This window comes from Pantoea sp. Sc1, assembly GCF_000255315.1.
GTDB classification, from domain to species: domain Bacteria; phylum Pseudomonadota; class Gammaproteobacteria; order Enterobacterales; family Enterobacteriaceae; genus Pantoea; species Pantoea anthophila.
Window position 1 is genome coordinate 2,472,801 of record NZ_AJFP01000001.1, and the last position, 454,834, is coordinate 2,927,634.

Below are 454,834 nucleotides of genomic sequence, written 5' to 3' on the forward strand. Positions count from 1 at the left end.
ATCGAGTTCATCCAGACCCAGACTGACGGTGCAGCCCGGCAGTTTAATTTCGCCAACGCACTGCTCCGGCCGCCAGATATGAATACCGCGCGCCGTTTTTGCCGCAAGGGGATCGGTCACATCGCCAAGAAAGAGTAAATAGGGTTGTGGAATTAGCATGTTGTCTCTCGTTTCAGCCAAAAGATCAGGTTCTGAAACCACTATTTCATGCGTTCTGAAGGGTGACGAATGCTTGTTTAGCAGGAGGGTATAACGGCAGGTTATAGTCAGAGGTAAGAGTGATGATGGGTGGGTTTTCCGGCGGAAGTGAGCGTCAGAGGGACTTAAACCGGGAGCGGGTCATAGGAAAAGAAGATGTTTAGACAAGAAGGATAGCTTTATTATGAATTAGGGCAGAAGGCAAAAAGGCTTATCATGCCCTTGAACCAAAGGCCGTTGGAAAGTAAATCCATGACGACTGCCATATTCAATGTCAGTTCAAATTATCGAAATTTAAAAATAAAACATTACAGCCATTGACACACAAAGTTAATCACCTGCAACGTCAATAGCAACGCGAGTTTAATTAATAAAAAATAAAAAACGTCATCTCCATACATAGCCTTACAACTCGAAAGCACCCTAAAAATAATATATTAGCTATTAATTATAATTTTTATGCGCCCGCTACGTTAAACAGCATGACTACCATCGAAAGGCTTCATTTTTAGTAAAAAATCAAGCCGAAAAAAACCACTGTATCTTTCCGGCCTGATTCGATTTTATTAGATTTCAATCTCATAAAGGTTATTTATGAAATCATCAAGATTCAATGCAACTAAATGCATATTTTGCATTCCCGGCACATCACCATCATCGGCTTCATTTTCATGATCCCAAAAATAAACCTCTGCTTTTTCGCCATTGATACCGATTAGAATAAGATTGCCGCCAGGGTCTTTAGCAATGGGAATGTAGTTTTTAGGAATGCGTTCTTTGTACGTATTGAAGTAATTTATGAGACCTTCATTTTTTGAATCACTGACCTCTAGAAATTTATCAACACTTGACCCATCTTCACCGTCAGCAAAGTCAAACCCGTCAGGTTGAGGATATCCACCATTGTATTTCTTTAAAAACTCTCTATAACTATCAGGTAGCTTGATGCTTAACTGATTCTCCACATTAACTATATCCTGTTCGCTCACCATACTTTTTGAATCATGTATTTTTGTCATAAATCACTTTCCCGTAGCTATGCCGCCAGTATGTTTTACTGCTGCGTGTATATCTGTTGGTATTAACTGCATATATCCCGAATCTTGATGATGGTGCCATGTATAATCGTTTGGCCTTGGATTACCTCTGCCATATCCAGCAGCTTTATCTGCACGGGCAAAATCAATAGCACGAGTTCTACCAAGCTCAATACGAACATTTCTTATCGAATATCTGGTAAAGTCAGGAAAACCAGCATGATTAAATGGAACACTATGCGGGTATTTATGTCTTATTACAACAGGCAGACTTTCAATAGGGTACATCTTACCTGAAAACTTGCTATTTATTGGCATGCGACCATTAACCGCTTTAACCATTTTAGAGGCTAAACTACACTTACTCAATCCAAGTGGGTCAATCCAATTTATAGCATTCGGTGCAAACTCATACAGATTAATTCCGCCCGCCAGCCCTATCGGATCCTGCTGGGTAAACCGTCCGCTGTCCGGATCATAATATCGAAACAGATTGTAGTGCAGTCCGGTTTCACGATCCAGGTACTGACCCTGCATACGCAGATTCTGCTGCACGGCAGGCAGCCGCTGGCTGGATTCACGCAGCAGTTTGCCCCACGGGCTGTTGATCCCTTCCCAGGCTTTTTGCCCTTCACTGTCAGTCAGCAGCTCCGGCATCCCGTTGGCCGCATTATGGAACCAGTAAATCTCCGGACTTTCCACACCATCAATACGTGCCAGCGGGTCATAGCTCTGGCTGTCGCTGTAAACATAGGTCAGCGGAGTGCCGTCGTGGATTTCCTGCAACAGCCGGTAACCTTCCCAGACAAAGCGCGTCGTTACTGCGTTGCCCGATGGTTTTCCCTGTAACAGCTGTTGGCTGGTTTTACTGATGCGACGTCCCAGCGGATCGTAACGGAAACTCACCTTCGTGCGCGGCTTGTTACGGTCCCGCGGCTCACTGATGACCTCCGTCAGGCGATGCTCACCATCGTAGCGATAGCGCCAGCGGGTCTGGCCGTCATCTTTCTCAGTGGTGCGGCCATGAATGTCATACTGCCAGCGGATACCGTTCAGTCCGGTGACACGGTTGTGCATGACATGAGCGGCACTATGGCGATCCAGCGGGTTGCCTGCGCCATCCCAGCGCCACTGCTCATTACCCGGCTGCGCACCGTCCTGGGACAACAGCCGGCCGGCGTTATCGTAGTGCCATAACGTCTGGCTGAACGGATTATCGTCACGCTCTTCGCGGATCAGGTTGTTACCGTAATCGAAGTCGCGCTGGCGGGACCAGATGCGCGGCGCAGGTCGCTGTGCTTCACCCCTGAACACGTCACGGCGGCGCAGTCTGCCTAAGCGGTCATACTCGCTGCGCATAGTCAGGCTGCCCTGCGTCCGGCTCAGTTCCCGGTGCAGCGTGTCACGGGTAAACTCGGTGACCGGCAGGTTGTCCAGTGCGATGCTCAGCAAGTGGCCGCTACCGTAATAAAGCTGCTTCAGGTTGCGACCATCCGGCAGGGTTAAGGCCGTGCAGTTACCCAGCGCGTCATACGCCCACGCCAGTTCGCCCTGCTCCCCCTGTTCAGCAACGATGCGGCCCAGCGCATCATATTTAAAGGTAATCTCCTGCTCGGCCTGCTGGCTCCACTCGGTGTCAGACAGCGGCAGATGCTGCGACACTTTACCGAGCTGGCCGCCACCGCTGTAGTGATAGCGCGTCTGCCCCTCCGGCGTGGTTCGCGCCAGCAGTTGCCCCGCACGACTCCAGTGGTAATGATGGGTGATGGCCTGAGGATGGCCGGCGGCAAAGGTACGCGATAGCGTGCGGCCCGCCGCGTCATAGTCGTATCGCGTGGCAACACCATCCAGTCCCACCTGAGCCAGCAACAGAGAGTCTGCGCCCCATTTGAACTGGTACTGCTCACCGTTCTCGTTTTGCAGCGCCGTGAGGCGGCCACGGCTGTCCCAGCTTCGCTGAACCGTCTCACCCTGCGCATTGCGGTTGGCGATCAGTCGTCCGACATTGTCGTAACGGAATTCACTGCGCTTACCATCCGCCGACTCATGGGCCAGCGGCAGGCCGTTTTCACTCCAGTGCAGTCGCTCTTCCCAGCCCTCTGCGCGCTCCAGCTGGAGAGGACGGCCTGCGGCGTCATAGTGATAACGGGTTTCTTCACCATCCGGCGCGGTGACAGAGCTAAGCCAGCCCAGAGGATGATAACGGTAGCGCGTGGTCAGCCCTGAACAGTCGGTTTCACGGATAACCTGTCCGGCATCGTTAAACTCCCGGCGATAGCTGTTACCTGCTGCATCGATCTCCTCGACAACCAGTCCGGACTCATCCCGCTTATAGATCGTGCTTTGCCCGAGCGCATCAACGACGCGCTCAAGACCGTGATGGGGATCGTAATAGTATTTCGTCGTGGAACCATCCGCTCCGGCAACTACCGTGGGCAGCGCACGGTGTGACAGCCATTGCACCGCCTGCACACCGCCGTCAGCATCTTTCTCTTCAACGCGGTTGCCCAGATCGTCATAGGTGAAACTCACCGCGTTGCCCAGCGGATCGATGCGGCGCGTCAGGAGTTCGTTTTCATCCCACTCATAGCGCCACTTCTCGCCCCGCTCATCGATGAAACAGGTAATGAGGCCCGCGGCGTTCCAGTGGTGTTCGCGCTGCTGACCGTCATAGGTCGACACGCGCGTGATGCCCGCCTCGAGATCGTAATGCATGCGGCAGCCGTCACCGCTATTGGTGCGGTTCTCAACTACGCGCCAGTGATCCAGCTTCTGCCAGTGGTATTCACTTTCCAGCCCGCCGGGCAGCTGATGCCAGACCATCAGTCCGTCGTCGTTGTAACGGAACCGGCGGGTAACAACGCCTGCCGCATCGGTCACGCTGGCAAGCTGGCCCTGTTGGCTGTAGGTCCAGCGCGTCAGAGGCCAGTGCTGCTCGCCATCAAAATGGCTGGCTGACGTCGGCCGTCGCGGATGCTGTCTGTCGTCGTAGTGCAGCGTGACGTCAATTGCCAGCGGCGCGTCATGGATTCGGACCAGACGGGCCTGTTCATCCCAGCCCGTCTCCAGCGCGTTGCCGTACTCGTCGCTGAGTGACGCCAGCCGCAGCACCTGCGGATCGGCGGCCGTGCGCCGGTAAAGACGCCATACCGCACCGTCGTCATCTGCAATGGCGATATCGCCAGTCTCGCTGCGCCGCACCATCAGCCCTTCGCTGATGCTGTAGAGCACCTCTTTTTCACCGGGAACGTTAAAGCTCAGCTCGCGCCCGTTGTCGTCAAACCAGGTTGCCCGGTTGCCTTCGAGCGTCAGATAGCTGTCAAACACCGTGGCCCAGCCCTGACCGAACAGGCCTGCGCGCTGAGTCAGGCTGTTATAGCTGCGCTGAAAACTGAGCGGGAAACGGCCGGGAAGAGAGAAATCGCGTTCGGCATCATCATTAAGGACTTTGACGCCGGTTGCGGCATGAACCGGGAACAGCGATGAGAAGGCGGCGTTGATGGACATATCCGCCATCATGCCGCCCGCCGCACCGGCCAGCGCGCAGGGCATATTTTTCAGGATCTGGCTGGGGCGACCGCGTATGAGCGAAAGGCCGATCATCATCACCGCGAGACCCGGCACCTTGCCACTTTTGATCTCTCTGACCGTAACGGTTTCACCTCCGATGATGACATTGGGGGAAACAGCATCACTTACCGTGGCGTCACAGGTCGTTTTGTCCTTTGCCCGCACCGCAGGCTGGCCATTGATAAAAACGCTTTTCGATCCCTGAGCCAGATACTGCGGCGCACTGTGTTTTTCACAGGCCACTTTATCCTGTTCAAGCGGAGAGGTCCCCGCATCGGCGGAGGCGACCGTGGGCTGCCACATAGCACTGCCGAACTGGCCCACCGCAGAGAGCAGCATGCCGCCGTAGTCCGCGAAGCTCTGCGGTGATTGCGGTTCCGGTGGCGGTGTCTCACCCGGCGTCATCATCCCGGCCGCGCGTGCGGCCATAAGACCATTCACGCGTACATTGTCTGAACCGCTGGCGATCACTCCGGCGGGTGAAGGCGGGAATATCATGTCGCCCAGCCCCTCTGCCGCTTCAGAGATGTCGTCCGACAGGCCCGCAGCATTGGCTAACACACCGCCAATGATGCCGCTGAGCAGACAGCTGGAACCGATAGCGGCAACCCCGGCCGCCGCCATGCCGGCGCCCAGTAAAGGCGCAGCCAGTGTTGCCGCCGCTCCTACCGCAGCCCCGATGACGGCATAAGCCGCCCCTTCAGCCACGACACTGGTAATATCAGCGAAAATGCTGGAGTGAATGATCTCGTCGCCCACGCGGGCCGCATGGTTATCCATAAGTTAATCTTTCCGTGGCGTATTCAGACTCAGGCTTTGTTTGAAAGCCTGCCAGCGCTGACCGTCTTCCTCATTGAATGGGCGCATCGCGGAGAGCGTAAAAATCATAAAGATGTTCGACTCAGGAACCTGTGCAGCCAGCTGTTTCTGCCACACCTGTTGTCCGTTACGGTCAAACAGGGTTTCAACTTCTGTCGCAGGTAAGGTGTTATTCACACCGGCCATCACAGGAACAAATTCACTCTGCTGAATGTGCCCCATCTGGCTCCGCAATGTGTCCCACTGACGCTGAAATTCTTTTTCTGCATCACTGCCTTCTGCAATAACACCACGACTCACCACCCACGCCAGTCCACTGGCCTCATCGCGCAGAATGTTCATGGTGGTGTCCTGCCAGGCAGCAGGAAAAAGCGCAAAAGCGCCCTCATTGAATTGGTAATGCATATCGGATGTCCGTCTTATTCATTGTTTGTGGCAGGAGAATTCAGGTCGCGATAATCACCATCAACGTTATCGGCGTTAGTGAGTATCTGCGTATTATCACGCGCAACTTTAATATCAAAAAGTCGGTGCGAAATATCAGGGTCGCCACCGCAACTGATATCCCGATTATCTTCACGGACCGTGATGATATAGAAGTTTTTCTCACGGCTTTCATCGAGATCGTAACGCAGGCATTTATCATCGAGAGTGGTCAGGTGCCAGGTATGAATGGCTTCGGTGGCGATACCGATAGCCTGGTCAGGGCTGATTTCGCTTTGCTCTGCACCCGGGTCTGTTTTCAGCATGATGTCACTGACTTTTCCCTGAACGATATGGAACATCAACTGTTTTTTGCCCGACTGATAAACAAGCCAGTGCTGATTATCACTGTTATCTTCTTTTCCGGGTCCATAGGCTTGCTGAACCTTTTCCAGGCTGTCACCAACCATGATATTTCGGGCCGTCGGCACGCTGGCATTTTCCAAAAGAATCTCAGCCAGAATCGGGTGCATTCCCTTTCCTGCCGCCGTCGCGCTGAACAACTCAAACCCGTTATAGGTATGCTGGAAATATTTATATTGCTGATTATCAATCACTACCTCTCCAGCCAGATCGGAGCTCAGTGCCTCGCCTGCGCGTATGAAGCTTTCGTCACTCCACATATCACCGGGCGTGAAAACATAGTCATTAAGCAGAACCGAAAAATCACCCTCATTAAGAGCAGGAGCAAGCGACTCCGTGCCGGATTCAGCCCTGACAATGCAGGACAAAAAGAGAAGAACAGGCACGATTATAAAGCTGGTTAAAAAGCGATTTACGATCATTATTTTTATCGAAGTTGGCAATTGCAAAAATAAGAAAAATTTCATTCGCTAACTCAACGCGATCTAATTAACTCAAAAAAAAAATCAACACATCAATAATATGTATGAGGTGGAGACGAAACATAACCACCTCAATAAACATCATAAATCAATCAACGTTATTATTATCTAAATCGCAAAAAAAACTCGTTTGAGAATAATAAAACCATCACTCCCACTTACCACTTTGCTCTACAAGCATTTTATTCTTCTGAGTTACTTTTAACACAAGCGGATCAAAGTTCACAATATAATTTACGCCGCTATTAGTGAAAATCATTCCATTAACTTTATTTGAGTTAACAGGCTGCGTGGTTTTGCCTTCAAGAGTAATCTGTTTCCCATCCTTATTTCTGAGACCTAGGTACTTAACTTTATTGCATACAGTATAAAACTCTCCACAACCATTCACTAAAGTAATGGTAAAGTCAGATGTCGAAAAAGTTTTCATGCCCGATTTTAAATTTTCATGGCTAACTTCCTTTTCGAGCGCGTAAGTTTTTGGAGCGTAAAACTCGCCATTCTCAGGGTCTTTTATTAACTTCCATAAAACTTTATCATCTTTAAGTTCTAAATTTGCTTTGCCCTTTACTCCACCAAATGAAGAATTAAATTCAATCAAAGCTTTTTTATCATTTGCAGTGCCTTTGAGGTTGCTGAGATTATCCTCAGGACAATCTATTTTGTTGCCACCCCTGGTAACATAACAATAACTACCCGTGATGTTATTATTATCCTGTTTTAATTTCAACGTTAGAGTGGAGTATAATGATCCATTATCATTTTTTTCTTGCCCACTCCACTGACCAGTAAAGTCATCAGAAGCAAGCAGGGGTAATGAAGAGACTGACAGCAAAACCGCTAAGCTAAATCTAAATTTATTCATCTAATTAACCTTTGAAATCCAGACAATCGTTAACCCTATTGAGCCAGCCATTAAGATTAGGTAAGTTTTTAGGATCGGATATAGTCAGGTTAGTATAATATTGCTTTCTGATTTCAGCAATGCTATTGGTTAGCTTACTTGAATCTTCAATACTATTCATAGCAGAAATTGTATCAGGCCCAATTACACCATCAACCTTCACATTTTTTCCATATTGGCTATTTAGCAGTTTTTGAATCTGCTTTCCGGCCCCACCAGATGTAATGCTCCAGTCATAGGACATCAAAGCTAATTTAGGATCTTTAATGTCATTAAAACCACTTGGGTCCCAGTATCTTTTCTTATAAATAACTTCGGCCTGTTCTGGAGTAATTTTCTTCAGATTTTCTAATGTCGGCTCAACCCCTAAATCTTCTTTTGAGTATTTTTTCCATGTATTCCATGCAATGCCATGATTTGTTGGACCACCCTTATCAGATGCACGATTTGCATAGCCGCCTTCATGCCTTAATATTATTGGAGAAATCCTGGAAAAATTATCACCGTTTTTTAGTGTCGGCGCCCCTTGCGCCGGTGCCGCCGCAGCCTTTGGCGCAGCGGGTGCCGCCTGCCCTTTCTGCTTCGGCGGGAAAAGGTTCTCTACGGCCTGGCTGATGTTCTGTTTATGACCTGAACCCGGGGCGCTTGTGCCCGGTTTAGCGCCATCTGTGTTCAGATTCAGTTTGCCGCCGGATGTGGTGATATGCCCATCGCCCTGCACGAAAATATTGAATCCCTTGCCGACGATATTTATCTGGCCATTCGCGTTAAGTTCGATAGCGCTCTCTCCGCATTCCAGGCGAAGTTGAGTGCCCGATCCCACTACATAGGTATCGACTACCGCATCGAGTTTGCCCTTACCGGTCAGCTGCTCTTCGCCACCTTTTACACCGTGGACACGGTTCGTTTCGACACGGTAGAGCTCATTGCCACCTGCGTAATGACTGTGATTATTAGCGACTGAATGGCTGGCGTCATTTTTAACATGGGTATCCATGTTCTTCTGCGCCTGAATCCAGAGGTGCTCCTCACCCGCCTTATCCTCAAACCTCAGCGCGTTCGCGGTGTCCGCCGTGCCATCCTTCGACCGGCTCAGGAACCCCATCTGCGTCGCCGCCGCCGGCAGCGCCCACGGCGGCATGCTCGCCTCGTTATACACGCGCCCGATGATCAGCGGACGGTCCGGGTCGCCGTTGATGAAGTCCACCACCACCTCGTCGTTCACGCGCGGGATCTGCACCCCGCCGAAGCCCTGGCCCGCCCACGCGCTCGACACGCGCACCCAGCAGGAGCTGGTGTCGTCACCCTTCGCCAGACGGTCCCAGTGAAACTTCACCTTCACCCGCCCGTAGCGGTCCGTCCAGATGGACTCCCCCTTCGGCCCCACCACCTTCGCCGTCTGCGGACCGTGGGTCTTCGGCCACGGCGTCTCCGGCGGCGTGCGCCACGTCACCGACGACGGCAGCACCGTGAAGTCAATGTTGTGGCGGCTCTCCCCGCCGTCGCCGCTGGCGTAGGGGTTCTCGGCGAAGTCATAGCTCGCCGAGGTCACCAGGTATTCGCCGTTGTCGCTGAAGTGCGGCGCGTTGAGCACCGAGAAGGTGTACCCCGGCGCGATGCCGGTGGCCGTGCCCGACCCGCTGACGCGGTGGTGCTCCGCCTGCCACACCTCCTGACGGATGCGCGCGTAGGACTCGCCGTGGCTGTGGTCCACAAAGTGCCCCGGCCAGTCGTAGACGTCCACCGCGCCCGGCACCGGCGACGCCGGGTTCTGCCGCGCCTGTAGCATCCATGCGTTCGGCTTGCGGAAGTCGTAGTCGTCGGTGCTGTACATCCCCGGCGTCACGCTCTCCGACAGCGACCACTGGCTGATGCCCTCCTCCGTCACCACGCCGCCGGACGGCGTGACGTGGTAGGCGATAGTCTCATAGCCCGGAAACGCCTGGTGCTGGTCCGGCGCGTCGCACAGCACCAGCGTATGTTTGTCCGCCTCGTGGCGGAAGAAGTAGTACATCCCCTCCAGCTCCATCAGGCGGCTGATGAAGTCCAGGCTGCTCTCCTGATACTGCACGCAGTACTCCCACACCCGGTAGCTGCCCGCCAGCCGCGTCTCGACGCTCACCCCGTACTCCTTCAGCAGCGTCTGCACTATCTGCGGCACCGTCTGGCTCTGGAAGATGCGCAGGTTGCGGTCCCGCTTCATCGGCCACAGGTCCGGCTCCACCGTGAGTTCGTAGCACGCGTAGCGCGTGCCGTTCAGCTCCTGGCTGCGCACCGCCACCCGGGTGATTTTACCGTTGAGGTAGCGCGGGCTCAGCGCGCTCATCAGGCCGTCGGTCGGCAGCGTGAACGTCACCGGCTGGCCCAGCAGGGCGTGGCGATCGATGCGTGCGTCGGTGGAGAGCAGCTCGGCGGTGAGCACAAACGGGTGCGACAGCGCCTCGGTACCCTTCAGCGTGTGGAACAGCAGGCCGTCCGCCGGCAGCTGCGCGGTAATGCGTGAGAACATAAGTAATCCCTGACTATTAACTGTGTGGATCAAGCAACCAGACGCCTTCTTCGCTGACGTTCAGCGTCTGCTGACGGGTGCCGCTCTGGCCACTGATGGCAAAGGTGTAGTTGCCCGGCGCCAGCTGCAGCGTAGCAAAGCCATTGACCGCAGGCACCAGCGCCTGCGGCTGACCGTTCACCTGAACCCGTTCACCCTGCTGCAGCCGGATATAGACCTGAGCCACAGGTTCAGCTGGCGGGGCCGGTTGAGGATCGGGTTCACGTGCGGCGGTCTGCGCTGGCGCGGTTGTCTGAGCCGGGCTGCTGGCAACGCTATCCGGCGGGGTCTCAGCCTGCGTCGGTGGCGCAGCCACCGGCTGGTTAACTGGCGCGACGGTGACGGCAGGCGCACTGTTTTGTGCGGTCTCCGCCGGGGCCGTCTGTTCATCACCACGCGACATCAGCAGACCGGCGCACAGCCCGACCAGCACGCCCGCGGCCACCAGGCCCGGCAGGGCAAAGCGGTGGCCCAGCAGCGTTTTCAGTCGCGAGTCGGGGCTGACCGCCTCCTCTTCTTCGATCGGCACCAGCATGGTGCCCGGCCCGCTCATTTTTGCGCTGAGCAGCGGCTCCGGTTCACGTTCCGGCAGCGCCATCAGCGCTGCAAAGTCATCAATGCTCTGCGGACGATCTTCCGGTTTCAGCGCCAGCGCACGATCGACAGCGCTGAGCAGTGCAGAGGAGTACCCCGCCAGACGACGCTGCACCAGCGGCTGGTAGTTATCTTCGATACTGCGCACCACGCTCACCGGCGGCGGCGCGCCTGTGATCAGCGTGTGCAGCACCGCGCCCAGCGCGTAGATATCGGTCCATGCGCCCTGCTCGCTCTCATCGTTGTCGCTGTACTGCTCAATCGGCGCATAGCCGGGGCGCAGCATGGTCTCGCTCTCATCGGAGAGGTTGCCGATGGTTTTACGCGCTGATCCGAAGTCCAGCAGGATCGGCTCACCGCTGCTCTGGATCTGGATGTTATCCAGCGAGATATCGCGGTGCAGATAGCCCGCTTCATGGATGGTTTTAATCGCCCCCAGCAGCGGTGGCAGCAGGCGACGAATCCAGGCCTCATTCACCGACTGCGGCTGACGTTCGCGGAAGGTCGAGAGCGTTGTACCGCTGTAGAACACCGTGCCCATATAGGCGGTGTCGTTCTGCACCCAGAAACGCAGCACGTGCAGCAGGTTGGGATGATTGAAGCGGGCCAGCAGCCGCGCCTCCTGGATAAAGCTGTTCAGCCCGGCGTGAAAGGTTTTGCTGAAACGCTCACTGCGCAGCACCAGGTTGAGATCATCGCTGCGCACCGCCAGCGAGGCGGGCATGAACTCTTTGATGGCGATATCGCGTTCCAGCTGGTGGTCCCAGGCGCGATAGACGATGCCAAAGCCGCCACCGCCGATGACCTCTTTAATCTCAAACTCATTGAAGCGGTAACCCAGCGGCAGGGCGTTGGGGACATTCAGGGGTTGATCATGTTCCGACATATTCGAAAACTCTCTGATGACTAGGCTTTAAACAGCGAACTGGCAGACAAATTCGCCCTGCTCACAGCGCACGGCAACGCGGCGATAGCGCTCATCGCGGGCGTGGGCGCTGAGCAGTATCTGGCTCATCTGCGGTAACAGCGTGTTGGTGAGGATGGCATCGACCATGCGTCCGCCCGACTCCACTTCGGTGCAGCGCTGCACGATCTGATTCACCACCGACTCGTCGATCTCCGCCTCGATGCCGTGATTGTCGGCGAGACGACGCACAATGCGCGCCAGCTGCAGCCGCACAATCTCCGCCAGCATGTCATCGCTGAGCGGGTAGTACGGCACCACCAGCAGACGCCCCAGCAGCGCAGGCGGGAACACCTCCAGCAGCGGTTTACGCAGGGCGGCGCTGAGGGCGTCAGGATCGGGCATCAGTTCCGGATCGGCGCACATCGCGCTGATAAGCTGCGTGCCGACATTCGAGGTCAGAATGATGATGGTATTGCGGAAGTCGATGTGACGCCCTTCGCCATCTTCCATCCAGCCCTTGTCGAACACCTGGAAGAAGAGCTCATGCACATCGGGATGAGCTTTCTCAATTTCATCCAGCAGCACCACGCTGTAAGGGCGACGGCGCACCGCTTCGGTCAGCACGCCACCTTCGCCGTAACCCACATAGCCCGGCGGGGCCCCTTTCAGCGTTGAAACGGTGTGCGCCTCCTGAAACTCGCTCATGTTAATGGTGATGATGTTCTGCTCGCCGCCATACAGCGACTCGGCGAGCGCCAGCGCGGTCTCGGTTTTACCCACGCCCGACGGCCCGCACAGCATAAAGACGCCTGCCGGTTTGTTGGGGTTGTCAAGGCGCGCGCGCGTGGTGCGAACCCGCTTCGCGATCAGCTCCAGACCGTGACGCTGGCCGATAACGCGCTGGTTCAGGGTGTCCGCCAGATTGAGTACGGCGTCGATCTCATTCTTCACCATCCGGCCCAGCGGAATGCCGGTCCAGTCAGAGACCACGGCGGCGACCACGCCCGCATCGACGGCAGCGAAGAGCAGCGGCGTGTCACCCTGCAGCGCCGTCAGCTGCTGCTGTGTGGCATCGCGCTGTTCACGCAGCGCCGCATCCTCTTCGGTGGCACAGCGGGCGCGCAGCGCAATCAGCGTCTCGACCAGTTCGCGCTCCTGCAGCCAGCGCTTTTGCAGCGCATCATGTTCCGCTTCCAGCGCCGCACGCTCTCCGGCAATCGCCTGCTGGCGGGTCACATCACCGAGGCCGACACGGATTTCACGTTCCACAATCTCCGCTTCAATCTCCAGCGCGGCCAGACGGTGCAGACAATCCTCCAGTGCCGCGGGCTGCGCGCCCTGACTGACCGCCACGCGGGCACAGGCGGTGTCCAGCAGCGCCACGGCTTTATCGGGCAGCTGGCGCGCCGGGATGTAGCGATGCGAGAGTTTCACCGCCGCACTGACCGCATCATCCAGCAGCAGCACCCGGTGATGCTTCTCCAGTGCGCTGACGGTGCTGCGCAGCATCAGAATCGCTCTGGCCTCATCTGGCTCCTGCACCTGCACGGTCTGGAAGCGTCGGGTCAGCGCCGGATCTTTCTCGATATACTTTTTATATTCCGCCCAGGTGGTCGCGCCGATGGTGCGCAGCTGGCCACGCGCCAGCGCCGGTTTCAGCAGGTTGGCGGCGTCGCCGGTGCCCTGCTGCCCCCCCGCGCCGACCAGGGTGTGGATCTCATCCACAAACAGCACAATCGGCGTCGGGCTGGACTGCACCTCGTTGATCAGTGCCTGTAGTCGCGCCTCAAACTCCCCTTTCATCCCGGCACCGGCCTGCAGCAGACCGATATCCAGCAGCCAGAGCTGCACGTCGCGCAGCGGCGCAGGCACATCGCCCGCCGCGATACGCAGGGCAAGGCCCTCGACCACCGCCGTTTTGCCGACGCCCGCTTCGCCCGTCAGCAGCGGGTTGTTCTGGCGGCGACGCATCAGGATATCGACCATCTGGCGGATCTCGTCGTCACGCCCGGTCACCGGATCGATGCTTCCCGCACGGGCGCGCGCCGTCAGGTCCTGGCCATACTGCGCCAGCGTGCTGCCGCTGGCGGCTGGCGGTGCGCCTGCGACATCCTGCGGTGCGCTCAGCGCCTGCTGCGCTTCTTTGCTGTTGCCGAGCAGCGTGTCGAACTCCGCCAGCAGGGCATCGGCGTTAATCCGGGCAAACTGACCGGAAATGCCTTTCAGCACGCTGGCGAGGTTAAAGGTTTTAAGGATGCCTATGAGCAGATGACCGCCGCGAATGCGGGTTGCGCCATATTTCAGTGAGGCGTAAACCCACGCCCGCTCAACGGCGCTGTCGATATGCTCAGAGAGGTCGGAGACCGCACTGGCGCCGCGCGGCAGGCGATCCAGCGCAGCGACGATGTCCTGAGTCAGGGCCTTTTCATCCAGTGAAAAATGTGTGATGACCTGCTGTAAGTCGCCATCCTGCTGCTGCATCATCTGATGCAGCCAGTGCACCAGTTCAACATAGGGATTGCCGCGCAGTTTGCAAAAGGCGGTGGCGCTTTCCAGCGAGGTAAATAACAGCGTATCCAGTTTGCCGAACAGGACGGCACGGCTGATTTCTGACATAGGGGACTCTCTTCAATGAAAGACGCAGGCTGTGTAACAGGGAAAGCGGCTGGGCTAGCGCGAGGCAGCCTCAACCTCAAATATAAAATCTTCGCGATCCTGCGGCTGCGGCATCTGCCCCAGCCAGCTGGTATAACCAAGCCGGGCACCGCCACCCAGAGCCACGCCCCCGACCTCATCTGCAGCGAGGATCAGACTGAGATCCCACTGCATTTCGATGCCGAGGTAGTGACGTACCCAGTCGCGCACTTCGCGCGCGCCGGGGGCATCGGGCAGGAAATGGGCATACTGCGCGGCGCTGAGCGGCCCCAGATGGAGGCGGAAACGGTGCTGCACGTCGCGTACCGCCACGCCGAGAAAAGCGGAGGCACCCAGCCGGGGCATATGGCGTCCCGCACCCAGCCGGGCCTGATCGCGGCTGTCCAGCGTAAGCCAGTGCGGCAGGTTCTGCGTCAGCCTGACCGGCACGCCGAAATAGTGCTGCAGAATGCGCACCAGCCCCTCGGCGTCGTGACCGTGACGGCTGAGATGCCCCACCAGCATCAGCCGCGCATGCAGGCTGAGTGAGCTGGCCTGCTGCTGGGCCGGCAACCCGATGCCGGCGAGGCAGGCAAGATAGTTCAGAAAGCGACTGTCGTCGGGCCGATCCAGGGAGACCGTCGGCTGCGCATCCGCCCAGGCGCGATAGAACAGCAGCGTGGCGCGATGATGAAACAGGTCAGCAAATGCCGACAGGCTGTGATCCTGATGATGCACAATCCGTTCGTGTACATATTCGGTCAGATGGGTTGGCAGCGGACCATTGGGTCCAAACAGACCAAAGCTGTAAATCGAGAGATCGTGGCGTCCCGTCTCCTCCCGCGGCGCGGCGCTGGCGACGGTAGAGGGAGCAAACGCCAGTGACGGCGTCTGCCCGATGCGCACCGCTTCAAACTTCGGCAGCGGCGCACGGCCCAGCGGATAACGCTGCCCGCCCTGCGCATCCAGCCGCCGCAGCAGCTGGAACAGATCGTAGCGCCACGGCGCGGCCATCACCTTCTGCCAGAAATCGTCCGGCAGGCGGGTCAGTCGTGGCAGCGTAATGACTTTTTCGCCACTCATATCAGCGCCTTCCGGCCCATGCGCGGCGGCCAGTAGCCGACTTCGCCGCGCTGCTGGCTGTTGAGGGTGAACTCGGTGAAGCTGTTCAGCGCCACAAGGCGGCTGCAGACCCGCTCCAGTACGCTGCCGAGCAGCCACGGGCTGGCACCCGAAAACGCCTGCTCATCCACCTCCAGCGTGATACTGACACCACGCGCAAACACCACCGGGCCTGGCTCCGGCACGCGGCGGTTAACGGCGCTGAGCGTGCAGTGTCGGATGCCGTCAATCTGGCGGGCAACCGGTGCTTCCGCCAGGTTGGCATAAAGGCTCAACAGCTGACGCAGCGCCGCCGCGCCCTCTCCGTCGCTGCTGTCCATCAGGCTGAGGTAGTTCATCTGCAGATGGCTGATCAGCCGCCAGGCGGAAAGCCCCTCGGCCAGGGCCGGGCGTGGCGGCGTCGGGCCTTTGCACAGTTTCAGCTCCGCCACCGGAATGGAGTCCGGCATGACGAAGTTGCCCTGATCCTGCTGCAGCATCAGCGGCAGATCGCGGCTGGTACACATCACTTCGGCGGAGAGATAGCGCATCTCATCGCGCCACGGCGCGTGATGCTCATCCACCAGCGAGAGAAAGAGCTCTGAACCGATGTAGCCGGTGCGGGTGCCATAGCGCTGCGCCTGTTCAGACAGGGTGCGCTGCTCGCGGCGCAGCGAGAAGTAGGCGCCATAGTCGCCCTGATCGCCACTGAAAGTGCTCCAGAAGGGGCGGAAAACCTGCTCTTCACGCTTGCCCTCAATGGTGGCGAACAGGCGCTGCACCGAATGCACTTCATAATCCAGCGGCCGGATGTTATCCACCACCAGGTGATATTCGTGCTGACTGTCGCTGACCTTCAGGCGCTCTGCCGTTTTCGGGAACAGGTTGATGACCGGGGTGCAGTGCAGCGCCAGGTGGCTGTGATCGACCACGCTCTCCAGCCCACTGTCTGCCTTGTCGAGCAGAATGATGATGTCGAATGCCTGGGCGCTGTCGCAGCGGCGCAGAAACGGCGCGAGCTGGTTCAGGCTGATAAACTGGAAGCGCGCCGGGAACGCGAAATATTCCTGCAACAGACGATAGCCGTCGAAGTTGCGCAGATCGTCCGGCAGCAGCGCCTGCTCCGGCGCGAACCCTTCCTGCTGCAGGGCATCATCTGAAAGCACCTGACGCTGAGGGTGTTTTTCAACGGACTGCAGCACGATGCCCACCCGGTGCGCCATCAGCAGCTCAAGCAGTTTCAGGGCCTGAATATCCGGGCCGCTGAGAAACAGCATCAGGTCATCCACGTTCAGCTGACTCAGCGAGGAGATCCCCTCACAGCTGATGCGGATGCGCAGTGCACTGGCTGCCCCCAGGCCGCTGAGTTTCAGCTCCCCCGTGGGCAGATCGCCGGGCACCCCGCCAAGCGTGACTTCGCTGATGCGCAGCGGATGCAGCATCACATCCTGGGCGGTGGTATAGCTGCAGGTGACGCCGGTTTTTTTCAGGTTCTGGCTTTCCATCATGGTGCCACGCGGCACATGGAATCCCTGGGTGATGTCCCCTTTCCGGCTGTCCGGGGTCAGCTGGGCGATCGCCATCGACGGCGTCGGCGACAGATAGGAAGGCACAATCATCTCCAGCAGACGCTGCGAGAAGCGCGGAAACTCCGCATCCATCTTCAGCTGCACGCGGGAGGTCAGAAAGGCGAATCCCTCCATCAGCCGTTCGACGTAGGGGTCCGCCACGTCGATGCCGCGCATGCCCAGACGTCCCGCCACTTTGGGATAGCGCGCCGCAAACTCCGCCCCCATCTCACGCAGATAGGCCAGTTCGCGGTTGTAGTAGTCGAGCAGATTGCTGTCCATGATTACCCTGCATCCTGAAGTTCGAAATGGCCGCTCTCCAGATCAACCTGGGTGCGGAACAGAAACGCCAGCGGATAAGGCACACACCAGAGCCGCCCTTTGATTTCAATCGACAGCACGTTGTGCAGGCTGAGCGAACTGAGATCGCTCACGCAGCGCACCTGCAGGCCCTGCGGCAGAATGCGCGGTTCGAAGTGGAGAATGGCGTTGGTCATTTTGCGCTGGATATCCTGCCACTCGATATCGGAGACATTCTGTCCGGCCAGGGGTGCCACGCCGAAATTCCAGACCGAGCGCTGCACCTGATCAAAGCCGCTGAGATCCTGCTGCGCTTCGTTATTGATGGTATTAAACAGCCACTGCAGATCGCGCAGAACGTGGCGGCGCAGCGTGCTGTGCGTAATCAGCATGCTGTTCTCCGCCTCCTGCTGCTTCTCCGGCGCGTTGTCCGTGAGACGATCCAGCAGCGAGGATTGCAGTTTGTCGCGGGACGTTAACGCATCGCGCTTTTTGCGCGCACGAAAGCCGCCATGCAGCTGGGCATAGCCGTCATTCTGCCCGCCAGAATCATGACTCATCAGCACTCTCAACGTTATCAAACAGGACCTGCTGCAGACTCAGCAGCGAAAACTCTGCGCTGTCGGTGAGCCACATTTTTTGCCCCTGACCGATGAACTGATCTGGATCGTCACCCAGCGGCTGCCATTCGGTGGCACCGGCACGCAGAAAACGTTCTTCCGCCCCCGCCAGCAGCGGATAGCGCGCCGGGATCTGGCACACCTGCTCACTGCCATCAATCAGCTGCACCCGCGTATGACGCCACACCAGATCGGTGACGCTGGCGGGTGCCTGAAACTGCATTTCACGGATCGCTGCGAACGGGATCCAGTAGTAACGGCCCTGATTGATGACTTCACACACCGGCCCGAAGCGGCTGTCGCCATCCATCAGCCAGCTGAAGGGCGAAGGCTGATCCTGCTGAGTGGCGCTGCCGGGATTCGCGGCAGCGAGTTCGAGTGCTTCGGCACGCAGTGCAGAGCCGCGTGCGGCATCGCCCTCTGCCTCCGCCTGCAGTGCGGCCAGCAGCGTGTCGCACCAGTGCCAGGCACTGCCGGGCAGCACCGGCTGCGCCTCGCCACGCAGCACGGCGTCGCGCTGCAGCTCACCGGCAATCGCCTGCTGCAAAAGATTCACCGTCGGCTGCGCCTGCGGGCTTAACGCCAGCCAGGATTGCAGCTGGGTCTGCGCCCGCGACCAGTTGCCTGCCAGGCAGAGCAGCTGCACAAACGCGGCCCGCAGGTCAGCGCTGGCCGGAGAGGACTGGATCTGGCGGGTAACATCAGCCAGCGCTTCGCTCAGCGAGGCATTGGCCAGACGATGCTGTAAGGTTTCCATGCAAACTCCTTTTGCGTCAGTTGAGGGTGCGATAGACCGCAGCGGCCGGATCTTTCAGTTCAGGATGCAGCTTTTCCACCAGCTTCACGCTCAGCGCCGCATTGCCGCTGATCCACGGCGACCAGACTTTGCGCACCTCCTGCAGACGTGCCGCGACCGCGCTCTCATCCGCAGCTTCGCTGACCGGCATCTGTACGACGACCTGCGGGCTGGCCTGCCAGCCGTTAAACCGGTTGCTGAACGGCAGTATCAGCCAGCTGTCCGGTGACTTTTCGTTGCTCAGCACCATGCGCTCGCTGTTAACCGTGGTGATGTGCAGTTCGGTGGTCGCCGACTGGTTGCTCAGCCCCATGATCGGGAAGCCCTGCAGGAAGGTCACACCTACCTGCGCCGTCGCGCCGTTACCCTGCTGCGTCAGGCTGCTGTGTCCGCTGAGCCAGCCATCCGACCCGCAGACCAGCCCCTGCTTTGCCGGAACAAACAGCGCGCTACCCTGAGCCGGGTGCTGCCACCAGGTGCGGAAATGGCAGCCATCCAGCAGACTGAACTGCAGCCACGGCGAGGTGTCGGCCTGCGCGGCGTTGACCAGCGGATCGGCAGGCACGGCGGCGGCCGTGGCGGCCGATGTCGCAGGCGGTGTTGCAGGCGGCGTAACCACGTTTTTCCACTGCTGCGCTCTGGCGGCGCTGCCGGTCGCGATTTCACTGCCCTGCGCGTCGGTGAGTTGCCAGTGCAGCTGTTGCAGCGGTTTACACTGGGACGCCATCAATCCGGCAACGCGCGGCAGGAAGGTTTTCAGCACCGCCGGGTCTTTTTCACCCAGCGTGACGATCCGCAGAGAGATCGTGCTGTTACACCAGCTCGACAGCTGATTGTTTTTTACGTTATCGATCCAGACATCCAGTTTCTGTGCCGGGGACTGGACGATGCGATAGTTTTCAGCATAAGCGTGCGTGCTGAGCAGCAGCGCTGCCAGACCCAGTAATCCATATTTCATGTTGGCGTTCTCAATCTCGCAGAGGGAAGAACTGCGCCGCTTCAGAGAGCGAGTGCAGTAAAGTGGTGTCCTGAGGTGACCCAATCCAGACGGCCAGCGCACTGAAGTTATCCTGCTGTCCTGCATCCGGCTGGTCGTTTTTAATGATCTGCTGCATCAGCGTCAGCCACTCTTCCGGCGTATTCACCATGTGCAGCGACTGCTGCATCTGCTCCAGCGACACGCCGTGCCAGAAACCGTCGGTGCAGAGCAGAAAGGCATCGCCATCTTCAATCTCCACCACGTCGCTGTAGCTGGCGTCGCGCTGCTCATCACCCATCCCCAGCGCAAAATAGAGCAGATTGCTGTTGATCCCTTCGGTACGGTGTCCGGCATCCTTCATCTGCTGCACCAGACTGTGATCGGTGGTGACCAGATAGAGATAACCGCGCCGGAACAGATAGAGGCGGCTGTCCCCGGCGTGGGCCCAGCAGGCCAGATGGTAGTCCCGGTCGATAAACAGGCTGACCATCGTGGTCCCCATCCGGCTGTGTTCACTGCTGACTTTCTGCTGCTGACGAATGGCGTGGTTGGCGTGATTGACATAGCGGCGAATCGACTGCGCATCAAGATGCGCATTGCCATCAAAGGCCTCCAGCAGGCTGCTGCGGGCGATCGACGCGGCAATCTCGCCGCCGGGAAATCCCGCCACGCCATCACACACGACAAAGCAGGCGGAGCGCCTGCCGATCACATCACCGATCTGGTCCTGGTTACTGGCGCGATCGCCCTGATTCGACGTCGAGGCAATAGTGATATTCATGCGTCATCCGTGTGGGTTTGTGAGTCTTTGTACTGATTGACTTCCAGGTCATAGGCGTGCAGGAACGCTTCGCCAAACAGGGTGTGAAAATCGTCCTCGATTTCGCCCGCCGTCTCGCCGTAACGCTCAACAAAATGTTCCCACAGGGCGGCTTTGCGGCTGCCCGGCAGGCCGATACGTGACACCGATCCCGCCTGGCGCGCCTCCTCCTCCAGCTGTTCCGGATTAAAGGATTGCAGCATGGAGGCGATGATGGCGCGGATCCCGGCGATCATCCCCAGCTGGTGGGCCTGCAGGTCGATCAGCGCGTCGCGCACGGCCTGACGCGGTGGCATAAAGCCCGGCATCCGGCTGCCGAACATCTGCATCAGGACGGTCTTGCCTGACGGCAGCAGCTTGAACGGGTTATTGGCGTCGTCGAGGATCACCGTCATGTCGGCCTTGACGCCGCGCTTGAGGATCGAACGCGATGAGAGCAGCGCGACCGTCCCCTGCGAGAACATGCTGAGCATCTGACCAAACTGCAGCATCTGTTCCCGGTCAAACTGGGGCGTCGGCTGCAGGTCACGCAGACCCATCCCTTCCAGCAGCGCATCCAGCAGTTCCCCCTTAAGGGCGTCGCTGCTGTTCTGGCCGGCGGTCGACGGCTGTTCCGTGGCGGCAGGCTGATATCCCGAGGCGACCGGATCGATACGCAGCCGCCCTTTTGGCGTCGGTGAAGGAGCGCGCTGTACGGCCTGCGGCGTAGGCAGCGTAATCCCGCCATACTCATTTTGCGGCGTGACCGCGTCGGGCTGAGCGGCGTCTTCATCTTCGATCAGGGGCGTCTGGCCCGGCGCTTCAGGGTGAGGCTGGCTCTCTGCTGCCTGCTGAGGTAGTGGTGCGTCACTGAACAGCATCGAAAAGTCCTGCGCATCCGGCGTGGCAGGCACCGCTTCCGGCGGACGTCCGGTCGCCGGTTTCACGCTGGCCGGGGCTTCCGGGGGCACATGCAGGGTGGCCGGTTTCGCGGTCTGCGGCTCCGGCTGTGCCAGGGGCACCGCGTTGCCCATCATCAGTCCCAGCGGGTCGTCATGGTTGCGCGCATCCATGCTGCTTTCACCCTCAAACAGGCTCAGCGGGTCCAGTTCAGCGGCGGGCTTTTCAGCCTGAGGTGCCGCCGTCTTCGGCTGAGCAGAGAGCGTGCTTGGCGTTCTGTCGTCAAAAATGCTTTCCCGGGCGAACAGCGCATCGCCTTCATCAAACAGGCTGCTGTTTTTAGGCTGCTGACCAAAATCGAGCGGCGCGTCATTAGCCAGCTGGGAAAGCGGATCTTCCGGGTTACGCTCCGGCGAGGCAGGCGCGGTCAGTGGATGCGCCTCCGGCAGTTCCGGCGCGGCTTTGCGCTTAGAGAGATCATCCGAGATGGAAAACTCTTTCGCCAGGCTGTCCCAGATTTCGCTGGGAATGGCCGCCGTCGCGGTTTTTTCCACCGGCGGCTCAGGCACTACCGACGCAGGGCGCACCGGCTCAGGGCGCGGAGCCGTCCTCTCCGTCTGCGGCGGCTGCGCACTGTTGAGGTCACTGACCCGCAGCTGATAATCATCAATGCCCAGAATGTCCCCATCCTGCAGCTCGACCTGACGGCCACGCTCAAGCGGAATATCGTTGAGCAGCACCCGCGTCACATTGCCACGGTTGGTCAGGCGGCACTCACCGCTGGCGGTGATATGCACAATCGCCTGCAGTCGGGAGAGTGTACGGTCGTCATCTGGCAGGACCAGATTATTGTCCACGCCGCGACCAATGGTGCCGCCGGGCGGAAAGAAGTCACAATGGGTCTGCGGCGGCTGTTGGCCCGGTTTAGTCGTTATTATCGTAAAGCGCATAACGGATTCCTGCGGTTAGCGGTTCGGCATCTATAGTGCGCACCTCTCAGGGAAAGGTGCGGGGTATAGGGAGCGGGAAGGTTTTTTTGGCAGACAGTTTTAATCGGGAACGTATTGATGGCAGCACGGCTTACTCGGCAGAAAAATATATCGTCGTTGATTCATTACATAAATAAACAGAGACGACAGCGCCATCCATAATAAGCTGATTGTGAAAATTATCTGGTACAGCACCCGACTCTCAGACATCCACGATATATCAGCAGCAGGAGATTACTGGACAACAGCACACGCCTTTCGCCTGACGTTTTCAGTGCGAACGAAACGCATCATCTTTATTTTATATGCTGTTAGCATCCTTATTAACAGGGAATAACATCCACTCTATTCTTTAAAATGAGCACGGCAACATTTGTAATTTTTTGAGGAAATGCTTACTTTTTATATTTATTGTAGAGAGCGTTCGCATCCTGACTTTGAGACAGCAAAGTGCATTTCATCATATTAAAATTTCCTGCCACTGAGCCGGTCAGGTTCATCTTCAGATAAGCGCTAATCAATTTATCCCCGTCGGTGAATGCGTCCACGGGAAGATGACTTGCCTCCAGCCAGGCTGATGCGCTTTTAAAGGCATCATCAGTGAATGCTTTTTCAGCAGAAACCTTCCCTGCACAACGACTCAGCAGCCAGTTGCTGAAAATTTGAGATTGCGTAAAGGAGTTTACAGCAGGTGGCGTGATTGCCAGCGCCGCAGGTGATGAGATCAAAGCCAGTAGTATCAGAACCTTTTTCATTTCAGTATCCACAGAGAGGCAACATCAGGAACAAAAGTACCATTTTCCGCACCCCCCAGGAAGTGACAGCTATCAGAGCAGATATTTCCGTTCCAGAGTGTTACGTGTCCCCGGGCATTGCTCCAGCCATTCCCCTGAAAGACAATCAGCCCCTGCTTACCATTGAATGAAGCGGGTTTCGGCGATCTTACAGTCAGGTCGGGTTTGCCAAAAACAGATACCAGAAAGTCCATCATATCGTTAACGCGAAACATGTATCGCTTTTTATCTTTTCCCGTCACGGTAGCGTAACGACTGTTAGCCGGAACAGGAACGCCCGTGTAATTAAGAACATAGCTCATTCTGATTGGGCATGCATTCTGGAAAATCCCGGAGGCAATGTTAGCTTCTACATTGCCACCCAACTTTTCCCCTACCTTTTCTACCGAGACATTGACTTCAGAGAAGCGGTTCCAGGCGGCAGAAAATTGAGGTCTTAAATGTGCCATAGCAAAACTCCTGATGAAGCCTCCCCGAAGGGAGGCGGCATAAAGCGATTACGCTTCTTTGTTGCCTTTGATGTCCCAGCCTGCGCTGCTCTCAGCGCCCTTGCCGCCGGAAGCACTCTGCTCCCAGTACTGCTGCTTCACTTTAGAAGCCTGGAAGGAGTAGGTCATGCCCAGCGTATCGCCATTGTCAGAACCGTTGTAATTAACGGTGGTCACCAGCACATCTTCCAGAGTAATGCGTGCATACTCAACCTGAGTCCCACCCGCTTTACAGATAGAGAGTTCAACTTTAGCGAGATGCTTACCGCTGGCACAGTTCTTCAGCAGTGCCGTGGTCGATTTGTCGATCAGGGCGTTAACGTGCAGGTCGTTAAAGTTAACTTTACCGGCACCGCCGCCGCCGCCAACAGACATGTTGCCTGGCTGAGAGGCACCCCATGAGAAAGAGGTAATATCGGTCCAGCCAGTGTGGTTAGAGTCTTTAGACTCGCCGGTGACACCGTCAACCTTCATAAACATATCAATAGCCATTATCTTTCACTCTTTATTGGTTGAGATTATTGCTTTAAAAAAGCAAGGATATGGCAAAAAGAAAAGCATGGGGCTGAATAAAACAGTCCATATTTTACCTTTGCCTTGCTTCTGAAATAGCGTCATTAACGCTATTTCAGACTTCTTGCTGCCCGTTTTTTAAATCGGACAAATACTTTTATTTCTCGCTTGTTCATAGCGAAACCTGACATGCGAATTAATCTTCTTCCATTCGCCTGAGATTGCAGCCGGCCATTCTGTAGACAGTAATATCATGCAAAGCTTATAGTAGCGGGCCTGTCAATTGCTCAAAAAAGGAATGAGCGCGAAGAAAATCATCTTCCTTTTCCTGGCCATATTAATGTCACTACTTTCGCTTTATTCGATCACTGATCTTGTCGGGTCGCTATATCTCATTTCTCGCTATGAGCATTTCAACGCCTGTTCACTCGGATTGATTGCCGGTAAAGCCGTTTTCATCGCAGTTTGTGTCGCGGTGACTTTTATACTGGTGAAAAGCGTACGCAAACGCACTCAGTCTGAAAAAGACCGGGCATAGCATTGCACACCAGGCTCAGGCAAACATCCGGTTAATAGCCTCATCAGCAGGGAAGCGCGCGATGCAGATTCAGACTCCAGCATCGCGCCCCTTCTCACCCTTTAGGCGTTGTCATTTTTCAGTGACGGCAGCTTAGAAACCAGACGCAGTGACACCGTCAGTCCTTCCAGCTGGTAGTGCGGACGCAGGAAGAACTTCGCGGCGTAGTAGCCCGGATTATCCTCCTGCTCTTCCACATTGACCTCAGCCGCCGCCAGTGGCTTACGTGATTTGGTCTCCTGGGAGGAGTTAGCCGGATCGCCATCGACATAGTTCATCACCCAGTCGTTCAGCCAGCGCTCCATCTCATCGCGCTCGCGGAAGGAGCCGATCTTGTCACGCACGATGCACTTCAGGTAGTGCGCGAAGCGGCAGCAGGCAAACAGGTAAGGCAGGCGCGCCGCCAGACGGGCATTGGCCGTGGCATCCGCATCGTGATACTCCGTCGGCTTCTGCAGTGACTGCGCACCGATAAAGGCGGCGAAATCAGAGTTTTTGCGATGTACCAGCGGCATAAAGCCGTTTTTCGCCAGCTCCGCTTCGCGGCGATCGCTGATGGCGATTTCGGTCGGACACTTCATGTCCACGCCGCCGTCGTCGCTTGGGAAGGTGTGGCACGGCAGGTTTTCAACCGCCCCGCCTGACTCCACGCCGCGAATCGCGGTGCACCAGCCATACTCTTTGAACGAACGGTTGATGTTGGCTGCCATCGCGTAGGCGGCGTTGCTCCACGCGTAGTTGCTGTGATCGGAACCGTCGGTCTGCTCTTCAAAATCGAAGCTGTCGACCGGGTTGGTGCGGATGCCGTAAGGCAGACGCGACAGGAAGCGCGGCATCACCAGCCCCAGATAACGGGCATCTTCCGATTCACGCAGACTGCGCCAGGCTGCATATTCGGTGTTCTGGAAGATCTTGGAGAGGTCACGCGGATTCGCCAGCTCCTGCCAGGACTCCATCTGCATCACTTCCGGCGCGGTACCGGTAATAAACGGACAGTGCGCTGCCGCCCCGATACGAGCCATCTCACCCAGCAACTCAACATCCTGTGGACTGTGATCGAAATAGTAGTCACCTACCAGACAGCCAAACGGCTCGCCGCCGAACTGACCATACTCCTGCTCATAAATCTTCTTGAACAGCGGGCTCTGGTCCCAGCCAGCGCCTTTGTAGCGCTTCAGGGAGCGGCCCAGCTCCTGTTTGGAGATGCTCATGAAGCGGATTTTCAGCATCTCGTCGGTTTCGGTGTTGTTCACCAGGTAGCTCAGGCCACGCCAGGCACTCTCCAGCGACTGAAAATCCGGATGGTGAATAATCTGGTTTACCTGCTGCGACAGCTTTTCATCAATCTCCGCGATCAGTGCCTGGATGGTGCGATAGGCATCGCTGGAGACGGTCACGGTATTTTCCAGCGCCTGCTGCGCCAGGGTTTTTACCGCGCTTTCCACGGCAGCGCGCGCCTGATCGCTTTTCGGCCGGAACTCTTTGTTCAGCAGCGCGCTGAACTCATCCTGACTGAAGCTGGCCGCGCCCTGGGACTGCGGCTGTTGTGAAGTCTGGGTCATGCTTTAGGCTCCTCTGCGTCAGTGGTGTCACCCTGCTTTGGCAGATGGGTCAGGGCCTGTAACAGCGTCGGGTCCTGCAGCACTTTACCAATCAGCTCTTCCGCGCCGTTTTTGCCATCCATGTAGGTCAGCAGGTTGGCCAGCTGGGTACGTGCTTCCAGCAATTTGCTCAGCGGCTCAACGTTGCGGGCTACGGCATCCGGCGAGAAGTCATCCATGCTGTCAAAAGTCAGATCAATGTTCAGTTTGCCTTCGCCGTTCAGGGTGTTATCCACCTGGAAAGCGGCGCGCGGCTTCAGGGCTTTCATGCGCTCATCGAAGTTATCAATGTCGATCTCAAGGAATTTACGCTCGTCGATGCCCGGTTGCGGCTCCAGCGGTTTACCCACCAGATCCGCCAGCACGCCCATCACAAACGGCAGCTGAATTTTGCGTTCCGCGCCATAAATTTCCACGTCATATTCAATCTGAACGCGAGGCGCGCGATTGCGGGCAATGAACTTCTGCCCACTGGATTTGCTTGTTGCCATGGTTTTCTCCATTAATGATGCGCGGATAAAGTGTCACAGCAGGCGCGCAGGTCCCGCTGTGTGAGTGCGTTATGTCTGCTTAATCGCGACGGCCGAAAATGGTTTCCAGCTGATGCACCCCATCAGGGGCCAGTTCACGGATGATCTCCAGAAAGTCGCGTTCGATTAAACGCTGAACCCGGTCGATCATCAGTGGTGCCGGATGGCTCGGCTCGTGCTGGGTAAAATAGAGCTTTACCTTTTCCAGCATCAGCTGAGCGTCGGCGCGGGAGCCAATCTGCACACTGCGCCAGTCAGTGGCTGCACGGAGTGCCGCCGGTGCAGGCGCTGCTGCGGTTTCAGCCGGCTGTTCCGTCGCCGCTGCCGTGGGGACCAGGGCGCTGAGGTCGGTGGCCTCGCCGCGCTCGGCGATCAGTGCAATCTGCCTGCGCAGCTGAGTCAGTTCCGGCACGGCGGCGTCGCCCAGCCGTTCGGCCACGGTTTCGCAGATGGTCTGCAGCCGCTCATGAATCTGCAGCACCGCCTCAATGCCGGGCTGATCGCCCCGCGCCAGTTCGTCGATCAGACGCGGCAGGCCACCCGGATAATCAGCCACCTCCGTTTTGCTGCCGTCGCACAGCGCAGCGGCATCACGCAGCGTGATCCCGTCGGAGGGGTAGCGCAGCAGCCAGCTCTGGCGCACCGCGCTGCTCAGGGGCGACTTGTCACCCAGCAGCGCCAGCGCGTTGATGCGGTAGAAAGGATCCTGTTCGCCATACTCTTCCAGCCGCGGCCACAGCGGCTCCCAGTAAAGCAGTAAGGCCTGCTCAATCAGTTTCAGGCCCTGTGCGTAGCCCGGCAGCCCTTTCAGCTCGGTCCAGGCGTGAGTCAGAGCCAGCATCACCCGCAGATCTTTGCTGCGTTCCAGCAGCGCGATCGCCAGTTTCTCCACTTTGTTCCAGTCCGCCGGTTCCGCCGGAATGATCGTGCTGCCGAACTGCTGCTCCGCTTTACCGGCGCTGGCCTGCTCCATCGCCTGAAAATCGGCGTGATACTCCAGGTTATCCCCACCGGGATTGTCGTCACTGACCGGTGCCAGCAAAGCCTCAATATTGGTCGTCATGCGTATCGCCTCAGGATTCAAACATCGGGGGATAAAGTCCGTTTCGTCCCGGCTTTGCCCCACCGGCCGGATCAAACAGCAGGGAAAAAAGCTGGGCGGTGAAGTTACCGCTGTGCACCTGGGTATAAAGCGGAAACCCGTCGCTCTGGTTCGTCCACCAGAAGCTGGTGTAGAACTGCGGGTCAAAGTTCTCGCCCGGCAGCGTCCAGTTCAGCGTCGAAGGGGTGTCGCCATGCCCGATCACGTTGAGAATGTCTGACGATTCGTCTGACGCCTGAGGAGGCTGCGGCTGCGGGATACTGAGCAGCGCCTGGTCCAGCTGTTCCGGTGAGCCGCCGCCCTGCACTACCCGCAGCAGCGTATTGCCCACCTGCTGATACCACTCACCGGAACGCGCCAGCAGCGCGGGTGACCACTCGGCCGGGGTGAAATGACGCAGCGCACAGAGCGGGTAGTTACGCCCCACGCTGTCACGCGCGGCAATCAGGCAGCCCATCTGGATGAGCTGGCTGCCGAGCATCGGGGGCACCACAAAGTTCCATACCGGCGCGTTGAGAAACGGCCGTGAAGGCGCGTTATCGCCTTCCTGATTGCTCTGCCAGTGGTGGAGCCCCACCTGAAACCAGCTGGACCACTGGCGATAGAGCACGTCCGGAAAGCGGCGCTTTACAAAGTCACCCGCGCTGGGCAGTTTGCCGTACCAGCAGGGTGCAGCGTATTGAGTCATTGTCGGATCCTGTTTCAGGGGCAGCTAAAGCCGGGAAGCTGGAACGGGTTACGAATGCTGCCTGGGGTAAACGACAGCGTCACCTGATGGCCTTCCACGCTGAACGTTGCTTCGCGGGTCAGTCCGCCAGCCGCGGTCACCCGGGCACGGTCGAAGAAGCGATTGAGCGCCCACGGGCCGCTGGTGACCAGGGTGGACGTGGTGCCGTTGGTCAGACCGAGCTGCATCCGCACCTGGCTGGTGCCGCCGGGACCGGGCCAGCTGACCAGCTGAACCGCCTGCGGGCCGTGGCTGTAACGCAGAATCTGTCCATCCACATCCAGCGTCAGGTTAAGAATATCGTTGTCCATCCTGACGGTGCGCAGCGTCACGCGGAAGCCTGGGGTGGTTGCGCCGTTGGCAAAGAAGGCATCGCGAATCGACTGCGCCTGCTGGAAGGGACGCAGCAGGGCTTCGCCGCCCGGCAGGGTTTTACCGTCGATGCCCGGCGTAAAGCGCCACGCCGCGCGGGTGGTATCCACTTTGCTCGCCAGGTTGTCACGGAAGAAGCTGTCCATCATGCCGCTGCCTGGCGCAAACATGCGGGCCAGGTCGTCGGGCGTTACCTCGCTGCGCGCAGAGCGCACCAGCGGATAGCGACCGGCAATCGCCTGACGGCAGAAGCTGCCGACCTCCATGGTGATGCGTTTGCGGACATTATCCATGTCGCGACGCTGAGCATCGCTGCTGGCCCCCACGGCCATGCTGGAAACCATGTTCTGCAGCGACCCCGGCAGGCGACCGGCGCTGGCCTGCAGACGGCTGATGGCATCGCTGGCCGGTGGTGGCATCCCGCTGTTGGCGGCATCCTGCACCGCCGTGAGGTAACGATAAAGGTCGTCAATCTGATGCAGGAAATCATCGACTGCCAGCACCTTGCTACCCTGCTGTAACGGCTGCGCCAGCTCCAGAATCGGCGCGAAGTGCAGCGCCACAGCCTGCTCTGGTGCGGCCTGCGCGGCAGCCTGGCCACGCGCGGCGCTGGCGTCGGGCGAGGTAAACAGCGCTTCCAGCGTGCGGGTGGCGCTGTTATCTGATGGCTGCTGCGGCTGCGCGGTTTTCTCATCAGGCTGTGCCCGGTTCAGCGTCAGCAGTTTACTGAGGTTGATGACCATCTGGCGCAGCGGTGAGTGATTGCCAGAGAGCAGGCGCGCCGTGTTGATGCGCTGTGACAGATCGGCGCTGCTGTTGAGCTGGATATCGCTGAGGAACTGCTCCCACTGGCGGATATAGTCCTGCACATAGAGCTGGCGCACCGCGAGGTCGATCTCCTCGCTTTTCTGCTGCGGCGCGGCCCCATCCAGCACCCAGAGATCGTCCTTATAGAGCGCCTGCGTGACCGGCGCGATCTGCTTATCCACCTGCTGCCAGTAGCCGTCCGGCGTGTAGAGCCCCTCGACCCCGTCGTTGACCGACTTGCCGCTTTTGCGTGAAAACACCAGCTCGCTCTGCGGCCCACCCAGCGCCGACAGCGTGACCGGCTGTAACGTGCCGTTGCGCTGCAGCAGCCGCTTCAGTCGGCCATAAACCCGCTGTGAGAGCGGCATCTGGTTAATCAGCGTCTGTTCGCGCCTGACCAGCGCCTCATCCTTCGCGTAAGGCGACGACTGGATCTGCGTCTCCAGCAGCTGTTGCAGATGCCACGCCAGCTGTTTGACCTGCTGCTGGGTGACGTTCTGCGGCAGTTCGCGGGAGAGGTTAAGCATCAGCCACGCCTGCAGGAACTTGCCATCGTAATGCTTAGGCTGGTAGAGCATCTGATACGCCTTCAGCGCCTCATAGCTGTAGTCAGCGTCGCTGCCATTGTCATTGCGCAGCCAGCGGGTGATGTTCTGTGCCACCTGCGGCAACAGCAGCTGCTTCAGCGCTTTGTCATAGAGCGCACGGGTTGCATCGCTGACCTCGGTGCCGCGATAGAGCCCCATCCGGCGCGTCAGCGGTGGCGAGTCGAGCGAGAAGTCGGCGCTCTCCGGCAGGTGCAATAGGGTGTTGAGATAGGGCACCAGCGCAAACAGATCGCCATTGACCTGCTGCTGTAACCGATCGCCCAGCTGCTCCACCTGCGGCGTTTTGGCAGCCATCTCCTGCAGATAGGCTTTATTTTTGCTGTAGCTGGTGAGCCACAGCGCGCCAGCTACCAGTAACAGCACCAGCAGGGCCAGATAGCCCGACCACAGACCGGCGCGGTTGCGCAGCTCCCACCAGCGGTTGCTGCCTGCCAGGCCAGACTCCTGGAAAATCACATTTTCCAGCACCCCTTTCAGGAAGAAGCTCTGCCCTTTGTTCTGCGGGATCGGCGCCTCTTTATCGACATGGTCCCAGCTTCCCGACTCACCCGCCTGCTGGTTCGGCAGATTGAGTGCGCGGTTCAGCTCCCCCATCACCCGGTCAAACGGCAGACCTTCCTGGGTGCCGCTGGCAAAATAGATGCCGCGCGGGGCGAACTGGGTTTCAAAATCAGAGCGGGCAAACAGCGTGTCGAGCGCCTCTGCCAGCACCGGACGCAGTGCCGCAAACTCCTGCGGGAACAGATAGCTCTCGGCCCGCGCCTGCGCGTCGCTCTCTGTCAGCAGCCGATCCGCCAGCCCCGCTTCCAGCCGCTGCTGCAGCAGGGAGTACTCCTGCTGAAACTGGTTATTCAGCTCAAAATCGGCGGCGGAGGCCTGCGCCCACGGGAAGGTGAACCCCCACACCTGTTCACGCTGCGCTTTATCCAGCGCGGCAAAGTAGCTGCGGAACCCTTTGAGCAGGTCCGCCTTGGTCACCAGCACATAGACCGGGAAGCGGATGCCGAGACGGTCATGCAGCTCCATCAGGCGCTGACGCAAAGCGAGCGCCTGGTTGCGCAGCGCTTCAGGCGACTGGGTCAGCAGATCGGAGACGCTGAGGGTGACGACCACGCCGTTGATCGGCTGACGCCCGCGATATTTGCGCAGGAGTCCGAGAAAGTGGTGCCATTCGCTGGCGTCGCGCTCCTGCTGACTCTCCTGGGTGCTGTAACGCCCCGCCGTGTCGAGCAGAACAGCTTCATTGGTAAACCACCAGTCGCAGTTGCGTGTGCCGCCAATCCCGCGCAGCGCCGACTTCCCGAACTTATCCGCCAGCGGAAACTGCAGGCCGGAGTTGACCAGCGCGGTGGTTTTACCGGCACCGGGTGCGCCGATAATCATGTACCACGGCAGCTGGTAGAGATACTGGCGGCCAAAGCGCTGCGCCCAGAACGGTGTCCCTTTGCTGCTGTGACGCTGGAAGTGCGCCTTTTTCAGCATCTCTGTGGCTTCTGAGAAGCGCCCTGCCAGGACCTGCTCTTCGCTGGTCAGCCGCTGCCGGTCCGCTTCCGGGGCGTCACTCTTGCCGGTTTCCAGGCTCGACATCAGCTTGCGGTTAAGCCAGAAGTTATAGAACCGCGGGATCGCCTGCCCCAGGCCCCACACCAGATAGAGCAGCGCAATACTGATGATGCGATTCTGCTCCGGCTCAAGCGGACGCGAATCCACGATAGAGAAGACCGGGCCGATGACCCAGATGATAAAAGAGAGCGCGGTGATGCCGACAAAGCCCCACGCCAGGCGGCTGGTCAGTACCGCAAACAGGATATTCAGCATGGATCAGTTCCCTCTCGCCAGGCCGTTAAGTTCGGCATGGGTCGCATCCGGTGCTACCAGCAGCGTGATTTCAACCCGACGGTTACGTGCACGATTTTCTGCGCTGGTGTTTGGCACCAGCGGATTGCTTTCACCGCGCCCTTCCGCTTTCACCCGTGAAGGCTGCGCCAGCTGCTGTTGCAGCAGGCTCTGCACCGACTCGGCACGCGCCAGAGAGAGTTCAAAGTTGGAAGCGAAGCGCGCACTGCGAATCGGCACGTTGTCGCTGTAGCCAATCACCTGAATCTGGCCGCTGACGTTATTCATGGCGGCGGCGATACGCCGGATGACGTCGGTATAACGTCCGCGCACCTCGGTGGCCGCCGATGCAAACAGCCCGTCCCCTTTCAGCGTCACGACGCTGCGGTCCGCTTCGTCGCGCACCGCCACCAGCCCGGCATCAATTTCCGGTTTCAGGAAGGCGCGCAGGTTCAGCGTGGCAGGCGGAGGCGGTGCCGGATTACCGATCTTCACTTCCGGCAGGGCCGTCTGGTAGATACGCGCCAGCACCGGCGAGGTGTAATCGCCCAGACGCCAGTTGAGCACGATATAAAACAGGCAGGCAGCCAGCCCCGCCACGGCCGCGCAGGCCCACAGCGGAATCATCGGCCGCCAGAGTTTGCGCAGTACCGGCTGATCGGTCGGGTGCGGTGACAGCGCCGCCGCGTAACTGCCGCGCACGCTTTTAATCATCTGCAACAGCCGCTGTTTAATGGTCTCCAGCTGCGAGCGCCCGTTGTCCAGCACCCGATAGCGCCCTTCGAATCCCAGCACCAGACAGAAGTAGATCAGTTCCAGCATCAGAATGTGACGACGCGGGTTCTGTGACAGCTTCGCCAGCAGCTGGAAAAACTTTTCGCCGCCCCAGGTTTCATTGTGAAAGGTGACCAGCAGACCGTTGCTGGTCCAGACGCCGCGACTGCCCCAGGGGGTCAGCGCCGCCGCCTCATCCAGCGCCGTGCAGAGGCAGTAACGCGCGCCGATAATCACTTCATAGCCGAGCCCCGACTGCTGGCAGCTCAGTTCAAAGCGCCGGATCTGGTCGATCAGCTGCCGGCGCAGTTGGGCCGGATCGTCATGGGTGACGGAATGTCGGATCTGGGGAATGGCATTAATCAGGGGATTCGCCGCCGCGACCAGCACATTCTGATGGCTGGCATCCGGCGCAATGTCGCTGTGTGATTTTTCGTGTTCCTGCATCATGCTGCGTGCTCAGTTTATTATTCTGACTGACTGCGGATGGCCCAGAACTCCATGTTCAGGCCCGGAAACTCACCGGCAAGGTGCAGCGCAAAAGCGCCTGAGCGCTCCATCTCTTTCCATAGCTCGCTGTTCTTATCCAGTTCGAAATAGTTGTAACCGGCATGCCACGGGATCTGCGGCGGCGCGCCGGGCATTGCCCTCAGCGCCAGACCCGGCAGCTGCAGCTGCACCAGATCGCGGATTTTGCTGACCGGCGCGACTTTCATCTGCGCCGGGAAGTGAGTCTGCAGGGTGTCGGCGGGGACGCTGGCTTTAACCGCCAGCACAAAGCCAAACTCATGCACCATGCTGCTTTCCGGCACGGTCGCGACATTGAGGCCGTGTGAGCGCTGGATCAGCGGCAGCTGAATGGCGCTCTCCTCCATCACCTGTGACAGTCCCTGACGCAGCAGCAGTGACAGGCGGCTGAAGCAGCCCTGCAGATCGTCATGATCGTAAAGCGGCAGCCCGTCCGGGGCGCGGGCGGGCGTCCAGGTGCTGAGTTCTGCCGCCAGTTGCACCCAGTGGCTGTAGAGCGTCTCCGGATGAAGCAGCGGCAGATGCTGCAGATGGCTGTGCAGGCCAAGCTGACGATTGAGCAGCGCCAGCAGCATAAAATCGACCATATCGGCGCTGTTGAAGCGGCCTGTGCCGGGCGCCCGCTGGCTCAGCTGCTGGCTGCGTTGCTGGATCAGCCCGTGCAGATCGTTGAACATGTTCTGCAGCGGACGGCTGCTGTTGAGGGTCAGCATCGGTGGAATGTAGTCGCTGTCGAGCCGGATATGGTTGTCGCTGCGTTTTTCAATCACCTGCGCCACGCCCATTGCGGTCCACTCAGCGGTCAGGTCCTGCTCCAGCATCAGACGCAGGCGCAGTTTGCCAAACTGCACGGTCGCGCTGCCCACCGCCTGAGCGTTGTCATCTTCCACTTCCGCTTCCCAGGCCAGATAGCGCGCCAGAGAATCCTGAGACTCCTGGAAGGCAACCGCCTCACGTCCGTTGCGGCGGGCCGGTATCGCCAGCACGACCTTGCTGCGGTCAATCGTGGCAGGCAGATCGAGCGGTGCCGGGCCATGCCGGGGCTGACTGAACGCAAAGAAAGTGCCGTCCGGCAGGCAGCCGCTGGCGGCACTCAGAGCCAGTTTGCCCTGACGCATCAGCGCCTCATCAAACTCCAGATCGTAAAAACCCCAGGTGAAGGGGCGCTGGGACTGACCCCATTCACGCAGGGTACTGAGAAGATAATTTTCTGACTGCTGGAAATGGTGAGGACGCAGAAACATCCCCTCGGTCCAGACCACCTTTTCGGCTCTGTTCATAGGCATCACTGTTTTTCCACTCGTAAGCCGTTAACGCCCGCGACGATGCGGGCATTCAGCTCGCCATCGTTACGTTTCCAGAACGCCCAGAATGCGGGGGCATCGCCTTCCGGGACCGGCAGCGACAGCCGCCAGACTTTGCCATCCAGCGCCTGGTATTCCGCCATGATGCCGATGAAGCGCGCCTCGGGCAGACTCCGGATGCGCAGCGTTTTGCTACGCTGGTCTGGCGTCAGGAAGAACTGTTGCGTATTCAGTTGCGCACTACCCAGCGCGGTCGCCGGCTGGTTTTGCAGGGAGTAGAAATCGGCCGACATGAAATCCGCGTCGGAGGTCAGCAACATGACCCGCACTTTCAGCGGCGCACCACCGTTAACCTGGTTCTGCGCCTGCACATCCAGGTTGTAGTAGGCCACTGGCGGCGTACTGCTGCTGCAGCCTGCCAGCAGCCAGGCCATCACGCCGATCAGCGCCGCGCGCAGTTGTCGTGTCATCATCATCCTGCCCTCCCTGCTCAGTGCGATTAGTTAATGATCCAGGTTCCGCTGCTGCTGTTCTGGCAGGCGGTGCTGTCACCGTTGACCGCGACGCAGGTCTTTTTCTTGCTGCTGCTGCGTGCACGGCGTTTTGGCTGATCGGCTTTCACGGTCTGATCGTAAAGCTCGCTTTTCACGACGGCGCGGAACGGCACATAGCCTGCCAGCTTAACGGTGGCCTGTGGCGCAGCCGGTGGCGTCGCCTCTTTCGCGCTGGCGGCGTCCTTTTCCGGTTCCGCAGCGGCCTGAGCCGGTTCACCCAGCGCCAGCCAGTTGTTCTCTACCTGACCAATAACGGTGTAGCTGTCACCGCTTTTCAGGGTCTCAACCACTTTGCCGCCAAAGCTGGGCTGGCTCATTACCGAGGCAGGATAGAGCGCACGGTAAGGCTGATTCACCGGCGTGAACTGGGCTGGCGGTTTAATCGCATAGCGGTGGCTGATCGCCACGCCATCGACTGTGCTGGTCACCAGCGTGTCATCCGTCATTTTTGGGGGCGTTTTACAGCCCGCAAGAGAGAAAACAACCATCAGGCCTAATGCAATGCGGAGCTTCACCATATTTTTCATGTTGTGTTCCATTCGTACCTAGAAGAGTGGCCAGGGGCCGGGTGTCAGTAATGAAAATCGGAGGGTGTTAAATGTCTGGCCGCTGATTAGTACCAGACCAAAAAGCAATCATTAAGCAGATTGCGCTGAATTAGCGTCTGCACTGCTGAAAAACGATCAACAAAGATTAAGTATGAAAAGCGACTTCGGCAGGCTAAGGCAGAGACGGGAAGAAATTACGCCTGAATATAAATGATCAAATTGTTGATCTATTTCTTTCCGACAAAATTCCTGAGGCAGGGTAAATCCAGAGATTACTTAAGCCATCCATGACAGAAAAACTTTCGCGTTGACAATTCAGACGTCGCTGAAAGTTTAAGCAGACCGCACCAGCCACCCTTCCCTGACCGCTGTTAGTTGTTCATTTTAAACACTTTATCAATCCATGATCTCTCATAGCTACCGCACGAGTCAGGAAAATCCTGCCCGTGAGCCTGAAACCAAAATCCATTTGTAAATATTAGCTGCAAGTTTACATAAGACTGACGAAAATTCAACGGCACGGTTTTGGTGCAAAAAACATCAGTTTTCATTAACTAATTTTGTTAATACAAATCTGCCTCACTTTTAACCATCTACATAGGAGTAATCTTAACAAGTTGCGTTAATATGAAGTATTTTTACTCAAAATTATGACAGGGCTGAAATCAGCATTAATACCTCTCATGTAATGAGTGGCGCTATTAAGGAAAAATCAGAATGATTCGTGCCCCGGAAGCAGAGAGGCATCTGGCGTCGGTTCGCAAAGGAGAATTCGTATAAATGCCAGTTTATCAATACGTTAATATATTGATGTAGTGCCTGGCTGCAGCCAGGCACCCGGCGTGGGGAGGGAAAAGTAAGCGAAACGTTAAATAAACATGTTAAATTTTTTAACAGACTGATTAATTGTTCTTTACCGGGCCGTCTGACGGTTTCCAAAGGCAAAAATCACCCGGTACATTACATCCTCTAATCGTACAAAAACCACGCCGTAGCGTGGTTCAGCGGTGATAGCGGAGAAGTCGGAGAGCCGCAGGCAGCGGCTCCCCGCGTCAGGTTCAGAAAAAACCGAGCGGTTCGATACTGTAGCTGACCAGCAGGTTTTTGGTCTGCTGATAGTGATCCAGCATCATTTTGTGGGTCTCACGCCCAATCCCCGATTTCTTATAGCCACCAAAGGCCGCGTGCGCCGGATAGAGGTGATAGCAGTTTGTCCAGACGCGTCCGGCTTTGATTGCCCGGCCGACCCGATAAGCGCGGTTGATATCGCGGGTCCAGACGCCTGCCCCCAGCCCATAGATGGAGTCGTTGGCGATGCGGACGGCTTCGGCTTCATCCTTAAAGGTGGTGATGCCGATAACCGGGCCAAAGATCTCCTCCTGGAATACCCGCATGCTGTTGTTGCCTTTCAGCAGGGTCGGCTGAATGTAGTAGCCACTGTTGAGGGAATCATCCAGTTTCTCGACGCCTCCGCCCACCAGCACCTCCGCGCCCTCCTGCCGGGCCACGTCCAGATAGGAAAGGATTTTGTCGAACTGCTGCTGTGACGCCTGGGCTCCCACCATCGTCTCTGTATCCAGCGGATCGCCCCGTTTGATAGTTTTCACCCGCTTCATGACGGCCGCCATGAACGGCTCATATATCGACTCCTGCACCAGCGCCCGTGACGGGCAGGTACAGACTTCGCCCTGGTTCAGGAAGCCCAGCACCACGCCTTCGGCTGCTTTCTCAATAAAGCTCTCTTCCGCCTGCATGATATCTTCAAAGAAGATATTGGGTGATTTCCCGCCCAGCTCGACCGTAGAGGGGATCAGGCTCTTCGCCGCCAGCTCCAGAATATGGCCGCCGGTGGCGGTAGAACCGGTAAAGGCAACTTTGGCAATGCCGGCGTGGGAAGCCAGCGCCTCACCCGCCTCTTTACCATACCCGTGCACCACGTTCAGCACCCCCGGCGGCAGCAGGTCTTTGATCAGATCGACAAACACGGTGATCGACAGCGGCGTCTGTTCCGCCGGTTTCAGTACCACACAGTTCCCTGCGCCCAGCGCCGGGGCCAGTTTCCAGGCCGCCATTAACAGCGGGAAGTTCCACGGGATAATCTGCGCCACCACGCCCAGCGGCTCATGGAAATGGTAGGCGGCGGTGAACTCATCGATCTCCGCCGCACTCCCCTCCTGCGCCCGGACGCAGCCGGCAAAATAACGGAAGTGGTCGACAGCGAGAGGCAGATCCGCCGCCAGCGTTTCGCGCACGGGCTTACCGTTATCCCAGGTTTCATAAACCGCCATCGTCTCCAGATTCGCTTCAAGCCGATCGGCAATTTTCAGCAGCAGCAGCGCGCGTTGCTGCGGAGAGGTTTTGCCCCAGGCTTCTGCGGCCGCCGCGGCCGCTGCCACCGCGTTATCCACATCAGCCACGTCTGAGCGCGGGAACTCACCGGCCTCAGACCCGTTTACCGGCGAGGTATTGGTGAAGTAGTTGCCGTTCACCGGCGCGACGAATTCACCATTAATAAAGTTGCCATAATTCTTTTGTAACGTGATCAGAGAACCCTGTTCTCCCGGGGCGGCATAACGCATGGTCATTCTCCTGACAGGTGACTGATGTAACAATGACGAAACTTATTATTAACATGAATGATCATCGCCAGCCTGTCAGTTCCGATGACCGGAAACTGTGACCGCGCCGAAGGAATCGTCGCTTCCGCTTCGTTTATAGAAAATTCCGACTTTTTTCGGAAAGGCTGGCAAATAAGAAACTAGTGCGTCACAAAGGGGTCAACGAGAGGATGAATTCATTCGGGAGATAAGCATGCTGGCTTCGGCTTTTACCCAGATGCGCGCTAAAGCCAATTTCGTGCATCAGTTTATCCGCAATCCGCGCATGATGGGCAGCATAACACCGTCCTCAGAGGCGTTATGCCGCACCATGATTGCCTCTGTTGCGTGGCCTGAAACGTTACGGATTGCCGAGCTGGGCGCGGGCGATGGCGTCCTGACACGGCGGATACTGGCAGAGATGTCCCCTGACGCCACGCTGGATGCCTTTGAGATCAGCGCTGCGCTGGCCGACCAGCTCAGCGCGCTGGACGACACGCGCATGACCGTGCGCACCTGCTCCGCGGAGTACCTGAACGGGGAATATGATGCGATCTTCTCCGGCCTGCCACTGCTGTCCTTACCGCCCGCGCTGCGCGAAGCGATCCTGCGGGCGGTGTTTAATGCCCTGGGGCCGGATGGGATCTTTGTGCAGTTTCAGTACACCTCACTGACCCAGCCCGACCTGTCGCGTTACTTCACCTGGGAACGCGAGCGGGTGCTGAAAAATGTGCCACCCGCTTGGGTTTATCGCTGCCGGCGTCACTACGCGCCCTGAGCCTGCGCTGCGGCCGGGCGCGTCTGTTGCCAGAACTCCACCAGCAAGGCACGCGCCCAGTCTTTCCCCTCGATAACGTCCCCGCCATCAGAAAGCCCTTCCGGCATACAGACGTTCATAATGTGCCGTGAAAATTCGGGATGAAACTGCACCGACAGCGCCTGCGGAGCGTAACGCACAATCTGGCAGCCATCCTGCGCCGACGCCGCCAGCACCTGCGCCTGAGGCGGCGGAGTGATGACCGACTGCCGGTGTGACAGCCAGACGCTGAACCCGGCTGGCAGACCCTGCAGCAGCGGATCGCGCTGCGCCTGAGCGCTGCAGCGGATTGGGAGCAGGCCGCGTTCCCAGCCATGCGGATTATCCGCCACCTCGCCACCCAGCGCATAGGCCATCAACTGGTGACCATAGCAGACACCCAGCAGCGGCAGCTCCTGCTCAATGGCTGCCCGGACCCAGGCCGCGCTGCGCTCACTCCACTCCTCATGATCGGTGACCATCGCCCAGGAGCCGCTGAGGATCGCCCCGGAAATTTCATCAAAAGCCGGTAACGCTTCACCGAGATGGGGCCGCACAATCAGGTACTCATGGGGTTGCAGATCAAGGGCGTCGATAAACCAGCGTGGCTGTTCACCAATCTGCGAAACAACGTTAGCGGGCGGGACTTCAAGCTGAATCAGGGCAAGGGGTAAAGCGCGCGTCTGGGTCATACCGAATCGGGTCCTTTTCAGAAGTCGTGTCAAATCAGTCTGCCAGCATCACGTCCGAAAGTCTCACCGCTGCGCGCAGAAAATTTTTTCCGGCATTGGCTGGAATGCCGCAGTTCGTGCCATCATTAGCGGGCTAAGCAAAAAACATCGAAAGGATATTATCGTGGCTGTGCGGCATTTTTTTCTGATTCTGATGGTGGTCTCTGTCTGGGCCTTCAACAATGTGGCGGTGAAATGGGGCCTGCTGGAGCTGCCGCCCCTGTTTCTGACCTTTATGCGTTTTCTGGTCGTCGCCGTGGTGCTGGTGCCGTTTTGCCGTATTGAACGTAAGCAACTGCCCTGGCTGCTGCTGCTGGCTTTCACCTTCGGGTTTATGCACTTCTCGCTGCTGTTCGTTGGCCTGCGCTACACCGATGCCGGCACCGGCGCGATTGTGGTGCAACTGGGCACGCCGATTGCCATGCTGCTGGCGATGCTGGTGCTGAAAGAGAAGCTGAAGCTGGTGCAGCTGATGGGCATTATGATCTCGCTGAGCGGTGTGGTGGTGCTGTCAGGCAGCCCGACGATTCCGTCGTGGTGGGTGCTCTGCCTGCTGTTGTGCAGCGCCACCGGCTGGGCTGTCAGTAACCTGATTGTGAAGAAGTCGCCGCCGATTAAGCCACTGACCATGACCGGCTGGATTGCCTTTCTGGCGATGCCGATTGTCGGTGCCTCCAGCCTGGTGATGGAGTCGAATCAGCTTTACGCCCTCGAACATGCAGGCTGGCACGGCTGGTTCGCCATTCTTTACAGCGCCATCGCCTCGTCAATTATTGCCTACACGCTCTGGTATGTGCTGCTGAAGAAATATAACGTCAACCTGATCATGCCCTACTCCCTGCTGACGCCGGTGTTGTCGGTGCTGATGGGCATCGTCGTACTGGGAGACAGACTCAACCGTTTTAAGATTATCGGTGCCTCGCTGGTGATCCTTGGCACCGCCATCGCCGTGCTTAACCTGCGTAACCTGCGCATGCACGCCCGCTTCCCGCGCCTGCGGCGGCGTTAATCCGGCGTGCTATGCTTGAGAAAACGTACTCAGGGAGCACAACATGGATTCAGCGCGCACCGCCTCACTCTGGCAACAGATGGTGCAGGGATTGCAAGGCAGCGATAACGTCTGGCCTCTCCCCGCTTTTATTGATCGTTCAACATTCTCTTCCGCGTTTGCCGTCAGTGAACTGGCGTCCACCAGCCTGGGTCTGGCAACCCAGGCGGTGGCGGCGCTTCTCGCCACCGCCCGCCCGACTTATCCCTCCCCACCTGTTACCGTCAACGTCAGGCAGGCGTCACGCTGGTTTCAGCAGAGCTTTCATCCGTTAAACCGCCCGGCCCCGGCAATGTGGGATGCTTTTGCCGGAGACTACCGCAGTCGCGACGGCTGGATCCGCCTGCATACCAATGCGGCTCATCACCGGCTGGCGATGGAGCAGGTGCTGGGCACCCACGCCGATCGCCCGGCGCTGGCGCAGCAGGTTCAGCAGTGGCAGGCCAGCGAACTGGAGCAGGCAATTATTGATGCGGGAGGCTGTGCCGCCAAAATGCGCAGCGCCGAAGCCTGGCAGCAGCATCCCCAGGGTCAGGCGGTGCAGCGCGAGTCGCTGTTTGACTGGCACACGACGGATGCAGCGCCTGCGCCCGCATGGCCGCTGGCTGAAGCGCGTCCGTTACAGGGGATCAGGGTGCTGGATCTGACGCGGATTATTGCCGGCCCCGTCGCCACCCGCTTTCTTGCCAGCCTGGGTGCCACGGTACTGCGTATCGATCCCCCCGGCTGGGCGGAGCCGACGCTGGATGAGGAGATGAGCTGCGGCAAGCGACGTGCGGTGCTCGACCTGACACAGCCGGTCGATCGCGACCGGTTTATCCGCCTGCTGCGGGACGCCGATGTTCTGGTACACGGCTATCGGGCCGATGCGCTGGAACGGCTCGGTTTTGACGCCGAAACCCGCCAGTCACTCTCACCGGGGCTGGTCGATGCCAGCCTGAATGCCTGGGGCTGGCAGGGGCCGTGGCGCAACCGGCGCGGTTTCGACAGTCTGGTGCAGATGGGCTGCGGCATTGCCGAACGGGGCATGCAGTGGCAGCAGAGCGATAAACCGTGCCCGCTGCCGGTCCAGGCGCTGGATCATGCCACCGGCTATCTGCTGGCGGCAGCGGTACTGGAGGGATTACGGCGGCGTCTTACCGGAGGGCACGGCAGCCAGGTCCGGCTGTCACTGGCGCGCACCGCATGGCTGTTGCAGCAGCATGCCGCAGGCCAGCACACCGGCTCGGGCATTGTGCCTCAGGTGAAGGACAACCTGCCCTTCCTGGAGCTGACGCCATGGGGGATTGGCGTCCGGCTGCGCGCCGCCGCCTGGCTGCCCGGCACACCACAGTTCTGCGCAACGCCGGGGTGTGTGCCGGGTACGCACCCGGCAGCGTGGTGACTCAGGCGTCGGGCTGCTGTTCGTTACTCTCAAGCAGCTCGTTGTACATCACCTGAATGGCTTCGCGGCTCAGCATCGCCAGCGTGCGGTAAAACGCGGTGGTGGCATGCGCTTCCACTTTGCCCAGGAAAGCCCCGCACCACGGCAGCAGATACTCTTCGAACAGCGCCAGCTGTGCCGCGCTCTCATCTTCCGCCGACTGATCTTCCAGCCATGACGCAGAGAGCAGCAGAACACCAAAGTGATCCGCGGGCGCATCGCTCAGTGGCATACCGCGCGAGGAGAGAAACGCCCGCACTTCCGGCTCGGTTTTGCCTTCAGGCCACTGTGAAGCGTAAGGCGGCACGTTACAGTCGCTGCCAACAAACAGCGCGTTGTAATCAGCGGCCAGCGCCTGAGGATCGCTGTTCTGTTGCAGACGGGTCAGCAGCTCATCCTGCTCCAGCGGCCACTGTGACTGCAGCTTACCCTCGCGTAGCAGGGTAAACAGCGGGACCAGCAGCGGGTCCTGCGGCTGACGATTAAACAGAGAGCCGATCACGCGGCACAGAATGGAAAACTCATTCATGAGTCAGATTTCCTTGAGGCAAAGTAAGTTAAAAGTCAGCCAGTTCAGCAATATGTTTGCCGCTGCGCTGCTCCAGAAAGTCGAGCAGGCGGCGCGGCGTGACATTTAACACCCGATCCTCCGGAAAATCCACTTCACGGGCGATGCGCAGGCAGTGTTCGAAATGGCCCAGCGTAAACGCAGTATGGGAATCGGAGCCAAACGCCAGCCGTCCACCGGCGTCGCGCACCGCGGCGGCAATCGCGCGACAGTTAGGTTCGCTGCCGGGACGCGAGTGGGTAAAGGAGGAGTTGTTCAGTTCCAGCGCCACGTCATAATGTGCGGCAGCTTCAGCGATAGCCGGGATATCGACCGGAAATTTCGGGTTACCCGGATGGCTGATGATGTGAACCTGTCCGCTGGCCATTGCGGCGATCATCGCGTCAGTGTGCTGTTTTTTGTCGCGCGGCGCATAAACCGGCTCGTGAAAGCCGGCAACGATCAGATCCAGCGCATCAAGCATCGGGCCGGAGCAGTCGATCTCCCCCTGCTGATTTTTAATGTTGGCCTCAATACCGCGCAGAATCGCCACGCCCTCGATCACCCGCGGCCAGATGCGCATATTCACAAAGTGCCAGTAGTGCGGCGCGTCAGCCATATCAGGGCCGTGATCGGTAATGGCAAACAGTTTCAGGCCCGTTTGCTTCGCCTGAGCCACATAGTCGTGCAGCGTGCTGTAAGCATGTGTGCTGGCAACAGTGTGCATATGCAGATCTACCGGATACATTCTTCTCTCCTCCTGAGCGGCCCTGACAGGGCCGGTTAGTTAATAGCCGCGCTGCCGATCTACCCTGCCCTGCGGCGTTTCGCCTGCCTGGTCCTGAGTAATGGCGCGGGCGATATAGTCGATCGCTTCGTCGATCAGCGTGACTGCCGCATTATGGGGGGTAATTGTGACGCGCGGATGGGACCAGAGCGGATGCGCTTCAGGAAGCGGCTCCACCTGAAACACATCCAGGGCCGCCGCTTTCAGCTGACCACTCTCCAGTGCTGCCAGCAGATCCGCTTCCACCACCTGCGCACCGCGTGCGATGTTGAGGAAGAACGCGCCGTGCGGCAGCTGCGCTAAAAAGTGCTGGTCGATCAGGTTAATCGTCTCCGGCGTACTCGGCAGCAGGTTGATTAACACCTGCGTCCCCTGCAGGAACGGCTGCAGCGCATCGCGACCGGCGAAGCTGGTGACGCCGTCAATGGTTTTCGGCGAACGGCTCCAGACGCGCAGCGGGAATCCCCAGGGCTTCAGGCCCTCGGCGACGCTCTGCCCCAGCACGCCCGCCCCCAGAATACCGACGGTAAAGGTTTCACGCGCATAGGGAGGCAGCGGCTGCCAGCACGCCTGCTGCTGCTGAAGCCGGTAGTCGTCAAAGCGGCGGAACCAGGTCAGGACACTATGGACAGCATACTCCTGCATCTGGCGCGCCATGCCGGTATCTTCCAGCCGATAGAGCGGCACGCTGTCGGGCAGCATCTCCGGATGCAGCTCCAGCTGTTTCAGAATCTCATCGACGCCTGCGCCCAGGGCAAAGACGCCGCGCAGGGTAGACCGTCCCCGCAGCATCTCTGCCGGGGGTGAACGGACCAGCGCATAATCGGCCGGCCCCTCATCGCCTGGCTGCCAGGCACGCACCCGCGCCTGTGGCAGACGCTGTTGTAAACCCCTAATCCAGGCCGTTGCAGACTGCGACGGGTGATACCAGATGATCTCCATCCTGCTCTCCTTTTTTTCTTTCAGCGTCAGGGAAAATCCCGGTCAGCGCAAGAAAAAACCCGCGTCGGGCAGGGCTTTTTACCCTAAAAATAATTCCCGTGGCTTCACATTTCCGGCTCGCTTCAGGGTGAAGTGTCAGGATACGGTCTAAAGTTGGTCCTGTGGTCAATGCGTTACGCGCGGCCGCATTTCGGACAAGGAGAAAAACCGATGACAAAAATTGAGGTAAACGCCGCCCCACGGCGTCAGCGTTATGCGCCCTTTCTGCTCACTCTGCTGCTGAGCGTACCCGCCTTCACTGCTCATGCCGACGATCACAGCCGCATGCTGGATAATCAGCCGCAGCCGCCAGACGTTCGTCTGGGGCCGCTGTTTAATGCCGTGCAACAGGCGAAGTTCTACCCGGACCAGAAAACCTTTGCCGATGCGGTGCCGAAATTTGATCCCGCGTCGATACTTGCCGACTGGCAGATGCAGAAGAAACAGCGCAATTTCGATCTGAAGCGTTTTGTTGATGCCAACTTTACCCTGCCCGCCGCAGGCGACAAATATGTGCCGCCAGCCGGGCAAAACCTGCGTGACCACATTGATGGCCTGTGGCCGGTGCTGACGCGCACCACCAGCAGCGCCGGACAATATGACTCGCTGCTGCCGCTTCCCAAACCCTATGTGGTGCCGGGTGGTCGCTTCCGCGAGATCTATTACTGGGACAGCTACTTCACCATGCTGGGACTGGCCGAGAGCGGACACTGGGATAAAGTGCAGGATATGGTGGATAACTTCGCCTCGCTGCTTGATCGCTACGGGCACATTCCCAACGGCAACCGCAGCTACTATCTGAGCCGCTCGCAGCCGCCATTCTTCAGCCTGATGGTCGATCTGCTGGCAACGCATGACCAGGGCAAAGCGTACAGTCACTACCTGCCTGAACTGCAGAAAGAGTATGACTACTGGATGGCGGATAGCGACAAAGTGGCGGCGGGCGTGGCCAGCAAGCGGGTGATTAAGCTGGCGGATGGCACGCTGCTTAACCGCTACTGGGATGCCCGTGACGTGCCGCGCACCGAATCCTGGATGGATGATATCGCCACCGCGCAGAAAGCGCCGCAGCGCAATAAAGCGGAACTCTACCGCGAGCTGCGCTCCGGGGCAGCATCGGGCTGGGATTTCAGTTCACGCTGGTTTACCGATGCGCATAATCTCTCCACCATCCGCACGACACAGCTGGCCCCGGTTGACCTCAACAGCCTGCTGTTCCATCTGGAGCAGACGCTCTCTAAAGGGTATCAGATGAATAAACAGAGCGATCTGGCGAAGCAGTATGCCGATCGCGCAGAGAAGCGCCAGGCGGCGATTAACCACTATCTGTGGGACAGCAAACAGAACTGGTATGCCGACTATGACTGGCAGAAAAAGCAGGTTCATCCGCAGCTGACCGCGGCCACACTGTTCCCGCTCTATCTGCAGGTCGCCAGCGATAAGCAGGCGGAAAGTACCGCCAGCGCGGTAGAGAAACAGCTGCTGAAGCCAGGCGGGCTGGTCACGACCACCGTGAACAACGGTCAGCAATGGGACGCCCCTAACGGCTGGGCACCGCTGCAGTGGGTTGCAGTCGAAGGACTGGAGCATTACAACCAGCCAGAACTGGCTAAAAAGGTGGGATTACGCTTCCTGCAAAATGTCCAGAGCACCTATGACCGTGAGCATAAGCTGGTCGAGAAATATGTCGTTGAAGGCAAAAATCTCGGCGGCGGCGGCGGCGGTGAGTACCCGCTGCAGGATGGCTTCGGCTGGACAAACGGCGTGACGCTGAAACTGCTGGATAAGTACTGCCCGAAAGATAAAACCTGTAACAGCGCTCACGATATTCCTCAGGCATCAGCCTCTCAGCCCTGATTAGTCTCTGAATACCTCTGGCCTGGCCGGAGGTATTCTTTCCTTAATTCAGCGAATTTTACTTGACGTTCTCTCATCCACAGGCAAAATTGCAGCGTTTTTACAAAAGGTAATAATTCTCATTATGATAATGAGATTATGTATCAACAAACTGACTACACCTGCCTGAACCTTTGTTAAGAAAGGAATTTCGATGAAACTGTCATTGCCGCTGAAAGGTTATGTTCCCCTCTGCACTCTGGTGCTGGCCGCGCCTGCCCTGAGTTACGCTGCCGATATGGTCGTGACTGCGCAGCCGCAGGAAGATGCGACCTCTCCCACCCAGGGCTATCTGGCGACTACCAGCCAGGGCGCAACCAAAAGCGATCGGCCGCTGGTGACCACGCCGCAGTCAATTTCGGTTGTGACCCGTCAGCAGATCCAGGACCAGGGGGCACTGACGCTGAATCAGGCGCTGGGCTACAGCTCCGGTGTCTTTACTAACTTTGGCGGTGCCGCCACCCGTTACGACACCATCGCGCTGCGCGGCTTCCACGGCGGCGATGTCGATAACACCTTCCTCGACGGCATGCGGCTGATGAGCGACGGCGGCAGTTTCAACATTCTGCAGGTGGATAACGCCTTCCTTGAGCGTGTCGACGTGATCAAAGGCCCCTCTTCGGCCCTTTACGGCCAGACGGTGCCTGGCGGGCTGGTAAACCTGGTCACTAAGCGTCCTCAGTTCGCGGAAGAGGGTCACATTCAGCTGCAGGCGGGAAGCAATGCCACCACCGGCACGATGTTCGACTACACCAACGCCATCAACGACCAGTGGGCGTACCGTCTGACCGGCGTAACCCGCAACAGCGATACCCAGTACGATCACACCCGCGAAGAGAAATATGCGCTGATGCCGCAGCTGATGTGGCAGCCGGATGAAGATACCCATCTGATCCTGAAAGCCTATCTGCAGAAAGATCCCTCTGGCGGCTATCACGGCTCCGTCCCGGGTGACGGCAGCATCACCGAACACAACGGCTATAAGCTGAGTAAGGGATTTTATGAGGGCAACAGCGACCTCGACCAGTTCAAACGCCGCGAGCAGATCTACAGCTTCGATTTCGCCCATCGTTTTAATGACGTCTGGTCCTTCTCCTCAACCGGCAGCTACAGCCACTCAAATGTCGATCTCGATCAGGTCTATCAGATTGGCTGGGACAAAAATAATCCCGATCTGCTGAACCGCTACTATTCAGGTGAGCGCTCTTCGCTGGCGGCATGGGCTACCGATAACCGTTTACAGGCGGAGTTTGCCACCGGTGAACTGGAGCATCGCGTGACGCTGGGTGCTGAATATCACCGCTACAAAAATGAGATCTCCGCGGCAGGCGGCTCGGCTTCACAGCTGAATGCCCTGACCGGCGAGCAGGTCGGTGACATGCCAGCCTATACCTGGGCGGATAAAACCCGTCGTTACTACCAGACCGGCCTCTATCTGCAGGATGAGATGAAGCTGGATCGCTGGCATCTGGATCTCTCTGGCCGGTACGATCGCATCGTCGCCAATAACAGCGGCAGCGATCGCCGTCAGGATGATCACATCAGCGGACGTGCCGCCCTGCTCTATGCCTTCGATAACGGCATCTCACCCTATGTCAGCTGGAGCCAGGCGATTACGCCAACCGCCCTCACCGACCGCAACAATAATCTGCTGAAACCGACCACGTCAGAACAGTATGAGGCCGGGGTGAAATATCAGCCGATTGGCACACGCGATCTTTATACCGCTGCGATTTATGATCTGACGCAGAAAGATGTGGCGAACCGCGACGTGCTGACGGCGACCTATACGCCATCGGGCAAAGTCCATTCCCAGGGTATTGAGCTGGAGGCGCGTAATCAGCTCACCTCACGCCTGAGCACGGTGGCGAGCTATACCCTGAATCATCTGCGCTACAAGGATTCGGTAGATGGTAATGATGGGCACACGCCTTACGTGGCGCCAAACAGCATGGCGTCTCTCTGGGGCCACTATCAGTTTGATTATGGTCTGAGTGCCGGCGCAGGCGTGCGCTACATCGGCAAGCAGTGGGCGGACAACGAGAACACTACTCGTCTGCCGTCGGTCACGCTGTTTGATGCCTCCGTTCGCGCCGATCTCGGCGTCTGGAATAACAGCCTGAAAGGGGCCTGGGTGCAGGTTAACGCGAATAACCTGACCGATCGCACCTATGTGGCCGCCTGTTACGGCACCGGCTACTGCTACCGTGGCGCTGAACGCAGCGTGATGGCGACCGTCGGTTACGACTTCTGATAAAAGCCTTCGTGATGCAACCCTCCGGCCAGCCCGGAGGGTTTTCTCCTCTGATAACCCGCCTTTTTCAGCCTCTTCCCATCCGCTCAGAATTATCTTTCTCTGCCTGCAGACCTTTCCCTCCCGAACGTTCCTGAAATCCGCCCGGCCTTTTTTCTGCCGCTTCGCTCACAGACAGGGCTATGGCCGAAATGGTGCGATGACACACAGGCGACCCTGACGTATAAACAGAGGGTCCGGCGTTGAAAAGGAGTCTCTGACATGAACCCCTATGAACAACATTACAGGCAGCTTCTGGCAAACGGCGCGGTGGCCTGGGCAGGAGAAGGTTATCTCAGAGCCAAAAAACAGCAGGAAGAAATCTTCCAGTGGCTCCGCACTCACCACTATTTACCGGAGCCTGGCGCGCCGGTACTGGAGATGGGATGCGGTAATGGCGCCATGGCCGCACAGTCTCTCGCTGAGCAGGGATATTCAGTCTGGGGAGTAGACTGGTCAGAGACCGCGATAGAGTGGGCCGAAAAGCGTTTTCAGCAAGCCGGACTCACCGCGACATTTCTTGTCGGCAATGTCTGTCATATCGATCGCTGTCAGGCGGCAACGTTTGAGCTCATTATTGACGGCAGCTGCTTACACTGCCTGATCGACGACGATCGGCAGCGCTTCTTTGCCGAGGTAAGAAGGCTGCTCAGCCCGGAGGGACGCTTTGTGATCGGTTCAATGTGCGGCACACCTCGTCATTCAGCCGACATTGCGGCCTATGATCCCTGCAGCCACCATTTATGGAAAGCCGGCAAGCCCTGGCGGACCCTGAAGCCGCTCCCTGATTTACGGCGTGAAGTCGAGAGTGCGCATTTCACGGTGGAGGCAGTCAGCGTTAATGAAAATGCATGGTGGGATCACGCTACGATAGTCTGTTCGCAGCAAAAGAGGCTCACAGCATGACGGACAAGGGCGCTAAAAAGCGATCCAATCTGAGTCATAAAAAAGGGGACGAATCGCTTCGTCCCCTTTTTTGTTTAAACCGTTACGGTCAACTGCGTACCTTGCGGTAGATAAACAGCACCACGATGGCACCGATCACTGCGACCACAAAGCTTCCGAAGTTAAACCCATCGACGCGGCCGAAGCCAAACAGCGTACTGATCCAGCCCCCGACCACAGCACCGATAATACCCAGCACCACCGTCAGAATGAAACCGCCACCGTCTTTACCCGGCATAATCCACTTCGCCAGAATACCCGCGATCAAGCCAAAGACGATCCAGGAAATAATACCCATCTGTTGCTCCTTCCTTTTTTGATTACATCGTGAACGCCTGATTAATCAAGCGGTTTACTGCGCTAAGTATAGCGAGCTTTTCGGAAAGTGCCTGCCTGCCCTCACGATTTTTTCGGCGTACCCTGTCTAAAGCTTTTTTCCGCTGCGCCGATAACCGTAATGAGGTAGTCAGAACGTAAAAATAATAAAACCCCTTGTGGAGCAGGATGTGAAAGAAGCCGACCAGGAACAATATTTAAAACGTGGCACGCTGGCGGTTCTGGGCGTAATGAAAGATCTGCTGCGACTGCAGACACCATTACTGGTACGTTTCCCGCGCGGGCAGTTTATCAGCCGGATGCTGGCTGCCGACGCAGACCGCCTGCTGTTTGACCTCGGCAGTAATAATCTGGATAACGACTACGCCCTGACCAGCGACGATCTCAGCATCACGGCGGAAACCTACGGCGCAAAGGTTGAGTTCAGTCTCGCCTCGCTGGAGAAGGTCGATTTTGACGGCCTGCCCGCCTTCAGCGCGCCGCTGCCCGAGCTGGTGTGGCAGATTCAGCGACGGGAATTTTTCCGGGTCACTGCCCCGCTGGCGCCGGAGTTCTGGTGCCATACCGTGTGGCCGGATGGCCGGAAAACGCGTCTGCGCCTGCAGGATCTGTCGCTGGGCGGGATCGGTGTGCTGGTGGACGAGGCGCTGCCGGAAGGATTGCAGAATGGCGACAGTTTCAATCAGTTTCGCGTGGAGCTGGGTGAGTATGGTCATTTCGAGGTGCCGGTTAAGCTGCTGCACATCGGCGAACGCACTGTCGTGACGCATAAAAATGAAACCCGCGTGACGCCCCGTCTCAGCTTCCGGTTTGCCACGCTGAACCCAACGCAGGAGCGACAGCTTCAGCAGATTATCTTCTCCCTTGAGCGACTGGCGCGCGATAAATCGACCCGATTCCAGTAACCGCTTTCCGGATGCGTGCCCCCAGGGGGCCGCATCCAGGCTATGCTTCCTGCTTGATTTCTTTTAAACCGGAACCCAGCAAGGAGACCTTCCCCAATGGAAAACTGGCTCTCATCACGTCATTTTCACTCCCTCTTTTTTAACCAGACGTTCTGGCTCAACAGCGCCATCGTGGTGGTCGCCACCCTGGTGATCTACTGGGTGTTGCGCACCCTGATTCGCTTTATCTCCAACCGGATTGCCCTTTACAGCGAACATCGTCACGTTCGGGTCACTGCGATCCTGGTGGAGATCCTGCGAAGCACCAGCCAGACCCTGCTGCTGATCTTTTCGCTGCTGATCGCCCTGAAATTTGTCGATCTGCCCGCCTCATGGAGCGCCACCATCGCCCACGGCTGGTTCCTGGCGCTGATTGTGCAACTCGCCCTGTGGATCGACAGCGGCATCCGGCTGTGGCTGAAGAGCCTGATGCGCGATCCGCTGCACGTGCGTAATCCGGTGACTACGGTGATCCTCGGGATTCTGCTGCGGGTCGTGGTCTGGATCATGATGTTCCTCGCTATTCTGTCGAACATGGGTATCAATATTACCGCACTGGTCGCCAGCCTCGGGGTCGGCGGTATCGCCATTGCACTGGCCATTCAGACCGTGCTGAGCGATGTGTTTGCGTCACTGGCGATTGGTTTTGATAAGCCTTTTGAGCATGGCGATTTTATTGTCTTTGGCGACATTGCCGGTTCCATCGAGCATATCGGCCTGAAAACGACCCGGCTGCGCAGCCTGAGCGGAGAGCAAATCGTCTGCTCAAACACCATTCTGTTGCAGCAGACCATTCACAACTACAAGCGTATGCAGCAGCGCCGCATCGTCTTTAAGTTTGGCATCAGCTACGCCACCCCGTCGGAGCAGGTTCGTGAGATCAGCCCGCTGGTTAAGGCGATCATCGAGGGTGTGGAGACCACGCGTTTTGACCGCGCCCACTTCCTGGCGTTTGAGGATTCGAAGCTGACGTTTGAAGTGGTCTATTACGTGCTGGATGCGGATTACAACAAATATATGGATATTCAGCAGGAGATTAACCTGCAGCTGATGGCGGCCATGGAAGCGCGCAATATTCGCTTCGCCTTCCCGATCCGTCAGGTCGAGTTCAGCGGCGGCAATCTGCCGCCGGTGGATCTGGTTGCCGTGGAGAATGATAAGGGCGAGGTACGTCAAATGGCGCGCTGAAGTGTTGCCTGGCCTCAGGGGGTTTCAGGCCAGGCAATCCGTCACGCCGCTGCGCCGGATCGCGCTTAACGCGGCTGAAAACGGCAGCGGGCAACAGCGTCGAGCCAGCCTTTGTAGTTTTCCTGCATAGCGTGCGCGCGCGCGTCACGGGGCAGGATAACGCTGCCCCCCTGCAGCGCCTGCATATCACTGCCCTGCTGCCACCATCCCAGTACTTTGCCGGCCAGCAACGCTGCGCCCAGGGCGGAGACTTCGGCGGTGGGCACCCGGTAGAGCGGGCGCTGTAACACATCGGCCTGTAGCTGCATCAGCCAGCTGTTTTCCGTGGCGCTGCCATCCACACACAGCGCCGGAAGCTGCTGACCGCTCGCCTGCTCCATCGCAAAAAAGACATCGGCGATTTGCCAGACGATCGACTCCAGCGCCACCCGCGCCAGCACCGCGGGGGTGGCGGCATCCGTCAATCCGCACACCATGCCGCGCGCCTGTAAATCCCACCAGGGCGCGCCCAGTCCTGAGAGCGCCGGGACGAAGTAGATGCCCTGATTGTCATCGCAGCCCTGCGCCAGTGCGGTCAGTTCACGTGGGTCCTGCACGCCGAGCAGCTTACCCAGCCAGGCCGCGCCTGAGCCGGTGTGGGTAATATTGCCTTCAAAGGCATAACGCAGCGTACCGTCGTGCCAGGCCACGGTAGTGCTGAGGCCATTTTCGGTCAGTAACGGCGTCGCCATGGACATCATCAGGGAGGAGCCGGTGCCGTAGGTGGCTTTTACGACTTCAGCCTCTCCGCGTCGCTGCGCCTGCAGGGCGGCATGCGAATCGCCGATGCGCGCCAGAATGGGGGTGCCCGGCGCTAAGCCGGGAATGGTGTTCACCGCCACCACGCCCTGCTCACTGGCGGAGGCGATGATGCGCGGCAGCGCGGCTCGCGGCAACTGAAACAGCGTCAGCAGCTCGTCGTCCCAGTCGTTCAGGTGCAGGCTGTAGAGCTGCGTACGGGCGGCATTAGCATGATCGGTCACAAAGCATTCGCCCGCGCTGAGCTGCCAGCTGAGCCAGCAATCAACCGTGCCGATGCAGAGCTCACCGGCTGCGGCCCGTGCCGCGCCATCGGGAATAGCAACCAGCATCCCGGTCAGCTTCGCTGCCGGAAACATCGGATCGACGGCCAGCCCGGTCAGGCCGCTGATCCGGGGGGCTTTGCCTGCCTGGTGCAGATCGCGACAGAACGACTCAGAACGGCGATCCTGCCAGCTTACCAGCGGCGTCAGTGGCTGCCCGTCGCGCCGCTGCCAGATCAGCACCGACTCCCGCTGATTACTGATCGCGACGGCGGCGACAGGCGCGCCCCCGCATGCCGCCAGACACCGGGTGATCGCCTCCCTCACCGCCTGCCAGATTGCCATCGGGTCCTGCTCAGCCAGCCCCGGCTGGGGATGGTGCAGGGCTAAACTCTGGCTGCCACGCGCCACCACCCGCCCGGCACGATCAACCGCTATCGCCTTGGCATTGGTCGTGCCTTCATCGATTGCCAGAATCAGAGGTCCCGCCATGTTCACACTCCTGCGCAGATGCGCGCTGCACTCTTCACCACGCTGCTGGCATCAATGCCATGACGGGCACGCGTGGCGGCCCGATCGCCGGCAATCGCATACTCCCCATCAGCAATACCGAGCCGGACCAGCGGAATGCTGCAGCCGCCTTCTGCCAGCACTTCCGCGACCAGGCTGCCGACACCGCCATTGACGTTATGCTCCTCCACGGTCACGACCGCCGGATAGTGATTTAACAGGTTGCGCAGCTGTTGGGTATCACAGGGTCGAATCGATGGAACCGCGATCACGCCCGCTGAAATACCCTGCTCAGCCAGTTGCGCAGCGGCGTGAACCACCTCATGAACTGTGGATCCCATCGCCACCAGGGCGATATCGCGGCCTTCGCGCAACAGGTCGATCGCACCCGGTCTGAAGCGGTAGGTGTCATCATGCAGCTGCGGCAGATCTTTGCCATCAAGGCGGATATAGACCGGGCCGACGTGCTCCAGGGCGTAATCAATAATCTGACGACACTCCAGCGGACAGGACGGTGCGTAGATCTCGATGTTGCCAAAGCCGCGCATTACGGCGATATCGTCAATGCTGTGATGGGTGCTGGCTAACGGGCCATAACTGGCACCGGCATTCAGCCCGAACAGTTTGACGTTGGTGTTGTTGTAGCAGACGTCGACTTTTACCTGCTCATTGGCGCGTGAAACCAGAAACGGCGCGGCGTTGCAGGTCACGGCGATTTTGCCGCCCAGCGCCAGGCCTGCTGCCGTTCCCACCAGCGTCTGCTCCGCGATGCCGACGTTAATCAGCCGGTCGGGAAAGGCCTTGATAAAAGGCGCGATTTTGGCGGTGGAGGTGGAGTCCGCGACCACCGGTACCAGATCGACGCCGCGATTCACCGCGTCGATAAAAGCCGTAACCATGACGTTTGCCAGGTGTTGTGCATTACTCATCTTTCAGTTCCTCCAGCGCCAGCGCGATCTCTTCGCCTTTCGGCACCCGGTGATGCCACTCCGCCTTGCTCTGAATAAAGGAGACGCCGAAACCTTTCTCGGTATGCGCCACAACCACCTGCGGCTTGCCGTTCTGCGGCAGGTTTTCAAGGGTGCTGACGACCGCCGCCATCGCATTGCCGTTACATTCACTGACCTCCAGCCCGAAAGCGCGCCATTTTTCCGGCAGCGGGTCCGTGTTCATGATGTCCCGGGTGGCGCCCGCCAGTTGCAGTTTGTTCTTGTCATTGATGATGATCAGATTGTCGAGCCCATAGTGCGCCGCCACCAGAGCGGCCTCCCAGTTGCTCCCTTCCGCCAGTTCGCCGTCACCGGTCACGACAAAGATGCGGCGGGAGCTGCGATCTTTTTTCGCCGCGAGGGCGATGCCTACCGCCACCGGCAGGCCGTGCCCCAGCGCACCGGTGTTCAGCTCCACGCCCGGTGTCTTCTGGCGCACCGGGTGGCCCGGCAGAGGAGAGTCAGCGTGCTGATAGGTGGTAAGCCACTCGGTCGGGAAATAGCCCGCTTCCGCCAGTACGCAGTAGTAGCCCCCTACCGCATGCCCTTTGGACTGAATGTAGATGTCGCGATCGTTATCCTCTGTGCGATCCGGTGCGCAGTTCAGAATACGGAAGTAGAGCGCGGTCAGAATCTCGACCTGTGACAGGTCAGCACCGGTGTGCCCGCCTGCCGGACTGCCCGCGTTAAGCTGGATAATGCGGCGGCGTATCGCCCGCGCCCGGCGTTCAAGCTCATCGACTGAAAGATTGAAAGGGTTCATGTTCTGCCTCTGAATTTTAAATCGACCGTGAATATATATTCACGATGGGTAAAAAATTAACCGTTAACGTATCCGGTCCGGAATCGGCCACCTGTCATCCTGTATAAATGCGTCGTTAAACAGCGTGTCAGTTCGGTTCATCACCTGACGGCTATCTCCATCTCCCCATGCCCCTTTAGCCTGACAACCGGCACCGTGGGGACAAAAGTGCCTGCTCACGAATTTCAATGAATATATATTCAATGACGATTTTATATGCATAATGACTATGCGCCTCTGCTGAGGCATCGTCCAACAGGCGATCGTCAAAAAGCGAAAACGATCACAAATTCGCCTGCGTTGTGATTTTGATGATCATGGTTAACAATACCGGGCAGACTCTGAGAGGGAAAACCGATGGCCAAACAGGATGAACAGCGACTGATGGTGAAGATCGCCACCCTTTACTATATCGAAGGGCTGAAGCAGTCGGAGATCGCGCAGTCGCTGTCCCTGTCGCAGTCCTTTGTCTCACGCATCCTTAATCGCAGCGTAAAAGAGGGCGTGGTCAAAATCAGCGTTGTGCCGCCGGCCAATGTCTATCCTGAGCTGGAAAAAGCGATTGAGCAGACCTACCACCTGCCCCAGGCGATTGTGGTTGATGTGCCGGACCAGGCTTCTCCGCTGCAGATCAAACAGGCAATTGGATCGGCGGCAGCGCACTATCTCGAAACCCGCCTGCGCAACGATGAACTGATTGGCATCTCCTCCTGGAGCGGCACCATACGGGCGATGGTCGATGCGCTGCATCCGCTCAACATCGCCTGCAAAGGGGTTATCCAGCTGCTGGGCGGGGTTGGCGCTAACGGCAATGTGCAGGCCACCATTCTGACGCAGAATCTGGCGGCGCTGCTGAACTGCCCCGCCTGGCTGCTGCCGTCTCAGTCAATCGAACATTCGGTCAGCGATCGCCAGCGGCTGTCAGCCAACGCGGAAGTGGCGGAGGTACTGGAGCAGTTTGAGCAGGTCGATCTGGCGATTGTCGGTATTGGCGACCTTGAGCCGTCAGCCCTGTTGCGCAATTCGGGCAACTACTACGATGGTGAAATGCTGCAGACCCTGGCGGCACGCGGTGCCGTGGGGGATATCTGCCTGCACTACTTCGATGCCTGCGGGCAGCCGGTGCTGCAGCCGGAAGAAGATCCGGTGATCGGCATGGAGCTGGCGCAGGTTAAGCAGTGTCCGCAGGTCGTGGGACTGGCTGGCGGACGTGAGAAAGCGCCGGCGATTCGTGCGGCGCTGCTGGGCGGCTACATCAAGGTGCTGATCGTTGATTATCCGACGGCGCGGCTGCTGCTCGCGCCGTAGGGAGTGCGCCCGCTGCGATGCCGGGGCGCTTTCCGGTCAGATCGTGCGATAGGCGGTGGTAACCTTCCACAGATAGCGCGGAGCCTGCGCCGCCGGATGTTTGTTCTGAACATGCTGGTAAAACTCATCCGGCGACATAGCATTGATCATCGCAATGGCACGATCGCGGTCGCGGGAGAAGGTTCGCAGCAGCGCACCGGCACCGTTGGCATAGGAGACGATGGTGGCATAACGCAGCGTCAGCGGATCGCGAATCCCTGACAGAGCGGAATCCTGCAGGATGCGGATATAGGCGGTGCCGATATCAATATTTTTAGCCGGATCGCGCAGTTCGGCATTCGATGGCTGACCGCGGCGACCCTGCGTCCGGTAAACTTCACGCCCGGCGGTCGAGGCTTTGATCTGCATCAGGCCCACCGCATTCGAACGGCTCACCACGCCAGGATTTCCCCCCGACTCGACACTGATAATGGCGCTGATAAGCTTCTCATCAACGCCATAATGACTGGCGGCATCTTCGGTAAACATTGACCATGCGCTGTTAACGCTGGAAGGCGGTGCCTGAGTGAGTGGCGTATTACGCTGTTTCACTGCGTGGTGCGGTGGCTCGCTGGCACAGCCGGTCAGGAGTAACGCTGAGAGTATAAGGTGTCGGATTTTCAGCAATTTTTCGTCTCATAGCGGTAGTGGCGAATGCTATCATACCCAGACCGCCTGAGAGCAAAATTACCGTTTATCCTAAATGCACGAAAAAGCGGCCCGTGTCGTGACTTCAGGGGTGTATTTCGTCATCATCGCCTCAGGTCAAGGGCGCTAACAGCAGGAAAGTATGATGATTTCACGTTCAGTTCGTCTTATCTCCCCCTCCGGTTACTGTCACAATCAGCCTGCGGCGCTGTGCGGCATTGCGCGACTGCGCGAGGCGGGCCATCGGGTAGAGAATGAGCAGATCATTACCCGGCGTTTTCAGCGCTTCGCCGGGACAGACGCCGAACGGCTGGCGGATATTAACCAGCTTGCCACACTCAGCACGCTGCCCGATGTGGTGCTGGCGGTGCGTGGCGGTTATGGTGCCAGCCGGTTACTGGAATCGATCGACTATGTCGGCCTGCAGCGTCGCCTGCTGAATCAGCCGCTGGCGCTGTGCGGGCACAGTGATTTCACCGCCATTCAGCTGGCGCTGCTGGCGCAGGTCGGCTTAATCACCTTCAGCGGTCCGATGCTGGCCGGCAACTTCGGTGCCGCGACCTTATCTGAATTTACCCTGCATCACTTCTGGCAGGCTCTGACATCACCTACAGTAGACGTGGCATGGCAGAGCGAAACGCCTGATGAGGGTGAGTGGCAGGGGACGCTGTGGGGCGGTAATCTGGCGATGCTCTGCTCGCTGACTGGCACGCCGTGGATGCCACAGATCGAAAACGGCATTCTGGTTATTGAGGATGTGAATGAACATCCGTTCCGCATAGAACGTATGCTGATTCAGCTGCAGCAGAGCGGCATTCTGGCGCGCCAGCGGGCGCTGGTCACAGGCAGCTTTACCAGCACTGCACTGACAGAGTATGACAACGGGTTTGACTTCAGCACCGTCTGGCAGCGGGTGCGTGAAACCACCGGCCTGCCGGTGATCAGCGGTCTGGATTTTGGTCACGCGGCTGACACCGTGACCCTGCCCCTGGGGGCCAGCGCACGATTAGCGGTCCGTCAGGGCCAGGCCAGTTTACAGGCAAGCGGGCATCCCGTTCTGCGGGAATAAAGAACGTTTCAGGAGATCGACATTGAAGCCGTTGTATGACGATTTGTGGATCTCAACCCCGGAATTTCCGGTGGAAGATGCCGTTAATGACCTGATGATGCATGGCTTTATGCTGCGTCACCCTCGCGGCAATCTGCTGATTGGCCGCGTAGAAAATCCGCTCGATCATGAAGTGCTGGCCGATAGCGGTGGCGTGATCCGCCACTATCTGACCCACTGGCACGAGTCTGCGCCGGGGGCGGCGGTGATCCAGCAGCGCTTCAGCAGCGCACTTTACTGCCATAGCCGGTCACTGGGCCCCATCAGCCGCTTCGCGGAGCCTGATGACACCTTTTCGCAGCAGGAAAAGCACTTCGGGGATTTTCATCTGCTGCCGACGCCGGGGCACACGCCGGGCAGCAGCAGTTACCTCTATACGTCGCCGCTGGGGCTGACCTATCTGTTTGTCGGGGATACGGTGACGCGGTCGCACGATAACTGGATTACCGTGCTGGTGCCGGACAGTAATCCCGCAGAGCTGAGTCAGACGCTGGAATTGTACCGTTCGCTGCGTCCCGACGTGGTGCTGATGAGCACCACGCGCGGACATCTCTCGTGGAAAAAGGTCACCCTGCAGAGCTGGCTGGCGGCGATCGATGAAGCTGAGCAGCATCCGCTCGATCTGCGTCAGCAGCCGCTGTTCTGATTACAGCGTTTTCGTCAGATAGTGGCGCTGGTGGTGGCGTGGATAGTTATCCAGGCTGAAACGCAGCGTATAGCCAAGCTTTTCATAAAACGGTCGCGCCTGAAAACTGGCGGTATCCACCTGGGCAAAGCGGCAGCCGCGATCCCGCGCCTCCTGCTCGGCGGCCTGAATCAGCGCGCTGCCCGCCCCCTGCCCGCGCAGCGCCTCACTGACCCACAGCATATCAATCCGCAGCCAGTTTCCGGCCGTTGACCCGGTCAGACCCGCCAGCTTTTTGCCCTGGTCATCACGGATAAAGACGCCAATCGAGCGAATCTCATCCACATTAATAAACTTACGGTTGAAGGCGGTCAGACCCAGTCTGACCTCATCCAGATCCTGTGCGGTAACCGTGTCGGTAATTTCAGGTTTCATCGTGGCTTCCGGTGTCAGGTATCAGGTGTCAGAGCGCGCTCTGTCGTCGTAGCGCTCCAGCGTCAACGCATCCACATCGCGTTTTTCACTGCGGCTGCAGGGCAGCAGTTTATCGCTACCGCGATAAACAAAGAAGGTCGCCTGGGTGCGCTGATTCACAATCAGCTGATCGCCATTGCGAAAGCGGGTAATCGCCACTTTGTCGCCCGCCTCCAGACGGGTACGCTGCTGGCCTGCGGCAATCTGGAAGTGTCCGGGAGGCCACATCAGCGTGGATAATCCATATTCGGCGCGTGAAATGGTCATGGTCGCCCGACCGGGACAGGTGAGCTGAAATTCAGTTTCGCTCCATGCGGGCGCGACGTGGCAGGCCATCAGGCCCAGAGCAATCAATGCTGCCTTCATGCTGTGTCTCCACTGAAGAGGATTTCTACAGGAATGAATAGCTTAACATATCCCTGCCCCCTGATGAGGCACGGGCGCGTCGGGAACAAGACCACGAAAAGATAGAATCGGGGTGAGAAAAAGCGGAAAGTTGAGAAAAGATAAAGTAATCCGGTCAGCCTGTCGGCGCCGCATGCTGACCGGATAACGGTTATTCGGCGGCAACCTCTGCGGCCACCAGCATCAGCGCCAGCCCGGCATTCTCGCTGTCATACGCCTGCATCGCTGCGCGAATACGCTCGGAGCAGGCAACGACCTGTTGCTTCTTATCGGCATCTAACTGGTCAATCGCGTGGCGAATAATCATTAGACTGGCTTCTTCTTCTTTCATCATTTATCCCTGGATTTGCCTAAGTGGTGCGCAAAGGAGCCAAGAATACCGTTTATTGATAAGCAAAGTCACCCTTTTACATTCCTGTTGCTTAACGATTAAACAAATCGCAAACAGGAAGCGCAGCGGAAACTGCTATGATTAACAGAATGATGGTCTGGCAGAAGAGACGCCACGCCACGACACGCCCAGGGATTGAAGCAGGTAGAAAATCATGATGCGACTCAGCATTTTTATCCTCATCACCATACTGACTGGATGTTCATCTGGCCCGAAAGGGGTTGACTGTCCGGGTGAGGTTTCGACAATTTATGGTCAGCCGATGGGGCAAACGCAGGGGCGGATTTTTGATCTGGTCAGCGCCTTCACCGTGACCCGGGATGACGTCAGCGTGGAGAGTGGGCCGCTGCAGTCGCTGGATCGCTTTAAATATGTCCCCTCCGCCGTGACGCGGGAAGGCTACTATGCGCAGCGCCTCTCTGATAAGCAGTTCCGGCTGATCAATCCCTACCAGGATACCCAGATCACCTGGACCTGTCCGTAAGGGGTGAATCCTGCTGCCAGATGGTTTATTGTCAGGAAACGTCAAGCAGCAGGTTTCCCCGATGGAAAAGCGTCTGGATAACAACGGTTATATCGACTTCCCCTTTCCGGCCACCCGCAATGCGGATGGCTCTGTCAATCCGTGCGGCATTGATTTAACGCTGGAAACCAGCCGGCTGGAGGAGATTGCGGTCCTGAACCGCTCAGAAAACCTGCGCCGACTGGTCGAAGAGGTCAATCTGCAGGAGGGGCTGTTTATGACGCTCGCCTGCGACTGGCAGCAGCAGGCCAATGCGGTCTGTGGCTTTATCGATGTGGCCTTTCGTCCCGATCTGCCGCAGCACGGTCACGACGAGGCACTGACGCTGGAAGCGCATTTCATCCGCTACCTGGCCGGGCAGGAGAAGCAGCATAATCTGCCTGCGGAAACGCTGGTAAATTATGCCCGCTCGGTGCTCGACTGGAGCTGGTCGCCTCTGCGCCAGCGTCAGCGCGACTATGAAAAGATCACCATTCAGTTCTATTGTCCGCAGGCTGACGACGCCGAATGGTGTTTCGATCACCTGCGTCATTTTCTGGTGAGCGTTTATCCGGCCTGCGTCACGGCCCGCTCACGCTGATCCCCCTGGCATCCGGAGTTGCTATGCGTTCTGCTGCACTGTCTGCTGTTACCCTCTTCTGTTCGCTCTTTTTCGCCACGTCTGCCCTAGCCGATCGCTGCCAGCAAATTCGCGCCGGTCTTGATATCGGTTCCGGCACCACCAAAATCGCGGTGGCCCGCGTCAATGTCTGCCAGTCGCGCATTGAAAAAGTGCTCTATCAGGATCAGCGCGCCGTCGCCTGGAACGATGCGCTGGCACATGCTCCCGACAATCAGCTCACCCCGGCGATCGCCCGCCAGGGCGCCGCGGCGCTGCAGCAGCTTCTGGCCCATGCTCAGCGCTTTCATCCTCAGCGCATCAGCGGCGTGGCGACCGCCGTGTTTCGCAACGCCCGCAATGGTCAGGCGGTCATTGACGATCTGCAGCGGCAGACCGGGGCGCAAATCAGCCTGATCTCACAGCAGCAGGAGGCGAAGCTCGGCTTCCTCTCCGCCAGAGCCGCGCTGAACGATCCCGCGATCCGTGATGAGCAGTTGCTGGTCTGGGATATTGGCGGCGGATCGATGCAGATGACCGCCTGGCGACAGCAGGCCGGTCAGCCGGTAGCTGACATCTATCAGGGGAAGCTGGCTTCCGTGACGCTGAAAAACTTTATCCTGCGCGTGCTGAAGAACAGCCCGGATGCCCCGTCACCCAACCCGATTGGCTCCTGGCGGCAGTCCGTGCTGCGCTTCGTGCAGTTTTATGCCACTAACGAGGTCAGCCCGCAGATCAAACAGGATGTGGCGGGTCGCCGGGTCATCGGTATTGGTGGTGTGCACGGGTTTTCCATCCGCAATCAGTTACCGGGCAGACCCCATCACTACACACTGGCAGCATTGCGCCAGCTCTCTCAGCAGCAGGTCTGGAAGGGTGACAGTGAACTGTCAGGCGACTATCGCGCCACGGACGTCAGCAACCTGTTGCTGGTTGAAGGCTATATGGAGGCGCTGAAAATCAACGAGGTGACCATCGTGGAGGCCAGTCTGCTCCAGGGCGTGCTGCTGCAATAGCCCTGTCTCTGCCCTGCTCCGCCTCCGGCTGAGCCGCTGACACCGCGCCATTAACAGCCGGACATAATTTTTTAGCCTCTGATTTGCCTCTGACGGAGCAGGATTCACTATCTTTGCTACGCTTTGAGTGTCTCACTTAAAACCAAGGAGCAACAGATGTCAGGAAAAATCGAAGATAAAGTAAAAGAAGCCGCTGGCGCAGTTCAGGAACAATGGGGCGCAGCAACCGGCTCTTCTGAGCATCAGGCTAAAGGCGCCGCGCGCCGTTATGCCAACCAGGCAAGCTACGCGGCACGCGATGCTGCTGACTGCATCAAGGATCAGGTTCAGTCTAATCCTGTTGCCGGTCTGGCTGTTGCGGCAGGCGTCGGTGTTGTCCTCGGCTTTCTGCTGGGCCGCAAGTAATCCTGCAGAACGTCAGCAGAACGGAAGCCGGTGGCTTCCGTTTTTTTTCGCTCACAGCGACGTGCCGCTGAGAAACATCTGAAAAATAACCCTTTTCAGGCCAGATCGCGGTCAGTCACTATGATTAAGTGAGCTTCCCTTTTTCTGACAACATCAAGGTGACCTTATGAAAACGATTCCTGCCCTGCTGCTCGTTGCAGCGACGCTGACCTCTCTGGCGGGCTGCTCACACCAGAGCAGCGCGATTAAAGAAGATGGACGCCCTCATGCCCCAAGCGGTCAGTCCTCACCAGGCGGCACGCTCGGCTCCGGCCCGGTGGGTCAGCCTCAGTCCTGATTTCCGGCCCCGGCTCTGACGCCGGGGTCTGTTTTTAGTGCGCGGCATTAACCGATAGCGCGCATAAAATAATGTCACTCATTGTTATCCTGCTATTAGTTATTACTGCAATTAACATCACATGCAAAATAAAATAATTTTTTAAGATTCATCCCAGTCCTTTTCAATAAGCCCCTACTCTCTTTACGCAATCCTGTAAATACACCCTGAATAAACAACACAGAAATTGTGGAAACAGTTTAAACAGATCCTCTACAGCGTTTAAAAAAACATTTCCGTAATGAACTTTCTCGCTGAAACTATTCTCTAATCACGCATAATGATTTTTGTTTAATTTAATTGATACGTGAAAGAGAATTGAGACGTGAAGAAAAAAAAGATTTATCTGATAGACCGCCTTTTAACGCTTTATTCTCGATTTTCCGGCAGAAGACAACCGCAGGCCCTGCAGCAGCTGAACCCGGAGACCGTGGTCATTTACTCCACCACCGCGCTGGGCGATTTCCTGATGAATACGCCCGCTATCTGGAGCCTGAAAAAACGCTTTCCTGCCAGTAAATTTATTCTGGTCTCCAGCCTGAAAAATAAGGATCTCGTCAGCCGCTATCCCTGGTTCGATAAGATTTATATCTGGGATAACAAACTGGCAAATTTTCTGCCGTTATTTTTCAAACTGCGTCGCCATAAACCTGAACTGTCCGTCATATTACACGCACATTTCCCCTACGATATTATGAGCTCGGTACTGACCGGCAGTCAGGCTATTTTACGCGACCATTACGGCAGCGAATCGCCGGTACTGAATAAATATCTCGACCACTATTCGGGTTATTTCGACGACCACACCATCAAGCGTAAGCTGAAATTAATTGAAGCACTGGGCGCAGAGACGCAGCAGACCCGGATGCATCTGCCAGAGCTGAATAGCAGTGCCACGGCAAACGCGTCGCATCGCCGCATCGGGTTTCAGCTGGGGGCATCGAAAGATATTCGCCGCTGGCCGCTGGAGTCGTTCAGTCAGCTGGCCACCGCCCTGCTTGCGCGCTGGCCTGACAGTGAAATCGTTGTGACCGGTACAGCGGCTGAGCAACCGCTTGAGCAGGCGTTTATCGCCAGCCTGCCGCCGCACTGCCGGAAAAATGTGACGCCAATGGCGGGCAAAACAAACCTCAGTGGCCTGATTACCCTGATCCGCTCGCTGGATCTGCTGGTCACCGGCGACACCGGCCCGCTGCACATCGCCGTGGCGGCGCAGACCCCGACCGTCAGCCTCTTCTCCACCGCTAACCCGCGCTATACCGGCCCCTGTCAGGACAGCGATCGCCACATTATCATTCACCGTCCGGATAAGACGGCGACGCAGCATCCCATGGCGTCGATTAAGGCGGAAGAGGTTGAGCAGGCCGTGGCGCAACTGGTGGGATAATGAACCGCTTATCTGCCGCCATTATTACGCTGATTGAATATCATAATCAGCCGACCCCGCTGGGCTGGTTCCGCAGAGTGGACCGGCCGGGTTTTCACCTGCAACAACTTCCGCTGAATGAGGTGGAATTTGCGCTGCTGATGAGCGACTTTTTTCTCACGTTTAACGTCAGCGCCGACCATTATGATGAGGCCCGCTATTTTCCGGCAGCGCAACGGCGACGCTTGGCTTTCACTCCCGGATTCAGAGCCGGCGCTGAACCGGCTTACCGCCCTGTCACCGTCGCGATGCTGTCTGAGGCGGCCAGCCGGGGATGCTGGCCTGAAGAGGATGACTGAATCAGGGTATGGACAACGGCGTCATAGACTTCACAGCTGTTCAGCGCGTTAACATTCCGTGACGCGGGCTGCAGCACCTGATAATTCACCTGCCAGGGATGCCAGCACGCCGGGTCGCTGTCGCCAAACAGCGCCACCACCGGCAATCCCAGCGCCGCACCGATGTGCATCGCCCCGCCATCACTGCTCACGAGCCCCTGACATAACGACATCGCCGCGATCAGTTGCGGCAGGCTGGTCGTTGAGACCGCTCTGATCGGCAGGTGCGGGCAGAGCGCCATGATGTCTGCGGCTTTTTCATCATCACCCGGATGACGCGGATTATCGCGACTGCCGGGTGACCACAGCAGCATGATCTGGCAGGGGTGGTGAGCGGCAATCTTCTCAGCCAGTCCGGCAAAACGTGTCGCTTCCCACTGCTGGCTCGTCTTTCGGGCGCTGATTTGCAGCGCATACACCGGGAGGCCGGCATCAATCGCGTAAGTGTCGCGCAGGCTGGCGGCAAGAGCGGCGTCAGGCCGCAGCGTCAGTCTGCCCGGTCTGTTTTCACGGAGATTGAAGGGGCGTCCCAGGCTGAACAGCGTTTCGCTGATATGGCACGGCGACGGGTCGGGCGGTGGCAGCAGGTCGGTAATCAGAGGATGTGACTGCTCTCCCAGGGCGATAACTCTTGCCGGACGGAGGCTCTTTACCCATTTCAGGCCATGCTGATCCCAGCGGCTTTTCGCCAGTATCACCACCTCATAGCGTTGCTTTTTCAGGGTCAGCATCAGCTTCAGCCGCTGCAACAGGCAGGTCACTCTTCCCTGCCCTGACTCCCGGTGATGCAGTTTGGTGTAAAAGAAGAGCTGCCGGATATCGGGGTTATGCGCCAGCACGGGGGCAGCGTAATTGTTCGTCAGTACATCGACCTGATACTGTCCCGACTGCGCCAGCGCACTGATGAGCGGCGTGGTCAGTAACGTGTCGCCAATATTATCCCTGCAAATAATTAAAACTCGCATGTCTGACATCCTCTGCGCACAGTCTGTGCTGGCTGGCTAAAAATAAGACGTCCCCGTTAACGCTCGTGGAATGCTAACGTAACGGTACAGTCAGCTGATTAGTCAGCGAAGTGTCAGATTGGTTCAACAGTTGCCATATTGTTAAAACATGAGGCCGGGCAGAGCGGATGAATACGCTTAACGGGTTTGGGCAGTTAGCCGGCTTCCGGCAGGGAGAGCGTCAGGATCATTCGGCCCGGCACAGAATATGCCGGGCACGCAGTTTTCAGGACGAGATTAATGAAGCCTGTCGTCTAACAGCTCAAGGGCGACCCGATAAATCAGCCCAGGCTGGGCATCGGGTAACATCCGCTTGATTTTATCCTCCAGGGCGCGGTTCGTGACGGCCTGATTATCCGCCAGTAATTCCAGCACAGCCTGACCAAACATCAGGCGACAGATATAAATCGCGTCTTTGGTATATTTTGCGTCCATAAATCCTCCTTATGAATGAGTGTTTACAGTAACGGGATTCAGACGCTGAAGAATGGCCGATGCAGGGGCGCTGCCTTTTTTTGCAGTGGCATCAGACAATCCGATTTACAGAAATATTAAAACGCGATGATGTCACTGAAGGGTCACGTGAGGCGGAGAAAGAGAAAAGCGTGGAACGCGGGCACAAAAAAGCCGGCACAGAGCATGACCCTGTGCCGGCCGCATCAGACATTACATATTTTCGATGATCGCGTCACCAAACTCTGAACATTTCAGCAGTTTAGCGCCATCCATCAGACGTTCGAAATCGTAAGTCACGGTCTTGTTAGCGATAGCGCCTTCAACACCTTTAACAATCAGGTCAGCCGCTTCGAACCACTCCAGGTGGCGCAGCATCATCTCTGCCGACAGGATCACGGAACCTGGGTTCACTTTATCCTGGCCTGCATACTTCGGCGCAGTGCCGTGCGTGGCTTCAAACAGCGCGCACTCGTCACCGATGTTGGCGCCAGGTGCGATACCGATACCACCGACCTGAGCCGCCAGGGCGTCAGAGATGTAGTCACCGTTCAGGTTCATACAGGCGATAACGTCATATTCAGCCGGACGCAGCAGGATCTGCTGCAGGAACGCATCCGCGATCACATCTTTAACGATGATCTCTTTGCCGGTGTTCGGGTTTTTGAACTTCATCCACGGGCCGCCGTCGATCAGCTCGCCGCCGAACTCTTCTTTCACTAACTGGTATCCCCAGTCTTTGAAAGAGCCTTCGGTGAACTTCATGATGTTGCCTTTGTGAACCAGGGTCAGTGAATCACGATCGTTGGTGATGGTGTATTCCACTGCCGCACGCACCAGACGCTTGGTTCCCTCTTCGGAGCATGGCTTAACGCCGATACCGCACTGCTCAGGGAAGCGGATTTTCTTCACGCCCATCTCTTCGCGCAGGAACTTGATCACTTTGTCCGCTTCGGCAGAGCCCGCTTTCCACTCGATACCCGCATAGATATCTTCGGAGTTTTCACGGAAGATCACCATGTCGGTCTCTTCAGGACGTTTAACCGGGCTTGGCGTGCCTTTGTAGTAACGAACCGGACGCAGGCAGACGTAGAGGTCAAGCTCCTGACGCAGGGCCACGTTCAGTGAACGAATACCGCCGCCGACCGGGGTGGTCAGTGGACCTTTGATCGCAACGCGATATTCTTTGATTAAATCGAGGGTTTCCTGAGGCAGCCAGACGTCCTGGCCGTAGAGTTCGACTGATTTCTCACCGGTGTAAATCTCCATCCAGGAAATTTTACGCTCGCCGTTGTAGGCTTTCTTCACCGCCGCGTCGACCACTTTCAGCATGACCGGGGAAACATCAACACCGATACCGTCACCCTCGATGTAAGGAATGATCGGATTGTTTGGCACTGTCAGCTTGCCCTGATTCAGGGTGATTTTTTGACCTTCCGCCGGAACAACTACTTTGCTTTCCATTAACCTCTCCTGGGCGTTTGTTAATGATTTGTAAGATGCGCGTCAATACTACTTGAATATTTACGCCACGCCAATCACCGCAATTTCACGTTATAATGCGCCGAATGTTTCTGACTGCAAAGCCCATGCGAAAAACTTCTCAACGAATTCACCAGGATAAACGATTCAGCCGTCCGGCGCGTGATGCGCGACGTACGCCTGCCCGCCCTGCGGCCCCGCGCCGCGTGATTCTCTTTAACAAACCCTTCGACGTTCTGCCGCAGTTTACGGATGAAGCGGGCCGCCGCACCCTGAAGGATTTTGTTACTGTTGCCGGGGTCTATGCCGCAGGCCGCCTCGATCGTGACAGTGAAGGCCTGATGGTGCTGACCAACGACGGCGCCCTGCAGGCCGCGCTGACTCAGCCCGGCAAACGCACCGGCAAAATCTACTACGTGCAGGTTGAAGGCGCGCCACAGGAGGCGGATCTGCAGCCGCTGCGGGATGGGGTTAATCTGAAAGATGGCCCGACCCTGCCCGCTGGCGTGGAAAAAGTCGATGAACCCGAATGGCTCTGGCCACGCCAGCCGCCGATCCGCGAGCGTAAAAACATTCCGACGCAGTGGCTGAAGGTCACGCTGTATGAGGGGCGTAATCGTCAGGTTCGCCGCATGACCGCCCACATCGGCTTTCCAACCCTGCGCCTGATTCGCTATGCCATGGGTCACTACAGCCTCGACGATCTGGCCCCTGGAGCGTGGCGCGAGATCGGCTCAGACCCTGTCTGACAACCGAACTTTCATAACCTCAGGTTAACAATTGCGGAGAAGGGATGTTTAAACCTCATGTTACGGTCGCCTGTCTGGTTCAGGCGGAAGGTGAGCTGCTGGTGGTGGAAGAGACCATCAACGGACGCGCCACCTGGAACCAGCCAGCCGGCCATCTGGAAGCGGATGAAACGCTGCATGAAGCCGCGGCGCGTGAACTCTATGAAGAGACCGGCATCGTGGCGCAGATGGACTATTTCATTGCGATTAACCAGTGGATAGCCCCCGACACCACGCCTTTTGTGCGTTTTCTGTTTGGGGTCGATCTGCCGGAAAAAGTGGTGACGGAGCCGCAGGACAGCGACATCGACTGCTGCTGGTGGCTGCCGCCAGCGCAGATTCTCACGGCATCTAACCTGCGTTCGCCGCTGGTGGCGGAAAGCGTCCGCCTGTGGCAACAGGGCACGCGCTACCCGCTTCATCTGATCAGCCCGTTCCGGTGGCCGTTTCACGAGGGTGCGCGTCTGCCTTCTGCATGATAGAATGCGCCGCCTGTTTTTTTATCGTAATGCGAGCGTGTCATGTCTGACAACAGCCAGAAAAAAGTGATCGTCGGTATGTCCGGCGGCGTCGATTCTTCCGTTTCCGCCTGGTTACTACAGCAGCAGGGTTACCAGGTTGAAGGCCTGTTCATGAAGAACTGGGAGGAGGACGATGGCGAGGAGTATTGTACCGCCGCGGACGATCTGGCGGATGCGCAAGCGGTGTGCGACAAGCTGGGTATGAAGCTGCACAAGGTTAACTTTGCCGCGGAATACTGGGATAACGTCTTCGAGCATTTCCTCGAAGAGTACAAAGCGGGCCGCACCCCTAACCCCGACATTCTCTGTAACAAAGAGATCAAATTCAAAGCGTTCCTGGAGTTCGCGGCTGAGGATCTCGGCGCTGACTTCATCGCTACCGGTCACTATGTGCGCCGTCAGGATGTCGCTGGCCAGAGCCAGTTGCTGCGCGGCCTGGATGGCAACAAAGATCAGAGCTACTTCCTCTACACCCTGAGCCACCAGCAGATTGCGCAGAGCCTGTTCCCGGTCGGCGAGCTGGAAAAGCCGGAAGTGCGCCGCATCGCTGAAGAGCTGGACCTGATTACCGCGAAGAAGAAAGATTCGACCGGCATCTGCTTTATCGGCGAGCGTAAATTCCGCGACTTCCTGGCACGCTATCTGCCGGCCCAGCCAGGCGAGATTGAAACCACTGACGGCCAGATCGTCGGTGAGCACCAGGGGCTGATGTACCATACCCTGGGACAGCGCAAAGGCCTGGGTATCGGTGGCCTGAAAGAGAGCAAAGATGATCCCTGGTATGTGGTCGACAAAGATGTGGCGCGGAACCGCCTGATTGTCGCTCAGGGCGGCGATCATCCGCGTCTGATGTCGGTGGGACTGATTGCGCAGCAGCTGCACTGGGTCGATCGTCAGCCGATCACCGCCCCGCTTCGCTGCACCGTAAAAACCCGTTATCGTCAGACCGATATCCCCTGTGAGATTATTCCTCACGGTGACGATCGGATTGAAGTGCGCTTCGATGAGCCGGTTGCGGCGGTGACGCCCGGCCAGTCTGCGGTCTTTTATCTTGGCGATATCTGCCTCGGTGGCGGTATTATCGAACAGCGTCTGCCTTTCGTGACAGAGTAAGCGGGCGCAGCCCCTATTGATGACGCGTAAACAGGAGTAACCGTGGCGAAAAATTATCAGGAAATTACGCTGGCGCTGGCGGGCATCTGTCAGTCCGCGCATCTGGTGCAGCAGCTGGCTCAGCAGGGTCACTGCCAGCCAGAGGCGCTGACCGTTTCGCTGCGCAGCGTGCTGGATCTCAATCCTGACTCCACGCTGGCCGTGTTTGGCAACAATGAAGCCAACCTGCGTCTCGGACTGGAAACCCTGATGGCGGTGCTGAACAGCAGCAGTCGCCAGGGTGCCGGTGCCGAACTGACCCGTTACACCCTGAGCATGATGGTGCTGGAACGTAAACTCAGCGCCAGCAAGTCTGCCATGGCGACCCTGGCCCAGCGCATCAGTCAGCTGGATCGCCAGCTGGCGCATTATGAGCTGGAATCCGATACCATTCTCAGCGCCATGGCGGGCATCTATGTCGATGTCATCAGCCCGCTTGGCCCGCGGATTCAGGTGACCGGTTCCCCTGCCGTGCTGCAGAACAGCCAGGTTCAGAGTAAAGTGCGCGCTACCCTGCTGGCCGGTATCCGCGCGGCGGTGCTCTGGCAGCAGGTCGGTGGTGGCCGACTGCAACTGATGTTCTCGCGTCAGCGTTTGCTGCGTGAAGCGAAAACCCTCTTATCCCGGCTGCCACTGACCTACTAAGTCGGTGTGGCCAAACACTGCTAAATGATTCAGGAGTTGCACTGATGGAATTATCCTCTCTGACCGCCGTCTCACCTGTCGATGGTCGTTACGGCGACAAAGTCAGCCCGCTGCGTGCGATTTTCAGCGAATTTGGTCTGCTGAAATTCCGCGTTGAGGTTGAAGTTCGCTGGTTACAAAAACTGGCCGCGACCGCAGAGATCAAGGAAGTTCCTGCATTTGACGCTGACGCAAACGCTTTCCTTGATGCAATTGTCGCCGGTTTTTCCGAAGAAGATGCCGCGCGCATCAAAACCATCGAACGCACCACCAACCACGATGTGAAAGCGGTCGAGTACTTCCTGAAAGAAAAAGTCGCCGACACGCCTGCATTGCACGCCGTCTCTGAATTTATCCACTTCGCCTGCACCTCGGAAGATATCAACAACCTGTCGCACGCGCTGATGCTGGAAACAGCCCGCCGTGACGTGCTGCTGCCTTACTGGGCGCAGCTGATTGGCGCGGTGAAGGGTCTGGCCAGCGAATACCGTGATATTCCGCTGCTCTCCCGCACCCACGGACAGCCGGCAACGCCGTCAACCATGGGTAAAGAGATGGCAAACGTGGCGTACCGCCTTGAGCGTCAGTTACGTCAGCTGAAGCAGATCGAAGTGCTGGGCAAAATCAACGGCGCAGTGGGCAACTACAACGCCCACATTGCTGCCTACCCGGAAGTGGACTGGCACGCGCTGAGCGAGAATTTTGTCACCTCGCTGGGGATCACCTGGAACCCCTACACCACGCAGATCGAGCCGCACGACTATATCGCCGAGATGTTCGACTGCATCGCCCGCTTCAACACCATCCTGATCGACTTTGATCGCGATATCTGGGGCTACGTGGCGCTGAACCATTTCAAACAGAAAACCATTGCGGGTGAGATTGGCTCGTCAACGATGCCGCATAAGGTCAACCCAATCGACTTCGAAAACTCCGAAGGCAACCTGGGTCTGGCGAATGCGGTCATGCAGCATCTGGCCAGCAAACTGCCGGTGTCGCGCTGGCAGCGTGACCTGACCGACTCTACCGTGCTGCGTAACCTTGGCGTCGGCGTCGGTTATGCGCTGATCGCCTATCAGGCGACGCTGAAAGGCATCTCAAAACTGGAAGTGAACCGCGAACGTCTGCTGGACGAACTGGATCACAACTGGGAAGTGCTGGCGGAGCCGATCCAGACGGTGATGCGCCGTTACGGCATCGAGAAGCCTTATGAGAAGCTGAAAGAGCTGACGCGCGGCAAACGTGTGGATGCCGCCGGTATGCAGGCCTTTATCGACAGCCTGGCGCTGCCGGAAGAGGAAAAAGTGCGTCTGAAGCAGATGACGCCAGCAAACTATATCGGTCGCGCTGTCCGGATGGTTGACGATCTGAAATAATGCCCGCCGCAGACCGGCTCACTCCGGTCTGCGTTAACATCCTGTTTAATACATTTCGCGTATACTTTCTGCAGGTTGACTCAAACAGAGTGTAAGGACTTTCTATGCGTGTTCTGGTTGTTGAAGACAATGCCCTGCTGCGCCATCATCTCGCCGTCCAGTTACGTGACATGGGCCATCAGGTCGATGCCGCCGAAGACGCCAAAGAAGCCGACTATTTTCTTCGGGAACATCTGCCCGATATCGCGCTGGTGGACCTCGGCCTGCCGGATGAAGATGGCATGTCGCTGATCCGTCGCTGGCGCGGCGACGCCGTGCGCCAGCCCATTCTGGTGCTGACAGCCCGCGAAGGGTGGCAGGCCAAAGTCGAAGCGCTGGAAGCCGGTGCCGACGACTACGTGACCAAACCGTTTCATATTGAAGAGGTGGCCGCCCGGCTGCAGGCGCTGATGCGTCGCAACAGTGGTCACGCCTCGCAGATTATCGATATGGCCCCCTTTCAGGTCGATCTCTCCCGCCGGGAACTCACCGTCAATGAACAGCCGGTGAAGCTCACCGCCTTTGAGTACACCATCGTCGAGACGCTGATTCGTAACGCGGGCAAAGTGGTCAGCAAAGATTCGCTAATGCTCCAGCTCTACCCGGATGCGGAACTGCGTGAAAGCCACACCATCGACGTACTGATGGGCCGCCTGCGCAAAAAGATTCTAGCGCTGCACCCCACTGACGTGATCGCCACCGTGCGTGGCCAGGGTTACCGCTTTGATCTCTGACCATGTCCTGGTTTAATCGTTATCGCCCGATTTCGCTGCGTGCCCGCTTTCTGCTGGCCTCCGCAGCGATTGTTCTGTTTCTCTCCCTCTCTTACGGCATGGTCGCAGTCATTGGCTATGTGGTGAGCTTTGATAAAAACACCTATCGCGTCATGCGTGGTGAGAGCAACCTCTTCTTTACGCTGGCGCAATGGCATGACAACAAGCTCACCATCGCCCAGCCGGAGCGGATGACGCTCAACTTCCCGACGCTGGTGTTTATCTACGACGAGCGCGGCAAGCTGCTGTGGCAGCAGCGCGACGTTCCGGATATCCGCAAAAAGATCCGCCATGAATGGCTGCTGAAGCCCGATTTTTACGAGATTGACACCAGCAACCGCACCAGCATGCTGGCGATGGGGAACAACCTGAATGCGCAGCGACGCCTCAATGACTGGGATAACGACAGCAACGATACCTTTACCCACTCGGTGGCTGTCAACCGTTACGATGCCACCACCAATCTGCCTGCGCTCACCATCGTGGTGGTCGACTCGATCCCGCAGGAGCTTCAGCACTCGGACGTGGTCTGGTCGTGGTTCAGCTACGTGCTGGCCGCCAACCTGATCCTGATTGTTCCGTTGCTGTGGCTGGCCGCGCACTGGAGTCTGCGGCCCATCGGTGCGCTGACTCATCAGGTGCGCGAACTGGAGACCAGTCAGCGCGAAAACCTGGACGACAATCCCCCACAGGAGCTGCGCAGCCTGGTGCGCAATCTCAATCTGCTGCTGACCAATGAGCGGCAGCGTTATACCCGCTATCGCACCACCCTCTCTGACCTGACCCACAGCCTGAAAACGCCGCTGGCCGTATTGCAGAGTACGCTGCGCTCGCTGCGCAACGGCAAAGAGCTGACGGTGGAAGAGGCAGAACCGGTAATGCTGGAGCAGATCAGTCGTATCTCGCAGCAGGTCGGATATTACCTGCACCGCGCCAGTATGCAGGCCGATCACAATCCGCTGCAGCGCGATCTGCATTCGGTCTCGGGCCTGCTCGACAGCCTCTGTTCGGCCCTGAATAAAGTCTATCAGCGTAAGGGCGTGGCGATTACCCTGGATATCTCCCCGGAGCTGACCTTTGTGGGTGACCAGAATGACTTTATGGAAGTGCTGGGTAACGTGCTCGATAACGCCTGCAAATATTGCCTGGAATTTATCGAAGTGAGCGCGTTTCAGAGCGACAAGGCGCTGCATCTCTATATCGATGACGATGGCCCGGGCATCCCTGAAAGCAAGCGCGACCTGGTGTTTGTTCGCGGACAGCGGGCCGATACGCTGCGTCCCGGCCAGGGATTAGGTCTGGCCGTGGTGCGCGACATTCTTGAGCAGTATGAAGGTAACGTCATCGCCTCCGGCAGTGCACTCGGCGGAACCCGCATGGAAGTGATCTTTCAGCGGCAGGAAGTCGAACATCGCCGCGAGTAGAAAAGCCGCCGGGCTGTTATACTTGCTGGCATTTACAGCCCTAAGCGGAACTCTTTTATGGACTATCAGCTCGATCTTAACTGGCCCGATTTTATTCAGCGCTACTGGCAGAAACGCCCGGTGGTGCTGAAGCGTGGCTTTAAAGACTTTGTCGATCCGATTTCACCGGATGAACTGGCCGGACTGGCGATGGAAAACGAGGTGGATAGCCGCCTTGTCAGCCATCAGGATGGCAAATGGCAGGTCAGCCACGGCCCGTTTGAGAGCTACGATCACCTGGGCGAGAACAACTGGTCGCTGCTGGTACAGGCGGTCAATCACTGGCACGAACCCTCTGCTGCGCTGATGCGCCCTTTCCGTTTCCTGCCTGACTGGCGCATTGATGACCTGATGGTGTCGTTTGCTGTACCTGGCGGCGGCGTCGGCCCCCATTTTGATCAGTACGATGTCTTTATTATTCAGGGAACCGGTCGCCGTCGCTGGCGCGTCGGTGAAAAAGTGCCGATGAAGCAGCACTGCCCGCATCCCGATCTGCTGCAGGTTGAGCCGTTCGAGGCCATCATTGACGAAGAGCTGGAGCCGGGCGATATCCTCTACATTCCACCAGGATTCCCGCACGAAGGCTATTCGCTGGAGAACGCCCTGAACTACTCTGTCGGTTTCCGTGCCCCCAGTGGCCGCGAGCTCATCAGCGGCTTTGCGGATTATGCTCTGGCAAATGAGCTGGGCAGCCTGCGCTTCAGCGACCCGGATGTCCCGGCGCGCGAATGCCCGTCGCAGATCCTGCCGCAGGAGATTGAAGGTGTGCGTCAGCTGATGCTGGATGTCGTTAACCAGCCGGAGCATTTCGCGCACTGGTTTGGCGAATTTATTTCGCAGTCGCGCCATGAGCTTGATGTGGCCCCGCCGGAGCCGCCTTATCAGCCTGATGAAATTTATGATGCGCTGCAGCAGGGCGATGCCCTGAGCCGCCTGGGCGGCCTGCGTGTATTAACGGTTGGCGATGCGGTGTATGTCAACGGTGAGCGGGTCGAATGTTCACGCCCTGAGGTGATGGCGGTGCTGGCGCATCACTCCCGCATCACGCTGGATGATCTGGGCGATGCGCTGGATGATCCGGCAGTGCTGGCGCAGATCGCCGGTCTGGTGAATGCCGGGTACTGGTATTTTGGTGACGAATAACCGGTAGGCCGCTTCCGGAATCAGGCTCTCTGCCCCTCAGGTCAGAGAGCCTTCTCTCATTATCCCTTCTTCTGCGCCGCCAGTTCTGACAGACGCACAATCACTTCCACCGTTTTCGCCATGATGTTCAGCGAGGCGAACTCGTGCTTGCCGTGATAGTTGTACCCCCCGGTAAAGATGTTCGGACAGGGCAGCCCTTTCCACGACAGCGACGACCCATCGGTGCCGCCACGAATCGGTTTCACCACCGGTTCAATGCCGCAGTCACGCATCGCCTGCAGGGCCAGGTCAATGATATGCGGGAACGGCTCGACTTTTTCACGCATGTTGCGATAGCTGTTGGTGATCTCAACGGTGACGGAACAGTCAGGATGCAGGGTTTTGTTAATCTCCGCAGCGATCTGCAGTAGCGTCTGTTTCCGCTGTTCAAAACTTTCCGTTTCAAAGTCACGGATGATGTAGAGCATCTCGGCGTGCTCGACACTGCCCTTGATCTGATGCAGATGATAGAAGCCCTCGTAGCCGTCGGTAAACTGCGGTTTCTCACGGGCCGGTACCGCCGCGTGGAACTGATTTGCCAGCTCCAGCGCATTCACCATCACCCCTTTGGCGGAGCCAGGGTGGACGTTGTTGCCGACGATGCGGACCGTGGCCGAGGCGGCATTGAAGTTCTCATATTCGAACTCACCCAGATCGCTGCCATCAATGGTATAGGCCCAGTCGGCGGCGAAGCCTTCCACATCAAAGTGAGAAGTGCCGCGTCCGATCTCTTCGTCAGGCGTAAAGGCCACGCGGATCGCCCCGTGCGGCGTATCACTCGCCGCCAGCTGCGCCATCGCCGTCATGATCTCTGCAATGCCCGCTTTGTCATCCGCACCGAGCAGGGTTTTGCCGTCGGTGGTAATCAGCGTATGACCGATTAATTTGTGCAGCACCGGAAACATGACCGGCGACAGGATCTCATTGCCACTTCCCAGCGCGATGTCACCGCCGCGATAGTTTTCAATGATCTGGGGATTCACATGCTTCGCCGTGAAATCAGGCGACGTATCCATGTGGGAGATGAAACCGATGACCGGGGTGGGCCAGTCGACATTGGCAGGCAGCGTGCCCATAACACAGCAGTGATCGCTTAAGGTGACATCGACAAATCCCAGCGCCAGCAGCTCTTCCTGCAGCTGCCGTGCCAGCGTCCACTGCCCTTCGCTGCTGGGCACCTGGCGCGCCTGCGGCTTAGCCTGAGTTTCAACGGCCACATAACTTAAAAAGCGCTCAAGTAACTGTTCCATATCCCATCCTTTAAAAGTGCTGTGCGGTATTATTCACCGATCGGCCTGTCACAACGTTGCGTAAAATCATCAGCAGACAGGTTAGCGCTGTCGCTGACCTTCAGCAAAGTAATAAGCCCGAAAAAAACCCTGATGACGAGATTGTTGCATCGGGGCAGACGTCGTCGATAACAACAGGGGCGGCCATCGCCGCCCCTGTTTATTTATAAAGACCGCGCAGTAGCTTGTGCACGAACTCCGGCACCACTTCACTCGCCAGGCCGTAATGCCGCTCGGCAAACTCGTTGCCCACCTGGCTCGGCTCCAGATTCAGCTCAACGGTATGCGCGCCCTGCAGTCTGGCTTCGTGAACAAAGCCCGCCGCCGGATAGACGTGGCCCGAGGTGCCGATGGCGATAAAATAGTCGGCCTGTTCCAGCGCCTGATAAATCTGTTCCATGCCCAGCGGCATCTCACCAAACCAGACCACATGCGGTCGAAGTGCGGAGGGAAACTGGCAGCAGGTGCAGCGATCGTCAGGAGTGATATCGCCGCTCCACTCAATCACCTGGCCGCTGGTCACACAGCGCACTTTTAACAGCTCGCCGTGCATATGCAGCACCCGGCTGTTTCCGGCGCGCTCATGCAGGTTGTCGATGTTCTGCGTAACCAGCAGAAAATTATCGCCTAACACCTGCTCCAGCTCCGCCAGCGCCAGATGGGCCGCGTTGGGCTGAATCTCTGCCTGCTGCAGCTGCTGACGGCGCGCATTGTAGAAGCGCTGCACCAGCGCGGGATCGCGCTGGAAGCCTTCCGGTGTCGCCACATCTTCTACGTGATGCTCTTCCCACAGACCGTCAGCCGCGCGAAACGTACGAATGCCGGACTCGGCGGAAATACCTGCGCCGGTCAGGATCACCACATGCGGCAGAGGGTGGGCGGCCAGTTCGGCCTGACGATCGCGCTCAAATATGCGCTGACGAAAGCGCTGATGCACTTTTCGCCGGGTTTTCTTCAGGCGGGCAAGTCGTATGCGGCGACGTGGTGTTCGCATAAAATCTCCTGGCGTAGCAGCTGCGGCGAGCTGCTCTGAACAGATTCCGGGTAAACATCACCCGATGGTAACGGTTGCCAGGGGCAGAAACCCATAGCAAAGGTCTTAAACAAAAGCGGCGCGATAATCACTCGCGCCGCATTGTGCTACTGACCGCTTAAAACCCGAGCCGGGTCAATGCGGCTGGCACGTCTGGCGGGATACCAGCTCGCCAGCAGACTCAACAGAATCGCAGTAATCAGTACTGAGAACACATCAATCCAGTGCAGTTCCGACGGCAGAAAGTCGATGAAGTAAATATCGCCCGCCAGCAGATGATGACCGGTGATCGACTCCAGTCCGCGCACCAGTTTCGTCAGGTTCAGCGCCACCAGCACGCCCGCGACCACGCCGCTGACGCTGCCCAGCAGACCTGCCAGCAGCCCGTACCAGATAAAGATGGCACGGATCAGGCGGTCTTTGGCGCCCAGGGTACGCAGGACCGCAATGTCGCTGCTCTTATCTTTCACCGCCATCACCAGCGTGGAGACGATGTTGAAGCAGGCGACGCCAATCACCAGTACCATCGCCAGATACATAATGGCGCGGATCATCTGAATGTCGCGGTACATGTAGCCGTAAGTGCCGATCCAGCTCTTAATGTAGACGTAAGAGCGGGTCGCCTCACCGGCCTCGCGCACCAGCTTAACGGCCTGGAACGGGTCGGTCATCTTCAGGGCGATGCCGGAGACGCTCTCCCCCATCTCCAGATAGTGCTGGGCATCAGCCAGCGGCACCAGCGCCAGGCTGTGATCGAGCATACCGCTGAGTTGCAGGATGCCACTCACCTGCAGCCGGATGCGTTTTGGCTGCAGCAGTTTATTATCACCATCGTTATTCGGGATCATGATGGTGATCCAGTCGCCCTGCTTCACATTCAGCGATTTGGCAATGCCGCCGCCGAGGATGATCTGCTGTTTACCGGCGGCAAAGGAGGACCAGGCGTTGTCTGCCACAAACTGCGGCAGCGCGCTCAGGCGCGGCTCCTGAGCCGGATCGACGCCCTTGACCTGCAGCGCTTCCAGCCGGGCTCCGCTCTCAATCAGGCCGGTGAAGTTAACGTAGGGGGCGGCGGCCGCAATGCCGGGCACCTTTTCAATCGGGGCGATCATCGATTGCCAGTGCTGAAATGGCTGATTCACCGCCTCGATCTCACCGTGCGGCACCACCGCCAGAATGCGGTTATTCAGCTCACGCTCAAAGCCGTTCATGGCGCTCAGACCGATAATCAGCACCGCCACGCCCAGGGCGATACCGATGGTGGAGATCACCGAAATCAGCGACACCATGCCGCCCCGGCGGCGTCCGCGGCTGAAGCGCAGGCCCAGCAACAGGGATAACGACGAACCCATTACACCGCTCCTGCCAGGGTGAGCCGATCGCTTAACTGCCCGTCACGCATCTCCATCTGACGCGTCATGCGTTTTGCCAGCATCAGATCGTGGGTCACCACCAGAAAGGCGGTGCCCTGACGGACGTTCAGTTCGCCCAGCAGTTCAAAAATGGCGTCGGCGTTGCGCGCATCGAGGTTGCCGGTGGGCTCATCCGCCATCACCAGCCGGGGACGGTTGACCAGCGCACGGGCAATCGCCACACGCTGACGCTCGCCGCCGGAAAGCTCAGAGGGCCGGTGCGCGGCGCGATGGTCCAGCCCGACCGCGGCCAGCATTTCACGGGCGCGATCCTGCGCTTCCGCTTTGGCGGTTTTGCCAATCAGCAGCGGCATCGCCACATTCTCCAGCGCGCTGAAGTCCGGCAGCAGATGATGGAACTGATAGATAAAGCCCAGCTCGCGGTTGCGCAGTTCGGCTTTGGCCGGGGAGGACATCGCATTGAGTGACTGACCGTCGAAGACCACATCACCAGAGGTTGGCGCATCCAGGCCGCCGAGCAGATGCAGCAGCGTACTCTTACCGGAACCGGAGCTGCCGACAATCGCCATCAGTTCACCCGGCTGAAGGCTGAAAGCCACGTTGCGCAGCACATCGGTCTGCACGCTGCCTTCCTGATAGCGTTTGCACAGGTCGCGACACTGCAACAAAGGAGAGTTACTCATAACGTAAAGCCTCAGCGGGTTGAACGGCGGCAGCGCGCCATGAAGGATAAAGCGTAGACAGCAGCGCCACGATCATCGCGCTGAGGGCGATGGTCACCACCTGCCACGGATTAATATCGACCGGCAATGCTGCGCCATCCAGGAACAGGCCAATGACCGGCATTAAGGTGTTGAGCTGGCTGGCGAGCAGCACGCCCAGCAGGGTGCCGAGCAGCGTGCCGATAATACCGGCGCTGGCTCCCTGAACCATAAACACCGCCACAATCTGCCGGCGCGTCAGGCCCTGGGTTTGCAGGATCGCCACTTCGCCCTGCTTCTCCATGATCAGCAGGCCCAGCGACGTAATAATGTTAAAGGCGGCGACGGCGATGATCAGGCTCAGCAGCAGGCCCATCATGTTCTTCTCCATCCGCACCGCCTGGAAGAGATCGCCTTTGCGCTCGCGCCAGTCTTTCCAGACCAGGCCCGCCGGCAGCGTCTGCTGGCTCAGGCTGTCAACCTCAAGCGGTTTGTCGAGCCAGAGTCGCCAGCCGGTGATATTCCCGGCCGGATAGCGCATGACACGCGACGCATCCTGAAGATTGACCAGGATCTGATAACCATCGACTTCGCTGTTGGCAGCATAGGTGCCCGCCACGGTAAACAGGCGCTGGCTCGGCACGCGGCCCATCGGCGTAAACTGGCTGACCGACGGCACCATCAGACGCAGCTGGTCGCCGCGTTTAACGCCCAGCTGAGAGGCCAGCTGTTCCCCGAGGATGACATTGTACTGCCCGGCCTGCAGGACGCGCTGATCGGTGTTGACCAGAAACGGCGTCAGCGGATCTTTCTCATCCGGCGCGATACCGAGCATCACCCCAACCGAGACGCTGTGCGGGCTTTGCAACACTACATTCGCCGTGGTCAGCGGTGCAATACGGCTGACCCCGTTGAGGTTGAGGGAACGGGCGGGTTGCTGTTGCGGATTAATGCTGCCTTTGTCGCTGGTGATCAGCGCCTGAGGCATCAGGCCAAGAATATTGCCTTCGAGTTCACGCTCAAATCCGTTCATGACCGATAACACGGTCACCATCGCCAGCACGCCGAGCGTAATGCCAATCGTTGAGAGCCAGGAGACAAAGCGACCGAAGCGATCCGATGCTCGTCCGCGCATGTAACGCAGACCGATAAATAGCGCGACAGGTTGATACATGGAATCCAGTAAGCCGTTGCCTGAAAATAGGTAGTGGGATGATAAAGGAGAGGCTGGCTTTATGAAACCTCTAACCCTCTGAGTCGGCAGCAAAGTTGCATCAGAATGCGTCACATTCCCTGCCAAAGCCGGGGAATAGCGCATAAAGCCGCCGCTTATTGGCTGATTATCCGCCACCGCAGGGGGTAGACTACAATCAGTAACAGGATAAGAAGCGAGGTTATCGCCCGGCCACAGAGGTAGCGACCATGTTCAGATTTCCCAAAGGCAGCATCGTGAAACATCAATCCGGGGAGATCCGGGGCGAGATTATCAACGTCTTTGAGCAGGGAGCGGCATCGGCTGGCTACTACGTAAAGTGGGACGACGGCAACCTCAGTTTTCATCCTGAGCAGGAGTTATCCTGGGCGAATATCGACCGCCCACGCATGCATTACACACAGCAATCCATAAAATAACTGCCCGTTTAACCCCGTCGCTGCATGGCGACGGTGGTTTTTTCCGATCCCCCCGCCCGACTCCGTCTATTCTCTTTTTAGCCGCTGCGTTACCGCTGACACCCGGTAAGCACTGCCCGATTCGGGTTGAGCACGGTGCGGCAGGAAAATTGTGCCGCAAAGGTGATCCCCCTGACATAATATGGAATGATTACGTCCTGGAAAAATGGAGCAACCCCGAGATCCCATGCCCGAACAGACTCGTTATACCCTGCCCGTTAAATCCGGCGATCACCGGCAGCTTGGTCAGCTTATCGGCGCTGCGCACGCGGTAGAGTGTGCCAGCATTACCGAGCGACATGCCGGTCCGGTGTTGATGATTACGCCCGATACCCAAACCGCCCTGCGTCTGCTGGATGAAATCCGCCAGTTTACCGATCTGCCAGTGGCCCATCTCGCTGACTGGGAAACGCTGCCCTACGACAGCTTTTCACCGCATCAGGATATTATCTCCTCCCGCCTGTCGACCCTTTACCAGCTGCCGGTGATGCAGCGCGGGTTGCTGATTATGCCGGTCAATACGCTGATGCAGCGCGTCTGCCCGCACAGCTTCCTGCACGGTCACGCGCTGGTGATGAAACAGGGACAAAAACTGTCGCGCGACAGGCTGCGCGACCAGCTTGAGCAGGCGGGTTACCGCCATGTCGACCAGGTGATGGAGCACGGTGAATACGCGACGCGCGGCGCCCTGCTCGACCTGTTCCCGATGGGCAGCGATCAGCCCTACCGCATCGACTTCTTTGATGATGAGATTGACAGCCTGCGTCTGTTCGACGTTGACAGTCAGCGTACGCTGGAAGCGGTGCCGGAAATCAATCTGCTGCCCGCGCATGAATTTCCCAGCGACAAGGCAGCCATCGAGCTGTTCCGCAGCCGCTGGCGCGAGATCTTCGACGTGCGCCGCGAGTCGGAGCACATCTATCAGCAGGTCAGCAAAGGCACGCTCCCGGCGGGCATCGAATACTGGCAGCCGCTGTTTTTTGAGCAGCCTCTGCCCAGCCTGTTCAGCTATCTGCCTGACAACACCCTGATTGTGAACTGCGGCGATCTGGAAGGCAGTGCCACCCGCTTCTGGCAGGATGCGGAGGCGCGTTACGAGAATCGTCGCGTCGATCCGATGCGTCCGCTGCTGGAGCCAGCCACCCTGTGGCTGCGTCCGGACGGTCTGATGGGCGAGCTGAAAGCCTGGCCGCGCATCTCCATGACCAATGAGGTGCTGCCGGCAAAAGCCGCCAACACCAATCTCGGTTATACCCCGCTGCCGGATGTGGCCGTTCAGGCCCAGGCAAAAGCGCCCCTTGACCCGCTGCGTCAGTTTATCGACACCTTCAGCGGTGCCGTGGTCTTCTCGGTTGAAAGTGAGGGCCGCCGGGAAAGCCTGCAGGAGCTGCTGGCACGCATCAAACTGCGTCCTCAGCCGGTGCATCGCTTCGATGAGACCGGTGAGGATCGTTTCAGCCTGATGATCGGGGCCAGCGAACGGGGTTTTATCGACACCGTGGGGAACCGGGCGCTGATTTGCGAAAGCGATCTGCTGGGCGAACGCGTCAGCCGCCGCCGTCAGGATACCCGCCGCACCATTAACCCGGATATCCTTATCCGTAACCTGGCGGAGCTGCATCCCGGTCAGCCGGTGGTGCATCTGGAGCACGGCGTGGGCCGCTATATCGGCCTGACCACGCTGGAAGCGGGTGGCATCCAGGCGGAATACCTGATGCTCTCCTACGCGAACGACGCCAAACTTTACGTGCCGGTCTCCTCGCTGCATCTGATTAGCCGCTATGCCGGTGGGGCTGACGAAAACGCGCCGCTGCACAAACTGGGCAGCGATGCCTGGTCTCGCGCACGGCAGAAAGCCGCCGAAAAAGTGCGCGACGTGGCGGCGGAGCTGCTGGACATCTATGCGCAGCGCGCCGCCAAAACCGGTTTTGCCTTTAAGCATGACCGCGAACAGTATCAGCTGTTCTGCGAAAGCTTCCCGTTTGAGACCACCCCCGATCAGGCTCAGGCCATCAATGCGGTGCTGAGCGATATGTGTCAGCCGCTGGCGATGGACCGCCTCGTGTGTGGTGATGTGGGCTTCGGTAAAACGGAAGTGGCCATGCGCGCCGCGTTTCTGGCTATTGAGAACCACAAGCAGGTTGCCGTGCTGGTGCCGACAACCCTGCTGGCGCAGCAGCACTACGATAACTTCCGCGATCGCTTCGCCAACTGGCCGGTGCGCATTGAGATGCTGTCCCGCTTCCGCACCGCGAAAGAGCAGGCGCAGGTGCTGGAACAGGCCAGCGAAGGCAAAATCGACATCCTGATCGGCACGCATAAGCTGCTGATGAGCGATCTGAAATGGCACGATCTGGGTCTGCTGATTGTCGATGAGGAGCACCGTTTCGGGGTGCGTCACAAAGAGCGCATCAAGGCGATGCGGGCCGACGTGGATATCCTGACCCTGACCGCCACGCCTATTCCGCGTACCCTGAATATGGCGATGAGCGGCATGCGCGATCTCTCCATTATCGCCACACCGCCTGCCCGCCGCTTAGCGGTGAAAACCTTTGTGCGCGAATATGATGATCTGGTGATCCGCGAAGCGATTCTGCGTGAGATTCTGCGTGGCGGCCAGGTCTACTACCTCTACAACGACGTCGAAAATATTGAGAAAGCGGCACAGCGTCTCAGCGAACTGGTGCCGGAGGCGCGGGTAGCGATCGGCCACGGGCAGATGCGTGAGCGCGAGCTGGAACGGGTGATGAACGATTTCCATCATCAGCGTTTCAACGTGCTGGTCTGCACCACCATTATCGAAACCGGGATCGATATTCCGACCGCTAACACCATCATCATCGAGCGGGCCGACCACTTTGGCCTGGCGCAGCTGCATCAGTTGCGCGGCCGCGTCGGGCGTTCGCACCATCAGGCTTATGCCTGGCTGTTAACGCCACATCCGAAGGCGATGACCACCGATGCGCATAAGCGACTGGAGGCGATCGCCTCGCTCGAAGATCTGGGGGCCGGTTTTGCGCTGGCCACGCACGATCTGGAGATCCGCGGGGCTGGTGAACTGCTGGGTGATGAGCAGAGCGGGCAGATGGAGACGCTGGGCTTCACGCTCTACATGGAACTGCTGGAGAACGCCGTCGATGCGCTGAAAGCGGGGCGTGAACCTTCACTGGAAGATCTCACCAGCAATCAGACCGAGGTAGAACTGCGGATGCCCGCGCTGCTGCCGGAGACCTTTATACCGGATGTCAGCACCCGTCTGTCGCTCTATAAGCGCATCGCCAGCGCGGAAGCGGAAGAGGAGCTGCAGGAGCTGAAAGTGGAGATGATCGACCGCTTTGGCCTGCTGCCCGATCCGGCGCGCAATCTGCTGGATGTCGCCATCATCCGGCTGAAGGCCCGCGCGGTGGGGCTGCGCAAGATTGAAGCCAGCGATAAAGGCGGCTATTTCGATTTTGCGCCGCAGAACAAGGTGGATCCGGCCTGGCTGATCAGCCTGCTGCAGAAAGAGCCTCAGCAGTGGAAGCTGGATGGTCCGACACGGCTCCGGTTTACGCGTGAGCTGACGGAAAGAAAGATTCGTATGGATTGGGTGCAGAGCTTCGTTTCACAACTGGCTGAGCATCAGGCGTAACCGGTTCTTCCGCGCCTCGCCCGTTTTCCGGCGAAGCGCGGCGCGCAGAACGCCATGAAAAAAGGCGCATCCTGAGATGCGCCTTTTTTATTACGTCGTGCTGTGTGGCCGCGAGTGCGGCAAAGCTTTGCCCAATTACGCCTGGTCGCCGTTAAGGATCAGCTGACCATTGCGGTCCAGTGGAATACGGGTGCCGGGATCATTCTCCATACGGATTTTGCCCTGCTGGTCGCCTATTTTATAGGTCACGTCATATCCCAGTTGTTTCTCTTGTTTGTCGTAAACTGTTTTGCAGCGCTGCTCGGTTGTGGTGTAGGTATCCCGATCCTGCAGTCCGCCCTGGACCTGATTACCGGCATAACCGCCCGCTAACGCACCTGCGACGGTTGCCACGTCCCTGCCGCGTCCGCCACCAAACTGGTGACCTAACACGCCCCCGGCTACTGCACCCAACACCGAGCCAGCAATACGGTTCTCATCCTGAACCGCCCGGCGATGCGTCAGCGTGACGTTTCGGCACTCCTGACGTGGCTGTCTGATGCTCTCTTTGATTGGCGTTGCAGCCAGTACCTGAGCGTATTGAGGACCGCGATCAAACACGTTCATGCCTGCTACGGCGGCAACACCCAGTGCTGCTGCCACACCAATACCGATACCCGCTAACATTGATTTATTCACAGGAAGTCCTCCTGAAAAGTGTTACCGCGCATTCCTGCCGTAAAGCATCCTCGTTAACTGAGGCATAACCGACGTGCGCGACTCGCCGTGTTTGTTGGGATGAAGTTTTACAGATGGACCGAAATTGCAACATCAGATAAATGGAGGAAATCGGTCACTTTGCTTTCAGGACCAGTTTTTAGGAGAGTTCTGAGGAGAGAAAAGCAGCAGTATCCGCTTTTACAGGCTATGGATAAATTTATTTAAATCAATGGGATAACAGAAACCACCCTGCACGCTGTCAGGCACTGGCGTTATCCGGTAATACAGGGCGCGCGTCTGGCGTCTGAACGTTGTTTATCGGGGTGAATGTGGAATAACCCCGGCCAGAGGACCGGGGTCAGAGAACCAAAGGTGGCTCAGAAACGGTAGCCGATACCGATGTTGAAACCATTTATGGCAACATCTTCATTATATTTCACGCGAGTGCCTTCATAGCCAACACTTACCGAGAGGTTGCTGACTGGATTCACGACGATACCTGCGCCCCAGGCCAAAGAGGTTTTATTTTCGCTGTATTTTTCGGACCAGCCATCGAGGTAGGTCACGTTCTCATCCACTTTGGTATGGGCAGCACCAATCAATGCATAAAGACTGACATAGTCATTGAGGCGATAGGCCGGACCTGCCATCAGTGAATAATATTTCACGTTGGTTTTGCCGTCATATCCGCTGATATCACCATAAAAATCTTCGCGCTCTGAAAAACTTTCATCGCCTTTCAGGTAGCTGAATGAGCCAATCACGCTGAGAGGCGAGTCCCACTCATAGCGATACTGAACGTTAACGCCGCGTAGATTTTTAAAGTCTTCAACTTTGCTTTGAGCATAGCCGATGGAGACGGTGTGGTTATTTGCCAGCGCAGTATTGCCGGCTAACAGCCCTGCGCAGAGCACTGCCATGAGGGTAATTTTGCTTTTCATCTGAATCATCCTTTTAATAATTTCATACCTTATTTCCCTGCGCCAGGCGCAGGACTTCATTCCCTGAATTACCCACATCGGACAGAAAGACAATGCTGCCTGCCTCACCGCCTGTGTCGGACAGGAATTTATTCACATGATCCGTGCAGGACGCTTGTATGGCCGATTACCTGTCAGATAAACAGGCAGGCCATTATTTAACGCGCGTCGGATTTGATCCGAGAAATTCTGGCCATGACGGCATAAAGCGTCAGGCTGTAATTTACGTTAATCGACTCATTTATTCAGGGCATTCCGTTGATTAATGGCGTTAACGAAGAGAGAATTCTGTAACAGCACAGCCGTTATTTAATGATTTAATGTCAGAAAAAACAACCTGCCGCGTGCGCTGGAAATGCCTGAAATAACTCTCAAACAACAACGCAGGTAATGAAAATATTAATTATTATGCAACCTGATAACCTTTTATTCGACTATGCCGGAACCAGGATGCGTGTCAGGCCATTATTCACCTGTACACTTCCCTCTCTTTTTATCATCGCGGGTCGGTTTAATCAGGTCATGTAAAAAGCAAAAAAAAGCCCCCTGCCATGAGGGGGCTGATAGCAAAATGATACTCGCCTGTGGCGAATCAGTGCAGCTTAAGCCGCGGACGGATTACCCGGTTGATGCTGCCGACCAGCATCATCAGGCCGGTTTTAAAGTAGCCGTGCAGTGCGATCTGGTGCATACGATAGAGAGAGATGTAGACAAAGCGCGCAATGCGCCCTTCCACCATCATGGAACCGCGCATCAGGTTCCCCATCAGGCTGCCGACGGTACTGAAGCGGGAAAGCGACACCAGCGAGCCATGATCTTTATAGACATAGGCTTTCAGCGGTTTACCGTGACGCTGCGCCAGGATATTTTCCATCGCGCGTGAAGCCATCTGGTGCGCCGACTGAGCACGTGGCGGGACAAATCCGCCACCCGGCAGGGCGCAGGAGGCGCAGTCGCCAATCGCATAGATGTCATCATCCAGCGTGGTCTGCAGCGTCTCTTTCACCACCAGCTGATTGATACGGTTCGTTTCCAGTCCGCCAATCTCTTTCAGGAAGTCTGGTGCTTTGATGCCCGCCGCCCAGACCATCAGATCGGCTTCGATAAACTCACCGCCTTTGGTGTTAAGACCGTTGCGCTCGGCACTGGTCACCATGGTCTGTGTCAGCACCCGCACGCCCAGCTTAGTGAGCTCCTGATGGGCGGCGGCAGAGATGCGCGGTGGCAGTGCAGGCAGAATGCGCTCGCCCGCTTCAACCAGCGTCACGTTCAGCGCTTCGCGTCCCAGACCTTTAAATCCGTAGCTGTGCAGCTGTTTCACCGCGTTGTGCAGTTCGGCTGAGAGCTCAACGCCCGTTGCGCCGCCGCCAACAATGGCGATATTCACTTTCTCGACCTTGCCTTCGCTGGCAGAGAACTTCAGAAACAGGTTGAGCATCTCATTATGGAAACGACGCGCCTGATGCGGGTTATCCAGGAAGATACAGTGATCTTTCACGCCAGGCGTGCCGAAGTCATTGGAGGTGCTGCCCAGCGCCATAACCAGCTGGTCATAGGCCACTTCGCGCTGTGGCACCAGCACTTCACCGTGCGCATCAAGCACTTCGGCCAGGCGGATCACTTTACGACTGCGATCGATATCGGTGAGCGATCCCAGCTGGAACTCGAAACCGTGATTGCGGGCATGGGCCAGATAGCTCAGTGCATCAATGCCTTCGTCCATCGAGCCGGTCGCCACTTCATGCAGCAGCGGCTTCCACAAATGACTGTGGTTGCGATCGACCAGAATAATCTCGGCCTTCTTTTTACGGCCCAGTTTATGGCCCAGCTGCGTCGCCATTTCCAGGCCGCCTGCTCCCCCGCCGACGATAACAATTTTCTTAACAGATGTAGTCAACAAAGACCCCCTCAAATTGTGAACCAAAAGTTAACTGAAGGTTAAATTAAACCTTAATAAACATAGGGTTGGCGAAGTTAAAAATCGCAATCTGCTGGCAGAATAGCATGGCAGGAAGAGGAGGACATAAGAATATTGATATACATCAAAGAAGACGAATAAAACTCAGAGAATTACGCAATGAAAACAGGCACCCTGCGGTGCCTGCCCTGCTTAACCTGCTGTTTCAAAGGCTTTTATCCGCTGAAGGTGTGGGGAAATATTTTTGAATTTGTGCCCCTCCGTTTCGTCCCAGACAATCTGATAAAAGGGATGCAGCTCACTGGCGATGCGCTGCGTATCCAGCGCCTCATCCTGACGGGAAAGAAAAGTCAGGCAGCGATCGCGGTTACGCTCGCGAAAGTCACTGACGCATTTCGTGGCGATGTCCTGATACTCCTCCGGACGGTCAATCTTCCCTTCCATGTTCTCCTGCGGAAACAGGTTAGGGTTGAAGATCGCCTGCCGGATGCCACATAAAAATCCGATGCGTTCTGACCAGTAGCCGCCCAGCCCGACACCGCAAATCAGCGGACGGTCATCGTCAGACAGGGTCAGCATTTTGTCCGTCTCTTTCAGCAGAAACTGCATGTCATGTTTAGGATGGCGGGTGCTGTAACTGATCAACCTGACGTCAGGGTCGATAAACTGCAGTTGCAGCACTTTTTCGTGATTGCCTGGACTGTTTGAATCAAAACCGTGCAGATAGATGATCATGTTAATCCTCAAGGTATCGATAGCGCCGGGCAATCCCTCCTTACCACGACGCTTTATGAGCCAGCCAGCGTTCCTGAAGTGCACTCAGTTGCCGGGCATTCTCTTTCCAGCGAGACGTTGCCTGCAGCGCATCGCGGGTCAATCTGCCCTGATGATACAGCTGCGTTACCCGCTCTGACCCGACCGGGATCAGGTTATCGAGCACACTGATAGCCCCCTGACGCTGATTGCAGACCAGAATCATGTCGCAACCGGCAGAGAGAGACTGCTGTGCCCGCTCAGGATAGCTGCCCATGACCGCGGCGCCCTCCATCGAGAGATCGTCGGAGAAAATCACCCCGTTGAAGCCCAGCTGCCCGCGCAGGACGGTTTTCAGCCAGTAAGGCGAACCACTGGCAGGCAGCGGGTCCACGTCGGTGTAGATGACATGCGCGGGCATAATGGCATCCAGCGCCTGCTCGGTTATCAGCTGGCTGAAGATCGCCATGTCATGTTCACGCAGCGTTTTTTCATCGCGCGGATCGCGCGGGGTCTCTTTGTGCGAATCGGCACTGACCGCACCATGCCCCGGAAAATGTTTCCCGGTGGTTTTCATGCCCGCCTCATGCATCCCGGCGATAAAACGACGGGCGACGGCAAGCGCGATAGCCGGATCGTCATGGAAAGCGCGGTCGCCAATCGCGGCGCTGATATGACCCACATCAAGCACCGGCGCGAAGCTGATGTCGATGTCCATCGCGATCATCTCTGCCGCCATCTGCCATCCTGCCTGCTGTGCCATCTCACCGGCGCGCTCTGCGTCGTGAAGGGCGGCAAAAGATTGCATGGCGGGCAGCTGGGTGAAGCCGTCGCGGAATCGCTGCACGCGCCCCCCCTCCTGATCCACCGCAACCACCAGCCGGGTGTGCGAGGCGGCGCGAATCTGGCGCACCAGCTCGGCCAGCTGAGCGGGATCGTGATAATTGCGGGCAAATAATATCAAACCGCCGACCAGCGGATGCTGCAGGATGTCGCGCTCTTCGCCATCCAGTTCATAACCCTCAACGTCGAGCATCAGTGGGCCGGGTAAATGTGATTTCATAACCTGAATCCTGTAGCGTTACGCCTCTGCGTGACGCGATTAAATCTGTTGCCAGCTCTGTCGAGCCATCTGTTGTAGTGCTTCATCGTCACACTGAGCGGCACGGAGCTGATACCAGCTGGCTATCAGTAACCGCAGCCAGGGCTGCCAGCGTCTGACCTGCTTTACCAGGGCATCAGGCGGCAGCCGCATTGCCGCAGCATAGTCGGCCAGCCAGTCGGCCTGGTTTTGCGGATCGCTGGCGCAGAGTGCGGCCAGCTCCAGCGCCACATCACCATCCGCGGCATACTCCCAGTCAATCAGATGCAGCCCTGTCTCACCCTGGATAATATTCCCGGCATGCACGTCCATGTGCAGCGGTGCCAGCCTCAGCGGCTGAGGTTCGCCCTGCTGCGTCAGCCGCCGGAGCGCCCGCAGCCAGCGATGATTACGCTGAGGAACCTGCTGCCAGTACCGCCAGAGCAGCGGCAGCAGCGACAGGCGGTAGCCGGTCAGCGGCTGCTGGTGCAGCTGTTGCAGCAGAGTGACAATCTGCGGACGCTGCTGGCTGAAGCGCTGTTCATCCAGCGCCTCGCCAGGACACCAGCTCAGCACATTCCCCTGCCGGTGGCCTGCAACGGGCTGAGGGGCCACTCCGCTGGCGCGCAGTTTTCGTAACAGACGAAACTCGCGCTGCCGGTCAACAAAGGGAATCGGCGGCTGAGGTACCGCCCGTGCGATGAAGAGACCACGCGGGCTGACGATTTTCTGACTGTGCCCGGTCAGCCCGGCGAGCGGAAGCGATGTCGTCCTCTCTGGCTCACCGGTGACCTGATGAATCATCCGCGAAAATGCGGAATCAATGCTGTGCAATGCCGTTGCCAGACCAGATGATTTCGCCGGTCTGCACCAGCATCAGCTGCATCTGCAGGGTGGGCGCTTTCACATCGCCGCGTGCATTGCTGTAAAGCACATACTGCGCGTTAACATTGCGTGCCAGGCCAATCGCTTTACTGCGCGAGTTCAGGCTGTCATCCGGTGACAAACCCAGCGCCTGCTTGGCCTGTGCCAGTTGATCGGCTGAAACCAGAGTGAATTTGCCGTTGTTGTTCAGCGCATTCTGGATCGCCGCTGTGGCTTTCTCGCTTTGCAGCGATCCGTTGGTGCTGTTTTTAATCCGATCCACCAGCAGCACGCTGCCTGGCTCGGCGCTGGTCGCCTGGAGCATCTGCGCCACCAGCGGCTGAACGCTGGCGTCCCAGTTGATCGTCACCAGCTTCGGTGGCTGCGGCACCGGCTGTGGCTGCGGTTGCGGCACCGGTTCAGGTTGCGGAACGGGCTGCACCGGCTCAGAAGGCTGGGTCGGTTCAACCGTGGCGGGCTGCTGCTGCTTCACGACACAGCCGGTGAGAATGAGCGCCATCAGGAGCGCTCCGGTACGATTAATACTGCGTATCACGTCGAAAATCCTTAAAGATAGAGATAGAGACGAACCTTGCTGGCAGTCAGGTTACCCAGTTGCGATGTGGCGACAATGCTCCCCTGTGCCGGAACGGTGACGGTCTGCGCCGGTTCCTGCGGAGTGATTTCCAGCCCCTTGTCGTCATACCAGTAGTAACGATAGTGCACAATGACCGGGGTTTCGCGCTGATTATAGAGCACGCTGGTGGCGCGTTTCAGTCCATCGTTCTCATCCAGCGTCGGCTCATCGGTGATGATCCCTGCCGACAGCACAGAGGACTCCATCACCAGCGATTGCGAGGTATTGATCATCGGTTTATCACTGCTACAGGCCGTCAGGCAGAGCAGGATCGGCAGGCCAGTCAGCCAGGATCGCATAGCACGTTTCCGTTGTCAGTTCAGTTTGAAAGCATCGGGCCCAGCGGTTCGCCACCCAGCAGATGCATGTGAATATGATAAACCTCCTGACCCCCATGTTGATTGCAGTTCACAATCAGCCGATAACCATTCTGATCGATGCCTTCCTGACGGGCGATTTTCGCCGCGGTGGTGAACATGCGGCCCAGCGCATGCTCATGCGCCGCTTCCGCCTCGTTAACCGTCGGGATCAGTACATTCGGCACGATCAGGATATGGGTCGGGGCTTTGGGCGAAATGTCGCGGAAGGCAGTGACCAGCTCATCCTGATAAACCACATCAGCGGGGATTTCGCGGCGGATAATTTTACTAAAAATGGTTTCTTCAGCCATGGTGCAATTCCTTTAGCATGAGTCGTAATCAAGCAGTATGAGGGAGAAATTTGTTTTCTTTCAACCTCGGTGCCACTTTTCTTGTTTTGTTAGCCTGCCTTTGCAGCAGCGCGCTATCTTCCTGGCCAGTATGCCGTTTTGCTGGTCCTGCTGACCACCGCCTCATTATAAAAATGAAACGCTGTTTCATAAATAAGAGTTTCGCCCCCCTTTTCTTCATCTGGTTGCCATCCTGGCGCCATCCCTTGCCAAATCGCGAAGGTTTACCCCTCCGGTCAGTTCTACTTTGCTAACCAGTCCGGTTGAGATGTCCGGCGTCACCAGAGTTAACCGCCATACAACCTCAAGGAGCCTCTGCTATGCGCTCACGTAAAATTGGTCCGGGCCACTATCTGGCCTATGGTTCTGGAGATTTTCTTGGAGCCGGCACGACGGCACTGACTGCCGCCTGGTTGCTCTATTTTTACACCACCTTTTGTGGATTGACCCCGATTCAGGCCACCCTGATTTTCGCCGCCGCCCGCGTTCTGGATGCGATAGTCAGTCCGCTGATGGGGTTTATCACCGATAACTTCGGCTCTACCCGACTGGGTAAACGCTTTGGCCGCCGCAAATTCTTTATCCTGCTCGGCATTCCCGCGGTGTTCAGTTACAGCCTGATGTGGGTCAGCGACATGAGTTTCTGGTGGTATCTCTCCACTTATCTGCTGTTTGACATCGTCTACACCATGATCCTGGTGCCTTATGAAACGCTGGTCCCGGAAATGACGGACGATTTCCGCCAAAAAACGCACTTCTCCGGTGCACGCATCGGGCTGGCACAGCTGTCGGCCATACTGGCAGCGTTTTTGCCTGGCCTTTTGCTGGGCTGGCTGGGGAAAGATAACCCTCTCTCCTTTTTCTACGCCAGTCTGGTCTTCTCCGTCATCTGTGCGCTGGTGCTGACACTGGTGTGGTGTTTTACCTGGGAGCGTCATCCTGATGATTTTTCCGCGGAGTCGCGCCGGGCCGGGCTGGAAAAACAGCAACTGACGCTCCGGCAGAGCCTGAAACGGCTCTATGTGGAGCTGGCTTCTACCCTGCGCATCCGCATCTTCCGCCAGCACCTGGGCATGTATCTCGGTGGCTATATCGCTCAGGATATCTTTAACGCCGTCTTTACCTGGTATGTGGTATTTGTGCTGATGCAGAGCGCCCAGGTCGCCTCAAGCCTGATGGGCACGATGGCGGTGCTGCAGTTCATCGCGGTAATGGTGATGATCCCGCTTTGCATCCGTCTTGGTCCTGCGCCTGCCTACCGTATGGTAGCCCTCCTGTTCGCCCTGGCAGCGCTCTCCTATGCCGGATTGTGGTATGCCGGCCTGAACGACAACATGTCACTGCTGCTCGCCGTCTCTGCCCTGGCTGGGCTGGGACGTGGCGGCATCAATTATGTGCCGTGGAACACCTACACCTATATCGCCGACGTGGATGAGGTGATCACCGGTCAGCGACGGGAAGGGATTTTTGCCGGCATCATGACGCTGACGCGGAAAGCGTCGCAGGCGGGTGCGGTGATGCTGGTTGGCATCATTCTGCAACTCTCGGGCTTTGTCTCAGGTCAGTCGACGCAGTTACCCGGGGTCAGCCACACCATCCTGGCGATTCTGAGCATCGGCACCGTCGCCGTTCTGGCCTGCGGCTTTATGGTGTCACTGCGCTTCAGGCTGAATCTGCAGACCCATACTGTGCTGCGTCAGGAGACGCAGAAAATGCGCGAAGCGGGCCGTATCGTGCCGGAAAGTATCACCCCGGACGCGCGCAGGATCGTTGAAATGCTGGCGGGCATGCCCTATGAGAATCTGTGGGGTAACAATAATATTGGCTTCCTCAATCGCAACAAGCCCGCTCCCGGCAAACTCCCGGCCCCCTCTCTGATCTCCCCTTCTTTAAACCCGACCTTAAACAGGAATAAATCATGATGCTCTTTCCCGTTAAACAGAGTCCGCTGCTGCGCCAGCCTGAGTATCTGCTGCCACGCCGTGAACTGGTACAGCTGATTGAGAAGCTGACACAAAATCTGATTAACATCACCGACGAAACCGGCGAATTTTTGCTGCGGCTGGATGATGGCCGGGTGATTGATACCAAAGGCTGGGCAGGCTGGGAGTGGACTCACGGCATTGGTCTCTATGGGATGCTGCACTACTACCAGCAGACCGGTGATGAGCAGACGCTGTCGATTATCGATACGTGGTTTTCGCAGCGGCTGGCGGAAGGCACGCCGACCAAAAATGTCAATACGGTCTGTCCTTTTCTGACTCTGGCCTATCGCTATGAGGAGACCGGTAATCCGGTCTGGAAGCCGGTACTTGAGCGCTGGGCGGAATGGGTCATGTATGAGATGCCGCGCACCGAACAGGGTGGCCTGCAGCACATTGTCTATAACAGCGAAAACAGGCAGCAACTCTGGGACGATACGCTCATGATGAGCGTGATGGCGCTGGCCAAAATCGGGCAGCTGCTGAAGCGCGACGCGTGGATTGAGGAAGCGGTTTATCAGTTCCTGCTTCATACCCAGTATCTGATGGATCGCGGGACCGGCTTGTGGTTTCACGGCTGGAACTTTGACGGCCGCCATCACTTCGCGAATGCGCGCTGGGCCCGTGGCAACAGCTGGGTGACGATAGTGATCCCCGACTTTCTGGAGATGATGGACTGGCCTGAGCATCACGCCACCCGCCGTTTTCTGCAGCAGGTGCTGGAAAGCCAGGTCAGGGCACTCAGCGCCTGTCAGCACAGCAGTGGATTATGGCACACCCTGCTCGATGACCCGCACAGTTATCCGGAAGCCTCTGCCACGGCTGGCTTTGCCTATGGGATTCTGAAAGGCGTCCGTAAGCGTTATCTGCCCGCTGAATTTCGTGAGGTCGCTGAAAAAGCACTGCGCGGTGTGATTGCCAACATTGATGAAGATGGCGAGCTGAAACAGGTTTCGTTTGGCACCGCGATGAGCAGCGATCTCGATGACTACCGCAACATTCCCCTGACCTCAATGCCGTACGGCCAGGCAATGGCGCTGCTCTGTCTGACCGAGTATCTGCGGGTTTACCTCTGAGTGGTAATAAAAAAAAAGCCCCGCAGTGCGGGGCTTTCTCATCAGCGTGTCTCGTTACATGCTGCGGATGTAATCATCCATATCGGTTTTCAGGTTATCGGACTTGGTGCCGAAAATGGCCTGCACACCTGAACCGGCCACCACCACGCCGCGGGCGCCGAGGTTTTTCAGTTCTGACTGATCCACTTTCGCCACATCGGCCACGCTGACGCGCAGACGAGTGATACAGGCATCCAGGTTAGTGATGTTCTCTTTACCGCCAAACGCAGCAACCAGTTTGCCAGCCATCTCTGTACCGGTCGCAGAAGATTGCTCGCTGCTGCTGCTCTCTTCACGGCCAGGCGTTTTCAGGTTCAGCTTAACAATCAGTACGCGGAACAGGGTGTAGTACACCAGACCGTAGATGATACCGATAATCGGGAACAGCCAGATTTTGCTGCTGTTGCCGCTCAGCACGATAAAGTCGATCAGACCGTGCGAGAAGCTGGTGCCATCACGCATCCCCAGCAGGATACAGATTGGGAACGCCAGACCCGCCAGAATGGCATGGATCACATACAGGATGGGTGCCACGAACATGAATGAGAATTCAATCGGTTCGGTGATACCGGTCAGGAACGAGGTCAGCGCAGCAGAGATCATGATGCCGCCGACTTTGGCACGGTTTTCAGGTTTCGCGGAGTGCCAGATAGCAATCGCAGCAGCCGGCAGGCCGTACATTTTGAACAGGAAGCCGCCTGAGAGTTTACCGGCAGTCGGGTCACCCGCCATGTAGCGTGGGATATCGCCGTGGAACACCTGGCCTGCGGCGTTGGTGTACTCGCCAATCTGCATCTGGAAAGGCACGTTCCAGATGTGATGCAGACCAAACGGCACCAGAGCGCGTTCTACGACGCCATAGATACCAAAGGCCACAACCGGGTTCTGATAGGCCGCCCACTGCGAGAACTCCTGAATCGCGGCACCCACCGGTGGCCAGATGAAGGAGAGCAGCACGCCCAGCACAATCGCCGCCAGGCCGGAAATAATCGGCACAAAACGCTTACCGGCAAAGAAGCCCAGATACTCAGGCAGCTTGATGCGGTAAAAACGGTTAAACATATAGGCGGCGATGGAGCCGGCGATAATTCCGCCCAGCACCCCGGTGTCGGCGAGGTGTTTAGCCTCGATCTCTGCCGCCGGCAGATGCAGAACCAGCGGCGCCACGACCGCCATGGTTTTCACCATGATGCCATACGCGACCACAGCGGCCAGTGCGGAAACGCCGTCATTGTTGGTAAAGCCCAGCGCCACACCAATCGCAAAAATCAGCGGCATATTGGCGAACACCGAGCCGCCCGCTTCTGCCATCACATGCGAAACTACTGCAGGTAACCAGCTGAAATTAGCTGAACCGACCCCTAATAAAATCCCGGCAATCGGCAGAACCGATACCGGCAGCATCAGCGATTTACCGACCTTTTGAAGGTTGGCAAAAGCATTTTTGAACATAGCGTGAAGCTCCTGAGTATGAGTGCATATTTGCGCAGTGCGCGTGGTAAAGAGGGAGGATTCTTTACCGGAGTGGCGGTAGCCGCCTTTTGATTTATTACGAAGGGTAAAATAATTACCGATTTTTTACTTTGACGGCTATCACGTTTCAACAATTACAGCGGCATGATTTGCGAAATTTCTGATTAATTCAGCGCTGCAACACGCAATAAAAAACTGACCCTGTTCAGAAAAACAGGGTCATTCGGGAAGATTGCAGATTAATTACAGAGACTGAAATAAACCGGCCGACTCAGGCACCCAGCTGGCTCATCGGGATATGAAACAGCGTGGAGAAGTTGCAGGTGGTCGCCTCCGCCAGCGTTTCAATATCAACCCCTTTCAGCACGGCCAGATAGTCGGCAACGTCGCGGGTATAGGCGGGCTGGTTCTCTTTGCCGCGATAAGGCACCGGGGCCAGATACGGCGAGTCGGTTTCGACCAGCATCCGGTCCAGCGGTACATAGCGTGCGGCCTCACGTAACTGTTCGGCATTACGGAAGGTAACGATACCGGAGAAGGAGATGTAGAAGCCCATATCCAGCAGTTTAGCCGCAGTAGGCTGATCCTCTGTGAAGCAGTGCAGTACGCCGCCACAGCGCTCAACCTGCTCTTCCCGCAGGATCGCCAGCGTATCGTCACGCGCATCGCGGGTGTGAACAATAATCGGTTTGTTCAGCGCAATACCGGTTCGGATATGTTCCCGGAACGAGCGCTGCTGCTGCTCCCGCGTCTCAGGCTGGTAGTGATAATCCAGCCCGGTTTCACCCAGCGCGACCACGCGGGGATCGGCAGCGAGCCGGCGAAACTTCTCAACATCGTACGCCTCTTCCTGATTCAGCGGATGTACGCCGCAGGAGAGCGCAATGTTTTTTCGTTCCCCCACCAGCTGCTTCAGGGTATGAAAACCCGGCAGCGTGGTGGCGATGGCCAGCATAAATTTCACATCACGCGCCGCCGCTTTGGCGAGCACATCATCCAGGTCACGGTGGTTCTTTTCATAATCCAGGCCATCAAGATGGCAATGGGAATCGACAATAAACATAAAGACTCTCAGGGTGATTTAGCCGATCAGGGCGGGCTTCTGGTTATCTGCCCAGCTCAGGAGCTGATCGGTCAGCAATAATTCACGGTTGACTGACGCCACATGCAGTAGCTGTTCACGGCAGCGCATCCAGGTCCGGGCCGTGTTGTTGAGCGCGCTGGCTGAAAAGTGGCTGGCCAGTAAGGCCACCACATCCTGGCGATCGATGTTGCTCAGCCACTGCTCCGCATTCTGCTGCCATTTCATGGCGTCCAGCAGTAATGAAATCAGCCAGCCAATGCGTACTGCCGCATCGTCTGCATTCAGCACAGGCAGCAGTTGCAGGATGTCATGCTGCAACGCCGCAGGCAGTGCGTCGCAGAGCTTCTGTCTGGCCTGCCACGGCCCGGTGTCCAGCAGGCTCAGCGCCGCACCGGGCGCGCCCGCGCTCAGGCGTAACGCCGCCAGCAGCATCGCTTCATCCTGTGAGGCGTGCTTCTTCAGCCAGAGCAGGCTCTGCCCTTCATCCGGTGGCGTCAGGTGCAGCGTCATGCAGCGACTGCGCAGCGTTGCCAGCAGCCGTGACGGATCGCGGCTGCTGAGGAAGAACCAGCTGTTAGCGGGCGGCTCTTCCAGCGTTTTCAGCAGGGCGTTGGCCGCCGCTTCCGAAAGCTGTGCCGCATCCGGCAGCCAGACGACTTTTGCCCCCCCTGCTGACCAAAGTGGTACATTTTTTCTGTCACCTGCCGCACTGCATCAATGCCCAGCGTGGATTTACCTTTCTCCGCCTCAAGCCGGTACCAGTCCGGGTGCGTATTGGCCTGCATCAGCTGGCAACCGTGGCACTGGCCGCAACTTTTCAGGCCATCCGGCTGCTGACACATCAGCCAGCGGCTCATTCCCCAGACCAGCGCCTCATCGCCCATGCCCGTCATCGCATGGATCATCAGCGCATGGTGAGCGCGATTCTCCTGATGCTGGCTGATGATCTGGCGATAAGGCTGGTTCAGCCACGGATACCAGTTCATCACGCCTGCTCCGCCAGCCACGTATCCAGCGCTGCCTGAAGTGACGCTGTCACATCAGGCAGCGCCTGCGTGGCATCAATCGTGAGGATGGCCGGATCCGCGGCTGCCAGCGCCAGGTAGCGCGCCCGGGTGCGTTCGAAGAAGCGCAGTGACTCCTGCTCAATGCGGTCCAGTTCACCGCGTGCCCGGGCACGCTGCAGACCGATCTCAGGTGTCACATCCAGATAGAGCGTCAGATCCGGACGGAAGTCGCCGAGTACCGCACTGCGCAGCGTCTGCATCAGATCGCTGTCGAGTCCCCGTCCGCCCCCCTGATAAGCCTGAGAGGAGAGATCGTGACGATCGCCGATCACCCAGGCCCCGCGCGCCAGTGCCGGTTTGATCACGGTTTCCACCAGCTGAACCCGAGCAGCGTAGAGCATCAGCAGTTCCGCTTTATCGGTAACCTGTTCACCCTCAATCCCCTGCTTGACCAGCACCCGCAGCTGTTCCGCCAGCGGCGTTCCGCCTGGCTCCCGGGTAAAGACCAGATCGGTGATGCCCCGGGCGCGCAGCGTGGCGACGATAGCGTCGCGCGCGGTGGTTTTTCCGGCGCCTTCCAGGCCTTCAATGACGATAAACTTACTGTCCATTTTTTTCCTTAAGCGTCTGCCGGTAGACCTGCACCGCCTTATTATGGCTGGCAAGATTTGTGGTAAAGGTATGCCCGCCCTTGCCATCCGCCACAAAGTAGAGATAGTTGGTTTTTTCCGGATGGGCCGCTGCCTGCAGCGAGGCTTTGCCCGGTATGGCGATCGGGCCAGGCGGCAGGCCATTAATCATATAGGTATTGTAACTGCTGGCTGTCTCCAGATCTTTACGGGTCAGCGTACCGGTGTAGCTGTCGCCCATGCCATAGATCACCGTGGGATCGGTCTGGAGTCGCATCCCCGTACGCAGACGATTGATAAAGACCGACGCAACCCGCTCACGCTCGGCGCTGACGGCGGTCTCTTTTTCAATAATAGAGGCCATCGTGACCAGATCCTGCGGCGTTTTATAGGGCAGATTGTCTGCCCGGCCCTGCCACACTTCCTCAATGGTTTTTTTCATGCGTTCATGTGCACGCTGCAGCAGCGAAACATCGGTGGTGTTTGCCGTGTAGAGCCAGGTATCGGGGAAAAAGTTGCCCTCCAGCTGATCCGCTGGCACGTTAAGCGCGCTGGCAACGGTAGCGAACTGATCGTCTTTCAGGGTATGCCGGATATAGGGTGCCTTGCGCAGTTCACTCAGCCACTCTTTCAGCCGCTGACCTTCCACGAACCGCAACGGGAACTGGGCTTCTTTACCGCTGGCCAGCAGCTGTAACAGCGAACGCACCGTCATGGTCGGCTCAAGGCGATAGGTTCCCGCCTTAAACGTCGCCAGTTCCGGCTCCAGCTTCAGCAGCGCACCGAACCAGATGCTCTCAGGTATGATCTTCTGCTCTTCCAGCTGCGCTTCAAGCGCCACCCGACCCGTACCGGCAGGCAGCGTGTAGATCGTTTCCTGATGCAGTGTTAAAGGGGTGGCCGCAAACTGCTTAACCTGCCAGTAACTGACAACCGCGGCGAGACCCACTATCGCCAGCAGAGCGGCGAGAATTTTTTTGCTTCGACTCATGATGCATCCATTATCTTTTCACAGCTTGCGAGCAACTGATTAAACAGCGAGCGTTCAGTAAAGTGCGACGCTTCTATCTGTCGGACCGGCAGAACCGGCATCAGCGCATTACATATCACCACTTCATCGGCGTCCAGCAACTGCGCCGGTTCACTTTTTATGACCTGGCAAGCCTGACCTGCCGCCGCGAGTTGTGCCATCAGACTCCGCCGCATAATGCCATCCACGCCCGATTCTGACAGATCGGGGGTGTAAATCTGCGTGCCGTGACGCCAGAATAAATTGGCCGCACAGCATTCCACCACCCAACCTTCAGTGTCAAGCACCAGCGCCTCGTCGGCGTCTGTCTGGTCAAGATGAGCCCTGATCAGCACCTGCTCCAGGCGATTAAGATGTTTGATACCAGCAAACAGAGGATTACGCGCCAGACGAACCGGACTGAGGCTGAGAGACACACCACGCTGCTGCAACGTGGCGTAATGGTGCGGCCAGGGCGCGAGCGAAACAATCCGTGTGGGTTCGGCGCAGCCCTGCCGGCTGTATCCGCGTCCGCCGCTACCGGCGCTGATAATCACTTTCAGAACGGCCTGCTCCTGCCCCTGCGCGGCCTGTTTCATCTCAGCCTCAAGCTGAAGCCAGTCAGTGCCGCCGATCCATAACCGTTCGCAGCCCTGCCTGAGCCGCTGAAGGTGGTTCTCCAGCAGCAGAATGTTACCCTGTCGCACAGCCGCGGTGGTAAAGCAGCCATCGCCAAACTGCAGGCCACGGTCGCTGGCTGCCAGCGTTGATTGTTTGATACCGTTAATCCACATCGTTCTCTCCCGGGGATGACGTGTGATTTCAGCGCATTCTGCAGGATAAAAAAAGGCCCGCATCGCGGGCCTTTTTACGCATCAACACCGATTACACTTTACGGAAAATCAACGAACCGTTGGTTCCGCCAAAGCCAAAGGAGTTACACAGCGTGTATTCCAGGCCGGTAACCTGACGTGCGGTATGAGGCACGAAGTCGAGATCGCAGCCTTCATCCGGATTGTCGAGGTTGATGGTCGGTGGAATCGCCTGATCGCGCAGCGCCAGAATCGAGTAGATCGCCTCCACCGCGCCTGCCGCACCCAGCAGGTGACCGGTCATCGACTTAGTCGAGCTGACCATCACGCTCTGTGCCGCCGCACCAAACACGGATTTCACTGCCTGCGCTTCCGCTTTGTCACCGGCCGGCGTTGACGTGCCGTGCGCGTTGACGTAGCCGATCTGCGCCGGATCCAGCTGAGCGTCACGCAGCGCGTTGACCATCGCTGCCGCCGCACCTGAACCGTTTTCCGGTGGTGATGTCATGTGATAAGCGTCGCTGCTCATGCCGAAACCGACGATTTCTGCATAGATTTTCGCGCCGCGTTTTTTCGCGTGTTCGTACTCTTCCAGCACCACGATACCGGCACCGTCGCCCAGCACAAAACCATCCCGATCTTTATCCCACGGACGGCTTGCCGCCTGCGGGTTGTCGTTACGGGTTGAGAGCGCACGTGCAGCACCAAAACCGCCCACGCCCAATGGCGTACTGGCTTTCTCTGTGCCACCTGCCAGCATCACGTCAGCATCGTTATAGGCGATGATACGTGCAGCATGACCGATGTTATGGACGCCAGAAGTACAGGCTGTCGCAATAGAGATGCTCGGACCTTTCAGGCCATACATGATGGTGAGATGACCCGCCACCATGTTAACGATGGTTGAAGGCACAAAGAATGGACTGATTTTGCGCGGGCCGCCGTTGACCAGGGAAGTATGATTCTCTTCAATCAGACCCAGGCCACCGATGCCGGAGCCAATCGCTGCGCCCATACGGCCTGCATTTTCCTCGGTCACAACCAGACCGCTGTCCTGCATGGCCTGAATACCAGCCACGATGCCGTATTGGATGAATTCGTCCATCTTGCGCTGATCTTTGCGCGAGATGAAATCATCACAATTAAAATCTCTTACCAGACCTGCAAAACGCGTTGCATAAGCACTGGTATCAAAATGGTCGATCAGGGTAATGCCGCTCTGACCGGCAAGGAGAGCACTCCAGGTAGACTCTACGGTATTGCCGACAGGAGACAACATGCCAAGACCAGTCACAACTACACGACGCTTAGACACGTTCGTCCTCCAGGGAGGGGAAATAGGAACTATGTGGGACAAACAAAAAAATCAGGCGGTCGAGCGACCGCCTGAAGATATTCATTAGCCTTTATGGCTATTGATGTAGTCGATCGCTGCCTGAACGGTAGTGATTTTCTCAGCTTCTTCGTCTGGAATCTCAGTATCAAACTCTTCTTCCAGAGCCATCACCAGCTCAACGGTATCAAGAGAATCGGCACCCAGGTCTTCTACGAAAGATGCAGAGTTGGTGACTTCTTCCTCTTTCACACCCAGCTGCTCACTGATGATTTTCTTAACGCGTTGTTCGATATCGCTCATACTATTTAATTTCCTATCAAAACTCGCTTTCGCGATGGTTTTCGTAGTGTATAAAATGGTGAAAAAGATGCAACAAAATCCCGGCTGGTCTAACCACGATTTTGCGTTATTTTGCGGTTTTAACCGCAAATAATGCAAATGATTTCGTGATTTATCAGACCATGTACATTCCGCCATTGACGTGCAGCGTTTCACCTGTAATGTAGGCTGCTTCGTCAGAGGCTAAAAATGCCACAGCATTGGCGATTTCCTGCGCTTCGCCTAAGCGACCCGCTGGCACTTCCGCCAAAATACCGGAACGTTGATCTTCGTTCAGTGCCCGCGTCATGTCAGTCTCAATAAAGCCTGGAGCCACGACGTTGACGGTAATGCCACGTGACGCGATTTCGCGCGCCAGTGATTTGCTAAAGCCAATCAAACCCGCTTTTGCTGCTGCGTAGTTTGCCTGGCCCGCGTTACCCATGGTGCCGACAACGGAACCAATGGTGATGATACGGCCCACGCGCTTTTTCATCATGGCACGCAGAACCGCCTTAGAAAGGCGGAATACCGATGTGAGGTTAGTATCCAGGATATCCTGCCACTCATCGTCCTTCATGCGCATGAGAAGATTGTCACGCGTAATGCCTGCATTATTGACTAAAATATCCACTTCGCCAAATTCAGCGCGAATATTCTCTAAAACGCTGTTAATGGAGTCAGCGTCAGTCACATTCAGTAACAGGCCTTTGCCCTTGTCGCCAAGGTAAGCACTGATGGCGTCGGCGCCACTCTGGCTGGTTGCAGTTCCGACGACTCTGGCACCGCGTGCCACCAGGGTTTCTGCAATCGCACGACCAATGCCGCGACTCGCGCCGGTAACCAGCGCAACTTTACCTTCAAAGCTCATGATTTTCCTCTTATTCCTTTCCGAGTGCAGCGTTCAGTGAAGCCGTATCGTTCACGGCAGCAGCGGTCAGGGTATCGACAATGCGTTTGGTCAGACCGGTCAGGACTTTGCCCGGACCCATCTCCAGCAGGTGTGTCACGCCCTGTGCTGCCATCGCTTCCACGCTCTCGGTCCAGCGAACCGGGCTGTAAAGCTGACGAACCAGCGCATGGCGGATAGCCGACGCGTCGGATTCTGCTTTGACATCGACATTATTAATGACCGGCACCGCTGGCGTATTAAACGTTATGCCTTCAAGCGCCACCGCCAGTTTGTCGGCAGCAGGCTTCATCAGTGCGCAGTGGGAAGGCACGCTGACCGGCAGCGGTAAGGCACGCTTGGCACCCGCTGCTTTACAGGCAGCGCCTGCACGTTCAACGGCTTCTTTGTTACCCGCAATGACCACCTGGCCTGGCGAGTTGAAGTTTACCGGCGAAACAACCTGGCCCTGAGCACTCTCTTCACAGGCCTGACGGATAGCGGCGTCATCCAGGCCAATAATCGCCTGCATTGCGCCCGTGCCTTCCGGCACCGCTTCCTGCATCAGTTTGCCGCGCAGCTCAACCAGTTTCACCGCGTCAGCGAAGTTGAGCACGCCTGCACACACCAGTGCCGAGTACTCGCCCAGGCTGTGACCGGCCATCAGAACGGGCTGTTCGCCGCCCTGCGCCTGCCAGACACGATAGATAGCCACGGAGGCGGCCAGCAGGGCTGGCTGAGTCTGCCAGGTTTTATTCAGCTCTTCAGCCGGACCCTGACTGACTAACTGCCACAGATCGTATCCCAGCGCGTCAGAAGCCTCACGGAAGGTCTCTTCAACCTGCGGATAAGTGGCTGCTAATTCAGCCAGCATGCCCACGGTCTGTGAACCCTGACCGGGAAAAACAAATGCAATTTGCGTCATCTTTCGTTCCTGTCAATCAAAAGCGAACCAGCGCAGAACCCCAGGTGAATCCACCACCAAAGGCTTCCAGCAGAATAAGGTGTCCGGGTTTGATGCGGCCATCACGAACCGCTTCGTCCAGTGCGCTTGGCACCGAGGCGGCAGAGGTGTTGCCGTGGCGATCCAGTGTGACGACCACTTTATCCATGGTCATGCCGAGTTTTTTCGCGGTGGCGCTGATGATGCGCAGGTTAGCCTGATGCGGCACCAGCCAATCCAGCATTTCACGATCGAGATTATTGGCCTGCAGCGTTTCGTCAACGATGTGGGCCAGCTCGGTTACGGCGACTTTAAAGACTTCGTTGCCCGCCATGGTGACATAGGCAGGCTGATCCTGATGCGCGCGATCCTGATAAGGCAGGGTCAGCAGCTGCGAATAGCGACCGTCGGCGTGCAGATGGGTAGAGATGATCCCCTGCTCTTCGCTCTGGCCCAGCACAACCGCACCCGCGCCATCACCGAACAGGATGATGGTGCCGCGATCTTCCGGATCCAGCGCACGCGCCAGCACATCAGCACCAATCACCAGCGCATGTTTTACGGCGCCATTTTTGATGTATTGATCGGCCACGCTCAGTGCATAGGTGAAACCGGCGCAGGCGGCCGCAAGGTCAAACGCCGCGCAGTCTTTAATCTCCAGCATTTGCTGGATCATGCAGGCGGAGCTCGGGAAGGCATGGCTGGAAGAGGTTGTGGCGACAATGATCAGCCCAACGTCGTTCGCCTCAATGCCGGCCATTTCCAGCGCGCGCTGAGCGGCGCTGAATCCCATGGTGGCGACGGTTTCGTCAGGTGCAGCAATGCGACGCTCACGGATGCCGGTACGGGTAACAATCCACTCGTCCGACGTCTCCACCATTTTTTCCAGATCGGCATTGGTGCGAACCTGGCTGGGCAGATAACTGCCCGTACCGATAATTTTGGTATACATCTAGGCTTTGTCACTCCTGGCTAATACAGCATCAAGGCGCGCAGCAATTCGTTCGGGAATTTGCTGCCTCACCGCCTGCTCTGCCTGTTCTATCGCCACGGCGAAGGCGTGTTGATTTGCTGCGCCGTGACTCTTGATCACTGTTCCGCGCAATCCTAACAGACAAGCGCCATTGTACTGGTCGGGGTTGAGATGCCCGAAGCGCTTTGCCAGACGTTTCTGAACCCAGCGCCCCAGCAACTGAAGCCACCATGACCGTTTTTTGCCTTCCCCTGAGGACTTCAGCAGAGAAAGAAACATTCTTACCACGCCTTCCATCGTCTTCAGCGTGACGTTCCCGACAAAACCGTCACAGACCATGACATCGGTTTTACCGGTCAGCAGCTCATTACCTTCGAGGTAACCAATATAGTTGATGTGCGGTGATTCTCGCAGCATAACCGCGGCGTCACGGATCGTTTCCAGCCCTTTGGTCTCTTCATGACCGATGTTGAGCAGTGCAACACGGGGCTGAGAAATCCCCAGTACATACTCGGCCATCACGGAACCCATCACGGCAAACTGCACCAGCATCGCACTGTCTGAGTCCACATTCGCGCCCAGATCGAGTACCACCGTTTTACCCTGCTGCTGATGCGGCAAAACGGACATCAGCGCCGGACGCTTAATGCCGTCCAGCGGTTTTAATAAGAGTGTCGACAGCCCCATCAAAGCCCCGGTATTACCGGCGCTGATACAGGCCTGGGCACGTCCCTCTTTCACCATCTCCAGCGCCACACGCATTGAGCTGCCGCGACTGTTCCGGATGGCCTGAGCGGGCCGCGCATCACTTGCAATAACCGATTCGGCAGGGATAACCTGCAAACGCCCCATCAGGGAGGAATCCGCTTTGGCAAGCAATGGCATGAGAGTGTCGGGATGTCCGACAAGAAGAAGGAATAGTTCCGAATGAGAGGCCAGTGCCTGCAATGCTGCAGGCACTGTCACGCAGGGACCGAAGTCCCCGCCCATGGCATCAATCGCCAGGGTCAAACGTGTCAAGGTATCGCCTTGCTAAGCAAGAAACTTACTTAACGATAACCTTGCGACCGCGGTAGTAACCGTCCGCAGTGATGTGGTGACGCAGATGAGTTTCGCCAGAAACTTTATCTACTGACAGAGCAGCAGTGGTCAGCGCATCGTGCGAACGACGCATACCACGCTTAGAACGGGTGGGTTTATTCTGTTGTACGGCCATGGACCTTACTCCTATTACTTACGCTTTAAACTGGCTAATACGGCAAATGGATTTGGTTTCTCCGCCTCTGCAGGCAGTTTGCCAAAGACCATGTCCGCCTCGGACACTTCACAGTGTTCAGAATCGTGCACCGGAACGACCGGCAGCGCGAGGATCAGTTCATCCTCAACAACCGCCAGCAGATCGATCTCACCAAATTCGTTGACATCGACCGGCTCGTACGCTTCCGGCAATGCTTCGGCCTGCTCTTCAGAAGAGACGGGACTGAAACAAAAACTGACTTTTACGTGATGGGGAAAGGTCTGGTTGCAGCGCTGACAACGCAACGTCACCTGAACTTCAGCAGTACCCGTCAGTACCGCCAGACGTTGGCTATCAACCGCGAACGACATGGCACAATCCACATCACTGTCCACACTAACGACCGACTCGGCCACACGCTCCACCTGTGCAGATGTGTAGACACCCTGATAATCAAGGCGCTTCTGAGCGGTGCGGACAGGGTCCAGCGTTAGGGGTAATTTTACCTTTTGCATAGGGCGCGCATATTAACTTTGTAATGTCATAGAGTCAAAGAAAAAGGCCGTTAAACAGCATCTTTCAACCACTATTCGCATCCAGTGCGGCGCACAGTTTAAAATGACTGTCACCAATTCGCTATTACTATTGAAAAAAAATGACGCCATCGATTCTTTTAGCTTCGACCTCCCCCTTCCGACAGGCGCTGCTGCGCAAGCTGGGGCTGCCTTTTATTACGGCTGCGCCAGAAGTAGATGAGTCGCCGCTGCCGGGTGAATCGGCGCAGGCGCTGGTGATGCGACTTGCCAAAGCCAAAGCGCAGGCGCTGGCAGAAACCTACCCCGGTCACTGGATTATCGGCTCTGACCAGGTCTGTGTACTGGATGGCGAGATTACCGGAAAGCCTCACACCGCAGAGAAGGCGCGGGCGCAGCTGCGTGCCGCCAGCGGCAAAGCGATCACGTTTTATACCGGCCTGGCACTCTGTCATCCCGCCAGTGGCACACTGCTGCAGGAGTGTGAACCTTTTGTGGTGCATTTCCGCACCTTAACCGAGGCAGAGATTACCGGCTATGTTGAGAAAGAGCAGCCGCTTCAGTGTGCGGGCAGCTTTAAAAGTGAGGGGCTGGGAATTTGTCTGTTTGATCGACTGGAGGGGCGCGACCCCAACACGCTGGTCGGCCTGCCGCTGATTGCGCTCAATGCAATGCTGCAGCAGGCCGGCATCAATCCTTTAACCGCGTGATGCCGGAGCACTCACCCTTTGCGCTGACGTAACCTGAGCAGACACTGCTTCAGTCCTTCGTCCAGCGGCGCTTCAACCCGCATCACGTCGCCCGTGCCAGGATGGGTAAAGGTCAGGGCCGCCGCGTGCAGGAAGAGGCGATTTAAGCCGGTTGCCGCCAGCTGACTGTCAAAGTCACGTTCGCCATAGCGATCGTCAAACGCGATAGGATGACCGGCGTGCAGCGTATGCACACGAATCTGGTGCGTGCGACCGGTTACCGGGCTGGCCTTCACCAGTGTGGCAAACTCAAACCGCTCTTCCACTTTAAAGCGGGTTTCAGAGGGTTTGCCTTCGCTGCTGACGCGTACCACGCGTTCGCCGCTCTGCAGAATATTTTTCAGCAGCGGAGCCTGAACCACTTTCAGGTGTGACGGCCAGTTGCCGCGCACCAGCGCCAGATAATCCTTCTGCATCCCTTTTTCGCGCAGTTGCTCATGCAGGGAGCGCAGCGCCGAGCGCTTTTTCGCCACCAGCAGAATACCGGAGGTGTCACGGTCCAGGCGATGCACCAGTTCCAGGAAGCGTGCTTCGGGACGCAGTGCGCGCAGGCCTTCAATGACGCCGAAGGTCAACCCGCTGCCTCCGTGAACGGCGGTGCCGGAAGGCTTGTTCATCACCAGCAGCGCCTCATCTTCATACAGAATGGCGTCAGCCAGTGAGGCCACTTTTGCCAGCTTCGGTGACACGGCCTCGTCATCGCGTTCGGCGACCCGCACCGGTGGAATGCGAACCTCATCGCCCTCCTCCAGCTTATATTCGGGCTTGACGCGCTTTTTATTTACCCGCACCTCGCCTTTGCGAACGATGCGATAAACCATGCTTTTTGGCACACCCTTGAGTTGGGTGCGCAAAAAGTTATCAATGCGTTGTCCGGCATTTTCAGCCGTGATGGCGACAAATTGTACGCCCGGATTCTCTGTTTTCATGGCGGCGATTCTAAATAGTGTCCCCTGATAGCGCCACCCCTTTTTCTGTGCTTAACTCTGGGGTTGATGTGGCGGCAGGTCGCCTCCCTGCTGACTTTTTCAGCAAACCGCTGCTTTGTCCGACACATTAATAAGTTAAATGTAAAGAAACTTCACAAGCTGGCTAAAGTCGCCTTGCTATATGAAGGTTAGCAGTGGAATAATGCTTGAGTTTCTTACCTGAAGCATTTCAGGGCAGAAAAAGAGCGAAATTGTCATTTTGCCGGATTGAGCAGACACGCAGCAATGGCGTAAGACGTAATGCGAAATCAGGCACTTAGCGGGCTGCGGGTTGCGGCCTGGACAACAGTATGGGATGCACGGGTTTTTTAATTGTCTCAGGCATTTCCACTATCTGGTGCTGTTTTCCCTTATGAAAAACAGGCCACCGACGTTATTTGCGCCCCTCGCGCGGTCGACAGCCGTGAGGTTGACGACATTGCACTAAGTCACGGGGCCATCGGTTGATACTCGTCCAGGGTAACTATGCCCGCAGCTGTAATCACTCATGAAAGAATAACGAGTAAGTCACGATGAAAAGAATGTTAATAAACGCAACTCAGCAGGAAGAGTTGCGCGTTGCCCTGGTTGACGGTCAGCGTCTGTACGACCTGGATATCGAAAGCCCCGGACACGAACAGAAAAAAGCCAACATCTACAAAGGTAAAATCACTCGCATTGAACCCAGCCTTGAAGCTGCGTTTGTCGACTACGGCGCAGAGCGTCACGGTTTCCTCCCGTTAAAAGAAATTTCCCGCGAATACTTCCCCTCCAGCTACAACGCGCATGGCCGTCCCAACATTAAAGATGTGCTGCGTGAAGGTCAGGAAGTGATTGTTCAGATCGATAAAGAAGAGCGCGGCAACAAAGGCGCGGCGCTGACCACCTTTATCTCGCTGGCGGGCAGTTATCTGGTGCTGATGCCGAACAACCCGCGTGCAGGCGGTATCTCCCGCCGCATTGAAGGTGACGACCGTACCGAGCTGAAAGAAGCCCTGTCTGCGCTGGAACTGCCGGAAGGCATGGGCCTGATCGTCCGTACCGCAGGCGTCGGCAAATCTGCCGAATCGCTGCAGTGGGATTTAAGTTTCCGTCTTAAGCACTGGGATGCGATCAAAAAAGCCGCAGAGAGCCGTCCAGCGCCCTTCCTGATCCATCAGGAAAGCAACGTGATTGTGCGTGCCTTCCGCGACTATCTGCGTCAGGACATCGGTGAAATCCTTATCGATAACCCGAAAGTTCTGGAGCTGGCGCGTCAGCACATCGCTGCGCTGGGCCGTCCGGACTTCAGCAGTAAAATCAAGCTCTACACCGGTGAAATCCCGCTGTTCAGCCACTATCAGATCGAATCGCAAATTGAATCCGCGTTCCAGCGCGAAGTTCGCCTGCCGTCCGGTGGCTCCATCGTCATCGACAGCACGGAAGCGCTGACCGCTATCGATATCAACTCAGCCCGTGCGACACGCGGCGGTGACATTGAAGAGACGGCGTTTAACACCAACCTGGAAGCGGCCGATGAGATTGCCCGTCAGCTGCGTCTGCGCGACCTGGGCGGGCTGATCGTTATCGATTACATCGATATGACTCCGGTTCGCCATCAGCGCGCCGTCGAGAATCGGCTGCGTGAAGCGGTCCGTCAGGATCGTGCCCGTATTCAGATCAGCCACATTTCACGTTTTGGCCTGCTGGAGATGTCACGTCAGCGCCTGAGTCCGTCACTGGGCGAGTCCAGCCACCACGTCTGCCCGCGCTGCAGCGGCACCGGCACCATTCGTGATAACGAATCACTGGCCCTGTCGATTCTGCGTCTGATTGAAGAAGAAGCGCTGAAAGACAACACCAAAGAAGTGCACGCGATTGTTCCGGTTCAGGTGGCCTCTTACCTGCTGAACGAAAAACGTGAAGCGGTCAACGCGATTGAAAAACGCCAGGGTGGTGTGCGGGCGATCATCGTTCCTGATGACAAGATGCAGACCCCACACTACTCCGTGCTGCGCGTGCGTAAAGGTGAAGAGACGCAGACCCTGAGTTATCACCTGCCGAAGCTGCATGAAGCTGAGATGGCGATGCCGTCGGATGAGGAGCACTCTGAGCGTCGTCGTCCTGAGCAGCCAGCTCTGGCCGCCTTTGTGATGCCTGATGCGCCGCCGGCCCCGGTTGAAGTCGCCCCTGAAGCGAAGCGTACCGAAAGCAAGCCCGCAGCAAAAGGCGCGCCGGCGGTGGCACCGTCAGCGACCGTCAGCACCGGTTTCTTCGGACGCCTGCTGGGTGGCCTGAAAAAAATGTTCGCGGGCGAAGAAGCCCCTGCTGCTAAGCCTGAGACCGCTGCCGTTGCTGAACCGCAGAAAGCCGCAGAAAGTGAGCAGGAGCAGAGCGCCTCCCGTGGCGGCGAGCGTCGCAACAACAACAACCGTCGCAACAACAATCGTCGTGAACGCACGCCGCGTAACGGTGACAATGCACAGTCACGCGAAGGCCGTGAACCGCGTGAAAGTCGCGAGCCACGTGAACCGCGTGAGAGCCGTGAGCCACGCGAAAGCCGCGAGCCGCGTGATGGCAACGATAATCGCCGCAACAAGCGTCAGTCTCAGTCTGGCGAGACTCGCGAAGAGCGTCCGGCACTGAGCGAAGAAGCGCGTCAGCAGCGTGAAGAGCAGCAGCAACAGCGCCGTGAACAGCGTGCTGAACGTCAGCGTCGTCGTCAGGAAGAGAAGCGCGCGGGTGAAGAAGCCGCCAAAGCCGCTGAGCAGTCAGCCGTGGCAGATGCGCCGGAAGCAACTGACGCACAGGAAGAGGAACGCGTTCAGGTTATGCCGCGTCGTAAGCCGCGTCAGCTGAACCAGAAGGTACGCGTTGATGACAACCGTCAGCCTGTGGCAGCGGATGCCAGCGACAATGCGCAGCCTGCCGAAGTGCGTCAGCCTCAGCCGGCCGACGTTGCTCAGCCGCAGCCTGAGTTGCAGAGTGCTCAGACTGACGAGCAGGATGACAACGAGAACCGCGACGGTGCGAATATGCCGCGTCGCTCACGTCGTTCACCGCGTCATCTGCGCGTCAGCGGACAACGTCGTCGTCGTTACCGTGATGAGCGTTATCCGACGCAGTCTGCAATGCCTCTGGCTGCGGCAGCAGCCTCACCTGAGATGGCGTCCGGTAAAGTCTGGGTTCGCTACCCGGTAAGCCAGGCCAGCGAAGAGCAGGTTCAGAATGTGACGCATGAGACACCGGCGTACAGCCCTGAAGAGAGCGCAGAAGCCACTGCGCTGCCGGTCGCGGCTGCGGCTGAATCCGCAGTACAGGCAGACGTCTCTGCAGAGCAGGCTGCGCCGCAAGCCGATGCGCCAGTTCAGCAGGCTGAAGCCGAAGCTGACGCCGCAGTACAGCAGGCTGAGCCACTGGCAGAAACGCCCGTGCCGGTGGTGAACACTGACGACACCCGTGCTATTGAAGCACCGGTTGATCAGCAGCCTTCTGTGGTCCCCGCTGCAGACGAAGCAAAAGCAGAAGTGGTCGCGGCTGAAGCCGTTCCTGCTGAACCGGTCACGGAAACCCCGGTTGCGGCCTCTGCGGATACCGCACAGCCAGCTGACGTTGCTGAGCACGCTGCCGTTGATGTCAGCGAAGCGATTGCCGCCGAGGTTGAAGAGGTTCTGAAGGCTCCGGTCGCAGCCGATGCTGACACCGCGCCGGTTCAGGAACCTCACGCACCGGTTGCCGCGCGCGATGTTGCGCCTGCAGCTCCCGTGACCGCAGCCGAGCCGGTAGCAGCCGCGCCTGCTGCTGATGCGGTAGCCAATGACGGCACGCGCTGGAAGCACTTCGCCTCTGCGCCAATGACTAAAGCCCCGGCGCCAGCCTGGCAGTCAGAACCGGCTCCGCAAAGTGACTGGGTACGTTCACCGTATCAGTTCGACGGTCGCGGTTCAGCAGGCGGTCACAGCGCCACGCATCAGGCAACAGCCCCGGCAACCAAGCCGTAATCTCTCAGCAGTTGTCATCTGAACCCCGGCCTTAGCCGGGGTTTTTTTATGGCTGCCATTCTGTCCCCCTGCTCCGCCAGTCGCTAAATCACAGGCAAAAAAAATCCCACCCTCCCTGAGGGGAGAGTGGGAAAAACTAAGCGTATCCGGTTAAAGTACGCTCAAATTTTCAGGTCAGATTACGAGTTCATCTTAAACAGTGACATCTTCGACATGTCGGTAAAGGTCTTATAAGAAGCCTGTAGTGCCGTCTGCTGCATGGTGTAGCTGGAAGCGGCCTCGGTGTAATCCACATTCACCAGGTCACTCATCTGGGAGTTATAGATCACGTCGCGGTCATCACCCTGCGCATTCAGCGTATCGATTTCAGACAGCTGGGTACCAATCTCAGCACGCACGGTTAAAACATTATTCAGCGCATTGCCCAGGCCGCGGTTGGTTTTATCCATGGCGTCCTGGAAGGTCTTTTTGGTTGCGGCGTCAGCATCATTCTGCGGCACTTTCAGTGCGGCAATCGCGCTATCCAGCATCTTAAACAGGTTGGTTTCGCTGGCGCTGCCATCCGGCTCTTTGGTTGCGTTGCTGGTGATAGACATAAAGACATTGTCACCGGTGTGCGCCACGGTCATGGTACGGCTGGTATCGACCTTCTGGGTGATGGCTTCTGTGCCGCCCGTGTAGGTGACGCCGGTTCCGGCACCATCAACAAAAGGTGCGCTGTCGGTTTTATAACCGGCAAAGATGTAGCGTCCGTTGGCATCCTGGCTGTTTGCCTGGTTCAGCAACTGAGCACGGATCCCCTCCAGCTGGGTGGCGATCGAGCCACGGTCATCGTCGCTCAGCGTACCGGTTGAACCGTTGATGATCAGCGTCTGTGCGCTCTGAATACTGCTGGTCACGCCTTTCAGCGCATTCTCTTCCAGGGAGAGCCCCTGCTCAGCAAAGGTACGCGCCAGCGCATACTGACTTCCCTTCTGCTGGGTCTGTGACAGCACCACCGCGCGTGACGCCGCAATCGGGTCATCCGAGGGATTCGTTACACGGCGACCGCTGGAGAGCTGCTCACCCACTTTCAGCCAGGAGGCCTGCGAGTCGGTAATGCCGCGCACCTGCTGGTCAAAAATCATATTTGTACTGATTCGCATGTTATCTCCTGCCCTTAGCGAATATTGATCAATGCGTTAAACACGGTGCTGGCCGTCTGCAGCACCTGCGCATTAGCCATGTAATATTGCTGGTATTTAGTCAGGTTGGCGTACTCCTCATCGAGGTTGACACCCGAGACCGACTGCTGGCGATCGGTCAGCTGACTGACCACGCTTTTCTGGGTGGTGCTGGTGGTTTCCAGCGAGCTGGTTTTGTTACCCACGGTGCTGACGATGCTCGCATAAGCCTGCGACAGCGTGGCATTTCCGCCCACCAGCTTCACATCCTGCAGGTTCAGCAGCTTCTGCGCATTGCGGTTATCACTTTCGCCGCCCACGGCGCTCGCCGCGGCTACCTGGGATTCACTGGTAATCGCTACGGACATGTCGTTAATGACGTTCTGAACCGGCTTCACCAGGAAACTGTCTTTTGCGGCAGGTGCCGGGGTGGCCGCGACGGTCAGTTTCAGACCATCAAAGCTCAGCGTCGTGTTGCCACTGGCGTCGGTTCCCTGCGCAATGGTGACCGCCGTGCTGTCTGAAGCACGGGTGGCAGTCCATTTAGTGCCGTCATAGCTGACGGTGTAGTTAGAGGCTTTCAGCGCGCTGGTATCGGTCCATTCGGCGGTGACCGACGCAGCGGTGCTGTTTTTGCTGTTGCTGACTACCAGCGGAGTGCCGATGTTAAAGAAATCGACACCCTGGTCGCCGTTGCTGTCAAAGCCCTGCTTGTGCACGTCGTTAAAGCTGGTGGTAAAGGCCGCCGCCAGCTGTCCGAGCTGATTCTGTGCCAGATCGAGATCCTGAGAGCGGAACGCCAGCAGACCGCCCAGCGATCCGGTGGTGATCAGCTTTTCCGGGATCTCGACGTTGCCCGCCTGTTTGTCGACATAGCCGATGGTGGTGCGTGTCGGATCGCTGCTGGAGTTCGTCGCCACCAGATCGCTGGATTTGTAGCCGTTGACCAGCGTCAGGCCGTTGGCCATGGATACGGTGTAATTGCCATCCTGCTGCGAAACCGTGACGCCAACCACGTTATTCAGCTCGTTAACCAGCTGATCGCGTTTATCCAGCAGATCGTTAGGTTCGGCACCGTTGCCGTTTGTCAGTTTGGCAATCTGCTGGTTGAGGTCGGCAATCTGCGAGCTGTAGGTGTTGATCTGTTTCACGCTGGAGGCGACATCGGCATTGACGCTGTTCTGCATGTTGTTCAGATACTGCGCCGTGGTCTGAAACTGGCTGACCAGCCCCTGAGCGTTACTGAGCATAGACTGACGCGCCGAGGGATCGTTGGCGTTGCTGACCACGTTCTGCAGGTTGGTAAAGAAGCCCTGCAGGGAGGTGGAGAGACTGGTGGTCGAGGTCGACAGCAGATCGTCAATGTTAGAGATCTGGCTATGCTGGAGATCGACAGCACTGTAGCTGGCACTGGCACCGCGCAACTGCGTTGCGATGAAAGCATCATACTCGCGCTGTACACCGGAGATTTTTACGCCGTTGCCGTAATAGCTGTTGCCCTGCAGGGTACTGTTTGCCTGCGCCAGCACCGTTGTCTGACGGGAGTAGCCCGCCACGGTGTAGTTCGTGATGTTATTACTGGTGGTGCTCAGGGCGGCCTGTGCGGCACTCAATCCGCTCATCGCGGAGTTAATTATGCTGGACATCTCGGTTCCTTACGTTCCCCCGTCAACCGGGCTGGCAGAGATCTGAATGAACGCCAGCGGGCGAAAACGCATCTGGCTTATGGTGATGTTATCGGCTTGCTTAAGTGAAACTTGAGGCGCAATGATCAGAACAGGTCGCCAATATCCTGGCTGTACGCTTTAACGACTTTGTCGCCCATGCTTTTGAATTGCTGAATCATTCCCACCAGCTTCTGCGCATATTTAGGATCGGTGGCATAGCCCGCCGCCTGCAGCGCCTGCGCGCCCTGCTCTGCACTGGATGCGGTAGTGACCGCCGCATAGCGTGGGTTTTTCGTCAGGAGCCGGACGTAGTCGGTCAGCGCCTCGAAATAGGAGTTATAGACCCGGAAGCTGGCCCGGACTTTTTTCGCTTCGCCCTGCTCATATTCGGTGGTCATGATGTCGGTGGTGTCACCCTTCCAGTCGCCACTCGCTTTGATGCCGAAGACGTTGTAGCTCGGTTTACCGTCGCGGGTCAGGATCTGACGCTGGCCCCAGCCCGACTCCAGCGCCGCCTGCGCCAGAATCAGGTGATGAGGGATACCACTCTGCTGACTGGCCGCCTGCGCGGGCTGCGTCAGCTGCGCGATGAACTCGCGGCTGTCGCTGGGCAGGCCGGTTGGCGAAGCGGCAGGCAGACGCGGCATAGCTTTACGCACCATCTGCTCCAGCTGCTGCGCCGGCATCGGCGTCGCCCCGCTGGTGCTGAGGATGAAGCTGTTATCCAGCTTCATCGGCACCGTTCCGGCTTTCTCATCCGGCGCGACAGCGGGCTGCATCTGTTTGACGATGGTTTCCGCCAGGCCAAGCCCGCGTTTCCCCATCTCCTGCGCAATCTGCTGGTCATACATAGAGGTGAAGAGTTTGGTCTGTTCGTTGCTCATAATGCCGTCCTGCGGCAACGCCTCGCGCATACTCTTCAGCATCATCTGTACAAACATCCCTTCGACCTGACGCGCCACCTGCAACGCATGCCCTTTCGGGTCGTTGCTGGCCTGGTGTTTCAGTTCATTCAGGGAGCGGCTGTCGTAAGCCGCACTCATCACAGATTGCATATCAGCCATCAGATAATTTCCAGTTTGGCACGCAGACAGCCGGCACTCTGCATTGACTGCAGAATCGACATCAGCTCGATAGGTGACGCGCCCAGCGCATTCAGCGCACGCACCACGTTGTTCAGGTTGGCGCTGGCGTTGACGCGTTGCAGCGCACCGCCGCTCTGACGCAGATCGATCTGGGTCTGCGTTGTGGCCACCGTCTGACCACCGGCCAGCGGGGTATCAGGCTGGCTGACGTTCTGCTGCTGGTTGACCGTCACAGAGAGGTTGCCCTGCGCCACCGCACACTGATTCAGCGTCACTTCGCGGTTCATCACCACCGAGCCGGTACGGGAGTTGATGATCACTTTGGCATCTTCAACCGGAATCGAGACGTTAATGTTCTGGATATCGGCCAGCAGACGCACCTGCGCGCCATTGTTTGGTGAGACGCGGATCTGCACGGTACGCGCATCCAGCGGCTGAGCCGAGCCATATCCCCCACGCGCGTTAATCGCATCAGCAATTCGCTGCGCCATGGAGAAGTCTTCGTTGTTCAGCTGCAGGTTAATGGTGTTCTGCGAACCAAAGTTGCTCTGCAGTTCACGCTCTACCGTGGCCCCGCCGGTAATCCGGCCGCCGTTAAGCTGGTTAACCTGAACACTGCTGCCGCCTGCCGATGCGCCTGCACCGCCCACGAGGATATTTCCCTGCGCCAGCGCATAGACCTGGTTATCGACCCCTTTCAGCGGCGTCATTAACAGCGTGCCGCCGCGCAGGCTTTTGGCGTTACCCAGTGAAGAGACCACCACATCCAGGTTCTGTCCCTGACGGGCAAACGCGGGCAGTTTTGCGGTGACCATAACCGCCGCCACGTTTTTCAGCTGCATGTTGGTGCCTGCGGGCACGGTAATCCCCAGCTGTGACAGCATGTTGCTGACGGTCTGAGTGGTAAACGGCGTCTGGGTCGTCTGGTCACCGGTACCATCGAGACCCACAACCAGGCCATAGCCCAGTAACTGGTTTTCGCGAACCCCCTGGATGGTGGTTAAGTCACGAATTAAATCGGCTTTTGCCAGCAGGCTGACGCCCAGCAGCAGCGCCAGCCCGGCGCGCAACAGCGTTAACTTTTTCATTGAAACCTCTTACATCGGCGAGATGTTCAGGAAGAAGCGCTGTAACCAACCCATGGTCTGCGCCTCATTGATATAGCCATTTCCGACGTACTCAATACGTGCATCGGCGACAGCGGTAGATAACACGGCGTTGCTGGCGCTGATGGTGCGTGGGTTGACTACACCTGAGAAGCGAATGAACTCCGTGCCCTGATTAATGGCGATCTGTTTTTCACCGACCACGTGCAGGTTGCCGTTCGACAACACCTGATCCACCGTGACGGTAATGGTGCCGGTAAAGGTGTTGTTGGCAGATGCGCCCCCTTTCCCGGCGAAATCGTTTTTGCCTTCCGCGCTGATATTGGCTTTTTCGCCGCCGGCACCCACCAGGCCCGCCAGACCGGTCGGCACGGCGTTCAGGCCAAAGCTGTTGCTGCCATCGCGGCTGGCATTGGCGGAAGAGCTTTTGCTGGCACTGACGTTTTCCTGCAGCGTGATGGTCAGGGTATCGCCAATGTTGCGTGGACGGCGGTCTTCAAACAGCGGCTGGTAGCCGTAGTTAAGCGGCGCGACGCCCTGGAAAATGGAGCCGTTTACCACCGGTGGCGCGGACGGCATCGGCTGTGCTGTGGTTGCGCCTTCGACCAGCGGGGTCCGGGGGACCAGGGCACAACCGTTAAGAGTTAGCAGCAGCGAGGCGACTAACCAATGTCCAGGCTTGAGAATCTGTTGCTTCGCCACGGCGTCACGACCTTATTAATGTCTGTCATTCAGGCCAGCATGGGCTGGCCCTGTTCGGGATTAAATCTGCGTTAATTTCGCCAGCATCTGATCAGAGGTACTGATCGCCTTGCTGTTGATTTCGTAAGCGCGCTGCGTCTGAATCATGGTGACCAGCTCTTCCGCCACGTTAACGTTTGAGGTTTCGGTATAGCCCTGATAGAGCAGACCCGCGCCGTTCTGGCCTGGGGTGCTGTCAGTCGGTGCGCCCGATGCCTGAGTTTCCTTGTAGAGGTTTTCACCCACGCTATCGAGACCGGCATCGTTCATGAAGGTGCTCAGGGTTAACTGACCCACCTGCGCAGCCTGGGCCTGGCCCTGCTGCGTCACGCTCACCACACCGTCACGCGAAACCGTGATGCTGGTGGCGTTAGCCGGAATGGTAATGCCTGGCTGCACCGGGAAACCGGAGTTGGTCACCAGCTGGCCGTTCTGATCCACCTGAAACGCGCCGTCACGGGTATAAGCAGAGGTGCCATCCGGCATCTGAATCTGAAAATAGCCCTGGCCGTTAATGGCGATATCTTTTGAATTGCTGGTCTGTGACAGGTTGCCCTGGGTGTGCAGACGCTCGGTGGTGACGGGACGGACACCGGTGCCGATCTGCAGACCGGAGGGCAGCGTCGTCTGTTCGGACGACTGCGTGCCCGGCTGGCGCATGGTCTGGTACATCAGATCTTCGAACACGGCACGCGAACGCTTAAAGCCATTGGTGCTGACGTTAGCCAGGTTGTTGGCAATCACGTCCATGTTCATCTGCTGCGCATCAAGACCGGTCTTAGCGATCCATAAAGAACGAATCATGTTGTTATCCTCGCGCCTTAGCTCATGTTCAGGAGCTGATTGGCTTTTTGTTCATTTTCGTCGACGTTAGTGATGACTTTCATCTGCATCTCAAAACGTCGGGCGTTGGCGATCATATCGACCATGGTTTCCACCGGTTTGACGTTGCTGCCTTCCAGCACGCCAGGCATCACCTGCATGGTGGCGTCAGCCTGCAGCGCCGCACCGCGGGTCGCCTGTGTCGCAGCCGTGGGACGGAACATCCCGTCATCACTGCGCTGCAGCTCCTGGCCGGTGGCCCTGACCAGCTTCAGCTTACCCAGCTGAACCGTGGCGTTAGGCGAGTCACCGGCATTCAGGCCGGTAATGGAGCCGTCAGCCGCGATGGTGATTTCGGTGCCCTGCGGGATCACAATCGGACCGCCGTCGCCCATCACAGGATTGCCCTGAACCGTCAGCGTGCCGTTCGGGCTGATCTGCATATTGCCGTTGCGGGTATAAGCTTCGCTGCCGTCAGCGGTACGCACCGCCAGCCAGCCATCCTGCTGTACCGCCACATCGAGTGGACGCTCGGTGTAATCCATCGCGCCCTGGCTCATGTCGGCGCCGGGTGTGGAGGCGGCGACCAGCGTACGGGTTGGCAGTGACCAGCCATTCACCGGCACCGCGCGCAGCGCATTGAGCTGCGCACGAAAGCCAGGTGTTGAGGCGTTGGCGAGGTTGCTGGCGGTGACCGCCTGCTGATCCAGCGTCTGGCTGGCCGCGCCCATCGCGGTATATATCGCGTGATCCATATGGCAATCCTGTTAGCGAATTAACGTAAGTTAACCAGCGTGTTGAGAATCTGGTCCTGAGTTTTGATGGTCTGCGCATTCGCCTGATAGTTACGCTGCGCCACGATCATGTTCACCAGCTCTTTACTCATATCGACGTTTGAGGACTCCAGGGCGCCCGCCGTCAGAGAACCAAAGGTTCCGGTGTTGGCCAGACCGATTGCTGCCTGACCGGATGCGCCTGACGCAGACCAGACGTTGTCGCCCTGTGACTGCAGACCTTCCGGGTTAGAGAAGCTCGCCAGCACAATCTGACCCAGCAGCTGGGTTTTCTTGTTGGAGTAGGTGCCAGTGATGGTGCCGTCATCATTGATGGCGTAGCTGGTCAGATCGCCAGGTGCATAACCATCCTGTGTCGGGCTGCCAAAAGTGGTGGCGCCGGTGTTCTGCTGCAGACTGCCCAGCATGCTCAGGGTGATCGGCTGGTTCGCGACCGCGCCATTGGCGCCGCCCACGTTCAGCGTCAGGCCAACGGTACCGTCGTTGGTGGTGCTCACTACCGCACCGTTTGCATCCAGCTTAGAGACGCCTGTCAGCTTACCGCTGGTATCAAACGTCATGCGGAAGTCGCCCGCCGAGCTGCCGGTGTTACCGTCGATGGTATGAACGGTCCAGCTGTTGCTGGTGGTGTCTTTCACGAAGTACATGTCGAGCGCATGGTCATTACCCTGCGAGTCGAACACGGTTGCCGTGGTTTTCTTGTTGTAGCTGTCTGCGTTCGCCGTCGAGAAGGTGGTCACAGATGGCGTGGTGTCCGTTGAGTTCAGGTTGGCAATCAGTCCGGCCGTGGTGGTGGCGCGGGCTGGCATCTGCTCGGTCGGAATACGGATCGCCACCGGGTTTGCACCCGACTGGATGGTAGCCGGTGAACCGCTGGCCGGATAGCCGGTCACGTTCAGCCCCTGGGTGTTAACCAGGTTACGGTTGGCATCAAGGGTGAACTGACCATTACGTGAGTAGAACACGCCGCCGCTGTTGTCGGTCATGCGGAAGAAACCGTTACCGCTCAGCGCCACATCCAGGCCACGGCTGGTGGTGGTAGTCGCACCGTCGTTGAAGTTCTGGATCACGGCCGCCACTTTCGTGCCGAGGCCGACGTTAGAACCGGCAAACATATCGGCAAACGCGATGGTGCTGGATTTAAAGCCCGCGGTGGCGGAGTTGGCGATGTTGTTACCGATGACATCAAGGTTACTAGAGGCAGCGCCAAGGCCGCTGACCGCTTGGGAAAATGACATGTGTGTGTCTCCTGTCTACAGGTTAATCAGAGAATCTGACGTACGTCGTCAAGGGTGGCGGAGCCCATGGTGCCGAGATCCAGTTTGGTGGTGTCGTTCGCGGTACTCACCCCATTGACGTAGGCGTAGTTCAGCGGTTGTGCCACCAGTTGTGTGTTGCCATTGCTTGCAGCAATCGCAACGCTGTATTTACCATCCGGGGCCACTGAACCATCCGTCAGCTTGCCGTCCCACGAGAAGGTGTGCACGCCAGCGCTCAGCGCGCCCAGATCGACGGTGTCAATCACCGCGCCACTGGCATCTTTAATGGTGGCAGTGGCGCCGGTCGAGGCGGAGCCGAGCTCAACACCAAAAGGCGTTGTGGTGCCGTTGCCGACCAGAATCTGGCTGCCGTTGACCATCACGCCATGCCCAATCAGCGTGGAGCTCTGCAGCGACTGGCTGGTGCTGATCTGGCCGGAGATCGATCCCAGCGTGGTGTTCAGTTTTTCAATCCCGCTCAGGGTATTGATCTGTGCCAGCTGCGTGGTGAGCTGGCTGTTATCCATCGGATTGGTGGGATCCTGGTTCTGTAACTGGGTAACCAGCATGGTCAGGAACTGATTCTGCAGATCCTGCGCATTGTTGCCGGTGCCGGTACTGGAGGAGCTGAGAACCGACGGATCCAGTTTTTCATTAACGCCTACCGCGATAGCCATGGTTTTTCTCCGTTATTGCCCAATCGTCAGGGTTTTCATCATCATCGACTTCACGGTGTTCAGCACTTCCACGTTGGCCTGGTAGCTGCGTGACGCGGACATGGTGTTGACGCTTTCGGAGACCACATCCACGTTCGGCATCTTCACGTAGCCTTTGGCATCGGCCATCGGGTTGCCCGGGTCGTAAACCAGTTTCGCTGGCGTCGGATCCTCGACAACCCGGGCGACTTTCACCCCGCCGGTTGCTGAGCCCGGCGCCGCATCGGTCTGGAAGACCACCTGCTTTGCCACGTAAGGCTTGCCATCGGGACCGGTGACGCTGTCGGCGTTCGCCAGGTTACTGGCACTGACGTTTAATCGCTGTGATTGCGCGGTCATCGCTGAACCGGCAATGTCAAAAATATTCAGCAAGGCCATAATTATTGCCCTTGTAACACGCTCATCATGCCTTTGATCTGGCTGCTGATGAGGGTGAGGTCGGTTTGATATTTCAGGCTGTTATCCGCGAACTGCGTACGCTCACGGTCCATATCTACGGTGTTGCCGTCGGCAGAAGGCTGATCGGGAATGCGATAAAGCATGTCCATCGAGGGTACGCCGTTTGTCTGTGCTTCAATGTGGCGAGCTGAAGTGACCTTCAACGCCATGCTGCTGCCTTCCGCACGGCCATTGGACATCACCCGACTCAGCTCGCTGGCAAAGTCGATATCCCGGGCCTGATAACCAGGGGTATCGGCGTTGGCAATATTTGACGCCAGGATCTCCTGACGTTGAGCACGCAGGTTGAGGGCCTCCGTACCAAATTTCAGCGCCGCATCCAGTTTGTCGAGCATGTTTCCTCCGCGTATGAGAATTTCGAGCTGGCAGCTTAATTTGAAAAAGCAAGGGGTCATCGTCTGAATAAGGCCTCAAATGACCGCTATTTTGACAATTGAGGATTTTTCTTAACGGTTACACTCGTTGCCATCATCAGTGAGGAATTGCACCATGCGTCGATATCTGACCCTGCTGACCAGCCTGCTGGTCGCGATCGCCCTGCCGGCTTCTGCGGGAGATCTCAATGCACAACTGAACCAGTTTTTTAAAGCGCGTGACGCCCAGCATGCTCAGGGCATGACGGTGGTGATTCGCACGCCGCAGGCGCAGTGGCCCACCTGTGAGGCGCCCCAGTTCACCCTGCCCGGCAACAGCCGGTTGTGGGGCAACATGAGCGTGGCGGCCAACTGCGGTGAAAACCGCCGTTATCTTCAGGTCCAGGTCCAGGTGACCGGGACCTATCTGGTGGCGAACCGGCTGCTGAGCCGGGGCAGCAGCGTCAGCGAAAGCGACTTCACGCTGCAGACGGGGCGTCTGGATACCCTGCCCGCACGCGCCCTGCTGAACAGCGACTCGGTGGCCGATGCGGTCGTCCTGCGTGACATCCCACCGGGACAGCCGATCAACCCCGCCATGCTGCGTCAGCCGTGGCGGGTTAAGGCGGGTCAGAGTGTGATGGTGATAGCCAGCGGCGACGGCTTTGACGCCAGTGGTGAGGGCAAGGCGCTGAACAACGCCACCCGTTCACAGTGGGTTCGCGTCAGGATGGGGAATGGTCAGATTGTCAGCGGTAAGGTGCGGGAGGATGGGAATATTCTTATAACGCTGTAAAGTGTTAAAGAAGCCCATCGTGCTGCCGATAGAAGAATCAACAAAGCGATAACGCTATTATGATTCAGGTGGCAGACTTCCCCTGACCGTACAGGAGCCCGAATATGAGCATTGACAGAACGCAACCTCTGAAACCCGCCAGCACCGTACAGAGCCGCGATACCAGCGAGCCAGGCAGCAGCAAAGTGCGTCAGAGTGCCAGCCCGGCGGCAGCGCCGGCGGCGGCCGCTCAGGTCAATCTGAGCAGCGCGCAGTCTCAGCTGATGCAGCCGAGCAGCAAAGACATCAACGTCGAGCGCGTTGAACAACTGAAAACCGCCATTCGTAATGGCGAACTGAAGATGGATACCGGCAAAATCGCCGATGCGCTGATTGCCGATACTAAGGCGTATTTAGAGGGTAATTAGTTACCATGAGTAATTTGCAGACCACATTAGATAAGATGCAGGACGTGCTGGCATCGCTTTCTGCGGTGCTGGAAGAAGAGCAGCAGCAGCTGGCAAGCGGCAACATTAACAGCAACCTGCTGCAGCGCATCACTGAAGATAAAAGCGCGCTGCTCAGCACGCTGAACTATCTGGATGAGATGCGACGCACCGCTGAAAAGAGTCAGTCCGTGTCGGCACCTTATCGTGGTCAGAACGACATGGCACGCCGCTGGGACGTCATCCAGCAGCATAGCCGTCGTCTGCAGGATGCCAATGTGCATAACGGCATGCTGCTGCAGCATCAGATTCGCTATACCCAGGATGCCCTGGAGGTGCTGAAGCCGCATCAGACCCAGGCGTTTTATGGCCCGGATGGGATGGGTAAAGGCCAGGCCACGTTAAGCCGTAAAGCCTGAGCAGAAAAGTAGCAAAAAAAATCCCGCCTGATGCGGGATTTTTTTATGCCAGAAGAGGAACCGCGTCAGGCAGCGGTGCGGCGCGCATAGTCGCGCAGCCGGAATCCCAGCAGCGCCAGCGCCAGAAAGTAACTTCCCCCGCCCACTGCACAGACCAGCGCCAGACGCAGCAGTCGCCATAGCATCGAGCCCTGCTCCCAGGCGGGCATCCATTGCAGCATGGCAAACAGCGCCCCGGCCATTACCGCCACGGCGATCAGCAGACGCACCAGAAAGCTGCTCCAGCCCGGCTGAGGCATAAAGATCTGCTTCTTGCGCAGCTGCCAGTAGAGCAGCGAGGCATTCAGACAGGCCGCCAGCCCAATCGACAGAGAGAGACCGGCATGTTTCAGCGGGCCGATGAAGGCCAGGTTCATCACCTGCGTCATGATCAGCGTGATAATCGCGATTTTAACCGGGGTTTTGATGTCCTGCCGTGAATAGAAGCCGGGTGCCAGCACCTTGACCACAATCAGGCCCATCAGGCCTACAGAGTAGGCGATCAGCGCACGCTGCGTCATCAGCGCATCAAAGGCCGTGAATTTGCCATACTGGAACAGCGCCACGGTGAGCGGGCCGGAGAGCATCCCCAGCGCCACAGCGCAGGGCAGCGCCAGCAGGAAGCAGAGGCGCAGTCCCCAGTCCATCAGCCGGGAATACTCATCGTGATTGCCGCTGGAAAAACTTTTGGCCAGCGACGGCAGCAGAATGGTACCCAGCGCCACGCCCAGTACGCCGGAGGGGAACTCCATCAGGCGATCGGCGTAGTACATCCAGGAGACGGAACCCGACACCAGGAACGAGGCGAAGATGGTATTGATGATCAGCGAGATCTGACTGACCGAAACGCCAAGAATTGCCGGACCCATCTGACGCATCACGCGCCAGACGCCTGCGTCACGCAGATTGATGCGTGGCAGCACCAGCATTCCCAGCTTCTTCAGGTGTGGCAGCTGATAGCCGAGCTGCAGCACCCCGCCCACAACGACCGCCCAGGCGAGCGCCATCACCGGCGGATGGAAATGCGGCGCGGCGAACAGGGCGAAGCTGATCATGCTGACGTTCAGCAGGGTCGGCGCAAAAGCTGGCACCGAGAAGCGGTTCCAGGTGTTCAGCACCGCACCCGCCAGCGACGCCAGCGAGATCAGCATAATGTAGGGAAAGGTCACCCGCAGCAGGGAACTGGTCAGGGCAAATTTATCCGCATGGTCGCTGAAGCCCGGTGCGGTAATCATGATCACCCAGGGCGCAGCGAGCATCCCCGCGAAGGTCACCAGCGCCAGCGCCAGTGTCAGCAGGCCTGAGACATAGGAGAGGAACAGACGTGTCGCCTCCTCACCCTGTTTGCTTTTATATTCCGCGAGAATGGGCACAAACGCCTGGGAAAACGCGCCTTCGGCAAAAATACGCCTCAGCAGATTCGGCAGTTTAAACGCAACAAAAAACGCATCGGTCGCCATTCCGGCGCCAAACACCCGCGCCACGATGGCATCACGGGCAAAGCCCAGAACGCGGGAAAACAGGGTCATGGAACTGACCGCTGCCAGCGATTTCAAAAGATTCATAATTGACGGCGCATCCTGAAAAAATCAGTAAAAAGGAGAAGTCGCGCGGGCACCTGAAAGATGCCCGGCGACAGTCTACTGCCACGGAGGGAAATGACCAGCACGGAGTGTTACAAGGCGTTATTCCAGAATGGCACTACGCCAGAGGTTTTCCACCACACGCTGCGCCATCAGCGCCTGTTCACCGCTGGTTTCAGGCGTCGTCTGATTCTGCACGCAGTCGATAAAATGGCGTGCGGCCCCGCTGAACCCGCGCTGGGTCAGGTGGCTCTGCCAGGCGGCAGGCGGAGCGATCAGCACGCCGTCGTGCCGCTCTTCCTGCCAGTCGCGCATCTCACTGATGTCGATACATTTACCGTCGCCTGTCGCACTGACCCGCTCACGCTGACTGCCTGCGCGCCGATGCATGCTGGTGGTGATCGACAGGCCCTCCAGGGCGAAGTGGTGCTCAGCGTAGAGCATCTGTCCCTGTTCGTTGGTGTCAATGCGCCCCTGAACATGCTGAACAGGCTTGCCGCCCAGCCAGAGTGCGGTGTCGACGACGTGCAGGTAGTCATCGAGCAGGGTAAAGCGGAGATCCTGAGGCCCGACGCTATCGCTGCGGTGCTTTTCAATCCGCAGGGAAGCGACGTGTCCCATCTCCGCCCGCAGCTGCTGATAGCGCGGGGCGAAGCGGCGATTAAAGGCGACCATCAGCTTACGCTGCTGTTTCTCCGCCAGCGCCACCAGCGCCTCAGCCTGATCCAGGGTTTCCGCCAGCGGCTTATCGACGCAGACATCTTTTCCGGCCAGCAGCAGCGCCTTCACCACCTCATAGTGCGTGGCGGTGCTGCTGTGGACAAAAACGGCATCGCAGGCCGCGGCCAGCGCATTCAGGGAACTGAAACAGTCCATACGGTAACTGTCGCAGAGTGGCCGGGCTTTGGCCTGATTCGGCGAAAATGCCCCCACCAGCGTCCAGTCCGTCGCCGCCGACAACACCGGCAGCCAGGCTTTCTGTGCGATACCGCCGAGTCCCACCACACCAATACGTAAAGTCATCTTAATGCTCCGGCTGCAGCAGTTGAGTGAGCTGAGCCTGAAGCCGGGCGACCTGCTGTTCCAGGGTGGCCACACGCCTCGCCAGATCGCCCTGCTCTTCCGGCTCATCGGCGGCCAGTGGCGTGTCGCTCTCCCCGGCCAGCAGATGCATAAAGCGGCTTTCGCGCTTGCCCGGCTCGCGCGCCAGGCGGATCACCCGGGCGCTGTCGTCACGCTGCATCAGGCCTTCCAGCGTCTGTTCTGTTTCGCTGACGTCACTGAACTCATGAAGACGGCCGCTGCGGGTGCGCAGTTCGCCTGGCGTCTGCGGACCGCGCAGCATCAGTAACGTCAGCACGGCAACTTCGGCGCTGTTCAGCTTCAGCGTGCCAAAGGCGGAGTTACAGAAACGCTGCTCATATTTCACGACCCGCTGACCGGACGCGCTGCTGGCGGTAACCAGATGCCGCTTCACCAGCTGATCGAGTTCATCCTGCACCGCGCTTTCACTCAGCTCCATCACCGGCTCGCGGTTTGATTTCTGGTTACAGGCCACCACGACTCCATTCAGTGACAGCGGATACTGTTCCGGCGTGGTGACCTGCTTCTCCAGCAGGCAGCCCAGCACGCGCAGCGCCTGCGCCGATAAAGCCATCTTCATGCTTGCGTCCTCATTATTGTCCACGCCGATCAGGCGTCCATTCCCGCTGGGTTAATGCTGTCAGCACGTGATCCTGCCAGCGTCCGTCAATCAGCAGATAGTCTTTCGCATATCCCTCTTTTTCAAAACCGAGGCGCGCCAGCAGGTCGCCGCTGCGCTGGTTGTGCGGCATGTAGTTCGCCATGATGCGGTGAATATGCTGCTGACGCTGCATGTAGCGGATAGCAGACTGTAACGCTTCAAACATCAGCCCCTGTCCCTGCCACTTTTCGCCCAGCGAATAGCCGAGATAACAGGCGTGAAAGGAACCGCGCAGTACGTTGCTGAAGTTGGCTACGCCGCGCACTTCGGTTTCTTCGCTGTCCATCAGAATAAAATAGAAGGCCGAGCCCTGCTTATGCATGTCGGCGATCAGCCCCAGCCGCGCCTGCCAGCCGGAGGGATAGCAGTGACTGTCATCGCGCACGGGCTCCCACGGTTTTAAAAACAGGCGGTTTTCCGCGTAGTAATCTGCCATTCGCCAGGCGTCACGTTCGTGAACCAGACGGACCACCAGCCGATCGGTGGTTAAGCGCACCCTGGGCGCGGCAGAACGATAGCCAAACATCCTGACTCCTGAAATCAATGGCTGAGAGTGAAAGCCGTCATTATCTGGCTTTCACTATAACCGCCGCCTGGGCTGCGGTAAAACATTACGGATTTTTTGCCGTAAAGAGGTTGATTTTGTTCCGTTATCACCGCGCAGACGCTCCTGCTCAGGCGTCATCAACGCCCGTTCAGCCCGGCCATCTGTCGGGCTGGTTTGCCGGGAGGGGGAATCTCTTCCATACTTTTCAGGCGCACGGAACAGGATGAAATGATTCACTCTGTTAAACATTAACCTGTAAACGAGGGAGATCAGGATGAAGCTCTATATCTACGACCACTGCCCCTTCTGTGTGAAAGCGCGCATGATTTTTGGTCTGAAGAATTTGCCGGTTGAGCTGGTGGTCATGCTCAATGACGATGAAGAGACGCCTCAGCGACTGATCGGCCAGAAAATGGCGCCTGTCCTGCAGAAAAAGGATGGCAGCGCGATGCCGGAAAGCATGGAGATTGTGCACTATGTCGACCAGCAGGATGGCAAACCGCTGATTACCGGTGCGCTCAATCCGGCCATTGGCGACTGGCTGCGTCACATGAACAGCTACGTGAATAAGCTGCTGCTGCCGCGCATTGCCGAGGCCCCTTTTGCGGAGTTTGCCACCCCGGCGGCACGTGACTATTTCCGCGCGAAAAAGCAGGCCAGCATCGGTGATTTTGAGGAGCTGAAAACGCATTCGGCCGGGCTGATTAAAAAAGTCAGCGGCGATCTGCGCAAACTGGACGGCCTGATCGTCCAGCCTAATGCGGTTAACGGCGAGCTGTCGGAGGATGATTTCAGCCTCTTCCCGCTGCTGCGCTCCCTGACGCTGGTTCCGGGCATCGACTGGCCAGCACGGGTCGCTGACTACCGTGACAATATGGCCAAACAGACCCAGGTCAATCTGCTCTCTTCTATTGCGCAGTAAGCCCGCCCGAATGAGAGACGCTGCGGCGTTTCTCATCCCTTTTCTGATGACACCTCTCACGCATTCAGGCAGGCTATATCCTGTTAACTGACTTTGTTATTCAGGATATAGAACGATGAAAAAGGTATTTTTCGGGCTGACTGCCCTGATGTTTGTGCTGCTGGTGAGCGGCTGCAATAAACTGACCCAGTACACTATCAGCGAACAGGAAGTGAATCAGGCGCTGCAAAAGCATAACAACTACGAGAAAGACATTGGCGTGTCCGGTCTGGTCAATGCGCATATTGTCCTGAATAATCTCACCAGCCAGATCGGCCGCGCAGAACCCGGCAAAGTGTCGCTTTCCGGCAATGCAAAGATTAACGTCACCTCCCTGTTCGGCCCGCAGCAGGCTGACATGCAGCTGACGATGCGCGCACAGCCTGTCTATGACCCACAGCAGGGGGCGATCTTTCTGCGCGATCTGGAGATAACCGATGCACAGGTGGCGCCGGAGAAAATGGCCGCCATCATGAAAACCCTGACGCCTTATCTGAATCAGTCGCTGAAGAGCTATTTCGATCAAAACCCGGCTTACCGTCTCAGCGCTGACCGCAGTAAGGGTGAGTCACTGGCGAAAAAATTTGCCAAAGGACTGGAAGTCAGACCGGGCGAACTGGTTATCCCCTTCACGCAGTAATCCCGATTGCCGCGCCATCCGGCGCGGATTTTTGCTGTCAGCAGAAAAAGCAGGTGCAAACGGTTGCCTGAATCCTTATGCTTAGACCCCGGCCAAAACATGCCTTCTGTTTCCTTTCTGCCGGAGCTTCACTGATGACAGCACAACCTCAGCAACTTACCCTGCGTCGCCCTGACGACTGGCACATTCATCTGCGTGACGATGAGATGCTTAAAACGGTCCTGCCCTACACCAGCGCGGTTAATGGTCGTGCCATCGTGATGCCTAACCTGGTGCCGCCGGTGACCAGCGTAGCGGCAGGAGAAGCGTACCGCGACCGCATCCTGGCCGCGCTGCCCGCCGATCACGCCTTTACGCCGCTGATGACCTGTTATCTCACTGACTCACTGGATCCGGATGAGCTTGAGCGTGGCTTCACATCCGGTCTGTTTACCGCCGCCAAGCTCTATCCGGCCCATGCCACCACCAACTCCAGCCACGGCGTCACCAATATCGCCTCCATCGCCCGCGTGCTGGAGCGGATGCAGCAGCTGGGTATGCCGCTGCTGGTTCATGGCGAAGTCACCGATGCCCATATCGACATTTTTGATCGTGAAGCCCGCTTCATTGACACCGTGATGGTGCCGCTGCGCAGTCAGTTTCCGGGGCTGAAAGTGGTGATGGAGCACATCACCACCCAGGATGCCGCGGATTATGTCGCTGCTGCCGATGAGACGCTGGGCGCGACCATTACGCCGCAGCACCTGATGTTTAACCGCAACCACATGCTGGTGGGCGGTATTCGCCCGCATCTTTACTGCCTGCCGATTCTCAAGCGCAATGTGCATCAGGACGCGCTGCGCAGGGTCGTGGCCAGCGGTCATCCGCGTTTCTTCCTCGGCACCGACACCGCTCCGCATCTGCAGCATCTTAAAGAGTCTGCCTGTGGCTGCGCGGGCGTATTTAATGCGCCGACCTCGCTGGCGGCATACGCGACCGTGTTTGAAGAGCTGAATGCGCTGGAGCACTTCGAAGCGTTCTGTTCTGAAAACGGCCCGCGTTTCTATGGCCTGCCGCTGAATGAAGGCACAATTACCCTGGTGCGTGAGCCCTGGCAGGTGCCGGCGTCCATCTCGCTGGGCAGTGACGCTCTGATTCCTTTCCTCGCGGGTGAAACGCTCAACTGGCGCGTTGCATAATTTTGCTTGCCTCCGGCGGATGGATACTGTAAATATATACAGTATCTTATCCGGAGGCTGCTATGCGTGTTGAAATTACCGTATCAAATACCCGACCTCTTCCTGCTGGCGCGATAGAGGCGTTAAGCGATGAACTGTCACGCCGCATTGACGAACAGTTCCCTGACTCGATCAATCACGTCAAGGTACGTTATGCCAGTGCCAACAATCTCAGCGTGCTGGGCGGTGGAAAAGAGACGCGCGACCAGATCAGCGAAATCCTGCAACAGACGTGGGAGAGTGCTGACGACTGGTTCATTACTGATTAACCGCCACTGTGCTTTTTTTCCGGGTGTCGCCACCCGGTTTTTTTATCTTTTCTCCCCTCTCGCACTTCCCTCTTCCTGCATCTAGACTCTTACTGATCAATGCCCTATCCTTGCGCTCGTCACGCATAACAGGAGGTGCGACACCATGACTACTGATAAACCGGAAGAGGCGATGACCTTTGGTGAGTTGTTAGCACTGATTGGTGATCAGCAGCGTCGTTTAACGGTGCTGGAAAATGCCTTTTCCAGTCTGATTTTCTGTCTTGACGATCGTGCCAGCCAGCTGCTGGTGCACAATCTGTCGCTGGAAGCCCAGAATCAAAACCATGATGAACAGCTTCAGCAACATTTTGCCCGTCTGGCAGAATCCCTGCAGAAACGCGTCGGCGGCATCGTGCCAGACAGCCCGGCGCTCTGAACCGGCGGCCTGCCCACTGAATCGTAAAAAAAATGCCTGCCTGCCAGGCATTTTATTTTTTGACTCCTGCCTGTTAAAAGCGAATATTCTGTGAGAAGCTGACTCACGGCATTTTTTAAACAGTGACACCCGGGTTTACTGTTATAATTGTTTCGCTATCGGAATAAAAAAGCCGCATTGAACCTCATCATGCACTTCGTTTAACGAGTAATAAGGAGGTTATAATGGACAGAAGAAAAGACGTTATTCAGACTCACCCGCTGGTGGGCTGGGATATCAGTACCGTTGATAGCTATGACGCCATGATGATCCGCCTGCACTCGCTGTCGTCGCAGGATCAAAAAGAAGAAGAAGCGGATGTTGGCCCCACCTACTGGCTGACAACGGATGTGGCAAGGCAGTTCATCTCGATCCTCGAAGCAGGCATCGCCAAGATTGAATCCGCCGAGCAGATGGAACGACTCCTCAGTAAGCATTAGTTTCAGCCACATCAAAGGGGCACCCTCAGGGGTGCCTTTTTCGTTTCTGTTTCGGTATGCTGTTGATTATCTGACTCTTAGAGCGTAGTTACCATGATTTATGATCTTATCGTCGTTGGCAGCGGCTCAGTAGGTGCGGCGGCTGGCTACTATGCCACCCAGGCAGGCCTCTCGGTATTAATGATCGACAGTGCCCACCCTCCTCACAATCAGGGTACGCATCATGGCGAAAGCCGTCTGATTCGTCACGCTTACGGCGAAGGCGAACGTTATGTGCCGCTGGTACTGCGGGCTCAGATGCTGTGGGATGAACTGGAACAGCGAGCCGGTGAGCGTATTATGCATCGCAGCGGCGTGCTTAACCTCGCCCCTCACGACTCCCCTTTTATCCGCAACGTTATCGACAGCGCAAGCCGCTGGGGGCTTAACATTGAGGTGATGCAGCCCGGGGAAGTGCGTCAGCGCTGGCCACAGATTAACGTACCGGAGGGCTATCTGGGCGTATTTGAGCCGCAGTCGGGCTTCCTGAAATGTGAACAGGCGGTGCGCAGCTGGGTTCAGCTGGCGGAACAGGCAGGCTGTGCCCAGCTGTTCAACTGCCCGGTCTCAGAACTGGGCCGGGATGGCGACCTTCAGCAGGTTACAACGCTGGATGGTGTCTATCGCGGCCGTAAAATGGTGGTCAGCGCCGGTACATGGGTCGGAAAACTCATCCCGAACCTGCCGGTTGCCCCTACCCGTAAGGTGTTTGCCTGGTATCAGGCTGATGGTCGCTACAGCGAGAACAACAGGTTCCCGGGCTTTACCGTCGAGATGCGTGACGGCAGCCAGTTCTATGGCTTTCCGGCCGACAACAACGCCCTGAAAGTGGGTCGTCACGATGGCGGACAGCCGATGCAGCAGCCTGAAGATCGTAAACCCTTCGGTGCCGTGGCGGCAGATGGCAGTGAAGCTTTTGGCTTCCTGCGCCAGTTCTTACCGGGCGTCGGTGTCTGTCTGCATGGTGAAGCGTGCAGCTACGACTTCAGCCCGGATGAAGATTTTATTATTGATACGCTGCCGGGTGAACCCAATCGCCTGCTGATAACCGGACTCAGCGGACACGGCTTCAAATTTGCCAGCGTGCTGGGCGAACTGGCCGCGGAATTTGCGCAGCAGAAACCCTTTTCCTTTGATCTCTCTTCGTTCCGCCTTTCGCGTTTCTGACTCTGCAAACGGATGGCATCACAGGGTGCCATCCTGCTGACAAAGATTGACGCAAGTTGAATTTCCCTGACAAAAATTTGCCCTTATTTCGCCCCGATTGTTCATTTGGGCGGAATGAGGTTGACCATTTTCCCCTCATCAAAATTATTATTCAGTAATATTGCCCATTTCCCTGCCTTTTTATTCAACCTTTTCCGATGATTTTTTGAATTTATAGAAGCGTAAGGGCGATTGCTTTTATATTTCATAATGTGGATGCTTATTTCATATTATTTCTACGTGACGCTCAGATTATGTTATTGCGTAATACACCGCATCAGTTTGGCCGGGTTGCTGTGCTGCTGCACTGGTCGATGGCGCTGGCCATTTATGGCATGTTTGCGCTGGGATTATGGATGGTCGGTCTGGGCTATTACGACAGCTGGTATCACGACGCCCCGGAAATTCATAAAAGTATTGGCGTGCTCCTGTTACTGACGCTGATTATCCGCCTTGTGTGGCGCGTTATTTCGCCGCCGCCCAGGCCCCTGAGCAGCCATTCCCCTCTGGTGCGCATCAGTTCTGTCGTGGCACACCTGTTACTTTATACCCTGCTGCTGGCCATTCTGATCAGCGGCTATCTCATCTCCACCGCCGACGGTAAACCCATCGCCGTGTTCAGCTGGTTTACGCTGCCTGCCCTGTTCAGCGGTGCAGGCGAGCAGGCCGACCTCGCAGGCGATATTCACCTCTGGCTGGCCTGGAGTGTGGTGATCCTGTCGATCCTGCACGGTCTGGCTGCAATAAAACACCATGTTATCGATCGCGATAACACCTTAAAACGGATGTCAGGTTTACGCCTCCCCTTACCCTCTGAAAAGGACAGATAATATGTTGAAGAAAAGTCTGCTGACGATGACCGCGGCCAGCCTGCTGCTCGGTTCCCTGAGTGCCAGTGCCGCTGACTACAAAATTGATAAAGAGGGGCAGCACGCCTTTATTCAGTTTCGCATCCAGCATCTGGGTTACAGCTGGCTCTACGGTACCTTTAAAGATTTCGATGGCCGCTTCACCTTTGATGAGAAGAACCCTGCCGCCGATAAAGTCGAGGTGACGATTAATACCAGCAGCGTGGATACCAACCATGCTGAACGTGACAAACATCTGCGCAGCGCGGATTTCCTGAACAGCAGTAAAAATCCGCAGGCGACTTTTAAATCCACGTCAGTGAAGAAAGAGGGCGATGAATTAGAGATTACCGGCGATCTGACGCTGAACGGCGTCACGAAGCCGGTGACGCTGGAGGCGAAGAAGCTGGGTGAAGGCAAAGATCCGTGGGGTGGTTATCGTGCTGGCTTTGAAGCGGAAGGTGAAATTGCGCTGAAAGATTTCAATATAACGAAAGATCTGGGACCAGCCTCGCAGAAGGTTCAGCTGATGATCTCGGTGGAAGGTGTGCGTCAGTAAAGCCGCAGGCCGCCTGAATCAGCGTTCAGGCGGCCACGTTTACCGCTTTATGACTTCTTCGGCGCGGGAATGGTCATGTTTAACAGGCCACGCGACTTGTTAAAGATTTTATTGCCATTCTCTCGTCCGGCACGACGGGCGCGCTGCTCTTCCGGAGAGAGCTTCGCCTCTTCCTGACAGATCGGACTGCAGCAGTTCTCAAACTTCTCTGCGCAGCTCTTGCACTGAATAAACAGCAGATGACAGCCGTCATTCACGCAGTTGACGTGGGTATCGCAGGGCTCACCGCACTGATGGCAGTTAGCCAGCACATCGTCAGAAATCCGCTCACCCATCCGCTCATCAAAGACAAAGTTTTTGCCTTTGAATCTGACCGGCAAGCCCTGTTCACGGGCGCGGCGGGCGTACTCGATGATGCCACCTTCGATATGATAGACATCTTCAAAACCGTTATGCCGCATCCAGGCACTGGCCTTTTCGCAGCGGATGCCGCCGGTGCAGTACATGACGATCTTTTTATCTTTCTGCTCCCTGAGCATATCCACGGCCATTGGCAGCTGGTCACGGAAGGTGTCTGCCGGCACTTCCAGCGCGTTGTCAAAACGGCCCACTTCATATTCGTAGTGGTTTCGCATATCGACAAACAGCGCGTCCGGATCGTCCAGCATGGCGTTGACTTCCGCCGCTTTCAGGTAGTGACCGACATTGCTTGCGTCGAAGCTGCTGTCCTCAATACCGTCCGCCACGATGCGATCGCGCACTTTCAGGCGCAGTACCCAGAACGACTTTCCATCATCATCCAGAGCAACGTTCATACGCAGGTTGTTCAGCGCCGGATCGAACGCATACAGCCAGGCCTTCATCTTTTCATACTGGCTGGCGGGCACGCTGATCTGCGCGTTGATGCCTTCATGGGCAACATAGACGCGACCAAACACCTTGAGGGCGGTCAGGCCAACATAGAGCGCATCGCGGAAGGCTTTAGGATCGGCAATCTGGAAATACTTATAAAAAGAGACAGTGGTGCGCGGCTCAGTTTCAGCCAGCATGCGCGCCTTCAGCTCTTTATTGGAAACGAGGTTATGTAACACTGGCATGGTGTTCTTTCCTGTTATCAATAGGAGAAAATTAGCGGGCACATGATACCTGATTTCAGGTGTATGCAAAGCGTTGCGTCAGGACCGATAGTCAGTTGCTGTTTTTTCCGGCACTCGCGGCGGCTTTCTCCCCGCTCATTGAGGCCCGGTTCCATCAGCGATATTTAAGCGAACGTTAAAAACTGGCACAATAGTGTAAATCAATGAGATATCAGCACCGCAGGGTGCATGACGCAGGAAAATTAACCTTCACATGACTCAGTTGCCTCAGTTTTCACGAGAACTGCTTCACCCGCGCTATTGGCTGACCTGGCTGGGTATCGCTTTTCTTTATCTTTTGGTGCTCCTTCCTTATCCCCTGCTCTATGTGCTCGGCTGCAATATTGGCCGTATCGCCATGCGCTTTATGAATCGTCGCGTCAGCATCGCCCGACGTAATCTGGAATTAAGTTTTCCGGAGATGCCGGTCAATGAGCGTGAGGCGATGGTGAAACACAATTTCGAATCCGTCGGCATGGGCCTGATTGAAACCGGCATGGCGTGGTTCTGGCCGGACTGGCGTATTAACAAATGGCACAAGCCCTCCGGTCTGGAGCATATTCAGGCCGCGCGCGACAACCAGCGCGGTGTGCTGCTCATCGGCATGCACTTTCTGACGCTGGAGATCGGCGCGCGCATGTTTGGCATCCACAATCCTGGCATTGGCGTCTATCGCCCCAATGACAATAAGCTGATTGACTGGCTGCAGGTCAAAGGTCGCATGCGGTCAAACAAAAGCATGCTCGACCGTAAGGATCTCAAAGGAATGATCCGCGCCCTGAAGCAGGGGGACATTATCTGGTATGCCCCTGACCACGACTATGGCCCGCGCAGCAGCGTCTTTGTGCCCTTCTTTGGCGTGGAAAAGGCGGCAACGACAGTGGGGACCCATCTGCTGATCCGCGCCGGCAACCCCGCAGTCATTCCGTTTGTGCCGCGTCGTCTGCCTGGTGGCCGGGGCTATGAACTGATGATCCTGCCCGACATCCGCAGCGAATTTACGCTGGAAAACGATGAAGTCACCGCAGCCAGGATGAACAAAGTGGTTGAGGAGGGTGTGCTGCTGGCACCTGAGCAATATATGTGGCTGCATCGCCGCTTTAAAACCCGTCCGCAAGGCGAACCCTCCCGCTATTAATCTGCCACGCTAAACGGTCTCGCGGCCGTTTAGCGCCTTTCCTGCTACAATGCTCTGTCCCGATAAATCAATCGCGCGGCTGACCGATATTGCGGCTTCCCGGTTTAACGATCCAGTTATTATCAGATACGCTCGCAGGAGACGCTGATTTCCACCGCATTCAATCAGCCCGGCTTATTTATTACAACTACAGTAAGCCGCCTGCTGCATATTCTGACAGACATTCATCAGATTTTAATTTTTCTGCTTTAATTTGCGCTGGCGCTAATTAATTTTATCACCAGGCCTATTCCTATTTAGCCAGGCTTAATGCTTTCTGGTCGCTTATCAATCCACTAAAATTAACTTAATTAACAAGGGATTGTCATTCAAGCCGCCGACATATTCATTTTTACAAAAATTTAACAGCCCGATATGCCGTTATTGCATTTGAACCTCTTCCGACTTAACGGTAATTTCAGCAGTGACATTCAGGCTTTTAACGACTTCAGCTCAATTATAAAAAAACGATCACACACAGCGAACCTCAGGGGATCCCTAATATGAGTAAAGGTCTCTACTATTACGTCACCATTACGACCGATCAGGAGAACTACCATTTTCTTCATCGTCAGGGATGCAGGCGGATGCCCGGCAAGGAGCAGATGATTTTTATCGGCACCCTGTATAATCTCAGCCAGGCCTTATCCATCGCCAGAATCAATTTTAAGAAAGTTAAACCCTGCATCAAATGCTGTATTCGCTACGCGGCACCGGTTATTCATGAGTCGGTACAGCCGGTTCTGCACTTCCCGCAAAAAATGCGTTAATCCCGCTGCTGGCGGGAAATGGTTTATTTCCCGCCAGTTACACGCCCCCGCCCTTTCCCTCCGGCAAATTTCGTCTATTCTTCACTGAAATCAAGTGAACCCGGTAAGGAGAAGATCGATGAGCATGTACAGTACCTTAGAGGAAGCGATTGATGCTGCACGTGAGGAGTTTCTCGCAAACAACCCTGAAGTGGATGAAGAAGAGGCGTCGGTCAGCCAGTTCGGCCTGCAAAAGTACGTGATGCAGGATGGCGATATCATGTGGCAGGCTGAGTTCCTGGTCGACGAAGGTGACGCAGGCGAATGCCTTCCTTACCGCACCGGTGAAGCTGCTCAGGCTATTTTTGACGCTGATTTTGACGAAGTGGAACTGCGTCAGGAGTGGTTAGCGGAAAACACCCTGCACGAGTGGGACGATGGCGAGTTCCAGCTGGAGCCGCCGCTCGACACCGAAGAGGGTGAAGCCGCGGCTCAGGAGTGGGAAGATGATAACAGCGACTCCGATCGCGGTTATTCGTAAGGACCATGGCTGGCATCCACTGGCAACAGCAGGGTGTCCAGCACCAGCGACAGGGGCAGATCAAGGATGGTCAGCACCCGCCATCCGCTGTCGCGTACATCCCACTGTACGCCCGGATAGTACTGATTACCGTGTCCCTGTCCGGGCACGGTTCGGCTGATAATACTGCCGCATCCGCTTAAGCAGAGCACCGCGAGAGCGATAACACCTGCCTTTAAAACTCGTTTCACCACAAACCCGCCTTTACCTGCCCCAGAGAGTGTCACGCGCGGCATGCGGTGACGGCCTGCGAGTAAATTATCATCCCCGCCCTGTTTTCATCCCATAAAAAAAGCGGCATCGCTGCCGCTTTTTCAGATTACGCGTTTTTTGCCAGCGCGTTAGGGTTGAGCGTCAGTTTCTGATAACTCTCTACCCACTGGTGATACTTCTCCGCATTTTCCCACAGTCGGGTATGGACGCGGGCCAGCACCACCGGATCGCTGATCAGCTGCAGACGCTGGTCGCGGCTGAGTTTTTCCGGTGCATCGCTCAGCGCCTGATCGACACGACGGTCGCGGGCGTAGTCGAGTAACTGACTCTGCCGGTGACGTGAAGTCGCCAGCGCTGTCGCCAGCGCGTTAAACGCCGGATGGAACAGCGCGTGCATAAAGCCGTTCTCCAGTACACGCTCGCGGTTGAGCTGCAGATAGCGGTCGGTGTCCACCAGCTCCTGCGGCGGTGAAGACTCTTCCGGGATCAGGAACAGCTTCGCGCGCTTGCTCTTCAGGCCCAGCGTTGCACGGCTCGACATCACCGACACAAACGGTGACAGGATCAGGGAGAAGACGATCGGTGCCAGCCACCACAGGAAGTTGAGATCCAGCAGTCCCATACCAATTGCCCACACCAGACCCAGTGCCATCTGTGAACCGTGACGTTTAAACGCCTCGCCCCATGGCGTCGCATCGTCATCACGCTGTGGGGAGTTCCAGACGACTTCCCAGCCAAGGAAGGCGCTGACCACAAACACGGTGTGGAACAGCATGCGCACCGGGGCCAGCAGCACCGAAAACAGCGTTTCCAGCACCAGTGACAACAGCACGCGCAGTGCGCCACCGTAAGGCTTCGCCCCTTTAAACCAGATCAGCACCACGCTCAGCAGCTTCGGCAGGAACAGAAGCACCATCGTGGTCGAGAACAGCGCTATCGCCAGCTCCGGACGCCACTGCGGCCAGACCGGGAAGAGCTGTCGCGGCTGCAGGAAGTAGGTCGGCTCCATAAGCGTATGCACGACCTGCAGGGCCGTGGAAAGCGCCAGGAACAGGAACCACAGCGGAGCTGACAGGTAGGACATCACGCCGGTCAGGAACACCGCGCGGTGAACCGGGTGCATCCCTTTTACCAGGAACAGACGGAAGTTCATCAGGTTACCGTGGCACCAGCGGCGGTCACGCTTCAGCTCATCCAGCAGGTTCGGCGGCAGTTCTTCATAAGAGCCCGGCAGGTCATAGGCGATCCAGACGCCCCAGCCGGCACGACGCATCAGTGCCGCCTCGACGAAGTCATGCGACATAATCGAGCCCGCAAACGACCCTTCGCCCGGTAGTGGCGCCAGCGCACAGTGCTCGATGAAGGGTTTCACGCGGATAATGGCGTTGTGACCCCAGTAGTGCGACTCGCCCAGCTGCCAGAAGTGCAGACCGGCGGTAAACAGCGGACCATAGACGCGGGTCGCGAACTGCTGACAGCGCGCATAGAGCGTATCCATTCCTGAGGCTTTCGGCGACGACTGGATGATCCCGGCGTTCGGGTTAGCCTCCATCATACGCACCAGGCCGGTCAGGCACTCGCCACTCATGACGCTATCGGCATCCAGCACGACCATGTAGCTGTAGTTGCTGCCCCAGCGACGACAGAAGTCATCGATGTTTCCGCTTTTACGCTTCACACGACGACGGCGACGGCGATAGAAGATCTTGCCTGCCCCACCGACGTCACGGACCAGTTCCATCCAGGCTTTCTGTTCGGCAACGGCGATATCCGCATCGTAGCTGTCACTGAGGATGTAGACGTCAAAGTGCTCTGCGTTACCGGTGCGAACCACTGACTCCCAGGTCGCACGCAGACCGGCGTAAACACGCTCAACGTCTTCATTACAGATCGGCATAATCAGCGCGGTGCGATGCGCCGGATTCAGCGGCTCATCCCCGACCGTGGAGTAGGAGATGCTGTATTTATCGCGCCCGATCAGCAGCTGCAGGAAGCCCATCAGGGCGGTCCAGAAACCGGCTGACACCCAGCAGAACAGAATGGCAAACAGGAACAGGATGCCGGTCTGCAGCACATACGGCAGGATCTGCATCACTGACTGCTGCCAGTTCTGGTTGATCATCTCCATCGGGTCCAGCAGCGTCCAGCCCTGATAGGGCAGAATGCTCTTCATGTACCAGGTGGCGACCACGGTCTGGAAAATCGTCAGGATCAGCAGAATGTAGCGACGAATCGAACCGACATGACGCCACTTCTCTTCGGCTCGCTGCTCTTCCGCACTGGCGTAGCGCGGCACAGATTTGCGTCCACGCAGAGAGTCCCAGGCGCGGGCAACCGGGTTGGTGCGCCACGCTTCCGGGAACATCAGTGAACGTTTGACTTTGGGCATCGCCTTCAGCGTGGTGCGGTCGAGGTAATCTTTACCTAGCTGCTGACCGCCCGCCAGTGCATCGGGCCAGGCCATTTCCACCCGCGATGAGACCGATTTTAACGGCGCATCGTCGGGACGGTCACTGGCTGCGACATCCCTGCCCAGCACATCATGAATGAAGTGGAACGCACTGGCATTCTGCAATGAGACGCTCAGGCGAGACTTCCCTGCCGCATCCAGCGGCAGAGATTCCACATAACGTTGAGGTGTAAAAGTCGATTTATTCATTGGCAGGTAACTGATAGCTCCAGGTTTCCGTCAATGTCTTGTCGCCGCTAACCAGCGCCGCACGCATTTCGGTGGACTGCTTGGCATCTTTCACACGCAGACGCAACACCAGACGCCAGCCTTTAGTGACCGGGTTATAACGTACGCTCTGCTCAACCACTTCAGCGTTTTTACCGACGCTGACCTGCGGGGTCACCTGACTGTTTTCCGCCATCTTACTCATGTCTTTACCCACGAAGTCGATGGTGAAAGCCACGGTGCCATCCGGCTGACGCACCAGGTTCGACTGCTTCACGTCACCCGCTGAGCGCAGGGTGTTTTTGACCCAGGCAATGTCATCCGAGTGCAGCTGCTTCTCGTCGCGCGAGAAGTGCAGGCGATATTTGAAGTTCATCTCTTTGCCAGGCTCTGGCAGCGTCTCCGGCGTCCAGAACGCAACGATGTTATCATTGGTTTCATCGGCCGTCGGGATCTCAACCAGTTCAACCCGGCCTTTACCCCAGTCGCCTAATGGCTCCACCCAGCCGCTTGGGCGCAGGTCATAGCGGTCATCCAGATCCTGATAGTTGCTGAAGTCACGCCCGCGCTGCAGCAGACCAAAGCCTTTCGGATTCTCGATGGTGTAGGTGCTCACCGCCAGATGACGCGGGTTGTTCAGCGGACGCCAGATCCACTCTCCGTTGCCATTGTGGATAGAGAGGCCGTCAGAGTCATGCAGCGCCGGACGGAAGTTATTCACTGTCGATGGCTGGTTCTGGCCAAACAGGAACATACTGGTCAGCGGAGCAATACCCAGTTTGCCGACGTTATCACGCAGGTAAACTTTGGACTGCACATCCACGGTAGAGGCTTCACCCGGACGCAGCACGAAGCGATACGCACCCGTCGCACGAGGTGAATCGAGCAGCGCATAGATCACCAGCTGTTTGTCCTGAGGTTTCGGACGCTCAATCCAGAACTCTTTGAAACGCGGGAACTCTTCACCGGACGGCAATGCCGTGTCGATGGCGAGTCCACGCGCCGACAGGCCATAGACCTGACCGGCACCGATTACACGGAAATAGCTGGCGCCCAGGAAGCTGGCGATCTCATCGTTTTTACCCTTGTTATTAAGCGGGTAAAGCACTTTGAAACCGGCAAAACCGAGGTTTTTAACGGCGTCAGCGTCATGTTTTACGTTACCGAAATTGAAATAATCGGGGCTGTATTTGATCTCACGCACCGCGCTGGCGGTCACTTCGTTGATCTGCACCGGGGTATCGAAATACATCCCCTGGTGATAGAACTCCAGCTTGAACGGCGTGCGCAGTTTGCCCCAGTACGCTTTATCGTGGTTAAACTGGATCTGCTGATAGTCAGCAAATTTCATTTCACGAAATTGAGAGGGTAAATTGCTTTTAGGCGCTTCGAAGCTTTTCCCTGCCAACGCTTTGGCTTGTGTGGCAACATCATCAATGTTAAACGCCCAACTGTTATTGGCATATAACGCCAGCAGAACCGCAGTACCAATCCAGCGTACCTTCATCAGTCCGGCTTTATTTTTTCTTTAGTCAGCACATCCCCCCCTTTCGTGTGCTTAAATCAAACCCGTTTATCTTAAAGGATTATTCGGTTTTCCGACAGCTTATGCGCAACATTGTTCCCGCATTTCGTCAGGCTTAACGCTACTTTTAGGACAATTAGACACTACGGATTCCACTGATAGTATACCCGGTTTATGGCAGGTAGAATTTTACCCGGACATAATCCGGTTTCAGGGTGAAACTGGCTAACCGTACTAACGAACTGGAACTTTATGAGTACTGTAAAACCTGAACGTGAATATTTCCTCGACTCTATCCGCGCCTACCTGATGTTACTGGGGGTACCGTTTCACGTTTCCCTCATCTACTCCGCGCAGAAATGGGCAGTGAACAGCCAGGAAGCCTCGTTATGGCTGACGCTGCTGAATGATTTTATTCATGCATTTCGCATGCAGGTGTTCTTTGTTATCTCGGGTTATTTCTCCTACATGCTCTATCTGCGCTATCAGCCGCGGCGTTTCCTGAAGGTGCGTCTGGAGCGCGTCGGGATCCCCATGCTCACTGCGGTGCCGCTGATTACGCTGCCACAATTTTTCATGCTGAAAGCCTGGACAGATAAGCTGGCCGACTGGCCCCGCTTCACCCCCTATCAGAAGTTCAATAACCTAATGTGGGAGCTGATTTCACACCTGTGGTTTCTGGTGGTGCTGGTGATGCTGACTACGCTGGGTATGGTGACGTTTCGCTGGCTGCGCGACCAGCACCGCGCCATCGACTACACGCGGGTCGGCTGGGGTACGCTGACGGTGGGTGTACTGGCCTGGGCCCTGCTCTGGTGTGTGTTCCGCCGTCTGGTGTTTATCTTCCAGCCCGCCTGGCTGATGGATGGTCTGTTCAATATCATCGTGATGCAGACGCTCTTCTACCTGCCCTTCTTTATGCTGGGCGCACTGGCGTGGAAACACCCGCCGCTGAAAGCGCTGTTTGTGCGGTTTAATCCGGTAATGTGGATTGGCGCGCTGCTGCTGTTTATCGCCTACTGCACCAATCAGCGTCTGAGCAGTGGCGATGGCTGGCTGTATGAGCTGGATGCGCTGATTACCACGCTGATGGGTCTCTGTATGCTGAATGTCTGCTTCTGCTTTGGTCATAAGCTGCTGAATTCGCATTCGCCGCGCATTATGTATCTGGTTAATGCGTCGCTGTTTATCTATCTGGTGCACCATCCGCTGACGCTGCTGTATGGCATTTATGTCACGCCACGGATTGAAAACAACACGCTGGGGTTCTTTGTCGGCTTACTAATGGTGTTTGGCATCGCGTTTCTGCTGTATGAGATCCACCTGCGCATTCCACTGCTGCGGTTCCTGTTTTCGGGGAAGTTTGAGCGTAAAGAGGTCTGACGAAGCATGGGAGACAGGGCGCACCGGCTTTCATCGTCGGGCGCCTGGTGAGCAGGCTCAGGGAGGCTGTACCTTACGCAAAGACGCAAGACCGCCATCCCTGGCAGGCTCAGCGCGGGCCATCCCTGGCCCGCTATGCTTTGCTACAGGTACAGCCTCCCATCGCTTTACGTCGGACAGTCGCCTGTAAGAGTCCCGCCCTGAAGTAATGGTCGCCATGAAGCAACGCCTCCGGGATGAGCCTGCGCATGTGCCTGTGCAGGTGCGCACGCAGGCGCAGGCTTACAGCAGCCACTCAATCGGCAGTCGCCACACCAGCCGCACCTGCAGTCGTTGCCACCAGGAGCAGTCCGGTTCGTGCTTATGCACAATCTGCTGCGGCTCATCCGGATACTCCAGCCAGTTCACCCGCCCCCACTTATCCAGCCGCAGTGTCCAGGCCCGATCACGCATCGACTGACTGAAGCGCTGGTGCGTTTCTCCGGCCAGTGCCGCACTCTCAATCACCAGCCCCATTTCAGTATTCAGCACCGCTGAGCGCGGATCGAAGTTAAAGGAGCCGATAAACAACGTCTTTTGATCCACCGAGAACGTTTTTGCGTGCAGGCTGGAGCCCGAGTTACCGGTTAACCCCCGGTCGTGCGGCGCATCCTGCATGGCCGCCTGCGGTTTCAGCTCATAAAGCGCAATGCCGTGACGCAGCAGCTTTTTGCGCCACCGGGCGTAACCGGCATGAACAATCGACACGTCATTGGCCGCCAGCGAATTGGTCAGAATGGCGATCTTCACTCCTTTGCGTTTCAGCGCCAGCAGCTGAGCAACGCCCGCGCGGGTCGGCACAAAGTAAGCTGAGATAATATCGAACTGCTCTTGTGGCGTGCCAATCACCTCCAGCATACGCTGCGGCAGCAGGCTTTTCGCGCGCGCCTTACCCAGCCCCTTGCGCGGGTCATCACTCAGCAGACGCGCTTTTGCCCAGGTCAGATCCAGCGTGCCCTGCGCCATCTCCTGCAGCAGCGACGCGTTTTCCAGCCGCTGAAGATAGCGCTGCACCGGCTCACTGTGACGCCATTCGGCGGGCAGGCTCACGCTATCCTCGTCCGGTTCATCATCATCCAGCACCTGCTGCAGCGGCGCGACCGGCTTACTGTGCCAGTAGCGTTCAAAATCCCCGGCCACCTCGCTGACCACCGGCCCAATCGCCATGACGTCGAGATCGGCAAACAGCGGCTCATTACCGGTGCCAAAATATTCATCGCCAATGTTGCGCCCGCCCACAATGGTGGTAACACCATCCACGGTAAAGCTTTTGTTGTGCATCCGCCGGTTCAGACGGGCGAAGTCAGTGAGATAGCCCAGTGCGCGCAGGGTGCGAAAAGAGAAAGGATTGAAGAGCCGCACCTCAATATTGGGGTGGCGGTTGAGCTGAGCAAGGGTGTCATCCAGGCCAGGCGTATTGTTATCATCCAGCAGCAGTCGTACCTTTACGCCGCGGCGCGCCGCCTCCAGCATGGCGCTGAACAGCAGGCGGCCAGAGAGATCGTTTTGCCAGATGTAGTACTGAATATCGAGTGACCGCGCCGCCTTTTGCATCAGCAGATAGCGTGCAGCGAACGCATCCAGCCCGTCGCTGAGGGGATGGATGCCGCTCAGCCCCGGATGGCGCTGACACTGAGGGGCCAGCTTTGTTTCCAGCCAGCTGGCAGGCTCCGGTGAGTGGGCAAGTTCAAACGCTTCGGTCATGACAATTCCCTGTATATTGCAGTTATTTTTATTATTCCCCGGTCCCACCGCTGAGGCTATACCTCTGTTCCGACTTAGCAAAAAGTCGCGGGCGTTTTTTAGTCTAGACTTAACCGGACGATCTGTGACCGGCAATGCTCCGGCAGGAGAGGAATATGTCTCATCACCCCCTTTTTGATGCCAGCCAGCGCCACCATCCCCGTCTGTTTCGCAGTTTTTTCCAGGGCAGCTTCCCCTGCTCCACGGCCTGCCGCACGCCAGGAAAACGGCTCGATATGGTCATCAGCAGCGGGCATGACATGCTGCTGGAAAAGGATTATGCGGCCCTGGCTGAGCAGCATCTGCTGACCGCCCGCGACGGCGCACGCTGGCACCTGATTGAGAAAGTGCCGGGTCACTATGACTGGCAGAGCTTTCTGCCGATGGTTGAGGCGGCGCGGCGTCAGCAGGTAGAGATCATCTGGGAGCTGGCTCACTTTGGCTATCCGGATCATCTTAATATCTGGAAAGCGGAATTTGTTGACCATTTTAGCCGTTTCGCCGGCGCAATGGCGCAGCTGATGCGCGATGAAGGCATTGAAAATCCCTTCTTTACGCCGGTTAACCAAATCTCATTCTGGTCATGGGCCGGGGCGGAGGTGGCCTGGTTCAATCCGCATGCCGCAGGGCGCGGCAAAGAGCTGAAGCGCCAGCTGGTGCGTGCATCTCTGGCGGCGATCCATGCCATCCGGGAGGTCTATCCGGGGGCGCGGTTTGTGCTGACCGACCCGCTGGTGCAGATCGCCCATCATCCCACTAATCCGGACAGCAAACCCTACGCCGATGCCCAGCATCAGGCGCAGTTCGAAGCCTGGGATATGCTGGCCGGTCGCGTGGATAAAGAGCTGGGCGGCAGCGAAGATTGCCTGGATATTCTCGGCCTCAACTACTATCCCGATAACCACTGGTTTTTCCCCGATCAGCCGATGTCGCTGGAGGAGCCGGAGCGGGTGCCGCTGCACATTCTGCTGGCGCAGTGCTGGCAGCGCTTTCAGCGCCCGATGCTGATTGCCGAAACTGGCGCGGAGGGCGAGGCCCGTGCCCCCTGGCTGCAGGAGGTCAGTGAGAACGTGGCGGTGGCACTGGATCAGGGGATTGCCGTAGAGGGCATTTCGCTCTATCCCGTAGTGGAGTATCCCGCGTGGGCGGATGACCGCCGTTCGCCTGGCCCGCTGCTGGGATTAGCGGACCCCAATGGCAACCGTAATCTGCATGAAGCCCTGGCGCTGATACTGCGCAGCCAGCAGATCAGGTTCACGGCACGCGATCAGACGTGCTGAGCGGGTGGCTTTTTGGGGTGGCAGGACTGAACGTCGAGTGAAGGATCGGCAGGATGCCGGACATCGGTCAGCCAGACCATGGTAAACAGGAAGGTAACGCCGATCAGGCAGGCCGCCAGCAGACCGATAATGGCGATCAATTTGTCATCTCTGGATTCCATTGCCCTCTCCTTATTCCCTGCGCTGACGCAGCGGTCTCTGTCAGCTCATCCAGAGCGTAATCATCAGGACGAAGATTATAAGCGTTACCGAGGTCACCGCAAGCACCACTATCGCAAAGTGCGCATCGTCCATGGAGTGGCGAATCGGCTCATCGTGATCATCGGGCGGCAAAGGTAACGACATAACTATCCTGTGAAAAAGCATGGGCCGCCGGGAGTGATGCGGTGCAGAACAGTGTAGATGAAAGGCGGAGTGACGTCTGTTTCTTTCGTCCGGGAAATAAACCCGCCCGTGCCGACGGCACGGGCCGGTCATCAGGCGCCGCGCCAGCGTCTGAAGATCAGTGAGGTGTTGATGCCCCCAAAGGCAAAGTTGTTGCTCTGAATGTAGTCGGTCTCAATCTCACGGGGCGCGCCCATGATGTAATCCAGCTGCCCGGCGTCAGCGGCAGGCTGCGTCAGGTTCAGCGTCGGCGCAAACCACCCTTCCCGCATCATCTCAATGCTCATCCAGGCTTCCAGCGCGCCACAGGCCCCCAGCGTATGGCCGAAATAGGATTTCAGCGATGAGACGGGTGTCGTGTCGCCATAGACCGCCGCCGTGGCGAGACTTTCAGCCATGTCGCCCCGCTCAGTGGCGGTACCGTGCGCATTCACATACCCGATTTCAGCGGCGGTAATCCCGGCGCTTTGCAACGCCCGCTCGATACAGATCTGCATGGTTTCCCGCTGCGGCTGGGTGATGTGCGCCGCGTCGCAGTTGGTATGAAAGCCGGTAAGTTCCGCGTAAATGGTTGCGCCACGTGCCTGCGCATGTTCCAGCGACTCCAGAATGAGCGTTCCGGCGCCTTCACCAATCACCAGACCATCACGCTGCTGGTCAAAAGGTGCCGGCGTGGTGTGGGGCGCATCGTTGCGCTGACTGGTGGCAAACAGGGTGTCAAACACCGCTGCTTCTGACGGGCAGAGCTCCTCTGCCCCGCCAGCGACCATCACCGTCTGATAGCCGTGACGAATCGCCTCCCAGGCGTAGCCAATCGCCTGGCTGCCGGAGGTGCAGGCGCTGGACGTCGGGATCACCCGGCCGCGCAGGCCGAAAAAGAGTCCGGCATTGACGGCGGTGGTGTGTGGCATCATCTGGACGTAGGTGGTGCCGGTAATATTGTTGGTGTGCTTTTCCGTCAGCATGGTGGCGAACTCGCTGACTGGCCCGGTGCTGCCGGTCGACGAGCCGTAGGCGATACCGGTTTCGCCGCTGGTCAGCACCGGATGGTCAATCAGGCCCGCCTGGGTCAGCGCCAGCTCGGTAGCGCGCGTGGCCAGCAGCGACACGCGACCCATCGCGCGGATGCGCTTGCGGGTGTAGTGCGCCGGCAGCGCAAAGTCATCAATCGGTGCACCCAGCAGCGTATGCAGCCCGTCATAGACCTGCCACTCCGGCATAAAGCGCACGGCATTACGACCCGCCCGGATCCGCGCCGAGACTTCAGCCCAGGACTCCCCGAAGGCGGTGACGCCGCCCATGCCCGTCACGACGACACGATGGATCACAGCATGCCTCCATTGATCGAAATGACCTGACGCGTCACGTAGCCCGCGATATCGGACATCAGATAGCTCGCCAGCCCGGCGACCTCTTCCGCCGCCCCCATGCGCTTCATCGGTACGATCTTCATCGCCTCATCGATGACCTGCGGGGCCAGCCCCTCCATCCCGGTGTCGATCAGACCCGGTGCAATGCAGTTAACGGTGATTTTGCGCTTAGCCAGTTCAATCGCCAGCGCTTTGGTGGCACCGATAATGCCCGCTTTCGCCGCGCTGTAGTTGACCTGACCGCGGTTGCCCATCATCCCCGACACCGAGGAGAGCGTGATGATACGCCCCCCGCGTCGCAGCGCGATCATCGGCATCACACAGGGCTGGATCACGTTGTAAAAACTGTCGAGGTTAGTGTGGATCACGCTGTCCCACTCCTCATCCGTCAGCGCCGGGAAAGCGGCATCTCGGGTGATGCCCGCGTTGCTGACCACACCATAGTAGGCACCATGCTGCTCAATGTCAGCCTCCAGCGCGGCGCGGGTGGCGGCGCGATCGGCCACATCAAATCCCAGAACGCGACCGCTGCCGCCTGCGGCGACGATCGCCTCAAGGCACTGCTCAGCGCCAGCCCGATCGCGGTTGAAATGGACGATAACCTGAAAGCCATCCCGGGCGAGACGCAGCGCAATTGCGCGGCCGATGCCTTTACTGGCACCCGTCACCAATACCGAATCTGTCATGGTTGATTTCCTTGTGACATTAATTGCTGTAACTCTGCTTCATTGGGTTGATAAGTATTCAGACGACCGCTGGCCAGCAGCTGCGAGCCGTGGCGAATGTCGCCCTCAAAACTGCCCATGCGGTCGTCGCGCATCAGCAGCGTCATTCTGATATCCAGCGTGGCGCGGGCGGGAAAATGGGGCTGATGCGCCCGCCAGCCGCGTCCGCCGAGCAGCATACCGGGGGGGATCAGGGTGGCACCGCCCTGCTTTGCATGCCAGCCTGACCAGACGCCCACGGTCTGCGCCATCATCTCAACGCCAAACCAGGCGGGCAGTTCACCCTGCGGCGTCAGAAAGGGCGTCAGGACGCCACCGGTGCAGGTCGAGACCTGACAGTGAACCTGATCATCGTCAACGCTAATCAGCTGATCGAGCAGCAGCATGGGTGCGGCGTGGGGCAGCCAGTGCGCGGCGGGAGAATTAAATGTCATCGGGGCGTCCCAGTATCAGACAGGTGTTATTGCCGCCAAAGGCGAATGAATTTGAGGCGATGATCGGCCGGTCCAGCGCCTGCGGCTGTAACAGCAGGCCACAATCCGGCAGCGTCTCATCCTGTGCCGCCGCCCGGAAATCCTGGGCAGGCAGGGCTAGATTCTCCTGCAGGATCAGGGCGCTGAGCGCCGCTTCACAGATACCTGCCGCGCCGAGCGTATGGCCGGTCAGGTGCTTGGTCGAGCTGCACGGCACACGGTTACCAAACAGACGCGCGATAACACCGGCTTCCATCTGGTCGTTGAGCGGCGTCGCCGTGCCATGCAGATTGATATAGCCGACCTGCTGCGGCGACAGCGCCGCCTGCTGCAGCGCCATACACATCGCCCGTTCAGCGCCTTCGCCCTGCGGATGCGGCGCGGACATGTGCCAGGCGTCAGACGATTCGCCTGCGCCCAGCAGCGCCAGCGGCTGCGGTTCACGCGTCAGCAGCATCAGCGCCGCCCCTTCACCGATAGAGATGCCGTCACGATCGCGGCTGAAAGGTGCGCAGCGACGTTCAGAGAGCGAGGCAAGGCTGTCGAATCCGTTAATCGGCATCCGGCTCAGCGAGTCCGCCCCGCCCACCAGCGCCACATCCACCAGACCGGCTGCGATGAGTCGCTCACCGCTGATCACGGCGCGGGCGCTGGAGGAGCAGGCGGTCGAAATGGTATAGGCCGGGCCATTCAGTTGCAGGTAGTGCGCCAGAAATCGGGAAGGATCGCCCAGCTCCTGCATCTGATAGTGATAGTCAGGCTGAGGCGCACCAATCTGGCGATCGCCCTCATCCACACCCGAGGTACTGGTGCCCAGCACGATCGCGACCCGGTCAGCCCCATAGCGCGCCACGGCCGCGTCGAGTGCCGGGCGGATCTGCGCCAGCGCCGCCAGCAGCAGCTGATTATTGCGGGTGTTGTGCGCGCGTAAGGCAGCCGGAACCGGCGGCAGCTCGCCCACAACGCGGCCAAGCCAGCAGCTGCGCTCGCCGCTCAGCCAGCCGTCACAGCGCTGCATACCGGGCGCGATGCCCTGTTGCAGATGGGTGGCAATTTCCCGGTTGTTATTGCCCAGCGCATTCAGCATGCCGAAGGCGGAGAGGTAAATCATGAGGCGTCCAGATGTTGAATGCGGATCTGATAGCCAAACGCATGCTGGCGGATGCTGATCGGCTGGCGCAGAGAGCCGCGTTGCAGGTAATCAATTTCGGTCACCAGCTGGTTATCGGCATCGAACAGCCGGCGCTTTAACCCCTGATCCTCCAGCCGCCAGCCGGACGGCAGCTGTTTCAGCCACACGTCCCGCGGCCAGTAGCTGAGCATGATGTCAGCCAGCACCTGGCTGGCTGGCGGCATCTGCGGCAGCGGCATCAGCTGCTGGGTGTGAATGCCACCGGCATCATAGCGCAGGCTGAACAGGCGAATGCCGACCGAGGAGAGTCCGGCCAGATCGATCTGCTGCTCATCGGCGCTGAGCAGCACCAGCAGCGACTGACTCTGACCTTTGACCTGTCCGGTCAGTAATTGCTGCTGCTGAAAAGCGGGATGGATACCCGGCGGCGGCAGCGTAACCTTTACGCCCGGTTTCAGCCAGGCGGTGGGACGGCTGCTGTCAGGTGCCGGTCCGGCGCAGGCGCTGAGCAGCAGCGCCGTCAGCAGAAGAGAGGCGGCGCGGATCATCGTTTACTCCTTGATCGGGTGGGTCGCATCGCCAGCGGCGACAGCAGGAAAGCGCTGAAAATGCCGCTGCATAAAACAGTGCCAAAACTGGCAATCGCGCTGGTGCTGCTGAAGACCAGCATGCCCAGCGTCAGTAACGTCGTGATCATCGCCAGCGACACCGCCAGCAACGACGTCAGGGGCGTCCCCTGCGGATTGCTGAAAAAGAGCGTGTAGTTAATGCCGATGCCCAGCACCAGAATCAGCGCCAGCAGCGCAAAGAGATTCAGTGACGCGCCGATCCAGCCCAGCGTGGCCAGCGCCACCGCCAGCGACAGCGCCGACGGCAGCGCGCTGCGTAAGCCCGCGCGCAGGCCCAGACGCAGCACAAACGTCAGCGTGATGAACAGCAGCGCCAGCGCCAGCAGGCCGGTCAGCAGGGTGCGCCAGAAACTGAACAGCCTGTCGTAACCCGCCTTGCGGTCAATCCAGCTGACGCCGCTATGCTGCGCCGCGAGCGCCGCCAGGGCGGTGCTGTTTCTGACGCCGCTGGTGGGGATCAGTACGCCGCTGCGGCCATCCGGCAGCGTCAGCCACAGCAGTCGCCACCCCTCACTCAGCGGACTGGCCAGCCACACCGCGGGCGTCACCGGCATCGGGGAGAGATCCGGCGCAGCCAGGGCAATCCCCGCCTGCTGCAGGCGGCTCGTCACGGTGGGCACGGCCTGTTGCAACAGCTGGCGATCCTGCTGCTGCTGCGCCAGCGATCGCAGCGGCAGCAGACGATAGCCCTGCAGCCAGCCCTGCTGCTCTGCCCTGCGAAGATCCGGTGCCAGTTTTTCCAGCCGTTGCAGGGTCTGCTGCGCGTCATCGCCCCAGACCACAAACCAGGTCTGATCGGCTCGCTGCCCCGTCAGGGCAGCCAGCTGGCGATCCTGTGCCAGCAGCGAGGCCGGCGCACTCTGCAGATGGGCGATATCATCATCCACATTCAGCCGGGCGATACCGGTGGCGGCGAAAATCGCCAGCGCCAGCGGTAAGCCGACGCGCAGCCCGCGCTGCCGTCGCCAGGCGGCGAGCCAGCGAGCCAGCGGCACCATCAGCGGCACCGGACGCACCGGCAGACCGCGCACCAGCCATGGATAGATCAGAATCACCGTCAGGCAGGAGGCCGTTAAGCCGCTGGCGGCAAACACCGCCAGCTGACGCAGTCCGGGGAACGGAGCCAGCAGCATCAGCAGCCAGGCGATCGCCGTGGTGCCCAGCGCCAGCAGCAGCGTGCCGCGCACTTTACGCAGACTCTCCCACGGCGTCTGCTGATCGCCGTGAACCATCCGCTCGGTGAGATAATAGAGGGTGTAGTCGGCGGAGATGCCGACAATGCTCAGGCTCATCACCAGCGTCATCAGATGCAGTTCCCCGAAGCAGAGCAGCGTCACCACCGTGCCGGTCATGGCTCCCACCGCTACGGAGGTCACCGCGAGCAGCAGTGGTCGGAGTGAGCGGAAGACCAGCAGCACCAGCAGGATAACGCCCCCCAGCGTCACGCTGCCCAGCGTTCTGACATCATGCTGCGCCCGCTGGCTGGCGTTGTCGCTGAACAGCACCGTGCCGCGCGTCAGCAGTTTCGCCTGCGGCCAGCGGGCTTTCAGCTGCTGCTCCAGCGCGCTGAGCCGCGTCACCAGCGCATGACTTTGCTGCATACTGAAAGCGTTACTGGCCAGTTCAGCGTGCAGGAAATACCACTGCCGTCCCTGCGCATCGCGCACCGTCAGCCAGCCGTTGTGCAGCGTCAGACGTCCGGCATTCTGCGCCAGCGCCAGCTGCGCCCCCCGCACCAGCATCAGCGGATCGCCCTGCAGCTCTTTGCTGCTGACACCCGAAAATGCCGAGAAGAGCTGCGCCAGCAGCCACTCCGCCTGCGCCCCGCCGCCATTCTGCAAGCGGCTGCGCGTCGCCTCGTCGATCAGGCCATTACGGTGTTGCCAGGCAAACCGGCCCCACGCCTCCTGCTGCCCGGCATCGAGATCGCCCTGCACCTGCCTGAGATCAGGCAGCGCGCGCAGCTGCGCCTGCCACCAGGCCGCGATGCCGGGATCGTCCTCTTCACCGGGTGAAACCAGCCACACCAGCTGGCGATCCAGCCGCTGCATAAAGGCCTGCTGCAGCGCGGGCGGCGCAGCCCCCAGATTCTGCTGCGGCAGTAGTGCCAGTACGCTGCTGTTGAGCTGGCTGCGCGGCAGCAGAAAAGAGAGCGCCGCCGCCAGCAGCAGGCAAATGGCGAGCCAGAGGATGGCAAGCCGTCGATCGTTACGGCCCGGCAAAACGCGCCTGCTCCTCGTCGCTCAGCTGCGGCGGTTCAGTACGGGTATTGCTGAGCTGAATCAGCGTTTTATCACCCTGCTTATCGTCCAGCCGGATGCTGTCCAGAAACGCATTGCCCGCCAGCGAGATACGGTTAAAGATTCTGTTAAGCGGCGCCGCTTTCGGGGTCAGCTCCAGCGCCCAGGCACCGTTGCCGCGATCGCTGAAGGCCACTGTGAAGTTCTGATTCAGCACCCTTTGATCAGCCTGGAACAGCGCCCGCAGCAGATGGTTGAACTGGAACATCTGCGGGTTACTGTCGGCAGTGATCACCTGCGGCTTCTGCCCGCTCAGGCTCTGCACCATGCGCTTATCATCCAGCAGCAGCGTCATCAAAAAGGGGGTCTGCTGATGCCACCACAGTCCCTGCTGACGCGCAATCAGCATCTGCCCGTGCGACACCAGCGGCTGGCGCATCCCGGCAATGGTGCGCGTCTGGGTAAAGTCTGCCCGGATCACCGGCTGGCTGGCAAAACGCTGCTGCAGCTGATCCAGCGTGACCGCGCTGGCGGCACTGGCCCATAGCAGCAGGCCGGTTAGCATGATTTTCAGCATCCTTTCACTCCTAAACGTTCCAGTAAGATATCGGGTGAAACAAAGCACATGGCCTGACTCTCCTGCTCCACCGCCACCTGCAGGGTGTGTGCCTTAGTGGTGATCTGACCGGCGGCGTTTCGCACCTCATAGTCGATGCGCAGGCGGTTCTCAAACTCCGTGATCCGGGCGCTGACGCGAATCGTCTCTTCACAGCGCAGCGGATGACGGTATTTGACCCGGGTGTCGACCACCGGCCAGACGTAGCCGCTGGCCGCCATTTCGGCATAGCTGTAGTTGATGCTGCGCAGCAGGGCTTCGCGCGCGACTTCAAAGAAGCGGAAGTAGTTACCGTGCCAGACCACCCCCATGGGATCGCAGTCGTGAAACGAGACGGTCAGGACGACGTCAGCCTGATGTTCAGTCATGGTCAGACTCCTTGTGGTGCGCCTGCGGATCAGGCAGCGTCCAGAAATCGAAAAAGTTAAACCAGTCGAGCGGTGCCAGCAGCGCGTAATGGGCCAGCCGCGCCGCATAGCGATCCACCGCCTCCTGCAGCGCCTGCTGACGTTGCGCACGCGGCAACAGCAGCGGATCGGCGAAGCGCTCACAGTGAATGCGCAGTTTACCCTGTTGCTGCAGGGCAAACATCAGCAGCACCGGACAGCGCAGCGCGGCCGCCAGCACAAAGGGCCCCTGCGGAAAGGGGGCGGGACGGCCGAGAAAGTCGCTCCAGATCACCCGTCGCTCGCCGCCACGCTGCGGATTGACCGCTGTGCGATCCCCGACGATCGCGACCCATTCGCCCGCATCCAGTTTCTGTTGCAGCAGGATCGCCGTCTCCGGCCCGATGTCGCTGACCGGCATCAGATTCACTCCGGCCTGCGGGGCAATGGTCTCCAGCACCGCGCGGAAACGGCGGGCGTTGTCGGTAAAGACCAGCGCGTTAATCACCAGACCGCTGACCTGCTGCGCCATGGCGCGGCAGGCTTCGATATCCCCCAGGTGTGAGGCCAGAATCAGCTTCCCCTGCGGTGCGGGCGTGCGGATCACCGCTTCCGCACCCGGGGCAAAATCGATATCACGCCCCCAGCGCAGATCGCCACGCCAGCTGGCCACTTTATCCAGCATCGCGCCGCCAAACCGCAGGAAATGGTGATAGCTGTTAAGCCGGGCCGGCAGTGCAATCTGCCGCTGCTGCGCGGCGCGGCTGACCTGTGCCAGCCACTGCCGGGAGGCGCTGCGCGCACGCTGGCCACTCAGCCAGTAAACCGCCACCACCGGCCAGAGCAGCAGAGTAAAAGGCAGGCGTCCACCGTAGCGATAGACGGCCAGCATAAAGCGCAATCCCCACTGCCCGCGCCGTTCCGTTTCCACAGACCAGTGCGTCTGTGGTCTGCGCATCGCCAGCAGGCGGGGGATGCGCGGCAGCATGCCGAAAAAGAGCCGGGTGTGCATCCAGGAGATGCGCAGGTTGTCATAGAGGGCATCGAAGTGCGACAGCCCGCTGACCGGATAGGTGACGCGGGTCGGGATAAAGCGACTGCGGGTGCCCTGCCAGTAGAGCCGCACCATGATTTCAGTGTCGAAATCCATGCGCTGTCCGACAGGCCGGCGGTCGCACAGTGCCAGCGTGGCGGCCAGCGGATAGACGCGGAAGCCGCACATGCTGTCGCGGATCGACAGCGACAGCGTCTCAATCCAGACCCAGAAATGGGTAATGTAGCGGCCATACAGGCGCGATTTGGGGATGGAGTCATCGTAGAGCGGCTGACCGGAGATCAGCGCATCGGGATAACGCGCCGCTTCCGCCAGCATTAACGGCAGATCTTCCGCCTGATGCTGACCGTCCGCGTCGAGCTGAACCGCGTGGGTGAAACCGCGCGCCGCCGCGGCCCGCAGGCCGTGGATCACCGCCGCCCCTTTGCCCTGATTGGTGTCGAGCCTTAGCAGGCTGAGCTGCGGGGCGTGCAGCGTCGCCAGCTGCAGCTGGGTCGCCGCATCGCTGCCATCATCCACCACGATGATCGGCAGGTTAAAGGGTGCCAGCCGCGCCAGCACCGACGCCATCATCGCGCCGTGGTTGTAGCAGGGGATCACGACGCAGGGTGAGAACGCAGTCGTTAACACAGCGCGATCTTCCCGCTGCTGGCACTCTGCTCGCCCGCTTCACTCAGCAGGCTGTAGCGAAAACTCAGGCGCGATTTTTCGGCGTGCCACTCAAGGTGCAGCTGCAGCAGCGCGCCGGGGGGCACTGGCTGCTGAAATTTAATGTTATCGATGGCCGCAAACTGCCTGCCGGGAGCAAGCAGCAGCAGACCATAGTGCATCACCCAATCCAGCTGTGCCACGCCGGGCAGAATGGGCAGGGTCGGGAAGTGACCCTGAAACCAGAACAGTTCCGGCTCTACCTCTAACGTCAGCGTGACGCTGTTCGCCTGTAACGTTCGGCTGCGTTCAATCGGCAACATGAAAAAGTTCCTCTATTTGCGGCCAGGCGCGTTTGCTCTGGGCGGTGACCGGAATGGTGGCCACAACCCGCCAGTAGCGTGGCATGGCCAGCGGCTCCAGCCAGCGTTGCAACTGCTGTTTCCACTGCTGACGGCGCTGATGCAGCGCCGCCTCATCCAGCGGTCGGGTGGGCGAAAGCACGACGCCTATCGCCTGCCGTTCATGGCGGGTCACCACCAGCGCCACGGCATCCTCTATCTCCGGCAGATCCCGCAGACGGCGCTCAATCTCACTGAGTGAGATGCGCTTGTCCGCGATTTTAACAATACGGTCATGGCGGCCTGCCAGCTGAAAACCGCCGTCCGGCTGTTTGTGCAGGCGATCGTCCAGCGGGATGCCGTCCGCTGCGGCAATCAGCGGCGACCAGACCTGCCAGCGATCGGGACTCACCTCCTCCAGCCGGACGCCGGGGAAACAGCGCCACGCCTCCCCGGGCCGCGCCCACTGACGCCAGGCCAGGGTGCCGGTTTCGGTGCTGCCATAGATCTCACTGACCCGACAGCCAAAGCGCTGCCAGACCTGCTCAGCATCCGATGCGCGCAGCGCGCCACCGGCGGAGACAATCAGTTCACAGGCGGGCGTCTGCAGCGACCTGTCCAGCCGCGATAAAAAAGCGGGACTGCTGATAAAGGCATAGCGCCAGTGGCGCGGAAGCTGAGCCAGCTGTTCGCCATAAAACAGCGGCTGGGCGGCGAACGGGCGCGCCAGCGTCATCGGCAGGAAGATCCGGAACGATAAACCGTACAGGTGCTGATGGCTGACCGAAGCAATCACCCGGCACGCCCGAAGCTGTTCACCCCACAGGGCGCAGAGCCAGCGGCTCTCCTGCTCCATCACCGCCAGGGACTTTACCACCTGACGTGGCGTGCCGGTTGAACCCGATGTGAACAGCACCAGCTCAGCCCTCTCCGGCAGCGGCGGCAGCGCGCCCTGCGCTTCGGCCTCATCCCACGCCAGCCGTGGCAGGCTGACCGCCAGCGGCATGTCGCACAGCACGCCATCCAGCCGATCCTGCATCTCATCGAGCAGTGCGGCGCGGGTATGACCCGGCATCACCGGCGTTTTGCCGGCATACCAGCTCGCCAGCAGCGCCACGCAGAAGCGGTAGCTGTCGTCAAAACAGAGCGCCCAGTGTGTGCCCGCCTCTGCCGCTAAGCGCTGGCTGAGCGCCAGCACCTGACGGCGCATGGTGCTGAGCATCAGCGTCTGATCGCCCCGCCAGGCGACTTCGCGATCGGCGCCCGTCAGCCAGTCGGCCACCCTCATGCTTTGCGCCTCACGCGCTGACGGACGCACCACTCCGCGCCCATCAGCGCGGCGATAAGCAGATAGCTGATCGCGCCGTTCCACAATGTCCAGAGTCGCAGATTCCCCAGCAGGCAGGTGAAGAGCGCCATGCTGCCATTGCCGATAAAGAACAGGCACCAGATTTGGGTGACGCGGCGGGTGTAGCGGACCGCAGCAGGCGGAAGCACGGGTTCACGCAGTCGGGCGATACGTTCCACCAGCGGCATCGCGCTCCAGAGCGAGGCGCCAAACAGCAGCAGCATCGCCAGATTCACCGCCACCGGATACCACAGCAGCAGATGCTGCGAGCGGAGCAGCTGACTGCTGATACAGAGCAGCGCGCCGAGCAGGGCCAGCCAGCCCATCACAGCCCCCATGGTCGTATGCTGACGACGCAGCTGCAGCCAGCGCAGCCCAAACAGCAGCGCCAGCAGCCAGAAAAGTCCCTGCCAGCGTGGCTGGGTGAGCGCCAGCCAGACCAGCAATGGCCAGGCCAGCAGCGTCAGCAGATTGAGCAGGCGAAGAGTGGCAGCAGGCACGGCGGGATCAGGCGTCTTCGCGCATCAGTTGTTCGACCGCATCGACCACGTCCTGCACGGTTCGCACCGCGCGGAAGGTTTCCGGTTTGATTTTACGACCGGTGCGTTTCTGCAGGTGAACCACCATATCGACGGCATCGATGCTGTCGAGTTCAAGATCTTCATACAGGCGGGCCTCAGGATGGATATCCTCCGGCGCAATTTCAAACAGGCTGGTCAGCAGGGCCGACACTTCCTGATAAATCTCTTCTTTGTTCATCATAAAATGGTCTCCGCGTTCAGCTGCGCTGTTGGTTGACGAACGCTGCCAGCGTCGCAACAGAGAAGAAGTGGGCACGCAGGGTTTCACTCTCCGCAGAGAGCGTCACGCCGTAGCGATTTTTCACCGCCAGGCCAAGCTCCAGCGCGTCAATTGAGTCCAGGCCGAGGCCGTCGCCAAACAGCGCATCTTCGGTCTCAATATCCTCGGGGCTGAGATCTTCAAGGTTCAGCGTGTCGATAATCATCTGTTTGATATCGTTGATTAATACATCCATACCGGTTTTCGTCTTACCTGTTCTGGGGGACCAGCGCCTGTTGTAAATGGCGGGTCAGGCGACGCGCGGCCAGCGGCTGCGCATCGGGATTGCTTTCACAAAACGACTGACTGTCGATTCGCGGTTGTACACGCACAGTAAACAGCGGTTTAACTGGCGGAATCTGATACCAGCGGCTCTGCTTATCGAGCATGCGCTGGCTGCAGGTGATGTGGACGACGCGCAGATCGCAGCCGGCGCGCACGGCGATATTGGCGGCGCCCCGCTGCAGGGAGAGCGGCTGACCGTAGCGGGTGCGGGTGCCTTCCGGAAAGATCAGAATATTGTCGCCGCGCGCCAGGCGCTGCTGACTGTCGGGCAGCAGCGTCTCCGCTTCACTGTTGATCAGGTAGTCGGCCGCGCGGATCACCCCACGCATAAAAGGATTCTTCTGCAGATCGGCCTTCACCAGACAATCCATCTCCGGCAGCACCGAGGCGATCATCACGTAATCGATCAGCGAGGGATGGTTGGCCACGATCAGGCAGCCGCGATCCTGCTGCAGCAACTCAGCGCCTTCGATGCGGTAGTCGTAGACCCCGGTCAGCCGGCAGAACCGCAGAAAGCAGCGGAAGCTGAACGCGATAGCGCGTCGGGCCAGCAGACGGCGGCGCAGCGAATCACGCTGCACCAGCAGCAGCAGATTGAAGCCCACCAGCGACAGCAGCAGTCCACCCAGGCCAAACAGCGTGAAACTCAGCGCGGTCATCACCAGACGCCAGCAGTAGTTCAGGCGGCTGCCCGCGCAGAGTGCCGGTTGTGAACAGTCAGCCATGTTCTCTCTCCCAGTGCCATGTCAGGCGTTCACCCGGCAGGCTGAACGCGGGCGACGCCGCCAGCCACTGCTGCAGAAAACGCAGGCTCTGCGGCCACAGCGGCGCGTGGGTCTGCGCCGGTTCAGGGCGACCGCTGCAGCGCAATGCCTCGCCTTTACCCAGCAGCAGCGCCACCGCATAAGGCACTTTCATGCCCTGCTCCGGCAGCCAGTGTTGATAATAATCGGGCACGCAGCCGTCGAAATCGACCAGCAGCACCTGCTGATAACCCGCCTGATGCAGGGCGCTGACTTCAATCAATCCCTGCTGGAAAGAGTCGATGCCGGCGGCGATGGAGGTGGAGACCAGCGGCGCTTTGGCCGCAATAGTCAGGCTGCCCACCGCCGAGTTGTGAACCGACATGGCAAAATCAGTGGGTGACATCATCTGCTGATCGGCCAGCGTGGTGAGGATGCGCAGATTACGCTCCAGTTCGCCGTGACGGCTGGTGAAGACGATCGCGTCCACCCGCTGCCGGGCCAGCAGTGCCAGCCCGCACTCAACCGCCGCACGACTGCCGCCGCTCAGACGACGCGCGGTCATCATCGGTAAAAACTGCGGTTTCGCCATCTCTCCTGCGGGATCGATAGCGGTGCCCTGTCGCGCCCAGTCCTGCCAGGCCTCGTGCCCCTGTAATCCTGGAGCCAGGGCCTGCCAGTCGAGCAGTGAGTAAGCGAGTCTCATCTCAACATTCTTTCGTCAAACGTGTGGTGTCAGCAATTATCAGGACGTTACGCCTGCCCGGTGCAAAAAAATGCATTGCTGAACGCCTCTGCCGATCGCGCCACGGGCGTTCACGGTAGAGGTTTATGCTGAGGTTCAGCAATAGCAGCTCATCTGATTTGTCGGCCGGGTGGAGCCAATCTTTATACTCAGGTCCTCTGACGGGACGTTATTGCGACGGGAGACGCCTTATTGCGCCGCCAGCGCCGACAGGCGCAACTGAATGTCCTGATCCAGATTGGCGATCCAGCGGTTGTAGTTACTGTGGATCTGCCCCTGCCCTGCTTTCAGGTTTTCACTGCTGACATAATCGATGCGGTAGTTCTGGCTGGTGTAGGTGATGCGAATGGTCGCCGCGAAACCACGCTGGGCCAGGCGGCCAGTGATCACGCCTGGCGAAACGGGGGTCATCACCCATTTACGGCCAATGCCGGCTTCAATGATCGCCGTTTTCATCTGGTTATCGCTGTAGCGTTGCGTCAGGCTCTGATTCACATTATGAATCGGTGCGGTGCGGGCACAACCGGTCAATAACGCAGCAACCACGGCCAGCGTGAAAATCGTCTTCTTATTCATCAGGAATCCCTTCTTTTATGATATTTATCAGTAATATAAACGGATAATTCGCCGTGCGCAGCCTGCGCTTTTCCGTCTGGCTGGTGTAAAACCCGCGCATGATACCATCGAATGTAAAGACAGGTAAGCAGAAGTATGCATGGCTTTATAGCGGATATTCGGGGGATTGCGGCGGAGGAAACAGGCTCTCCTGCTGTCGTCAGGGGGCCGATCCGCGCCGTGAAACTCTGGCGACGGCTGGATCGGCCAGGACGATTATGGCGTTGCGGCGGGCGTCCAGCCTCCCCCCAGCGCACGATAGAGATCGATCTGCGCCAGCAGGAGGTTATTTTTGACGGTGACCCGATTAAGCTGGGTGGAAAACAGGGTGCGCTGCGCATCCAGCTCATCCAGATAAGAGGCATAACCGTTCTGATAGCGGTTGCGGGCAATGCGCAGCGCCTCGGTCACGTAGGCCTCCTGCTTTTGCAGCTCCTGAAGCTGGGCCTCTCTCTGCCTGATGGCGTCAACCGCATCGTTGACTTCCGAGAAGGCGTTGCGCACCACTTTTTCATAGCTGTAAAGCGCCTGGTTCCGCGTGGCCATTGAGACATCGACCTGCGCCGTCAGCGCTTCACGGTTCAGCAGAGGCGCCAGAATGCTGCCGCCCACGCTCCAGAGCCGGAACGGATTATCCGCTAACTGATGCAGCACCGAGCTCTGCAGGGTGCCGCTGGCGGTGAGGTTAAGCGACGGCAGCAGCTTCGCCTGTGACGACGCCAGGCTGGCATCGGCCGCCAGCAGCTGACGCTGCGCCTGCACGATGTCGGGACGGCGGTTGAGTAGCGCAGAAGGCAGCAGCGACGGCATCTGCTGCGGCAGAATCTGGTCAAACTGCTGACGCCGGGCAAGGGTACGCGGGTTCATTCCCACCAGAATGCTCAGCGCATTTTCCTGCTGGACGATCTGATGCTGCAGCTGCGGTATCTGCGCTTTGGCCGACTGATATTCTGAGGCCGCCTGCATCCACTCCAGCCGGGAGGTGTAGCCGGTTTCAAACTGACGCCGGGCCAGCTTCAGCGAATTATTGCGGGTGGCCAGCGTCGCCTCGGTGACCCGCAGCTGCTCATCCAGCGCACACAGGTTGAGGTAACCCGACGCAACCGAGCTGGCGATGGTCAGCTCAGCGGCAGACGCCGCCGCCTGCTGCGCCGCTAAGGTCGCCTGCGCCGCCGTGATACTGCTGCTGCGCGCGCCCCACAGATCAACCTCGTAGCTGCCCTGTAACACACCCTGAAACACATCGGTCTCATAAGGCTGTCCCGTTACTGACGAGAGCGTGCGTTCACGGGTTGCGGCCACACCGGCGCTGACGGTGGGAAAGTTATCACCCTGCGTGGCGCGCAGCTGGGCGCGATACTGATCGACCCGGGATCGCGCCGTAAGAATATCGGGATTGTTGCGCAGCGCCTGGCTGACCAGCCGGTTGAGATACTCATCATGAAAGGCACGCCACCACTCTGCTTCCGGCGCGGCGCCCGGGCCGACACTCTCCCGCCAGGCCGCCGGGATCGGCAGCGAGGCCGGTGCCTTTTCAACCTGTGTGGCGCAGCCTGACAGCAGCAGTGACAGGACAGCGATCGCTACGCGGCCCCTCATGGCGTAGCCTCACCGGCGGGCCGGGCGGCCGTATCGATGCTGACCTCCACGGACATGCCGGGACGCAGCTGTGCCATATCCTGCTCCTTCAGGCGGATGCGAACCGGAATGCGCTGTGCGATTTTGACAAAGTTGCCGGTGGCGTTGTCGGGTGAAATGGCACTGAACTCTGAGCCGGCAGCCGGGGAGATAAACTCCACCTCGCCGTTAAAGCGCTTGCCATCCAGCGCATCGACCCGAATCGTCACCGGCAGGCCGGGACGAATATGGGCCAGCTGGGTCTCTTTCAGATTGGCGATAATCCATTTGTGATTGGGCACCACCGACGTCAGGCGGGTTCCGGCAGTGACATAGGCGCCGGTGCGGACCGACAGCTGACCGAGCTGGCCGTCATCCGGTGCGGTAATCCGGGTATTCGCCAGATCGATCTCCGCCAGTTCCAGAGCGGCACGCGCGCTGGCGACATCCCCCTCCAGCGCATCACGGTTTACAATGACCGTTTGCAGATTCTGCTGTGCCACGGCGATCTGCGCCGCCGCCTGACGCACCTGCGCCTGCGCCTGGGCGCTGGCGGCACGGGCGGCATCACGCTCACGCACCGACAGCGATCCGTCCGCCGCAAGGTTCTCAACCCGCTTCAGATCGAAGCCGCTTTTTAACGCCTGGGCTTTGGCATTCTCCAGTGCCGCTTTGTTGCTCTGAATCGTCGCTTCTGCGCTGCGACGCTGCTGCAGGTTATTGTTCAGCGCCGCCTGCTTCATCGCCAGCTGCGCCTGCGCCTGATGCACCCGCTGACGATAGATCCGATCGTCAATCGTCATCAGTAACTGCCCTTTTTTCACCGGCTGCAGATCGATCACCTCCACCGAGGTGAGATAGCCACTGACCTGCGGGCTGATAAAGGTCACCTGACCGCGCACATAGGCATTTTCGGTGCTCTGCACCGCGCTGGTAAAGGGCCAGAGTTGCCAGGCGTAGAGAATAACCAGCACGCCCAGCACCACAATGCCGCTACCCACGGCGACAGAAAGAATACGGCGGCGATTAACACGTTCGCGTTCTGCAGCCTGAAGCTCATCCTGCTGACTCATTGTTTCTCCCTTAAATCCTGTAATGCGGCCAGCTGTTGCTGCTCACGCAGGTTAAATCGCGCCTGACGCCACTCCAGATAACGGCGACGGGTTAAACGCCAGATTACCCACATCAGCGTCGCCAGCGCCAGCGCGGCGGTGAGCAGATAGGTGTCGTTATAGGCGAGCACGTTCGCCTGCAGTGTGGCGACCGTCTGAAGCTGGCTGGTGCTCTGCGCACCGCGCAGCACGCTGTCACCCACCAGCGGGTTAAACAGCGCATTGTACTGACTGAGCCGCTCGGTGACATTGGGATCGAGCAGGGAAAGCTGATCGCCCAGCAGGCTGGAGTGATATTTTTCCCGCCAGACCTGAAAGGTGCCCAGAATGGCGGAACCGATCAGACCGCCAAGGTTCTGGCTCATGCCAAACAGCACCACAAAACTGACCAGATTCTTCGGCTGGGTCACGACGCTGCCAATCCCCATCAGCATGGCGGGCGCCATAAAAAAAGCGCTGCTGAAACCCAGCAGGAACTGGCTGAAATACATTTCGGGACCCCGGGTCAGCGGGCTGGATTGCGAATCCATCAGTGAAGCGATAATCATCACCACCAGCGAGGCGACAATCGGCCAGTTCAGATGAGTGGGTTTAATGGTCAGCGCGCTGGCAGCAATGCCGACAATGACCCCGGCGATAATGGCCAGCGCCAGACCGCGCATCTGGTCGTTCTGCAGGCCGAGCTGCTGTAAGAAGCCGACCGCGCCGGTGTTCTGCTCGGCCAGGACGATACGGATCATGATCATCACGATGCCCAGCCGCACCATGTTGCCGCTGCTGAGCCAGCGGGTATTGATCAGCGGATTGCGCCGGTTATGTTCGATCACCATCGCCGCGACAATCAGCGTCAGCGCTATCGCGGTACAGATACCGAGCCAGGGCGTGGTGAACCACCACTCAATCCGCCCCAGCGACAGCACGCCGCACAGCAGCGCCATGCCGGGTGCCAGCAGAATGAAAGTAACGAAATCCATTTTCTCAAAAGTTTTGATGCGGTCACCCGGCGGCAGTTTCACCATCAGCACCCCGCCCAGCGCAATCATCGCCAGACCGAGTTCAAACAGATAGAGACCGCGCCACTCGTTGAGCTGCAGCAGTTCAGAGGAGAAGAGTCGGGCCAGCGGAATGGCGAGCTGCGACACCGTCAGGCCGATAACCAGCGCTTTCAGGCGATGTTTTGCGGGCCAGGCCTGCACCTGATAGTAGATGCCGAGTGAGCTGAGGGCGGCCGCCACCATGCCGTGCGCGGTGCGCACAATAATTGCGGAACTGAGGTCGTTGGCAAACAGATGAAAGAACGCCACCAGCACATAGAGCACCAGAAACGCCTCGGTAAAGACCCGCAGTCCAAACTGCTGGCGGAACTTCACCAGCAGCAGGTTGATCGAGATATTGCCCATCACATAGACCGCAGGCAGCCAGGCAATTTCATTCGACCAGGCACCAAAGGTGCCCTGCAGATTGACCAGATTTGCTGTAACCAGCGCGTTACTCAGCGCACCGGTCAGGGAAATCAGCAGACCGATCAGGCCAAACGCCAGGCGTTTGGGCATCGGGTGCAGCGGGGTCGAGGGCGAGCCCGGCAGCATGGGTTTTTCGTGCGGTAACCACTCGCGTGCAGCGTAGGGATTTCGCTTTGCCACTGCTACATACTTCCCATACGACTCAGCAGTTGTTGCAGCACACGTTCGGTGACGGCCAGATCCTGCGGGTCGATGTCAGCCAGCATCTCCGTGCGCAGCGCATCGGCCTCGGTTTTCACGCGGGCAAACGCCTCGTTGCCTTTTTCGGTCAGCACCAGGTGGCGCTTGCGGCGATCTTCCGGCGGCTGCACCCGCGTCAGCAGCGACTGTTTGACCAGCCGATCCACCAGCGGAACCATGCTGGCATCTTCCAGCCCCAGCAATTGCGCCAGTTCGGTTTGCGTCATGCGTTCCGGTTCGCTGGCGATGAGGCCAATAGCCATCCAGCTGCTCATACTTAAGCCGCTGTCTCTGAGATGACGATCTACCGCCAGGCGCCAGGCATGTGCGGTCAGGTGCAGTAAATGGGTGAAGGTACGGGTATGCTGAGACAAATGTTAGCAGCCTAATGGTTAGGATTCTGATTAAATAGAAAGGTTATTATACGCAAAGCAAAACGGGATTGAAAAGCGCCCGTTCTGTTAAAAACTAGTGGATCGCGGCAGAATGTCCAGAGTCCGCTATTCGGGAGCCCGATAATATGAAACAGCCAGCAGCAAACTGGGTGGATCTCCGCCGTGACGCCATCAGCGGTATTGAGGCGCTGCGCGCTCATTTTACCGGTCACGCCTATGATCCGCACTGGCATGACAGCTATCTGATCGGTGTGACTGAGCAGGGAGTACAGCAGTTTCACTCGCGGCGCAGACAGCACCGGAGCCGACCCGGCACGGTGTTTATGCTGGAACCGGAAGAGCTGCACGATGGGGATGCCATCAACGAACAGGGTTTCACCTACCGTATGCTCTACCTTTCTCCACAGCAGATTGCACAGCATCTCAACCCGGCCGGGCGTGACGCGCCGCCCTCCCCCGCATTACAGTTTGCCGCAACGCTGCGCGACGATCGGTCGCTGGCCTATGCCGTCTGGCATGCGTTCGAGGCGCTGTGGCACAACCATCCCGCCCTGATCAAAGAGGCGGTGCTGGATCGGTTATTCGCTCAGCTTACGCCGCACCAGCAGATCTTCCTGCCCGATCGCCACCCGGATAAAGATACGGTGCTGGCATTACAGGCGCGTGACTGGCTGATCGCCCATCATGCGGAAAATCCTGGCCTGGCGCAGATGGCACAGCAGCTGCAGGTGGATCGCTTCCGGTTATCACGCCTGTTTCAGGCGCACTGGGGCCTGCCGCCTCACGCCTGGCTGGTGCAGTGGCGGCTGAGCCAGGCGCGCCGGCAGCTGGCGCAGGGCCAGCCGGTTGCCGACGTGGCCGCCGCGCTGGGTTTTGCCGATCAAAGCCATCTGGGGCGCTGGTTTAAACGCGCCTGCCAGCTCACGCCGTCACGCTATCAGCACGCCTGCACAAATCTTCCAGACCCGAACTGACACCGTTGCCACAATGCGTTTTTTGAGTGAGGAGAAACGCAATGCAGGACTTACGATGTGTAATGATACTGAATGCCGCGCTGCCAGCCGGTAAAGCCACCAACGCCGCTGCCGTGCTGGCATTAACGCTGGGGCAGCGTCATCCGGAGCTGGTTGGTGATGCGCTGGAAGATGCGGAGCGCCATCCCTCCCCCGGTCTGATCAGCACCGGTATTCCCGTGCTGGCGGCCACCGATGAGCAGCTGCGGGCACTGCTGCTGCAGGCTGAAGAGGCCGGGTACGACCGGGTGCTGTTTCCCGAAGAGGGACAGACCACCACCGATTATCAGGCGCTCAGCATCGCCCTGCGCCAGCAATCGCGGCGGCAGTGGCGGCTGCTGGGTCTCGCCATCGTCGGTGATAAAAAAGCGCTGCGTAAGCTGACGGCAAAGCTGGCGTTATTTGCCTGATCACCCTGTGGGGTGCCTGACTGTTTTTATCTGTCCGGTCTAATCTGCGGGTTGTATAGGTTCTCTGTACAGATTTTTTCTCGGAATTATCCTTATAAGCTGCTGAAAAGCGTTAAATAGCACATTTTGCAAAAGGATTCGATTGTACAGATTGGCTTTCATTGTATAACTTTACTGCCACGAGTTGTCATGCGACTCTGTAACGAATGATGCACTTGCGTCGCCTCTGAAGGTGTCAGTGGATTTCCACCTTCAGAGGTTATTTTTTATCTGCGTTATGTTCACGCTGGCACCATCGCATCTGTCCATGCGATGGCTTTTTTGATCGATTTTGTCCTGACATCCGAACCGGAATCGGGCTGTTATGAAGGGCTTACACATGCAAAATACACTTCCCCGGACTGACCAGGAAATTGCCGACTATTTCAATCCTGCAGCGAATAAACCCGCCAGCGAGATGGAAATGCTGGGTGTCCTGATCGCAGAAATCCTGCAATCGGGTATGCCTGTCAGTAATAAGGCCATTATTTCAAAGCTGATCCACCGACTGGAACTGGAAAGCGACAGGGATTCGCTGGATATCTACCGTCAGCTGCTTGACCTTGTGGTCCACAAAACCCCGGATGACTTTTAACTGTAGTCGCGATTCCAGGGAGGGAATCCACCGCCTTTTTCTGGTATCTTCGTCAATCCCCCGGTAGTATCTGCCTCTCACTGTTTATCCCATTCTTTCCGCCTTTCGCGCGGGAGCAAAATAACTAAAGAGCCTGCAATCCTTTATGACCCAGACTAATGATGTTACCGCAACTGACGTTGTGGCGGGCGATATCAGCACGGGGCGCGTACTGCGTTCGCCTGCGCTGCTGACCCGCGAATGCCTGGCCGGTGTGATTACCGCGCTGGCCCTGATCCCCGAAGTGATCTCCTTTTCCGTGATTGCCGGTGTCGACCCGAAAGTCAGCCTGGTGGCTTCGGTGGTACTCTGTCTGACCCTGTCGATTCTGGGCGGTCGCCCGGCAATGGTCACGGCTGCCGCCGGTTCCGTGGCGCTGGTCATCGGGCCGATGGTGCATCTGCATGGCGTGGAATATATTCTGCCCGCCGTTGTGCTGGGCGGCATCATCCAGATTCTGTTTGGCCTGGCCGGTCTGGCGCGCATGATGCGTTACATTCCCCGCTCGGTAATGCTGGGGTTCGTGAATGCGCTTGGGGTCCTGATTTTCTTTGCGCAGGTGCCGCACGTCTGGGGTCAGTCACCCCTGGTATGGATCTTCTTTGCCGTCACCCTGGCCATTGTGCTGCTGCTGCCGCGCCTGATAAAAAGTGTGCCCTCCCCGCTGGTCGCCATTGTGGTAGTGACGGCGGTGGCACTGCTGATGGGCTATCGCATGCCGAACGTGGGTGACGAGGGGCCGATGAGCCCTGGCCTGCCCGGGTTGAATACGCTGCTGGTGCCCCTGAACCTGCAGACGCTGCAGATTATCTGGCCCACGGCACTGAGTATCGCGTTTGTCGGGCTGATGGAGTCGCTGCTGACCGCCAAACTGGTCGATGATCTGACGGATACCCCCTCCAGTAAGCGCCGTGAATCCTGGGGCCTGGGCGTGGCGAATATCCTGGCGGGCTTCTATGGCGGTATTGCGGGCTGTGCGATGATCGGTCAGACCATCGTCAACGTGGAACTGGGTCGGGCACGCAGCCGGGTCTCTACCGTCGCGGCCGGTCTGGTTCTGCTGTTACTGGTGACCGGACTGAGTCAGATTATGGCGCAGATCCCGATGGTGGTTCTGGCGGGCATCATGATGGTCGTCGCGGTGAAAACCGTTAACTGGCACAGCCTGCAGCCCGCCACCCTGAAGCGTATGCCGTGGTCAGAAACGCTGATTATGGTGCTGACGGTGGCGGTCACGGTCTGGACGGGCAATCTGGCGCTGGGTGTGCTTACGGGGGTGATCCTTGCCATGCTGCTCTTTGCCCGCCGCATTGCGCATGTTATTCATGCAGAGCGTCAGCTGAGCGATGATGGTCAGTCGGTGCGCTATGTCGTGCGCGGCCCGCTCTTCTTCGCCAGCAGCAACGACCTGTTTGAGCATTTCGATTACGCTCACGATCCCAAAAAGGTCACGATCGATTTAACCCACGCGCAGATCTGGGATGCGTCCAGCGTCGCGGCGCTGGATGGCATTGAGTATCGCTATCAAAGATATGGTGCCGAAGTGACGATTGAGGGGCTGGATTCACGCAGTACCGACTTCCATCAGCGTCTAACCGGTAACTTCGGTTAACGTGCGCGGTTCTGCTGCCTCTGCGGCAGCAGAACCTGCTACGCCTGCTGACGCCGCGTCCGGTAGCGGCCGACCATCGTCATCAGAGCCTGATAGATTAATCCCGCATAGAGACTCATCAGAATTGCCAGACCCGGCGCTTTGCCCTGCTCCTGCCATGACATAAACCACATGAACACGCCCCACAAGAGAGAAAAGACCAGCCAGCCGCGGACGAACTTCATTATGCCATTCATAACCACTCCTCTTAATTGATGCGCTACCTTAGCGATCTCTGGTCTGAAACGCATGGTTACCGTGCACAAGTTGCGAAGCATCTCAAATAATCGACAATAACATTGCCGTCTGCTTCACGTCAGGCGTTTTGACGGCGCTTATCTATACTTAACGCTCCGCTTAACCGATCAGGGAATTACGATGAAACGTACTGCTTATCTGTTATCGACGCTGACCATCCTTGCTACGCTGACCGCCTGCGCACCGACCCCACCGCCCAGACATGCCCCGCCTCCGCCGCCACCAGGCAAAGATGCCCCACCGCCGCCGCCGCCGGGTGGACAGGCACCGGTGGGCGCACCCGGTGGCGTCGGTCCGGCAGGTCAGCCTCAGGCCTGATATTAATCAGCCAGCCTGCCCCGCAGGCTGGCTGATGCCGCCCCGCATGGGACGTTACCCATTCTGCCTGCAGGCAGCGACGCTATTCCCCCATCCTGCCCCTGTTCAATCTCATTACCCGACGGCTGATCTGGCAGCGAAAGCGTTACGCCTGACACAACACTGATAACGCGATGCTGTCCGCTACATCAGGTCGGTGCTCTGCGAGTGTTCCAATCATGCTGGCTATGGCCTCACCCGTCACCGGCATATCATTGGCTATTAGTTGCCAAACAGCCTCACCCATTGCCGTGCATGCTGCGTCATATACTGCGCTTCGAAGTTATTATCCATAGAGCCTCCTGTTAAATGTGAGGCATCATACTAAAAATAAAGCGTACAAATTAAAGTGCGCATCTAAAAATTTTCGAGGCTCATTCCGTGATTTTCTATCTTATGGCGAGGCATGGCATTCCCAAAAGACAATTCTTTATTTAGAACATCAAACAGATTGCGAACCTGAATCAAAAAAAACCTCTAACACAGCGGTTATGTTCGTTGCTGATATAAAAACCAGCAACCATTGGTTCACAAAGGTTTAAATTATGAAAATATTTGTTATAAATTTAGCTCGGTCCCCCGAAAGGCGGGCATCCATCGAACAGCAACTGTCCCTGCTTCAGCTTGATTATGAAATCGTTGAGGCTGTAGACGGTTCTCAACTTAATTATGATGAAATCGTGAAGCATACCAAAACACTTAATTACGCGGTAACCTCTGGCGAAATAGGTTGCGCTCTAAGCCACATCAAAATTTATAGAAAAATTGTCAGCAACAATATACCCTTCGCGTTAATACTTGAAGACGACGCACAACTTGATTACCAAATCATTCAGGTTATGCATCATTTAAAACAAAACAAAACCCATACCCTACGGTTACCCTGCTAACTGAAGTCTCACAATATATCTCCAAGCCAAGATGCATATTAGACCAAAAATTAAGCATTCATAGTGTGCTTGAAGCATCGTGCTCACATGGATACATCATCAATAATCAAGCAGCTAAAAATCTCGCCACTTTTCTTTATCCCGTTTGGATGGTGGCTGACAGATGGCAAATACTAAAAGAGTATTCCGTTTGCAATGTTGAAGCTGTAATACCATCAATAATAAGAAAGACAGAACACTCTCACTTTTCGACAATACAATCGCATAAAAATTGCAATTGGATAATAGAGAAAAAAGAATATGCCTGGAGTGAAATAAAGAAACGCAGACCATTAAAAATCAAACTCAGGCGTTTAATCTGGACATCTTTTATGAGAGCTTTTATCAAAATAATTAAGTAAACCATTATTTAAAAGGATTTTGCATACAATGCATTTTGAACAGAAAAAACTTCACTCAATACAATCTATGCGCGGTCTCGCGGCGATGCTGGTCGTAATGTTTCATTTCCGAACCGATTTGGCATCGGACATTCCTTTGGCTAATTGGATTTTTGCTCAGGGTGCAATCGGCGTTGATTTGTTTTTTATTATAAGTGGGTTTGTTTTTTATTATATTTCTCTAACCGAAAATGGTGGAATTAAATCCTCAGCCGTATTCTTCACAAAAAGAATTTGCCGTATTGTTCCACCATACGTCATAGCGACAATTTTTATAGCAGGTAACTCATGGGATAAATGGTATTCAGCCCTGCATGCTTTCACTTTTCTTCCAGCTGACATTATGCAACCTGCCCCCTTCTTTGGTTATCCGCGGCTTTTTGTTGGTTGGTCGCTTAACTATGAATTTGTCTTTTATAGCATCTGTGCTCTCGCCTTAATTTTTAGGAATTATAAAAACCTAGTTATCACTTTAATTATTGCATGTTCCGTCTCACTTCCAGTCGCTACTCATGGTTATAGGACTTCATTGACCAGCATGAATTATGGATATTATGGATATTTGGCACTGATAACTAATGGGATGATGTTAGAGTTTTTAGCTGGTCTGTTTATCGGATACATAGCAATTAACTTCAGACTATATCACTCAAAAATAGTTGGCAGAGCAGCAGTATCACTAACCGCGCTATATTTTACATATATTACTCTAGGCTTTGGCAGCCTTCCGGGAAACGGTAGTTACGATTTCTTTGCCGCTTCTTTTTTCTTAATACTAACAACTATCAGTTATGAATATCAGTATGGAATCAGACCTCCTAAAATTTTAACATCGATTGGTACCGTATCGTTTTCTGTTTATTTGATGCATCCACACGGTTTATCAATAGCCAGAAAAATTATAGCCCAACACTATCACGGGCTATATTCAGGTTTAATAGCATTTTTGTTAGCTCTGACCCTTACGGTTTTATTTTCTATAATATTCTATAAGCTGTTTGAAACTAATCTTTGCAACCTCATAAGAAATAGACTCATCCCCAAACCTGATAAGCAAGCAGTTTTATAGGGTTTAAATTGATCCGTCAGAAATGGCGGTGATTTAAATTTTAGGCTGGCTCGCCCATGCGGTCGGGCTTACTTTGTCCTCGTCGCTGATCATATCCAATTGTAATTCTGTTCGCTAATCGGCTGTTACCTCACTGGTAGTGATTAGTAAGTTCTGACACTGTTGCTCACCCCTCGCCTGCCAGTCAATCGCAGGTCTGTTGAAACAGGTCTGACGCTGTCATCCGTAGTGAATATTCTGCCACTAGCCTGCCCTTCAAACAGTTTTTCATATTGACTGTCCGAAATCAGAATCGCATCGCTGGACCAGCCAGTTAACGACGCCGTGTTAATATCCCGATCATACCCACGAGAAATCCGTCGGGCTGAGCACTTTAGTACTGCGCGTGAGGCGGCAATGTTAAAATTTCCGGAGTTACTGTTTGATCTCACATTCCATGATCCGAAGACTAAGGGAGTTTCCGATCTGGAGGGTACCTTTACGAGAAAAAAGCAATAACGGGGCATAAAAACGTGGAGCAGACAGCCGCTTATGACAGAAAAATAGTGGTGGTTCCAGTCGTTGGCGGACAGGTGAAAGGGAAATAATATCAGGAATGGATATCAGAAAGCTGAATTCATGCACAAAAAAACCGCCCTTATGAGGCGGCCATACGACACTGCTTATCATTGATTTTATTGGTAAATCGATATGGTGCCCGGGGCGGGACTTGAACCCGCACGACCTTACGATCGAGGGATTTTAAATCCCTTGTGTCTACCGATTTCACCACCCGGGCAGGGTGTAACTGGAGGCGCGTCCCGGAGTCGAACCGAGGTACACGGATTTGCAATCCGCTGCATAGCCACTCTGCCAACGCGCCTTAAACTGATGTGCCGCCAGGTTAACCTGACCTGCGAATCTGGAGCGGGAAACGAGACTCGAACTCGCGACCCCGACCTTGGCAAGGTCGTGCTCTACCAACTGAGCTATTCCCGCAATTTTCAGCAATTTCGTCGAACCTGCTGATTTTACTTATCTTCTGACAGACACGCTGCCTTTCGATGCGTTGCATTCTACTGACCTGACGCGATGAGTCAATAAAATTATCCTCACCGCCTGTCCGTTTGCTGCTTTTTAAATCGTATCGATCACGGTTCGAGCAGATCGCCGCGCGCCGCGCTTAAATACTGGAACATTGACCAGAAAGTCAGCACCGCAGCCACATACAACGCGACGACACCCACCGCCACAATGGTCGCATCCGGACGCCACAGCAAGGCAAACAGTGAGAACATCTGAGCCGTGGTTTTGACTTTACCAATCCAGGACACCGATACACTGCTGCGTTTGCCAATCTCCGCCATCCACTCACGCAGCGCAGAGATAATGATCTCGCGCGCAATCATGGTTGCGGCAGGAAGAGTAATCCACCAGGCGTGGAAATATTCTGCGACCAGCACCAGCGCAATCGCGACCATGACTTTGTCCGCCACCGGATCGAGAAAAGCCCCGAAACGCGTCGTCTGCTTCCAGCGGCGCGCCAGGAAGCCATCAAACCAGTCGGTGATGGCTGCAAAGACAAAAATCAATGCGGTAGCAAGCGGTGCCCAGGTGAACGGCAGATAGAAAGCCAGCACAAAGAACGGGATGAGCACGACTCGAAACAGGGTGAGACACGTCGGAATGTTTAATTGCATATGCCGGTAACTGTCTGGATATAGGTAGAATTTAGCCTATGTTCCTACATTGCCCCCCCCGTTTCAATGCTAGTGTTTCAGTGAGTAGTATATTTTTTCTGCCAGCGCATGAGAGATACCCGGCACATTGGCGATCTCCTCCACCGACGCATTCATCAGCGGTTGCAGGCCCCCCATGTACTTGAGCAGTTGCTGACGTCGTTTTGGCCCCACCCCTTCGATGCTCTCCAGTGCACTGGTGTTCTTTACTTTCGCCCGTTTTTTACGGTGGCCCGAAATCGCATGATTGTGAGCGTCGTCACGAATGTGCTGGATCACATGCAGCGCGGGCGAATCAGGCGGCAGCGAAACGCCCTCACCTTCGGCTTCAAAGAAGAGCGTCTCCAGTCCGGCTTTACGATCGCTGCCTTTAGCCACGCCGAGCAGAATCGGCCGCGTCTTATCCCAGGGCACGTCCAGTTCCGCAAAGACCTGTATCGCCTGCGCCAGCTGCCCTTTACCGCCATCAATCAGAATGACATCCGGGATCTTCTCTTCTTCAATGGCTTTACCATAGCGGCGACGCAGCACCTGGTTCATGGCGGCGTAGTCATCGCCCGGTGTAATGCCACTGATGTTATAGCGGCGATAATCGGCGCGCAGCGGACCGTTCTGGTCAAAGACCACGCAGGAAGCGATGGTCTGCTCACCCATGGTGTGACTGATATCGAAACACTCCATGCGCGTGATCCGGTCAAGCTCAAGGAACTCCGCCAGCGCCATCAGGCGTTGATGAATAGTGGAGTGCTGAGAGAGACGCGTGGTTAACGCGGTCGCGGCATTGGTGCGCGCCAGCTTCAGGTAACGGGCGCGATCGCCGCGCGGCTTGCTCTGAATGTTAACCCGGCGTCCCGCCAGTTCACTCAGAGACTCAGCTAGCAGCTCGCGCTCTGGCAGGGTAAAGTCCAGCAGGATGTCACCCGGCAGGGTGCGAGCCTCACTGCCCTGCAGATAGAACTGCCCGACAAAGGTCTGCACCACCTCGGCCAGATCGGTATCCACCGGGACTTTCGGGAAGTAGCTGCGGCTACCCAACACTTTACCCTGACGAATAAAGAGCACGTGAAGACAGGCCATACCGGCGTCGTACGCTACGCCCATGACATCGAGGTCATCCCCCTGATTTGAGACAAACTGCTTTTCAGTGATCCGCCGCACGGCCTGAATCTGGTTGCGCAGTCGTGCCGCCTCTTCAAAACGCAGCCCGGTACTCGCCTCTTCCATGCGTCTGACCAGCTGATTAAGCACCTGATCATCTTTACCGGCCAGGAACAGGCGCACATAGTCGGTCTGCTGCGCATACTCCTCTTCACTGACCAGCCCGGCCACACAGGGACCCAGGCAGCGGCCTATCTGATATTGCAGACAGGGCCGGGAGCGATTGCGGTAGACGCTGTTTTCGCACTGGCGGATAGGGAATACTTTTTGCAGCAGGCCCAGGGTTTCACGCACCGCGTAGCCATTCGGAAACGGGCCGAAGTATTCGCCTTTGGCATGTTTTGCGCCACGGTGCATCGCCAGACGTGGATGGGTATCGCTGCTGAGGAATATGTAGGGATACGATTTATCATCGCGCAGCAGGACGTTATAGCGCGGCTGATAGAGCTTGATGTAGTTATGCTCAAGCAGCAGCGCTTCGGTTTCGGTATGGGTTACGGTGACATCGATGTGCTGGATATTGCTGACCAGCGCTTCGGTTTTGCGGCTGCCGACCTGCGTGCGGAAGTAGCTGGTCAAACGCTTCTTCAGGTCTTTGGCTTTGCCCACATAGATGACGGTGCCTGAGGCGTCATACATGCGGTAAACACCGGGCTTGCTGGTTACCGTACTCAGAAAAGCTCTGGAATCAAAAACGTCATTCACTACTGATTAACGGCTCCGCATTGTAGAGGCCATGTCGAATGGCCAGATGCGTTAACTCGACGTCGCCACTGATATTCAGTTTGCTGAACATCCGATAGCGGTAACTGTTAACGGTTTTAGGACTGAGATTTAACTGCTCGGAAATTTCCGTCACCTTTTGTCCTCGGGTGATCATCAGCATAATCTGCAATTCCCTTTCCGACAAACAGCTGAAGGGAGATTCCGCTTTTTGTGGTTCAATCTGGCTCAGAGCCATCTGCTGGGCGATGTCTGACGCGATGTAGCGCTGGCCGGCATTGACCGAACGAATCGCGTTGATAACTTCCTGCGGCGCGGCCCCTTTACTGAGGTAACCCGCGGCCCCCGCCTGCATGACTTTGGCAGGCAGCGGATTTTCGGTATGGATAGTCAGCATGATAATTTTGATATCAGGGTTGTAGCGCACGATTTTTCGCGTCGCTTCCAGCCCGCCAATACCCGGCATATTCATGTCCATCAGAATGACATCCACCTGATTGGACCGGCACCATTTGGCCGCATCCTCGCCGCAGTTAACCTCTCCGACCACGGCCAGCCCTTTAACATCCTCCAGGATACGACGGATCCCGGCACGGACAAGTTCATGGTCATCAACAAGAAGCACACTGATCAACGGGGAAACTCCAGAGGCTAAAAAGAGGAAGCAATCAGGTAATGTGAGCGGTAATCATACCCGCTTTTGCCCCAAAAGCACATCAACAAAGCAAAACAGTGGACGCATTGCATCATTACCCTCAGCCGGGCGTGGCGCGTCGCATCAGACTTTTCTGCTCATCATCAGCATCGTTGCATATTGATTAAATTCTCTGTATTTCAGAAGATTAACAACCGCGTTCGGTAATCCTGTCTACAACGCATTGCTGTCCGCTCCGGGCCAGTCAATCGTGTGATTACTTTCAGCGATTGATTAGTTGTGCTGGACGAAACGGCCTTTAACGGCAAAGCGGACCGGCACCATCAGCAACTTACCTCCCCTGTGGTATACTCACGCACTGCTGTGCGGACAGATTGCCGACACATTGTCATTCACCAAGGAGAAACTCATGAGCGATGAAGATTTTGCAACTTCCCAGGAAGCCCGGAAATTAGCGGATGAAATCGCGGGGCTGAAGATGATGATCACCCTGATTCTGAAAGGGATGGGTCAGGCTGATGCGGGAAAAGTGATTATTAACATGGAACGCTATGTACAGACGCTGGGCGACAAACCGCAGGCGGAAGTGTTCAGCAATACCATCAAGCAGATTAAAACCGCCTACCGTCAGTAAGCGTGTTGTGTTGCCCCCAGCCGCGGGGGCAATTGGCCTAATTATGCGACTGCCAGTTGACCGACACACCCAGCGTCGGCAGCACCTCTTCCGGGCTGAAGCGTCGGGTGCCCCGATACTTCTCTGCCAGCGCAGGCTGAGTCACCGGAATACGGATCGCAAACAGATTATCTTCTGACAGAATCAGGCCGGGTGTGAGCGGCTCATAGACCACCTGATGCTGCTCAAACATCTTCTCCAGCATTGGCGTTGCCGAACTGATGATGTACTCCATGCCGTGCAGTTCCGCCAGCTGTACCGCGTGCCAGAGTATGTTCAGCGGCAGTTCGGCATCCACATCCAGGCGTGCAGAGAAGCGCGACATTTCCCAGACTTTCTCATGGCTGAAAGGCAGCACGATGCCTTCACTCTGCTCAGGCTCAAACCAGGGCATCAGGCGGGCACAGCCGCAGATCCCTGCTCGGGCATTCCATGCGATCAGCCAGGTCACATCTGAACGATCATAGCGATCATACTCCTGTCCTGGCGTGCTCAGGCGCGGCGGAATAGACCACCCTTCGCCGCGCGCAAAGACGCTGTAACGGTAGCTGCCCAGCTCGGCGAGCAAAGAGGATGGCATATCCTTTAACTGCGTTTGCACTATTTTCATCATGCGCCTCTGACATCCCCATGTTGCAATGATTTTTTGCGCCAGCCTGGCAAAGTTCCGGCGCAGGGTAGACAACTGACCCGTACAAAGAAACTGCCAAAGGTGGCAGTTGTTGATGTTCAAATCAGTCCGATTGCGGCTGCATAACAGGCAATCTGCGTTTTATTGGAAACATTGAAACGCTTTTGCATATTTTTTTGATGAAAGTTAACGGTATGTTCAGAGATGGATAAAATAAGTGAAATCTCGACCGCCGTTTTTCCTTCGGCTGTCCATTTCAGAATTTCCAGCTCGCGCTGACTTAACGCATTTTTCAGTACCATCATCGCATCATCGCTAAAGCGTTCCAGCGTATCCAGGCTTAGTTCCGCTAAAAGGTGGAGTTTCACCTCCAGCTCAGCATGGCAGAGCTGGACAGAAATGGGCTGTTGGGACGATATAGATAATATACCAATGACGCGATTTGGTGCCATTGCAGAGCAAGAAAAACCGCTCTGAAGCCCATATTCCCGCGACTCCCGCCACAGGTTGCCTGCGTCAGCAAACTGCGCCTCCGTCCATGCCATCCCCCTCCCTGGTCGCTGACACAAGCTGAGCACCGGGTCTACCGCGTAATAATTCTGCTTCTCATAGCGCTTAACCCATAATGTGGGATAGGTGCTGTATAAATGAATGCGCGGTCGGGTAAATGGCACCGGGTGCTGAATCAAAAAAGCAAAATAATCGAAGCCTAATGATTCCGTAAAATGTTGCAATAACGCCTTCAATTCAGATGAGGTCGTTAATGCCTGAAATTGTTCTTTCACACTGCTTCGCCAGGCGAAATAATTTTCACTACTCATATTGCCTCAGCATTATTTTCACCCGCCCTTCCGATGCTATTCAATCAGACTCATCAGAGAGTTTAAATTTTTCAGAAAAAATGAATATATCGTCAGAGATGAATCCGTTGCCTGATGAAGCGCCTTTTACCTTTCATCGTCATGGCGGAGTGAAAACGTGTCCCTGTCCGGGCAATGTGAGGTCAGTCACGCCATTTTCAATCACACCCTAAGAATAAGATTTTTCTTATAGGATTTCAATGCCTGTCACCTGGTGACACTTTATCGCAAATTTGCAAAGGGAGCGGAAATAATAAATAGCGCTACTGCTTATTGAGTAAATAATGAGTAAACAAGACGTTAATTCAATTCGATTAACGCTGCCTCCCCAGGAACCGCCAACATATTTCTCATCAGGAAATAAGATCGGCGTTTTTAAACCTCTCCGGCATGCACCTGGCTGCCGGATCATCCAGCCGCTGGGAAACGCGGCGAGGCAGGCGGAGAGGCTCGCTGGCCTGCCGCTGCGGGCTCAGGAGCGCAAATGTTGTGCTGCGTTTTTCTGCAGACCTGCGCCAGTTCTGTTGCTTAAGTTAACCCGCGGCTCCTGACCACCCTCTATTTTCTTCTGCCATCCGGCGGCTTTTTGCTGTTTATCATCCTGACAGCCTGCAAAAGAAAAGGTCAGGCAAAAAATCGCTTCCTGATAAGCCTTACTTATCTCTTCAGCCTGATTTCGATCCCGTTAAAAGCGAAGCGGCTGTTTCGTTAGCAGGCTCACCCTTTATCGTAGTTTAGTCAGCAGAATGACATTAAAGGTAGTCACCGGGTTAAACTATCTGAAAAATAATCCTGTCTGTAAAAAAACAGAGATAACGCCTCAGCGCATTTGTTAATTTTCCCTTCTCATTTCACTTAATTCGGCTGTCTGCATGGTGAAATATTTTCATTCTGTCGCTCAGTGACGAGTATTTGATGAGAGAGGAGAAAAAGGGAATAGCGCATTTATTCGGCGGACAGTTTTACTCTTTAAATAGATGGCACTAAAATCAAATGCCTTAATGTTGTTCTCTCAGCGAATGAATGATTTCCGGCCGGTGCCAGATTCCAGCAGATAACTGGACTGAATTTTTACAGATAGCCGATCAATTATTAATCAAAGATGGTATTAGTCCTGACTGATGATTTACCGGCAATAGCCCGCGCCCCGCATCCCCAGATGAAAATGTGAAGCGTGTGCCGTGTTGTAATCCGGGCCCAGCGCATTGCCAAACACCTCACATCCCCCCCGCCACAAGGTATGCAGCATGGCCGCTTTTTGCCCGGGCTGCTGCCAGTGACGACTGACCTCAAGCTGCTGACCATCCGCCAGCTGGAAGCCGGTCACATCCCAGGCATCGGCGGTGGCATGTTCACTCAATCGCCCCTGCGCGCGATGATAAATGTTACGGCAGGCATAGCTGCCAACATGCGTAATCCGTACCAGTGGACTCTGCATATCCCTGGCGGTCTGTTGACGACTGCGCAGGGCATACATCGTACTGGCAACCGCCATCGGACAGCTCGCCAGAAAGCTGCTGCTGAGGCTCACCGGACCAAATCGCTGAATGCGCAGCGGGTCGCTGAGGGGACAGTTGCCCGTCACTGCCGGTCGTTCGCTGAACGTCACCCAACCGGCCTGCTGAGCGCGGCGCATCACGGCAAGGCAGGCATCGGGATCGCCGGCCAGCCGTTTCATCTTAAGCTGCGTCATCCAGCCCGGAGGATCGGTAACGGCGAGCGGGGTAAAGGGATTGAACTGCGGTGGCAGATGCTGCTTCAGCCATGGCAGACTCATCCAGCCCAGCGCGATTAACAGCAAAAACAGGATAAGCGTGCGCATAACCCCTCTCGCAGCATGATGATTAGCAAACAAAAAGTGTAGAAGCCAGATTCACGCTGCGCTGTGCAACTGACATAACGTGATGAATCCTTACCCTGGCTGACGCAGGATTAACCAGAATGCGCAACGATTGCTCTGGCTGACCATGGCCGGTGTCACATCAGGTAAAAAACTGTTACCGGCTTTGGGGTGACTTCCTCTATCTTATGCCGACCAGCCCTTCGGGTAAGGCTATTCATTATCAGCCAGCAGAGCTGACACAACATCAAGACAGGAAAGAGTATTCTATGGTCGATCAATCTAAAGATGTCCCCTTGACGCAGGAAGGCCCCGACAAGCTACGGCGCAACCTGCACAACCGACACATTCAGCTGATCGCCATCGGCGGCGCGATCGGAACCGGCCTGTTCATGGGCTCAGGTAAAACCATCAGCCTGGCCGGCCCCTCGATCATTTTCGTCTATATGATCATCGGCTTTATGCTGTTCTTTGTCATGCGCGCGATGGGAGAACTGCTGCTCTCCAATCTGGAGTATAAATCGTTTAGCGACTTTGCCGCGGATCTGCTCGGCCCCTGGGCAGGCTACTTTACCGGCTGGACCTACTGGTTCTGTTGGGTGGTCACCGGCATCGCTGACGTGGTGGCCATCAGCGCCTATTTTCAGCTCTGGTTTCCGGGCTTCTCGATCTGGATGAGCGCCCTGCTCTGCGTGGTGGTCTTTCTGGCGCTTAACATTGCGACCGTTAAGCTGTTCGGCGAGATGGAGTTCTGGTTTGCGATTATTAAAATCGTCGCCATTGTCGCGCTGATCGTGACGGGCATTGTGCTGGTCTCCATCCACTACCCCTCTCCGGGCGGCGGTACGGCGGCACTGAGCAACATCTGGGATCATGGCGGACTGTTCCCGAAAGGGCTCAGCGGCTTCTTTGCCGGATTCCAGATTGCGGTGTTCGCCTTTGTCGGGATTGAACTGGTTGGCACGGCGGCGGCAGAGACTCACGATCCGCATAAAGTCCTGCCACGCGCGATTAATGCCATCCCGCTGCGGGTCATTATGTTTTATGTGCTGGCGCTGATGGTTATTATGGCGGTGACGCCATGGACCCAGGTGATGGCCGATCGCAGCCCGTTTGTTGAGATGTTTGTCCTGATTGGCCTGCCCGCTGCCGCGAGTATCGTCAACTTTGTGGTGCTGACCTCAGCAGCCTCCTCTGCGAACAGTGGCATCTTCTCCACCAGCCGGATGCTCTATGGTCTGTCACAGCAGGGGGTTGCCAGCCGCGCCTTTGGCCGGCTCTCAGCCCGCGCCGTCCCGACCACCGGTCTGTTTTTCTCCTGCTTCTGCCTGCTGGCGGGCGTGGCGTTAATCTACCTGATCCCGGATGTGATGACGGTCTTTACTCTGGTAACTACCGTCTCGGCGATTCTGTTTATGTTTGTCTGGACTATCATCCTGTGCAGCTATCTGGCCTATCGCAAAAAGCATCCGCAGCGTCATGCGGAATCCGGCTTTAAGATGCCGCTGGGCAAGCTGATGTGCTGGGTCTGCATGGCCTTCTTTGCCTTTGTGCTGGTGCTGCTGACCCTGCAGGATGATACGCGCCAGGCGTTGATGGTGACGCCACTCTGGTTCGCCCTGCTGGGTGTGGGCTGGTGGCTGCGTCATCGCGGCTCACGCAGTCGCTAATTCTGCCTGTCAGAGAGGAAGCCCGGTCAGATGACCGGGCTTTTTTACAGGCGTTCGCCCAGCGCAGAAAAGCTGGCGGACAACGACGGCCGTTCAGAAGGTAAGCGCTGCGGCCGGGGATCGGGCTGCTGAGGCGTGCCGAGACCAAAGGTAAAGGTATACTTTTCCCCTTCGCCCATACGCAGGTCAGCTATCGTCGTCTGCCCATCCTGCTCACGCAGGCCATAAAAACCGTGGCTGAACCAGGCGACGCGTTCTGCATACCAGCTGCCACGAAACCCTTTGTAAAGTTCGGGATGACGCGGATACCACGTCACCTGTAGCGGACGCGAAGGCGACAGTAACGACCAGTAAGCTTCGCCATAACGGTCGCCGGTCAGGATCACGCTGCGCCAGACCAGCGTATTGAACGCCGTTGGCGTCACCAGTACCTTATCGGTCGGAATCCCCTGCCCGGTCAGCGACTGCCGGATCTGCCAGCCTGCCACGCCCTGAATCACCACGCTCCAGACCAGATAAAGCGAGCTCAGCGTTAATCCCAGCCGGTTGCCGCGCAGCCCCCGTTCGCCGCCACGCCAGAGCGCCACAGCCAGCCCTACCAGCAGCGGCAGCGTATAGAGGGGATCGATAATGTAGATGCTGCCAATCGCATAGGGAAAGTCAGTGAGCGGCAGGCCAAGCTGGGTGCCATACACCGTCATCAGGTCGAGCAGCGGGTGCGTGATCAGTGCCAGCCAGATGGCGGGCCACCACGCCCGCCATGCCACCCGTTGACGACATAGCCCCGCCACCAGCCAGGCAACCAGCGGGGAGATCAGCGTGAGCCAGAGCAGCGCATGACTTTCGGTGCGATGCAGCGTCATGTTGCGTATTGCATCGCCATGATCGATAAAGACATCCAGATCGGGCAGGGTGCCGCAGACACCCCCAACCAGTGCCGCCTGCCAGATCGGAACCCGACGCCCCATCACCGCGACGCTGACGGAGGCGCCCAGTACCCACTGCGAAACAGAATCCATAGATTAACTCCGTTACCGAACCGTGAATCTGCGCGGAATCAGCGTACGCGGATGCCTTCAATGATCATGCGCTGAACGTTCTCGACAGTCTGCTCAAAGAACGCGGCGTCGCTGAGGGTCTGTCCGGTCACCGCCTCCACCTGCGTGGCGAAATCGGCATAGTGCTGCGTTGTGGCCCAGAGCATAAAGATCAGATGCTGCGGCTGGACGCCAGCCAGACGCCCTTCATCAATCCAGCGCTCAATTATCGCCGCCTTATCATCCACCAGTTGCTTGAGGTCGCCCGCCAGTTCCCCTTTCAGCAGCGGTGCGCCCTGCAGCATCTCCAGGCAGAACAGCCGGGAGGCCTGAGGATGATCGCGCGACACCTCCAGCTTCAGCCGGATATAGCGCCGGATGGCCATCAGCGGATCCTGATCGTGCGCCAGCGCGCGCAGCGGCGCCAGCCAGACATCCAGAATCTGTTTCAGCACCGCCACATAGAGCGCCTCTTTCGAGGGAAAATAGTAGAGCAGATTGGTTTTGGAAACGTCTGCCAGTTCGGCCACCTTATCGAGGCTGGTGCCATGAATACCAAACTGCGAGAACAGGGTCAGCGCCGCATCCAGTATCGCCGCTCGCTTTGCCGCCACCGCGCGTGAACGACGCGTTGGCTTTTTTTCATCGGTTTTCACTGCCTTACCTCATCCGTCAGGTGTCATCGCATCATAGCAAAGGGATCTCTGGCTGCCTAACCAGCGTGCTGCACCTTTTTTGCTCAGCCTGCATGGAAAACGTGCAGCGAATTTTGACCAAACGGTCTGAAATGGACCAGTCACTCCACTTTTATTTTTCCTCTTCATTTTAACCCATTGTTATATAAACAATTAAAAATTGTGGCACAGGGTTTGCAAAATTGTGACTGAGCGCAGCCCACAGGGATGAGGCAGGATGCAGTGCCGCGCGTGAAACACCTTTCCCACATCGCAACGAGGTTTCACATGAAGATAGGCGTCTTTATTCCGATTGGTAACAATGGCTGGCTGATCTCCTCCAATGCACCGCAGTACATGCCAACCTTCGAACTCAACAAGGCAATCGTACTGAAAGCAGAGCATTACCATTTCGACTTTGCGCTTTCGATGATCAAACTGCGCGGCTTCGGCGGAAAAACAGAATTCTGGGATCATAACCTGGAGTCATTCACCCTGATGGCTGGTCTGGCAGCCGTCACCTCACGTATTGAAATTTATGCCACTGCCGCCACCCTGACGCTGCCACCGGCCATTGTGGCGCGCATGGCGTCCACCATTGACTCCATCTCTGGCGGCCGTTTCGGCGTCAACCTGGTCACCGGCTGGCAGAAACCGGAATATGAACAGATGGGTATGTGGCCTGGCGATGAGTACTTCAGCAGCCGCTACGCCTATCTGACCGAATACGTTACCGTGCTGCGCGACCTGTGGGGCACCGGAAAATCGGACTTTAAAGGTGAATTCTTCACCATGAACGACTGTCGCGTCAGTCCGCAGCCGCAGCGCCCGATGAAGGTCATCTGCGCCGGTCAGAGCGACGCCGGTATGGCCTTCTCCGCACAGTATGCCGATTACAACTTCTGCTTTGGTAAAGGGGTAAACACCCCTGCCGCGTTCAGCTCAACCTCGATTCGCATGAAACAGGCGGCGGAGAAAGCCGGTCGCGACGTCGGCTCCTACGTCCTGTTCATGATCATTGCCGCGGAAACCGATGAGGAAGCGCGGGCGAAGTGGGAACACTACAAAGCCGGTGCCGATGAAGAGGCGCTCTCCTGGCTGACCACCCAGAGTCAGCAGGATACCAAATCGGGCAGCGACACCAACGTGCGCCAGATGGCCGACCCCACCTCTGCCGTCAACATCAATATGGGTACCCTGGTCGGCTCCTGGGCCAGCGTGGCGCGGATGCTGGATGAAGTGGCTCAGGTTGAAGGCACCCACGGCGTGCTGCTGACCTTTGATGATTTCCTGGAAGGAATCGAGAACTTCGGACAGCACATCCAGCCGCTGATGCGCTGTCGCAGCGCCCTGCTGGATGCACAGAAGGAGGTGGCATGATGAATACCGTTTACTGCGCTCACACGCCTGACGTGACTCAGGTCGAACTGCCAGCCCGGCCAGAGCCGATTGCTTTTCCACCCGGTCAGAGTGCGCTGATCGTGGTCGATATGCAGAACGCCTACGCCACTGAAGGGGGTTATCTTGACCTGGCGGGCTTTGATGTTTCCGCCACGCAACCGGTGATAGCGAAGATTCATCAGGCAGTGACGGCGGCGCGTGCCGCAGGCGTGCAGATTATCTGGTTCCAGAACGGCTGGGACAGTGACTATGTTGAAGCCGGTGATGCCGGTTCGCCCAACTTCCACAAATCTAATGCGCTGAAAACCATGCGCAAACGACCTGAACTGCAGGGCACGCTGCTTTCTAAAGGCGGCTGGGATTACGCACTGGTGGATGAACTGGTGCCGCAGCCCGGGGACATTGTGCTGCCTAAATCGCGCTACAGCGGCTTCTATAACACGCCGCTCGACAGCATGCTGCGCAGTCGCGGCATTCGTCATCTGATCTTTACCGGCATTGCCACCAACGTCTGTGTGGAATCGACGCTGCGCGATGGCTTCTTTCTGGAGTACTTCGGCGTGGTGCTGGAAGACGCAACCTACCAGGCAGGCCCGCCATTTGCCCAGCAGGCGGCGCTGTTCAATATCGAAACCTTTTTTGGCTGGGTATCGGATGTCGATACCTTCTGCGAAAGCCTGAAAGCCCCCTGATCACCGAGGATGACGCTATGCCAAAAAGTATCATTGTTCCACCGGGCACCACGACGCCCATCGCCCCGTTTGTCCCTGGCACGCTGGCAGATGGTGTGGTCTATGTTTCGGGCACGCTGCCGTTTGATGCTGACAACAATGTGGTGCACGTCGGGGATGCCGCCGCGCAGACCCGCCACGTGCTGGAAACCATTAAAAAGGTGATTGAAACCGCGGGTGGCACGATGGCGGATGTCACCTTCAACTCTATTTTTATCACCGACTGGGCAAACTATGGTGCGGTGAACCAGGTCTACGCCGACTACTTTCCCGGCGATAAACCGGCCCGATTCTGTATTCAGTGCGGGCTGGTCAAACCGGATGCGCTGATTGAGATCGCCAGCGTGGCCCACATTGGCAAGCCGGAGGTCTGATGCAGCTGGATATTCTGGGCCTGCAAAATCCCGATGCACCGACGCTGGTGCTCTCCTCCGGGCTGGGCGGCGTGGCCGGTTTCTGGCAGCCACAGCTGGCGGCGCTGACGACACGCTATCGGGTGGTCTGTTATGACCAGCGCGGCACCGGACGCAGTGCTGACACGTTGCCGGAGGGCTACAGCATGGCGATGATGGCGGCGGAGCTGGCCGATGCGCTGGCGCAGCACGGCATCCTGCGCTTCAGCCTGATTGGTCATGCGCTGGGTGGCCTGCTGGGGATGCAGCTGGCGCTGGATTACCCGGAGCGGATCGAGCGGATCGTGGTGATCAACGGCTGGTTGTCGCTGCATCCCCATACCCGCCGCTGCTTTCAGGTGCGCCAGGATCTGCTGCTGAACGTCGGCGTGGAGGCCTTTGTCCGTGCTCAGCCGCTGTTTCTCTATCCGGCAGAGTGGATGGCGCAGCATCAGACGCGGCTTGAGCAGGAGGACAGTCATCATGTCGCCCATTTTCAGGGAATGGAAAACCTGATGCGCCGGCTACACGCTCTGATGAGCGCAGATTTCAGCGCCCGGGCAGCCGCAATCCCGCAACCGGTGCTGGTGATCGCCAGTGAAGATGACCTGCTGGTGCCGTGGAGCTGCTCATCCGCGCTGGCTGCCGCACTGCCCAACGCCACGGAGCAGAGAATGGCCTGGGGCGGACACGCCATGAGCGTCACCGACGCCGAAACCTTTAATACCCGGCTGCTGCAGTGGCTGGATCAGACTGATGACGTGCAGCCCCTGCAGCGCGTCGTCTAAGCTTTTGCGGAGAAGATTATGAGCCTGGATACCCTTACCCCTGCCGTTGACAAAACGGCCTTTCGTCATGCGATGTCGCGCCTGGGCGCGGCGGTCAACATCATTACCACGGAGGGTCCTGCCGGACGCGCAGGCTTCACCGCCTCTGCGGTGTGCAGTGTCACGGATGCGCCCCCTACACTGCTGGTCTGCCTGAACCGTTCGGCCTCGGTTTATCCGGTGTTCCGCGAAAACATGCAGCTCTGCGTCAACACCCTGGCGGCGGGCCATGAAGCGCTCTCCACGCTGTTTGGTGGTAAAACCCCGATGGCTGAGCGGTTTGTGGCTGCAGAGTGGTCGACGGCCGTTACCGGCTCGCCGGTGCTGAGCGGCGCGGTCGCCTCCTTTGACTGCCGGATCACTCAGATTGTCAGCGTCGGCACCCATGACACCCTGTTCTGTGAAGTCCTGGCCGTGGTGCGCAACGACGATTCTCACGGCCTGGCCTGGTTTGACCGGGGATACCATCCCCTGATGCGGCAGGAAGCCTGATAACCCTTCCCTGAAACCCACCGGCATTCATAACGCTCTGGAGTAGACGATGGCACGATCCTGGTTTCAGCAATGGCAAAAGAAGTCGGCTTTAACAGAAAACGGTATTATCGCCCCGGATGAGACACTGCCTGCGGGGCAGACGCTGGTGCTGGGTTTACAGCACGCGGTGGCGATGTTTGGCGCAACGGTGCTGATGCCGCTGCTGATGGGACTGGATCCCAATCTGGCGATTCTGGTGTCCGGGATAGGGACCCTGCTGTTCTTCTTTATTACTGGCGGTCGCGTGCCCAGCTATCTCGGGTCAAGCGCCGCGTTTGTGGGCGTTGTGATTGCGGTGACCGGTTTCAGCGGTCAGGGGCTGAACCCCAACCTCAGCGTGGCGCTGGGTGGCGTCATCGCCTGCGGCCTGCTCTATACGCTGATAGGCGTGGTGGTAATGAAATCCGGCACCCGCTGGATTGAGAATCTGATGCCGCCCGTGGTGACCGGAGCCGTGGTGATGGCTATCGGGCTGAATCTGGCGCCGATTGCGGTGCACAGCGTCTCCGCCTCCGCCTTCGACAGCTGGATCGCGGTGATGACCGTATTATGTATTGGCCTGGTGGCCGTCTTTACCCGCGGAATGGTTCAGCGCCTGCTGATTCTAGTGGGGCTGATTCTGGCGTGGGCGATCTATGCCCTGCTGACTAACGTTCTGGGACTGGGCAAGCCGGTGGATTTTACGGCGCTGTCACAGGCGGCGTGGTTTGGTCTGCCGCATACCACCTCGCCGACCTTCGATCTGCATGCGATGGTATTAATCGCCCCCGTCGCCATTATCCTGGTGGCGGAGAACCTCGGCCACCTGAAAGCGGTAGCGGGCATGACCGGACGCAACCTCGACCCGTATATGGGACGCGCCTTTGTGGGCGATGGTCTTGCCACGATGCTCTCCGGTTCAATCGGCGGCAGCGGGGTGACCACCTATGCGGAAAACATCGGGGTGATGGCGGTGACCAAGGTCTACTCGACGCTGGCATTTGTTGCTGCGGCGGTCATCGCGATCCTGGCCGGTTTCTCGCCGAAGTTCGGTGCGCTGATCCACACCATTCCGGCGCCGGTGATCGGCGGTGCTTCGATTGTGGTCTTCGGGCTGATTGCGGTGGCGGGCGCGCGCATCTGGGTTCAGAATCAGGTCGATTTAGGCCAGAACAGTAACCTGATCATGGTGGCGACGACGCTGGTCCTTGGCGCAGGTGACTTTGCGCTTAAAATCGGTTCATTCACGCTGGGCGGCATCGGCACGGCGACCTTTGGGGCGATTATCCTCAATGCCATTCTGCGCCGTAACCGCGCCATGCAGCAGGATAAGCTGGCGCGTCAGCAGGGTTAACTACTCCAGCGGTGTGGCAGCAGGCTGCACCGCTTTCTTTCGTTTCAGCCGCAGTTCACTGACAATCACGCCACAGACAATCAGCGCCCCACCTACCAGCGCCAGTGCAGGCAGTCGCTCACCGGCGATACGTCCGACCACACCCGCCCAGACCGGCTCACCGGCGTAAATAACCGTGGCACGCGTGGGTGACACGCTGCGCTGCGCCCAGTTCATCGTGACCTGAATCAGTGCGCTGGCGGCGCCCAGTCCCAGCGCACTGAACAGCAGCGGCATGGAAATCACGGGCACCGTCTCCCCATTGGGGATCATCAGCGTAAAGGCGCACAGCGACGCCACCCCGAGCTGGATCAGCGTCACGCGACGCACATCGACCCGACTGGCAAAGCGGCTGATTAAGATAATCTCAGCGGCAATCGCCAGCGTACTGAACAGGGTGGCTATCTCCCCGGCATTCAGGCTGATACGACCATCCTGTGGCCCGGCCACCAGCAGCAGACCGGTAAAGGCCAGCACAATCCCCAGCCACGACATGATGCCCGGCGGACGACGTAAAAACAGCCATTGCAGCAGCGGCACCACCGGCACGTAGAGCGCAGTGAGAAACGCGGACTGACTGCTGGAGATGGTCTGCATTCCCCAGGTCTGCAGACCGTAACCGCCGGCAATCGACAGGCCAATCAGCGTCCCGGCTTTCACTTCCAGCCAGGTTATTCCTTTGAGATAGCGCCGGAAAAAGAGCGCAAGCAGCAGTGCGGCGGTGGCAAAACGCAGACCGACGAAAAAGAACGGCCCCGAGTGCTGCATTGCCCGATGCACCACCAGAAAGGTCCCGCCCCAGATCATAGTTATAAAGATTAACACCAGCTCCTGCCGCGTCAGGCGCAGGGATAAGCCGCGGAGAGTGTCCGACATAATTCACCTGATAAGAGATTCGGAAAACATTGTGGAGGAGAGCGAGGGGGAAAAGCAACGACGTTAACCGCCGGATCTTACCGGCGGCTATCAGGGGGTTAAGCGTCCGTTTTCTTCGGACTGCTGCGTCCGCCCTTTTCGCCGGCACGCGCGGCACGCTGCGGATCGTTTTTAAAATTACCGCCGCTGTTTTTGCCCCCTTTACGTCCCGCTTCTGCGGCACGTTCACGGTTTTCAGCAAAATTACCTGAACCGCCACGATGTGTTGTCATGATGTGCTCCTGTCGCGTAGTGCGATAAATAAGAATGAGAAAGTCGAGAGCTGACGGCCCGGGGCCTGGATTCAACCCATGGTTAAAGAATAGCCAGATTCTGCTTTCATCCCGCGCACAGTCACATTTAGCAACAGACTATTCACCACCGATTTGAGTAAATAACGAACATTCCTCTGGCTTACAACCGATTAGCTGCGGAATTATTACACAGCTAAACCCGCCCATTCCTTCCCTCCCCTGCGTAAAACGAAAGCTCTTCTATACTTTTTCTGGACGTCTAAACCACCTGGAGAGATCAATGGCTAAGATTCTGGTGCTTTATTACTCAATGTACGGACATATCGAAACGATGGCGAACGCGGTTGCTGAAGGCGCTCGTCGGGTTCCCGGCGCGGAAGTGGATATCCTGCGGGTACCAGAAACGATGGAGGCCAGTCGCTTTGCGGAGGTGGGCGGCAAAACCGATCAGCTGGCGGCAGAGGCGACGCCGGATGTGCTGCCGCAGTATGACGCCATTATCGTCGGCACCCCGACCCGCTTCGGCAACATGTCCGGTCAGATGCGCACCTTCTGGGATCGCACCGGCGGCCTGTGGGCATCAGGTGCCCTGTTTGGCAAGGTCGCCAGCGTCTTCACCTCAACCGGCACCGGCGGCGGTCAGGAACAGACCATTACCTCGGTCTGGACCACCCTGGCGCATCACGGCATGGTGATCGTGCCCATCGGCTATGGCACCAAAGAGTTGTTTGATATCTCTCAGGTGCGCGGCGGAACACCTTATGGTGCGACAACCCTGGCAGGCGGGGATGGCTCCCGTCAGCCCACGGAAGCGGAGCTGAACATCGCCCGTTTTCAGGGTGAACATGTTGCCAGCCTGACCACTAAACTGCAGGACTGATTTAATCAAAGGAGAAAAGTATGTCTACTGAACAATCAAAAGCACATCACGTTGGCGAATGGGCCAGTCTGCGTCATACCTCCCCTGAAATTGCTGAGGCCATTTTCGAAGTGGCTGATTACGATGAGAGACTGGCAGAAGAGATCTGGCGTCAGCAGGGCAGTGACGATGTACTGATTCGCGCCTTTGAAAAAACCGATAAAGATCTCCTGACCTGGGATGACAAACCCGTAGAACGTAAAAACGTCTGATTCAGGGGCGGGATCTTCCCGCCCTCAATTTTTTCGCTCACCAAGGAGAACGCTATGTCTTCCTATCAAAGCATTAATCCCGCCAACAACCAGTTGCTGAAGAGCTGGCCATCCCATGATGATGCCGCCGTCAGCCATGCCCTGGAGGTCGCTGACCAGCTGTTCCACTCCTCCTGGAGCAAAGGGGAGATTCAGCCGCGCCTGCAGGTACTGAAAAAGCTGGCTGACCTGATTGATAGCCGTGCGGAAGAACTCGCCACCATCGCCAGTAAAGAGATGGGTAAACTGATTGGTCAGAGCCGGGGCGAAGTCAAAATCTGCTCGCAGATAGCCCGCTACTACGCGGAGAATGCTGAGCGCATTCTGCAGCCGCACACCTACCCCAGTGAGCTGGGCGAAGCCTGGGTTGAGTATCACCCGATTGGTGTTCTGGTGGCCGTTGAGCCGTGGAACTTCCCCTACTATCAGCTGATGCGCGTGCTGGCGCCTAACCTCGCGCTGGGTAACCCGGTGCTGGCAAAACATGCCAATATCGTGCCGCACTGTGCCGATGTCTTTGAAAAACTGGTTCGCGAAGCTGGTGCGCCTGAAGGCGCCTGGACGAACCTGTTTATCTCTACGGAACAGGTCGCGGATCTGATTGCTGACGACCGCGTTCAGGGCGTTGCCCTGACCGGTTCCGAGCGCGCCGGTAGTGCCGTGGCCGAACAGGCCGGTAAGCACCTTAAGAAATCGACGCTGGAGCTGGGCGGCAACGACGTCTTTGTCGTACTGGATGATGCCAATCTTGATGAAGCCGTGCGTCAGGGTGTGCAGGCGCGCCTGAGCAACTGCGGTCAGGTCTGTACGGCGGCAAAACGGTTTATTCTGCATGAGAAAATTGCCGATCGCTTTATCAGCCAGTTCAGCGCGGCGCTGAGCGCGGCGACGCTGGGCGATCCGCTGGATGAGAAGACCACGCTGGGTCCGCTTTCCTCAGCAGATGCGCGCGACCGTCTGGTTAAACAGGTTGATGAAGCTGTCGCCAGCGGCGCAAAACTGCTGACCGGCGGTAAAGCCGTTGACGGCGTGGGCTGCTATTACCAGCCCACGATTCTGACCGGCATCACACCCGATAATCCGGCTTACTATCAGGAGTTCTTTGGCCCGGTGGCACAGGTCTATGTGGTGGCAGACGACCAGGCCGCGGTGGCGCTGGCCAACGACTCTCACTATGGTCTTGGCGGCTCCGTCTGGACGCGGGATATTGCCCGTGGCCGCAGGCTCGCTTCTGCCATTGAAACCGGCATGGTGTTTATTAACTCGCAGAGCGACACCTCCGCAGAGCTGCCTTTCGGCGGCGTGAAACGTTCCGGCTATGGTCGTGAACTTTCCGATCTGGGCATCAAAGAGTTTGCTAACCAGAAACTGGTTGTTGTGGCGGGATAGGCTGTCGCAGGTATAAAAAAACCCCGTCTCGACGGGGTTTTTTATTATCAGCAGGATGGGGATATTACGGTGTCGCTTCAGCCGCTGACTTTGTTTTATCGTTCTGCGCGCTGGCAGACGGTGTTGCAGTATCAGCCTTGTCAGCCGTGGCGTTGTCACCGGCTGATTTCGCCGCTGCGTTATCCGCTTTGGCAGCAGCCGCGTTCTCCGCTTTGGCCTTCTCAGCCGCCGCTTTATCAGCGGCAGCTTTTTCCGCTTTAGCCTTCTCCGCTGCGGCTTTGTCAGCGGCAGCTTTCTCCGCTCTGGCCTTCTCTGCTGCGGCTTTATCGGCGGCAGTTTTCTCCGCTCTGGCCTTCTCCGCTGCGGCTTTATCGGCGGCGGCTTTATCTGCATCAGCCTTCCCGGCGGCAGCCTTATCCGTATCCGACTGCGCTTTGTCTTCAGTCGCTTTATCGGCTTCTGCTTTGTCAGCAGCAGCATCCTGCGTCGCAGCGGCTTTCGCACTGTCGTCATCAGATGGCGTCGCGGCGGCTGGCTGTGGTGCAGCGGCTGGCTGCATTGGCGTGCCCTGCAGCGCCGCGTTCAGCGCCTGAGAGAACTGATCCCAGCTGCAATAGCCGTTAGCATCCGTCGGGCAGCCCGCCAGTTGCAGCGTCACACGTTTCGGCGGGTTTTTCAGACTCAGCACGTCCGCATTGCGCAGCTGATCGGCACTCTGATAGACATATTCGACTTTGAGCAGGTCTTTGTCATTCTTTGCGTCGTGCCAGCGTTCAAAGACAACCTGACCGCCAATCGGCGTTTTTTCCCAGGTATCAGGCAGCTCATACGGCTTCACCTGCAACGCGCTCAGCAGCGAGGCAATGTTTGAATCGTGCCCCACCATCAGCGTAATAGCTGGTGCACTGGCTTTATCCTGATCGACCAGCTGACTGCGGATGTAATCCACCAGCGGGGCCGCTACTTCGCGCGAGATATCCGGACTGGTAAACAGCGCGTCCTGATAGCCATTTTTAATGGCCGACAGCTCTTTCCACTGTTCAGGCGTCTTGATCTGTCCCCACGCCACCTGCTCCAGCGGGAAACCTTCATAATATTGCAGGGTGAACGCATCCATCAGCGAGTTACCCACTTTCAGCGGGCCACTGACATTCGGCTCTTTGCCATTTTCCGCGCTGAAGGTGTTCTGACCGCTGCTGAGATCGCACTGCTTTTTATTGTTACAGGCAGGCGAAGATTTATAGTCAACAATCTTCTCAAGACGCTGGAAAGCAGGCTTCAGCGAGAGTTTTTCATTTTCGGCAGCCATCGCGGCCAGCGCTTTCTTGTTGAAGGCTTCGCTGCCATCCGTGATGACCGGATTAAAGATAGGATCCATGGTGCCCATCGCATCCTGATGCGTGACCGCGATGTCACAGCCCGGGAAAGCGCCATTGACAAAGAACTGGGCGGTCGCAACGGTACGCTGCAGGCTGTTGGCATAGACAAAGACATTATTGCTGTCAGGACAGCTGCCGTTCTTCGCCAGTCCCTGCTGGGCCAGCCACTGACGGGTATAGTTACCCATGTAGATTTCCAGCACGCCACCTTTGGTGGTCAGCTGACCGCCAGGAACGTCCCACTGTGGCCAGCTTTTTTTGGTGGACTGCTCCAGCACGCTGCCGTTATCGGCCAGCGGCGCACGCAGATTGTGACGGCTTAGCATCAGGACCTGCTGCAGCTGCATATCACCTTCAGCCGCCAGCGCGACGGTTCCGACCGGCAATGCTGCGAGCACTGACAATGCGCAAAGACTCAGTTTCTTGATCATTGTGCCTATTCCATTCATTCAGTAAAGAAACACTCTGGCTATCAACCGATTAGCTCGCCTCAGAGCGATGTAATCCCTAGTGTAACTCAGCTCGCCTCAGAAAAGCGCCAGATGTTTGCAAAAACGGTGAGTAGACTATAGCAGAGAGGATAAAGAGAGATGAATGCAAAGCCGGATGCGGCTGAGTGCGCCTTTCCGGCATGGCAGAAGAACAGAGGAAGGCAGAAACGAAACAGGCCAGCACTCAGTGCTGGCCTGTAAAATCTGGCGGAGGAGGAGAGATTCGAACTCTCGGATGGTTTCCCATCGGCGGTTTTCAAGACCGCTGCCTTAAGCCACTCGGCCACCCCTCCGTTTTGAAACAGTACTGCATTGGCAAAATAATCCACTGACATTTTGCCACTTTATTGCCCGAGGCAGATAAAGTGGCGGAGGAGGAGAGATTCGAACTCTCGGATGGTTTCCCATCGGCGGTTTTCAAGACCGCTGCCTTAAGCCGCTCGGCCACCCCTCCGCAATGACGCGCACTATAAACATCCCGATTATCGATGTAAAGCCTGTATCTGACTGTTCGCATGAAAAACAGCCATTTCCTGTTTTTTCGCTGTCAAAATCACCACTCTGCTCAAACAATTAGCAGATTAGCGCGTAAAGAAGGGTAAAACGGCTTTTCCCTCTTTAATGGCCTGCGTATTCTCGGCTCATATTTAGTGTTCTGCTTAAAGGAGCGCAACATGGAAAGAATTGTCACTTCATCGCAGTCCTCACTGCTCTCAACGCACAAAGTTCTGCGCAATACCTATTTTCTGCTGGGATTAACCCTGGCTTTTTCAGCCGTGACGGCCACGGCCAGCACCCTGCTGGCGCTACCCGCTCCCGGTCTGATCCTGATGCTGGTCGGCTTCTATGGTCTGATGTTTTTAACCTACCGTCTGGCTAACAGCCCGATGGGCATCCTGGCCGCCTTTGCCTTCACCGGCTTCCTGGGTTACTGCCTGGGTCCGATCCTGAGCTCTTTCCTGACCGCAGGGATGGGGGATGTAATCGCACTGGCGCTGGGTGGAACGGCGCTGGTCTTCTTCTGCTGTTCCGCGTATGTGCTGACGACCCGCCGTGATATGTCCTTCCTTGGCGGAATGATGATGGCGGGCTTTGTGGTGCTGCTGGTCGCGGTAGTGGCTAACCTCTTCCTGCAGTTACCTGCTCTGCATCTGGCGATCAGCGCCCTGTTCATTCTCTTTTCAGCCGGCGCGATTTTGTGGGAAACCAGCAATATCATCCACGGCGGAGAAACAAACTATATCCGGGCCACGGTCAGCCTCTACGTTTCACTCTATAACATCTTTGTCAGCCTGCTGAGCCTGCTCGGTTTTGCCCGCAGCAACTGACAGACACGTGCATCAGCGTTGAAAACCCCGCTCCGGCGGGGTTTTTGCTTTTACTGCTACGCCAGTTTGCTACACTGCGCCGTCATTTACAGAGAGGAAGTCACGTGAATTTTAACGGTAACGAAATCGCCGTCGATGCCGAAGGCTATCTGAAAAATCCCAGCGACTGGAGTGCAGCGCTGGCTGAACATATTGCCGCGCAGGAAGGCCTTACGCTGACCGACGCCCACTGGGAGGTCGTCCATTTTGTACGCGCCTTCTATCTGGAATTTAACACCTCCCCCGCCGTACGAATGCTGGTGAAGGCGATGGCGAAGAAGTATGGAGAAGAGAAAGGCAACAGCCGCTATCTGTTTCGTCTTTTCCCTGACGGGCCGGCTAAGCAGGCGACGAAAATTGCAGGCCTGCCCAAACCGGCCAAATGTCTCTGACTATCCGGTCGTAAAGTCACGTGGGGGTGATGACGGCTGGTGCGGCTCCACCCGTACACTGTCCACCCGCGCGCTGCGTGGCCCGCCCGCTTTAAGCCAGGCGATGAGGGTCTCGACCTTTTCCGCCTCGCCCCAGGCCAGCACTTCGACACTGCCATCCTCCAGGTTACGCGCATAGCCCAGCACGTCCAGCGCGCGGGCTTCAGCCTGGGTGCTGTAACGGAATCCGACGCCCTGCACGCGGCCATAAACCCATGCTTTAAAACAGGCTGCTGACATACTGCCCTCCTGCTGCTGTTCGTTGCAATTTCCCGTTATCCACCGGACAATGGCACCTCATTTTTTCAGGTAAGCATAGCAAACTATGACAGTCAGATTGATTCTCGCAAAGGGACGTGAAAAGTCCCTGCTCCGTCGCCATCCCTGGGTCTTTTCAGGCGCTGTCGCGCGTCTGGAAGGTAAAGCGCAACTGGGTGAAACCATTGACGTGTGTGACAGTAACGGCAAATGGCTTGCGCGCGCCGCCTATTCTCCTCAGTCACAGATTCGCGCCCGTGTCTGGAGCTGGCAGGCCGATGAATCCATCGATATCGCCTTCTTTGTGCGCCGTTTTGAGCAGGCGCAGCAGTGGCGCACATGGCTGGCAGCGCGCGACGGTCTGGACAGCTATCGTCTGATCGCCGGTGAATCTGATGGTTTACCGGGCGTCACCATTGACCGCTTTGGCAATTTTTTTGTTCTGCAGCTGCTCTCCGCTGGAGCCGAATATCAGCGTGCGGCGATCATTACTGCCCTGCAGCAATGTTTCCCCGGCTGTGCAGTCTATGACCGATCCGACGTCGCCGTGCGAAAGAAAGAGGGTCTGGAACTGACGCAGGGCACGATTACCGGCGAACTGCCGCCGCCTCTGCTGCCGATTACTGAGCATGGCATGAAGCTGCTGGTTGATATCCAGGGCGGCCATAAAACCGGCTACTACCTCGATCAGCGAGACAGCCGTCTCGCCACCCGCCGTTACGCTCAGGATGCCCGCGTACTTAACTGCTTCTCCTATACCGGTGGATTCGCCGTCTCGGCATTGATGGGCGGCTGTAAAGAGGTGATCAGCGTTGATACTTCGCAGGAAGCGCTGGACGTGGCACGTCAGAATGTCGAACTGAATGAACTCGACCTCTCCCGCGCGCGCTTTGAGCGTGATGATGTCTTCAAACTGCTGCGTCGCTATCGTGACAGTGGGGAGAAATTTGATCTGATCATTATGGATCCGCCGAAGTTCGTCGAAAACAAAAGTCAGCTGATGGGCGCCTGTCGCGGCTATAAAGATATCAACATGCTCGCCATTCAGTTGCTGAATCCCGGTGGCGTTCTGCTGACCTTCTCCTGCTCCGGTCTGATGGCCACCGAACTGTTCCAGAAGATCATTGCCGATGCCGCACTGGATGCCGGCCGCGAAGTGCAGTTTATTGAGCAGTTCCGTCAGGCAGCGGATCATCCGGTGATCGCCAGCTACCCGGAGGGACTCTACCTGAAAGGTTTCGCCTGCCGCGTCATGTGACTTGAAAAATTGGCTCCTGCCCCCATATTGGAAAGAGAGCTTTTTTTCGGAGGTCACTATGATTGCCAGTAAATTTGGTATTGGTCAGCAGGTTCGTCATCGTTTGTCCGGCGTACTGGGCGTTATTGTCGATGTCGATCCTGAGTACTCGTTAGATGAGCCTAAAATTGAAGAGGTTGGCGCGGAAGAGAAGATGCGTTCGGCACCCTGGTATCATGTCGTGATGGAAGATGAAGAAGGCGATCAGGTGCATACCTATGTTGCTGAGATTCAGCTTTCGGGCGAAACCAGCGTCGAACACCCTGAGCAGCCCTCAATGGATGAACTGGCGGCCTCAGTGCGTCAGCAGCTTCAGGCGCCTCATCTGCGACATTAATCTGTGGCGGCACCCTCTGCCGCCACATATCTCTTCTCAGCGCGTGATCCCCAGCCGCGGAATCTCAATCTTCGGACAGCGATCCATAATCACCGTCATACCCGCATCCTGTGCCAGCACGGCCGCCTGCTCATTAATCACACCCAGCTGCAGCCATAGGGTTTTTGCGCCCACCGCAATCGCCTCCTGGGCGACGCCCCACGCGGCTTCAGAATTGCGAAATACATCCACCATATCAATATGGCCCGGAACATCTGCCAGGCTGGCATACGCCTGCTGCCCCAGCAGCGTCTTGCCCGCCAGCTTCGGGCTGACCGGAATCACGTCATACCCCTGATCAAGCAAATATTTCATCACGCCGTAGCTGGGACGCTCAGGGCGATCGCTTGCCCCGACTAAGGCGATGCGTTGGGTGCGGGTCAGCACCTCGCGAATTGTCTGGTCGTTCATCGTTATCTCCTTTCAGGCCAGAGTTGAGTGTAGATGGGCACACCCCCGAACGGTTAAGTCAGTGACGTAATTAATTGAGCCAGCGCACGATTAAATATGTTTAAATGTAAACTCACTGCCATAATGTAAGAATTTGCTACACATAATCCTGTGTGTCATCAGTTACCGGAGTTGAAATGAAGCTGTCGCTGGCTGTAATGGGGTGGGTCGCTCTCCTCGTTTCGGCGTCCTGTTCTGCCATCACGTTAAAGCTCGATCCGCAAATCGATCTGCTGGTGCTGGATGGCCGTAAGATTTCAGGCTCGCTCCTCAAGGGCGCAGACAGTTTAGAGCTGGACCGGGGTCAGCATCAGTTTCTGTTTCGGGTAGAGCAGCAACGAAAAGGTCAGAAAGAGAGCACCCTCGCCTATCAATCGGTGCCGATGATCGTCACCTTCACTGCCGTGGCTAAAACCATTACCATCCGGCTGCCTGCGCTGGAGACAAAACGTGAGCGCTATCACTTCGATCGCAGCCTGAATTTTCTGCTGGTGGATGAGAAAGGGAACGAAATCACCAGCCTGCGCGATCGTCTGCCTGCCGCGCCTGCTGTCGACATGGAAAAAGCGATGGTGAACTACAATCGCACCGGTCAGATCGCCTCTGTGCCTCGTTTTGCCCATTCAGCCTCTGAGACGCCTTCTGCGGTCAGCCTTACCGCCGATCTCGACTGGACGATTGAGGCGGAGCATCCCTCACTTCACCGCTGGTTTCAGCGCTTTGACGAAGCGACGCGTCAGCAGTTTCTGACGCTGGTCAAAATGCTGCGCACCAGTTGATAGCGCTGAAAGCGCAGAGGTAAACTCGCGCTATCGCTTTTTCCGCATGACCCTGAATGGAGACGTTTGTGGAGCAGACTACCCGTACCCTTGGCAAACAAAAACATATCGCACTGGTCGCCCATGACCATTGCAAAGCCGCTCTGCTTGAGTGGGTTAAACAGAATCAGCCTGCACTGGAATCCCATATCCTCTATGCGACCGGCACCACCGGGAATCTCATCAACCGTGACACCGGCCTGAATGTCACGGCCATGCTGAGCGGCCCGATGGGCGGCGACCAGCAGGTAGGCGCGCTGATTTCAGAAGGAAAGATAGATGCGCTGATCTTTTTCTGGGACCCGCTCAATGCGGTACCTCACGATCCCGATGTCAAAGCGCTGCTGCGTCTGGCAACCGTATGGAATATCCCGGTCGCCACCAATCGCTCCACCGCAGATTTTATTATTCAGTCGCCGCTGTTTGCACAAAGCAGCGAGATCATGATCCCTGACTATGCGCGCTATCTGGCTGGACGGCTGAAGTAACTCAGGCTTTACGCAACACCGGTACACCCAGCTCACGGAAGTGCCCGACAAAAGGTGACGGCGCGCTTTTATCAAACAGCAGAAAAACCTGCTGGCGCGCCCGTGTCAGGGCGACGTAGGCCAGGCGGCGCTCTTCTGCATCCGGGAACGCTTCCGGCTGCGGTAACAGGCCCTGTTCGATAATCGATTCGCGCACGTTTGCCGGAAAGCCCTCTTTGCCCTGCTGCAACCCCAGCAGAATGACGTAGTCCGCCTGCTGGCCTTTACTGGCATGGATGGTCATAAATTCCAGATTGAGTTTCGGCCAGCGGGTTCTGGCTTTGTCCAGCACATCCGGTCGCAGGTAGTGATAGCGCGCCAGCAGCAGGATGCGCTCATCAGGCTTTACGTAGCCGCTGAGTTTATTCAGCAACGGTTCCAGCTGATCGTCCGCCAGCAGTGAAATCGACTTTTTATTCCCTTTGGTGATGCTGTTAAGCGGCTTCGCCAGCTGCTGCGGATTCTGCTGGATAAAACGGTTCGCGATGTCGCCGATGCGATCGTTAAAGCGGTAAGTGGTATCCAGCACACAACGGTCACCCTCACCAAAGTAGTGATGAAACGCCGTCGTCAGCGTCATCTCTGCACCGCTGAAGCGGTAGATGGCCTGCCAGTCATCACCAACGGCAAACAGGGCGGTGCGCCTGTTCTGCTTGCGTAAAGCGCTGAGCAAGGCGGCGCGCTGCGGTGAGATATCCTGAAACTCATCCACAAGAATGTGTTTCCAGGGGCTGATAAAGCGCCCTTTTTCCAGCAGAGCAATCGCCTGATGAATCAGCCCCGAAAAATCGACCGCGCCCTCCTCTTTTAACGCACTCTTCCACGCTTTCAGCAGGGGAGCCATCAGCCTGATACGTTTGCTGAACAGATCGCGCACCTCTTCAGGCACCTCTGCGATCATCGCGGCCTGCGCGCCGCCATGCATGCGCATCAGACCCAGCCAGCGTTCGAGCCGCGACGCCAGGCGCTTAGCCAGTTTGTCATCCTCCCAGAATGGCCCCTCCGGCACCTCCCACTCCAGCTCGTCACGCAGCCATTGGCGCCAGCCATTGGCCTGGGCCTTTTTTTCATGACACTGCTGCCGCCATTCCTGAATCAGCAGTGCACGACGCGCATCGGCATCGCTCTCCAGCTTGCTGATGACCGGCTGTTTGTTGCTGCCTTCACGAATAATATGCAGGGCCAGAGAATGGAAGGTTCGCGCCTGAATATCACTGGCTGACAGCCGAGACTGGATACGGGCGTTCATCTCTTCTGCAGCCTGTCGGCCAAAGGCCAGCAGCAGAATTTGATCGGCGCTGGCGAGATTGCGCTGCATCAACCAGCCCGCACGCGCCACCAGCACGGAGGTTTTACCGCTCCCGGCGCCCGCCAGCACCAGCAGTGAATCTTCGCCGTTGACTACCGCCTCGCATTGCGATTGATTGAGAGGTGTACTCTCGACCGTGTCGAAGAATGCCCGGTAGCGGGTCAGCATTGCGGCGGTCCAGTCACGGTTTCGCTGCCGCAGGGCCGCCTCGCCCTGCTCCAGCCAGCGCTGACAGAAAGCCTGGTTTTCACGACAGTCAGCAAAATCCTTCAGGCGGGAGAGCGGCAGCGGCAACGCATCGAACTGCTGAATAATGGTGTTTTTCAGCGCCTGCAGTTCATGCCGGTTCAGCCAGCGATCCTGCGCACTGAATGCCTCAATGTCATCACGCAGGGTCTGCAGCACGTCGCGGCACACTGCACTCATCTCCAGACTCCAGCTCTGCCAGGCCTGCAGCAGGTAGTGATAAAAACACTGCGTTTCCTGCCATTCCGTGCCATGCAGCCGCACCACTTTTTCATCAGCCAGCAAAAATTCCAGTTCGCCCCACACCACGCCGCGCTTGCAGGCGATATCCAGCAACTGATTAAAAGGGATCAGGTACTCATGCTTATCGCCACTGACTTCGACGCCCGCTGCCATCAGACGGACACGATTATAGGGATGCCGGGCAAGTCGTTTGCCCATCGAAGTTGCTTTCAGTTCCACGCCGACACTCACGTCAGAGAATAGGATTCGGGGAAGTTTACCTGTCAGACCCTTGGCGCTCCAGCCTTAAAACAGGCTAAACTTGGCGTCACATCTTGCGGAATGCAAAAGGAAAAGAAGATCATGCGCACCGTCTTAAACGTTCTTAATTTTGTCCTGGGCGGTTTTTTCACCACCCTGAGCTGGCTGTTTGCCACCCTGATCAGCATCGTACTGATTTTTACCCTGCCGCTGACCCGCTCCTGCTGGGAAATTACCAAACTCTCGCTGCTGCCATTTGGTAACGAGGCGGTGCATGTAGATGTGCTTCGCCCTGAAAACAAAAGTCACATCATGAACACCGGCGGAACCTTTTTGAATATCTTCTGGCTGATTTTCTTCGGCTGGTGGCTCTGCCTTTCCCATATCTCTGTCGGGATTGTGCAGTGCATCAGCATCATCGGCATTCCGGTCGGGCTGGCTAACTTCAAGATCGCCGCGATAGCACTCTGGCCGGTTGGACGCCGGGTGGTGTCAGTGGAAGAGGCGCAGGCTGCGCGCGAAGCCAATGCCCGCCGCTATTAATATGATGTCAGCTACGCTGCCGGGCTGGCGCAAATATCTGTTTAACAGCGCCTGGCGTTATCTGCTGCGCATCCTGTTTGCGCTGAGCGGATGCGCCGCCATTCCCTGGTGGCTGCACCAGATTGAGTGGACCATCCCGCTGACGCTGGGTGTGGTAGCGGCGGCGCTGGCCGATCTCGATGATCGTCTGGCGGGTCGCCTGAAGAATCTGCTGATTACCCTGCTCTGCTTCTGCATCGCCTCAGTTTCCGTCGAGTTACTGTTTCCCTGGCCTTTGGCCTTTATCGCTGGCCTCGCGATCTCAACCTGGGGTTTTATTCTGCTGGGCGCGCTGGGTCAGCGTTATGCGACGATCGCCTTTGGCGCGCTGCTGATTGCGGTCTACACCATGCTTGGCATCGGGCTGTTCAGTCAGTGGTACATGCAGCCGATCCTGCTGCTGGTCGGCGCACTCTGGTACAACCTGCTGACACTGCTGGGTCACCTGATGTTCCCGGTGCGACCGGTGCAGGAGCAGCTGGCCGGCAGTTTTTCACAACTGGCGCGTTATCTGGATGCGAAAGCGAATCTGTTCGACCCGGATGCGGGTGAACAGGATGATGCCGCCTTTGTGGAGGCGGCAATGGTCAACAGCCAGTTAGTGGCCCAGCTCAACCTGACCAAAACCACGCTGCAGAGTCGTCTGCGCGGCGATCGCGGCTCTCGCGGAACCCGCCGCAGCCTCCACTACTACTTTGTGGCGCAGGACATTCATGAACGGGCCAGCTCATCTCACCTGCAATATCACCTGCTGCGGGGTGACTGGCGCTATAACGAAATTCTGTTTCGCTTCCAGCGACTGCTGAATATGCAGGCTCAGGCGTGTCGGCAGCTGGCGCATTGCATCCTGATGCGCGAAAGATGGGTGCATGACAGCCGGTTTGAGCGCGCGTTTGAACGTCTGCAGAAAGCCATAGAGCGTCTGGAGCAGCGTGAACCGGAAGCCGCCCATACGCGTGCGCTCTTCTGGCTGCTGCGTAATCTGCGCGCCATCGACGCTCAACTCGCCTCGATTGAATCTGAACAGACCCTGTCAGGCGAAGACACTCAGCACAGCGACAATCTGCTGTCGCGTGAAGGGCTGAGTGGCTGGAGCGATATCCGGCTGCGCTTCAGCCGGCATCTCACGCCCGCGTCGGCGCTGTTCCGGCATGCTGTCCGGATGTCTGTGGTGCTCTGTATCGGCTACGGTTTTATTCAGGTGACCGGACTGGAACGCGGTTACTGGATTCTGCTGACCAGTCTGTTTGTCTGTCAGCCTAACTACAATGCAACGCAGCGACGCCTGGCGTTGCGTATCGGCGGGACGCTGGCCGGTATTGCGATTGGCCTGCCCGTTTTATGGCTGGTGCCCTCCATAGAGGGTCAGTTAATCCTGATCGTTATCTCCGGCGTGCTCTTTTTTGCCTTCAGACAGGTCCAGTATGCGCAGGCCACGCTCTTTATTACGCTGCTGGTGCTGCTCTGCTTCAACCTGTTAGGTGAAGGATTTGAGGTCGCCCTGCCACGGGTGGTAGATACCTTACTGGGCTGTGGGCTGGCCTGGCTGGCTGTGGCCTTTATCTGGCCTGACTGGCGTTTCCGTCAGTTACCGGCCGTGGCAGAACGGACTCTGCAAGCCAACTGTCGTTATCTTGACGCCATCATGGAGCAGTACCATCAGGGCAAAGACAACCGACTCGCCTATCGCATTGCGCGTCGTGATGCGCACAATGCCGATGCTGAGCTGGCCTCGGTGGTGTCAAATATGAGCAGTGAAAGTCGCACCAGCCAGAAACTGCGTGAATCCGCTTTCCAGCTGCTCTGTTCTAACCACTCGTTTCTGAGTTACATCTCTGCGCTGGGTGCTCACCGCGATAAGATCAGCGATCCGGCACTGCTGACGCTGCTGGATGACACCGTCTGCTACGTGGAGGATGTGCTGCAGACGGAGGTGGTCAGTGATGAACAGGCAGAGGCGATGCGCCAGCCGTTAGCTCAGCGCATCAGCCAGCTGGCCGCGGATGCAGACACGCGTGCGCCACTGGTGCTCCAGCAACTCGGTCTGCTGGTGGCATTGATGCCTGAAATGGCTCGCCTGCGCCGCACGCTACTCGCCGACTAACCTTTGCTGCTTCCGGGCGCTGTGTCAGACAACAGCGTACGCTGAAACCAGGCGTTCAGCTCGGCCCGGGTTGCCTGCGGCAGTGCAGCAGCATGATGACCGGTGATTGCGCCCTGCAGCGCCAGCAATGTCTGAAATCCGACGTGCTGGTTGATGGCTTTCAGCTTCAGCCAGCACTGTTTGGCCCCCATCTGGTAAAGATGGTTGACGCTCATGATACCCGCGTCATACAACAGCATCTCCAGACGGACACTGAGGTTGGGCAGATCTTTGAGTCGCGGTGAACCCTGCCTGTCCTGCAGCTCCAGCTGCGCCGTTTCCAGTGAGGCGGCGGAGAGAGCCAGCAGATGCTCAGGATCGCGCCATAACGTCTCATCGACGCGGTAGTAATTGAGACTGACCAGCTTACCTCGCTTGCGAAACACCAGCGGCTGCAGAGGCCGATCGGTGATGTACGCCTGCAGGGGTTCACTGGCGCGCAGGTAGAGCTCACCCTGATTAATTAACGCGAAAACCACACTCTCAACCGCCAGTGCATACCCGCCGAACTGGGTACGGGACTCAATGGCTCCCAGTGGGGCCAGATGCGCTCTGGAGCGCTCTACAACCGGATTCACCTTTTTCATTGCACCACCTCCATGTCAGAAACAGATCGTAAATTGCCTTGGGTATCAGGCAATTAGAAGATAGGAAAAAGCGTAAGCGGGTTCAACGAATAAATAGTGGTTCGCCTAATCTTGTCGCGTTTTTGCGAGGCGTTTTCAGAAATTTGGGTTGATCTTTATCCAGGATGACAGTACTGTATATTCATACAGTCAACTGCTGGTGATTAACTTATGCGAACCCAACATCCTGATAATGCACGCTATGCTCATCGTTATGCGTCCTCTTCTGTTCCGGCGGCTCAGCCTGGTGGAATTACAGAGTTACGTTACAGTGAGCAGCCCGGAATGATGCAGATGTTACTGCTACCGTTATTGCAGCAATTGAGTCAGCAATCACGCTGGCAGCTGTGGTTAACCCCCGCGCATAAGCTGAATCGCGCCTGGCTGCAGGAATCGGGATTACCGCTGAATAAAAGCATGCACATCGCCGATTCAGAACGACTGAATGCGGTTGAGGCGATGGTCAGGGCGTTACGCACAGGCAATTACAGCGTGGTACTGGCATGGATCCCCTACGAGCTGGATGAAGATGAGCGTCGTCAACTGGAAAATGCGGCAGCAGAGGGTGAAGCGCTGGGGCTGATTTTGCGTTCAGGCGGGGCATCGGAAGCGCCTCTCAGACCACAAAACCCCATAAAAATTCAGTCGGATTTGTTTCATTAAGTAAAAATAAGAAGTTTCTCAAGCTATTTTTCTTATCTGTCGTCGCTAAACCACTGATTCTGTTAGTTCGAGCATTGACAATGGTTTAGCAGGTTTTTCAGGCTTGCTGCCGCGACAATACTACCAGGCTAATTGTTAGAAATTGTGTATAAATCGCTGTTTTTTTACAGAAGCGCCTCACATCATACTTGTAAGTTTCCAATCTCGTTGTAGACTTTATCTCGCCAGGGTGCTCAATAACCTCCGTTTTTTGCGGTAGAGTCATAAGCGAGCGTTTTGACCCGGCGAAGGATTTAAACCAAGAGCAACCTTTTTGCTCATTGCCTATTTGGATGATAACGAGGCGCAAAATGAAAAAGACAGCTATCGCAATTGCAGTGGCACTGGCTGGCTTCGCTACCGTAGCGCAGGCCGCTCCGAAAGATGACACCTGGTACACCGGTGCTAAACTGGGCTGGTCTCAGTATCACGACACTGGCTACTACGGCCACGGTTACGAGAACAACAACGGTCCAACTCATGAAAGCCAGCTGGGCGCAGGTGCGTTCGTTGGTTATCAGGCAAACCCATACCTGGGTTTCGAGCTGGGCTATGACTGGCTGGGTCGCATGCCTAACAAAGGCACCGTGACTAACGGCGCATTCAAAGCACAGGGCGTTCAGCTGGCAGCTAAACTGAGCTACCCAATCTATGACGATCTGGACGTGTACACCCGTCTGGGCGGCATGGTATGGCGTGCAGATGCTACGCAGACTAACCCAACTACTGGCCGCATCAGCGACCACGACACCGGCGTATCTCCGCTGGCTGCTGTAGGTGTTGAATACGCACTGACCAAAAACTGGGCTACCCGCCTGGACTACCAGTGGGTTAACAACATCGGTGATGCACAGACCGTTGGTGCACGTCCAGACAACGGCATGCTGAGCGTAGGCGTTTCTTACCGCTTCGGTCAGGATGACGTCGCTGCACCAGCTCCGGCTCCGGCCCCAGCTCCAGCACCAGTTGTTGAAACCAAGCGTTTCACTCTGAAGTCTGACGTTCTGTTCACCTTCAACAAAGCGACCCTGAAGCCAGAAGGCCAGCAGGCTCTGGATCAGCTGTACAGCCAGCTGAGCTCAATGGATCCTAAAGATGGTTCCGTTGTCGTACTGGGCTTCACTGACCGTATCGGTTCAGAGCAGTACAACCAGAAACTGTCTGAGAAACGTGCTCAGTCAGTCGTAGATTACCTGGTTTCTAAAGGTATCCCTTCTAACAAGATCTCTGCACGTGGCATGGGTGAATCTAACCCAGTTACCGGCAACACCTGTGACAGCGTGAAAGGCCGTAACGCCCTGATCGACTGCCTGGCGCCGGACCGTCGCGTAGAAATCGACGTTAAAGGCATCAAAGACGTTGTAACTCAGCCACAGGCTTAAGTTAACACGTAATAAAAAACCCCGCTCAGGCGGGGTTTTTTTATGCCGGTAATAAAGGGATGTTCGGAGCTGGCCACCCTGCTCCACCTGCCCGGCTAGTCGTTTTCTGAACCTGATTTACCCAGAATCGCCTGCAGGTCCTGCTTCAGACTCGACATCTGCGTAGCATATTTCTCTTTGCGTTCCGCATCCTCGATCAGCTGAACAATGGTCTCAGAGAGGGTACAGCCGCGCCGCTGTGCCAGTCCGGCCAGTCGCTGCCAGACCAGATACTCCAGGTCGATCGATTTTTTTCGGGTATGCTGATGTTCTGCATTAAAATGGCGTTTCCGCCGTGCGCGGATGGTCTGTTTCAGCCGGTTATCAAGATCGGCATGGATATGTTCAGCAATCCATTCATTCACCGTCACCGGATTATTTTCCATCGCCAGCAGTTTATCGACTGCCGCCTGCGCCGCACTCAATTCAAGGTGACGCGTGATCAGTTCACCTTCCCGATGTTTTTTCACCAGGTATTTCCACTTCCATCCACTTTCAAGATTTTCGAGTTGCTGGTATTTCATCGGAATCTCATCGTGATCACGTAACGAGCTAAGAATAACAGCTTTTTTCCCGGATGCAGCAACGAAAAACATGCTGTCAGCTTCACAACTTCACTAGGAAGTCTGCAGTGCTTAACCAGGGTGAATCCTGTATAATCTCGCTTTTCTTAAAACAGATAAATGCGATTATTTTGACCAGCACCCAACTTACGTGGCAGACCTTACAGCCGGATAGCGCACCATACCAATCCGTTTTCTCCCGAATTGCTGATGAAGAAACTGATGCTCTGGCAACGGTACAGCCCCGGTTGCTGAATGCCCTGGCGCATTTACATCATCAGTCGCAGGGATTCCCGTTACTGCTGGTTCGAAGCCAGGAGAATCGCGATTATCTGACCTTCATTGCCCAGGCCGCGCAGCGGGTGATACCCGACAGTACCACGCTGTACGGCGGTGATTACCATATCATGGGTGACACTATCACGCTCCAGCCGCCCTCCGATCCTCAGCGCCCGTTCACCAGTCAGGGTGGTATTCATTTTGCTGAATGGGTTGAGATGGAGCAGCTGTTTGGCTGCGTACGCCAGTATAAAGATCGCCTCCAGCCTGAACCGGGCCTGATCCATCGCGCCAATGGCGGTACGCTGGTGCTCTCACTGCGAAGCCTGATGACCCAGCCGATCCTCTGGTTGCGCCTGAAAAAAGCGATTGAGCAGGGCTACTTGGAGTGGACTTCCCAGGACGAGCGCCGGCCCCTGCCCGTCTCTGTTCCGCCTGTGCCGCTCAGGCTGAATCTGGTGCTGTGCGGAGACCGCGAGGTGCTGGCCGATTTTCAGGAGCTCGATCCTGAAGCGCATGAAATGGCGATTTATACCGAATTTGAAGAGAACATTCAGATTCTGGATGAAGATGACATGCTGGCCTGGTGTCGCTGGAACGAAGAGCTGGCGCGTCAGGCGGGTCTGCCGGTTCCGGAAGCGGACTTCTGGCCGGAACTGATTAAAGAGGGTGTCCGCTATAGCGGCGATCAGGAGACATTGCCCCTCTGTCCGCGCTGGCTGCAGCGCCAGATGCGCGAGTCAGCCCTGATGGGTGACACGCTCAATGCCGAAGCGCTTCGCGACGCACTGGAAGCCCGCTTATGGCGTGAGAACTATCTCAATGAGCGGATGCGGGATGAAATCCTGCTGCGACAGATTCTGATTGAAACCGAAGGTGAAGTGGTCGGTCAGATCAACGGCCTCTCGGTCGTTGAATATCCTGGCCATCCCCGCGCCTGGGGCGATCCGACACGGATTACCTGCGTCGTTCACCCCGGTGATGGGGAGTTCATGGATATTGAGCGTAAGGCGGAGCTAGGCGGCAATATCCATGCTAAGGGCATGATGATCATGCAGGCTTACCTGATTGCAGAGCTGGAGCTCGATCAGCAACTGCCCTTTTCAGCGTCGATGGTGTTTGAGCAGTCCTACTCTGAGGTTGATGGCGACAGCGCCTCTCTGGCTGAGCTCTGTGCATTGATCAGCGCGCTGGCTAACCAGCCAATCAATCAGCAGATTGCCGTCACCGGATCGGTTGATCAGTTCGGCAACGTCCAGCCGGTAGGCGGCCTGAATGAGAAGATTGAAGGCTTCTTCGAGATCTGCCATCAGCGTGAACTGACCGGCCAGCAGGGCGTCATTATCCCGGCCTGTAATGTGCGTCATCTCAGCCTCAGCCAGGCAGTGGTCAGTGCGGTAGAACAGGGCCGTTTCCACATCTGGGCTGTAGAACGTGCTGATGAGGCCCTGCCACTGCTGACCGGTAAAATATGGCGTACGGAGGATGGCGAGGGCGATTGCCTGCTGCATACCATTCAGGAACGCATCAGCCTGTTCAACCAGCCGGATATCCCGCAACGTCCCTGGGCGCTGCGCTGGCTTAACTGGTTCAACCAGCGTTAATCCGATTTGCTCAGCGTACAACTGTTCGCTAATATTCGTGATTCACTAAAACAAGGCTTATTGAAAACATGGTAGATAAACGCGAATCCTATACCAAAGAAGATCTGATTCTGTCAGGTCGTGGTGAACTGTTTGGCGAAAATGGTCCGCCGCTTCCTTCCGGCAACATGCTGATGATGGACCGCGTGGTCAAAATGACCGAAGACGGCGGCAAATATGACAAAGGCTTTGTTGAAGCAGAACTGGATATCAATCCCGATCTCTGGTTCTTCGGCTGCCACTTTATCGGCGATCCGGTGATGCCAGGTTGCCTGGGTCTGGATGCCATGTGGCAGCTGGTAGGTTTCTATCTGGGCTGGCTGGGCGGCGAAGGTAAAGGTCGTGCGCTGGGCGTGGGTGAAGTGAAATTCACTGGTCAGGTCCTGCCGGACGCGAAGAAAGTCACCTACCGCATTCACTTCAAACGCGTGATCAACCGCAAGCTGGTGATGGGCGTGGCAGATGGCGAAGTGCTGGTTGACGGTAACCTGATCTACACCGCCAGCGATCTCAAAGTGGGTCTGTTCAAAGACACCGCGGCATTCTGAGCATTCTGCACAGAAACAAAAACCTCCGCGCCAGGCGGAGGTTATTTTCCTTTTTCAGTGACATCCGGTTATGCTGCTACCGACCTGTCCTCCATGGCTTGTCGCCAACCTCCCAACCAGTGAGACTTAGCGTCAATCAACTGATACGGACACATCTCTTTTGAGCGTCCAGTAATGCCTGCCTGATAACCACGTGAATGGGCGCGTTCGAGGCGGTCTCGTTTCTGTCTCTTCATACTCCGTGTCCCTCATGTAAGGTCTGTGGAATCTGGTGGAAAGAAAAGTGGTGAATTAATGTTCAACCACTCTTACCTTCTACCCCCTGCGCACCCAAAGATCAATGCGCAATCTTCATGCCACTGTCATAAATGTGACCTTAATCGGAAAAGAAAGCGCGGTTTTGTGATGGAGACGGCAACACTATCGCCCTGATTAAGCTAATAAAAAGCCCCTGAATCATGCCGTTATATCGCGACATTTCATCTGGGGCTTAGCTTATTTATTCATAATATTCTTAATTTAGCGCAACCACACTATTGGCGATCTGCTGCGCCGTCTGCTGCCATCCGGTGGCCAGCGTTCTGACCATGGCATCGTAGCCATCTTCAGTTTGCGGCAGGACAATATTAAATGCCTGTTTGGTCAGACGGCCCTGATGCTCCAGCGTCCATTCACCGCTGACAATCGCCTTGCCGTCGTAGCGCCCCTGAAAGCCTGTGATAGTGACATTCAGCGTGTCGTGCTGCGCACCCAGCGGCGATCCGGCTACCAGCCGCCCAGGCAGCGCCTTGCTCAGATTAGTAATCAGCGTCTGCTGCAGCTGCTGATCAAGCGGACTGGCCCAGAGGTTGTTGGCGGCAATGACATATTTGACGTCACTGGTCTGGTAGACCAGCCCGTTGCCGGCCAGATAATCCGGCACCGTCACCTGCTGCACCCACAGCATCGGCTGAGCTTCGTTCATCTGGCTGCTGCTGACCTGCATGGAAGCCGCCCCGGAGGGCAGCTGATACCAGGTATTGTCAACGCTGCTGCTGCATGCGCTCATCACCAGCGCGGCACAAAGTATCAATCCTTTTTTCACTGTTTCGCCCTCTTCGGCTGGGGATCCTGTCCCGGTTTCGCCTCAAATACCAGCGCATTGCTCTTGGTGTTGAGTGTCCTCAGTACCGGCTGAAGTTCACGCAGCACCTGATCCAGTCGTTGCATATCCCCGACCAGCTTACTGTAAGCAGGCGAACCGGGCTGCAGTCCTTTCATGCTGCGATTCAGCTCACGCAGCGTCTGCTGCAGATCTTCCGGCAGGGTCTTCATTGCCGGACTGGCGGTCACTTTGTTGATATTGTCGATAGTGCGCTGCAGATCGCGCATCGTCTTCTGACTCTCTTTCAGCGTACCGGTCGCTTCATTGACCATGCCGTTCAGAGGCAGGCTGTTGATCTTATCCAGGGCCGCCATCAGTTTCTGTTGAATCTGGCTCAATCCGCCGCTGACGGTTGGGATCACTTCATAGCCTGAGACTTTCTGCGGGCCTTTGTAGGCTGGCGCATTGTCATAAAAGTCGAGATCGACATAGAGCGCACCCGACAGCAGGTTGCCGGTTTTCAGCGTGGCACGCAGGCCACGTTTCTTCCCATCCTGCAGATGCTGCTCCAGATCGAAATTCTCGCCCAGTCGGCTGATAAAGCGATCCGGCTCAATGCGAATCAGCACCGGAACGCGGTAATCGTTGTTCAGTGCCTGATCCAGACCCGCTTTCATCAGCGGTGCCTGTGACACGGTACCGAGGCGAATGCCGCGGAATTCAACCGGTGCACCCGCCTGCAGACCGCGAATGGAGTCTGAGAAGAAGAGCACATAGTCGACGTGATTGGTGTAGAGCGAATCCTGAATGCTGCGCTGATCGTCAAACAGATGATAGTCGGCATGATTTGTCGCCGCTTCACCCAGATCCCAGCCATCCGGCACATCGAAACTGACGCCGCCACTGAACAGCGTGGTCAGCGATCCCATTTCGACCCGCATGCCTGACGCGGACATATCCACGGCGATGCCGCTGTCTTTCCAGAAGCGCACGTTGGTGGTCACCAGGCGGTCGTAAGGCGCGGCAATAAACAACTGATAGGTCATCATGCGTTTATCGGTGTCAAACGAACTGGTTTCCACTGTACCGACCCGGTAGCCGCGGAACAGAACCGGATCGCCCGGATTGAGCTGACCGGCTTTTTTGCTGTCCAGTATGATGCGGATCCCTTTGGCATCCGGTGGCGCCAGCGGCGGAGCATCCAGCAGCTTGTACTGCTCAGGTGCCTGGTTTTTCGTGCCGGGCTGCAGTTCGATGTAGGCGCCTGACAACAGCGTGCCAAGGCCGCTGATACCTTCACGGCCCACCTGCGGTTTCACGACCCAGAACACGCTGTCGCTGTGCAGCAGCTTGTCCATGCCCGCGTTCAGGCGCGCTTTAATTTCCACATGATGGAGATCGTCGCTTAGCACCGCGCTTTCCACCACACCGACATCCACGCTGCGGCTTTTAATGGTGGTTTTACCCGCCACAATGCCCTCAGCGTTTTCGGTAATTAATGTCACTTCCGGCCCCTGATGGCTGAAGTGATAGAAGAGGATCCATCCGCCGATAAGCAGCGTGACGATGGGGACAATCCAGACCGGCGACCAGCGCTTAATCTGTTCCACCTTTGCATGGCCGTGGTTAGTTTCCGTCAAGGCGCGACTCCTTCATTGTGTTTTCACGTGCACGATCCCAGAGTAATCGCGGGTCAAAGGTCATGGCAGCGATCATGGTGATGATCACCACCATCGCAAACAGAACTGCCCCCCACGCGGGATACACATTCATTAATTGCCCCATACGCACCAGCGCAGAGAGCACGGCAATCACAAACACGTCGATCATCGACCAGCGGCCAACAAACTCGACCACTTCATAAATCTTGTGCATTTTGTGGCTGTCCCGCCGTCCGCGTCCGCTGGCATCCCAGCAGAGCCAGCCAATTGCCAGCATTTTCAGCGTCGGCACCATGATGCTGGCGATAAAGATCACCAGCGCCACCGGATAGGAGCCATCAGCCCACAGCACAATCACCCCCGCCATGATATTGGAGGGATAGGCGCTGCCCAGCGTCTCCGTGACCATAATCGGCATCAGGTTAGCCGGAATGTAGAGCAGCACCGAGGTGAGCAGCAGCGCCAGCGTCCATTGCAGGCTGTGTTTACGCCGGGCCTGCGCCTGGACGCCACAACGCGGACAGACGGGCTCATCCGCAGGCAGAATGGCGGTGCAGCAGGGACAGGATCGCAGGCCCTGTGCCAGGCCACTGACGCCCACCTCGGGCGCATGCGGCAGTGCGGGGCGGGGTGAGAGGCGATCCCACAGCGCACGCCGATCGACGCACTGAAAGGCACGCAACTGCAGCAGACAGAACAGAACCCAGGGCCAGAAGCTGGTTTCCAGTCCGATTTCACCATAGGCCATCAGCTTGACGAAGCTGACCAGCACGCCAGCCATGAAGATTTCTGACATGCCCCAGTTGCGCAGATGAAACAGGATTCGGGCGAGACCGACTCTGAGCGATGTGGGTAACGGTATCGGATTGACCAGCAGAAGGATGGTTATCATGCAGAAGGCGGGAACCGCCTGCACGAACAGCAGAAACAGCGTAGCGAGGCTGCTGTAATCTTCCGACACCATCACTCTGGGTATCTGCATCAGGGTGATCTGGCTGGTCAGCCCGGCCACCTTCATGGAGACGAATGGAAACAGGTTCGCCAGCACCAGCATAAACAGCGCTGCCAGCGCATAGCCCGTTGGTCGTTTACGCGGTTCATGCCAGTTCGCCGTCAGAGCAGTGTGGCAGCGCGGGCATGATGCCCGGCTGCCAACGGGAATGTCCGGCAGCCTGATCGTTAAATCGCACTGTGGACAGAGCATCCACGCGTTACTTTTCACTGCTGAACACATCCGTTAGCCCTGCCCTACGCGCCGTTTTTCAGTGACTCAAGCTCTTCCCAGCGCGCAAACGCGGTTTCCAGCTCCTGCTCGGTCTGAGCAAGATTATCCAGCACCGGTTGCGTCTGATCGTGTGGCTGACTGAAAAAGTCCGGATGACTCATCTTCGCCTGCAGTTCACCGATGCGCGCTTCAAGCTGCTCCAGTTTTTGCGGCAATTGTTCCAGCTCACGCGCCAGATTATAGCTGAGTTTATTCACGTTACGCTTCGCCTCGCTCTTCTCTGCGGCGGGCTTCGCGGTGCTGGTTGCCGCTCTGGCTGGGGCTGAGGCCTTATGCTGCCGGTAGGCTGCACGCTGCTGTTGTGCATCGTGGTAGCCGCCAACAAAGGTGCCAATCTCGCCATTCCCTTCGAAAATCCAGCACTCGGTCACGGTATTATCGACGAACTGACGATCGTGGCTGACCAGCAGTACTGTGCCCTGATAACCATCAATCAGCTCTTCCAGCAGTTCCAGCGTTTCGACGTCGAGGTCGTTAGTCGGTTCATCGAGAATCATCAGGTTGCTGGGACGCAGGAACAGACGCGCCAGCAGCAGGCGGTTACGTTCCCCACCGGAGAGCGCGCGCACCGGGGTCATGGCCCGTTTCGGGTGGAACAGGAAGTCCTGCAGATAACCCAGAACGTGGCGCGGTTTGCCGTTGACCAGGACTTCCTGCTTGCCTTCGGCCAGGTTGTCCATCACGGTGCGATCCGGGTCCAGCTCCGCACGGTGCTGGTCAAAGTAGGCCACTTCCAGCTTGGTGCCGGAATGCACGCGGCCATGATCGGCCTTAAGCTGTTGCAGCATCAGGCGCAGCAGTGTGGTTTTACCGCAGCCGTTTGGCCCGATCAAAGCAATCTTATCGCCACGCTGCACCTGGGAAGAGAAGTCCTTCACCAGCACTTTGCCATCGACCGCGTAATCGACATTTTCCAGTTCAAAGACAATTTTGCCCGAGCGGGAGGCTTCGCCCACCTGCATGTTCGCTTTGCCCATCACTTCACGGCGTTCAGAACGCTCACGACGCAGGGCTTTCAGCGCACGCACGCGACCTTCATTGCGGGTACGACGGGCTTTGATGCCCTGACGGATCCACACCTCTTCCTGCGCCAGCTTGCGGTCAAACTCCGCGTTCTGCATCTCTTCGACGCGCAGCGCTTCCTCTTTACCCGCCAGATACTGATCGTAGTTGCCCGGCCAGGAGACCAGTTTGCCGCGGTCAAGGTCGACGATCCGCGTCGCCATGTTGCGGATAAACGAACGGTCATGGGAGATAAAGACGATGCTGCCGCTGAAATTCTTCAGGAAGGTTTCCAGCCAGTCGATGGTTTCAATATCCAGGTGGTTCGTCGGTTCATCCAGCATCAGAACGCGCGGATTGCTCACCAGCGCACGGCCCAGCGCCGCTTTACGCAGCCAGCCACCCGAAAGCGATGAAAGCTCGGTATCGGGCTTCAGGCCAATCTGCTCCAGCACATCATGGATGCGGCTTTCCAGCTGCCACAGATTCTGATGGTCGAGAATGCTCTGCAGACGCGCCATCTCATTGAGGTTTTTATCGCTTGGATCGTCCATTACCAGATGGGAAATGGCGTGATAGGCTTTCAGATGCTCTGCCTGCTCTTCAACGCCTTCAGCCACGAAGTCATAAACCGAACCGGTAATATTGCGTGGGGGGTCCTGTTGCAGACGTGCCACGACCAGGTCGGTTTCATAAATAATGCGACCATCATCCAGGGGCTGTTCACCATTGATGATCTTCATCAGGGTGGATTTACCTGCACCGTTACGGCCGACCAGACAGACGCGCTCGTTCTCTTCGATATGCAGTTCGGTGTTGTCTAGCAGCGGCGCATCGCTGAAGGAGAGATAGGCGCCGTGGATACTGATTAATGACATGTAATCTTATTCCTTACCGGCGTGTGTGATCAGCCAGCAGTTGTGAATGTGTCGGTTGCGCGCGAAATCCTGCGACTGCGTTTTCTGGGTAATATCCTGCGCCTGCAGGCCCAGAGATTTCAGGCCATCCATGTCCATTTTAAAACCGCGTTTGTTGTTGGAGAACATGATGGTGCCGCCGCGACGCAGCAGGCGCTTCAGGTTACGCATCAGCATCATATGATCGCGCTGAACGTCGAAGCTCTCTTCCATACGCTTGGAGTTGGAGAAAGTTGGCGGATCGATAAAGATCAGGTCAAAATTCTCATCACTCTCATGCAGCCAGCTCAGGCAGTCCGCCTGCATCAGACGGTGCTGACGACCGGTCAGCCCGTTGAGACGCAGGTTGCGTTCCGCCCACTCCAGATAGGTGCGTGACATATCGACCGTGGTGGTCGAGCGTGCCCCGCCCAGACCGGCATGCACACTGGCGGTGCCGGTGTAAGCAAACAGGTTCAGGAAATCTTTACCCTTGCTCATATTACCGAGCATTTTGCGGGCAATGCGGTGGTCGAGGAACAGACCGGTATCGAGATAGTCGGTCAGGTTCACCAGGAAACGCGCATTAAACTCTTTAACTTCGAAATAGTCGCCCTTCTCACTCAGCTTCTGATACTGCGCTTTGCCCTTCTGACGTTCGCGGGTTTTCATAATCAGACGGTCTGCAGGCAACGCCAGTACGGTGAGCGTCGCACTGATCACATCGAACAGGCGCTGACGCGCTTTGTTGGGATCGATGGTTTTCGGTGGCGCATACTCCTGGATAATCACCCAGTCAGCGTAGCGGTCAACAGCCACGTTGTAGTCTGGCAGATCGGCATCGTAAATACGGTAGCATTCAATGCCTTCCTGACGCGCCCACTTCTCCAGCTTTTTCACGTTTTTACGCAGACGGTTTGCGTAATCTTCCGCAATCTGCCCGGCGCTTTCGCTGCTGTTCACCGCGAGCTGATAGTTTTTCTGCACGCAATCCAGCGGGCCGTTTTTGGCTTTAAACTGACGGTCGGCGCGCAGCTGCAGGCAGCTCAGCAGCTCAGGTGAAGCGCTGAACAGGGAAAGCTTCCAGCCGCCAAAATGCTGTTTCATCAGGCGTCCAAGCTGACTGTGCAGCGCGATCAGCGCCGGTTCGCTCTCCAGGCGTTCACCGTAAGGGGGGTTGCTCAGCACCGTGCCGTGAACCGCCGCATCTACCGGATTGGTCAGCTTCAGCAGATCCTGCTGTGCAAAGGTAAAGAGCTCTTCCACACCCGCCCGGCGGGCATTCGCCTGCGCCCACTCCAGCACCCGGCCGTTCGTATCATAGCCAAAGAAGCGCGCCTGCGTATTCTCCGTGCCGGTGCGGGCACGATTATGCGCTTCGTTTTTCACGTCCTGCCACAGCGCAGCATTAAACTGGCTCCAGGCCATAAAACCCCAGTGACGGCGCAGCAGGCCAGGCGCACGATCGCAGGCGATCAGCGCAGCTTCAATCAGCAGCGTACCTGAACCGCACATCGGATCGATCAACGGGGTGGATGGCTCCCAGCCAGAACGCAGCACAATCGCCGCCGCCAGATTCTCTTTTAACGGTGCCTGACCGGTCTGCTGGCGATAGCCACGCTGATGCAATGAACTGCCGCTCAGATCCAGCGCGATGCTGGCGCGATCGTCATTCAGCCAGACGTTGATACGGATATCCGCCTGCTCACGATCGACATTGGGACGCTCCAGATTCTTACGGGTAAAGCTGTCCACAATGGCGTCTTTGACTTTCAGCGCACCAAACTGGCTGTTGCGAATCGAGTCATTGGTGCCGCTGAAATGGACGACAAAGGTTTTGTCGCTGCCGAACATGGACGGCCAGTCCACGCCCTGCACACCCAGATAGAGATCGAGGTCGCTGTAGACGCCAAACTCTCCCAGCGGCAACAGGATGCGTGATGCTAAACGGCTCCACATCAGGCTTTGGTACATGACGCGATCGTCGGCTTCGTAGTGAACGCCTCCCTGCACCACTTGCAAATCCTGCGCGCCCAGCGCGTCCAGCTCACTTTTTAACAGCTCTTCGAGCCCACGCGCCGTGCTGGCAAACAGAGAATTCATATCGTCACTTTTTAACTCTTGAGAAAATTGTCGCGCATTATAGCGAATCACAGACCTATGTCATAAAGTTAGCTTCTTTTGTCTTGCGCGTCGGGTTTCAAGGAGAACACCATGATCACGCTTTCCCGCTTATTTATTCATCCTGTGAAGTCGATGCGGGGGCTGGCGCTGTCACACGCCCGGGTTTCTGGCAGCGGGCTGGCTTTTGATCGTCTGTTTATGGTGACGGAACCTGACGGCACCTTTATTACCGCCCGGCAGCATCCGGAGATGGTGCGCTTTACACCCGCTATTTTACCTGAGGGGCTGTTACTGGAAGCGCCGGACGGCAGTCACATGCTTATCTGCTTCAGCGATTTCGGGGAGCAGGAACACCCGACCGAGGTCTGGGGCAATCGCTTCAACGCACGCATCGCCCCGCCCGCCATGAATCAGTGGCTGAGCCAGTTCTTTCCCCGTGACGTCCAGCTGCGCTGGGTCGGACCTGAACCCCGTCGCCGGGTCAAAGCATTTGACCATGTTCCTCTGAGTTTTGCCGATGGCTATCCGTTTTTGCTGGTGAACAGCGCCTCGCTGCATGACCTGCAACAGCGCTGCCCGGCCAGCATACGTGCCGAACAGTTTCGTCCCAATCTGATCGTGAGCGGCGCGGCTGCATGGGATGAAGACAGCTGGGCGGAGATCCGGATAGGTGAAGTCATCTTTGAAGTGCCGAAACCCTGCAGTCGCTGCGTGCTGACCACGGTCAGCCCCGAAACCGGACGCAAACATCCTGCCGGTCATCCGCTCGCCACTCTGCAGACGTTCCGCAGCGCCCAGGATGGCAGCGGGGATATCGATTTTGGCCTGAATCTGGTGGCCCGTAATCAGGGTGTGGTACGTGCCGGTGACGAAATGGTGATCCTGAAGCGCCATGCTCCGCGCCTCTACGGTGCCGGAGAGGTCATTGAGACGCTTAAACCGCAGCCGCAGACCCCTGATGCAGTGACTATCACCTTTCAGGGACAGACCTTCCGCGGGGATAATCAGCAGGTGTTACTGGATCAGCTGGAAATGCAGGGATTTCGTATCCCCTACTCCTGTCGTGCGGGACTGTGCGGCAGCTGTAAGCTGAATCTGGTGTCGGGCGAAGTCAAAGCACTGAAGAAAGGCGCCGTGCGTCAGGACGGAACGCTGCTGAGCTGCAGCTGTATTCCGGCAGGCGATGTCGAACTGAAATAGTCAGACCGCACGGGCATAGCGCGGCGCGACATCCTGATACCAGGGCTGCAGGCGGTCGTTCATCACCTTGATGGCATCGCCGAGCACCATATTTTTGCCGGCCAGCGTCAGTGCTGGCTGAGCCAGCAGGCAGAGCGCCGCGTTACTGCCGCTTTCAACCACCAGCAGACGCGCCTGCGTTCCCTCTTCTGCCAGCGTAACCTGCACCATCTCACCGGGCCGCGGCTGCATAGCCGGGGCATACGCGGTGAAGTGCCAGCTTTTCGGCATCAGCGGTTTCAGGAAGCGCGCGGCGACCAGGGCATTCAGCACCAGTTCAGCGCGATGGCTGCCACTGAGTTTGCACTGACGGCAGGTCTCTTCAAAGGTGTAATAGAGGGCGGCATCATCAACACAGAAACCCGACTCTGAGAACGCATCGGGCGTCAGCATTTTGCGGGAATAGCGGGAGCGAAAAAGCATACCGTCTGCCAGGTCGAGCATCATTCGGTCGTGGCTGTTGTCAAAATACCAACGCCAGTTATCGTCGGGTTTAATGTTCATCGTCTGCCCTGTCTTTTACCGCTGCGCCATACGTCACGCAGAATTCAGCGAAAATAGAATATAAGGAAAAGCTGAAAAATCGTGCAACAGGACAAAATATAAACGAGCCGAGGGGATAAATAAACCCCCCGGCGAAGCATTGTGAGAATTGTCTTAGAGATGCGTGACGATATCTTTAATTAATCCTGGCCCCTGATAAATAAAGCCTGAATAGATCTGAACCAGCGTAGCCCCTGCCGCAATCTTTTCACGCGCAGCGGTCAGAGAATCAATACCGCCTGCGCCGATAATCGGCAGGCGTCCCTGTAGTTCCTGTGAGAGCCGCTGAATGACCGCCGTGCTGCGCGACTGGACAGGCCGCCCGCTTAAGCCACCGGCTTCCTCAGCATGCTTAAGCCCCGTGACCAGGGAGCGATCCAGCGTGGTATTCGTCGCAATCACGCCATCGATCTGGTGACGCACTAAACTGTCCGCTACCTGAATTAACTCCTCTTCAGAGAGGTCCGGGGCAATTTTTACGGCCAGCGGAACATATTTGAGATGACGCTGTTCCAGCGCTTTTTGTTTCTGTTTAATGGCAGAAAGCAGATCATCCAGAGCCTCACCATATTGCAGTGAGCGCAGACCGGGAGTGTTAGGTGAGGAAATATTGATGGCGATATAACCGGCGTGGGCATACACCTTTTCCATGCAGATCAGGTAATCCTCTTTTCCCTGCTCAACCGGCGTATCTTTATTTTTGCCGATATTAATCCCCAGCACGCCGTTAAAACGCGCTTTTTTCACATTTTCGACCAGGTGATCGACCCCCCGATTATTGAATCCCATGCGATTGATAATCCCGCCCGCTTCAACCAGTCGGAACATGCGCGGCTTATCATTGCCTGCCTGAGCGCGCGGCGTGACGGTGCCCACTTCAACAAACCCGAAGCCCATCGCCGCAAAGGCATCAATGCACTCCGCGTTTTTATCCAGGCCCGCGGCCAGACCAAGGGCATTTTTAAAGGTCAGTCCCATACAGGTGACCGGACGCGACGGCAGATTCTGGCGATAAAACCGTTCCAGCGGGGTGCCATTCATAAAGCGCAGTTGCTGAAAGGTAAGTTCGTGCGCGCGTTCGGGGTCGAGTTTAAACAGCGCCGGTCGGACGATAGGATAAAACATGCACTCTCCTGAAGGACGGAAGCAATCGTGAAAGTCGGTGCACGGGAAATTGTGCGCCAGAATGGTAAAGTGCTCTGGCGCAAAAGTAAATCGAAGGGCGGAAAGGCGGGAAGTTAAGTCACCTTGCTTTGATCTTACGCAGCGGAATCGTTTACGGGGCGATTTTCCACCTGAGAGGGAAAGAGATATTCCCGCAGGATACCGTGACGATGCATGATGCCAAAAATGCCAAGACAGACAAACGCTTCCGCACCCACCATCGACCATGCCGCGCCGATTGCGCCAAACTTCCAGGCCAGGAAACAGCAGAGCGGTACGTTAATCACCCCCGCCGCCATCATGACCCACATACGCTGGCGCGCCAGGCCGTGTGGGATCAGGATCTGTAATCCGGCCGGATAGGCGATGTTGCCAAACAGGAAGCAGAGCACGAAGACGCGCAGCACATCCGCCGACGGAATAAAGTCTTTACCCAGTAAAATTGAGACGACCAGGTCAGCAAAAAACCAGGTAAAGATGACAATCGACAGACTCAGAGAGAATGAGAGCAGCAGACTTTTGCGTGTTGCGGCAATCGCGGCGCGTTTATCCCGGCCAAACAGGTGGCTGACGCGCGGAAAGAAGGCGCTCCCGATCTGCTCCGGCACGGAGTTTGCCGCTTTACGCAGGCGATCGGCACCGTTATAGATCCCCACCATATAGGTAGAGGTAAAGGTCGCCAGGATCACCACGTTGACGCTGTTAAACAGGTTGGCCCCGGCAATGGCAATAAAGACATCCATGCTGTCAGTGATGCGCTGTTTAATTTCACGCGGTTCAAAGCGGTAATGGCCAATGACTTTCATCTCCAGCACAAACTTCAGCGTTATCGCCGCACTGATCATGGAGACGACGCCAGGGATCAACGCAGCCAGCCAGGTGTCCTGCGGAGATTTCACCAGCAAAAAGGTCAGCGGAATGGCGCAGAAGTTTCCGAAGGTGGCAATAACTGCGGTTTTGCCCAGCTTCTCAAAGCCCTGCATGAGCCAGCCAAAGGAAAACAGCGAACCAACCAGCGTCGTGCAGTTCGCCAGCACAATAAAGAACAGTGAGTGCCAGGCAGGATTAAACCAGGTGGCGGTGAGCAGCGTGCCACTGGTCAGCAGCAGCAGCATCAGCTTGGCGTTAAAGGTGGACCAGAAGAGCTGACTGACACGTTCCTTGTCGTCACGATGGTGCGCAATATCTTTGGTGGTAAAGACATTGAATCCCCAGTCGGAGATGGTACTGCAATAGAGCACGCAGGCGATCGCCAGCGCCAGCGTACCCATCTGTTCTACCCCCAGAACACGGGCCAGATAGGGCAGCGTAGCCAGCGGAAACAGAAACGACGCGCCGCGATACGCCAGCAGTGAAAAAATATTAATAATCAGACTTTTATCGAGTACTTTTGCCATGACGCAACAACCTTATACACATTGCATGTCTCACCTTCTCATTTCGCTAAGGCATAAACAATATCGCTTCAAATTTTTCAGAATCCGGCTGCTTTTGCAGGATCAGGCGGCACGACTGAGCTCTTTTTTAACTTTGTAATGCTGTAACGCAATAAAGAGTTCAGGGCGATTGAACAGTAGCCACTCCTTGACGTTTTCTGTTTTGATATTACGGCCCAGGAAGCGGATGGCATTCAGGACATATTCCGGCACGGGGGTGCCATTATAGAGTGACAGGTAGATCATCAGGCGAAACGAATGAACTAAATAGGCTTTCTCCAGCGAACTGCGCCAGGCGGATTTCGTGATCGAGCTGTTTAACGTACTGTAGGCGTGCATAAAAGCGTTATAACGCTGGTAGAAAAACTCATTACTTTTGGTACTGTTGGTCAGCGAGCCATTACGGATACGCTGTTTATAATAAACCTGACGGCTGACCCAGGCCTGCTGACTTTTTACAAACACGGAGAGCGTGAAGTTGTGATCTTCATGAACGCGTCCAACAAAGCGTAATTTATGCTGCTCGACAATTCGCTTACTGACGATATAACTCCAGGCCGCCGAGGTATATCTGCCGTTTCGCAGCAGATGCAAAAAGACCTCCTGCGATTTCTGCTGGCCAAAAATTTCGTGTCTGACTTTAGGTGAGGTGACATCAATCTGCCCATCCCGAAAAACGCAGGAGTTGAAACAGAACAGGTCGGTTTCCGGGTGCTGTTCCGCGACCGTCGCAAGTTCCGCCACCAGCCCATCAACCACGACATCATCCGGGTCGCAGAAAAAGAGGAACTGGCCTCTGGCCTGCTCAATGCCCACATCGCGAGCACGACCGGCGCCGCCGTTTTCCGTAGTAATTATTTTCACCTGAGAAAGATGCGCATAATTCTGTTCAAGTAAGGCCAGCGTTCCGTCGGTGGAGCCATCATTCACAATGAGAATTTCATTGGGAGATTTAACCTGGCGCAATAAGGAATCAACGCACTCGACAATATATTTCTCAACGTTGTAGGTTGGAATAATTACGGATAACAGGATGTCAGACATAGGTAATTCTCAGCTGTTAAAAATAACAAAACGATTCACCTGCCTGATGCAGGTCCTGACCAGAGGCGAAGCGATGAAAAGAGTGAGAGGCTGATATTCTGTTTCTTTGATTCAGCCCGATTATCTTAAACCGGCTTCGTAAAAAAAGACCAGTCGTAAAAAATATCTTAACGTTTCACAGGACTATCACTGTTAAAAGACGTGCATCAATATCCTGCTGCAATGTTAAAACCGTTGAGGATTGATTTAAAAATAGGTGATAAAGCAGACGTAACCAGATTCAGGAATCTGTAAGCGAACGTCTGAATCCGTGAAAAACGTCACCATTGCTTCATTTTTATTACACTCTGCCTTATGGCATAAATCCTAATAACAGACGAAGGAAGCTCACCACCAGTCAGTTTCCGTGCTGCTTCTGACCCGGCCGCTGCGCTTAATGAAGTTGTTGGCCACAATCAGAATGTTCAGGCAATCAGACGAGAGCGATTTTTTTCGGGCATTCCGCCTGTTTTCGCAATCTTGTATCACCCTCCTTAATGAATCGTTTCTCTGTTTGCCCTGAAATTAAGAATATTCGGAATGTCCCCGGATGCGCCCCGGTTTCTGCCGCTTCTATTTGCAGTTTTTACGCTTACTTTGCCGGATAAATCATTTAAGCCCACTGCCCTGCTCTGACAGTATGAAGGCATAAGTTCTCAACATTTGATAATCAATAACTTTTAGTTATAAGGAGTGATGATGCGAGTTATTACGCTGGCAGGCAGCCCACGGTTCCCCTCCCGCTCAACTTCCCTGCTGACGTTGTGTCAGCACAAGCTGGAGGCGCGTGGCGTTGAAGTCATTCCCTGGAATATTCACAACTTTCAGCCTGACGATCTGATCAATGCGCGCTTTGATGCGCCTGCCCTGCTGGCATTACGCGAGGACCTGGCCTCAGCGGATGGGCTGATTGTGGCGACCCCGATCTATAAAGCCTCATTTTCGGGGGCGCTGAAGACCCTGCTTGACCTGCTGCCGGAACGCGCGCTGGAACATAAAGTGGTGCTGCCACTGGCCAGCGGCGGCAGTGCCGGTCATATGCTGGCGCTCGACTACGCCCTGAAGCCGGTTCTCAATGCCCTGAAGGCGCAGGAGATTCTGCACGGCGTTTATGCCGAGGATCATCAGGTGGTTCATTATGACCGGCAGCCTGAATTGCAGGCCTCTCTGGCAGAGCGTCTGGATGAAGCGGTTTCCGCCTTCTGGCTGGCGCTGACCCGTCACCACCACCCCGTTGCGCAAGCGGTTTAAGGAAAGAGCAATGAAGCAGAGATTAGGAAAGTGGCTGGTTGCGGGACTTCTGCTGGCGGGCCTTCAGGTTCAGGCCGCCGAATCCGACCCGGCTGAAATTCGTATCGGTTATCAGAAAGGCTCAGTCAGCATGGTGCTGGCAAAGTCGCATCAGTTACTGGAGAAGCGTTTTCCCCATACGCATATTAAGTGGGTCGAGTTCCCGGCGGGCCCTCAGATGCTGGAAGCGCTGAATGTGAACAGCATCGATCTCGGCAGCACCGGCGACCTTCCGCCGCTGTTTGCGCAGGCCGCGGGCGCTGATCTGCTCTATGTAGGTTCTGAACCGCCGAAACCGAAATCAGAAGTGATTCTGGTGCCGAAAAACAGCCCCCTGAAACAGGTGGCGGATCTGAAAGGGAAAAAAGTCGCCTTCCAGAAAGGCTCCAGCTCGCACAATCTGCTGCTGCGCGCGCTGCAGCAGGCGGGACTCTCCTTTAACGATATTACGCCGGTCTATCTGACGCCCGCCGATGCCCGCGCCGCTTTCCAGCAGGGCAACGTTGATGCCTGGGCTATCTGGGACCCCTACTACTCCTCCGTGCTCCAGCAGGGTAACTCGCGCCTGCTGATCGATGGCAGCTCGCTCAACCTGACCGGCTCGTTCTATTTAGCGACCCGCAGCTATGCCGAAGCCCATGGCGCCTTTATTCAGCAGGTGCTCGACACGTTCAGTGCGGCCGATGCGCTCACCATCAGCCAGCGGCAGCAGAGTACCACCCTGCTGGCTCAGGCGATGGGCCTGCCCGAACCGGTTATCGCCAGCTATCTGGATCACCGGCCGCCGACCCGCATTTCACCGGTCAGTGCCGAAACGGCCGCCGCGCAGCAGCGCACCGCCGATCTCTTTTATGCCAATCATCTGTTGCCAGTCAAAGTGACGATTCAGGATCGTCTCTGGCATCCCCACACCGTCACGCAATAAGGAGCAACAATGAGCGTATCTGTTTTCTGGTTCCTGCCAACCCATGGCGACGGACACTATCTTGGCACGGCCGAAGGGGCGCGACCGGTTGATCACGCCTATCTGCAGCAGGTGGCGCAGGCCGCTGACCGTCTTGGCTTTGGCGGCGTCCTTATCCCGACCGGCCGCTCCTGTGAAGATGCCTGGCTGGTGGCCGCCTCGCTGATTCAGGTCACTCAGCGTCTGCGGTTTCTGGTGGCGCTGCGGCCGGGTGTGATTTCACCGACGCAGGCCGCCCGTCAGGCCGCCACCCTGGATCGCCTCTCTAACGGGCGGGCGCTGTTCAACCTGGTGACCGGCGGCGATCCGGAAGAGCTGGCGGGCGACGGGGTGTTCCTCGATCACCGCGAGCGTTACGCGGAGTCCGCCGAGTTTACCCGCGTCTGGCGTCGGGTCCTTGAGGGGGAAACCGTCGACTATGAAGGCAGGCATGTGCACGTTCGCGGGGCGCGGCTGATGTTTAAACCGGTCCAGCAGCCTCGTCCGCCGCTCTGGTTTGGCGGCTCCTCGGAACCGGCGCAGGAGCTGGCCGCGGAGCAGGTTGATGTCTACCTCACCTGGGGCGAGCCGCCTGCGCAGGTCAAAGAGAAAATTGAGCAGGTGCGCGCGAAAGCGGCTGCTCAGGGCCGGACGGTGCGATTCGGTATCCGTCTGCATGTGATTGTGCGTGAAACTAATGAAGAGGCCTGGCAGGCGGCTGACCGGCTGATTGCCAATGTGGATGACGCCACCATCGCCAAAGCGCAGGCGGCATTCCAGCGCGCCGATTCTGTCGGACAGCGTCGCATGGCCGCGCTCCACGGGGGTCGCCGCGACAAGCTCGAAATCAGCCCGAACCTCTGGGCAGGTGTCGGTCTGGTGCGCAGCGGTGCCGGAACCGCACTGGTGGGTGATGGCCCGACCGTTGCCGCCCGGATCAAAGAGTATGAAGCGCTGGGTATCGAGACCTTTATTCTGTCAGGCTACCCGCATCTGGAAGAGGCTTATCGCGTCGGGGAACTCCTGTTCCCGCATCTCGACCTGCAGGTGCCGCTGGTCCCGCAGCCTCGCGTCGTTCAGGCGCACGGTGAAGCGGTAGCCAACGATTTTACCCCTGAGAAAAAAGTCGCCCGGGGCTGAGGAGAGCAGAATGGCCAGAACCCGAAAACGTCTTGCCGATACGCTGGTGCCGTGGCTGCTGCCTCTCCTGCTGATCGTGGTATGGCAGATTGCCTCGCAAACCGGCTGGTTATCAACCCGCATTCTGCCGGCGCCGGAGAAAATCGTGACCACCTTCTGGCGGCTGACGGTCAGCGGCGAACTGTGGCAGCACCTGGCGATCAGCAGCTGGCGGGCGCTGGTCGGTTTCGCTATCGGCGGCTCCATCGGTCTGATACTTGGACTGATTACCGGCACCTCAAAAACCGGTGAGCGTCTGCTCGATACTTCGGTTCAGATGCTGCGCAACGTGCCGCATCTGGCCCTGATCCCGCTGGTGATCCTCTGGTTCGGTATTGATGAGTCGGCCAAGATTTTCCTGGTGGCGCTGGGCACACTCTTCCCTATCTACCTCAACACCTATCACGGCATCCGTAATATTGACCGCGGGCTGGTTGAGATGGCCCGCAGCTACGGTCTCTCCGGCTGGAGTCTGTTTATCCAGGTGATCCTGCCCGGCGCGCTGCCGAATATCATGGTCGGCGTGCGTTTCGCCCTCGGCCTGATGTGGCTGACGCTGATCGTCGCGGAGACCATTTCCGCCAACGCCGGCATCGGCTATCTGGCGATGAATGCGCGGGAATTCCTGCAGACGGATGTGGTGGTGGTCGCCATTATTCTCTACGCCCTGCTCGGTAAACTGGCGGATGTCGCCGCGCTGCTGCTGGAGCGTGTCTGGCTGCGCTGGCATCCCGCTTATCAATTTAAGGAGGAGAACGCATGAGTCCGATTCTCTCACCGGCACGCCTCAACACCGGCACCCCGGTTGGCGTCAACGGCGTCAGCAAACAGTATGGCAACCGCACTATTCTTAATAAAATTGACCTGCATATCCCTTCCGGTCAGTTTGTGGCGGTCGTGGGCCGCAGCGGCTGTGGCAAAAGTACCCTGCTGCGCCTGCTGGCCGGACTAGAGCACTGCTCCAGCGGTGAGCTGCTGGCGGGCAATGCGCCGTTGCAGTCGGCGCGCGACGATACCCGTCTGATGTTCCAGGATGCGCGACTGCTGCCGTGGAAAAAAGTGATCGATAACGTCGGCCTGGGACTGCGCGGACGCGAATGGCGCGGCGCGGCGCGGGATGCGCTGGCGGCAGTCGGACTTGCCGATCGGGCTGATGAGTGGCCTGCCGCGCTGTCGGGAGGCCAGAAACAGCGGGTTGCGCTGGCCCGGGCGCTGATCCATCGTCCCGGCCTGTTGCTGCTGGATGAGCCACTGGGGGCGCTGGATGCCCTGACCCGCATCGAAATGCAGGGACTGATTGAGTCGCTGTGGCAGCAGCATCACTTTACCGTGCTGCTGGTCACACACGATGTCAGTGAGGCGGTTGTGATGGCGGATCGGGTGCTGTTGATTGAGGAGGGAGAGATCGGGCTGGATCTTCAGGTCGATTTGCCCAGGCCGCGGCGCCGGGGATCGGCACGACTCGCCGAGCTGGAAGCGGAGGTGCTGGATCGGGTGATGCAGCGTACAGAGCGCACTCCACCGGTGCGGCTGGCGCAGCAGCGCTAAAAAAAGGCGGAGGCCGTCTCAGACGCTCCGCCTTTTTATTATCAGGCGTTCAGCGCCCGGGTGATTTTCTCGTAGAGATCGCCAGAGAGTTTATCCAGCGTCAGCAGTTCTTCCAGCGCCTCGCGCATCATCGCCTGACGCGTTTCGTCATAGCGTTTCAGGCGAATCAGCGGCTCCACCATCCGTGCCGCCACCTGCGGATTACGGGTGTTGAGGTCAGTCAGCATCTCGACCAGGAACTTATAGCCGCTGCCATCTTTTGCATGGAAAGCAGCAGGGTTCGCGGAGGCAAAGGCACCCACCAGCGAGCGAACGCGGTTCGGGTTACTCATCGTGAAGGAGCGATGCGTCAGAAGCTGACGCACGTTGCGCATCACGTTGGCAGCCGGACTGGTCGCCTGCAGCACAAACCATTTGTCCATGACCAGACCATCCTGATGCCAGCGCTCATCATACGCCGCCAGCAGCGCATCGCGGCACGGCAGCTGCGCCGCCACAGCGGCAGAAAGAGCGGCCAGCGCATCAGTCATGTTGGTCGCCTGCTGATACTGCGCCTGCACCAGTTTGTCCGCCAGCTGCGCATCGCTGAAGGCGAGATAGGTCAGGCAGATATTTTTCAGGCTGCGCTGACCAATCGCCTCATGCCCCACCCGGTACTCGGGCTGCTGATTGGCGTTGTAAATCGCAAAGAATTCATCGGCCAGTTCGCGCGCCAGCGTACGCTGCAGCGCATCCCGCACCAGTGAGATGGCCTGCGGATCGATAACGTCAAACAGCTCGGCAATCTCATTTTCTGACGGCAGCGTCATGATCAGCGCGGTCAGTGCCGGGTCGCAGTCGGTATCAAGCAGCACTGCGCGGAATGCGTCGGCGACGTGCAGTGGCAGCGACAGATGCTGACCCTGCTGATAGCGGGCGACATTGAGGCGGATATAGGTAGCCAGCAGGCTCTGAGCCGCATCCCAGCGGGAGAAGTCGTTGCGGGCATGGCGCATCAGGAAGGTAAGCTGCGCGTCACTCCACTTATAGTCGAGCTTCACCGGCGCAGAGAATTCACGCAGCAGCGACGGCACCGGCTGGAAGTAGACGTTGTCGAAAATAAAGGTGTGGAACTCCTCGGTAACATTCAGCACATGATGCACCGGCTGCCCATTATGCTGCAGCGGGATCACCTTGCCTTCGCCATCATAGAGTTCGATATCCAGCGGAATGTGCAGCGGCAGCTTCTCTTTCTGGTCGGCGGTGGCTGGCGTGTGCTGGGTAACATGCAGAGTGTACTGTTCCAGCTCCGGATTATAGTCGTCACGGACCGTCAGGACCGGTGTACCCGACTGGCTGTACCAGCGGCGGAACTGCGACAGGTCGACGTTTGAAGCATCTTCCATCGCCTGAACAAAATCATCGCAGGTTGCCGCGCTGCCGTCGTGGCGCTCAAAATAGAGCTGCATGCCTTTCTGGAAATTCTCCTCACCCAGCAGCGTGTGCATCATGCGGATCACTTCCGATCCCTTTTCATACACGGTCAGAGTGTAGAAGTTGTTCATTTCGATCACCTGATCCGGGCGGATCGGGTGCGCCATCGGGCTGGCATCTTCGGCGAACTGTGCACCACGAACGATGCGCACATTATCGATGCGGTTCACCGCGCGCGAGCCCAGATCGGAGCTGAACTCCTGATCGCGGAAGACCGTCAGCCCCTCTTTCAGGCTGAGCTGGAACCAGTCGCGGCAGGTCACACGGTTACCGGTCCAGTTATGGAAATATTCATGACCGATTACGGCTTCAATACCAAGATAATCTTTGTCGGTCGCGGTTTCAGCTTTGGCCAGCACATATTTGGCGTTAAAGACGTTGAGGCCTTTGTTTTCCATCGCCCCCATATTAAAGAAGTCTACTGCCACGATCATAAAGATGTCGAGGTCATACTCCAGACCGAAACGCTCCTCATCCCACTTCATGCTGTTTTTCAGCGAGGTCATCGCCCAGTCAGCGCGGTCGAGATTGCCGCGGTCGACGAAAATCTCCAGCGCCACATCCCGGCCTGAGCGGGTGGTAAAGCTGTCGCGCAGCACGTCGAAGTCGCCCGCCACCAGCGCAAACAGATAGCAGGGTTTCGGGAACGGGTCCTGCCACTTCACCCAGTTGCGCCCCTGATCGTCCTGGCCGCCGTCGATCCGGTTACCGTTCGAGAGCAGATAGGGATAGCGATTGCCGTCGGCATAAATGGTGGTAGTAAAACGCGCCAGCACATCCGGGCGATCGAGATACCAGGTAATATGACGGAAGCCTTCAGCTTCGCACTGGGTGCAGAGCGCCTCACCCGATTTGTACAGTCCTTCCAGCGCGGTGTTCTGATCCGGATGAATATCGTTGATGATTTTCAGGGTGAAGCTTTCCGGCAGCTGACTGATGACCAGCGCCCCCTCTTCTTCACGGAACGCCGTCCAGGGCTGCCCGTCGATTTCCAGCGCAATCAGCGTTAACGCCTCTCCGTCCAGGCGCAGCTCAGCCTGGCTGTCGCCCAGCCGTTTGACCTGGCTGATGGCCGTTACGCGGGTGGTCGACGCATCCAGTTCAAAGGTTAAATCGATGTCGGTGATGGTGTAATCAGGCGCACGGTAGTCGTGGCGATACTTGATTTGGGGCTGTTGCGTCATATTCCGTCTCGCGTTGTTATAAGTTTACCGGCAAAGTCTAAGCTTGTTACAACAAGCTTGCCACGCACAATGCAGCTAAAGGGTGAAATGTCTACAGTTTGTTAACAAAGGCACAGATTGGCCTCGACCCGCCGGACTGAAATATGCTGTGATCGGCGTCAGATAGTGAATTATACTTTTGCGTCTTTATGACTGTGTACAACACCGGGCTCTGCGCCACCGAACAGGATGCTGAAACGCGCCATGACAGGACATGCTTCCCCGATACTGACCTCGCTGCTGGATACGGACGCCTATAAGCTCCATATGCAGCAGGCCGTTTTCCACCGCTACCATGACGTAACGGTGACGGCGGAGTTTCGCTGCCGCGGCGACGAACTGCTGGGTCTCTACGCTGACGAAATTCGTGACGCGATAACCGCAATGCAAAATCTGGCGCTGACTGAAGATGAAGCGACCTGGTTGTCTCATCTTCCCTTCTTTCGCGAAGATTACCTGAGCTGGCTTCGCCAGTTCCGCTACAAACCGGAGCAGGTTGAGGTGCGCAATCACCACGGCAAGCTGGACCTTCGTATTCAGGGGCCGTGGCGTGAAGTGATACTGTGGGAGGTGCCGCTGCTGGCGCTGATTAGCGAGATTGTGCATCGTCATCGCACACCGCAGGTCACCACTCAGCAGGCGATTGATCACCTGCATCATAAGCTCAGCGACTTTAACGCGCAGGTGGCCGACCTCGACATGTCACGCTTCCGCCTGATGGATTTCGGCACCCGCCGTCGCTATTCACAGGATGTACAGCAGTCGATTGTCGCAACGCTGAAACAGGATTTCCCCTGGCTGATTGGTACCAGTAACTATGACCTGGCGCGCCGCCTGTCACTCACGCCAGTGGGCACCCAGGCGCACGAGTGGTTTCAGGCGTTCCAGCAGATCAGTCCCGTTCTGGCGAACAGCCAGCGGGCAGCACTGCAGGCGTGGCTGGATGAGTATGACGACCAGCTGGGTATTGCGCTGACCGACTGTATCGCCATGGATGCGTTCCTGCGCGACTTTGGCCCGGTGTTCGCCCGCCGTTATCAGGGTCTGCGCCACGATTCCGGCGATCCGGTTGAGTGGGGTGAGAAAGCACTCGCCCACTATCAGAAGCTGGGTATCGATCCCTTAAGCAAAAATCTGGTCTTTTCTGACAATCTGAATCTCGACAAAGCGCTGGCGCTTTACCGCCATTTTGGTCAGCGAACGAATGTGGTTTTCGGTATCGGGACCCGCCTGACCTGCGATATCCCGGGCGTCACGCCACTGAATATCGTCATTAAACTGGTGCAGTGCAACGGTAAACCGGTGGCAAAACTTTCCGACAGTCCGGGTAAAACGATCTGTCAGGACAAAGCCTTTGTCAGAGCGCTGCGTAAAGCCTTTGACCTGCCGCTGGTAAAAAAAGCGAGTTAAATCCCCTCTTATCGGGGCGTCAATACGCCCCGCCTCTGCTGTAATAAATCTGTTTTCAGCCTGAATTTTGCTTGTTTCCTGAAGACTCGCAAGTAACATAGCAAAACCCCGGATGGGGCAACTTTTTTTACTCACTTCTTCTATATAGAGAGATATTTATGAGCGTAGTGCCTGTAGCGGACGTACTGCACGGTCGCGTCGCGGTTGACAGTGAAGTCACCGTACGTGGTTGGGTGCGTACCCGAAGAGATTCCAAAGCCGGTCTTTCCTTCATCGCCGTGTATGACGGCTCCTGCTTTAATCCCGTTCAGGCTGTCGTCAATAATTCTCTGAATAATTATCAGGATGAAGTGCTGCGTCTGACCACGGGCTGTTCGGTTATCGTCACCGGTAAAGTGGTGGCTTCGCCGGGTCAGGGCCAGGCGTTTGAGATCCAGGCGACCCATCTGGAAGTGGTCGGCTGGGTGGAAGATCCGGACAGCTACCCGATGGCGGCTAAGCGCCACAGCATTGAGTATCTGCGTGAAGTGGCTCACCTGCGTCCGCGCACCAACCTGATTGGCGCGGTTGCCCGCGTCCGCCATACTCTGGCGCAGGCGCTGCACCGTTTCTTCCATGAAAATGGCTATTTCTGGGTCTCCACCCCGCTGATCACCGCGTCAGACACCGAAGGCGCAGGCGAGATGTTCCGCGTTTCGACGCTGGATCTGGAAAACCTGCCGCGTGACGATCAGGGCAAAGTCGATTTCGCTGAAGATTTCTTTGGCAAAGAGGCATTCCTGACCGTATCAGGTCAGCTGAACGGTGAAACCTATGCCAGCGCCCTGTCGAAGATTTACACCTTTGGTCCGACCTTCCGCGCCGAAAACTCTAACACCAGCCGTCACCTGGCGGAATTCTGGATGCTGGAGCCGGAAATTGCGTTTGCTTCGCTGGATGATGCCGCAGCACTGGCCGAAGCCATGCTGAAATATGTGTTTAACGCGGTGCTGGAAGAGCGCGCTGACGACATGGCCTTCTTTGCTGAGCGTGTCGATAAAGAGGCTGTTGAACGCCTGCAGCGTTTCATCACTACCGATTTTGCTCAGGTCGACTACACCGACGCAATTGAGATTCTGAAGAACTGCGGTCAGACCTTCGAGAATCCGGTTTCCTGGGGTATCGACCTCTCCTCTGAACACGAGCGTTATCTGGCAGAGAAACACTTCAAAGCGCCAGTGGTCGTAAAAAACTACCCGAAAGATATTAAGGCGTTCTACATGCGCCTGAATGAAGATGGTAAAACCGTGGCGGCGATGGACGTTCTGGCGCCGGGCATTGGTGAGATCATCGGCGGTTCACAGCGTGAAGAGCGTCTGGATGTGCTGGATGCGCGTCTGGAAGAGATGGGGCTGAATAAAGAGGATTACTGGTGGTATCGTGACCTGCGTCGCTATGGCACCGTTCCGCATTCTGGCTTTGGTCTGGGCTTTGAACGTTTAATCGCCTATGTTACCGGCGTACAAAATGTCAGGGACGTTATCCCCTTCCCGCGCACCCCACGCAATGCGAGTTTCTGACATTCGGCATTAAATATAAGAAAATCATATATATAAAGAGGTCGGCACTGCCGGCCTTTTTTTATTTTTGTAAATTTTGAGTTCTCTCACAAAGTTCCGTCTTTTTTACATTTTGTAATACATATTTTCCTTTAGAAACCAGATTACGAGTTTAGTAGCATTTTCGCGCTAGAATTACGGCGGGGGGGATGGAAAGATGCGTGCAGACACAGGAAGACACCAAACTTCGTTGAGGGTTCTGTAAAGATTTCCTTACGGCAGTGGCAGGTGTACAAATAACTCCAATGAGGGTAATGAATAATGATGAAGCGCAATATTCTGGCAGTGGTTATCCCTGCTCTGTTAGCCGCCGGCGCAGCCAATGCTGCCGAAATCTATAACAAAGACGGCAACAAACTGGACCTGTACGGTAAAGCTGTTGGTCTGCATTACTTCTCTGATGACGATAGCAACAACGGCGACAATTCTTATGTTCGCTTTGGCTTTAAGGGTGAAACTCAGATTAATGACCAGCTGACCGGTTACGGCCAGTGGGAATACAACATTCAGGCGAACAACTCTGAAGGTTCAGACGCACAGGACGGCAACAAGACCCGTCTGGGCTTTGCCGGTCTGAAATTCGGTGACGCGGGCTCAATCGACTACGGCCGTAACTACGGTGTGGTTTACGATGCAATCGGCTGGACCGATATGCTGCCAGAGTTCGGTGGCGACTCCGGATACTCAGATAACTTCATGAACGGTCGTAGCACCGGTTTGCTGACCTACCGCAATACCAACTTCTTTGGCCTGGTAGATGGCTGGGACTTTGCTGCTCAGTATCAGGGTAAAAATGATCGTGCTGACATTCGTCGTGCTAATGGTGATGGCTATGGTGTGTCAACAACCTACGTTTCACCTATCGGTGTAGGCTTCGCAGCAGCTTATAGCAGCAGCGACCGTACCAATGCACAGGCAGCGGGCACTGTTCGTAATACTGACACTGATACCAACGTAGCTACTGGTATTGGCGAAGGTAAGCGTGCTGAAAACTGGGCAACTGCTCTGAAATATGATGCTAACAATGTTTACTTAGCTGCAATGTATGGTGAGACCCGCAACTCTACACCTATCAACTCAGGTGACTTTACAGCGTTCGCAAATAAAGCTCAGAACATTGAGCTGGTAGCACAGTATCAGTTCGACTTCGGTCTGCGTCCATCCCTCGCCTACGTTCAGTCTAAAGGCAAGGACATCGAAGGCGTGGGCGATGCTGACCTGGTTAAATACATCGATGTTGGCGCGACTTACTACTTCAACAAAAACATGTCTACCTATGTTGATTACAAAATCAACCAGCTGGATGACAACAACCCACTCGGTATCAATACAGACGACGTGGTGGGTGTAGGCCTGGTTTACCAGTTCTAATCCTGCTTTCAACATGTTGAAAAACGGGGCTGCGGCCCCGTTTTTTTATGGCTGTTAATCACAACCTCTGCGCTGCTTAACCCCTTTCCGCTCTGCGTTAACGTCTTTATCTCCCCGTCGCGCAATCCGCACCGCAAAATAGAGCATTTTGATTCGCAAACGGTTGGCATTTGCCTGGCCGGACGTTAACCTGAGAGCCCTCTTGCAAACGTTCACGCTAATGGACCTGACACATGTTTGAATCGATCTCTGCTGCACCCGCCGATCCTATTCTCGGGCTCGCCGATCTGTTTCGTGCTGATGACCGCCCTGAAAAAATCAATCTGGGTATCGGCGTCTATAAAGACGAAACCGGCAAGACCCCGGTGCTGACCAGTGTTAAAAAGGCTGAGCAGTATCTGCTGGAAAACGAAACCACCAAAAACTATCTCAGCATTGATGGTCTGGCGGATTTCGCGCGCTGCACGCAGGCCCTGCTGTTCGGCAATGATAGTCCACTGATTAGCGCGCGCCGTGCACGTACGGCACAGACGCCAGGTGGCACAGGCGCGCTGCGCATTGCGGCAGATTTTCTGGCCACGCAGACGGCGGTGAAACGGGTCTGGATCAGCAATCCCAGCTGGCCGAATCATAAAAATGTGTTCAATGCTGCCGGTCTTGAGGTGTGTGAATATCACTATTATGACGCGGCAAACCATACACTCGATTTTGAGGGAATGCTGGCGTCGCTGAGTCAGGTTCAGCCTGGCGACGTGGTACTTTTCCACGGCTGCTGCCATAACCCGACCGGTATCGATCCGACAGCGGAGCAGTGGCAGAAGCTGGCAGAGATCTCACAGGCGAATGGCTGGCTGCCGCTGTTCGACTTCGCTTACCAGGGCTTTGCCCGTGGTCTGGACGAAGATGCCGAAGGCCTGCGTATTTTCGCCGCGTCACATCAGGAGCTGATTGTCGCCAGCTCATACTCGAAGAATTTTGGTCTCTACAATGAGCGCGTGGGGGCCATCACGCTGGTAGCGGCCGACGCAGGCGTAGCAGAAACCGCATTCAGTCAGGTGAAATACACCATTCGTGCCAACTACTCCAATCCCCCGGCGCATGGTGCGGCCGTCGTCGCGACGATTCTGAGTAACGACGCGCTGCGGACCATCTGGGAGCAGGAGCTGTCGGACATGCGTCAGCGCATTCAGCGCATGCGTCAGCTGTTTGTTAACACGCTGGCAGAGAAAGGTGCGCAGCGTGACTTCAGCTTTATCATTAAGCAAAACGGCATGTTCTCATTCAGCGGCTTAACCAAAGAGCAGGTTATTCGCCTGCGTGAAGAGTTCGCTGTGTATGCCGTTAACTCTGGCCGCGTGAATGTGGCGGGCATGACGCCGGACAACATGTCGGCGCTGTGCGAAGCGATTGTCGCGGTGCTCTGAGGCAGGCGATAAAACAAGAATGGGCCTGAGGGCCCATTTTTTATGGCAGCAAAAGGACTGTTTTTACTGCAGAAAAGGATTGCTGATGCGCTCCTGCCCCAGTGTGGAGATCGGGCCGTGGCCGGGCAGAAAAGTCACATCATCGCCCAGCGGCAGTAATTTAGTGTGAATCGCCTTAATTAACTGCTGATGATCGCCCTGCGGGAAGTCTGTTCGTCCCACGCCGCCATTAAAAATCACATCACCTGAAATCAGCAGCCTTCCGGGACGGTCAAAAAACACCACATGACCAGGGGAATGGCCCGGGCAGTGCAGGACCTCCAGCGTAGTCAGCCCGACCTGCACACTCTCCCCCTCCTCCAGCCAGCGATCCGGCGTAAAAGGGGCGCACTCTTCCAGTCCGAACATCCGGCTCTGCGTGGGCAGCGCCTCCAGCCAGAAAGCATCCCGCTTTTGTGGCCCGACAACAGGGATCTGATAGTAAGCCGCCAGTTCGACCGCGGCTCCGACGTGATCGAGATGCCCATGGGTCAGCAGAATCTGAGCGGGTTTGAGTCTGAGCTGTTCCAGCGTTTGTTTGATCAGATCGGCATCGCCGCCTGGATCGACCAGAGCCGCTTCACGGGTGGTGTCGCACCAGATAACGGAACAGTTCTGGGCAAAGGCTGTAACAGGAATAATGTGGTAGTTCATAACGCTCCATGACCGGCTCACGCAGCGTCGCCGGTGTCGTTACCAGTGCCTGATCGGACCGGTATCAATATGTACAAAGTTACTGCGGGGATAATATCCTACACCACCCGCACGCAGAGATAACGCTGCTTTGCGTACATTGGCTAATGAAACCCCTTCAATATGGAAATCCATCGCCTGGCCTTTGGTGTGATAGCTATGCTTCGCGACTCCCGGACCGCTCTCACGTAACATATTGTTGGTCGCCAGTGAACGGTAGCCCGAGACCAGCTGGACAGGTTTGCGCGTACCGAGCAGTGCCTGCAGGCGGAAAATCTGATCGAAGAGGTGCGGATCAATGCTTTTCACTTTATTGGCGCGGTAGTCACGGAAAAAGTGATTTAATCGTGTCAACTCATCCTTGTCGTAACTCTTACCATTGAAAAATTCAGTTTTAAGGGTTTCACCGGTGTGAAGATTGTTAAGCATCAATACACGCGGGCGAGACGTTGAAAGCGAGGCCCTTGCAGAAGCGGGCAATAATGCCAGTCCGGCGGCGGCACTACCGCAAAGCAGCAGGTTGCGACGAAAAGAATCAATAGTAGACATGTAGCGGTTTACCTGAGAGTGAAGCCATAGAAATGTGCAAAAAGCGCACAGGCCGAACCATAACTTTCTCTCAGGTAAGCGTCAACCCATCTGGGGCGTGTTTGAGAGGCGATTCCCGAAGGAATCGCTCTCAGAGGATATTTCTTACAGTGCCAGGTGCGCCGCTAACGATTTAAAATCAATCACTAGAGCAGTAACTGTTTCGCCCGGCTCAGTGCCTGACTGCCCGAACGGGCGGTGTCATCATAATTGTAAATATCTGTTCGGAACTGCGGCTTGCCATCATCAGCAACCCAGGCAGTAAGGTAATAGAGATTGACCGGGATGCGATGGCGAATCGGCACATAACGGGTATCCCCCTCTTTCAGGGTGCTGGAAATACGGGAGTCGTTCCAGCCTGCATCCTGCAGTAACAACCCGGCCAGTTCTGATGCCTTATTCACACGTACGCAGCCTGAGCTGAGCGCACGAATATCACGCTGAAACAGGTTATGGTTTGGCGTGTCATGCAGATAGATGGCATCCGAACTAGGCATGTTGAATTTGTATCGGCCCAGCGCATTCGTCTGACCCGGAGCCTGAATCATCCGGTAAGGAAAGGATGCAGCGGAAACCATGCGCCAGTCGATCATGCTGGGATCGATCACTTCAGCGTCAGCACTCCAGCCCGACAGCAGGGTATAACCGTGCTTGTAGAGATAGGTGGGGTCCTGTTTCACTTTAGGGATGATATCTTTACGCACCAGCGTCGTCGGCACATTCCACGGCGGATTGAGCACCACATTATTGAGCGCGCTGCGCATCAGTGGTGTTTTACGATCGGGACGCCCGACAATGACCCGGGAAGAGAGGATCTTGTTGCCGTTGTTGTAGTAGATCAGCGAGTAGTTGGCGATGTTGACCATAATGCCGTTGTGCATATCATCCGGCAGCAGGCGCAGTCGCTGAATATTCAGCGCCAGTAACGAAGCGCGCATCTGGGGTGAGACGTTCAGCCACTGCCGCGTTCTGGCACCGATAGCGCCATCGCCATCCAGTCCCTGCCACTGCTGAAAACGTTTGACCGCCGCCACCAGCGTCTCGTCATAGACATTGGCGGTGTTGCCGTCCAGCGTCTGGCTCTGAACGTTGCCGGGTGACTGCGGCGATGGCGCAGGCAGATCGTTGACCGGGGTGGCGGAAGGACTCACTGCCACCGGCTGATCGCTGTGGGTTACCGGCGAAGGAGCGACCGGCACGGCATCATCATCCGGAGCCGGTGCGTTGCTCTGTGCGGTCAGCATGCCGCTGCGCTGCAGAATTTCACGCAGTGCGGGCACATCGTCACTGACCTGACCCGGACGCAGCGTTTCGCTGTTCTTCAGCTGCGGCCAGGGCTGTTTATCACTGAGCAGCGCTTTCAGCGCAGCGTGCATCGGCTGATACTGAGGATGCTGCGGCTGCAGGGAAGCAACAAACGTACTGCTCGCGCCCGCATTGACCGCATTCTGCCACTGATTTACCACGGCCACCGACGGCTGTGTCAGCCTGTAGGGAACATTACTGTAGAGCCAGGTTTCGCCCTGCGTCGGCACGTTAGAGACAAACTGCAGGTAGCCCAGCATGGCGTCGGAGAGGGTCACGTCACGCGCAAAACCAGTGATAGCCGGGTTAGTCAGACGGTCAACCCAGCGCGTGAACTGCGGCTGAACGCCAGAGAGCGCCACCTCAGCCAGCTGCTGCTGAAACTTCTGAACCGCCTGCTCATCCTGCCAGAGCGGCTGCATGTGGCGGGACGCATACAGCGTCGCCAGCGGCGCAAGATAAAATGGCTGATCGGCGCTGGAAAACGCCTGGCGGATACGTTGCTGACTGTCGGAAACCGAAACTGACGCGTGCGCGGTGCCGGGCATCGCGGCGATAACAGCGGCCTGTGGTAGCGTAAATGGAACAACCGTTAGCGCCAGCGCTAACAATGATATAACACGATGATGATTAACCTTTTTTGCCAGCAACATCCCTGCCCCCTTATCTTCTTAACTGCGCAGCGTTCCCTGTATCCGCTGCGATCGGGCTGTGACTCATTATGTTGAGTATACAAACAAAAACGGCATTTGCCTCATACGACAAATGCCGTTTCCAGATTAACCAATGGTTCGGTTTTTGACTACGTCTCAGCCTGAGATTTTTCAGTGGTCAGATCGGGCAGAGCGGCCTCCCCGCTCCCGGCGCGAGTGGGCACGGGATCGGCCGCAAATCCACGCAGGCCGACGACATGCACGTGCTCGGTGTTATTAAACACCTTACGCATCAGTTTGTAAGTCGTGCCTTTCTCCGGGCTGATGTTCTCCGGCGCAGCAATCACCAGCTGCATCTCCAGACGTTCACACAGCTCAAACAGCGTGGCGATAGAGCGGGCATCCAGACGGGCCGCTTCATCCAGGAACAGCAGGCGGCAAGGTGAGATATCCTTGCCACGCAGACGGCGGGACTCCTCTTCCCAGCTCTGCACGACCATCACCAGAATCGACATCCCGGTACCGATCGCTTCGCCGGTTGAGAGCGCGCCACTTTCTGCACGCAGCCAGCCATCCGAACCGCGGTTAACTTCCACCTCCATCTCCAGATAGTTGCGGTAGTCCAGCAGCTCCTCACCGATAGTCTGCGGCGTCCGCTGACCCATATCGATATGCGGGTTCAGACGCTGATAGAGCTTCGCCAGCGCCTCTGAGAAGGTCAGACGGTTACTGTTGAAGAGGTCCTGATGCTGTTCATGCTCTTCTGACAGCGTATCCAGCAGCATGGCATGGGTTTCGCGAACGTTAACGTTGAGACGTACGCTGCGCACCTGACCAAAGCTGACAGTCTGCAGGCCCTGATTCAGCTGACGGATACGGTTCTGTTCACGCTGAATGGTTTTACGGATGATGTTCGCTGCACTGCGAGAACTGATGGCCAGCATCTGCTCACGCGCGGTCAGCTCTTCCGTCAGGCGATTCAGCTCAATCTCCATCTGCTCAATCGCTTCCACCGGATCGTCAGTCCGGATAATGTCCTGACGAATACGCTCACGCAGATGCTGATAAACGGCGATAAAGAACTGAATTTTACGTTCCGGACGTTTCGGATCTTCTGACAGCCGCAGCACGTCGCGCAGATGTTCATTGTCCGCCACCGCCAGACGCAGCGCACCCAGCGCCTTATCCGACATCGAACGCAGTTCATCGCCACTCATGTAGGCGAGTTCACGACGATGCAGACGGCGCTCCACGCCATTCTCTTTGACCAGACGCAGCACCGTGCACCAGCCCGCTTTCGCGCTGACCACCTGTTCACGCACCTGATGATACTGGCGCTCCAGCTGGCGCAGTCGCTTCTGCAGGTTATCCATCTCCGCTTCGCAGAAGGTCAGCTGTTTCTCCAGCTGATTCCGGCGTGCGCGGTTGTGGCTCAGTGCGGTATAAAGCTCATCGCGACGCGCCCGCGCCCGCGCTTCTGCGCTGCTGTCCGCATGGACGCCAATCGTCTGCATCTCCTGCTGCAGCTCTTTCAGCATGTCGCGCTTGGCATCCCAGGCGCTTTTCAGCGAGGCCAGCAGCTGAGCATATTGGGTCAGCTGTGCCTGATGTTCACGCAGACGTTCACGGCAGCGGCTGCGCTCGCCTTCAGCCTGCTCCAGGCGCTGACGCAGTTTGTCGCTGAGGTCATTGTTGCCACTGAGCATGCTGGCTGAATCGTCATAACTGAAGTGAGCACGACGCTGCACCACCTCGGTCAGGGCAAATGCCTGCTGACGGGCGTTGCGCTGCTGCTGCTGCGCCTGCTGATAGTCCGCCTGCAGCTGTTCGTGCTGTTCCGGGTCGCTCTGCAGAACCGCGATGATCGGTTCCAGTTTCGCCAGCTTAGCGCCATGCTGATGCAGGAAGCGCGCCGCATCCTGAGCGGCATCAACCTGCTCACGAATCTCTTCGCAGCGATCGGCCAGGGTGTCATCCAGCAGCAGATTAACGCGCGGCAGCAGGCGGTTTAACTGCGACACGCCCTCTTTCGCCAGCTCATACTGCTGACGCTGCTGCTGATTGTTACTTTCATGCTGATTGAGTGCCCGCTCCAGCTCCCCGCGACGCGCGCCCAGCTGACGAATCTGCGCTTCCGGGTCGGCATCAAAGGCGACGGCCAGATGACTGCCGATAAAGCGACTGAAGGACTGATGCAGACGCTGCGTTTTCTGCACATCAAACGACAGGGTCGCGTAGCGTTCCGCCAGCTTGTCGCGCTCCAGATGCAGCAGCTCAAGCTGATTTTCACGCGCCGCGCGGCCAAACAGCGGTATTTTCGGGAAGCGGGAGTAGCGCCACTGACGCTCAGCCACTTTTACCACGACCGCATTCTGCAGCTCATCAACACTGAAGACGCTGTCGTCGAATGACTGCGGATCGCCCTCGATCAGATAGAGATCTTCCGGGCACTCTTCCAGTCCGTCCAGCAACTCGCGCACCCGTGAAAGATCAGGTACAACAATCGCGTGACGTGACGGGCCATAGAGCGCCGAGAAGTACGGCGCATCGTCCAGGGTCACATCATCGTAAATCTCTGACAGCAGCACGCCGCCAAAACGTTCTGCCAGCTGGGTCAGACGCGCATCCTCAGCACCGCCCGGCTGACTGAGCCGTTCAATCTGCTGCTCGATGTCGCGTTTACGTGCTGCCACTTCGTCGCGCTCGACGGTAGTTTCACGCTCCTGTTCCAGCAGCTGCTGCATGTACTCGGTGACATCCTGGCTGCTGTTCAGCGCCTGGCCGGTCTGTTCGCTGAGCTGCGTCAGGATCTCCTGGGCGGCGAGCCAGTGCGGCGCGCGCGCCGTCAGGCCTGTAATACGTTCACGCAGCTGTTCGAGCTCCTGGCGCATCTTCATGCGCTGCTCACCCGCGTCAGCCACGCTGCTGTTCAGCTGTTCAATCTGCGCTTCCAGCTCCTGCTGCAGGCCAGCCAGCGCATCCGCGTCGTAGTGCTGCCCCTGACGCTTGCAGAACTCGGCCAGCAGACGCTCAGCCTCGTGCTGCTCGCGCAGCCGCTGTTCCAGTTCATTGAGACGCAGACGCAGCGAGGAGAGCTGTTCGGCGTGATGGCGCTGATTACTGGCATCCCGCAGCAGTTCGCGGCCGGTTTGCCAGGCATCCTGACGACTCACCTCACCGGCGATGCTGGTCACCAGCGCCAGCGCCTGTTCAAACTGACTGTGCGCCGCTTCCGCCACGCTCAGCTTCTGCTCCAGACGCAGCAGGTGCTCTGTCGCCTCCTCCTCTTTAGCCTGGAAGCTCTCCTGCCATTCGGCTGCATTGTCGATGCTCAGGTCGGGCAACTGGCAAAGGGTGCGGGCGCGCTCCAGTGCTTGCAGTGCCTGCTGATACTGAATGGCGCGGGTTTGCTGCACGTCGAGCGCCTGCTGGAAATCAGCCAGCTGACTTTTCAGCTCATCCACTTCCAGCTCAGCCGCTTCAGCCCGCGCTTCGTTCTCTTCCTGAATCTCACGCGCTTCGGCCACTACTTCGGTCTGCTCTTCCAGCCGCAGCGTCAGGTCTTCGATATCGGCATCGTAACGTTCAATCTTCTCCTGCTGACGCATCGCCGTCTGCACGAGGTTAAGGTGATCGCTGGCGGACTGATAATCGACTTCGAGATCGTTTTCGGCGCCGCTGTGCTCAGCCAGCTCGCGCGCCATTTCAACATGACGATACTGCTCGGTGGCGAGTTGCTTGCGGCTGCTGAACAGTTCATTGCGCAGCTGTAACGCGCTGTCGAGATGAACCCGGCGCTCGTTAGCATGGCGCATGTAGTCAGCTGAAACGTAACTGGTCGCCTCAGAGATCAGATGTTTAAATAGATCGCGATCGGACTGAGTTACGCGGATTGCCTCCAGCGTCATGCGGTTCTCGCGCAGTGCGGCTTCCATATCCTGGAAGGCTTTGCGCACGCCGCTGTTTTCAGGCAGCAGGTAATCACGCAGCGATCGGGTAATGGCACTGGAGATACCGCCGTAGAGCGAGGCTTCAATCAGGCGATAAAACTTGCTGCGATCGCTGGCGGAGCGCAGACGACGCGGCACCACACCCAGATCAAACATCATGGCGTGATAGTCAGTGACCGAGTTGTAGGCGCGGAATTGTACCCCTTCCTGCGCCTCAACCCGCTCTTTGACCTCATTCAGCGGCAACACGCGCGCCTGACGGCTGTTCAGCACTTCAGTCAGCATGTCGGTCGGATTGGTGTCGGCAGGCAGACCGTGGATACTGAACGGCTTGATGTCCACCTTTTTATCCCGGCCGGCGACCTGCTGCAGGCGAACACCCACCACCACACGCTGATGGCGTGAGTTCACCACATCCAGCATGGAGTAGCAGACGCCGGCGCGCAGTTTGCCGTGCAGGCCTTTATCGCGCGACCCGGAGGTCGCACCCGCTTCGGTGGTATTACGGAAGTGCAGCAGTGTCAGATCGGGGATCAGCGCGGTGACAAAAGCCGCCATCGTGGTGGACTTACCGGCCCCGTTACCGCCTGACAGCGTGGTAACTAATTCATCAAGATCAAAGGTGCGGGCAAAAAAGCCGTTCCAGTTGATCAGCGTAAGCGAACGAAACTTTCCGCGCTCAATCATGCCTGTTCTTCCTCTGCGTTCTCACTCGCGTCGCTCTCCTGCCCGTCACCTTCATCGGTGTCGACCGGTGCAGTGGCGTTTTCCAGTAGCATCGCTTCCCCGTCACGAATCAGACGAAGCTGCGCTTCACGGGCATCATCCCCGCCGCGCACGTCAGCGCCAAAGCGGAACACCGATTCCGTGATGCGGAATTTGCTGCTGTCGTTGCCGAAAAACCACACCATGCCGAGACGGCGCAGACGGCTCAGTGAGGCGCGCACTTTCTCCTGCAGCTTGGTGCGGTCCAGATCCGACCCGGTTGAACGCTGATTCACCAGCTTCAGCAGCCGGTTCTCATCCGCCAGCGAGAGCAGTTCATCATAGAGCTCCTGCTGGGTGAAAATCCCTTCATTGGCCAGCCGTTCCGGGCTGAGATAGAGATAGCAGAGAATTTTCCCGACCATCATATCCAGCTCAGAGAGTACCGAGCGCGGGATCAGCGTGGTTGAACGCGGACGCAGATAGAAGAAGCCTTCCGGCGCACGGATTAACTCCACGTGATAGCGGCTGTAAAACTCTTCGAGAAACGACTGGTAGTCCATCAGAAAAGCGTGGTTATCCAGCTCTTCAATACCGATGTGGCGTCCCGCGCGTAACTGGCTGTCCAGCGCGGGGAAAATCGGGTTGGCCAGTGCCTGTGCCAGCTTAACCGGCATCACTTGTTCAATATTTGTCGATGACATGTGCCTGCACCTTGGCTCCGTAATCATTGATGGCTTGCCATTCCACAGGCAAGCCGGCTAAATCGGCTTCCGCTACGCCAAGACGCACCGCCTGGTCCACCACAATGCGCGCCAGATCGAAATGACGGGCGCGGGGATACTGGGCCAGGTAGTCGCGCATTACTGACGCGAGGTTGAGCGGTTTTTGTTGCAACTTGTAGACCTGCAGCGCTTCTTCAATCATGGCTGCCAGCTGTTCGCGGATTTCGTTGATCTCTTCGTACTCCATCTCCGGCGGCAGTTCGCCCATGACTTCGTCGTTACGCAGCGTCAGGGCCTCATCACGCATGTCATAGAGACGGTCGGCGTTGGCATAGGTCAGCGCCCACGGCGCGTCGAAGTAATTCTGAACCGATACCCGCAGACGCTGCGCAAAGACGCGGTTTTTATCCATGTCGATGGCAGTACGAATAAATTTGTGGACGTGGCGGTCGTAGCCGATCCAGAGGTCAATCGCCTGCTGGCCCCAGCTGGTGATTCGGTCAAGTTTGCTCTGCAGATCAAACACCAGCTTGTCGACAAACCCGAGATCCGGGCTGTTCAGCGTGGCATCCTGAATGCGTAACAGGTTTTCCTGCAGCTTGTCACCTGCGGCTTCGAGCGTATCCTGCAATTCGCGCAGGGTTCCCGAGGTCTCTGAAAGCAGCATTTCGCAGCTGGAGATAGCCGCGCGCCAGTCTTTGTTCAGCAGCTCGGCGATATCGTTTTTGACCGCCTGCTGCTGCTCATCCATCAGACGCTGGGTCATATCGATGCTGTCGAATATCTCTGCCACCGAATATTTCAGCGGCGCGAAAACATTACGGTGCCAGTGAAACTCATCGCCATTTTCCTGGGCGGCATCGGCGGCCCGCTTCAGCTCACTGGCCACAATGGAGAGCTGCATCGACAGGCGCAGGGTCGAAAACTCCCGCTGACGGATGTAGTAGTCGGTGATACCGATCGCCAGCGGCGTCAAGCGATAGATGGCGTTGCCTTCGGTAAGCTCGCTGGTAAAGCGGTTGAGCAGGCGCTGTCGCACCATGTCATTGATGGCGTTATTGGCGCGAACCAGCACGGTTTCATGGGTTTGTTCAAACGCTTTACTGACGTGACGGAAAGCATCAATCAGATCGCCTTCGCTCATTTCGCCGTCCATCCGCTCCCCGTTGAGGGTGGCGATAGCCAGCAAAAAGGCCAGCCGTTCCACTGGCAGCGCAAGGGAAAAGTCATTTTTGCGCGCCCAGGATACCAGTTCAGGTACCGTCTGGGAAAATTCACTCATAATTCGTCCTTCTGCCCGGGTTTACGCGCGGTCACGTGGATGTAACGCCCTAAGCTTAAAAAGGGTTCCTGACGGCAGTAACGCCGCTCCATCTCAATAATTTCGTCGTCGCTTTTGGGCTCGCCCTTTGGCGGTTTCATGTAGTCGCTGAAAACCCGGATACCGGCACGCCGCTCAATCACAAAGCCACAGGCCTCCAGCCAGCGATGAACCTGATCGGGATCGCGGGGATAGTCAGGCGATAGCGTGCGCTTTTTGCGTTTGGTCAGGTTGGTGCGCAGATAGCCAAAGTTGCCCAGCGTTAAGGTGCGCAGTGTCAGGCCATGCAGATTGTAAAACATCAGTGACATGACCCCACCCGGACGCAGCACATCATACAACGCTTTCAGCACCGCCTCCGGTTCGGCGACCCACTCAAGCACAGCGTGGAACAATACCAGATCCACCGGCTTATCCAAATGTTCACCCACCTGCTGGGCGCTAATTTGTCTGAATTGCATGTTGTGGCTCACACCCTGCGCCGTGGCATTTTCTTCCGCCCGGCGCAGCATCTCACCGGAGAGATCGCACAGCAGCACCTGATGGCCCTGTGCCGCCAGACCGCTGGAGACCTGGCCGATTCCGCCACCCGCATCCAGCACGGAGAGCGGATGTGGCGACAGGCCTGGCAGGATCATCGCCAGCTCATCATGGAGAATGGCCTGGCGTATCCGTCCTTTGGTGGTGCCGTAAATATTTTGCGAAAATTTATCCGCGAGATCGTCAAAGTTACGATCCTGCATGGCATGCGCTCCGGTATGCTGCGGTAAGACTTGTGCTATTTTGTCACAGGCACCAGAAGAATGAACCTTTCATCCCCATCTTCCCTTCCGGGTGCTCTATTTTCGGACAACAGGACGCGTTTTTGATGTTATTTACCCTGAAAAAAGTGACTGGCGGGCTGCTTTTACCCCTGCCGTTTCTGCTTTTGCTGATGGCATTGGGCATTTTACTGCTTTGGCTGACTGACTGGCAGAAAAGCGGTAAAACCGTGATCTCTGTCAGCTGGCTGTTACTGCTGCTTCTGAGTCTGCAACCGCTGGCCGATCGCCTGCTGTTGCCGCTGGATAGCCGTTATCCGACCTGGAACGGCACCCGTGAGGTGGATTACATCGTCGTGCTGGGCGGAGGCTACACGTTCAATCCGGCGTGGGCGCCGAGCTCAAACCTGCTGAACAACAGCCTGCCGCGCGTGGCAGAAGGAGTGCGTCAGTGGCAACGCAATCCGCAATCGACCCTGATTTTCACCGGCGCCGCAGGCGGCACCAATCCGAAGAGCAGCGCCTGGGTCGCGGCACAGGTAGCCGAAAGTTTGGGGGTTCCCCCGGCACATATTCAGCTTCTCGATCAGCCGCGCGATACGGCGGATGAGGCGCAGGCGGTGAAAGGCGTGGTGGGTGAACATCCATTCCTGCTGGTCACATCCGCGAATCATATGCCGCGGGCAATACATTTTTTCCACGCGGTCGGATTGCAGCCGATTGCCGCACCCGCCAACCAGCTGGCAATTACCTCACCGCTGAATGGATGGGAGCGAGCGATACCCTCCTCGATCTGGCTGAGTCACAGCGAACGGGCGGTGTATGAAACGCTTGGCGCACTATTACAACGGCTGAAAGGCGAGAAACCGGACTCAGCCGAGCCAGGGAAGTAGCTGCGCGCAGGCATGGTCAAAACGGGGACGATTAAAGGTGCCGGTCTGGATCAGCTGGTCGACACAGTCCCACACCTGATAAACCCACCGACGCCAGACAAAGCCTTCTGAAACCGGTGCCCGCTGCAGATAGCTGTGCAGCAGCGCGGTTTCAGCAGGAGAGTCATCCAGATGGATGAGATCAATCTCACGCGGTGCCCAGAGGAGCGGGCCGGGCTGGGTCATCGCGATTAGCTGATCGCTGCGGCTGTTTTTCAGCATGCTTTGCAGCCGGACGTTGCCATGCACCATTACGCAGGGATCGTCAAAGCCGCGGAACAGATGCGCCAGTCGCGCCCGGCAGCGAAACAGAATCTGGCGATCTTCGAGCGTCAAAGCCGGTGGTCGCAGATAATTCAGCGTCGCCCACAGCACCTCAACCCGCTGAGCATACCAGGCGGGCCAGCGATTCTGCTGAGTGCTGTCCACCGTACCCACCAGCCCATGGCTGTCGAGCCGATGCCAGGCAAGCAGCCCCTCGACTACCTGCTCACAAAACTGCTGCCAGCGCTGAGCATCCCGCGCCGGGGCCTCCGCCGTCACGCCATTGAGTCGCGCCAGCAGAAGCATTTCATGAACCGGAGGACGCTGGCTCATCACCAGACCATACACGGCTGGCACTGCAATCCGTCCGGCCTGACCGAGCAACGTCAGCTTTTTCGCTTCTATCGCTGCCCGGCCCTGATGACGAAAATATTTTGCCACGACCGGCATAGGGAGGCCTTCCCGATCGTATAACGCATAAAGTCGGGTGGGCGGCTGATCGCTGATGATTTCGAGGCGGCTGATCGTTTCCCCCAGCGCCAGCGTGAGTTCCGATTTAAGCTCTTCCATGCGGCATCCTCTTCAGATGAGTATCACAATATCCTGAAGGAAGTGGTGGCGATAAGTTTAGTGGCGGATCAATAAGGTTGTGCGGAAACGGGGAGACAGGCTCCCCGATAATCAGGCCTGCATGGCCTCGCGGACACGTTGCAGATCGTCTGGCGTGTCTACCCCCACGCTGGGAATAGTTTGCGCAACAGCAACATGAATTTTCTCGCCGTACCATAACACCCGCAGCTGTTCGAGCAGCTCAATCTGTTCCAGCGGACAAGGTGCCCAGGCAACATAGCGGCGGATAAAACCGGCACGATAGGCGTAAATACCAATGTGGCGCAGCAGCGTGTCACCAATCTGGTCGCGTGACGCAGCATAGCGTTCACGATCCCAGGGGATAGTCGCCCGTGAAAAATAGAGCGCGTAACCCTGCGCATCCATGACCACTTTCACCGCATTGGGATTAAACGCTTCCTCCGCATCCGTGATGGGTACAGCCAGCGTCGCCATGCCCGCGGCCGACCCCGCCAGATTATTCGCCACCTGACGCACAATCTCTGCCGGAATCATCGGTTCGTCGCCCTGCACGTTGACGATGATTTCATCATCAGCAAACTGATACTTTTCGATCACTTCCGCCAGCCGCTCTGTGCCGGACTGATGATCGGCGCGCGTCATGCAGACTTCGCCGCCTGCCGCTTCCACGGCCTGCGCCACATCGGGATGATCGGTGGCCACAATGACCCGGCTGGCACCCGACTCGCGGGCGCGCTCCATCACATGCACCACCATCGGTTTACCATGAATATCGAGCAGCGGCTTGCCGGGTAAGCGGGTTGACGCATAACGTGCAGGAATGATGGCGGTGAAACTCATGGATGAATCTCTTCAACAGAGAGCGTACGGGCTTCTGTTTCCAGCAGTACCGGAATCCCCTCTCTGACCGGAAAGGCCAGGCCATCGGGTTTGCAGATCAGCTCCTGCTGAGCATTGTTAAAGTAGAGTTTGCCATTACAGACCGGGCAGGCAACGATTTCGAGTAAACGATGATCCATATGTCCTCCATCAGGGAGCAAATGCTTAAGGGGTAAAGCATACCATAGCCCGCTTCATGCGGGATGGGGTAAAACGTTCTCTGCGGCAGCTGCCGCAAAAGAGATTATGCCAGTGTCCACAGCGCAGGCCAGCAATCGCTAAGGGCCTCTGGCATGTTGAGGATGACGACGCTCTCTGCACCCTGCCATGCGGCGAAACGTTCGATCGCGCGCCGGATATCCACGACAAAGCGTGCCGTCACACGGGTCTTCTCTTCAAGCCAGATATTTTTAATTTCCAGCTGTTTAGCCTTACGCAGCATGCGGGCATCCAGCCGGCCTTTCAGCTGACCGCGATGGAGAATGGGCAGCACAAAATAGCCAAATTTCCGCTTTTCCGCCGGGGTATAGCACTCAATACGATAGTCAAAGCTGAACAGCTCCAGTACACGTTTGCGATCCCAGACCACCGGATCAAACGGCGACAACAGCGCGCTGTGCGTCGCCTGCAGCGGGGTCTCCAGTAACGGCAGCAGGTCCCGGTGAAGCCACATCGCCCCCAGCCCTTCCGTGTTGACGGCCACCAGTTCTCCGGCTGCCTGCGCCTCGGCGATAAACGCGTTCAGCGGTGCCCGTTTCAGACGGTAGTAGTCGGCCAGCCAGGCAGTGCGAAAGATACCCAGACTGCGGGCACTGTTCAGCAACATCTGGTGGATGGCTTCCGCTTCGCTGATGCCATGGATGGCATCCTGCCAGTCAGGCATCACGCGGCTGCGCAGGTCATAGACTCGCTGAAAATTGCGGCGTTCGGTAACCATCAGTTCACCGGCGCTGAAGAGATTTTCCAGATGGCGCTTATGCGGTTTCCATGCCCACCATCCCGATTTTAGGTTATCAGCATGGCTGAAGTCGGCGGCCCGTACCGGCCCCTTCTCCCTGATCTGCTGCAGGAGATCGGCTATTTCCTGCTGATGCTCAGCAACCCACTGCGCATTATATTTCCAGCCCAGCCGCTCCGGCGACAGCATACGATGACGCAGAAGCCGGTAATCAGCGCGGGGAATAAAGCAGGCCTCGTGCGCCCAGTATTCAAACAGCTCACCCTCAGCCAGCGCCTGTTCCAGCCAGCGCTGTGGAAAGTCACCAAGACGGCTGAAAAGCACCATATAGGGACTGCGGGCCACCACATGGATCGTATCAATCTGCAGCAGCGACATGCGGGAGATGCACGCGATCAGATCCTGATAGACCGCGCGCTTTGCGGGGGCGCGCAGCAGGCCCTGGGCGGCAAGATGAAGGTGACGGGCCTGCTGTAACGAAAGTGAATGCGTGGTGTTCATTCTTTTCCTTATCAGGCCTCACCTGAATGCGCATTGGGGGTTCAGGGCTTGCGGCGGCAGAGCTGTTCGATATCGTCCAGTAAGGGCGTCACGGCCTGGCCGGATAACCGGGCATCTACCGGCAGATACCACCACGACGGCTGAGCAAACGGACGGCATTTCACCGCGTCCTTTTCGGTCATCAGCAGTTGCTGGCCCGGCTGCAGTAAGCGGGTCAGCTCATCTTCGCTGTAGGCGTGATGATCGGCAAAGGCGACTTCTGCCAGCGGCGTCATACCCTGCTGCTTCAGCGTGTTGAAAAAGCGGGGCGGATGACCAATACCGGCCATCGCCACCACCGCCTCCAGCTGCTGCAACGGACAGGTTTCGCCGGTCAGCAGATTAGTGGCCAGGCCAGGCTGGAGATGCATGGCAATCTCGCCGGCCAGTGCATCGCCGCCGTTGATGATTACCGCATCAACCTGCTGCAGACGACTGGCACGTTCGCGCATCGGACCGGCGGGCAACCACCAGCCATTACCGAAGCGACGCAGGCCGTCCACCACCACAATTTCCCGGTCGCGCTGCAGAGCGTAATGCTGCAGGCCATCATCCGTGATAATGACATCCAGCGGGCCCTGCTGCAGTAACGCCTCAATTGCCTGTTGACGTCGGGGGGCGACCGCGACCGGTGCCCCGGTGCGCTGGGCAATCAGGACCGGTTCATCCCCGGCCTGATCGGTGCCGGTCTGGTTGGTCACCCGCAGAGGATAGTGATCCGCCTTGCCACCATATCCCCTGGAGACGACCCCCACACGCAGCCCACGCTGCTGCAGCGCCTCAACCAGCCAGATCACCACCGGCGTTTTTCCATTGCCGCCAGCGGTTAAGTTGCCCACCACCACAACCGGCAAGGGCGCACGCCAGCTTTTTCGCCAGCCCCGGCGGTAACTGAAACGTATCAGAGCCGTAATCGCCCCATACAGCAGGCTTAATGGCCAGAGCAGAAGCCACAGCGGTGAGCGACCACTCCAGATACGTTCAATCATTGGCCGAATTGCATCTTGTGCAGCTGGGAATAGGCACCGCGTTCAGCCAGCAGCACCTGATGCGTTCCGCGTTCAACGATCTGACCATCTTCAATCACCACAATCTCATCCGCTTTTTCAATCGTGGAGAGTCGATGCGCAATTACCAGCGAGGTGCGGTTCTTCTGCAACTCATCCAGGGCTGACTGAATCGCACGTTCGGACTCGGTATCCAGAGCTGAGGTCGCTTCATCGAGGATCAGAATCGGACAATCGCGCAGCAGGGCACGGGCGATGGCAATACGCTGACGCTGGCCGCCAGACAGCAGTACGCCATTCTCACCAATGACCGTATCCAGGCCTTTATCCATTTTATTGATAAAGTCCATGGCGTGCGCCATGGTCGCTGCCCGTTCAATCTCTTCACGGCTGTATTGCTCACTGCGCGCATAGGCGATGTTATTGGCAATCGTGTCGTTGAAGAGATGCACATTCTGCGACACCAGCGCCACCTGATTACGCAGCGAACGCAGGGTGTACTCACGCAGGTCAAAACCGTCCAACAGAATTTCACCCTGCTGGATGTCATAAAAGCGGGTCAGCAGGCTCGCCATCGTGGACTTACCGGAACCGGAACGGCCCACCAGCGCGACCGTTTTTCCGGCGGGCAGCGACAGATTGATATTGCGCAGTGCCGGGACTTCACGGCCCGGATAGGTAAAGGTCACGTCGCGGAACTCAATATCGCCTTTGGCGCGGGTAATTTCGCGGGTGCCATTGTCCACTTCCTGTTCACTGTCCAGAATGGAGAACAGGGTCTGACAGGCTGCCATGCCGCGCTGGAACTGGGCATTGACGTTGGTCAGAGACTTAAGCGGGCGCATCAGAGCAATCATCGAAGAGAAGACCACGGTGATGGTGCCAGCGGTCAGGGTATCCATGACGCTCGGGAAACTGGCGGCGTAAAGGACAAAAGCCAGGGCCAGAGAGGCGATCAGCTGAATCACCGGATCGGAAATAGAGGAGGCTGAGACCAGCTTCATTCCCTGCTGACGCATACGGTTACTGACGCGGTTAAAGCGCTCTGACTCAATTTCCTGACCGCCAAAAATCAGTACCTCTTTATGTCCTTTCAGCATCTGCTCGGCGCTGGTGGTCACCTGCCCCATGGTGTTCTGCATACTTTTGCTGATTGAACGGAAGCGCTTAGAAACGGTGCGGATGGCAAAGGAGACGATAGGTGCCAGCACGATCAGGATTAACGACAGCTGCCAGCTGTAGTAGAACATCATGATAAACAGGCCAATAATCGATGCCCCTTCACGCACCACGGTGACCAGCGCACCGGAAGAGGAGGAGGCGACCTGTTCAGAGTCATAAGTGATACGCGACAGCAGGGTGCCGGTCGACTGCTGGTCAAAAAACGAAACCGGCATGCCCATCATATGGCTGAACAGGCGACGGCGAATATTCATCACGACATTGCCGGAGACCCAGGAGATGCAGTAGCTGGAGATATAGCTGGTTACGCCACGTACCAGCATCAGGCCGATCACCACCAACGGCATCCACAGCATCACTGACCGGTCGGCTTTACCAAAACCATCATCCAGTAACGGTTTCAACAGGGAGAGCATTAAGGCGTCGCCCGCAGCATTAATAATCAGGGCGACAGAGGCCACAATTAATCCCGCTTTATTTGGCGCGATCATCGGCCAGAGTCGGCGGAACGTCTGCCACGTAGAGAGATCTTTATCTTGATGCATTATTTATTCACGCTGTTGGAAATAGCCGGCCATTCTACCTGGAATCACGTTTGACGCCAAACCACTGATGATACCAACGGGGCATTAATTGATCCCGCAGGCTGAAAACCTGCACGCTGCCCTGCTCTATCCTGATGCTGATTTGCCCTGACTGCCCGGTATCCAGCCAGTGAAAACCGGCGGCGTGATAGGCTTCCACGACCCGTTTTGCAGGCATACGCCATGCATTGTAGCGCGCCAGAGAGGCGATGGCGGTGTGGCCTGCCGCTTTGCGCAGCAGCAGTGAAGTGGACGAAGTGCGACTGCCGTGGTGCGGCACCTGCAGGATATCGACCTTCAATCCCTCCTTTTCCAGGGCCACCAGCTGACGCTCCGCCCTGGCTTCAATATCGCCGGTTAACATCAGCCGCACCTGACCATCATCAACAATCATCACGCAGGAGTCGTTGTTTCCACCGGGTAAAGGGGCCGTCAGCGGCCAGATGACCCGAAAAGTGAGCTGTCGCCAGCGCCACTGCGTGCCACGCACACAGGGTAAGTGCGTCCTGTCCGCCAGCGCACTTCTGATTTCCGCTGCGGGCCAGCGCTTTTTGATCGCATCCAGCCCGCCGGTATGATCAAGATGTTTATGGCTGAGGATCACCTGCTTCAGGCGCAGCTGCCTGCGCTCCAGCCACGGAATAATCACCCGACTGCCTGCATTATCGTTCTGCCAGCGTGGCCCGGTGTCATAGATCACCGCCTCGTCGCCCTGGCTGATCACCAGGCTCAATCCGTGTCCGATATCCAGCATATCGATACGCCAGCCCCGTTCCTGATTGGGCTGGCGACTGAGTATCATCGCCAGGGCGATCGCGCTGCTGCTCACAGGAAAAGCGAAAAAGAGCTGCGCGCGCCAGAGGATCAGGCCGCCCCAGACCATGACCGTAAACCAGGTTGTGCCACTCAGTGGATACCAGCCCGTCGGCAGCTGCTTCAGGCAGTAAAACAGCGCTCGCAGGGAAAGATCGGCCGCGCTCCAGAAGAAGCCGGAGAGCTGTGTGACCGGCAACAGCATAGCGAGCGTCATCAGGGGCATGGTAAGGAATGAGACGACCGGAATCGCGACGAAATTTGCCATCAGGGCCGTCAGGCTGATGCCGTTAAAAATCGCCACCTGCAGCGGTACCATTAAAATCATCATGCCCGCCTGAAGATGCAGCAGCTGAAGCGGCAGCCAGCGTCGTTGATGCCGAAGCGCGGCAGGCAAGGGAAACCAGTGATACCAGACCAGCAGCATGCCGACAGCCAGTACCGAGAGCCAGAAACTGTCAGAGAGTACGGTTAAGGGTTCTGCCACCAGCAGCAGTGCAATACAGAATGTCCAGACCTGCCAGCTGTTCAGCTGAATACCGGCAGTCCGGGTTATTCCCCATAGCGTCAGGGCAAGCAATGAACGCTCTGCGGGCGGCTGCGCGCCTGAAAGCCAGGTATAGAGTGCGGCGAACAGCCAGCTCACGATGAGAGGAAAAAGATAGCCGACACAGCGGGCTGGCAAAAAGAACTGCACGCCGCGCGCAATCAGCCAGCCGGTGCTGGCCGCTAAGGCGATGTGCATACCGGAGATCGCCATCAGGTGCGCAGTGCCCGTCTCCCGCAGAAGCTGACGCGTCTGCTGGCTCAGCTCATCACGAACGCCAAACGCCAGCGCTTCCAGCGTCGCCCGTGAAGCGAGGCCGCGGGTGCTCTCCCGATGCCCCAGAATAAACCGCCAGCGCGCGTCACAGCGCTCATCAATTGCGACCTGCTTCAGGATCCGACCCTGTAGCGGCGTATTGTTAGCGAGTGCGAAACGCTGGGCATCAAAATCGCCTTCGTTGAGACGGGCATGGACCGGTCGCAGACGCAGTTGCATCGTCCAGCGCTGTCCGGGACAGTAGAGCGCTGAATCAGCATCGAAATAGATCCAGGCGAAGCGCGGCGGAAATATCCTCCTGCCCTCTTCTTCCAGCAGGCGAACCTGAATTTGCCTGCGCGCCTGGCGGAGTTCAGCGATCTGAATCGTGTAGCTCCTGGTACGTGCAGAGAAATGTTCAATGTCCCGCACCATCAGACGGGCGTCGTTGCACGCCCAGCTCAGAAGCAGCAGCGTGATACCGATCAGACGAACGGGCTGATAAGGAGAATGCAGCAGCGCCAGACCGGTAAGAAGGAACGTCAGTATCATCTGCCCTGAAGGCAGCCGGGCCATCAGCAGTAGCGGCAGTGTGGCCACAATCGTCAGTCGCGCCAGAACAGTCCATGTCAGCATAATCATATCCATCGGGTCAGTTCGGTAAGTCTGCACCCATCAGGAGAAAGTAACAGGGAATAATTGCGCTGGCCCGAGCGGGCTCGCAAAGAACTTGCGATGGATAGCGTCAGATGAGAACAGCATGGATAGCCGATCGCAGACAGGATAGCGGGCAAAAAAAACGACATCCGGAGATGTCGTTTATCGGGTTCGGTATCGGCTTAGCCGTAAATATTTGCGCGATCGCGCAGCTCTTTACCTGGCTTAAAGTGGGGAACGTATTTACCTTCCAGATCCACTTTGTCACCCGTTTTCGGGTTACGCCCGGTGCGCGGAGCGCGATAGTGCAAAGAAAAGCTGCCGAATCCCCGGATTTCGATGCGCTCACCCTGTGCCAGCGTCGTGGCCATGTGCTCGAGCATCTCTTTTACTGCATCCTCAACGACTTTCGCCGGTATATGAGTATGCTGTCCCGCCAGTCTTTCAATCAGTTCTGACTTGGTCATGTAACCTCCGGTTTATCCCTTAGGGAAAGTATGACAGCTTTTACCGAAACCGGGTGGTTGCCCACCCGGTGCTTCAGGTCGATTACTCGCCTTTAGCCGCTTTGAACGCTTCAGCCATCGCGTTAGAGAAGTTGCCTTCTTCCTGTTTGGTGTTAACAGTGTTGATAGCTTCTTTCTCATCAGCCTGGTCTTTCGCACGGACAGACAGGCTTACGACACGGTTTTTACGATCAACGCCGGTGAACTTAGCTTCAACGTCGTCGCCAACGTTCAGAACCAGAGTGGCGTCTTCAATGCGGTCCAGTGAAGCTTCAGAAGCGCGCAGGTAACCCTCAACGCCGTCTGCTAATTCAACTGTAGCACCTTTAGCATCAACTGCAGTCACTTTACCGGTGACGATCGCACCTTTCTTGTTCAGAGTGATGTAGTTGTTGAACGGATCTTCTGCCAGCTGTTTAACGCCCAGAGAGATACGCTCGCGCTCTGCATCAACCTGCAGTACAACGGCAGCGATTTCGTCGCCTTTTTTGTACTCACGAACGGCTTCTTCGCCAGTCGCGTTCCAGGAGATGTCAGACAGGTGAACCAGACCGTCGATGCCGCCGTCCAGGCCGATGAAGATACCGAAGTCAGTGATTGACTTGATTTTACCTTCAACACGATCGCCTTTGTTGTGCGTCTCAGCGAACAGCTGCCATGGGTTAGATTTACACTGCTTCAGACCCAGGGAGATACGACGACGCTCTTCGTCGATGTCCAGAACCATAACTTCAACCACATCGCCTACGTTAACAACTTTAGACGGATGGATGTTTTTGTTGGTCCAGTCCATTTCAGAAACGTGTACCAGACCTTCAACGCCTTCTTCGATTTCCACGAAGCAGCCGTAGTCAGTCAGGTTGGTCACACGACCGGTCAGGCGGGTGCCTTCCGGATAGCGTTTAGCGATAGCAACCCATGGATCTTCGCCCAGCTGCTTCAGACCCAGAGAAACACGGGTACGCTCGCGGTCGAACTTCAGCACCTTAACGGTGATTTCGTCGCCAACGTTAACGATTTCGCTTGGATGCTTAACGCGCTTCCACGCCATATCAGTGATGTGCAGCAGGCCGTCAACGCCGCCCAGATCAACGAATGCACCGTAGTCAGTGAGGTTCTTAACGATACCTTTAACTTCCATGCCTTCCTGCAGGTTTTCCAGCAGCTGATCGCGCTCTGCGCTGTTTTCAGATTCGATAACGGCACGACGTGAAACCACGACGTTGTTGCGTTTCTGATCCAGCTTGATTACTTTGAACTCAAGCTCTTTGCCTTCCAGGTGCAGCGTATCGCGCACCGGACGCACATCAACCAGTGAACCTGGCAGGAACGCACGGATACCGTTCAGCTCAACTGTGAAGCCGCCTTTAACTTTGCCGTTGATAACACCGGTAACAGTTTCAGCGTCTTCGTAAGCTTTCTCCAGCGTGATCCATGCTTCATGGCGCTTAGCTTTCTCACGGGACAGCAGGGTTTCACCGAAGCCGTCTTCCACTGCATCCAGAGCAACATCAACTTCGTCGCCAACCTGGATTTCCAGTTCGCCGGCTGCGTTCTTGAACTGCTCTGCAGGGATTGCAGATTCAGATTTCAGACCCGCATCAACCAGAACGACATCTTTGTCGATAGAAACGACGATGCCACGAACGATAGAACCCGGGCGGGTTTCGATTGTTTTTAAGGATTCTTCAAATAGTTGAGCAAAAGATTCAGTCATATTGATAATCTTCAGGATTCTTCAATTTAACGTCCATCTGACTTCATGTCGGATGGGGTTGTTTCACATGCCCTGCACCGGATCCGTGGTACAGGGTTATTAATTCAGTTAAGCCGGGATGCCCAGCTTTTCGCGGGCATAGTGTAGCGCTTTTTCAATGACCTGGTCGATAGACATCTCAGTCGAGTCTAATACCAGTGCATCGCCAGCGGCGACCAGAGGCGCAATTGCGCGGTTACGATCGCGGTCGTCGCGCTCTTTTATCTCGGCTAAAAGGCGGTCAAAGTTAACATTAAAGCCCTTTTCCTGCAACTGTAGCATACGGCGCCGGGCGCGCTCTTCCGGGCCGGCATCCAGGAAAATTTTCACTGGCGCATCCGGGAAAACCACGGTGCCCATGTCCCGGCCATCCGCAATCAGACCCGGCATCTCGCGGAAACCACGCTGGCGGCGCAATAGTGCTTCGCGCACCCGGGGAAAGGCAGCGACACGGGAAGCGGTGTTGCTCACCTCCTGCGTACGGATCTCGCCGGTGACATCCTCCCCTTCCAGTATGACCTGCATTTCACCCTTTTGAGAGACAAAGCGCACATCAAGGTGTGCAGCAATCGGCACTAACGCCTCTTCCGAATCGATATCCACCTGATGATGCAATGCGGCTAACGCCAGCACGCGATAAATAGCACCGGAGTCCAGCAGATGCCACTGCAGCGATTCTGCCATGGCTTTGCACAGGGTTCCTTTCCCCGCGCCACTTGGCCCATCGATAGTTATGACCGGGGCAGTTACTGTCATTATTCCCTCCTGTTGCTGCGTGCTTCATGGCCTGAAGGCCACCCTTTATGGTTAGCATTATACGCTGCATAGCCGTGCTTGGTTACCCTTTCGCACTGAGCGGCTGGGAAAATTTAGTCAAATAAGAGGATATCCGGGCGATTAAAGCCAGATTAAATCAGGGAAAATCCGGTGCGGGAACGCACCGGAGAAGGTCTGTCAGGCGCGCTGGCTGATTTTCTCAAGCTGCACAAAATAGTCCGGGAAGGTTTTTGCCGTACAGCCTGGATCAAGAATGGTGACCGGCGTATCAGAGAGCGCCACCAGAGAAAAACACATTGCCATGCGGTGATCGTTATAGGTGCCAATATCCGCATGAATCAGTGTCGCTGGCGGCGTGATGCGGATGTAGTCATGGCCCTCTTCGACCTCTGCGCCCACTTTACGCAGTTCAGTGGCCATCGCGCTCAGCCGGTCGGTCTCTTTTACCCGCCAGTTATAAATATTACGTAACTGCGTTGTCCCTTCTGCAAACAGTGCCGTGGTCGCAATGGTCATCGCCGCGTCCGGGATATGGTTCATATCCATGTCGATCGCCTGCAGTTTTCCGGCGGTGCAGGCAATATAGTCATCGCCCCACTCAATGCTCGCGCCCATCTTTTCCAGCACGTCAGCAAAACGGATGTCACCCTGCACGCTCTTACGTCCGATCCCGGTGACCCGAACCGTTCCGCCTTTGATCGCGGCGGCGGCCAGGAAATAGGAGGCGGAAGAGGCGTCGCCTTCGACCAAGTAATCCCCTGGCGACTGATACTGCTGCGCACCTTTGATCAGGAAGCGTTGATAGTTCTGATTTTCAACGTCGACGCCAAAGCACTGCATCAGATTGAGCGTGATGTCGATGTAGGGTTTCGATACCAGATCGCCTTTAATGGTGATGCAGGTGTCCTGCTGAGCCAGCGGCGCAGTCATCAGCAGTGCCGTCAGGAACTGACTGGAGACGCTGCCATCCACACTGACGTCACCGCCGGTAAACCCCCCGCGTAAACGCAGCGGCGGATAGTGTTCGTTTTCCAGATACTCAATGGCCGCTCCACCCTGACGAAGCGCATCCACCAGATGGCCGATTGGGCGCTCTTTCATGCGTGGTTCGCCGGTCAGTTCGACATCGTGCTGACCTAGGCAAAGTGCTGCTGCCAGCGGGCGCATTGCGGTTCCGGCATTCCCCAGAAACAGTGACAGTGGTTGTGTGGCGTGCAGCGGGCCGCCATTCCCCGTCACTTCACACACGGTGCGATCGTCTGAAAGGGTATAGCTGACGCCCAGTGCGGTCAGCGCATTCAGCATGTGCTTTACATCATCGCTGTCGAGTAAATTGGTGAGTCGGGTGGTGCCTTTTGCCAGTGCAGCCAGCAGCAGTGCACGATTGGAAACGCTCTTGGAGCCAGGCAGATTTACCGTGCCGTCGACGCGCGCAATCGGTTGGAGAGTCAGGGAGTCCTGCATGTGAAACGAAATCCTCAAAAAATACAGAGACCTCGTCGCAGGACGAGGTCTGGCATCAGCATCAGCGCTGATATCTTATCGGTTAGCCGTGACGGCGTTCAAAATCGACCATGAAATCAGTCAGGGCCTTAACACCTTCCAGCGGCATCGCATTATAAATAGAGGCGCGCATACCACCTACTACACGATGTCCTTTAAGCGCATGTAATCCATTCTTAAATGACTCTTCCAGGAACAGCGCATCCAGTGAGGCATCGGCCAGCTGGAAAGGAATGTTCATCCGCGAGCGGTTTTCTGTCGCCACATCATTGCGATAGAAGTCGCTGCCATCAATCACACCGTAAAGCAGGTCAGATTTTGCCTGATTGATGCGATCAATTTCAGCTACACCGCCTTTCTCTTTCAGCCATTTAAACACCAGACCCGAAAGGTACCAGGCAAAAGTCGGTGGCGTGTTAAACATGGAATCGTTATCGGCCAGAACTTTGTAATCAAGGATAGAGGGAACAGAGCTGTGTGCCTGACCCAGCAGATCTTCGCGTACGATGACCAGCGTCAAACCAGCCGGGCCCACATTCTTCTGCGCGCCGGCATAAATCACACCGTAACGGCTGACATCAATCGGACGTGAAAGAATGGTAGAGGAGAAGTCAGCGACCACGGTCTTGCTGCCAAAATCGGGCTGTTCATCAATAGCGATGCCGTCAATGGTCTCATTCGGACAGTAGTGCAGGTAAGCGGACGCTTCGCTGACGGCCCATTCGCGCATCGGCAGAATGGCACGTTTACCGTCACGGGTTGTTTTGACATCCAGCGTACGCGGGGAGCAATACTTTTCCGCCTCTTTAATGGCACTGTGCGCCCAGTAACCGCCATCAACATAGTCGGCCGTTGTCGCGGACCCCAGCAGATTGCCCGGCACGGCAGCGAACTGCGCACGTGCGCCCCCATGACAGAATAAAACTTTGTAACCGGCCGGGATTTTTAGCAGATCACGGAAGTCCTGTTCGGCTTCCTCAGCCACCTGAATAAACTCTTTACTGCGGTGACTGATCTCCATTACAGAGGTACCCAGACCGCGCCAGTTCGTCAGTTCCTGTTCTGCACGACGGAGCACTTCTACCGGTAGCATCGCCGGGCCAGAGCTAAAATTATAAACCTGCGTCATTTCCCCTCACCACTGTCATATCGAACGGTTATGAATAATCATCCGGTTTTATCACTGCATTCTGATAGCTGCAATCATAAATCAGGAGGCGGTCACATTTTCTGACTCTGCCGCGCCGGATGTTATGTTACCAATGCAAACCTGCACGAAATTTTGTGAGGCGCCGTTCAGCACGATAAAAGTGCGTCTGGCCGGTAAAGCGAAGTAATGGAAAACTACGGCGGTAAATTTATCCCGCCCTGATAGCGGTCTTCAGGCAAAATCCGTATCATGGCGCGCTTTACGCACCCTATGACAACTGAGAGAGCGGCACTATGACGCAAACATTTATCCCGGGCAAAGATGCCGCACTGGAAGACTCCATTGCGCGTTTCCAGAATAAGCTGCAGGATCTTGGCTTTAATATTGAAGAAGCTTCCTGGCTGAATCCTGTTCCCCATGTCTGGTCTGTGCATATTCGCGACCGCGATTGCCCGCTCTGTTTTACCAACGGCAAAGGCGCCAGTAAAAAAGCGGCGCTGGCCTCTGCGCTGGGCGAATATTTTGAGCGTCTCTCAACGAACTATTTCTTTGCTGACTTCTGGCTTGGAAAAAAGATCGCGAACGGCGATTTTGTTCACTATCCCAATGAAAAATGGTTTGCTGTCCCTGAGGATGAATCCTTACCTGAAGGGATTCTGGACCCGCGTCTGCGCGCCTTTTACGATCCAGACCAGGCGCTGACGGCGTCCGGATTAATCGATCTGCAGTCCGGTAATGCTGAACGGGGCATCTGTGCCCTGCCGTTTACCCGCCAGTCCGACCAGCAAACCGTTTATATCCCGATGAATATCATTGGTAACCTCTATGTCTCTAACGGCATGTCGGCGGGTAACACGGCCAATGAAGCACGTGTTCAGGGGCTATCTGAGGTGTTTGAGCGCTACATCAAAAACCGCATTATTGCTGAAGCTATCAGCCTGCCTGCGATACCGGATGAGGTGATGCAGCGCTACCCTGACGTGATCGAAGCGATTGCCCGTCTTGAAGCGGAAGGTTTCCCGATTTTCGCCTACGACGCCTCACTGGGCGGTAAATATCCGGTGATTTGCGTGGTGCTGTTTAACCCGGCCAACGGCACCTGTTTTGCTTCCTTTGGGGCGCATCCCGATTTTGGCGTTGCGCTGGAGCGTACCGTCACCGAGCTGCTGCAGGGCCGGAGCCTGAAAGATCTGGATGTGTTTACCCCACCGACGTTCGACGATGAAGAAGTCGCCGAGCACGCCAACCTTGAAACCCATTTCATTGATTCAAGCGGCCTGATCTCCTGGGATCTGTTTAAAGAGACGGCGGATTATCCCTTTGTGGACTGGTCCTTCGCAGGCAGTACTGAAGAGGAGTTTGCCACACTGATGGCGATCTTTGCTTCAGAAGATCAGGAAGTCTATATCGCTGACTATGAGCATCTGGGTGTCTACGCCTGTCGCATCATCGTGCCTGGCATGTCTGATATCTATCCGGCAGAAGACCTCTTCCTGGCAAATAACAGCATGGGAGCGGGCATACGTGAAACCCTGCTGGCACTGCCTGACAGCAACTGGAATCCGGAAGAGTATCTCGATTTAATCGGGCAACTGGATGACGAAGGTTTCGATGACTTTACCCGCGTCCGGGAGCTGCTGGGTCTGGCCACCGGTAAAGATAACGGCTGGTCGACGCTGCGTATCGGTGAATTAAAGGCGATGCTGGCTCTGGCGGGTGGCGATCTGGAGCAGGCTCTGATCTGGACAGAGTGGACAATGGAATTTAACAGCTCTGTCTTTACGCCAGAGCGGGCAAATTACTACCGCTGCCTGCAGACCCTGCTGCTATTAGCGATGGAAGATGAGCGTGACCCGCTGCAATACCATCATGCCTTCACGCGGATGTATGGTGAAAGCGCAGTGGAAGCCGCCTCGGCCGCCATCAGCGGTGAACAGCCGTTTAACGGACTTCAGGCGGTTGATGATGAGCTGCTGGCATTCCCGGCTCATCAGTCTCTGCTTGCGGCTTACGAAAAACTGCAAACGGCCAAACGCCACTACTGGAAAAACGCGTAATTCCTGACGCGTCAGCGGGTCGATAGTCGATCCGGCATGGCACTGCATTTACCGGGTGCCATGCTATTTTCTTTTCATGAAACATTAGCTGCATTAAATCCCTTTCCCGCAACATCCCATTGTTTTGTTTAACATGCGGATGACCAATCAACTACAAATGCCATTCCGGACAGGCAATCACAGACCGGACATTAAAATAATCCTGCATATTTTAAAAAATATTTAATGCAATAAATTCAATAAATTACAACAAAATCATTCAGTTTTCCTGTGACAAAACGGTTACCGTTCTGGCAAACATGATCCACATCAATTACTTGCTACTACTCCTTTGTTACTATTTTTTCAGACAACTTCTGGAGTAAGTTAGTGTGAAAACTGACAACCCTTTTAATCTATTACTTCCGGCCGCCATGGCAAAAGTTGCTGAAGATGCCGGAATTTATAAAGCCACCAAACACCCCTTTACCACTTTCTTTCTGGCGTTAACCGCTGGCGTATTTATCTCAATCGCATTCGTTTTTTATATCACAGCCACCACCGGCAGCGGCACCATGCCCTATGGCATAGCCAAACTGATTGGGGGTATCTGCTTCTCACTCGGCCTGATGCTGGTCGTCGTGTGTGGTGCCGATCTCTTCACATCGACGGTCCTCATCGTTGTGGCCAAAGCCAGTGGACGTATCAGCTGGGGCCAGCTGGCCCGTAACTGGATCAACGTTTATGTCGGTAACCTGGGCGGTGCCCTCTTCTTTGTCGCCCTGATGTGGTTTGCCGGACAACATATGGTTGCCAACGGTGCCTGGGGATTAAATGTGCTGCAGACCGCCGATCACAAAATGCACCACACCTTTATTGAAGCAGTCTGCCTGGGCACATTGGCTAATCTGCTGGTCTGCCTCGCGGTCTGGATGAGTTATTCCGGCCGTAGCCTGACCGATAAGCTGGTGGTGATGATTCTGCCCGTTTCGATGTTTGTAGCCAGTGGTTTCGAACACAGTATCGCCAACATGTTTCTGATCCCCTATGCCATTACTATCCGCGACTTTGCGACACCCGAGTTCTGGCAGGCGGCAGGGGCGACAGCAGCACAGTTTCACTCACTGACCGTCACTCACTTTATTCTCGACAACCTGATTCCCGTAACCCTGGGTAACATTATTGGCGGCGGCGTTCTGGTGGGTCTGACTTACTGGGTGATCTATCTCCGTAAAGGTGACCCGGTACACTAAACGTATTTTTGATGGCACAGCCCATCCGCTGTGCCTGACCGTAACAGTCTCTTCATCTAAGGCAGGTATAGTATGACCGAACTTAATGCAAAACTGGCCACAGCATGGGAAGGATTTGCTGAAGGCGAATGGCAGAATAGCGTCAACGTGCGCGATTTCATTCAGAAGAACTACACCCCTTATGAAGGTGATGAGTCATTCCTGGCGGGTGCAACTGAAGCCACTACCAAATTGTGGGAAAGCGTGCTGGAAGGGATCAAAATTGAGAACCGCACCCACGCGCCTGTCGACTTTGACACCGATCTTGCTTCAACCATCACCTCACATGACGCTGGCTACATCATCAAGCCACTGGAAAAAATCGTAGGTCTGCAGACTGAAGCCCCTCTGAAGCGCGCCATTATTCCTTACGGCGGCATCAAAATGGTGGAAGGCTCATGCAAAGTTTATGGCCGTGAGCTTGATCCTTCACTGAAAAAAATCTTTACCGAATACCGTAAAACCCACAACCAGGGTGTGTTCGACGTCTATACACCCGACATCCTGCGCTGCCGTAAATCCGGTATTCTGACCGGTCTGCCGGACGCGTATGGTCGCGGACGTATCATCGGTGACTACCGTCGTGTCGCGCTCTACGGCATCGATTTCCTGATGGCGGATAAATTCGCACAGTTCACCTCACTGCAGAACGATCTGGAGAATGGCGTAAATCTCGAAGCAACGATTCGTCTGCGTGAAGAGATTTCCGATCAGCACCGTGCGCTGGCGCAGATCAAAGAGATGGCGGCAAAATATGGCCACGACATTTCCGGCCCGGCCACCAATGCTGCCGAAGCGGTACAGTGGACCTACTACGGCTATCTGGCCGCCGTGAAATCACAGAATGGTGCTGCGATGTCCTTTGGTCGCGTATCCACCTTCCTGGATGTCTACATTGAGCGTGACCTTAAAGCCGGTAAGCTGACAGAAGAACAGGCCCAGGAGCTGATCGACCATCTGGTGATGAAACTGCGCATGGTCCGCTTCCTGCGTACACCTGAATATGATGAGCTGTTCTCAGGCGACCCAATCTGGGCCACTGAATCCCTGGCCGGTATGGGCGTTGATGGCCGTACGCTGGTCTCAAAAAGCACGTTCCGCTTCCTGAACACCCTCTATACCATGGGCCCGTCACCCGAGCCGAACATGACCATTCTGTGGTCAGAGAAACTGCCGATTAACTTTAAGAAATTTGCCGCTAAGGTCTCTATCGACACCTCATCCCTGCAGTATGAGAACGATGACCTGATGCGTCCGGATTTCAACAATGATGACTACGCCATTGCCTGCTGCGTCAGCCCGATGATTGTCGGCAAACAAATGCAGTTCTTTGGCGCGCGAGCCAACCTGGCGAAAACACTGCTCTATGCAATCAACGGCGGTGTTGATGAAAAACTGAAAATGCAGGTGGGCCCGAAAGGCGACAAAATCAGCGACGACGTGCTGAATTTCGACACCGTCATGGAGCGTATGGATCACTTCATGGACTGGCTGGCAAAACAGTATGTGACCTCGCTGAACATCATTCACTACATGCATGACAAGTACAGCTACGAAGCGGCACTGATGGCCTTACACGACCGGGACGTCTATCGCACCATGGCGTGCGGTATTGCGGGACTCTCTGTAGCGGCGGATTCACTTTCCGCGATTAAATATGCCAAAGTGAAACCTATCCGTGATGAAGACGGCCTGGCAATTGACTTCGATATCGAAGGTGAATATCCGCAGTTCGGTAACAACGATCCGCGGGTGGATGACCTGGCCTGCGATCTGGTTGAACGCTTCATGAAGAAAATCCAGAAGCTGACCACCTATCGCAATGCCGTGCCGACTCAGTCTGTACTGACCATTACGTCAAACGTGGTATATGGTAAGAAAACCGGTAACACTCCGGATGGACGCCGCGCTGGTGCACCGTTCGGACCAGGTGCTAACCCGATGCACGGTCGCGACCAGAAAGGTGCGGTAGCGTCACTAACCTCCGTTGCGAAACTGCCGTTTGCCTATGCGAAAGATGGTATCTCGTACACCTTCTCCATCGTGCCGAACGCGCTGGGTAAAGATGATAACGTGCGGAAAACCAACCTTGCCGGTCTGATGGATGGTTACTTCCATCATGAAGCCAGCATCGAAGGCGGTCAGCATCTTAACGTCAACGTGATGAACCGTGAAATGCTGCTGGACGCGATGGAGCATCCTGAGAAGTATCCACAGCTGACCATCCGCGTTTCCGGTTATGCTGTTCGCTTTAACTCGCTGACTAAAGAGCAGCAGCAGGATGTGATTACCCGTACCTTTACTCAGTCACTGTAATCACCGCCCTACCCGCTTAAAAAGGCTCCTCGCGGAGCCTTTTATTTAAAAGTCTGTTCTGGTGGTCGTCTCTGTGAAGGTGTCCACCAGAATCGATTTCCTGCCCTGAGCGCAACAGAGATTGCGCCGTCTGTTACGGCAGACTCACTGGAGAAAACATCGCAATGTCAGTTAACGGTCGTATCCACTCATTTGAATCCTGCGGCACCGTCGATGGTCCCGGCATCCGCTTCATTACCTTCTTCCAGGGCTGCCTGATGCGCTGCCTTTACTGTCACAATCGAGATACCTGGGATACCCATGGTGGCAAAGAGATCAGCGTCGAAGCCCTGATGGCGGATGTGCTCTCCTATCGCCATTTCATGAACGCCTCTGGCGGTGGCGTCACCGCATCCGGAGGCGAAGCCATTCTTCAGGCTGAGTTTGTGCGCGACTGGTTTCGTGCCTGCAAGGCGGAAGGCATTCATACCTGTCTCGACACCAACGGTTTTGTCCGCCGTTATGATCCGGTGATCGATGAACTGCTCGACGTGACCGATCTGGTGATGCTCGACCTCAAGCAGATGAATGACGATATCCACCAGATTCTGGTGGGCGTGTCGAATCATCGCACGCTGGACTTTGCCCGCTACCTGCAGAAAAAAGGCAAACGCACCTGGATTCGTTTTGTCGTGGTGCCTGGTTATTCCGACGATGATGATACTGCGCACCGGCTGGGTGAATTCACTCGCGACATGGAGAATGTTGAGAAGATTGAACTGCTGCCTTACCACGAACTGGGTAAGCACAAATGGATTGCGATGGGAGAAGAGTACAAGCTGGATGGCGTGAAGCCGCCGAAGAAAGAGACAATGGAGCGGGTAAAAAATATTCTTGCCAGCTACGGACACGAAGTCATGTACTGAACCATTTAATGCCAGAAAAGGGAGCCAGTGGCTCCCTTTTTGTTATTCCGCGATCAGGCATGCGCCACTGGCGTGGCATGATGATTCGCTTTACGCAGCAGCATTACCAGATAGATCAGCGCCACCGTCGCAATCATGATAAACAGTGAGCGATCAGAGTAATTCTGCATCAGAACGGAGGTCATCGCCGGTCCCGCCAGACTGCCGACGGTATAACTCAGTAGCAGCGCCTGATTCATGGCAACCAGCTCATGGTGTGACACCGTCTCACAGGCCCAGGACATCGCCACCGGATAGAGCGTAAAGCCCGCAAGGCCGAGCACAAACAGCGACGGTGCCATTGCGGCATTGGCCAGCATCGCCATCGCCCCCAGGATAACCACAAAGACCTGCACCCGCAGCACCAGCATGCGACCAAAGCGGTCAGCCAGACGACCGATGGGCCACTGCCCCACAATCCCGGCACTGACCAGTAACGCCATCCAGTAGCCCACGTGAGCATCACTCATTCCCTGATGCGACAGGTAAAGCGGCATCAGACCGTAAAGTGACCCTAAGACGATACCGGAGATGATGCAGCCATTGATGCCAAGGCGCGAACTGCGGCGACGAAGCATAGGCCAGATGCGGGCCGGTACGGGCTCCGCCGCTTCAGCGCTGGCGGAGACGCGGGTAAAGACCAGCGGCAGTACCGCGCAGAACACCAGCGACGTGACCCAGGGGATCACACTCAGCAACTCTGTTGAGAGTCTGCTGACCAGCAACTGACCGGCCACCGTGCCCAGGTAGTAGACGATCATATAGGCTGCCAGAAGCTGGCCGCGGTTACGCACCGTTCCGCTGCAGAGTAACGCACTCTCTACCACCACCCACATCAGCGCACAGCCCACGCCCGCAATAAAGCGCAGCGAACTCCATGCCCAGAAGCCTTCCAGAGTCGCAAGGCAAAGCGTGGCGACAGCAAAAAGTCCGGTTGCCAGGTAATAGCTGCGATTAAACCCGTAGTGTCTGATCAACCAGCCAGCCAGCAGCGTGCCTGCGAGATTACCGGTGTAATAAGAGGAGCTTACGATGCCCACCTGCCAGGTTGTCAGTAAGTCATGGGTCAGCCACAGTGGAACCAGCGTATTCAGTACGGCGATGGCTACGGTCATTAACATCAGGCCGCAAAGCAGCAAAATCACAGGGCGTGACCAGGTTGACATAGGGGATCGAAACCAGAACAGATAAAGGAAATTGCGCGCAGTTTGCCACTGGCTTTTTTAAAGTCAATGGGTGCCATTTATCAGCAGCACATTTTGCTGCTCAACCATTTAATTTACTAATCTTCAGTGGGTTACAATCCGACAGGGCATCAGGACCTCAAATGCTATCTCTATGAAAATACAGATTTTTGAGCATTACGGCCCATCTGCTGTCGATAACGTTTATTTGTGATTCATTTGACGATAATCAGGCAGGGTAGTTAAAACTGCGGGCATAAAAAAACCCGGCTGACGCCGGGTTTAGTCCGTCAGGCTTGCTCAGCCAATGATCTCAGCGCCATTCATATACGGGCGTAAAACCTCAGGCACAACAATGCGGCCATCTTCCTGCTGATAGTTTTCCAGCACCGCAACCAGGGTACGGCCTACAGCCAGCCCCGAGCCGTTCAGGGTATGAACCAGCCGTGGTTTCTTATCCTGTTTATTGCGGCAACGGGCCTGCATACGACGCGCCTGGAAATCGCCCATGTTCGAACAGGAGGAGATTTCACGATAAGTGTTCTGAGCCGGTAACCACACTTCGAGATCGTAGGTTTTGGTCGATCCAAAGCCCATGTCGCCAGTGCAGAGTAAAACCTTACGATAAGGCAGGTTCAGCAACTGCAACACTTTCTCGGCGTGCCCTGTCAGCTCTTCCAGCGCATCCATCGACTGCTCCGGGCTGACAATCTGAACCATTTCCACTTTATCGAACTGGTGCATACGGATCAGACCGCGGGTATCACGGCCGTACGAACCCGCTTCAGAACGGAAACACGGCGTATGCGCGGTCAGTTTGACCGGCAGGCTCTCCTCTTCGAGAATTTCGTCACGCGCCAGGTTAGTCAGCGGCACTTCTGCAGTCGGAATCAAGGCATAGTGGCTGCTGTCTGACTCCTCTTCCAGCGGGCGGGTGTGGAACAGATCTTCGCCAAATTTCGGCAGCTGTCCGGTACCGTAAAGCGTTTCGTGGTTAACCAGATAAGGCACATAGGTTTCCAGGTAGCCATGCTGCTCAGTGTGCAGGTCAATCATAAACTGACTCAGCGCACGGTGCAGGCGGGCAATCTGTCCCTGCATCACGACAAAGCGCGAACCGGTCAGTTTTACGGCGGCCGCAAAATCCAGACCTTTGGCTGCTTCACCCAGCTCAACGTGATCTTTAACCTGGAAATCAAACTGACGCGGGGTTCCCCAGCGACTGACTTCCTGGTTTTCGCTGTCATCTTTACCCAGCGGCACTTCGTCTGCCGGAATGTTCGGCAATGCCAGCGCAAAGTCACGGATTTGATTCTGCAGTTCATCCAGTTCTGCTTTTGCGGCATCCAGGCGTTCGCCCAGCGCGTTCACTTCCTGACGCAGCGGCTCGATATCTTCCCCACGGGCTTTGGCCTGACCGATGGATTTGGATCGGGAGTTACGCTCTGCCTGCAAATTCTCTGTTTCTACCTGCAGGACCTTGCGACGCTCTTCCAGCGAACGCAGCGTTTCCACATCCAGTTTATATCCCCGGCGTGCCAGTTTTTCTGCGACTGCGTCTGGCTCGTTACGCAGCAGATTGGGATCGAGCATGCTTATCCTGTGTTTAAAAAGTTGGTTGAAAGAAGGGACGCACTCCGGCGGAATGCGTTGAAAACATTGCCCACATTACCGTAACGTCTGTTTCAGCGGTAGCGTTTTGTCGGGCTATTTTGATCCTGTTCAGCCAGCCAGCTTAGCTTTTCGCCAATCTTGCCCTCAAGCCCGCGCTGGGTTGGACGGTAATAGCGCGCGTCAGCCAGTTCCGGCGGGAAATAGACTTCACCTGCGGCATAAGCGTTGGTTTCATCGTGGGCGTAGCGATACTCTTTGCCGAGCCCCATCTCTTTCATCAGCTTCGTTGGCGCGTTGCGCAGATGTTCCGGCACATCAAAATCCGGATGGTCACGGGCATCCCGCATGGCGGCCTTGAAGGCGGTATAAACGGCATTACTCTTCGGTGCGCAGGCCAGATAAACAATCGCCTGTGCAATGGCGCGCTCCCCTTCTGCCGGGCCTACGCGTGTGAAACAGTCCCACGCGGCAATAGCGACCTGCATCCCGCGCGGATCGGCATTGCCGACATCCTCAGAGGCGATAGCCAGTAACCGGCGCGCCACATAGAGCGGATCGCCCCCGGCGGTGATGATACGTGCATACCAGTAGAGCGCCGCATCAGGCGCAGAGCCACGCACGGATTTGTGCAGCGCCGAAATCAGATCGTAAAAGCGGTCACCTTTGTTGTCGAAACGCGCCGAACGCTCGCCAGACACTTCATTAAGCAACTGAGGCGTGAGTTCCCGCTGGCCGGATGCGGTGGTTTCGGCCATATCGGCCATCATCTCCAGCGTGTTTAGTGCCCGACGCGCATCGCCATTTACCAGCTCAGCGATCATTCTGCGCGTGTTGTCCGGCAGGACAATATCTGTATCGCCGTAGCCGCGCGCCTTGTCCTGCATCGCCTGATCCAGCACCTGCTCGATATCTTCCAGCGCCAGGGATTTCAGCAGATAGACGCGGGCGCGTGACAGCAATGCCGAGTTGAGTTCAAAAGAGGGGTTTTCTGTGGTGGCACCAATAAAAGTAATGGTGCCATCTTCGATGTGGGGTAAAAAAGCATCCTGCTGGCTTTTGTTGAACCGGTGCACCTCGTCCACAAACAGGATCGTCCGCCGCCCGGCCTGCTTATTCTGCCTGGCACGCTCAATGGCCTCCCGGATCTCTTTAACCCCGGAGGTCACGGCTGAGATACGTTCCACATCGGCATTGCCATAGTGCGCAATGATTTCAGCCAGCGTGGTCTTGCCGGTCCCGGGGGGCCCCCAGAGGATCATGGAGTGCAGGTGCCCTGCCTCAATGGCACGCGGCAGCGGTTTACCGGCACCCAGCAGATGTTGCTGACCAATGTACTGTTTCAACGTTTCTGGCCGCATACGCGCGGCCAGAGGTTTGAAATTTTCGGTGGAAAAATCCAGGGACAGGTTACTCACCGTGACCTCACTGACGTTGGTCATCCACCGTCACGCCTTTTGGCGGTGTGAACGTGAATTTGTCCGGGCTGATTGCACCATTTTGCTGACTTTTCAGCTGATAATCGCTGCGCTGCCCATCCTGTTCGACTGCGCTGAAGCGATTGATGGTTCCGCCAGGCGTTACCTGAATCGTAAACTGTTTCAGATTGCCGTCACTGCTTTTCGGCGTCAGTTCGAAATTGTCGCCCTGCTGTTTGATGTTGTACTGCTTCCAGTCATTGGACTGGTTGCGGGCAATCAGCATAAACGGCGTGTTGCTCGTCGCATTCTGCAGCAGGCTGACCGTCGCCTGTTCAACAAACGGGTTGTAGAACCACAGCGATTTGCCGTCAGAGATGATGATGCTTTCGTCCGGGGCGGTCATATGCCAGTTAAACAGGCTGGGACGCTTGACCCACAGCTCGCCTTCACCATCCTGCACGCTGGCGCCACTGCTGTCCGTGACTTTTTGTGTGAAGCTGGCGTGGAAGCTGCTGACCTTATTCAGGCGCTGTTGCAGATCACTGGACGCATCAGCCAGCACGCTGGCTGAAGCAAAGGTGGCCAACAGGCCCAGAGCGATTACGCGTAATTTCATCTGCTTCAATTCCTTATTTAAACGTTCCCATCGATGACTGCTTTAAGCCTGATCGCCGTTCCGCCATCAGGATAGAGGAAAAAACCGAAAGCTGATTCAGATATGGGGGATAAACCGCATAAAAACAATGAGCCAGTCGGAACTGGCTCATTAAGACGTGTTACAACCTGTTAACCGTTACATATCGTGTGGCGGTGGCGACAGCACTTCACGGTTGCCATTGTGTCCGGGTGCAGAGACGATACCCTGCGCTTCCATCTGTTCAATGATCCGTGCCGCGCGGTTATAGCCGATGCGGAACTGACGCTGCACGCCTGAAATGGACGCGCGGCGCTTGTCGATGACAAAGCTGACAGCCTGATCGAACAGCGGATCCAGCTCTTCATCACTCTCCATTCCACCGGCACTTTCGCTCTCTTCGCCCGCCGTAATGTTTTCGATATATTGCGGACGGCCACGCGCTTTCCAGTCCTGAACCACCGCGTGAACTTCCTGGTCGCGAACAAACGCGCCATGAACACGAATCGGTATTGAGGAGTTTGGCGGCATGTAGAGCATGTCACCCATACCCAGCAGCGACTCTGCGCCACCCTGATCGAGGATGGTGCGCGAGTCAATCTTGCTGGAAACGGTAAAGGCGATACGTGTCGGGATGTTCGCTTTAATCAGACCGGTAATAACATCGACAGAAGGACGCTGTGTGGCCAGCACCAGGTGAATACCGGCAGCACGGGCTTTCTGTGCCAGGCGCGCAATCAGCTCTTCAACCTTTTTACCGACCGCCATGATCAGGTCAGCAAACTCATCGACCATCACCACGATGTAAGGCAGTTTCTCCAGCACCGGCGGCGTCATATCCATGCTGTCACCCGGCTTCCAGAACGGATCAGGAATCGGCCGTCCCATCGCTTCCGCCTGCTCAACTTTTTCGTTGTAGCCCGCCAGGTTACGCACGCCCAGAGCCGACATCAGCTTGTAGCGACGCTCCATCTCACCCACGCTCCAGCGCAGCGCATTCGCCGCATCCTTCATGTCGGTTACCACTTCCGTCAGCAGGTGCGGAATGCCTTCATAGACCGACAGTTCGAGCATTTTCGGGTCGATCATGATGAAGCGCACTTCTTCCGGCGTCGCCTTGTAAAGCATGCTGATGATCATGGCGTTTACGCCCACCGATTTACCGGAACCGGTCGTACCGGCAACCAGCAGGTGAGGCATTTTCGCCAGATCGGCGACGACTGGCTGACCGGCAATGTCTTTACCCAGCACCACAGCCAGCGGAGAGGTATTGTCACGGAATTTAGGACAATCCAGTACTTCACGCAGATAGACGGTCTGACGATGCTTGTTAGGCAGTTCCAGACCGACATAAGGTTTGCCTGGGATGACTTCCACCACACGCACCGCGACTGTCGACAGTGAGCGAGCCAGGTCGCGTGACAGGTTGGAGATACGTGCCGCTTTCACACCCGGCGCCAGGTCAAGCTCGAAACGGGTAATGACCGGCCCCGGTGAGATGCCGACCACCTCCGCCTTGACGCGATAGTCACCCAGACGCGACTCCACCAGGCGGGCAGTCTGCTCCAGCGAGAACATATCTACCGGCTCTTCCTCTTCCGGCGGTGCGGTCAGCAGATCCAGCGAAGGCAGCGGCGTGGAAGGTTTCTCCAGCGGCTGCTCATGGCGCATCAGGAATGGGTGGATCAGGCTGTCATGCAGTGACGGCTTCGCTTCTTCAACCGGCTGAACCGGTGCCGCTGGCGAACCATAAGCGGGCGCAGCATTGTCCGCAGCCGGTGCATTATAAGCAGGAGCCGCGGGCGCAGCGTAGGCTGATGCAGAGTGGGTCGGAGCCTGAGGCGCGGCCGGGGCGCTGTAAGCAGGCGCAGCATAATCCTGCTCAGGCGTTGCCGCTGGCGGAGCATAGGCGGGCTCTGCCGGCGCATAGCGTGGGGGAGCCGGAACCTGAGCCGGAGCCTGCGGTTCTGACACCTCACGCACCTGCTGCCAGGGTTCATGTGAAACCGCCGGCGCTTCCGGTTCAGGCGTAGCGGCAATGGTGAACAGCGGTTCAGACGGGCCTTCATCAACCAGATCTTTCATTGGCGAAAAATCAAAGGCTGACGCGGTATCCAGATTAAAGACCGGTTCTTTTCGCTCTTGCGGTTCATAGCGCTGCTGCTGCTGTTCGGCGAACTGCCGCGCCAGGGCGGCCTGCTGCTGCGCCTCCTGTTCTTCCTCATCATCCTGCTGCCAGCCGGCGCCATACCGCTGCTGCTGTTCAGACTGGAAGGCCTGGCGCAGTTCAGCCTGCTGCTGCGCTTCTTCAGCCTCCTGAGTCGGAAGATCGGATGCAGCCGCAGTTGATTCAGCGCTTTCCGCTTTCGCTTTCTCTTCAGCCATACGCTGCGAAGGTAACTTAATACCATACGAGGCCAGCTCACGGCGGGTAGGCAGTTTTACCGGATTAGGACGCGGCAATGCCGGGCCAATACCCTGCTTAACCTGCGGATTCAGATTCGTTTCAGGTGCCAGGTCAAAGACCGGGGCCGTGCGCGTCGCGGTTCGGGAGGCAGCGGCAGCGGCGGTGACCGCAGCTGTTGCGGCGGGCACCACAGGGTTGACCGGCGTGTCGCGCCAGTTCCCCATTTTCGGCTCATCATCGTCATAGGCACTGAACGCCGGAGCCGCTGGCGCCTCGTCAGGCATTTCAAAGTGATAAAGCGGAGGTGCGGCAGCAGGAGCAGATGCACTCTGCGTTGCCGTCGGCGCAGACGCTGCCGCATAAGCAGGGGCGCTCTGAGGCGGTGCCGGCTGCACAGGCGCAGCTGGCTGGGAGGCCGACAGGCTTTCTGCTGCTGGATGCACTGCTGACGGCGGTACGGCTGCAGGCGCCGCGGACGCAGCAGTTCCTGGCGTTGCCGCTGCAACAGGCGCAGCCGGAGTCAGCAGCACATCGGCCGCTTCTGCGGTAGTGGCGACGGCCGCACTGGTGGCTGCGGCGGCTTTAGCCAGCAATGGGTCCTGCTCAGACGGTGAGGATTCAGCGGCTTTGCGGGGGGCAAACAGCAGCACATCATCATCCTGATCGCCGGTATGCAGCACTGGCGCGTCATCATACTCACGCGAATCCTGTTCATCCTCTTCCTGCCAGGGTTCATCGTGACGGGAGCGGTTGCTGGCAAAGGTCAGCACGCCCATCACAACCCCACCAATTCTCTCGGCGATAGTGAGCCATGACCAGCCAGTGTACAGCGTGATACCTGCCGCCCAGACGCAGAGCAGCATCAGCGTGCCGCCAGCCGGACTGAACCAGGGAGCGATGGCATTACTCACCAGGCTGCCGATCACCCCGCCTGAGGCAAAGTACCAGATATCATCTGCGTTGAGTGCCGCCATGCCACAGGTGGTAACCACCAGCGCAAGAACGCCAATCAGGCGCAGCCCGACAGCAAAGTAGTCAAAATAGTCCTGATTATCGCGCTGACGGAAGGCAATCCAGCACAGACCCAGGATAACCGGCGGAATGGCGTACGCCATTACACCAAAGATGAAAAGTAAGGTGTCAGCCAGCCAGGCACCGACGCTGCCGCCGATATTGTGGATAGGTTCATGCCAGGCCGTTTGCGACCAGCTCGGGTCGGAAGGGTTAAAACTGACCAGTGAAACCATCAGGTAGATGGCAAACAGCGCCACCAGAATGAGCAACGCTTCCAGCAGACGACGTCCACTGCTCAGCGACTGTAACGTAACGTCTTTATCTTCTGTATATTCCTGGCTCAAGAGGACTCTCCAGGTGCCTGTAAAGTAAGAAGCAACAGCGTCGGGCAAGCCCGACGCTGATCCTGTATGAATTCACAGGAGTGTACCGAAATATCTCAGGTTTTGCACCTGCCCCGCATCAGCGAGTCTTGATCACCAGGCGATTGCTCTGTTTGACCTCTTCCATGACGACATAGGTTCGCGTGTCGTTTACGCCCGGCAGGCGCAACAGGGTCTCACCCAGCAACTTACGGTAAGCAGACATGTCAGGAACGCGCGTTTTCAGCAGGTAGTCGAAATCACCGGAAACGAGGTGACACTCTTGAGTTTCCTCAAGTTTTTGCACAGCGGCGTTAAATTGCTCAAACACATCCGGCGCACCACGATTCAGAGTAATCTCAACGAATACCAGCAGAGAAGCATCAAGATAGTGCGGGTTCAGCTGTGCGGTGTAGCCAAGAATAAATCCCTGACGTTCGAGACGGCGCACGCGCTCAAGACATGGCGTAGGCGATAATCCTACGCGTTTGGAAAGCTCTACGTTTGAAATACGACCATCTTTCTGAAGTTCGTTCAGAATGTTCCTGTCAATTCTGTCGAGATCTTTCCCGGGGCGTTTCTTATTATCTACCATTATTATTGTCTCTCTTCATTCCTTCCCTTTACCTGCCACACCCTGAAAACGCTCATTGTTCGGGGCATTTTTGAAGTGAGCTAACAGAGCCTGTGGGTGAGACTTATCGATATGACGCATGCTGTCTGTCCACATCATGCGTCATTATCCATACCAGGCTGCTTTTATTCGGCGTTAAGTGCAAAACAGGCGATGAAAACCTGTTTTGTTCCGATAAATGTTATCCGCTTCTGATAATGTTTTCGCAAAAGCGCAGGCGATTGTCAAAGTAAAATCACCAAATTCAGGACAAGATGCCAGACAGACCGCTGGGTTACTGTTTTTAAATGAGGTTTTTTCAGCTATTGCACCGCTTAAGCGGAGTTTTGCCCCCTTTTGGCGCATTGCACAGGCAAAATTGCCATTCATCGTCTACGCCACTTGCAGCTATCGTTAACAAAATTGCCTAAACCTTGTCATTGCTGCCGGATATTCCCTACAATCGCAGGCTATGTCAGCCGAATGAAACTGAGGAACGCATGAGTACGGCCAAACACAGTAAGCTACTCATTCTGGGCTCCGGCCCAGCGGGTTATACCGCAGCGGTTTATGCTGCACGCGCCAACCTGAACCCGGTGCTGATCACCGGTCTGGAAAAAGGCGGACAGCTGACCACGACCACTGAAGTGGAGAACTGGCCGGGCGACCCGCACGATCTGACAGGTCCATCACTGATGGAGCGTATGCATGAGCATGCCGAAAAATTCAATACTGAGATCATTTTCGATCACATCCACACCGTTGATCTGCAGAACCGTCCGTTCCGTCTGACCGGCGACAGCGGCGAATACACGGCTGACGCCCTGATCATTGCGACGGGTGCGTCAGCGCGCTACCTGGGTCTGCCTTCCGAAGAGGCGTTCAAAGGCAAAGGCGTCTCTGCCTGCGCCACCTGCGACGGTTTCTTCTACCGTAACCAGAAAGTGGCCGTGATTGGCGGCGGTAATACGGCCGTTGAAGAGGCACTCTACCTGGCGAACATCGCGTCTGAAGTGCATCTGATCCATCGCCGTGACAGCTTCCGTGCAGAGAAGATCCTGATTGATCGTCTGATGGAGAAAGTGCGCAACGGGAATATCGTGCTGCACACGCATCGCACGCTGGAAGAGGTGGTCGGCGACCAGATGGGCGTCACCGGGCTGACCCTGCGCTCGACGCAGAACGAGGAAACCGAATCGCTGGATGTGGCGGGTCTGTTTGTCGCTATCGGCCACAGCCCGAATACCGCGATTTTCGACGGGCAGCTGGCGCTGGAAAATGGCTATATTAAAGTCCAGTCCGGCCTGCACGGAAACGCGACGCAGACCAGCATCCCGGGTGTGTTTGCGGCAGGTGATGTGATGGACCACACATACCGCCAGGCGATCACCTCTGCGGGCACCGGTTGTATGGCGGCGTTAGACGCTGAGCGTTTTCTTGATGGATTGGTTAAAAACGATCAGTAAGTTGTTAACCCGCTGATCTCAAATGTTCCAGGCGACGGTTTTTCAGTCGCCTTTTTTATTGCCCTCATGCTAGATTCTGGCGCCAGAAAGGAGGGAAATGCCTTTCCCTCTCCTCCCCATCATCGACATTTAGCATGGTCTCGCATGGATAAATCGCGGCAGCAGCATCTCACCCGCTGGCTTCGTCAGCAGCGTCATTTCGGCGGTCGCTGGTTGCGCCTGAATACGCTGCTGGGCACCGTCAGCGCCCTGCTGATTATTGCCCAGGCAGGTTTACTGGCCTCACTGCTTCAGACGCTGATCATCGGGCAACAGCCACGTGAAACCGTGACGGCCAGCTTGCTGCTATTGCTGCTCTGCTTTGTGCTGCGCGCCCTGATAAATTATGCCCGTGAACGGACCGGCTATCGTGCCGGGCAGGCGATCCGTCAGGCGTTACGCCAGCAGGTGCTGGACCGGCTCGCCGGGCTGGGTCCGGCGTGGATTCAGGGTAAACCGGCCGGTAGCTGGGCGACCCTGCTGCTGGAACAGATTGAAGAGATGCAGGAGTACTATGCACGCTATCTGCCGCAGATGACGCTGGCAGTGCTGATCCCCTGCTGCATTCTGCTGACGATTTTTCCGCTCAACTGGACCGCGGGTCTGATCCTGTTTGCCACCGCCCCTCTGATTCCACTGTTTATGGCGCTGGTGGGGATGGGCGCCGCTGAAGCCAACCGGCGGAACTTCCTGGTGCTGGCGCGTCTGAGCGGTAACTTCCTGGATCGCCTGCGCGGCCGGGAGACACTGCGACTCTTCTATCGGGGTGCAGCAGAGCAGCAGGCAGTGGCAGACGCCACCACCGATTTTCGCCAGCGCACCATGGAAGTGCTGCGCCTCGCTTTTCTCTCCTCCGCCGTACTGGAATTTTTTGCCTCCCTGGCGATTGCCGTCGTGGCAGTCTATTTTGGCTTCTCCTATCTGGGCGAATTGCATTTCGGCGACTATGGCCGCGGCGTAACGCTGTTCGCCGGTTTTCTGGTACTGATTCTGGCGCCAGAATTTTTTCAGCCACTGCGCGATCTCGGCGCGTTTTATCATGCGAAAGCTCAGGCGGTAGGCGCTGCCGATGCACTCGAGGCGTTTATGCAGGCTACGCCAGCCGCCACACCTCAGCAGGGTCAGATCCCCTTTACGGCCAATCGATCCCTCTCGCTGACCGCCGACCAGCTGGAAGTCTGCGCTCCCGATGGTCAGGTACTGTGTGGCCCGCTCACGTTTACCATCGCCGCCGGTGAGCAGATTGCGCTGGTCGGTCAGAGCGGGGCTGGCAAAACGGCGCTGATGAACGCCCTGCTCGGCTTCCTGCCTTACCGGGGATCGCTCAGGGCTAACGGGGTTGAATTGCGCGACCTGCAGCGGGCGGACTGGCATCAGCAGCTCAGCTGGGTAGGACAGAACCCTCAGCTACCGGCCGCCACGCTCCGTGACAACATCGTGATGAATGCAGCCTGGGAGGCGGAACGATTTGCCGCGCTGCTGGAGGCGTGCGGAATTAATGAGTTCCTGCCGCGTCTGCCCGACGGCATCGGGACCCGGCCCGGCGAGGGTGGTCAACTGCTCTCTGTGGGTCAGGCGCAACGGGTCGCCGTCGCGCGCGCGCTCTACAAAAGGTCGCATTTTTTACTACTTGATGAACCCGCTGCCAGCCTGGACGCACTCAGCGAACGTCATGTAATGGCGGCGCTGAATCAGGCGGCCTCCCGACAGACCACGCTGATGATTACCCATCAGATTGATACGCTGAGCCGCTGGCAGACCCTCTGGGTTATGGAGGCGGGTAAGCTGGTGCAGCAGGGAGAGTGGCAGGCGCTGTCGCAGCAGCCCGGTGCTTTTCGTGAAATACTGCAACATCGTCAACAGGAGATCCGCTGATGTCCGCCCTGCGCCCCTTTCTTCGTCTCTGGCTGCGCCACCCTTTTCGCCTCGCGCTGGGCATCGTGCTGGCGATTGCGACCCTGCTGGCGAGTATCGGCCTGCTGACCCTGTCTGGCTGGTTTCTGGCCGCCTCATCCGTCGCAGGTGTGGCAGGCCTCTACAGCTTTAACTATATGCTGCCTGCGGCCGGTGTGCGGGGCGCCGCCATTATTCGTACGGTGGCGCGCTATGCGGAACGCCTGGTGAGTCACGATGCGACTTTCCGGGTGCTTCAGCATCTGCGTCTCCACACCTTCAGCCGTCTGATGGCGCTTTCGCCCGGGCAGCTGTTGCGGTTCCGGCAGGCGGATCTGCTCAACCGCTTTGTGGCCGATGTGGACACGCTGGATCATCTCTATCTGCGCGTCATTTCGCCGCTGACCGGTGCCCTGGTGGTCATCGTGGTGGTCACGACGGGCATGAGTTTCATCGACATCGGGCTGGCCCTGACGCTGGGCGGCATCATGCTGGTCACCCTGATCGTGATGCCCGCACTCTTTTATCGCCTGGGCCGGCCCGCGGGCGTCGCCATTGCGCGTGGCCGCGCACGCTGGCGCTTACAGCTGATGCAGTGGCTGACGGCGCAGGCAGAACTGACGTTATACGGTGCGTCGCCGGCGTGGCGTCAGCGACTGGATGAAGATGAACAGCAGTGGCAGCAGTCGCAAAGCCAGCAGCAGCATCTGCAGGCCCTGGCGCAGAGCCTGCTGCTGCTGATTAGCGGCGTGACGGTGACACTTCTGCTCTGGCTTGGGGCTGCAACAGTCAGTCAGCAGCAACTCCCCGGCTCGCTGATTGCGCTGGTCGTGTTTTGCGCGCTGGCAGCCTTTGAGGCGCTGGCTCCGGTCGCGGGCGCCTTTCTGCCGATGTCTCAGGTGACCACCGCGGCTCAGCGGGTCAGTGACATTATCGATCAGTCACCTGCCATCACCTTTCCGGCCCATTCCGCTGCCCGGCCCGGCAGCCTGACCGTCGATATCGATCGGCTCGACTTCAGCTATCCCGATCGGCCAGACCGGGTGCTTGATCAATTTACGCTTAAAGTGGATGCGGGCGAACACATTGCACTGCTCGGGCCCACCGGCTGCGGAAAATCCACCCTGCTGGCGCTGCTGACCCGCGGCTGGAACAGCCAGCAGGGTGATATCCGCCTGAACGATCTGCCGATCGCCGCCTGGTCAGAATCAGCACTGCGCCAGCGCATCAGTGTGGTTACTCAGCGGGTGCATCTTTTCAGTCAGAGCCTGCGCGATAACTTACTGCTGGCCTCTCCCGGCGCCAGTGATGAGCAACTGAATCAGGTGCTGAGCCAGGTTGGCCTGCAGCGCCTGCTGGAGAATCAGGAAGGCTTAAATGCCTGGATGGGCGAAGGCGGCCGGCCGCTTTCCGGTGGTGAACTGCGTCGGCTGGCGCTGGCGCGCGCATTACTGCACGACGGCGATCTCTGGCTGCTGGATGAACCCACCGAAGGGCTGGATGCCACCACCGAACAGCATATTCTCGCCCTGCTGCAGCAGCTGACCGCCGGAAAAACCGTCATTATGATTACCCATCGCCTGAGCGGTCTGGAAAAGATGGATCGCATCTGTGTGATGGACAACGGGACGATTGTCGAGCAGGGCAGCCATTGCGAATTAATCTCAAAAGCGGGTCGCTACTGGCGTTTCCGGCAACGGATTGCGCTATAGTCTTAGCGAAATGCTGATGAGTAACCTATCGCGATGAGACTGATACAACTGTCACGGGAATCTCTGCAATTTCCGCCTCCTGAAATGGCACTGCGTGAGCCGAATGGCCTGCTGGCCATGGGGGGCGACCTCTCCCCTGCCCGGTTACTGAATGCGTATCAGCGCGGCATCTTCCCGTGGTTTTCGTCCGGCGATCCTATCCTGTGGTGGTCACCCGATCCCCGCGCGGTTCTTCTGCCCGAGCAGTTTCATCTCAGCCGCAGCATGAAGCGTTTCCATAACCAGTCGCCCTATCGCGTCACGATGAATGAGGCGTTTGCCGAGGTGATCGAGGGCTGCGCCAGCGGACGCGAAGAAGGCACCTGGATCACGTTTGAAATGAAGCGCGCCTGGCTGCGACTCTATGAGCTGGGCCACGCCCACTCCATTGAGGTGTGGGACGCACATCAGCTGGTGGGGGGCATGTATGGGCTGGCGATGGGACAGATTTTCTGCGGCGAGTCGATGTTCAGCCGCCAGCAGAATGCTTCGAAAACCGCGCTGTTAGTCTTTTGCCAGCATTTCATCCGCCATCAGGGGCGTCTGGTCGATTGCCAGGTGCTTAACCCGCACACCGCCTCGCTGGGCGCGCAGGAGATCCCCCGCAGTGACTATCTGCACTATGTCCAGAACTTTGCCAGCCAGCCAGTCAGCGAAGGCTGCTGGCAGACTCAGACCCTTTTTTAGTCACCCCGAGATGTTTTGCACACATAAAGACGGTTAAGTGGTATAATAGTCGGGTTTGGTATGTCGTCCGCGCTTCGCAATAACGAGCCGGAATTGCCAGGCTGGGAATCTCAACGCACTCTCGGAACTGTTTTCAATCGTGCGCGTGTAACCGGTTGATACAGATTCTTAGCCCGCTAATCCCCCGCAGACGCCACATAAACACCCTAATTTTACCGGATGCCCGCCACTGACGAGCACCCCCGGCAAAGCGTTGGCAAAATCGCCGACGGTTCTTTACATAAATCGTTGAATTGGGCATTATCTTGCCGGTTCAACTGAAAGGTAGTACACCCAGAGGATTCGATGGCCAAAGAAGACAATATTGAAATGCAAGGTACCGTACTGGATACGTTACCTAACACCATGTTCCGCGTAGAACTTGAGAACGGACACGTGGTTACTGCTCATATCTCCGGTAAAATGCGCAAAAACTACATCCGCATCCTGACGGGCGACAAAGTGACCGTTGAGCTGACCCCGTACGACCTGAGCAAAGGCCGCATTGTCTTCCGTAGTCGCTAACAGACATTAATTTCGCCGCCCTTCAGGTTGCAGCGAAAAAAAAGGCCGGATAATTATCCGGCCTTTTTCACATCTGCAGCAGGCGATTAATGCACCGTGCCTTCAGTTTTCCGTTTTTCCGCACTCAGGAAGTGATAGGTCAGTTCACCTTTCTCACGATCCAGCGCCACGGATACCGAGCCACCATCCACAAGCGAACCAAACAGCAGCTCATTGGCTAATGGTTTTTTCAGGCTGTCCTGCACGGTACGCGCCATTGGACGCGCGCCCATCGCCTTGTCGTAACCCTTCTCCGCCAGCCAGTCGCGGGCTTCATCACTGACTTCCAGCGACACGCCTTTGGCATCCAGCTGCGCCTGCAACTCGACAATAAACTTGTCGACCACCTGATGGATCACTTCTGGTGACAGGTGACTGAACCAGATGATGTTGTCGAGACGGTTACGGAACTCTGGCGTAAAGATCTTTTTGATCTCTTCCATTGCGTCGGTGCTGTTGTCCTGATGAATCAGGCCAATCGACTTACGTTCCGTTTCACGCACACCGGCGTTAGTGGTCATGACCAGCACCACGTTGCGGAAGTCCGCTTTGCGTCCGTTGTTATCAGTCAGCATACCGTTGTCCATCACCTGCAGCAGCAGGTTGAAGACATCCGGGTGCGCTTTCTCAATCTCATCCAGCAGCACCACCGCATGAGGATGCTTGATAACGGCATCCGTCAGCAGGCCACCCTGATCAAAGCCGACGTAACCTGGAGGCGCACCAATCAGACGACTGACGGTGTGACGCTCCATGTACTCAGACATATCAAAGCGCAGCAGCTCAATACCCAGCGCTTTCGCCAGCTGCACGGTCACTTCTGTCTTACCGACACCGGTTGGTCCGGCAAACAGGAAGGAACCTACCGGCTTGCGATCCTGCCCCAGACCTGCGCGGCTCATTTTGATCGCTTCGGTCAGCGCCTCAATGGCGTTGTCCTGACCAAAGACCAGCATTTTGAGACGGTCGCCCAGATTTTTCAGCGTATCGCGATCAGTTGCAGAGACGCTTTGCTCCGGAATACGGGCAATACGCGCAACCACGGTTTCAATGTCGGAGACATTGATGGTTTTCTTGCGCTTGCTGGCAGGCATCAGGCGCGCACGCGCACCCGCTTCATCGATGACATCAATCGCCTTGTCAGGCAGATGACGGTCGTTGATATATTTTACCGCCAGCTCCACGGCGGCGCGCACCGCTTTCGCGGTATAACGCACATCGTGATGCGCTTCATACTTGGTTTTCAGGCCATTCAGGATCTGCACGGTCTCATCAACAGACGGCTCCGTGATATCGATCTTCTGGAAACGACGCGCCAGCGCACGATCCTTTTCGAAGATGTTGCTGAACTCCTGATAGGTGGTAGAACCCATCACCCGAATCTTGCCGCTGGAAAGCAGCGGTTTGATCAGGTTGGCCGCATCGACCTGGCCACCGGACGCAGCCCCTGCACCGATGATGGTGTGGATCTCATCGATAAACAGAATGCTGTGTTCGTCCTGCTCCAGCTGCTTCAGCAGCGCTTTGAACCGTTTTTCAAAGTCACCCCGGTATTTGGTGCCAGCTAACAGCGAACCAATATCCAGCGAGTAGATGGTGCACTCTTTCATCACTTCCGGCACGTCGCCCTGCTCGATGCGCCAGGCGAGACCTTCTGCAATGGCGGTTTTACCGACACCGGATTCCCCCACCAGCAGCGGGTTATTTTTACGGCGACGGCACAGCACCTGAATGGTACGTTCCAGCTCTTTATCGCGACCAATCAGTGGATCGATCCCACCGACGCGAGCAAGCTGATTAAGATTGGTGGTGAAGTTTTCCATACGCTCCTCCCCGCCTGCTTGCTCTTCGTTAACCGGATTTTCTGCGCCTGGCGCCTGGCCCGGCTCATCTTTGCGCGTACCGTGAGAGATGAAATTCACCACATCAAGGCGGCTGACTTCATGTTTGCGTAACAGATAGGCCGCTTGCGACTCCTGCTCGCTGAAAATGGCGACCAGCACATTCGCGCCGGAGACTTCGCTGCGACCGGATGACTGGACATGGAAAACCGCACGCTGCAGAACGCGCTGGAAGCTGAGCGTCGGTTGGGTATCACGCTCCTCTTCGCTGGCGGGCAGCACCGGCGTGGTTTGTTCGATGAAGGCTTCGAGTTCCTGCCTTAGAGCCACAAGGTCCACCGTACAGGCTTCCAGTGCCTCTCTGGCCGACGGGTTACTGAGCAATGCCAGTAACAGATGCTCGACGGTCATAAATTCATGACGGTGCTCACGCGCTCTGGCGAAAGCCATATTTAAACTGAGTTCCAGTTCTTGATTGAGCATTAGGCACCTCCCCCAATTATCGCCCTTACCAGTTTCCTATATGGAGACGTGTTCAGGCTTTTTCCAGCGTACACAGCAACGGATGATGATTTTCCCGCGCATAGTTGTTCACCTGGGCCGCTTTTGTTTCGGCGACTTCTGCAGTAAATACACCACAGATCGCCTTGCCGTGATAGTGAACTTTCAACATCAGCTGCGTTGCACGTTCAACATCATAAGAAAAGAACTTTTGTACAACGTCAATAACAAATTCCATAGGTGTATAATCGTCATTATTCAGAATGACTTTATACATTGAAGGCGGCTTTAACCCTTCGCGTACTTTGTCTTCGGCCAGATGTTCAAAATTAAGCCAGTCGTTTGTGTTTGCCATAGTGTTCCGTTGAGATTTCGCTTTGAGCTTTTACGTCGCTACATCCTGAGAGTTTAACATGTCTGTCAAGCCGCTGGCCGCTGCTGAAAATTTATTCAGAAATTTCCTCGCGCGACCTGCATCACAAAATTCGCAATAGCGTTAACTGCCTCAAATTTTGATGATTTTTTCCCCACCTGGCCCGGTGGTTTGCTTGACGCCAGCGGCGCTTTCTCTACATTCTACCTGCACAGGCTGATTGAGTTTTAATCAACTCTGACTCACAGCGTCTGAGACCTCACCTACTTATAAAATGTCTTGCGAGGGAAGTAAAAGCATGGAGACGGGCACCGTTAAATGGTTCAATAATTCCAAAGGCTTTGGCTTTATCTGTCCGATCGGAGGCGGCGACGATATTTTTGCGCACTACTCCACCATTCAGATGGAGGGCTACCGAACGCTAAAGGCAGGCCAGCAGGTTCAGTTCGATGTTCATGAAGGTCCGAAAGGCAATCACGCCAGCCTCATCGTCCCCGTTGAGGTGCAGGTTGTGGCCTGACACTTCTCCCCTTATGAACGGTGGACCCAAATGCCAGCCCGTGCCGCTGGCATTTTCATTTACAGGAACATTCAGTCTGCCTGCCCCTGTGCCAGTCGGATAACCCGGGCAAACATCTGCCGCATCAGTGGCGGAATCGCCTCTGGCCCGCGCTCTGCCGCCGATGAGGCTACCGCAATCGCCAGCTCAGGTTTGGAACTGCGGTGAATCGCTTTGGTAATAATACGCCTGGAACTCATCGGAACGTTTAACGGCAGGTGCGCCATCTGATGATAAACCTCCTGGAAGCCGTGCTGATAGAGAAAATTTTCCATATCCAGCGCCGGTAACTGCGTCAGAAAACGCGGCTCAGCGTCACCCGGCTGCAGCTGACTGCGCGCCGTGGCGGCATACTTATGCCCCGCCTGATCGCCATCGGTCAGCACATGCCAGGCGATGCCCATACGCCGGGCAAACTTCAGCAGGGGCTTGAGACCGGACTGCGCAAACTCAATCACTTTGATCCCTTCAGCCGCAAAGTTGTAGCCACACTGCTGCGCCAGCTCATTCATGATCCAGACTTCGGTCTCCCCCTCCACCAGCAGCCAGCAGCGGGCGAAGAGCGCCGCAGGACGGTTGACACGGATATGAAAGCCGATACGCCGACTCTCTTCGGCACTCAGTCCTTCCGGACCGATGCGCCAGGCCGCTACGCGCGACGATTCACGCACCAGACGGCAGACATTTTCCACCGGCACCTGCGACAGCAGCTCAGCGGAATTGGTGGTGGCAATTTTCTGCAGCGGCAGCAGCCTCAGCAGGTTCCACGCTACCGAGAGCATAATCGGGTGCAGCCGGGTTTCCGGGTCTTCAATCAACAGCAGCGGCCGGGCATCGGCGGCAAGAGGCAGATCGCCCCGCGCCGCGATCAGCAGGGTAAAGATCTGCAGCAGGATCAGCTGGCGGCTGCGGGAGTCCGTTCCGGCAATCAGCTGGTTGAGGTGATCCAGCGCCCGCCAGCCCTGCCCGCCGTCGCGCGTCTGCCCATCCCGCGGCCGCGCCGTCTGACCGGTTTCCGGCGTCTGCACCTGAAAGTAGTGCTGCATCAGCTGCTGCATGGTCTTTAGTCCCTGCCGCAGCGCCTCATCGCTGAGCTGCTGTGGGTGGCGCGCCAGATCGCGCGCCAGCGACTCCATCCCCGCCAGTAACGGGGTATGCGCAGAATCCAGCGGCGCACTTCCCCGGGTGCGCTTGCTGAAACGCGCATCGCGCAGTCGCAGAACCGGATGACGTTTCAGCAACCGATCGATGGCCCCGGCACAGCCCGGCTCAGGCAACAGCTGACCGTCAGCATCTGTAAAACGGCGCTGGGTTTCAATACCGCTATCCCGCCAGATGGCGCTGACGCGGTAAAAGAGTCTGCGCTGTCCCTGAGCGTCACGCTGCCAGAAGGGAGCAAACAGCTCATCGGCGTCGTGCTCATCGTCGCGAAAGTGAAACAGAACCGACAGACGGCGCATCGGATCGTCCGCCTCGCCCGGGGTAAAGTGAAAATCGGCGGGCGTAAAAACGTGCGCCGGTTGATGCGGCGACAGCAACAGGCTCAGGGCATCCAGCAGGCTGGATTTGCCCCAGGCGTTCTCACCAATCAACAGGTTGGTCCGGGTCAAAGGCAGTGAAAGCTTATTGATGCCGCGGAAACCCCGAATATCGATATGTTCCAGAATCACAGGCGTCCATCCTCAGTTTATAAGAAGCATGGTTGCCGTAAGCCAGCCGGTCAAGCCGCGTTTTCGGGGTTTACTCTGTCACCCTTTTTCGCTAGCTTGTCGCCTCTTTTCCCAGGGATGGAACCTGCTGTTATGTACTCCGGACTTCTGATTATTCTGCTGCCGCTGATCGCTGGCTGGCTGTTACCCTTCCGACAGACTGCCACCCTGCGCCGGGTCAACCAGCTCCTGGGCTGGATGGTTTACGTCATACTGTTTTTTATGGGCATCAGCCTGGCCTTTCTCGACAACCTCAGCAGCAACCTGCTGGCGGTGTTTCACACCGCGCTGGTGGCTGCATTCTGCATCCTGATCTGTAACCTGCTGGCACTGCGCGGACTGGAAAAATATGCCCCCTGGCAACATGCGCATCGCCAGGAGAAGCTGCCGTCACGGCTGCATATGGCGCTGGACTCGCTGAAGCTCTGCGGCGTGGTAGTGATCGGTTTTCTGCTCGGCCTGACGCAGTGGCCGCTGCTGCATCACGCTTCGACGGCCAGCGAATATGCCCTGATCTTTCTGCTGTTCCTGGTCGGTATTCAGCTGCGCGGCAGTGGGATGACGCTGCGCCAGATTATCCTGAACCGGCGCGGCCTGCTGGTCGCCAGCGTGGTGCTGGTCAGCGCGCTGGCTGGCGGCGTGATCGCCGCGCTACTGCTTGGCGTGCCGCTGAAAACCGGTCTGGCGTTGGCCAGCGGCTTTGGCTGGTACTCCCTCTCCGGGATCCTGATGACCGAAGCCTTTGGCCCGGTCATCGGCAGTGCCGCCTTCTTCAACGACCTGGTGCGTGAACTGGTGGCGATCATGCTGATACCGGCGCTGATTGGCCGCCATCGCTCGAGCGCACTGGGCCTGTGCGGCGCCACTTCCATGGACTTTACCCTGCCGGTGCTGCAGCGGGCGGGCGGCAATGAGATTGTCCCGGCGGCCATCGTGCACGGCTTTGTGATGAGCCTGCTGGCCCCGATTCTGATCGCCCTTTTCTCTGCCTGATCCCTGTCTGAAATACGCAGGTCACCATTTACCTGGCCGCGATAAATAAGCGCAACGCGCAGGGAACAGGGTCAGAGGTGAAAAGTGGCCCGTCCTCTGCACGGCCCCCGGCTCTGCCAGCGCATTTTTTCACGCCTGCTTTTCTGCCGTGTCGTCTACGCTTCTTTTTTCAGTTCTGGTCACGTCATACATCAGGGCGAGCCGACAAAGGAGAAGAGCATGAAACAAACCGTGGCGGCGCTGGTCGCCAAAACGCTGGAAAGCGCGGGCGTAAAACGCATCTGGGGCGTCACCGGGGACTCCCTGAACGGCCTGAGTGACAGCCTTAATCGCATGGGCACCATCGAATGGATGCCGACGCGCCATGAAGAGGTGGCGGCGTTTGCGGCGGGCGCAGAAGCGCACATCAGCGGCAAACTGGCGGTCTGCGCCGGCTCCTGCGGGCCGGGCAATTTACATCTCATCAACGGTCTGTTCGATTGCCACCGCAACCGCGTGCCGGTGCTGGCGATTGCCGCGCACATCCCCTCCAGCGAAATCGGCAGCGGCTATTTTCAGGAAACCCATCCGCAGGAGCTGTTCCGCGAATGCAGTCACTACTGCGAGCTGGTCTCCAATCCGGAGCAGTTACCGCAGGTGCTGGGCATCGCGATGCGTAAAGCGATCCTGAACCGGGGGGTTTCGGTGGTGGTCTTACCCGGCGATATCGCGTTGCAGCCAGCGCCGGAGAGCGCCCGCACCGAGTGGTATCCACCGCAGCTGCCGCAGGTTCTGCCGCAGCCTGCCGAACTGGCTCAGCTGGCCAGTACGCTGAACGACGCCAGCGACATTACGCTGCTGTGCGGCAGTGGCTGTGCCGGAGCACATCAGGAAGTGGTCGCGCTGGCCGAAGCGCTGAAGGCCCCTATCGTGCATGCGCTGCGCGGCAAAGAACACCTGGAATATGATAATCCTTATGATGTCGGGATGACCGGCCTGATTGGCTTCTCATCGGGCTTCCACGCCATGATGAACGCCGGGACGCTGGTGCTGCTGGGTACCCAGTTCCCCTATCGCGCTTTCTATCCGGAAAAGGCGCGCATCATCCAGATCGACATCAATCCCGGCAGCCTGGGATCGCATTGTCACGTTGATGAGGCCTATGTCGGTGACGTGAAAACCACCCTGCAGGCGTTGCTGCCGCAGCTGACACACAAAAACGATCGTACCCATCTCGACAGCGCCGTTAAGCACTATCGTGAGGCGAGGAAAAGTCTGGATGAGCTGGCACAGCCCAATGACAAACAGCCTATCCATCCGCAATATCTGGCGCAGCAGATCAGCCACTACGCCAGCGAGGATGCGATTTTCACCTGTGATGTCGGCACGCCTACCGTCTGGGCGGCGCGCTACCTGAAGATGAACGGCAGACGTCGCCTGCTGGGGTCGTTTAACCATGGCTCGATGGCAAACGCCATGCCGCAGGCGCTGGGCGCGCAGTCCATCGATCGGAATCGTCAGGTGGTGGCCCTGTGTGGCGACGGCGGATTCAGCATGCTGATGGGCGATTTTATCTCGCTGGCGCAGCTGAAAATGCCGGTGAAGCTGGTGATTTTCAACAACAGCGTGCTGGGCTTTGTGGCGATGGAGATGAAAGCGGGCGGCTACCTGACCGACGGCACCGAACTAGACAATCCCGACTTTGCCGCCATCGCTCAGGCCTGCGGCATCAAAGGGATCCGGGTGGAGAAAGCGTCAGAACTCAACGGCGCGCTGGAGCAGGCATTTGCTCATGACGGGCCGGTGCTGGTCGATGTCATCACCGCCAAAGAGGAGCTGGCGATGCCGCCGCAGATCAAACTGGAGCAGGCCAAAGGCTTCAGCCTCTACATGCTGCGCGCCATTATGAACGGTCGCGGGGATGAAGTGGTAGAACTGGCGAAAACGAACTGGCTGCGGTAAAACAGGGGTTCCATCCAGGCGGGCGCGATGCCCGCCTTTTTTTTTGTCTTCCGCTACGTTCAGGAGCATAAGGTGATCGATTTACGCAGTGATACCGTGACCCGGCCCAGCGCCGCCATGCTGAACGCGATGATGTCTGCCGAAACCGGTGATGATGTCTACCGTGACGATCCGACCGTGAATGCGCTGGAGGCGGAGGCGGCACAACTCAGCGGCAAAGCCGCCGCGCTCTTTTTTCCGACCGGTACCCAGGCAAACCTGGTGGCGCTGCTGAGCCACTGTGAACGCGGCGATGAATATATCGTGGGTCAGCAGGCGCACAACTACAAATATGAGGCGGGTGGCGCGGCGGTGCTGGGCAGTATTCAGCCCCAGCCGGTGCTGGCCAGCGAGGACGGTACTCTGCCGCTCGATGTGGTGGCAGCCGCTATCAAGCCGGATGATATTCACTTTGCCCGCACCCGTCTGCTGAGTCTGGAGAACACCCATCACGGTAAAGTGCTGCCGCTGGCTTATCTGGAACAGGCCTGGACCTTTACCCGCGCGCATCAGCTGGCGCTGCACATTGATGGCGCACGGATCTTTAATGCGGTGGTGGCGCAGAAGACCACGCTGGCGGCGATTGCCCGCTACTGCGATAGTCTCACTATCTGTCTCTCAAAAGGTCTGGGGACACCGGTGGGTTCCCTGCTGTGCGGCGACACGGCGCTGATTGAGCGTGCGCGTCGCTGGCGGAAAATGACCGGCGGCGGCATGCGTCAGGCGGGCATTCTGGCGGCAGCCGGCCTTTACGCGTTAGAACACAACGTGGCGCGGCTCCAGGAGGATCATGACAATGCGGCCTGGCTGGGTGAGCAGTTGCATGAGCTGGGTGTCAACGTCATTGAGCAGCAGACGAACATGCTGTTTGTTGCCGTGCCGGAGGCGCAGGTCAGGCCGCTGGGCGAGTGGATGAAAGCGCGTGGGGTATTAATCAGCGCGGGCACCCGCACCCGTCTGGTCACCCATCTGGATACGGATCGTGCCGCGCTGGAACAGGTGGTCGCACACTGGAAGGCGTTTCTGCAGCAGTAACGGCTACGGCGCCGCGCCATAGCGTTCCAGCAGCGCGGCGGCTATCGCAGCCGTCTCAGCATCGGGCAGCCCACGATAATCCGCGGGCCGGAAATGCATCTGGAAGGCGGCAATCACCTTCTGCTGCTCACGCGCGCTCATCCCGTCACTCACCGGATAGCCGTAGCGGCTTAACAGGGTCAGAACCTGCTCCGCGGGCACCGCCGCGTGCGGCGCCTTGCCAGCCAGCCAGAACTGCACCCGACGGCTATCCGGCCAGGCACCGAGTCCGCGCTGCGCCAGCTGTTGCCAGGGAAAGCACGGCCCCGGATCCTGCTTGCGCTGCGGCGCGATATCACTGTGGCCGACGATATTTTCCGGTGGGATCGCGTAACGCCGGGCAATATCCCGCAGCAGCGCCTCCAGCGCCGTCATCTGTGCAACCGTAAAGGGCTGCCATTCGAGACCGGTCGGCGTGCGGCGATAGCCCCGGTTCACCAGTTCAATCCCAATCGAGGTGTCATTGATATGGGTGGCCCCGCGCCAGAAGCTGGGTCCGGCGTGCCAGGCCAGCTGCTGCTCCGGCACCAGCTGCCAGATAATCCCTTTCCCGGCGCGCTGTGGCGGCTGACGGGGGATCAGATAGTGCGCGCTGACCTCCCGATCCGTCAGCGTTGCCAGCGACGACGAAAAGTCTTCGGCCGTGTAGTGGATCACGATCACCTTCACCCGTGGTCGCGCACCCTGTGCCGGATGCCGCAGGTCGGCCCAGTAGCCGTCGCGGGATTCTATGCCGGTCTGGCAGCCGGCCAGCAGCAGCGCCGTCAGCAGCAACAGCAGGCGTCTCAACGCAGGATCACCGCCGTGCCGGTGACGCTGACCATCAGCATGCTGCTCTCTTTGCCCACCGTTTCGTAATCAATGTCGATGCCGACCACAGCGTTGGCGCCCAGCGCTTTCGCCTGCGCTTCCAGCTCGTCAAAAGCGATCTCGCGCGCCTTGCGCAGCTCTTTCTCATAAGCACCGGAACGGCCACCGACCACGTCGCGGATTCCGGCAAAAAAATCACGGAAGATGTTGGCACCCAGAATCGCTTCACCGGTGACTACGCCGCAATAGTCGCTGATGCTGTGACCTTCCAGGGTTGGGGTGGTTGAAAATTTCATCGCATTCTCCTTGTTGAAAACCGGACTAAGGCTCTATCGACTAAAAAGCATGGCTATACTCTATGCTAAAAAAGGCACCTTGCCAGAGAACCATAAGGAAATCGAGATGAGAAACAATGCGTTTGCGCTGATGATCCCGGCTGCCCTGTTGCTCAGCGCCTGTACCACCGTGGAGCCCGTGATTAAGGATAATGGGCCGCGAACCGCGCCCTGCATTGAGGGCGGTCCTGACCAGGTCGCTCAGCAGTTTTATGACCTGCGGATCGAACAGCCGGTGCCGGGACTGCCCGACAGCAACACGCTGGCGAAATACCGTCCCTACCTGAGCGACGCGCTTTATCGCGCGTTACAGGCGGCCAGCGGCAGCAACGCCGGTGCGCAGTGGCGCAATGGCGATATCTTCTCCAGCCTCTCGCAGGGTCCGACAGCCGCCAGCGTGGCCGATGCCTCAACGATTCCGAACCGCGATGCGCGCAACATTCCGTTGCGGGTTGACCTAAGCCGTGACAACCGTCAGTGGCAGGATGAAGTGCTGATGATCCATCAGGGCAGCTGCTGGGTGGTGGATGACGTGCGCTACATGGGAAATCCTGCGCATGCCGACGGTGGCAGCCTGAGCCAGATGCTGGAAAAAACGCGAAAATAGATCAGACAGTCATAAGAAGCGCGGCCAGCCTCACTGCCGCGCTTTTTTTATCTCTGCATCCTGGCCAGCCCCCCCGGAGAGGGCATGATTTTCTGCTAAGCTTTTGCTGTTTACCCCCTGTTTTACAAATTTTAACCCGCCTGAATTGCATAACTATTCTGGTGACGTTAAAATCCGCGGCACTAATAGCTATTCAAATCTGGCGCATGAGTATTCAACTAAACGCAATAAACTGCTTCTACGGTGCTCATCAGGCGCTGTTCGACATCAACCTTGAGTGCCCTCAGGGCGAGACCCTGGTGCTGCTGGGCCCCAGCGGCGCGGGTAAAAGTTCCCTGCTGCGGGTCCTCAACCTGCTGGAGCAGCCGCGTTCAGGTCAGTTGCAGATTGCCGGTAATCAGTTCGACTTCAGTCAGAAGCCTTCCGATGCCGCGATTCGGGAGCTGCGTCAGAACGTGGGTATGGTCTTTCAGCAATATAATCTCTGGCCGCATCTCACCGTGCTGCAGAATCTGATGGAAGCGCCCTGCCGGGTGCTGGGGCTCAGCAAGAGCGATGCCCGCGCCCGCGCCGACCGGCTGCTTGACCGGCTACGTCTGACCCCTTACAGCGACCGCTTTCCGCTCCACCTCTCAGGAGGTCAGCAGCAGCGCGTGGCGATTGCCCGTGCGCTGATGATGGAGCCGCAGGTACTGCTGTTTGATGAGCCAACCGCCGCGCTGGATCCCGAAATTACCGCACAGATTGTCTCAATTATTCGCGAACTGGCGCAGACCCGTATCACACAGGTGATCGTGACCCATGAAGTGGAAGTGGCACGTAAAACCGCCAGCCGCGTGGTTTACATGGAGAACGGTCATATTGTGGAACAGGGCGATGCCAGCCGCTTTACACAGCCGCAAACCGAGGCGTTTGCTCACTATCTTTCGCACTAAGTCAGGATGCTAAAAATGAAAAAAATGGTACTTGCTGCACTGCTCGCTGGTTTTAGCCTGACCGCTACGGCGGCGCAGACGATTCGTTTTGCTACCGAAGCCTCCTATCCTCCGTTTGAGTTTGTGGATGCGGACAATAAGATTCAGGGCTTTGATGTCGATCTGGCCAATGCGCTCTGTAAAGAGATCGACGCAACCTGCACCTTTACCAATCAGGCGTTCGACAGCCTGATCCCAAGCCTGAAGTTCCGCCGCTTTGATGCGGTGATGGCCGGCATGGATATTACTCCGGAGCGTGAAAAGCAGGTCCTGTTCACCAAGCCTTACTATGACAACTCAGCGCTGTTTGTTGCCCAGAAAGGCAAAGTGGCCAGCGTTGAGGCGCTGAAAGGCAAGCGTGTAGGCGTTCAGAACGGCACCACCCATCAGAAGTACCTGACGGAAAAACACAGCGAAATTACCACTGTGCCTTACGACAGCTATCAGAATGCCGTTCTGGATCTGAAAAATGGCCGTATTGATGCCGTGTTCGGTGATACCGCCGTGGTCAACGAATGGCTGAAGCAGAACCCTGCGCTGGCGGCTGTCGGTGACAAAGTAACGGACAAAGCCTACTTTGGTACCGGCCTGGGCATCGCGGTGCGCACCGGTAACACCGAGCTGCAGAGCAAATTCAACGGCGCACTGGATAAGATCAAAGCTGACGGGACGTACAAAACCATCTACAGCAAATGGTTCCAGCAGTAATCTCTGATGAATGAAATGATGACCCTTGCAAGCGCCGCCGGTATGACCGTCGGCCTTGCCGTTTGTGCTCTCATCGCTGGCCTCGTGCTGGCGATGTTGTTTGCTGGCTGGGAGTCACTGCGCCTGAGACCGCTGGCGTGGATCGGCACCGGCCTGGTGACCCTGATTCGCGGCCTGCCGGAAATTCTGGTGGTGCTGTTTATCTATTTCGGTGCCTCTCAGCTGCTCCTGACCCTGTCCGACGGCTTCACGCTTAACTTCGGCCTGTTTCAGCTGCCGGTGCAGATGCAGATTGAGAACTTCGATGTCAGTCCGTTCCTGTGTGGCGTGATTGCGCTGGCGATGCTCTATGCCGCCTACGCCTCACAAACGCTGCGCGGCGCGCTGAAAGCGGTTCCGGTCGGCCAGTGGGAGTCGGGCCAGGCGCTGGGCATGAAAAAATCGGCCATTTTTTTGCGGCTGATTATGCCGCAGATGTGGCGTCACGCCCTGCCCGGTCTGGGCAATCAGTGGCTGGTTCTGCTGAAAGATACCGCCCTGGTTTCGCTGATCAGCGTTAACGATCTGATGCTGCAGACCAAAAGTATCGCTACCCGCACCCAGGAGCCCTTTACCTGGTTCCTTGTGGCGGCGGCAATCTATTTAGTGATTACGCTGTTCAGCCAGGCGGTACTGCGCCGCATCGAACTGCGCACTACCCGCTTTGAACGGGGGAACAGCTAATGCTGGCCTACCTGCCTGAACTCCTGAAAGGGCTGCACACCAGTCTGACGCTCACCGCGGCCTCGCTGATCCTGGCCCTGCTGCTTGCGCTGCTCTTCACCGTGGTGCTGTCACTGAAAACCCCGCTGTTTTCGCCGCTGGTAAAAGGATTTATTACGCTGTTTACCGGCACCCCGCTGCTGGTGCAGATCTTCCTGATCTACTACGGACCGGGACAGTTTCCCTCGCTTCAGCAGATCCCCTGGCTGTGGCATTTACTCTCACAGCCCTGGCTCTGCGCGATGCTGGCCCTGTCGCTGAACAGCGCAGCCTATACCACCCAGCTCTTCTACGGTGCCGTGCGAGCGATCCCTGCCGGGCAGTGGCAGTCGTGTGCGGCGCTCGGCATGCGCCGAAAAGATACCCTGCGTATTCTTCTGCCTTATGCATTTAAACGCGCCCTCTCCTCCTACTCCAATGAGGTGGTGCTGGTCTTCAAGGGCACCTCACTGGCCTACACCATCACCCTGATGGAAGTGATGGGCCACGGTCAGCTGCTCTATGGCCGGACCTATGACGTCACCGTCTATGCCGCAGCCGGCCTAATTTATCTCTGCGTGAACGGTCTGCTGACGCTGATGATGCGACTGATCGAAAGGCGTGCGCTGGCCTTTGAAAGGCGCAACTGATCCCCGGGCGAGCTCGCTCGCCCTTCCCGCCTGGAAAATCACAATAATTGCATAATCATTCAATCTGTGGCAGGGTATCGCCTTCTCTGGCTGACCACAACACAGGATTTTTACAATGAAAAAATGGATTATTGCCGCGGCGCTGGCGTCACTGGCGATTACCGCTCAGGCAGCGGAAAAAATTCGCTTCGCCGCTTCCGCCACCTATCCGCCGTTTGAATCTCTCGACGGGGAAAATAACCTGGTGGGTTTTGATATCGATCTGGCTAAAGCGCTCTGTCAGGAGATGAAAGCGGAGTGTACGTTTACCAATAACGCCTTCGACAGCCTGATCCCTTCCCTGAAGTTCCGCCGCTATGACGCGGTCATCTCCGGCATGGATATCACCGCAGAGCGCAGCAAACAGGTCGATTTTACCCAGCCTTACTATGCGAACTCCGCTATCGTGATCGCCCGTAAAGGCCAGTTCAGTCACTTCAGCGACCTGAAAGGCAAGCGCATCGGCGTGGAAAACGGCACCACGCACCAGAAGTACCTGCAGGAAAAACATCCGGAAGTGAAAGTGGTGGCCTATGACAGCTACCAGAATGCGATTCTCGACATGAAGAGTGGCCGGCTGGATGGGGTATTTGGCGACAGCGCGGTGGTGAATCAGTGGCTGAAGAGCAATCCGGAGCTGGCTACGGTCGGTGAGCATGTGACCGACACGGACTACTTTGGCACCGGCCTTGGCATTGCCGTACGTAAGGGCAATACGGCGCTGCGCGATGAGTTTAACCAGGCGCTCGCCGCGCTGAAAGCCAACGGCAGCTGGCAGCAGCTCAATCAGAAGTGGTTCCCGGAGTAAGCCTCCCGATCGCAGCGCCCGCCTCCGCGATCTACGGCTGCTGGCGGCGGGTTAACAGCGTCAGCACCTCAAAATGGGCGGTATGAGGAAACATATCGAAGAGCTGCACCTTCGTGATCTCATACGCGCTCAGTCGGGCGATATCCTGCGCCATGGTCTGCGGATTACAGCTTGAGTAGAGCAGATAATCGGGTGCCATCTGGCTCAGATAGTCACACAGCGCCTCGCCAATCCCGCGACGGGGCGGATTGACCAGCACCAGCTGCGGCACCGCGTCCCGACCGGTGGCAAACGCCGTCGAATCCAGCGCCGAAAACTGCACCTTCTCCAGCCCCAGCATCGCGGCGGAGCGCTGAGCGCAGGCAATCGCCTCGGCGCTGATCTCAATCCCGGTCAGCTGCATCGCAGGTGTCGCACAGTGCAGACCGAAACCGCCCACGCCGCAGAAGAGATCCCACATGCTGTTGACCGGCAGTGCGCGGACCCAGTCGCGGGCAGTGGCATAAAGCGTGCTGGCAACCTGCGGGTTGGTCTGAAAGAAACTCTGCGGACGGATCCAGAGCGGCACGCCATTGAAGTTCTCCGCCAGCGACTGATCCGGCGTCAGCGCTATCTCCTCATCGCCCTCCAGAATCGCCATATGTACCGGCTGAATGTTGGCAGAGATGACCGTCAACTGTGGCAGCTGCTGTTGCAGCCACGGCAGCGCCGCGCGCAGCTGTTCCAGCTTCGTCGTCGATCGCAGGACAAAGCGCAGCATCATACCGCCCTGCTGACTTTCGGTAATCAGCAGAAACTTCAGTTCTCCACGCTTGCGCGCCACGTTATAGGGCGTCAGCCCGGCACGCGCGATAAAAGGTTTTAGTGCGGCGAAGACGGGCTGAAAACTGTCCGGATAGAGCGGGCACGCACACAGATCGACCGCCTCCCCCTCCCGGGACAGCAGGCCCAGCACCGGACGCTCAACGCTGCCGCTGACGACCATTTTCGCTTTATTACGGAACGCCTGCTGCGGTGATACCACCGGCGGCAACCAGGCCGCGACCGGCTGTTCAGCCAGCAGCTGTTCCAGCAGTGACTGTTTGTCGCTGAGCTGAGTGGAATAGGGTTTGTCGAGCCACTGACAGGAGCGGCAACGGTTGGCGTCATAAAGCGCGCAGTGCATGGTAAAGCCTTAACGATCGGGTCGGGCGGAGCGCGATTGTATCACCGCTTTCTGAAAAAAGCGCGGCTGCTGGCAGGCAGAAACAGCAGCATCAGCACCAGCAGATCGGGGATTTTCTGCGTCAGGGTGTGGTGAATAATCTGGACGTTGTTGTCGCCGTCGATACTGAAAATCTCAGGGTAGATCCAGCCCAGCGAGGCCACCAGCATGTAGCCCAGCACGAGCACCTGGGTCGCCACATAGCCCCAGCGTCCGGCATTACTGCCGCGCATCAGGGTAAAGGCGCAGCGCAGCTCAAACAGAAAGATCAGCTGGCTGGCGATAAAGATAAGCGTAGAGTCCCAGGACTGGGCGCTGCGGTGAACAAAGTTGGCGATTTCGCTGTAGCCCAGCTCATTGGCCAGCATCAGGACGCTCAGGCAGCGGGTAGCGATGATGGCAATGCCCGCCACACTGACCGGCACTGGCGCATCGGAAAGCGTGGCACTGCTTTTAAAGATTTCTGACATAGTCCGTGGCTCCACCCGATCGAAAAACGGGCCGGTTAAACCGGCCCGTTCATATAGTGGCAAAGGTTAACGATTTCAGCCACGTTTAGCTTTCTGAATATCGCTTAAACGCTGTTTTTCTTCGTTCGCCATTACCCGCCAGGCGATAAAACCCACTAAACCGACCACAAACAGAATCAGCGACGCCAGCGCGTTGATTTCCGGATTCACGCCGCGCCGCACGGTGGCAAAGATCGCCATGGGCAGCGTGGTGGCACCGGGCCCGGTGACAAAGCTGGCGATCACCAGATCGTCGAGTGACAGGGTAAACGCCAGCAGCCAGCCGGTCACGATAGCCGGCGCAATCATCGGCACGGTAATCACGAAGAAGACCTTCAGCGGCGTGGCGCCCAAGTCCATCGCCGCCTCTTCAATCGAGCGGTCCAGTTCACGCAGACGCGAGTTGATCACCACCGCCACATAGGCGGTACAGAAGGTCACGTGTGCCAGCCAGATGGTGAGCATGCCGCGTTCGCTGGGCCAGCCAAAGGCGTTGCCCATCGCCACAAACAGCAGCAGCAGCGACAGTCCGGTGATCACGTCGGGCATTACCAGCGGCGCGGTGAGCATAAAGGCAAACCCGTTATGCCCGCGGAACCGCCCGAAGCGCACGATGATGACCGCCGCCAGCGTGCCCAGCACCACAGCCATGGTGGCGGAAAGCCCGGCAATGCTCAGACTCAGCAGCACCGCATCAATCATCGCGCTGTCCTGGAAGAGCACCCTGTACCAGTGGAAAGAGAAACTCTCCCACACCGTCACCAGCGGTGAGCTGTTAAAGGAGTAAACCACCAGCAGCAGCATCGGCGCATAGAGGAACAGGAAACAGCAGACCAGAATACCGGTTCGCCAGGGTGAGCGAATGGTGGGCAGATTATTCATGCCTTCTCTCCCATTTCACGGTTTTGATGCTTATGGAACCAGATGATCGGCAGAATCAGGATCAGCAGGATAATCACCGCCAGCGCAGAGGCCACCGGCCAGTCACGGTTATTGAAGAACTCCTGCCACAGAATACGGCCAATCATGATGCTGTCCGGCCCGCCCAGCAGTTCAGGAATCACATACTCCCCGACCGCCGGGATAAAGACCAGCATCGATCCGGCGATAATGCCGCCTTTAGTCAGCGGCACGATGACGCTGAAAAAGGTTTTGAGCGGACGCGCCCCCAGATCCAGTGACGCTTCCACCAGCGAGTAGTCGATACGGGTCAGCGCGGTGTAGATCGGCAGCACCATAAACGGCAGATAGCAGTAGACGATACCGATATAGACGGCGGTGTTGGTATAAAGGATCACCAGCGGATGATCGATCACGCCGAGCCACATCAGAAAACGGTTGAGAATCCCGTTATTGTTCAGCAGCCCCATCCAGGCGTAAACGCGCACCAGAAAGGAGGTCCACGACGGCAGGATCACCAGTAACAGCAGAATCGTGCGCATCGACGGCTTGCTGTGTGCAACAGCCCAGGCGAGCGGATAACCAATCAGCAGACAGATGACCGTCGAAATCGCCGCTACCTTCAGGGATTGCAGATAGGCGTCGATGTAGAGCGGGTCGTCGGTCAGCGTCAGGTAGTTGCCAAAGTTGAGTACAATGCTGAACTGATCGTCCGCCCAGCTCACCAGCTCGGTGTAAGGGGGGATCGCCCGCGCGATGTCCGCGAAGCTGATCTTCAGCACCGTCAGAAAGGGCAGCAGAAACAGCAGCACCAGCCACAGGTAAGGCAGCGCAATGACCAGCTTGCGGCCATGCTGCATTTTGACCCGGGTGGCCCAGCGTTGCAGTGGCGTGCCGACCAGCCGGGCGGGCGCTTTGGCGCGTTGGAAAATCTGGCTCATAGCCGCTCCTTAAACCGTCAACACCACGCAGCTGTCGCTTTCCCAGCAGAGGCGGACTTCGTCACCCCAGGTGGGCAGCCCTTTGCGGTAGCGATGCGCGTTCTGCAACTGTGCACTGATCATCTGTCCGCTATGCAGACGGACGTGGAAGATAGAGAGGTCGCCAAGATAGGCGATGTGAACCACCTCACCCACCGCAAAGTTGCAGCCATCGGCAGGCACCTCATCGCACAGCATCACTTTTTCCGGACGCAGCGCGACATGAACCGGGACGTTATCCACCACCGAGACATCGGAGTCGACTTTTAACGGATGCATCAGGCCGGGGCTGTCGATCACCAGGCCGTCCGCCTGACGTTCACGCAGCAAGCCTTCGAAGACGTTAACCGAACCGATAAACTCGGCGCTGTAGCGGCTGGTTGGATGCTCATAGATCTCTTCCGGCTCACCGATCTGCACGAACTTGCCGCGATTCATGATCGCGATACGGCCGGCCATGGTCATCGCCTCTTCCTGGTCGTGCGTCACCATCACGCAGGTCGCACCAACCCGCTCCAGAATATCGACCACCTCCAGCTGCATCCTGTCACGCAGCTTCTTATCCAGCGCGCCCATCGGCTCATCCAGCAGCAGCAGTTTAGGCCGCTTCGCCAGGCTGCGTGCCAGCGCAACACGCTGACGCTGCCCGCCGGAGAGCTGGTGCGGTTTGCGTCTGGCAAACTCCTGCATGTGCACCAGCGACAGCATCTCGGCGACCCGGCTGGCGATCTCCCCTTTCGGCAGGCGATCCTGCTTCAGGCCAAAGGCGATGTTCTGCTCCACCGTCATGTGCGGGAACAGCGCATAGGACTGGAACATCATATTGATCGGACGCTGATAGGGGGCCACGTGCGACAGATCCTGACCATCCAGCACAATCTGGCCGCTGGTCGGTGGCTCAAATCCGGCCAGCATCCGCAGCAGCGTTGATTTGCCGCAGCCTGACGCGCCCAGCAGCGCGAAAATTTCACCTTTGTAAATGGTCAGACTGACATCATCCACGGCGTGCTGGCCGTCAAAGGATTTGGTCAGATTGCGAATCTCCAGCAGCGGCGTTAACGCCTTTGCGGTTTTATTTTGAGGACGGGGAATGGCATCGTTCACTACTATCTCTCTCCGGAGCCAGGCGGAACATCGCGGCAAAATCCGCCGCTAAAATGGCACAACAGAGGCCGACACTGCGCCTCTGTTGCTGTTACGTGACAGGTCAATCCGTTTGGGACGAACTACTTACCACTTTTTACTTTAGTCCATGCACGCGTACGCACACGATCCAGTTTCGGATCCTGGACTTTCAGCACAAACAATTTCGACATCGCTTCCGGCGTCGGGAAGATTCCCGGGTTGTTACGGATGTCGGCATTGATCAGCGGCAGTGACGCTTTGTTGCCGTTGGCATAGTTCATTTTATTGGAGACATCAGCGATCACTTTCGGATCCATGATGTAGTTCAGCCAGGCATAGGCGCCGTCAATGTTTTTCGCATCTTTCGGAATCGCCATCATGTCGAAGAAGGCCAGTGCCCCCTCTTTCGGCACGCTGTAGCCCAGGTGCACACCATTTTTCGCCGCATCCGCACGGTTTTTCGCCTGCAGGATATCACCTGACCAGCCGATCGCCACGCAGATATTGCCGTTGGCCAGATCGTTGATGTACTGAGACGAGTGGAAATAGCGGATATTCGGACGCAGCTTCAGCAGCAGGTCTGTCGCCGCACCGGAATAATCTTTGGCATCCGAAGAGTTAGGATCCTTGCCCAGATAGTTCAGCACGGTAGCGAAAATCTCTTCCGGCGCATCCAGGAATGAGACACCACAGCTTTTCAGCTTCTCAAGGTTTTCCGGCTTCATCACCAGGTCCCAGCTGTTGAGCGGCGCATCGGTTCCCAGCGCGGCCTTCACCTTGTCGACGTTATAGCCGATGCCGGTGGTGCCCCACAGGTAAGGAATCGCATATTTGTTACCCGGATCGTGCTGCGCCACTTTTTCCATCAGCGCCGGATCGAGGTTTTTGTAGTTCGGCAGTTTGCTCTTATCCAGCGGCTGGAATACCCCGGACTGAAGCTGACGCGCCAGGAAGCTGGAGGATGGCACCACGACATCGTAGCCGGTACTGCCCGCCATCAGTTTGCCTTCCAGCACTTCGTTGGAGTCAAAGACATCGTAGACAACCTTGATGCCGGACTGCTTTTCAAAGTTCGGCACGGTATCTGGCGAAATATAATCGGACCAGTTGTAGACGTGCAGCGTTTTATCTTCCGCCATGCTGCTGGCCGACGCGACCATCAGCGAAGCCGCTACCACAGCTGACAGCCATTTCTGACGTGAGTTGAACATGTTTTCCATCCTCCTGAGCGGGTCATAACAACGCTGCAAACCTGAGATCCCTGCATTGCGTTCTGTACAGGACGTCAGTGACACAATGAATCATTATTCAGCGGGAGTTTAATAGCAAAATCCTATATCTGAAGCGCAGTTACGCGCCTGTTACAGCCCCGCAAGCATAGCCCCCCTGCTCATGCTGCACCAGACCCCAGCGTAAAAAACGCCTGAAACCGATATTTTATGCATGTTTGAGCTATGAGGTTCGGCTTTGATGGCATAAACGACGACAGATATCTGGCATTAAAGGGCAAAATGCAGAATAAAAAAAGGTGGCGGCAGGCGGCGGGTATAAAAAAGCCGTCTCAGGGACGGCTTAGTCTGGAGGGGTCGGGCTAGTGCAGCACCGAATGCACGCTGGAGACCGCAACGTGCTCTTCTTCCTCGCCGACAATCAGCAGATTGTTGGCAAAGGCTTCAAGGATCACCATCGAGATCTGCTCTTCGCTCTGTTTCATAAAGTGCGAGAACTGACCAAAGGTTAATCCGGCGGTGGTCGTCATTGACTGGCAGACAATCAGCTTCGGCAGATTGTCATCCTGAATGTCGATAAACGCTTTTACCGTCAGCGAGCTGGCGTTGATCTGCGACAGATCGCCGACCAGCGGAATCAGCGCCGTGGGCTTTACTTCAGCCAGCGCCGAGAACAGGATGACGTTGTCGACCAGATCGATTTTGGCGTCAAACACCCCATCAAAGTTTTGCATGTGCGGCAGATGAAGTGCCTGACAGGCATCGCATTCGAACCAGGTGATATTTTGCTGATCCAGCCAGCGACGCAACAGGTCGATATCCGGAACGACAAGAGAATCCATCTTAAAATCCCAGTGGGGTGATAAACAGGCGACTTAGCTTACGGAAAAACGGGCGACGATGCCACGAAAACTGCTGAAAAGCGCGTTTCAGCCTGCGGTTTTAGGACGGAGCCCGGGGATGGTTTGCTGTTCAATCCGCGCGATCATCAGCGCGGCGAGGTTCAGTTCACTGCAGGTTTCAATGCCTTCCAGACCGGGGGAAGCGTTAACCTCCATCACCAGCGGACCGCGATGCGCGCGCAGAATATCGACACCCGCAACCTCCAGCCCAAGCGTAGCGGCGGCTTTCACCGCAATTTCCCGCTCCTGAGGGGTAATCTCCACCGGACAGGCTTTGCCGCCGCGATGCAGATTGGAGCGAAAATCGCCCTCTTTCGCCACCCGCTCAATCGCCGCCACCACCTGATTACCGATGACCAGACAGCGCACATCGCGCCCCCGGGCCTCTTTGATAAACTCCTGCACCAGGATATGGGCGTTGAGGCCGCGAAAGGCATCGATAACGCTTTCTGCCGCCTGCCGCGTTTCCGCCAGCACCACGCCGATACCCTGCGTGCCCTCCACCAGCTTCACCACCAGCGGCGCGCCGCCCACCATGGCGATCAGATCGTCGGTGTCATCGGGTGAGGAGGCAAAGCCGGTAACCGGCATGTCGATGCCCTCCTGCGCCAGCAGCTGCAGCGAGCGTAATTTGTCGCGGGTGCGGGTAATCGCGGCGGAGGCATTCAGCGTGTAACTGCCGCACATCTCAAACTGTCGCAGCACCGCCGTTCCGTAAAAGGTGATGGCGTTGCCGATGCGCGGGATCACCGCATCAAAATGGCCCAGCGGTTCACCGCAATAGTGAACCGCCGGAGAGGCCGGATTGATGTTCATATAGCAGGAGAGCGGATCGATGATTTGCACCTCATGACCGCGAGCTACCGCTTCATCCTGCAGCCGGCGACTGGAGTAAAGCGTGGCATCACGGGACAAAATGGCGATTTTCATCTCTGCTCTCCGCTCCTGGCTTAGCGTGTTGCCCAGCCCTGCTGATGCAGATAATCCAGCATAAACGGGCGTGTCTCTTTGATGATCAGACGCTGAATCAGCTCACTCCAGGTTTCGCTACGCTGGTTGCTGTCTCGCTGCTGATAATAGAGTTCAGTGCGGCTATCGTATTCGGCCAGCACGTTTTTATCCAGTGGCTGATAGCGGTTTTCATGCACCAGCATGGCGTGTGGCATGCGCGGTTTCACGTCCGGTTTTGACTCCGGATGACCCAGGCAGAAACCAAAGAGTGGCAGCACAAATTTCGGCAGGCCCAGCAGTTCGGTCACTTCTGCGATGTTGTTACGGATCCCGCCGATAAAGACGCCGCCCAGCTCCAGCGACTCTGCGGCCACCATTGCATTCTGCGCCATCAGCGCGGTGTCGACGCAGCCCAGCAGCAGCTGCTCGGCACGACCCAGCTGGGCATCCGGGCAAATCTGCAGATGACGATTGAAGTCAGCACAGAAGACCCAGAATTCGGCAGCCTCTCCGACCCAGGTTTGTCCGCCCGTCAGCGTGACCAGCTTGTCGCGCAGCGCTTTGTCGGTGATGCGGACAATGGAGGAGCATTGCAGAAAACTGGATGTGGACGCCGATTGCGCCGCAGTAATAATCGCTTCGCGCTGCGCTTCACTGACCGGCTGGTCGGTAAAGGCGCGGATTGAACGGTGGCTGCACAGTAAATCAATGGTCGGTGTCATAAAGTCTCCAGCAACATTATTTTCTTTTATCGGTTTGGTTAAACAGCTGTGGGGCTATCGCTTTTGCGGTGCGCCACATCAACAGCCAGGCGGCGGGCAGCATCAGCACGATCCCGGCGATAAATAGCAGCGTGGCCAGCGTTTTTGGCTCAGCCAGACCTGGCACAGGCAGCCAGTGGTTTATCAGCAGCAGCGCTCCCAGAATTAACAGGCCGCCAGCCGCCTCCATCACCACCACAAACCGCGGTAATCTGGCTACACTCTGCATCACACTCTCCTGCCTTCACGGGCTACTGAGGGTCAATTATGGTCAACAACCCAAAATTTGCGCGGGCTGTGGCCGCCGCACGGGCAAAAAAGCCTCTGTTTCAGACGCTTCCTGACGCTTAACATAGCGTGCGGGCATCAGACTAACAGGCAAATCCTGCTTTCTTTAAGCGATATGAGCGGGCATCATGGTTGCCATTCTCTGTTTAGTTGTGTGACGTACATCACACAACAGTCGCTGCAAGGAGTTTTCTATGATTGCTGTTATTTTTGGTCGTCCAGGCTGTCCCTACTGTGTTCGTGCTCATGAACTGGCTGATAAGCTGACTGCCGAGCGGGATGATTTTAGCTATCAGTATGTCGATATTCAGGCGGAAGGCATCACCAAAGCCGATCTGGAAGCGAGTGCGGGCAAACCGGTTTCTACCGTGCCGCAGATCTTTGTGGATGAAAAACATATCGGTGGTTACACCGAGTTTGCGGTCTGGACCAAAGAGAATCTGGGATTTGCCGCATAAAGGCTGAAAGCCTCGATAAAAAAGGCGAGACACTAATGTCTCGCCTTTTTATTTTCGAATGCCAGCAGCACGGCTGAGTTAGTTAAGTGACGCCATCACGATCTGCATCAGCCGCACCAGCAAGGCGCCGCAGCCTGCCCAGAACAGGGCGCTAAGGCTCCAGGCGAGCACAAAAAATCCGTTGCCGTGGATAAAGAGGCTGCTGTTCAGCAGCAGCGCGGCCAGTAACGTCCCCCACAGCCCCATCAGCAGCGTGCTTTTCAACGGGCTCTCCACCTGCAGCAGCGCCATCAGAATGCCGGGAAGCATAAAGAGCAGTAATTCAGGCTGACCGCGAAGCGGGCCGGGTCCCACCTGCCAGGTGTGACAGGTAAAAACAAACACCAGACTGTACAACACCACGCCGCACAGGCGGGTCGTCCAGAGATAAGAGCGCTGCGGCATACCACCCCACTGATTAAAAGTAATCCCGACAATAACCTGCTGATAACCCTGCTGCGTTCAGATGGAAATAAAAAGAAACAGTTCGTTGTGACAACGAATGAAAACAGCCAATGGCTGTAGAAGATATTTGTGATTAGAATAGCGCCGCGGAAAAGGTTCCATTTGCAGTACTGATACAACAGCACCTCAACGGCCTGCTCAAGATAGCGAAAAACAGGCCTCTCTTCAACAGGTTACAAGTAAACAAGAAGTTAAACAGTGAATATTAACGTCGCAGGATTGTTAAGCGGAAATGACATTTTGTTATTATTTGTCGTTTTAGCGCTCGGCCTCTGTCTGGGTAAGTTGCGTCTTGGCTCAGTTCAGCTGGGAAATTCGATTGGCGTATTAGTGGTTTCGCTCTTATTAGGGCAGCAGCATTTCACCATCAATACCGATGCATTAAGCCTGGGCTTTATGCTGTTTATTTTTTGTGTCGGCGTCGAAGCCGGCCCTAACTTCTTCTCTATTTTCTTTCGCGACGGCAAAAACTATTTCATGCTCGCCATCGTTATGGTGGTCAGCGCGCTGCTGCTGGCACTGGGACTCGGCAAGCTCTTCGGCTGGGATATTGGCCTCACCGCCGGGATGCTGGCCGGTTCCATGACCTCAACGCCGGTGCTGGTGGGCGCAGGCGATACGCTGCGGCAGAGCATCAGCGATCCTAAACAGCTTGGACTGATGCAGGATCAGCTGAGCCTGGGCTATGCCGTAACCTATCTGATTGGCCTGGTCAGCCTGATTTTTGGTGCCCGTTACCTGCCCCGCCTGCAACATCAGGATCTGCCCACCTGCGCCCAGCAGATCGCCCGCGAGCGCGGTCTGGATGCAGACAGTCAGCGCAAAGTTTTCCTGCCGGTAATCCGCGCCTATCGCGTTGGCCCGGAGCTGGTGGCGTGGAGCGGCGGCAAAAATCTGCGTGAGCTCGGCATCTATCGTCAGACCGGCTGCTACATCGAGCGCATCCGCCGCAACGGTATTCTCGCCAGTCCCGATGGCGATGCGGTGTTACAACTGGGTGATGATATCTCGCTGGTCGGCTATCCCGACGCGCACGCCCGGCTCGATCCCAGCTTCCGTAACGGCAAAGAGGTGTTTGACCGCGACCTGCTGGATATGCGCATTGTCACCGAAGAGATCGTGGTGAAAAACCACAACGCGGTGAACAAACGCCTCAGTAAGCTCAACCTGACCGATCACGGCTGCTTCCTGAACCGGGTCATCCGCAGCCAGATTGAGATGCCGATCGACGACAGCATTATGCTGAACAAAGGCGATGTGCTGCAGGTCAGCGGCGAGGCACGCCGGGTGAAAAGCGTCGCGGACCGCATTGGCTTTATCGCCATTCACAGTCAGATGACCGATCTGCTGGCGTTCTGTGCCTTCTTTATCGTGGGGCTGATGATTGGTCTGATTACCTTCCAGTTCAGCAATTTCAGTTTCGGTATCGGTAACGCCGCCGGCCTGCTGTTCGCCGGGATCATGCTGGGATTCCTGCGCGCCAACCACCCGACCTTTGGTTATATTCCGCAGGGCGCGCTGACAATGGTGAAAGAGTTCGGTCTGATGGTGTTTATGGCGGGAGTGGGGTTGAGTGCCGGCAGCGGCATTAATCACAGCCTGAGCAGCGATGGTGCGCTGATGCTGCTGTGCGGCCTGCTGGTCAGCCTGCTTCCGGTCATCATCTGCTTTCTGTTTGGTGCCTATGTGCTGCGGATGAACCGCGCCCTGCTGTTTGGTGCCATCATGGGCGCACGCACCTGTGCTCCTGCTATGGAGATTATCAGCGATACGGCTCGCAGTAATATTCCGGCGCTGGGCTATGCCGGGACCTATGCCATCGCCAACGTGTTACTGACGCTGGCGGGAACGCTGATTGTGATTGTCTGGCCGATATTGCCCCTATAAAAATTTTTTGGCTACGTCCAGAACTTTTTTGTCAGCGGGCAGTCCTAATAAGTGCCACTGCTTTTCTTTGAAATCCCCAGATTGTGGAGCCCGCTGGTCTTTTTCCTGGCGGGTTTTTTTATGCCCTTTTTTCTTGCGCGCCGCGCTGCCGCGTCCGAATCCCGCCATTCCCCTGCCGAACTTAAACCGTTGCACAACTCAGTAACAGATTAAGAGCGCGATGATGGACGAAACGCATCGCAATCAGCAGGATAGAGTGCTGTGAAATTAGCTTTTTGTGCTGATTAACTGGGCGAGCGCGCTGGTGCTGACTGTTTTTATTGCCGCTGTTATCAGAAGGCTGACCGGGTAGCGTCAGCCACTGTTAGCCGGGCTGTCTGCTGAGGAATCTATCCCGGAATGGAAGAACTGAACCACTCACTGTTTACTGCCATTAATGCCACACCAGCGTCACCTGCCTGGTTACTGCAACTGGCGACCTTTATTGCCAAAGATCTGATTGCCATCGTGCCGCTGCTCATCGTGGTGATGTGGCTGTGGGGGCCACGCGATCAGCTCTCTTCGCAGCGTGCACTGGTGCTGAAAACCGGCATGGCGCTGATCTATGCGCTGACGATCTCCTGGTGTGTGGGCCAGCTGCTGCCCCATCCGCGTCCGTTCGCCATTGGTTTCGGTTATCAGTTCCTGCATCATGCGGCGGATGACTCCTACCCCAGCGATCACGGCACCACGATTTTCACTTTTGCTCTGGCCTTTATTTTCTGGCATCGCCTCTGGTCGGGGATGGTTCTGATGGGTGTGGGTTGCGCTATCGCCTGGTCACGGGTCTATCTTGGCGTTCACTGGCCGCTGGATATGCTGGGTGGATTCCTTGTCGGGCTGCTGAGCTGTCTGGCTTCGCATCTGGCATGGCAGTTCTATGGCGAGCGGATGCTGGCTGTTATCCATCCCCTCTATCGGGCGCTGTTTGCGGTGCCGATTCGCAAAGGCTGGACGCAGGACTAAGCTCCCTGTTTTTTGAGCTCAGAAACGTCAGACAGCGTAATTTTTGCAGCGATAAATAAACCTGAGGCACAGGGAGCAGGGTCAGAAGAGGAAAGCGTCCCGCGCCAGGGATGGCGCGGGCCGGGCAGTCAGGGATGACGGTTTTGCGTCTTTCCGATCTGACCCTGCTTCCTGTGCAGGCACGATCTTACCGCCAGAGGAATTTCTGTTTTCAGGGACGCGTCAGCGTCCCGGATAACTTATGAAAACCATTTTCCAAACCAGCCGTTAAATTTCATCATCACGAAGTCAATCATCCGGCTGAAGAATCCGCCTTCCTGCACATCCTGCATCACCACCAGCGGGCGCTGTTCAATGGTTTTGCCGTCCAGCTGAAAATCGATCGTGCCCACCACCTGATTCTTCTTCAGCGGTGCTTCCAGCTGAGGTGTGGTCAGTTTAAAACTCGCCTTCAGGTTCTTCATCTGCCCTTTAGGGATGGTCAGCGCCGCATCTTTTGCGACGCCAAGATTGACCTGGCTGCGATCGCCGAACCAGACCCGCTGCTGAGCAAAAGGTGCATCGGCTTTAATGGGTGTTACCGTTTCAAAGAAGCGGAAGCCCCACGTCAGCAGCTTTTCACTTTCGCGGAAGCGGATCGCATCGCTGGTGGTGCCCAGCACCACGGAGATCAGGCGCATGTCACCTTCGGTCGCAGAGGCAACCAGATTGTTGCCCGCCCCGGAGGTGTGGCCGGTTTTAACGCCATCGACCTTGAGATTGGTGCTCCACAACAGACGGTTACGGTTGATCTGGCGGATATTATTGAAGGTGAACTCTTTCTCTTTGTTCAGCGCATACTCATCGGGGACATCACGGATCAGCGCCTGCGCAATCAGGGCCATATCCCGTGCGGTACTGTACTGCCCTTCTGCATCCAGACCGTGAACCGTCATAAAGTGGGTGTTCTGCAGGCCCAGCGCCTTCACGTAGTTATTCATCAGGCCGATAAACGAATCCTGACTGCCCGCCACGTAATCCGCCAGCGCAATACAGGCATCGTTGCCGGACTGGATCACGATGCCTTTATTCAGCTCATGCACCGGGATGCGGTCACCCGGCTTGAGAAACATCAGGGATGAACCGCGCAGCTTAGGATTGCCGGTCGCCCAGGCATCCTGTCCTACGGTAACCATATCATCCGGTTTAATTTTGCCCGCTTTAATCGCCTGACCCACCACGTAGCTGGTCATCATTTTGGTCAGACTGGCGGGATCGAGACGCTGATCGGCGCTGGATTCAGTTAAGACTTTACCGCTGGCGTAATCCATCAGGATCCACGCTTTTGCGTCAATGCCTGGCGCGGCGGGAGCCTGTTCAGCATAGGCGCTGATCGGGGCGATAATCAGTAATGAGGTGGCAGCGAAAAGCCGCAGGCGTGATGGGAAGCGAGTGTTTGTCATGGGCGTGGCCGGATTGTCCTTGTTAACGCGAAATTCCAGGGGCAGAAAATTCTCACTCAAACGCTAACCGTTGACGGCAGCGAAAAAAACCGCCGAATCGTAAAGTTTTTTAGAGTTTAGTCGATTTACCCTGGCACAACGGCCGCGCGCGTGCCCTCTCGCCTCGCTTCTGTCATCCCTGAAACTGCGTGAAATTCCGATTTTTCGCAGAAGAGTTAAGTCGGTCACAATTATCCGCTAACCTGAAAGCCAGTCAGCCGAGGAGACCGACCATGGACTTAGCCCTTTTTGATCTGGATGAAACACTTATTTGTGAAGACAGCACCAGCCTGTGGCTGCGCTGGCTGGTATCACAGGGGTTCGCCCCCAGCGAACTGATCGATCAGGAACAGGCACTGATGGCCCAGTACTATGCCGGCACGCTCTCAATTGAAGAGTATATGAATAAAACCCTCTCACCGCTGTCGGGTATGGCTACCCTCACGGTGGAAGGCTGGGTGCGCCGCTTTATTCATCGCGACATTATGCCCCGCGTTTTTCCCGCGGCGCGGGAACGCATCGAGTGGCACCGGGCGCGCGGCGACCGCGTCATGATTATCTCTGCCAGCGGTGAGCATCTGGTGGTGCCGATTGCTCAGCAACTGGGGGCCTGCGGTGCGCTGGCGATTGGCGTTGAAATCGTGGACCAGCGTTACAGCGGCAATACCTACGGCACCATGACCTATAAAGAGGGCAAAGTGACCCGGCTGGGAGACTGGAAAGCGCTGCAGGCGGAGGAGACGTTTGACCGCACCTGGGCCTACAGCGATTCGATGAATGACCTGCCCCTGCTGGAGCAGGCCGATCACGCCCATGTCATCAACCCGGACGAAAGACTGCATCAGGAAGCGGTCAGCCGGGGGTGGCAGGTTTATCACTGGGCACGCTGAATCAGCCGCGGGACGCGCCAGCGTCCTGCGCTAATCCCACTTTCAGCAGTTTGCCGTTGGCCTCATCGGTCAGCACATAGAGCCAGCCATCCGGTCCCTGCCGCACATCGCGAATCCGCGCATTCTGGTCGCCCAGCAGACGCTGCTCTTCCACCACCTTTTCACCGTTCACACTCAGCCGAATCAGGTTCTTCTCTTTCAGCGCGCCGATAAACAGCGAATTCTTCCACTGCGGAAAACGGGCGCTGTTGTAAAACGCCATGCCACTGATGGCCGGAGAGACTTTCCAGTGCCAGATCGGCTGCTCGGTGCCTGCAACATGGGTGCCCTTTGACTCCGGCACTTTATCGCCGCTGTAGTCGATACCGTAGGTCGCCAGCGGCCAGCCATAGTTTTTGCCACGACTCATGATATTCACTTCATCGCCGCCGCGCGGGCCATGCTCATTTTCCCATATCATCCCGGTCCAGGGATTCAGCGCCAGCCCCTGCGGATTACGCAGGCCAAGCGCCCAGATTTCCGGCCGCGCGCCGGGCTTATTCACAAACGGGTTATCATCCGGCACACTGCCGTCAGCATTCAGCCGCAGCAGTTTGCCCTGCAGTTTATCGAGGTCCTGCGCGGCGCTGCTGACAAAATTATCGCCGAAGGCGATCCAGAGATAGCCCTGAGTATCAAACGCCAGCCGGGTGCCGATATTGTTGCCGCTGGAGAGCATCGGCGTCTGCCGGATCACCTCGCGGAAATCGCTGAGCTGGCGATTATCCCTGCTCAGTGTCCCGACACCTACCACCGCCCCCGCTTTGCCCTTGCTGTCAGCCTCGGTGTAACTGAGCCAGACACGACGGCTGCTGGCGAAGTCGGGAGCCAGCACCACATCCAGCAGGCCGCTCTGCCGTTGTGCCCAGACCTCTGGCACGCCCTGAATCGGCTGCGACAGGCCGCTCTCCGGGTTCCAGCTGCGCAGCTGCCCGCTCCGTTCGGTTATCAGCAGCGTTTTGTTGTCGGGCAGAAAGGCAACCGACCATGGATGTTGTAACTTATCCTGTAACACCTCAACCTGCAGGTCAGCGGCAAACAGCGGCGGGACTGAGAGCAGCGAACCGGTCAGCATCAGAACGGTTGAAAAACGGGACATAGAGTTCTCCTCATGGGATAGCGTGCCTTAAGCGTAGTCAGCCCGCGCGCAGTGAACCTGAGGATTTACAAAAGATTAAACAGGAAAACCCGCCGCAGGACGCAGCGGGTGAGAGGCATTACTCGAAGCAGGTGTCCGGATTCTCAGACAGGGTGATGAACTGCTTGCCACCCTGGGTCAGCGCCATAATGGTGCCGCTTTCGATATCGTAAACCCAGCCATGCAGACGCAGTTTGCCGTTACGCAGCGCGACGGAAACCGAAGGGTGGGTTTTCATGTTGTTCAGCTGCGCGATCACGTTCTCTTTGACCATCTCATTCAGCTTCTTCTCCGGTGAGTCATACTCACGCTGCTCGACCACCGCTTTTGCCGCATCGGCATAGCGCAGCCAGTGCTCTACTGCGGGCATGGTGTCCATGCAGGCGCAGGAAGCAATGGCGTTCATGGCACCACAGTTGGAGTGACCGCAGATGATGATGTCGGAAACGCCCAGCGCGACCACGGCATATTCGATAGTCGCGGAAACACCACCAGGCTCAGGGCCAAACGAGGGAACGATGTTGCCCGCGTTGCGGATAACGAACAGCTCTCCTGGCTCCTGCTGCGTCACCAGCTCAGGCACCAGACGGCTGTCTGAACAGGAGATGAACAGGGCTTTCGGATTTTGATTTGACGCCAGGCTTTTGAAAAGATCCTTCCTTTCAGGAAACACATTCTGCTGGAAATTCAGAAATCCTTTGATGATCTCTTTCATTATTTAGCTCTCACATTATCCATTTCATTACCTGAGGGGCATAGCTCCCTCAGTGGGGTTAGCGGGTTTATTATTAATGAAAACAAGTGAATATCAACCCGCGTTTTTCATTCACTGTTCAGCCAGGGTTACGGACAGCGCTTCGCTTATCCGCCAGACAGCGGTCCAGGCGGCGATTTCTTTTTATAGCACGGTGAGTTACCACGACGCGCCCGTTTTTCTCTGAGCCTGATGCGGGTCTGCAAAGCGAACAGGCTTTTACGCGTTTTTTCACTACTTTACGTCGTGCGCCAGGCTGAAATCGTTTTCAGTCATTCACGCTCAGCGGACGCATCGCATCCGGCAGATTGCTGCGCCGTGAGCGTAATCCGCCGGGTGCAGTCAGCCAGCAGGGTTTTGACGGGAAGAAGCAGGAAAGATGAAATAGCGCGGAAAGCGGAGGCACTGCGGCGTGAAATAAATTTCGCCTCCCCGGCGCTACAGACGCGCCGGGCAGAAAAGCGTTCATGCTGGTTCAGCGCTTAGCCATAAAGTTGCTGATGCGCCTTTTTCCGTTGCAGATAGTCCTCATCGGCCCGGAGACGGTCCCAGTAAGCTTTGAAAATGGCCGCCGCCGCGGCTTTTTCTTCGTTGACGCCACGCGGCAACTCCTTGCCTTCAGCGTCATATTTTCGTCCGCCCTTATGATTGCTGTAGCGGCGGGCACGGGTATAGCCCATCTGGATAAACTTTCGCGCCATATCCATGCCGACAAAGTCATCCTGACGCCGGTAATCTTCAAACAGCGCCATGATCTTTTCTGCCGACTCTTCAGCAATGGGAACGGTTCGAAATCGCCAGTGAGGCAGTATTTCGCTCTTATAAGGCTCGACCATCAGCACACCCTGCTCCCCGCGGCCGACCTGATATCGCTCAGGGTGCTTACGGAAGTCGATAGTGCTGAAGTCCTGATCATAATCGAAAGGTTTCATGTCTTTAGTTTAGGATCAAGTGCGTCGCGCAGCCCGTCTCCGAGTAAATTAAATGCCAGAACAGTGAAGAAGATCGCCAGACTGGGGAAAATCGCCACGTGCGGCGCGATAACCATGTCGGCGCGCGCCTCGTTCAGCATGGCGCCCCACTCCGGCGTGGGCGGTTGTGCCCCTAAACCCAGAAAGGAGAGACTGGCAGCGGTGATGATCGAGGTGCCGACGCGCATGGTAAAATAGACCACAATCGGTGAGACCGTCCCCGGCAGGATATGTCGCATCAGAATGGTCCAGTCAGAGGCGCCGATGCTGCGCGCTGACTCAATAAAGGTCTGGTGCTTGAGTACCAGCGTATTGCCGCGCACCAGGCGGGCAAAAGCCGGGATGCTGAAGATGGCTACCGCCACAATCACATTGCTCATGCCGCTGCCCATAATGGCGACGACCGCTATCGCCAGCAGAATGCCGGGAAAGGCAAACAGCACATCACAGATGCGCATGATGATGCGGTCCCACCACCCTTCATAATATCCTGCCAGCAGGCCAGAGAGGGTGCCAATCAGCGCGCCGATCAACACAGAGAAGAAGCCCGCAATCAGGGAAATACGCGTGCCGACCAGCACCCGGCTGAAGATGTCGCGCCCCAGCGAGTCCACACCAAACAGGTGCATCAGTGACGGCCCCTCGTTGAGCCGGTCATAATCGAAATAGTTCTCCGCATCGAACGGTGCAACCCACGGTGCGATAAATGCCAGTACGATCAGCATCAGCACAAACAGGCCCGCCAGCAGCGCCACCGGCTGCCGTCTGAAACGCCGCCAGAACTCACGCCACGGCGTCCGCACCCGATTCTCCGCGAGCAGCGGCATGCTTTTCAGTGCCGCTTCGCGTCGCCAGTTTTTCATCGCGACTCCTTAAAGCGAATAGCGGGATTGATGACCGCATAGAGCATGTCGGTAAACAGATTGATCAGAATAAACTCCAGTGAAAACAGCAGGACCTCTGCCTGAATCACCGGGTAGTCGCGCATCGTCACAGAATCGACCAGCAGACGTCCCAGGCCAGGCCAGTTGAAAACCACTTCAACCACAATCGAGCCGCCCAGCAGAAAACCGAACTGCAGGCCCATCATGGTCACGACCGGGATCATGGCATTGCGCAGCCCATGTTTGACCACCACCAGCGACTCGCGTACCCCTTTGGCTCGCGCCGTCCGCATGTAGTCTTCCTGCATGACCTCGACAAAGGAGGCGCGGGTAAAACGGGCCATCACCGCCGCGACCGCGGCACCTAAGGTGATCGAAGGCAGGATGTAGTGTTTCCAGCTCTCTGCACCTACCGTCGGCAGCCATCCCAGCTCAACCGAGAAGACCTGCATCAGCAGCATGCCGAGTGCAAAGGCGGGGAACGAAATGCCCGACACCGCCAGCGTCATCCCCAGCCGGTCGGGCCAGCGGTTGCGCCAGACGGCAGAGACAAGGCCAATCGCCATGCCAAAAATCACCGCCCAGACCATGCTGACCAGCGTCAGCCAGAGGGTCGGCATAAAGCGCGTGGCGATCTCTTCAGCGACCGGCCGTTTCGACACCATCGACTGGCCAAAATCGCCCTGCAGCGCATTCAGTAAAAAGTGCCAGAACTGCTGCGGCAGCGGCAGATCCAGCCCCAGCTCCTGGCGCACCAGCGCCACCACGGAGGCATCCGCTTCCGGCCCGGCGATCAGGCGTGCGGGATCCCCCGGCAGCAGGTGCACAAACAGGAACACCAGCACCGCCACAATCAGCAGCGTCGGGATCAGCCCGAAAAGTCGTTTAATGAAATAGTTAAACATGCAACATCCTGCAGCTGCGGCCAGCCCGCGGGCTGGCCGGCTCCGTTACTTCAGAGTCGCCTCATCAAAATTGAATGAGGTATCGGGCATCACATAAAAACCGCTGAGGTTTTTGCTGTTAGCAGAGACCAGCTGCTCAACCACCAGCGGGATCCAGGGGTGATCCTGCCAGATGGTATCCTGCGCATCTTTGTAGAGGCGCGCTTTCTCAGTACGGTCGGTGGTTTTCAGCGCATCGGCCAGATCTTTATCGACCTTTGGATTGCTGTAAAACGCGGTGTTGAAGATGGCCGGTGGCCAGGCTGCAGTGGCGAACAGCGGCGTCAGCGCCCAGTCTGCTTCGCCGGTTGAGGCGGACCAGCCGGTATAGAACATCCGCACGCCGCTCTCTTTCTGCCCTTTGCCCTCCACTTCCGCCGCACGCTGACCGGCATCCATCGCCGTGACCTTAACCTTCACGCCCACCTGTGCCAGCTGCTGCTGGGTGAACTGCAGCACCTTCTGCGCAGTACTGTGGTTGTGCGACGACCAGAGCGTGGTCTCAAAACCGTTCGGATAGCCCGCCTCTTTCAGCAGCGCTCTGGCTTTAGCCGGGTCGTAGCTTATCGCCGGATAGCTCTGCGCAAAGTCGATGGAGGGCGGCACAACGCCGGTCGCTGGCGTCGCATATCCGGAGAACGCCACTTTCGCCAGCGCCTGACGGTTGATGGCGTATTCCAGCGCCTCGCGCACTTTCGGGTTATCGAACGGCTTCTGAGTCACGTTGAGGCTGATGTAGCGCTGCATGATGGATGGCGTGGTCACCACATCCAGCTTGCTGTTCTGCTCCAGCCGCTTCGCCTGCTCATAAGGCACCGGGAAAGCGAAGTTCGCCTCACCAGTCTGCAGCATCGCCGCACGGGTGTTGTTATCCACTACCGGACGCCAGGTGATGCTGTCCAGTTTCGGATAGCCCGGCTTCCAGTAGCCATCCCACTTCTTCACCTTCACAAAGTCCGTCTGATTCCAGGTTTCAAACAGAAACGGACCGGTCCCGACCGGATGGAAACCGATCTCTTTGCCATATTTTTTCAGCGCAGTGGGCGAAATCATCGCCGCCGCCGGGTGCGCCAGGATGTTGATAAAGGCGGAGAACGGCTCCTTCAGGGTTACTTTAACCGTGGTCGGATCCACCACTTCTGTGCTGGCGATATGTTTAAACAGGTTGTAGCGCTTGAGGTGATTATCGGGATTGCTGGCGCGATCGAGGTTGACCTTCACAGCTTCGGCATTGAAGTCCGTGCCGTCCTGGAATTTGATGCCGGAACGCAGCTTAATGGTGTAGGTCAGTCCGTCCGGGCTGGCCTGATAGCTTTCCGCCAGCACGTTGGTCAGCTTCATCGCTTTATCAAAGCCGAACAGGCCCTGATAGAAAGATTTGGCGACCGCCTGCGACAGCGTGTCGTTGGCATCATAGGGGTCGAGCGTCGTGAAATTGGACGCGACGGCAATCACCGCATCCTGTGCTGCCCAGGCGGGCAGTGCCATTGCGCTGCTTAACACGCCAGCCGCCAGTAACCCTTTACGCATCGTCATCTGCATCTTGTTCTCCTGTAATCCCTGTCGGGTTGGTCGCCGGGGCGACATCGTCACTGTTCAGGTCGCACTGATAACGTGGCGCGCGACGAAATGGCCCGGAGCCACCTCCATCAGCGGCGCCACTTCAGGCTCATCCCCTAAGGCATGGATCGGGCTGGGGATCTCATCGACCAGTAAGGCTCGTTCACGACGGCGGTGAGCCGGATCGGCTACCGGCACCGCCGCCATAAGTTTGCGGGTATAGGGATGCTGCGGCTGCTCAAAGACCGCCTGACGCGGCCCTATCTCGACAATCTGACCGAGATACATCACCGCCACGCGGTGGCTGATCCGCTCGACCACCGCCATATCGTGAGAAATAAAGAGAAAGGCGATGCCAAACTCGCGCTGCAGGTCGAGCATCAGATTGATAATCTGCGCCTGAACTGACACATCCAGCGCAGAGACGGACTCGTCGGCGATCACCACTTTAGGGTTCAGCGCCAGCGCACGGGCGATGCAGATTCGCTGACGCTGTCCGCCGGAAAATTCATGCGGATAGCGCTGAGCATGCTCCGGCAGCAGACCCACTTTATCCAGCAGCCAGGCGACGCGCTGCTCCGCCTCGCGTCGCGGCATCACCTTATGTACCAGCAGCGGCTCCATAATTGAAAAACCCACCGTCAGGCGTGGATCGAGTGAGGCATAAGGGTCCTGAAAGATAAACTGAATGTCGCGTCGCAGATGGGCCAGCGCGGCACCGGAAAGCGTATCTATCCGCTGTCCGTCGAAGGTCAGCGTGCCGCCCTGGCTCGCCACCAGCCTGAGCAGCGAGCGTCCGGTGGTGGATTTACCGCAGCCTGATTCGCCCACCAGCGCCAGTGTCTCACCGGCATAGAGGTCAAAACTGACTTTTTCGACGGCGTGAACCCGGCTTTTAACCCGATTCAGCAGCCCGCCGCGAATATCGAAGCGGGTCACCAGATCGCGCACCTGTAAAATCGGGGGCTGCAGACGGCGTACCGTATCCTGCGGCACGTCGTCGGCCGCGTCGCTGTGCAGCAGGGGAAATTTCGCGGGCAACGGCTGGCCCTGCATGGCGCCGAGCTTTGGTACGGCGGCCAGCAGCGCCTGAGTGTAGGGCTGTTCCGGTGCGCTGAACAGCCGGTCGACCGGGGCTTTTTCCACCACCTCGCCGCGGTACATCACCTGAACCCGGTCAGCCATTTCAGCCACCACGCCCATATCGTGAGTGATAAAAATCACCCCCATCTGCATCTCTTTCTGCAGCACGCGGATAAGCTGCAGAATCTGCGCCTGAATCGTCACATCGAGCGCCGTGGTTGGCTCATCAGCAATCAGCAGGGCGGGTTTGCAGCAGAGTGCCATTGCAATCATCACCCGCTGGCGCATCCCGCCTGACAGCTGATGTGGAAACCGGGAGAGGACATTTTGCGCATCAGGAATCCGCACCAGGTCCAGCATCCGGCGCGCTTCCGCCAGCGCGGCGGCATGACTCTGTCCCTGATGCAGACGAATCGATTCGGCGATCTGCTCGCCGACGGAGAAGACGGGATTCAGCGAGGTCATCGGCTCCTGAAAGATCATCGCCATATCGGCGCCGCGCACCCGACGCATCTGCTGCTTTGAGGCACGCATCAGATCCAGCACCTCCCCATTGCGACGGCGCAGCAGCGCTTCGCCACTGACCTGGCCTCCCGCCTGCTCGATGAGCCGCATCAGCGCCAGAGATGTGACCGATTTGCCTGAACCTGACTCGCCCACCAGCGCCAGCGTCTCGCCGCGAAACAGATCGAGTGACAAATGGCGCACCGCGCGGGTCAGGGTCGCCTCATGCTGAAATTCTACGCTGAGATCGCGCACCGCCAGCACCTGCTCAGGGGCCAGGGTCGGATGCGTGTGCCTGTCGCTCATCTCTGCTCCTTAACTTTCGCGGTAGATAGCGACTTCCGCTGGCTCGCCCACCCGGGCGAAGCCGCGGTACATTCCCTCGCTGTTAAACGGCAGGGCCACATTACCCGCACGATCGACAGCAATCAGGCCACCGCTGCCGCCCAGCTCCAGTACGCTGTCATGAATGACATTGACGCTGGCCTGCTGCAGCGTACGACCGGCATAGCGCATCTGTGCCGCCACGTCATAAGCGGCCAGCGTGCGCATAAAGACTTCACCGGTGCCGGTACAGGAGACCGCCACGCTGTCGTTGCTGGCATAGCAGCCCGCACCCGGCAGCGGCGAGTCGCCTACCCGTCCGGCCTGTTTATTGGTCATGCCGCCCGTTGAGGTCGCCGCAGCCAGATTGCCCTCCAGGTCCAGCGCCACCGCGCCCACCGTGCCAAACTTGCGGTCAGGGTCGAGCGGGTCGTCGCGGTGAGCCGCGCCATCATGGTCCAGCACCGCCGAATCGCTATTCAGCGCGCGCTGCAACTGTTCCCACCGCTCCGGCGTCGAGAAGTAGTCGGGGCACACCGGCGCCAGCCCGTTCGCCACCGCGAACTGTTCAGCACCTTCACCGATGAACAGCACATGCTCGCTTTTTTCCAGCACGGCTCGCGCCGCCAGAACCGGATTGCGCACCCGCGTCACACCGGCGACGGCGCCCGCCTCCAGCGTGCGCCCATCCATGATGCAGGCATCGAGTTCATGCGTGCCCTGATGGGTAAATACCGCGCCCTTACCGGCATTAAACAGCGGACACTCTTCAAGCAGCCGCACCGCTTCCGTTACCGCATCCAGTGCGCTGCCACCCTGCGCCAGGATCTGCTGGCCCTGAGTGACAATCTCCTGCAGCGCCTGACGATATGCCTGTTCTTTTTCAGCGCTCATCGCTGAGCGCGTAATGGCACCCGCGCCGCCGTGAATGGCAATCACTGCTTTAACCATAACGCTCTGCCCTGTTGCATCCGCATGAAAAACACTGATTTAAAATGGTTTTCATCCATTTTTGATGATTTTTGACTATAGAAAGCCTGCTAAGGGTTGTAAAGCGGAAACTGTTCCTGTGGTTATAACCTTTTCTTACCACCCTATATCATTTTGACCCTTGTCGCGGGCAAGCCCGGGGTGACACCGATGTGACTCAGCGGCCAATTGCCACCATAATAGGCAGCATCTGAATTCACCAGGCTGGATCCTTATGGAAAGTTTTACTGCAGGTTTGATCTCCCTTGAGGAGGCGCAACAAAAAATGCTCGCGCAGCTGACGCCCATCGCCGACGCTGAGAACGTGTCGCTGGCCGCGGCGGCTGGCCGCATCACGGCAAAAGCGGTGACCTCCCCTATCGCCGTACCGCCCTTTGATAACTCCGCGATGGATGGTTACGCCGTCAGGCTGGCAGATATCAGCCGCGGTGAGCCGCTGCCGGTGGCCGGTAAAGCCTTCGCTGGCGCACCCTTCAGTGGTGAGTGGCCGCATGGCAGCGTGATCCGCATCATGACCGGTGCGCCGGTTCCCGCAGGCTGTGACGCGGTGGTGATGCAGGAGCAGACGGAAACGCGTGAGGGGGCCGTTGTGATCACCGCACCGGTGCGTCCCGGCCAGAATATCCGCCTGACCGGCGACGATATTCAGCCCGGTCATGTCGTGCTGGAAGCGGGCACGCGGCTGGGCGCGGCGGAACTGCCGCTGCTGGCTTCGCTGGGGATCGCGCAGGTCAGCGTAGTGCGAAAAGTGCGGGTGGCGATCTTCTCCACCGGTGATGAACTGCAGCCGGTGGGGGAACCGCTGGCCGAAGGCGCAATTTACGATACCAACCGTTTCGCCGTGTCGCTGATGCTGAATAAGCTCGGCTGCGACGTCATCGACCTGGGGATTATCAAAGACGATCCGGCGGCCCTGCGGGCGGCTTTCGCAGAGGCGGATCGGCAGGCGGATGTGGTGATCAGCACCGGCGGTGTCTCGGTCGGGGAAGCGGACTTTACCAAAACGATGCTGGAAGAGCTGGGGGCAATCAGCTTCTGGAAGCTGGCGATCAAACCCGGCAAACCTTTTGCTTTTGGCCGCCTCAGCCACAGCTGGTTCTGCGGTTTACCGGGTAATCCGGTCTCGGCTGCTGTCACCTTTTATCAGCTGGTTCAGCCGCTGCTGGCGAAACTTACCGGCCTGCAGAAATCGGCTCTGCCGCCGCGTCAGAAAGTGCGCTGCGCCTCTGCGCTCAAAAAATCACCGGGCCGGCTCGACTTCCAGCGTGGCATCCTGCGCCAGAACGCGCAGGGTGAGCTGGAGGTGCAGACCACCGGCATGCAGGGTTCCCACGTCTTCAGCTCTTTTGCGCAGGCAAACTGCTTCATTGTGCTGGAGCGGGAGCGCGGCAATGTGGAGCCTGGCGAATGGGTTGAGGTGGAACCCTTCAACGCCCTGCTGGAGGCGTAAATGCTGCCTGAATTAAGCGATGAGGAGATGCTGCGCTACAACCGGCAGATCGTCCTGCGCGGTTTCGATTTTGACGGTCAGGAGCGACTTAAAGCCAGCCATGCGCTGATCATCGGGCTGGGCGGACTTGGCTGTGCCGCCGCGCCCTGGCTGGCGTCAGCCGGGATCGGCAGCCTGACGCTGCTTGACTTCGACACCGTGTCGCACTCTAACCTGCAACGGCAGATACTGCATCATGACGCCGATATTGGCTGTGCCAAAGTCGAATCGGCGGCACAAAGCCTGGCGGCCATCAATCCTCACTGTCAGCTGCATCCGGTCAACGGCCAGCTGGATGATACGGCACTGCTGGCGCTGATAGCCCGCCAGCAGGTGGTGCTGGACTGCACCGACAATGTTGCAGTGCGGGAGCAGCTCAACCGGCTCTGTCGCCAGCAGGGCGTCCCGCTGGTCTCCGGGGCGGCAATTCGTATGGAAGGCCAGATCAGCGTATTCAACTGGCAGCCCGGCACGCCCTGCTATCGCTGTATCAGCCGCCTGTTTGGCGAACAGACCCTGAGTTGTGTCGAAGCAGGCGTCATGGCCCCGCTGGTGGGGGTGATTGGTGCAATGCAGGCGATGGAAGCGATTAAGGTCCTGACGGCCTTTGGCACGCCGGCCACCAGCCGGTTGCTGATGTACGATGCCATGAGTGCAGAATTCCGCAGCATGAAAGTGGCGCAGGATGCGCACTGTGAAGTGTGTGGCGATGGAGCATAGGCTCCCTGAAGCTGGCTTCAGCCTCAGAGAGATTACACTGCGGCCCATTCCGGGCCAAAAAAGGGGGTGGCCTGCGCCACCCCCTTCTATCAGACGATTCCCTGACTGCGCAGGTAGTCTTCATAGTTGCCGGTGAAGTCCACCACCTTGTCTGCTTTCAGCTCAATCACGCGGGTTGCCAGCGAGCTGACAAATTCACGGTCGTGCGACACAAACACCAGTGTGCCTTCATACATCTCCAGCGCCATATTGAGCGATTCAATCGACTCCATATCCAGGTGGTTAGTCGGCTCATCCATAATCAGGATGTTCGGTTTCTGCATCATCAGCTTGCCGAACAGCATGCGCCCTTTCTCACCACCGGAAAGCACTTTCGCCGGTTTCTTAATATCATCCTGTGAAAACAGCAGGCGACCCAGAATACCGCGAATCGTCTGCTCATCATCACCGGGCTGTTTCCACTGACTCATCCAGTCAAATACGGTCAGATCATTAGCAAAATCTTCGGCGTGATCCTGCGCGTAATAACCAATGCGCGCGTTCTCTGACCATTTAACGCTGCCGTTATCGGGCTCAAGTTGCCCTACCAGCGTCTTCAGCAACGTCGATTTACCAATACCGTTGGCGCCGATGATCGCCAGCTTTTCGCCCACTTCCATCAGCAGATTTAAATTCTTAAACAGCGGACCGTTATCAAACCCTTTGGTTAATCCTTCCACTTCCAGGGCATTTCGGAACAGCTTCTTATCCTGCTCAAAACGGATAAACGGGTTCTGACGACTGGACGCTTTCACTTCTTCCAGTTTAATTTTATCCATCTGTTTTGCGCGCGATGTCGCCTGACGCGATTTAGAGGCGTTGGCGCTGAAACGGCTGACGAACGACTGCAGGTCAGCAATCTGCGCTTTTTTCTTGGCGTTGTCAGATAACAGACGTTCACGCGCCTGGGTTGCGGCGGTCATATATTCGTCATAATTACCGGAATAGACACGCAGCTCGCCATAATCCAAATCCGCCATGTGGGTGCAGACCATATTAAGGAAGTGACGGTCATGCGAAATGATAATCATGGTGCTGTCACGTTCATTCAGCACCTGCTCCAGCCAGCGAATGGTATCGATGTCCAGGTTGTTGGTCGGTTCATCGAGTAACAGAATATCGGGATTGGAAAACAGCGCCTGCGCCAGCAGCACGCGCAATTTAAAGCCCGGCGCAATTTCGCTCATCGGGCCATAATGCTGTTCAACCGGAATACCGACACCAAGTAATAACTCACCGGCACGGGATTCGGCGCTATAGCCATCCATCTCACCGTAAAGCGCCTCAAGGTCACCGACCTTATACCCCTCTTCTTCGCTCATTTCTGGCAAAGAATAAATACGGTCGCGCTCCTGCTTAACTTCCCATAATTCATGGTGACCCATGATCACGGTGTCCAGCACGCTGAATTGTTCAAAGGCGAACTGATCCTGACGCAGCTTACCGATACGCTCGTTGGGATCGTAAGAGACGTTGCCGGCTGAAGGCACCAGATCGCCACCCAAAATCTTCATGAAGGTGGATTTTCCGCTGCCGTTCGCACCGATTAAACCGTAACGATTACCGCCGCCAAACTTAACGGAGATATTCTCGAACAGTGGCTTACTGCCAAACTGCATGGTGATATTGCTGCTAACTAACACGGCATTGACCTTTGTGAAGAGAGTGGATGAAAAAACGGCGGCTATTATGCCAGATGTGACGCAGCGCACGCCAGCGTCAGGGATGGATTGCCGGCCGGGTGATTGATATCCCGACAGAAATAAAAAAGCCGGCAGGCCATCATGGCCCCCGGCTCCCACTTACAAGGATTGTGTCGATCAATCGATCAGGAAGCTGTCCAGGCTTTTACCGGAATCCAGCGCTTTTTTAATCGCTGCCGGGGTACGGCCCTGGCCAGTCCAGGATTTCTGCTCACCGTTTTCGTCGGTGTAAGTATATTTAGCCGGACGCGGCGCACGCTTGGTGCGTTTTTTTCCGCTTTCCAGGGCACCTAATAATTCATTAGGATCGATGCCGTCAGCCAGCAGCATTTCGCGATATTTAGAGAGCTTTTCTTCTTTTTCGCGATTCTGCGTCTCTTCTGCTTCAGCTTCTTCGCGGCGCTCAGTCACAACAACAGTTAATTTTTCCAGGATCTCTTCAAGATCGGTCAGTGGCAGTTCACGAGCCTGGGCACGTAATGTGCGAATATTGTTCAGTACCTTAAATGCGTCACTCATCACAATGTCCTTGATTAAGGGGGGTTAATAAAACTGTAGCGGCAAGATTACCTAATTCAAATAAAAAATAAATTATTTTTACGCCCCAGATAATTCTTAAGTATTAATTATGCCGAAATATGGCTTTTAAAATCGGACCCGCCTGAGGTTTATTAACGATGAATTAACAACAAACCGGGCCTGTGTCCCTGTATTGAAAACGATTTCAGCCGGACGATACCGCCTGCAGAGGCATAATCGCATCTGCGAAAGCGTGCAGGCTCAGGTCCGCTATTTCCGGTTTATCGCCCATGCTCTGGCGATAAAAAAAAGCCGGAAAGGCTACCTCTGTCACAATAGTTTACAGTTCATGATTAAAAATTGCCCTTCTCATCGGGCAATAACGTTAAAGAATTATCGCCCTATTCGATTTTATTATGACAGTCGCGACGTTCCCGGCATGTTTTACCGCTGCGTTTTTCAGCAGCGTCAGATTATTCGCAGAGAAGACCGTTGAACAACAGCGGTCGCGTTCTGCAGACGCTGGCGAATTGTCATGCGCGTTCTGAGTGGCATTAAAAAAGCATCCTGAAATAAATGCAGAAAGGTGATGCAGCTCAAAATCTTAAATTGAACTGATGCCAGCCACATAAATAATAACGCCCTGACCGCTGCGCAGATAATAGCCCTGCTGTCAGGCCTGTTTTATTTTCGGCCATTTTATCCTGACGAATTCCGGCAACGATTGCCGCTGATTCAATGAGTTAGATTATCGGTAAACGGAAGATGGCGGGCTGACCGCGCAGCGGAGAGGGATAAGCAGGCGGTCACGGCAGCAGCGCCGCGACCGCCTGAGAACTAATTGGCCTGGGTGGCCGGACCGAAGACGGAGTAGTGCGGCATCTCAACAGTCTGGTATGTTTCCCAGCCGCCGCCCAGTGCTTTATAGAGCGCCACCAGATCGAGTGCGCTCTGCATCCGTGCCTGGGTTGCCTGCTCCTGTGCCTGTGCCAGCTGGCGCTGTGCATCCAGCACCTCCAGGAAGGTGGAGAGCCCCTGACGGTAGCTGTCGCTGGCGAGATCAAAGGCACGCTGAAGAGCTCCGGTTGTTTCATCCAGCGCGGTGACACGCTGCTGATCGGCGCGATAGCTGACCAGCGCATTCTCCACATCCTGCAGCGCCGTCAGCACCGTCTGGCGATAATCCAGTGCGGCACTCGCCTGCTGCGCCCGCGCCAGCTTCACGCTCGACACCAGCTGTCCGCCCTGGAAAATCGGAATCGATAACGAGGGGCCAAAGCTGTAGAAGTGGCTGCTCCAGTTATCCAGGTAGCTGACGTCCGTGTTACGCACGCCCAGCTGACCGGTCAGCGACAGGCTCGGGAAAAGCTGCGCGACAGAGACGCCAATTTCCGCGGTCTGCGCATGCAGTGTCGCTTCAGCCTGACGAATATCAGGACGACGGCGCGCCAGCGTTGAAGGGATACCCACCTGCACAAACTGAGGCAACGGCGGCAAAGGTTTCGGCGTACTGAGTTCCGCATCCAGTGCGCCCGGCGTCTTGCCGAGCAGCACCGCCAGGCCGTTCATCGCCTGCCGCGCCTGCGACTGATACTGCGGCAGTTGCGCCTGCAGCGTGCTCAGCTGGGCCCGGGCATTCTCCACGTCGGTCAGCGGCGCCAGACCATTACGCTGCTGGCTCTGCGTCAGCTCGGTCGTCTGCTGCGCCACACTGATCTGCTGTTCCAGCGTCTGGATGGTGCTCTGCGCGCCGCGCAGCTGCAGCCAGGCGCGCGCCACTTCCGCTTCCAGTGAGACCAGCGCATCATTGCGCTGCTCAATCGCCGCCTGCTGCTGGGCAGTGGCGGCCTCAACCTGACGGCGCACTTTGCCCCACAGATCCAGTTCCCAGCTCGCATCGAAGCTGCCCTGGTAGAGATTGACCGGCTGGGTCAGGCCGTTGAGCTGACTGGCTACGTTACTGTCGAGCTGATCGGTGGCCCCATTGGCTTTCAGCAAGCCTTCCAGACCGAGCTGCTGACGCGTCACTTTGGCCGAACCGCTCAGGCTGGGTAACAGGCTACCCTGCGCCTGTGTCAGCTGTTCGCGAGCCCCGGCAATACGCAGTACCGTCTGCTGCAGGCTCAGGTTGCCTGCTATCGCCCGCTCAATCAGGCTGTCGAGCTGCGGATCGTTAAAGCTTCGCCACCAGCGGGAGTTAATCGCGGCGCTTTGGGGTACGGATGCCTCCTGCGACGCCATGGCGTTAAAACTGCCCGGCACGGCCGGTTTCGGCGCCTGATAGTCAGGCCCGACGGCGCAACCCGCCAGGGCGAGAGCCAGCAGTAAACTCACGGGTTTCAGGCGATGAGAGTAAAAAACCTTCATGTTAGTGTGCTCCTGCACTGCCTTCGCTCTTAATCGGCGACAGCAGCCAGCAAAATGGAATCAAAATCAGGGCGACAATACTCAGGCCTGAGAAGACATCGATATAAGCGAGAATGCGCGACTGCGCGATCATCTCCTGATAAAGCTGACCGGTTGCCAGCGTAACGGGATCGCCAACCGCCGAAGTAAAGTCGCGTATCGCCTGCGCCCAGTGCTGCAGCGTGATGTTGAATTGCTCGTTCAGCGGCGTCATGTTGTGCACCATGTGCGCCGAGCGAACCTGCTCGCGCTCGGTAATGGCCGCGGTCGAGAGTGAAATCCCGATCGATCCGGCCACGTTGCGGAACATGGTAAACAGCGCCGAAGCGTCCGCATTGAGTCGCTGCGGAATGGTGACAAACGCGATGGTGGTCAGCGGAACAAACAGGAAGCCCAGCCCGATCGACTGCGCGCTGCGCATCATCACCAGCGTGGCAAAATCGACATTCGGTGCCAGGGTGGCGGAGTAGAAAAACGCTACCGCCAGACAGCTGAAGCCAAAGGCGATGATGTAACGCGTCTGAACAATCGGCATCAGCTTCAGCACCAGCGGGATCGTCAGCACGATCAGCACCGCACCGGGCGACAGCACCAGACCTGACCAGGTGGCGGTGTAACCCAGGTCCTGCTGCGCCAGCTGAGGCAGCACGACAGAGCTGCCATAGAGGATCATCGCCATACCCGCCATCAGCAAACCCGCTACCCAGAAGTTGCGATCCTTCATCACCAGGATATCGACCACCGGTTTACGGGCATACATCAGCCAGTAGACGGCCCCGACGATGCCGACCAGCGCCAGAATAGCGAACAGCACGATAAAGTGAGAGGCAAACCAGTCCTCATCTTCCCCGCGATCCAGCATCACCTGCAGGCAACCCAGCCCCAGGGTAATCAGGCTGATACCGATGTAATCGATCTTAAGTTTGCCTTTGGCCCATTTGCGCTCCCACGGTGGATCTTCCAGCAGCTGATAGATTGCCAGCACGGTCAGCACCCCGACCGGGATGTTGATAAAGAACACCCAGCGCCAGCTGTAGTTATCCGTAATCCAGCCACCCAGCGTCGGGCCAATCACCGGCGCAACGATGATGGCGATAGAGGAGAGACCAAAGGCTTTGCCGCGATCTTCCGCTTTAAAGTAGTCGAGCAGCACAGACTGCTGAACCGGCTGTAAGCCGCCGCCGAAAAAGCCCTGCAGGACGCGGAACAGAATGATCTGCCACAGTTCGGTGGCGATACCGCACAGGAACGAACAGATAGTAAACATCACGATGCAGATCAGGAAAAACTGTTTGCGGCCAAACAGACGGCTGAAGAATGCAGAGATAGGCAGCACGATGCCGTTCGCCACCAGATAGGAGGTCAGTACCCAGGTTGACTCATCGTAACTGGAGGAGAGTGAACCGGCGATATGCGGCAGCGCCACGTTGACGATGGTGGTGTCGAGGATCTCCATAAACACCGCCAGCGTCACCGTGATCGCCACTAACCACGGATTGCTGGCAGGTTTCCAGCTCTGCGCCGTACTCATTCCACCGTCACCTTGGGTTCAACAGAGAGACCCAGTGGCAATGGATGGTTGGGATCGAGCCCTTTATCAATCACGATTTTAACCGGCACGCGCTGCACGATTTTCACATAGTTGCCGGTGGCGTTTTCTGACGGGAAGGTCGAAAAGCGTGAACCGGAGCCCATCTGAATGCTGTCGACATGCCCTTCCAGCTTCATATCCGGCCAGGCATCGACGCTGATTTCAACTTTATCGCCCGGATTCATGCGCTCAAGCTGAGACTCTTTAAAGTTTGCGGTGATCCAGATGTCCGGTGAGACCAGCGAGAACAGCGAAGAACCAGCCTGCACCAGGGTACCCAGTTGAACATTGCGCTTGGTGATGAAGCCATCATAGGGCGCACGAACCTGGGTATAGGAGAGATTAAGGTCAGCCGTGCTGAGCTGCGCTTTTGCCTGCTCAACCTGCTGCTGACGCGCTTCAACATTGGTTTCCTGCTGACGAATCTGCAGGGCAACCTGTGATGCGACTTCAACCTGCGCTTTAGCGCTCTGTAACTGCGCCTGCGCCGAGCGTAACTGCGCCGAGGCGCTGTCGATATTGCGCTGACTGGTGGCACGCGGGTCGACGCCGCGCTGGCGACGGTAATCGGCCTGGGCGTTCAGCAGGTTGGCTTCCGCTTTCGCCTGGTCCGCCAGCGCCTGATCGCGCTGAGCCGGATACTGAACCCGGGACAGGGCCAGCTGCGCCTGCGCCTGATGAAGCTGCGCGACAGCTAAACCGAGCTGCGCCTGCGCCTGTTCACGCTGGGCGCGGTTGTCGCTGGGGTCGATTTCCACCAGCAGATCGCCCTTCTTCACCCGCTGGTTATCGTTTACCAGCAGCTTCACCACATAACCGGACGCTTTCGGCGCAATGGTCACCGCATCGCCTTCGGTAAAGGCGTCGTCGGTGGTTTCAATATTGCGGGTCGTAAACCAGAACCAGAATCCAACGATCAGCATGATCACTACCACGACCGCCAGAATAATCAGCGGCTTTTTACCGGGGCGTTTGCGTTCTGGCTGCTGGTCGTTGTCCTTGTTTTCATCTGACTGACGGTTTTTATCCGTCGCGTTATCGGCATCCTGCTGGTGTTGATCGTGTTGGTTGTTCTCGCTCATAGTTCCCATCACTGGCTAAGGCCCTGATTCCGGGCATAAAGGTCTAGTTAACCTTATATCGGAACCTGACAAAATCCAGCGCAACTTTACGAAACTTGAGAAATGGCGCACGTCCTGCCACCTGATGAGGGTGGCAGGCGGGGTGGGACTAATTGAGCAGCCGCAGCAGCAGCCAGCCGCTGGCCATCGACCAGGCGAGCAGAGGGAGTGAAAACAGGTGGAAACGCCACCAGACGGCCCGATCTTTTGCCATACGCAGCGCAATCAGGTTGGCCAGGGAACCCGGCAGCAGGCCGAATCCACCGATGTTCACCGCCCAGGCGAGCACATCCGTGGGTGGTACCTTTTGCAGCAGCAGAATCGTCGCCGGCACATTACTGATGACCTGTGACAGCCCGATAGCCAGCAGATAGAGCTGTCCATGACCGAAGTGGGAAACCGCATCAAAGTGCGCCTGCATCACCGGCAGACGGGTCAGCAGGAAGACATCAATGAACATGGCGATAAACACCGCCAGCAGGCTCCAGTCAATGCGCAGCAGCACCGGGCGCGCCATGACCAGGAAAGTGGCGAGAATCAGCAGCAGCACCCAGCCGGTGATTTCCAGCTCCAGGCCGGCGATAAACAGCAGGTAGAGCACCACACTGACAATAAACAGCGGTTTCTGCCACTCAGGCTGTTCAGGATTGTCATGCTTATCAATCGACCGCTTTGGAAAGCTGAACCAGGTCAGAACCATCAGGCTCAGCAGCAGCCATGCCGCCAGCGGCAGCATCTGCACAATAAACGCGACAACACTGAGCTTGCCGTGACTCCATAACAGAATATTCTGCGGGTTGCCGACCGGCGTAAGCAGCGATCCGGCATTCACCGCCAGCGCTTCAAAGATGATTAGCCGCGAGATGGGCAGATGAGAGAATTTGCGCAGCGTCAGGGTCAGCGGCACCAGAATAAACAGTGCCACATCATTGGTCAGAAAGGTCGAGAGCAGCGCAGCGGCCAGCACCATAAACAGCGCCAGCGCACGTTCATGCCGGAAACGCGCAATCAGCCGTCCCCCCAGCACATCAAAATAGCCGCTGGTTTCCAGCCCTTTGGTCAGGATCAGCAAACCGGTCAGCGTGATGATGGTGTGCCAGTCTACGGCACCTGGCAGATCACCCCAGCGGAAATCCGCCAGAAAAGCCAGAACCACACCCAACACGATTAATAAATGCAAAATAGAGTCGTGCAAAAAAGATCGAAGCAGTTGAGGCATGATGAGGGTACGCCTTAGCGTTAACGGGTTTCGGAGAACTTCTTAAACACAGCCAGAGTTTCATCACTGACGTGATGCTCAATCCCTTCTGAATCACGTCGGGCAGTTTCAGGACTGATGCCTAACGCCAGCAGAAAACTTTCAACAATATGATGACGGGCACGACTCTCTTCGGCCAGCTTCTCCCCTTCGCTGGTCAGAAAGACCCCGCGATAAGGGACCTGCTCGACCAGTCCGGCACTGCCCAGTCGTTTCAGCATTTTTGCCACGGTCGGTTGTGACACACCCAGGCGGGCTGCCATATCGACCTGACGTGCTTCGCCAAATTCACCAATTAAATCAGAGATTAGCTCAACGTAGTCATCAATTAACTCCCGACGATGCGCTTCACGCACCTGCCGAAAACCTTCGACATGCTCTTCAATATCTTTCAGTGGTCCTTTTGGCGCAGAAACCACGCTTTTAGCACGACGACTCATTCAGCTTCCTCATTATTATTTCCCGTACGGGCACTGCTGTACGGATTTAGCTGCGCTTATTGTAAACCAGCCGCAAAGAAGCTCAAATTTTTCCTCGTTAGCCTTGGCTAAAGGATATAGCCAGTGCTATATTTGTTGATAATGTAAGCAGCACACAGAGGATCCTTTGCGATCCTGGGTGGATCCGGTGATGACGTATCTCACCTCAGGCTGCTGACGACCGCGTCGACAATGATTGGGAGGTGATTCTATGAGCACCCTGAAATGTTGCTTAGATTGCAGCAAATGCTTCCAGGCTGAGAAGAGAACAACCACGGAGATGAAATCCTGGCTGTGCCTGCTGACGCGTTCCCCCTTCACGCTGCGTCTGATGTTGATTGAGAAACTGCTGGGCCACAAACCCGCCGATCGTCGCTGTCAGAAGCTCATCTGGCGCGGCTGACCCCTTTTCAGCGCCTCTCAGCCAGAGAGGCGCTCTCCCCTTCTGCTTATTTTCTTTTCTCTTATTTCGCCTGACACATCGCACGCTCAAGGGGCATCACGCTGCCGTCTATGAGGGCACAAAGATTGTCAGTGGGGGAAGAGAAAGGCGGGAGCCTGCATGGCGGGGAGAACATCGGCACAATAAAAAACGGCCCCATGAGGGGCCGTTTTTTGGCGGGTCAGCTAAGCTAAACTTAGAAACTGTAACCTACGCCAGCGATCCAGGTACCCACGTCCACATTGCGGATGCGGCTCTGCTCGTAGCCAACGTCCAGCGCGACGTCCTGAATTGGGTTAAACTGCAGACCAGCACCGTAAGAGAAACCTACGTCGCTTGAATCAGTTTTAGCGCGTGAAGAAGTATCGTTCTGCTGGAATTTACCGTAGCCGATACCTACAACACCGTAGATGCTCGCCCAGTCGTTCAGACGGTAAGCAGGACCACCGGTCACACCGTAGTACTGGCCTTTGTTGTAAACGCCAGCTTCAGTGCGGTCTTTTTCGGTGTAGGTGAATGAACCGATCCAACCCAGTGGGTTAGAACCGTCTTCATAGCGGTATTTCAGGTTGAAGCCGTTAGCTTTATTAGCCACGCCCTGATAGTCGCTCTGCGCGTAACCACCAGTTACGGTGCTCTGTGCCATTGCTGAACCTGCAGATACTGCCAGTACACAGGCTAATGCTGAAAGACATGCAATTTTTTTCATAACCACCTCAAATGTGAAAATACTTCTCTCCTGACAACGCTGAAAATATAACAAAAAATAGCGAGAAACTCTGCCCGGATTTTGTTGTCTAACAGAAAGTTTGGTGTAACAGGACGTTAATGCGACATCCTATGTCATTCATTTTTCTTATAAAATCCGTCATCTTCCTGCAACAATCATTTTGTGCTGAATTCCCTCTTTAAGTTAAATCCTAAAAAATCCTGACATTTCTTTACCAAAATGGCACTGAATTCGGGCAAAAACTGCGCAACCCGTTCGCATTTAAAACGCAAATTCGTGATTTTTTAGCCGCTCTTTCCTTTACACTGGTCGACTGATTTTGTTGATGACCAGGAAAAGTGAACAGGATGTCTGCCTCTCCCGCTGCTAAAAACCTTACCCCGATTTTATTGCCGGTCGCCGTACTGCTGATTGCGATGCTGTCGCTTCAGGGCGGTGCATCCCTGGCGAAGTCACTGTTTCCTGCCGTTGGGGCGACCGGGATCACCGCCCTGCGCCTGGGATTTGGCACACTGATACTCTGCATAATTTTCAAACCGTGGCGTTTACGCTTCAGCCGCGAGCAGCGTCTTCCCCTTCTGATGTATGGCCTGGCGCTGGGCACAATGAATTTCACGTTCTATCTGGCCATCCGGACGGTGCCGCTGGGTGTGGCGGTGGGTCTGGAGTTTACCGGCCCGCTGGCGCTGGCGCTGTTTGGTTCGCGCCGGCCGCTCGATTTTGTCTGGGTGGTGCTGGCCGTGATTGGCCTGTGGTTCCTGCTGCCGTTTGGCACAGGCATGACCGCCATTGACCCCGTGGGGGCCGCGCTGGCTGTCGCTGCCGGAGCCTGCTGGGCGATCTATATCCTGGCCGGACAACGGGCAGGCGCCGAGCATGGCCCTGCTACCGTGGCAATCGGCTCGCTGATCGCCTCGGTTATTTTTGTGCCACTGGGACTGACCTTTGCCGAGAGTGGCATCTGGAACTGGGCGGTTATGCCCATCGCGCTGCTGGTCGCCCTGCTCTCCAGCGCCATCCCCTACTCGCTGGAGATGGTCGCACTGACCCGCTTACCGGCGCGCATCTTCGGCACCTTGATGAGTCTTGAGCCGGCGATGGCTGCCTTTTCAGGTATGCTCTTTCTGGGGGAAACGCTGAGTGCACTGCAGTGGCTGGCGCTGCTGGCTATCATCGTCGCGTCGGCAGGATCAACGCTGACGATGCGGCCGAAAAAGAGCCAGCTGAACAACGTGGAATTATCCGGCGACACTCAGAAATAAGCGCGGCCTGCCCGCTGTTATGGCGGGCTAAATAACAATCATGCTCAACATGAGAATTATTCTTAACCGATTCATTCCGCTGCACTTTCTATTTTGAAACAGTCACTTACCGGTTATTTACAAAATAATTTAACTTACTGATTCATAATAAAATTTTCTTTATTTTATATTTTAACATAGTAGTAACCTTACTGAACCCGCGCGGCACCGGACAAAGAGAGACACTATTTCATCCATTGATAAAGTCGTTTCTGCAAAGTTAAAAAGCGCTGCTATACTTATCCGGTACTTGATTAGGACAACCATCAAAGAGAGGACTGAAACGATGAGTACCGCTAAATTGGTTAAAACTAAATCTTCTGATCTGATTTACACCCGCAATGACGTAGCCGAAGACGAAAAGAAAGCCACCATCGAGGTGCTGAATCGTCTGGTCGTCGAGTTTATCGACCTGTCATTGATCACTAAGCAGGCGCACTGGAACATGCGCGGCGCTAACTTTATCGGTGTACATGAGATGCTGGATGGTTTCCGCACCGCGATTACCGATCACCAGGATACGATTGCTGAACGTGTTGTGCAGCTGGGCGGCGTGGCACTGGGCACCGCACAGGTCGTGAACGACAAAACCCCGCTGAAAAGCTATCCGCTGAACATCCATAGCGTGCAGGATCATCTGAAAGCACTGGCCGATCGTTATGCCATCGTTGCTAACGATACCCGTAAAGCGATTACCGAAGTGAAAGATGAAGATACTGCTGACATCTTCACCGCGGCCTCTCGCGACCTGGACAAGTTCCTGTGGTTCATCGAAGCCAACATTGAATAAGACTTAATGCAGTGACTGTGCAGTCAATCAGGCGGGGAAACCCGCCTTTTTTACGTCTGTATAACCCCGTTTTATGACCCTGTTAACAGTTCTTCTCTTCTTCGCTTCAAAGCTTCAACAACTGAGGCAAACTACCGCTTGCACCAAAATCGCCACCTGCACCACAATAGAGCACCAAAACGGTGCAAATGCAGAATAACCTGCAAAATCGCTTCAGCTGTGATATTTAACTCACTGATTTCGCGTATCTTGCAAAGTTGGCATAATTTTTTCATATGACAAGCCGAAAACGCAGGTCCTGCCGCCTGAGTGTAAAAAGGAAAAAATGATGAAGTCACTGTTAAAAGTTTCTGTGGCCGCGCTGGCGCTGGCCTTCTCCCTCTCCTCCACCGCAGCAGAAAAGAAGCTGGTCGTCGCGACCGATACCGCCTTTGTTCCATTTGAATTCAAACAGGGTGACAAATATGTCGGCTTTGATGTGGATCTGTGGGATGCGATTGCCAAAGAACTGAAGCTCGATTACACCCTGAAGCCGATGGATTTCAGCGGCATCATCCCTGCCCTGCAGACACGTAATGTCGATCTGGCACTGGCGGGTATTACCATTACTGAAGAACGTAAAAAGGCGATCGAGTTTTCTGATGGCTACTACAAAAGTGGTCTGCAGGTGATGGTGCGTAACAACGAAAACAACATCAAAGGCATCAGCGATCTGAATGGCAAAGTGGTCGCCGTCAAAAGCGGCACCGGCTCTGTAGAGTATGCGAAAGCCAACATCAAATCGAAAGATCTGCGTCAGTTCCCGAACATCGACAGCGCCTACATGGAGCTGGGCACTAACCGTGCTGACGCCGTGCTGCATGACACGCCAAACATCCTTTACTTCATTCACACCGCCGGTAAAGGCCGCTTTAAAGCGGTGGGCGATTCAATCGAAGCGCAGCAGTATGGTATTGCCTTCCCGAAAGGCAGCGACGATTTACGCGAGAAAGTCAACGGCGCGCTGAAAACCCTGAAAGAGAACGGCACCTACAATCAGCTTTATAAAAAATGGTTCGGCACTGAACCAAAATAATAATTTGTCCGTGAATTAATTTGAGCAGGGAAACTTTTCCCTGCTTTTTTCCATCGCAACATATCTGGAGTGACACCATGGAGTTTGACTGGAGCGTCATCTGGCCCGCCATGCCAGCGCTGCTCGAAGGCGCTAAACTGACCTTAATTATCTCAATCATCGGCCTGTGTGGCGGTCTGCTTATCGGTCTGGTGGCCGGTTTTGCCCGTGCCTACGGCGGCTGGATCACCAATAACATCGCACTGGTGTTTATCGAAATCATCCGCGGCACGCCTATCGTGGTGCAGGTGATGTTCATCTACTTTGCCCTGCCAATGGCGTTTCCCGACCTGCGAATCGATCCCTTCAGTGCGGCGGTCGTAACCATCATGATTAACTCCGGCGCTTACATTGCCGAGATCACCCGTGGTGCCGTGCTGTCAATCAACAAAGGCTTCCGCGAAGCGGGTCTGGCGCTGGGACTGTCGGGCCGTGAAACGCTGCGCTACGTGATTATGCCGCTGGCGCTGCGCCGTATGCTGCCGCCGCTGGGTAACCAGTGGATTGTCAGCATTAAAGATACGTCGCTGTTTATTGTTATCGGTGTGGCTGAACTGACGCGTCAGGGTCAGGAGATTATTGCCGGTAACTTCCGCGCTCTGGAAATCTGGAGCGCCGTCGCGATCATCTATCTGGTGATTACGCTGGTGCTGAGCTTTGTGCTGCGCCGCATTGAGAAAAGGGTGAAAATCCTGTGATTGAATTTAAAGATGTCTCCAAGCATTTTGGTCAGACCCAGGTGCTGCACAACATTGACCTGAAAATTAACCAGGGCGAAGTGGTGGTCATTATCGGTCCTTCCGGTTCCGGTAAATCAACCCTGCTGCGCTGCATTAACAAGCTGGAAGAGATCACCAGCGGCGAGCTGATTGTGGATGGTCTGCGCGTCAACGATCCCAAAGTCGATGACCGCCTGATTCGTCAGGAAGCAGGCATGGTGTTTCAGCAGTTTCATCTGTTCCCGCAGATGAGCGCGCTGGACAACGTGGCGTTCGGTCCGATCCGGGTGCGCGGTGCCAGCAAAGAGTCGGCACGCCAGCTGGCGCGCGAGCTGCTGGGCAAAGTGGGCCTCGCCGAGCGTGCGCATCACTTCCCGTCTGAGCTTTCCGGCGGTCAGCAGCAGCGCGTCGCGATTGCCCGTGCGCTGGCGGTGAAGCCGAAGATGATGCTGTTTGATGAGCCGACCTCCGCGCTTGACCCGGAGCTGCGTCACGAAGTGCTGAAGGTGATGCAGGACCTGGCGGAAGAAGGCATGACGATGGTGATTGTGACCCACGAAGTCGGCTTCGCTCAGAAGGTGGCCTCACGTCTGATCTTTATCGACAAAGGCCGGATTGCGGAAGATGGCGATCCCGACAGCCTGATCAGCAATCCCCCGAGTGAGCGTCTGCGCGAATTTCTGCAGCACGTCTCCTGATCACAACGGGCCGCTTAGCGGCCCGTTTTTATTGTTGGCAAAGTCTGCCCTGCCCAGCTGTGAGACCGACCCTGCGAAGGGAACACGGGCAGATCGGAAAGTCGCTTAAACCATCCCTGGTCGCTCGGCCCGCGCCGTCCATGGCGCGGGACGCTTTCCTCCTCTGCCCGTGTTCCCTGCGCTATTAGCTAATGTGTTGCTGCAAGAGCAACCCCGATTGGGTTTGTCAGCAGTCTGAAACGGCCGCATCGCAGCACGTCCTTTTTTCTCAGCAGATAGATTCCTGCTACCTGCGTAATGAGATGCCTCAGTTCCCCAGGCGACTCAGCAGTTTGCTGCGCTGGGCAGCAGGCATAAAACTCCACGCCAGGAAGCGGCTCTGCTTCTGACCCTGCGCCATATTGACCACCCGCACCTCAGCCACGTCGAGCGCCTGCAGCTGTTTTTCCAGCGCGGGCAGATTCTCTTTGCGCGATACCAGTGAGGTAAACCAGCCGATCTGACGACCAAAGGCCACGCTCTCGGCGATCATCCTGCCGATAAAGGCTTTTTCACCGCCGGGATACCACAGCTCATTATGCTGACCGCCAAAGTTGAGCGGCGCCGCTTTATCGAGTCCGAGATTACGTGATTTACGTTGCGATCCCGCCGCGGCCTCCTCTGCCGATGCGTGGAAAGGCGGGTTACACATGACAGCACTGAAAAATTCGTTTTTGCTGATCACGCCCGCCAGCACCGCGTCGCTGTTTTTCTGACGACGCAGACGGATCTGGCGCGTCAGGCGCGGATTCGCGGCCAGGATGCGGTTGGCCGCTTTGAGTGCAACCTCGTTGATTTCGGTGCCGGTAAAGCGCCAGCCATATTCCGCCGCGCCAATCAGGGGATAGATGCAGTTTGCGCCGCAGCCCACATCCAGGACATCCGCTGCGGGGATTACGCCGTTGTTATCCAGCGCCAGCAAATCTGCAAGATAGTGCAGATAGTCGGCTCGTCCCGGCACCGGCGGACAGAGTGAGCCGGGGGCCAGTTGCCAGTCGATATCATAAAACAGTTTGATCAGCGCCTGATTCAGCAGCATCACCGCCTCGGGGTCCGCAAAATCCACCGACTGCAAGCCATACCCGTTGGGCCGGACTTTGGCCGCCAGCGGCGGATGCGCGGCGGTTAACGCGGCAAAATCGTACTCGCCCTGATGGCGATTGCGGGCGTGGAAAGGCGAGGTGCTGGCTGACTTTTTCATACGTTCTCTCAGTTATTCAGGCGCGCGTACAATACGCTGTAGGCGAGTGAAAATAAACCCGCACCATCCGCTTACCGCTTTCCGATTCGACAGGCCATGCTGTCGCGCTAAGATTAATCATTATTCCCCGTTGGAGAGGTTATGAGCCAGAAACGCTATTCTTATCAACCCCGTGCCGGTCATGGTCTGCCGCACGATCCGCTGAATGCCATTATCGGCCCGCGCCCGATCGGCTGGATTAGCTCAGTCAGCGCCAGCGGCCAGCGCAATCTGGCACCCTACAGCTTCTTTAACTGCTTCAGCTATCATCCGCCGATTATCGGTTTTGCCAGCAGCGGCTGGAAAGACAGCGTCCGCAATATTGCTGAGACCAGAGAGTTTGTCTGGAACCTGGCGACCCGCCCGCTGGCGGAAGCGATGAATGAAAGCTCAGCGTCGCTGCCTGCCGATCAGGATGAGTTCACCTTCGCCGGTTTAACGCCGCAGGCCGGTTCCCAGGTCAGCGCCAGTCTGGTGGCGGAGAGCCCGGTCAACTTTGAGTGTCGCTTAACACAGCTGATACAGCTGCAGGATGCCGATGGCAACCCGCTCGACAGCTGGCTGGTCATGGGTGAAGCGGTGGCGATCCACATCAGTGAAACGCTGCTGGAAGAGGGTATTTATCAGACGGCCAAAGCGGAGCCGATTCTGCGCGCCGGGGGACCCAGCGCCTATTACGGCATCAGTGAAGCCCAGCGCTTCGACCTGGTCCGTCCGGACGCCCGCCGGTCGTAACCCGCCTATCCTTCAAGCGCATCGCACCGGTGCGCTCTGATCTGTTCTGCCGCGCGGGCGATATCAGGCGCCAGCCAGCGATCCTGCTGCCAGCACGCCACCACCTGCCGTAACTGCTGCCACGCACGCCGCGTTCCTGCGGCCAGCTGGGATTCACCGTGAAACTCCAGCGCCTGCGCCGCCAGCAGATACTCAATCGCGAGGATGTGCCCGACATTGCTGACCAGCTTCAGCAGCTTCAGTGCCGCACCGGTGCCGAGGCTCAGATGATCCTCCTGTAATCCCGACGTGACAAAGTTGTCGAGCACCGCCGGCTGAGCGAGCTGGCGGTTCTCCGCGCAGAGCGACGCCGCCACATATTGCGCAATCATCATGCCGGAGTTGACGCCCGGCTCGGCCACCAGAAACGGCGGCAGACCGCTGACCAGCGGATTCACCAGCCGATCAAGCCGTCGCTCCGCGATGCTGCCCAGCTCCGCCAGCGCAATTGCCAGCAGGTCGCAGGCCATCGCCACCGACTCGCCGTGCGGGTTCGACTGCGACACGACGCGCCAGGCGTCGGGGGTGCCCAGAATCAGCGGATTGTCGGTAGAGGCGTTAAGTTCGGTCTCCACCTGACGAACCGCATGGGTAAACTGGTCGCGACAGGCACCGTGAACCTGCGGCATCGATCGCAGGCTCATCGCATCCTGTGTCCGGATACCGACGCTCGCTTTCAGCAGCGGGCTGTCACTTAACAACTGGCGCAGACGTTCGCCGCTGCGCTGAATCCCCGGACTGGCTTTCAGCGCCAGCACCTCAGGATCAAATGCCACCAGCTGGCCACGCAGCGCTTCAAAACTCATCGCGCCCGTGACATCCGCCCAGTCCAGCAGACGCGCCGCATCATCCAGCGCCAGGCAGGCTAAGCCGGTCATGCACGGCGTGCCGTTTACCAGACTCAGCCCCTCTTTCGCGCCAGGCCGGTAGGGCGTCAGCCCTGCCTCCGCCAGCGCCTGCTCTGCCGGGACGACGCTGCCCTGCCACTCCACCTCACCGATGCCGATCAGCGTCAGCCCGATATGCGCCATGTGGGTCAGATAACCGACCGACCCCTGTGACGGCACCTGCGGGGTAATCCCCCGGTTGAGCAGCGCCAGCAGCTGCTGCACCAGCGCTACCGAGACGCCTGATTTACCGTGGCTGTAGTTGGCGATCGCCGCACACAGGATGGCGCGCACCTCGGCTCTGGCCAGTTTCGGGCCGACACCACAGGCGTGGCTCAGCAGGGTATTACGCGACAGCTGGCTCAGTTCATCCTCAGAGAGGGTAATGTTGCACAGCGCACCCAGCCCGGTATTGATGCCATAAGCGACCTGCCCCGTCGCCACGATGGTGCCGACGATCTCGCGGCTCTGCGCAATCCGCTGCCAGGCACTGTCGCTGAGGGTCAGAGGGGCATCGTGCCGGGCGACCTGCACCAGCGACGGCCAGGTCAGCGGGACATCGCCCCACACCTGGGGAGGATTCAGCGTGCTGCTCATAACACCGGCTCCACCTGATGATGACGGGAGATGAACTGCCTGAAGCGCGCCGAGCCGCCGTCGCCAAACATCGCTTCTGGCGTGCCCTGACAATCAATCGTGCCCTGATGCATAAATACCACCCGGTTAGAGACGTGGCGGGCAAAGCCCATCTCATGCGTCACCACCAGCATGGTGCGCCCCTCCTCCGCCAGGCTGCGCATCACCTTCAGCACCTCACCGACCAGTTCGGGGTCGAGTGCCGAGGTCGGCTCGTCAAACAGCATCACCTCCGGGTCCATCGCCAGCGCGCGGGCAATCGCCACGCGCTGCTGCTGACCGCCGGAAAGCTGAGCGGGATAGAAATCTTTGCGGTTGAGTAAGCCGACCCGGTCCAGCAGCTGTTCCGCCTGGGCGATGCAGGCTTTTTTGTCGCGCTTCAGTACATAGTGCGGCCCTTCAATCACATTCTGCAGCACCGTCAGATGCGACCAGAGGTTAAAACTCTGGAACACCATGCCAAGCCGGGAACGCAGCCGTTCAATCTGGCGCGGATTAGCGGCCAGCTGATGCCCGCGGGCATGGCGCTTCATCTCAATGGTCTCACCACCGACGCTGACCACGCCCGAATCGGGCGTCTCCAGCAGATTAATGCAGCGCAGCAGCGTACTTTTGCCCGAGCCGCTGGCTCCGAGAATCGAGATGACATCACCTTTGTGCGCCTGCAGTGAGATGCCTTTCAGCACCTCCATGGCACCAAAAGATTTGTGGATATCGCTGGCCGACAGCGTGACGGGTGACAAATCAGACATATTATTCTCCTCCGGGGATCGGCTTAGCGGACGGTAACGGCTTTTTTTCCGGTTTGTGCACCGGCGTCAGACGCCGCTCCAGCAGGGCATAGAGTTGCACAATGATGAAATTAAGGATCAGGTAGATCGCCGCCGCACAGAGAAAGACCTCCATGGTGCGGTAGGTGCGCTGGATGATCTGCTGCGCCACCCCGGTGACATCCCACACCGTCACCAGACTGGCGAGCGCGGTCGATTTCACCAGCAGAATCGCTTCGGTAGAGTAGGCAGGCAGCGCGTAACGCAGCATGACCGGCGCAATAATGCGCCGCAGCAGCAGCCCGCGTGACATCCCACACGCCAGCCCCGCCTCGACCTGCCCTGGCGGCACCGCCAGCAGCGCCCCGCGCAGGATCTCTGCGGTGTAGGCGGCGGTGCAGAGCGAGAGCGCGAGCACCGCACAGGTGAACGGCTCACGCAGAAATGGCCAGAGGAGGCTGTGGCGGATCACGCCAAACTGCCCCAGACCGTAGTAGATCAGGAACAGCTGGATCATCAGCGGCGAACCGCGAAACACCAGAATGTAGCCGCGGGCAAAGCCGCTGAGCAGCCGCCAGCGGCTCATGCGCAGCGCCAGAATCCCTGTCGCCAGCACGCCACCGCATACAAAGGCGCTGATAAACAGACCGAGCGTCACCGGCAGCGCGGCGCTGAGTTTCAGGAAGGTGTCTGTGAGAAACGCAAAATCGATCATCAATCCCCCTAGTGCTGTGCAGCGGTGCGGCTTTGCCAGGCGCGCCCCAGACGGGATTCAGCGCGCAGGAAGGCACGGTTGGACAGCAGCGTCAGCAGCAGATAGCAGCCTCCGCCTACCAGATAAAAGGCGAAGTAGTCACGGGTCGAACCGGCGGCAATCTGGCTCGCCCGCATCAGCTCGACGATGCCGGTGACCGACACCAGTGCCGAATCTTTCAGGCTCATCTGCCAGACGTTTGATAAACCCGGCAGCGCATAGCGCGCCACCTGCGGCAGCAGGATACGTTGCCGGATGCGCCAGCGGGGCATGCCAATCGCGACCGCCGCTTCGATCTCCCCTTTCGCCAGCGCCAGCCGTGCGGCGCGATAGACTTCCGCCTGATAAGAGCCGGAGATAAGCCCGATGGCCAGCGCCCCGATCAGAAACGGCGGCGCTTCGATAAATCCGTCGGCACCAAACAGCTGGCCGATCTGCGTGATCAGCCCCGATCCTCCGAAGTAGAACAGGTAGATCACCAGCAGCTCAGGAATGCCGCGAAAGATCACCGAGTATCCTTCCCCCAGCCAGCGAACCGGCTGGTGGGGAGATAACTTCGCGGCGGCAACGCCCGATCCGACCACCGCCCCCACCACCAGCGCGGCAAACGACAGCAGCAGCGTGGTCAGCGCGGCACTCAGAATCAACCGTCCCCAGCCGTCCGGGCCAAAACTCAGCAGGCTTATCATCAGTTACCTCACTCAGGGTGTGACATCCGTTTTGAACCACTTCTCGCTCAGCTTTTTCACTGTGCCATCGGCCAGTGCGGCTTTGATCGCCTCATCCAGCCGGGCTTTCAGATCGTTATCCGCCATGCGCACGCCCAGCGCCTCTCCCTCACCCCAGATCGGGCCGCCCAGCTGCGGGCCGCTGAAGCTGAGATTGCGGTTTTCGGGCCGCGCCAGCATCGACTGCGCGAAGGTCACGTCGTCAAACACCGCATCAATCCGCCCCGCCTGCAGGTCGAGGATGGCGTCGGCCGAGCTGGTGTATTCACGGACATCCGCCACCTCTTTGAAATATTTGTCGATAAAGGGGGTGTAAACCGTGCCGGAGGCGATACCGATCGTTTTGCCCTTCAGCGCCGCTTTCAGACCTGCAATGGCCGGCTCCACGGTTTTTGCGTCATCGGTCAGCTTGATAATCTGGCTGTCGGCAGGCAGCAGGCTCCCTTTCAGGGTGATGAAGGTGGCAGGCGTCGAGGCGTAAGGCAGGGTGAAGCTGACCACTTTTTTTCGTTCCGGGGTAATCACGATCGCATCCATGATCACGTCATATTTTCCGGCATTAAGCCCGGCGATCATGCCATCCCAGTTCTGCACCACCAGCCTGCACTGAATCGCCATACGCTGGCAGAGATTCGCCATCAGTTCCGGTTCAAAGCCGCCGAGCTTGCCGCCTGGCAGCGTCAGGTTCCAGGGTTCATAACTGCCTTCGGTGGCAATGGTGATCGACTTCCACTCTTTCGCCTGGGCGCTGACGCCACAGAGCAGCAGAGAGGAAACCAGGGTCGTGAGACATAAACGACGAAGAGTCAGTGGGTGCGTCATACGGTTCTCCTGAAAGTAGCGGCCTGGTGATCGCCCTGACGAGATTTAACATAAATTTCACAGGATGATATGTCATGTATATACAAGCTAACGCGGCGCAGTTCATTCCCGGCTTTATCGTTTTGTGAGCCAGACAGAATTTATGATGTGATGGATGCGCAGCAGTAGTTGTACATACAACCAAGCAAAGGTTATGCCAGCTCTGCAAAAGGGAAAAAGGCGGCGGGGAGCGCCGTGCAGTCAGGCGGCCTGCACCCGCCTGCACCGGTTCAGCGCGACGATGCACCGGAGTGGCGCATCGCCGTGGTGGGATTATCGGGTTTTGCCCTCCGCCAGCATGGCGTGGATCAGTGTTTTCAGCGTTTTTTGCAACTGCGCGGCGCGCGCCTGCTGCCAGGCGTAAGGCGGGGTTTCATCCATGTAGTTCAGCTGCGCCAGCTCCAGCTGGACAGCCTGAGTCTGCTGCTGCGGCTGACCATAGGCGCGGGTAATGTAACCGCCTTTAAAACGTCCGTTAATCACCCAGCTGTAGTCGTGCTGCGCGGCGCAGACTGCCTCCAGCGCCGCGCTCATCGCCGGGCTGCAGCTGGCACCGTCATTGGTGCCAAGGTTGATATCGGGCAGGCGGCCCTCAAACAGGCGGGGAATTTCACTGGCGATGGAGTGTGCATCAAACAGCAGCGCATAGCCGTGCTCTGCTTTAAGCCGCGCCAGCTCCTGCTGGATCTGCTGATGGTAAGGCTGCCAGATCTGGTCGATGTAGCTCTGACGCTGAGCCGCATCGGGCGTTTTGCCTGGCAGGAAAGTCGGGGTGCCGTCGAACAGGGTTTCCGGGAACAGACCGGTGGTGGCGGTGGTGTAGAGTGGCTGATTATCGGGCGGGCGATTCAGATCGACCACGAACCGCGAGTAACGCCCGATTAATACACTGGCTCCGAGGTCGCGCACGAAATCATAGAGCAGCGGGATGTGCCAGTCGGTGTCCGGTAAACCGCGCGCGGCGTCGCTCAGTCCGGCGTCCACCTCGGGCGTCAGTTCGGTGCCGGCATGGGGAATACTGACCAGCAGCGGCAGGCTGCCCCGGGTAAATATGAAGGGATTCATTGGGGTTCTCCACGATAGATAACGGTACAGGGCAGCTCACCGCCCAGCCAGTAAACCAGTTCTGCCGGACGGGCCAGCGGCCAGTGAACGAAGTTCGCCACTTTTCCCGCCTCCAGCGAGCCGTGGCTGTCAGCCAGCCCCAGCGCTTTTGCGCCCCACAGGGTCACGCCCGCCAGCGCCTCTTCCGGGGTCATGCCGAACAGGGTGCAGCCCATGTTGAGCATCAGACGCAGCGACAGCGCCGGTGAGGTGCCGGGATTGGCATCGCTGGCCAGCGCCATCGGCACCCCGTGCTGCCGGAAGAGATCCACCGGGGGACGCCGGGTTTCCCGCAGCAGATAGAAAGCGCCCGGCAGCAGCACCGCCACGGTGCCGTGTGCCGCCATCGCTTTCGCATCCTCCTCGGTGGCGTATTCAAGGTGGTCGGCAGAAAGTGCACCGTAACGGGCCGCCAGGGCCGCTCCCCCCAGCGACGAGAGCTGCTCCGCGTGCAGCTTCACCGGCAGACCGAGCGCCACCGCCCGATCAAACACCCGCGCGACCTGCTGCGGTGAAAAGGCGAGATGTTCACAGAAGGCGTCTACCGCATCCGCCAGTCCCAGCGCCTGCACCTGCGGCAGCAGCCGTTCGCAGATGAGTTCGACCCACCCCTCCGGGTCATGCTTAAACTCCGGCGGAAAGGCGTGGGCGGCCAGGCAGGTGGCACGGACATCGGCGGCCACGCTCTGCCCCAGCTGGCGAATCGCGTGCAGCATCCGCAGTTCGCTCTCCTCATCCAGCCCGTAGCCGGACTTGATTTCCACCGTGGTGACCCCCTCTGCCAGCAGGCGGTCGAGCCGCCAGCGCGCCGACGCCACCAGCGCCTCCTCTGTGGCGGCGCGGGTCGCCCGTACCGTCGAGAGGATGCCGCCGCCCTGTGCGGCAATGTCGGCATAGCTGACGCCATTCAGGCGCTGTTCAAACTCCTGACTGCGGTCACCGCCAAACACCAGATGGGTATGGCAGTCCACCAGTCCCGGCGTCACGATACCGCCCGGCAGATGATGATGCCGCGCGGCGACGAAGGCGGGCATCTCAGCCGCCGGGCCGACCCACACCAGCTTACCCGCCCGTACCGCCATCGCCCCCTCAGGTATCAGGTGGTACTTTCCGTCCCGCATGGTGACCAGATCCGCCCCGGTCCAGACCGTCTCTACCTGCATCTCTTCCGCCATCGCTGCCTCGTGCCTCCACCGTTTACACTGTCTCTTAAAGTATGTATATGTATATACAACTACATCCGACGAGGATCAACCATGGCGACTTTTTTTGCCCCGCGCGCACTGCTGGCGGAGGGCTGGCAGCAGCAGGTACGTATCACGGTCAATCAGGCCGGTTTTATCGACGCTCTTACCCCGGAGAGCCACGCCGATCAGGCGGTGCTGCTCAACGGCGAGGTGATCCCGGCGATCGCTAATCTGCACTCGCACGCCTTTCAGCGCGCCATGGCCGGTCTGGCGGAAGTGGCGGGCGATCCGCAGGACAGCTTCTGGACATGGCGTGACCGGATGTACCGCATGGTGCAGCGCCTGACGCCGCAGCAGGCGGGCGACATCGCCGCCCTGCTCTACATTGAGATGCTGAAAGGGGGTTACACCCAGGTCGCGGAGTTTCACTATCTGCATCACGATCCCAGCGGCGCGCCCTATGCAGATGACGCCATGCTGCAGCAGCTGATCGACGCCGCCGAACTGGCCGGTATCGGCCAGACGCTGCTGCCGGTGCTCTACAGCTACAGTGGCTTTGGCAGCCAGCCTCCGGCTGCCGGGCAGAAACGCTTTATTCAGCAGACCGATCGTTATCTGCAACAGCAGGCGCGACTGGATGCGTGGCAGCAGCAGCGGCCCCTGCTGAACCGCGGCCTCTGTTTTCATTCGCTGCGGGCCGTCAGTGAAAGTCAGATGGAGACGGTGCTGGTGGAGAGCGATCCGACGCTGCCGGTGCATATCCATGTGGCGGAGCAGCAGAAAGAGGTGAATGACTCGCTGGCGTGGAGCGGCGAACGCCCGGTGAGCTGGCTGCTGAACCGTTTTGCCGTGGATGCACGCTGGTGCCTGATCCACGCCACTCATCTGGATGAGAGCGAGCTGACGCGCCTCGCCCGCAGCGGTGCGGTGGCCGGTCTCTGCCCCACCACCGAAGCGAATCTCGGTGACGGCATTTTTCCGGCGGTGGAGTATATCGCGCAGGGGGGACGCTGGGGCATCGGCTCCGACAGCCATGTCTCGCTCAGCGCCCAGGAAGAGCTGCGCTGGCTGGAGTATGCGCAGCGACTGCGCGATCAGCGACGCAACCGCATTACCCTGCCCGGCCAGCCGTCGGTCGGCGATCTGCTGTGGCAGCAGGCGGCGGCGGGCGGAGCGCAGGCGTGCGGCATTCAGCAGGGTACGCTGGCGGTGGGACAGCGCGCCGACTGGCTGGTGCTGCGCGATGAGGCGTGGCTCGGCAGCGTGGAATCTCAGGCGCTGCTGAACCGCTGGCTGTTTGCCGGTCAGCGCGATCAGATTCGGGACGTCTACGTGGCGGGTAAGGCGGTGATCGTCGATGGCGAGCATCCCCATCAGGCGGCGTGTGCCAGACGCTTCCGTCAGGCCATGGCGGCACTGCAATGATCGCCCGCTTCTCTTACGCTGACCTGGCGGTCAGCCGCTGGCGCAATGGCGGTGGCGAGACCCGCGAAATTGTCAGCTTTCCGCCCGGTGCGGAATCCTTTGGCTGGCGCGCCAGCATTGCCACCCTGGCGCAGGATGGCCCCTTCTCGGCCTTTCCGGGCATCGATCGGATCATCACCCTGCTGCAGGGCGACCCGGTCCTGCTTACCGCGCCGGGCACAGCGCATCGGTTAATGCCGCAGCAGCCCTGGTCATTTGCCGGCGAACTGGCCCTCACCGCGCAGTTGCAGGACAGCATCAGTGAAGACTTTAACATTATGACGCGGCGGGGGCAGTGGCAGGCCACGGTTGAGGTGGTTACCGCCCCCGTCAGCAGCCTGCACGGGGTTGCCTGGGTGCTGGCAGGCGCGTGGCGGAGCGACGACGGGAAACAGCTGACCGCCCGACAGGGCGCATGGTGGGTCGATGAGGCGTGCAGTTTCATGCCCGACAGCCGGGACGCCCGGCTGCTGTTTACCCGGCTTAGCCGTGTCCCCTGAAGCGGCCCAGCAGTTTGTAACGTGAGCCGGGATAGAGCAGCCGCGCGTAGGTCACGATTTTGTTGTCGCTCCAGGTCTGACGGCGGATCAGCAGGCAGGGTTCGTGCTCATCCAGCGACAGATGTTTGCGCTGACGCACATCGGGCAGCACCGCTTCAACAATGTGCTCGCCCGCCGTCAGCGGCGCAACCCGCATCAGATAGGTATACGGGGTCATCTGCTGATAGTCCTGCGCCAGATAATCGGGGGCGACCAGCGGATTGACCAGCCTGTCCTCCAGCTGTACCGGCAGATCGTTCTCGTAGTGCACAATCAGCGAATGATAGAGCGTCTGCCCGGTGGTCAGTCCCAGCACCGCCGCCTGTTCGGGATCGGCTTTATTCTGACCGATGGCGAGAATTTTACAGCTGTGCTGATGACCGCGCTGGGCGATCTCATCGGCGATATTATGCACCTCCAGCATGGCAGTGTAGCCTTTCATCTCGGCCACAAAGGTGCCGACGCCCTGCATCCGGACCAGAAAGCCTTCGCTGGTCAGTTCACGCAGCGCCCGGTTGATGGTCATGCGGCTGACGCCCAGCTCATTAACCAGTTCACTTTCTGACGGCACACGCTGATTCGCTTTCCACATTCCTTCGCGGATCTGGCTGATGATCGCCTGCTTCACCCGCTGATAAATCGGGGCGGGCTCATCGCTCATCGCCGCCGCCAGTTGTGCCAGTGCCGTATGCTCGACCATTTGCTGTTCCTTTTCCTGATAGTGCCTTCAGTTTACTGTCTCACCGCGTGAATGTATATACATCCAGTCCGGCGCGCTGTGCCTCTCTGGTGCAGCGCCCGCCTCCTGATGGTGCAGCCTCCGCCTTCGTTTCCTCACTCACCCGCAGCAGGCAGGCATTCCATTTTTGTGATCGGCCTGGCACGCCCCTTGCTACTTGTATAGACAAGAATAGACACTTATGTTTCACTCGCATTATCCCGCTGGTTCAGGGCAGGAAAAACCGCTCAGCCGTGCCAGCACACTTGTATAGACAGGAGTAGACTATGTCAGGTTCGTCTCAGGCATTGCGCCTGGTGCCAGGCGAGGTAGACCTCGCCACCTTACGCGCCATCTATCAGGGTCACGTGACGCTGAGCCTCGATGACAGCGCGCGTCAGGCGATTGCAACGGCGCAGCAGACCGTGGAGGCGATCGTCGCCTCCGGCAACGTGGTATATGGCATTAACACCGGCTTTGGCAAGCTGGCGCAGACGCAGATTCCGGCCAGCCGTCTGGCCGATCTGCAACGCAATCTGGTGCTGTCTCACAGCGTCGGGCTGGGGGATCTGCTGCCCGACAATGTCACCCGTCTGATGGTCGCCACCAAAATCGTCAGCCTGGCCCGCGGTCACTCCGGCGTGCGGATCGAACTGGTGGAGGCGCTGCTGGCGCTGTTCAATGCCGGTGTGATGCCCTGCATTCCGGAAAAAGGATCGGTCGGAGCCTCTGGCGATCTCGCGCCGCTGGCGCACATGTCGCTGATGCTGCTGGGCGAAGGGCAGGTGCGGGTCAATGGCGCGCTGATCCCGGCAACAGAGGGACTGGCAAGCGTTGGCCTGTCGCCCTTTGTGCTCGGGCCGAAAGAGGGGCTGGCGCTGCTCAACGGCACCCAGGTTTCGACCGCGCTGGCGCTGCGCGGCCTGTTTGAAGGGGAGAATCTGTTTGCCGCCGGGCTGATGGCTGGCGCGCTGTCGCTGGAGGCGATTAAAGGCTCCCTGAAACCGTTCGACGCCCGTATTCATCAGGCGCGGGGCCAGCAGGGCCAGATTGCGGTCGCGGCCGCCGTCAGCAGCCTGATCGAAGGGAGTGAAATCCTGCAGTCCCACACCCACTGTGGCCGCGTGCAGGACCCCTACTCCATCCGCTGCGTGCCGCAGGTGATGGGTGCCTGCCTGGACAATATCCGCCACGCGGCGCGGATTCTGGAAATCGAAGCGAACGCCGCTTCGGACAATCCGCTGGTGTTCAGCGACAGCGGTGAGGTGATCTCCGGCGGCAACTTCCATGCCGAGCCGGTGGCCTTTGCCGCTGACATCCTGGCACTGGCGATTGCCGAAGTAGGCGCCATCTCTGAACGGCGGCTGGCGCTGCTGCTGGACAGCGGCTTATCCGGTCTGCCGCCCTTCCTGGTGCGTGACGGCGGCGTGAACTCCGGCTTCATGATCGCCCAGGTCACCGCCGCTGCGCTGGCCTCTGAGAACAAGTCGCTGGCCCATCCGGGCAGCGTCGACAGCCTCCCCACCTCTGCAAACCAGGAAGATCACGTCTCCATGGCGACCTACGCTGCGCGTCGTCTCGGCAGCATGTGCTTTAACAGCGCCGCCGTGGTGGGCATCGAGGCGATGGCTGCCGCGCAGGGTATTGAGTTTAACCGGCCGCTGAAAAGCTCTGCGCTGATTGAGCAGGCGTTAGATGAGATCCGTCAGCAGGTGGCCTTCCTGGAGGAAGATCGCCTGCTGGCACCCGATATCGACGCCATGCGTCAGTGGGCAAGCCGCGCTGACTGGCCTCAGGCATTGACCGCGCTGCTGCCGAGCATGCGCTCCACTTCTTGAATTAAGGAATCTGTAATGAGCGAAACTCTTTCTCAGGCTGTGGCACGTGAGATTCGTGCGCCACACGGCACTACGCTGCACTGCGCTAACTGGCTGATTGAAGCGGCTTACCGCATGATTCAGAACAACCTCGACCCCGATGTGGCCGAGCGGCCGGAAGATCTGGTGGTTTACGGCGGCATCGGAAAAGCGGCACGCAACTGGGAATGCTTCGAGCAGATCCTGCGTTCCCTGCAGCTTCTGCAGCCGGACGAAACCCTGCTGATCCAGAGCGGCAAGCCGGTCGGTGTCTTCCGCACCCACGCCGACGCGCCGCGCGTGCTGCTGGCGAACTCCAACCTGGTGCCGCACTGGGCAAACTGGGATCACTTCCATGAGCTGGATAAAGCGGGCCTGATGATGTACGGCCAGATGACGGCAGGCTCCTGGATCTATATCGGTGCGCAGGGCATCGTGCAGGGCACCTACGAAACCTTTGTCGAGGCGGGACGTCAGCACTACAACAACGACCTGAGCGGACGCTGGATCCTCACCGCCGGACTGGGCGGCATGGGCGGCGCGCAGCCGCTGGCCGGGGTGCTGGCTGGCGCCTGTGTGCTGGCAATTGAGTGCCAGGAGTCGCGCATCGATTTCCGTCTGCGAACCCGCTACGTCGACTACAAAGCCACCACGCTGGATGAGGCGCTGGCGTTGATCAGCGACGCCACCGCCGCGAAAAAAGCGATTTCTGTCGGTCTGCTGGGCAATGCCGCTGAGATTCTGCCGGAGCTGGTAAAACGCGCCAGGGCGGGCGGGCCGAAGCCGGATATCGTGACCGATCAGACCTCGGCGCACGACCCGATCAATGGCTATCTGCCGATTGGCTGGGATCTGGCGCGCTGGGAGCAGGAGCGTGTTTCCCAGCCGAAAGCGGTAGAGAAAGCGGCGCGCGCCTCGATGGCGATCCACGTCCAGGCGATGCTCGACTTCTGTCATATGGGCATTCCGACCGTGGATTACGGCAACAATATCCGCCAGGTGGCGCTGGATGAGGGTGTCAGCAACGCCTTCGATTTCCCCGGCTTTGTGCCCGCCTATATCCGTCCCCTGTTCTGTGAAGGCAAAGGCCCCTTCCGCTGGGTGGCGCTGTCAGGCGACCCGGAAGATATCTATAAGACCGACGCCCGACTCAAAGAGCTGTTCCCGCATCACAAAACGCTGCATCGCTGGCTCGATATGGCGCAGGAGCGCATCGCCTTCCAGGGACTGCCTGCCCGTATCTGCTGGCTGGGGCTGGGTGAACGGCATCTGGCCGGTCTGGCGTTCAACGAAATGGTGCGCAACGGCGAGCTGAAAGCGCCGGTGGTGATTGGCCGCGACCATCTCGACTGTGGTTCGGTCGCCTCACCGAACCGCGAAACCGAGGCGATGAAAGATGGCTCTGATGCGGTTTCTGACTGGCCGCTGCTGAACGCGCTGCTGAACACCGCAGGCGGCGCGACCTGGGTCAGCCTGCATCATGGCGGCGGCGTGGGTATGGGCTTCTCTCAGCACTCGGGTGTGGTGATTGTCTGTGACGGCAGCAAAGAGGCGGATGCACGTCTGGGTCGGGTGTTATGGAACGATCCGGCGACCGGAGTGATGCGTCATGCCGACGCCGGGTATGAGCTGGCGCAACAGTGCGCCGCAGAGCACGACCTGAACCTGCCCATGCAGAAGTAACACCCTGACCGGGGCAGGCCGCAGCCTGCCCCGGCTTTCAACCTCACGCTTCGCCCCTGGCGGCAGGCCGCTGACATCACTTCCTTATTACTTATTCCATTTTGATTTAGCCTATAGCCCGATTTAAGCCTGACGGCGATAGACGCCGCGCCAGACGACCTCTAAAGTGAAATCTTCTCATTCTGTATGGAGCGCGACTCTGCATGACCCTTTCCCCTGCCCTGCTTGAAGATGCCCTGCGCTGGCGCCGTGAGTTTCATCGCCACCCCGAATTAGGTTACCAGGAACAGCAAACCAGCCAGTTTATCGCGGAGGAGTTAGCCCGGGCGGGATTGCAGGTGTTTCGTGGCCTGGCGGGCACCGGGGTCATCGGCACGCTGGAGAATGGTCCTGGCCCGGTCATTGGCCTGCGGGCGGACATGGATGCGCTGCCGATCACGGAGAAAGGGGAAGCGGCGTGGCGCTCTGCCACACCGGGCGTGATGCACGCCTGCGGCCACGATGGTCACAGTGCCACGCTGCTGGCCGCTGCCCGCCAGCTGGCCGCGACGCGCCAGTTCAGCGGCACCGTGCATTTCATCTTTCAGCCTGCCGAGGAGAACCTCGGTGGCGCACGCAGAATGGTGGAAGAGGGACTGTTCCAGCGCTTCCCGATGGATGCCATCTACGCGATGCATAACTGGCCGGGGCTGCCGCTGGGGTCACTGGCGGTGAATCCCGGTGCCATGATGGCGTCGCTGGACTCGTTTGAGATCACCCTGCACGGCAAAAGCTGCCACGCGGCGATGCCGGAAAGCGGAGCCGATCCGATGGTAGTCGCCGCCGAGCTGATTCTGGCGCTGCAGACGATCCCGTCGCGTCGCCTGTCACCGCTCGCCTCGGCGGTGGTGAGCGTAACCCAGATCCACGGTGGCGAGGCGATTAACGTTATCCCGGAGCAGATCGTGCTGCGCGGCACGGTGCGCTGTCTGCAGACCAGCGTGCGCGATAAGGTGCGCGGACTGATTGATGAGTTTGTGGCGACTCTGCCGCGTCCGTTTGGCGTCAGTGGTGAGGTGCACTGGTTGCCGGGCTATCCGGTGACCGCTAACCATGCGCTGCCCGCTGAGCAGGTGCGCAAGGTGGCGCTGGCGACGCTGGGCGCAGAACAGGTTCACTGGCAGGTGAATCCGTCGATGGCATCGGAAGATTTTGCCTGCATGCTGGAAGCCTGCCCTGGCGCTTACTTCTGGCTGGGCGCAGATGCAGAAACCCCCTCTGCGCCGCTGCACAACGCCCGCTATGATTTCAACGACGCGCTGCTGCCGATTGGCATCCGTTTCTGGCAGGATCTGGTGGAACAGGCCCTGCCGCAATCCTGAGTCAGTAACCGGCAGCGCGGATCTGCTCCTCCGCCGCCGCCAGTGAATCGCACTGACCGCTGGCGCGCAGGCAGCAGGCGATCTGCAGCCGCAGCGACGCGGGCAGCGGGCGCTGCTGATTCAGCACCTCCTCAATCCAGCGCGCCGTCACCTCTGCCGTTTTATCTGCCGGCAGTTCAACGGCCACTTCTGGCTGACGCTCCACCCAGACTTCGGTTTCGGCTCCCGCGCCCTGAATCATGCTGATCGCCGGGCAGCGCTGCGGATTCGCATACACTTCCCCTTCGGTGCCATTAAGCAACAGGGCTGGCGCATCGATGTCGCTGAAGAATTTCGCCACACGCGGCACATACTCCGGATGCGAGACGCTCGACAGACGCAGCGCCGCCCGCTCCGCAAACGGGGTCGCCAGTTTTGCCAGCGTGTGCGCACTGTTACGCACGCCCATTCGCCAGCGCAGAGACAGCTGCTTCGCCATCGGCGGGCAGAGGTGATCGATGGTGATAAAAGCCAGCTCGCCCTGATCCAGTCTGGCCTGCGCCGCCTCTGCTGTAGTAACCGGTGCGATGCCGAGCGCTGCAAACACCGCCTCGCTGGTAATGCGCGTCGCGTCGTCGCTGACGCCATGCACCAGCACCGGGAAGCCAATTTTTACCAGCAGCAGCGCCAGCAGAGGCGTCAGGTTGCCCTGACGACGGGCACCGTTGTAGCTGGGGATCACGATCGGCATGGGCCGGTTTTCCGGCGCACGCAGCGGCATCATCTGCGCCTGCATCGCCTGATAAAAGCCGCGCATCTCCGCTTCGCCTTCGCCTTTGATGCGCAGCGCAATCAGGATACCGCCCAGTTCCAGATCGGGCACCTCGCCCTCCAGCATGGCGCTGTAGAGCGCCACGGCACTCTCAAAATCGATATCGCGGGCATGATTTTTACCGCGACCAATCTCTTTAATAATTTTATTCAGTTCCATCACTCGCTTCCGGTTAAGTGCGCGGCTCAGCGCCGCGTGGGACGTCGTTTTCGCACGCTGGTTTTGGGCACCACGGCGGCCGGTATCGCTTCCGGCTCGGGCGCTTCCGGCTGCTCAATCGGGAAGACGGGCAGCGCCGCCAGCAGGCGGCTGCCGTAAGCTTTGCTCAGCAGCCGGCGGTCATAGATTACGATTTCGCCATAGCATTGATGGCTGCGAATCAGGCGTCCGACCTGCTGAATCAGGGTAAATGAGGCGCTGGGCAGACTCTGCACCTCAAACGGATAGCGCTTCAGGCTTTTCAGCCACTCGCCTTCGGTCAAAATTACCGGACTGTCTACCGGGGGAAAAGCGATTTTGTGAATATGCACCTGACTCAGCAGATCGCCTTTCAGATCCAGGCCTTCAGCGAAGGATTGCAGGCCAATCAGAATACTGGTTTCGCCTTTAGCAACCCGCTGCCGGTGCAGATCGACCAGGCGGCTGCGCGGCTGATCGCCCTGCACCAGCATCGACAGCCGCAGATCGGGCAGCGAGGTGACAAACTGCTGCATCGCCCGGTTGCTGGCAAACAGCACCAGCACCCCTTTGTGCTTTTTCTCTTTCATCTGCTGGCGGAAGAAACCGGCCATCTCGGCAATATGCTCCGCCTCATGCGACATCAGGGGTTCATAGCGCATCTGCGGGATAACCAGCTTGCCCTGCCCGACGTGGTTGAACGGGGAGTCGAGCGCCACAAAGCGGTCGCCCGCTTTTTCGCTCAGTCCCGACATTTCCTGCAGGCGGTTGAAGCTGTTGAGCGAACGCAGCGTGGCGGAGGTGACAACCACATGCGGGATTTTGCGCCACAGCATCTTCTCCAGCTGATCGCTGACGCGGATACCGGCGCAGTGAAACAGCAGGTGCGCCTGCCCTTCGCGCAGTTCGCGGGTAATCCATTTTGAAACCGGCGCGCCGGAGGCTTTCTCCATCGCCGCCAGCCGCCACAGTTTGCTGATCGATTCGAACCAGCCAAACTGGCGATTGAGCTGCAGCAGATTACGGTGCAGCCGCACCACGTCGACCTTGCCCGTCTGCTCGCTCAGCGCATTGATCAGGCCTTCACTCAGCCCGCGCAGCGCGTCACTGAGTTTAAACAGCCGGGCGCAGAGGTCGAGTAACTCCTGCGGCAGCGCCCCGAGCACAAAGCGATATTCGCCCGGCTGGTTATGGGGCGGCAGCAGCGGATTCAGCGCCTGGGCGGTCACCGTAAGCAGTTCGCGCAGCTCATCGCAGTGCGCTTTCAGCCTTTCCGGGTTTGCCAGCGGCGGCGGCGACTTCGGCCGCATCTGGGTCATGATGCCGTCGACCAGCCGGATAAAGAGATCGAGCTGCAGGCTGCTCCAGCCCGGCGTGATGTCGGCGCTCATCTCCAGCGCATCGCGGGCCACTTCCGGCAGATGGTGCCCTTCATCCAGCACCAGCATCAGGTTTTTAGCGGGCGGCAGTACCGACTCATTCTCCATCGCGGCCATCACCAGCGCATGGTTCGCCACCACCACATCCACCTGCTCAATCTCGCGGCGCGCGACAAAAAAGGGGCATTCACGATACCAGCGGCAGTGCGCGCCCAGGCAGCTCGCCTTGTCGGTGGAGAGCCGCTGCCACAGGCTGTCGCTGACGTTCTCCTCGCTGTGATCGCGCAGGCCATCCCACTGATAGCGATCCAGTGACTTCTGCAGGCGGCCACACTGCGTCTGCTCCTCTTTGGTGCTGCTGACGGCGTCGTCGTCCAGATAGAGCAGCAGATCGCCCTGCTGATCGTCGTCGGCTGCCAGCGCGGCCAGATTGCGCGGACAGACATAGCGTCTGCGTCCAAAGGCGGCAGTAAAAGTCAGATCGGGAATGATTTTTTTGAGCAGCGGCAGATCTTTGGTGAAGATCTGATCCTGCAGCGCCACGTTGGCGGTGCTGATCACCAGCCGTTTTTCCTGGGCGCGGCTGGCCGCGATGCCGGGAATAAGATAGGAGAGCGTTTTGCCGACGCCGGTCGGCGCTTCCACCGCCAGGTGGCGCGCATCGTCACCAGCCAGACATTTTGCCACTTCGGCGATCATCTGACGCTGCGGCGCACGCGGAATGAAATCAGGCACCTGCTGCGAAAGCGCTTTATACCACTGCGCTATCTGGCTTTTTACTGCGGCTGTCAGGGCCATGAGTTGCGTTACCACACCGAAAAAATGGCCTGTATTTTTACACAGTATCCCGGCGGCGTCAGCTTTCGTGCTGAATTTTTCGTGCGCCGTCGGAAATTTCAGCGGATAGCGTGGAGGCGTTCAGCACCGGGGCGTCCGGCGCGGAAGCAGGCTACGCCAGCACCTTATACATATAGGTAGTGGCATCCAGCACGCCCGCCGTCGACTCGGCATAAAAGGGGATCAACCCTGCCACCTGCCAGCCCAGCGAACGATAGAGATCGCTGGCAACGTCACCGCTGCGGGTATCCAGCACCAGCAGCGTTTTGCCCTGCCCGCGGGCCAGCTGCTCAGCGCGTTGCATCAGTTCGCGGGCAATCCCCTGACGCCGCGCCTGCGGATGCACCAGCAGCTTACTGACGTCGGCCCGATGGCGGCCATTCGGCATCGCGCTGCGACTGAGGATCACCGTCGCCACAATCCGGTTGTGCTGACGCGCCACCAGCAGTTCGCTCTCCCCGCTGGTCAGACTGGCTACCCGCTGCTGCCAGAAGCGCGTCATCACCGCCACATCGGCGGCATCCACGAATCCGACACTGGCTCCATCGGCCACGCAGGCCTGAAGCACTGCCGTCAGCCCATCGATCTCCTGTTGTGCCTGTTCAGGTGAAAGCCTCTGATAATCGATCATGGTTTTGCCACCGCCAGCAGATAGTGTGCGCCTTCGGTCAGATGCGCCTCGAAAGCCGATTTTCCGGTGAGGTGAAAACGTAAACAGTCACCGGGCTTTAGCGTCCACTGCTGTTCGGCCACCGATACGGTCAGGCCGCCTGCCTGTAGCAGGATATGTTGCTCCAGTCCCTGGATGGGTGGCGCATCATATTCAATGCGTGCACCAGGCCGTAATTTGCCCTCTACCAGTTCGCATCTAAAATGAAGTGCGGGCGGTGAAACATTGCGGCGGATAAAACCGCTGGACGGGTCATGCCAGACCGGTTGCTGATCATGAGGCACCAGCAGACTCGACGACTCCTCAACCTCACTCAGCAGGCGAGACATGGTTAATCCGTAAGCGGCACACAGCCGGTTAAGCAATGCGGCAGTAGGGCTGGTCTCGCTTCGCTCAATGCGCGATAATGACGCGCGACTGATGCCGGTGGCGACAGAAAGTTCATCCAGTGACCAGCCGCGTTGCAGGCGTAATTCTGCCAGCCTTACCGCCAGTCGTTGCTCCGTATTCAGCTCCGGCATGGTATTTTCTCATATAAGGGAAATATTCTCTTAAATGAGATATAGCTGGAAACAGGCGTATCAGTCAAGTTGTACATTGCGAAATGTATTGTACAACTTAACTGGCTTCGTTATGGTAATCGCACTCAGACCAATCGAAAGAGGCATTTATGACCTTATACAGTATCGGTGACGTCGCCGAGCGCTGTGGCATAAACCCAGTCACCCTGCGCGCCTGGCAGCGTCGTTATGGCTTGCTGAAGCCACAGCGCACCGAAGGCGGGCATCGTCAGTTTGATGAAGAAGATGTACAGCGCATCGAAGAGATCATGCGCTGGATTGAAAGCGGCGTGCCGGTCGGTAAAGTCAAGGCACTGCTGGAAGGGGGCGACGTGGATGCCCACGATGGCTGGACAACCCTGCAGGATGAGCTGATCAGCGTTCTGCGCCATGTCAGACCCGCAAAACTTCGTAACAAAATTGCCGCGATTGGCCGCGAGCATCCGATTGATGCGCTGATCGACCACGTTTTTATGCCGGTGCGCCAGAAGCTGAGTCTGGACCAGAACACCGCCCGCACGATGTGCAGCCTGCTGGATGGTCTGCTGATCGACTATGTCGCGTTCTGCCTGACGGGCAGCCGCAAAAAATCGGGCAAGGATGCGCTGATCATCGGCTGGGGTATCGAGGATCGCACCCGCATCTGGCTGGAGGGCTGGCGTCTGTCGCAGCACGGCTGGCGGATTGATGTACTGGCTGAACCGCTGGACGTGCCGCGTCCTGAACTCTTTCCCGGCATGAACATGTTTGTCTTTACCGGTAAAAAACTGACCCGTCGCCAGCAGGAACAGCTGTCACACTGGCAGGAACAGGGCTATTCCGTGCGGTTGCACGAACCCGCCTGATAACAAAAAACGCACGCCGGGCGCTTTGCCTGCTGCCTTGCGCGCGCTATTATCCCCGCCTCACTGTTAACACGCTCAGGTTTTCTCCATGAACTGCAAAAAAGCCTTTTTCGCCACGCTCTTTTTTATCATGGCCGTCGGCGGCACCAGCGGACTGATGCTGGTCGGATACTCTCTCATCGTTCACTCACGCTAAGCCAGCGTTGCAGGCGCTCAAACAGGCGGTCGCTGACGATAGCCAGCAGCGCCACCAGCAACGCCCCCTGAATCACATACGCCGTATTAAAACCGCTTAAGCCGATAATCACCGGTGACCCCAGACTTTTCGCCCCGACCGTCGAGGCGATGGCGGCGGTGCCGATATTAATGATCACCGAGGTGCGTATCCCGGCGATGATCACCGGCGCAGCCAGCGCCAGTTCGATCTGCCACAGCCGCTGCCAGGGGCTCATACCCAGCCCGGTGGCGATCTCCCGGCTGCTGGCGGGCACGCTGTCGAGTCCGGCCAGCGTGCCCTGTAAAATCGGCAGTAACCCATAGAGCAGCAGCGCAACGACGGCGGGCCAGGTCCCAAAGCCCATCACCGGCACGGCAATCGCCAGCACGGCCACCGGCGGAATCGTCTGCCCCGCCGCCACGATCGTCTCCATCAGCGGCCGGAAGGCGCGACCGGCGCGCCGCGTGACCAGCACGCCGCTGCCGATGCCCAGAACGATCGCCAGCAGGCTGGCCGTGATCACCAGCAGCAGATGCGCCAGCGTCAGCTGCCAGAAGCTCTCCTGCTGATAGAGTGGCCGCGCCAGGTCGGGAAACCATGTGTGAAACAGCGGCCCGCTGTAGGGCATCAGGGCCAGCAGCGTGCCATAAAGCAGCACCAGCCACAGCAGCGGATCTTTCAGCCAGCGCATGCTAATCCCTCGCGCAGTTGCAGCAGATCGCTAAAGTGCAGCACGCCCAGCGGCTGCTGCTGATCGTCGATCACCGGCAGTTTATCGGTGCGCCGGGTGATAAACTGCGACAGGGCGTCACGCAGCGTCAGCGTCGCGGCGATGGGTTCGCCCGTCAGCCACTCGCCGCGCCGGACGGCATCCCCGGCGTGCTCCAGCGACAGCAGTCTTACCCCCATTTCCGTGCGACCAAAGAAGTCGCGGACAAAATCATTTTCTGGCCGGGTCAGCAGCTCCACCGGCCTGCCCTGCTGAACAATCCCGCCGTTATCCATCAGTACAATGCGGTCCGCCAGGGTCAGCGCCTCGTCGATGTCATGGGTCACCAGCACGATGGTACGCCCCGACAGCCGGTGGATACGCAGCATCTCCTGCTGCAGCGCGCCCCGCGTTACCGGATCGAGCGCCCCGAACGGCTCATCCATCAGCAGCACCTCCGGATCGGCGGCCAGCGCTCGCGCCACGCCGACCCGCTGCTGCTGCCCGCCGGAGAGCTGATGCGGATAGCGCTTCAGCAGCTGTGCGTCCAGATTCAGCAGCGCCAGCAGCGCCGTGATGCGTTCGTTGATCTGCGCGCGGGGCCAGCCCAGCAGTTCGGGCACCGTGGCGATATTCTTCTGCACCGTCCAGTGCGGAAACAGCCCGATCGACTGGATGGCATAGCCCATGCGTCGCCGCAGCGTGCGGGCATTCAGCTGGCGAATTGACTCACCGGCAAAGCGGATGTCACCGCTGTCAAACTCTACCAGTCGGTTGATCATTTTTAGGGTGGTTGATTTACCGGAGCCGGAGGTGCCGAGCAGCACGCAGAACTCCCCTTCCGCCACCTGTAACGACAGATCTTTTACCGCCGTTTTGCCGTTAAAGGCGCGGGAAACGCCCCTGAACTCAATCATCTTTTCTCTCCAGCAGTGAGATCAGCAGGCGGAACAGCGCATCGATCGCCACCGCCAGCGCGATCACCGGGATCACCCCCAGCAGCACCAGATCGAGCGCGCTGCTTAACAGGCCCTGAAAAATAATCGCACCAAAGCCGCCTGCCCCAATCAGCGCGGCGACCACCGCCATGCCCAGCGTCTGTACCACCACTACCCGCAGACCCGCCAGCCAGACCGGCAGCGCCAGCGGCACATCGACCGCGACAAACTGCTGCCAGCCGCTCATCCCCGTGCCGCGCGCGCTTTCGCGCACCTCGTGTGGCACCTGCTGTAGCCCCACCACCACACTGCGTACCAGCGGCAGCAGGGCGTAGAGCACCAGGGCGATCAGCGCCGGGGCCATGCCGATGCCGCTGATGCCCCAGGCCCCGAGCCACGGAAAGTGATTTGCCAGTCCGGCCAGTGGCGCAATCAGCAGGCCAAACAGCGCCACCGACGGCACCGTCTGGATCACATTCAGCACGCCAAAGACGCCGCTCTGCCAGCCTGGCCGCCGGAACAGCAGGACCCCCAGCGGCAGCGCTATCAGTAACGCCGGCAGCACCGTACCGGCCAGCAGCGTGAGATGGCGTCCCAGTGCGGCATCAAACACCGCATGGCGGTTGGCATACTCTTTCAGCAGGGAGAGGTCGCTGAGCTGACCGCTGAAGAGCAGCAGCAGAGGCAGCAGCCAGACCTGCAGATTGAGCAGCAGCTGAGCCAGCCGGTGACGGGTGATCTGCCGCACCCGATCGGTGATAAGCAGCAGGAGCAGCGCGCCGCTGCACCACAGGCCGCTGGCAAAGCTGGTGCGTACCAGACGACTGCCCTGCTGGCTGAGCAGCGTGGCCTGATGACCACTGAGCCAGAGGATCGCGGCCAGCATCAGCTGCGCTGCCAGCAGCGCCAGCGCCAGGTTTACCCGCGTTGGCGGCCGCCATAACAGCAGCCAGAGCGTCAGCAGCGGCACAAGCAGCAGCCCGAACCGGCTGATGTGCGATCCCATCAGCGGTTCCCCGGCCACCAGCCGGTTCGGGGCGAAGTTAAGAAACGGCAGCGCCGCCAGCGCCAGGCTCAGCAGCGTCAGCAGCAGCAGGGCCACCGGCTGCTGCAGCGGGCGACGTATCGCTTCCCGCGATAACACCATCGGTTACAGCAACTTCTTCTGCTGCAGCCATTCGGTCGCGACGCTGCTGGCATCCTGACCATCCACGGCGATTTTCGCGTTGAGCTGTTGCAGCGTCTTCTCGTCCAGCGCGCTGAATACCGGCTTCAGCCATTCCGCAATCTGTGGGTACGCTTTCAGAACCGATTCGCGGATCACCGGTGTCGGGGCGTAAATCGGCTGAACGCCTTTCGGATCGCTGAGCGTCTGCAGACCCAGCGCCGCCACCGGCCCGTCGGTGCCATACGCCATCGCCGCGTTCACCCCGGAGGTCTGCTGTGCCGCCGCGCTGATGGTCACCGCGGTATCGCCGCCAGCCAGCGACAGCAGCTGATCCTGCGTGAGGTTAAATCCGTAGGCTTTTTCAAAGGCGGGCAAGGCGTCGCTGCGTTCAATAAACTCTGCCGACGCCGCCAGTTTGAAGGTCCCGCCTTTTTTCAGAAAGGCGCTGAGGTCGGCCAGAGAGGTAAGCTGATTCTTTTCGGCCAGATCTTTTCGCACAGCGATGGTCCAGGTGTTGTTAGCCGGTGCCGGTGTCAGCCAGACCAGATGGTTTTTCTCCGCATCGAGCTTTTTCACTTTCTCGTAGCCCTGGGCGGCATTCTTCCAGACGCTGTCTTTTTCATCGTTAAAGAAAAACGCGCCATTGCCGGTGTATTCCGGATAGATATCCAGTTCGCCCGCCGTGATCGCGCCACGCACCACCTGAGTAGTGCCGAGCTGGATTTTATTCACGGTTTTCACGCCATGCTTTTCCAGCACCTGAAGAATCACATTTCCCAGCAGCGAGCCTTCCGTATCAATTTTTGAGCCGACCCGCACCGGATCGGCTGCCTGTGCTACCCCGATGCTGAGCAGTAAGGCGCTGACGCCGATCCAACCCCGAATTCTGACCATGACCTTTTCCTTATCGCATTATCGCGTGTTGTTATAGCGTGATGTTTTCGCGAGGCGTCAATGGTGCGCCTGAGCGATCAGACTGCTCTCCTGCTTTCTGAGTCGATGCTGGCAGGGCGCGAAGCGGTAAATTCTCTGCCTTAAAAGCGTAGCCTGGCGCGGCGGTGATGCCGCTGACTTTCTCGCAATCTGATAACGATTTGAGATTATAAAATAATTTTATATAACTCAAATGAATTTACGTCTGGGCGTCTAAACGGCTATTCTCGAAAATCTGTTTTTATAATAAAAGACGCACAACATCATGTCCGACCTGACTTCTTCTGCCCATGTGGCGACTGCCGGGCGTTCGCCCGCCGGGGAAACGCAATGGATTCGCAGCGCCGCTGACGTCTCCCGTTTAGTGAATAGTGGCGACAGCGCCCGCAATAATGCCCGCATCGTGGTGGCGATTGCGCTGGGTGGCGTGTTTCTTGACGCCTACGATCTGGGTGCGCTGGCTTTTGGCATCAAAGATGTGACGCGCGAATTTCATCTTACGCCGACCGGCACCGGCATGATCGCCTCCGCGATTACCTTCGGGGCGATCGTGGGTGCGCTGCTCGGCGGCTACCTCACCGATAAGATTGGCCGCTATCGAGTCTTTATGGCCGATATGTTCTTTTTCGTCGTCGCGGCTATCGCCTGTGCTTTTGCTCCCAATGAGTATGTGCTGGGGGCAGCGCGCTTTGTGATGGGCCTGGGTGTCGGCATCGATCTGCCGGTGGCGATGGCCTTCCTGGCGGAGTTTTCGAAGCTGCGCGGTAAGGGGAATAAAGCCGCCAGCGTGGCGATGTGGTGCCCGACCTGGTACGCGGCGATCAGTATCTCCTATCTGCTGGTGCTGCTGCTCTATGCGGTATTGCCGGAGAGCCATACCGACTGGCTGTGGCGGCTGATCCTTGGGTTTGGAGCCGTGCCGGCGATAGTCATTATCGCTATCCGCAGTCGTTACATGAGTGAGTCGCCGGTCTGGGCGGCCAATCAGGGCGACCTGAAAGGGGCGGCGGCGATCTTACGCAGCGCATGGAATATCAACGCGCAGGTGGCACCCGATGCCGCGCTGACGCCGGTTACACCGGTGCGCAGGGCGAGCTGGCGCAACTATGGTGCGCTGCTGCAGGGCGTCTATCGCCGCCGCACGCTGCTGGCGACCATTACCTCTATCGCCTCATCCTTTGCTTATAACGCCGTCGCATTTGGCCTGCCGGTGATCATCACCAGCTTTTTTGCCCAGTCGATGCTGACCACGATTCTGGTGTCGCTGGCGCTGAATCTGCTGTTCGCCTTTGTGGGCGGGCTGCTGGCGGTGCGTCTGGTGCCGCGTCTGGGTGCCTGGAAGATGTCGGTGGCGGGTTACATTTGTCAGTGTGTGGCGCTGCTCGGACTGGCGCTGATTGGCCGCCCGGAAGGGGGGCAGGAAGCGGCTGTCGCGATCGGGATGCTGGCGCTGTTCCTGTTTGGCCAGGGATTCGGGCCCGGCTCGCACACCATGACCTTTGCGTCACTGAGCTACCCCACGTCGCTGCGGGGTGTGGGCGTCGGCTTCAATCAGACGCTGATGCGCGGCAGTTCGACCGTTTCACTGTTTCTGTTCCCGGTGCTGGTTGCGGCGCTCGGCACCGGCGTGTTCTGGGTGATCTTCCTGGCCCCGCTGGCCGGACTGCTGGCGCTGCTGGCCATCCGCTGGGAACCATCGGGTTATGATGTGGATGCAGAGGATTTTGAGCTGCCGCGATAATCCGCGCTGCGGGCGTGGACAGAGCGCAGGAAAACCGCACCTCAGTGCGGTTTTTTTATGCCGTAACGGCCGGGAAAGGAAACTGCTCCAGATAGTCCGGGATACGCGGGAAGGTATGCAAAAACCACGGCGTGAACTGCTCTGGCTGCTGCTGCATCTGCTCTTCAATCAACGCCATCGGGCGATAATCGAAGGCGTCCGCTTCCTGCGGATTGAGCTGCGGCAGGCTGTCGCAGACGGCAAAAAAGACGTGACCATATTCATGCTCGGTCAGGCCATTACTCAGCTTCAGGTTGTAGCTCAGCTCAAACACCGGCGTCAGCGTCACCACCATGCCCATCTCTTCGCGCAGGCGGCGTTCAGCGGCGTCACGGGTCGATTCATGAGGATACGGATGCCCGCAGCAGGTATTACTCCACAAGCCACCACAGTGATATTTATCGCTGGCGCGCCGCTGCAGTAACAGCTCCTGCCGGGAATTGAAGACGTAGACCGTCACCGCGCGGTGCAGTAGTCCTTTTTCATGCACTTCCAGCTTTTCCATTTTGCCGGTGGGACGATCGAGGTGGTCAACGAGGATAACTTCAATAGCAGACATGGCGTTTCCTTGAGATTATTCTCAACTATTCTGGCACAAGATTCGCGGTTTGGGCGTAACAGAAAGGAATTTTTACCCTTATCGGGCAGAGGTAAGCGGATGACGCCAGACGAAAATCAGGCCAGCAACGCTGGCCTGAGGAAGAATTACAGCCGGAAGCTCTGCACCACCTGCTCAAGCTGGGTACTCTGCGCCTCCATCGCCTGAGCCGCAGCAGAAACCTGCTCCACCAGAACGGCGTTCTGCTGGGTAGTGCCATCCAGCTGCGTAATCGCCACGTTAACCTGCTCGATCCCCATGCTCTGTTCGCGGCTGGCTGACATGATCTCGCTCATCAGCGTCGTTACGCTGCTGACGCCCTGCATCAGCTCATCCATCGTCTGACCCGCCTGCTCTACCAGCGCGCTGCCGGTATCAATGTTCGCCACGGACTCTTCAATTAACTTTTTAATCTCACGCGCCGAATTGGCTGAGCGCTGCGCCAGGTTGCGCACTTCTGACGCCACCACCGCAAAACCGCGCCCCTGCTCACCGGCACGGGCTGCCTCGACGGCGGCGTTCAGCGCCAGGATATTGGTCTGGAATGCGATGCTGTCGATCACGCTGATGATGTCGACCACTTTACGTGACGAATTGTGGATCTCGCCCATGGTGGTGACGACCTGACGCACCACTTCTGAACCGCGTGCGGCAACCTGCGAGGCATCGCCCGCCAGCTGGTTGGCGTGAGTGGCGTTATCGGCGTTCTGACGCACGGTGCCGGTCAGCTGCTCCATCGACGCCGCCGTTTCCACAATCGAGCTGGCCTGATCTTCAGTGCGCGAAGAGAGATTGGCGTTGCCGCTGGCGATCTCGCGCGACGCGGCAGTGATCGCCAGCGCGCTGTCGCCCACCTGCTGAATCAACCCCTGCAGATAGCTGATGAACTGGTTAAAGCTCTGCGCAACGGCGTTGAACTCCGGGCTGTTGCTGGCGGGCAGACGCTGGGTCAGGTCCGCGCCGCCAGTCGACAGCGCTTCGATGTTGCTGTTCAGCACGCTGAGACGCTTCATCATGGCGCGGACAAAGCCCAGCGACACCAGCAGCAGGATCACCGCCAGCGGAATCTGCACCAGGCCCAGACGCGTCAGCATGTTGTGCGACTGCGCTTTCAGCAGGCTGGTCGGCAGGCTGCTGGCAAGAAACCATGGACTGCCGGGAATGGCCTGCAGAAACAGCGTCTGCTCGCCTTCGCTGCTGTCATAGGTGGTTTCCAGCGGCTGGGTGCCCGCCCCGCTCAGCAGCGCTTTCAGGGGCGCTGCCATCGGCGTCTGCACATCGGCCAGGTTCTCCAGCTTCGGCGCGGCATTCACCAGCGCACCGTTACCGACAACTTTGCCATCCGCTTCGACGATCAGCACGTTGCCCTGGATGGTTTCGCCCATCTGCTTCGCCAGCTGGTTAAAGAATCCCAGCGTCACGTCGATGGTTGCCACCCCCCAGACGGTGCCGTTGCGGTAGATCGCCATGGCACAGTTGGTTCGCGGCTGTGGGCTGGCAGCATCCTGATAGGCTTTTGCCCAGGCGCACTGCCCTTTCGGGGCGGCCAGGCCATCCTTATACCAGGGTTGCTCCCAGTATTTGTCGGCGGCATCGGAGTTCCAGTAGGTATTGACCTGCAGTTCGTTGCTGGCATTGCGGGCAAAGAAGCTGCTGTTTTTCTCTTTGGCGGGATCGCGACGATTTGGCAACGGCCAGATGCCGCCGCCGAAGACATTACTGTCCTGATACTGGTTAACCAGCGTCGGTAGCAGGGTGTCGATGGTGGCGCTGTCCATGACGGAGGCCGCTTCGGTAATCGCCCGCTGCTGAGCCTGAACGCGGTTCATCTGCTCGACGATACCGGAGGCCAGTGAATCGACCTGATAACGCACCAGACGGCTTTCGCTGTCGACCAGCTGCGGTGCGACAAACTGATTGATGACCCAAACTGTAACGAGTAAAAGCGCAACAAAGAACGCGATCATTGTTGCGGTAAAGCGGGATTGTGTTGTTTTAAACATCTTTGTTCCCCTGAACCTGGTATGGCGCGATTGCCTGATCCGGGTTAACGGCTCGCTTACGGGGAACTTGAGGTGAGCGGGATCACAGAATTAATAAATGTTTAATTTTTGTGAAAATTTAATTTCATTGCGGGATTATCACCTCCCCGGCGCGAGCCGGGGAAGGGGCGGAGAGGCCTGTTTTGCCTGCCCTAGCCTTCTGAATCGACAACCTCCTGACGCGGACGGAAGATGTGGTTACTGCCGCCAGCGGTTAACAATTCCCGTAACTTCTGACCGCCATGCTCATCCGCCTGAGCGAACTGCCGCTCCGCTTCGGTGATCGGCGTGGTCCAGAGCAGTGTGGGACGATCGCCATCGCGCTTGGGCAGTTTAAACTGTGCCGGTTCGCTGGCCAGCTCATTTGCCAGCAGGAAGCTCTCAAAGCCGACCGGCGCGACTTCCGATGCCAGCGTATGCCCCTCCCCCAGCCAGGTAAGGCGCGCCCACGGCAGATGCACAAACTCCGCCAGAGCACTCGCCATCTGCACCGCATTGCCTTCGGTCATGACCTCGCCATCCACCGCCATCCCCAGCTCGATACGGCGATACTGCGGTGCCAGCTCATCAAACAGGTAGTCGACCTGCGGCATCGGCCGGATGCTCATGCCAATCGTCAGGAAGTACCAGACGCCCTGATGCCAGTGCTGGGAGATCGCCATCGGCGGCCAGCTCCCCTGATCGATCGCGTAATATTTCACCGACTCGCCAAAGCGGCTCTGATAGCAGGCCATGAGATCCTGCTGAACCTTGTCCCACTCGCTGCCATCGTGCCATTCGCGCCAGAACTGACGCTGCTGCTCTGCACGGGCATAGTAGTCATTGGTCGAGGCCGAACCCAGCGGGGCCGTCAGCCGGTTCTTTTTGATGCAGCCCGCAGAGAAGCTGACCTGCTTATCCTGGTAAAGACTCCAGCCGGGGATCACCGCCAGCAGCTGACCGTAATACCAGAGCGCCGCGCCATCATCGCTCGGCTCCCAGAGAACCTGCAGCCCGGCGGGATTCAGTGCAGGCTCCGCTTCCAGGTTACGGCAATATTCGGCGCTGAGCAGCGGCGCAATGCCCTGCTCCATCGCCTCGCGATCTTCCTGCGCCGGTGCGGGCAGCAGGTTTCGCAGCCAGCAGCCGCGCACCGCATACTGACTGCGGAACAGGTCGGTGGGCCAGATGTAAAAATAGGCGGTGCGCGCATCCTGTTCGACAATAGCGGTGAGGGTGCGCTGCTGATTGTGGACTTCAGCAATCAGGGATTTGTACGTCATAGTGCCTCGACAAAGCCTGGAGGAATCCATTTTCCCCGAGAATAGAGCAGGATCGTGACTGCTGCACGCGGAGACAAGGGTAATAGTCTCAAAGTGGGAAGGATGGACGGAGACGACACGAATTTTAGTGCGTCGGCGACCTTTCCTGATGCCGGCCCCCAGCTCAGCAGGGTCATAACAGGATTATTCGATAAAGCCACTGCCAGAGTGCCGCAATCGCCCCGTGATCCCGATCAGCAAATCAACATCTTCAGGTGTCAGTCTGTCGAGAAAATGTTGCCTGACACTCTCTGCATGCACCGGTCGCGCTTTTGCGAGCGTCTGACGCCCTGTATCTGTCAGGCTGACCGAAATGCCAGCCGGGTCATGACGATTTCTCAGCACAAGTTGCCGGGAAGCCATACGTGAAAGCTGGTGTGAAAGCCGGGACTTGTCCCACTCCAGGTATTCCAGCAATTCACGCTGAAGCAGTGCGCCCTGCGGACTTTTACTGATTTCCATCAGAATCATGAAATCCGCGCCGGACAGACCGGTTGCCTCAGTAATATTTTTGACAATACGACCCGTTATGACTTCTGCAAGCCGGCGGTAACCCCGCCATGCCATCCACTCTTTATCTGAAATCCCGGTGCTATCCATCTCTGTCTGACCCTTCAGGTTGATATGTCAACTTTGTGATTATAGAGTATACACCCCACAGCTGAGAGAAATCCCTATGCCGAACAAACCGAATATCGCGATTGTTGGTGGTGGTCCAGCCGGACTCACTGCGGCCGTCATACTTCAGCGCAATGGTTTTAACGTCCAGGTGTTTGAATATAAGTCAGGGGATGCTGAACGAAACCAGGGAGGATCGCTGGATTTGCATCCTGACAGCGGTCAGGAAGCTCTGCGCAGAGCGGGCCTGCTGGAACCCTTCATAAAAATAGCCAGACATGAGGATCAGGAAAGCCGGATGCTGGATTACCGCACCGGAGAGGCGGTAGATGACAGCCTGATGCCGGAAGGTGAAATCGATAAACCCGAAATTGACCGCGGTGAGTTAATCAATTTGCTGCTGAGTGCCCTTGCGCCAGAGTCCCTCCAGTGGGGGCATAAGCTTCATCACGTCGATACGGGCCTGAATGGCAGGTACAGGCTGATTTTCGGAAACGGAAGAGATTCTGAGGCAGATATTATCATCGGTGCGGATGGGGCCTGGTCACGGGTAAGAAGCTACCTGACGCAGACGCGTCCTGAATACACGGGCATCACCTTTTTTGAAGGCTGGATAGATCGCCCCTCCCGACGAATCGATGGTATCGCTGGAAAAGGAACCGCTTTCAGCTTTGGCGGGGCGGAGGCTTTGGTCACACAGCGCAACGGGGGCGGAAGGATCTGCGTTTATGCGGCGATGAAAAGAGATATTGAACGTATTGAGCGGGATAGTGCGTGCAGCGATATCGCTTCATATGTGCGAGACGCTTACCGGGAGTGGGCTGATGCCCTTCAGGCCGTTGTTAATGCCCCTGCTGAATATGTCAGACGTCCCATCTACAGCCTGCCTGCGGATTTTAACTGGACACCGCGTCCGGGCATCACGCTCATTGGGGATGCTGCTCATCTGATGCCACCGGTCGGCGTCGGTGTCAATCTTGCCATGCTTGATGCCACTGATGTCGCCCTGGCCATTTGCGCGTCATCAGAACCGTTCGATGGATTACGCAGTGCGGAAAAAAAGATTATGGAACGCGCGCACGGCATGATGCCCGATGCCCTGTCTGGTTTTCAGAACTGGTTCAGCGAAAAAGAGTAAACCGATGGCCTTATAAAAGCCGTTTGCGCATAAACAGACTCAACGGGTCGGGCATATAGGGTGGGAACGCCTCGCATAGTGCGTACCCGCATCGGCGATAGAGTGCGATAGCCGGTTGCTGATGAATCCCGGTTTCAAGCCGCAGTTCGCGTAAACGGTTTTCTGAAGCTATCGTCTCAATGGCGGCGATGATCTGCTCGCCGAGCTTCCTGCCCCGGTAGGCCGGCCGGATATAAACCCGCTTGATCTCCGCAAAGCCCGCCTCCTGAAAGAGTAAGGCCCCACACCCTGCCGAAAAGCCCTGCTCATCACGAACGATAATGCACTTCAGCTGCTCATCACCGACGGTTGAGAGATCCAGACAGTGATTGCTTTCTGCCGGATAGAGTTCGCGCTGAAAAGCGTCGAGTTCGCCGACCAGGCGCACCAGGTCGCTATCCCCTTTATCGACTTCTGAAATGCTGAACATCTGTTCTCCCCGTCAAAGGTCGCTTCCGGAACGACTCTGCCCGTTGATTTACTTCAGCTTAACGCCTTTTGTTTCTGGTGCCATCCAGACCACAATCATCGCGGCGACGAAGGCCAGCACGGTGGTGGCCAGCCCGGCGGTGAAGCCGCCAATGCTGGCCACATAGCCGATGAGCAGCGGCGCGATAAAGCCGCCCAGACGCCCCCCGTTGTAAGCCAGGCCCATCAGAAAGCCGCGTGACTGGGTGTCGCCAATAATCTCGGCCAGGAAGGGGCCGGAACCGGCGAAAATACCGTTAACCCCGAAACCGGCCATAAAGATGGCCACCATGAGAATCAGCGGCTGCGTCGTCACCAGATATAATCCGACCGCGACCGCACCGATCAGGAGATAGAGCAGAAACATCGGCCGGCGTCCCCATTTATCGGCCATGAGTGAGAACACCAGGAAGCCAGCAATCGCACCGGTCTGCAGGGCCAGCACAAACTTCAGGCTGTGAAGAAAATCGAGATGCTTCACTTCACGAAGGTAAGTGGGCGTCCAGGTGAAGACCCCCCAGAACAGATACTGAATGAAGAAGATAAAGGTAAACGCCAGCAGCAACCCTTTGATATTCGTTTTGCCGGCGCTGGCCTTTTTAGTCTGCCGCTGTGCGCGTTCCTGCTGGCGCGCCAGCCATACCGGCGATTCGGGCGTAATGTACGCAATCACCATCATGATAAAAACCGGCAAAGCGCCAATCATGAACAGGTAGCGCCATCCCCCGTGTTCCAGCCCACCGGTCATTGCCGTGACCAGTGCCGTCAGGCCAATCGCCAGGATTGCGCCCACCGGTAGCCCCATCTGCATCAGCGCGCCGCCGCGCGCACGGCGCTCCGGACGCCAGGTTTCAGCGATGAGCGCCGCGCCTGATGTCCACATCCCGCCCATACCGAGCGCACCGCAGAATCGCAGCAAGGTAAAGATCTGCTGATTGTGGGAAAACGCCAGCAGACCGGAGAAAAGCGAATAGATGGCGATGCAGATTAGGGCCGTTCTTACGCGTCCGATTTTATCGGCCACCAGCCCGAAGAGGATGCCGCCAATGATCTGCCCGCCAGCCGTGGCGCTGATAAACACGCCAAGTTCCGTTTTGCCGAGGCCAAATACCACGCCCAGCACGGGTAAGAGCAGAGAGAGCAAAAAAGAGTCGTAGCTTTCAAATGTCCACCCTAACCCGCCCAGCGCCAGGGTCCTTTTTTCAGCCGATGAATAGGAGAGCACTGAACCGGAGGCGTCCGCATCGAGAGGATGCGCCTCATGCACTTTTGATTTCATATTCATCCATATTCTCCAGGGAGGATAAGCGATAGGTTGATGCCGCGGTGCGCCAGAAGAGATGCGCCTGTTCGGCCGCAGAAGCCTGCTCCGCCAGCCTTTTGCAGGCATTCCAGAACACACCGTAACTGAACATGCCTTTGTCGACCGGGAAGTTGCTGGCAAACATGCAGCGCTGCACGCCAAATGCCTCAACCAGCGTTTCAAACAGCGGTTGCCAGGCCCGGGAGAGCGTCAGGGAGTCAGGTGGTGTGTCGTGTTGTGCAAAGGGATAGCCCATGACCGTCATGCCAAAACCGCTGATTTTGATGCGCACGTTGGGCAGCGCCGCCAGGGCGATAATCCCCTTTTTCCACGCCTGAAAAACGGCATCCTGTTTACCGGCATAAGGCCCCGTTCCAATCGGTCCGCCGCAGTGATCCACAATCACCAGCAGATCGGGCTGCGCGCGGGCCAGTCCGGCAATTTCATCGAGCTGAGTGTGATAAACCCAGACATCCAGCGAAAGTCCGTTGCGGGCAAGGCAGGCTGCTCCGCGCCGGAATGCGTCACTGGCCGCCAGACCGGCGGGCGGCGTGACGGGACTGGAGCTGACGCGGGGATCAGGATGCCAGGCCAGCGGATTCCGCATCCCGCGCAGTCGTCCTCCCGATCGCGCCAGCATAAGTTCCACGACGGGCAGCAGGTCGTTCCCAGCCAGCAGGCTGGCCCCCCCAACGATGGCTTCACAACCTGCGGCTTCGCCATAGTGACCGCTTTCAAACATCGCGGCACAACCGCCTGCAAACTCGACCTCTCCGACGGGTCTGAACGCTTCAGGCCCGTGACGGCGCAGCATGGAGCGGCACTGAACATACACCGTCGAGAGAATCCGGTGACCGGACTGTTCGATATCCTGGCTGAGCTCCGGTGCCAGGTAGCGGCCTGACTGGCGATCCCACAAATGATGATGCCCATCCACGACCGGAAGTTCGGGCATCAGCGCCTCTTCATGATGACGCGCGAGCCACGCTTCCCGAACGGGCAGATGCGGTGCATTAACAATCTCCATAACGTCCTCTTAACCTTCTGATTAAAATCAGATCCCGACATTTTTCGCGTGGCGGACAGGTGAACAGACCCGAACCGTATTGTTTTATCTGATAAAACTCAGTTTTACTGAATAAATCCACTATAGGCTCAGCGGATAAAGTTCAGCCAGCAAAAAAAGGAGGCGCTTAATGTAAATACGATGTTAATCACAAATATTTTACTTTCTGGGTACATCGTGCTTCAGAGCCAGCTGCTGCTCTGCGGCGGTGCACTGATGACCGGGCACGGGAGAGCGGATGCGGTTCAGGGACGCCCCGTTTCGGGAGACGGGAAAGAGAGCGATGAAGAAAAGTCGCGGTGTGAAATCAGTAAAAACCGCGACGTTTCAGAACAGGCACAGATGCGTGTTCTACGCCTGACGGATGATAAATTCTGGTTCACAGAAGACAGGAAAATTCACCGATCTGGCGATAAAACAGACTTTATCGATCTCATGGTGAATAGCCGTGGCTGAATCGACATTTGTCCCCTCTGCTACCGTGATCGTCGGTCTCAGCACCGCCGAAATAAAGCGCCCCGCCCCGCCTTTTGATATTTCACCTGTCGCTAAGGGAGAATCTTCATAGCCGAGAACCGTGATCCCGGCATCGGAAGCCAGATGCAGATACCAGAGCATATGACATGCCGAAAGAGAGGATATCAGGAGGTCTTCAGGATTCATTTTACTGGCGTCGCCACCCAGCAGGGGATCATTGGAGCAATGGATGACCTCTTTCCCGCTGATGGCGATATCCCACGTCCTTGCATACGCTTTATAACCCGACGTCCCCGTTCCCAGATTGCCGGTCCAGAAGATGCGCGATGTGTAGTGATGTTCCATTATTCTGACTCCTTTATTGAGGATAAAACGGGGAAAACAGAGCGGGAGCTTCTGCTGTTTACTAAACCACACTCTGTCGGGTGATAAAATCAGCACAATGAAAACGCGTGCAGGTCAGCTTCAGGTACAAAGCTGGGAGTGACGGGCCAAATTCATTGTGGGAGCGGTTCGGTGATATGCTCAGGATGGCCTCTGGACGTAGAGAAGGAACGCGATAGATTGCGCAGAACGTTATCGGGACAGGAAGCGGACTCCGGCATGAACTCGCGTTGCCGGACGCACTATTCTGATTAATCGTAATTATACAGCCCTGTTCAGTGCTCTCTGGAAACAGGTTTCGACAAGGAGATCTTATGCGCCGTCGCCCCTCATCCCGATTGATCGTTCTGTCCCCTGAACATCACGTTCTGCTGTTTTATTTTTCTCATCACGATGATGCATTAACTGGCCGATCATACTGGGCGACGCCTGGTGGAGGGCTTGAGTCGCTGGAGACATTTGAGCAGGCAGCGCTGCGGGAGTTGCGGGAAGAAACCGGGCTGGTAAGAGACTCAGCAGGCGTAGCTGTCGCATCACGGACATTTCCGATGACGCTGCCGGATGGGGAAACCGTACTCGCTGAAGAACGTTTCTTTCTCATTCGCACGGAAAAGAGAGAGATTGACTGTTCAGGATGGAGTCAAAATGAAAAGCGCGTGATTCAGCATTACCACTGGTGGACAGCAGAAGAGCTGCGAGACACTACCGACACCATTTTTCCCCATGATCTGATCACCGACATCCTCTCCAGAGAGCGAGCCTGAGCCATCGCCTTTATCTCTTTAAGTTATTCCTGACGCGTCTTTTGACTGCGTAACCGCGCGGCAGGCCAGCTGTCATTTTTTTCGATAATTTTCAGTCAATAAGCAAACCGGCGTTCTGTCCGAACAGGCGGTTTATCCTCTCCGACGCCGATGAGTTTGCAGACGATCAGACAACCCGCCCGGCTGAATCAGCGCTCTCTGTCGGGGAGAGCAACCCCTTTATCTGTTCAAATCAGACTTGACCTGTAAATTAAAATATGTAAATTAGGGCGACTGCTCTAATTTTAAGATGCCAGCATCAGACAGCGTTTAATATCTGTCTATTTATCCCCTATCGGAAGTTAAGGACTGTGTAATGAATGTTGAAAAATTCCGTTGCAGAAGAAATACAAACACTTTTTTCTTTACTTCAGCCTTAATTTTATCGCTGGCAGGGTATTTTCCCGCAACCTGTTCTGCGGAAGAAAAACCCATGAACATCGCTGTTTACAGAGGAGAGGCGGGCTGTACAGGCTGTTCAGAAATGGTCGTTAAATCGCTTATCAATACAGGGAAAAATTTCTCTATCAGTTACATAGGCGAAAATGAAAAGCTCAAGCTAAATAGCAGAAACCTTAACAAATTTGATATGTATATTCAGCCGGGTGGCGGACAGGATATTCCTGCGGCTTATGATGCGATAAGCGATGAGGGAGCAGAAGCGATCCGTAATTTTGTTCGCTCTGGTAAACGTTTTCTGGGAATTTGTATGGGCGCCTATCTGGCGGATAAAGACTGGATAGGATTGATCGACGTCCCTCTGGATAGCGAAGTGGGCAGGCCAGGTTCAGAGGCCGCTGATGAGGGGGATTACACATTGTCATTACTGTGGGGAGGCAAAAAAGAATCCGCTTACTTTCAGGATGGTCCTTATCTGAGTAACAGTTCAGCCAGCAAAGGGTTTACACCCATCTCCTGGTACAGCAATGGCGATGTTGCCATGGCAGCCTATACCTATGGAAAGGGAAAAGTCGTCCTTTCGGGACCGCATCCCGAAGCGGATGAAAGCTGGATCGATGCCACTATGCCAGGCTATATACCTGCCCGGAGCAAAATGATCAGAATATTGAATTACCTGAACACAGAAAACAACTGAACGCTGGTAAAGTATAAGAGCCTGAAATGGCCTTTATCTCAATATCTGAAGAGAAAAATCAAAAAATTTCTTCAAGAAAGAGTGCGCGCTTCTCATCCGAATAATCAAGTATGATCATACTTGAATAGCCATCGAGCACAGCCGCAATTTTGCGGGCTGAGATATGACTATCTGCGGAGGAAAATTCCCCGGACTCTGTACCACGTGTAATGATATCTTCAACGATTTCATTACACTGGATAAAGTTGCCATGAATAAGGTTAGCATAGCGCTGATCTCGTGCTGAAAGAGGCCATATTTCAAGATATAATATCCAGTGAGAAGAGGGCGCGTTCGGGAGGAAATAATCTAAGAAAAAGTGCAGCTCTTCAGAGATTTTTTCGATATTCCGCTCTTTTTTCATCGAAAAATAATCGACGATATCGTCATCGAGCATTTTTTTTATGGCGTCGAACTTAAGCTCTTCCCAGTTACTGTAATAATGATACATATGGCTTCTGGAAATATTAAGCCGGGTGTTCAAATCACGCGTCGAAACATTGTTGAGCCCTTTCTCTTTAAAAAGGCTCAACGCTGTTTTCTTTATGATATTTTTAAAGGAGTCGACTTTCATTTCCAGGATTTTTTTAGCTTCAGATGGCGGCATAATACCATTTTAAGAAACTCAGCGCTAACGGCTGTAAAATACCCCCTCATGCCGGGAACCGGCAGAACAGAATATGCTATCCACGCATCATCACGAGGATGGCATGGCCCTGCCCTTACCCCGGGTCCCGCCCCATCCTCACCATCGCCCGATACCAGGCTCCTCTCTGAATCGACCAGCGCAACCCGACCGCAATCGCATTAATCTTTCGATCAATCATCGCCTGCTGAAAGCGCCCTGTCTCACGGCCGGACATCGCCTGCGCCCATGCTGGCATCAGCCCGAACCCCGACATCAGCATCACTTTCATTACCGGTTTCGCCTGCCAGCTCGGGGCTGGCGCATTCATCAGCAGTCGCGTCACTTCAGCGGTGCGCGCATCAAAGCGTAATTCCGGACGCATCTGCTGCAGATAATCCGCCACATCGACGACGCTTTTCGGCACCCGCTCCGCGCCCAGCGACTCAGCAATCAGCGCCGCTTCCTGATAGTACCGATCCTGTTCGGCGCGCGTGAGGTGGGGATTTTTGTAGCGCAGATGGGCCGCCAGGAAACGGCTGGTCTCCGCCACATGCACCCAGGTCAGCAGATGCGGATCGCTGGCGGCATAGGGTTTGCCTTCGCTGTCGACGCCGCTGACTTTAAGGTGAATGCGTTTCACCCGGTCGATCAGCGTCTGCGCATCCTGCTGATTACCGTAGGTGGTCACGGCGATGAACTGACTGGTACGCCGCAGCCTGCCCATCATATCTTCGCGGAAATTGGAGTGATCCCAGACGCCCGCCAGCGCCGCCGGATGCAGCATCTGCAATAGCAGCGCGCTGATCCCGCCGCACATCATGGAGGTAAAGTCGCCGTGGACGCGCCAGATCACGCTGTCCGGGCCAAACAGGCCGGGATCGCCAGGCGGCTGGGAGAGGTCAAACTCATTCATCGACAGGCCGTTAAGGCGAAAGACCTGCTGCTGAATACGGTCTCGCAGATTTATCATGGTGGCTCTGATAGTGAAATGACGCGGCGCGCCGTAGCAGGACGCTAACGACGCGCCGCACCCCCTTTCTCAGGAGAAAGGCGGGCGGTTACAGATAGTTGAACTGCGCATCCTGAGTACGAACGGAATCGAGTCCAATCATCACGTTGAATTTGCCGGGCTCTGCCACATGCTGCATCTGCTGGTTCCAGAACTTCAGCGCATCGACGTCGATCTTAAAGGTCACGGTCTGAGACTCGCCCGCTTTCAGCATGATGCGTTTGAAACCACGCAGCTCCTGCACCGGACGGCTGATGGAGGCGACCGGATCGTTGAGGTACATCTGCACCACCGTCGCACCGTCGCGCTGACCGCTGTTGGTCACCGTCACGCTGGCTTCGATGCTGCCGTTACGCGGCATGGTCGGCGACGACATTTTCACCGGAGACACGGTAAAGCGGGTGTAGCTCAGGCCGTAACCAAACGGATAGAGCGGGCCGTTAACCGCATCATAGTAGTGCGACGTATATTTGTTCGGCTTAGCAAAATTGTAAGGCCGGCCGGTGGGCAGATGGTTGTAGTAGATCGGAATCTGCCCCACGGAACGCGGGAAGGAGACCGGCAGCTTGCCCGACGGGTTATAGTCGCCAAACAGGACATCGGCGATGGCGTTACCGCCTTCCGTCCCGCTGAACCAGGTCTCCAGCATCGCATCGGCCATACGATCTTCATTCACCACCGACAATGCGCGTCCGTTCATCAGCACAATCACCAGCGGTTTGCCGGTGGCTTTCAGCGCGGCCAACAGCTTCTGCTGGCTTGGCGGGATCACCAGGTCACTGCGGCTGGAGGCTTCGTGGGCCATACCCTGCGCTTCACCCACGGCGGCAACGATGACATCCGCCTGCTTCGCTTTGGCGACCGCGTCATCGATCATCTGCTGCGGTGAACGCGTGTCGATGGAAACCGCCGGTTCATAGAGGTTCAGGAAGTCCTGAATGCCCTTATTATCGGAAACGTTGGCGCCCTTCTCATAGAGCAGCGTCGCTTTGCCTTCGGTGGCGTTGCGCATCCCCTGCAGCAGCGAGACAGATTGTTTCGCCACGCCGGCCGCGGACCAGCTGCCCATAATGTCGCGCTGGCTGTCGGCCAGCGGCCCGATCAGCGCAATGGTACCCGATTTCTTCAGTGGCAGCGTTTCCAGCCGGTTCTTCAGCAGCACGATACTCTTGCGCGCTACGTCGCGCGCTTCGGCCCGATGCAGACGGCTCTCCGCGTTGGTGTCCTGCGGGTCGCTCTCTTTCGGCCCTAAATGGCTGTAGGGATCGTTGAACAGCCCCATATCATATTTAACGTTAAGCACATGACGCGCCGCATCATCAATTTCGGCCATGCTGACTTCGCCGCGCTTCACCAGATCCGGCAGATATTTGCTGTAATACTCGTCGCTCATGCTCATGTCGACGCCCGACTTCAGGGCGATGCGCACCGCGTCCTGCGGATCGCTGGCGACGCCATGCTTAATCAGCTCTTTAATGGCGCCGTGGTCGCTGATGGTAATGCCTTTGAATTTCCACTGACCGCGCAGCAGATCCTTCAGCAGCCAGCTGTCCGCCGTCGCCGGTACGCCATTAATGGAGTTCAGCGCCACCATGACGCCGCCGCTGCCCGCATCCAGAGAGGCTTTATAAGGCGGCAGATAGTCCTGGAACATGCGCTGCGGACTCATATCCACCGTGTTGTAATCCCGGCCGCCTTCGACCGCGCCATAGAGCGCGAAGTGCTTGACGCTGGTCATCACGCTATAGCGATCGGCGGCGCTTTTACCCTGCATCGCCTGCACCATGCTGCGGCCCATCTCGCTGGTGAGATAAGTATCTTCACCAAACCCTTCGGAGCCACGCCCCCAGCGCGGTTCACGGGTGACATCCACCATCGGTGCCCAGGTCATATTCAGGCCATCGTCGGCTGCCTCATAGGCGGACACGCGCCCGACCTCTTTCACCGCATCCAGATCCCAGCTCGACGCCAGCGCCAGGGGAATAGGAAAAATGGTGCGCTGGCCGTGGATGACGTCGAAGGCGAAAAAGAGCGGGATCTTCAGCCGGCTGAGCTGCATCGCCTGATCCTGCATGGCGCGGATATCCGGGCGGGTCACCGTGTTAAAGATCGCACCAACCTGACTCTTCTGAATCATGTCGCGAATCGCTTCTTTGGGATTATCCGGTCCGACGCTGATCAAACGCAGCTGACCGATCTTTTCGTCCAGCGTCATTTTTTTCAGCAGCTGGTTAACGAAGGCATCCCGCGCCTGTTCGGTCATCGGGTGGTGACCTGGCACGGTCTCAGCCAGTGCCGGTTGCATCGCGAGGGAAACAGCGAGACTAACAGAGTAAATCCATTTCATCAGGTTGGGTTCTCTTAAGTAACTGCGCAATATCGTATTAACAGGCGGCAGTGTGCCACAAGATGAGAATAGCAGGTAGCCTGCCGCTGTCACACTGCGAGGAGATGAGCGGACGTGCTACAGTTAAGGCGCACTGATAAGACAAGGGAATTGCTCATGATACCAACCTCTGCCCTGCTTTCTGACCTGCGCCGCCTGGTCGGCCCCTCTCATCTGCTGACTGAACCTGAACAGACCGCCCGCTATCGCAAAGGCTTTCGCTCCGGCGAAGGGGATGCGCTGGCCGTGGCGTTTCCCGGAACGCTGCTGGAGCTCTGGCGGGTTCTGCAAACGCTGGTCAGGGCAGATGTCATCATTCTGATGCAGGCGGCAAATACCGGCCTGACTGAAGGTTCGACGCCGCATGGCGATGACTACGACCGCCCGCTGGTGATTGTCAGCACCCTGCGGCTGGATAAGCTGCAGCTGATCGACAACGGCCAGCAGGTGCTGGCTTTCCCCGGCAGCACCCTCTATCAGCTGGAAAAAGCGCTGAAGCCACTGGGACGCGAACCGCATTCGGTGATCGGCTCCTCCTGCATCGGCGCGTCTGTCCTGGGCGGCATCTGCAATAACTCCGGCGGATCGCTGATCAAACGCGGTCCGGCTTACAGTGAAATGGCCCTGTTCGCCCGAATCGATGCGGAGGGCAAACTGCGGCTGGTGAACCATCTGGGCATTGACTTAGGCAGCACGCCGGAAGAGATTCTGGGGCGGCTGGATGACGATCGCTGGCAGCCCGGTGATGTGCAGCACGATGGCCGCCACGCCTCTGACCACGAATATGCTGACCGGGTGCGTGACGTGAATGCCGATACGCCCGCCCGTTATAACGCCGATGCGCGCCGTCTGTTCGAAGCCTCGGGCTGTGCCGGCAAGCTGGCGGTGTTTGCCGTGCGACTGGACACCTTTGCCAGCGAACCCCAGCAGCAGGTGTTCTATATCGGCACCAACGAGCCAGGCGTCCTTACCGATATCCGCCGTCATATCCTGGCGCACTTCACTCATCTGCCGGTGGCGGGCGAATATATGCACCGCGACATCTATGACATTGCGGAGGTCTACGGCAAAGATACCTTCCTGATGATCGACAGGCTGGGCACCGACAAAATGCCGCTGTTCTTCACGCTGAAGGGACGGGTCGATGCCTGGCTGAACAAACTCGCCTTCGTTAAACCGCACTTCACCGACCGACTGATGCAGCGCCTGAGCCGGCTGTTCCCGGCGCATCTGCCCAAACGCATGAAGCAGTATCGTGACAGATATGAACATCATCTGATGCTGAAGATGTCTGGTGAAGGCGTTGCGGAAGCGCGTAACTACCTGCGCGACTACTTCCGTGAAGGCGGAGGCGAATTCTTTGAGTGCGAAGGCAAAGAGGGGGCGCACGCTTTTCTGCATCGGTTCGCGGCTGCAGGGGCGGCCGTGCGCTATCACGCGGTGCACGCTGACGAGGTCGAGGATATCCTGGCGCTGGATATCGCCCTGCGTCGCAACGATGCTGACTGGTTTGAAACGCTGCCTGAATCGATCCGCGCTTCACTGAGCCATCGCCTCTACTATGGTCACTTCTTCTGTCACGTCTTCCATCAGGATTACATCGTCAGAAAAGGTGTCGACGTGCACGCCCTGAAAGCGCAGATGCTGGAGATTCTGCAGGCGCGCGGCGCGGAATACCCCGCCGAGCACAATGTGGGCCATCTCTATCAGGCGAAACCGCAGCTGGCGGCCTTCTATCGCCAGCTCGATCCCACCAACAGCTTTAATCCCGGCATCGGCAAAACCAGCAAGCAAAAAGGCTGGGCCGTAAAGCAGCTGTAATCGGCTAACCGGCCCGCCTGCTCATCAAAGCGGCGGGCCGATTATGGCTATTCAGATAACATCCGCATTAAAAACAGTTAACCTCCTTTCTGATATTCTCCCTGATTATTTATAAAGCGATTCTGTTCTGCGTAATATCTCACAAAAGATTGCCCTGCCAATTGATCATCCGCCAGCCGGAAAATAGAGTGCCGCTGAAAAATAACAGAAAAAGAGAGAATGCCTTATTCAGGCAGCGCTAACCCTCACGGGTAGCGCACTATCCGTTTCAGCAGGGATGAATCATGATCTTAAAGCGATACCTTATGGCGCTCACGCTGCTGAGCCTTACAGCCTCAGCTTACGGCAGCGCCTCAGTTCAGCGGGGAGTGGATCCAATCCGTCACTTCAGGCTCACCTGTCAGGTTAACGATAATCAGGCTGCCCTTCATGGCACCGACTGTGCCGCAGTGGGTGGCGACTTCGCCGCCTGCAATCGCGCCACCCTTACCCTGACTAACAACGGCCCGGCCCTGACGGACAGGCACTGGGCCCTCTACCTGAGCAACGTCCACCAGAGGCTGCGGGTCGAACATGATCAGTTCAGAATGACCCACCTTGTCGGCGGTTTAACCCGGCTGGAGCCGACAGAGAAGTTCACCGGCCTTGGCGCAGGCGAATCGGTGCAGGTTCCCGTCGTCAGCGAATACTGGCAGCCGTTCGCGCACAAACGCCCGGACAGAGCAGAGGATCGCCTCCTCGCCTCGCTGCGCTCGCGGAACGACGATCAGGGCCGGCAGAACCCGGCCCTTTTGCCTTAAACCAGCTTCTCTTCGGGTTCCGCATCCGGCTGCTGACGGCGTTCGATAATCATGGTCTGCGGCGTGGAAAGCAGGATGCCCTCTTTACGCAGGCGCGTCAGAATATCGAACAGCAGATCGCTTTTGGCGCCGGAAATCTGGCGCTGCCCGGCCACGTTACCGGTCACGCTCAGCACAATGCCCTGCTGGGTCAGATCTTTAAACGAAACAGACGGCTCTGGCGTCTCCAGAATGCGTTCGTTTTCGTTGTAAACATCGAGCAGAATATCGCGCACTTTCACCGGATCGATGTTGAGCGGGAAGGTCAGCGTAATCGTCACCACACCCTGCGCATTGCCCATCGTGGCGTTGCGCACGTTCTGCGAGATAAACTGCGAGTTCGGCACGATGACCGTGGATTTGTCACCCAGCTGGATCTCGGTGGCACGCACGTTAATCCGGCGGATATCCCCTTCGATGCCGCTGATGGTCACCAGATCGCCCACCTTCACCGGCCGCTCGGTTAACAGAATCAGGCCCGAAATAAAGTTCTTCACGATCTCCTGCAGGCCGAAACCGATACCGACCGACAGCGCACTGACGATCCAGGCCAGCTTGTTCCACTGCAGCCCCATGATCGACAGGGTCAGCAGGATGATCAGCACGTAACCGATGTTGCTGAACAGCGTCACCAGCGACACCCGCATCCCCACGTCCATGGTGGTTTTTGGCAGGAAGTCAGTGTCGAGCCAGCGGCGCACCGAGCGCAGCACATAGATGCCGACAATCAGGCAGATCAGCGCATTAACCATGTGTGCCGGAACGATATTCAGGGACTCCAGCCCTTTCCCGCCCCAGAACTCAATCACTTTCTGCAGCAGCTCAATCGGCGTTGAGGAGGCAAACGTCCCGTTGACCAGCGCCAGCGCCACAAACAGCACCAGAATGGTCTTACCAATCGCCGTCAGCAGCGTGGCGGTTTGCTGCAGATGACGCTCATTGATGTTGAGCGAACTCTGAATGCGGCGGCCGGTTGCGTTGCTGGTCGAAAAAAGACTCTCACAGCCATCGTTGAGCAGATGGCTCAGGAAGTAGAAGGAGCCAAACAGCAGGCCACACCAGATCACCTCATAACTCAGGAAGCGTGCCAGCGTGACATAACCCACCAGCAGCGAGATCAGGATCGCGAGCGCGGTCAGGGTCAGCCCCAGCTGGATCAGCCCGACCAGCGTAGAGCGGGCTTCCGGCGGCGTGCCTGCCAGCGTCATGCGACGACGAACGCGGTTGGTTCGCATGCTGATGGCCAGCGCGGTGCTGCCTATCAGCAGCGCCGTCAGGCCGTTGGCGAAAATGGTGGTATTCAGACTGGTGCCGACGCTGTAGTTAAAGGCCTCCACCGTCTGGAAGATAAACACCAGCACCGCGGTAATGGGCGGGAACGGTTTGAGCGCCAGCGCCACTTCATTGGAGATGGTGGGCAAACGCCAGCTCGGCCGCCGCGTAGAGAGAAACGCACGCCCCAGTCCGGCGATCAGGCCACAAAAGACGCTGAGCTGAACCAGCCGATCGACAAAGTCCTGCACATTTTCCGAGACCTCATCGCGGCGGGTAAACGCCAGAGCGATAAAGTTAAAGGTGAGTACCACCGCCACCAGCGTGGTCAGGGCTATCGCGGCCGCCAGGAAGCTGCGGCGCAGTTTGCCTTCCGGCATTTTATGAATGCTGACCCAGGCGAGAAACTCCTCGCTGTAGCGACGACCCACCGTCATCACCAGCAGCGCCGCCAGCAGCCAGAGCGTACTGCCTATGCGCCAGCCCGGCTCCCAGGAGAGCGCCGCGGTGTCCTGCAGCTCCTGCAGAAACTCGCCGATCTTCTCACCGTCCAGGTCCTGGCTGTTGGTCAGGGGAGACCAGAAACGCGCACCGAGAATGGTACCGGAGTTGAGCGCCAGCTGACTTTTCAGCTGGTCACGGCGCAGGTTAACAATCTGCGACGACAGCGTTAAGGCACCATTTTTAATGCCCTCTGCCTGCTTGATCTGATCGTCGAGTTTACTTTTCTGACTCTCCAGCGCGTTTCGCTTGCGCGTCACCTCCGGCGTCTCTTTTACCCCGCTGTCAGCTTTGGGGGCCGGACCCAGCACCTGCAACTGCGCTTCCAGCTGCTGGCGATCGGGGATCAGCGCCTGACCCAGCGTGTCGGCATTGCCGGAAAGCTCCAGCGCCATCTCATTCAGCTGATTCAGTTTGTTTTCGCCCGCGTCGCCTGACACCTGGCTCTTAATCTTATCGAGGATCTTCTGCATTTTCGGCAGTTCAACCGAAGCATTCAGCTTCGGCTGGGCATCCTGTTCCTGTTCCTGTGCCGCCGCGGTGATATCATCCGCCGCCTGCGTCACCGCCGGGGCAAACGCCACCAGCGTCAGCATTAACCATGCAAAAAAGGATCTTATAAACATATGAGTAAAATTCCGGCAGCTTATATCAGGCGATCGTCCCTCGCCAGTCGCGCGTAGTGTAGGACTTTGCAAGGGATGGCAATATAGGAATAACGGGTATTTTTCGGGCTAATTCCGGGCAGACCGCGCGCGTTACGCCGCTGCCCGGCTCGCCCGGCGCGCCTGCTCAGACAGCAGACAACGCCGGGTAACACAGCAGACGTTCTCTGCTCTCTTTACTCCACGCCGGCACTGCTGTCCCCGTTGCTGGCGACCTGGCCCGACTTCTGCTTTTTGTACGCCAGCGCAGCCGCAGGTACCGGCGCGGCTTTGCCGGTCTCGATCCAGCTACGCAGACGGTTGGCATCCGCGAAATGGGTATATTTGCCGAAGGCATCCAGCACCACCAGCGCCACCGGACGATTGTTGATCATGGTGCGCATCACCAGGCAGTGCCCCGCCTCGTCCGTGTAACCGGTCTTGGTCAGCTGGATATGCCAGTCATTTTTGTAGACCAGATGGTTGGTGTTGCGGAACGGCAGTGCATAGCTCGGATGGGCAAACACGGCCGTCTCTTCTTTGGTGGTGCTGAGGGCGCCGAGCAGCGGATATTCGCGCGTCGCCTTAAGTAATTTGACCAGATCCTGGGCGCTGGAGACGTTTTGCGTCGACAGGCCGGTCGGCTCCACGTAGCGGGTCTGTTTCATGCCCAGCGACCGCGCTTTGGCGTTCATCGCCCGGATAAAGGCGTTGTATCCGCCCGGATAGGCATGAGCCAGGCTGGCGGCGGCGCGGTTCTCCGAGGACATCAGCGCAAGCAGCAGCATGTTGCGGCGGCTGATCTGGCTGTTGAGCTTAACGCGTGAGAAGACGCCACGCATTTCCGGCGTCTGGCTGATATCGACGGTTAACATCTCGTTCATCGGCAGGTGCGCATCCAGAACCACCATCGCCGTCATCAGCTTGGTGATAGAGGCAATCGGCCTGACCCGATCCGGGTGACTGGAGAAGAGCACTTTATTATTGGTGAGGTCGACAATCATCGCACTGCCAGAGGCAATCTGCGGCTGAGCAATAGGCGTAAGCTGCGACAGGGAGGTGGTCGCCTGAGCCGGAAGTGAAACAATCTGCCCGGAAACGAGCAGTGCCAGCGAAAGCAGGCTGGAACGAATTTTTGCAGACATCGTAGAAAAACCCGGTTGGTGTTATGTACTGTGCCAGAGAGACACAGGCCGCCCGCCTCAGTCACGTCGGCGCGCGGGCTGGCAGCAGCATCATACGCGGAAGGTTAAGAAATTTCCTGGGGAGAGTGTATCCGGGCGTAAAAAGAAAACTGCCGCCAGGCCGGCGGCAGCGGTTGTCTAGAACAGGCGGGGACCATATCCCCACAGCACCACGGTCAGGGCCAGTAACACTTCAAACACCAGCACGCCGATCGCCAGGGTAGAACCGGAGAAGCGCAGGCTCTCTTCACGGTCGATGTTCAGAAACAGCGGAATGCCGATATAGAGCAGGTAGCCGGTGTAGAGCAGCGCCAGCGCACCCGCCAGCACGCAGAGCCAGACCAGCGGATAGAGCGCCACCAGCCCGCTGAGAAACAGCGGTGTCGCCACATAACCCGCGAAGACGGTACAGCGCTGCACGCCGGGCCGCTGCGGATAATCACGTGCCATCCAGTGGATCACCCGCCCCATCACCGCGACGCCACCGAGAATAATCAGATAGAACAGGATGCCGAGCCCAAGCCCGGTCGCCAGGTTAAGTTGCACATATCGCCCCTCGCCCAGGTTCCACCCCAGCTGAGTGGTCCCGATGAAGGCGCAGATCACCGGGATCGCCGCCATCAGCAGAACATGGTGGGTATAGTGGTGCGATACACTCTCATTCTCTTGCTTAATATCACGCATTTCCTGATTCGGATGCGCCAGAAGTCCCCAGACATGGTTCATACAGTCACTCCTCTGATGCAGTGGGCCGCCCGATGAGCATGCGTCTTTGGGGGCAGCGTCTTCTCAAGTATAAACGGCAGCAAAACTTTCGTGGCGACCGGACAAAAAAACAGCAGAAATAAACGCACCCGCGCGGCCCGGGCGGAAGCGAAGCCAATTCGCGTATAGACTTGAAGAAACAGCCACCGAACAGGGAGTGTCACTTTGCATCTGGATATCAACGCATTAATTACGCAGTACGGTTATCTGGCACTGTTGATTGGCTGTATTGCCGAGGGGGAGACATTTACCTTACTGGGTGGCGTGGCTGCCCATGAAGGACTGCTGCACTATGCGGGCGTGGTGCTGGCTGCGATGGGCGGCGGGATCATCGGCGACCAGCTGCTCTACTGGGTTGGCCGCCGCTGGGGGACGCGCATCCTGCGCCGCTTTAAAAAGCATCAGGATAAGGTGGTGAAGGCGAACCGCCTGATCAAACGCCGTCCCAGCCTGTTTGTGATCGGCGTGCGCTTTATGTATGGCTTTCGCCTGATTGGTCCCATCATCATCGGGGCCAGCCGCCTCAATCCGATGAAATTTTTTATCCTCAATATCATCGGTGCGGCCATCTGGGCGCTGATCTTTGTCACGCTGGGCTATTTTGCGGGCGGCATTATCGCGCCGTGGCTGCATAAACTCGATCAGCATCTGAAACATCTGCTCTGGCTGGTGGGTGCGGTGGTGTTCGCCTTTGTCCTGCGCTGGGTGATCCGGCGCTGGCATAACCGTCGGGCCGATCAATAAGCGCTGACAGCTGCCCAAACGAAGCCGCATCGGCATGCTCAGCTATAGTTAACAGCACACTGACAGGGAGATGAGCATGAGTAAGGTAAAACGTAAGATTGAAGAGCACGGCGTCATTGGCGATCTCCGCACCTGTGCACTGGTGGCGAATGACGGGACGATTGATTATCTCTGCTGGCCTGAACTCGACAGCCCGTCGGTCTTCTCTGCCCTGCTCGACAGCGACGATGCCGGCCTCTTCTCCCTCTCGCCGGACTGGCCCGATGCGCGCCGTCAGCAGCTCTACCTGCCCGACACCAATATTCTGCAGACCCGCTGGCTGGATGAGCAGGGGGTCGCAGAAATTACCGACTATATGCCGATTTGCGATGACAGGGAGAAACTGCCGCGTCTGATCCGGCGGGTCAAAATGGTACGCGGCAGCGCGACCTTTACCCTGCGCTGTTCACCGCGCCACGACTACGCCCGGGCGCAGACGCGCGCCGAGGCCCATCACGGCTGTATCGATTTTCATGCCGAAGGTCAGCCCTCGCTGCGCCTCGCCGCCAGCGTGGTCATGACGCTGGAGGATGAGAGCGCGACCGCCGTCTTTACCCTGCAGCCGGGCGAACATGCGCAGTTTGAATTTGGCAGCGTCGACGATGCGCATATCGAAGCGCTGGCGACCGAACACTGCTTTGAAGATACCCTCAACTACTGGCGACGCTGGAGCGCAAAGAGCACCTATCAGGGACGCTGGCGTGAAATGGTGCAGCGCTCCGCGCTGGTGCTGAAGCTGCTCACCTCACATCAGTATGGCTCCATTGCGGCGGCGGCAACCTTTGGCCTGCCCGAAGAGCTGGGCGGTGAACGAAACTGGGACTACCGCGCCTCCTGGATCCGCGACGCCTCATTCAGCATGTATGCCCTGATGCGGCTGGGCTACACCGATGAAGCCAAACACTTTACGGAATGGGTGGGTCGCTGCGTCGAGAACAGTCATCACGACGAGATGCGCCTGCAGGTGATGTACCGGCTGGACAGCGGCACCGAACTGCATGAGATGGAGCTGCTCAACCTCTCCGGCTACGGCGATTCCCGGCCGGTGCGCATCGGCAACGATGCCTGGCAGCAGACCCAGCTCGACATCTATGGCGAGCTGATGGATGCGATCTATCTGGCCAATAAATATGGCGAGGCGATCTCTCAGCGCGGCTGGGAGCACGTAGTGAAGATGATCGACTGGCTGAGCGAGAACTGGGATCAGCCCGATGCCGGGATCTGGGAGATGCGCGGCGAACCGGAACATTTCCTGCATTCCCGTCTGATGTGCTGGGTGGCGATGGACCGCGCGCTGCGTCTGGGCATGAAGCGATCGCTGCCGATGCCCTATCAGCGCTGGGATGAGGCGCGGCGTAAAATCCGCGAAGATATCTGGGCCAATTTCTGGAACGAGGAGCGCGGGCACTTCACCTCCACACGTCACGGCGACTATCTCGACGCCTCCATGCTGCTGATGCCGCTGGTGCGCTTTGTCGGTGCCACGGATCCGGACTGGCTCTCTACGCTGGACGCGATCAAAAAGGACCTGGTCAGCGATGGCATGGTGCGGCGTTACAATATTCATGAAACCCCGGCCGATGGCCTGCAGGGAGGTGAAGGCTCTTTCGGTGCCTGTTCCTTCTGGTATGTGGAGTGCCTGGCGCGCGCAGGCCGGATACAGGAGGCGCATTTTGAGTTTGAGAAGCTGCTGAGCTACGCCAATCCGCTGGGCCTTTACGCCGAGGAGTTTGACAGCCACGGCCATGCGCTGGGCAATACGCCGCAGGCGCTGACGCACTTGGCGTTAATCAGCGCCGCCTTTTTCCTGAACCGGAAACTCAGCGGCGAACAGACCCAGTGGCAGCCTTAGTCATCGCGGTTTTCAGCGCCCTCTTCTCCCGAAAGGCGCTCATCTCTGCACGGTTTTAGGTAAAGTATTACTGTCAGGTTAAAATCCTGATTCACAACATCAGATCAATGAACATATAATGCGCAGCAGGTCACATTGGCCGGCATGAATTCGATACTTTGACCAGCCTGAAACAGGGCGATAAAGACTTGTAAAATATGAAAATGATTCGCGCTTTCGCTTCAATCGCACTGGCTCTGGCGGCGTTCAGCCAGTCAGCCTTTGCTGTGGTTTACCCGTTACCGCCGGCTAACAGCCGTCTGATCGGGGAAAATATTGAAATTACCGTTCCTGAAGACAGCAAATTGCCGCTGGAAGCTTTTGCGGCGCAGTATCAGATGGGCCTCAGCAACATGCTGGAAGCCAATCCGGGCGTTGACGTTTATCTGCCGAAAGCGGGCAGCAAAATGATTATCCCACAGCAGCTGATCCTGCCCGACGCCCCGCGCGAAGGCATTGTGATCAACAGCGCCGAGATGCGTCTTTACTACTATCCGAAAGGCAGCAAAACCGTGGTTGTCCTGCCGATTGGTATCGGTGAGCTGGGTAAAGATACCCCGATCAACTGGACCACGGCGGTTGAGCGCAAAAAAGATGGCCCGACCTGGACGCCAACCAAAGGGATGCACGCCGACTACGCCGCTCGCGGTGAAACGCTGCCTGCCGTCTTCCCGGCTGGCCCGGACAACCCGATGGGCCTCTATGCGCTCTACATCGGTCGTCTCTATGCGATTCACGGCACCAACGCCAACTTCGGTATCGGCCTGCGCGTGAGCCACGGCTGTGTGCGTCTGCGTGCGGATGACATCAAGTGGCTCTATCAGAATGTGCCGGTCGGCACCCGCGTTCAGTTTGTTGATCAGCCGGTGAAAGCCTCGGTTGAGCCAGACGGTTCACGTTACCTTGAAGTGCACAACCCGCTGTCGACCACCGAAGAGCAGTTCAACTCCCGTGAGCTGGTGCCGATCACGCTGACTCAGGCCGTGACCAAAGTGCTGGCTGATGGCAGCATCAATCAGGATCAGGTTAACGCCGCGATTCAGGGCCGTACCGGTATGCCGGTAAAAGTGAACGGTGTGGAGAACAATGTTCAGACTGCACCTGTTCAGGTGCCGGAAAACTCACAGGCCGCCCCTCAGGAGCAGCCAATGACTCCGGTGACGCCTCAGGGTGCCAGCAGTGATGCTGCGCAGCCTCAGCAGCCCGCGACAGAAGCGGCCCCGGTGACCCCGGCCGCCCCGGCTGCCGCAACGAATAATAATTCGTAACGGACCGCCTGTTCTCAGAAGCCAGCGCCTGTCGCTGGCTTTTTTATTGCCCGCGCTATACCGCCCTCTCCGGCTAAATTTCCTGCCTGCCCATCATTAATCTGTCATAGAAAGCGCGTATCACACAGCGATAACCCGGTGCAAATCAGCATCCGCTATCCGCCACATGAGGTACACCATGAGCGAAAACAGTCTCCCCTCATCCGTCCGGGGCCGGCCTGATTTCAACGGCAAAGGCAGTCGTTTCAGTAAACCGCTGTTTTTTATTCTGCTGGTCGCGGGTCTCGCGTTCGCCGGCCTCAATCTGGTCAGTGACGTTGAAGAGACCAACATGCCGGTCACCAGCCTCCTGCCCTTCTTTCTGCTGGGCCTGGCGCTGCTGATTGCGCTCGGCTTTGAGTTCGTCAATGGCTTTCACGACACCGCCAATGCCGTCGCCACGGTGATCTATACCCATTCGCTGACGCCCGGCGTCGCCGTGGTCTGGTCCGGTTTCTGTAATTTTATGGGCGTGCTGCTCTCCAGCGGGGTGGTGGCGTTTGGCATTATTTCGCTGCTGCCGGTGGAGCTGATCCTGCAGGCCAGCAGCGGCAACGGCTTCGCGATGGTCTATGCACTGCTCTTTTCCGCCATTATCTGGAATCTCGGCACCTGGTATTTTGGCCTGCCCTCCTCCTCCTCCCACACCCTGATTGGCTCCATCATCGGCGTCGGCGTCGCCAACGCGATGCTGCACGGGCGCAACGGCCTGAGCGGCGTGGACTGGGATCAGGCGCTGAAGGTGGGCTATGCCCTGCTGCTCTCGCCGGTGGTGGGTTTCGTCTGTGCCGGGCTGCTGCTGTGGGTCATGAAACGTTTTATCCGCAATCGCCAGCTTTACCGTGCGCCACAGAGCGATCAGCCGCCGCCGGTCTGGATCCGCGGCCTGCTGATCCTGACCTGTACCGGCGTCTCCTTTGCACACGGCTCTAACGACGGGCAGAAAGGGATGGGGCTGATTATGCTGATCCTGGTCGGCACCATGCCGATCGCCTACGCCCTGAACCGATCGCTGCCTGCCGACCAGATCCCCCGCGTGGCCGCGCTGACCGAAGTCACCGCGCATCAGCTGCGTCAGCTGCAACCGGCGGCGGCACACCCTCCCGCGGCCCGCGACGTGCTGACCGGCTTTGTCGGCAGCAACCGGATGAACAGCGAGGTGTTACCGGCGCTGGCGATGACGCTCAATGAAGTGGGTGATGAGATTCGCCGCTATGGCTCGATGGATAACATTCCGGCGCAGGCGGTGACCAACACCCGCAACCAGATGTATCTGGCATCAGAGTCGATCAAGCATCTTCAGACCGCAAAGGTCACGCTGCCGCAGGAGACGGAACGCAATCTGAAAGCCGTGAAAAGCGAACTCGACAGCGCCACCCGCTTTATTCCGATGTGGGTAAAAGTGGTGGTGGCGATTGCGCTGGGGCTTGGCACGATGGTCGGCTGGCGCCGGATTGTGGTCACGGTGGGAGAACGCATCGGCAAAACCCATCTCAGCTATGCGCAGGGCGCCAGTGCCGAGCTGGTGGCGATGGCGACCATTGGCGCGGCAGACGGTTTCGGTTTACCGGTTTCCACCACCCATGTGCTCTCCTCGGGCGTGGCAGGCACCATGGCGGCCAATCGCTCCGGCCTGCAGCTTGCCACGCTGCGCAACCTGGCGGTCGCCTGGGTCTTAACCCTGCCGGTCTCCGTTCTGCTCTCCGCCCTGCTCTACTGGCTGTTTACCCGTTTCTGATGACCCGGCGGCTCACCCGCTGGTGAGCCGCTGTTGAGCGCAGAGCCGCAGGGTAATCAGCAGCGCACCCAGGACCATGATCGCCGCCGCGAGGTAGACCGACTGCATGCCCCAGTGTCCGATAAAGAGTCCCGCCACCGGGCCGGTTAAGCCCAGCCCCAGATCGAGAAAGGCGGAGTAGGTGCCGAGCGCCGATCCCTGATCCTGACGCTCAACCCGCTTAACGGCTTCCACCCCCAGGGCCGGAAAGACCAGCGAAAAACCGCTGCCGGTCAGAAATGCCCCCGCCCCTACCAGCCAGGCGCTGTCCGCCTGCCAGATCAGCAGCAGTCCCACACACTCCAGCAGAAAAGAGAACAGCGAGACGCGCAGTCCGCCAAAGCGGGTGATAAAGCGCCCGAAGCCGAGACGCACCAGCACAAAACCCAGGCTGAACAGCGTCAGCGCATAGGCCGCGCCCTGCCAGTTGCGGCTGGCAAAGTAGAGGGTAATGAAGGTGGCAATCACGCCAAAGCCGATAGTGCCGAAGCCCAGCGCCAGACCGTAGAGCCAGACGCGGGAAAAGACGCGATGAAACGGAATGCGCTCGCCCAGGCTGACGGTGACGGCGGGTTTGCGGCTCGCCATCAGGTAGCCTGCTATCCCCATCACCGCAATCAGGCCAGCAAAGCCGCTCATGCCGAACTGCCCGTTGAGCATCACGCCCAGCGGTGCGCCCACCGCCATCGCCAGATAGGTGGCGACGCCGTTCCAGGAGATCACGCGGGCGGTCTGCAGCGGCCCGACGATGTTCATGCCCCACAGGGTTGAGCCGGTGCTGCTGAAGCTTTCGCCCACCCCAAGAAACAGCCGTCCGACAGCCAGCAGCGTCAGGCTCAGCCACGGCCAGCTGCTCAGCAGGGCAGCGATGATGGTCAGCACCCCGCTCATGCCGCAGCAGAGCAGTCCCAGCATCACCACGCGTTTAGGGCCAAGCCGGTCGGCCAGACGGCCCGACTGAGGACGGCTGAGCAGCGTCGCGAAATACTGAATACTGATAATCAGCCCGGCGATAAATGAGCTGAAGCCGAGGTGATTTTTGACAAAGCCAGGCAGCACAGCCAGCGGCAAGCCGACGGAGAGATAGCAGAAGAAGGTGAAAACGATAACGGAAAGGATACGTTTGTTGAGCTGGCTGTTGCTCAACACGGCGGTGTCAGACATAGCAGAGTTGCGGTGAAGGAAGTTTGGCTCACTATACCGTCAGGCCGCTAAGGGGTCGCCTGATTTTTTATCACAAACCATGAACCGTCGCGTGACGATCGATCGCCTGTGCAATGTCGCCCGACGATTTTAACGCCCGGATTTCGCTGAACAGGCCATCCGCTTCTGCATACGCTTTGCGCAGATAGCCAAGCCACTGTTTGATGCGCGCGACGTGATAGAGTCCGGTGTCGCCCTGCTTTTCCAGCCGGCTATATTTCTGCAACAGGCGCACCACCTCAGGCCAGGCCATTGGCGGCTCGTTATATTTGACCACCCGGCTCAGGTTAGGGATGTTCAGTGCACCGCGGCCAATCATCACCGCATCGCAGCCGGTGACCGCCATACAGTTCTGCGCGCTCTGCCAGTCCCAGATTTCACCGTTAGCAATCACCGGAATGCGCAGCCGCTGACGAATCTCGCCAATCGCCTGCCAGTTGATCGCCTCGGCACGATAGCCCTCTTCCTTGGTTCGTCCATGCACCACCAGCTCACTGGCTCCCGCCTGCTGTACAGCATCGGCGATCTCCAGGCTGCGGGCGCTGGAATCCCAGCCGAGCCGCACTTTCACCGTGACCGGTAAGTCAGCAGGCACCGCTTCACGCATCGCTTTCGCGCCGCGATAGATCAGATCGGGATCTTTAAGCAGGGTCGCCCCGCCCCCGCTGCCGTTGACCAGCTTAGAGGGACAACCGCAGTTGAGATCCACCCCCCAGGAGCCCAGCGCCACCGCACGGGCGGCGTTCTCGGCTAACCATTCGGGATGCTGCCCCAGCAGCTGCATCCGCACCCGCGTGCCGGAAGGCGTGCGGCTGTTGTTATGCAGCTCGGGGCAGAGACGATAAAAGGATTTTACCGGCAGCAGCTGATCGACCACGCGCAAAAACTCGGTGATGCAGAGATCGTAGTCGTTCACTTCCGATAACAGCTGGCGCACCAGCGAATCAAGCACGCCCTCCATCGGCGCCAGTAAAACCCTCATACTCAGACGTTCCCGGTGCGCTTCGGTGCCGGACGACGCGGACGGGAAGCGGGCTTGTCGCCCTGAGGCGCAGGCTGTCCCTGACGACGAGGCTGAGAACGCTTGTCGCCGGATGAACGTGGTGCACCTGCACCCTGTCCGCCCTGACCACGACCGCGCCCGCCGCCTGCACCGCCGCGCGACTGCTGCTGGCGACCGTTGATGATAGGCTCTGCTTTGATGCTCGGATCGGGTTCATAACCCGGAATCGCCAGGCGCGGGATTTCACGCTTCAGCAGGCGTTCGATATCACGCAGCAGTTTATGCTCATCGACGCAGACCAGAGACAGTGCCGCACCGGTGGCCGCCGCACGGCCGGTACGGCCAATACGGTGCACATAATCTTCGGCGACGTTGGGCAGCTCATAGTTGACCACGTGTGGCAGCTCTTCGATATCCAGGCCACGCGCCGCGATATCGGTCGCCACCAGCACGCGGATCCCGCCGGATTTAAAGTCAGCCAGCGCACGGGTACGGGCACCCTGGCTCTTGTTGCCGTGGATCGCGGCGGCGGTGATGCCATCTTTGCCCAGCTGCTCGGCAAGGTGGTTAGCGCCATGCTTGGTTCGGGTAAAGACCAGCACCTGCTGCCAGTTCCCTTCGCCAATCAGCTGCGACAGCAGTTCCCGCTTGCGCTTCTTATCCACGAAATGCACCTGCTGAGCAACCTGTTCAGAGGCGGTGTTGCGGCGCGCCACTTCTACCATTTCCGGGTTGGTCAGCAGTTTTTCAGCCAGGCCTTTGATCTCATCAGAGAAGGTGGCCGAGAAGAGCAGGTTCTGACGCTTAGCCGGCAGGCGCGCCAGTACGCGACGGATGTCGTGGATAAAGCCCATATCGAGCATACGGTCCGCTTCATCCAGCACCAGAATTTCGACCTTAGAGAGGTCAACCGCATTCTGATGCGCCAGATCCAGCAGACGACCCGGTGTCGCCACCAGCACGTCCACGCCGCCACGCAGTTTAACCATCTGCGGATTGATGCTGACGCCACCAAACACCACCATCGACCGCAGCGGGAGATATTTGCTGTAGTCACTGACGTTTTCGCCGACCTGCGCCGCGAGTTCACGGGTCGGGGTCAGGATCAGGGCGCGTACCGGGCGACGGCCGCGCACCGGCGTGGTGGTCGCAGAGAGTTTTTCAAGCAGAGGTAAGGTAAAGCCGGCCGTCTTGCCGGTGCCGGTCTGGGCGCTCGCCAGCAGATCGCGGCCTGCCAGCACCACAGGAATCGCCTGGCGCTGGATAGGTGTAGGTTCGCTGTAGCCTTGTTCGGCGACCGCGCGCAAAATATCGGCACTCAGGCCGAGAGAGTCAAAAGACATTACGTGATTTACTCCGGTCCGCTCTGTCCGTGATTCACGGTGTAGTTTTCAGAGGGATAGTGACGGCAGCTGGGGCTGACGCGTGAAAAGGGCACAAACTACGATGCGTAAGCGGGCGAGTGTAGCAGCTTTAGAGCAAGTGTGCGAGATAGCTCACATTTACACACACATCTTCCCCGCCCCATAAACAGGAAGGCCACCTTTCGGTGGCCTTCAACTTAGCTACGTTTTTTTTCGATGCGCCGTGGCGGTTCTTTCGCCAGCAGCGACACCAGCGCCGGACCCAGCAACATCACCACGCCGAGGCACGCCAGCAGCAGGTTGTTGTGGTAGATCCGCGACACCAGGAACAGTGTCATCATGGCAGCGCCAAAGTAGTAAGTGGTGGTCGCTTCTTCAAGATAATCGCCAAGGGTCCGTAAACGGGCGATGCGCTGTGTTGCCAGCATGGCAACAAAAACCAGTGCGTAGACGGCCACCAGCGTGCTGCAGACATCGACCAGGGCCTTGTGCTTCCAGCCCCAGATCAGCGCAGCGATCACCAGCAGATGCATAGCGATATGCATGTACGTCTGACCCGTGATGATTTGAATACGATTAGACCATTTCATTCAGTTCTCCTGGCAGACCCAACAGGTCGCCCAAGTGCTACCGGCACAAGCCGGAAACGGTTTCCTCAATGTAAAACAATTTTCGGATAACGCCTTAATTATCGCCCTCTCTCACCACCCATTTGTGACAAAGACTACACTTTGATTCTGGTGATGATGAAAAGGAGTGCGTCGCGAGTATGCCACAAAACACGCAAGGATTTTCAATAAAAGTCCTGACGATCAATACACACAAGGGTTTTGCCCCGTTTAATCGCCGCTTCATCCTGCCGGAATTACGCGAAGCCGTTCGCGCAACGTCGGCGGATGTGGTCCTTCTGCAGGAGGTGATGGGCACGCATGCCATCCATCCGCTTAACCATGACGCGTGGCCCGAGGCGCCACACTATGAGTTTCTGGCCGACACCATGTGGAACGATTTCGCCTACGGGCGCAATGCGGTCTACCCGGAAGGACATCACGGCAATGCCGTGCTGTCGCGCTTTCCGATTGCAGAGTATGAGAACCGGGATATCTCGGTGGCGGGCAGTGAGAATCGCGGCATGCTGCACTGTCAGATCGCCCTGCCCGAGCCGCATGGCACGCTGCACGTTATCTGCGTGCACCTTGGCCTGAAGGCCTCGCACCGCCGCGCGCAGATGAAGATGATATGTGAAATGGTCACCTCGCTGCCGCCCGACGCGCCGGTTGTGGTGGCGGGTGATTTTAACGACTGGCAACGACGCGCTAACGCGATCTTAAAACAGGGCGCAGGCCTGAAAGAGGTATTCAGCATGAAAACCGGACGCCCGGCGCGCACCTTCCCGGCGCGCTTCCCGATTCTGCGGCTCGACCGCATCTATGTGCGCAATGCCACCGTCACTCATCCGTGGGCGCTGCCGCGTAAGCCGTGGTCCCATCTCTCCGACCATGCGCCGCTGGCCGTGGAGATTCACCTATGAATTTCAGCTGGCAGGAAGGCAACCGGCTGCTGTTGCTGGAAAATGGTGAGGCGTTTTTCCCGCGCGTCTTTGGTGCGATACAGCGGGCCGAGCGCACGGTGCTGATTGAAACCTTTATTCTGTTTGAGGATGAGGTCGGCAATGCCCTGCATCGCGAACTGCTGGCGGCGGCCCAGCGTGGGGTGCGGGTTGAAATCATGGTCGATGGCTACGGCTCCGCCGAACTCTCTGACAATTTTGTGAACAGCCTGACCAGCGCGGGCGTGCGCTTCATCTACTACGATCCGCGCCCGCTGGTGATGGGTATGCGCACTAACGTGTTCCGCCGCCTGCACCGCAAAACCGTGGTGGTGGATGATGTGGTGGCCTTTGTGGGCGGCATCAACTTCTCTGCCGAGCACAACACCGACTACGGCCCGGAGGCTAAGCAGGATTATGCGGTGCAGGTCAAAGGGCCGGTGGTGGGCGATATCGCCCGCTATCTGCAGCAGGCGATTGGCAGTGAACAGCCTACCCGCCGCTGGTGGGGGTCGCGGTCTCACCGTCCGGCGGTCAATGCCAGGCCCGGCGATGCCCAGGTGCTCTATGTCTATCGCGACAATGACGAACATCGCGACGACATCGAAATGCACTACCTTGAAATGCTGCGCGAGGCGAAGCGGGATGTGATTATCGCTAACGCCTACTTCTTTCCCGGCTACCGGCTGTTGCGTGAGATGCGCAACGCGGCGCAGCGCGGCGTCAGGGTGCGGCTGATTGTGCAGGGCGAGCCGGATATGCCGATTGTGAAAGTGGGCGCGGAGTTGCTCTACAACTATCTGGTCGATGGCGGGGTTGAAGTCTATGAATATATCCGTCGTCCGCTGCACGGCAAGATCGCGGTGAAGGACGATCAGTGGGCCACCGTCGGCTCCAGCAATCTCGACCCGCTCAGCCTGTCACTCAACCTGGAAGCCAACCTGATCATTCACGACCGGCCGTTTAACCAGACGCTGCGTGACAACCTTGAAGCGCTGCTGGCAAATGATTGTCAGCGGGTGCAGGAGGATCGTCTGCCCCCGCGCAACTGGTGGCAACTCAGCAAAAGCGTGGTGGTCTTCCACTTCCTGCGCCATTTCCCGGCTATTGCGGGCTGGTTACCGGCGCACACACCGCGGCTGGCCCAGGTGGCTGCCCCGGTGCAGCCAGAGATGGAGACACAGGATCGCGTAGAAGCCGACAACCAGGGAGCAAAATCCTGATGGCAAAAAAACATCCACGCTGGCAACTGGCAAAAAAAATCCTCACCGTGCTGTTCTTTATCGCGGTGGTGGTGCTGCTGGTGGTTTATGCCCGCAAAGTGAACTGGGAAGATGTTTATGACGTCATCGTTAACTATAACCGCTTTGTGGTGCTGACCGCCGCCGGACTGGTGGTGCTGAGTTACCTGGTCTACGGCTGCTATGACCTTATCGGGCGCGCCTACTGCGGGCATAAGCTGGCGAAGCGGCAGGTGATGCTGGTGTCATTTATCTGTTACGCCTTTAACCTGACGCTGAGCACCTGGGTCGGCGGCGTGGCGATGCGCTACCGGCTCTACTCCCGCCTGGGGCTCGACAGCGCCACCATCACCCGCATCTTCTCCCTGAGCATCGCCACCAACTGGCTGGGCTACATTCTGCTGGCTGGCGTGGTGTTCAGTGCGGGCATGGTCTCCATCCCCAGCGGCTGGTTTATCGGTGAGACTACCCTGCGGCTGATCGGTGTGGTGCTGCTGGTGCTGGTGGCGATCTACCTCTGGGCCTGTGCCTTCTCGAAGCAGCGACGCTGGACGGTCAAAGGGCAGACGCTGCAGCTCCCCTCGCTGCGTATGGCCCTGCTGCAGTTTGGCGTCTCCTGCGCTAACTGGATGGTGATGGGGGCAATTATCTGGCTGCTGCTGGGGCGCGATGTCGGCTATCCGATGGTGCTGGGCGTGCTGCTGATCAGCAGTATTGCCGGGGTGATCATTCATATTCCGGCGGGGATTGGCGTGCTGGAGGCGGTCTTCCTGGCACTGCTCAGCGGTCAGCACGCGTCGCATGGCACCATTATCGCGGCGCTGCTCGCCTATCGCGTCCTCTATTTCATCCTGCCGCTGCTGCTGGCGCTGGTGCTCTATCTGGTTCTGGAGAGCCGGGCAAAGCATCTGCGCCAGAAGAACGAGCAGAAGCTTCAGAAGTCATCATAAAACGGGGGAGGCGCAGCCGCTGCGCCTCCCCCTTTACATCTCAGCCGTTCAGCGCGGCGCTGGCCGCGAAACGGGTAGCCTGACTCAGCGACGGTTGCCCATAATCCGCAGCAGCATCAGGAAGAGGTTGATGAAGTCCAGATAGAGCGTTAACGCCCCCATGATCGAGTAGCGACGCAGGTTTTCCGTATCGCGCGCATCAATCTGCTCACCGATATTTTTCAGCTTCTGGGTGTCATAGGCGGTCAGGCCGACAAACACCACCACTCCGATGTAGGTAATCGCCCACATCAGCGCCGGGCTCTTCAGCCAGAAGTTCACCAGCGACGCCAGCAGGATGCCGATCAGCGCCATAAACAGCAGACTGCCAAACCGGCTCAGATCGCGTTTGGTGGTGTAGCCGAAGAAGCTCATCGCGCCAAACATCCCGGCGGCGACAAAGAAGGTGCTGGCGATGGAGGAGTAGGTGTAAACCAGGAAAATGCTGGCCATCGTGACGCCGGTCAGCGCCGAATAGAGCATAAACAGCCCGGTCGCCACCGCCCCGCTCAGACGATGCACCATGCCTGACAGGAAGAACACCAGCGCCAGCTGCGCGATAATCAGCCCGAAGAAGGTGATCCGGTTGGCGAAGACCAGCTCCATGACCGCAGGCGTACGTGCAGCGAACCAGGAGACAAACGCCGTCAGCAGCAGACCACAGGTCATCCAGCCATATACCTGGGCCATGTAAGCCTGAAGCCCGCGCGAGGCGGGTTGAACGATAGAATCATGTCGTGGATATCGATCCATGATGCACCTCTTGATAAAGGGATGAGTAGTAAGACGCTCCACAGGGAGCCCTGTCAGATTTAAGTGTGGCACAGCTCAGCTCAACTGCGCCACAACATGCCGTTTAACGCCGCGACAGACACTGCTGATAACGGCTGTCGACGCGCTGCGCAAACCACGCCGTCGTGAGATTGCGGGTAATTTTCGGGCTCTCCAGCTTAATGCCCGGCAGCATTTCACGCGGCAGCTTACGGCCCGCCATTTTATCCGCCAGGGTAAAGACCTGCTTCCAGAGTTCGCTGTCGCTGAACGACGCTTTCTCCCCTTTCTCCAGATCGCGCCGGATGGCGCTGTTGCTCATGTCGATCTGCTTCGACAGGGTGCGCACCGCCAGCTCGGTGCCGCCCGCCGCGTCTGAGCCATAGAGGATCAGATCGCCATCCAGCGCCAGCTTCATCCCGGTCGCCTTCGCCACCGCCGCCTGGAATGCCGCGTTGCGACTGGCGTACCAGCCCGCATTAAAGTCCGCGAAGCGGTAGAGCGGCTGGCTGTAGTCAGCCGGGTAGCCGAGCAGGTGCATGGTGCCGAAGTAGATCCCGCCGTGACGGGTAAAGACTTCACGCCGGATCGTGCCATCAACCGGCCACGGATAGCCTTTGGCATGCGCCTCGGCAAAGGCAATGCTGACCTGCATCGGCCCGCCCGTGTGGATCGGATTGAGATTGCCAAACAGCGTCTGGCCCATCGGCACCATGTCGATCAGGTCATCAAAGATGGCGCTCAGCTCTTTTTCACTGCGCACTTTGTCGAGCCGCGCCGCGTAACTTTCGCCGGTCGGGGATTTAATCAGCAGCGCCGTGCGCACCAGAAAAGCCGGCACGTGGACTTTGGCCGCCCGGCGATTGATCTCACCCCAGGCGATTTTAGGCAGGCCGGGCACGACCGCCTCGGCGCTGAAGTTGCTCTCCTGATCCGCCACGGCGATCACCGCGCAAAGGTTGCTGGCGCTGGGATCGATCTGCTGGGTGCGGAAAGAGGTGTAAATATCGTCGCTCCATGCCGCTTTGTTGCTGACATGCGACGGCAGCAGCCGCTGAATTTGTGCTTTCACATCCTCAGGCTGCCGGACCGGCGCCTCGGGGGTTTTCTTGCTGCTACAGCCCGCCAGCACCAGCGCGGCGACCAGTGTCAGACGTTGCAGAATCGGGGTGGATGACATGCCTGTCCTCAGAATGAACCAAAACCCTACTCTATCATCGCCAGCGTTTCACAGGCAGGCGGGAACTGAACTAAGGTTACCTTTTTAACGTTAAAGGAACTTACGATGTTTAAACTCTGGCCTGTTGCGGCGTTCAGCCTGTTATTAACCGGCTGCGGCGCCAATAATACGCCTGCTCAGGTGCAGTCACCGGGCGCGCCCACCTCCTCCTCGCTGAAGCTGCTGGAGACCGGCGCCAGCGTGATGCAGTCACGACCGCCGATTGAGGCGATCAACACCTATCTGGATGGCTTCCATTTTTACAATGGTGACCAGAACGGTCAGATGGAGGCACACCACTACGTCACCGTGCTGAACGAGGATGTGATGCAGGCGGTGATCTATGACGGCAACACCCGCGACGCGCGGCTGATGGGGGTGGAGTACATCATCAGCGAACGGCTGTTCAACACCCTGCCCCCGGAGGAGAAGAAGCTGTGGCACAGCCACCAGTATGAGGTGAAGTCGGGCACGCTGATTGCGCCGGGCTTACCCGCCAGCGCCGATCACGCCCTGATGAAACGCATCGTGAATACCTACGGGAAAACCTGGCACACCTGGCATACCGACCGCGATAAAACGCTGCCGCTCGGCATTCCGGCACTGATGATGGGCTTTACGGCGGATGGTCAGATGGATTCCCGGCTGCTGGCCGACCGCGACCGCCGCTTCGACGTCGACAGCAAAGCGGTTCGCGCCCGGCGCGCCGATATCGTGGCGCACCCAGCAGCAGCGGGTGCGAACGCGTGGCAGCAGGGCCAGGTGATCCAGCTGAAGCGGACGACGGGCGGCGGTGAGCACAGTCACGGCCAGACCCGCTTTGGCCCGGCGGAGCAGCTGAAGCAGCCGTAGTTCCGCGCTACTCCCAGCGCTGAGCGGCCTGGTGATCGCTGTCGCGGGCATCCACCCAGCGGTCACCCTGCTCTGTCGCTTCGCGTTTCCAGAAGGGCGCGCGCGTTTTCAGGTAATCCATGATGAATTCGGCGGCGGAAAAGGCGCTGCCGCGATGGGCGCTGGTCACGCCGACCAGCACGATTTCATCGCCGGGAAACAGCTCGCCGACGCGATGGATCACCGTGACGCGCTGCAGCGGCCAGCGTTCACGCGCCGCCGCCACGATCTCCTGCAGCGCTTTCTCGGTCATACCGGGATAGTGCTCCAGCGTCAGCGCCGCCACATCACTCCCCAGATTGTGGTTGCGGACTTTACCGGTAAAGGTCACAACCGCGCCATCTTCATCACAGGCGGCCAGCCAGCGATACGCTTCCGCCATGTCAAACGGCGCGGGGCCGACGCGAATCTGCGTGTCCATCTCAGCCTCCGGTTACGGGCGGGAAAAAGGCCACTTCATCCCCGGCGTGCAGGGGATGCGTCATCGGCACCAGCGTCTGATTGACCGCCGCCAGCAGCTTACCCGACGCCAGCGCCAGCGCCCAGCGGTCGTCCCGTGCAGCGAGGGATGCGCGCAGTGCCGCCACGTCCGGATAGTCCGCGCTGACCTCCAGTGCGGCCGTGCCGGTCAGCTCGCGCACCTGGGCAAAAAACAGCACCTTAATCATGGGCCACCGCCTGAAAATCGCCGCTTTTGCCACCGCTCTTGCTGATTAAACGCAGCTGATCGATGACGATATCTTTCTGCACCGCTTTGCACATGTCGTAGATAGTCAGCGCGGCCACCGAAGCCGCGGTCAGCGCCTCCATCTCCACGCCGGTTTTGCCACTCAGGCGGCAGAGCGAGGTGATGCGGACCCGGCTGTGTGCCGGTTCTGCTTCGAGGCTCACTTCCACTTTGCTCAGCATCAGTGGATGGCAGAGCGGAATCAGCTCCCAGGTGCGTTTCGCCGCCTGGATACCGGCGATGCGGGCGGTGGCAAAGACATCCCCTTTATGGTGGCTGCCCTCGATAATCATCTGCAGCGTTTCCGGCTGCATCAGCACCAGCACTTCTGCCCGCGCTTCGCGCACGGTTTCAGCCTTGGTGGAGACATCCACCATGTGCGCTTCGCCCGCGGCGTTAATGTGTGTAAGTTGAGACATGCTTATTGTTTCTTCAGATGTGAGACAAAATTACAGGGTGCGGTGCGCGCATCGATCTGATCGGCAATGATGCGCTCCCAGGCGGTACGGCAGGCGCTGGTCGAACCCGGCACGGCCAGAATCAGCGTCTGATTCGCCAGACCGGCAATGGCGCGTGACTGCAGGGTCGACCCGCCAATCTCCTCATAGGAGATCATCCGGAACAGTTCGCCAAATCCCTCAATCTCGCGGTCAAACAGCGGCAGCAGCGCTTCCGGCGTGCTGTTCTTCAGGTTAAACCCGGTGCCGCCGTTCACGATCACCACCTGCACATCGTCACTGGCGATCCAGCGCGACACGGTGGCACGAATGCGATAGAGATTCTCCGGCACGATAGCGTGATCGACCACGCTGTGGCCCGCTTCCGCCGCCGCGCTGCGCAGGTAGTCACCGGAGGTGTCGTTGCTGGCATCGCGACGATCGGAGACCGTCATCACCGCAATCTGCACCGCCTGAAATTCGCTGGCTGGTTTACCCATACTGCCTCCTGAAATTAGCCGCCAATGTAAGAGAGATTCTGTGTAATGCCGGTGTTGCCCTGATGGAGAAAATGGGTCTGCTTCTTCTGCCCCAGGCTGCTGGCAATGCGCGCCTGCAGTTCAGCCTGCTGGTCGTCCGACGCCAGCAGATCGCGCAGCGGAATGCCGCCGTCGCCAAACAGACAGAGGTGCAGATTGCCCTGCGCGGAGACGCGCAGACGGTTGCAGCTGGCACAGAAATCTTTGGCGTAGGGCATAATCAGGCCGATCTCGCCGACATAATCGGGATGGTAAAAAACCTGCGCCGGGCCGTCACTGCGTTCGCTTTCGCGACGCTGCCAGCCCTGAGCGATCAGCTGGTCGCGGATCACCGCACCGGAAACGTGCTGATCGCGGAACAGCGAACCGCCGTCACCGGTTTCCATCAGTTCGATAAAGCGCAGCTGAATCGGACGGGTGCGGATCCAGTCCAGGAAGGTGGCGAGATTGCGGCTGTTAAGATCGCGCATCAGCACGCTGTTGACTTTGACCTGGCGAAAACCGGCGTCAAAGGCGGCATCGATGCCGCTCATCACCTGATGAAATTTATCCTGACCGGTAATGGCGTGAAACTGGCGGGCATCCAGACTGTCCACGCTGACGTTCAGCGCGGTTAAGCCTGCCTCGCGCCACTGCTTCACGTCACGCGCCAGCCGGTAGCCGTTAGTGGTCACCGCGATCTGACGAATGGCGGCGTTTTCACGCACCGCGGCGATGATGTCGGTGAAATCACGGCGCAGCGACGGCTCACCCCCGGTCAGCCGCACTTTTTCCGTGCCGGCTGCCGCAAAGGCCCGCGTGACACGGCGGATTTCATCCAGAGAGAGAAAGCTTTTGTTACGAACTCCCTGCGGCTTGTAGCCGTCCGGGAGACAGTAGGTACAGCGGAAATTGCAGACATCCGTGACCGACAGGCGCAGGTAATAGAACTTACGCGCGTATGCATCAGTAAATTGTGACACCAGAACACCTTTCCAGATTGGGAGATGCAGTCATTTCTTCCTGCACCCTGGCAGCTCGATGGCTACGGCCTGAACCCCCTATCCGCAGACTTAGGCATTCAGGCTTGAGTGTACGCTGACCCGTTGATCAGCGCGGTAAACATGATGGTAGCGTGATTCACGCCACTCTTCCATTCGCTGTTTTCGCTATATATTCTTATACATATCGAATTTTCACCGCATTTTCGCGACAGGATACGTTAAAATACCCGCCTGATTTTGACGTAAGTCATCCGCGCGGGCTTAGCGTTTAGAGCCTCGCCACGCGAAAGGAAAGTAAGGAGAAGTATGAATCGCACACTGGCCGATCTTGATCGCGTTGTGGCACTGGGCGGCGGACACGGTCTGGGCCGCGTGATGTCTGCCCTTTCCCCGCTGGGCTCGCGTCTCACCGGCATTGTCACCACCACCGACAACGGCGGTTCAACCGGCCGTATCCGCCGTTCCGAAGGCGGGATCGCCTGGGGGGATATGCGCAACTGCCTGAACCAGCTGATTACCGAACCCAGCGTCGCCTCTGCGATGTTTGAGTATCGTTTCGCCGGTAATGGCGAACTGGCCGGGCACAACCTGGGTAACCTGATGCTGCGCGCGCTGGATCATCTCAGCGTGCGCCCGCTGGAGGCGATCAACATCATCCGCAACCTGCTGAAGGTGGATGCCTTTTTAATCCCGATGTCGGAGCAGCCGGTGGATCTGGTGGCGATGGATGCGGAAGGCAACATGGTTTACGGCGAAACGGCGATTGACGAGATGAAGCAGCCGCCGCAGGAGCTGATGCTGCATCCCAATGTCCAGCCTACGCGGGAAGCGCTGCAGGCGATTGGTGAGGCGGATCTGATCCTGATCGGGCCGGGCAGCTTCTACACCAGCCTGATGCCGATCCTGCTGATGGATGAGATGGCGCAGGCGCTGCGGCGCACGCCCGCCACCATGGTCTTTATCGGCAATCTGGGCCGCGAGCTCAGCCCCGCCGCCGCCAGCCTGTCGGTGGCTGACAAACTGGCGATGATGGAGCGTTACATCGGCAAGCGGGTGATTGATGCCGTGGTGGTCAGCCCGGCGGTCGATACCCGGGGGATTGACGATCGGCTGATCGTCCGTGAACCGCTGGAGGCCGCCGACATTAAATATCGTCACGACCGCCAGCTGCTCAGGGTGGCGCTGGAACACGCCATTCAGGGTTTTAACGGCGCTATGAGGCCGCAATAAACAGCGTACGCAGCTCATGCAGCTGGTCGCGCACGTTCGCCGCCTGCTCGAACTCCAGGTTCTGCGCATGCTGCTGCATCTGTCCCTCCAGCTCGTGGATCTTCTTCTGCAGCGCCTGAGGCGTTAAGGTCAGCAAATCGGCCTGAGCCTGCGCTTCGCCCGGGCGGGCCGGTCTGGCTTTGCCACGGGTTTTCACCACGTTGTTGCCGAGTTCCAGAATATCGGTGATCTTCTTGTTGAGGCCCTGCGGCACGATGCCATTCTTTTCATTGTGCAGCTGCTGTTTCTCACGGCGGCGTTCGGTCTCTTCAATGGCGCGCGCCATCGACGGCGTGATTTTATCGCCGTAGAGAATCGCCTTACCGTTGACGTTTCGTGCTGCACGACCGATGGTCTGGATCAGGGAACGTTCTGAACGCAGGAAGCCCTCTTTATCCGCATCCAGGATCGCGACCAGCGACACTTCCGGCATATCAAGCCCCTCACGCAGTAAGTTGATGCCCACCAGCACATCAAACTCACCCAGACGCAGGTCGCGGATGATCTCCATACGTTCCACCGTATCGATATCGGAGTGCAGATAGCGCACCTTCTCGCCATGCTCTGTCAGATATTCGGTGAGATCTTCCGCCATGCGTTTGGTCAGCACCGTCACCAGGATACGTTCATTGGCCGCCACGCGCTGACGGATCTCCGACAGCAGATCGTCAACCTGGGTGCCGACCGGACGCACTTCGATGATCGGATCGAGCAGACCGGTCGGACGCACCACCTGATCGACCACTTCATTGCCCGATTTTTCCAGCTCATATTTACCCGGCGTCGCCGACACGTAGATGGTCTGGGGCGCCAGCGCCTCAAACTCTTCAAACTTCATCGGACGGTTATCCAGCGCCGACGGCAGACGGAAGCCATACTCCACCAGCGTCTCTTTACGCGCCCGGTCGCCTTTGTACATGCCGCCAATCTGCGGAATGGTGACGTGGGACTCATCCACCACCAGCAGGCCATCGGCAGGCAGATAGTCAAACAGCGTCGGCGGCGCTTCGCCCGGCCCGCGTGCAGAGAGATAGCGCGAGTAGTTTTCGATGCCGGAGCAGTAGCCCAGCTCGCTCATCATCTCCAAATCAAACTGGGTACGCTGGGTGATGCGCTGCTCCTCCAGCAGTTTGTTGTTCTCCAGCAGCACCCGCCGGCGATCTGCCAGCTCCACTTTGATCTCTTCCATCGCCTGCAGGATGCGCTCGCGCGGCGTGACGTAGTGGGTTTTAGGGTAGATGGTGAAGCGCGGCACCACCGACTCGATCTGGCCGGTCAGCGGGTCGAACAGCGACAGCCGCTCAACCTCTTCGTCAAACAGCTCTACGCGCAGCGCAATGTCATCCGACTCCGCCGGGAAGATATCGATCACCTCGCCGCGCACCCGGAAGGTCCCGCGCTGGAACGCCTGGTCGTTTCGGGTGTATTGCAACTCTGAGAGACGACGCAGAATACTGCGCTGATCGATGATCATGCCGCGGGTCAGGTGCAGCATCATTTTCAGATAGAGATCGGGGTCGCCCAGACCGTAGATCGCGGAGACGGACGCCACCACGATCACATCCCGCCGCTCCAGCAGCGCCTTGGTGGCCGACAGACGCATCTGTTCGATGTGCTCATTCACAGAGGCATCTTTTTCGATAAAGGTGTCGGAGCTGGGCACATAGGCTTCAGGCTGATAGTAGTCGTAGTAAGAGACGAAGAACTCCACGGCGTTATCCGGGAAAAACTCTTTCATTTCGCCATAAAGCTGGGCGGCCAGCGTCTTATTGGGCGCCAGCACCATGGTCGGACGGTTGAGGTCGGCAATCACGTTGGCGACGGTAAAGGTTTTACCGGAGCCGGTTACCCCTAATAAGGTCTGATGGGCCAGTCCATCCTCCAGTCCCTCTTCCAGGCGACGGATCGCCTCAGGCTGATCGCCTGAAGGTTTAAAGGCAGAGTTTAATTTAAAGGCTTTGCTCATGAATGCATTTCCTGCTGGAGAAGTCGGCGGGCAGGCACTTATTTTACTCGGCTATGGTGATTTTGCCAGAAAATAATACTGGATATAAAAACAGTAATGGTGCAATGTTAACCCTGTTGCGGTTCCGCTCCCCTCTCTGGCGCGCGATGAAAATCCAGGCGAAGCGTGTTGCGCAAGGTTATCCCCAGGCAGAGATCGGATTTAACATTTGTCAATAGAGCGTCACAAAATTACAGTCTGGTTACCTGACAGAGAAATCGCAGGCTTGTTTTTTAATAAAATACTGATTTTAATGGCTTTAGCTTATGAGGCCAGAATCTCGTCATTATGTTATCAGGCCCCGTATTTCCTCGCTTCCAACTGGTTTTCATTACCTAATACACAAGGTTATCCACAGGAATAGTGGATAAGTGATGGCAGCCCCGCCGCCATCAGCTGTGTATAGTTTTTCCCTGCCCTTCTGACACCGCGAAAATAATTTTTTTTCCGTTAAATTTCGCGCCCGCGGCTGGCGGAATAGTCTGCATTTTTAATCCTTCCCCCCGCTGGCCAGGCAAATTTCCGGGCGCCGACTAGAATTCTTAATCAGATTCGTTGCCTTCTCAGAGCACGCCTGCACCAGGAACAGCGCCGCCAGGCACTGCAAAAGTGCAGGTGCGTAATGACCGTGGGGAATTGATAAGTTTTTCTCACCTTTCCTTCCCCGAAAGCAGGCACAGCAGCAGAAAACAGGGCCGTTTTAAGATCTGGCCTGGGAATTGCAGGACTCTCTGGCACCAACGCGCACCAGGCGCACTGAGCTGCAACGGCGACAGGGCCGCTGCTGATGACTTGTTTGCCAGACGACAGAGAGCGGAAGCATTCAGGCTAATGATCGGGAAGGAGAGTGTCAGATGCTGAGTTTACGTTCGGTGAATCAATTTTATGGTCAGAACCACATTCTCTGGGATGTGGACCTCGATCTGGCGCCTGGCACCTGCACCGGCGTTCTGGGCCGGCCTGGCATGGGCAAAACCACGCTGGTGAACTGCATCATGGGCAGACTGCCTATCAACAGCGGCTCTATCTCCTGGAAGGAAGATGGCTCCCCGCCGGAAGATCTGCTGCTGCAACCGGCTGAACAGCGGGCACAGATGGGGATCGGCTACGTGCCGCAGGGCCGCCATATTTTTACCCAGATGAGCGTGGAAGATAACCTGCTGATCGCCCTGCTGGCGGGTGCCAGTCAGCACGATCGCCATCGCGCCATTCCTGAAATGGTGTTCGATCTCTTTCCGGCACTCTATTCGCTGCGCCAGCAGCGCAGCGGCGATCTGCCTGTCGATCAGCAGCAACAGCTGGCCCTGGCGCGTGCGCTGGTGCTGCAACCTAAACTGCTGATTCTCGATGAACCCACCGACGGCATGTCGCCGTGGCTGGAGGAGGAGATGGGCAATCTGATCCGGCGGCTTAACCTCGACTACGGGCTGACCATTCTCCTGCTGGAGCAGCGCCTGTCGCTAATCCGCCGCGTGGCAGACTACTTTCTGCTGCTGCACCGCGGTCGCAATGTGGCGCACGGCAGCATGGCGCAGCTTGACGACTACACCGTCGATAAATGGCTGACGGTGGCCTGAGGGCAAAACCGGTTGCGGCGGGCAGAGCCGCCGCTGGCCGCAGTGACGGCCGGGCCGGGTCCGCTTATTCAGGCAGCGTCAGGTAGTGTCCACAGGCAGCCTGCTGCGCCTCATCCGTGAGATAGGGGATCGTGCCCAGACAGGGGGCCGGCAGGCGCTGTTTCAGGCTGGTGAGATAGTGCTGATAGCGTTTGCCCGGTGGCTCGATGGTATTCGCGATCCAGCCTGCCAGGGGCAGTCCGCGCGCCCGTACCGCCTCTGCGGTGAGCAGCGCATGGTTGATGCAGCCCAGCTTAATCCCCACCACCAGAATCACCGGCAGCTGTTCGCTGACCACCCAGTCCGCATAGGTATGCGTCTCCGACAGCGGGGTGTACCAGCCCCCGGCCCCCTCGACCAGAATCCAGTCCGCCAGCGGCTCCAGTGCCGCCAGACCGGCCGACAGCGCCAGATGGGTAATCGGCCTGCCCTCTTCCGCGCTGACGATGTGCGGCGATGTCGGTTCCATAAAGGCCAGCGGATTGACCTGCTGGTACGTTAACGCGACGCTGCTGTAACGCTGCAGGGCCAGCGCATCGCTGTTGCGGATCCCCTCCGGCGTCATCTCACAACCCGACGCCACCGGCTTATAGCCCGCACAGCGGAAGCCTGCGGCGGCGGCGGCCTGCAACAGCGCGCCGCTGGCGACCGTTTTGCCGACTTCGGTGTCGGTGCCGGTGATAAACAGGCGTTTCATGATGCACTTACTCCATAAATTAAATGATAACTCAGGCGGTAGCCGTGCCGGTCGCGCGGCCAGTGCGCCTCTAACCGGCTGAGGCGTTGCCGGGTTAACACCTGGCCGTCACGCCCCTGATGCAGATGGGTCGCGCCAATGCCCTTCAGTGAGCGCATGGCGCTGAGCGCATCGGGAAAATGGATCGTCACCCGCTCCGAGGTGCAGCGCAGCGGCCAGGCATGGCAGGCGGCGGCAATCTGCGCCTCGCTGAGAAAGCGATTGGCATGCGGCAGTGCGTCCAGATGTGACCAGGCTTCATGCACCTCCTGCAGCGAATCGTCCCCCAGGGTGGAAAAGAGCAGCGTGCCGCCGGGCCGCAGCACCCGCCGGAACTGGGCCAGCGCCTGCGGCAGATCGTCACTCCACTGCACCGCCAGGTTGCTCCAGACCAGGTCAAAGCTGTTGTCCGCCAGCGGCAGCGCATCAATATCCCCCGCCAGATAGTGCTGCGCCGCGTCGTTGCGGCGTGCCTGTTGCAGCATCTGCGGGGAGAGATCCAGCGCCGTAACCTGTTTGCCGCGCGCGCGCCAGAGCCGGCTGTACCAGCCGGTGCCACAACCGGCATCCAGCAGGTGCAGACCACTGTCGACCGGGGCGTGTGCCAGCAGGGCATCGCCGCTCAGACGCTGCAGGGCGGCATGCGCATCGTAGTGGCTCGCCGCCCGGCCAAAAGCGCGAGCGACCGCCTGTTTGTCAACCTGCAGCGTCATGCAGCGCCTCCAGTAGCCGATCGATATCCTCAGGGCGATGTGCCGCCGTCAGGGTGATGCGCAGCCGGGCGGTACCCGGTGGCACGGTAGGCGGCCGGATAGCGCTCACCCAGCAGCCCGCCTCAGCCAGCCGCGCAGAGAGCGCCACCGCCTCGCTGTTTTCACCCACCAGCAGGGGCTGAATCGCACTCTCTGAATCCATCAGCTGCCACGGCAGCGACGCCGCGCCGCGCCGGAAATGGCGGATATTCTGCTGCAGGCGCTGGCGCAGCGCCTCGCCCTGCTGAACTTCATGCAGCGCCGCCTGCAGCGCAAAAGCCTGGGCGGCGGGCATAGCGGTGGAGTAGATCAGATGACGGCTGAACTGCAGAAAGTAGTCGGCGGTGTCGGCATCGCACAGCAGGGCCGCGCCGCTGACGCCAAAGGCTTTGCCGAAGGTGATCACCTGCAGTTCCGGCCGGACGCCCTGCTGCCAGCAGCTGCCGCGCCCCTGCTCACCCACCACGCCAATGCCGTGCGCATCATCCACCAGCAGCCAGCCTCCGGCCTGACGCGTCTGCTGCGCCAGTGCGGCCAGCGGCGCGCTGTCGCCATCCATGCTGAAGATCCCCTCCGTCACCACCAGCGTCTCCCCCTCACAGGGTGAGGCGAGCCGCGCCGCCAGACTCTCCGGCGCGTTGTGGCTGAACCGGCGCAGCTGCGCCGGGCTGTGGCTGGCCGCGTCGAGCAGTGAGGCGTGGCTGAGTTTATCAGCCAGGATGCGATCGTTTTTCTCACCCAACAGATGGATCACCGCCTGGTTGGCCGCGAAACCGGAGATAAAGAGCAGCGCACGGTCATAGCCGAGCCAGTCGGCCAGCTGCGCCTCCAGATCGGCATGCTGCCGGTGATAGCCGGTTACGTGTCCTGAGGCCCCCGCGCCCGCGCCGGTCAGCGCCGCACCCTGCTGCCAGGCCGCGATCACCGCCGGATGGCGGGTCAGGCCGAGATAATCATTGCTGGAGAAGTGGTGATAGCAGCGACCGCCGCTGTGCAGCGTGCGGGTCGTCTGTTCGTCGACAATCCGTCGCTGCCGCCAGCCATCGGCCGCACGACGCTGATCCAGCGCCTGCCGGAATCGTTGCTGCCAGCTCATTACAGCGCCGCGTTGTAGAACTGTTCCGTGTCCGCATGGAACAGCTGCTCGCTGAGATGCTCTTCCTGCTGCTGATCGCCGTGCTGCGTGTGCGTATGCTCCGGGTTCAGCCCCAGTTTGCGGAACAGCACCCGATCGGTATCCTCTTCCGGGTTTGGCGTGGTCAGCAGTTTGCAGCCGTAGAAAATGGAGTTCGCCCCGGCCATAAAGCACATCGCCTGGGTCTGTTCGTTCATCTGCTCCCGGCCTGCTGAGAGACGCACATGGGAGGTCGGCATCATGATGCGCGCCACCGCGATGGTGCGGATAAAATCGAACGGTTCCACATCGTCGTTATCCGCCAGCGGTGTGCCTTTCACCTTCACCAGCATGTTGATCGGCACGCTCTCGGGTGGCGTCGGCAGATTGGCTAACTGCACCAGCAGACCGGCGCGATCGTTCACGGTTTCCCCGAGGCCGACGATCCCGCCTGAACAGACTTTGATCCCGGCGTCGCGCACTTTGCCCAGCGTATCCAGGCGCTCCTGATAACTGCGGGTGGTGATGATGGAGCCGTAAAACTCCGGAGAGGTGTCGAGGTTGTGGTTGTAGAAATCGAGACCCGCGCCCGCCAGTCGCTGCGCCTGCTGCTCGCTGAGGGTGCCCAGCGTCATGCAGGTTTCCATTCCCATCGCCTTGACGCCTTCAACCATCTTTTCCAGATAGGGCATATCGCGCTCGTGCGGATTTTTCCACGCGGCACCCATGCAGAAGCGGGTCGAACCCGCGGCTTTGGCCTGACGGGCGGAGGTCAGCACCTCTTCCACTTCCATCAGGCGTTCCGACTCCAGACCGGTCTTGTAGCGCGCACTCTGCGGGCAATATTTACAATCCTCCGGGCAGGCACCGGTTTTGATCGACAGCAGGGTACTGACCTGCACCTGACGCGGGTCGAAGTGCTGACGGTGCACCTGCTGCGCTTTAAACATCAGTTCAAGAAAGGGTTCATCAAACAGCGCTTGCGCCTGTGCAATTGTCCAGCGTTGAGCCATTACTTACTCCAAAAAGGGTGTCATCCCGACAGAAAGCAGGGGTATACTTGTAAACTATATTTTTTTATTTTGGTTTACAACTCCGATGACCCTCTCCGCGTTTACCTCTGAAGATGCCCGTTTTGACCGCCAGCATATCTGGCACCCCTACACCTCCATGCAGGATCCCCTGCCCTGCTACCCCGTGGTGGCCGCCCGCGGGGTTACGCTGCAACTCGCCGATGGCCGTGAGCTGGTGGATGGCATGTCCTCCTGGTGGGCCGCGATCCATGGCTACAACCATCCGCGTCTGAACCAGGCGCTGACCGCGCAGGTTGCACAGATGTCCCACGTCATGTTTGGTGGCATCACCCACCCGGCAGCGGTGGCGCTCTGCCGCCAGCTGGTGGCGATGACGCCTGAGGCGCTGGAGTGCGTCTTCCTGGCGGACTCCGGTTCGGTGGCGGTGGAAGTGTCGATGAAGATGGCGCTGCAATACTGGCTGGGCCGCGGTGAGACGCGCCAGACCTTTCTGACGCTGAAGCGCGGCTATCACGGCGATACCTTTGCAGCGATGTCGGTGTGCGATCCTGAGAACTCCATGCACAGCCTGTGGCGCGGCTATCTGCCGGAACATCGCTTTGCAGCGGCACCGGCCTGCGGCTTTGACGATGCGTGGCAGAGCCAGGACTTTGAGGATTTTGCCCGGCTGATTGAGACACACCATCAGCAGCTGGCGGCGGTGATTCTGGAGCCGATTGTGCAGGGCGCTGGCGGCATGCGTTTTTATCATCCGCGCTACCTGCAGCAGGTGCGGGAGACGTGCGACCACTATGGCGTGCTGCTGATTGCCGATGAGATCGCCACCGGATTCGGCCGCACCGGCAAGCTCTTTGCCTGCGAGCACGCGGGCATCACCCCGGATATTCTCTGCGTCGGCAAGGCGCTTACCGGCGGCATGATGACCCTGGCGGCCACCCTGACCACCCGCGAGGTGGCGGACACCATCAGCCGCAGTGCGGCAGGCTGTTTCATGCATGGCCCGACCTTCATGGGCAATCCGCTGGCCTGCGCGGTCGCGTCGGAGAGCCTGAAGATGCTGGCGGAAGGAGAGTGGCAATGCCAGGTGGCAAACATCGAACGGCAGCTGCGGGCTGAACTGCTGCCGCTGCGCCACTCGCCGCAGGTGGCCGACGTGCGCGTGCTGGGCGCGATTGGCGTGGTGGAAACGCATCAGGCGGTCAACATGGCGGCGCTGCAGCAGTTCTTTGTGGAACAGGGGGTCTGGATCCGCCCGTTTGGCCGCTTAATCTACCTGATGCCGCCCTACATCATCACGCCACCGGCGTTAAGCCGGCTGACCGCTGCGATTGCCGGCGCGCTGGATCATCCGCACCATTTTGTCTCCTGAGCAGGCTGACCGCTGGCACTGGCTGCGCTTTTGGTTATGATGAAAGGCTATTCATCGACAGTTAAGGAGATGTGATGCGCGTTTTTAGTCAGGATTTTAATGACGGCGAGAAGATGCCTGAGAAGCATGTTTTCAACGGCATGGGTTATCACGGCGAGAATATCTCTCCGCATCTGGCCTGGGAAGCGGCACCGGCGGGCACGAAAAGTTTTGTTGTGACCTGCTACGATCCGGATGCCCCGACCGGGTCCGGCTGGTGGCACTGGGTCGTGGCGAATATCCCGGCCAGCACCACCTCCCTGCCACAGGGTGCCGGTTCCGGTAAAGCGGAGCTGCCTGCAGGCGCCGTGCAGACCCGAACCGATTTCGGTCAGGCGGGTTACGGTGGCGCAGCACCGCCGCAGGGCGAAACCCATCGCTACATTTTCACCGTGCATGCGCTGGATGTGGAGACGATTGAAGTGGATGAAGGTGCCAGTGGCGCGATGGTCGGCTTTAATGTGCATTTCCACGCCCTGGCGAGCGCCTCGCTGACCGCGAACTATCAGTAACAGAGAACGCTTCCCTCTTCTGACCGTGTTCCCTGCATGCTCTGAGCGGATTCATTGCGGTCAGAGGCACCCGGATTTGCGTTTTTCCGCCCTCTGAATGCCTCTCCTGCTCAGGAGAGGCGTTTTTCAGGAGGAGTTACGCCTGCAGCGGATGGATCACGACCCACATCGGACCCTGGCCCACGGCATAACGCCCCAGCGGCTTTAACAACCCTTTCGGTTCATTAATGGCATAGACTTCAATGTGATGCGACTTCTGCCCTGCCGCCACCAGATAGCGTCCGCTGTGGTCGATATTAAAGCCGCGCGGCTGCGTTTCGGTCGGCTGGAACCCTTCCAGCGTCAGCTCATCACCCAGTTCGCTGACGCTGAAGATCGCCAGCGTGCTGCTGGTGCGATCGCAGGCATAGAGGAAACGGCCATCCGGCGTCAGATGAATATCGGCTGCCCAGCGCGTGCCACTGAAGTCCGGCGGCATCATGTCCAGCGTCTGCACGCTCTCGGCCTCTCCCCCGCCCTGATTTAACGCCCAGACCTCAACCGTGCTGTCGAGTTCGTTCACGCAGTAGGCGTACTGCCCGCCCGGATGGAACTGCATGTGACGCGGACCGGCACCCTCGACCGTCGTCACCTGCGCCTGCTCACGCGGCGTCAGCTGACCGTCTGCGCCCAGCGCAAACAGACAGATGCGATCCTGCTTCAGGGCCGGCACGTAGAGCGTCTTATTGTCATTGTCGATGTTGGCGGAGTGACAGCCCTCCAGTCCGTTAATCACCTGCAGCGGCGCCTGCGGAATCCCATCCTCACCAATCGGGCTGACGCTGACGCAGGCATCGTTGTAGGAGCCACAGAAGAGGAATTTCCCCTGATGATCGGTGGAGATGTGGGTCGGACTGCCGGGCAGCGGAGCCTGGCCCGCTTCCGTCAGCGTGCCGTCTGCGGCAATACGGAATGCCAGCACGCGAAAATTGGGACGAACACCGACATAGAGAAAATCGCGCTTCGGACTCACCACCATCGGCTGAACCTGGCCGGCGACATCGGTCACCTGAAGCAACGTCAGCCCACCCTCATCATTCATCTGCCAGACGTGGATCTGCTGGCTCTCGGGACTGGCGGTGTAGACAACTTGTTTCATGCATTCTCCTTTTTTGCTGCCTGATCATGAACTGTCAATCACTGTAGCGCGTTTTATTGCCGGACGCTGGAATCATTTGTGCCCTGTTTTTTGTCTCCGGGCCGCGGTCAGGTGTAGACTTTAGCCCTCGCAAACCCGGATGAATGGAAGGATTAATGAGCTACCGTGTAATTGCCCTCGACCTCGACGGCACACTGCTGACCCCCGCCAAAACGATTCTGCCGCAGTCCATCGAGGCGCTGAACCAGGCACGTCAGGCGGGTATTCACGTCGTTATCGTGACCGGACGCCATCACTGCGCCATCCATCCTTTTTATCAGGCGTTACAGCTGGAGACACCTGCGATCTGCTGCAATGGCACCTATCTGTACGATTACCAGGCGAAAAAGGTGCTGGCGTCCGACCCGCTCGATCCGCAACTCGCCCTTGAGGTGATCGACAGGCTGAACGCGCAGCGGATTCACGGCCTGCTCTATGTGGATGATGCGATGCTCTATCAGACCGCAACCGGACACGTGACGCGCACCCTGAAGTGGACCGAATCCCTCCCTGCCCACCAGCGCCCGCTGTTTCGTCAGGTGCCTGACCTCGCTCAGGCGGCGCGCGACGCCGGTTCGATCTGGAAGTTTGCGCTGTCGCATACCAACATTCCGGAACTGCAGCAGTTCGCCAGCCAGGTGGAAACGGAACTGGGGCTGGCCTGCGAATGGTCGTGGCACGATCAGGTGGATATCGCCCGCGGCGGCAACAGCAAAGGCAAACGACTGGCGCAGTGGGTTGAATCACAGGGCCTGAGCATGTCGGATGTGATCGCCTTCGGTGACAACTACAACGATCTCAGCATGCTGGAAACGGCCGGACTGGGGGTGGCGATGGGCAACGCCGACGAGGCGATTAAAGCACGGGCGAAGAAGGTGATCGGCACCAACCTTGAAACCGCCATTGCCGATACCCTCCATCAGTACGTGTTGTAATCAGGGCGTCACCGAGACGCTTTTAATCTGGGCATAGAGCCACTGATCGGGCCGGATGCCCAGCTCATCCCGCGCCCACGGCGTGATGCGTGCCCAGAGTTCGCTGATGCCGATGCGCAGCTTCACCTCAACCTGATCGCCGACCTCCACCAGCTCCACCACCTGCGCGGGCAGAATGTTGCGGATGGAGCTGTGCTGGGGTGGCTGCAGCGCCAGCGAAACGTCGGCCGAGGCGATGCGAATGCGCAGCGGGGTCTTCACCGGCTGATTCACCCGGCTGACCCAGATATGCTGATCGCCCAGCGACAGCGCGGTCATCGGGTAGTCGGGATGCTGCTCCAGGACCTGCACCCGCAGCACGCTGGTCAGTTCACTCATCGGCAGCCAGGGGCGCATCGCGCTGCTGCTCCAGACCCGCTCCAGCGGTCCGAAGGCTTTAACCCGCCCCGCATCCAGCACCAGCACGTTATCGGCCAGCTGCAGGATCTCCTCCAGGCTGTGCGAAACGTAGAGCATCGGAATATCGACCTGCTTCGCCAGCTTTTGCAGATAAGGCATCAGTTCGCGTTTGCGCGGCAGATCCAGTGACGCCAGCGGCTCATCCAGCAGCAGCATATCCGGTGCGGTCAGCAGCGCACGGCCAATGGCGACCCGCTGCTTCTCGCCGCCCGACAGCGACAGCGGAAAGCGTGGCAGCAGCGCCTCCAGCCCCAGCAGTGACACCAGGGTGTCGAACTGCGCTTTCATCGCGGGCGCCATGCCATATTGCAGGTTGCCGCGCACCCGGTAGTGGGGAAAGAGCCGGGCATCCTGAAAGACATAGCCGATACGCCGCTTTTCCGGCGGCAGCGATATCCCCTGATCCGCATCGAACAGCAGCCGGTCATTCAGCGCTATCCGTCCTCGCTGGGGCTGAGTCAGGCCGCTGATCGCGTTGATCAGCGAGGTTTTACCGGCCCCGGAGACGCCGAAGATGGCCGTGATCCCGCTGGCCGGGATCTGCAGGTCGACCTCTAAGTGATGATCGCCCTGCTGCTGCATAAAATTGAGTGACAGCATCAGCTTCCCATCCGCTTACGACCGGCACGGGCCAGCCATTCCGACGCCAGCAGCGACGCCAGCGCCAGTACAATGGCGATCACGCAGAGGCGCGCCGCCGCCCCTTCTGCACCCGGCGTCTCGATCAGGGTAAACATCGCCAGCGGCAGGGTGCGGGTCTCGCCCGGTATATTGGAGACAAAGGTGATGGTCGCGCCAAACTCACCCAGCGAGCGGGCAAAGGCGAGCACCGTCCCGACGATCACGCCTGGCAGGGTCAGCGGCAGCGTAATGGTGAAGAACACCCGCCAGCGTCCGGCCCCCAGCGTGCGCGCCGCCTGCTCCAGCCGGCTGTCGACCGCCTCCAGCGCCAGCCGGATGGCGCGCACCATCAGCGGAAAAGCGATCACCGCGGAGGCCAGTGCGGCCCCCCGCCAGCTGAAGGCGAAGCTGAAACCGAACCAGTCATAGAGCTTTTCACCGATGATGCCGCGCCGGCCCAGGCTTATCAGCAGCAGATAGCCCACCACCACCGGCGGCAGCACCAGCGGCAGATGGATCAGGCTGTCGAGCAGCGCTTTGCCGGGAAAACGGCAGCGCACCAGAACCCAGGCCATCAGGATGCCAAACGGCAGGCTGCCGAGCACGGCAATGCCAGAGACTTTGAGGCTGAGCAGTACCGCCTGCCATTCGGGATCGCTGAGTATCATTTCGTCGGTGTGAATCCGTAGTGTCTGAAGATAGCCGCCGCTTCCGGCCCTTTCAGGTAGTCATAAAACGCCTTAACGGCGGCGCGGTTGTGATCGTTAACGATCGCCATGGGATATTCCACCGGTTTGTGGCTGCTGGCCGGGAAATGCCCCACGACCTGCACTTTTTCGCTGGCCACGGCATCGGAGCCATACACTATGCCATACGGCGTTTCGTTGCGCTCGACCAGCGCCAGCGCCGCCCGCACGTTGTTAGCCGGGGCTAATACCGGCGCGACCTGCGGCCAGGCCCCCAGGTTCTGCAGCGCCTCTTTGGCGTAGAGTCCCGCCGGCACATGATCCGGGTCGCCGACCGCCAGACGTTCACCGTGCAGCAGGCTTTTCCAGTCCGTCTGCTTGTCCAGCGTAACCGCTTTTGCCGCGGCGCTGCGCGGGGCGATTAACACCAGATCGTTGCCCAGCAGCGTATAACGGCTGCTCTTCATCATGCTGTTTTTAGCGACCGCATCGTCCATCCACTGCTGATCGGCAGAGATAAAGAGATCGGCAGGGGCCCCCTGTTCAATCTGGCGTGCCAGCGTGGAAGAGGAGGCAAACGAAGCGACGACGTTCACGCCCTTCTCCTGCTGATAACGGCTGGCAATATCCTGCAGGGCATTGGTCAGTGAGGCCGCCGCAAACACGGTAATATTATCGGCGGCAACCGCCTGACCGGCCAGTGAAAAAGTGACCAGCGCCGCGACGGCCCAGCGAGTGTAATGGTGTGACATGATCTTCTCCGGCTATTCGTTGTGTAGCGGATAATATAACGCATTATCACGGCATCCCGATAAATTATCGGCAGCAGAGAGAGAAGGATGAAGGGGGGCGGGATAAAAATGACCGCGCCCGCGCAGAGAGGCGGGCGGGGCAGAAATCAGTTGTGCGAACGGGCGGAGGATTTTTCGCGATGACCAAATTTTGAGATGACGTTAAACACTTCACCCAGGCCATAAATGATGCCCAGCATCAGCGCCATCACCACAGGCACCATCAGGACGGCTACGGCGAGGCTTTTCAGTAATTCCAGCATCGGGAGTCTCACTCTGAGAATAAAAAAGTGATTGTAACGGGTCAGGAAAATTTTGCGCAGCCCTTTTCGTGCTTTTACTTTGGTCACGAAACGCCGCTATCATCGGCCTCCACACGCGTTAACCCTTTGCCGGAGCTGTCATGGAAGCCGAACTGTCCCTTCACATCCGTTTACAACAGAAACTGTTTGCCGATCCTCGTCGTATCGAGCTGCTGAAACGGGTCCGGGAAACCGGCTCAATCAGTCAGGGAGCAAAGCTGGCGGGCATCAGTTATAAAAGCGCCTGGGATGCGATTAACGAGATGAACCAGCTGGCGGATGAGACGCTGGTGGCGCGGGCCACCGGCGGCAAAGGTGGCGGCGGCGCGACGCTGACCCGCTACGGTGAACGCCTGATCCAGCTGTTTCAGCTGATGGAGCAGATCCAGCAGAAGGCCTTTGATGCCCTGCAGCAGGATGCCCTGCCGCTCGACAGCATGCTGGCGGCGATCGCCCGCTTCTCCCTGCAGACCAGCGCCCGAAACCAGCTGTTTGGCACCGTGATGAGCAATGACGCGCAGCAGGTGGTGCAGCATCTGCTGATTCAGCTGGCCGATGGGGTCACGCAGCTTAATGTGGCGCTGACGCAGCGCAGCGCCGATCGTCTTCAGCTGGCGGCGGGTAAAGAGGTGCTGGTGCTGATCAAAGCCCCCTGGATTCATATCAGCCGGGATGCCACCGGGGATGACAACCAGCTGGCGGCCACCGTCAGCGCCATTGAGCCGGGCGACGGCAAAAGTGAAGTCCTGCTGCAGATCGCCAGCGGCGAAACCCTGTGCGCCACCCTGACCCGCGAGCGGCTGCAGCAGCTGAAGCTGCAGCCGGGCGACGCAGTGACCGCCAGCTTTAATGCGGAGAACGCTATCGTCGCCACCCTGCTCTAGCGGGGAATTTGACATCACTACCGGCAGAGGTTACAACGCAGTAACACGATGCAAAAAACGGAACAAATTATGGCTTCATTGCATATTTCGCAAGGCACGTTTCGTCTTAGCGATACCCGGTTACTGCGCCTGAATCAGGTGGAACTGCAACGCGGCGAGAGCTGGGCGTTTGTCGGCGCCAACGGCAGCGGCAAATCCTCTCTGGCGCGCGCGCTCTCCGGGGAGCTGCCGCCGCTCTCCGGTTCGGTCAGCAGCACGTTCAGACGACCGGTCAGGCTGTCGCTGGAGCAGTTGCAGTCTCTGGTGGCACAGGAGTGGGAACGCAACAACACCGATATGCTCAGCGAAGGCGAAGAGGATACCGGGCTCACGGTGGCCGATGTCATCCAGATGGAGGGGCAGCACCCCGGACGGTGCGAACAGCTTGCCCGCCAGTTTGGCATTGAATCCCTACTCTCACGTCGCTTTAAATATCTTTCTACCGGTGAAACCCGCAAGACGCTGCTCTGCCAGGCGCTGATGAGCCAGCCTGACCTGCTGATTCTGGATGAGCCGTTTGACGGGCTGGATGTGGCGTCGCGCGCCAGCCTGACCGACACCCTGCGCAGCCTGCAGCAGCCCGACTTCACCCTGGTGCTGGTGCTCAATCGCTTTGATGATATTCCCGATTTTATCGGGCAGGTAGGCGTGCTGGCGGAGTGTAACCTGACCCACAGCGGCGCGCGCCAGACGATTCTGACGGAAGCGCTGGTGGCGCAGCTGGCGCACAGCGAACAGCTGCTGGGTATGGCGCTGCCGGAGGCGGATGTGCCGGATGCCCTGCCCGCCCTGGCCGATGATGCGCCGCGCGTCATCCTGCGCAACGGCACCGTCTCTTACCACGATCGGCCCATCATCAGCGGGCTGAACTGGCAGGTCAACCCAGGCGAACACTGGCAGATCACCGGCCCGAACGGTGCCGGTAAATCGACCCTGCTCAGTATGGTGACCGGCGATCATCCTCAGGGCTACAGCAATGACCTGACCCTGTTTGGCCGTCGCCGTGGCAGTGGTGAAACCCTCTGGGACATCCGGCAGCATATCGGCTATGTCAGCAGCAGCCTGCACCTGGATTATCGCGTCAGCACCAATGTGCGCACGGTGATCCTGTCGGGTTTCTTCGACTCTATTGGTCTCTATCAGGCGGCGTCTGACCGGCAGAAAGCGCTGGCCCAGCAGTGGCTGGCTCTGCTCGGCATGGACAACCGTCTGGCTGATGCCCCCTTCCACTCCCTGTCGTGGGGACAGCAGCGGCTGGTGCTGATCGCACGCGCACTGGTTAAACACCCGACGCTGCTGATTCTGGATGAGCCTCTGCAGGGACTCGATCCGATTAACCGTCAGCTGGTGCGGCGCTTTGTCGATGTCCTGATTGGCGAAGGACGTACCCAGCTGCTGTTTGTTTCGCATCACGCCGAAGATGCGCCGGCCTGCATCACGCATCGCCTGAGTTTTGTTCCTCAGGACGATGGCTACCGCTATCAGCAGGAGACGCTGCGCTAACGTTCTCTCCTCAGCCCTGACGCCGCGACAGCGGTGTTTTACAGCCCTACTGTGTAAGCGTTACCATTCCTTCTCACCTTTCACCCTCCTGCACCGCACGCAATGCCACCAAATAAGAATTTTCAGCTTGTGTAAACGATACCATTTATCCAGACTTGATCACGCTTTCGGGCGCGCTGATGTGCTAATTTTTACCGATGCCTCTTTGGCTTTTGACGCTTACCAGGACCTCACATGGACAAATTCAACCCGGTCGATCATCCGCATCGCCGTTACAATCCACTGATTGATCAATGGATTTTAGTCTCTCCTCATCGGGCCAAACGGCCGTGGCAGGGCGCGCAGGAGACCCCGGCGGTTAACACGCTGCCGTCCCATGATCCGGACTGCTTCCTCTGTGCCGGAAACACCCGCATCACCGGCGACAAAAACCCGGACTATACCGGCACTTACGTCTTTACCAATGACTTTGCCGCGCTGATGACCGACACCCCCGACGCGCCTGAGAGTGACGATCTGCTGATGCGCTGTGAAAGCGCACGCGGCACCAGCCGGGTTATCTGCTTTTCGCCCGATCACAGCAAAACCCTGCCGGAGATGTCGCTGAGCGCGCTGGAAGAGGTGGTGCGCACCTGGCAGGAGCAGACCGCTGAGCTGGGTCAGCACTATCCCTGGGTGCAGGTGTTTGAGAACAAGGGCGCGGCGATGGGCTGCTCCAACCCGCATCCGCATGGTCAGGTCTGGGCCAACAGCTTCCTGCCGAATGAAGCGCAGCGTGAAGATGACCACCAGCGCGACTACTTCGCGAAAAAGGGTTCACCGATGCTGGTCGATTACCTGGCGCGTGAACAGCAGGATGGCAGCCGCACCGTCGTGGAAACCGAACACTGGCTGGCCGTGGTGCCCTGGTGGGCCGCCTGGCCGTTTGAAACCCTGCTGCTGCCGAAGGCGCACGTCAGACGTCTGACCGATCTCAGCGCAGCACAGCGCACCGATCTGGCGCTGGCGCTGAAACAGCTGACCAGCCGCTACGATAACCTGTTCCAGTGCTCCTTCCCCTACTCTATGGGCTGGCATGGTGCACCGTTTAACGGCGAAGCCAACGATCACTGGCAGCTGCATGCCCACTTCTATCCGCCGCTGCTGCGTTCAGCAACGGTACGGAAATTTATGGTCGGCTATGAAATGCTGGCCGAAACCCAACGCGATTTAACGGCGGAACAGGCGGCGGAACGTCTGCGTTCTGTCAGCGACGTTCACTTCCGTGAGGCACAACAATGAGCTTAAAAACCATCACGCAGCAGCTTTTCTCAGACACCTTCGGTTACGCCGCCACCCATACCATTCAGGCACCGGGTCGCGTCAACCTGATTGGTGAGCACACCGATTATAACGACGGCTTTGTGCTGCCCTGCGCCATTGACTACCAGACGGTGATCGCCTGCGCCCGTCGTGACGATCGACAGATTCGCGTGGTCGCGGCGGATTATGAGAATGCACAGGACACCTTTTCGCTCGATGAAGAGATCGTCAGCGTGCAGGAACCGATGTGGGCGAACTATGTGCGCGGCGTAGTGAAACATCTGCAACGGCGTCATGCCGATTTCGGTGGCATCGACATGGTGATCAGCGGCAACGTTCCGCAGGGCGCGGGCCTCAGCTCCTCTGCCTCACTGGAAGTGGCGGTCGGCACCGTGGTGCAGCAGCTCTATAACCTGCCGCTGGATGGCGCGGCGATTGCGGTTAACGGTCAGGAAGCAGAAAACCAGTTCGTTGGCTGTAATTGCGGCATCATGGACCAGCTGATCTCCGCGCTGGGCCAGAAAGATCACGCCATGCTGCTCGACTGCCGCACGCTGGGCACCCGTCCGGTGTCGATGCCGGCAGATATCGCCGTGGTGATCATCAACTCCAACTTCCGCCGCACCCTGGTCGGCAGCGAATACAATACCCGTCGCGAGCAGTGTGAAGCGGGCGCGCGCTTCTTCAACAAAAAAGCGCTGCGTGATGTTGAGCTGGCGGAGTTTGAAGCGGCAGAGGCGAAGCTGGACCCGCAGGTGGCTAAGCGGGTACGTCACGTTCTGACCGAGAATGCCCGCACGCTCGAAGCCGCCGATGCGCTGAGCCGGGGTGACCTCTCCCGTATGGGTCAGCTGATGGCCGAGTCGCACGCCTCCATGCGTGACGATTTTGAGATCACCGTGCCGCCGATCGACACGCTGGTGGAGATCGTAAAAGCGCAAATCGGTGAGCACGGGGGTGTTCGCATGACCGGCGGCGGCTTCGGCGGCTGTATCGTTGCGCTGATGCCGCTGGATCGGGTGGATCAGGTGAAAGCCGCCGTTACGGAGCAGTATGAAGCGCAGACCGGCATCAAAGAGACCTTCTACGTCTGCAAAGCCTCTGAAGGAGCCGGTCAATGCTGAATGACGTCAACTCTCACGCGCCCGACGGTCAGCCGTGGCGCATCACGGTGCTGCGCAATGCCAACGGCATGCTGGCGACCTTTATGGACTGGGGCGCAACCTGGCTCTCCGCCCGCGTCCCGATGCAGGATGGCACGGTGCGTGAAGCGCTGCTTGGCTGCGCCACCCCCTCTGACTATCTGCACCAGGATGCTTATCTCGGTGCCACGGTGGGCCGTTACGCTAACCGCATCGCCGGTGCAAAACTGACCACACTCAACCGTCAGCTGGTGCCGAACCAGGGCGCGCATCAGCTGCATGGCGGTCCGGAAGGGTTTGATAAACGTCGCTGGCAGATTGTCAGCCAGTCAGACAGCGACGTGCACTACCGCCTGGATTCGCCGGATGGCGATCAGGGCTATCCCGGTAACCTGATTGCCGACCTGCACTATCATCTGGACGATCAGAACTGCCTGAGCATCCGCTATGAAGCACGCTGCGACCAGCCCTGTCCTGTCAACCTGACCAACCACGCTTACTTTAACCTTGATGCGCATCATGGCGACGCCCGCCAGCATCGCTTACAACTGCACGCAGATCACTATCTGCCGGTCGACAGCGAAGGGATTCCCAATGCGCCGCTGAAAGCCGTGGCCAGCACCAGCTTTGATTTCCGGCAGGCGAAAACGGTCGCGCAGGATTTCCTGACAGAGGACGACCAGCGGGCGGTGAAGGGGTATGACCACGCGTTTCTGCTCAACAGCGCAGGCGATGACAGCCAGCCTGCCGCAGAACTCTGGTCAGAAGATGGCAGACTGCAGCTCAGCGTCACCACCTCCGCTCCGGCCCTGCAGTTCTACTCTGCCAACTATCTGGCCGGTACCCGTGCCCGCGAGCAGGAGAGCTATACTGCATTTCAGGGCATTGCGCTGGAGAGTGAATTTTTACCGGATTCGCCCAATCATGCTGAGTGGCCTCAGCCCGATTGCTGGCTGCAACCGGGAGATCGCTGGGAATCGGTGACGCGCTATCGCTTCACGCCACGCTGATCTTCTGGCTGAAAAACGCGCAGTGCGTCACACACAGGCTTACGCGCTGCCCGCTTTTCCGCTATGGTATGGCGCAATCCGCTCGCGTGTCAGGCGGGCAGCAGCAGGTTTCCAATCTCACAGAAACATCACAGTATTAAGGAGTTAAGCTATGGCTGTAACTAAGCTGGTTCTGGTGCGACACGGCGAAAGCCAGTGGAACAACGAAAACCGCTTTACCGGTTGGTATGATGTTGACCTTTCTGAGAAAGGTCGTGGCGAAGCCAAATCAGCGGGTCAGCTGCTGAAAAAAGAGGGCTTTGTTTTCGATTTCGCTTACACCTCTGTACTGAAGCGCGCGATTCACACGCTGTGGAATGTGCTGGATGAGCTGGATCAGGCCTGGCTGCCGGTCGAGAAAACCTGGCGTCTGAACGAGCGTCACTACGGTGCGCTGCAGGGCCTGGATAAAGCGGAAACTGCGGCCAAATATGGCGATGAGCAGGTTAAGCAGTGGCGTCGCGGTTTTGCCGTTACCCCACCTGAGCTGGATCGTGCTGATGAGCGCTTCCCTGGCCATGACCCCCGTTACGCGAAACTGACCCCGGAGCAGCTGCCAACCACTGAAAGCCTGGCTCTGACCATCGACCGCGTGATCCCTTACTGGAACGACACCATTCTGCCGCGCATCAAAAGCGGTGAGAAAGTGATCATTGCCGCACACGGCAACTCACTGCGCGCACTGGTTAAATATCTGGATAACCTGAGCGAAGATGAGATCCTCGAACTGAACATCCCAACCGGCGTGCCGCTGGTGTATGAGTTCGATGAAAACTTCAAACCGCTGAAACGCTACTACCTGGGTGACCAGGACGAGATTGCCGCGAAAGCCGCAGCCGTTGCGAATCAGGGTAAAGCGAAGTAATTTTTCGCTGAGAGGCAAAAAGGCCAGACAGAAGTCTGGCCTTTTTTATTGGGCTGCGTCCGGCAATGCTGTGTGTCATCTTTAACTGTCAGAGTAAAAGCCTGAATGTCCGTTCGTCCCGGACGAATCACATCGTCAAAGCCGTCTGAGTATGGCAGCAATAAATCAGCCCAATGTGCAGGGAACATGGTCAGAAGAGGAAAGCGTCCCGCGCCAGGGATGGCGCGGGCAGAGCGTGCCATGGATGGCGGTTGTTGCGTCTTTCCGATCTGACTGTGTTCCCTCAGCAGGCTCACTCTCCACTGCGCATTCAGACAGATCCGGCCAGTCGTCACGCCAGATCGCCAGCACTCAACCGCGGCGCTGTTTAACCGCTGCCGCCAGCTGACGGAGCACCTTGTCGGTATCATCCCAGCCGATGCAGGCATCAGTGACACTCTTGCCATAGACCAGCGGCTCACCGCTCTCCAGGCTCTGATTGCCCTCTACCAGATGACTCTCGATCATCACGCCGACAATCGCCTGTTCACCGTTGATGATCTGCTGCGCGACATCGTCCGCCACGACCATCTGACGCTGGAACTGCTTGCTGCTGTTGGCATGGCTGAAATCGATCATAACCTGCTGTGGCAGACCCGCTTTTGCCAGACCCTCTTTGACCTCAGCCACATGCTTCGCACTGTAGTTCGGCTCTTTGCCGCCGCGCAGAATAATGTGACAGTCGCCATTGCCGCTGGTTTCGACAATCGCGGAGTGGCCATATTTGGTCACTGACAGGAAGCAGTGCGGCGAACCGGCAGCGTTGATGGCATCGATGGCCACCTTGATGGTGCCATCGGTGCCGTTTTTGAAACCGACCGGACAGGAGAGACCGGAGGCCAGCTCACGGTGCACCTGGGATTCGGTGGTGCGTGCGCCAATCGCGCCCCAGCTCATCAAATCCGCCACATACTGCGGGGTGATCATATCCAGAAACTCGCCCGCCGCCGGTAAACCGCTGTCATTGATCTCCAGCAGCAGTTTACGCGCCAGACGCAGACCATCATTGAGCTGGAAGCTGTTATCCATGTAGGGGTCGTTGATCAGCCCTTTCCAGCCCACGGTAGTGCGCGGCTTTTCAAAATAGACCCGCATGACCACTTCCAGTTCGCCTTTCAGCTCATCCCGCAGCGCCAGCAGACGGCCGGCATACTCTTTGGCGGCCTCAGGATCGTGGATTGAGCAGGGACCAATCACCACCAGCAGGCGGTCGTCTTTGCCCTGCAGGATCTGATGAATCGCCTGACGCGCCTGGGAAACGGTCTGTGCAGCACGATCGGTCGCCGGGAATTTTTCGAGCAGCGCAACCGGGGGTAACAGCTCTTTAATCTCTTTGATGCGTAAGTCATCGTTCTGGTAATTCATACTGATTCCATATTATTTCTGGCCCGGCGCCCGCCGGACACAACCTGCCCAATGTAGCCCGAAGCGCCAGGGGTGTAAATTCCCGCTGCGGGTTAAATGTGCGGGTCATATTTGCATTAATCAGGTTAGCGACTAGACTTTTTAATGGTAAGCACTGAGGAACGTCCCGCTTACATGATTAAATCACCCTGTTTAAGCCAATTGGCGAATTTTATTTCGTCCGGGACTTTTTTATCCCCAATTTCACCTCTGGGCTTAAAACGTCTTCATTTATTAATGGGAGTATAATGATGAAAAAGTTTGCCTTACTCTTTTTGACAGCAGCAATGACATTAGGCAGTGGCGCGGCGCTGGCGGAAGGCAGCAACAACGGCACAGCTAACCAGGCAGCCAGTGCAGGTGCGGTCGCACCCGGCGCAAAAGAGAACCTGCCACCGAATAATGTCGATAACAGCAAAATTAATAACACCGGCACCAATACTAATCCGGCCACTTCTGGCAGCACCACCAGCAGCGGAAATATGTCTGCTAACGAAATTGACCAGAACAGCCAGTGTAAAGATGGCAAATGTCCGAACATCAACAAAAAAGTTGAAACGAAAGTGGGCGGCGGTGACGTTAATACTAAAACCGACGGCACGACCCAGTAATTCTGTCTGACCCGGAGAGCCTCCGTTCTCCGGGTTTTTCTCCCCTCTGCCCCACTCTTCCGCTATGCTCATCCTGTGAAATTTACAGGGAAACCGTTCATGGCCGTTTTGCTCTTGATTGACGATCATCCGCTGGTCGAAGTGGCACTTGAAGCCGCGCTCAGCCAGTCGCCCATTCCGGTTCAGCTCCTCTCTGCCAGCAGTGAACACGCCGCCCGTCCTTTTCTTCAGCAGCCGCTGGACATTATCGTGCTTGATATCGGGCTGCCGGAGAGCGACGGGCTGGAGATCCTGCGCCGCCTGAAAATCCATCGTCCCGACTGTCCGGTGCTGATCTATTCGGCCCAGCAGACCCGTCACTATATCCGGCGCGCTCAGGCATTAGGGGCGTCCGGTTATGTGGTGAAAAGCCAGCGCATGACGCAGCTGCTCAGCGCCATTCTGGCCGTGCTCGGCGGACAGACCGCGTTTCCGGAAACCGAAGAGGAGCCTGAGCTGCCGCTGACGCACAAAGAGCGTCAGATTCTGGCGCTGCTCGCCAGCGGCCTCTCTAACCTGCAGATCGCCGCCCAGCTGCACATCAGCAACAAAACGGTCAGCACCCATAAAAAGAACATTCTGGAAAAAACCGGTGCCCGCTCTGTGGTTGAACTGGCTGACCTCTGGAAGGCGCAGCAGTGAGATATGCGCTGCTGATTCTGCTGTGGCTGTGCAGCAGCGCGCTGGCTGAGGTGCGCCCGGTCAGCAGCCTGAATCTGCCGATGATGCTGCCGGTCACGCATGCTGAAACCATGCAGGGAAAGAGCCTGCGCGTCGGACTGCTGGAAGAGAACCACGCGCCCTGGACGATGCGGATCGGCAACGATCTGTATGGCATCAATGCCGACTATCTTGCTGCGCTGCGACAGCTGACCGGGGCGCAGTTTACCCTGCGCCTCTACAGCGACGCGCCGCAACTGATGCAGGCCCTGAACCGCGGAGAGATCGATTTTGCGCTGGGCATGTGGAACACCCCGCTGCCTCAGGGCACGCTGAGCAGTGAAAGCTGGTTCAGCAGTCCGCTGCGGGTCTATCGCAATCAGCAGAACCAGCGTGCCGTGATGTTCAACAGCCAGAATGCGCAGCTTGCGATCAGCGACAGCACCCTGGCGCAGCTGCCACCCGCCCTGGCGGCCCGTCACCACTGGCGACGCTACAGCAGCGATCTGCAGGCGCTCTATACCCTGCTCAATCAGCAGAACGACTATGTGGTGGCGGACGAGACCAGCGCCGGTTTTCTGCTGAGTCAGCTGCAGCAGGGGCAGATTTATCAGATCGCCTCACATATTGAGGCGGGACAGCTTAACCTGCGTGCGCTCTCCCGCGATCCCGCGCTGATTGAGTGGATAAATCAGAGCCTGCGTCAGTTACCAGCGGAACTGATGAACAGCCTGCAGGCGCGCTGGAGCAGCACGCTGCCGCGCTATCAGGATACGCAGACCCTGATGCTCAGCCCCGCTGAACGCGCGTGGATTGCCGACCACCCTCGCATTACCTACACCGCCGAGCCCGACAACTATCCCTGGAGCTATCGCGACGCCAGCGGCACCGCCAGAGGCTATGGCGTGGATTTACTGAAAGCGGTCGCCCAGAGCACGGGCCTGCAGTTTGAACCCGTGTGGGTCAGCAATCCCCATCAGGCCAGTGCGCTGATTCAGCAGCAGCAGGCGATGCTGCAACTGATGCAGCCTCTTAATGGCGATGCGATGCAGAGCACCTCACTGCCGGTGTGGCGGGCGCTGTGGGGGATCTACAGCATTCACTCTGCCCCGCTGTCGCACTGGCAGGATCTGCGCGGCAGGCGGATCGGCGTATTGCAGGATGACCTGGCGTTGCGCCTGCTGCCGGAGGATCTGCATCCGGTGCCATTTGCCGACCGGAATAGCCTTTATGATGCGCTGGCAAAGGGGCAGATTGATGCGCTGGTCGATAATGTGCTCTCCGCCCGCTGGCGCATCGTCAGCCGTGATGATGCGCGTATCCACCTCGCCTTTGCCGCCAGCGACATCGCCTGGCCGATCGCGCTGGGTGTCACGCCCGATCAGCCCCTGCTGCGCAGCCTGCTGGATCGGGCGCTGCAGCAGATCCCGGCGGATACTCAGGGCAAAATGCGCGACAGCTGGTCAACACCGCCGCAGCCCGGCAGCGTGATGGTGATGCGAACGCTGCCGATGATGGTGCTGGCGGTAGCCGGGGCCGCCATTGTACTGCTGCTTCTGCTGCTGGCGCGCCGTTACTGGCAGCAGCGCCGCGAGCGTCAGCAGCGCGAACAGGCGGAGCGGGCCAACGCCATGAAGAGCCAGTTTCTGGCTACCGTCAGCCATGAGCTGCGTACACCGATGCAGGCGATCCTCGGCCTGCTGGAGCTGGAGAAGCAGCAGCACAACAGCCAGAACCTGACCCTGCTGCACAGCAGCGCACACTCCCTGCTGACCCTGCTGAATGACCTGCAGGATCACGCACGTATCGAGAGTAACAGTTTTACCCTGGCGCCCCGCCCGCTGGCGCTGGCGCAGTGGCTCGAACAGCAGCAGCATTTTTATCATCCGTTAATGCGGGCGGATGGCCCGCGTCTGATCGTCGCGGCACAGACGCCGCTGCCTGACACGGTAATGATCGATGCCGATCGCCTGCAGCAGGTGGTCAATAACCTGATGACCAATGCGCTGAAATTTACCCGTCACGGCACCATCCGCCTCACCCTGGCGGCAGAGCAGCAGCAGCTGGTGCTGACGGTCACTGACAGCGGCAGCGGTATTCCGCCTGAGGAGCAGCCGAAGCTGTTTGATCCCTGGTATCAGGCGCCGTCGGGCAAAACCGTGTCGGTGCAGGGCAGCGGTCTGGGCCTGTTTATCTGCCGCGAGATGGTGCTGCGGATGGGGGGCGATATCCGGCTCACCTCGCAGCCCGGCCAGGGAACGCAGGTAACGGTGACCCTGCCTCTGCAGATCGCGGAGCCGGTCAGCAGCACCGATGAGTCTGGCCTGCCCGGCTTTCCCCATCTGCGGGTGGCGATTGTCGATGACCATCCGGCCAATCTGCTGGTGATGCAGCAGCAGCTGGCGCGCTTTGCCATTCAGGCCGACATCTTCGAAGAGGGACGTGCGCTGCTGAAGGCCGATGCGCAGCAGCCTTTTGACCTGCTGTTTATCGACCAGATGATGCCGCGTCCTGACGGCACGCTGCTGCTGCGACTGCTGCGACGCCGTGACCGGCAGCGGGGACGGCAGGCGATGCGGGTGCTCTGCTCCGCAGACGCCCAGCTGCTGTCACGACCGGCTGAGGCGCAGGAGCGGGTTCTGATTAAACCGGTGCAGCTGGCCGATCTCCGCGCACTGCTGGCGGAGTGGCAGCCCGACCCGCTGGCACCGCTGGATGAGAACCTGTGGCAGCTGGCACAGCAGAATGACAAATTTCTCAGCCGGCTGAGTCAGACGCTGCACAGCACGGTGACCCAGGATCTGACCGTGATGCGTGAGGCGCGCGCACGCGCGGACTGGAACCAGTTTGCCGACGCGGCACACCGGATGAAAGGCAGCTGGTTGCTGGTGGGGCTGGAGCAGGGTGCACAGCTGAGTCAGCAACTCGCAGAGCAGGCAAAACAGCATCAGGACACGTCTGAGACGTGGCAATTACTGATATTATTAGCAAACAGGTTACTGAAAAAACTGGAATCTTATGGCACATACCCACACTCATAGCGGGCAGGATAGTAATCGCACGCGTCTGGCGGCCGCCTTTGGCGTGACCGTCCTCTTCATGGTTGCCGAGGTGATTGGCGGCTGGCTTTCAGGTTCACTGGCGCTGCTGGCGGATGCCGGACATATGCTCACCGATGCCGCCGCCCTGCTGATGGCGCTGCTGGCGGTTCACTTCTCGCGCCGTAAACCCAATGCGCGTCATACCTTTGGCCTGCTGCGCCTGACCACCGTAGCGGCCTTTGTCAATGCCATCGCCCTGCTGGGTATTACCGCGCTGATCGTCTGGGAGGCGGTGCGTCGCTTCAGCGATCCGCAGCCGGTGACCGGCGGCCTGATGCTGGGCATCGCGATTGGCGGCCTGCTGGCCAACCTGCTCTCATTCTGGCTGCTGCACCACGGCAGCGAAGAGAAGAACCTCAACGTGCGGGCAGCGGCACTGCACGTCATGGGTGACCTGCTCGGTTCGGTGGGGGCGATTGTGGCAGCAGCCATCATTATGCTGACCGGCTGGACGCCGATCGACCCGATTCTGTCGCTGCTGGTGTCACTGCTGGTGCTGCGCAGTGCCTGGGCGCTGCTGCGTGAGAGCCTGCAGGAGTTACTTGAAGGGGCACCCCACTCCCTGGATGTGAACCGGCTGATGCGGGACCTCACCCTGAACATCGCTGAAGTGCGCAATGTTCACCATGTGCATCTGTGGCAGGTGGGTGAAAAGCCGCTGCTGACGCTGCATGTGCAGGTGATCCCGCCCTATGACCACGATGCGCTGCTGCACCGCATTCATGACTATCTGCGCCAGCACTATCAGATTGACCATGCGACCGTGCAGATGGAGTATCAGCCCTGTGCCGGTGCTGAGTGTGAGCTGAGCTTCAGCAGCGCGGCTGAGGCTGGTCACGGTCACAGCCATTCCCATTCCCACGACCATACTCACGCCAGAGGCGACGAGCACGCTCACTAAACGACAGCGCGCGGTAACCCGGTTACCGCGCGCTGTGACCGCCCCTTACTGGCCTGTCTGCTGCGCCGACAGTGCCCGTGCCCCCTGCTCCCGGGCACTGCGGATCCACATGCGTGAGCCATTAAGCGCAATCAGCGTCAGAATCACATACTCCAGCGACATCGCATAAACCCCCTGACGGGCAAAAATCATGACGCTGATGACGTTAATGATCACCCACAGCAGCCAGTTCTCAACATACTTGCGCGTCATCAGGATCATCGCCGCAATCGACAGCACCATCATGCAGGCGTCCCAGAACGGGAAGGCATCCGGCTGCAATGCCGGCATCGCCACTGACAGGCCAATCGCGTTCATCAGCGTCACCGCCGCGCGGGTCAGCATGGCAAACACAGGGTCAATGTAGAGCGTCATCAGCGCAATCGCGACGACGCAGCTCACCGCCCAGGCGATCGCTTTCGGCAGCGGCAGCCAGCGAATCTTCAGCGCCGCCTGGTGATCGCTGGTCTGCCGGCTCCAGGCGTACCAGCCGTAAATATTGGCGGCAAAAAAGAAGAGCTGCAGCAGCAGGCTGGCGTAGAGCTGAATCTGAAAGAAGATCACCGCAAACAGCGTGACGTTAATCAGGCCAAAGGGGTAGTTGATGATTTTTTCCAGGCTGGCAAACCAGATACAGAGTAAGCCCGCCAGGGTGCCGATAGCCTCAATCCATGAGAGATCGTAGCCGCCTGCACCCAGAGGAATGTGAACCAGAATATTATGCGTGCTGAAAAAGTCCATGCAGAGCACCTGTCAGGAAAACGGCTAGGCGTTTCCCTTCACGTTGAGTTTAAGTTCCGCTGCAAAGGATAGCATGCGATTCAGGGGCAGTAACGCCGCCTCTCGCAGCGTCTCGTCCACCTGAATCTCATGTTCCGCGCCGCCCGTCTCCAGCGCGTCTGCGATGGCTTTGAGACCGTTCATCGCCATCCACGGACAGTGCGCGCAGCTGCGGCAGGTGGCGCCCTCCCCGGCTGTCGGCGCTTCCAGCAGCTCTTTGTCCGGCACCGCCTGCTGCATTTTGTAGAAGATGCCGCGATCGGTCGCCACAATCATCTGCGGATGCGGCAGGGATTTGGCGGCCTGAATCAGCTGGCTGGTCGAACCCACCGCATCGGCCAGATCCACAATCGCCTGCGGCGACTCGGGATGAACCAGCACCGCCGCGTCGGGATAGAGCGCTTTCATGCGCTGCAGCGCCTGAGTCTTGAACTCATCATGGACAATGCAGGCGCCCTGCCAGCACAGCACATCGGCGCCCGATTTCTGGGTGACGTAGCGACCGAGGTGACGATCCGGTGCCCAGATAATTTTCTCGCCCAGGCTGTCGAGGTGCTCAATCAGCTCAACCGCAATGCTGGAGGTGACGACCCAGTCAGCGCGCGCTTTTACCGCCGCCGAGGTGTTGGCGTAGACCACCACGGTGCGATCGGGATGGGCGTCGCAGAAGGCGTTGAACTCCTCAATCGGACAGCCCAGATCCAGCGAGCACTCCGCCTGCAGTGTCGGCATCAGGACGGTTTTCTCAGGGCTGAGGATTTTGGCGGTCTCCCCCATAAAGCGTACGCCCGCCACCAGCAGCGTGGTCGCCGGATGGTTGCTGCCGAAACGGGCCATCTCCAGTGAGTCGGAGATACAGCCGCCGGTCTCTTCGGCCAGCGCCTGAATTTCCGGGTCGGTGTAGTAGTGCGCGACCATCACGGCATTTCGCGCCTTCAGCAGGGTTTTGATTTTCTCACGATAAAACGCCTTCTCGTCGTCACTCAGGCGGGCGGGTTTAGGGGGAAAGGGGTAAACGGTGCTTTCAGGATCGAACATCACACTCATGACACAGCTCTCGTTTTATCTAATTAACGAAAATCGCCATAATAGGCGAAATATGGCGTTGAATCCGCCATCGTGTTTTATATGCTAAACACGATAGCGGAAAAGCCCGACTGTGTCGTGTGATTTTTTAATCGGCCTGCATGACCGCACCGCCAGCCCGACCCTGTGTGCCTTGTTCGCCCGGCTGCGGCAGGGGTTGTGATGTTTCCAGCGCCAGCAGAAACGCTTTAACCGTCAGCCCGCCGGCAAACCCGGTCAGCTTGCCGTTGGCCCCTATCACCCGGTGACACGGCGCGACAATCGAAAGCGGATTGCGACCGTTGGCCGCGCCGACCGCACGCACCGCCAGCGGATGCCCGATCTCGCGGGCAATCTGGCTGTAGCTGCGCGTTTCACCAAACGGGATCGCCACCAGTGCCTGCCAGACTTTTTTCTGAAAGTCAGTGCCGGCAAAATCGAGCGGCAGTTCAAAGCCGCGTCGCGCACCGGCAAAGTACTCGCCGAGCTGACGTGCCGTTTCGACCAGAATGGGATGGTCATCATCGCGCGTCTGCGGTAAAAAGCGGGTGCGATGAGGATCGTCGTTCTCCCACAAAATACCCGCCAGGCCGCGCTCGCTGGCCACCAGTTTCAGTTCGCCCACCGGGGTAACAGTCAATTTGAAGTAATACATGGTGATTCTCCCGTCACGGTTTCGACACGCATTATCGCACTTTTCCTCAGCCTGACTGGCTGTTTTCGGTCATGGCGATAAACTGATGTGTTGTCCGAAAACAGCCAGTCTGCCGGGAACCACCGGTGTAGGCTCCGCATATTTACCGGAGAAATACCATGCTTAATCCCGACATTGCCTATCAGGCGCTGACCTCCCGTGATACCCGTTTTGACGGCGTATTCTTTGTTGGGGTGACCTCAACCGGTATCTATTGTCGTCCGATCTGCCCGGTCAAAGCGCCGATGCAGAAGAACTGCCTCTTTTTCAGCAGCGCCGAAGCCGCCGAAAAAGCGCGCTTTCGTCCCTGCCTGCGCTGCCGGCCTGAACTGGCACCGGGCAATGCGCCGGTGGATCAGCCGCACCGCGTGGCGGAACGGCTGATTCAGCGCATCGAAGAGGGAATGCTGGAGGAGCGCGAAGGGCTGGAGGCGATAGCCACTGAGTTCGGTTTAAGCCTGCGTCAGCTGCGGCGTATCGTGCAGCAGGAGCTGGGGGTCTCACCGCTTGAGCTGAGGCAGACGCGACGGATGCTGCTGGCGAAGCAGCTGCTGACGGAGACGCAACTGCCGATTACGGAGATCGCCTACGCCAGCGGCTTTGGCAGCCTGCGCCGCTTTAATGATGTGTTTCAGGCGCGCTATCGCATGACGCCAGGCGCCCTGCGCCGGAACGAGGCGGGTGACGGGCGGACGCAGCCCGGTGACCGCGTGACGCTGCGGCTCGCCTATCGCCCGCCCTACGACTGGGCAGCGATGCTCTGGTTTTTACAGACTCACCTGATGAAAGAGGTCGAAGCGGTGGAGGATGGCACCTGGCGACGCACGGTGGCGATGGGCCGCTATCGGGGCTGGGTCAGTGTCGCGCATCTGCCGCAGAAGAATGCGCTGCAGGTGACGCTCTCCACCTCGCTGACGCCGGTTCTGCCTCTGCTGCTGCGCCGCCTGCGCGACCTGTTCGATCTTGATGCTCAGCCGCAGCGTATCGCCGCCTGTCTGTCACAGGATCCGCTGCTGGCGCCCAGCCTGATCGCCCACCCGGGCCTGCGTGTTCCGGGGGCTTTTGACGCCTTTGAGCTAGGCGTGCGCGCGATCATCGGCCAGCAGGTGACGGTCAAAGCCGCCACCACCGTCAGCAGCCGCTTTGCCGCCGCCTTTGGCGAGCCCTGTGAAACGCCGTTTGCCGACCTGACCCGCTACGCCGCGCCGCCGGCACGTATCGCTGGCCTGACGGTCGACGAGGTTGCGCCGATGGGCATTGTCAGCGCCGCGCGCTCACGCGCCATCATCGCCTTCGCTGAAGCCTGCGCCAGCGGGGATCTGCGCCTCAGTGCCGCTCAGCCGCCTGACGAGGTGATCAAAAAGCTGATCAGCCTGCCTGGCATCGGTCCCTGGACCGCCCACTACATCGCGATGCGTGCCCTGCGCTGGCCGGATGCCTTTCCCAAAGAGGATATCGCCATCCGGAATAACCTGGGCGGCATGTCATCCAGGGAAGCAGAAGCACGCTCGCAATCCTGGCGTCCCTGGCGCAGCTATGCGGTGATGCATATCTGGGAGAGCCTGGCAGTGGCGAAAGCGAAGAAAAAGGCGTAACGGCGGATTCAGGCCTGCTCTCCTCATCATGCAGAAGCAGCCCGCGCCAGTAGCGCGTTCAGAGAAGGAAAGCGTCCCGCACCGTAAAGTCCATGCCCTGGAAACGAAAAAAGCGCCCTGAGGGCGCTTTTTTCTTAATTGGTGGGTCGTGCAGGATTCGAACCTGCGACCAATTGATTAAAAGTCAACTGCTCTACCAACTGAGCTAACGACCCGCTGGGGGCTTACAACCGTTCAGCTCGCCAGGCGGCTGAAGTAAGATGGTGGGTCGTGCAGGATTCGAACCTGCGACCAATTGATTAAAAGTCAACTGCTCTACCAACTGAGCTAACGACCCATCTTAGGTTGTGAAGCAATCCTGAACTCTTCTTCGCGCGTCGCACTGATGCGCGACTGAGAGAAGATGGTGGGTCGTGCAGGATTCGAACCTGCGACCAATTGATTAAAAGTCAACTGCTCTACCAACTGAGCTAACGACCCATCTTCAGGCTTGCCAGACACTTTGCATTGTGTCCCGGCAACGGCGGCATATATTACTGATTTAGCGGGGTAGCGCAACTCTTATTTCTGCTAAATGCTTCAGTTGCTTACCTTTCATACGGCAAGACCAGAAATCACACGATATCTGGCCTGAACCGTACCGATTACAGACCTGACAGACGTTTTTGCGCCTGTTTTGCAGATTCGCTATCAGGATAAAGTTTGATCACCTGCTGGAAGACCGCTTTGGCTTTCGCCGTGTCTTTCTTCTCCTGCATGATCACACCCACCTTCAGCAACGCCTCTGCGGCTTTCGGCGACTTCGGATAGTTTTTCACCACCGTGGCGTAATAATAAGCCGCGTCGTCCTTTTTGCCTTTGTTGTAGTTCAGCTGCCCCAGCCAGTAGTTGGCGTTGGGCTGATAGGTCGAATCGGGATAACGCTTTACCCACGCCTGAAGCGCACTGATCGCCTGATCATACTGTTTCTTTTCCAGAATCAGCGCCACAGCCGCATTGTAATCGCTGTTGGCGTCACCGGTCTGCGCAGGTGCGCTCTCCGTTGATGCCGCTGCGCCTGTGCTGGCTGCTGCACCGGTATCGGCTGCGGCATCGCCGCCCGCCGCCTGCTGGCCGCCGCTGCTGCTGGCGCTGCTCAGGCTGTCGATCTGCTGGTAGAGCTGCTTCTGGCGCTCAACCACCTGATTCAACTGATACGTATTTTGCTGGATTTGCCCACGCAGCGCGTCGATATCACGCTGATTGTCGCTCATCTGCTGCTGCAATTGCTGCATCAGCTGCGCCTGGGCATTAGAGATTCGTTCGAGAGTGGTGACACGGTCTTCGACCGAGCCGGAGCCAACGCTACTGATTGACGCTTGGGCATTAGCGGCCCAGGGGGCCGCTACGCCAATCAGTAACGACAGACTCAACAGATGACGTCTGAAGTTACTAACCATGTGATTCTCTTAGTAGACCAGTACGGCACGACGGTTTTTAGCATACGCTGCTTCGTCATGACCCAGAACGGCTGGCTTCTCTTTACCGTAAGAAACGATAGACATCTGATCAGCTGACACGCCTTTGCCCTGCAGGTACATTTTAACCGCGTTAGCACGACGTTCGCCCAGGGCGATGTTGTATTCCGGCGTACCGCGCTCATCCGCGTGACCTTCGATGGTCACTTTGTAGGATGGGTTGCTGCGCAGGAAGGAAGCGTGCTGATCCAGCATCTGTGCGTAATCAGACTGAACGTCATACTTGTCCAGACCGAAGTACACGATGTTGTTCTGCTGCAGCTGCTGCATCTGCAGACGCGCCTGCTCGTCAGAAGACATGTTGCCGCCGTTGCCGTTCATGCCAGAGTTTGCACCGTAAGCGCCATCAGCGCCCATGCCAGTCTGGTCATTGTTGTTGTTTTTGTGTGAGCTACAAGCCGCTACTGCCAGAACCGGCAGAGCCAGCATCAAACCCTTCAGCATTTTGTTCAGTTGCATTTCAAAAATCCCATTATTGTTTATTGTTTGCGATGTCTGATCGATCAGACATTACAGATACGGCGACCAGGCAGGAAATTTGACCTGTCCATCGGTTGCCGGAAGACGCGCTTTGAAACGGCCGTCGGTTGAAACCAACTGCAGCACGGAACCCATCCCCTGAGTAGAGCTATAGATTACCATTGTGCCGTTTGGTGCCAGGCTCGGCGTTTCATCCAGGAACGTGTCCGTTAACGTTTGAACGGCTCCCGTTTCCAGATCCTGTTTGGCGACGTGCTGTGATCCACCGCTGGTGCTGATCATCACCATGGATTTGCCATCGGTTGCAACATCCGCATCCTGGTTCTGACCGCCTTCCCAGGTAATACGTTGTGGCGCGCCGCCATTAATGCCTACTTTATAAATCTGAGGTGCACCCGCCTGATCCGAGGTATAAGCCAGCGTCTGGCTGTCCGGGAACCAGGTTGGTTCTGTACTGTTATAACGGCCATCGGTGACCTGACGCGTCTGACCTGAAGCCAGATCCATCACATAGAGGTTCAGGCTGCCGGTTTTAGAGAGCGCGAAAGCCAGCTTAGAGCCATCCGGTGAGAACGCCGGGGCACCATTGTGACGCGGGTACGAGGCGACCTGACGGATAGCCCCGTTCGACAGCGTCTGAACCACCAGCGCAGACTTGCCGCTTTCAAAGGTCACGTAAGCCACTTTGCTGCCATCCGGAGACCAGGCTGGCGACATCAGAGGCTGTGGTGAACGATGAACCACAAACTGGTTGTAACCATCGTAATCCGCTACGCGCAGCTCATACGGGAACTGGCCGCCGTTGGTCTGCACGACATAGGCGATACGGGTACGGAAAGCGCCCTTGATGCCGGTCAGCTTCTCGAAGGTTTCATCACTGGCGGTGTGACCGGCATAACGCAGCCACTGTTTGGTGACTTTATAGGTGTTCTGCGCCAGCACGGTTCCCGGTGCACCACCGGTATCGACCAGCTGGTAAGAAACCTGATAGCTGCCATCCGGGTTAGCGGCGACCTGACCGACCACAACCGCGTCGATGCCCAGGGCGCTCCAGGCAGAAGGCTGAACTTCCTGTGCGCTGCCAGGCTGCTGAGGCAGACGTGAGCGATCCAGCGGATTAAATTTGCCGCTGTTGCGCAGGTCAGCGGCCACGATGCCGCCGATATCTTCCGGCGCGGCACCTGCACCCGTCCATTTAAATGGCACAACGCCAATCGGGCGAGCAGTGTTGACACCCTGGGTAATCTCAATTCGAACTTCTGCATGCAGCATGGCTGCCCACAGCAGGATAAAAAAGCCTAACGTAACGCGAAGAGCTTGCTTCATTTTATCTCCCTTATCTGAACCTCAGTCCACGATAATTGGCACTGTTCCTGGAAACCACGAGTAGAACTTAAGTACGGCAAGCTAAACATAGATCAACTTGCCGCCCGTTACTGCATTATTGCGGTTTAAAACGCATAGGGGCGTTCTTAAACACTTCGTAGACCGCCTGGGAAGGCGGCTTCGGAATACGTGCCTGTCGGGCGGCGGTAATCGCGGCCTGACAGAGCGCGGGGTCCCCACCTTCTGACTTAACATCAATCAACAGGCCATCCGGCGCAAGTTTAATCCGCAAATCACAGGTTTTTCCGCGATACAGATCGGCATCATAGAAGCGGCTTTGAATCGCACTGACCACCTGCCCCATGTAGGAGTTGATTTCCGCGCCTGACGCACCCGCTTTCTTCTGATTTCCCTGCCCTGCTGCGCCGCCGCCAGCGGCCCCGCTTTTCGGTGCATTTTTACCGGAAGCCAGTCCACCCAGCAGATCGTCGACATCGCTGTCGTTGGCCGCATCGGCGGCGGCTTTCGCTTTCGCGTCGGCTTTGGCCTTCGCGGCGGCATCGGCTTTCGCTTTGGCAGCCGCGTCCGCTTTGGCTTTCGCTGCCGCATCGGCTTTCGCTTTGGCCGCGGCTTCCGCTTTCTCTTTCGCCGCTTCTTTAGCCGCCTCTTTCGCGGCTTCCGCTTTGGCTTTTGCGGCTTCCGCCGCTTTCTCTTTCGCTGCCTCTGCGGCTTTTTCTTTGGCTTCTGCGGCTTTCTCTTTCGCCTCTTCAGCCGCTTTCGCTTTGGCCTCGGCGGCCGCTTTCACTTTAGCTTCCGCTGCCGCTTTGGCCTCCGCGTCAGACTTTGCCTTCGCTTCGGCGACGGCTTTCTCTTTTGCCGCCGCCGCCGCAGCGGCTTTCGCCTGCTGATCAGCCTGCTTCTTTGCTTCGGCAGCAGCCTGTTTCGCCTGCTCAGCCGCGGCTTTCGCCTGGGCATCCGCCTGCGCTTTAGCTTCAGCCTTCGCTTTTGCGGCTGCCGCTTCAGCGGTTTTCTGCTGCTCAGCCGCCTGTTTAGCGGCCTGTTCGGCCGCTTTCTGCTGCTCAGCCTGCTGTTTAGCCTCTTCTTTTGCCGCTTCCTGCGCAGCTAAGCGCTCTTTTTCCAGCGCTTTCAGACGCTGCTGTTCGGCGGCCTGCTTCTCCTGCAGCTCTTCAGCCTGCTGCTGCGCCTGCTTTTTACGCTGCTGCTCAGCACGCTGGCTGTCGCTCTGCTGGTTCTGCTGACGGTTATACTGGCTGACGACGGCGCCGGGATCGACCATCACCGCATCGATATCACTGCCGCCGCCACCCGCACTGCTGGGGTCAACATGCTCATTAAACGAGCTCCATACCAGCAGCGCGATCAGCACGATATGCAGAATCACCGAAATGATTATCGCGCGCTTTAACTTCTCGTTTTGCTCGGTTGCCTTCGACACACTCGGTTCCCAAAAAACGGTTCGATTTTAAATCGGCTGCGTCATCAAACCGACAGATTTAACACCCGCCTGGTGCAGCAGGTTGAGCGCTTTAATAATTTCATCGTAAGGCACCTCTTTCGCGCCCCCGATCAAAAAGACCGTCTTAGGATTCGCTTCCAGTCGACGCTGCGCTTCGCTGATCACCTGCTCGGGCGGAAGCTGATCCATGCGATCGTGATCCACCACCAGGCTGTACTGACCCACGCCCGCCACCTCAACAATCACCGGCGGATTGTCGTCGCTGGAAACGGTTTTAGAGTCGGTCGCATCCGGCAGATCCACTTCCACGCTCTGGGTAATAATGGGTGCGGTTGCCATGAAGATCAGCAACAGCACCAGCAGGACGTCCAGCAGCGGAACGATATTGATTTCCGACTTCAGGTCGCGGTGTTTGCGACCACGTACTCTGGCCATCATTAACCTCTGTTTACTTAGCGTTATCGCTGGAGAAAGCCTGGCGATGCAGGATGGCCGTGAACTCTTCCATAAAGTTGTCGTAGCCCTGCTCCAGTTTGTTGACGCGCTGGTTCAGGCGGTTGTACGCCATCACCGCCGGAATCGCGGCAAACAGACCGATCGCGGTCGCAATCAGTGCTTCAGCAATACCTGGCGCCACCATCTGCAGCGTCGCCTGCTTCACCGCGCCCAGCGCGATAAAGGCGTGCATGATCCCCCAGACGGTGCCGAACAGCCCGATGTAGGGGCTGATAGAACCGACGGTGCCGAGGAAAGGAATGTGGTTTTCCAGCGTTTCCAGCTCGCGGTTCAGCGAGATGCGCATCGCACGGCTGGCGCCATCAATGACCGCTTCCGGCGCATGATTATTGGCGCGATGCAGACGGGCAAACTCTTTAAAGCCGGCGTAGAAAATCTGCTCAGAACCGGCCAGTTCGTCCCGACGCTCCTGACTCTCCTGGTAGAGACGCGAAAGTTCGATACCCGACCAGAACTTGTCTTCAAACGCCTCCGCTTCTCTTCCGGCCGCATTCAGAATACGTGTGCGCTGAATAATGATGGCCCAGGAGGCAATAGAAAAGCCGATCAAAATCAACATGATAAGTTTGACCAGAAGGCTCGCCTTCAGGAACAAATCAAGAATGTTCATGTCAGTCACTGCTTGAACTCCGCGACAATAGACTTGGGAAGCGCAATCGGCTTCATCAGATGTGGGTTAATGCAGGCAATCAGGACTTCTGCCTCATTGAGCACTTTGCCTTCAGTATTCACGATACGCTGCGTGAACGTCATCGTGGCCCGTGTCATTGATGTCACTTCACTCTGGATCTCCAGAAGGTCATCAAGACGCGCCGCCGACAGGTAGTCCACCGTCATACGTCGTACCACAAAAGCGACCTGCTGCTCTAACAGCGTCTGCTGATTGAAATGGTGCTGTCGCAACATCTCGGTACGTGCTCGTTCATAAAAAGCGATATAGCTGGCGTGATAAACCACACCACCGGCATCAGTGTCTTCGTAGTAGACCCGAACCGGCCAGCGAAACAGCGTTGTACTCACTCTACATCCCGGCCTCGTTTTAAACGATGCTACTATACGCAAGAGAATTGGGGTTGGGAATGGGTCGCCAGAGCCAGGCGAAAATAATTATCGCTCCGTAACAAACGGAACGATTTCAGGGAGATTTATTGACCGTACGCTGACAAATATTCACTGACAGCGCCGGTAAGGCGGGGGCTAAACGTAAAAACGGTAAAGGGCAATCATTAACACCAGCACGGCGGGTAACGGCGTAAACAGCGCCTGCCATCGGGTTTTTCGTGGCCGGAAACCCACACCGTGGATCACCCCGCAGCAGACCGCCCAGATCAGCACCAGCGCCTGCAGCGCAGGCAACTCCCCTGCCTGATTGGCAAAGCGCGCAGGATCCCACATCACCCCGCCCGCCGTCAGCAGTGCCAGCAGCAGAGAGAGGGCCCGTAACGGGCCCTTATCCATCAGATCATACAGCATCCGAATCAGCGTTCGCATCAGTGAGACTCATCCTGCGCTTCAATGTGCTCAATCGCCAGCGCGGTGATGATACCAAAGGCACAGGCCAGCAGAGTGCCGAGAATCCAGGCAAAATACCACATGCGACATCTCCTTAATCAGTAGAGTGAGTGACTGTTGCTTTCAATATGCTCTTTGGTGATACGACCAAACATCTTCCAGTAGCACCAGGTGGTGTAGGCGAGAATGATCGGCACAAAGATAACGGCGGCAATGGTCATGGTTTGCAGCGTCAGCAGGCTGGACGTGGCGTCCCACATCATCAGGCTGGTGCCCGGCACGGTGCTGGACGGCATGATGAACGGGAACATCGCAATACCCGCCGTCATGATGACGCAGGCCAGCGTCAGCGAGGAGAACAGGAACGCCCAGGCCCCCTTTTCCACCCGTGAGCAGAAGATGGTCAGCAGCGGCAGAAGCACACCCAGCAGCGGGAATAGCCACAGCACAGGATGCTGCTGGAAATTCACAAGCCAGGCTCCCGCTTCGCGCACCACGG

Annotated in this window: 427 protein-coding genes, 8 tRNA genes, 2 pseudogenes and 1 riboswitch (2 of these 438 only partly in view); of the genes and pseudogenes, 159 read left to right on the forward strand and 278 right to left on the reverse strand. The window is 57.6% G+C overall.

Annotated elements, in window-relative coordinates:
* From dgcN to S7A_RS11565, 29 genes are all read right to left on the reverse strand, one after another.
* A protein-coding gene (dgcN, locus tag S7A_RS11420; protein ID WP_009090716.1) for an N-acetyltransferase DgcN crosses the window boundary here: on the reverse strand, positions 1-159 show its 5' portion. The gene continues 849 nt to the left of window position 1, outside the view; the window shows 159 of its 1,008 coding nt (coding positions 1-159); the start codon lies at positions 157-159; its stop codon lies beyond the left edge, outside the window.
* A 605-nt stretch (positions 160-764) separates the two neighbouring features.
* Positions 765-1,217, reverse strand: a complete 453-nt coding sequence (locus S7A_RS11425; protein WP_009090718.1) for an SMI1/KNR4 family protein — start codon at positions 1,215-1,217, stop codon at positions 765-767.
* Positions 1,218-1,220: 3 nt separating this feature from the next.
* Complete coding sequence (locus S7A_RS11430) at positions 1,221-5,585, reverse strand: RHS repeat-associated core domain-containing protein (RefSeq protein ID WP_009090720.1); 4,365 nt, start codon at positions 5,583-5,585, stop codon at positions 1,221-1,223.
* A gap of 3 nt (positions 5,586-5,588) precedes the next feature.
* Complete coding sequence (locus tag S7A_RS11435) at positions 5,589-6,029, reverse strand: DcrB-related protein (RefSeq protein WP_009090722.1); 441 nt, start codon at positions 6,027-6,029, stop codon at positions 5,589-5,591.
* Positions 6,030-6,043: 14 nt separating this feature from the next.
* Entirely contained in the window at positions 6,044-6,937 is an 894-nt protein-coding gene (locus tag S7A_RS11440) for a hypothetical protein (RefSeq protein WP_237712315.1), read from the reverse strand.
* A 163-nt stretch (positions 6,938-7,100) separates the two neighbouring features.
* Positions 7,101-7,817, reverse strand: coding sequence for a hypothetical protein (locus S7A_RS21645; protein ID WP_009090727.1), 717 nt, complete (start codon positions 7,815-7,817; stop codon positions 7,101-7,103).
* A gap of 4 nt (positions 7,818-7,821) precedes the next feature.
* Positions 7,822-10,365: a type VI secretion system tip protein TssI/VgrG gene (gene tssI, locus S7A_RS11450; RefSeq protein ID WP_009090729.1), complete on the reverse strand. Its 2,544-nt coding sequence runs from the start codon at positions 10,363-10,365 to the stop codon at positions 7,822-7,824.
* A 16-nt stretch (positions 10,366-10,381) separates the two neighbouring features.
* Positions 10,382-11,884, reverse strand: coding sequence for a serine/threonine-protein kinase (locus tag S7A_RS11455; RefSeq protein ID WP_009090731.1), 1,503 nt, complete (start codon positions 11,882-11,884; stop codon positions 10,382-10,384).
* A gap of 27 nt (positions 11,885-11,911) precedes the next feature.
* A complete protein-coding gene (gene tssH, locus S7A_RS11460; protein ID WP_009090733.1) occupies positions 11,912-14,521 on the reverse strand; it encodes a type VI secretion system ATPase TssH in 2,610 nt (869 codons plus the stop codon).
* Between the two features lie 54 nt (positions 14,522-14,575).
* On the reverse strand, positions 14,576-15,622 hold the full coding sequence (gene tssG / locus S7A_RS11465; RefSeq protein ID WP_009090735.1) for a type VI secretion system baseplate subunit TssG: 1,047 nt from the start codon (positions 15,620-15,622) through the stop codon (positions 14,576-14,578).
* Positions 15,619-17,490, reverse strand: a complete 1,872-nt coding sequence (gene tssF / locus S7A_RS11470; protein ID WP_009090736.1) for a type VI secretion system baseplate subunit TssF — start codon at positions 17,488-17,490, stop codon at positions 15,619-15,621. The genes tssG and tssF overlap by 4 nt, the downstream gene beginning before the upstream one ends.
* 2 nt (positions 17,491-17,492) lie before the next feature.
* Entirely contained in the window at positions 17,493-18,068 is a 576-nt protein-coding gene (gene tssE / locus S7A_RS11475) for a type VI secretion system baseplate subunit TssE (protein WP_009090738.1), read from the reverse strand.
* Positions 18,058-18,885 (reverse strand): type VI secretion system accessory protein TagJ, encoded by an 828-nt coding sequence (locus S7A_RS11480; protein WP_009090740.1) that lies wholly within the window; start codon positions 18,883-18,885, stop codon positions 18,058-18,060. Before S7A_RS11480 ends, tssE begins: the two co-directional genes overlap by 11 nt.
* 16 nt (positions 18,886-18,901) lie before the next feature.
* A complete protein-coding gene (locus S7A_RS11485; RefSeq protein WP_009090742.1) occupies positions 18,902-19,882 on the reverse strand; it encodes a hypothetical protein in 981 nt (326 codons plus the stop codon).
* Between the two features lie 10 nt (positions 19,883-19,892).
* Complete coding sequence (locus tag S7A_RS11490) at positions 19,893-20,684, reverse strand: PP2C family serine/threonine-protein phosphatase (RefSeq protein WP_009090744.1); 792 nt, start codon at positions 20,682-20,684, stop codon at positions 19,893-19,895.
* Positions 20,681-22,552, reverse strand: coding sequence for a type VI secretion system-associated FHA domain protein TagH (gene tagH / locus S7A_RS11495; RefSeq protein WP_009090745.1), 1,872 nt, complete (start codon positions 22,550-22,552; stop codon positions 20,681-20,683). The genes S7A_RS11490 and tagH overlap by 4 nt, the downstream gene beginning before the upstream one ends.
* A 434-nt stretch (positions 22,553-22,986) precedes the next feature.
* The gene (locus S7A_RS11500) at positions 22,987-23,346 is read right to left on the reverse strand and encodes a T6SS amidase immunity protein Tai4 family protein (protein WP_009090747.1); all 360 of its coding nucleotides are present in this window, start codon (positions 23,344-23,346) and stop codon (positions 22,987-22,989) included.
* Entirely contained in the window at positions 23,343-23,834 is a 492-nt protein-coding gene (locus S7A_RS11505; protein ID WP_009090749.1) for a type VI secretion system amidase effector protein Tae4, read from the reverse strand. The genes S7A_RS11500 and S7A_RS11505 overlap by 4 nt, the downstream gene beginning before the upstream one ends.
* A 48-nt stretch (positions 23,835-23,882) precedes the next feature.
* On the reverse strand, positions 23,883-24,365 hold the full coding sequence (locus tag S7A_RS11510; protein ID WP_009090751.1) for a type VI secretion system tube protein Hcp: 483 nt from the start codon (positions 24,363-24,365) through the stop codon (positions 23,883-23,885).
* Positions 24,366-25,025: 660 nt separating this feature from the next.
* On the reverse strand, positions 25,026-26,525 hold the full coding sequence (gene tssC / locus S7A_RS11520) for a type VI secretion system contractile sheath large subunit (RefSeq protein ID WP_009090753.1): 1,500 nt from the start codon (positions 26,523-26,525) through the stop codon (positions 25,026-25,028).
* On the reverse strand, positions 26,522-27,055 hold the full coding sequence (tssB, locus tag S7A_RS11525; RefSeq protein ID WP_009090754.1) for a type VI secretion system contractile sheath small subunit: 534 nt from the start codon (positions 27,053-27,055) through the stop codon (positions 26,522-26,524). Before tssB ends, tssC begins: the two co-directional genes overlap by 4 nt.
* Positions 27,056-27,134: 79 nt before the next feature.
* Entirely contained in the window at positions 27,135-28,157 is a 1,023-nt protein-coding gene (gene tssA / locus S7A_RS11530; protein WP_009090755.1) for a type VI secretion system protein TssA, read from the reverse strand.
* A 10-nt stretch (positions 28,158-28,167) separates the two neighbouring features.
* A complete protein-coding gene (gene tagF, locus S7A_RS11535) occupies positions 28,168-28,884 on the reverse strand; it encodes a type VI secretion system-associated protein TagF (RefSeq protein WP_009090756.1) in 717 nt (238 codons plus the stop codon).
* Between the two features lie 14 nt (positions 28,885-28,898).
* Complete coding sequence (gene tssM / locus S7A_RS11540; protein ID WP_009090757.1) at positions 28,899-32,528, reverse strand: type VI secretion system membrane subunit TssM; 3,630 nt, start codon at positions 32,526-32,528, stop codon at positions 28,899-28,901.
* A 3-nt stretch (positions 32,529-32,531) separates the two neighbouring features.
* On the reverse strand, positions 32,532-33,770 hold the full coding sequence (locus S7A_RS11545) for a DotU family type VI secretion system protein (protein WP_009090758.1): 1,239 nt from the start codon (positions 33,768-33,770) through the stop codon (positions 32,532-32,534).
* A 17-nt stretch (positions 33,771-33,787) separates the two neighbouring features.
* Positions 33,788-35,128: a type VI secretion system baseplate subunit TssK gene (gene tssK, locus S7A_RS11550; RefSeq protein ID WP_009090759.1), complete on the reverse strand. Its 1,341-nt coding sequence runs from the start codon at positions 35,126-35,128 to the stop codon at positions 33,788-33,790.
* A gap of 5 nt (positions 35,129-35,133) precedes the next feature.
* The gene (gene tssJ, locus S7A_RS11555; protein ID WP_009090760.1) at positions 35,134-35,628 is read right to left on the reverse strand and encodes a type VI secretion system lipoprotein TssJ; all 495 of its coding nucleotides are present in this window, start codon (positions 35,626-35,628) and stop codon (positions 35,134-35,136) included.
* A gap of 23 nt (positions 35,629-35,651) precedes the next feature.
* Positions 35,652-36,245: an SH3 domain-containing protein gene (locus tag S7A_RS11560; RefSeq protein WP_033736321.1), complete on the reverse strand. Its 594-nt coding sequence runs from the start codon at positions 36,243-36,245 to the stop codon at positions 35,652-35,654.
* Between the two features lie 1,067 nt (positions 36,246-37,312).
* The gene (locus S7A_RS11565) at positions 37,313-38,833 is read right to left on the reverse strand and encodes an aldehyde dehydrogenase family protein (protein ID WP_009090762.1); all 1,521 of its coding nucleotides are present in this window, start codon (positions 38,831-38,833) and stop codon (positions 37,313-37,315) included.
* A 232-nt stretch (positions 38,834-39,065) separates the two neighbouring features.
* Here S7A_RS11565 and S7A_RS11570 point away from each other — a divergent pair, with 232 nt between their 5' ends.
* Positions 39,066-39,629, forward strand: coding sequence for a class I SAM-dependent methyltransferase (locus tag S7A_RS11570; protein WP_009090764.1), 564 nt, complete (start codon positions 39,066-39,068; stop codon positions 39,627-39,629).
* Here S7A_RS11570 and S7A_RS11575 read toward each other — a convergent pair.
* Positions 39,617-40,339, reverse strand: coding sequence for a glutamine amidotransferase (locus tag S7A_RS11575; RefSeq protein ID WP_009090766.1), 723 nt, complete (start codon positions 40,337-40,339; stop codon positions 39,617-39,619). The two genes, S7A_RS11570 and S7A_RS11575, sit on opposite strands and share 13 nt — an antisense overlap.
* Positions 40,340-40,502: 163 nt before the next feature.
* On the opposite strand from S7A_RS11575, the gene S7A_RS11580 reads away from it, so the two are divergent.
* The gene (locus tag S7A_RS11580) at positions 40,503-41,387 is read left to right on the forward strand and encodes a DMT family transporter (protein WP_009090768.1); all 885 of its coding nucleotides are present in this window, start codon (positions 40,503-40,505) and stop codon (positions 41,385-41,387) included.
* Between the two features lie 43 nt (positions 41,388-41,430).
* On the forward strand, positions 41,431-42,810 hold the full coding sequence (locus S7A_RS11585; RefSeq protein ID WP_009090770.1) for a CoA transferase: 1,380 nt from the start codon (positions 41,431-41,433) through the stop codon (positions 42,808-42,810).
* A 1-nt stretch (position 42,811) separates the two neighbouring features.
* On the opposite strand, the gene S7A_RS11590 is transcribed toward S7A_RS11585, so the two are convergent.
* Genes S7A_RS11590 through ghrA form a run of 3 tightly spaced genes read right to left on the reverse strand, consistent with a single transcriptional unit; the run spans position 42,812 to position 45,125 of the window.
* The gene (locus tag S7A_RS11590; RefSeq protein WP_009090772.1) at positions 42,812-43,378 is read right to left on the reverse strand and encodes a molecular chaperone; all 567 of its coding nucleotides are present in this window, start codon (positions 43,376-43,378) and stop codon (positions 42,812-42,814) included.
* A gap of 28 nt (positions 43,379-43,406) precedes the next feature.
* Entirely contained in the window at positions 43,407-44,144 is a 738-nt protein-coding gene (locus S7A_RS11595) for a phosphatase (RefSeq protein ID WP_009090774.1), read from the reverse strand.
* Positions 44,145-44,183: 39 nt separating this feature from the next.
* Positions 44,184-45,125, reverse strand: coding sequence for a glyoxylate/hydroxypyruvate reductase GhrA (ghrA, locus tag S7A_RS11600; protein WP_009090775.1), 942 nt, complete (start codon positions 45,123-45,125; stop codon positions 44,184-44,186).
* A 210-nt stretch (positions 45,126-45,335) separates the two neighbouring features.
* On the opposite strand from ghrA, the gene treA reads away from it, so the two are divergent.
* The 3 genes from treA (at position 45,336) to S7A_RS11615 (ending at position 50,259) form a co-directional block, all read left to right on the forward strand.
* Positions 45,336-47,021: an alpha,alpha-trehalase TreA gene (gene treA, locus S7A_RS11605; protein ID WP_009090777.1), complete on the forward strand. Its 1,686-nt coding sequence runs from the start codon at positions 45,336-45,338 to the stop codon at positions 47,019-47,021.
* Between the two features lie 193 nt (positions 47,022-47,214).
* Positions 47,215-49,314, forward strand: a complete 2,100-nt coding sequence (locus tag S7A_RS11610; RefSeq protein ID WP_009090778.1) for a TonB-dependent siderophore receptor — start codon at positions 47,215-47,217, stop codon at positions 49,312-49,314.
* Between the two features lie 261 nt (positions 49,315-49,575).
* Complete coding sequence (locus S7A_RS11615) at positions 49,576-50,259, forward strand: class I SAM-dependent methyltransferase (protein WP_009090780.1); 684 nt, start codon at positions 49,576-49,578, stop codon at positions 50,257-50,259.
* An 88-nt stretch (positions 50,260-50,347) separates the two neighbouring features.
* Here the strand turns inward: S7A_RS11615 and S7A_RS11620 are convergent, their stop codons facing one another.
* Positions 50,348-50,596 carry a GlsB/YeaQ/YmgE family stress response membrane protein gene (locus S7A_RS11620; RefSeq protein ID WP_009090782.1) on the reverse strand — a complete coding sequence of 83 codons (249 nt, stop codon included), beginning with the start codon at positions 50,594-50,596 and terminating at the stop codon, positions 50,348-50,350.
* Between the two features lie 208 nt (positions 50,597-50,804).
* On the opposite strand from S7A_RS11620, the gene S7A_RS11625 reads away from it, so the two are divergent.
* Both S7A_RS11625 and S7A_RS11630 read left to right on the forward strand, forming a co-directional pair.
* Complete coding sequence (locus S7A_RS11625) at positions 50,805-51,539, forward strand: flagellar brake protein (RefSeq protein ID WP_033736567.1); 735 nt, start codon at positions 50,805-50,807, stop codon at positions 51,537-51,539.
* 96 nt (positions 51,540-51,635) lie between these two features.
* Positions 51,636-52,766 (forward strand): mechanosensitive ion channel family protein, encoded by a 1,131-nt coding sequence (locus tag S7A_RS11630; protein WP_009090785.1) that lies wholly within the window; start codon positions 51,636-51,638, stop codon positions 52,764-52,766.
* Positions 52,767-52,831: 65 nt separating this feature from the next.
* Here S7A_RS11630 and S7A_RS11635 read toward each other — a convergent pair whose 3' ends face one another.
* From S7A_RS11635 to S7A_RS11645, 3 genes are read right to left on the reverse strand one after another with little or no spacing between them, the layout of a single operon-like run.
* The gene (locus tag S7A_RS11635) at positions 52,832-54,319 is read right to left on the reverse strand and encodes an FGGY family carbohydrate kinase (protein ID WP_009090786.1); all 1,488 of its coding nucleotides are present in this window, start codon (positions 54,317-54,319) and stop codon (positions 52,832-52,834) included.
* A 2-nt stretch (positions 54,320-54,321) separates the two neighbouring features.
* Entirely contained in the window at positions 54,322-55,266 is a 945-nt protein-coding gene (locus S7A_RS11640; protein ID WP_009090787.1) for a transketolase family protein, read from the reverse strand.
* The gene (locus S7A_RS11645; RefSeq protein ID WP_009090788.1) at positions 55,259-56,089 is read right to left on the reverse strand and encodes a transketolase; all 831 of its coding nucleotides are present in this window, start codon (positions 56,087-56,089) and stop codon (positions 55,259-55,261) included. The genes S7A_RS11640 and S7A_RS11645 overlap by 8 nt, the downstream gene beginning before the upstream one ends.
* A gap of 396 nt (positions 56,090-56,485) precedes the next feature.
* Here S7A_RS11645 and S7A_RS11650 point away from each other — a divergent pair, with 396 nt between their 5' ends.
* A complete protein-coding gene (locus tag S7A_RS11650; RefSeq protein ID WP_009090789.1) occupies positions 56,486-57,436 on the forward strand; it encodes a sugar-binding transcriptional regulator in 951 nt (316 codons plus the stop codon).
* 36 nt (positions 57,437-57,472) lie between these two features.
* Here S7A_RS11650 and emtA read toward each other — a convergent pair whose 3' ends face one another.
* Positions 57,473-58,102 (reverse strand): membrane-bound lytic murein transglycosylase EmtA, encoded by a 630-nt coding sequence (gene emtA / locus S7A_RS11655; protein ID WP_072215488.1) that lies wholly within the window; start codon positions 58,100-58,102, stop codon positions 57,473-57,475.
* Positions 58,103-58,268: 166 nt separating this feature from the next.
* Here emtA and ldcA point away from each other — a divergent pair, with 166 nt between their 5' ends.
* Positions 58,269-59,192, forward strand: a complete 924-nt coding sequence (gene ldcA, locus S7A_RS11660) for a muramoyltetrapeptide carboxypeptidase (RefSeq protein ID WP_009090791.1) — start codon at positions 58,269-58,271, stop codon at positions 59,190-59,192.
* A gap of 22 nt (positions 59,193-59,214) precedes the next feature.
* Positions 59,215-59,877, forward strand: a complete 663-nt coding sequence (locus tag S7A_RS11665) for an MBL fold metallo-hydrolase (RefSeq protein ID WP_033736326.1) — start codon at positions 59,215-59,217, stop codon at positions 59,875-59,877.
* Here S7A_RS11665 and S7A_RS11670 read toward each other — a convergent pair whose 3' ends face one another.
* From S7A_RS11670 to S7A_RS11680, 3 genes are all read right to left on the reverse strand, one after another.
* Positions 59,878-60,291: an N-acetyltransferase gene (locus tag S7A_RS11670; protein WP_009090793.1), complete on the reverse strand. Its 414-nt coding sequence runs from the start codon at positions 60,289-60,291 to the stop codon at positions 59,878-59,880.
* Positions 60,292-60,312: 21 nt separating this feature from the next.
* On the reverse strand, positions 60,313-60,696 hold the full coding sequence (locus S7A_RS11675) for a hypothetical protein (protein WP_009090796.1): 384 nt from the start codon (positions 60,694-60,696) through the stop codon (positions 60,313-60,315).
* Positions 60,697-60,886: 190 nt separating this feature from the next.
* A complete protein-coding gene (locus tag S7A_RS11680) occupies positions 60,887-61,066 on the reverse strand; it encodes a hypothetical protein (protein WP_009090798.1) in 180 nt (59 codons plus the stop codon).
* A 214-nt stretch (positions 61,067-61,280) separates the two neighbouring features.
* Here S7A_RS11680 and S7A_RS11685 point away from each other — a divergent pair, with 214 nt between their 5' ends.
* From S7A_RS11685 to S7A_RS11715, 7 genes are all read left to right on the forward strand, one after another.
* The gene (locus S7A_RS11685) at positions 61,281-61,610 is read left to right on the forward strand and encodes a hypothetical protein (protein WP_009090800.1); all 330 of its coding nucleotides are present in this window, start codon (positions 61,281-61,283) and stop codon (positions 61,608-61,610) included.
* A gap of 61 nt (positions 61,611-61,671) precedes the next feature.
* Complete coding sequence (locus S7A_RS11690) at positions 61,672-62,229, forward strand: hypothetical protein (RefSeq protein ID WP_009090801.1); 558 nt, start codon at positions 61,672-61,674, stop codon at positions 62,227-62,229.
* 23 nt (positions 62,230-62,252) lie between these two features.
* The gene (locus S7A_RS11695; protein WP_009090803.1) at positions 62,253-63,263 is read left to right on the forward strand and encodes a Ppx/GppA phosphatase family protein; all 1,011 of its coding nucleotides are present in this window, start codon (positions 62,253-62,255) and stop codon (positions 63,261-63,263) included.
* Positions 63,264-63,419: 156 nt separating this feature from the next.
* Entirely contained in the window at positions 63,420-63,668 is a 249-nt protein-coding gene (locus S7A_RS11700) for a YqjD family protein (protein WP_009090805.1), read from the forward strand.
* A gap of 166 nt (positions 63,669-63,834) precedes the next feature.
* Positions 63,835-64,005, forward strand: coding sequence for a hypothetical protein (locus S7A_RS21515; RefSeq protein ID WP_009090806.1), 171 nt, complete (start codon positions 63,835-63,837; stop codon positions 64,003-64,005).
* Positions 64,006-64,369: 364 nt separating this feature from the next.
* A complete protein-coding gene (locus S7A_RS11710) occupies positions 64,370-65,431 on the forward strand; it encodes a glycosyltransferase family 9 protein (RefSeq protein ID WP_009090808.1) in 1,062 nt (353 codons plus the stop codon).
* Positions 65,431-65,769, forward strand: coding sequence for a DUF1493 family protein (locus S7A_RS11715; RefSeq protein ID WP_033736329.1), 339 nt, complete (start codon positions 65,431-65,433; stop codon positions 65,767-65,769). The genes S7A_RS11710 and S7A_RS11715 overlap by 1 nt, the downstream gene beginning before the upstream one ends.
* Here the strand turns inward: S7A_RS11715 and S7A_RS11720 are convergent.
* The 3 genes from S7A_RS11720 to icd form a co-directional block, all read right to left on the reverse strand.
* The gene (locus S7A_RS11720; protein ID WP_009090810.1) at positions 65,697-66,773 is read right to left on the reverse strand and encodes a glycosyltransferase family 9 protein; all 1,077 of its coding nucleotides are present in this window, start codon (positions 66,771-66,773) and stop codon (positions 65,697-65,699) included. The two genes, S7A_RS11715 and S7A_RS11720, sit on opposite strands and share 73 nt — an antisense overlap.
* A gap of 276 nt (positions 66,774-67,049) precedes the next feature.
* Positions 67,050-67,247 carry a hypothetical protein gene (locus S7A_RS11725; protein ID WP_009090811.1) on the reverse strand — a complete coding sequence of 66 codons (198 nt, stop codon included), beginning with the start codon at positions 67,245-67,247 and terminating at the stop codon, positions 67,050-67,052.
* A gap of 231 nt (positions 67,248-67,478) precedes the next feature.
* On the reverse strand, positions 67,479-68,729 hold the full coding sequence (gene icd / locus S7A_RS11730) for an NADP-dependent isocitrate dehydrogenase (RefSeq protein ID WP_009090813.1): 1,251 nt from the start codon (positions 68,727-68,729) through the stop codon (positions 67,479-67,481).
* Between the two features lie 104 nt (positions 68,730-68,833).
* Here icd and rluE point away from each other — a divergent pair, with 104 nt between their 5' ends.
* The 8 genes from rluE (at position 68,834) to S7A_RS11770 (ending at position 76,686) form a co-directional block, all read left to right on the forward strand.
* Positions 68,834-69,496: a 23S rRNA pseudouridine(2457) synthase RluE gene (gene rluE, locus S7A_RS11735; RefSeq protein ID WP_033736331.1), complete on the forward strand. Its 663-nt coding sequence runs from the start codon at positions 68,834-68,836 to the stop codon at positions 69,494-69,496.
* Between the two features lie 44 nt (positions 69,497-69,540).
* Complete coding sequence (locus S7A_RS11740; protein WP_009090817.1) at positions 69,541-70,014, forward strand: NUDIX domain-containing protein; 474 nt, start codon at positions 69,541-69,543, stop codon at positions 70,012-70,014.
* A gap of 42 nt (positions 70,015-70,056) precedes the next feature.
* The gene (mnmA, locus tag S7A_RS11745; protein WP_009090819.1) at positions 70,057-71,169 is read left to right on the forward strand and encodes a tRNA 2-thiouridine(34) synthase MnmA; all 1,113 of its coding nucleotides are present in this window, start codon (positions 70,057-70,059) and stop codon (positions 71,167-71,169) included.
* 42 nt (positions 71,170-71,211) lie between these two features.
* Complete coding sequence (hflD, locus tag S7A_RS11750; RefSeq protein WP_009090821.1) at positions 71,212-71,853, forward strand: high frequency lysogenization protein HflD; 642 nt, start codon at positions 71,212-71,214, stop codon at positions 71,851-71,853.
* Between the two features lie 44 nt (positions 71,854-71,897).
* On the forward strand, positions 71,898-73,268 hold the full coding sequence (gene purB, locus S7A_RS11755) for an adenylosuccinate lyase (RefSeq protein WP_009090824.1): 1,371 nt from the start codon (positions 71,898-71,900) through the stop codon (positions 73,266-73,268).
* 104 nt (positions 73,269-73,372) lie between these two features.
* Entirely contained in the window at positions 73,373-74,041 is a 669-nt protein-coding gene (gene phoP / locus S7A_RS11760; RefSeq protein ID WP_009090826.1) for a two-component system response regulator PhoP, read from the forward strand.
* Positions 74,042-74,043: 2 nt separating this feature from the next.
* Positions 74,044-75,504, forward strand: a complete 1,461-nt coding sequence (gene phoQ, locus S7A_RS11765; RefSeq protein ID WP_009090827.1) for a two-component system sensor histidine kinase PhoQ — start codon at positions 74,044-74,046, stop codon at positions 75,502-75,504.
* Positions 75,505-75,561: 57 nt separating this feature from the next.
* Positions 75,562-76,686, forward strand: a complete 1,125-nt coding sequence (locus S7A_RS11770; RefSeq protein ID WP_009090829.1) for a cupin domain-containing protein — start codon at positions 75,562-75,564, stop codon at positions 76,684-76,686.
* A gap of 59 nt (positions 76,687-76,745) precedes the next feature.
* Here the strand turns inward: S7A_RS11770 and pepT are convergent, their stop codons facing one another.
* From pepT to lolC, 5 genes are all read right to left on the reverse strand, one after another.
* Entirely contained in the window at positions 76,746-77,975 is a 1,230-nt protein-coding gene (gene pepT, locus S7A_RS11775) for a peptidase T (RefSeq protein ID WP_009090830.1), read from the reverse strand.
* A 199-nt stretch (positions 77,976-78,174) separates the two neighbouring features.
* A complete protein-coding gene (cobB, locus tag S7A_RS11780) occupies positions 78,175-79,008 on the reverse strand; it encodes a Sir2 family NAD+-dependent deacetylase (RefSeq protein WP_033736333.1) in 834 nt (277 codons plus the stop codon).
* A 146-nt stretch (positions 79,009-79,154) separates the two neighbouring features.
* Positions 79,155-80,399, reverse strand: coding sequence for a lipoprotein-releasing ABC transporter permease subunit LolE (lolE, locus tag S7A_RS11785; protein ID WP_009090832.1), 1,245 nt, complete (start codon positions 80,397-80,399; stop codon positions 79,155-79,157).
* A complete protein-coding gene (gene lolD, locus S7A_RS11790; RefSeq protein WP_009090833.1) occupies positions 80,399-81,103 on the reverse strand; it encodes a lipoprotein-releasing ABC transporter ATP-binding protein LolD in 705 nt (234 codons plus the stop codon). Before lolD ends, lolE begins: the two co-directional genes overlap by 1 nt.
* Positions 81,096-82,295 (reverse strand): lipoprotein-releasing ABC transporter permease subunit LolC, encoded by a 1,200-nt coding sequence (lolC, locus tag S7A_RS11795; protein WP_009090834.1) that lies wholly within the window; start codon positions 82,293-82,295, stop codon positions 81,096-81,098. The genes lolD and lolC overlap by 8 nt, the downstream gene beginning before the upstream one ends.
* Before the next feature lie 248 nt (positions 82,296-82,543).
* On the opposite strand from lolC, the gene S7A_RS11800 reads away from it, so the two are divergent.
* A complete protein-coding gene (locus tag S7A_RS11800) occupies positions 82,544-82,753 on the forward strand; it encodes a hypothetical protein (protein WP_009090835.1) in 210 nt (69 codons plus the stop codon).
* Positions 82,754-82,979: 226 nt separating this feature from the next.
* A complete protein-coding gene (mfd, locus tag S7A_RS11805) occupies positions 82,980-86,423 on the forward strand; it encodes a transcription-repair coupling factor (protein WP_009090836.1) in 3,444 nt (1,147 codons plus the stop codon).
* 135 nt (positions 86,424-86,558) lie between these two features.
* Here the strand turns inward: mfd and S7A_RS11810 are convergent, their stop codons facing one another.
* The 9 genes from S7A_RS11810 to hinT form a co-directional block, all read right to left on the reverse strand.
* Positions 86,559-87,101, reverse strand: coding sequence for a glycine zipper 2TM domain-containing protein (locus S7A_RS11810; protein WP_009090837.1), 543 nt, complete (start codon positions 87,099-87,101; stop codon positions 86,559-86,561).
* Positions 87,102-87,499: 398 nt separating this feature from the next.
* Positions 87,500-88,063 (reverse strand): Ail/Lom family outer membrane beta-barrel protein, encoded by a 564-nt coding sequence (locus S7A_RS11815; protein WP_009090840.1) that lies wholly within the window; start codon positions 88,061-88,063, stop codon positions 87,500-87,502.
* Between the two features lie 631 nt (positions 88,064-88,694).
* On the reverse strand, positions 88,695-89,999 hold the full coding sequence (locus tag S7A_RS11820) for an NAD(P)/FAD-dependent oxidoreductase (protein WP_009090841.1): 1,305 nt from the start codon (positions 89,997-89,999) through the stop codon (positions 88,695-88,697).
* Positions 90,000-90,212: 213 nt separating this feature from the next.
* Positions 90,213-90,755, reverse strand: coding sequence for an alpha/beta hydrolase YcfP (gene ycfP / locus S7A_RS11825; RefSeq protein WP_009090842.1), 543 nt, complete (start codon positions 90,753-90,755; stop codon positions 90,213-90,215).
* Between the two features lie 40 nt (positions 90,756-90,795).
* Complete coding sequence (gene nagZ, locus S7A_RS11830; protein ID WP_033736334.1) at positions 90,796-91,836, reverse strand: beta-N-acetylhexosaminidase; 1,041 nt, start codon at positions 91,834-91,836, stop codon at positions 90,796-90,798.
* 39 nt (positions 91,837-91,875) lie between these two features.
* A complete protein-coding gene (gene thiK, locus S7A_RS11835; protein ID WP_009090846.1) occupies positions 91,876-92,658 on the reverse strand; it encodes a thiamine kinase in 783 nt (260 codons plus the stop codon).
* Between the two features lie 16 nt (positions 92,659-92,674).
* Complete coding sequence (gene lpoB / locus S7A_RS11840) at positions 92,675-93,274, reverse strand: penicillin-binding protein activator LpoB (RefSeq protein ID WP_009090848.1); 600 nt, start codon at positions 93,272-93,274, stop codon at positions 92,675-92,677.
* A gap of 11 nt (positions 93,275-93,285) precedes the next feature.
* Positions 93,286-93,654 carry a YcfL family protein gene (locus S7A_RS11845; RefSeq protein ID WP_009090849.1) on the reverse strand — a complete coding sequence of 123 codons (369 nt, stop codon included), beginning with the start codon at positions 93,652-93,654 and terminating at the stop codon, positions 93,286-93,288.
* A gap of 20 nt (positions 93,655-93,674) precedes the next feature.
* Positions 93,675-94,025: a purine nucleoside phosphoramidase gene (hinT, locus tag S7A_RS11850; RefSeq protein WP_009090851.1), complete on the reverse strand. Its 351-nt coding sequence runs from the start codon at positions 94,023-94,025 to the stop codon at positions 93,675-93,677.
* Between the two features lie 359 nt (positions 94,026-94,384).
* Here hinT and S7A_RS11860 point away from each other — a divergent pair, with 359 nt between their 5' ends.
* Both S7A_RS11860 and S7A_RS11865 read left to right on the forward strand, forming a co-directional pair.
* A complete protein-coding gene (locus tag S7A_RS11860) occupies positions 94,385-95,986 on the forward strand; it encodes an MFS transporter (protein ID WP_009090854.1) in 1,602 nt (533 codons plus the stop codon).
* Positions 95,983-97,122, forward strand: a complete 1,140-nt coding sequence (locus tag S7A_RS11865; protein ID WP_009090855.1) for a glycoside hydrolase family 105 protein — start codon at positions 95,983-95,985, stop codon at positions 97,120-97,122. Before S7A_RS11860 ends, S7A_RS11865 begins: the two co-directional genes overlap by 4 nt.
* Positions 97,123-97,176: 54 nt before the next feature.
* Here S7A_RS11865 and ptsG read toward each other — a convergent pair whose 3' ends face one another.
* From ptsG to yceD, 14 genes and pseudogenes are all read right to left on the reverse strand, one after another.
* Positions 97,177-98,613 carry a PTS glucose transporter subunit IIBC gene (gene ptsG, locus S7A_RS11870; RefSeq protein WP_009090856.1) on the reverse strand — a complete coding sequence of 479 codons (1,437 nt, stop codon included), beginning with the start codon at positions 98,611-98,613 and terminating at the stop codon, positions 97,177-97,179.
* Positions 98,614-98,905: 292 nt separating this feature from the next.
* Positions 98,906-99,697 (reverse strand): metal-dependent hydrolase, encoded by a 792-nt coding sequence (locus tag S7A_RS11875; RefSeq protein ID WP_009090857.1) that lies wholly within the window; start codon positions 99,695-99,697, stop codon positions 98,906-98,908.
* A gap of 18 nt (positions 99,698-99,715) precedes the next feature.
* Positions 99,716-100,704: pseudogene (gene holB / locus S7A_RS11880) on the reverse strand (DNA polymerase III subunit delta').
* Complete coding sequence (gene tmk, locus S7A_RS11885; protein ID WP_009090858.1) at positions 100,704-101,336, reverse strand: dTMP kinase; 633 nt, start codon at positions 101,334-101,336, stop codon at positions 100,704-100,706. Before tmk ends, holB begins: the two are co-directional and overlap by 1 nt.
* Positions 101,326-102,345 carry a cell division protein YceG gene (gene yceG, locus S7A_RS11890; protein ID WP_009090859.1) on the reverse strand — a complete coding sequence of 340 codons (1,020 nt, stop codon included), beginning with the start codon at positions 102,343-102,345 and terminating at the stop codon, positions 101,326-101,328. Before yceG ends, tmk begins: the two co-directional genes overlap by 11 nt.
* On the reverse strand, positions 102,342-103,157 hold the full coding sequence (gene pabC, locus S7A_RS11895) for an aminodeoxychorismate lyase (RefSeq protein ID WP_009090860.1): 816 nt from the start codon (positions 103,155-103,157) through the stop codon (positions 102,342-102,344). The genes yceG and pabC overlap by 4 nt, the downstream gene beginning before the upstream one ends.
* Positions 103,158-103,248: 91 nt before the next feature.
* Complete coding sequence (gene fabF / locus S7A_RS11900) at positions 103,249-104,490, reverse strand: beta-ketoacyl-ACP synthase II (protein ID WP_009090861.1); 1,242 nt, start codon at positions 104,488-104,490, stop codon at positions 103,249-103,251.
* Between the two features lie 84 nt (positions 104,491-104,574).
* A complete protein-coding gene (gene acpP / locus S7A_RS11905; protein WP_003849865.1) occupies positions 104,575-104,811 on the reverse strand; it encodes an acyl carrier protein in 237 nt (78 codons plus the stop codon).
* A gap of 154 nt (positions 104,812-104,965) precedes the next feature.
* Positions 104,966-105,700, reverse strand: coding sequence for a 3-oxoacyl-ACP reductase FabG (gene fabG / locus S7A_RS11910; RefSeq protein ID WP_009090862.1), 735 nt, complete (start codon positions 105,698-105,700; stop codon positions 104,966-104,968).
* 10 nt (positions 105,701-105,710) lie between these two features.
* Positions 105,711-106,643: an ACP S-malonyltransferase gene (fabD, locus tag S7A_RS11915; protein WP_009090863.1), complete on the reverse strand. Its 933-nt coding sequence runs from the start codon at positions 106,641-106,643 to the stop codon at positions 105,711-105,713.
* 16 nt (positions 106,644-106,659) lie between these two features.
* Positions 106,660-107,613, reverse strand: a complete 954-nt coding sequence (locus S7A_RS11920; RefSeq protein ID WP_009090864.1) for a beta-ketoacyl-ACP synthase III — start codon at positions 107,611-107,613, stop codon at positions 106,660-106,662.
* The gene (plsX, locus tag S7A_RS11925; protein WP_009090865.1) at positions 107,614-108,654 is read right to left on the reverse strand and encodes a phosphate acyltransferase PlsX; all 1,041 of its coding nucleotides are present in this window, start codon (positions 108,652-108,654) and stop codon (positions 107,614-107,616) included.
* A 25-nt stretch (positions 108,655-108,679) separates the two neighbouring features.
* Complete coding sequence (gene rpmF, locus S7A_RS20860; protein ID WP_003849870.1) at positions 108,680-108,850, reverse strand: 50S ribosomal protein L32; 171 nt, start codon at positions 108,848-108,850, stop codon at positions 108,680-108,682.
* Positions 108,851-108,864: 14 nt separating this feature from the next.
* Positions 108,865-109,386 carry a 23S rRNA accumulation protein YceD gene (yceD, locus tag S7A_RS11930; RefSeq protein ID WP_009090867.1) on the reverse strand — a complete coding sequence of 174 codons (522 nt, stop codon included), beginning with the start codon at positions 109,384-109,386 and terminating at the stop codon, positions 108,865-108,867.
* A 140-nt stretch (positions 109,387-109,526) separates the two neighbouring features.
* Between yceD and S7A_RS11935 the strand changes: the two genes are divergently transcribed.
* Positions 109,527-110,114: a nucleoside triphosphate pyrophosphatase gene (locus tag S7A_RS11935; RefSeq protein ID WP_009090868.1), complete on the forward strand. Its 588-nt coding sequence runs from the start codon at positions 109,527-109,529 to the stop codon at positions 110,112-110,114.
* A gap of 11 nt (positions 110,115-110,125) precedes the next feature.
* Here S7A_RS11935 and rluC read toward each other — a convergent pair whose 3' ends face one another.
* On the reverse strand, positions 110,126-111,082 hold the full coding sequence (gene rluC / locus S7A_RS11940; RefSeq protein ID WP_009090870.1) for a 23S rRNA pseudouridine(955/2504/2580) synthase RluC: 957 nt from the start codon (positions 111,080-111,082) through the stop codon (positions 110,126-110,128).
* Between the two features lie 572 nt (positions 111,083-111,654).
* Between rluC and rne the strand changes: the two genes are divergently transcribed.
* Complete coding sequence (gene rne, locus S7A_RS11945) at positions 111,655-115,101, forward strand: ribonuclease E (protein ID WP_033736335.1); 3,447 nt, start codon at positions 111,655-111,657, stop codon at positions 115,099-115,101.
* Positions 115,102-115,280: 179 nt separating this feature from the next.
* Here rne and flgL read toward each other — a convergent pair whose 3' ends face one another.
* The 11 genes from flgL to flgB all read right to left on the reverse strand — a co-directional run bounded on the left by flgL (position 115,281) and on the right by flgB (position 125,248).
* Positions 115,281-116,246, reverse strand: a complete 966-nt coding sequence (gene flgL / locus S7A_RS11950) for a flagellar hook-associated protein FlgL (protein WP_009090872.1) — start codon at positions 116,244-116,246, stop codon at positions 115,281-115,283.
* Between the two features lie 14 nt (positions 116,247-116,260).
* A complete protein-coding gene (gene flgK / locus S7A_RS11955) occupies positions 116,261-117,910 on the reverse strand; it encodes a flagellar hook-associated protein FlgK (protein ID WP_009090873.1) in 1,650 nt (549 codons plus the stop codon).
* Between the two features lie 125 nt (positions 117,911-118,035).
* Positions 118,036-118,995, reverse strand: a complete 960-nt coding sequence (flgJ, locus tag S7A_RS11960) for a flagellar assembly peptidoglycan hydrolase FlgJ (RefSeq protein WP_009090874.1) — start codon at positions 118,993-118,995, stop codon at positions 118,036-118,038.
* The gene (locus S7A_RS11965; RefSeq protein ID WP_009090875.1) at positions 118,995-120,104 is read right to left on the reverse strand and encodes a flagellar basal body P-ring protein FlgI; all 1,110 of its coding nucleotides are present in this window, start codon (positions 120,102-120,104) and stop codon (positions 118,995-118,997) included. The genes flgJ and S7A_RS11965 overlap by 1 nt, the downstream gene beginning before the upstream one ends.
* Before the next feature lie 9 nt (positions 120,105-120,113).
* Positions 120,114-120,824: a flagellar basal body L-ring protein FlgH gene (locus S7A_RS11970; RefSeq protein WP_033736336.1), complete on the reverse strand. Its 711-nt coding sequence runs from the start codon at positions 120,822-120,824 to the stop codon at positions 120,114-120,116.
* A 60-nt stretch (positions 120,825-120,884) separates the two neighbouring features.
* Positions 120,885-121,667 (reverse strand): flagellar basal-body rod protein FlgG, encoded by a 783-nt coding sequence (gene flgG / locus S7A_RS11975; RefSeq protein ID WP_009090877.1) that lies wholly within the window; start codon positions 121,665-121,667, stop codon positions 120,885-120,887.
* A gap of 17 nt (positions 121,668-121,684) precedes the next feature.
* On the reverse strand, positions 121,685-122,440 hold the full coding sequence (locus tag S7A_RS11980) for a flagellar basal body rod protein FlgF (RefSeq protein ID WP_009090878.1): 756 nt from the start codon (positions 122,438-122,440) through the stop codon (positions 121,685-121,687).
* Between the two features lie 20 nt (positions 122,441-122,460).
* Positions 122,461-123,717, reverse strand: coding sequence for a flagellar hook protein FlgE (flgE, locus tag S7A_RS11985; protein WP_009090879.1), 1,257 nt, complete (start codon positions 123,715-123,717; stop codon positions 122,461-122,463).
* Positions 123,718-123,743: 26 nt separating this feature from the next.
* Complete coding sequence (gene flgD, locus S7A_RS11990) at positions 123,744-124,415, reverse strand: flagellar hook assembly protein FlgD (RefSeq protein ID WP_009090880.1); 672 nt, start codon at positions 124,413-124,415, stop codon at positions 123,744-123,746.
* A 12-nt stretch (positions 124,416-124,427) separates the two neighbouring features.
* Positions 124,428-124,832, reverse strand: coding sequence for a flagellar basal body rod protein FlgC (flgC, locus tag S7A_RS11995; RefSeq protein WP_009090881.1), 405 nt, complete (start codon positions 124,830-124,832; stop codon positions 124,428-124,430).
* Between the two features lie 2 nt (positions 124,833-124,834).
* Complete coding sequence (gene flgB, locus S7A_RS12000; RefSeq protein WP_009090882.1) at positions 124,835-125,248, reverse strand: flagellar basal body rod protein FlgB; 414 nt, start codon at positions 125,246-125,248, stop codon at positions 124,835-124,837.
* A gap of 154 nt (positions 125,249-125,402) precedes the next feature.
* Here flgB and flgA point away from each other — a divergent pair, with 154 nt between their 5' ends.
* The 3 genes from flgA to flgN all read left to right on the forward strand — a co-directional run bounded on the left by flgA (position 125,403) and on the right by flgN (position 126,906).
* Positions 125,403-126,062, forward strand: a complete 660-nt coding sequence (flgA, locus tag S7A_RS12005; protein WP_009090884.1) for a flagellar basal body P-ring formation chaperone FlgA — start codon at positions 125,403-125,405, stop codon at positions 126,060-126,062.
* A gap of 104 nt (positions 126,063-126,166) precedes the next feature.
* A complete protein-coding gene (flgM, locus tag S7A_RS12010; RefSeq protein ID WP_009090886.1) occupies positions 126,167-126,469 on the forward strand; it encodes a flagellar biosynthesis anti-sigma factor FlgM in 303 nt (100 codons plus the stop codon).
* A 5-nt stretch (positions 126,470-126,474) separates the two neighbouring features.
* The gene (flgN, locus tag S7A_RS12015) at positions 126,475-126,906 is read left to right on the forward strand and encodes a flagellar export chaperone FlgN (protein WP_009090889.1); all 432 of its coding nucleotides are present in this window, start codon (positions 126,475-126,477) and stop codon (positions 126,904-126,906) included.
* Between the two features lie 65 nt (positions 126,907-126,971).
* Here the strand turns inward: flgN and murJ are convergent, their stop codons facing one another.
* From murJ to rimJ, 4 genes are all read right to left on the reverse strand, one after another.
* Complete coding sequence (gene murJ / locus S7A_RS12020) at positions 126,972-128,510, reverse strand: murein biosynthesis integral membrane protein MurJ (RefSeq protein ID WP_009090890.1); 1,539 nt, start codon at positions 128,508-128,510, stop codon at positions 126,972-126,974.
* A 120-nt stretch (positions 128,511-128,630) separates the two neighbouring features.
* Positions 128,631-129,551, reverse strand: a complete 921-nt coding sequence (locus tag S7A_RS12025; protein WP_009090891.1) for a Gfo/Idh/MocA family protein — start codon at positions 129,549-129,551, stop codon at positions 128,631-128,633.
* Between the two features lies 1 nt (position 129,552).
* A complete protein-coding gene (locus S7A_RS12030; RefSeq protein ID WP_009090893.1) occupies positions 129,553-130,191 on the reverse strand; it encodes a YceH family protein in 639 nt (212 codons plus the stop codon).
* A 13-nt stretch (positions 130,192-130,204) separates the two neighbouring features.
* Positions 130,205-130,798: a ribosomal protein S5-alanine N-acetyltransferase gene (rimJ, locus tag S7A_RS12035; protein WP_009090895.1), complete on the reverse strand. Its 594-nt coding sequence runs from the start codon at positions 130,796-130,798 to the stop codon at positions 130,205-130,207.
* A gap of 295 nt (positions 130,799-131,093) precedes the next feature.
* Here rimJ and grxB point away from each other — a divergent pair, with 295 nt between their 5' ends.
* The 9 genes from grxB to S7A_RS12080 all read left to right on the forward strand — a co-directional run bounded on the left by grxB (position 131,094) and on the right by S7A_RS12080 (position 137,455).
* On the forward strand, positions 131,094-131,741 hold the full coding sequence (gene grxB, locus S7A_RS12040) for a glutaredoxin 2 (RefSeq protein WP_009090897.1): 648 nt from the start codon (positions 131,094-131,096) through the stop codon (positions 131,739-131,741).
* A gap of 115 nt (positions 131,742-131,856) precedes the next feature.
* Positions 131,857-132,420 (forward strand): lipoprotein, encoded by a 564-nt coding sequence (locus tag S7A_RS12045; protein WP_009090899.1) that lies wholly within the window; start codon positions 131,857-131,859, stop codon positions 132,418-132,420.
* Between the two features lie 134 nt (positions 132,421-132,554).
* Positions 132,555-133,598 (forward strand): dihydroorotase, encoded by a 1,044-nt coding sequence (gene pyrC / locus S7A_RS12050; RefSeq protein ID WP_009090901.1) that lies wholly within the window; start codon positions 132,555-132,557, stop codon positions 133,596-133,598.
* A 62-nt stretch (positions 133,599-133,660) separates the two neighbouring features.
* On the forward strand, positions 133,661-133,906 hold the full coding sequence (dinI, locus tag S7A_RS12055; RefSeq protein ID WP_009090902.1) for a DNA damage-inducible protein I: 246 nt from the start codon (positions 133,661-133,663) through the stop codon (positions 133,904-133,906).
* A 145-nt stretch (positions 133,907-134,051) separates the two neighbouring features.
* On the forward strand, positions 134,052-134,324 hold the full coding sequence (locus S7A_RS12060) for a hypothetical protein (RefSeq protein ID WP_009090903.1): 273 nt from the start codon (positions 134,052-134,054) through the stop codon (positions 134,322-134,324).
* A 224-nt stretch (positions 134,325-134,548) separates the two neighbouring features.
* A complete protein-coding gene (bssS, locus tag S7A_RS12065; protein WP_009090905.1) occupies positions 134,549-134,803 on the forward strand; it encodes a biofilm formation regulator BssS in 255 nt (84 codons plus the stop codon).
* Positions 134,804-134,896: 93 nt separating this feature from the next.
* Positions 134,897-136,009 carry an N-methyl-L-tryptophan oxidase gene (solA, locus tag S7A_RS12070; protein ID WP_009090906.1) on the forward strand — a complete coding sequence of 371 codons (1,113 nt, stop codon included), beginning with the start codon at positions 134,897-134,899 and terminating at the stop codon, positions 136,007-136,009.
* A gap of 293 nt (positions 136,010-136,302) precedes the next feature.
* Positions 136,303-136,878 (forward strand): cytochrome b, encoded by a 576-nt coding sequence (locus tag S7A_RS12075; RefSeq protein ID WP_033736338.1) that lies wholly within the window; start codon positions 136,303-136,305, stop codon positions 136,876-136,878.
* A gap of 4 nt (positions 136,879-136,882) precedes the next feature.
* Entirely contained in the window at positions 136,883-137,455 is a 573-nt protein-coding gene (locus S7A_RS12080; protein WP_009090908.1) for a YceI family protein, read from the forward strand.
* A 47-nt stretch (positions 137,456-137,502) separates the two neighbouring features.
* On the opposite strand, the gene S7A_RS12085 is transcribed toward S7A_RS12080, so the two are convergent.
* Complete coding sequence (locus S7A_RS12085) at positions 137,503-138,552, reverse strand: rhodanese-related sulfurtransferase (RefSeq protein ID WP_009090909.1); 1,050 nt, start codon at positions 138,550-138,552, stop codon at positions 137,503-137,505.
* A gap of 253 nt (positions 138,553-138,805) precedes the next feature.
* Here S7A_RS12085 and S7A_RS12090 point away from each other — a divergent pair, with 253 nt between their 5' ends.
* The 3 genes from S7A_RS12090 to S7A_RS12100 all read left to right on the forward strand — a co-directional run bounded on the left by S7A_RS12090 (position 138,806) and on the right by S7A_RS12100 (position 141,058).
* On the forward strand, positions 138,806-139,729 hold the full coding sequence (locus S7A_RS12090; protein ID WP_009090910.1) for a Kdo(2)-lipid IV(A) acyltransferase: 924 nt from the start codon (positions 138,806-138,808) through the stop codon (positions 139,727-139,729).
* A 542-nt stretch (positions 139,730-140,271) separates the two neighbouring features.
* Entirely contained in the window at positions 140,272-140,538 is a 267-nt protein-coding gene (locus S7A_RS12095; RefSeq protein ID WP_009090911.1) for a hypothetical protein, read from the forward strand.
* Positions 140,539-140,656: 118 nt separating this feature from the next.
* Positions 140,657-141,058, forward strand: a complete 402-nt coding sequence (locus tag S7A_RS12100) for a MysB family protein (protein WP_009090912.1) — start codon at positions 140,657-140,659, stop codon at positions 141,056-141,058.
* Here the strand turns inward: S7A_RS12100 and S7A_RS12105 are convergent.
* The 3 genes from S7A_RS12105 to S7A_RS12115 all read right to left on the reverse strand — a co-directional run bounded on the left by S7A_RS12105 (position 141,049) and on the right by S7A_RS12115 (position 145,497).
* Positions 141,049-141,288, reverse strand: coding sequence for a YceK/YidQ family lipoprotein (locus S7A_RS12105; protein ID WP_033736571.1), 240 nt, complete (start codon positions 141,286-141,288; stop codon positions 141,049-141,051). The two genes, S7A_RS12100 and S7A_RS12105, sit on opposite strands and share 10 nt — an antisense overlap.
* Positions 141,289-141,416: 128 nt before the next feature.
* Positions 141,417-143,969 carry a glucans biosynthesis glucosyltransferase MdoH gene (mdoH, locus tag S7A_RS12110; RefSeq protein WP_009090914.1) on the reverse strand — a complete coding sequence of 851 codons (2,553 nt, stop codon included), beginning with the start codon at positions 143,967-143,969 and terminating at the stop codon, positions 141,417-141,419.
* Positions 143,962-145,497: a glucan biosynthesis protein G gene (locus S7A_RS12115; RefSeq protein ID WP_181161904.1), complete on the reverse strand. Its 1,536-nt coding sequence runs from the start codon at positions 145,495-145,497 to the stop codon at positions 143,962-143,964. Before S7A_RS12115 ends, mdoH begins: the two co-directional genes overlap by 8 nt.
* Before the next feature lie 267 nt (positions 145,498-145,764).
* Between S7A_RS12115 and mdoC the strand changes: the two genes are divergently transcribed.
* A complete protein-coding gene (gene mdoC / locus S7A_RS12120) occupies positions 145,765-146,895 on the forward strand; it encodes a glucans biosynthesis protein MdoC (RefSeq protein WP_009090916.1) in 1,131 nt (376 codons plus the stop codon).
* A gap of 282 nt (positions 146,896-147,177) precedes the next feature.
* On the opposite strand, the gene S7A_RS12125 is transcribed toward mdoC, so the two are convergent.
* Entirely contained in the window at positions 147,178-148,638 is a 1,461-nt protein-coding gene (locus tag S7A_RS12125) for a phospholipase D family protein (RefSeq protein WP_009090917.1), read from the reverse strand.
* A 155-nt stretch (positions 148,639-148,793) separates the two neighbouring features.
* Between S7A_RS12125 and S7A_RS12130 the strand changes: the two genes are divergently transcribed.
* Positions 148,794-149,957: a hypothetical protein gene (locus tag S7A_RS12130; RefSeq protein ID WP_009090918.1), complete on the forward strand. Its 1,164-nt coding sequence runs from the start codon at positions 148,794-148,796 to the stop codon at positions 149,955-149,957.
* On the opposite strand, the gene S7A_RS21520 is transcribed toward S7A_RS12130, so the two are convergent.
* From S7A_RS21520 to S7A_RS12235, 23 genes are all read right to left on the reverse strand, one after another.
* A complete protein-coding gene (locus S7A_RS21520) occupies positions 149,945-150,118 on the reverse strand; it encodes a hypothetical protein (protein WP_009090919.1) in 174 nt (57 codons plus the stop codon). The two genes, S7A_RS12130 and S7A_RS21520, sit on opposite strands and share 13 nt — an antisense overlap.
* 40 nt (positions 150,119-150,158) lie before the next feature.
* On the reverse strand, positions 150,159-150,302 hold the full coding sequence (locus tag S7A_RS21525) for a hypothetical protein (protein WP_009090920.1): 144 nt from the start codon (positions 150,300-150,302) through the stop codon (positions 150,159-150,161).
* Between the two features lie 131 nt (positions 150,303-150,433).
* On the reverse strand, positions 150,434-151,669 hold the full coding sequence (locus S7A_RS12135; RefSeq protein WP_009090922.1) for a beta-ketoacyl-ACP synthase: 1,236 nt from the start codon (positions 151,667-151,669) through the stop codon (positions 150,434-150,436).
* A complete protein-coding gene (locus S7A_RS12140; RefSeq protein WP_009090924.1) occupies positions 151,666-152,397 on the reverse strand; it encodes a 3-ketoacyl-ACP reductase FabG2 in 732 nt (243 codons plus the stop codon). Before S7A_RS12140 ends, S7A_RS12135 begins: the two co-directional genes overlap by 4 nt.
* Positions 152,394-152,870 carry a hotdog family protein gene (locus S7A_RS12145; RefSeq protein ID WP_009090925.1) on the reverse strand — a complete coding sequence of 159 codons (477 nt, stop codon included), beginning with the start codon at positions 152,868-152,870 and terminating at the stop codon, positions 152,394-152,396. Before S7A_RS12145 ends, S7A_RS12140 begins: the two co-directional genes overlap by 4 nt.
* Positions 152,860-154,020 carry a beta-ketoacyl-[acyl-carrier-protein] synthase family protein gene (locus S7A_RS12150; RefSeq protein ID WP_009090927.1) on the reverse strand — a complete coding sequence of 387 codons (1,161 nt, stop codon included), beginning with the start codon at positions 154,018-154,020 and terminating at the stop codon, positions 152,860-152,862. Before S7A_RS12150 ends, S7A_RS12145 begins: the two co-directional genes overlap by 11 nt.
* Positions 154,017-154,589, reverse strand: coding sequence for a DUF3261 domain-containing protein (locus S7A_RS12155; RefSeq protein ID WP_009090929.1), 573 nt, complete (start codon positions 154,587-154,589; stop codon positions 154,017-154,019). Before S7A_RS12155 ends, S7A_RS12150 begins: the two co-directional genes overlap by 4 nt.
* Positions 154,586-156,892: an MMPL family transporter gene (locus S7A_RS12160; RefSeq protein ID WP_009090930.1), complete on the reverse strand. Its 2,307-nt coding sequence runs from the start codon at positions 156,890-156,892 to the stop codon at positions 154,586-154,588. Before S7A_RS12160 ends, S7A_RS12155 begins: the two co-directional genes overlap by 4 nt.
* On the reverse strand, positions 156,879-157,487 hold the full coding sequence (locus S7A_RS12165) for an outer membrane lipoprotein carrier protein LolA (protein WP_009090932.1): 609 nt from the start codon (positions 157,485-157,487) through the stop codon (positions 156,879-156,881). Before S7A_RS12165 ends, S7A_RS12160 begins: the two co-directional genes overlap by 14 nt.
* Positions 157,481-157,894 (reverse strand): thioesterase family protein, encoded by a 414-nt coding sequence (locus S7A_RS12170; protein WP_009090934.1) that lies wholly within the window; start codon positions 157,892-157,894, stop codon positions 157,481-157,483. The genes S7A_RS12165 and S7A_RS12170 overlap by 7 nt, the downstream gene beginning before the upstream one ends.
* Positions 157,887-159,596 carry a glycosyltransferase gene (locus S7A_RS12175; protein WP_009090936.1) on the reverse strand — a complete coding sequence of 570 codons (1,710 nt, stop codon included), beginning with the start codon at positions 159,594-159,596 and terminating at the stop codon, positions 157,887-157,889. The genes S7A_RS12170 and S7A_RS12175 overlap by 8 nt, the downstream gene beginning before the upstream one ends.
* On the reverse strand, positions 159,590-159,937 hold the full coding sequence (locus tag S7A_RS12180) for a 3-hydroxyacyl-ACP dehydratase FabZ family protein (protein WP_009090938.1): 348 nt from the start codon (positions 159,935-159,937) through the stop codon (positions 159,590-159,592). Before S7A_RS12180 ends, S7A_RS12175 begins: the two co-directional genes overlap by 7 nt.
* The gene (locus S7A_RS12185; RefSeq protein ID WP_009090940.1) at positions 159,924-161,243 is read right to left on the reverse strand and encodes an AMP-binding protein; all 1,320 of its coding nucleotides are present in this window, start codon (positions 161,241-161,243) and stop codon (positions 159,924-159,926) included. Before S7A_RS12185 ends, S7A_RS12180 begins: the two co-directional genes overlap by 14 nt.
* Positions 161,240-161,803: a hypothetical protein gene (locus S7A_RS12190; RefSeq protein WP_009090942.1), complete on the reverse strand. Its 564-nt coding sequence runs from the start codon at positions 161,801-161,803 to the stop codon at positions 161,240-161,242. Before S7A_RS12190 ends, S7A_RS12185 begins: the two co-directional genes overlap by 4 nt.
* A 7-nt stretch (positions 161,804-161,810) precedes the next feature.
* A complete protein-coding gene (locus S7A_RS12195; RefSeq protein WP_009090944.1) occupies positions 161,811-162,065 on the reverse strand; it encodes an acyl carrier protein in 255 nt (84 codons plus the stop codon).
* 16 nt (positions 162,066-162,081) lie between these two features.
* The gene (locus tag S7A_RS12200; RefSeq protein ID WP_009090946.1) at positions 162,082-162,339 is read right to left on the reverse strand and encodes a phosphopantetheine-binding protein; all 258 of its coding nucleotides are present in this window, start codon (positions 162,337-162,339) and stop codon (positions 162,082-162,084) included.
* 13 nt (positions 162,340-162,352) lie between these two features.
* Positions 162,353-163,153 (reverse strand): 1-acyl-sn-glycerol-3-phosphate acyltransferase, encoded by an 801-nt coding sequence (locus S7A_RS12205; RefSeq protein ID WP_009090948.1) that lies wholly within the window; start codon positions 163,151-163,153, stop codon positions 162,353-162,355.
* A complete protein-coding gene (locus S7A_RS12210) occupies positions 163,146-163,877 on the reverse strand; it encodes a beta-ketoacyl synthase chain length factor (RefSeq protein WP_009090949.1) in 732 nt (243 codons plus the stop codon). The genes S7A_RS12205 and S7A_RS12210 overlap by 8 nt, the downstream gene beginning before the upstream one ends.
* 228 nt (positions 163,878-164,105) lie before the next feature.
* Complete coding sequence (locus S7A_RS12215) at positions 164,106-164,492, reverse strand: hypothetical protein (RefSeq protein WP_009090952.1); 387 nt, start codon at positions 164,490-164,492, stop codon at positions 164,106-164,108.
* Between the two features lie 255 nt (positions 164,493-164,747).
* Positions 164,748-166,130 (reverse strand): efflux transporter outer membrane subunit, encoded by a 1,383-nt coding sequence (locus S7A_RS12220; protein ID WP_009090953.1) that lies wholly within the window; start codon positions 166,128-166,130, stop codon positions 164,748-164,750.
* Positions 166,127-167,221 (reverse strand): HlyD family secretion protein, encoded by a 1,095-nt coding sequence (locus tag S7A_RS12225; RefSeq protein ID WP_009090955.1) that lies wholly within the window; start codon positions 167,219-167,221, stop codon positions 166,127-166,129. Before S7A_RS12225 ends, S7A_RS12220 begins: the two co-directional genes overlap by 4 nt.
* The gene (locus S7A_RS12230) at positions 167,218-168,903 is read right to left on the reverse strand and encodes an MFS transporter (RefSeq protein WP_033736341.1); all 1,686 of its coding nucleotides are present in this window, start codon (positions 168,901-168,903) and stop codon (positions 167,218-167,220) included. Before S7A_RS12230 ends, S7A_RS12225 begins: the two co-directional genes overlap by 4 nt.
* A gap of 2 nt (positions 168,904-168,905) precedes the next feature.
* Positions 168,906-169,337, reverse strand: coding sequence for a MarR family winged helix-turn-helix transcriptional regulator (locus S7A_RS12235; RefSeq protein ID WP_009090959.1), 432 nt, complete (start codon positions 169,335-169,337; stop codon positions 168,906-168,908).
* A 146-nt stretch (positions 169,338-169,483) separates the two neighbouring features.
* Between S7A_RS12235 and S7A_RS12240 the strand changes: the two genes are divergently transcribed.
* The 4 genes from S7A_RS12240 (at position 169,484) to S7A_RS12255 (ending at position 173,066) form a co-directional block, all read left to right on the forward strand.
* Positions 169,484-170,332, forward strand: a complete 849-nt coding sequence (locus S7A_RS12240; RefSeq protein ID WP_009090961.1) for an AraC family transcriptional regulator — start codon at positions 169,484-169,486, stop codon at positions 170,330-170,332.
* A gap of 41 nt (positions 170,333-170,373) precedes the next feature.
* Positions 170,374-170,781, forward strand: a complete 408-nt coding sequence (locus S7A_RS12245; protein WP_009090963.1) for a DUF2000 domain-containing protein — start codon at positions 170,374-170,376, stop codon at positions 170,779-170,781.
* A gap of 379 nt (positions 170,782-171,160) precedes the next feature.
* A complete protein-coding gene (locus S7A_RS12250) occupies positions 171,161-171,415 on the forward strand; it encodes a biofilm/acid-resistance regulator YmgB/AriR (protein WP_033736573.1) in 255 nt (84 codons plus the stop codon).
* Between the two features lie 145 nt (positions 171,416-171,560).
* The gene (locus tag S7A_RS12255) at positions 171,561-173,066 is read left to right on the forward strand and encodes a SulP family inorganic anion transporter (protein WP_009090967.1); all 1,506 of its coding nucleotides are present in this window, start codon (positions 171,561-171,563) and stop codon (positions 173,064-173,066) included.
* Between the two features lie 38 nt (positions 173,067-173,104).
* On the opposite strand, the gene S7A_RS12260 is transcribed toward S7A_RS12255, so the two are convergent.
* Positions 173,105-173,302 carry a DUF6404 family protein gene (locus S7A_RS12260; RefSeq protein WP_009090969.1) on the reverse strand — a complete coding sequence of 66 codons (198 nt, stop codon included), beginning with the start codon at positions 173,300-173,302 and terminating at the stop codon, positions 173,105-173,107.
* A gap of 181 nt (positions 173,303-173,483) precedes the next feature.
* Here S7A_RS12260 and S7A_RS12265 point away from each other — a divergent pair, with 181 nt between their 5' ends.
* From S7A_RS12265 to S7A_RS21650, 4 genes and pseudogenes are all read left to right on the forward strand, one after another.
* Complete coding sequence (locus S7A_RS12265; RefSeq protein WP_009090971.1) at positions 173,484-173,681, forward strand: hypothetical protein; 198 nt, start codon at positions 173,484-173,486, stop codon at positions 173,679-173,681.
* A 584-nt stretch (positions 173,682-174,265) separates the two neighbouring features.
* Positions 174,266-174,610: a glycosyltransferase family 25 protein gene (locus tag S7A_RS21105; protein ID WP_009090973.1), complete on the forward strand. Its 345-nt coding sequence runs from the start codon at positions 174,266-174,268 to the stop codon at positions 174,608-174,610.
* Between the two features lie 429 nt (positions 174,611-175,039).
* Positions 175,040-176,119 carry an acyltransferase gene (locus tag S7A_RS12275; RefSeq protein WP_009090975.1) on the forward strand — a complete coding sequence of 360 codons (1,080 nt, stop codon included), beginning with the start codon at positions 175,040-175,042 and terminating at the stop codon, positions 176,117-176,119.
* Between the two features lie 381 nt (positions 176,120-176,500).
* A pseudogene (locus S7A_RS21650) lies at positions 176,501-176,706 on the forward strand (integrase); the annotation flags it as partial.
* Between the two features lie 104 nt (positions 176,707-176,810).
* Here S7A_RS21650 and S7A_RS12280 read toward each other — a convergent pair.
* The 6 genes from S7A_RS12280 to uvrY all read right to left on the reverse strand — a co-directional run bounded on the left by S7A_RS12280 (position 176,811) and on the right by uvrY (position 180,352).
* Positions 176,811-176,897 (reverse strand) — tRNA-Leu (locus tag S7A_RS12280).
* A 10-nt stretch (positions 176,898-176,907) separates the two neighbouring features.
* Positions 176,908-176,981 (reverse strand) — tRNA-Cys (locus tag S7A_RS12285).
* Positions 176,982-177,021: 40 nt separating this feature from the next.
* A tRNA-Gly gene (locus tag S7A_RS12290) sits at positions 177,022-177,097 on the reverse strand.
* A gap of 152 nt (positions 177,098-177,249) precedes the next feature.
* Positions 177,250-177,798 (reverse strand): CDP-diacylglycerol--glycerol-3-phosphate 3-phosphatidyltransferase, encoded by a 549-nt coding sequence (gene pgsA / locus S7A_RS12295; RefSeq protein ID WP_009090977.1) that lies wholly within the window; start codon positions 177,796-177,798, stop codon positions 177,250-177,252.
* A 69-nt stretch (positions 177,799-177,867) separates the two neighbouring features.
* A complete protein-coding gene (gene uvrC / locus S7A_RS12300) occupies positions 177,868-179,700 on the reverse strand; it encodes an excinuclease ABC subunit UvrC (protein ID WP_009090978.1) in 1,833 nt (610 codons plus the stop codon).
* Entirely contained in the window at positions 179,693-180,352 is a 660-nt protein-coding gene (uvrY, locus tag S7A_RS12305) for a UvrY/SirA/GacA family response regulator transcription factor (RefSeq protein ID WP_009090981.1), read from the reverse strand. The genes uvrC and uvrY overlap by 8 nt, the downstream gene beginning before the upstream one ends.
* A 430-nt stretch (positions 180,353-180,782) precedes the next feature.
* On the opposite strand from uvrY, the gene S7A_RS12310 reads away from it, so the two are divergent.
* Positions 180,783-181,007, forward strand: coding sequence for a DUF2594 family protein (locus S7A_RS12310; protein ID WP_003849983.1), 225 nt, complete (start codon positions 180,783-180,785; stop codon positions 181,005-181,007).
* A gap of 37 nt (positions 181,008-181,044) precedes the next feature.
* Here S7A_RS12310 and S7A_RS12315 read toward each other — a convergent pair whose 3' ends face one another.
* The 3 genes from S7A_RS12315 to S7A_RS12325 all read right to left on the reverse strand — a co-directional run bounded on the left by S7A_RS12315 (position 181,045) and on the right by S7A_RS12325 (position 184,359).
* Positions 181,045-181,656, reverse strand: coding sequence for an acyl-homoserine-lactone synthase (locus tag S7A_RS12315; RefSeq protein ID WP_033736343.1), 612 nt, complete (start codon positions 181,654-181,656; stop codon positions 181,045-181,047).
* Positions 181,657-181,775: 119 nt separating this feature from the next.
* Positions 181,776-182,498: a transcriptional regulator SdiA gene (gene sdiA, locus S7A_RS12320; RefSeq protein WP_009090985.1), complete on the reverse strand. Its 723-nt coding sequence runs from the start codon at positions 182,496-182,498 to the stop codon at positions 181,776-181,778.
* Positions 182,499-183,663: 1,165 nt separating this feature from the next.
* Positions 183,664-184,359: an extensin family protein gene (locus S7A_RS12325; RefSeq protein ID WP_009090987.1), complete on the reverse strand. Its 696-nt coding sequence runs from the start codon at positions 184,357-184,359 to the stop codon at positions 183,664-183,666.
* Positions 184,360-184,646: 287 nt separating this feature from the next.
* Here S7A_RS12325 and cycA point away from each other — a divergent pair, with 287 nt between their 5' ends.
* Entirely contained in the window at positions 184,647-186,047 is a 1,401-nt protein-coding gene (gene cycA, locus S7A_RS12330) for a D-serine/D-alanine/glycine transporter (protein ID WP_009090989.1), read from the forward strand.
* Between the two features lie 44 nt (positions 186,048-186,091).
* Here the strand turns inward: cycA and S7A_RS12335 are convergent, their stop codons facing one another.
* Together S7A_RS12335 and rutR are read right to left on the reverse strand one after the other, a co-directional pair.
* Positions 186,092-187,066, reverse strand: coding sequence for a metal-dependent hydrolase (locus S7A_RS12335; protein ID WP_009090991.1), 975 nt, complete (start codon positions 187,064-187,066; stop codon positions 186,092-186,094).
* A 38-nt stretch (positions 187,067-187,104) separates the two neighbouring features.
* Complete coding sequence (rutR, locus tag S7A_RS12340) at positions 187,105-187,740, reverse strand: HTH-type transcriptional regulator RutR (protein WP_009090993.1); 636 nt, start codon at positions 187,738-187,740, stop codon at positions 187,105-187,107.
* A gap of 306 nt (positions 187,741-188,046) precedes the next feature.
* Here rutR and rutA point away from each other — a divergent pair, with 306 nt between their 5' ends.
* The 6 genes from rutA to rutG are packed head-to-tail and all read left to right on the forward strand — an operon-like array spanning position 188,047 to position 192,976.
* Positions 188,047-189,138: a pyrimidine utilization protein A gene (rutA, locus tag S7A_RS12345; protein WP_009090995.1), complete on the forward strand. Its 1,092-nt coding sequence runs from the start codon at positions 188,047-188,049 to the stop codon at positions 189,136-189,138.
* Complete coding sequence (gene rutB / locus S7A_RS12350; protein ID WP_033736577.1) at positions 189,138-189,851, forward strand: pyrimidine utilization protein B; 714 nt, start codon at positions 189,138-189,140, stop codon at positions 189,849-189,851. Before rutA ends, rutB begins: the two co-directional genes overlap by 1 nt.
* Before the next feature lie 17 nt (positions 189,852-189,868).
* Positions 189,869-190,264, forward strand: coding sequence for a pyrimidine utilization protein C (rutC, locus tag S7A_RS12355; protein WP_009090999.1), 396 nt, complete (start codon positions 189,869-189,871; stop codon positions 190,262-190,264).
* Positions 190,264-191,070 carry a pyrimidine utilization protein D gene (gene rutD, locus S7A_RS12360; protein ID WP_009091000.1) on the forward strand — a complete coding sequence of 269 codons (807 nt, stop codon included), beginning with the start codon at positions 190,264-190,266 and terminating at the stop codon, positions 191,068-191,070. Before rutC ends, rutD begins: the two co-directional genes overlap by 1 nt.
* A gap of 18 nt (positions 191,071-191,088) precedes the next feature.
* Positions 191,089-191,601: an NADH-dependent FMN reductase RutF gene (rutF, locus tag S7A_RS12365; RefSeq protein WP_033736345.1), complete on the forward strand. Its 513-nt coding sequence runs from the start codon at positions 191,089-191,091 to the stop codon at positions 191,599-191,601.
* A 49-nt stretch (positions 191,602-191,650) separates the two neighbouring features.
* Positions 191,651-192,976 (forward strand): pyrimidine utilization transport protein G, encoded by a 1,326-nt coding sequence (gene rutG / locus S7A_RS12370; protein WP_009091004.1) that lies wholly within the window; start codon positions 191,651-191,653, stop codon positions 192,974-192,976.
* On the opposite strand, the gene S7A_RS12375 is transcribed toward rutG, so the two are convergent.
* Both S7A_RS12375 and S7A_RS12380 read right to left on the reverse strand, forming a co-directional pair.
* Positions 192,977-193,891, reverse strand: coding sequence for a DMT family transporter (locus tag S7A_RS12375; protein WP_009091006.1), 915 nt, complete (start codon positions 193,889-193,891; stop codon positions 192,977-192,979). It lies immediately after the preceding gene.
* A gap of 98 nt (positions 193,892-193,989) precedes the next feature.
* On the reverse strand, positions 193,990-194,163 hold the full coding sequence (locus S7A_RS12380) for a general stress protein (RefSeq protein WP_009091008.1): 174 nt from the start codon (positions 194,161-194,163) through the stop codon (positions 193,990-193,992).
* Between the two features lie 301 nt (positions 194,164-194,464).
* Here S7A_RS12380 and wrbA point away from each other — a divergent pair, with 301 nt between their 5' ends.
* Genes wrbA through S7A_RS12395 form a run of 3 tightly spaced genes read left to right on the forward strand, consistent with a single transcriptional unit; the run spans position 194,465 to position 196,743 of the window.
* Positions 194,465-195,064, forward strand: a complete 600-nt coding sequence (wrbA, locus tag S7A_RS12385; protein ID WP_009091010.1) for an NAD(P)H:quinone oxidoreductase — start codon at positions 194,465-194,467, stop codon at positions 195,062-195,064.
* 20 nt (positions 195,065-195,084) lie between these two features.
* On the forward strand, positions 195,085-195,315 hold the full coding sequence (locus S7A_RS12390; RefSeq protein ID WP_009091011.1) for a YccJ family protein: 231 nt from the start codon (positions 195,085-195,087) through the stop codon (positions 195,313-195,315).
* Between the two features lie 54 nt (positions 195,316-195,369).
* Positions 195,370-196,743 carry an NAD-dependent succinate-semialdehyde dehydrogenase gene (locus S7A_RS12395; RefSeq protein ID WP_009091013.1) on the forward strand — a complete coding sequence of 458 codons (1,374 nt, stop codon included), beginning with the start codon at positions 195,370-195,372 and terminating at the stop codon, positions 196,741-196,743.
* Between the two features lie 64 nt (positions 196,744-196,807).
* Here the strand turns inward: S7A_RS12395 and agp are convergent, their stop codons facing one another.
* The 3 genes from agp to S7A_RS12410 form a co-directional block, all read right to left on the reverse strand.
* Complete coding sequence (gene agp, locus S7A_RS12400) at positions 196,808-198,553, reverse strand: bifunctional glucose-1-phosphatase/inositol phosphatase (RefSeq protein ID WP_083837636.1); 1,746 nt, start codon at positions 198,551-198,553, stop codon at positions 196,808-196,810.
* A gap of 265 nt (positions 198,554-198,818) precedes the next feature.
* A tRNA-Ser gene (locus S7A_RS12405) sits at positions 198,819-198,906 on the reverse strand.
* Between the two features lie 73 nt (positions 198,907-198,979).
* Positions 198,980-199,067: transfer RNA gene (locus S7A_RS12410), tRNA-Ser, on the reverse strand.
* A 220-nt stretch (positions 199,068-199,287) separates the two neighbouring features.
* Here S7A_RS12410 and yccA point away from each other — a divergent pair.
* Together yccA and S7A_RS12420 are read left to right on the forward strand one after the other, a co-directional pair.
* Positions 199,288-199,941, forward strand: a complete 654-nt coding sequence (yccA, locus tag S7A_RS12415) for an FtsH protease modulator YccA (RefSeq protein ID WP_009091017.1) — start codon at positions 199,288-199,290, stop codon at positions 199,939-199,941.
* Between the two features lie 104 nt (positions 199,942-200,045).
* Positions 200,046-200,372: a TusE/DsrC/DsvC family sulfur relay protein gene (locus S7A_RS12420; protein WP_009091019.1), complete on the forward strand. Its 327-nt coding sequence runs from the start codon at positions 200,046-200,048 to the stop codon at positions 200,370-200,372.
* Here S7A_RS12420 and yccX read toward each other — a convergent pair whose 3' ends face one another.
* Entirely contained in the window at positions 200,373-200,651 is a 279-nt protein-coding gene (gene yccX, locus S7A_RS12425; RefSeq protein WP_009091021.1) for an acylphosphatase, read from the reverse strand.
* Between the two features lie 85 nt (positions 200,652-200,736).
* Between yccX and rlmI the strand changes: the two genes are divergently transcribed.
* Entirely contained in the window at positions 200,737-201,927 is a 1,191-nt protein-coding gene (gene rlmI, locus S7A_RS12430) for a 23S rRNA (cytosine(1962)-C(5))-methyltransferase RlmI (RefSeq protein ID WP_009091023.1), read from the forward strand.
* A 58-nt stretch (positions 201,928-201,985) separates the two neighbouring features.
* Entirely contained in the window at positions 201,986-202,303 is a 318-nt protein-coding gene (gene hspQ, locus S7A_RS12435) for a heat shock protein HspQ (protein WP_009091024.1), read from the forward strand.
* Positions 202,304-202,339: 36 nt separating this feature from the next.
* On the opposite strand, the gene S7A_RS12440 is transcribed toward hspQ, so the two are convergent.
* Positions 202,340-202,753: a CoA-binding protein gene (locus S7A_RS12440; RefSeq protein ID WP_009091026.1), complete on the reverse strand. Its 414-nt coding sequence runs from the start codon at positions 202,751-202,753 to the stop codon at positions 202,340-202,342.
* 176 nt (positions 202,754-202,929) lie between these two features.
* Between S7A_RS12440 and S7A_RS12445 the strand changes: the two genes are divergently transcribed.
* Positions 202,930-203,571, forward strand: a complete 642-nt coding sequence (locus S7A_RS12445; protein ID WP_009091028.1) for a DUF2057 family protein — start codon at positions 202,930-202,932, stop codon at positions 203,569-203,571.
* Positions 203,572-203,639: 68 nt separating this feature from the next.
* The gene (gene mgsA, locus S7A_RS12450; RefSeq protein ID WP_009091029.1) at positions 203,640-204,098 is read left to right on the forward strand and encodes a methylglyoxal synthase; all 459 of its coding nucleotides are present in this window, start codon (positions 203,640-203,642) and stop codon (positions 204,096-204,098) included.
* Between the two features lies 1 nt (position 204,099).
* Here mgsA and helD read toward each other — a convergent pair whose 3' ends face one another.
* A complete protein-coding gene (gene helD / locus S7A_RS12455; RefSeq protein ID WP_009091031.1) occupies positions 204,100-206,154 on the reverse strand; it encodes a DNA helicase IV in 2,055 nt (684 codons plus the stop codon).
* Positions 206,155-206,277: 123 nt separating this feature from the next.
* Here helD and S7A_RS12460 point away from each other — a divergent pair, with 123 nt between their 5' ends.
* Positions 206,278-206,718: a YccF domain-containing protein gene (locus tag S7A_RS12460; RefSeq protein WP_009091033.1), complete on the forward strand. Its 441-nt coding sequence runs from the start codon at positions 206,278-206,280 to the stop codon at positions 206,716-206,718.
* A 1-nt stretch (position 206,719) separates the two neighbouring features.
* The gene (gene yccS, locus S7A_RS12465) at positions 206,720-208,861 is read left to right on the forward strand and encodes a YccS family putative transporter (protein ID WP_369750594.1); all 2,142 of its coding nucleotides are present in this window, start codon (positions 206,720-206,722) and stop codon (positions 208,859-208,861) included.
* On the opposite strand, the gene S7A_RS12470 is transcribed toward yccS, so the two are convergent.
* Positions 208,858-209,487: a TfoX/Sxy family DNA transformation protein gene (locus S7A_RS12470; RefSeq protein ID WP_009091037.1), complete on the reverse strand. Its 630-nt coding sequence runs from the start codon at positions 209,485-209,487 to the stop codon at positions 208,858-208,860. The genes yccS and S7A_RS12470 overlap by 4 nt on opposite strands.
* Before the next feature lie 210 nt (positions 209,488-209,697).
* Here S7A_RS12470 and sulA point away from each other — a divergent pair, with 210 nt between their 5' ends.
* Positions 209,698-210,189 carry an SOS-induced cell division inhibitor SulA gene (gene sulA, locus S7A_RS12475; protein WP_033736352.1) on the forward strand — a complete coding sequence of 164 codons (492 nt, stop codon included), beginning with the start codon at positions 209,698-209,700 and terminating at the stop codon, positions 210,187-210,189.
* Between the two features lie 350 nt (positions 210,190-210,539).
* Positions 210,540-211,610, forward strand: coding sequence for a porin OmpA (ompA, locus tag S7A_RS12480; protein WP_009091041.1), 1,071 nt, complete (start codon positions 210,540-210,542; stop codon positions 211,608-211,610).
* A 95-nt stretch (positions 211,611-211,705) separates the two neighbouring features.
* Here ompA and matP read toward each other — a convergent pair whose 3' ends face one another.
* Entirely contained in the window at positions 211,706-212,173 is a 468-nt protein-coding gene (gene matP / locus S7A_RS12485; protein ID WP_009091043.1) for a macrodomain Ter protein MatP, read from the reverse strand.
* 53 nt (positions 212,174-212,226) lie between these two features.
* Here matP and S7A_RS12490 point away from each other — a divergent pair, with 53 nt between their 5' ends.
* Both S7A_RS12490 and fabA read left to right on the forward strand, forming a co-directional pair.
* On the forward strand, positions 212,227-214,095 hold the full coding sequence (locus S7A_RS12490; RefSeq protein WP_050544658.1) for a Lon protease family protein: 1,869 nt from the start codon (positions 212,227-212,229) through the stop codon (positions 214,093-214,095).
* Positions 214,096-214,163: 68 nt separating this feature from the next.
* A complete protein-coding gene (fabA, locus tag S7A_RS12495; protein WP_009091047.1) occupies positions 214,164-214,682 on the forward strand; it encodes a bifunctional 3-hydroxydecanoyl-ACP dehydratase/trans-2-decenoyl-ACP isomerase in 519 nt (172 codons plus the stop codon).
* Between the two features lie 68 nt (positions 214,683-214,750).
* Here fabA and rmf read toward each other — a convergent pair whose 3' ends face one another.
* The 6 genes from rmf to rlmKL all read right to left on the reverse strand — a co-directional run bounded on the left by rmf (position 214,751) and on the right by rlmKL (position 222,713).
* Entirely contained in the window at positions 214,751-214,918 is a 168-nt protein-coding gene (rmf, locus tag S7A_RS20875) for a ribosome modulation factor (protein ID WP_008925875.1), read from the reverse strand.
* 278 nt (positions 214,919-215,196) lie between these two features.
* Positions 215,197-215,766 (reverse strand): membrane integrity-associated transporter subunit PqiC, encoded by a 570-nt coding sequence (pqiC, locus tag S7A_RS12500; protein WP_009091049.1) that lies wholly within the window; start codon positions 215,764-215,766, stop codon positions 215,197-215,199.
* Complete coding sequence (pqiB, locus tag S7A_RS12505) at positions 215,763-217,406, reverse strand: intermembrane transport protein PqiB (protein ID WP_009091050.1); 1,644 nt, start codon at positions 217,404-217,406, stop codon at positions 215,763-215,765. Before pqiB ends, pqiC begins: the two co-directional genes overlap by 4 nt.
* Positions 217,393-218,661 carry a membrane integrity-associated transporter subunit PqiA gene (gene pqiA / locus S7A_RS12510; RefSeq protein ID WP_009091052.1) on the reverse strand — a complete coding sequence of 423 codons (1,269 nt, stop codon included), beginning with the start codon at positions 218,659-218,661 and terminating at the stop codon, positions 217,393-217,395. The genes pqiB and pqiA overlap by 14 nt, the downstream gene beginning before the upstream one ends.
* 14 nt (positions 218,662-218,675) lie before the next feature.
* Positions 218,676-220,592, reverse strand: coding sequence for an ABC transporter ATP-binding protein (locus tag S7A_RS12515; RefSeq protein ID WP_009091054.1), 1,917 nt, complete (start codon positions 220,590-220,592; stop codon positions 218,676-218,678).
* A gap of 6 nt (positions 220,593-220,598) precedes the next feature.
* Entirely contained in the window at positions 220,599-222,713 is a 2,115-nt protein-coding gene (gene rlmKL / locus S7A_RS12520; protein ID WP_009091055.1) for a bifunctional 23S rRNA (guanine(2069)-N(7))-methyltransferase RlmK/23S rRNA (guanine(2445)-N(2))-methyltransferase RlmL, read from the reverse strand.
* Positions 222,714-222,824: 111 nt separating this feature from the next.
* Here rlmKL and S7A_RS12525 point away from each other — a divergent pair, with 111 nt between their 5' ends.
* Positions 222,825-223,934: a YcbX family protein gene (locus tag S7A_RS12525; RefSeq protein ID WP_009091058.1), complete on the forward strand. Its 1,110-nt coding sequence runs from the start codon at positions 222,825-222,827 to the stop codon at positions 223,932-223,934.
* On the opposite strand, the gene S7A_RS12530 is transcribed toward S7A_RS12525, so the two are convergent.
* The 4 genes from S7A_RS12530 to S7A_RS12545 form a co-directional block, all read right to left on the reverse strand.
* Positions 223,935-224,477, reverse strand: a complete 543-nt coding sequence (locus tag S7A_RS12530; protein ID WP_009091060.1) for a cell division protein ZapC — start codon at positions 224,475-224,477, stop codon at positions 223,935-223,937.
* A 153-nt stretch (positions 224,478-224,630) separates the two neighbouring features.
* Positions 224,631-225,641 (reverse strand): quinone-dependent dihydroorotate dehydrogenase, encoded by a 1,011-nt coding sequence (gene pyrD, locus S7A_RS12535; protein ID WP_009091061.1) that lies wholly within the window; start codon positions 225,639-225,641, stop codon positions 224,631-224,633.
* Positions 225,642-225,775: 134 nt separating this feature from the next.
* Entirely contained in the window at positions 225,776-227,077 is a 1,302-nt protein-coding gene (locus S7A_RS12540; protein ID WP_009091062.1) for a flippase, read from the reverse strand.
* Between the two features lie 102 nt (positions 227,078-227,179).
* Positions 227,180-228,160 carry a glycosyltransferase family 2 protein gene (locus tag S7A_RS12545; RefSeq protein ID WP_009091064.1) on the reverse strand — a complete coding sequence of 327 codons (981 nt, stop codon included), beginning with the start codon at positions 228,158-228,160 and terminating at the stop codon, positions 227,180-227,182.
* 738 nt (positions 228,161-228,898) lie between these two features.
* Between S7A_RS12545 and ssuE the strand changes: the two genes are divergently transcribed.
* From ssuE to ssuB, 5 genes are read left to right on the forward strand one after another with little or no spacing between them, the layout of a single operon-like run.
* A complete protein-coding gene (gene ssuE, locus S7A_RS12550) occupies positions 228,899-229,450 on the forward strand; it encodes an NADPH-dependent FMN reductase (protein ID WP_009091065.1) in 552 nt (183 codons plus the stop codon).
* Between the two features lie 10 nt (positions 229,451-229,460).
* A complete protein-coding gene (locus S7A_RS12555; protein WP_009091067.1) occupies positions 229,461-230,414 on the forward strand; it encodes a sulfonate ABC transporter substrate-binding protein in 954 nt (317 codons plus the stop codon).
* A 9-nt stretch (positions 230,415-230,423) separates the two neighbouring features.
* Positions 230,424-231,572 (forward strand): FMNH2-dependent alkanesulfonate monooxygenase, encoded by a 1,149-nt coding sequence (ssuD, locus tag S7A_RS12560; RefSeq protein ID WP_009091069.1) that lies wholly within the window; start codon positions 230,424-230,426, stop codon positions 231,570-231,572.
* Between the two features lie 10 nt (positions 231,573-231,582).
* Entirely contained in the window at positions 231,583-232,374 is a 792-nt protein-coding gene (gene ssuC, locus S7A_RS12565; RefSeq protein ID WP_009091071.1) for an aliphatic sulfonate ABC transporter permease SsuC, read from the forward strand.
* Positions 232,371-233,159 (forward strand): aliphatic sulfonates ABC transporter ATP-binding protein, encoded by a 789-nt coding sequence (gene ssuB, locus S7A_RS12570; RefSeq protein WP_009091072.1) that lies wholly within the window; start codon positions 232,371-232,373, stop codon positions 233,157-233,159. The genes ssuC and ssuB overlap by 4 nt, the downstream gene beginning before the upstream one ends.
* A 41-nt stretch (positions 233,160-233,200) precedes the next feature.
* On the opposite strand, the gene pepN is transcribed toward ssuB, so the two are convergent.
* Positions 233,201-235,816, reverse strand: coding sequence for an aminopeptidase N (gene pepN / locus S7A_RS12575; protein WP_009091075.1), 2,616 nt, complete (start codon positions 235,814-235,816; stop codon positions 233,201-233,203).
* 243 nt (positions 235,817-236,059) lie between these two features.
* Here pepN and pncB point away from each other — a divergent pair, with 243 nt between their 5' ends.
* The 4 genes from pncB to S7A_RS12595 all read left to right on the forward strand — a co-directional run bounded on the left by pncB (position 236,060) and on the right by S7A_RS12595 (position 241,658).
* Positions 236,060-237,265 (forward strand): nicotinate phosphoribosyltransferase, encoded by a 1,206-nt coding sequence (gene pncB / locus S7A_RS12580; RefSeq protein WP_009091077.1) that lies wholly within the window; start codon positions 236,060-236,062, stop codon positions 237,263-237,265.
* A gap of 158 nt (positions 237,266-237,423) precedes the next feature.
* Positions 237,424-238,824: an asparagine--tRNA ligase gene (gene asnS, locus S7A_RS12585; RefSeq protein ID WP_009091079.1), complete on the forward strand. Its 1,401-nt coding sequence runs from the start codon at positions 237,424-237,426 to the stop codon at positions 238,822-238,824.
* 300 nt (positions 238,825-239,124) lie between these two features.
* Positions 239,125-240,234, forward strand: a complete 1,110-nt coding sequence (ompF, locus tag S7A_RS12590; RefSeq protein WP_009091081.1) for a porin OmpF — start codon at positions 239,125-239,127, stop codon at positions 240,232-240,234.
* 233 nt (positions 240,235-240,467) lie between these two features.
* On the forward strand, positions 240,468-241,658 hold the full coding sequence (locus S7A_RS12595; RefSeq protein ID WP_009091082.1) for an amino acid aminotransferase: 1,191 nt from the start codon (positions 240,468-240,470) through the stop codon (positions 241,656-241,658).
* Between the two features lie 63 nt (positions 241,659-241,721).
* Here S7A_RS12595 and S7A_RS12600 read toward each other — a convergent pair whose 3' ends face one another.
* The 7 genes from S7A_RS12600 to cmoM form a co-directional block, all read right to left on the reverse strand.
* Positions 241,722-242,351 (reverse strand): MBL fold metallo-hydrolase, encoded by a 630-nt coding sequence (locus S7A_RS12600; RefSeq protein ID WP_009091084.1) that lies wholly within the window; start codon positions 242,349-242,351, stop codon positions 241,722-241,724.
* A 39-nt stretch (positions 242,352-242,390) separates the two neighbouring features.
* Complete coding sequence (locus S7A_RS12605) at positions 242,391-242,939, reverse strand: YcbK family protein (protein WP_009091085.1); 549 nt, start codon at positions 242,937-242,939, stop codon at positions 242,391-242,393.
* 185 nt (positions 242,940-243,124) lie between these two features.
* Positions 243,125-244,936: a L,D-transpeptidase gene (gene ldtD / locus S7A_RS12610; protein ID WP_009091087.1), complete on the reverse strand. Its 1,812-nt coding sequence runs from the start codon at positions 244,934-244,936 to the stop codon at positions 243,125-243,127.
* 149 nt (positions 244,937-245,085) lie between these two features.
* Positions 245,086-249,573, reverse strand: coding sequence for a chromosome partition protein MukB (gene mukB, locus S7A_RS12615; RefSeq protein WP_009091089.1), 4,488 nt, complete (start codon positions 249,571-249,573; stop codon positions 245,086-245,088).
* On the reverse strand, positions 249,570-250,295 hold the full coding sequence (gene mukE, locus S7A_RS12620) for a chromosome partition protein MukE (RefSeq protein ID WP_009091092.1): 726 nt from the start codon (positions 250,293-250,295) through the stop codon (positions 249,570-249,572). The genes mukB and mukE overlap by 4 nt, the downstream gene beginning before the upstream one ends.
* Positions 250,276-251,598: a chromosome partition protein MukF gene (gene mukF, locus S7A_RS12625; protein ID WP_009091093.1), complete on the reverse strand. Its 1,323-nt coding sequence runs from the start codon at positions 251,596-251,598 to the stop codon at positions 250,276-250,278. Before mukF ends, mukE begins: the two co-directional genes overlap by 20 nt.
* Positions 251,595-252,380, reverse strand: coding sequence for a tRNA uridine 5-oxyacetic acid(34) methyltransferase CmoM (gene cmoM, locus S7A_RS12630; protein WP_009091095.1), 786 nt, complete (start codon positions 252,378-252,380; stop codon positions 251,595-251,597). Before cmoM ends, mukF begins: the two co-directional genes overlap by 4 nt.
* A 125-nt stretch (positions 252,381-252,505) precedes the next feature.
* On the opposite strand from cmoM, the gene elyC reads away from it, so the two are divergent.
* The gene (gene elyC, locus S7A_RS12635; RefSeq protein WP_009091096.1) at positions 252,506-253,291 is read left to right on the forward strand and encodes an envelope biogenesis factor ElyC; all 786 of its coding nucleotides are present in this window, start codon (positions 252,506-252,508) and stop codon (positions 253,289-253,291) included.
* On the opposite strand, the gene S7A_RS12640 is transcribed toward elyC, so the two are convergent.
* From S7A_RS12640 to serC, 12 genes are all read right to left on the reverse strand, one after another.
* Complete coding sequence (locus tag S7A_RS12640) at positions 253,271-254,164, reverse strand: hypothetical protein (RefSeq protein WP_009091097.1); 894 nt, start codon at positions 254,162-254,164, stop codon at positions 253,271-253,273. The two genes, elyC and S7A_RS12640, sit on opposite strands and share 21 nt — an antisense overlap.
* 111 nt (positions 254,165-254,275) lie before the next feature.
* Positions 254,276-255,025, reverse strand: a complete 750-nt coding sequence (kdsB, locus tag S7A_RS12645) for a 3-deoxy-manno-octulosonate cytidylyltransferase (protein ID WP_009091099.1) — start codon at positions 255,023-255,025, stop codon at positions 254,276-254,278.
* On the reverse strand, positions 255,022-255,204 hold the full coding sequence (locus tag S7A_RS12650; RefSeq protein WP_009091101.1) for a Trm112 family protein: 183 nt from the start codon (positions 255,202-255,204) through the stop codon (positions 255,022-255,024). The genes kdsB and S7A_RS12650 overlap by 4 nt, the downstream gene beginning before the upstream one ends.
* 104 nt (positions 255,205-255,308) lie before the next feature.
* Complete coding sequence (locus S7A_RS12655; protein WP_009091103.1) at positions 255,309-256,523, reverse strand: winged helix-turn-helix domain-containing protein; 1,215 nt, start codon at positions 256,521-256,523, stop codon at positions 255,309-255,311.
* 41 nt (positions 256,524-256,564) lie between these two features.
* Positions 256,565-257,551, reverse strand: coding sequence for a tetraacyldisaccharide 4'-kinase (gene lpxK, locus S7A_RS12660; RefSeq protein ID WP_009091105.1), 987 nt, complete (start codon positions 257,549-257,551; stop codon positions 256,565-256,567).
* Entirely contained in the window at positions 257,548-259,296 is a 1,749-nt protein-coding gene (gene msbA / locus S7A_RS12665) for a lipid A ABC transporter ATP-binding protein/permease MsbA (protein ID WP_009091107.1), read from the reverse strand. Before msbA ends, lpxK begins: the two co-directional genes overlap by 4 nt.
* Positions 259,297-259,330: 34 nt before the next feature.
* Positions 259,331-261,586, reverse strand: a complete 2,256-nt coding sequence (locus S7A_RS12670; protein WP_033736579.1) for a DNA internalization-related competence protein ComEC/Rec2 — start codon at positions 261,584-261,586, stop codon at positions 259,331-259,333.
* A gap of 203 nt (positions 261,587-261,789) precedes the next feature.
* The gene (gene ihfB / locus S7A_RS12675) at positions 261,790-262,074 is read right to left on the reverse strand and encodes an integration host factor subunit beta (protein ID WP_003849360.1); all 285 of its coding nucleotides are present in this window, start codon (positions 262,072-262,074) and stop codon (positions 261,790-261,792) included.
* A gap of 82 nt (positions 262,075-262,156) precedes the next feature.
* On the reverse strand, positions 262,157-263,830 hold the full coding sequence (gene rpsA, locus S7A_RS12680) for a 30S ribosomal protein S1 (protein ID WP_009091109.1): 1,674 nt from the start codon (positions 263,828-263,830) through the stop codon (positions 262,157-262,159).
* A gap of 108 nt (positions 263,831-263,938) precedes the next feature.
* Positions 263,939-264,625, reverse strand: a complete 687-nt coding sequence (gene cmk, locus S7A_RS12685) for a (d)CMP kinase (RefSeq protein ID WP_009091111.1) — start codon at positions 264,623-264,625, stop codon at positions 263,939-263,941.
* A gap of 198 nt (positions 264,626-264,823) precedes the next feature.
* The gene (gene aroA / locus S7A_RS12690) at positions 264,824-266,110 is read right to left on the reverse strand and encodes a 3-phosphoshikimate 1-carboxyvinyltransferase (protein WP_009091112.1); all 1,287 of its coding nucleotides are present in this window, start codon (positions 266,108-266,110) and stop codon (positions 264,824-264,826) included.
* A gap of 82 nt (positions 266,111-266,192) precedes the next feature.
* Positions 266,193-267,278: a 3-phosphoserine/phosphohydroxythreonine transaminase gene (gene serC / locus S7A_RS12695; protein WP_009091114.1), complete on the reverse strand. Its 1,086-nt coding sequence runs from the start codon at positions 267,276-267,278 to the stop codon at positions 266,193-266,195.
* A 314-nt stretch (positions 267,279-267,592) separates the two neighbouring features.
* Here serC and ycaO point away from each other — a divergent pair, with 314 nt between their 5' ends.
* The 4 genes from ycaO to pflA all read left to right on the forward strand — a co-directional run bounded on the left by ycaO (position 267,593) and on the right by pflA (position 273,848).
* Positions 267,593-269,356: a 30S ribosomal protein S12 methylthiotransferase accessory factor YcaO gene (gene ycaO, locus S7A_RS12700; protein WP_009091116.1), complete on the forward strand. Its 1,764-nt coding sequence runs from the start codon at positions 267,593-267,595 to the stop codon at positions 269,354-269,356.
* Positions 269,357-269,727: 371 nt separating this feature from the next.
* On the forward strand, positions 269,728-270,588 hold the full coding sequence (gene focA / locus S7A_RS12705) for a formate transporter FocA (RefSeq protein ID WP_009091118.1): 861 nt from the start codon (positions 269,728-269,730) through the stop codon (positions 270,586-270,588).
* 72 nt (positions 270,589-270,660) lie between these two features.
* Positions 270,661-272,943, forward strand: a complete 2,283-nt coding sequence (gene pflB, locus S7A_RS12710; protein WP_009091120.1) for a formate C-acetyltransferase — start codon at positions 270,661-270,663, stop codon at positions 272,941-272,943.
* A gap of 164 nt (positions 272,944-273,107) precedes the next feature.
* The gene (gene pflA, locus S7A_RS12715) at positions 273,108-273,848 is read left to right on the forward strand and encodes a pyruvate formate lyase 1-activating protein (RefSeq protein ID WP_009091122.1); all 741 of its coding nucleotides are present in this window, start codon (positions 273,108-273,110) and stop codon (positions 273,846-273,848) included.
* A 53-nt stretch (positions 273,849-273,901) separates the two neighbouring features.
* Here pflA and S7A_RS12720 read toward each other — a convergent pair whose 3' ends face one another.
* The 7 genes from S7A_RS12720 to S7A_RS21290 form a co-directional block, all read right to left on the reverse strand.
* Positions 273,902-275,053, reverse strand: a complete 1,152-nt coding sequence (locus tag S7A_RS12720) for an MFS transporter (RefSeq protein WP_009091124.1) — start codon at positions 275,051-275,053, stop codon at positions 273,902-273,904.
* 318 nt (positions 275,054-275,371) lie between these two features.
* The gene (gene serS / locus S7A_RS12725; protein WP_009091126.1) at positions 275,372-276,664 is read right to left on the reverse strand and encodes a serine--tRNA ligase; all 1,293 of its coding nucleotides are present in this window, start codon (positions 276,662-276,664) and stop codon (positions 275,372-275,374) included.
* 92 nt (positions 276,665-276,756) lie between these two features.
* Positions 276,757-278,100, reverse strand: coding sequence for a replication-associated recombination protein A (locus S7A_RS12730; RefSeq protein ID WP_009091128.1), 1,344 nt, complete (start codon positions 278,098-278,100; stop codon positions 276,757-276,759).
* A 7-nt stretch (positions 278,101-278,107) separates the two neighbouring features.
* Positions 278,108-278,719, reverse strand: coding sequence for an outer membrane lipoprotein chaperone LolA (gene lolA, locus S7A_RS12735; protein WP_009091130.1), 612 nt, complete (start codon positions 278,717-278,719; stop codon positions 278,108-278,110).
* 177 nt (positions 278,720-278,896) lie between these two features.
* On the reverse strand, positions 278,897-282,502 hold the full coding sequence (locus S7A_RS12740) for a DNA translocase FtsK 4TM domain-containing protein (protein WP_009091132.1): 3,606 nt from the start codon (positions 282,500-282,502) through the stop codon (positions 278,897-278,899).
* Between the two features lie 118 nt (positions 282,503-282,620).
* Positions 282,621-283,115, reverse strand: a complete 495-nt coding sequence (lrp, locus tag S7A_RS12745) for a leucine-responsive transcriptional regulator Lrp (RefSeq protein ID WP_006118610.1) — start codon at positions 283,113-283,115, stop codon at positions 282,621-282,623.
* Between the two features lie 174 nt (positions 283,116-283,289).
* Positions 283,290-283,523, reverse strand: coding sequence for a hypothetical protein (locus tag S7A_RS21290; protein ID WP_141629822.1), 234 nt, complete (start codon positions 283,521-283,523; stop codon positions 283,290-283,292).
* Positions 283,524-283,633: 110 nt separating this feature from the next.
* Here S7A_RS21290 and trxB point away from each other — a divergent pair, with 110 nt between their 5' ends.
* From trxB to infA, 5 genes are all read left to right on the forward strand, one after another.
* Entirely contained in the window at positions 283,634-284,599 is a 966-nt protein-coding gene (gene trxB / locus S7A_RS12750) for a thioredoxin-disulfide reductase (protein ID WP_009091134.1), read from the forward strand.
* A gap of 144 nt (positions 284,600-284,743) precedes the next feature.
* Entirely contained in the window at positions 284,744-286,513 is a 1,770-nt protein-coding gene (gene cydD, locus S7A_RS12755; protein ID WP_009091136.1) for a cysteine/glutathione ABC transporter permease/ATP-binding protein CydD, read from the forward strand.
* Positions 286,513-288,243, forward strand: coding sequence for a cysteine/glutathione ABC transporter ATP-binding protein/permease CydC (gene cydC, locus S7A_RS12760; protein WP_009091138.1), 1,731 nt, complete (start codon positions 286,513-286,515; stop codon positions 288,241-288,243). Before cydD ends, cydC begins: the two co-directional genes overlap by 1 nt.
* A 33-nt stretch (positions 288,244-288,276) precedes the next feature.
* Positions 288,277-288,969 (forward strand): leucyl/phenylalanyl-tRNA--protein transferase, encoded by a 693-nt coding sequence (gene aat / locus S7A_RS12765; RefSeq protein ID WP_033736359.1) that lies wholly within the window; start codon positions 288,277-288,279, stop codon positions 288,967-288,969.
* 345 nt (positions 288,970-289,314) lie between these two features.
* On the forward strand, positions 289,315-289,533 hold the full coding sequence (infA, locus tag S7A_RS12770) for a translation initiation factor IF-1 (protein ID WP_002211347.1): 219 nt from the start codon (positions 289,315-289,317) through the stop codon (positions 289,531-289,533).
* An 86-nt stretch (positions 289,534-289,619) separates the two neighbouring features.
* On the opposite strand, the gene clpA is transcribed toward infA, so the two are convergent.
* Positions 289,620-291,896, reverse strand: coding sequence for an ATP-dependent Clp protease ATP-binding subunit ClpA (gene clpA, locus S7A_RS12775; RefSeq protein ID WP_009091142.1), 2,277 nt, complete (start codon positions 291,894-291,896; stop codon positions 289,620-289,622).
* A 52-nt stretch (positions 291,897-291,948) separates the two neighbouring features.
* Positions 291,949-292,269, reverse strand: a complete 321-nt coding sequence (gene clpS / locus S7A_RS12780; RefSeq protein ID WP_003849318.1) for an ATP-dependent Clp protease adapter ClpS — start codon at positions 292,267-292,269, stop codon at positions 291,949-291,951.
* Positions 292,270-292,585: 316 nt separating this feature from the next.
* On the opposite strand from clpS, the gene cspD reads away from it, so the two are divergent.
* A complete protein-coding gene (gene cspD, locus S7A_RS12785) occupies positions 292,586-292,807 on the forward strand; it encodes a cold shock-like protein CspD (protein ID WP_009091144.1) in 222 nt (73 codons plus the stop codon).
* Between the two features lie 71 nt (positions 292,808-292,878).
* Here cspD and S7A_RS12790 read toward each other — a convergent pair whose 3' ends face one another.
* Complete coding sequence (locus tag S7A_RS12790; RefSeq protein WP_009091145.1) at positions 292,879-294,516, reverse strand: ATP-dependent endonuclease; 1,638 nt, start codon at positions 294,514-294,516, stop codon at positions 292,879-292,881.
* Positions 294,517-294,648: 132 nt separating this feature from the next.
* Between S7A_RS12790 and S7A_RS12795 the strand changes: the two genes are divergently transcribed.
* The 3 genes from S7A_RS12795 to ltaE all read left to right on the forward strand — a co-directional run bounded on the left by S7A_RS12795 (position 294,649) and on the right by ltaE (position 298,563).
* Positions 294,649-295,548 (forward strand): lysine exporter LysO family protein, encoded by a 900-nt coding sequence (locus S7A_RS12795; RefSeq protein ID WP_009091147.1) that lies wholly within the window; start codon positions 294,649-294,651, stop codon positions 295,546-295,548.
* Positions 295,549-295,767: 219 nt separating this feature from the next.
* Positions 295,768-297,489, forward strand: a complete 1,722-nt coding sequence (gene poxB / locus S7A_RS12800) for a ubiquinone-dependent pyruvate dehydrogenase (RefSeq protein WP_009091149.1) — start codon at positions 295,768-295,770, stop codon at positions 297,487-297,489.
* Positions 297,490-297,561: 72 nt separating this feature from the next.
* The gene (gene ltaE, locus S7A_RS12805; protein ID WP_009091151.1) at positions 297,562-298,563 is read left to right on the forward strand and encodes a low-specificity L-threonine aldolase; all 1,002 of its coding nucleotides are present in this window, start codon (positions 297,562-297,564) and stop codon (positions 298,561-298,563) included.
* A gap of 3 nt (positions 298,564-298,566) precedes the next feature.
* Here ltaE and S7A_RS12810 read toward each other — a convergent pair whose 3' ends face one another.
* Together S7A_RS12810 and S7A_RS12815 are read right to left on the reverse strand one after the other, a co-directional pair.
* On the reverse strand, positions 298,567-299,391 hold the full coding sequence (locus S7A_RS12810; protein WP_033736360.1) for an N-acetylmuramoyl-L-alanine amidase: 825 nt from the start codon (positions 299,389-299,391) through the stop codon (positions 298,567-298,569).
* Positions 299,388-299,708 carry a heavy metal-binding domain-containing protein gene (locus S7A_RS12815; RefSeq protein ID WP_009091154.1) on the reverse strand — a complete coding sequence of 107 codons (321 nt, stop codon included), beginning with the start codon at positions 299,706-299,708 and terminating at the stop codon, positions 299,388-299,390. The genes S7A_RS12810 and S7A_RS12815 overlap by 4 nt, the downstream gene beginning before the upstream one ends.
* Before the next feature lie 106 nt (positions 299,709-299,814).
* Here S7A_RS12815 and S7A_RS12820 point away from each other — a divergent pair, with 106 nt between their 5' ends.
* From S7A_RS12820 to S7A_RS12845, 6 genes are all read left to right on the forward strand, one after another.
* Entirely contained in the window at positions 299,815-300,354 is a 540-nt protein-coding gene (locus tag S7A_RS12820) for a lipoprotein (protein ID WP_009091156.1), read from the forward strand.
* A gap of 206 nt (positions 300,355-300,560) precedes the next feature.
* Complete coding sequence (gene artP / locus S7A_RS12825) at positions 300,561-301,289, forward strand: arginine ABC transporter ATP-binding protein ArtP (RefSeq protein ID WP_009091158.1); 729 nt, start codon at positions 300,561-300,563, stop codon at positions 301,287-301,289.
* Positions 301,290-301,304: 15 nt separating this feature from the next.
* Complete coding sequence (gene artJ, locus S7A_RS12830; protein WP_009091160.1) at positions 301,305-302,036, forward strand: arginine ABC transporter substrate-binding protein; 732 nt, start codon at positions 301,305-301,307, stop codon at positions 302,034-302,036.
* 6 nt (positions 302,037-302,042) lie between these two features.
* A complete protein-coding gene (gene artQ, locus S7A_RS12835) occupies positions 302,043-302,759 on the forward strand; it encodes an arginine ABC transporter permease ArtQ (RefSeq protein WP_009091162.1) in 717 nt (238 codons plus the stop codon).
* Positions 302,759-303,427 carry an arginine ABC transporter permease ArtM gene (gene artM, locus S7A_RS12840; protein ID WP_009091164.1) on the forward strand — a complete coding sequence of 223 codons (669 nt, stop codon included), beginning with the start codon at positions 302,759-302,761 and terminating at the stop codon, positions 303,425-303,427. The genes artQ and artM overlap by 1 nt, the downstream gene beginning before the upstream one ends.
* A gap of 115 nt (positions 303,428-303,542) precedes the next feature.
* Entirely contained in the window at positions 303,543-304,274 is a 732-nt protein-coding gene (locus S7A_RS12845; protein ID WP_009091166.1) for an arginine ABC transporter substrate-binding protein, read from the forward strand.
* A 31-nt stretch (positions 304,275-304,305) separates the two neighbouring features.
* Here the strand turns inward: S7A_RS12845 and rlmC are convergent, their stop codons facing one another.
* The 10 genes from rlmC to S7A_RS12895 all read right to left on the reverse strand — a co-directional run bounded on the left by rlmC (position 304,306) and on the right by S7A_RS12895 (position 313,064).
* Entirely contained in the window at positions 304,306-305,439 is a 1,134-nt protein-coding gene (gene rlmC, locus S7A_RS12850; RefSeq protein WP_009091168.1) for a 23S rRNA (uracil(747)-C(5))-methyltransferase RlmC, read from the reverse strand.
* 41 nt (positions 305,440-305,480) lie between these two features.
* Complete coding sequence (locus S7A_RS12855; protein ID WP_009091170.1) at positions 305,481-305,948, reverse strand: YbjO family protein; 468 nt, start codon at positions 305,946-305,948, stop codon at positions 305,481-305,483.
* A gap of 75 nt (positions 305,949-306,023) precedes the next feature.
* Positions 306,024-306,869 carry a putrescine ABC transporter permease PotI gene (gene potI / locus S7A_RS12860; RefSeq protein WP_009091172.1) on the reverse strand — a complete coding sequence of 282 codons (846 nt, stop codon included), beginning with the start codon at positions 306,867-306,869 and terminating at the stop codon, positions 306,024-306,026.
* Entirely contained in the window at positions 306,866-307,828 is a 963-nt protein-coding gene (potH, locus tag S7A_RS12865; RefSeq protein ID WP_009091174.1) for a putrescine ABC transporter permease PotH, read from the reverse strand. The genes potI and potH overlap by 4 nt, the downstream gene beginning before the upstream one ends.
* Before the next feature lie 9 nt (positions 307,829-307,837).
* Positions 307,838-308,971, reverse strand: a complete 1,134-nt coding sequence (gene potG / locus S7A_RS12870) for a putrescine ABC transporter ATP-binding subunit PotG (RefSeq protein ID WP_009091176.1) — start codon at positions 308,969-308,971, stop codon at positions 307,838-307,840.
* 122 nt (positions 308,972-309,093) lie between these two features.
* Positions 309,094-310,203 (reverse strand): spermidine/putrescine ABC transporter substrate-binding protein PotF, encoded by a 1,110-nt coding sequence (gene potF / locus S7A_RS12875; RefSeq protein WP_009091178.1) that lies wholly within the window; start codon positions 310,201-310,203, stop codon positions 309,094-309,096.
* Between the two features lie 380 nt (positions 310,204-310,583).
* Positions 310,584-311,063, reverse strand: a complete 480-nt coding sequence (locus S7A_RS12880; protein WP_009091179.1) for a YbjN domain-containing protein — start codon at positions 311,061-311,063, stop codon at positions 310,584-310,586.
* 87 nt (positions 311,064-311,150) lie between these two features.
* Entirely contained in the window at positions 311,151-312,053 is a 903-nt protein-coding gene (gene rimK, locus S7A_RS12885) for a 30S ribosomal protein S6--L-glutamate ligase (protein WP_009091181.1), read from the reverse strand.
* A 20-nt stretch (positions 312,054-312,073) separates the two neighbouring features.
* Complete coding sequence (gene nfsA / locus S7A_RS12890) at positions 312,074-312,796, reverse strand: oxygen-insensitive NADPH nitroreductase (RefSeq protein ID WP_009091183.1); 723 nt, start codon at positions 312,794-312,796, stop codon at positions 312,074-312,076.
* A gap of 16 nt (positions 312,797-312,812) precedes the next feature.
* Entirely contained in the window at positions 312,813-313,064 is a 252-nt protein-coding gene (locus S7A_RS12895) for a DUF1418 family protein (RefSeq protein WP_009091185.1), read from the reverse strand.
* Positions 313,065-313,317: 253 nt separating this feature from the next.
* Between S7A_RS12895 and S7A_RS12900 the strand changes: the two genes are divergently transcribed.
* Positions 313,318-313,581 carry a GrxA family glutaredoxin gene (locus tag S7A_RS12900; RefSeq protein ID WP_009091188.1) on the forward strand — a complete coding sequence of 88 codons (264 nt, stop codon included), beginning with the start codon at positions 313,318-313,320 and terminating at the stop codon, positions 313,579-313,581.
* A gap of 78 nt (positions 313,582-313,659) precedes the next feature.
* Here the strand turns inward: S7A_RS12900 and ybjM are convergent, their stop codons facing one another.
* Complete coding sequence (gene ybjM / locus S7A_RS12905) at positions 313,660-314,025, reverse strand: inner membrane protein YbjM (RefSeq protein WP_009091189.1); 366 nt, start codon at positions 314,023-314,025, stop codon at positions 313,660-313,662.
* Between the two features lie 258 nt (positions 314,026-314,283).
* On the opposite strand from ybjM, the gene S7A_RS12910 reads away from it, so the two are divergent.
* Positions 314,284-315,972 carry an aspartate:alanine antiporter gene (locus S7A_RS12910; protein ID WP_009091191.1) on the forward strand — a complete coding sequence of 563 codons (1,689 nt, stop codon included), beginning with the start codon at positions 314,284-314,286 and terminating at the stop codon, positions 315,970-315,972.
* Here the strand turns inward: S7A_RS12910 and S7A_RS21420 are convergent.
* The gene (locus S7A_RS21420) at positions 315,967-316,140 is read right to left on the reverse strand and encodes a hypothetical protein (protein ID WP_158000255.1); all 174 of its coding nucleotides are present in this window, start codon (positions 316,138-316,140) and stop codon (positions 315,967-315,969) included. The two genes, S7A_RS12910 and S7A_RS21420, sit on opposite strands and share 6 nt — an antisense overlap.
* Positions 316,141-316,371: 231 nt before the next feature.
* Here S7A_RS21420 and ybjG point away from each other — a divergent pair, with 231 nt between their 5' ends.
* Positions 316,372-316,977, forward strand: coding sequence for an undecaprenyl-diphosphate phosphatase (gene ybjG, locus S7A_RS12915; protein WP_009091193.1), 606 nt, complete (start codon positions 316,372-316,374; stop codon positions 316,975-316,977).
* A 239-nt stretch (positions 316,978-317,216) separates the two neighbouring features.
* On the opposite strand, the gene S7A_RS12920 is transcribed toward ybjG, so the two are convergent.
* Positions 317,217-318,419, reverse strand: coding sequence for a serine hydrolase (locus S7A_RS12920; protein ID WP_009091194.1), 1,203 nt, complete (start codon positions 318,417-318,419; stop codon positions 317,217-317,219).
* 272 nt (positions 318,420-318,691) lie between these two features.
* Here S7A_RS12920 and S7A_RS12925 point away from each other — a divergent pair, with 272 nt between their 5' ends.
* Positions 318,692-319,348, forward strand: coding sequence for an HAD family phosphatase (locus tag S7A_RS12925; RefSeq protein WP_009091195.1), 657 nt, complete (start codon positions 318,692-318,694; stop codon positions 319,346-319,348).
* Position 319,349: 1 nt separating this feature from the next.
* Here S7A_RS12925 and S7A_RS12930 read toward each other — a convergent pair whose 3' ends face one another.
* From S7A_RS12930 to S7A_RS12965, 8 genes are all read right to left on the reverse strand, one after another.
* On the reverse strand, positions 319,350-320,486 hold the full coding sequence (locus tag S7A_RS12930) for a PQQ-dependent sugar dehydrogenase (RefSeq protein ID WP_009091196.1): 1,137 nt from the start codon (positions 320,484-320,486) through the stop codon (positions 319,350-319,352).
* A 118-nt stretch (positions 320,487-320,604) separates the two neighbouring features.
* Positions 320,605-321,240, reverse strand: a complete 636-nt coding sequence (locus S7A_RS12935) for a carbonic anhydrase (RefSeq protein ID WP_009091197.1) — start codon at positions 321,238-321,240, stop codon at positions 320,605-320,607.
* A gap of 521 nt (positions 321,241-321,761) precedes the next feature.
* Entirely contained in the window at positions 321,762-322,211 is a 450-nt protein-coding gene (locus S7A_RS12940; protein WP_009091198.1) for a DUF4385 domain-containing protein, read from the reverse strand.
* Positions 322,208-323,113: a glutathione ABC transporter permease GsiD gene (gsiD, locus tag S7A_RS12945; RefSeq protein WP_009091199.1), complete on the reverse strand. Its 906-nt coding sequence runs from the start codon at positions 323,111-323,113 to the stop codon at positions 322,208-322,210. Before gsiD ends, S7A_RS12940 begins: the two co-directional genes overlap by 4 nt.
* Positions 323,110-324,039, reverse strand: coding sequence for a glutathione ABC transporter permease GsiC (gsiC, locus tag S7A_RS12950; protein WP_009091200.1), 930 nt, complete (start codon positions 324,037-324,039; stop codon positions 323,110-323,112). The genes gsiD and gsiC overlap by 4 nt, the downstream gene beginning before the upstream one ends.
* A gap of 45 nt (positions 324,040-324,084) precedes the next feature.
* On the reverse strand, positions 324,085-325,620 hold the full coding sequence (gene gsiB / locus S7A_RS12955; RefSeq protein WP_009091201.1) for a glutathione ABC transporter substrate-binding protein GsiB: 1,536 nt from the start codon (positions 325,618-325,620) through the stop codon (positions 324,085-324,087).
* Between the two features lie 54 nt (positions 325,621-325,674).
* Positions 325,675-327,531 carry a glutathione ABC transporter ATP-binding protein GsiA gene (gsiA, locus tag S7A_RS12960; RefSeq protein ID WP_009091202.1) on the reverse strand — a complete coding sequence of 619 codons (1,857 nt, stop codon included), beginning with the start codon at positions 327,529-327,531 and terminating at the stop codon, positions 325,675-325,677.
* Positions 327,532-327,540: 9 nt separating this feature from the next.
* The gene (locus tag S7A_RS12965) at positions 327,541-328,500 is read right to left on the reverse strand and encodes an isoaspartyl peptidase/L-asparaginase family protein (RefSeq protein ID WP_009091203.1); all 960 of its coding nucleotides are present in this window, start codon (positions 328,498-328,500) and stop codon (positions 327,541-327,543) included.
* Positions 328,501-328,753: 253 nt separating this feature from the next.
* Between S7A_RS12965 and moeA the strand changes: the two genes are divergently transcribed.
* A complete protein-coding gene (gene moeA / locus S7A_RS12970) occupies positions 328,754-329,989 on the forward strand; it encodes a molybdopterin molybdotransferase MoeA (RefSeq protein ID WP_009091204.1) in 1,236 nt (411 codons plus the stop codon).
* The gene (gene moeB / locus S7A_RS12975; protein WP_009091205.1) at positions 329,990-330,748 is read left to right on the forward strand and encodes a molybdopterin-synthase adenylyltransferase MoeB; all 759 of its coding nucleotides are present in this window, start codon (positions 329,990-329,992) and stop codon (positions 330,746-330,748) included. It abuts the gene before it with no gap.
* An 89-nt stretch (positions 330,749-330,837) separates the two neighbouring features.
* Here the strand turns inward: moeB and S7A_RS12980 are convergent, their stop codons facing one another.
* The 7 genes from S7A_RS12980 to mntR all read right to left on the reverse strand — a co-directional run bounded on the left by S7A_RS12980 (position 330,838) and on the right by mntR (position 339,825).
* Positions 330,838-332,430, reverse strand: a complete 1,593-nt coding sequence (locus S7A_RS12980) for an ABC-F family ATPase (RefSeq protein WP_009091206.1) — start codon at positions 332,428-332,430, stop codon at positions 330,838-330,840.
* Between the two features lie 177 nt (positions 332,431-332,607).
* On the reverse strand, positions 332,608-333,009 hold the full coding sequence (locus S7A_RS12985; protein WP_009091208.1) for an H-NS family nucleoid-associated regulatory protein: 402 nt from the start codon (positions 333,007-333,009) through the stop codon (positions 332,608-332,610).
* 837 nt (positions 333,010-333,846) lie between these two features.
* Positions 333,847-335,376: an efflux transporter outer membrane subunit gene (locus S7A_RS12990; RefSeq protein ID WP_009091211.1), complete on the reverse strand. Its 1,530-nt coding sequence runs from the start codon at positions 335,374-335,376 to the stop codon at positions 333,847-333,849.
* A gap of 1 nt (position 335,377) precedes the next feature.
* Positions 335,378-336,946: a DHA2 family efflux MFS transporter permease subunit gene (locus S7A_RS12995; protein ID WP_009091213.1), complete on the reverse strand. Its 1,569-nt coding sequence runs from the start codon at positions 336,944-336,946 to the stop codon at positions 335,378-335,380.
* Positions 336,943-338,088 (reverse strand): HlyD family secretion protein, encoded by a 1,146-nt coding sequence (locus tag S7A_RS13000; RefSeq protein WP_009091215.1) that lies wholly within the window; start codon positions 338,086-338,088, stop codon positions 336,943-336,945. Before S7A_RS13000 ends, S7A_RS12995 begins: the two co-directional genes overlap by 4 nt.
* A gap of 148 nt (positions 338,089-338,236) precedes the next feature.
* The gene (locus S7A_RS13005) at positions 338,237-339,346 is read right to left on the reverse strand and encodes an SLC13 family permease (protein ID WP_033736361.1); all 1,110 of its coding nucleotides are present in this window, start codon (positions 339,344-339,346) and stop codon (positions 338,237-338,239) included.
* Positions 339,347-339,366: 20 nt separating this feature from the next.
* Positions 339,367-339,825: a manganese-binding transcriptional regulator MntR gene (mntR, locus tag S7A_RS13010; protein ID WP_003850512.1), complete on the reverse strand. Its 459-nt coding sequence runs from the start codon at positions 339,823-339,825 to the stop codon at positions 339,367-339,369.
* Positions 339,826-340,075: 250 nt separating this feature from the next.
* Here mntR and S7A_RS13015 point away from each other — a divergent pair, with 250 nt between their 5' ends.
* Positions 340,076-340,267 carry a hypothetical protein gene (locus S7A_RS13015; RefSeq protein WP_033736362.1) on the forward strand — a complete coding sequence of 64 codons (192 nt, stop codon included), beginning with the start codon at positions 340,076-340,078 and terminating at the stop codon, positions 340,265-340,267.
* Positions 340,268-340,502: 235 nt separating this feature from the next.
* Here S7A_RS13015 and ompX read toward each other — a convergent pair whose 3' ends face one another.
* Positions 340,503-341,015, reverse strand: a complete 513-nt coding sequence (ompX, locus tag S7A_RS13020; RefSeq protein WP_009091221.1) for an outer membrane protein OmpX — start codon at positions 341,013-341,015, stop codon at positions 340,503-340,505.
* A 368-nt stretch (positions 341,016-341,383) separates the two neighbouring features.
* On the opposite strand from ompX, the gene rhtA reads away from it, so the two are divergent.
* The 5 genes from rhtA to glnQ all read left to right on the forward strand — a co-directional run bounded on the left by rhtA (position 341,384) and on the right by glnQ (position 345,658).
* Positions 341,384-342,298 carry a threonine/homoserine exporter RhtA gene (gene rhtA / locus S7A_RS13025; RefSeq protein ID WP_009091223.1) on the forward strand — a complete coding sequence of 305 codons (915 nt, stop codon included), beginning with the start codon at positions 341,384-341,386 and terminating at the stop codon, positions 342,296-342,298.
* Between the two features lie 325 nt (positions 342,299-342,623).
* Positions 342,624-343,127, forward strand: a complete 504-nt coding sequence (gene dps / locus S7A_RS13030) for a DNA starvation/stationary phase protection protein Dps (RefSeq protein WP_009091225.1) — start codon at positions 342,624-342,626, stop codon at positions 343,125-343,127.
* Positions 343,128-343,455: 328 nt separating this feature from the next.
* On the forward strand, positions 343,456-344,202 hold the full coding sequence (gene glnH, locus S7A_RS13035) for a glutamine ABC transporter substrate-binding protein GlnH (protein WP_009091226.1): 747 nt from the start codon (positions 343,456-343,458) through the stop codon (positions 344,200-344,202).
* 77 nt (positions 344,203-344,279) lie between these two features.
* Positions 344,280-344,939, forward strand: a complete 660-nt coding sequence (glnP, locus tag S7A_RS13040) for a glutamine ABC transporter permease GlnP (RefSeq protein WP_009091229.1) — start codon at positions 344,280-344,282, stop codon at positions 344,937-344,939.
* Positions 344,936-345,658 carry a glutamine ABC transporter ATP-binding protein GlnQ gene (glnQ, locus tag S7A_RS13045; protein ID WP_009091231.1) on the forward strand — a complete coding sequence of 241 codons (723 nt, stop codon included), beginning with the start codon at positions 344,936-344,938 and terminating at the stop codon, positions 345,656-345,658. Before glnP ends, glnQ begins: the two co-directional genes overlap by 4 nt.
* A gap of 307 nt (positions 345,659-345,965) precedes the next feature.
* Here glnQ and rlmF read toward each other — a convergent pair whose 3' ends face one another.
* Complete coding sequence (gene rlmF / locus S7A_RS13050) at positions 345,966-346,898, reverse strand: 23S rRNA (adenine(1618)-N(6))-methyltransferase RlmF (RefSeq protein ID WP_009091234.1); 933 nt, start codon at positions 346,896-346,898, stop codon at positions 345,966-345,968.
* A gap of 141 nt (positions 346,899-347,039) precedes the next feature.
* Here rlmF and S7A_RS13055 point away from each other — a divergent pair, with 141 nt between their 5' ends.
* A complete protein-coding gene (locus S7A_RS13055; protein ID WP_009091235.1) occupies positions 347,040-347,672 on the forward strand; it encodes a flavin reductase family protein in 633 nt (210 codons plus the stop codon).
* A 5-nt stretch (positions 347,673-347,677) separates the two neighbouring features.
* Here the strand turns inward: S7A_RS13055 and hutH (S7A_RS13060) are convergent, their stop codons facing one another.
* The 7 genes from hutH (S7A_RS13060) to hutI form a co-directional block, all read right to left on the reverse strand.
* Entirely contained in the window at positions 347,678-349,195 is a 1,518-nt protein-coding gene (hutH, locus tag S7A_RS13060; RefSeq protein ID WP_009091237.1) for a histidine ammonia-lyase, read from the reverse strand.
* Positions 349,192-349,986, reverse strand: a complete 795-nt coding sequence (locus S7A_RS13065) for an ABC transporter ATP-binding protein (protein WP_009091239.1) — start codon at positions 349,984-349,986, stop codon at positions 349,192-349,194. Before S7A_RS13065 ends, hutH (S7A_RS13060) begins: the two co-directional genes overlap by 4 nt.
* Position 349,987: 1 nt before the next feature.
* Positions 349,988-350,719 carry an ABC transporter permease gene (locus S7A_RS13070; RefSeq protein WP_009091241.1) on the reverse strand — a complete coding sequence of 244 codons (732 nt, stop codon included), beginning with the start codon at positions 350,717-350,719 and terminating at the stop codon, positions 349,988-349,990.
* 8 nt (positions 350,720-350,727) lie between these two features.
* Positions 350,728-351,447 carry an ABC transporter permease gene (locus S7A_RS13075; protein ID WP_009091243.1) on the reverse strand — a complete coding sequence of 240 codons (720 nt, stop codon included), beginning with the start codon at positions 351,445-351,447 and terminating at the stop codon, positions 350,728-350,730.
* A 12-nt stretch (positions 351,448-351,459) separates the two neighbouring features.
* Positions 351,460-352,308, reverse strand: a complete 849-nt coding sequence (locus S7A_RS13080) for a transporter substrate-binding domain-containing protein (RefSeq protein WP_009091244.1) — start codon at positions 352,306-352,308, stop codon at positions 351,460-351,462.
* Positions 352,309-352,620: 312 nt separating this feature from the next.
* The gene (hutG, locus tag S7A_RS13085) at positions 352,621-353,412 is read right to left on the reverse strand and encodes an N-formylglutamate deformylase (RefSeq protein WP_009091246.1); all 792 of its coding nucleotides are present in this window, start codon (positions 353,410-353,412) and stop codon (positions 352,621-352,623) included.
* Complete coding sequence (hutI, locus tag S7A_RS13090; protein ID WP_009091248.1) at positions 353,409-354,626, reverse strand: imidazolonepropionase; 1,218 nt, start codon at positions 354,624-354,626, stop codon at positions 353,409-353,411. Before hutI ends, hutG begins: the two co-directional genes overlap by 4 nt.
* A gap of 81 nt (positions 354,627-354,707) precedes the next feature.
* Here hutI and S7A_RS13095 point away from each other — a divergent pair, with 81 nt between their 5' ends.
* Positions 354,708-356,063 carry a formimidoylglutamate deiminase gene (locus tag S7A_RS13095; RefSeq protein WP_009091250.1) on the forward strand — a complete coding sequence of 452 codons (1,356 nt, stop codon included), beginning with the start codon at positions 354,708-354,710 and terminating at the stop codon, positions 356,061-356,063.
* Positions 356,060-356,602 carry a HutD family protein gene (locus S7A_RS13100; RefSeq protein ID WP_009091251.1) on the forward strand — a complete coding sequence of 181 codons (543 nt, stop codon included), beginning with the start codon at positions 356,060-356,062 and terminating at the stop codon, positions 356,600-356,602. The genes S7A_RS13095 and S7A_RS13100 overlap by 4 nt, the downstream gene beginning before the upstream one ends.
* Here S7A_RS13100 and hutC read toward each other — a convergent pair.
* Positions 356,586-357,341 carry a histidine utilization repressor gene (gene hutC / locus S7A_RS13105; RefSeq protein WP_009091253.1) on the reverse strand — a complete coding sequence of 252 codons (756 nt, stop codon included), beginning with the start codon at positions 357,339-357,341 and terminating at the stop codon, positions 356,586-356,588. The two genes, S7A_RS13100 and hutC, sit on opposite strands and share 17 nt — an antisense overlap.
* A gap of 305 nt (positions 357,342-357,646) precedes the next feature.
* Between hutC and hutH (S7A_RS13110) the strand changes: the two genes are divergently transcribed.
* From hutH (S7A_RS13110) to S7A_RS13120, 3 genes are all read left to right on the forward strand, one after another.
* Positions 357,647-359,197: a histidine ammonia-lyase gene (gene hutH / locus S7A_RS13110; RefSeq protein ID WP_009091255.1), complete on the forward strand. Its 1,551-nt coding sequence runs from the start codon at positions 357,647-357,649 to the stop codon at positions 359,195-359,197.
* 15 nt (positions 359,198-359,212) lie between these two features.
* Positions 359,213-360,898 carry a urocanate hydratase gene (gene hutU, locus S7A_RS13115; protein WP_009091257.1) on the forward strand — a complete coding sequence of 562 codons (1,686 nt, stop codon included), beginning with the start codon at positions 359,213-359,215 and terminating at the stop codon, positions 360,896-360,898.
* 203 nt (positions 360,899-361,101) lie between these two features.
* A complete protein-coding gene (locus tag S7A_RS13120; RefSeq protein WP_009091258.1) occupies positions 361,102-362,259 on the forward strand; it encodes a M20 aminoacylase family protein in 1,158 nt (385 codons plus the stop codon).
* Between the two features lies 1 nt (position 362,260).
* Here S7A_RS13120 and ybiB read toward each other — a convergent pair whose 3' ends face one another.
* The 4 genes from ybiB to S7A_RS13140 form a co-directional block, all read right to left on the reverse strand.
* Complete coding sequence (gene ybiB, locus S7A_RS13125; protein ID WP_009091261.1) at positions 362,261-363,229, reverse strand: DNA-binding protein YbiB; 969 nt, start codon at positions 363,227-363,229, stop codon at positions 362,261-362,263.
* A gap of 26 nt (positions 363,230-363,255) precedes the next feature.
* A complete protein-coding gene (gene dinG / locus S7A_RS13130) occupies positions 363,256-365,424 on the reverse strand; it encodes an ATP-dependent DNA helicase DinG (protein ID WP_009091262.1) in 2,169 nt (722 codons plus the stop codon).
* A gap of 151 nt (positions 365,425-365,575) precedes the next feature.
* A complete protein-coding gene (locus S7A_RS13135) occupies positions 365,576-366,094 on the reverse strand; it encodes a GNAT family N-acetyltransferase (protein WP_009091264.1) in 519 nt (172 codons plus the stop codon).
* Positions 366,091-366,654, reverse strand: coding sequence for a helix-turn-helix transcriptional regulator (locus tag S7A_RS13140; RefSeq protein ID WP_009091266.1), 564 nt, complete (start codon positions 366,652-366,654; stop codon positions 366,091-366,093). Before S7A_RS13140 ends, S7A_RS13135 begins: the two co-directional genes overlap by 4 nt.
* A gap of 149 nt (positions 366,655-366,803) precedes the next feature.
* Between S7A_RS13140 and S7A_RS13145 the strand changes: the two genes are divergently transcribed.
* Positions 366,804-367,538, forward strand: coding sequence for a MerR family transcriptional regulator (locus S7A_RS13145; RefSeq protein ID WP_009091268.1), 735 nt, complete (start codon positions 366,804-366,806; stop codon positions 367,536-367,538).
* 176 nt (positions 367,539-367,714) lie between these two features.
* Here the strand turns inward: S7A_RS13145 and S7A_RS13150 are convergent, their stop codons facing one another.
* From S7A_RS13150 to S7A_RS13165, 4 genes are read right to left on the reverse strand one after another with little or no spacing between them, the layout of a single operon-like run.
* Positions 367,715-368,446, reverse strand: a complete 732-nt coding sequence (locus S7A_RS13150) for an ABC transporter permease (RefSeq protein ID WP_009091272.1) — start codon at positions 368,444-368,446, stop codon at positions 367,715-367,717.
* Positions 368,434-369,381 (reverse strand): ABC transporter ATP-binding protein, encoded by a 948-nt coding sequence (locus tag S7A_RS13155; RefSeq protein WP_009091274.1) that lies wholly within the window; start codon positions 369,379-369,381, stop codon positions 368,434-368,436. The genes S7A_RS13150 and S7A_RS13155 overlap by 13 nt, the downstream gene beginning before the upstream one ends.
* Complete coding sequence (locus tag S7A_RS13160) at positions 369,374-370,549, reverse strand: ABC transporter permease (protein ID WP_009091276.1); 1,176 nt, start codon at positions 370,547-370,549, stop codon at positions 369,374-369,376. Before S7A_RS13160 ends, S7A_RS13155 begins: the two co-directional genes overlap by 8 nt.
* 3 nt (positions 370,550-370,552) lie before the next feature.
* Entirely contained in the window at positions 370,553-371,464 is a 912-nt protein-coding gene (locus S7A_RS13165) for an ABC transporter substrate-binding protein (protein WP_009091278.1), read from the reverse strand.
* A gap of 304 nt (positions 371,465-371,768) precedes the next feature.
* Between S7A_RS13165 and S7A_RS13170 the strand changes: the two genes are divergently transcribed.
* Positions 371,769-373,244: an MFS transporter gene (locus tag S7A_RS13170; protein WP_009091279.1), complete on the forward strand. Its 1,476-nt coding sequence runs from the start codon at positions 371,769-371,771 to the stop codon at positions 373,242-373,244.
* A 55-nt stretch (positions 373,245-373,299) separates the two neighbouring features.
* Here S7A_RS13170 and idi read toward each other — a convergent pair whose 3' ends face one another.
* The 4 genes from idi to S7A_RS13190 form a co-directional block, all read right to left on the reverse strand.
* Complete coding sequence (gene idi, locus S7A_RS13175) at positions 373,300-373,842, reverse strand: isopentenyl-diphosphate Delta-isomerase (protein ID WP_009091282.1); 543 nt, start codon at positions 373,840-373,842, stop codon at positions 373,300-373,302.
* 146 nt (positions 373,843-373,988) lie between these two features.
* Entirely contained in the window at positions 373,989-375,884 is a 1,896-nt protein-coding gene (locus S7A_RS13180; RefSeq protein ID WP_009091283.1) for a methyl-accepting chemotaxis protein, read from the reverse strand.
* A 191-nt stretch (positions 375,885-376,075) separates the two neighbouring features.
* Entirely contained in the window at positions 376,076-377,185 is a 1,110-nt protein-coding gene (locus S7A_RS13185; RefSeq protein ID WP_009091285.1) for a suppressor of fused domain protein, read from the reverse strand.
* Between the two features lie 183 nt (positions 377,186-377,368).
* Entirely contained in the window at positions 377,369-377,824 is a 456-nt protein-coding gene (locus S7A_RS13190; RefSeq protein WP_009091287.1) for a MarR family winged helix-turn-helix transcriptional regulator, read from the reverse strand.
* A 76-nt stretch (positions 377,825-377,900) separates the two neighbouring features.
* Here S7A_RS13190 and S7A_RS13195 point away from each other — a divergent pair, with 76 nt between their 5' ends.
* Entirely contained in the window at positions 377,901-378,980 is a 1,080-nt protein-coding gene (locus tag S7A_RS13195) for an NAD(P)/FAD-dependent oxidoreductase (RefSeq protein WP_009091289.1), read from the forward strand.
* 10 nt (positions 378,981-378,990) lie between these two features.
* Here the strand turns inward: S7A_RS13195 and S7A_RS13200 are convergent, their stop codons facing one another.
* The 4 genes from S7A_RS13200 to S7A_RS13215 all read right to left on the reverse strand — a co-directional run bounded on the left by S7A_RS13200 (position 378,991) and on the right by S7A_RS13215 (position 382,678).
* Entirely contained in the window at positions 378,991-379,449 is a 459-nt protein-coding gene (locus S7A_RS13200; protein ID WP_009091291.1) for a GNAT family N-acetyltransferase, read from the reverse strand.
* 48 nt (positions 379,450-379,497) lie between these two features.
* Entirely contained in the window at positions 379,498-380,772 is a 1,275-nt protein-coding gene (locus S7A_RS13205; RefSeq protein WP_033736364.1) for an MFS transporter, read from the reverse strand.
* The gene (locus S7A_RS13210; protein ID WP_009091294.1) at positions 380,747-381,817 is read right to left on the reverse strand and encodes an amidohydrolase; all 1,071 of its coding nucleotides are present in this window, start codon (positions 381,815-381,817) and stop codon (positions 380,747-380,749) included. The genes S7A_RS13205 and S7A_RS13210 overlap by 26 nt, the downstream gene beginning before the upstream one ends.
* A 390-nt stretch (positions 381,818-382,207) precedes the next feature.
* On the reverse strand, positions 382,208-382,678 hold the full coding sequence (locus S7A_RS13215) for an OsmC family protein (protein ID WP_009091295.1): 471 nt from the start codon (positions 382,676-382,678) through the stop codon (positions 382,208-382,210).
* 353 nt (positions 382,679-383,031) lie between these two features.
* On the opposite strand from S7A_RS13215, the gene S7A_RS13220 reads away from it, so the two are divergent.
* Together S7A_RS13220 and S7A_RS13225 are read left to right on the forward strand one after the other, a co-directional pair.
* The gene (locus tag S7A_RS13220) at positions 383,032-383,481 is read left to right on the forward strand and encodes an NUDIX hydrolase (protein ID WP_009091296.1); all 450 of its coding nucleotides are present in this window, start codon (positions 383,032-383,034) and stop codon (positions 383,479-383,481) included.
* Between the two features lie 355 nt (positions 383,482-383,836).
* The gene (locus S7A_RS13225) at positions 383,837-384,616 is read left to right on the forward strand and encodes a BPL-N domain-containing protein (RefSeq protein WP_033736366.1); all 780 of its coding nucleotides are present in this window, start codon (positions 383,837-383,839) and stop codon (positions 384,614-384,616) included.
* Between the two features lie 58 nt (positions 384,617-384,674).
* Here the strand turns inward: S7A_RS13225 and S7A_RS13230 are convergent, their stop codons facing one another.
* From S7A_RS13230 to bglX, 3 genes are all read right to left on the reverse strand, one after another.
* Complete coding sequence (locus S7A_RS13230) at positions 384,675-385,229, reverse strand: TetR/AcrR family transcriptional regulator (protein ID WP_033736367.1); 555 nt, start codon at positions 385,227-385,229, stop codon at positions 384,675-384,677.
* A gap of 148 nt (positions 385,230-385,377) precedes the next feature.
* Positions 385,378-386,253 (reverse strand): oxygenase MpaB family protein, encoded by an 876-nt coding sequence (locus S7A_RS13235; RefSeq protein ID WP_009091299.1) that lies wholly within the window; start codon positions 386,251-386,253, stop codon positions 385,378-385,380.
* A gap of 88 nt (positions 386,254-386,341) precedes the next feature.
* Entirely contained in the window at positions 386,342-388,639 is a 2,298-nt protein-coding gene (gene bglX, locus S7A_RS13240) for a beta-glucosidase BglX (protein WP_009091300.1), read from the reverse strand.
* Positions 388,640-388,795: 156 nt separating this feature from the next.
* Here bglX and dld point away from each other — a divergent pair, with 156 nt between their 5' ends.
* On the forward strand, positions 388,796-390,499 hold the full coding sequence (dld, locus tag S7A_RS13245; protein WP_009091301.1) for a D-lactate dehydrogenase: 1,704 nt from the start codon (positions 388,796-388,798) through the stop codon (positions 390,497-390,499).
* Between the two features lie 284 nt (positions 390,500-390,783).
* Entirely contained in the window at positions 390,784-391,299 is a 516-nt protein-coding gene (locus S7A_RS13250) for a carbohydate-binding domain-containing protein (protein ID WP_009091302.1), read from the forward strand.
* Here S7A_RS13250 and S7A_RS13255 read toward each other — a convergent pair.
* The 3 genes from S7A_RS13255 to S7A_RS13265 all read right to left on the reverse strand — a co-directional run bounded on the left by S7A_RS13255 (position 391,296) and on the right by S7A_RS13265 (position 395,665).
* Complete coding sequence (locus tag S7A_RS13255; protein WP_009091303.1) at positions 391,296-393,737, reverse strand: DUF3772 domain-containing protein; 2,442 nt, start codon at positions 393,735-393,737, stop codon at positions 391,296-391,298. The genes S7A_RS13250 and S7A_RS13255 overlap by 4 nt on opposite strands.
* A 215-nt stretch (positions 393,738-393,952) precedes the next feature.
* A complete protein-coding gene (gene pbpG / locus S7A_RS13260; protein WP_009091304.1) occupies positions 393,953-394,900 on the reverse strand; it encodes a D-alanyl-D-alanine endopeptidase in 948 nt (315 codons plus the stop codon).
* A 177-nt stretch (positions 394,901-395,077) separates the two neighbouring features.
* The gene (locus S7A_RS13265; protein WP_009091306.1) at positions 395,078-395,665 is read right to left on the reverse strand and encodes a Yip1 family protein; all 588 of its coding nucleotides are present in this window, start codon (positions 395,663-395,665) and stop codon (positions 395,078-395,080) included.
* 204 nt (positions 395,666-395,869) lie between these two features.
* Between S7A_RS13265 and S7A_RS13270 the strand changes: the two genes are divergently transcribed.
* The 4 genes from S7A_RS13270 to S7A_RS13285 all read left to right on the forward strand — a co-directional run bounded on the left by S7A_RS13270 (position 395,870) and on the right by S7A_RS13285 (position 401,423).
* Entirely contained in the window at positions 395,870-396,448 is a 579-nt protein-coding gene (locus S7A_RS13270) for a DedA family protein (RefSeq protein ID WP_009091308.1), read from the forward strand.
* Positions 396,449-396,524: 76 nt separating this feature from the next.
* The gene (locus S7A_RS13275; RefSeq protein ID WP_009091310.1) at positions 396,525-398,339 is read left to right on the forward strand and encodes a glycoside hydrolase family 15 protein; all 1,815 of its coding nucleotides are present in this window, start codon (positions 396,525-396,527) and stop codon (positions 398,337-398,339) included.
* Positions 398,340-398,536: 197 nt separating this feature from the next.
* Positions 398,537-399,646, forward strand: a complete 1,110-nt coding sequence (locus tag S7A_RS13280; protein ID WP_009091312.1) for a L,D-transpeptidase family protein — start codon at positions 398,537-398,539, stop codon at positions 399,644-399,646.
* 178 nt (positions 399,647-399,824) lie between these two features.
* The gene (locus tag S7A_RS13285) at positions 399,825-401,423 is read left to right on the forward strand and encodes an inorganic phosphate transporter (RefSeq protein WP_009091314.1); all 1,599 of its coding nucleotides are present in this window, start codon (positions 399,825-399,827) and stop codon (positions 401,421-401,423) included.
* 12 nt (positions 401,424-401,435) lie between these two features.
* Here the strand turns inward: S7A_RS13285 and S7A_RS13290 are convergent, their stop codons facing one another.
* The 4 genes from S7A_RS13290 to S7A_RS13305 all read right to left on the reverse strand — a co-directional run bounded on the left by S7A_RS13290 (position 401,436) and on the right by S7A_RS13305 (position 405,622).
* Positions 401,436-402,626 (reverse strand): MFS transporter, encoded by a 1,191-nt coding sequence (locus tag S7A_RS13290; protein ID WP_009091315.1) that lies wholly within the window; start codon positions 402,624-402,626, stop codon positions 401,436-401,438.
* Between the two features lie 70 nt (positions 402,627-402,696).
* On the reverse strand, positions 402,697-403,647 hold the full coding sequence (gene dusC / locus S7A_RS13295) for a tRNA dihydrouridine(16) synthase DusC (RefSeq protein ID WP_009091316.1): 951 nt from the start codon (positions 403,645-403,647) through the stop codon (positions 402,697-402,699).
* A 2-nt stretch (positions 403,648-403,649) separates the two neighbouring features.
* Positions 403,650-405,011, reverse strand: coding sequence for an ATP-dependent RNA helicase RhlE (gene rhlE, locus S7A_RS13300; protein ID WP_009091317.1), 1,362 nt, complete (start codon positions 405,009-405,011; stop codon positions 403,650-403,652).
* A 218-nt stretch (positions 405,012-405,229) separates the two neighbouring features.
* A complete protein-coding gene (locus tag S7A_RS13305) occupies positions 405,230-405,622 on the reverse strand; it encodes a YbhQ family protein (protein WP_009091318.1) in 393 nt (130 codons plus the stop codon).
* 179 nt (positions 405,623-405,801) lie between these two features.
* Here S7A_RS13305 and S7A_RS13310 point away from each other — a divergent pair, with 179 nt between their 5' ends.
* Genes S7A_RS13310 through S7A_RS13320 form a run of 3 tightly spaced genes read left to right on the forward strand, consistent with a single transcriptional unit; the run spans position 405,802 to position 408,772 of the window.
* Entirely contained in the window at positions 405,802-406,563 is a 762-nt protein-coding gene (locus tag S7A_RS13310) for an endonuclease/exonuclease/phosphatase family protein (protein WP_009091319.1), read from the forward strand.
* Complete coding sequence (clsB, locus tag S7A_RS13315) at positions 406,560-407,804, forward strand: cardiolipin synthase ClsB (protein ID WP_009091321.1); 1,245 nt, start codon at positions 406,560-406,562, stop codon at positions 407,802-407,804. The genes S7A_RS13310 and clsB overlap by 4 nt, the downstream gene beginning before the upstream one ends.
* The gene (locus tag S7A_RS13320) at positions 407,804-408,772 is read left to right on the forward strand and encodes a lysylphosphatidylglycerol synthase domain-containing protein (RefSeq protein WP_009091322.1); all 969 of its coding nucleotides are present in this window, start codon (positions 407,804-407,806) and stop codon (positions 408,770-408,772) included. Before clsB ends, S7A_RS13320 begins: the two co-directional genes overlap by 1 nt.
* Before the next feature lie 84 nt (positions 408,773-408,856).
* On the opposite strand, the gene S7A_RS13325 is transcribed toward S7A_RS13320, so the two are convergent.
* Entirely contained in the window at positions 408,857-409,564 is a 708-nt protein-coding gene (locus S7A_RS13325) for a Bax inhibitor-1/YccA family protein (RefSeq protein ID WP_009091323.1), read from the reverse strand.
* Between the two features lie 103 nt (positions 409,565-409,667).
* Positions 409,668-410,762 carry a DUF1615 domain-containing protein gene (locus S7A_RS13330; protein ID WP_009091324.1) on the reverse strand — a complete coding sequence of 365 codons (1,095 nt, stop codon included), beginning with the start codon at positions 410,760-410,762 and terminating at the stop codon, positions 409,668-409,670.
* Positions 410,763-410,867: 105 nt separating this feature from the next.
* Between S7A_RS13330 and S7A_RS13335 the strand changes: the two genes are divergently transcribed.
* Positions 410,868-411,653, forward strand: coding sequence for an OBAP family protein (locus tag S7A_RS13335; protein ID WP_009091325.1), 786 nt, complete (start codon positions 410,868-410,870; stop codon positions 411,651-411,653).
* 7 nt (positions 411,654-411,660) lie between these two features.
* Here the strand turns inward: S7A_RS13335 and moaE are convergent, their stop codons facing one another.
* The 5 genes from moaE to moaA form a co-directional block, all read right to left on the reverse strand.
* Positions 411,661-412,113 carry a molybdopterin synthase catalytic subunit MoaE gene (gene moaE / locus S7A_RS13340; RefSeq protein ID WP_009091326.1) on the reverse strand — a complete coding sequence of 151 codons (453 nt, stop codon included), beginning with the start codon at positions 412,111-412,113 and terminating at the stop codon, positions 411,661-411,663.
* A gap of 1 nt (position 412,114) precedes the next feature.
* Positions 412,115-412,360, reverse strand: coding sequence for a molybdopterin synthase sulfur carrier subunit (moaD, locus tag S7A_RS13345; protein ID WP_009091327.1), 246 nt, complete (start codon positions 412,358-412,360; stop codon positions 412,115-412,117).
* Positions 412,353-412,838, reverse strand: coding sequence for a cyclic pyranopterin monophosphate synthase MoaC (moaC, locus tag S7A_RS13350; protein WP_009091328.1), 486 nt, complete (start codon positions 412,836-412,838; stop codon positions 412,353-412,355). Before moaC ends, moaD begins: the two co-directional genes overlap by 8 nt.
* Positions 412,839-412,840: 2 nt before the next feature.
* Entirely contained in the window at positions 412,841-413,356 is a 516-nt protein-coding gene (gene moaB / locus S7A_RS13355; RefSeq protein WP_009091329.1) for a molybdenum cofactor biosynthesis protein B, read from the reverse strand.
* 14 nt (positions 413,357-413,370) lie between these two features.
* Positions 413,371-414,357, reverse strand: coding sequence for a GTP 3',8-cyclase MoaA (moaA, locus tag S7A_RS13360; protein ID WP_009091330.1), 987 nt, complete (start codon positions 414,355-414,357; stop codon positions 413,371-413,373).
* A riboswitch (molybdenum cofactor riboswitch) is annotated at positions 414,347-414,480 on the reverse strand. (Overlaps the previous gene by 11 nt.)
* 204 nt (positions 414,481-414,684) lie before the next feature.
* Between moaA and yvcK the strand changes: the two genes are divergently transcribed.
* Positions 414,685-415,608, forward strand: coding sequence for a uridine diphosphate-N-acetylglucosamine-binding protein YvcK (gene yvcK / locus S7A_RS13365; protein WP_009091333.1), 924 nt, complete (start codon positions 414,685-414,687; stop codon positions 415,606-415,608).
* Here the strand turns inward: yvcK and uvrB are convergent.
* A complete protein-coding gene (gene uvrB, locus S7A_RS13370) occupies positions 415,592-417,613 on the reverse strand; it encodes an excinuclease ABC subunit UvrB (RefSeq protein ID WP_009091335.1) in 2,022 nt (673 codons plus the stop codon). The two genes, yvcK and uvrB, sit on opposite strands and share 17 nt — an antisense overlap.
* Before the next feature lie 893 nt (positions 417,614-418,506).
* Between uvrB and S7A_RS13380 the strand changes: the two genes are divergently transcribed.
* Positions 418,507-419,229, forward strand: a complete 723-nt coding sequence (locus S7A_RS13380; RefSeq protein ID WP_009091339.1) for an ABC transporter ATP-binding protein — start codon at positions 418,507-418,509, stop codon at positions 419,227-419,229.
* A 64-nt stretch (positions 419,230-419,293) separates the two neighbouring features.
* Here S7A_RS13380 and bioD read toward each other — a convergent pair whose 3' ends face one another.
* Genes bioD through bioB form a run of 4 tightly spaced genes read right to left on the reverse strand, consistent with a single transcriptional unit; the run spans position 419,294 to position 422,883 of the window.
* Entirely contained in the window at positions 419,294-419,965 is a 672-nt protein-coding gene (gene bioD, locus S7A_RS13385; protein WP_009091340.1) for a dethiobiotin synthase, read from the reverse strand.
* Complete coding sequence (bioC, locus tag S7A_RS13390) at positions 419,962-420,717, reverse strand: malonyl-ACP O-methyltransferase BioC (RefSeq protein WP_009091341.1); 756 nt, start codon at positions 420,715-420,717, stop codon at positions 419,962-419,964. The genes bioD and bioC overlap by 4 nt, the downstream gene beginning before the upstream one ends.
* Positions 420,701-421,852 (reverse strand): 8-amino-7-oxononanoate synthase, encoded by a 1,152-nt coding sequence (gene bioF, locus S7A_RS13395; protein ID WP_009091342.1) that lies wholly within the window; start codon positions 421,850-421,852, stop codon positions 420,701-420,703. Before bioF ends, bioC begins: the two co-directional genes overlap by 17 nt.
* On the reverse strand, positions 421,852-422,883 hold the full coding sequence (bioB, locus tag S7A_RS13400; RefSeq protein ID WP_009091343.1) for a biotin synthase BioB: 1,032 nt from the start codon (positions 422,881-422,883) through the stop codon (positions 421,852-421,854). Before bioB ends, bioF begins: the two co-directional genes overlap by 1 nt.
* A gap of 85 nt (positions 422,884-422,968) precedes the next feature.
* Between bioB and bioA the strand changes: the two genes are divergently transcribed.
* Positions 422,969-424,273, forward strand: a complete 1,305-nt coding sequence (gene bioA / locus S7A_RS13405; protein WP_009091344.1) for an adenosylmethionine--8-amino-7-oxononanoate transaminase — start codon at positions 422,969-422,971, stop codon at positions 424,271-424,273.
* A gap of 74 nt (positions 424,274-424,347) precedes the next feature.
* Entirely contained in the window at positions 424,348-424,824 is a 477-nt protein-coding gene (locus tag S7A_RS13410; RefSeq protein WP_009091345.1) for a kinase inhibitor, read from the forward strand.
* Between the two features lie 136 nt (positions 424,825-424,960).
* On the opposite strand, the gene pgl is transcribed toward S7A_RS13410, so the two are convergent.
* A complete protein-coding gene (gene pgl / locus S7A_RS13415) occupies positions 424,961-425,962 on the reverse strand; it encodes a 6-phosphogluconolactonase (protein WP_009091346.1) in 1,002 nt (333 codons plus the stop codon).
* 155 nt (positions 425,963-426,117) lie between these two features.
* Between pgl and S7A_RS13420 the strand changes: the two genes are divergently transcribed.
* A complete protein-coding gene (locus tag S7A_RS13420) occupies positions 426,118-426,936 on the forward strand; it encodes a pyridoxal phosphatase (RefSeq protein WP_009091348.1) in 819 nt (272 codons plus the stop codon).
* Here S7A_RS13420 and modC read toward each other — a convergent pair whose 3' ends face one another.
* The 4 genes from modC to S7A_RS20880 all read right to left on the reverse strand — a co-directional run bounded on the left by modC (position 426,937) and on the right by S7A_RS20880 (position 429,756).
* Positions 426,937-427,995 carry a molybdenum ABC transporter ATP-binding protein ModC gene (gene modC / locus S7A_RS13425; RefSeq protein ID WP_009091349.1) on the reverse strand — a complete coding sequence of 353 codons (1,059 nt, stop codon included), beginning with the start codon at positions 427,993-427,995 and terminating at the stop codon, positions 426,937-426,939. It lies immediately after the preceding gene.
* Positions 427,995-428,684: a molybdate ABC transporter permease subunit gene (modB, locus tag S7A_RS13430; RefSeq protein ID WP_009091352.1), complete on the reverse strand. Its 690-nt coding sequence runs from the start codon at positions 428,682-428,684 to the stop codon at positions 427,995-427,997. Before modB ends, modC begins: the two co-directional genes overlap by 1 nt.
* Positions 428,681-429,454 (reverse strand): molybdate ABC transporter substrate-binding protein, encoded by a 774-nt coding sequence (gene modA / locus S7A_RS13435; protein ID WP_009091354.1) that lies wholly within the window; start codon positions 429,452-429,454, stop codon positions 428,681-428,683. Before modA ends, modB begins: the two co-directional genes overlap by 4 nt.
* Positions 429,455-429,600: 146 nt before the next feature.
* The gene (locus tag S7A_RS20880; protein ID WP_009091356.1) at positions 429,601-429,756 is read right to left on the reverse strand and encodes an AcrZ family multidrug efflux pump-associated protein; all 156 of its coding nucleotides are present in this window, start codon (positions 429,754-429,756) and stop codon (positions 429,601-429,603) included.
* Between the two features lie 140 nt (positions 429,757-429,896).
* On the opposite strand from S7A_RS20880, the gene modE reads away from it, so the two are divergent.
* From modE to gpmA, 6 genes are all read left to right on the forward strand, one after another.
* Positions 429,897-430,679: a molybdenum-dependent transcriptional regulator gene (gene modE / locus S7A_RS13445; protein ID WP_009091358.1), complete on the forward strand. Its 783-nt coding sequence runs from the start codon at positions 429,897-429,899 to the stop codon at positions 430,677-430,679.
* 69 nt (positions 430,680-430,748) lie between these two features.
* Positions 430,749-432,221 carry a molybdate ABC transporter ATP-binding protein ModF gene (modF, locus tag S7A_RS13450; RefSeq protein ID WP_009091360.1) on the forward strand — a complete coding sequence of 491 codons (1,473 nt, stop codon included), beginning with the start codon at positions 430,749-430,751 and terminating at the stop codon, positions 432,219-432,221.
* A gap of 234 nt (positions 432,222-432,455) precedes the next feature.
* The gene (gene galT / locus S7A_RS13455; RefSeq protein WP_009091362.1) at positions 432,456-433,502 is read left to right on the forward strand and encodes a galactose-1-phosphate uridylyltransferase; all 1,047 of its coding nucleotides are present in this window, start codon (positions 432,456-432,458) and stop codon (positions 433,500-433,502) included.
* Positions 433,499-434,647, forward strand: coding sequence for a galactokinase (gene galK / locus S7A_RS13460; protein ID WP_009091364.1), 1,149 nt, complete (start codon positions 433,499-433,501; stop codon positions 434,645-434,647). The genes galT and galK overlap by 4 nt, the downstream gene beginning before the upstream one ends.
* Positions 434,641-435,675, forward strand: a complete 1,035-nt coding sequence (gene galM, locus S7A_RS13465) for a galactose-1-epimerase (RefSeq protein WP_009091366.1) — start codon at positions 434,641-434,643, stop codon at positions 435,673-435,675. The genes galK and galM overlap by 7 nt, the downstream gene beginning before the upstream one ends.
* Before the next feature lie 151 nt (positions 435,676-435,826).
* Positions 435,827-436,579 carry a 2,3-diphosphoglycerate-dependent phosphoglycerate mutase gene (gene gpmA / locus S7A_RS13470; protein ID WP_009091367.1) on the forward strand — a complete coding sequence of 251 codons (753 nt, stop codon included), beginning with the start codon at positions 435,827-435,829 and terminating at the stop codon, positions 436,577-436,579.
* Positions 436,580-436,930: 351 nt separating this feature from the next.
* Here gpmA and aroG read toward each other — a convergent pair whose 3' ends face one another.
* Positions 436,931-437,983 carry a 3-deoxy-7-phosphoheptulonate synthase AroG gene (gene aroG / locus S7A_RS13475; RefSeq protein WP_009091369.1) on the reverse strand — a complete coding sequence of 351 codons (1,053 nt, stop codon included), beginning with the start codon at positions 437,981-437,983 and terminating at the stop codon, positions 436,931-436,933.
* A gap of 287 nt (positions 437,984-438,270) precedes the next feature.
* On the opposite strand from aroG, the gene S7A_RS13480 reads away from it, so the two are divergent.
* The 4 genes from S7A_RS13480 (at position 438,271) to zitB (ending at position 443,334) form a co-directional block, all read left to right on the forward strand.
* The gene (locus tag S7A_RS13480) at positions 438,271-438,633 is read left to right on the forward strand and encodes a YbgS-like family protein (protein ID WP_033736370.1); all 363 of its coding nucleotides are present in this window, start codon (positions 438,271-438,273) and stop codon (positions 438,631-438,633) included.
* Positions 438,634-438,732: 99 nt separating this feature from the next.
* The gene (locus tag S7A_RS13485) at positions 438,733-439,314 is read left to right on the forward strand and encodes a response regulator transcription factor (protein ID WP_009091372.1); all 582 of its coding nucleotides are present in this window, start codon (positions 438,733-438,735) and stop codon (positions 439,312-439,314) included.
* On the forward strand, positions 439,296-442,373 hold the full coding sequence (locus S7A_RS13490) for an ATP-binding protein (RefSeq protein ID WP_033736372.1): 3,078 nt from the start codon (positions 439,296-439,298) through the stop codon (positions 442,371-442,373). The genes S7A_RS13485 and S7A_RS13490 overlap by 19 nt, the downstream gene beginning before the upstream one ends.
* The gene (gene zitB, locus S7A_RS13495) at positions 442,351-443,334 is read left to right on the forward strand and encodes a CDF family zinc transporter ZitB (protein ID WP_009091376.1); all 984 of its coding nucleotides are present in this window, start codon (positions 442,351-442,353) and stop codon (positions 443,332-443,334) included. The genes S7A_RS13490 and zitB overlap by 23 nt, the downstream gene beginning before the upstream one ends.
* A 45-nt stretch (positions 443,335-443,379) precedes the next feature.
* Here zitB and pnuC read toward each other — a convergent pair whose 3' ends face one another.
* The 3 genes from pnuC to S7A_RS13510 form a co-directional block, all read right to left on the reverse strand.
* Positions 443,380-444,114: a nicotinamide riboside transporter PnuC gene (pnuC, locus tag S7A_RS13500; RefSeq protein WP_009091378.1), complete on the reverse strand. Its 735-nt coding sequence runs from the start codon at positions 444,112-444,114 to the stop codon at positions 443,380-443,382.
* Between the two features lie 24 nt (positions 444,115-444,138).
* The gene (gene nadA, locus S7A_RS13505) at positions 444,139-445,200 is read right to left on the reverse strand and encodes a quinolinate synthase NadA (protein ID WP_009091379.1); all 1,062 of its coding nucleotides are present in this window, start codon (positions 445,198-445,200) and stop codon (positions 444,139-444,141) included.
* 127 nt (positions 445,201-445,327) lie between these two features.
* Positions 445,328-445,873, reverse strand: a complete 546-nt coding sequence (locus S7A_RS13510) for a methylated-DNA--[protein]-cysteine S-methyltransferase (RefSeq protein ID WP_009091382.1) — start codon at positions 445,871-445,873, stop codon at positions 445,328-445,330.
* A 158-nt stretch (positions 445,874-446,031) separates the two neighbouring features.
* On the opposite strand from S7A_RS13510, the gene S7A_RS13515 reads away from it, so the two are divergent.
* A complete protein-coding gene (locus S7A_RS13515) occupies positions 446,032-447,507 on the forward strand; it encodes an AlkA N-terminal domain-containing protein (RefSeq protein WP_009091384.1) in 1,476 nt (491 codons plus the stop codon).
* Positions 447,508-447,646: 139 nt separating this feature from the next.
* On the opposite strand, the gene S7A_RS13520 is transcribed toward S7A_RS13515, so the two are convergent.
* The 13 genes from S7A_RS13520 to cydB form a co-directional block, all read right to left on the reverse strand.
* Positions 447,647-447,722: transfer RNA gene (locus tag S7A_RS13520), tRNA-Lys, on the reverse strand.
* 46 nt (positions 447,723-447,768) lie between these two features.
* Positions 447,769-447,844: transfer RNA gene (locus S7A_RS13525), tRNA-Lys, on the reverse strand.
* Between the two features lie 67 nt (positions 447,845-447,911).
* Positions 447,912-447,987: transfer RNA gene (locus tag S7A_RS13530), tRNA-Lys, on the reverse strand.
* A 164-nt stretch (positions 447,988-448,151) separates the two neighbouring features.
* Positions 448,152-448,946, reverse strand: a complete 795-nt coding sequence (gene cpoB, locus S7A_RS13535; protein ID WP_009091386.1) for a cell division protein CpoB — start codon at positions 448,944-448,946, stop codon at positions 448,152-448,154.
* 9 nt (positions 448,947-448,955) lie between these two features.
* Complete coding sequence (pal, locus tag S7A_RS13540; protein WP_009091388.1) at positions 448,956-449,483, reverse strand: peptidoglycan-associated lipoprotein Pal; 528 nt, start codon at positions 449,481-449,483, stop codon at positions 448,956-448,958.
* Positions 449,484-449,534: 51 nt separating this feature from the next.
* Positions 449,535-450,830: a Tol-Pal system beta propeller repeat protein TolB gene (gene tolB / locus S7A_RS13545; protein ID WP_009091389.1), complete on the reverse strand. Its 1,296-nt coding sequence runs from the start codon at positions 450,828-450,830 to the stop codon at positions 449,535-449,537.
* 115 nt (positions 450,831-450,945) lie between these two features.
* Positions 450,946-452,286: a cell envelope integrity protein TolA gene (gene tolA, locus S7A_RS13550; protein ID WP_009091391.1), complete on the reverse strand. Its 1,341-nt coding sequence runs from the start codon at positions 452,284-452,286 to the stop codon at positions 450,946-450,948.
* 27 nt (positions 452,287-452,313) lie between these two features.
* The gene (gene tolR, locus S7A_RS13555) at positions 452,314-452,742 is read right to left on the reverse strand and encodes a colicin uptake protein TolR (protein ID WP_009091394.1); all 429 of its coding nucleotides are present in this window, start codon (positions 452,740-452,742) and stop codon (positions 452,314-452,316) included.
* A gap of 13 nt (positions 452,743-452,755) precedes the next feature.
* On the reverse strand, positions 452,756-453,442 hold the full coding sequence (gene tolQ / locus S7A_RS13560; RefSeq protein WP_009091396.1) for a Tol-Pal system protein TolQ: 687 nt from the start codon (positions 453,440-453,442) through the stop codon (positions 452,756-452,758).
* A complete protein-coding gene (gene ybgC / locus S7A_RS13565) occupies positions 453,439-453,843 on the reverse strand; it encodes a tol-pal system-associated acyl-CoA thioesterase (protein ID WP_009091398.1) in 405 nt (134 codons plus the stop codon). Before ybgC ends, tolQ begins: the two co-directional genes overlap by 4 nt.
* 177 nt (positions 453,844-454,020) lie before the next feature.
* On the reverse strand, positions 454,021-454,314 hold the full coding sequence (gene ybgE, locus S7A_RS13570) for a cyd operon protein YbgE (protein WP_009091400.1): 294 nt from the start codon (positions 454,312-454,314) through the stop codon (positions 454,021-454,023).
* Positions 454,314-454,418, reverse strand: a complete 105-nt coding sequence (gene cydX / locus S7A_RS20885) for a cytochrome bd-I oxidase subunit CydX (RefSeq protein WP_009091402.1) — start codon at positions 454,416-454,418, stop codon at positions 454,314-454,316. The genes ybgE and cydX overlap by 1 nt, the downstream gene beginning before the upstream one ends.
* Before the next feature lie 15 nt (positions 454,419-454,433).
* Positions 454,434-454,834 carry the 3' portion of a cytochrome d ubiquinol oxidase subunit II gene (gene cydB / locus S7A_RS13575; protein ID WP_009091404.1) on the reverse strand. 739 nt of this gene lie beyond the right edge of the window, so only the last 401 of its 1,140 coding nucleotides appear in the window; the start codon falls outside the window, past its right edge — the gene reads right to left on this strand; its stop codon occupies positions 454,434-454,436.

What these genes read in the sequence shown, in the direction of transcription:
- potF (WP_009091178.1), bottom strand. Translation starts at nt 310,203, where the DNA reads ATGTTCAACTCACGTCAGAAATGGCTGTCAGCTGTGGTAGCGGCTTCG.
- S7A_RS12220 (WP_009090953.1), bottom strand. Translation starts at nt 166,130, where the DNA reads ATGAGGGGCCGCGTAGCGATCGCTGTCCTGTCACTGCTGCTGTCAGGC.
- S7A_RS12245 (WP_009090963.1), top strand. Translation starts at nt 170,374, where the DNA reads ATGCAGGACTTACGATGTGTAATGATACTGAATGCCGCGCTGCCAGCC.
- S7A_RS13120 (WP_009091258.1), top strand. Translation starts at nt 361,102, where the DNA reads ATGACCCTTTCCCCTGCCCTGCTTGAAGATGCCCTGCGCTGGCGCCGT.
- S7A_RS13095 (WP_009091250.1), top strand. Translation starts at nt 354,708, where the DNA reads ATGGCGACTTTTTTTGCCCCGCGCGCACTGCTGGCGGAGGGCTGGCAG.
- S7A_RS12470 (WP_009091037.1), bottom strand. Translation starts at nt 209,487, where the DNA reads ATGAAAAAGGTGAATCCGGTTGTAGAGCGCTCCAGAGCGCATCTGGCC.
- tolB (WP_009091389.1), bottom strand. Translation starts at nt 450,830, where the DNA reads ATGAAGCAAGCTCTTCGCGTTACGTTAGGCTTTTTTATCCTGCTGTGG.
- S7A_RS13275 (WP_009091310.1), top strand. Translation starts at nt 396,525, where the DNA reads ATGAGTAAGGTAAAACGTAAGATTGAAGAGCACGGCGTCATTGGCGAT.
- S7A_RS11715 (WP_033736329.1), top strand. Translation starts at nt 65,431, where the DNA reads ATGAACCGCTTATCTGCCGCCATTATTACGCTGATTGAATATCATAAT.
- S7A_RS11680 (WP_009090798.1), bottom strand. Translation starts at nt 61,066, where the DNA reads ATGAAAGAAGAAGAAGCCAGTCTAATGATTATTCGCCACGCGATTGAC.
- S7A_RS12650 (WP_009091101.1), bottom strand. Translation starts at nt 255,204, where the DNA reads ATGGATCATCGTTTACTCGAAATCGTTGCCTGCCCGGTCTGTAATGGC.
- S7A_RS13195 (WP_009091289.1), top strand. Translation starts at nt 377,901, where the DNA reads ATGCCGAACAAACCGAATATCGCGATTGTTGGTGGTGGTCCAGCCGGA.
- grxB (WP_009090897.1), top strand. Translation starts at nt 131,094, where the DNA reads ATGAAGCTCTATATCTACGACCACTGCCCCTTCTGTGTGAAAGCGCGC.
- S7A_RS11800 (WP_009090835.1), top strand. Translation starts at nt 82,544, where the DNA reads ATGTTCAGATTTCCCAAAGGCAGCATCGTGAAACATCAATCCGGGGAG.
- S7A_RS12995 (WP_009091213.1), bottom strand. Translation starts at nt 336,946, where the DNA reads ATGAGTACGGCGCAGAGCTGGAAACCTGCCAGCAATCCGTGGTTAGTG.
- S7A_RS13185 (WP_009091285.1), bottom strand. Translation starts at nt 377,185, where the DNA reads ATGACGTACAAATCCCTGATTGCTGAAGTCCACAATCAGCAGCGCACC.
- S7A_RS21105 (WP_009090973.1), top strand. Translation starts at nt 174,266, where the DNA reads ATGAAAATATTTGTTATAAATTTAGCTCGGTCCCCCGAAAGGCGGGCA.
- pncB (WP_009091077.1), top strand. Translation starts at nt 236,060, where the DNA reads ATGACAGGACATGCTTCCCCGATACTGACCTCGCTGCTGGATACGGAC.
- S7A_RS12090 (WP_009090910.1), top strand. Translation starts at nt 138,806, where the DNA reads ATGACTCAGTTGCCTCAGTTTTCACGAGAACTGCTTCACCCGCGCTAT.
- S7A_RS12820 (WP_009091156.1), top strand. Translation starts at nt 299,815, where the DNA reads ATGAGAAACAATGCGTTTGCGCTGATGATCCCGGCTGCCCTGTTGCTC.
- wrbA (WP_009091010.1), top strand. Translation starts at nt 194,465, where the DNA reads ATGGCTAAGATTCTGGTGCTTTATTACTCAATGTACGGACATATCGAA.
- S7A_RS13250 (WP_009091302.1), top strand. Translation starts at nt 390,784, where the DNA reads ATGATCTTAAAGCGATACCTTATGGCGCTCACGCTGCTGAGCCTTACA.
- S7A_RS13155 (WP_009091274.1), bottom strand. Translation starts at nt 369,381, where the DNA reads ATGATTGAGTTCAGGGGCGTTTCCCGCGCCTTTAACGGCAAAACGGCG.
- S7A_RS12185 (WP_009090940.1), bottom strand. Translation starts at nt 161,243, where the DNA reads ATGAGGGTGGCCGACTGGCTGACGGGCGCCGATCGCGAAGTCGCCTGG.
- bioB (WP_009091343.1), bottom strand. Translation starts at nt 422,883, where the DNA reads ATGGCTCAACGCTGGACAATTGCACAGGCGCAAGCGCTGTTTGATGAA.
- bioA (WP_009091344.1), top strand. Translation starts at nt 422,969, where the DNA reads ATGACCCTCTCCGCGTTTACCTCTGAAGATGCCCGTTTTGACCGCCAG.
- hutG (WP_009091246.1), bottom strand. Translation starts at nt 353,412, where the DNA reads ATGAATCCCTTCATATTTACCCGGGGCAGCCTGCCGCTGCTGGTCAGT.
- dld (WP_009091301.1), top strand. Translation starts at nt 388,796, where the DNA reads ATGATACCAACCTCTGCCCTGCTTTCTGACCTGCGCCGCCTGGTCGGC.
- S7A_RS12595 (WP_009091082.1), top strand. Translation starts at nt 240,468, where the DNA reads ATGTTTGAATCGATCTCTGCTGCACCCGCCGATCCTATTCTCGGGCTC.
- ybiB (WP_009091261.1), bottom strand. Translation starts at nt 363,229, where the DNA reads ATGGAACTGAATAAAATTATTAAAGAGATTGGTCGCGGTAAAAATCAT.
- dinI (WP_009090902.1), top strand. Translation starts at nt 133,661, where the DNA reads ATGCGTGTTGAAATTACCGTATCAAATACCCGACCTCTTCCTGCTGGC.
- S7A_RS11815 (WP_009090840.1), bottom strand. Translation starts at nt 88,063, where the DNA reads ATGAAAAGCAAAATTACCCTCATGGCAGTGCTCTGCGCAGGGCTGTTA.
- sdiA (WP_009090985.1), bottom strand. Translation starts at nt 182,498, where the DNA reads ATGAGTAGTGAAAATTATTTCGCCTGGCGAAGCAGTGTGAAAGAACAA.
- S7A_RS12255 (WP_009090967.1), top strand. Translation starts at nt 171,561, where the DNA reads ATGACCCAGACTAATGATGTTACCGCAACTGACGTTGTGGCGGGCGAT.
- S7A_RS13280 (WP_009091312.1), top strand. Translation starts at nt 398,537, where the DNA reads ATGAAAATGATTCGCGCTTTCGCTTCAATCGCACTGGCTCTGGCGGCG.
- S7A_RS13510 (WP_009091382.1), bottom strand. Translation starts at nt 445,873, where the DNA reads ATGTATTACTTCAAATTGACTGTTACCCCGGTGGGCGAACTGAAACTG.
- S7A_RS12180 (WP_009090938.1), bottom strand. Translation starts at nt 159,937, where the DNA reads ATGTTGCCGATTGAACGCAGCCGAACGTTACAGGCGAACAGCGTCACG.
- S7A_RS13215 (WP_009091295.1), bottom strand. Translation starts at nt 382,678, where the DNA reads ATGGAACATCACTACACATCGCGCATCTTCTGGACCGGCAATCTGGGA.
- S7A_RS11590 (WP_009090772.1), bottom strand. Translation starts at nt 43,378, where the DNA reads ATGAATGAGTTTTCCATTCTGTGCCGCGTGATCGGCTCTCTGTTTAAT.
- tssF (WP_009090736.1), bottom strand. Translation starts at nt 17,490, where the DNA reads ATGGACAGCAATCTGCTCGACTACTACAACCGCGAACTGGCCTATCTG.
- lrp (WP_006118610.1), bottom strand. Translation starts at nt 283,115, where the DNA reads ATGGTAGATAATAAGAAACGCCCCGGGAAAGATCTCGACAGAATTGAC.
- cmk (WP_009091111.1), bottom strand. Translation starts at nt 264,625, where the DNA reads ATGACAGTAACTGCCCCGGTCATAACTATCGATGGGCCAAGTGGCGCG.
- artQ (WP_009091162.1), top strand. Translation starts at nt 302,043, where the DNA reads ATGAATGAAATGATGACCCTTGCAAGCGCCGCCGGTATGACCGTCGGC.
- S7A_RS12275 (WP_009090975.1), top strand. Translation starts at nt 175,040, where the DNA reads ATGCATTTTGAACAGAAAAAACTTCACTCAATACAATCTATGCGCGGT.
- S7A_RS13310 (WP_009091319.1), top strand. Translation starts at nt 405,802, where the DNA reads ATGCCACAAAACACGCAAGGATTTTCAATAAAAGTCCTGACGATCAAT.
- ssuD (WP_009091069.1), top strand. Translation starts at nt 230,424, where the DNA reads ATGAGCGTATCTGTTTTCTGGTTCCTGCCAACCCATGGCGACGGACAC.
- S7A_RS11920 (WP_009090864.1), bottom strand. Translation starts at nt 107,613, where the DNA reads ATGTATACCAAAATTATCGGTACGGGCAGTTATCTGCCCAGCCAGGTT.
- S7A_RS12985 (WP_009091208.1), bottom strand. Translation starts at nt 333,009, where the DNA reads ATGAGTGACGCATTTAAGGTACTGAACAATATTCGCACATTACGTGCC.
- S7A_RS12060 (WP_009090903.1), top strand. Translation starts at nt 134,052, where the DNA reads ATGACTACTGATAAACCGGAAGAGGCGATGACCTTTGGTGAGTTGTTA.
- S7A_RS12075 (WP_033736338.1), top strand. Translation starts at nt 136,303, where the DNA reads ATGTTATTGCGTAATACACCGCATCAGTTTGGCCGGGTTGCTGTGCTG.
- rluE (WP_033736331.1), top strand. Translation starts at nt 68,834, where the DNA reads ATGTTTCTGACTGCAAAGCCCATGCGAAAAACTTCTCAACGAATTCAC.
- S7A_RS12640 (WP_009091097.1), bottom strand. Translation starts at nt 254,164, where the DNA reads ATGGAAGAGCTTAAATCGGAACTCACGCTGGCGCTGGGGGAAACGATC.
- moaB (WP_009091329.1), bottom strand. Translation starts at nt 413,356, where the DNA reads ATGGGTAAACCAGCCAGCGAATTTCAGGCGGTGCAGATTGCGGTGATG.
- S7A_RS12240 (WP_009090961.1), top strand. Translation starts at nt 169,484, where the DNA reads ATGAAACAGCCAGCAGCAAACTGGGTGGATCTCCGCCGTGACGCCATC.
- cspD (WP_009091144.1), top strand. Translation starts at nt 292,586, where the DNA reads ATGGAGACGGGCACCGTTAAATGGTTCAATAATTCCAAAGGCTTTGGC.
- S7A_RS12315 (WP_033736343.1), bottom strand. Translation starts at nt 181,656, where the DNA reads ATGAAAATAGTGCAAACGCAGTTAAAGGATATGCCATCCTCTTTGCTC.
- ssuC (WP_009091071.1), top strand. Translation starts at nt 231,583, where the DNA reads ATGGCCAGAACCCGAAAACGTCTTGCCGATACGCTGGTGCCGTGGCTG.
- S7A_RS21525 (WP_009090920.1), bottom strand. Translation starts at nt 150,302, where the DNA reads ATGTCGTTACCTTTGCCGCCCGATGATCACGATGAGCCGATTCGCCAC.
- S7A_RS11875 (WP_009090857.1), bottom strand. Translation starts at nt 99,697, where the DNA reads ATGTTTATTGTCGATTCCCATTGCCATCTTGATGGCCTGGATTATGAA.
- mdoC (WP_009090916.1), top strand. Translation starts at nt 145,765, where the DNA reads ATGAGTACTGTAAAACCTGAACGTGAATATTTCCTCGACTCTATCCGC.
- S7A_RS12375 (WP_009091006.1), bottom strand. Translation starts at nt 193,891, where the DNA reads ATGTCGGACACTCTCCGCGGCTTATCCCTGCGCCTGACGCGGCAGGAG.
- tolR (WP_009091394.1), bottom strand. Translation starts at nt 452,742, where the DNA reads ATGGCCAGAGTACGTGGTCGCAAACACCGCGACCTGAAGTCGGAAATC.
- hutU (WP_009091257.1), top strand. Translation starts at nt 359,213, where the DNA reads ATGAGCGAAACTCTTTCTCAGGCTGTGGCACGTGAGATTCGTGCGCCA.
- S7A_RS11440 (WP_237712315.1), bottom strand. Translation starts at nt 6,937, where the DNA reads ATGAAATTTTTCTTATTTTTGCAATTGCCAACTTCGATAAAAATAATG.
- artM (WP_009091164.1), top strand. Translation starts at nt 302,759, where the DNA reads ATGCTGGCCTACCTGCCTGAACTCCTGAAAGGGCTGCACACCAGTCTG.
- tssG (WP_009090735.1), bottom strand. Translation starts at nt 15,622, where the DNA reads ATGAGTGGCGAAAAAGTCATTACGCTGCCACGACTGACCCGCCTGCCG.
- rpmF (WP_003849870.1), bottom strand. Translation starts at nt 108,850, where the DNA reads ATGGCCGTACAACAGAATAAACCCACCCGTTCTAAGCGTGGTATGCGT.
- gpmA (WP_009091367.1), top strand. Translation starts at nt 435,827, where the DNA reads ATGGCTGTAACTAAGCTGGTTCTGGTGCGACACGGCGAAAGCCAGTGG.
- yccS (WP_369750594.1), top strand. Translation starts at nt 206,720, where the DNA reads ATGATGTCAGCTACGCTGCCGGGCTGGCGCAAATATCTGTTTAACAGC.
- artP (WP_009091158.1), top strand. Translation starts at nt 300,561, where the DNA reads ATGAGTATTCAACTAAACGCAATAAACTGCTTCTACGGTGCTCATCAG.
- S7A_RS11560 (WP_033736321.1), bottom strand. Translation starts at nt 36,245, where the DNA reads ATGGAACACAACATGAAAAATATGGTGAAGCTCCGCATTGCATTAGGC.
- S7A_RS12845 (WP_009091166.1), top strand. Translation starts at nt 303,543, where the DNA reads ATGAAAAAATGGATTATTGCCGCGGCGCTGGCGTCACTGGCGATTACC.
- S7A_RS20880 (WP_009091356.1), bottom strand. Translation starts at nt 429,756, where the DNA reads ATGCTGGAATTACTGAAAAGCCTCGCCGTAGCCGTCCTGATGGTGCCT.
- modB (WP_009091352.1), bottom strand. Translation starts at nt 428,684, where the DNA reads ATGATACTCAGCGATCCCGAATGGCAGGCGGTACTGCTCAGCCTCAAA.
- S7A_RS12260 (WP_009090969.1), bottom strand. Translation starts at nt 173,302, where the DNA reads ATGAATGGCATAATGAAGTTCGTCCGCGGCTGGCTGGTCTTTTCTCTC.
- S7A_RS13205 (WP_033736364.1), bottom strand. Translation starts at nt 380,772, where the DNA reads ATGAATATGAAATCAAAAGTGCATGAGGCGCATCCTCTCGATGCGGAC.
- flgJ (WP_009090874.1), bottom strand. Translation starts at nt 118,995, where the DNA reads ATGGCTGATATGCAATCTGTGATGAGTGCGGCTTACGACAGCCGCTCC.
- S7A_RS12655 (WP_009091103.1), bottom strand. Translation starts at nt 256,523, where the DNA reads ATGAACACCACGCATTCACTTTCGTTACAGCAGGCCCGTCACCTTCAT.
- galK (WP_009091364.1), top strand. Translation starts at nt 433,499, where the DNA reads ATGAGCTTAAAAACCATCACGCAGCAGCTTTTCTCAGACACCTTCGGT.
- S7A_RS11720 (WP_009090810.1), bottom strand. Translation starts at nt 66,773, where the DNA reads ATGCGAGTTTTAATTATTTGCAGGGATAATATTGGCGACACGTTACTG.
- lpxK (WP_009091105.1), bottom strand. Translation starts at nt 257,551, where the DNA reads ATGATTGAACGTATCTGGAGTGGTCGCTCACCGCTGTGGCTTCTGCTC.
- modC (WP_009091349.1), bottom strand. Translation starts at nt 427,995, where the DNA reads ATGCTGTCACTCAATTTTATGCAGCAGCAGGGCGATCATCACTTAGAG.
- modF (WP_009091360.1), top strand. Translation starts at nt 430,749, where the DNA reads ATGGCTTCATTGCATATTTCGCAAGGCACGTTTCGTCTTAGCGATACC.
- S7A_RS13165 (WP_009091278.1), bottom strand. Translation starts at nt 371,464, where the DNA reads ATGGTCAGAATTCGGGGTTGGATCGGCGTCAGCGCCTTACTGCTCAGC.
- rlmI (WP_009091023.1), top strand. Translation starts at nt 200,737, where the DNA reads ATGACAGTCAGATTGATTCTCGCAAAGGGACGTGAAAAGTCCCTGCTC.
- S7A_RS11740 (WP_009090817.1), top strand. Translation starts at nt 69,541, where the DNA reads ATGTTTAAACCTCATGTTACGGTCGCCTGTCTGGTTCAGGCGGAAGGT.
- cycA (WP_009090989.1), top strand. Translation starts at nt 184,647, where the DNA reads ATGGTCGATCAATCTAAAGATGTCCCCTTGACGCAGGAAGGCCCCGAC.
- pflB (WP_009091120.1), top strand. Translation starts at nt 270,661, where the DNA reads ATGACCGAACTTAATGCAAAACTGGCCACAGCATGGGAAGGATTTGCT.
- S7A_RS11695 (WP_009090803.1), top strand. Translation starts at nt 62,253, where the DNA reads ATGCGTTCTGCTGCACTGTCTGCTGTTACCCTCTTCTGTTCGCTCTTT.
- tagF (WP_009090756.1), bottom strand. Translation starts at nt 28,884, where the DNA reads ATGACTCAATACGCTGCACCCTGCTGGTACGGCAAACTGCCCAGCGCG.
- rmf (WP_008925875.1), bottom strand. Translation starts at nt 214,918, where the DNA reads ATGAAGAGACAGAAACGAGACCGCCTCGAACGCGCCCATTCACGTGGT.
- S7A_RS12490 (WP_050544658.1), top strand. Translation starts at nt 212,227, where the DNA reads ATGCAGCAACGAAAAACATGCTGTCAGCTTCACAACTTCACTAGGAAG.
- gsiB (WP_009091201.1), bottom strand. Translation starts at nt 325,620, where the DNA reads ATGCAGATGACGATGCGTAAAGGGTTACTGGCGGCTGGCGTGTTAAGC.
- S7A_RS13065 (WP_009091239.1), bottom strand. Translation starts at nt 349,986, where the DNA reads ATGTCTGATTTGTCACCCGTCACGCTGTCGGCCAGCGATATCCACAAA.
- S7A_RS12155 (WP_009090929.1), bottom strand. Translation starts at nt 154,589, where the DNA reads ATGATCCGCGCCGCCTCTCTTCTGCTGACGGCGCTGCTGCTCAGCGCC.
- S7A_RS11770 (WP_009090829.1), top strand. Translation starts at nt 75,562, where the DNA reads ATGGACTATCAGCTCGATCTTAACTGGCCCGATTTTATTCAGCGCTAC.
- icd (WP_009090813.1), bottom strand. Translation starts at nt 68,729, where the DNA reads ATGGAAAGCAAAGTAGTTGTTCCGGCGGAAGGTCAAAAAATCACCCTG.
- pflA (WP_009091122.1), top strand. Translation starts at nt 273,108, where the DNA reads ATGTCAGTTAACGGTCGTATCCACTCATTTGAATCCTGCGGCACCGTC.
- S7A_RS11485 (WP_009090742.1), bottom strand. Translation starts at nt 19,882, where the DNA reads ATGAAATATGGATTACTGGGTCTGGCAGCGCTGCTGCTCAGCACGCAC.
- S7A_RS11865 (WP_009090855.1), top strand. Translation starts at nt 95,983, where the DNA reads ATGATGCTCTTTCCCGTTAAACAGAGTCCGCTGCTGCGCCAGCCTGAG.
- pepT (WP_009090830.1), bottom strand. Translation starts at nt 77,975, where the DNA reads ATGGAACAGTTACTTGAGCGCTTTTTAAGTTATGTGGCCGTTGAAACT.
- S7A_RS11575 (WP_009090766.1), bottom strand. Translation starts at nt 40,339, where the DNA reads ATGACCCAGACGCGCGCTTTACCCCTTGCCCTGATTCAGCTTGAAGTC.
- S7A_RS12210 (WP_009090949.1), bottom strand. Translation starts at nt 163,877, where the DNA reads ATGAGACTCGCTTACTCACTGCTCGACTGGCAGGCCCTGGCTCCAGGA.
- cpoB (WP_009091386.1), bottom strand. Translation starts at nt 448,946, where the DNA reads ATGGTTAGTAACTTCAGACGTCATCTGTTGAGTCTGTCGTTACTGATT.
- S7A_RS13200 (WP_009091291.1), bottom strand. Translation starts at nt 379,449, where the DNA reads ATGTTCAGCATTTCAGAAGTCGATAAAGGGGATAGCGACCTGGTGCGC.
- S7A_RS11845 (WP_009090849.1), bottom strand. Translation starts at nt 93,654, where the DNA reads ATGCGATCCTGGCTGACTGGCCTGCCGATCCTGCTCTGCCTGACGGCC.
- S7A_RS13485 (WP_009091372.1), top strand. Translation starts at nt 438,733, where the DNA reads ATGGCCGTTTTGCTCTTGATTGACGATCATCCGCTGGTCGAAGTGGCA.
- S7A_RS12150 (WP_009090927.1), bottom strand. Translation starts at nt 154,020, where the DNA reads ATGATTTACCTCTCCGCCTTCGGCATGCTGAATGCGCTGGGCAATAAC.
- pnuC (WP_009091378.1), bottom strand. Translation starts at nt 444,114, where the DNA reads ATGGACTTTTTCAGCACGCATAATATTCTGGTTCACATTCCTCTGGGT.
- pyrC (WP_009090901.1), top strand. Translation starts at nt 132,555, where the DNA reads ATGACAGCACAACCTCAGCAACTTACCCTGCGTCGCCCTGACGACTGG.
- S7A_RS12600 (WP_009091084.1), bottom strand. Translation starts at nt 242,351, where the DNA reads ATGAACTACCACATTATTCCTGTTACAGCCTTTGCCCAGAACTGTTCC.
- ldcA (WP_009090791.1), top strand. Translation starts at nt 58,269, where the DNA reads ATGATTTCACGTTCAGTTCGTCTTATCTCCCCCTCCGGTTACTGTCAC.
- dusC (WP_009091316.1), bottom strand. Translation starts at nt 403,647, where the DNA reads ATGAGGGTTTTACTGGCGCCGATGGAGGGCGTGCTTGATTCGCTGGTG.
- S7A_RS12205 (WP_009090948.1), bottom strand. Translation starts at nt 163,153, where the DNA reads ATGGCTGACTGTTCACAACCGGCACTCTGCGCGGGCAGCCGCCTGAAC.
- S7A_RS11435 (WP_009090722.1), bottom strand. Translation starts at nt 6,029, where the DNA reads ATGCATTACCAATTCAATGAGGGCGCTTTTGCGCTTTTTCCTGCTGCC.
- trxB (WP_009091134.1), top strand. Translation starts at nt 283,634, where the DNA reads ATGAGTACGGCCAAACACAGTAAGCTACTCATTCTGGGCTCCGGCCCA.
- kdsB (WP_009091099.1), bottom strand. Translation starts at nt 255,025, where the DNA reads ATGAGTTTCACCGCCATCATTCCTGCACGTTATGCGTCAACCCGCTTA.
- mfd (WP_009090836.1), top strand. Translation starts at nt 82,980, where the DNA reads ATGCCCGAACAGACTCGTTATACCCTGCCCGTTAAATCCGGCGATCAC.
- S7A_RS11490 (WP_009090744.1), bottom strand. Translation starts at nt 20,684, where the DNA reads ATGAATATCACTATTGCCTCGACGTCGAATCAGGGCGATCGCGCCAGT.
- rhlE (WP_009091317.1), bottom strand. Translation starts at nt 405,011, where the DNA reads ATGTCTTTTGACTCTCTCGGCCTGAGTGCCGATATTTTGCGCGCGGTC.
- bioD (WP_009091340.1), bottom strand. Translation starts at nt 419,965, where the DNA reads ATGAAACGCCTGTTTATCACCGGCACCGACACCGAAGTCGGCAAAACG.
- fabD (WP_009090863.1), bottom strand. Translation starts at nt 106,643, where the DNA reads ATGACGCAAATTGCATTTGTTTTTCCCGGTCAGGGTTCACAGACCGTG.
- S7A_RS13140 (WP_009091266.1), bottom strand. Translation starts at nt 366,654, where the DNA reads ATGCCGGAGCTGAATACGGAGCAACGACTGGCGGTAAGGCTGGCAGAA.
- phoQ (WP_009090827.1), top strand. Translation starts at nt 74,044, where the DNA reads ATGTCCTGGTTTAATCGTTATCGCCCGATTTCGCTGCGTGCCCGCTTT.
- ghrA (WP_009090775.1), bottom strand. Translation starts at nt 45,125, where the DNA reads ATGGAGATCATCTGGTATCACCCGTCGCAGTCTGCAACGGCCTGGATT.
- gsiC (WP_009091200.1), bottom strand. Translation starts at nt 324,039, where the DNA reads ATGTTTAACTATTTCATTAAACGACTTTTCGGGCTGATCCCGACGCTG.
- artJ (WP_009091160.1), top strand. Translation starts at nt 301,305, where the DNA reads ATGAAAAAAATGGTACTTGCTGCACTGCTCGCTGGTTTTAGCCTGACC.
- solA (WP_009090906.1), top strand. Translation starts at nt 134,897, where the DNA reads ATGATTTATGATCTTATCGTCGTTGGCAGCGGCTCAGTAGGTGCGGCG.
- poxB (WP_009091149.1), top strand. Translation starts at nt 295,768, where the DNA reads ATGAAACAAACCGTGGCGGCGCTGGTCGCCAAAACGCTGGAAAGCGCG.
- S7A_RS11860 (WP_009090854.1), top strand. Translation starts at nt 94,385, where the DNA reads ATGCGCTCACGTAAAATTGGTCCGGGCCACTATCTGGCCTATGGTTCT.
- zitB (WP_009091376.1), top strand. Translation starts at nt 442,351, where the DNA reads ATGGCACATACCCACACTCATAGCGGGCAGGATAGTAATCGCACGCGT.
- pqiA (WP_009091052.1), bottom strand. Translation starts at nt 218,661, where the DNA reads ATGTGTTCAGCAGTGAAAAGTAACGCGTGGATGCTCTGTCCACAGTGC.
- S7A_RS11430 (WP_009090720.1), bottom strand. Translation starts at nt 5,585, where the DNA reads ATGGATAACCATGCGGCCCGCGTGGGCGACGAGATCATTCACTCCAGC.
- fabA (WP_009091047.1), top strand. Translation starts at nt 214,164, where the DNA reads ATGGTAGATAAACGCGAATCCTATACCAAAGAAGATCTGATTCTGTCA.
- pal (WP_009091388.1), bottom strand. Translation starts at nt 449,483, where the DNA reads ATGCAACTGAACAAAATGCTGAAGGGTTTGATGCTGGCTCTGCCGGTT.
- modE (WP_009091358.1), top strand. Translation starts at nt 429,897, where the DNA reads ATGGAAGCCGAACTGTCCCTTCACATCCGTTTACAACAGAAACTGTTT.
- S7A_RS13235 (WP_009091299.1), bottom strand. Translation starts at nt 386,253, where the DNA reads ATGATAAATCTGCGAGACCGTATTCAGCAGCAGGTCTTTCGCCTTAAC.
- glnP (WP_009091229.1), top strand. Translation starts at nt 344,280, where the DNA reads ATGGAGTTTGACTGGAGCGTCATCTGGCCCGCCATGCCAGCGCTGCTC.
- S7A_RS13410 (WP_009091345.1), top strand. Translation starts at nt 424,348, where the DNA reads ATGCGCGTTTTTAGTCAGGATTTTAATGACGGCGAGAAGATGCCTGAG.
- phoP (WP_009090826.1), top strand. Translation starts at nt 73,373, where the DNA reads ATGCGTGTTCTGGTTGTTGAAGACAATGCCCTGCTGCGCCATCATCTC.
- gsiA (WP_009091202.1), bottom strand. Translation starts at nt 327,531, where the DNA reads ATGAGCGACAGGCACACGCATCCGACCCTGGCCCCTGAGCAGGTGCTG.
- S7A_RS11570 (WP_009090764.1), top strand. Translation starts at nt 39,066, where the DNA reads ATGCTGGCTTCGGCTTTTACCCAGATGCGCGCTAAAGCCAATTTCGTG.
- S7A_RS11935 (WP_009090868.1), top strand. Translation starts at nt 109,527, where the DNA reads ATGACGCCATCGATTCTTTTAGCTTCGACCTCCCCCTTCCGACAGGCG.
- matP (WP_009091043.1), bottom strand. Translation starts at nt 212,173, where the DNA reads ATGAAATACCAGCAACTCGAAAATCTTGAAAGTGGATGGAAGTGGAAA.
- S7A_RS21290 (WP_141629822.1), bottom strand. Translation starts at nt 283,523, where the DNA reads ATGAATGGCAATTTTGCCTGTGCAATGCGCCAAAAGGGGGCAAAACTC.
- flgG (WP_009090877.1), bottom strand. Translation starts at nt 121,667, where the DNA reads ATGATTCGTTCTTTATGGATCGCTAAGACCGGTCTTGATGCGCAGCAG.
- mnmA (WP_009090819.1), top strand. Translation starts at nt 70,057, where the DNA reads ATGTCTGACAACAGCCAGAAAAAAGTGATCGTCGGTATGTCCGGCGGC.
- S7A_RS13325 (WP_009091323.1), bottom strand. Translation starts at nt 409,564, where the DNA reads ATGGATCGATATCCACGACATGATTCTATCGTTCAACCCGCCTCGCGC.
- S7A_RS12250 (WP_033736573.1), top strand. Translation starts at nt 171,161, where the DNA reads ATGCAAAATACACTTCCCCGGACTGACCAGGAAATTGCCGACTATTTC.
- pgsA (WP_009090977.1), bottom strand. Translation starts at nt 177,798, where the DNA reads ATGCAATTAAACATTCCGACGTGTCTCACCCTGTTTCGAGTCGTGCTC.
- S7A_RS12025 (WP_009090891.1), bottom strand. Translation starts at nt 129,551, where the DNA reads ATGACTTTACGTATTGGTGTGGTGGGACTCGGCGGTATCGCACAGAAA.
- agp (WP_083837636.1), bottom strand. Translation starts at nt 198,553, where the DNA reads ATGATCAAGAAACTGAGTCTTTGCGCATTGTCAGTGCTCGCAGCATTG.
- mukE (WP_009091092.1), bottom strand. Translation starts at nt 250,295, where the DNA reads ATGTCATCGACAAATATTGAACAAGTGATGCCGGTTAAGCTGGCACAG.
- rutA (WP_009090995.1), top strand. Translation starts at nt 188,047, where the DNA reads ATGAAGATAGGCGTCTTTATTCCGATTGGTAACAATGGCTGGCTGATC.
- S7A_RS13230 (WP_033736367.1), bottom strand. Translation starts at nt 385,229, where the DNA reads ATGAAAGTCGACTCCTTTAAAAATATCATAAAGAAAACAGCGTTGAGC.
- rutB (WP_033736577.1), top strand. Translation starts at nt 189,138, where the DNA reads ATGAATACCGTTTACTGCGCTCACACGCCTGACGTGACTCAGGTCGAA.
- S7A_RS12100 (WP_009090912.1), top strand. Translation starts at nt 140,657, where the DNA reads ATGAGCATGTACAGTACCTTAGAGGAAGCGATTGATGCTGCACGTGAG.
- S7A_RS13225 (WP_033736366.1), top strand. Translation starts at nt 383,837, where the DNA reads ATGAATGTTGAAAAATTCCGTTGCAGAAGAAATACAAACACTTTTTTC.
- pyrD (WP_009091061.1), bottom strand. Translation starts at nt 225,641, where the DNA reads ATGTTTTATCCTATCGTCCGACCGGCGCTGTTTAAACTCGACCCCGAA.
- bssS (WP_009090905.1), top strand. Translation starts at nt 134,549, where the DNA reads ATGGACAGAAGAAAAGACGTTATTCAGACTCACCCGCTGGTGGGCTGG.
- rutG (WP_009091004.1), top strand. Translation starts at nt 191,651, where the DNA reads ATGGCACGATCCTGGTTTCAGCAATGGCAAAAGAAGTCGGCTTTAACA.
- cydD (WP_009091136.1), top strand. Translation starts at nt 284,744, where the DNA reads ATGGATAAATCGCGGCAGCAGCATCTCACCCGCTGGCTTCGTCAGCAG.
- pabC (WP_009090860.1), bottom strand. Translation starts at nt 103,157, where the DNA reads ATGTGGATTAACGGTATCAAACAATCAACGCTGGCAGCCAGCGACCGT.
- rutC (WP_009090999.1), top strand. Translation starts at nt 189,869, where the DNA reads ATGCCAAAAAGTATCATTGTTCCACCGGGCACCACGACGCCCATCGCC.
- S7A_RS11510 (WP_009090751.1), bottom strand. Translation starts at nt 24,365, where the DNA reads ATGGCTATTGATATGTTTATGAAGGTTGACGGTGTCACCGGCGAGTCT.
- serC (WP_009091114.1), bottom strand. Translation starts at nt 267,278, where the DNA reads ATGACGCAGGTTTATAATTTTAGCTCTGGCCCGGCGATGCTACCGGTA.
- S7A_RS12335 (WP_009090991.1), bottom strand. Translation starts at nt 187,066, where the DNA reads ATGGATTCTGTTTCGCAGTGGGTACTGGGCGCCTCCGTCAGCGTCGCG.
- S7A_RS13075 (WP_009091243.1), bottom strand. Translation starts at nt 351,447, where the DNA reads ATGATAAGCCTGCTGAGTTTTGGCCCGGACGGCTGGGGACGGTTGATT.
- hinT (WP_009090851.1), bottom strand. Translation starts at nt 94,025, where the DNA reads ATGGCTGAAGAAACCATTTTTAGTAAAATTATCCGCCGCGAAATCCCC.
- S7A_RS11500 (WP_009090747.1), bottom strand. Translation starts at nt 23,346, where the DNA reads ATGAAAAAGGTTCTGATACTACTGGCTTTGATCTCATCACCTGCGGCG.
- rimJ (WP_009090895.1), bottom strand. Translation starts at nt 130,798, where the DNA reads ATGTTTGGCTATCGTTCTGCCGCGCCCAGGGTGCGCTTAACCACCGAT.
- yvcK (WP_009091333.1), top strand. Translation starts at nt 414,685, where the DNA reads ATGAATCGCACACTGGCCGATCTTGATCGCGTTGTGGCACTGGGCGGC.
- ycfP (WP_009090842.1), bottom strand. Translation starts at nt 90,755, where the DNA reads ATGATCATCTATCTGCACGGTTTTGATTCAAACAGTCCAGGCAATCAC.
- S7A_RS12215 (WP_009090952.1), bottom strand. Translation starts at nt 164,492, where the DNA reads ATGAATAAGAAGACGATTTTCACGCTGGCCGTGGTTGCTGCGTTATTG.
- S7A_RS12380 (WP_009091008.1), bottom strand. Translation starts at nt 194,163, where the DNA reads ATGACAACACATCGTGGCGGTTCAGGTAATTTTGCTGAAAACCGTGAA.
- S7A_RS12525 (WP_009091058.1), top strand. Translation starts at nt 222,825, where the DNA reads ATGATCACGCTTTCCCGCTTATTTATTCATCCTGTGAAGTCGATGCGG.
- tssH (WP_009090733.1), bottom strand. Translation starts at nt 14,521, where the DNA reads ATGTCAGAAATCAGCCGTGCCGTCCTGTTCGGCAAACTGGATACGCTG.
- S7A_RS11545 (WP_009090758.1), bottom strand. Translation starts at nt 33,770, where the DNA reads ATGATGCAGGAACACGAAAAATCACACAGCGACATTGCGCCGGATGCC.
- ompA (WP_009091041.1), top strand. Translation starts at nt 210,540, where the DNA reads ATGAAAAAGACAGCTATCGCAATTGCAGTGGCACTGGCTGGCTTCGCT.
- flgM (WP_009090886.1), top strand. Translation starts at nt 126,167, where the DNA reads ATGAGCATTGACAGAACGCAACCTCTGAAACCCGCCAGCACCGTACAG.
- S7A_RS12540 (WP_009091062.1), bottom strand. Translation starts at nt 227,077, where the DNA reads ATGGCAAAAGTACTCGATAAAAGTCTGATTATTAATATTTTTTCACTG.
- tssJ (WP_009090760.1), bottom strand. Translation starts at nt 35,628, where the DNA reads ATGATGATGACACGACAACTGCGCGCGGCGCTGATCGGCGTGATGGCC.
- S7A_RS12170 (WP_009090934.1), bottom strand. Translation starts at nt 157,894, where the DNA reads ATGACTGAACATCAGGCTGACGTCGTCCTGACCGTCTCGTTTCACGAC.
- S7A_RS13335 (WP_009091325.1), top strand. Translation starts at nt 410,868, where the DNA reads ATGTTTAAACTCTGGCCTGTTGCGGCGTTCAGCCTGTTATTAACCGGC.
- fabG (WP_009090862.1), bottom strand. Translation starts at nt 105,700, where the DNA reads ATGAGCTTTGAAGGTAAAGTTGCGCTGGTTACCGGCGCGAGTCGCGGC.
- S7A_RS11425 (WP_009090718.1), bottom strand. Translation starts at nt 1,217, where the DNA reads ATGACAAAAATACATGATTCAAAAAGTATGGTGAGCGAACAGGATATA.
- S7A_RS13210 (WP_009091294.1), bottom strand. Translation starts at nt 381,817, where the DNA reads ATGGAGATTGTTAATGCACCGCATCTGCCCGTTCGGGAAGCGTGGCTC.
- S7A_RS12095 (WP_009090911.1), top strand. Translation starts at nt 140,272, where the DNA reads ATGAGTAAAGGTCTCTACTATTACGTCACCATTACGACCGATCAGGAG.
- S7A_RS13320 (WP_009091322.1), top strand. Translation starts at nt 407,804, where the DNA reads ATGGCAAAAAAACATCCACGCTGGCAACTGGCAAAAAAAATCCTCACC.
- rlmKL (WP_009091055.1), bottom strand. Translation starts at nt 222,713, where the DNA reads ATGAATTCTCTGTTTGCCAGCACGGCGCGTGGGCTCGAAGAGCTGTTA.
- S7A_RS21520 (WP_009090919.1), bottom strand. Translation starts at nt 150,118, where the DNA reads ATGGAATCCAGAGATGACAAATTGATCGCCATTATCGGTCTGCTGGCG.
- S7A_RS12395 (WP_009091013.1), top strand. Translation starts at nt 195,370, where the DNA reads ATGTCTTCCTATCAAAGCATTAATCCCGCCAACAACCAGTTGCTGAAG.
- ycaO (WP_009091116.1), top strand. Translation starts at nt 267,593, where the DNA reads ATGACGCAAACATTTATCCCGGGCAAAGATGCCGCACTGGAAGACTCC.
- rimK (WP_009091181.1), bottom strand. Translation starts at nt 312,053, where the DNA reads ATGAAAATCGCCATTTTGTCCCGTGATGCCACGCTTTACTCCAGTCGC.
- S7A_RS12990 (WP_009091211.1), bottom strand. Translation starts at nt 335,376, where the DNA reads ATGAAGGTTTTTTACTCTCATCGCCTGAAACCCGTGAGTTTACTGCTG.
- moeB (WP_009091205.1), top strand. Translation starts at nt 329,990, where the DNA reads ATGCTGCCTGAATTAAGCGATGAGGAGATGCTGCGCTACAACCGGCAG.
- lolE (WP_009090832.1), bottom strand. Translation starts at nt 80,399, where the DNA reads ATGGGTTCGTCGTTATCCCTGTTGCTGGGCCTGCGCTTCAGCCGCGGA.
- murJ (WP_009090890.1), bottom strand. Translation starts at nt 128,510, where the DNA reads ATGAATCTTTTGAAATCGCTGGCAGCGGTCAGTTCCATGACCCTGTTT.
- bglX (WP_009091300.1), bottom strand. Translation starts at nt 388,639, where the DNA reads ATGAAATGGATTTACTCTGTTAGTCTCGCTGTTTCCCTCGCGATGCAA.
- tssI (WP_009090729.1), bottom strand. Translation starts at nt 10,365, where the DNA reads ATGTTCTCACGCATTACCGCGCAGCTGCCGGCGGACGGCCTGCTGTTC.
- S7A_RS11685 (WP_009090800.1), top strand. Translation starts at nt 61,281, where the DNA reads ATGATGCGACTCAGCATTTTTATCCTCATCACCATACTGACTGGATGT.
- S7A_RS13480 (WP_033736370.1), top strand. Translation starts at nt 438,271, where the DNA reads ATGATGAAAAAGTTTGCCTTACTCTTTTTGACAGCAGCAATGACATTA.
- S7A_RS13290 (WP_009091315.1), bottom strand. Translation starts at nt 402,626, where the DNA reads ATGTCTGACACCGCCGTGTTGAGCAACAGCCAGCTCAACAAACGTATC.
- nfsA (WP_009091183.1), bottom strand. Translation starts at nt 312,796, where the DNA reads ATGACACCGACCATTGATTTACTGTGCAGCCACCGTTCAATCCGCGCC.
- S7A_RS12895 (WP_009091185.1), bottom strand. Translation starts at nt 313,064, where the DNA reads ATGCAGAGTGTAGCCAGATTACCGCGGTTTGTGGTGGTGATGGAGGCG.
- pgl (WP_009091346.1), bottom strand. Translation starts at nt 425,962, where the DNA reads ATGAAACAAGTTGTCTACACCGCCAGTCCCGAGAGCCAGCAGATCCAC.
- S7A_RS13070 (WP_009091241.1), bottom strand. Translation starts at nt 350,719, where the DNA reads ATGATCGATTTTGCGTTTCTCACAGACACCTTCCTGAAACTCAGCGCC.
- yccA (WP_009091017.1), top strand. Translation starts at nt 199,288, where the DNA reads ATGGAAAGAATTGTCACTTCATCGCAGTCCTCACTGCTCTCAACGCAC.
- thiK (WP_009090846.1), bottom strand. Translation starts at nt 92,658, where the DNA reads ATGATTCATCAGGTCACCGGTGAGCCAGAGAGGACGACATCGCTTCCG.
- tssB (WP_009090754.1), bottom strand. Translation starts at nt 27,055, where the DNA reads ATGGCAACAAGCAAATCCAGTGGGCAGAAGTTCATTGCCCGCAATCGC.
- cmoM (WP_009091095.1), bottom strand. Translation starts at nt 252,380, where the DNA reads ATGCAGGATCGTAACTTTGACGATCTCGCGGATAAATTTTCGCAAAAT.
- S7A_RS11670 (WP_009090793.1), bottom strand. Translation starts at nt 60,291, where the DNA reads ATGAAACCTGAAATTACCGACACGGTTACCGCACAGGATCTGGATGAG.
- S7A_RS11965 (WP_009090875.1), bottom strand. Translation starts at nt 120,104, where the DNA reads ATGAAAAAGTTAACGCTGTTGCGCGCCGGGCTGGCGCTGCTGCTGGGC.
- S7A_RS11480 (WP_009090740.1), bottom strand. Translation starts at nt 18,885, where the DNA reads ATGGAAACCTTACAGCATCGTCTGGCCAATGCCTCGCTGAGCGAAGCG.
- dinG (WP_009091262.1), bottom strand. Translation starts at nt 365,424, where the DNA reads ATGGCCCTGACAGCCGCAGTAAAAAGCCAGATAGCGCAGTGGTATAAA.
- idi (WP_009091282.1), bottom strand. Translation starts at nt 373,842, where the DNA reads ATGTCTGCTATTGAAGTTATCCTCGTTGACCACCTCGATCGTCCCACC.
- glnH (WP_009091226.1), top strand. Translation starts at nt 343,456, where the DNA reads ATGAAGTCACTGTTAAAAGTTTCTGTGGCCGCGCTGGCGCTGGCCTTC.
- S7A_RS11565 (WP_009090762.1), bottom strand. Translation starts at nt 38,833, where the DNA reads ATGCGTTATGCCGCCCCGGGAGAACAGGGTTCTCTGATCACGTTACAA.
- S7A_RS12670 (WP_033736579.1), bottom strand. Translation starts at nt 261,586, where the DNA reads ATGCTGACATGGACTGTTCTGGCGCGACTGACGATTGTGGCCACACTG.
- hutI (WP_009091248.1), bottom strand. Translation starts at nt 354,626, where the DNA reads ATGGCGGAAGAGATGCAGGTAGAGACGGTCTGGACCGGGGCGGATCTG.
- S7A_RS12085 (WP_009090909.1), bottom strand. Translation starts at nt 138,552, where the DNA reads ATGCCAGTGTTACATAACCTCGTTTCCAATAAAGAGCTGAAGGCGCGC.
- galT (WP_009091362.1), top strand. Translation starts at nt 432,456, where the DNA reads ATGGACAAATTCAACCCGGTCGATCATCCGCATCGCCGTTACAATCCA.
- S7A_RS11630 (WP_009090785.1), top strand. Translation starts at nt 51,636, where the DNA reads ATGGAAAACTGGCTCTCATCACGTCATTTTCACTCCCTCTTTTTTAAC.
- mukF (WP_009091093.1), bottom strand. Translation starts at nt 251,598, where the DNA reads ATGAGTGAATTTTCCCAGACGGTACCTGAACTGGTATCCTGGGCGCGC.
- S7A_RS13220 (WP_009091296.1), top strand. Translation starts at nt 383,032, where the DNA reads ATGCGCCGTCGCCCCTCATCCCGATTGATCGTTCTGTCCCCTGAACAT.
- potI (WP_009091172.1), bottom strand. Translation starts at nt 306,869, where the DNA reads ATGAATAATCTGCCCACCATTCGCTCACCCTGGCGAACCGGTATTCTG.
- moaD (WP_009091327.1), bottom strand. Translation starts at nt 412,360, where the DNA reads ATGATTAAGGTGCTGTTTTTTGCCCAGGTGCGCGAGCTGACCGGCACG.
- S7A_RS12200 (WP_009090946.1), bottom strand. Translation starts at nt 162,339, where the DNA reads ATGGATGTATTAATCAACGATATCAAACAGATGATTATCGACACGCTG.
- moaE (WP_009091326.1), bottom strand. Translation starts at nt 412,113, where the DNA reads ATGGACACGCAGATTCGCGTCGGCCCCGCGCCGTTTGACATGGCGGAA.
- pbpG (WP_009091304.1), bottom strand. Translation starts at nt 394,900, where the DNA reads ATGTCTGCAAAAATTCGTTCCAGCCTGCTTTCGCTGGCACTGCTCGTT.
- S7A_RS12935 (WP_009091197.1), bottom strand. Translation starts at nt 321,240, where the DNA reads ATGAAAGAGATCATCAAAGGATTTCTGAATTTCCAGCAGAATGTGTTT.
- tssE (WP_009090738.1), bottom strand. Translation starts at nt 18,068, where the DNA reads ATGAGTCATGATTCTGGCGGGCAGAATGACGGCTATGCCCAGCTGCAT.
- aroG (WP_009091369.1), bottom strand. Translation starts at nt 437,983, where the DNA reads ATGAATTACCAGAACGATGACTTACGCATCAAAGAGATTAAAGAGCTG.
- aat (WP_033736359.1), top strand. Translation starts at nt 288,277, where the DNA reads ATGAGACTGATACAACTGTCACGGGAATCTCTGCAATTTCCGCCTCCT.
- S7A_RS11505 (WP_009090749.1), bottom strand. Translation starts at nt 23,834, where the DNA reads ATGGCACATTTAAGACCTCAATTTTCTGCCGCCTGGAACCGCTTCTCT.
- S7A_RS12545 (WP_009091064.1), bottom strand. Translation starts at nt 228,160, where the DNA reads ATGTCTGACATCCTGTTATCCGTAATTATTCCAACCTACAACGTTGAG.
- S7A_RS13000 (WP_009091215.1), bottom strand. Translation starts at nt 338,088, where the DNA reads ATGAGCGAGAACAACCAACACGATCAACACCAGCAGGATGCCGATAAC.
- rhtA (WP_009091223.1), top strand. Translation starts at nt 341,384, where the DNA reads ATGTCTGCCTCTCCCGCTGCTAAAAACCTTACCCCGATTTTATTGCCG.
- sulA (WP_033736352.1), top strand. Translation starts at nt 209,698, where the DNA reads ATGCGAACCCAACATCCTGATAATGCACGCTATGCTCATCGTTATGCG.
- nadA (WP_009091379.1), bottom strand. Translation starts at nt 445,200, where the DNA reads ATGAGTGTGATGTTCGATCCTGAAAGCACCGTTTACCCCTTTCCCCCT.
- nagZ (WP_033736334.1), bottom strand. Translation starts at nt 91,836, where the DNA reads ATGAAATCACATTTACCCGGCCCACTGATGCTCGACGTTGAGGGTTAT.
- flgL (WP_009090872.1), bottom strand. Translation starts at nt 116,246, where the DNA reads ATGCGAATCAGTACAAATATGATTTTTGACCAGCAGGTGCGCGGCATT.
- rne (WP_033736335.1), top strand. Translation starts at nt 111,655, where the DNA reads ATGAAAAGAATGTTAATAAACGCAACTCAGCAGGAAGAGTTGCGCGTT.
- S7A_RS12530 (WP_009091060.1), bottom strand. Translation starts at nt 224,477, where the DNA reads ATGAACATTAAACCCGACGATAACTGGCGTTGGTATTTTGACAACAGC.
- S7A_RS12855 (WP_009091170.1), bottom strand. Translation starts at nt 305,948, where the DNA reads ATGTCAGAAATCTTTAAAAGCAGTGCCACGCTTTCCGATGCGCCAGTG.
- S7A_RS13515 (WP_009091384.1), top strand. Translation starts at nt 446,032, where the DNA reads ATGCTTAATCCCGACATTGCCTATCAGGCGCTGACCTCCCGTGATACC.
- rlmF (WP_009091234.1), bottom strand. Translation starts at nt 346,898, where the DNA reads ATGAAAAAGTCAGCCAGCACCTCGCCTTTCCACGCCCGCAATCGCCAT.
- S7A_RS11645 (WP_009090788.1), bottom strand. Translation starts at nt 56,089, where the DNA reads ATGAACCCTTTCAATCTTTCAGTCGATGAGCTTGAACGCCGGGCGCGG.
- rluC (WP_009090870.1), bottom strand. Translation starts at nt 111,082, where the DNA reads ATGAAAACAGAGAATCCGGGCGTACAATTTGTCGCCATCACGGCTGAA.
- flgD (WP_009090880.1), bottom strand. Translation starts at nt 124,415, where the DNA reads ATGGCTATCGCGGTAGGCGTTAATGAAAAACTGGATCCGTCGGTTCTC.
- cydC (WP_009091138.1), top strand. Translation starts at nt 286,513, where the DNA reads ATGTCCGCCCTGCGCCCCTTTCTTCGTCTCTGGCTGCGCCACCCTTTT.
- S7A_RS12925 (WP_009091195.1), top strand. Translation starts at nt 318,692, where the DNA reads ATGGACTTAGCCCTTTTTGATCTGGATGAAACACTTATTTGTGAAGAC.
- S7A_RS13285 (WP_009091314.1), top strand. Translation starts at nt 399,825, where the DNA reads ATGAGCGAAAACAGTCTCCCCTCATCCGTCCGGGGCCGGCCTGATTTC.
- S7A_RS12720 (WP_009091124.1), bottom strand. Translation starts at nt 275,053, where the DNA reads ATGTCAACCTGGTCACGCCCTGTGATTTTGCTGCTTTGCGGCCTGATG.
- pepN (WP_009091075.1), bottom strand. Translation starts at nt 235,816, where the DNA reads ATGACGCAACAGCCCCAAATCAAGTATCGCCACGACTACCGTGCGCCT.
- hutH (WP_009091237.1), bottom strand. Translation starts at nt 349,195, where the DNA reads ATGAGCAGCACGCTGAATCCTCCCCAGGTGTGGGGCGATGTCCCGCTG.
- S7A_RS12555 (WP_009091067.1), top strand. Translation starts at nt 229,461, where the DNA reads ATGAAGCAGAGATTAGGAAAGTGGCTGGTTGCGGGACTTCTGCTGGCG.
- flgK (WP_009090873.1), bottom strand. Translation starts at nt 117,910, where the DNA reads ATGTCCAGCATAATTAACTCCGCGATGAGCGGATTGAGTGCCGCACAG.
- tssK (WP_009090759.1), bottom strand. Translation starts at nt 35,128, where the DNA reads ATGAACAGAGCCGAAAAGGTGGTCTGGACCGAGGGGATGTTTCTGCGT.
- clpA (WP_009091142.1), bottom strand. Translation starts at nt 291,896, where the DNA reads ATGCTCAATCAAGAACTGGAACTCAGTTTAAATATGGCTTTCGCCAGA.
- yccX (WP_009091021.1), bottom strand. Translation starts at nt 200,651, where the DNA reads ATGTCAGCAGCCTGTTTTAAAGCATGGGTTTATGGCCGCGTGCAGGGC.
- S7A_RS11585 (WP_009090770.1), top strand. Translation starts at nt 41,431, where the DNA reads ATGGATTCAGCGCGCACCGCCTCACTCTGGCAACAGATGGTGCAGGGA.
- S7A_RS13305 (WP_009091318.1), bottom strand. Translation starts at nt 405,622, where the DNA reads ATGAAATGGTCTAATCGTATTCAAATCATCACGGGTCAGACGTACATG.
- S7A_RS12515 (WP_009091054.1), bottom strand. Translation starts at nt 220,592, where the DNA reads ATGTCATTAATCAGTATCCACGGCGCCTATCTCTCCTTCAGCGATGCG.
- lolA (WP_009091130.1), bottom strand. Translation starts at nt 278,719, where the DNA reads ATGAAATTACGCGTAATCGCTCTGGGCCTGTTGGCCACCTTTGCTTCA.
- S7A_RS11650 (WP_009090789.1), top strand. Translation starts at nt 56,486, where the DNA reads ATGGCCAAACAGGATGAACAGCGACTGATGGTGAAGATCGCCACCCTT.
- tssA (WP_009090755.1), bottom strand. Translation starts at nt 28,157, where the DNA reads ATGACGACCAATATTGAGGCTTTGCTGGCACCGGTCAGTGACGACAAT.
- S7A_RS13420 (WP_009091348.1), top strand. Translation starts at nt 426,118, where the DNA reads ATGAGCTACCGTGTAATTGCCCTCGACCTCGACGGCACACTGCTGACC.
- S7A_RS11610 (WP_009090778.1), top strand. Translation starts at nt 47,215, where the DNA reads ATGAAACTGTCATTGCCGCTGAAAGGTTATGTTCCCCTCTGCACTCTG.
- gsiD (WP_009091199.1), bottom strand. Translation starts at nt 323,113, where the DNA reads ATGAAAAACTGGCGACGCGAAGCGGCACTGAAAAGCATGCCGCTGCTC.
- potH (WP_009091174.1), bottom strand. Translation starts at nt 307,828, where the DNA reads ATGAGCCAGATTTTCCAACGCGCCAAAGCGCCCGCCCGGCTGGTCGGC.
- cobB (WP_033736333.1), bottom strand. Translation starts at nt 79,008, where the DNA reads ATGCGAACACCACGTCGCCGCATACGACTTGCCCGCCTGAAGAAAACC.
- S7A_RS12045 (WP_009090899.1), top strand. Translation starts at nt 131,857, where the DNA reads ATGAAAAAGGTATTTTTCGGGCTGACTGCCCTGATGTTTGTGCTGCTG.
- ptsG (WP_009090856.1), bottom strand. Translation starts at nt 98,613, where the DNA reads ATGTTCAAAAATGCTTTTGCCAACCTTCAAAAGGTCGGTAAATCGCTG.
- S7A_RS12880 (WP_009091179.1), bottom strand. Translation starts at nt 311,063, where the DNA reads ATGGATTCTCTTGTCGTTCCGGATATCGACCTGTTGCGTCGCTGGCTG.
- S7A_RS11690 (WP_009090801.1), top strand. Translation starts at nt 61,672, where the DNA reads ATGGAAAAGCGTCTGGATAACAACGGTTATATCGACTTCCCCTTTCCG.
- S7A_RS11725 (WP_009090811.1), bottom strand. Translation starts at nt 67,247, where the DNA reads ATGGACGCAAAATATACCAAAGACGCGATTTATATCTGTCGCCTGATG.
- aroA (WP_009091112.1), bottom strand. Translation starts at nt 266,110, where the DNA reads ATGCAGGACTCCCTGACTCTCCAACCGATTGCGCGCGTCGACGGCACG.
- S7A_RS12440 (WP_009091026.1), bottom strand. Translation starts at nt 202,753, where the DNA reads ATGAACGACCAGACAATTCGCGAGGTGCTGACCCGCACCCAACGCATC.
- rpsA (WP_009091109.1), bottom strand. Translation starts at nt 263,830, where the DNA reads ATGACTGAATCTTTTGCTCAACTATTTGAAGAATCCTTAAAAACAATC.
- S7A_RS12900 (WP_009091188.1), top strand. Translation starts at nt 313,318, where the DNA reads ATGATTGCTGTTATTTTTGGTCGTCCAGGCTGTCCCTACTGTGTTCGT.
- S7A_RS13330 (WP_009091324.1), bottom strand. Translation starts at nt 410,762, where the DNA reads ATGTCATCCACCCCGATTCTGCAACGTCTGACACTGGTCGCCGCGCTG.
- S7A_RS11635 (WP_009090786.1), bottom strand. Translation starts at nt 54,319, where the DNA reads ATGGCGGGACCTCTGATTCTGGCAATCGATGAAGGCACGACCAATGCC.
- S7A_RS12130 (WP_009090918.1), top strand. Translation starts at nt 148,794, where the DNA reads ATGTCTCATCACCCCCTTTTTGATGCCAGCCAGCGCCACCATCCCCGT.
- S7A_RS12310 (WP_003849983.1), top strand. Translation starts at nt 180,783, where the DNA reads ATGAGCGATGAAGATTTTGCAACTTCCCAGGAAGCCCGGAAATTAGCG.
- S7A_RS21645 (WP_009090727.1), bottom strand. Translation starts at nt 7,817, where the DNA reads ATGAATAAATTTAGATTTAGCTTAGCGGTTTTGCTGTCAGTCTCTTCA.
- S7A_RS11620 (WP_009090782.1), bottom strand. Translation starts at nt 50,596, where the DNA reads ATGGGTATTATTTCCTGGATCGTCTTTGGCTTGATCGCGGGTATTCTG.
- bioC (WP_009091341.1), bottom strand. Translation starts at nt 420,717, where the DNA reads ATGACGCTGCAGGTTGACAAACAGGCGGTCGCTCGCGCTTTTGGCCGG.
- msbA (WP_009091107.1), bottom strand. Translation starts at nt 259,296, where the DNA reads ATGCATCAAGATAAAGATCTCTCTACGTGGCAGACGTTCCGCCGACTC.
- S7A_RS21420 (WP_158000255.1), bottom strand. Translation starts at nt 316,140, where the DNA reads ATGGCGGGATTCGGACGCGGCAGCGCGGCGCGCAAGAAAAAAGGGCAT.
- S7A_RS11700 (WP_009090805.1), top strand. Translation starts at nt 63,420, where the DNA reads ATGTCAGGAAAAATCGAAGATAAAGTAAAAGAAGCCGCTGGCGCAGTT.
- ldtD (WP_009091087.1), bottom strand. Translation starts at nt 244,936, where the DNA reads ATGTTGCTGGCAAAAAAGGTTAATCATCATCGTGTTATATCATTGTTA.
- moeA (WP_009091204.1), top strand. Translation starts at nt 328,754, where the DNA reads ATGGAAAGTTTTACTGCAGGTTTGATCTCCCTTGAGGAGGCGCAACAA.
- flgC (WP_009090881.1), bottom strand. Translation starts at nt 124,832, where the DNA reads ATGGCCTTGCTGAATATTTTTGACATTGCCGGTTCAGCGATGACCGCG.
- flgA (WP_009090884.1), top strand. Translation starts at nt 125,403, where the DNA reads ATGCGTCGATATCTGACCCTGCTGACCAGCCTGCTGGTCGCGATCGCC.
- galM (WP_009091366.1), top strand. Translation starts at nt 434,641, where the DNA reads ATGCTGAATGACGTCAACTCTCACGCGCCCGACGGTCAGCCGTGGCGC.
- dps (WP_009091225.1), top strand. Translation starts at nt 342,624, where the DNA reads ATGAGTACCGCTAAATTGGTTAAAACTAAATCTTCTGATCTGATTTAC.
- S7A_RS12930 (WP_009091196.1), bottom strand. Translation starts at nt 320,486, where the DNA reads ATGTCCCGTTTTTCAACCGTTCTGATGCTGACCGGTTCGCTGCTCTCA.
- S7A_RS11980 (WP_009090878.1), bottom strand. Translation starts at nt 122,440, where the DNA reads ATGGATCACGCGATATATACCGCGATGGGCGCGGCCAGCCAGACGCTG.
- S7A_RS11615 (WP_009090780.1), top strand. Translation starts at nt 49,576, where the DNA reads ATGAACCCCTATGAACAACATTACAGGCAGCTTCTGGCAAACGGCGCG.
- S7A_RS12195 (WP_009090944.1), bottom strand. Translation starts at nt 162,065, where the DNA reads ATGATGAACAAAGAAGAGATTTATCAGGAAGTGTCGGCCCTGCTGACC.
- S7A_RS13160 (WP_009091276.1), bottom strand. Translation starts at nt 370,549, where the DNA reads ATGGTGTTATCGCGGGAAGCGATACGTCGCCCGCTGCAGCAGCCGGTG.
- tagH (WP_009090745.1), bottom strand. Translation starts at nt 22,552, where the DNA reads ATGCGCTTTACGATAATAACGACTAAACCGGGCCAACAGCCGCCGCAG.
- S7A_RS12390 (WP_009091011.1), top strand. Translation starts at nt 195,085, where the DNA reads ATGTCTACTGAACAATCAAAAGCACATCACGTTGGCGAATGGGCCAGT.
- S7A_RS13015 (WP_033736362.1), top strand. Translation starts at nt 340,076, where the DNA reads ATGAGCACCCTGAAATGTTGCTTAGATTGCAGCAAATGCTTCCAGGCT.
- S7A_RS21515 (WP_009090806.1), top strand. Translation starts at nt 63,835, where the DNA reads ATGAAAACGATTCCTGCCCTGCTGCTCGTTGCAGCGACGCTGACCTCT.
- rutD (WP_009091000.1), top strand. Translation starts at nt 190,264, where the DNA reads ATGCAGCTGGATATTCTGGGCCTGCAAAATCCCGATGCACCGACGCTG.
- S7A_RS12940 (WP_009091198.1), bottom strand. Translation starts at nt 322,211, where the DNA reads ATGAAACCTTTCGATTATGATCAGGACTTCAGCACTATCGACTTCCGT.
- S7A_RS11595 (WP_009090774.1), bottom strand. Translation starts at nt 44,144, where the DNA reads ATGTATCCGGTAGATCTGCATATGCACACTGTTGCCAGCACACATGCT.
- ybjG (WP_009091193.1), top strand. Translation starts at nt 316,372, where the DNA reads ATGGAAGAACTGAACCACTCACTGTTTACTGCCATTAATGCCACACCA.
- S7A_RS12030 (WP_009090893.1), bottom strand. Translation starts at nt 130,191, where the DNA reads ATGAAGATGGCTTTATCGGCGCAGGCGCTGCGCGTGCTGGGCTGCCTG.
- mntR (WP_003850512.1), bottom strand. Translation starts at nt 339,825, where the DNA reads ATGAGTCGTCGTGCTAAAAGCGTGGTTTCTGCGCCAAAAGGACCACTG.
- S7A_RS13005 (WP_033736361.1), bottom strand. Translation starts at nt 339,346, where the DNA reads ATGCCTCAACTGCTTCGATCTTTTTTGCACGACTCTATTTTGCATTTA.
- rlmC (WP_009091168.1), bottom strand. Translation starts at nt 305,439, where the DNA reads ATGCACTGCGCGCTTTATGACGCCAACCGTTGCCGCTCCTGTCAGTGG.
- S7A_RS11455 (WP_009090731.1), bottom strand. Translation starts at nt 11,884, where the DNA reads ATGTCGGAACATGATCAACCCCTGAATGTCCCCAACGCCCTGCCGCTG.
- S7A_RS12325 (WP_009090987.1), bottom strand. Translation starts at nt 184,359, where the DNA reads ATGCGCACGCTTATCCTGTTTTTGCTGTTAATCGCGCTGGGCTGGATG.
- asnS (WP_009091079.1), top strand. Translation starts at nt 237,424, where the DNA reads ATGAGCGTAGTGCCTGTAGCGGACGTACTGCACGGTCGCGTCGCGGTT.
- treA (WP_009090777.1), top strand. Translation starts at nt 45,336, where the DNA reads ATGACAAAAATTGAGGTAAACGCCGCCCCACGGCGTCAGCGTTATGCG.
- S7A_RS13145 (WP_009091268.1), top strand. Translation starts at nt 366,804, where the DNA reads ATGACCTTATACAGTATCGGTGACGTCGCCGAGCGCTGTGGCATAAAC.
- mukB (WP_009091089.1), bottom strand. Translation starts at nt 249,573, where the DNA reads ATGATTGAGCGCGGAAAGTTTCGTTCGCTTACGCTGATCAACTGGAAC.
- S7A_RS12125 (WP_009090917.1), bottom strand. Translation starts at nt 148,638, where the DNA reads ATGACCGAAGCGTTTGAACTTGCCCACTCACCGGAGCCTGCCAGCTGG.
- purB (WP_009090824.1), top strand. Translation starts at nt 71,898, where the DNA reads ATGGAATTATCCTCTCTGACCGCCGTCTCACCTGTCGATGGTCGTTAC.
- lolD (WP_009090833.1), bottom strand. Translation starts at nt 81,103, where the DNA reads ATGAGTAACTCTCCTTTGTTGCAGTGTCGCGACCTGTGCAAACGCTAT.
- S7A_RS12460 (WP_009091033.1), top strand. Translation starts at nt 206,278, where the DNA reads ATGCGCACCGTCTTAAACGTTCTTAATTTTGTCCTGGGCGGTTTTTTC.
- elyC (WP_009091096.1), top strand. Translation starts at nt 252,506, where the DNA reads ATGTTATTTACCCTGAAAAAAGTGACTGGCGGGCTGCTTTTACCCCTG.
- S7A_RS12225 (WP_009090955.1), bottom strand. Translation starts at nt 167,221, where the DNA reads ATGAGTCAGCAGGATGAGCTTCAGGCTGCAGAACGCGAACGTGTTAAT.
- S7A_RS13180 (WP_009091283.1), bottom strand. Translation starts at nt 375,884, where the DNA reads ATGTTTAAAACAACACAATCCCGCTTTACCGCAACAATGATCGCGTTC.
- S7A_RS12965 (WP_009091203.1), bottom strand. Translation starts at nt 328,500, where the DNA reads ATGGTTAAAGCAGTGATTGCCATTCACGGCGGCGCGGGTGCCATTACG.
- S7A_RS12920 (WP_009091194.1), bottom strand. Translation starts at nt 318,419, where the DNA reads ATGACAAACACTCGCTTCCCATCACGCCTGCGGCTTTTCGCTGCCACC.
- tssM (WP_009090757.1), bottom strand. Translation starts at nt 32,528, where the DNA reads ATGCTGAATATCCTGTTTGCGGTACTGACCAGCCGCCTGGCGTGGGGC.
- flgN (WP_009090889.1), top strand. Translation starts at nt 126,475, where the DNA reads ATGAGTAATTTGCAGACCACATTAGATAAGATGCAGGACGTGCTGGCA.
- S7A_RS12165 (WP_009090932.1), bottom strand. Translation starts at nt 157,487, where the DNA reads ATGCTGAAAATCATGCTAACCGGCCTGCTGCTATGGGCCAGTGCCGCC.
- S7A_RS12140 (WP_009090924.1), bottom strand. Translation starts at nt 152,397, where the DNA reads ATGACAGATTCGGTATTGGTGACGGGTGCCAGTAAAGGCATCGGCCGC.
- hspQ (WP_009091024.1), top strand. Translation starts at nt 201,986, where the DNA reads ATGATTGCCAGTAAATTTGGTATTGGTCAGCAGGTTCGTCATCGTTTG.
- ssuB (WP_009091072.1), top strand. Translation starts at nt 232,371, where the DNA reads ATGAGTCCGATTCTCTCACCGGCACGCCTCAACACCGGCACCCCGGTT.
- S7A_RS11640 (WP_009090787.1), bottom strand. Translation starts at nt 55,266, where the DNA reads ATGAGTAATGCACAACACCTGGCAAACGTCATGGTTACGGCTTTTATC.
- mdoH (WP_009090914.1), bottom strand. Translation starts at nt 143,969, where the DNA reads ATGAATAAATCGACTTTTACACCTCAACGTTATGTGGAATCTCTGCCG.
- S7A_RS12605 (WP_009091085.1), bottom strand. Translation starts at nt 242,939, where the DNA reads ATGTCTACTATTGATTCTTTTCGTCGCAACCTGCTGCTTTGCGGTAGT.
- S7A_RS12445 (WP_009091028.1), top strand. Translation starts at nt 202,930, where the DNA reads ATGAAGCTGTCGCTGGCTGTAATGGGGTGGGTCGCTCTCCTCGTTTCG.
- moaC (WP_009091328.1), bottom strand. Translation starts at nt 412,838, where the DNA reads ATGTCTCAACTTACACACATTAACGCCGCGGGCGAAGCGCACATGGTG.
- S7A_RS13265 (WP_009091306.1), bottom strand. Translation starts at nt 395,665, where the DNA reads ATGAACCATGTCTGGGGACTTCTGGCGCATCCGAATCAGGAAATGCGT.
- S7A_RS12795 (WP_009091147.1), top strand. Translation starts at nt 294,649, where the DNA reads ATGTACTCCGGACTTCTGATTATTCTGCTGCCGCTGATCGCTGGCTGG.
- ybjM (WP_009091189.1), bottom strand. Translation starts at nt 314,025, where the DNA reads ATGCCGCAGCGCTCTTATCTCTGGACGACCCGCCTGTGCGGCGTGGTG.
- hutC (WP_009091253.1), bottom strand. Translation starts at nt 357,341, where the DNA reads ATGGTCGAGCATACGGCACTGGCACAACTGGCGGCGGCGATGAGCGAT.
- hutH (WP_009091255.1), top strand. Translation starts at nt 357,647, where the DNA reads ATGTCAGGTTCGTCTCAGGCATTGCGCCTGGTGCCAGGCGAGGTAGAC.
- lolC (WP_009090834.1), bottom strand. Translation starts at nt 82,295, where the DNA reads ATGTATCAACCTGTCGCGCTATTTATCGGTCTGCGTTACATGCGCGGA.
- ompX (WP_009091221.1), bottom strand. Translation starts at nt 341,015, where the DNA reads ATGAAAAAAATTGCATGTCTTTCAGCATTAGCCTGTGTACTGGCAGTA.
- S7A_RS13380 (WP_009091339.1), top strand. Translation starts at nt 418,507, where the DNA reads ATGCTGAGTTTACGTTCGGTGAATCAATTTTATGGTCAGAACCACATT.
- S7A_RS13055 (WP_009091235.1), top strand. Translation starts at nt 347,040, where the DNA reads ATGAGCCAGAAACGCTATTCTTATCAACCCCGTGCCGGTCATGGTCTG.
- flgE (WP_009090879.1), bottom strand. Translation starts at nt 123,717, where the DNA reads ATGTCATTTTCCCAAGCGGTCAGCGGCCTTGGCGCTGCCTCTAGTAAC.
- S7A_RS13170 (WP_009091279.1), top strand. Translation starts at nt 371,769, where the DNA reads ATGTCCGACCTGACTTCTTCTGCCCATGTGGCGACTGCCGGGCGTTCG.
- S7A_RS11675 (WP_009090796.1), bottom strand. Translation starts at nt 60,696, where the DNA reads ATGAAGGCAGCATTGATTGCTCTGGGCCTGATGGCCTGCCACGTCGCG.
- flgB (WP_009090882.1), bottom strand. Translation starts at nt 125,248, where the DNA reads ATGCTCGACAAACTGGATGCGGCGCTGAAATTTGGTACGGAGGCCCTC.
- clsB (WP_009091321.1), top strand. Translation starts at nt 406,560, where the DNA reads ATGAATTTCAGCTGGCAGGAAGGCAACCGGCTGCTGTTGCTGGAAAAT.
- S7A_RS13190 (WP_009091287.1), bottom strand. Translation starts at nt 377,824, where the DNA reads ATGGATAGCACCGGGATTTCAGATAAAGAGTGGATGGCATGGCGGGGT.
- modA (WP_009091354.1), bottom strand. Translation starts at nt 429,454, where the DNA reads ATGTCACACCATTACACTCGCTGGGCCGTCGCGGCGCTGGTCACTTTT.
- infA (WP_002211347.1), top strand. Translation starts at nt 289,315, where the DNA reads ATGGCCAAAGAAGACAATATTGAAATGCAAGGTACCGTACTGGATACG.
- ybgE (WP_009091400.1), bottom strand. Translation starts at nt 454,314, where the DNA reads ATGCGAACGCTGATTCGGATGCTGTATGATCTGATGGATAAGGGCCCG.
- yceD (WP_009090867.1), bottom strand. Translation starts at nt 109,386, where the DNA reads ATGCAAAAGGTAAAATTACCCCTAACGCTGGACCCTGTCCGCACCGCT.
- rutF (WP_033736345.1), top strand. Translation starts at nt 191,089, where the DNA reads ATGAGCCTGGATACCCTTACCCCTGCCGTTGACAAAACGGCCTTTCGT.
- S7A_RS13135 (WP_009091264.1), bottom strand. Translation starts at nt 366,094, where the DNA reads ATGATCGATTATCAGAGGCTTTCACCTGAACAGGCACAACAGGAGATC.
- S7A_RS12265 (WP_009090971.1), top strand. Translation starts at nt 173,484, where the DNA reads ATGAAACGTACTGCTTATCTGTTATCGACGCTGACCATCCTTGCTACG.
- S7A_RS13150 (WP_009091272.1), bottom strand. Translation starts at nt 368,446, where the DNA reads ATGCGCTGGCTGAAAGATCCGCTGCTGTGGCTGGTGCTGCTTTATGGC.
- S7A_RS13100 (WP_009091251.1), top strand. Translation starts at nt 356,060, where the DNA reads ATGATCGCCCGCTTCTCTTACGCTGACCTGGCGGTCAGCCGCTGGCGC.
- S7A_RS13255 (WP_009091303.1), bottom strand. Translation starts at nt 393,737, where the DNA reads ATGTTTATAAGATCCTTTTTTGCATGGTTAATGCTGACGCTGGTGGCG.
- cydX (WP_009091402.1), bottom strand. Translation starts at nt 454,418, where the DNA reads ATGTGGTATTTTGCCTGGATTCTCGGCACTCTGCTGGCCTGTGCCTTT.
- ssuE (WP_009091065.1), top strand. Translation starts at nt 228,899, where the DNA reads ATGCGAGTTATTACGCTGGCAGGCAGCCCACGGTTCCCCTCCCGCTCA.
- S7A_RS12815 (WP_009091154.1), bottom strand. Translation starts at nt 299,708, where the DNA reads ATGAAATTTTCAACCACCCCAACCCTGGAAGGTCACAGCATCAGCGAC.
- bioF (WP_009091342.1), bottom strand. Translation starts at nt 421,852, where the DNA reads ATGAGCTGGCAGCAACGATTCCGGCAGGCGCTGGATCAGCGTCGTGCG.
- uvrB (WP_009091335.1), bottom strand. Translation starts at nt 417,613, where the DNA reads ATGAGCAAAGCCTTTAAATTAAACTCTGCCTTTAAACCTTCAGGCGAT.
- tssC (WP_009090753.1), bottom strand. Translation starts at nt 26,525, where the DNA reads ATGACCCAGACTTCACAACAGCCGCAGTCCCAGGGCGCGGCCAGCTTC.
- S7A_RS12145 (WP_009090925.1), bottom strand. Translation starts at nt 152,870, where the DNA reads ATGACATTTAATTCTCCCGCCGCGCACTGGCTGCCCCACGCCGCACCC.
- yceG (WP_009090859.1), bottom strand. Translation starts at nt 102,345, where the DNA reads ATGAGTCGAAGCAAAAAAATTCTCGCCGCTCTGCTGGCGATAGTGGGT.
- clpS (WP_003849318.1), bottom strand. Translation starts at nt 292,269, where the DNA reads ATGGCAAACACAAACGACTGGCTTAATTTTGAACATCTGGCCGAAGAC.
- S7A_RS13080 (WP_009091244.1), bottom strand. Translation starts at nt 352,308, where the DNA reads ATGACGCACCCACTGACTCTTCGTCGTTTATGTCTCACGACCCTGGTT.
- tmk (WP_009090858.1), bottom strand. Translation starts at nt 101,336, where the DNA reads ATGGACAGTAAGTTTATCGTCATTGAAGGCCTGGAAGGCGCCGGAAAA.
- acpP (WP_003849865.1), bottom strand. Translation starts at nt 104,811, where the DNA reads ATGAGCGATATCGAACAACGCGTTAAGAAAATCATCAGTGAGCAGCTG.
- ihfB (WP_003849360.1), bottom strand. Translation starts at nt 262,074, where the DNA reads ATGACCAAGTCAGAACTGATTGAAAGACTGGCGGGACAGCATACTCAT.
- serS (WP_009091126.1), bottom strand. Translation starts at nt 276,664, where the DNA reads ATGCTCGATCCCAATCTGCTGCGTAACGAGCCAGACGCAGTCGCAGAA.
- ompF (WP_009091081.1), top strand. Translation starts at nt 239,125, where the DNA reads ATGATGAAGCGCAATATTCTGGCAGTGGTTATCCCTGCTCTGTTAGCC.